A 457,696-nucleotide genomic window follows, 5' to 3' on the forward strand; every position below is an offset into this window, starting at 1 on the left:
CGGGCCCAAGAGCTCGAGCCAGTGCGCCTCATGGCGACCCTCGGCGTCGGCGAGCGCCAGAAGAATAGCGCGCTCCTCCCCCTCACGACGTACCGCGAGGTCGCGGTAGACGGCGGCTTCGGCGCGCTCATCGGCCAGATAGCGTCGCCACCGGCGGATCTCGGCGGGGCGCGGCGCAGGGTCGGTCATCCGGTCATCCTGCCAGCGGCCTCCCTCGCTCCGCAGTTCGGCGGCCCGAAAGCCCCATCACGAGGTAGATCACGCGAGGGCGGCTACCAGCCCCACGTGCCGGGCGCGCCCTTGAACGGCCCGACGATGCTCGCCGTGATCCAGCCGCCGTAGAAGTCGCCCTCCTGCGCCTGCACGACCTCGCCGTCGACGGTGCAGCGGTCCATGCGGCCCGGGTACACCGAGACGAAGCCCCCGATCGACTCGAAGCCAGGGCTCGGGCTCGCGTAGTACCAGGCGCTGCGCGGCGCAGACTCCGTGCCGCTCACGACGTCGTAGTACTGCGCGCGGCCCTTGAACTCGCAGAACGAGGTGCCCTCGGCCGGCACGAGAGAACCTTCGACGAAGTCCCCCGGCGGCAGGTAGAACGCGGGCGGATGGCTCGTCTCGAGCACGCGCACCGCTCGCGTCGACTCGGCAATAGTGCGGCCGCCGAATTCGACGGTCACGCGGGCGTGCACGGGTTCGACGCGGGGTGGGCGCGGGTAGTCCCAGACGGACTCCTGGCCGGGCCCGGGCTTCTGGCGCTGAGGTCGAGGCATGTCAGAACCCGAAATCGCCGAAGTCGCCGAACCCGCCGCCCGCATCACCGAACGCATCGGCACCCGGGTCGGCGTCGGCGCCGGCACCCGCATCTGCACCAGCATCGGTGAGCCCTGCGTCGACCGGCGGCAGGAAGGCGCTCACGATCGCCGAGCCGATGACATAGCCCGCGACCGTGCCGAGCAGCGAGGCCCCGAGCATCTGGCCGAACCCTGGGCCGGCGAGCGAGCGTTCCATCGTGCCAGGCTGCCGCAGCTCAGATCGGGTGGCCGACTGCGCGAGCGACTGGGGGTCGTCGGCGCGAGGCGCATCCCCCGCCGGCGCGTTCTCGGTGAGCTGCGCGAAGACGAGGCGGCGCTGCTCGGGGGTGAGCTTCGCGAAGGCCTCGGCGTGCACCTGCTCGATCGCCTCGGGAGGCGCCGTCTCGAGCAGGTAGCGATAGCGCTCGACGGCGCGCTCATCGTCGCCGCGAACGCCGCGCGGGGCGTCGTCGCGGGCCTGCGGTTCCGGCGTGGGGGCGCCGAACAGTCGGTCGAAGAAACTCATGGGTCCTCCCGAGGGTGCGATGAGCCCCACGCTACGGCGCGACGATAGGGAGGGGCTGAGTGACAGCCCGGTAACAACTCGGTGAAGGATGTTCTCGCGTGCACCTTTGTGCACTACTGTGAGCCATGAAGTTGATACGCCTCGGCGATCCGAAACATGCAGTGTTACAGCAGCAGGTTGCTCTCGTATAGAGCAGGATTCATGAGTGGTTCGACTGGTGGTTTCGACAGTCGAAACTCCGTGAGCAACAAGGAGTCAGTAAATGACGACAGGCACTGTTAAGTGGTTCAACGCCGAAAAGGGTTTCGGCTTCATCACCCCCGATGACGGAAGCGCCGACGTGTTCGCGCACTTCTCCGCCATCCAGTCGAGCGGCTACCGCTCGCTCGACGAGAACCAGAAGGTCGAGTTCGACGTCGCGCAGGGCCCCAAGGGTCTGCAGGCTGAGAACATCCGCCCCATCTAGTTCGACCCCTTGCGTCTCGGCGGGCTTGCTCGCCGATGACTGAACGACAGCCGCCTCCCGACGACGTGGGGCGGCTTTCGTCGTTCCTGGGCCTGCTCAGTCCTGGGCCACGAAGTCGATGAGCTCCTCGACGCGGCCGAGCAGCGCCGGCTCCAGGTCGGCGAAGCCGCGCACGCTGCCGCGGATGCGCCGCCACGCCGCCGCGCGGTCCGCCGCCGAGTCGTGCGGCCAGCCGAGGGCACGGCACGTGCCCGTCTTCCAGTCGACGCCGCGCGGAACATCCGGCCACGCCGCGATGCCCACTCGCTCGGGCTTCACCGCCTGCCACACGTCGATGAACGGGTGGCCGACGACGTGCACACTGCTCGCCGCCGCGCGGCCGAGGCTCGCGAGCACCTCGCGCGCGAGCCGCTCCTCCTTCGAGCCGGTCACCCAGTGGTCGACGAGCACTCCCACCCGGCGCCCGGCGCCCGGCGCGAACTCGCGCAGCCGGTCACTGAGGTGGTCGACGCCCTCGAGGTACTCGACGACGATGCCCTCCACACGCAGGTCGTCGCCCCACACCTGCTCGACGAGCTCGGCGTCGTGGCGCCCCTCGACCCAGATGCGGCTCGCGCGCGCCACGCGCGCGGGTGCATCCTCGACGGCGAACGACCCGCTCGCCGTGCGCTGACGGGCGACCGGTGCGGTGCGCGCGACCGGTGGAACGAGGATGACCGGCTCTCCCTCGACGAGGAAGCCGCCGCCCAGGGGAAACGCCCGCACCCTCCCCCGGCGATCCTCGAGGTGCACGTTGGCGGCGTCGACGAGCACGACGGCGCCGACGAATCCGCTGCCCTCCAGACCGTCGTCCGGCAGCTCCACGACGAGGTCGCGCTCGGCCGGCACCTCGGGCACGATGCGGCGCCCGACCGAGCGCCAGTCGCCGGAGAGCACGTCATTGCCGTATCGATCGCCGTGAGTCACGACGCGACTGTACGGGGCGTCGCGGGCGGCCGGGCCGCTCCACGCCGATATCGCTACAGTGGGCTCGTCGAGGGGAGATCACCAGGATGCGCGCTGCCGCACTGTTCCGCTGGGGGCTCACGTGCCTCCTGCTCGTGCCGTTCACGCTCCTCGCCTGGTGGGTGCTGCCCGTCGGCGCCGCGCTCGGCTGGGTCGCGCTCGCGCTCATCCTGCTCGGCGGTGCGCTCAACCTCGCGGCCGTCGCCCGCGGACTGCGCGGCCTGAGCCCTCGCGAGCTCGACGGCGCGAGCGGGCCAGAGAGCACGCCGCTCGAGCCGCGGCAGCGCATCCTGTACCCCTTCGAGCCGGAACCGCTGCCCGACCCCGCCGTACGCCGTCGCATCGGGTCGGGCGCCGCGCTCGCGCTGCTCGGCCTCATCGCCTTCGGCGCGTGGACGCTCGCGGTCGAGCAGCCGCTCGCGATCGCGCAAGGCCAGCTCACCCTCGAGGAGACCTATGCGGCGTGGGGTGACGTGTCGCAGACCGGATTCTTCGTGGCCCTGACGATCTGGGTACTGCTGGGGCTCGTTCTCGCGGGCGGCCTCGCCGTGCTCGGCCGCCTCGACGGGCCTACCCTCGAGCGCGTCCTCGCCCCGCGGCGGTTCCTCGCGCTCGCGGCGATCGTCGGCAGCGTCATCGTCACCGCTGCCTTCGCGCCCTACATCGGCGTCGGCATCGGTCTGCCCGACGATCTGCCGTTCCCCGCGTTCGGGGTGCAGAGCCCCGGCTCGACGGCGTTCGGGATGCTCGGCTTCGCGCTGAGCGCCACCGCGATCCTGCTCACCGTGCCGTCCTGGCGTCCGCGCACCCGCTGACGCCCGGCGCACCCCGCCTTCTCGCCCGCGCCCATGGCTGCGCGGGTTGACACGCGCTCGGTTGTCTGGTTAGTTACTTGAGTAAGTAACCAGCACACGAGCCGCTGAGGCTCAGCGACCGAGGGGAGGTGCCCATGGACGACAGTCGCCCGATCTTCCGGCAGCTCGCCGAGCAGATCGAGAACCAGATCATCGACGGCTCGCTCGTCGAGGGCGCGCAAGTGCCGTCGATCAACGAGTACGCCGCCTTCCATCGCATCAATCCCGCCACCGCTCTCAAGGGCATCACCCTGCTCGTCGACGCCGGCGTGCTCTACAAGCGCCGCGGCATCGGCATGTTCGTGGCCGAGGGCGCTCGCTCCACCCTCATCGCAGACCGCCGCACGACGTTTCGCGACGACTTCCTGCGCCCCCTCCTCGCGGAGGCCCGAGCACTCGGCATCAGCGCCGAGGAGCTCGCCGACATGATTCGAAAGGACACCACCCCATGACCCCCGCCCCTGAGTCCCCCGCAGTGCAGGCCCGCGGCCTCACCAAGCGCTACGGCTCGCTCGCGGCCGTCGACGACGCGACGTTCACTACGCCCAAGAACACCATCACGGGCCTCCTCGGCCGCAACGGCGCCGGCAAGACGACGCTCATGCGCCTCATCACCGGCCAGGAGTTCCCCACGAGCGGCACCGTGCGGCTCTTCGGCGCCCCGCCCGTGGAGAACGCTGCCGTGCTGCAGCACACGTGCTTCATCTCGGAGGCCCAGCGCTACCCCGATGAGTTCCGCATCAAGCACGTGCTCGCGGGCGCCCCGCGCTTCTTCGCCCACTGGGATGCCGGCTTCGCCGACGACCTCGTCGAGGAATTCCGCCTTACGCCGAAGCAGCGCATCAAGAAGCTCTCCCGCGGGCAGCGCTCCGCCATCGGCGTCATCGTGGGGCTCGCCTCGCGCGCACCGCTCACGATCTTCGACGAGCCGTACCTGGGCCTGGATGCTGTGGCTCGGCAGATCTTCTACGACCGCCTCCTCGCCGACTACAGCGAGAACCCCCGCACGGTCATTCTGTCCACGCACCTCATCGACGAGGTCAGCCAGCTTCTCGAGCACGCCCTCGTCATCGACGCCGGCCGCATCGTCATCGACGCACCCGTCGAGGAGCTGCGCTCGAGTGCCGCGACCGTGAGCGGCACGACCGAGGCCGTCGAGCGCTTCATCGCCGGCCGCGAGGTCGCCCACCGCGAGCAGCTCGGCGGGCTCTTGAGCGCCACCGTCGCGGCCGTGGACGACGCCGACCGCGCCGCCGCCCGCACTGCCGGCCTCGAGGTCGGGCCCGTCTCGCTGCAGCAGCTCATCGTGCGGCGCACGGGCGGCTTCACCACCCCATCCACCACCACCACCACGCACGAGGAGGCGACGGCATGACCGCGCTCACCGCAGACAGCCTGCCCACGACGGCGCGACCGCTCGGGCGCCGGATCTCGACGATCATGCTCCTGCAGCTCACGAACCCCATGACCCTCATCGGGTGGCCGCTCATGATCCTGGGCTTCATCTACGTGCTCAACCTCGCCATCTACGGCCTCATCTCGACGGCGACAGAGGGCGCCTCCGCAGTCGGCGTCAACGGCGGCGTCGGGTTCATCTGGGTCTACACGCTCGTCATGGCCGTGCAGAGCGTCAACCAGACCTTCCCGCTGGCCCTCGGTTTCGGCGCTACCCGGCGCGACTACCTCCTCGGCACCGGTGCGCTCTTCACCCTGCTCTCCGCCGGCTACGCCGCGCTCATCGCCACGCTCGCCATGGCGGAGCGCGCCGTCGACTACTGGGGCATCGGCCTGCGATTCTTCGACACGTCGCCCGACTTCTCCTGGTTCGAGCTCTTCCTCGGCACCCTGCTCATCCTGCTGCTCTTCGCGTCCATCGGTGCGGCGACCGCGTCGGTCTACGTGCGCTGGAAGGCCACGGGCATGTACGTCTTCTGGGCAGGACTCGTCGTCCTCCTCGTCGCCGTGGGCTTCCTCCTCACCTGGACCGAGTCATGGGGGGCGGTAGGCGACTTCTTCGCCACGGCCGGCGTGCTCGGCACCCTCGCGTGGAGCCTCGTCATCACGGCTCTCGGTGCCATCGCCGCCTACCTCATCCTGCGGAGGGCGACGCCCACGAACACCTAGTTCGGAGCGGCTACTCGCTGAGCGTCAGCAGGCCCGTGACGAGCAGCTCGCGCACCTGCGGCAGCAGCTGCTCGCGCAGCTCGCCCTCGTCCACCTCGAGCAGGTGGGCGAGGGCGCTCGCGATCTCTCCGACGCTCAGGCCGCCATCGCTCGCACCGACGAAGCCGGCAAGCGCAGCATCCGCCTCGATCTCCCGAGCCAGCCCACCGCCCTGACGCAGCCGGATGACGGTCGGGCCCTCGGCGCCCGGCCAGTAGTGGCGCTCCTCCGTCACATCGCCCGCGACCGCGCAGCGCAGCTCGGCGAGCGCCGCATCGTCGAGAGGCGCGAGACGATCGTGCATCGCGAAGCCCGCGAGCAGGGTGTCGCCGAGACCCGCCGAGGCGTCGGGCCGGGGCGACGCCACGACCTCCGTGCGGCGCAGGGTCGCCGTGCCGGGAGCCGGATGCCGCAGCACGAGGTACCCGAACCCGACGCCCACGACGCCGCGCGCCGCGAAGTCGTCGATCCACTCCCCCGCCAGGCGCTCGAACTCGGGCGTGCCCGCGCGCGTGCCACCGTCGCGGATCCAGGTGGCGGCGTACTCGGCGGGCGACTGGCGCTCGCGCTCGATGACCCAGCCGTCGAGGCCCGCCAGCTCGAGCCAGCGGGCGACGCGAGACAGGCCATCCTCGTCGTCGCGATACTCCCAGTTGCCGAGAAGGTGCGCTGTGCCGCCCGGCACGAGGTGGTCGGCCGCGCCGCGCACGACCTCCTCGACGATCCCGTCGCCCACGCGACCGCCGTCGCGGTACTCGTAGAGCGGCACGCCCTCGCGGCGCGGCGTGATGACGAACGGCGGGTTGCTCACGATGCGGTCGAACCGCTCCCCCGTCACCGGCACGTAGAGATCGCCGTGCCGCAGCTCGACCGTGTCGACCGCGGAGAGCGCGAACGTCGCGCCCGCCAGTTCGAGGGCGCGCGGCGAGACGTCCGTGGCGACGACCCGCTCGGCTCCGCGCGCCGCGAAAAGGCTCTGCACGCCGCAGCCCGTGCCCAGGTCGAGCACCGACCCGACGGGCGTCGTGGGCTGCAGGCCCGCGAGCGTGAGCGAGGCTCCACCCACGCCGAGCACGTGGCCGGGCGGCAGAGCACCGCCGAGCGCGTGCTCGTCGAGGTCGGAGACGATCCACCACTCGGCCGCGCCGGCGCTGTCGAGCGCGGTGAGCGGGCCGACGTCGACTCGCGCTCGCCCGGCCTCGTCGACGAGCCCGAGCGCGCTCGCCCCCTCGACGCCGAGAGCGGGGAACGCCGCGGCGAGCTCCGGGCCGGTGAGCTCGTCGTGCAGGCGGAACAACCGCGCGAGCAGGGCGACAGGCTCGGGGCCCGCCGCGCGCGCCTTCCGCAGCGCCAGCACGCGATCACCGCGGTGCAGTGCGGCATCGGCGTCGGGCCCCCACAGCTGCTGCACCCGGTCGACGGTGTAGACGGCGGTCAGGAGGTCGGCGCGCAGGCGGGTCAGGAGGTCGGATTCCACGACACCATCCAACCGTGAACAGCGCCCCGCCCGGCACCCGCCGGGAATCTCCTCCGTACGGGAATAGTCCGAGCATCCATGCGATTGCATAGATCGGTCGGCCTGCAGCGCACGCTCGACGGACGACCGGAACGATCACCGACACGACATTGAAGGAGCACCCCACCGCATGACTACTCTCACCGCCGACGCGATCCCCGGCTACGTCGCAGGAACCTGGACCATCGACGCCTCGCACTCCGAGATCGGCTTCAGCGTTCGCCACCTCGCGATCAGCAAGGTGCGCGGCACCTTCGAGCAGTTCGACGCGACCGTCACCGCGGCCGAGAACCCGCTCGAGTCGAGCGTCGTCGTGAGCGTCGACATCGCGTCGATCAACACCAAGAACGCCGACCGCGACGCCCACCTGCGCAGCAACGACTTCTTCGCGCCCGAGCAGTACCCGACCATGGAGTTCCGCTCGACGGGCATCCGCACCGAGGGCGACGAGCTGAAGCTCGACGGCGAGCTCACCCTGCGCGGCGTGACCAAGCCGATCACCTTCACGGGCGAGTTCGGCGGCATCGCGAAGGACCCGTGGGGCAACATCGTCGCCGCCGCGAACGGTCACGCGGTCATCAACCGCCACGACTTCGGCGTGAGCTGGAACGCTCCCCTCGAGGCCGGCGGCTTCCTCCTCGGCGACGAGGTGACGATCACGATCGACGCGCAGTTCCAGCTGCAGTCCTGATCGAGAGGGATGCGGGGCGCTGAGCGCCCCGACACCTCGCCCTGCAGAACGGGGCGGCCCCACCGGGGGCCGCCCCGTTCTGCGTTCAGGTGCCGTCGACTGCGTGTCGTACGCTGTCGAATGATGAGAGAACTGACTGCCGAGCAGATTCGCGGCTCGATCGTGAACGCGACCGAGGCCGAGATCGCGAGAATGCCGCTGCCCGGTCTGTACGAGACCCTGTGGGACGAGCGGGAGTACCTCGGCTGGCGCGACCCCGACGGCTTGCCGCGCGGCTACATCGTGCACTGGGTCGACGACCGCCCGGTCGGGTTCATGGTGCGCGCCGCCTCGTCGACCCTGCGCCCCGGCATCGGGGCCATGTGCTCGTTCTGCCACACCCCGCAGCCCTCGACGCAGGTGCTCATGTTCAGCGCGCCCAAGGGCGGTGCCGCGGGCCGCGACGGCAACACCATCGGCACCTACCTGTGCGCCGATCTGGCGTGCTCGATGATGATCAGGATGCTGCCCGCCACGAGCGAGCTCACCCTCAGCCGCAGCGAGGTCGTCGCGCGCCGCAGCGCCGGTCTCACCGAGCGTCTGCAGCGCTTCACGACCAACCTGCTCAAGACGGCCTGACCGCACTCCCGGCGCTCTGCGCCGATAATGAGGCATGACCTCTGACGCTTGCTCTCGCCGTCGCCCCGCCAGCCGGCGCACCCGCCGCGTGCGGGCCGTCGGAGTCGGCGCCCTCGGAGCACTGCTCCTCGTCATCATCGGCTTCCTCCTCTGGGCCAACAGCCCGTACCAGGCAGAGCGCGAGGCGACGCTCGAGGTGTTCCGCAACGGCGGTATTCAGGTCGCCGCCGTCGACGAGGGCATCCTCATGACTCCGATCGCCGACTCGATCGCCCTCCCCGAGAGCCCCGCCGGCCTCGTCTTCGTCCCCGGCGCCCGCGTCGACGCCTACGCGTACCTCTACCAGCTCAGCGGCATCGTGGAGGAGCAGGGCGTCACGATGCTCATCACCGAGCCGGCGCTCAACCTCGCGTTCTTCGACACGCGCGAGCTCGACGACCTCACGACAGCCGCGCCCGACGTGGAGCGCTGGTTCGTCGGGGGCCACTCGCTCGGGGGCGTGCGTGCCTGCATGATGGCGGCCGACTCCGAGGCGGAGGGTCTCGTGCTGCTCGGCAGCTACTGCGCCAACGACCTGAGCGAGAGCGAGCTCACGGTGCTGAGCATCGCTGCCGAGAACGACGGCCTCACCGAGCTCGACACCATCGCCGAGTCTGCCGCGCGGCTGCCCGACACCGCGCGGTTTGAGGTCATCGAGGGCGCCAACCATGCCGCGTTCGGTGACTACGGGCCGCAGTCCGGCGACGGGGAGCGCTCGATCACGAGCGAGCAGATGCGCGAGCAGCTCACCGCACTGCTCGTCGAGCTTCTGCGCTAGCGCGCGCTCGCGCTACTCGCGGCTGCCGAGAATGTGGAACGGGATCGCGAGCGAGAGCGCGATCGACAGGATGCCCGTGAAGAACATGATCGCCTTGAACTCGTCCGGCACCGCGAAGGCGTAGGCGAACAGCAGGAACGAGGCGAAGAAGAGCGCAAGCGAGGCGATCACGACGGTGATTTTCATGGTGTCGCCATTCTGCCAGGTCGCAGGCGATTCAGGCCTCAGGCTTCGGCGGGTGTGACCGGGGCGGGTGCGGCGGTGGCCGCATCCCCGTCGCCCCTCTCGCCGTCGCCGCCCTGCTGCTCGGCCGACTTGTTGCGGAAGGCGTGCGCGATCGCCCACCACACAAGGGCTCCGAGCAGGATGCCCCCCACGAGCGCGAACACCGGTGTCAGCAGCACGGGGCCGGCGACGGGCGAGTCGGTCACGGCCGTGGCGAGCCACACGTACAGCCAGAACAGGCCGATGTCGAGCACGGCCGTGATGCCGAGCGAGGCCCACGTGACCGCCCACGGTTTGCGCTGACCGGTCAGGCGCAGCAGCCAGACGCTCACGATGACGGCGAGCAGCACGAGCACGAGGCTGCCGATGAGCATCGCGATGAGCACCCAGAAGAGGATGTCGGCGCCCACGCCGAGCGAGTTGAACAAGCTCGGTACGGCCTCGCTGCCGATCGCGTCGCCGATGACGTCGACGAGGTTGCCGAACAGTGCCGCTGCCGCGAGACCCGCGAGCGACATGCCGAAGCCGAACCAGCCGGTCTGGAACATCGTGTGCGCCACAGCGCCGGCGATGAGGCTGCTGGAGAACTGGGTGCGGGTCATCGGCGAGTTCGCCATGAGTGCTCCTGAGGGTGGGGAGAGGGGTGTCGAAGCGCAACCCGTGCGCTCTAGAGTTCAGCCTATGCAGAAGCGGGCGATTCTTCTCGGCGGATCCGGTCAGATCGGCACAGCCGCCGCCCGCACCCTCCTCACGCACGGCTGGGACGTCACGGTCGCGCACCGCGGCGAGCGCCCGAGCACCGTCGAGGGCGTGCGCACCCTCACCCTGGACCGCGAGGATGCGGCGGCTGCGCGCTCCGCCGCCTCCGGCGCCGACCTCGTTCTCGACTGCGTCGCCTACACCGCCGAGCACGCGGAGACGTACGCGCCCCTCGCGGGCGATGTGGGGTCGCTCGTCGTCATCTCCACGGCGTCCGTCTACGCGGGGATCGACGGCTCCTCACCCGACGACGCGACCGGGGTCGACGACTTTCCCACTTACCCCGTGCCGATCACCGAGGACCACCCCACCGTCGGCGAGGCGGGCCCCGGCGCGCGCACCGGCTACTCGGCCGGCAAGGCCGCGCTCGAGCGCGCCCTGCTCGCGATCGACGCACTGCCCGTGACGATCCTGCGCCCCGGCGCCATCCACGGCCCCGAGTCGCCGGCGCTGCGCGAGTGGTACTTCCTCGGTCGCGCGCTCGATGGTCGCGACCGCGTGCCGCTCGCCTACCGCGGGGAGAGCAGGTTCTCGACATCGGCGACGGTGAACATCGCCGAGCTCGTGCGGCTCGCGGCCGAGCATCCGGGCCAGCGGGTTCTCAACGCCGTCGACGACCCGGTGCCCACGGCGCTCGAGATCGGGCAGGACGTCTTCGCCCACGTCGGCCACACCGCCGAATTCGATCTGCTCGCGGGGCCCCCCGTCGACGGCGTCGGCGCGCACCCGTGGGCGGCGCCGAACCCCATGGTGCTGTCGATGCAGGCAGCGCGCGAGCAGCTCGGCTACGAGCCCCTCGGCACGCACCGGTCGACGATCGGCTCTGCGCTCGACTGGATGCTCGCGCGCGTCGCGGAGGGCGACTGGCGCGAGCTCTTCCCCGGGCTCGCGCGGTACGGCGCCGAACACTGGTTCGACTACGCCGCCGAGGATCGCGCGCTCGGCGTCTGACTGCGCTCCCCGCCGATACTGCGCTCCCAGCCAACACCGGGTTCCCAGCCGACACCGGGTTCCCGTCCAGCGTGCCGCGCGCTCCGAATGGTGTGATGACAGCACTCGACCGTTCTGACACCTAGGAGCCCCATGCCGCGCCGCGCCCTCGACACGACCGTGCCCGACCTCACCGGACGCCTCGCCGTCGTCACGGGGGCCAACAGCGGCCTCGGCTTCGGCCTCACCGGCCGGCTCGCCGAGGCGGGCGCCGAGGTCGTCATGGCGGTGCGCAATCGGGAGAAGGGCGAGGACGCTCGTACGCGGCTGCTCGAGCAGCATCCCGCCGCGACGCTGCGCCTGCTCGACCTCGATCTGGCCTCGCTCGACAGCGTGCGCGCCGCGGCGCACTCCCTCCTGGAGGAGGACTGCCCGATCGACCTGCTGATCAACAACGCCGGCATCATGGCCGTGCCGGAGCTCGAGCGCACCGAGGACGGCTTCGAGCTGCAGTTCGGCAGCAACCACCTGGGTCCGTTCGCCCTCACCGGCCATCTGCTGCCCGCCCTCGTGCGCGCCGAGGCACCGCGTGTGGTCTCGACGAGCAGCCTTGCCGCGAACGCCGGCCGCTGGCAGTGGGAGAACCTGAACGCGGAGCAGGGCTACAGCGCCTGGGGCGCCTACGGCCTGTCGAAGCTCGCGAACCTCTCCTTCGCCCGGGAGCTGCAGCGCCGCAGCGACGCCCACGGGTGGGGGCTCCTGAGCACCGCCGCGCACCCGGGCGGCACCCTCACGAACCTGCAGACGACGGGCCCGCGGCGCGGGGTCGCGCCGAGCAAGCGCCGCCAGCGCCTGGCCGCCCGCATCATGCAGACGGTCGATGTCGGCATGCTGCCGTCCCTGTACGCGGCGACGAGCCCCGACGCCGAGCCGGGCGGCTACTACGGCCCGAAGGGCTTCCTCGAGGTGCGCGGCGAGCCGGCACGAGCGCGCATCCCCCGCGCCGCCCGCGATCGCGCGGCCGAGGCCCGCCTCTGGGCGGTCTCGGAGAGCCTCACCGGTGTGCGCTTCGTGGAGCAGGTGCCCGCAGTCTGACCGTGCGCGCCGCGGGCCTGACAGACTGGCCCCATGGCTGAACCGTTCGAAGGTCGTGTCGCGGTCTACATCGACTTCGACAACATCGTGATCTCCCGCTACGACCAGGTGCACGGTCGCGGCGCATGGCGCAAAGACAACGTCTACCGGCTCCCGGCGGGCCTCACGGGCGCGACCGACGAGATCAAGGACAAGCTGCGGCACGCCGAGGTCGACATCAGCGCCATTCTCGACTTCGCGTCGAGCTTCGGCACGATCGTGCTCTCGCGCGCCTATGCGGACTGGTCGATCGGCGTCAACGCCGCCTACCAGGGCCAGCTCATGGAGCGCGCCGTCGACCTCACGCAGCTCTTCCCCGCGACGCAGCAGATGAAGAACGGCGCCGACATCCGCCTCTCGGTCGACGTCGTCGAAGACCTCTTTCGCCTGCCCGACATCACGCACGTCGTCATCGCCGCGGGCGACAGCGACTACATCGCGCTCGCGCAGCGCTCCAAGCGCCTCGGCCGCTACGTGGTCGGTATCGGCGTGGCGGGCGGCACGAGCAAGAGCCTCAAGGCGGCGTGCAACGAGTTCGCCGACTACGACGGTCTGCCGGGCATCCGCCCCGCGTCGCGCATCGCCGCCGACCTCAGCAGCGCGGTCGAGGCGGAGGACGGCGCGAAGGATGCGGCCGAAGCCGCCGACACCGACGATTCTGCCGACACCAAGCCCCGCCGTCGCCGCGCGACGAAGCCCGCCACCACCTCAGCGCGCACGACGCAGGACGAGGCGACCGGTCTGCTCGTGCGCGCGCTGCGCCTCGCCCATGAGAAGGACGACAGCGACTGGCTGCACAACTCTGAGGTGAAGAAGCAGATGGTGCGCCTCGACCCCGCCTTCAACGAGAAGGTGCTCGGCTTCTCGTCGTTCAGCGCGTTCGTCAAGTCGCGCGAGGAGGTCGCCGAGCTCGACGAGAGCTCGCAGAACCGCCGAGTGCGCCTGCGCGACTAGGGCTCAGGCATCGCACGCGACTCGAAAGCCCATGTGGGTTGTCGAGGAATCACGGCTCTGCCGCGTGCGGGCGGCGGGGCGGTATCGCAGGCAGTACTCCGGTGCGCACAGGTGCGAGCCTCTGGCCTGACCCCAGATTTTCGGTCCGTTCGTTATGAGAGTCGTCTTGTTGCCCCGCTCGTCGGGGAGGAAGACTGGATTCATCATGACCACGAGAAGGCGCCGGCACACGCCGGAACAGATCGTTCGCAAGCTCGGCATCGCTGACCGTGTCCTGGCCGATGGCGGCGACGTTGCAGCTGCCTGCCGGGAGCTCGGCGTGTCGGAGCAGACCTACTACCGGTGGCGCAACCAATACGGCGGCCTGAAAGCAGAAGACGCGAAACGGCTCAAAGAGCTCGAGAAACAGAACGCGACCTTGAAGCGACTGCTGGCTGAGGCGGAGCTGGAGAAGGCGGCGTTGAAGGAGCTGGCAGAGGGAAACTTTTAGGCCCGGGCAGACGCCGCGCCGCGATCCGTCACTTGCTGAGCGTGTTCGACATCAGTGAGCGGATGGCGTGTCGTCTGGTCGGGCTGAGCAGATCGGCCTGGCGCCGACCCTTGGTCTCGGAGACCTGCGCCGACCCAGACGCTGCATTGCGGACGTGGCTGCGAGCGTGGGCGAAGACTCATCCTCGGCGCGGCTACCGCAACGCCCACGCCGACGCCGTCGGTGAGGGCTGGGTGGTGAACGTCAAGAAGATCCAACGGCTCTGGCGTGAGGAAGGCCTGCGGGTGATCGTGCGTCGTCGCCGCAAACGCGTCGGCGCCTCCACCGCTGAACCTATCCCGGCTGACGCGCCTAACACGGTGTGGGCGGTGGATTTCCAGTTCGATGCCACCGAGAACGGTCGCAACCTGAAGATCGCCTCGATCATCGATGAGCACACCCGCGAATGCGTCGGCGGGCTCGTGGAGCGCTCGATCACCGCCGACCGGCTCGTGGACGAACTGGAGCGCATCGTCGCCCACCGTGGCCTGCCGACTGTGTTGCGGTGCGACAACGGGCCCGAGTTCGTCTCCCAAACCCTCGCCGACTGGGCGAACGACTCGGTGGGGATCTCCTACATTCCGCCGGGCCAGCCGTGGCGCAACGGCTACGTGGAATCGTTCAACTCCCGCATTCGCGACGAGTGTTTGAACCTGAACAGTTTCTACAGCCTGCACCATGCCCGGGTCGTGATCGGCGACTGGAAAAGGGACTACAACCATGGCCGTCGCCACTCCGCGCTCGGCTACCGGACCCCGGCGGCCTATGCTCGGGACTGCACGCATCGAAACCCGTGACGACTCCCAAACGGCGTGGACCGAAACACGGGGTCAGGCCACCTCCCTTGGCGACGCGCGAGCGGGCGGTAGCGTCGACCGACACCTGCGGCGAGCACTCGCACGTGGAGGCGTGGTGGGCATCCGTCCACGCGGTCGACGTCCACTCCCACACGTTGCCGGTCATGTCGACGAGCCCGAACCCGTTGGCGGGAAACGTGCCCACGGGAGACGTTCCCCGCCACCCGAGCGCGCCGGTGTTGCGCCACGGGAAGTTTCCCTGCCACGTGTTCGCCTTCAGAGACCCGACGTGTTGCGGCTCCTCTCCCCACGCAAACGTCGCACCGTCGAGACCCCCGCGAGCAGCAAATTCCCACTCCTCCTCGGTCGGCAGTCGAGTGTTGGACCATGCGCAGTACGCATCGGCATCGTCCGCGGAAACCTGGACAACCGGATGGCTGCCTTTGCCCTCGACGTCAGAGCCCGGCCCGAAGGGACTCCGCCAGCACGCTCCAGGAACCCATCGCCACCATAGGCGCCAGTCCCTGAGGTCGACGGGGCCCGCCGGCGGCGTGAACACGAGGGAGCCAGGCGAGGTGTCCAGACCGGGAGCGTCAGGGAAATCTGCGGGATCAAGCGTCCTCTCCGCCGTCGTCACGTACCCGCTCGCATCGACGAACTCTGCGAACTGGGCATTCGTGACCGGGGTTCGACCGATGCGGAAGCCCGCGACCTCGCGCTCCACGACTGGGCTCTCTTCGGGATAGAACGATGCCGATCCCATGCGGAACCATCCCCCCTCTATCGCGACCAGGTCGGCACTCACCACGGGGCTCCCTGGCCGACGAGGACGAATCCGAGGGCGGCGACACCGAGAAGGAGCGTGACAAGGCTTACCGCCGCCACCGCGCGGCCGCTTGCGTACACGGCAGGAGCGCCGGAAACGAGCGCACGCGCGGCCGTTCGGTACCGGACGGACGTGGCGGCATACGCCGCGACGGTGAGCGCGAGTGCGGGCAGCCCGATCCACAGCGCAACGGCGGGGTCGAGAATCTCGCTGTACCTGATTGCGAGCGCCAGCCCAACGGCGAGCGTGAGACATGTTCGCCGCCACGCGAGCAACGTGCGCTCCGCCTGAAGGCCCGTGTCGACGACGGCAGTCACGTGAGAACGCTCCCGATGATGATCGCGATGATGGCGAGGGAGGACCCGATCGCGATGACTCCCCCGATCGACATACCGGGCAACGGGCGCGACACGCGTATTGAATCCCCCCGGCGTGTTCGGAGAGCGTATTGCTGGTGTCAGCCCGCTTGTTCGAGGGGCTCGGTCAGAGCATATTCGAGCTGCTCCAGTTCGATCGGGGTGAGGTCATCGATCGAACTGTGGATGCGTTCGGTGTTAAACCACTGCACCCAGTCCGCGGTCGCGGCCTCGACCTGATCGACGTTTCGCCAGGGCCCTTCGTGATGGATCAACTCGGTCTTATAGAGTCCGATCTGGGACTCCGCGAGGGAGTTGTCGTAGGCGTCGCCGACGGATCCAACCGAGGGGTCGATGCCTTCCTCGATCAGGCGGTCGGTGAAGGCAATGGACGTATAGACGCTGCCGGCATCGGTGTGATGCGTCAGTCCGGCGAAGTCGGCGACGCCCTCGCGGCGCCTGGTCCAGAACGCCATCTCCAGGCAGTCGAGCACCAGCGGCGTCGTCATTCTCGTCGCCGCCCGCCAGCCCAGGATGCGGCGGGAGTGAACATCGAACACGAACGCGACGTAAACCCATCCGGACCACGACCACACGTAGGTGAAGTCAGCGACCCAGAGTTGGTTCGTGCGGAACCTGGCGAAATGCCGATCGACAAGGTCGGCAGGTCTGGTCTCGCGCGGGTCAGCATCGACCGGATTGGTGCGTTTCCCACGTCGCACGCCAGCGATGCCGAGCTCGCGCATGAGGCGCTCCACCGTGCAACGGGCAATGTCGTGGCCCTCGCGGCGCAGACGCAACCAGAGCTTCCGAGCGCCCAGCACGCGCCGTTGCCGCTGCCAGCAGCCCAGCACGATCGGCTTCCACCGCTCATCGGACACCTGCCGCGCTGAGGGTCGACGCTTGCGGGCGTCATAGTAGGTCGATGGGGCGATCTTCACCTCATGCTGGGTGAGCACGGCGCAGATCGACTCGACACCCCATCGCAGGCCACCATCATTGCGGTCCTTGTGGTCGGTGATGAACGCGACTATCGCTTCGCTGGCCGGTCGAGTTCGGCCGCGAAGAAAGCCGAAGCCGCCTTCAATATCTCGTTCGCCCGCCGCAACTCGGCGTTCTCTCGTTTGAGCTTCTTGATCTCCGCCTGCGCCTCGGTGGTCACCCCCGGCCGTTGGCCGACATCGACCTGCTGCCGCCGAATCCAGGTTCGGACCGTTTCGGGCGAGCCGATGCCGAGCATGCCGGCGACCGCGGTGATCGCGGCGTGCTCGCTGGGATAGTCAGGCCGCACCTCGGCGACCATGCGGACTGCGCGCTCACGAAGCTCGCGCGGATACTTGTTGGGTCGTGCCATGAGACTGATCCTTCCAAGGAATCGAGTCTCCGAACACGCCGGGGGGATTCATATGGCCTTCTCTGTAGAGGCCCACGATACCCAGGCGTGCACGCTGCCCACGAGCCCAAGGGCAACGAAAATGAGCGCCGCCGCCAGTCGCCACCCGCCTTGGATCGGCGCGTCAAGTACTTCGAGTGCGACGCCCGCGAGCATGAGTGCCAGCGCGGTGCGCACCCAGGAGAGGAACGTGCGCTCGTTCGCGAGCGAAAAACGCGGATCGGGTTCACCGCCAACCGAGAACACTCGGCGGGGAAACCGCCTCGGCGTCGGCTCAGGCAAGGCGGGCGGGTACGGGCTGGCTCGGGTGCGGCTCGTCGCCCAGTTGACGCTGGGCGTTCCACATGGCTACTTCGAGGCGCTCGCGGATCTCGCGGTAGGCCGGGTCGTGGGCGACGTTGCGCACCTCGTCGGGGTCCGTCTCCAGGTCGTACATCTCCCACTCGGGCGGGTAGCTGAACCTGCCGGTGCCGGGGATGTCGAGGCCGTCGTTGTAGAAGTAGATGAGCTTGTACCGGTCGTCGCGGTAGCCGTAGTGGGCGGGCGCGCGGTGATTGATGTCGTCGTTCTCCCAGTACCGGTAGTACATGCCCTCGGCCGGCGGCAGGGCGTCGACGCCCGTCAGGTCGCCCCAGAAGCTTCTGCCCTGCATGCGCGGGTGGTGCTCAACGCCCGCCGCGTCGAGGATTGTCTGCGCGAAGTCGACGTTCGTCACGATGCCGGAGTGCACTCCCCCGGGGGGCACCACACGGGGGTAGCTGAGGACGAGAGGCATGCGCAGCGCCTCCTCGTACATGAAGCGCTTGTCGAACCAGCCGTGCTCGCCGAGGAAGAAGCCCTGATCGCTTGTGTACATCATGAGCGTGTCCTCGAACTCGCCGCGCTCACGCAGCCAGTCGGTGAGGCGGCCGACGTTGTCGTCGATCGATGCGACGCACGCGAGGTAGTCCTCGAGATAGCGCTGGTACTTCCAGAGGCACTCCTCCTCGTAGCTGAGGCCCTCCGGTACGGGCACCTTGAGGTCCTCGGTCGACAGGTACTCGGCGATGCGCATGGTCGCGCGACGCGTCGCCGAGGAGCGCCCTTCGAGGTCGTCCCAGAACGTGGTCGGCACGGGGACCGGGTCGGTGTACATGCCCGCGTGCGCTTCGTCGGGTTCCCACGGCCGGTGGGGCGCCTTGTGGTAGACGAGCACGCACCAGGGGTCGTCGCCTTCGAGTCCCTCGACCCACGCGGTGGCGAGGTCGGTGATGATGTCGGTCGCGTAGCCTTCGACGATGCGCACGCCGTCCTTCGACAGGAACTGGGGGTCGTGGTACTCACCCTGGTCGATGAGCACATCCCAGTAGTCGAAGTTCTCGGGGTTGTGGCCGTCACCGTCACCCATGTGCCACTTGCCGACGATCGCCGTGCGGTAGCCGGAATCGCGCAGCTGCGAGATGAAGGTGGGCTGGCTCGCGTCGATGTGGGTGAGCAGCGTCTTGACGCCGTTCACGTGCGAGTACGTACCGGTGAGGATGGATGCTCGGCTCGGCGTGCACAGCGCATTGGTCGCGAAGCAGTGCTCGAAGCGCGTGCCCGCCTCGGCGATCTCGTCGATGCGGGGCGTGCGGTTGATGACCGAGCCGTAGGAGCTGATCGCGTGCGAGGCGTGATCGTCGGTGAGGATCATGACGATGTTGGGTCGTGGTGCGCTGCTGGGCATTCCCGGGGTGCTTTCCTGTTCGGTGGTCAACGGCCGTCATCCGGTCGCAGTGCGGAGAGATCGATGGGCTCCCACTGCCGGGACTCCACGGATGCGTAGGCGGCATCGATGACCGCGTTGTCGATGTATCCGTCAACGAGAGTCTGGCGCGGTTCGACGCCGGCCGTGAAGCATTCGACGAAGTGCGCCATCTCGGCGTGGTAGCCGTAGGTGAAGGGCTCTTCGGCGACTGGTGTCATCCACCCGGTGTCCTGACCGGCCTTCTCGAGAACGTAACCGGCCGAATTGCCTGCGAACGCTCGGACGCCCGTCGAGCCGGTCTCGTCGGTGCTGATCCAGCCGTGCGTGCCCTGGATCTCGTTGCGCACGTCGAGGCCGGCCTGGTGGTTCCAGCCCGCCTCGACCTGGGCGATGCGACCGTCGGCGAATCGCACGATCGCGATGCCGTGGTCCTCTGTCGTGACGTCGTCGCGGGTGAGTCGATCGGCCCACGCCATCACTTCAACGGGGAGGGTGTCGTAGCCGATGAACCAGCGCCCGATCGCGACGCAGTGGCAGCCGAGGCCGCGCAGCGGCCCGCCGCCCATGCGCTCGGCATTCCGCGCGTGCTCGTGCGGGTGCCCGTGCGCCTCGCGCGCTCGCACGCTCGTCACGCGGCCGATGGCCCCGGCGTCGACGAGTTCCTTGGCCTTCACGAGCCCCGGGGCGAAGACCTCGGTCTCCGCGTATCCGTGCCACACCCCGGCAGACCGCACGGCGTCCAGGCACGCGACCGCCTCGCGAGAGTTTCGCCCGAGCGGTTTGGTGACCACCAGGGCCTTGCCCGCCGCGGCGATCTCCCGCACGGCCGCCACATGGAGATCGTGCGGGAGCGCCACGACGACGAGGTCGACGAGGTCGCCCTCGAGGAGGTCCCGCAGAGAAGGGACGACCGTCGGGATGCCGTAGCGCTCCGCGACGACCCGCCCCTTCTCCGCGTTCCGTGCCGCGAGAGCGCTGACCTCATGACCGCGCACGTGGCGCAGCGCTCTCAGGTAGAAGTCGGCCACGAATCCCGCGCCGAGCACACCGATCCGCACCGGCGAGGGGATCCGTGCCGCGCTCATCGGTTCAGAGCCTCCATGGCATCGCCGAAGAGCTGCGTGTTGACGAACCGGTCGGGGTCGCCGGGCGCGTCGAGGCGGCCGAGCTCGAGGAAGAGGTCCTGCAGAGCGACGAAGCGCTCCACCGTCAGGCCCGACTCGTTGTCGGCGAGGATCTGCTCCGAGCTCCACCACTCGAGGTTGTCCGCCTGACCCTGCAAACCCTCGACGGGAGTGCCCGACTCGGCGGACGCCCACTCGACGACCTGCTCGGTGTTCTCGATGCGGTAGTCGTTGACCTGCGCCCACACCTCGAGGAAGCGGGAGACCGCCTCGGGGTTGTCGTCGACGGCCTGGTTCGACGCCACCCAGCCACCGACGAAGGCGGTCTCGGGGAAGTCGCGGTTGTTGGCGATGACCTCGGCGTCTGGGACGTTCTCGAAGATCTGGTCGCTCAGGGGCGAGAAGATCGCAGCGACGTCGATCTGCCCGGCCACGAAGGCGGACACGACGTTCGGCGGGTCGAGCGGAACGCGCTCGATGTCGTCCATCGTGAGGCCCGCCGACTCGAGCGCGAGCGTCAGGATCATCTCTCCGGAGCCGCCGTCGGGTACACCGACGCGCAGGCCCGCGAGGTCCTCGGGACTCGTCGCGCCCGATGCGGGCGACGCGATGAGCGAGTCGCCGTACGTGCTCTCGTTGGGGACGATGACCGTCGCCTGGCCGGACATCGGCAGCCACATGGCGCCGCCGCCGATGTAGCCGATGTCGAGGGACCCGGCCGCCATGGCCTGGATCTGGGTGGGGCCGTTGGTGAACGGGATGAGCTCGACGTCGATGCCGGCCTCCTCCCACAGTCCGAGCTCGTTCGCCGTGACGATGACGCCTACGCCGTTGATGCTCGTGTCGATGTAGCCGACCGTGAGCGAGACGCGCTCACGGTCGTCACCGTCGGTGCTAGGGGCTTCCTCGGCGGGCGCCGAGCACGCGGCGAGCGTGATCGCCGCGGCAACGGCGAGCGCGCTGGCCGCCGTCTGTCGTGTGGTGATTCTCATGGCTTCCTTGCCTTTCGATCTGGTGATGGGTTCAGTCGCGGTGGTGCACTCCGCGCCACACTCGGGCGCGAATGTCGGCGAACTCCGGCGACAGTCGGAGCTCCTCCGTTCGGGGGTAGGGCAGCGGGACGTCGACGATCTCGCTGATCCGACCGGGTCTGGGGCTCATCACGACGACACGACCGGCGAGGTACACGGCCTCGTCGACGTCGTGGGTGATGAAGACGATCGTGCGGCGGTCCTTCTGCCACGTCGCTAGCAGCTCGTCCTGCATCTGCACGCGCGTGAGGGCGTCGAGCGCGCCGAACGGCTCGTCCATGAGGAGTACAGAGGGGTTCACGGCGTACGCGCGCGCGATCGCGCAGCGTTGCTTCATCCCTCCCGAGAGCTCCTTGGGTAGGGCATTGGCGAAGTCGGCGATGCCGACGAGGTCGAGGTAGTGCAGCGCCTTCTCTCGGCGCTCCTTGCGACCGAGCCCCTGCAGGCGCAGGCCGAACTCGACGTTCTGGATCGCGGTGAGCCAGGGGAACAGGGCGTACTGCTGGAAGATCACGCCGCGGTCGGGGCTCGGCCCCTTGACGGGCGCCCCGTGCACGACGACATCGCCGCTCGTGGGCTCGAGGAGCCCGCCGATGAGGTTGAGCATGGTGCTCTTGCCGCAGCCGCTCGGCCCGACGAGGGTGATGAACTCGCCCTCGGCGACGTGGAGGCTGATGTTGTCGAGGCTGACGACCCTCCCTCGCGAGCTCGAGAAGACCTTCGTGACGGAGTCGACTTCGATCATGGCGCTCATGCGCGGACCTCCTGCCAGGCGGTGAGTCGGCGTTCGAGGAGCAGGAGCGCTCGGTCCATGACGAAGCCGAGGAGCCCGATCATGACGATGCCGACGACGATGCGGTCGGTCTGCAGGAACTGCGCCGCGCTCTGCATCATGCGCCCGAGCCCGGTCGGGGCCGCAATGAGCTCGGAGGCGACGAGGGTGGCCCAGGCCGAGCCGAGGGCGACGCGCATGCCGACGAAGATGAAGGGCGTCGAGGCGGGGACCACGACGCGGGCAAAGATCGTGAGATCCTTCGCGCCGAGCACGCGAGCCGCATTGATCATCGTGATGTCGACGTTCCGGACTCCCTGGAATGTCGCCAGTACGCACGCGAGGAACGCCGCGAGGAAGATGACGAAGATCTTCGCATCCTCGCCGATTCCGAGGATGACGATGACGAGCGGGATGAGGGCGAGCGGCGGTACGGTCCGGAAGAACTGCACCCACGGCTCGACGAGTCCCCGGGCGAGCCAGTACCAACCCATGAGGAAGCCGGCGGGGATCGCGACGGCGACGCCCAGGCTGAAGCCGAGCAGCACGCGCGCGAGACTCGCCGAGGTGTTGGCCCACAGCGAGCCGTCGAGGATCGCGCTCCACCCTTCGATGACGACATCGAGCGGTGTCGGGATCAACGGGTTGCCGCCCCAGGCTGCCCCGGCGTACCAGAGCGCGATGCCGAGTACCAGCGTGAGCAGGTAGAGCCCGAGCAGGGAGCGCTCGCGTCCTTCGCGGCTCGGCCGTGACTTGGCGGTCTTCGCGTCATCCGAGCCGATGAGCTCTTGCGACTGCACGGTCATCAGCTCGGTTCCTTCTTGTACTCGGCAGGAGGTGCTGTGGTCGTCATCGTTTGTGTCCTTTTCGACGGGGGTGGTCAGACATAGAAGTACCGCTCGAGTGCCGAGGTCGCTCCCCCGAGGACGCCGGCGTCCATGCCGAGGCTTGAGGGCTCGATGCGCACCGAGGGGCGCAGGAGGGGGAACACCGCGCGATTGGTCGTGGCGGTCACGCGCTCGAAGAACGCGTCGGGCACGGCAGCGAGTGCACCTCCGAGCAGGATGAGCTCCGGGTTGAGCAGGTTGACGAAGGCGGCCAGGCCGTGGGAGAGCATCGCGACGATCCGGTCGATGGCCTCGCGGGCACTCTTGTCGGTCTCCGCGGCGTGCCACATCGCGGTGAGCGGGTTGCCGTCGGACTCGTCGAGGCCTAGGGCCGTCGCCTGCTCGCGGAGCGCGCGCTCCGAGAGCACCGTCTCGAGACAGCCGGTGCTGCCGCAGATGCACGATGCGCCGTCGGCGACACCTTGCAGGTGGCCGAGCTCGATGGCGCCGTGGACGCCGCCGGAGAAGGGCTGGCCGTGCACGACGAGGCCGGCTCCGAGGCCGGTGCGCAGGTAGACGAAGGCGACGCTCTCGCAGTCCTGAGCCACCCCGAAACGGTGCTCGGCGAGCGCCATCGAGCGCACGTTGTGGTCGACGCGCACGGGCAGCCCGATGAGCGGCTCCATGATGTCGGCGACGGGCACGTCGCGCCAGTCGAGGTTGATGGGTAGGAGGATGCGCCGGCCGGCGGCGTCGACAGGCCCCGGTACGGCGATGCCCACGCCGATGACGAGCCTCGAATCGATCTGCGAGGCCTCGATGAGCGTGCTCACCGCCTCCGCCGTGGTGGTGATGACCTCGTGGACGGGCGTGGCGATGTCGTAGGCGAACGCGTGCTGGTCGTGGGTGCTGCCGAGCACATCGACGAGGCCGAGCTGCACCGAGCCGATGCCGATCTGGACGCCGACGACGTAGTACGACTCGGCGTTGATCGAGACCTCGGTGGCGGGCCGGCCGAGCTTGCTCGGCGAGACGGGGTTGCCCTCGACGAGCACGTTCTCGTCGATGAGCTGGTTGACCGTGCGCGTGATCGTCGTCGGCGACACACCGGTGCGGCGCGCGATCTCGATGCGAGGGAGCGGCCCGGCGTCGCGCAGGAGGGCGAGGACATCGCCGCGCTGGGTGCGCGTCTCGTCGGTTCGTGCCGGGGCTTCATTGCTCACATGGAGAAAATAAATGACGAGAGGGCGCGTTGTCAAGTACGGAGGTGAAGAAGCAGATGGTGCGCCTCGACCCCGCCTTCAACGAGAAGGTGCTCGGCTTCTCGTCGTTCAGCGCGTTCGTCAAGTCGCGCGAGGAGGTCGCCGAGCTCGACGAGAGCTCGCAGAACCGCCGAGTGCGCCTGCGCGACTAGGGGCGACCGAGACGACAACGGGCCCCTCGCTACCCGAAAGCGAGGGACCCGTTGCGCACGTCCCGGACCAGGTCACGGGACGCTCGTGGAGAGCGACGCCGCTACGGGCGGCCGCCCTTCCCGTTGCCCGGCCCCCCGGGGCCCGAGGACTGCTGGACGTCGTCGTCCCCCGACGACTCGTCATCGCCGTCCTCGGCGTCACCAGCGCCCTCACGAGCGCTGCGGTTCTCGTCGCGCAGCTCGCGCGCCTGCTCGGAGACCTTCTGACCGAACTCGGCGCCGACCTTGTCGGGGTCCTGCGCGTTCTCCGACACCCAGGAGCCGAACTCGTCGCTGCCGACCGGCAGATCCTCGGCGGGCTCCTCCGTCGTGCCGTCCTCCGGCGCCTCGTCCTCGAGCGGCGCCTCCTCCTCGAGCGGCGCCTCGTCGACGAACTCCTCCACGGTCTCGACGGTCGACACGACCGAGTCGAACGACTCCTGAAGCGGCCCGGGCAGTGCGCCGGCGGCGCCAGCAGCGCTCACTCCGACCACTCCGAGGGCGAGAGCCCCTGTTCCTGTCGCGAGCTTCGCCGCGATCCCCCATCCTGCGAGTGCTGTCAGCATCCTCTTGATTCCCCCTGGTGATGTGTCCTCCGCAGAAACCCCCACGGCCTGCGGTGCTGCGAGTCGCTCCCGCAGCGCAGCGGTTGGCTGCGGTGCGGGAGCGTGGGCCACGATGCGCATCTCCTCGACGGCGCGCGCGAGCGCGTCGAGGTCGGGCCGGCCCGGAAGGCTCTGCCCGGCCAGCACTCGCTGCGCCTCGTCGTGGGTGATCCGTCGTCGTGTCATCTCACTGCTCGCTATCGTCTGGGCCCGCCGCAGGGGTACGGGTCTCGCCGAGATTCTTCGCGAGCCTCGCAAGCGCGCGGCGTTGCAGCGCCTTCACGGCGCCCGTTCGCTTGCCGAGCACTCCCGCCACCTGCTCGACGGTGAGGTCGGCGACGATGCGCAGCACCATGACGTCGCGCTGATCGGCGGGCAGCCCGTCGAGGAGGCGCAGCGCCGCCGCGTCGCCCAGGCGGGCGGTCGCCTCGTCCTCCGCACTGGATGCCCGGCGCGGGTCGCTCGCCACGCTCAGCTGCTCGGTCTCGCCTCGGCGAGACCGCATCCTCAGCTCGTCGACGAGGCGACGGTAGGCGACGGAGAAGACAAAGGAGCGAAACGCGGCGGCGTCTCCACGGAAGGCGCCGAGCCGGTCGAAGACCGTCAGGAAGACCTCGCTCGTGAGGTCGTCGGGCTCGCGCGAGCCGCGAGCCGTGAGGAACGCGGCGACAGCGGGCGCGTGCCCCTCCCACAGCTCGCGGCAGGCCCAGGGCGCTCCGGCCTGCGCCGCGGCGAGCACAGCGTCGAAACTCGAGTCGGCCGGAGTCTGGGGCACGCGCGTCACCCTAGCGAGCGGGTGGGCATTCGCCGGTCAGCGCGCGCCGAGCACCTCGTCGGTCATCCGCACGGTGGCGAACTCGCCGTGCAGGTTCGCCGCGGTGACGCGCGCGAGCTCGGCGGCGGGGATCGTCGTACCGTCGAGGTCGGGCGCGTCGAAGGTGTGGGAGGCGTCGAGCACGAAGGTCGTGTCGTAACCGAGGTTGCCGGCCATGCGCGCCGTCGTCTCGCAACACTTGTTGGTCTGGATGCCGCAGACCACGACGCTGCCGATGCCCCTCGCCTGCAGCCACGCGTGCAGGTCGGGGGCGCCGTAGAAGGCGGAGTTGACGGTCTTGCTCACGAGCAGGTCGTGCGCGCCGTCCACACCGGGCTTGAGGGCGTTGCCCGGCTGCCCCGGGCGCAGCGGCGAGCCCTCGCTCACCGAGTCGTGGCGCACGAGCACGACCGGGTCGCCCGCGTCCCGCCACGACCGCAGGAGGGCGAGGATGTTCGCCTCGCAGTCGGGATTGTCGCGCGCACCCCAGCGCGGGTCGTCGAAGCCGGTCTGCACGTCGACGACGATGAGGGCGGGCCGGGCGGTCGCGGGCGTGGAGGGCATGGGGCGAGCCTAGTGCGGCCCGTTTCCTGAGCATCCGCCGACCGTGGGGCTGAACGCGGGCTGAGCGCACGCCCCACGCGCGCGCTGCCCTGCCTAGCGTGGAGGCGTCCGACCGCACCACCACGACGACACCGATTACAAGGGGGAACCACCATGGCTCATGACATCAGCGCTCATGACATCACCGGCAAGACCGTCGCCTTCCTGCTCACCGACGGCTATGAGGACAGCGAGCTGACCGAGCCGTGGAAGGCCGTCACCGAGGCCGGCGGCACCGCCGTGCTCGTCTCGCCCGCCGGCGCCTCCGTCGAGGGCAAGAAGGGCCACAGCCAGTCGGTCGACCAGCCCGTCGCCCAGGCCGACGCCGACAGCTTCGACGCGCTCATGCTGCCCGGCGGCGTCGTCAACGCCGACCACCTGCGCATGGACGCCGACGCGGTCGCGTTCACGCGCGCCTTCTTCGAGCAGCACAAGCCCGTGGGCGTCATCTGCCACGGCGCGTGGATTCTCATCGAGGCCGACGTCGTGAAGGGCCGCGAGCTGACCAGCTACCCGAGCCTGCGCACCGACCTCCTCAACGCCGGCGCCGAGTGGGTCGACGAGGAGGTCGTCGTCGACGCTGGGCTCGTCTCGAGCCGCACCCCCGACGACCTGCCCGCGTTCTGCGCGAAGCTCGTGGAAGAGGTCGACGAGGGCGAGCACGCCGGCCAGACCGCCTGACGACCGCGACCCTGGCGACTGTCTGAGGCGCCCTCGACGACTGCCCTCTAGGCTGGGCGGGCACCTCCGCTCGCCGGGGGCGTGAAGCCTCTGCGAGACGCCCAAGGGAAGGACCGCACCGCATGATCTTCCGCCGCAAGTTCGAGACCACCCCTGCCGAGGACGAGACTCCGCGCACGTCGCTGCGCGAGATGTGGACCGACCGTCTGGGCGCTCTCAGCACGCGCAGCCTTCAGATCCTCCTCGTCATCACGCTCACGGCGCTCATCGTGTACGCGATGGTGCAGTTGCGCATCGCGGTCATCCCGCTCCTGCTGGCGATCATCATCGCGGCGGCGTTTAGCCCCGTCATCCGCTGGATGCGCGCCCGCGGGCTGCCTGCCCTCGCCGCAGCGTGGATCACGCTGCTGGGCTCCCTGCTCATCCTCGGCGGCATCGTCACCGCGATCGTCTTCGCCGTGCGCAGCCAGTGGGCCGAGCTGTGGGAGCAGGCGCAGACGGGCTTCGATCAGCTCATCGAGTTCGTGCAGGGCCTGCCGCTGCCGCTCGACACGATCGACTTCGACGAGCTGAGCGACCAGGCGATCGACTTCGTCACGAGCGCCCAGTTCGGCTCCGGCGCCCTCTCCGGCGCCGTCGCGGTCGGCGAGTTCGTCACCGGCTTCCTGCTCTTCCTCGTCATCCTGTTCTTCTTCCTCAAGGACGGCGACAAGATCTGGGCGTTCTTCCTGCAGCCGCTCAAGGCGAAGCAGCAGGCTCGCGGTCAGCGCGTCGGCCGCACCGCGGTCACGACGCTCGGCGGCTACATCCGCGGCACCTCGATCGTCGCCCTCGTCGACGCGGTCGGCATCGGTGTGGCCCTCTGGATCCTGGGCGTGCCGCTCGCGCTCCCCCTCGCGGTCATCGTCTTCATCGCCGCGTTCATCCCCATCGTCGGTGCAACTGTCGCGGGAGCACTCGCGGCTCTCGTCGCCCTCGTCGCGGTGAGCCCGTTCGTCGCGCTCGTCGTCGTCATCGTCGTCATCGCCATCAACCAGCTCGAGGGCAACCTGCTGCAGCCGGTCGTCATGGCGCAGTCGCTCAAGCTGCACCCGCTCGTGATCCTGCTCGCGTTGAGCGCTGGGACGATTCTCGGCGGCATCGTCGGCGCCGTCCTCTCGGTGCCGATCGCGGCGACCGCGTGGGCGATCGTCAAGACGTGGGACAAGCCCGACTGGCAGCTCGAGCAGCCCGCGCCCCGCCGCAAGGCCGCGAAGGGCTAGCGGCGCCGAGCTAGGGCGCCTCGCCTGCCCGGGTCTCCAGCTGCGCGACGGTGCGCAGGTTGCGCGCCGTGCCCACGACGTCGAGGGCGCGCAGCAGCCGGTCGGTGCTGAGCGTGGCCTTGCCTGCACCCTGCGCGAACCGCACGTGCAGGTGGTCGCCGACGACGGCCCACTCGTCGTCACCGGACTCGACGGCCTGCGCCGCGTCGACCGCCGCGGCGGCGGGCACCGCGTCGAGGAACGTCACGTACGAGCGGGCGGGGTCGTCGACATCGAGGGGATGCTCGAGCAGAGCATCCCGCAGCTGGGCGGGCGTACGGTGCAGAACCTCCCGGTCGAAGCCGTACCGGAGCCGCACGGCGGCGCGCAGCTCGTCGGCGAAGGCGCCAGGGTCGCCCGGCGGCGTGGACAGCAGGTTGCCGGAGGCGATGTAGGTGCGCACGTCGGTGGCACCCAGCTCGGTCGCGAGAGCGCGCAGGTCAGCCATCGGCAGCTTCGCAGTACCGCCGACGTTGACGGCTCGAAAGAGGTAGACGTCGGTCACGCCGCCCAGTCTGCCCCGTTCACCGGGTGGGACGCGAGGGGCACAGCGCGAGGTACAGCACCGCGAGCATGATGAGCCCCGCGTACTCGTTGAGCGCGGCGCCCGGCGCCGTGCCGAGAGTCTCGAGAGGCTTGAGGGTCGCGGAGACGAAGCGCAGCACGGGCTCGACGGCGAGCGCGAGAGCCATGAAGGGCACGAGCCCCCGGTAGCGCGCGACGAGCACGATCATCACGATGGCGAGCAGCAGCTGGATGGCGCCCCACTGGCCGAACATGGCGACGATGTTGTCGGCGCCCTCCACGCTCAGGTCGACGGAGGCGATCGAGCCCGCCCCGCCGTCGGGCGCGAACAGGTGGATGGCCGAGCGCACGGCGACGAGCAGCAGGTAGGCGGCGAGCAGCCACGTGGCGAGGCGCGGGCCGTGGAAGGTCGCGGGGTCGGCGGGCAGGAGGCGGGAGAGGTCGGGCACCCAGCGGGTCGGGAGCACGCGCGGGCGGACAGGTGAAGCGGTATCGGGTTCGCTCATGAGGCCATTCTGCTGAGGTCAGCGGCGCGCGGCGGCGATTCTCGGCGGCTTCATGGGCGCACGTCGACGAGCTCGAGGTGCACGCGGGCCACGGATCCCACGCTCAGGTTCTCGGCCTCGCGCACGGCCTTCTTCATCGGCAGGATGTACGCCTCACGGCTCGAGTCGGGAAAGACGCTCGTCGCCCACTGACTGCCACCCACCGTCACTCGCACGCGCACGCTGCCGAAGCCGCGCGTGAAGCCCTCCATGCGGGCGGCGATCTCGTCGCTCACGTCGACCGGCACGGTCACGAAGTGCCAGGCGGCCTTGCCCTCCCACTCCCAGAGCTCGGCGGTGAAGTCGTACGCGATGGCCATGCGACCAGTCTGCCCTCCGGCCCCGTCACGCGTCGGGCGTCCACTCCCCCTCGCTCCACAGCACGCGCCGCAGCACGGGACGCTCGATAGCGCTCCACAGGCTGCTCATCGCGAGGTAGATCGCGGCGCCGAACGGCACGATGAGGGCCGGGATGATGGCGATGAACGGCAGGATGCCGAGCATCGGGGCGACGGCGGCGGGAATCTCGGGGTTGGGCAGGCCCTGCTGGAGCATCCGCATGGCGCGCCGTTGCAGCAGCCCCGAGAGGGTCAGCAGCACGATGACCGACGCCGTGAGAACGATCGCGCCCGCCCCGCCCGTAACGACGGCGAGGCCGAGAGCCTCGCCGAAGCCGACACCGAGCAGCTCTTCGACGCGCAGCGGGTTGGGCTCCCCCGCGATCGCCGGGCTGGCGAGCACGAGGTAGAGCAGCGAGACGATCGGCGCTTGCGCGAGCATCGAGCCGAAGCCCGCGACGGGCGAGACGCCGGCGTCGCGATAGAGCTCCATGGTGCGGCGCTGCAGCTCCTCCGGCTTCTTCTTCCATCGGGTGCGCAGGGCGGCGAGGGCGGGGGCGAGCCGGCGACGGGCGCCCTCGGCGCGCACCATGCGCACATCCAACGGGATGAGCAGCGCGCGCACGACGAGGGTGATGAGCACGACGGCGAGGGCCGCGGCGCCCGCGCCGGCGAGGGGCTCGAGCAGGTCGACGAGCTCGTGCAGGCCGGCGGCGCCGAGCTGCACGAGGGGCCCGATGAGGGGCCAGGTGGTGATGTCCATGAGGGGTCTCCGAAACGGTCGAGGGCGTGCGGGGGCGTGGGGCCGCCGCATCCCTCGCGCTCAGAGAGCTCGAGCGGGGGTGCGTGGTGAGGGCAGGTGCGGGTCTGCGCTCAGGCGGCCGGGAGGGCCGCGCCGGGAGCGCGCGCGAGGGGCCGCCCCGCCGTCAGAGGATGCGCAGGCTGCGCCTGCTCGCCGAGCGACTCGCGGTGGGCCCGCGCACGGCTGCCCACGGCGAGCTCGACGTGTGCGGCGGGCCGCACAGCCGCGCGTGCGAGGAGGGTGAGGCTCGCGGCGAGCAGCACGCCCGTGGCGAGCGCCGAGGCCGTGTCGAGCGGCGAGGCGTGCCCGAGCGCGAGGGCGACGAGCAGCGCGCCACCGCCCGCGAGGGCGAGACGCTGCAGCTGCTCGATCATGCGGTCATGCTACTGCGCACCCCTATGGCCTCGCCGTGCGCGCGAGGCGTGCCATCCTGAAGCGTGCACCCCGCGCTCTCCGACCCGAAGATCAACGCGCCGCAGTGGCCGTGGCTGCGCCTTCTGGCTGCCGCGGGCATCGTCTACGCGGTCCTCTCGGTGCTGAACCGGCTGGGCCGCACGCTGTCGAACGACGGCGTCACGGCCTTCGTGTACATGGCGGGCATCGGGGCGGTCGTCATTCTGCTCGTGGTACTCGCCTTCACGGCGCACGCGGTGCGCACCCTGCGTGCCCTCGAGGCGACCGTGCCGCCGGAGGGCCCTGACCGGATGCTCTTCCCCACCTTCGGCTTCGGCACGACCGGCATACGGCTCATGGCGGTCGACGGCGCGCAGGCCTCGCCGCGCGGACTCTGGGGCTGGAAGCTCGTCGAGGTCACGCCGCACGGCGTGCACGTGCACAGCCACCCGAAGCACCAGGACGAGGCGCGCTTCTTCGCCGCCTCCGAGATCGAGGATGCCGCGCTCGGCGCCATCACCGACGGCATGCTGCGCGTGCCCACCCTGAACCTCGCGGTCGACTCCGCGTCGGGGCCCGTCGGCGTGCCGCTCGGCCTCCTGCGGCACCCGCTCGCCGTCATGAGCGGTGAGGAGCGCGAGGGCGCGCTCGCGCGGGCGCGGGCGTTGCTCGGAGTGCCGCGCGAGTACTAGGCGCCCCCACCTCAGGGGGGTGCCGCTCGTAAGGTCGGCACGATCAGGCGCGCGAAGGGTCTCGAGTTCAAACAGGTGCTGCTTGGGTGCGTGGCCAGGGAGTCGCTCGCACCCGCTGTCGAGGGGCTCGACGATGGGGTCCGCGAGCGCCGCGAGATCGAGCGGCGAAGTTGAACGTCGGCATGGCCCGCGCCCGCGATGGGTTGTGGGTTGGGCGTCGGCAATCCGCGGAGTAATCCCAACCCGCAGGTATGGTGAAGCACATTGCACTGAGGAGGCGTCATGAAACCGTCGAGCGTCAACGAAGCCGCTTGGCACGCTGCGCGGCTGATCCCGACATCGGGAATCAACGGCGCCGAAGAACAGGAGCGGCGGGCGACCTCGGCTCTGCTCGCCGTCCTCTCCTCGGTTCGCGAGTACGGCAAAGCCATCACGCAACCGCTCGGCGCTCCGTCGTCGACACTCGAGTGCTTCATCGAGGTTCCGTTCCAGTTGGGGGATCGCCGGCTCTACCCAGACGGCCTTATCCGCGCGAAGCGTGGCAGCAAGTCTTGGACGGCACTGGTCGAGGTCAAGACCTCCACCAACAAGCTCGCGCCGCAGCAACTCGAGGACTACCTCGAAATCGCGCGCGAGCATGGATTCGATGCCGTGATCACGATCTCAAACGAGATCCCCGCGACCCCCGGCACCCACCCGACGACGATTGACGGTCGCAAACTGCGCAAGGTCGGGCTCCACCACTATTCATGGTCAGAGATCCTCACTGCAGCGGTAATGCAAAAAGAACACCGTGGGGTAGCGGATCCTGATCAAGCCTGGATTCTGGGCGAATTGATCCGCTATCTCGAGCATCCGAAATCCGGCGCCATGTCGTTTGAAGACATGGGCGAGTACTGGGTGCCTATACGCGAAGGGATATCGGCAGGCACCTTGAGGGCATCCGATAAGGGTGTCGCGGAAGTAGTTGCGCGTTTCGACGCGCTCATCCGCTTTGCGGGTCTCGAACTCGGACGCCAGCTGGGTTCAGAGGTCCTCCCCGTCGTCCCCCGTGCTGAGTTGGCTGACCCGAAGTCGCGCGTGACCCGACTCGTGTCTGACTTGGTCAAGTCAGGGCAGATGTCGGCTGACCTTCGGATTCCCGGCACCGTCTCCGACATGACAGTGACGGCCGACTTGCGAGCGGGCTCTGTCTTCTGCTCGTTCACAGTTGATGCTCCGAAGGAGGGCAAGTCGACCACTCGAGTGAACTGGCTTCTTCGCCAGCTCCGAGCTGCGAGCGATTCCATTCGCGTGGAGGCCATTCCGCAACGTGCTTCAGTGGGTCCAACGGAACTCCTGAGCAAGGCGAGAGAAGACTCTTCGACGCTTGTCCCGGACTCTGGGCGTGAGATCAAGTCATTCATCGTCACGGTTCAGACGGCAATGGGCGCCAAGCGGTCTGTGGGTCGTGGCGGCTTCATCGACTCGGTGATGTCCTGCGTGAACACGTCCTACTCCGAAGTGGGACAGGCCCTGAAGGTCTGGTCGGCAACTCCCCCTCGGCTCCGCACGGTGACGGTGGAGGTCGAAGAGGGCATCGATGCGACGTTGCCCTCAGGGGCGCTGTCGTCGCAAGACGAGGAGTAGTTCGCACCACGCGAAGCCCTCGCCAACGTAGACAACGGCCAGTAGACCACATAGGTGGGGAGCTATTCGAGAGTGGGGACGGGAATCTTGATCGCCACTCGCGGAGTCGTCATGTCGACGAACTACCGCAACACCCGCGAGATCGCGTCGTTCGCTTCTTCGATTGTCGAGGGCGACGAGTTCGTCGACATCGAGGGCGGCCCCGACCGGGCGGATGCCGCACTCGCCGTTCCCCGCACCGGCCCCTCCCCCGTGCTGTCGTCGTTCTCGTCGCACGCGGCGCACGATGCCGCGCTCGTTGCCCACGTGCGCTCGCTCGTCGCGTCGGGTGTCGATGCTGGCGACGTCGGCGTGCTGACGGCCACGAATCGGGATGCCCAGGCTCTCGCCACCGCGCTGCGCGCAGGCGGGTTCGGCGTGGTGGAGCTGAAGAGCTACTCGGGGTCGACGGCGCCGCTGGTCAAGGTCGGCACGATCAAGCGCGCGAAGGGTCTCGAATTCAAGCACGTGCTGCTCGGGCGCGTGGCGGGAGAGTTGCTCGCGCCCGCGGTCGACGGGCCCGACGACGGGGCCCGCGAGCGCCGCGAGATCGAGCGGCGGGAGTTGTACGTCGGCATGACCCGTGCCCGCGATGGGTTGTGGGTTGGGTCGAGATCACCTGACAGGAGATCATGATTCCGTGACTACTTCGGGGAACGGCGACTTCTACGAGGCGCAGCAGCTCGCAATGCGCATTCGAGTGGTGACAGACCACCTTGTGGACGGGTTGCGATCGGCGAATTCATTGGTCGATTGGATCCCGAATAGGGCCGTCTCTGCGCGATCTCTTCGCGGTCGGCCGACTCCACTCACGATGGCGCGATTCGATGAGACGCGATACTTGAGCGCTTGGAAGAGCGCCTTATGGGGGTTCTACGGCCGCAAGAGTCGAGCGCGGGAGTACGAGCGGAACGAGCCGCTTGCAGACGCATGGCGCAAGCACCAGTCGCATTGGGCAAAGAAGATGCGATCGCGCGACGCAGAGATCGCAGAGTTCGATGCGGCCATAGATGCTCGGAAGCGCGCAGCCGAGGAGTACAACGCACGCGCCTTGCAATTGAAGGATTCCGCCCGCGGAGGAGATCGAGAGTCTCAATGGGATTTCAGCAAGCTCCTCATTGCGGAGTATGCGAAGAGGAACCTACCTAGGGATCGTATTCGCGCTTCGCTCTCATTCGAGTCCAAGCGCGTGGTTCTCGAAACGGAGGTCCCCCTAGACACGATCGTCCCCCGCGAGAAGTCAGTTCGACGACTCAAGACGACCGGAGAGATTCGGTACTCCAACCGAACTGACGCTGACGTCCGGAGGCTCTACTCGCGCTATCTGGCACAGGTTGCACTGTCTACGGTCAACGCGATCTTCGCTCTGACCGACGACGAACTAGTCGAAACCGCGGTCGTCAACCTGTACGTCGTCGCCCCGAATCCCGCTACCGGTCTAGTAGGCCCAACAACACTCCTCAGCTTGATGGCGTCGCGAAGCGAAATCGAAGCGATCGATCTCGCAGCTGTGGACCCGGTCGCCTGCCTTCGCCACCTCTCAGCGACGGTGTCGAGAAGCCCGTCGGAGGTAGTCCCAGTTCGACCTATTGCGTCCGTGGACATGGCTGATGCCCGATTCGTGACCGAGGCCGATGTGCTCAGCGCGCTAGACACCAGGCCGAACCTGATGGAGCTATCGCCGACCGAGTTTGAGTCTCTCGTCCAGAACCTCTTCGCCAGCATGGGGCTCGACACTAAGCAGACTCGCGCGTCCCGCGATGGCGGAGTGGATGCGATCGCCTTCGACCCACGACCGATCATCGGCGGCAAGATCGTCATCCAGGCCAAGCGGTACAAGAATGTCGTAGGAGTGAGCGCCGTCCGAGACCTATTCGGCACACTGCAAAATGAGGGTGGGAGCAAGGGAATCCTTGTGACGACGAGCGGCTACGGAAGGGCGAGCTTTGAGTTCGCGAAGAACAAGCCGCTCGAACTGATCGATGGTTCGGGACTGCTCTTCTTGCTCAAGGAGCACGCGGGAATCGACGCTCGAATAGTCGTTCCGGAGGACTGGCTGGAACCCACTCCCGACTAGGGATCCCGGCCGCACCTCGTACCACCAGCTGTTGCACGCGACATCGCAAAGTTTGCGCGCCGCCTCATGGAAGGCTAGAACCGCAACCAGAGCAGACTAGCTGGTTAGAAGGCTTGACGATCCAAGGCCTCTGCCCACGACTACCGGGCAAGTCAGAGCCAGCGTGGAGATGGAGCCGGTCATGTCAGACGGACCATGAATCGGCCCGGCTAGGCACAGTAGGAGCGCCAGAGGGCGGGGACTGATCTCCAATCGGACGGTACCGGCTTCGATCCAGGTTCGTCTCTTGAGATCAGTTGATCGGACGCTAGATGCGCCAGCCCTCACGGCGCGCGAGTTCGACGAATCCGATGCACTCGACCCCAAACTCATCGGCGACGTTGGGGATCATTAGGTTGTGTGGGTGGGCGTTCCACCCGGCGCGGTGCTCGTCGGTGACAATGATCCTCCCGTGCTGCACGCCGTGTGCCACCACGAACGGGTCGGCGGCGTTCTTCTCAACGCGCGCCCAGCCCGGGTACTGCTCGGTAATCGTCTGGGCGAGCTCTAGTTCCGGCCGGTCAGGCGGGCACAGGAAGCCCTCCGTGGTGGTCGCCCAATCATGCAGCTCATCGTCGCCCTGTCGGGTTTCATCGAGCGCTTCCGAGCAGATGCATGCCCGCCCGTCGTCGATGAGTTGCTCCAACGGCAACCAGACGCTCGGGAAGATGTCGCGAGGATTCCGCCGCGTCAGCATGATCAGAATGCTCGTGTCGATCGTGTAGTCGCTCACTCGCGCACCACACCTCCAGAACGCCGGAAGTCTTCGACCATGCGCTCCACCACGGGGAGACGTGCGCGAAGCAGGTATGTCGCGTCGAGATAGCTAACACGCTCGGAATCAAGCGCCTCGACAACCGCGCCGAGATACGCAGGCCCAAGGTCTCGCGTCCGCAAAGTCCACGGCGGCGGAAATCCATCGGCGTCCCGGAGTTTCTGCCTCGCAACGCGCCACTCGGCCTCAGACTCTTCGCGGAACTCGTTCAGTGCTTCTTCGTCGATCAGCCCGAGGGTGCAAAGGCGAATGCCCGCAGCGATCTGACTGACTCGAAACTCACCTGCAATATCGCGGATCATGCGGCGGAGATCAGGGTTTCGAGGAACCGCGCGAACCTCGCTCTCTGGCATCAGGAAGTGTGCGGCAAACCGGTTCGCCAGAACTTCTGCGTATACAGACTCAGCGAGGACGCACACTCCACTTGTTCGGTTGGCAATGTGCGCAACCTCGTGAAAGAGAGAGAAGACCTTCCCGTTTGGCGCATCAGCGCCATTTATTAGAATGATCGGCAGTTGGTCGTGGTAGATGGATAGGCCACGAAAGACGTCGTAGTCAATCCCGGTTGTCTGAAAGATGAGGTAGCCACGGGCTTCCAGCTGACCCCTCCAGAAATTGAAGACAGCGTTTGCTGCCGTTTCGTTCGGACGAAACTCGTCTCTGAGGCCCAGCGCGTGGCGGAACTCCGCAGCGCGTTCCTGAACGTTGTCAAAGTCGACCTCGCCGGGCTTGATGGGCAAATCGCCCTCACCGACTAGCTCCGCGAAGACTGCACGCTGTGCATCGGCGCGGCGCATTTGCTTGTATAGAGCCGCCGGAAGCGTCCCATCAGCACGACCGCGGAAGTCTGCTGTCCGAGCGACGTCGGGCTCGTCGGGGGGTGGCCCCAATAAGAACGCTAGGGTTCGGTCCAGTCGCCTGGCGATCAGTCGCGCTTGACGCAGCGTTGGCTCGGCCTCGCCGGACTCGAACTTCTCGTAGCGATCCGCGCCGAGGTTCGCCGCTCGTGCGACTTCCGCCGTATCCAGGCGCACCATTTCGCGAGCCCACCCGAGTGTGCCCGGATTGATCGGAACGCGCGTAGCCACGACTCAGACCTTCCTTTGCTTCTCCAAGAGACTAGGGCAGCCGGCCGGCTCTCCTATGAAGCGACGGTCCTCTCGCGCTTCGATCAAGCGTCGGCGGGCTGTCCCATTCACCGTTGCTTCGAATCACCGTTCTGCGTTCGAGGAGCCTCGCGCCGCACATCCTGCGACTGCTGCGCGATCGTGGGCGGCATGGGGCGTCCTGAGATGTCACCTTTCTGTTCAGCAGGCAGCCCTGCGCAACCCTGAAGTCCGGACGGCAGCCCGTCCTAATCGAGCAACACAGTGTCTGCGATCATGGCCACAACATCCTCCAACGAGGCGTAGTCGGCGGTGGTCAGCCCGCTGTGGGACGCGAGCATTGGGCTCACGTCCCGCATCTCGTCGAAGGTCGTGCGGTGGGCAATCGGAATTACGCGCCCGGACCCGAGCAACACCGACAGTTCCTTGTCCGCGATCCCCTCGGCATTGAGACTCTTGAGCATCGCCGGGGTAACGAGCACTATTCCGGCGCGGGAGTTCTTCAACCCCTTGTCGATCTGCCGCATGAGCGGCGTTCCCAGAGGAACATCTTTCTCACTGAACCACACCTTCACGTCGAGCGCAGTCAGGAGGTTGTAGAACTCCAGTGCGTCACCGTTTCGATCGTCCCAGGCGTGGCAGAGGAATAGGTCGCGCCCGTCGGTGTCGGTCTGGGCGATTCGAACGACTTGCTCATGTACAGGATTGAGCGTCTGGTATTCGCGCACCGAGTAGGTGACGGACGAGCGCCGTGCACGGCTCGCGCTGCTGCGATTGCCACTCCGTCCGCCGCCAGTCGAGCGGCTGACGAAACTTGGAAAGCGTTTCGGCGCCGGTGGCGGTGTGAAGACGGGGGGCGGGGAGTAGTAGCTGCGCCGTGACGAGCGATAGCGACATGCAGGGCAGTTAGCAGCACCGCTTGCGGTGCGGTGACCTTCGACTGGAGCAGTGCATTGAGACATGTGCGGAGCATATGTGCCGCCTCCGACACGGAGACTATGTACACGCGAGGCATTCGCCGAATGCGTAGTCCGCGCCCTCCTCGATTGTGACACCTTTCGGAGTGTTCTCACTTCTGTGCCGCCCAGCGATACATCCGAAATTTCCTGGGACCATTGATAGGGCGGACCAGACTTCAACCCGTTAGCGACGGATTATGAGTGCGCATCCTCGAAACTTGAGACTGAAGGGATAGTGACCGGGCCAGACTTGAGCCAGCACAGATGCGCAGGCTTCCAAAAGTTCTTGTCTACGTCTACGCTTGCGCCCGCTCCAGCACGAGCTCGCGCACGCGAGCAGCATCGGCCTTCCCGCCCATCGACTTCATGACGGCACCGATGACGGCGCCGGCGGCCTGCACCTTGCCGTCGCGGATCTTCTCCAGCACGTCGGGCTGCTGCGCGAGCGCCGCATCGACCGCCGCGATGAGAGCGCCGTCGTCCGAGACGACCTCCAGACCGCGAGCCGCCACGACCTCGGAGGGAGTGCCCTCCCCCTCGATGACACCCTCGAGCGCCTGCCGGGCCAGTCGGTCGGTGAGCGCACCCGACTCGACGAGCTGCACGATCTCGGCCACGTGGGCTGCGGTGATGAGCGACGCCGGTTCAGCATCCCGAGCGTTCGCGATGCGGGCGATCTCGCCCGTCCACCACTTGCGGGCCTGCTGCGGTGACGCGCCCGCCGCGACCGTGTCGGTGACCTCCACGAGCAGGCCGCTGTTCACGACGTCGCGGAACTCCAGGTCGGTGAAACCCCACTCCTCCTTGAGGCGGCGGCGTCGGGCCGCGGGGGGCTCCGGCAGGGCATCCCGAAGTTCGTCGATGAGGGCCTGCGTCGGCACGACCGGCAGCAGGTCAGGCTCCGGGAAGTAGCGGTAGTCGTCGGCGTCGCTCTTCACGCGGCCCGCCGACGTCACACCCGTATCCTCATGCCAGTGGCGGGTCTCCTGCTGAATCGAGCCGCCCTTCGCCAGAATCGCCGCCTGGCGCTGAATCTCGTAACGCACCGCCCGCTCCACAGAACGGAACGAGTTCACGTTCTTGGTCTCCGTGCGGATGCCCAGCTCAGCCTGCCCGCGCGGCCGCAGCGACACGTTCGCATCGCAGCGCAGGTTGCCCCGCTCCATGCGCGCCTCGCTGATGCCCAGCGCCCGCACCATGTCGCGGATCGTGCTCACGTAGGCCTTCGCGATCTCCGGCGCGCGGTGCTCGGCGCCGTAGATCGGCTTCGTCACGATCTCCACGAGCGGCACGCCCGCGCGGTTGTAATCGACGAGCGAAGACTCAGCACCCTGGATGCGGCCCGTCGAGCCGCCCACGTGCGTGAGCTTGCCGGCATCCTCCTCCATGTGGGCGCGCTCGATCGGGATGGCGACCAGCGTGCCGTCCTCCAGCTCGACCTCGACCTCGCCCTCGAAGGCGATCGGCTCGTCGTACTGGCTGATCTGGTAGTTCTTCGCCAGATCCGGGTAGAAGTAGTTCTTGCGGCTGAACGTGCTGCTCGGCGCGATCTGGCAGCCGAGCGCGAGCCCTAACGAGATCGCGAACTGCACGGCCTGCTCGTTGACGACCGGAAGGCTGCCGGGCAGGCCCAGGCAGACCGGGGTGATCGCCGTGTTGGGGTCGGTGATGTCGTTGTCGCTCAGCGCGGGGTTGGGGGCGTCTGAGAACATCTTCGTCTTCGTGCTCAGCTCGACGTGCACCTCGAAGCCGAGCACCGGCTCGAACATCTCGAGTGCCTTGTCGAAGTCCATGAGTTCTGCCTTCGCCATCAGCGCTGCCCTCCCGTCGCACCCTGAGCGGCCAGAGCCAGCTCGGGCGCCTGCGACCACAGCGGGCCGCCCCACTGCGCCTCGAGCAGCTGCTCGACCGCCGCGCCCACCGTGTACAGGCGAGCATCCTCGCGTGCGGGCGCCATGATCTGCAGCCCCACCGGCAGGCCGTCCTCCGGCGCGAGACCCATCGGCAGGCCCATGCCGGGCACTCCCGCCAGGTTCGCCGGAATCGTCGTCACGTCGTTCAAGTACATCGCGAGCGGGTCCGACATCTTCTCGCCGAACTTGAACGCCGTCGTCGGCGCGGACGGCGACACGAGAACATCCGCCTGCGCGAACGCCGCCGCGAAGTCGCGCTGAATGAGCGTGCGCACCTTCTGCGCACTGCCGTAGTAGGCGTCGTAGTAGCCCGCCGACAGCGCGTACGTGCCCAAGATGATGCGTCGCTTCACCTCGGGGCCGAACCCGGCCTCGCGCGTCGCCGCCATGACATCCTCGACCGTTCCGCCCGCGACCTCGCGGCGCAGACCGAAGCGCACCGAATCGAACTTCGCCAGGTTGCTCGACGCCTCCGCCGGCAGAATCAGGTAGTACGCAGCGATCGCATACTCGAAGTTCGGAGCGCTGACCTCGACGATCTCGGCACCCGCCGCCGCCATCAGGTCGAGCGTCTCGTGGTAGCGCTGCTTCACGCCCGCCTGGAAGCCCTCGCCCTCGAGCTCCTTCACCACGCCGACGCGCACGCCCTTGAGAGCGTCACCCGACTGGCCTGCGCGCGCCGCAGCCGCCATCGACGGCCACGCATCCGGAATCGACGTCGCATCGCGCGGGTCGTGCCCGCCGATCACGTCGTGCACGAGAGCCGCATCCAGAACCGAGCGCGACACCGGGCCCACCTGGTCGAGGCTGCTCGCGAGCGCGATCGCGCCGTAGCGGCTCACCCCGCCGTACGTCGGCTTCACGCCCACCGACCCGGTGACCGCGGCCGGCTGGCGGATCGAGCCGCCCGTGTCGCTGCCGAGCGCGATCGGCGCCTCGAACGCCGACACCGCCGCCGCCGAACCGCCGCCCGAACCACCGGGAATCCGGTCCAGTGCCCACGGGTTCTTCGTCGGCCCGTACGCCGAGTGCTCCGTCGAGGAGCCCATCGCGAACTCGTCCATGTTCGTCTTGCCGAGCGGAATCAGGCGCGCCTCACGCAGGCGGGCGACGACCGTCGCGTCGTACGGCGGCACCCACCCCTCGAGGATGCGCGAACCGGAGGTGCTCGGCATATCCAGCGCGCACAGCACGTCCTTGATGGCGATCGGCACGCCGGCCAGCTCGCCCAAAGGCTTGCCCGCAGCACGGTCGGCGTCGACCGCCGCGGCCGAGTCGAGGGCGTCGGCGCTCACGTGCAAGAACGCATGAACATCCCCGTCGACGGCCGCGATGCGGTCCAGGTGCGCCTGCGTCACCTCGACGCTCGAGACGTCGCCCGACGTCAGGCGAGACGACAGGTCGGCAGCAGAAAGGCGAGTGAGATCGGTCATGATCGTGGCCCCTACTGCTCTTCGCCCAGGATGGCGGTCACGCGGAAGCGGCTGCCGTCGTGGTCGGGCGCGCCCGCGAGGGCCTGCTCCGTCGTGAGCGTCTGCCCCACCTCGTCGGGGCGCATGCCGCCCGTCAGCGGAATCGGGTGGCTCGTCGCCGGCACATCCGGCGTCGCGACGCGCTGCACGGTCGCCACCGCGTCGACGATCGCGCCGAGCTCGCCCGTGAGCTGCTCGATCTCGTCGTCGGTCAAAGCGATGCGGGCAAGCGACGCCAGGTGCGCGACGCGCTCGGGCGTGATCTCAGACATGGGACTCCGAAACGAAAATTGCAGGCAAGCGGGACGCTCCCATCCTACTGAGACGGATGCTCGGCCCCGACGGGGCTCACGCGAGGGGTCCCACGGGACAGCGCCCACGGGACAGCACTCACGGCTCAGCGCTCACGCCACGGGGCGGCACTCGCTCTCGCCCGTAAGCGTCATCGCGCTGTCGCTCGCGCGGAACAGCAGCAGCTCGCCCTGCGCGCTCTCGCCCTTCAGCTCGATGACGTCAGACACCTCGGTGAGCGTCACCTCGAGATCATGGGCTCGCCACGCCTCCTCCACCCGATCGGCAGCGCGAGACGGCGACGCCGGCGCCTCGGCCAGGCGCAGCGCCGGGAAGCGCTCCCCCGTCACCCACAGCGGAATCGTGCACTCGCGCGGCGTCGGATCGTCCTGCACCGACCAGGAGCCGCCCGCCGCCGCCTGGGTGTCGTCGAGCAGCGCGACGAAGCGCTCACGCGCCTCCTCGTCCTCCACCGCCGACGGAGCCTGCAGCGTGCATCCGCTGAGAGCGGCGACACCGATGACCGCCGCCACGGCGACGATGCCGAACCTGCTGCGCCTGATCATGGCCCTCCGCGGTCAACCTAACACCGGCATGCGCCGCAGGAACAGCAGACTGTCAGGTCTGCGTGGGTGGCGGTCGGGTGGCAGCCAGCGCGAGGCTGCTCAGTGCAGCATCGCGAGCGTGCGACCCGCGTCGAGCGCCGAACCGTCGGTCACGAGCTCGCCCCGGTCGATCGCGATGAGCGCCAGGTTGCGCATCGACTCGGTGCCCGGCACCCAGTACTCGTTGTGCCCGGCCGACCCGGCGAGCACCTCGTTCGTGATGACGTCGACCGACCCGAGCACGCTCATGACACGCGCGCCGTACGACGGGGCGCCCGGGTCGGAGCCGAAGAAGGCGCTGTTCGGAATCGGATCCCACGCCGCCTCGCCCACGAACACGTCACCGCGCACGTTGAGCTCGTCGACGCTCTGCGCGGGCGAGCCGGGCGAGCCGACCATCGCGAGCGCGTCGACCGTCGTGTCGTCCTCGAGCGCCAGCAGTGCCGCCGTGGAGCCGTACGAGTGGGTCAGGAGGGAGACGAAGGGCGGGTCATCCGCCCGGAGAGTCTGCAGGCCCTCGATCGCGGCAGCGATCGCATCCCGACCCTCATAGGCCAGTTCCATGCTGCCGACGTTCATGAGACTCGGCGTCTGGTAGCCGATCCACGCGACCGTCGCGACCGTCTGCTCCTGCGTCGCCGCACCCGCCTCTGCCAGCAGGGCGAGCCACGACGTCTGGTCGTCGTACAAGCGCGCGCCGAAGCCCGTCCAGCCCACGATGTCGCCCGCGACCGTGACGAGCATGCCCGGGATCATGTAGCTCACGTAGTCGGCCGTCTCGAGATCGCCGAGCACGACCGCGGCCTTGCCCTGCCCGTGCGTGTCGAGGTTCAGCAGCGAGCGCGGCGGGTTCGCGATGGCCGGGCCCAGAGCATCCACGACCTCGTAGAGCATCTCGAGTCGGTGCAGGTTCTGCGTGGCGACCGCGCGCCCCACCGCGGCATCGGCCTCCAGCTCCAGCTCGCGGATCGTGGAGCGCAGCAGCGCCCGGTTCGCCTGGTTGCGCACCGCGAACGGCACGCCGTCCAGATTGCCGACGACCTCGGGGGTCGCGGCGATGAGCGAACGCTGCGCGGTGGCATCGAGGCCTGCCCACCAGCTGGTCACCTGGTGCGCCGCAGGCGGCGAACTCAGGAGTTCGTGAACCGCATGGGGATGCGTGGTCACGAAGTCGGCCGCGGCAGCCGGGGGTAGCGCCGAGAGGCCATGCAGAAGCGAAGAGCCCGAGAACGTCGCCAACTGCTCGGCCGCGAGGGGGAGCGCGGGAGCGACGACGGTCGGGGCCGACCGCTGATCCAGACTGGTGGGCAGGTCGATGGCCCGCCCAGGGGCGGGGGTCATGGGGGCGAGCGGTGCGGAGGTGAGGCTCGCGAGGGTGTGCGGTGCCGGGGAGGTGAGGCTTGCGAGAGTGTGCGGTGCCGGGGAGGTGACGGCGTGAGCGTCGGGGGTCGTGAACGCGTAGCCGGCGTGAGCGGAGGAGAAGCTCGAGGAGACGCCCGAGTTCTCGGGCAGCACGACGGGCCCGCCGACCGTCGCGACAGTCAGCGAGGCAATAAGTACAGCCGTCGCATCGAAGAGCACTGCGATCCCCTCGCGCGCTGCCAGACCCCTTGTCCCCGAGACACGGGTAGACAGCGCGGTTTCATGGTAGGGGAAAAGTGACCCCAACGGGGGGTATCGCCGCAAAAACCTTCATCATTCACGGAGTCGTTACACGGACGACATCAAGAGTCTGCCGCGCGCTACTCCCCCGCGGCCGCTGGTTCGTCGAGCGCCTCGGGCCCCTGCGTGACGAGCACGGCGAACTGCGCCGCATCGATGATGCGCAGGCCCAGCTGCTCCGCTTTGGCGAGCTTCGAGCCGGCGCCCGGGCCAGCGGCCACGAAGTCGGTCTTCTTGCTCACACTGCTCGCCGCTTTGCCCCCCGCGGCGATGATCGCCTCCTGAGCACCCTCGCGCGTGAAGCCCTCGAGGCTGCCGGTCGCCACGACGGTGACGCCCGCGAGCACTCCCCCGGCGGCGGCCGCCGCTCCGGGGCCGGGGTGGCCCTCTGTGTGCCACTCGAGACCCGCCCTCTGCCACGACTCGACGATCTCGACGTGCCAGTCGACGGCGAACCAGTCGACGAGCGCCTCTGCGATGATCGGGCCCACGCCGTCGACAGCGGCGAGCTCCTCCTTCGTCGCCTCCCTGATGTGCTGAAGCGACCCGAAGTGGTCGGCGAGCGCCCGCGCGGCGACGGGGCCCACGTGCCGGATCGACAGCGACACGAGCTTTCGCCACAGAGGCTTCTTCTTGGCCTTCTCGAGCTCGTCGAGCAGATTCGTCGCGGCGGAGGAGACGATGAACTGCTCGTCGCCGTCGAACGGCCCCGCCGGGTCGTAGGGCGGGTCGGGCTTCGACTTCGTCGGCTCCTGGCCGGGCAGCGGGGCTCTCCTCAGCCGTCGGAACGGACTGCGCCGTTTCGCCTCGCCGTCCTCCTCGAGCTTCGGCAGCCCCGTCTCGCTGTCGGTGACGATGACCTCGATCGGCAGCAGCTGCTCGAGCGTCAGCGCGAACAACCCGGCCTCGGTCACGAGAGGCGGCGTCTCGGGCACCTCCGGCTGGGTGAGCGCCGCGGCGCCGATCTCGCCCAGGCCCTCGATGTCGAGTGCACCACGGCTGCCGATGTGCTCGACACGGCCGCGCACCTGCGCCGGGCAGCTGCGCGCGTTCGGGCAGCGCAGGTCGACGTCGCCCTCCTTCGCGGGCCTCAGCTCGGTGCCGCACTCCGGGCAGTGGGTGGGCATGACGAACTCGCGCTCGGTGCCGTCGCGCAGCTCGACGACCGGCCCGAGCACTTCGGGAATCACATCGCCGGCCTTGCGCAGCACCACGGTGTCGCCGATGAGCACGCCCTTGAGCTTGACGACGTCCTGATTGTGCAAGGTCGCCTGCCGCACCTCGCTGCCGGCGACGCGCACCTTCTGCATGACCGCGAAGGGCGTCGCGCGGCCCGTGCGGCCGACGCTCACGACGATGTCGAGCAGCTTCGTGTTGACCTGCTCGGGCGGGTACTTGTAGGCGATCGCCCAGCGCGGGGCTCGGCTCGTCGCCCCGAGCTCGTCGTGCAGGGCCAGCTCGTCGACCTTGACGACGACGCCGTCGATCTCGTGCTCGACGCTGTCGCGGTGCTCGCCGAAGTGGGTGATGAACTCGGCGGCACCCTCCGCCGAGTCGCGCACGCTCGCGTGGTCGCTCGTCGGCAGCCCCCAGCGCGACAGCAGCTCGTAGATCTCGCTCTGTGCCGCCACGGGCGGGTTCTGCCACGCGCCGATGCCATGGACGAGCATCCGCAATCGGCTCAGCCGATCGTGCATGCGCGCCAGCTGCGCCGCATTCTTGCCCTCCGCCTTCTGCCGCAGCGAGCCGCTCGCCGCGTTGCGCGGGTTCGCGAACTCGCGCTCGCCCGCCTCGCGCTGCAGGCCGTTGAGCGCATCGAATGCCGCTTTCGGAATGAATACTTCGCCGCGCACCTCGACGAGATCGGGCACGCTGTCATCGTCGAGGCGATTCGGGATGCCCGGCACGAGCCGCACGTTCTCCGTGACGTCCTCTCCCACGACCCCGTCGCCGCGCGTCGCCGCGCTCACGAGCACACCGCGCTCGTAGCGCAGGTTGAGGGCCAGCCCGTCGATCTTCAACTCGCACAGCCAGTGGATCGCACGGTTCGCGTCGCGCTCGACCTTCGCCGCCCACGCCGCGAACTCCTCCGGCGTGAACACGTTGTCGAGGCTCAGCATGCGCTCGGCGTGCGTCACCGGGTCGAACAGGGTCGACTCGGCGCGGCCGCCGACCGTCTGCGTCGGGCTGTCCTGACTCTGCAGCTCGGGGAACTCGCGCTCGATCTCCGCCAGCCGCTGCAGCTTCTCGTCGTACGAGGCGTCGTCTTCCAGCACGGTGTCGCGGCCGTAGTAGGCGTCGCGCAGCTCGAGGATGCGGCTCGTGAGCGCCTCGACCTCGGCGCGGGCCGCGTCGCGGCTCAACTGCGCGACCGGGGTCGACGAACTCGTCGACCCCGCCGCAGTATCGGTGCGGTCATCTCTCGCGGCGCCACTCACGGCGCCAGTCTAGAAGCGCACGCTGACATCACGCGCCGCGACGGCTCGCACAGCATTCCGCCGCACCTTCCACAACTTCGGAGTGGAAGGCGCGCGATGCGCGCTCGCTCAGGACGCGGTGGCCGGCACGGCGTCGCTCGGCGAATCCGAGTGCGCATCGGCACTGACCGTGCGATCGATAGTGCACTGGCCGAGCACGCGCGTGCCGACGTAGATCACTGCGGTCTGGCCCGGGGCGACGCCGTGCAGCGGCTCCTCCACGGTGACGACGAGCTCGAGCGTGCCCGCGCCCGGGAGCCCGGAGGGTGAGCCGGCGTCGTCCGCGTCGGCGTCGTCCGCATCGGCGTCGGCGCCCGGCGCTGCGCCCGCACTCGGCACCACGCGAGCCCGCGCCGGCACCGGGTCGGCGTGCGCGCGCACCTGCACCTCGCACGCGAACTCGGCCACGGCATCCGGTGCGGCGGGATGGGCGCCGGGCTCGGCGACGGCGATACCGGAGGCGACCGGGTCGAGCCCCGCCCACGTGAAGCGCGCGCCGGCGAGCTCGCGCACCGCGAGCGCCTCGCGCGGGCCGACGACGACCTCGTTCGAGCGCGGGCGCACTTCGAGCACGAAGCGGGGGCGGCCGTCGGGTGCGGGCACGCCCAGGTTGAGCCCGCGCCGCTGGCCGACCGTGAAGCTCGTCGCCCCGTCATGCGAGCCGACCTGCGCACCGTCGCGGTCGACGATCGCGCCCGCCTCCGGCTCAATGCGGTCGGCGAGCCAGCCGCGGGTATCACCGTCGGGGATGAAGCAGATGTCGTGGCTGTCGGGCTTCTGCGCGACGGTGAGCCCGCGTGCGGATGCCTCCGCCCGTACGGCGGCCTTGTTCGGCGTGCGCCCGAGCGGGAACATCGCGTGCGCCAACTGCTCGGAAGTCAGCACGCCGAGCACGTACGACTGGTCCTTCGCCTCGTCGGAGGCGCGGTGCAGCTCACGGTGCCCGGAGTCGTCGGTCAGGATGTGCGCGTAGTGCCCGGTCGCGACGGCGTCGAAGCCGAGGGCGAGAGCCTTCTCGAGCACGGCCGCGAACTTGATGCGCTCGTTGCAGCGCATGCACGGGTTGGGCGTGCGGCCGGCCGCGTACTCGGCGATGAAGTCGTCGATGACGTCGTCGCGGAACCGCTCGCTGAAATCCCACACATAGAACGGGATGCCCAGCCTCTCGGCCGCGCGACGAGCATCCAGTGAGTCTTCGATCGTGCAGCAGCCGCGCGCACCCGAGCGCAGGGTGCCCGGCATGCGGCTCAGCGCGAGGTGCACGCCCACGACGTCGTGGCCCGCGTCGACCGCGCGCGCGGCAGCCACGGCGCTGTCGACGCCGCCGCTCATCGCCGCGAGAACCTTCACCCCTCCAGGGTACGCGGGGTTGCGGCCCACCCGCCCGCATTGGTGGCACCGAATGAAGGCGGTCGGGCGTTCACCGTCGGCGTGTCGCCCGCAAAGTGCCGACATAATCGGGGCGAGGGCAGGGGGTTGCGGGGCGGGCGGCTAGCGACCGAGGCGGGGCTGCCGCGCCGCGAGCCCCGCGCCGACGGCCTGACGGGCGGCGTGAGCGAGAGCATCCAGGAACGCGTCGATCTCGTCGGCCGTCGTCGCAGGCCCGAGCGACACGCGCAGCGAGCCGCGCGCCTCGGTCGGCGACACCCCCATCGCGAGGAGCACATGCGAGGGCTCGGGCACTCCGGCCTGGCACGCCGACCCGGTCGAGACGGCGAAGCCGGCCTGGTCGAGCAGGAACAGCAGCGAGTCGCCCTCGGCGCCGGGCACGCGCACGTGCAGCGTGCCGGGCAGGGAGTCGGCGAGATCGGTCGACAGGCGCACCTCCGGCACGCGATCACGGATGCCCGCCGCAAGCCGATCACGCAGCCCCCGCTTGCGGTCGGCGCGGTCTGCAAGCGCGGCGCAGGCGTCTTCGGCGGCGGCGGCGAACCCGGCCGCCCCCGCGGCATCCATCGTGCCGGAGCGCCCGCGCTGCTGCGCCCCGCCGTGGAGGAGCGGCTCGACCTCTGTGCCGCGCCGCAGGACGAGCGCGCCGACGCCGACGGGCCCGCCGACCTTGTGGGCAGAGATCGAGACGGCGCTCACACCCGCGGGCAGGGGGTCGAGCGGTACCTGGCCGTAGGCGGCGATCGCGTCGACGTGCACGGGCACGCCGGCGGCCGCCGCGAGCGCCGCCGCCTCGGCGACGGGCTGCAGCGTGCCGACCTCGTTGTTGGCCCACAGCATCGTGAGCAGGGCTGCGCCGTCAGAGGAGACGGAGCGAGGGGTGAGGGCCTCCTCGAGCGCGTCGAGCCGCAGCCGGCCGTTCGCGTCGACGGGCAGCCACTCGACGCTCGCACCCTCGTGATCGACGAGCCACTGCACCGCATCGAGGGTCGCGTGGTGCTCCGCCGCGGGGGCGAGGATGCGCGTGCCGAGACCCGCGGCTCGCCGCGACCAGTACAGCCCCTTGATGGCGAGGTTGACCGCCTCGGTGCCCCCGCCCGTGAGGGTGACCTCGATCGGGTCGACGCCGATCGTCGCGGCGATGCGGGCGCGCGAGGAATCGAGTAGGGCGCGCGCCGACTGGCCGGCCGAGTGGATCGACGACGGGTTGCCGACGACGGCGAGCGCCTCCACATACCGCTCCCGCACGGCGAGCGGCATGGGCGAGGTCGCCGCGTGGTCCAGGTAGATGGTCATCGGCTTTACCCTAAGACCCATGCCCTCTACCGCCTCCTTGTCGCGCCTCGGCGTGCTGCAGACGCCGCAGGGCGGCGAGCTGCGCGTGTGGAGCGCGCACGCCTCGCGCCTGACCGTGGAGGTGTTCGACCACGACGACGCCGATCGGGTGATCGCCGAGCACGACCTGCACCGCATGCGCACGGGAACCTGGCACGTGACGACGCGCGACCTCTCCCCCGGCGCGCTCTACGCGCTGCGCATCGACGGGCCGGCGGGGGCCGGGCACGCCTTCGACGGCGAGCGCCGCCTGCTCGACCCGTACGCGCGCGGCCTCGAGCGCAGCCCGCGCGGCGAGTGGCGAGCCCGGGTGCTCGGGGACGCGTTCGACTGGGGCGGCGTGCGCAAGCCGCGCATCCCGGGCGACCGGCGGGTCATCTACGAAGCGCACGTCAAGGGCCTCACGAAGCTCGCACCCGATCTGCCCGACGAGCTGCGCGGCACCTATGCGGGGCTCGCCCACCCGAGCACGATCGCGTACCTCAAAGACCTCGGCGTCACGACGATCGAGCTGCTGCCGATCCACCAGTTCGTGAGCGAGCAGCGGCTGCAGGCTCTCGGGCTCACCAACTACTGGGGCTACAACACGCTGAACTTCTTCGCACCGCACGCCGCCTACGCGACCCGCCGCGCCCAGCAGGGCGGGCCCGAGGCGGTGCTGCGCGAGGTCAAGGGCATGGTGCGCCTGCTGCACGAGGCGGGCCTCGAGGTCATGCTCGACGTCGTCTACAACCACACGGCGGAGGAGGGCCTCGACGGGCCCACGTCGAGCTTCCGCGGCATCGACAACGCGAGCTACTACCGGCACGTCGGCGGGGACGGCGGCGGCGAGTACCTCGACGTCACCGGCTGCGGAAACACGCTCGACGCCTCGCGGCCCGTCGTGCAGCGGCTCATCCTCGACTCGCTGCGCTACTGGGCGCGCGAGGTGCAGATCGACGGGTTCCGCTTCGACCTCATGGCCACGCTCGGGCGCGACGCGGGGGCGAGCTTCGACCCCGAGCATCCTCTCTTGCGGGCGATCCTCGACGATGCCTCGCTGCAGGACACGACGATGGTCGCCGAGCCCTGGGACGTCGGCATGGGCGGCTGGCAGGTCGGCAACTTCCCCGACGGGTACGGCGAGTGGAACGACGGCTACCGCGACCGCGCGCGGCACTTCTGGCTGACCGACATCGCGTCGGCGCGGGAGCACGGGCACGCTCCCGACGGCATCGGCTCGCTCGCCCGCCGCATCACCGGCAGTGCGCACGTCTTCGCCGCCGAGCGCGGGCCGCTCGCGAGCGTCAACTTCGTGACCGCCCACGACGGCTTCACGCTCGCCGACCTCGTGAGCCACAACCACAAGCACAACCTCGCCAATGCGGAGGAGAACCGCGACGGGAACGACCACAACCGCTCCTACAACTTCGGAGTGGAAGGCCCCACCGACGAGACCGGCATCACGACCGCGCGGCGCAAGGCCATGCGCAACCTGCTCGGCACCCTGCTGCTCAGCGCCGGCACGCCCATGATCACCGCGGGCGACGAGGTCGGCCGCAGCCAGCGCGGCAACAATAACGCCTACTGCCACGACAGCGAGCTCACGTGGCTCGACTGGGCGCACGAGGGCTGGCAGCAGGACCTGCGCCGCGTCGTCGCGCGGCTCACGCAGCTGCGCCGCGAGAACCCCGCGCTGCGGCCCAGCCGCTACGGCCGCTGGGGCGAGACCGTGCCGAGCGCCACCCAGATGGACTGGTACAACAAGGAGGGCGCCTCCATGACGATGGAGGACTGGGACTCCCCCGCTGAGCGCACCCTGCAGTACCTGGCCGCGTCGACGCCAGAACGCGAGGAGTTCAACCGCATCCTGCTCGTCGTGCACGGCCTCGAAGACCCCGTGCACGTGACCCTGCCCGAGCACGAGGGCGTCGCCGGTTACTCCCTGCTGTGGGACAGCGCTCACGACGACATCAGCGAGCTCGACAGCGAGCACACCCCAGGCACCGCGCTCGAGGTGGGCCCGACGTCGATGCTGCTGTTCCGGGCGCACGACTGACCGCGCGAGCGACCGGAGCACCGAGCATGGCGAAGAAGACGCGGGCGGGATCGCAGGCCGGCCCCGGTACTCCCGCGACGGTCGCGCTCACGGCGGCGGGCATCCCGTACACCGCGCACAGCTACGCGCACGACCCGTCGACAGCGAACTACGGGCTCGAGGCGGCAGCGGCGCTCGGGGTCGACCCTGATCGCGTGTTCAAGACGCTCCTCGCCGTCGCCGACGGTCGCCTCGTCGTCGGCATCGTGCCGGTATCGCGGATGCTCCACCTCGGGTCCCTCGCCGCCGCCGCGGGCGCCAAACGCGCCCTGATGGCCGAGCCGGCTCTCGCCGAGCGCAAGACCGGATACGTCGTCGGCGGAATCTCACCGCTCGGGCAGCGCACCGCGAGCCCGACCTTCCTCGACGAGTCCGCGACGGGTTGGCCGACGGTCTTCGTCTCCGGCGGGCGTCGAGGCGTCGACCTCGAACTCGCGCCCGACGACCTGCTGCGCCTCACCGGCGGGCGGCTCGCCCCGCTCGCCCGCTGAGCGCGCGACTCAGAGGGTCGTCGCCGCGCCGACGCGGATGCAGTGCACCTCGTGGCCGGGGGCCACGGGGAGGGGCGGCGGCACCACCTCGCCGCACTGGTCGATCGCGAGAGGGCACCGCGTGCGGAACACGCAGCCGCTCGGCGGGTTGAGCGGCGAGGGTACGTCCCCCGAGAGGATCACCCGCTCGCGCCCCGACTCCGCGAGAGGATCGGCGGGAGGGATGGCGGAGAGCAGCGCCTGGGTGTACGGATGGCCTGCACCCGCGCCGTCGACGCCCTCGCCGTCCTTCGGGAAGAGCGCGTCGCGATCGGCGAGCTCCATGACGCGGCCGAGGTACAGCACCATGACGCGCGAACTCATGTGCTCGACGACGGCGAGATCGTGGGCGATGAACAGGTAGGCGAGGTTGTGCTCGCGCTGGAGCCGCTGCAGGAGGTTGAGGATCTGCGCCTGCACGGAGACGTCGAGCGAGGCCGTCGCCTCGTCGAGGATGATGAGCTCGGGATCGCTCGCAAGAGCGCGCGCGATGCACACGCGCTGCCGCTGCCCACCCGAGAGGTGCCGCGGGTACCGGTCGGCGAAGCGTGCATCGAGGCCGACGAGTTCGAGAAGCTCGAGCACGCGCTCGCGGCGGCGACCGCGGTGCAGACCGTGCACGTCGAGGGGCTCGCGCACGCTCTCCGCGATGGTCCGCCGCGGGTTGAGGGAGGCCATCGGGTCCTGGTGGACCATGGCGATGCGGCGGCGCAGCGCCGTGAGCGCCGCGCCGCGCGCCGCGGAGAGGCTCTCGCCGTCGAGCGTGATGCTACCGCTCGACGACTCGACGAGGCGCATGACGGCGCCCGCGATGGTCGACTTGCCGCTGCCGGATTCGCCGACGAGCCCGAGCGTCTCGCCCGGGGCGATCGTGAAGCTCACCGAATCGACGGCGCGCACCTCGGCGTGCCGGGTTCGCAGGGTGCGCCGCTCACCCGCGACGGCCGGCACGGGGACGCGAAAGACGACGGAGAGCGAATCCACGTCGAGGAGCGGGCGCGTCATGATGCCCTCACCGCCCCCGCGGGAGCCTGCGCGCAGAACGATCGCGCCAGATGCCCCTCGGCTGCGCCGGAGACAGCGGCGAGCGGCGGCCGCTCGGTGGCGCAGCGCACGTCCGCCCGTACCGTGCAGCGGTCGTAGAACACGCATCCGGGCGGAAGGTGCCGCGGGTCGGGCGGCGACCCGGGAATCATCGCGAGCTCTTCCCCGCGGTCGCCAATGCGCGGGCGCGAGGCGAGGAGTCCCGCCGTGTACGGGTGACGATGATCGGCGAAGATGTCGCGCACCGTGCCGGTCTCAACCACCTGCCCGCCGTAGAGCACGACGATGCGGTCGGCGATGCCGCCGACGACGCCGAGGTCGTGGCTGATCCAGACGACGGCCGTGCCCGAGCGCTCCTGCATGTCGGCGACGACGTCGATGATCTGGGCCTGGATGGTCACGTCGAGGGCCGTCGTCGGCTCGTCGGCGATGAGCACCTCGGGCTCGCACGAGAGGGCGATGGCGATCATGACCCGCTGGCGCATGCCGCCGGAGAGCTGGTGGGGGTAGGAGCGCACGCGACGCCCAGGGTCGGGAACGCCGACGAGCTCGAGCAGTTCGACGGCGCGCCGCGCCGCCGCGCGGCGGGTCATCCCGAGGTGCTCTTCGAGGCCCTCCGTGATCTGCCGCTCGACGGTCAGCAGGGGGTTGAGCGACGTCGCCGGATCCTGGAAGACGTAGCCGATGCGCGGCCCGCGGAGGCGGCGCAGGCGCTCGGCCGACAGCGCCAGCAGGTTGTCGAACGGCGCATCGCCGCCGAGCCAGGAGCGTCCGCTGAGCCGCATCGCGGCGGAGGCGGGGAGCAGCCCCGTGGCGGCGAGCACCGTCATGCTCTTGCCCGAGCCGGACTCCCCGACCACGCCGAGCGTCTCGCCGCGCTCGACGGACCACGTCACATCATCGAGGATCTGGGCCGCCCCGAACCGCAGGCCGAGCGAGTCGACGCCGAACACTCCGGTCACGGGCGCACCTCCCGTCGTGAGGGGTCGAGCACATCGCGCAGGGTGTCCCCGAGCAGGTTGAAGGCGAGGACGGTCACGAAGACGGCGAGGCCGGGGAAGACTGCCATCCACCACGCCTGGTCGAGGTAGCCGCGCGCGTCGAACAGCATGCGGCCCCACGAGGGGTTCGGCGGCTGGACGCCGAGACCGAGGAAGGAGAGCGCCGCTTCGGAGAGGATCGCGAACGCGAGCGAGAGAGACGTCTGCACGATGAGCGGTGCGGCGACGTTCGGCAGGATGTGGCGGAGGATGATCCACCGGGAGCCCGCGCCCATGCCCTGGGCCGCGCGCACGAACGGCTCCTCGCGCACCGAAAGCGTCGAGGCCCGAGCGACACGGGCGAAGATCGGCACGTAGACGACTCCGATCGCGATCATGGCCGTCGTGAGGCCCGGCCCGAGGATCGCGACGATCGCGAGGGCGAGGAGCAGGACGGGAAAAGCGAACATGACGTCGACGATGCGCATGACGATCGTGTCGATCCAGCCGCCGAAGTATCCTGCGATGAGACCGAGGAGCACGCCCGCCGCGAAGGCGATCGACACGGAGACGACGCTCACCTGCACCGAGACGCCCGCCGCGAGAACGACGCGGCTGTAGATGTCGCGCCCGAGATCGTCGGTGCCGAAGACGTGGGCCCAGGAGGGCGCCTGTAGCGCGCGGCCGAGGTCGATGTCGTTCGCTGCGTAGGGCACGATCCACGGCCCGGCCGCGGCGGCGAGGACGACGAGCAGCAGCACGACGGCGCTCGCGAGGGCGACGGGGCGTCGCGCGATGTCGCCGAGGCTCTGCCGCCAGCCGCTCGCGGGCGCAGGTGGAGGGGCGCCTCCCTCGGGGACGGCGGGCCGGAGCGGGGCGGCGTTCGTCATGACAGCCGGATGCGCGGGTCGATGCGGGCGTAGAGGAGATCGACCGCGAGGTTGATGAGCAGGAACATGACGGCGACGAGCAGGACGGCCCCCTGGATGACGGGGTAGTCGCGCGCCGCGACCGCGTCGTACACGAGTCGACCGAGTCCGGGCCAGGCGACGACGACCTCCACGACGATGACGCCGCCGAGCATCGTCGCGAGCTGGACGCCACCGACGGTGATGATGGGCACGAGGGCGTTGCGCACGACGTGCCGCCCGATGACGATGCGCTCGCGCAGACCCTTCGAGCGGGCCGTGCGGACGTGGTCGGAGCCGAGGACCTCGAGCACCGAGGACCTCACGTAGCGGGTCATGATCGAGCCCGCGATGAGCCCCACGGTGACGGCGGGGATCGTGACGTGCCGCAGCCACTCGATCGGGTCTTCTCCGAAGGCGACGTAGCCGGAGGACGGGAGAAGCCGCAGGCTCGCGGAGAACCCGAGAATGAGCAGGAGGGCCATCCAGAAGTCGGGAACGGAGACGCCCGCCTGGCTGATCATGCGCACGATCGCGTCGCTCGCCTTGCCCGAGCGCAGCGCGGCGTAGATGCCGAGCGGGAACGAGATGAGGATGGCCACGACCATGCCCGCACCCGCTAGGGAGAGCGTCGCGGGCAGCCGCTCGAGCAGGATGAGCGTGACCGGCCGCCCCGAGCGGAAGCTCACGCCGAGGTCTCCCGTCACGGCGCCGCCGAGATAGCTGAAGAATTGGACGATGAGTGGCTGGTCGAGCCCCGAGGCGGCCCGGAGCGCGTCGTAGGACTCCTGACTGAAGCGCGTGCCGAGGGCGAGCCGCACGGGGTCGCCAGGCACGAGTTGAATGAGCGCGAAGACGACGATCGAGACGCCGAGCAGCACCACGGCCGTGTGGCCGAGTCGGCGGAGGATGTACAGCACCGCGTCTGCCCTTCGTCTCGATCGTCGTCTCGCGCTGGCGAGCTACTCGTTCAGCGTGACATCCCGGAACCGGATGGCCGCGTCGCCACGCACCTCGTACCCGCTCACCGTGTCGGACCAGGCCTGCACGACGTCGGGGTTGTAGAGGTAGATGTAGCTCGCTTCGTCGGCGATGATCGTCGCCGCCTCGGCGTAGATGTCGTACCGGGTCGCCTCGTCGGTCTCGACGCGGCCGGCGTCGAGCAGGCTGTCGACCTCGGCGTTGCTGTAGCCCTGCACGTTGAAGCCGCCCGAGCTGAAGTGCTGCGCGTAGTAGAAGTCGTCAGGATCGAGGTTGCCGAGCCAGCCCATGAGGAGCATGTCGAAGTTGCCCGAGTTCTGCTCGTCGAGCCACGTGCCGAAGTCGAGCGTGCGGATCTCCAGGCCGATTCCGGCCTCGGCGAGCTGGGATTCCATGACCTGCGCGGCGGTCACGGTCTCCGGGTAATCGCTCGCGACCATGATCTCGAGGCTCAAGTCGCTCACGCCTGCCTCGGCGAGCAGCTCCTGTGCCCGCTCGGGGTCAGTCGAGTAGCCGTCGTACTCCACGTACCAGCTGCTCGATTCGGGGATCGCGAGCTGGTTGACCGTCGCGGCGCCCTGCCACGCGGCCTGGGCGATCGCGTCGCGATCGATCGCGTAGGCGATGGCCTGGCGAACGCGGACGTCGTCGAAGGGCGCGCGGGCCTGGTTGAGGGCGAGGTACCAATAGTCGTTCGAGCCGGTCTGGCCGAGCGTGATCCCCTCGGTGTCGCCGAGCGATGCGATGTTCTGCGCGGGGATCGAGTCGGTCCACTGGATCTCACCGACCTCGAGCGCCGTGAGAGCGGTCGTCCCCTCGGAGAGGAAGCGGAACGTCACGCCGTCGATGGCCGGCGCGCCGTCCCAGTAGTCAGGGTTGCTACTGAGCTCGATCGAGTCTCCTGCGGCGTAGCTCTCGAAGACGAAGGGTCCGGTGCCCACGGGGGCCGACTGGATGTCGCCCGACTCGACGTTCTCCTCGTTGACGATCGCCATGCCCTTGAAGCCGCCGAGGTTGGCGAGCAGGTTGGGCGTGGGCGAGGCGACCTCGATGACGACCGTCAGATCGTCCGGTGCCGTGATGTCGGTGATCGCCGCGAAGCGCCAGGCGTTCGCGAGCTCGTCGTCGATAATGCGGTTGTACGAGTAGAGGACGTCCTCGGACGTGAACTCGGATCCGTCGTGGAACGTCACGCCTTCGCGGAGCGTGAACGTCCAGGTGAGCTGGTCGTCGCTGACCGTCCACGATTCGGCGAGCGCTGGCTGCATCGAGAGGTTCTCGTCAGGCTCGACAAGCGTGTCGAAGATGTTCTCGAGCACCTGGAACGAGAAGTACGAGGAGGTCGACTGTGGATCGAACTGGTCGGGCTCGCCGCCGATCGCGGCGATGAACTCGGTGGAGCCGGTGCCGCCATCGACGTCGACACTCTCGCCCGCGGAACATCCGGCGAGCACGAGTGCCGAGGCTGCGGCCACGGCCAGCCCGAGACGGGTTCGTGAGGGTGCTGCTGTGGTGGGTCGCATCGGTTGTATCTCCTTCAGCGTGCCAATCAGGACTTCATCAGTATGGTGAAGATTTCATCATTCTGCTGTAGATTCTGGAGAACCGCTAGTCAGCATCGGGATGTTTACACGACCGCAACATGCATCGTCGTCCCGGACCCCGAGAGATCTACGGAGCCCATGACGTTCTCGCTGCTGCTCACTGATCCCGCGCATCGCTGGATCGTCGTCGCGAGCGCCACCTGCACGCCCGCCGTCGGGGCCGCCGTCCCCGCCGCGCGCATCGGTGCGGGCGGCGTCGTGTCGCAGGCCCACACCAACTCGGCGCTGCGGGCTTCCGCGCTCGCACTCCTCGCGGAAGGGCTCGACCCCGCGACCGCCCTCGAGCGGACCATCGCGACCGACGCACGAGCGGAACTGCGCCAAGTGGGCCTGCTCGACGCTCGAGGCCGAGCTGCGAGCCACACCGGCACCGAGGTCACGCCCTGGTGCGGTGCGCGCAGCAGGGCGGGCGTCCTCGCCATCGGCAACTACCTGACCGGACCCGAGGTCATCGACGCGCTGCTGGACTCGGTGGCGATCGACGCCCTGCACGATGCGGAGAGCGGACCGGGGGGCCTCGCGACGATCGCGCTGAGCGCCATGCACGCCGCCCAAGACGTCGGCGGCGACCGGCGCGGTCAGCAGAGCGCGAGCCTCCTGCTCACCGCTCTGACCGGCACGAGCAGGGTGGAGGAGGAGGACGGCACCCTGCTCGACCTGCGTGTCGACGACGACGAGCGGCCGCTCGGCGCGCTCACGGTCCAGCTGCACCGCTCGATCGGCGATCTGCCGACCGCCTAAGGGGCCTGGGGCGTGACCGCCCCGAGCACGACGACGTCGACGTCGCCGGCGTTCGCCCACCAGTGCGCCGTGGCGCAGTGGTAGGTCATCGCGTCTCCGGGCTCGAGGATGACTTCCTCGCCGCCGTAGTGGACGAGCAGCCGCCCCTCGAGCACGACGACGCACTCCATGCCGAGGTGCCGGAACGGCCGCGACTCATTGCTGAAGCCAGGCGGCATGACGGTGCGGATGACCTGGATGGGGACGCTCGAGCCCGGCGTGAGGAGCTCGCGGACGAGTCCGTCGTCCGCGCTCTGCGGGTCGAGCGGGTCGAGGCGGCGACGATCCGTGCGCCGCACGACCTGGCGATCGTCGTCCTCGGAAAAGTGAACGAGCTGCGAGAGCGGGATCGAGAGCGCCTGCGCGAGCCGGGCGAGCGACTCGAGCGCAGGGTTGCCCATCCCGCGTTCGAGCTGACTGACCATGCCCGAGCTCACACCGGCACGCGTCGCGAGCCCTTCGACGGTGAGTCCGAGCCGCTTGCGCACCTGGCGGATGGTCGCACCGATGGCCTGCACTTCACGCTCGTACAGGTCTCTCTGCTCATCGCCCATAGTCCGCCATGCTAGCCGTCGCACCCGCGGCCGGACGTGAGGGACCCTTCGGCCTGCGCGCGCTGCGCTAGTGCGTCGCCGCGGTGACGAGCCCGAGCTCCGCCGGATGCGCGAGCAGCTCGTGGCACGGCGTGACCCGCACGGTGTAGCCGAACGACCCGGAGCGCGCGAGCGGCACGGTGCCCGCGAACATCGCCGGCTGGCCGAGGTCGTGCGACTCGAACATGAGCGGCAGGTGGTGCACGTCGGCGAGCTCGTCGCCCTCGCGTGCGCGCCCGAACACGACCTCGACGAGCACCTCGTCGGGCCTGAGCCCGCCGAGGTTGACGTGGGCCTGCACCGTGAGCTCGTCCCCGACCTGCGGTGAGCCGACGCCGCCCGACTCGACGTGCGCGACCGAGACGGTCGGCCACTCGGCGGCGACGTGCGCTTTCCACGCGGCGAGCTCGCGCGCGGGGCCGTACTCGCCCACCGTGATCGCGCGACGCGCACGAGCGGCAGGCACGTAGAGCCGCTCGACGTACTCGGTCACCATGCGGTCGGCCGAGAGCTCGGGCGAGAGCGTCGCGAGCGTGTGGCGAATGTTCTGCAGCCAGCGGCGCGGCAGCCCGTCGGCGTCGCGGTCGTAGTAGCGCGGCGCGATCTGGTGCTCGATGAGGTCGTACATGGCCTCGGCTTCGAGCGCGTCGCGCTCGGCCCCGTCGCCCGCGGCGTCGGCGCTCGGGATCGCCCATCCGTTCTCGCCGTCGTAGTACTCGTTCCACCAGCCGTCGAGGATCGACAGGTTGAGGGAGCCGTTGAGCGCCGCCTTCATGCCGGAGGTGCCGCACGCCTCGAAAGGCCGCAGCGGGTTGTTGAGCCAGATGTCGGTGCCGGGGTACAGCAGTCGCGCCATGCCGATGTCGTAGTTGGGCAGGAAGACGATGCGCTCGCGAACGTCGTTCTCGCTCGCGAACTGCACGAGCTTCTGGATGAGCGCCTTGCCGCTGTCGTCGGCGGGATGCGACTTGCCGGCGATGACGAGCTGCACGGGGCGCTCGGGGTCGGTGAGGAGCGAGCGCAGGCGATCCTGGTCGTGGAGCATGAGCGTGAGGCGCTTGTAGGTGGGCACGCGTCGCGCGAACCCGATCGTGAGCACGTCGGGGTCGAGGATGCGCGACATCCACTGGGGTGCGGCGACGCCAGGGTTCTCCTCCGCGAAGGCGGCCGCGACGCGCTCGCGCGCGTCGGTGACGAGCTGCTCGCGCATGGCGCGGCGCACGGCCCACAGGTCGGCGTCCGAGACGGCGTCCGAGCTCCAGTCGCAGCGCGTCGTGTCGTACGTGCCGAGGGCGTCTTTCGCGAGCGTCACCATGAGCGGATCGGTCCATGTGGGCGCGTGCACGCCGTTCGTGACGGAGGTGATGGGCACGTCCGCGGCGTCGAAACCGGGCCACAGCTCGCCGAACATGCCGCGCGAGACCTCGCCGTGCAATTGCGAGACACCGTTGGCGCGCTGCGCGAGCCGAAGACCCATGACGGCCATGTTGTGCACGCCGGGGTCGCCGCCCGGGTAGTCCTCCCGTCCGAGGGCGAGCACGTCATGCCCGTCGATGCCGGGCAGCAGGTCGGTCTCGAGGTAGCGACCGATGAGGGATGCGTCGAACCGGTCGATTCCGGCGGACACGGGAGTGTGGGTGGTGAAGAGCGTTCCCGCGCGCACGACCTGCAGTGCCTCCGAGAACGTGAGCCCCTCCGCGATGAGGTCGCTGATGCGCTCGAGCCCGAGGAATCCGGCGTGGCCCTCGTTGGTGTGGAAGACCTCCGGCACGGCCGTGCCGGTGACGCGCACGTGCGCCTTGATGGCGCGCACGCCGCCGATGCCGAGGAGGAGCTCCTGCAGGAGTCGATGCTCGCCGCCTCCGCCGTAGAGGCGGTCTGTGACGCCGCGCAGGTCGTCGGAGTTCTCGGCGATGTCCGTGTCGAGCAGCAGCAGCACGACGCGGCCGACGTGCATCTGCCAGACGCGCGCGTGAAGCTTTCGCCCGCCGGGGAGGGCGAGGGTGACGAGCACGGCGCTGCCGTCGGGCTCGCGCAGCACCTGCATGGGCAGGCCGTCGGGATCGATGAGTGGGTAGGCCTCCTTCTGCCAGCCGTCGCGGTCGATGGCCTGACGGAAGTAGCCGGCGCGATAGAACAGGCCGACGCCGAGCAGCGGGACCCCGAGGTCGCTCGCGCTCTTGAGGTGGTCCCCGGCGAGGATGCCGAGGCCGCCCGAGTACTGGGGAATCGCGGAGGCGATGCCGAACTCGGGCGAGAAGTAGGCGATGCGCTGCGGGGCGTCCTCGAGCGACTGGTACCAGCGGGGCTGCTCCAGATAGGCCGTGAGGTCGGCGCGCAGCGCCTGCGCGTCGGCGATGAACTGCCCATCGGCGGCGAGCTCGTCGAGCCGTGCGGAGTCGACTGCTCCCAGGAGGGCGATCGGGTCATGGTCGAGCTCGTCCCAGAGGACGGGGTCGATGCGCGCGAACAGTCGCCTCGTCGGCTCGTGCCACGACCAGCGCAGGTTCGCGGCGAGCGCCGCGACGGCGTCGAGCGCCTCGGGCAGGACGGTGCGGACGGTGAATCGGCGGATCGCCTTCACAGCTTCTCCTCGGGGCCTGGGTGGGTGCGGCGGTGCGAACGAGCACGGGGAGCGCGAGTCGATCACGTCGACGTGGTCGAGAGAGCGCGCACGCCCCGACTCGCCACTCTAGGCGAGTCGGACCCGCATCGGGAACCGGTTCCAGAACACTCGGCGGCAGGCCGCTCACCGCGACGGGCGATGACCTCCTTAACGACGAACAGGACCGGCCTCGCTGGGGGATGCGAGTGTCGGTCCTGTCTCATGAGACCGTTCGGGTCGGCCTCATCATCGCGCTCGGGGGCCCGCACTGCAGTGCGAACCCGTCGTGCCCTTGTGGTGACGCCGTGCTATCGCGTTCGGGTCTCGCGACAGTGCTGACGTCGTTCATCGACCATACGCACGCGACCGCGCGAGCCCAAGAGGCTGACAGGAATTCGCGTACCCTGCCCGGGGTACATTTTGTCCTCATTTTGTCCGACACGCCGGTCACCGAGACCCTCCCGCACCTCCGAGCCCCCTGGACGCCTGGACGCCTCCCGCGCGCTCGCCGTCCCGGCGGAGTACGGTCGACTCGTGGCTGTCACCGAATCGACCCCGTTCACCCCGCGCATCGGGCGCATCCCGATCCGGCACCTGAGCCCTGTGCAGCCGGAGGACCGCTGGCCGAGCAAGGCCTTCCTGGGAGAAGTCGTCCCCTTCGGAGCGACGGTGTTCCGCGAAGGGCACGATCTGCTCGGCGCCGATCTGCTGCTGCGCGCGCCGGACGGCACGCAGAGCGCGCACCCGCTCGAGATGGGCGCACCCGGAACCGACCGCTGGCACACCGAGGTGCTCGTCGACCAGCTGGGGCTCTACACCTGGCGCGTGCAGGCGTACTCCGACGATTGGGCGACGTGGCTGCACGCCGCCACGGTCAAGATCGAGGCTGGAGTCGACGTCGAGGTCATGCTCATGGGCGGCGGCGAGCTGCTGGAGCGCGCGACCGAGCTCGCGGGTGCTGGCACCCCGGCCGGCACGACCTTCTCCGACGCCCGCGCGGCCATGATGAACGCCGCCCTCTCTCCCGCGGCGCGCCTCGCCGTCGCGAGCGACGCCCGGCTCGTGGCGGCCCTGCAGCAGCACCGCCTGACGAGCCTCGAGACCGTCTCGGCCCCGCACACCCTGCGCGTCGAGCGCACGCGCGCCGGCGTGGGCAGCTGGTACGAGTTCTTCCCGCGCTCCGAGGGAGCGAAGCGCCGCAAGGACGGCTCCTGGCAGTCCGGCACCTTCGCGACGGCCACGCGACGACTGCCGGCGGTGGCGCAGATGGGCTTCGACGTGCTGTACCTGCCGCCGATCCACCCGATCGGGCGACTCAACCGGAAGGGCCCGAACAACACCCTCGAAGCCGGCCCGAACGACCCGGGGAGCCCGTGGGCGATCGGCGCGAAGGAGGGCGGGCACGACGCGATCCACCCCGACCTGGGCACGGCGAAGGACTTCCAGGCGTTCCTCGCGAGCGCCGCGAAGAACGGTCTCGAGGTCGCCCTCGATCTGGCCCTCCAGTGCGCTCCCGACCACCCGTGGGTGACCGAGCATCCCGAGTGGTTCACGACGCTGCCGGACGGCTCCATCCGCTACGCGGAGAACCCGCCGAAGAAGTACCAGGACATCTACCCGCTCAACTTCGACAACGACCCGGAGGGGTTGAGCACCGAGATCCTGCGCATCGTGCGCTACTGGATCGAGTTGGGCGTGCGCATCTTCCGCGTCGACAACCCGCACACGAAGCCGCTCGCGTTCTGGGAATGGCTGCTGCACGAGGTCAACGCCGAGCACCCCGACGTGGTGTTCTTCGCGGAGGCGTTCACGCGCCCCGCGATGATGCAGTCGCTCGCCGCCGTCGGCTTCCAGCAGTCGTACACGTACTTCACGTGGCGCAACTCGAAGCGCGAGCTCGAGGAGTACCTCACCGAGGTCTCGCAGGAGACGAGCGCGTACTTCCGCCCCAACTTCTTCGTCAACACCCCCGACATCCTCACCGAGTACCTGCAGTTCGGCGGCGTGCCCGCCTACAAGATCCGGGCCGCTCTCGCCGCGACCGCGAGCCCCTCGTGGGGCGTCTACGCCGGCTACGAGCTCATCGAGAACGTGGCACGCCCCGGCAGCGAGGAGAACATCGACAACGAGAAGTACGAGTACAAGCAGCGCGACTGGTCGAGCCCCGAGACGCAGCGCCGGTCGATCGCGCCGTACCTGACCCAGCTCAACACGATCCGCGCGCAGCACCCCGCACTGCGCCAGCTGCGCAATCTGCGCATCCACGCCACGCGCGACGATGCGATCCTCTGCTACTCGAAGGTTCTCCCTGGTCGCTTCGTGCGATCCGGCCGCACCGACGGCATCATCGTCGTGGCGAACGTCGACCCCCACTCGGCCCGCGAGACGACCGTCTCGCTCGATCTCGAGGCGCTCGGCCTCCCGCCTGGCTCGACCTTCGAGGTCAAGGATCTGATCTCGGGCGAGCGGTACACCTGGGGCGCGGAGAACTACGTCAGGCTCGACGCCTTCGTGCACCCCGTCCACATCCTCCGCATCGACTACCCGAAGGGGGTCTGATGGCCGACGAGAAGCGCCCAGCGCAGAAGCCCGCAGCGACGACACCCACCGAGAAGCAGGCATCGAAGCCCGCCGCCGACACGGCGCTGCCCGCCCTGCACGACGACCACCGGCGCGCGCTCGTCGAGGGGCGCCACCCGCGGCCCCACGACGCGCTCGGGCCGCACGCCCTCGACGGCGGCTGGGTCGTGCGGGTCGTGCGCCCGCTCGCCGCCACGGTGACGGTCGTGCGCGCCGACGGCACGCGCGTGCCTCTCGAGCACGTCGCCGACGGGTTGTGGCACGGCTTCCTGCCCGGCGAGGGCCAGGCCTACACGGTCGAGAGCACCTACGACGGCGGGCCCGACTGGCACACCGATGACGCCTACCGCTTCGTGCCCTCCGTGGGCGATGTCGACCTGCACCTGTGGGGCGAGGGGCGGCACGAGCAGCTCTGGCACGTGCTGGGGGCCCACCACCGCCCGCACGAGGGCGTCGACGGCGTGAGCTTCGCCGTGTGGGCTCCGCACGCCCAGGCGGCCCGCGTGATCGGCGACTTCAACAGCTGGAACGGGGTCGGGCACGCGATGCGCCGCCTCGACGACAACGGCGTCTGGGAGCTCTTCGTGCCGGGCCTGGGCGCATGCTCCACCTACAAGTTCGAGCTGCTGAGCGCGGAGGGCACGTGGCTCACGCGCGCCGACCCGATGGCGCGCTACACCGAGACGCCGCCGGCGACGGCGTCGATCGTCGGCGACACCGACTACACGTGGAACGACGACGACTGGATGGCGCGGCGCGCCGCGCACGACCCGCACGGTCAGGCGATGAGCGTCTACGAGATGCACCTCGGCTCGTGGCGCCCGGGCCTCGGCTACCGCGAGCTCGCCGACCCGCTCATCGAGTACGTCACCGAGCTGGGGTTCACGCACGTCGAGTTCATGCCGCTCTCCGAGCACCCCTACGGCCCCAGCTGGGGCTACCAGGTGACCGGCTACTACGCCCCCACCGCACGATTCGGGCATCCGGATGACCTGCGCTACCTCATCGACCGGCTCCACCAGGCCGGCATCGGCGTCATCATGGACTGGGTGCCCGCGCACTTCCCCAAGGACGAGTGGGCGCTCGGCCGGTTCGACGGCAAGGCCCTGTACGAGCATCCCGACCCTCGTCGCGGTGAGCAGCCGGACTGGGGCACCTACGTCTTCGACCTCGGCCGCAGCCAGGTGCGCAACTTCCTCGTCGCCAACGCCCTGTACTGGCTCGAGGAGTTCCACATCGACGGCCTGCGCGTCGACGCCGTCGCGAGCATGCTCTACCTAGACTACTCGCGCTCCGACGGCGAGTGGCTGCCCAACGTGCACGGCGGCCGCGAGAACCTCGAGGCGATCGCCTTCCTGCAGGAGACCACCGCGACGGCGTACAAGCGCGTGCCCGGCATCGTCATGATCGCGGAGGAGTCCACCTCGTGGCCGGGCGTGACGCGCGCCACGAGCGAGGGCGGGCTCGGCTTCGGCATGAAGTGGAACATGGGGTGGATGCACGACACCCTCAGCTACTTCCAGCGCGACCCGATGTGGCGCTCGCACCACCACGGCGAGATCACCTTCAGCTTCCTCTACGCCTTCAGCGAGAACTTCATGCTGCCCATCAGCCACGACGAGGTCGTGCACGGCAAGGGTTCGCTGCTGGGCAAGATGCCGGGCGACCAGTGGCAGAAGCTCGCGAACATGCGCGCCTACCTCGCCTTCATGTGGGCGCACCCCGGCAAGCAGCTGCTCTTCATGGGGCAGGAGTTCGGGCAGCCGAGCGAGTGGAGCGAGCAGCGCGGCCTCGACTGGTGGATTCTCGATCAGCCCGTGCACCGAGGGCTGCACCGGCTCGTCGCGCAGCTCAACCGCGTGTACCGCGACAACGCCGCCCTGTGGGAGCTCGACAACTCCCCCGCCGGATTCGAGTGGCTCGAGGGCGGCGATGCGGGCAACAACGTCATCGCGTTCGAGCGGCGCGCGGCGAACGGCGCGCCCGTCGTCGGCGTCTTCAACTTCAGCGGCAACACGGTCGGCCCCTACCGCCTGCCGCTGCCGCACGCGGGCGTGTGGCGCGAGGTTGTCAACACCGACGCCGAGGAGTTCGGCGGCTCAGGCGTGGGCAACTTCGGCCAGGTGACGGCGGAGGACTCCGCCTACGGCGGGCGCCCCGCCTCGGTCGAGCTCACGCTGCCGCCCCTCGCGGGGCTCTACTTGAGCCCCGCCTGAGCTCGCAGCCTCAGTAGAGGAGGTTGGTGAAGGCGCGGCGCGCGGCGATCGTGCGCTCGTCCTCGGCCCCGACGATCTCGAAGTAGTCGAGAAGGCGGGTGCGGACGACCGCCTTGCCGTCGGCGTCGAGACCAGGAAAGAGGGTGAGCAGGCGCGCGAAGGCGTCTTCCACGTGGCCGCCGCTGAGGTCGAGGTCGGCGACCGCGAGCTGAGCATCCAGATCATCGGGAGCCGCCGCTGCCGCGTCGCGCACCTGCGACGCCTCGCGCCCTTCGAGGCGCTGCAGCAGGGAGACCTGCGCGAGACCGGCCACCGCGTCGCCGTCGGCGGGGCTCTGCGCGATCGCCGTGCGGTAGGCCGTGGCCGCCGCCTCGAGGTCGCCGCGACTGATCGCATCGAAGGCCTCCTGGTGGAGCGGCGGCAGGGGCTGCTCGGCAGGCTCCTCCTCGCCCTCCTCCGGCGCGTCGGCCGACAGCGTTCCGGTCACGCCGTTCTGCGCGGCGAGCTCGAGCACCTGGTCGAGCACCTGGCGCACCTCGGCCTCGGCGGGCATGCCGACGAAGAGGTTCACGGGCCGGCCGCCGACGAGAGCGACGACCGCGGGAACCTGCTGCACCTGGAACGCCTGCGCGACCTGCGGGCTGCTGTTGCCGTCCACCGTCGCGAGAGCGAGCCGGCCGCCGTAGGAGCTCACGATGCCCGGCAGGGCCGGCGCGATGCCCGCGACGTAGAACTCGACGATCACGGGCACCGTGCGCGAGAGCTCGACGACCTCGCCGAACTCGGCGTCGCCCACGTCGCGCACGACCGCGCTGCCGCCTGCTCCTGCGGCCGAGGCGGGGTCTGCGGCTCCCGCCGGAGCCTGCTGGGCGGGCGGCTGCTGAGCCGCGCGCACGAGCGAGGAGAGATCGACGGCGCCCCGCAGGGCGTCAGGGTTCATCGGGCTTTCGGTCACGGTACCTCCCTGGCACTGACGAGCCCCTGGGTGTAGCCGAGCACGCGGACGGGCTCCGTGCTGTCCAGGGGCGGGACGAAGAACAGAATCTGCAGGCCGTACGTCGCGATGATGCCGCGCGTGCTCTGCGCGCTGCCCGAGAGGGCCTCGACGGCGCCGCTCGAGTTGACCGCAGCGCCGGACTGCGTGGGCGTCACCGTCTCGGTCTCGGTGAGGTAGGCCGTCATGATCGCGCCGCCGTCGTTCGTGACGAACGAGAGGATGTCGGCGTCCTCCACGACCCGGTTGGTGAACTCGATCGACGCGGTGTCCGGCAGGGCTGAGCGGCGCTCCCGCTTCGCCTCGAGGCCGATCTGGGTGCGCAGGCTGTCGCCCTCGGCCTCGAACAGGTCGAAGTTCTCGGCCTCCTCGCCGCGGAGCAGCAGCTGCGAGTAGGAAGCGGCGACCTCGGCGGGCGTCACGGCCAGCTGCGGGGTGTCGGCGGGCAGCAGGGGGCTGCCGAGTCCGACGGGCGCGAGCGGCGGCACGACCGCCTGCGGCTCGAGGGTGAGGGCGTAGTGGACCCGATACGGGCTTCGCGGGTCGTCCTGGATCATCAGGAGCGCCTGCGGGGGCCGCGTCTCATCCGTCGGGTCCTCGACGACGGCGAAGATCGCGCGCGGCCACGTCGCGCCCTCGTCGGGGAGGCGCTGGGGCAGGGCGAGCTCGACGTTGCGAGACGGGATCGATACGAGCGACCCGAGTTCGGAGTCCTCCTCGCGCACGGCGTAGGCGGCCTCGCGGAACTGGAGGGCGGGGCCGGCGAGGCGCGTGGCGGCGAGGCCCTCGTCGGTCTCCTCATCGGCGAGCGCCACCGTCTCGCCTACGCGGCTGACGATGCGGTCGATCTGGCGCTCGCTCGCGGCGACCGCGGGGGTCACGGGCTCCTCTGTCGGCGCCGGGCTCGGCGTCGCGACGATCGACGCACCGGGCGTGCACGCGGAGAGCACGAGGGCCGTGATGAGCAGCCCGGGTACGAGAGCGATGCGCGACGCGGAGCGCCGACCCTTCGGGCGCCCCAGTGTCGGTCGCCCGGAGAGCGGGCGGTAGCGCGAGGGCCGCGGAACCTTCGGCATCTTCTGCGCCTTGGCCGACTTGCGGCGCGGACCCCGCTGTCGACGCATGTGCAGGAGTGCCCAGAGGAGCGCGATGAGACCGAGGATGAGCGACCCGACTCCCCCGAGGATGAGCCAGGTCGAGTACGGGGTGCTGCTGTCGAGGGGCCAGGTCACCGAGAACTCCTGCGGAGCGGGCAGCTCGCCGTCGGAGACCAGCAGCACCGAGACGTCGCGGGGAACGTTGACGGTGATGCCGAGCTCGCCCTCGCCCGTGAAGTCGTCGTACCAGAGGTCGCTGCCGTACGGGTCGGGTACCGACTCCTCCGACCCGCTGACGGGCTGCGCGACGAGCTCGCCGAGCTCCTCGTCGAAGGTCACGAGCGTGTACCGCGTGTCGCCGACCCAGGCGAGCACGTCGCCCGTGCGCCCGTAGGCGGCCACGACCCGGTCGGTCTGCGCGATCTGCTCCTCGCCGTCCTCCGCGTCGGCGCCCCCTTCCTCATCGGGCTCGGCCGCGGTGTCGGGCGGTGCGACGACGCCACCGCGGATGGCGAGGGTCTGGCGCCCCTCGTAGGCGTTGAGAGCCGACCCGTCGATGACCGTGACGGTCGCAGCGCTGTCGAGCTGGACGGTCGACGTGACGCTCTCCGGCGGGGCGAGCACGGTGCGCTGGGCGACCCCGAGACCGACGCCGACGACGGCGACCACGAAGAAGACGATGGCAATGATGAATCGCACGGATTCACTCCTCTCGTGCCGGCGCACGACTCCCCGTTCAGCACCCGCCCGCGCGTGTCGACCGCGGGAGGCGGTCGCTGAGGGACGAGGTCGCTGCGGTTCAGGACTGATCGGGCGACGAGAGCATCAGCCCGGTGCAGTCAGCGGCCAGCAGATTACAGACATTCCAGATTAGCGGATGCCCGGGGTGCGCGTCGCCGCGGGGCGGCCGAGCGGGCCCCCTCTGGCCGAATACTCAGGCGAGGCAAAGACCGAGTGCGCCGATAGACTCGCAGAGTTCGCGCCCCACCGACCCGGGAGACTCACACGTGGCAGGCACAGAGTTCGATTTCGGCACCGAGATGCGCGGCTACAAGCGCGAGGACGTCGACAAGGCCCTCCAGGACCTCCGGCGCGACCTCATCCAGTCGAATACGGAGCGGGCGGAGACCGCCAAGGAGCTCAAGCGCCTGCACGCCGTCATCGACGACCTGCAGTCAGAGCTCGACGAGGTGGGGCGCCCGACGTACGCGGGCCTCGGCACGAAGCTCGAGCAGACCCTGCGCGTTGCCGAGGAGCAGTCGACGCGCCTCATCAGCCAGGCCGACATCGACGCGGAGAAGCTGCGCACGAGCGCACAGGCGGAGGCCGAGCGCCTGCAGGCCGAGACGGCGGAGCGCACCGAGCAGCTCGTCGCCGAGGCGACGGAGCGCGCGCGGCAGCTGGTCGACGATGCGACCCGCGAGGCGGAGGACCTGGTGACGCGTGCGCGCGCCGACGCGGACGCGCTCGTGACCGAGGCGCAGCGGGAGGCCGCGGCCGTTCGCGGCGCGGTGTCCACCGAGGCGGCGGAGGCGCGCGCGACCGCGAAGCGCGAGATCGCGGCGCAGCGCGCCGAGACCGAACGACAGCTCGCCGAGCTGCGGGTCGTCGCCGACCGCGAGGTCGCCGACGCGCGGGATGCCGCGGCGCAGCTCGCTCGCGAGACCGAGCAGGCCCGCGCGGAGTTCGAGAGCGACGACGCCACGCGCCGCGCGCAGCTCGACGCCGACATCACGAACGCGCGCACCGACCTCGAGGACGAGGTGCGGCGGGCTCGCGATGAGGCCGCGCGCGAGGTCGCGCAGAGCAGGGAGGCGTGGGCGGCCGAGGAGGCCCGTCGGCGGAAGGAGCTCAGCGACGAACTCGCCGCGATGCGCCTCGCTGCGGAGCGCGAGACGACGCTGCTGCGGGAGACCACCGAGCGCGAGACCACCGAGCTGCGCGAGACCACCGAGCGGGACACCACCGAGCTGCGGGAGAACGCCGAGCGCGAGGCCGCGGAGCTGCGTGATGCCGCCGAGCGCGACACGACCGAGCTGCGGGAGAGCACGGAGCGCGAGCTCGCGGAGCTGCGGGCGTCGACCGAGCGCGAGGCGTCGCAGCTGCGCCAGGACGCCGAGACGGCCGCTCTGCGCGTGCGCGAGCGCGCTGAGCAGGACACGACGGAGCTGCGCGCGACGACCGAGCGCGAGCTCGCTGAACTGCGGGAGGCCGCTGAGCAGCAGGCTCTCGAGACCCGCAGCGCACTCGAGCGCGAGTCGGCGCGACAGCGAGGCGTCCTCGCCGACGAGGTAGCCAAGGCGCGAGCGCGGCTCGTGCACGATGCGGAGGAGAATCGCGCGCGTCTCGAGCGCGAGGCCGAGCAGGCGCGCACCGACCTCGAGGTCGAGCTCACGGCGCGACGGGACGAGGCCGAGAAGGAGTATCTCGCGCGCCAGCAGGAGGCCGTAGCTCAGACCCAGCGCTACCTCGATGAGGCGACCGCCCAGCTCACCGAGGCCCAGGCCAGGGCGGCAGCGGTGCGCACCGAGGCGGAGGCACTCGACCGCAGCGCGCGGGAGGAGGCTCAGAAGCGGCGGGCCGACGCTGACGCCACCGCACGCGAGGTGCTCGCGAACGCCGAGCAGCGCGCACAGGCGCTGCAGAAGGAGGCGGAGGAGCGCAGCGCGAAGCTCGTCGCCGAGGCGGAGGAGTCTCTCGCACGCATCCGCGTCGAGCGCGACGCCGTGGCTGGCTACTTCGAGGGCCTGCGCGGAGTACTCTCGCAGGCAGAAACGCTGTCCCAGCGCGACGACTAGGCTGACGCCGCTCGACCTCAGGAGCCACGGCACGTGAAGATTCAGAACGCATTCCGCTTCGGCCTGTTCGGCGGGCTCGGGGTTCTCGTCGCACTCGTCATCGGCGGCGCGATCACGAGCCTCGCGACGATCATCACCTACATCGGCGCGGCGCTCTTCATCGCTCTCGGGCTGGATCCGCTCGTCTCATGGCTCGAGGAGCGCAAGTGGCCCCGCTGGGCGGCGATCCTCACCGTCCTCGTGGGAGTCCTCGGGCTGTTCACGGGGCTCGTCTTCACCATCGCCCCCGTGATCGTCGAGCAGTCGAGCCGGCTCGTGGCGAGCATCTCCGACTACGTGCGGTCGCTCGATTCGCTCGACGACTTCTTCGACAACGTGCAGTCGTTCATCCCGGTCGAGGTCGTCGACGTGCGCCTGGCCGCCGAGTCAGCTCTCGAGTGGATCACGAACCCCGACAACCTCACGCAGGTCGGCGGCGGCGTGCTGTCGGTCGGCATCGGCATTGCGACCGGCGTGTTCGGCGCCCTCATCATCCTCATCCTGACCCTCTACTTCGTCGCCTCCCTCAACAACCTCAAGAGCGCCGTATACAAGCTCGTTCCGATGTCGAAGCGCGAGCGCTTCATCGGCATCGCCGAGCAGGTCTCCTCGGCCGTCGGGCGCTACGTCGTCGGCCAGGTCACACTCGCCTTCTGCAACGGCGTGCTGAGCTTCATCTTCCTGTCGATCATCGGCGCGCAGTACCCCGCGCTGTTCGCCTTCGTCGCGTTCCTGTTCTCGCTCGTGCCGCTCGTGGGAACCCTCTCGGGGTCGATCCTCATCGTGCTCACGCAGCTGCTCGTGAACCCGGAGTCGATCTCGACGGTCATCGTCGCCGCCATCTACTACCTGGCCTACATGCAGATCGAGGCGTACGTGCTGAGCCCGAACATCATGAACCGGGCTGTGAAGGTGCCCGGCGTCGTCGTCGTGATCGCCGCGCTCGCGGGAGGCACGCTCTTGGGGATCCTCGGGGCCCTCATCGCCATTCCGGTCGCGGCGTCGATCCTCATCGTCATCGACCAGGTCGTGGTGCCCAAGCAGGAAGCGCTCTAGCGGTGGGCCCTAGGGCCACCGCGTGGGCAGCGGCAGCACACCGGGGTTGAGCCGCGCCACGATCTCGCTCAGCACGCGCGAGGTCTGCGCCTCCCCGACCCAGAGGTGCTTGCCGCCCTCGACGGCGACGAACTCCTTGTCGGGGACGGAGGCGAACCTCTCCTCGGCCTCGGGCGGTCGCAAGTAGTCGTCGAGCTCGGGCACCACGACGACGAGGCGCGGGCCCGCGTGCGCCCACGCCGCGACCTCCTCCTCGCTCGCACGGTGCAGCGGAGGCGACAGCAGGATCGCGCCCTCGATCTCGTGCTCGAGGCCGTGCTTGAGCGCGACCTCGGTGCCGAACGACCAGCCGAGCAGCCACGGCGCGGGCAGGCCGCGCTCCCGCACGAAGGCCATGGCGGCTGCGAGGTCGTCGGCTTCGGCGTCGCCGTGCCCGAAGTCGCCCTCCGAGGTTCCGCGCGGTGAGGACACGCCGCGGAAGTTGAAGCGCAGCACAGCGAGATCCGCCATCGCCGGCAGGCGGGCCGCGGCCTTGCGCAGCACGTGCGAGTCCATGAACCCGCCTGCCGTGGGCAGCGGGTGCAGGCACACGAGGGTCGCGACGGGCTCGGCATCCTCCGGCAGCGCGAGCTCGCCGACGAGCGTGAGCCCGTCGGCCGTGTGCAGCTCGATCTCCTCGCGCCGGGCGGGCAGCACCGTGCCGCCCCGAATCAGTTCGCTCACGGTCGGATCCTCTCGATCATCGTCGTCAGTGGTGCGCGTGACCTCGTCCGTCGCGCGGGTCACGGCTCGATCTGCCAGCAGCGGGAGTGCCAGTGGCGCCGCGCGGCGAGGTCGGCCTGCTCCCCCATGAGGCCGTCGGCACGCCAGGCGACGACGTGCGCGACGCCCACGGGCACCTCAGCCCCGCACCCCGGGCACGTGTAGACCTTCTGCGCGGCGGCGGCTCCGACCGGCTGCACGTTCCACGTACCCGAGCGCTTCATCTCGGTGCGCCGCATGCCGAGCCGGATGCGCTCGAGATCGAGCTCCGACGGCTCCTCCGCGGCGCGACGGCGACGCGAACGGTTGCTGCGGGGCATACCGAGGGAGCCTAGTACCAGCCGATGCGCTGGCTCGTCGCCCACGCGCCGCACGGCGTGCCGTAGCGCGCCTCGATGTAGCCGAGGCCCCACGTGATCTGCGTGCGCGGGTTCGTCGCCCAGTCGGAGCCCACGCTCGCCATCTTGTTGCCGGGGAGCGACTGAGGGATGCCGTAGGCACCCGAGCTGGCGTTGTGCGCGTACACGTTCCAGCCGGACTCCTTGTTCCAGAGGGCGACGAGGCAGTCGAACTCGGCACTGCTCCACCCGCGCGCCGCGACCATGTCTGCGGCGATCCCCTGCGCGGTGCCGGGGTCGGGCGTGCCCGCCGCGGGAGCGACGCCGTAGGTGACGACGCGGCTCGTCGTCCACTCCCCGCGATCGGCCGAGATCTCGTGATCGGGGGAGGCGACGAAGGTCTGGACGTCGGGGGCGGCGGGAGCCTCCGTCTGCTCGGCGGCGAGGCTCAGGCTCGGAGTGGGGTCGGTCACGGCCGCGAGCACGAAGGCGAGGCTCGCCACGGAGGCGAAGAGCGGCAGCGACCAGGAGGAGCGCACGTGGCGCTCGATCGTCGGCACTCCCGGCGTCGCCCTGGCATGGTCTACGGCGCCCTCACCGGGTCGACTCGACGCGGTGGGGCGCGCCTTCGTCGCTGCATGCCTACCCACGGGGCGTCATTCTAGCCCGAGGAGCCGAGGGTCGACTCAGCGGACGGCCAGCATGAGGCGGATCGTCGTGTCGAGCAGCAGGTCGACCTGCGTCTCGTCGTACCCGCGGAAGGCGGGGCGGAAGGCGATCGTGCGCACGTTTTCCACCGTGAGCGGGGCACCCTCCTGGAAGTACCTGCTGACCCGATCCATGAAGGCGTCCACGTCCTCCGCGCGATAGCCGCGCGACAGCGCGCTCACGCGACGGAACCGGCGACCCTCCGGTCGGGCGAGCCGATCGATGATGTCCTGCGCTGTCGTGCGCGACTCGGCATCGTAGGCCTCCTGCCCGAGCTCGGCGATCGCCCGCTCGCGCTCCCGCGCGGCGAAGGCCTCCTCGAGGCGCTCGAGAGCGGCATCCACGTGACGGGCCGAGTACCCGCCACGGCGGCGCACGCGGAAGGCGGTGTGGCGGATGTCGTCGCTCGTGAGCGAGCCCTCCGTACCGGGCGCCGCGCCGTACGCGGTGCGGGCCACCTCGAGGAACTGCTCCACCTCGTCGATGTCGTAGCCCGGCTTGCCCGGGCGCGGAGCGGGAAACGTGGAGGTCACGTCACCATTCTGCCCCAGTCGGGGAGCCTCAGGCGACGATGACGAAGAACACGTACGCGACGACGGTCGCGGGCAGGATCGAGTCGAGCCGGTCGAGGAACCCGCCGTGGCCGGGCAGCCACGTGGAGATGTCCTTGATGCCGAGATCGCGCTTGATGAGCGACTCGGTGAGATCTCCGAGCGTCGCGGCCCCGACGAGCGCGAGGCCGAGCAGCACGCCGACCCACCACTCGATGCCGATCATGAAGAGTGCGAGGAGCACCGAGGCGATGATCGCGACGACGACGGAGCCGGCGAAGCCCTCCCACGTCTTCTTGGGGCTGATTCGCGGCGCCATGGGGTGCTTGCCGAACAGGAGCCCGGACGCGTAGGCGCCGGTGTCGATGCTGATGACGACGATGAGGTACGCGAGCACCCACCACTGCCCGCCGAGCTGGCCCGCCATGACGACGGCGAAGCCGCCGAGCAGGGCCACGTAGGCGAGCACGAGCACTCCGGCACCGAGATCCGTTCCCAGCGAGGCGGCGCCCGTGCGCCGAGCAGGGATGAGCTGCTCGGCGAGCCGCCACACGCTCACGAACGCGACACCGGCGAGGATGGCCCACCATAGGCCCTCGGCCCCGAGGTAAAACGCGGGCACGATGACACCGACCGCGGCGATCACGAGCGGGATGCGCGGCACATCGCGCCCTGCGAAGCGCAGCGCGCTCGCGAGCTCGTACGCGGTGAAGGCCACGAGGGCCGCGCCGAAAAGCATGAAGATCTCTTTGACGACGATGAGGCTGAACAGGAGGGCGAGACCGAGGATCAACCCGAAGAGGATGGCTTTGGGCAGGTTGCGGCCGACGCGGGCCTCGACCCGAGCATCCATCTCGCGCGCTCGCGACTCCAGGTCGTGCAGGGCGGTCTCCACGTCGTGGAGGGCGGCCTCGACGTCGGCGCGCGTGCGACCGCGCCGCGCGAACGGAAAGCGGCTTCGCCGCGCCGGCCCAGTCTGATCGGCAGGCACCTTGTGAGCAGACACCGGTGCGGCAGACTGCTCCACCGGGGTCTCGGGGGTGGGTTCGACGGGCTCCGGGGGCATCTAGACCTCGAGGAGCTCGGCTTCCTTCTTCTTGAGGGCCTCGTCGGCCGCGTCCGTGTGCTTCTTCGTGAGCGCCTCGAGGTCCTTCTCGGCGCGCGCCACCTCGTCATCGCCGACCTCGCTCTTGAGAGCGTCGAGGTCGTCCTTCGCCTTGCGGCGGATGTTGCGGATCGCGACCTTGCAGTCCTCCGCCTTGCCCTTGACGATCTTCACGTACTCCTTGCGGCGGTCCTCCGTGAGTTCGGGCATCGTCACGCGGATGATCTCGCCGTCGTTGTTGGGGCTGGCCCCGAGGTTCGGGAAGTTCACGATCGCGCGCTCGATCTCCTTGAGCGCCGTCTTGTCGTACGGCGTGATGATGAGCGTGCGCGCCTCGGGGTTCTGCAGGCTCGCGAGCTGCGCGAGCGGCGTCGGCGAGCCGTAGTAGTCGACGAGGATCTTCTGGAACAGCTGCGGGTTCGCGCGCCCGGTGCGGACGGTCGAGAAGTCCTCTTTGGCGACCTCGACGGCCTTGGTCATCTTGTCAGCGGCTTCGGCGAGAACGTCGGCGATCACGGGCGGCTCCTTCGGTGGGTCGAGGGCCAGTCTAGTGGTCGCGGGGCGTCCGACGGGCGGGATGCACGGCCGACGCCGCACGCGCGCGTTCTCGGCACGGCTCAGCCCAGAGCGAGCAGAGCGACGCCCCCGATCACCACGATGCTGCCGAGGATGCGGCGCATCGGGTGCGGCTCGCGGATGAGCATCCACCCCGCGAGGGCGATGAGCACGACGCTCACCTCGCGCGCCGGCGCCACGATCGCCACGGGCGCGAGCTGGTAGGCGAAGAGCACCGCGATGTAGGCGAGGGACGAGAGAACGCCCACGAGCACAGCGGCGATCGGATGCGCCCGAGCCGTCGCGGCCGCGGTCGCCGGCGTGCGCAGCGCGATCGCGCCGAGCACGAGCAGCTGCACGACCATGCTCGCCCAGTAGTAGCCGACCGGGGCGAGGCCGGCGAGAGTCACGGCGGCGGCGTCCCACAGCGTGTACGCGGCGATGACGCTGAGCAGGGGCCCGACGCCCCGCGCTACGGGGTACACGACGCCGACGTCGGCGAGCCGGTGCCCGCGCTGCAGCAGCAGGAAGTACGCCAGCTGCAGCGTGGCGCTGCCCGCGACGAGCGCGACCACGTACCAGCCGTCCTGCGCCGGAGGCTCGGTCGCGAGCGAGACGACACCGAACGGCGCGAGGGCGATCACTCCGACCAGCAGGGTCGCGGCGATGAAGGGCGTGCCGCTCGTGCCTGCACGCTTCATCGCGATGTTCCACGTCGCGTGGGCGAGGGCTGCACCCCCGATGAGCAGTGCGGCGATCATGACGCCGCCGGTTCAGTTCGAGACGCGCGTGCCGATGTGATCGCCGCGAATCGCCTTCGCGACGTTGCCGGCGGGCTCCATGCCGAACACGACCATCGGCATGCCGTTGTCCATGCACAGGCTGAAGGCGGTCGAGTCGACGACCTTGAGTCCCTTCACGAGCGCGTCCTGATAGGTGATGCGATCGAGCTTGTGGGCCTCCGGGTTGTGGCGCGGGTCAGCGCTGTAGACGCCGTCGACGCCGTTCTTGGCGACGAGCACCTCGTCGGCCTTGATCTCGAGCGCGCGCTGCGCCGCCACGGTGTCGGTCGAGAAGTACGGCAGGCCCGCCCCGGCGCCGAATACGACCACGCGGCCCTTCTCGAGGTGGCGCACGGCGCGCAGCGGAATGTAGGGCTCGGCGACCTGCGTCATCTGGATCGCCGACTGCACGCGCACGGGTGCGCCGGCCTGCTCGAGGAAGTCTTGCAGGGCGAGAGCGTTCATGACCGTGCCGAGCATGCCCATGTAGTCGGCCCGGCCGCGGTCCATTCCGCGCTGACTGAGCTCGGCGCCGCGGAAGAAGTTGCCGCCGCCTACGACGACCGCCACCTCGACGTCCTTCGCCGCCTCGGCGATCTCGCGCGCGATGCCGCTCACGACGTCGGGGTTGACACCGAGGGATCCGGCGCCGAACGCCTCACCCGAGAGCTTGAGCAGCACCCGACGCTTCTTCTCGACCACGGTGTGCTCCTTCTTCTCGTACGGCACTTCCAGCGTATGGGGTGATGGGGGTCGGGGATACCGCGATCCATCAACTTTGGTTGATCTCTGCCCGAACATCAACTAAAGTTGACGCCATGGCCGAGAGCATGCACATCCCCTCCCCCGAGGACCCCGCCGAAGCCTTCGCCGCCGTCGTGGCGCTGCGACGCCTCGCCGCGACTCTCGAGCGCGAGGCGGTCGATCGCGCGCTCGAGGAGCGCTGGACGTGGTCAGACATCGGTCAGGCCCTGGGGATGACCGCGCAGGCCGCCCACAAGCGGCTCTCCCCGGCACGACGCGCATCCCGCTAGAAAGGACCCATGCTGTGCCCCTGCGAACCGCTCGACACGACATCGCCCTCATCACCGCACTGCTGACGACGGCCGAGACCGAAGCCCGAGCCCTCGGCGACTCCGCCCCGGGCGCGGAGCATCTGCTGCTCGCCTCCCTGCTCGTCGACGACGCCTCGGCGCGTGAGGCCTCGGGAGTCTCCGCTGACGCGGTTCGCGCGGCGATCTCGGTCGTCCACGTCGAGTCCCTCGGGGCGATCGGCGTGACGCACGCCGAACTCGACGACTCCCTGCCCCCGGGCCGGGGCGTCTACCGAAGCGACGTGAGCGCTCAGGAGGTCTTCCAGCAGGCGCGCCGACTCGCTCGCCGATCTCCCCGCGGGCTGCGATCGGCGCACGTGCTGCTCGCGGTGGCCGAGCGCGAGCACGGCACGGCCGCCCGCGTTCTCACCCAGCTCGGGCTCCAGCGGGCATCCGTCGTCGACGCTGCTCGGAAGGTGCTCGAGCGATGACGACAGGCACCGACGACCGACGGTGCCGCAGAGACCGACGAAAGCCCCGGGTCTCGTGCAGACCCGGGGCTTTCGCGGTGATGACGTTAGGCGCCGACCTTGAAGCGGGCGAAGCCCGTCACGGCGATACCGGCGTCCTTGGCGACCTGCGCGACGGACAGCTTGTTGTCGCGCGCGTAGTCCTGCTCGAGCAGGGCGACCTGCTTGAAGAAGGCGCCGACGCGACCCTCGACGATCTTGGGCAGAGCGGCTTCGGGCTTGCCCTCGTTGCGGCTGATCTCCTCGACGATGCGGCGCTCGTTGTCGACCGTCTCGGCCGGAACGTCGTCGCGCGTGAGGTACTGCGGGTCGGCGAAGGAGATGTGCTGCGCGATGCCGCGCGCCGTCTCCGCGTCGTCACCCGTGTAGGAGACGACGACGCCGACCTGCGGCGGGAGGTCCTTGTTGGTGCGGTGCAGGTAGACCTCGAACTGGGAGCCGTCGACGCGGGCGACGCGGCGCAGCTCCATCTTCTCGCCGATGATCGCGGCCTCGGCGTCGATGAGCTCGGCGACCGTCTGGTCGCCCACCTTCGCCGCGAGCGCCTCCTCGGCACTCGCCGCGCCGGCCGCGCTCACGGCTGCGAGGACCGTCGAGCCCAGTGCGCCGAACTTGTCGCCCTTGGCGACGAAGTCGGTCTCGCACGCGAGCTCGATGAGCACGGCGTAGCCGTCTGCCTCGTGCGCCGCGATGAGGCCCTCGCTCGTCGAGCGGTCGGCGCGCTTCGCGTTGCCCTTCGCGCCCTTCAGGCGCAGGATCTCGACGGCCTTCTCCATGTCGCCTTCGGCTTCGACGAGGGCGTTCTTGGTGTCGACCATGCCGGTGCCGAGGCGCTCGCGCAGGGTCTTGACGTCTTCCAGGCTGACAGTGGCCATGGAGGGTCTCCTCTACTTCTCGTCGGCCGACGCGGCAGCGTCGGCATCGGTCTTCTCAGCCGCCGGCTTCTTGGCGGCGGGCTTCTTGGCAGCGGGCTTCGCGGCAGCAGGGGCCTTCGTGGCCGGCGCCTTCTTCGCGGCTGGCTTCTTCTCCGCAGGCTCCTTCTCCTCGGGCGCAGCCTCGGCCTCGATCTTCGCCTCGGCCTCGGCGGGCGCCTCGGGAGCGTGCTCCGGCTCGGCGTCGGTCGTCGGCTCGGTCGTGGCGACCGCCGCGTCGGCGTCGTTCTCCTCGACCGTCGCGCCCACGCCCTCGGTCTGACCGGCGGGCGTCTCGGCCTTCGCCGCGTCGCTAGTGCCCTGCTCGAGCAGTTCGCGCTCCCACTCGGCCAGCGGCTCGACGGCGGAGACGTTGCCCTCGGCCTCGGGCTTCTGGTGGCGCTGGATGAGACCCTCGGCAGCAGCATCCGCGATGATGCGCGTCAGCAGCGAGACGGAGCGGATCGCGTCGTCGTTGCCGGGGATCGGGTAGGCGAGCTCGTCGGGGTCGGCGTTCGTGTCGAGGATGCCGATGACGGGGATGCCGAGCTTGCGGGCCTCGTCGATCGCGAGGTGCTCGCGCTTGGGGTCGACGACCCACATGGCGCTCGGCGTCTTCGTGAGGTTGCGGATACCGCCGAGCGACTTGTGCAGCTTCTTGAGCTCGCGGCTCTTGATGAGCAGCTCCTTCTTGGTGAAGCCCTGCGTCGTGTCGTCGAAGTCGATCTCCTCGAGCTCCTTCATGCGCGAGAGGCGCTTGGAGACCGTCTGGAAGTTGGTGAGGAGGCCACCGAGCCAGCGCTGGTTGACGTAGGGCTGGCCCACGCGCGTCGCCTGCTCGGCGATGGACTCCTGCGCCTGCTTCTTGGTGCCGACGAAGAGGATCGTGCCGCTGTGGGCGACCGTCTCCTTCGCGAAGTCGTAGGCCTGGTCTATGTAGGCGAGCGACTGCTGCAGGTCGATGATGTGGATGCCGCTGCGCTCGGTGAGGATGAAGCGCTTGACTTTCGGATTCCAGCGGCGGGTCTGGTGCCCGAAGTGCACGCCGCTGTCGAGCAGCTGGCGAATGGTGACGACGGCCATGGCCGTACTCCTTTGATCTCAGTTGTCGCTCTCTGACCGGTTGGCGAGAGCCCTGGTGCCCGGCGCTACCTCCCACCCGCACGGTTCACACCCCGCGCTAGCGGGGCCCGAGTGGGACTGAGGGAGGTGTGCGCCGTGGATGGGCACGCGAAGTCAACCGAACGAGCCGGTTGCGATGGTCAGCATATCACCGCTCCCCCAGGGCACGCACCGGCGGCCGGTCATCCACCGGTCCGTGATGCGGGGGGCCGGATGCCCGCTCGCGAGCCACTCTTTCGCCATGCGCTCTCTGCTCGCCCGCGTCGTCGCCGTGCTCGTGGTGGCGGGCGGGCTCGCGCCGGGCGCTCCTGCCGAGTGGACGTGGCCCACCGAGGGGCCGCGCGTCGTCGTGCGCCCCTTCCTCGCTCCCCCGACCCCCTACGGTGCCGGCCACCGAGGGATCGATCTCGCGGCGGCCGCGAGCGGGGTGCCCGTGCTCGCGGCGACGAGCGGCGTCGTGCACTTCGCCGGGTTCGTCGTCGATAGGCCCCTCGTGACGATCCGGTCTGGGGCTCTGCTCGTGACGGTCGAGCCCGTCGACCCGATCGTGAGTGCGGGTGACCGTGTGGTGGTCGGCGAGGCGATCGGCACGGTGCTGCCCGGGCACTGCGCACGGGCGTGCGTGCACCTCGGGGTGCGGCTCGCGGGCGAGTACGTCTCGCCGCTGCTCTACCTGGGCGGGCTGCAGCGGGCCGTGCTGCTGCCGCTCGAGCCTGCGGCGCCCGCCGCGGCGTCGGGCGGTCCGTCGCGCGCGGTCAGGCGCGCGGGTGGGCGGTGCGGTACACGGAGGCCAGCCGCTCGGCGCTCACGTGCGTGTAGATCTGGGTCGTGCCGAGGCTCGCGTGGCCGAGGATCTCCTGCACGGCCCGCAGGTCGGCTCCGCCGTCGAGCAGGTGCGTCGCAGCCGTGTGGCGGAAGGTGTGCGGCCCCGCCGGTCCGCTTCCCCCACGGTCGGCGAGCAGCCGGGAGACGAGAGCGTAGACGCCGCGGGCCGACTCGCGCGCGCCGCGGGGGCTCAGGAAGAGCGCGGCCCCCGAGGCGGGCGTCGCGAGAGCCGGCCGGGCATTCTCCAGGTAGGCAGAGAGGGCGCGCTGGGCGGGCAGCCCGTAGGGCACGATGCGCTCCTTGGCGCCCTTGCCGAGCACGCGCACGGTGCGCCGCTGCGCATCGAGCCGGTCGAGATCGAGTCCGACGAGCTCGCTCACCCGCAGGGCGCTCGCGTACAGCAGCTCCACGATCGCGAGGTCGCGCACCGCGACGGGGTCGTCGGTGGATGCTCGTACCGCGAGCTCGTCGAGCACCGCGTCGACCTGCGCTCGGCTGAGCACGCGCGGCAGATGCCGGTCGGCGCGCGGCGACTTGAGGCGGGCTCCCGCGTCGTGCGGCGCGCGACCGGTGCGCGCGAGCCAGGCGGTGAAGCCGCGCACCGTCGACGTGCGCCGAGCGAGCGTCGAGGCGGCGAGGCCCTGCTCGTTCTGCCACCACACCCACTCGCGCAGCAGCTCGAGGTCGAGCAGCGCCGGGTCGGGCTCGGCACCGCACTCCTCGACGAACTCGGTGAGCGTCAGAAGGTCGCCGCGGTAGGCGCGCAGCGTGTGCGGCGAGACGCCGCGCTCGAGCTCGAGGGCGCGCACGTGCTCCTCGATCGCCTCACGCAGTGCTGTCGTCGGCTCATGCACGCCTCCAGCATGACCGCCCCGGGCCGGCGACCCGGGGCGCGACACGTCCCGCTATCGCGCGGCGACCGGCTCAGGCTCTGCCTCGAGGCTGCCGCCCTGCGCGTTCGCCCCGCGGGCCTCGGCCTCGGCGATCGTGAGCGTCGGCCGGCGGGGCCACCAGAAGCGGTCGCCCGAGATGAAGGCGAGCGCGGGCACGATGACCGTGCGCACGAGCAGCGTGTCGATGAGCACACCGATGCACACGATGATGCCGATCTGGGTGAGTGTGATGAGCGGCAGCACGCCGAGCACCGCGAACACGGCGGCGAGCAGGATGCCCGCGCTCGTGATGACGGCGCCCGTCGCCGCAAGCCCGCGGATCATGCCTTCGCGCACCCCGAGGTGCTCGGCCTCCTCCTTCGCTCGCGTGACGAGGAAGATCGAGTAGTCGACGCCGAGCGCGACGAGGAAGAGGAAGCTGAACAGCAGCACGTTGGTGTCGATCGCCGGGAAGCCGAACAGCGGCGTCTGGAACAGGAACCACGCGGCGCCGACGGCGGAGAAGAAGCTCGCGACGACGGCGATGAGCAGCAGGAGCGGAGCGAGCAGCGCGCGCAGGAGGACGGCGAGCACGAGGAACACGAGCACGAGGATGAGCGGGATGACCAGGGCCTGGTCTCGCTCTTGCGCGTTCGCGACGTCGAGGGCTCGGGCGTCGAGACCGCCGACGAGAGCCGAGCCGTCACCCACGGTGTCGAGCTCGGCGCGCATCCGCTCGATCGTGGCGAACGCCTCGGCGCTCTCCGGATCGGCCGCGAGAACGACATCGACCTGCACGATGTCGTCCGCCGACTCGCCGAGCGTCGCCTCGTCCACGCCCTCGACGTCGGCGAGCGCCGCGACGACCTCGTCACCGTCGGAGACCGGCGCGATGACCACGGCCGGCGACGAGCTGCCGGCGGCGAAGGCATCGGCAAGGATCTCCTGCCCGACGACGGCCTCGGGCTTCTCGATGAAGCGCTCGTTCTGCGAGAGGCCCACCTGCACGAACAGGAGCCCGCTCGCGAGCGCTCCGAGCGCCACGAAACCGGCGATCGCGACGGTGACGGGTCGCTTGCTGACGCCGCGACCCAGGCGGCCCCACGGGCTGCGCGAGATCGCATCGGGGGCGCCGAAGCGCGGAATGTAGGGCCAGAAGAGGCCGCGGCCGAAGAGCACGAGGGCGGCCGGGAGCACAAGGAGCGCGAAGATCATCGCGACGATGATGCCCGTCGCGCACGCGATGCCCAGCGCGCGGTTCCCCGCGAGCTCGGCGAACACGAGCGTCGCGAGAGCGAGAGCGACGGTGCCGCCGCTCGCGAGGATCGCGGGCCCGGCGCCGAACACGGCACGACGCATGGCCTCGCGCCTGTCCTCGTGCAGGCGCAGCTCATCGCGGTAGCGGGCGATGAGGAGGAGGGCGTAGTTCGTGCCGGCACCGAAGACGAGCACGGAGAGGATGCCCGTGACGGAGGCGTCGAGCACGATGCCGAGGGCGGCCGCGACGCGCGCGGCGATGATGCCGGCGAGGCCGTCCGCGATGCCGACGACCGTGAGGGGCACGAGCCAGAGCCAGGGGCTGCGGTAGGTGACGAGGAGGAGCACGGCGACGACGATGACGGTCGTCAGCAGCAGAGTGAAGTCCGCCCCCTCGAAGACGGCGGCGATGTCGACCTCGAAGCCTTCCGCTCCGCTCAGGTAGACGTCGATGCCGGTCAGCCCCTCGGAGGCGACCGCGCGCAGCTCGTCGGCGCGCTCGGCCTGCACGCCGACGTCGGTGACGATGTCGAGGGGAACGGCGACGAGGGCGACCGTGGAGTCATCCGACACCGCGGGCGGCGGCACGAAGTCCTCGGAGGAGAGCTCGGCCAGGTCGGTGGTGCGCTCCGTGATGGCGGCGATGTCGTCACCGTCGAGCTCGCCGGCCTCGCGCGTGAAGACGAGCAGCGCGGACGTGCCGTCGGCGCTCGGCAGCTGCTCCTGCAGCGCTTCGACCTGCGCGGCCTCGGCGCTGTCGGGCAGCCCGACGGGCGGTGCCGTCTCCTCCTCGTTGCCGGAGCCCGCCGCGAAGATCGCGACGGAGGCGGCGAGGGCGACGACGAGCACGATCCAGGAGGTGCGGGCGGCGGTGATGAACCGGAGCAGAGAGCGCATCGGTGAGGGGATCCTTCGCGGGGGTCAGGTGTGCCGGGCAGTCGAATGGTCGGTGCGCGCCGAGGGTGCGGATCGACGGTGGGATTGTACTTAGATCGTCGTATTACATGAACTTCGAGTCACAGTAGTCATAAACTGGTGGTCATGCAATCGTCCGAGCCCGCAGCACCGTCGATGGCCGCCGTGCGCCCGCCGACGGTGCTGCTGCGCGCGCTGCTGGACGTCACGGAGGAGTTCGAGCGCGCCCTCGGCTCGGAGCTCACGGTCAACCCGACCGACCTGCACGCCATGGAGCACCTCATCATGAGCGGGCCGCTGTCGCCGTCGGAGCTCTCACGGCGACTGGGGGTGACGTCAGCGGCGACGACGACGGTCGTGGACAGGCTCACCGCTCTCGGGCACGTGCGGCGTGAGCCTCACCCGAGCGATCGGAGGGGCATCCGCGTGGTGGCGTCGGAGGCGTCGACGGCGCGCGCGATGGGGCGCATCATGCCGATGATCGCGGGGGTGGACTCGGTGCTCGACGACTTCGACGAGGCGGAGCAGGCGGCGATCACCCAGTACCTGCAGCGCGTCGTCGAGCAGTATCGCGACCACGCGGCGCCCCGCGAGGGTGCCGCGACCGGTGGGGTCGTCAGGCCGCCCGACGCCGGCGATGCGCCGACCGGCGCGCTGACCGCACCGCAGTAGTCAGTCGTCGTTCGCGGCGGCCTCGTTGAGGTTGAGCGGTGAGTTCTTGCTGGAGAGGTTCTCGAGCCGCTCCGCGGCGGGCATGGCGTCGATCATGGGCCGGTAGGTGGCGGCGAACCCGGTCGCTTCGGGGAAGGAGCCGACGGGCACGGTGGAGCTGACGATGCGGTCGTCGTAGACGTGGACGAAGTCGAAGGACTGCCCGCCGTCGACGCCGCTGAGGAGGCGCTGCGCGTCGGCGGCGAGGTCGAGGGTGTAGCACGTAGCGGCGGCGGCGGAGACGGGGACGCCGGCGAAGGTGCTGTGGGTGGAGTAGTGCAGGTGGCCGCCGAGGATGCCGCGCACGTCGGTGCCCGCGATGACCTCGGCGAGGGCCGGCTGGTCGTGCAGCTCGAGCACGGCCATGACTTCGAGGGGGGTCGGCACGGGCGGGTGGTGGACGGCGAGGAGGGTGCCGTGCGGTGCCGGTTCGGCGAGGACGCCGCGCAGCCAGTTGAGCTGCTCGGCGGTGATCTCGCCGTGGTGGTAGCCGGGAACGGTGGTGTCGAGCGAGATGATGCGCAGTCCGCGCACGTCGTAGACGCGGTCTTGGGGCTTGTCGGTGGGTTCTTCGTCGAAGAGGAGACTCGCGTAGGGGGCGCGCTCGTCGTGGTTGCCCATGACCCAGACGAGCTGCGCGTCGAGTCGTTCGGCGACGGGTTCGACGGCGGCGCGCAGGCGGAGGTAGGCGTCTGGTTCGCCGAGGTCGGCGAGGTCGCCGGTGAAGACGAGCGCGTCGGGGTCGATGGGGCCCGCCTCGAGGCGGCGGAGTGCGTCGGCGAGGCGCTGCTCGACGGGCACGGAGCCGTAGAGCTTGCGGCCGTCGGCGAGGAGGTGCGTGTCGGAGATGTGCACGACGACGTGCCCTGCTGGCGGGTACTGCCCCAACTGCGTCATGGGGGAATGGTAGCGGCCCCCGGTGACCGGGTTTCAGGAACGCGCGCGCACCCAGCCTCCAGCGGGGGTGGGCGCGGCGCGGCCGTCGAGCTCGAGCGCGCCGAGGGCGGCGCGAACGCGGCTCTCCTCCTCTCCGACGGCGCGGGAGAGCTCGACGACGCTCTGGGCTCGTCGGGGTCGGAGCGCGTCGAGGACTCGCGTGTGAGCGGCGGGTTCCCGCGTGGTGCCGGGCGTCTCCGTGTCGCCGAGATCGAGGACGGCGTCTCCGCCGAAGGCGAGTTCCATGACCTCGGGCACGGAGGTCACGCACTGCGCGCCGCCGGAGCGCAGCAGACGGTGGCACCCGGCACTCGCGGCGCTCGTGATCGGACCGGGGATGACGCCGACTTCCCGGCTGAGGGTGTCGGCGTGACGGGCCGTGTTGAGCGCGCCGGATCGGTAGCCCGCTTCGACGATGACCGTCGCGCGCGCGAGCGCCGCGATGAGCCGGTTGCGCTGCAGGAAGCGCCACTTCGTCGGTGAGGTGCCGCACGGCACTTCGGAGACGAGCGCGCCCTGCTGGGCGATGCGCGTCAGGAGCGCCTCGTGGCCGCTCGGGTAGAGGCGATCGATTCCTCCCGCGAGCACCGCGATGGTCGCTCCCCCGCTCGCGAGCGCAGCGCGGTGCGCCATGCCGTCGATGCCGTACGCGCCGCCGGAGACCACGGCGACGTCGCGCCCCGCGAGCCCCGCGGCGAACTCCATCGCGACGTGCTCGCCGTAGCCGGTCGCCGCGCGGGCGCCGACGATGGCGACAGAGGGACGGGCGAGGAGCGCGACCGTCCCGCGCACCCAGAGCAGGTGCGGGCGGTGGGCACCCAGGTCCTCGACGGCGAGGGGCCATTCCGGGTCGCCGGGCACGAGAAGGTGCGCGCCGCAGTGCGCCGCCGACTCCAGGGCGCGCACGACGTCCCCGGAGCGAAGCCGCGGGGCCCAGCGGCCGAGGGCATGCTGCGCGTCATCGAGCTCGAGAGCGTGCTCGACCTCCGAGCCGAGCGCCTGCACAAGCGCCTCCGGTGCGGGCTGCGAGAGCAGGAGCTGTGCCGCCTCGACGGGGCCGAGCGCCTGCACGAGGAGCCCGGCGACGGAGTCGCCCGGTTCGACGACGACGCTCCAGAGCACGCGCGCGAAGAGCTCGTCCTGAGTGCGGCGCGCCGCTTCGGAGCTTTCCTGCTCACTCATCTCCTGCACGCTCTTCTCCTGCACTGTCGCAGCGCAGCGTCGCAGGGGAGCCAGCAGCGCGGCGATGCGCTCGGGGTCGAAGCCCCAGTCGACCGTCGTGCCGTCTTCCATGGTTGTCCTCACAGTCCTTGTCGCAGGTAGAGAGCGCGGCCGATGTGGTCGGCGCTCGGGCGGTCGGCTCCGTCGAGGTCGACGATCGACCACGCGATGCGCAGCACGCGGTCGTAGCCGCGCATGGTGAGAGCGCCCCGCTCGAGGGCGCGGTCGAGCGCGGCGCGATCGCGGGGCGCGAGCCTCCAGGTCGGCGACCGCAGCACCGTTCCCGGCACCGCGGAGTTGAGTGACCACCCGGCGCTCCCCCATCTCTCGCGTGCGCGGGCGCGCGCTGAGCAGACACGAGCGCGCGCGGCCGTCGTCGTCACCGCGCCCTCTCCTCCCGCCGTCATCTGGGCCGCGCCGACGCGGCGCACCGTGAGCCGCAGGTCCACGCGGTCCAGCAGCGGCCCCGAGAGCCGCCCGAGGTAGCGGCGACGCATCATGGGAGTGCACGTGCACGCCCCGTCGAGGGACTCGGCCTGGCCGCACGGGCACGGGTTGGCCGCGAGCTTGTGGCTGGGGTTTCCGGCGTGTCCGGTGTTCACTGCCTGATGTGCGGTCATACGTTCGCTGACGTGATCGAGGACCGGACGCGCTGGAGCTTGCATCGAGTTCGTGAAGCATTCTCTCCACCGCTGTTGCCCGAGCTATCGGGTTTCTCAGGAGTTGAGGCGTGGAGTAGATGGCGGTCCGATCTCGCGATCCCAGTGGGCACGCCGTTCCTCATAGCGCCAGACCTGAGTTACGACGTGAAGTTGAACGCGTTCTTCTATTCGGCAGACATGCTGTCGTCGCGAATGTCAACGCGTTTGGGGTACGCGAGAGATCTCAAAGGATTCCTCGACTTCCTCGAACACGCCCGGGTAGGAACCAGCTGGTGGAACGCCGATCAAGAGGACCACCGCGCCTACTTGGTGTGGCGTCGTGAGGACCTGACCGGGCCGCGCGTGAGTCCAGCGACGTGGGATCGGGAAGTGAGCGCCGTGGATCGCTTCTACCGGTGGCAGCTACTGAACGGTCACGTAGCGGCGCATCCGATCCCGCAGCGAGCGAAACGTTCCGGCCGCAAGGGCACTCCGCCGGTGGCATCAGGACAGACCGCGGCAACGTACTCCCATTCGGCAAGACGCGGACTGATTGCCTGGCTCCCGGCTCGGTCCTACCGCATCTGGAGAGATGTCGGTCTCCGCGGGTACGGTTCGGACGGGCTACGCGATCCGCTCTTCCGGGGTCGGTGGGCTGACCGCAACGCCGTCTTCGCTGACATGATGGTCCGCACCGGCCTACGCCTTTCCGAGCAGTCAGCGTTGAGCGTGATAGAGCTGCCAGAGGTTCGAGCCAGCAGCGGGTACCACCGGTTCTGGTTGCCGCCCGCGATCGCGAAGGGAGGCTCCGCTCGGTGGGTGTACGTGCCGACGCGCATCCTTCGCATGCTTCACTCGTACGTCGACATCGACCGGCGGCTCAGCATCACTCAAGCGCAACGACGAGGAGCATACGATCGCCCCGACGCCGGGTTCTTGTACCTCGACGCTCACTTCCGCGCACACGCGACCGCGGAGGGCGCGTCCACGAGAGACAGCTCCGTTCGGTTATCGCAGTTGACTGCCGACGAGCGGCGCCGACTGCTGATGCAGGGGCCGGAGGGCTGGGAACCGGCGTCACTCTGGTTGACCGAGGAGGGGATGCCGGTCTCGACTTCCACATGGAAGGACATCTTCCGGCAGGCGAATCAACGGTGCGCCAACCATGAGATCGGCGTGGCGGCGCATGCACACATGCTGCGCCATACGTTCGCTGTTCTCACGCTGGAGCAGTTGCAGCGGGGGCATATCGCTTCGCTCGCCCACCTGAATCCGGCGCAGCGCACCCACTACACGCGCGTGTTCGGCGACCCGCTCGACTGGGTGCGGCAACGGCTCGGACACAAGAGCGTCACGACCACGCAGGTGTACCTGCATGCTCTGGAGGAACTGGAGATGGAGACGCGGATGAAGCTGGTGTCGGACCCATGGGAGGACTCGCGCGACACCGCGCTGGTCATCACTCACGAGCCCGGATCCGAGCTATGAGCCCCCGCGGAACGACGCGCACCGGACGGGCTGCGGCAATGCCGAACCGCCCGTACGCCGCTCGTCCTCTCACGGTCGGGACACTGGTCGAGTTCCATGGCGAGGACGGCCGCACGTACACATTCGATGTCGGGACCTTGCCGCTGCCCGAGTGGCATGAGGCGCTGGCCGCAAGCTGGGCGGCGAGGATCGGACCAGCGGGCACGCTACGCACTCGCGCCTCGGCGCTGAGCGCGTGGGGCGGTCTGGGACGAATGATCCGCTGCTACGCCCAGATGCTGCAACCGCCCAGGACGCCTGATCAACTCACCATCGACCACGTCGATGCCTACCTGCGTCTCCGCACAGCCGCCGTCGGTGTCTCGCCGGCGGGCGAGGAGTCTCGCATCGCTGCGGCGACGTTCGAGACGCAGCCGCTGGCGAGTCTGGTCGCCCCCGAGGTGCGAGACCGGATGCGCCCGAGGTCTCGGCGCCGCAGGAACCCGCTCCCGGGCTACTCCGACGGCGAGCTCCGACGGATCGTTGCCGCTGCGCGCGCTGACGTGATCGCGCTCCGCGACCGGCTCACGGCGACGACACCTGCTGACCTGACCGGATCAGCCCGGGACCGCCTCGACGCCGCACGGGAAACAGGAAAGGTGTCCGTGGCCGGACTCCCCCTACGCGAGCAGCCTCAGACACGCGCCCGGATAGCACGGCAGCTGTTCGTCACGAACGAGGATCTGACCCCGATGCTCGTCCTGCTGGTGGCGACGACGGGCTGGAATGTGGAAGTCATCAAGGACCTGCCATCCCACCATCGGCGGATCGAGGATCTCGCCGTCGAGCTCGAGGTGACAAAGCGGCGCCGCGGAGCCGGCCGATGGCATCAGACAGTGACCTGGGAGATCGGCCCGTCGAACAAGGAGCTCATGACCCCGGGTGGCGTGTACCTCCTCTTGCACGCGCTGATGGCTCCCGCCCGCGACCTCCTCGCTGACGCCCCCTTCTGGGCGACCTGGCACCGGGCCGGCCAGAGGAAGCAAGGATGTCGGAATCCGTTCGGTCACGAACTGGGCGCGAACGTCTACATTCAGCGGTGGGTACGCGCGCACCAGCTCCTCGCCGACCCCGTGAGCACCGGCGACGACGCCGAACCGCTGGTGCTGAACTTCAACCGGCTCAAGACCAGCATCGATGTTCGCCGCACCCGGCAGATGGGCGGCCATCTGCCCTCCGCAGTGCGCAGCAACAGCACGACCGTCCTGTTCCGCAACTACCTTTCCGGTGATCCGTCCACGATCGACTGGGCTCGCGAGGTGGTCGCAGACGCGCTCACCGACTTGGAACGGACCGCATGGGAGACCCACCAAAAGGCGCTGGCCGGACACGGGCGCCGCGCCCTACGGATCCAGCCGCGCGCCGCGGACACGGACGAGCACATCCCGGGGACGGAGACCGCGTGGGCCAGTTGCGCCGATCACGATCATCACCCGGGAACGGGGCGACGATGCACGGCGAGTTTCCTCGACTGCTTCCATTGCGGGAACTGCGTGATCACCGACGAGCATCTCCCTCGACTGCTCAGCCTTCTGGACGCCCTGGAACAGCGCCGTCAGCACATGACCAACGACGCCTGGTGGGAGCGCTATGGGGCAACCTGGGCGGCCATACGCCGCGAGGTGCTGCCTACGTTCAGCGAAGCGGAAGTCGATCAGGCAGCCCAACACAAACCCGACGACAGCCTCCTCGACCTTGTCGAGCCGACGTGGGAGCAGCCATGACAGTCCAGCTCGCCCGCACCCCGACCAGTGGACCCCTTGCCGACGTGTACGTGCTGCACGGGCGCCCGCTGCGCCCGGGGGTCGAGCTCACTCAGACGGCGCGGTTCGGGGATGACGAATGGCCGATCGGTCCCGCGGCGCTGCAGACCCAACAGCGCAGCCTCACCCTCCGGTTCGACACCGCGACCAAGCAGTACCGGCATGTCCTGAAGCAGTTCACCTACGCGGCCCTGTCCGGCCCGCTCCCGCCCAACGAAGCGCGCCTCACCATCAGCAGCGTCTACTCCGTCTTCTACAACCTCGCCGTGTTCTTGCGTTGGCTCGATGTGAACCACGGCGGCCGCGCACTCTCACTGATCACCGCCGACACGCTCCTGGGATATCATCACCACCTCGCCGTCACCTACCGCAGCGCGACGCGACGACACACCCTGCGAGCTGCGGTCGCGTTCCTGTGGCGATACCGCCACGCCTTTGGCCACGACGCACTACGCCTGGACCCCCGAACGATCCCAGAATGGCGAGAGCGGAACACCTCCCGGACGGAGAACACCACCGCCCGTATCCCAGAAGAAGTCCACAGCCGGCTACTGGTGTGGGCGATGCGGTTCGTGAACGACTTCGCCGAGGACATCCTGACCGCCGTTGTCAAATGGGAGAAGCTGCGACGCCCGCGTCTCCCACAACGCCGCACACGGGAGTTCAACGACGCCAGCGTCTCCCAGTATCTGGCGGAAGCCCGAGCGGCCGGGCACCCTCTGCCAGGTTTCAACGGACAGGTCAACCACGCCGCGATCGCCCGCACCATCGGCTGCAACCGTCGGGCCGTCGACGACCACGCGGACGACTTCGCCGAAGCAGCCAAGACCCTCGGCGTGTCAGACTTCATCTACCTCGACATCGACGTCACCGGACACATCGACGGGGACAGCTGGATCGAAGGCGTCACGCTCGACCCCGCCCGCGACGACTCTCTCGCCGTTCTCACCCAGATGCTGCAAGCGGCCTGCTACATCATCATCGCGTTCCTGTCCGGGATGCGCGACAGCGAGGTCAAACACCTGCGGCGAGGGTGCTCCACCGCTCACCTTGACGGCAACGGCCAGCCCTACCGCTGGACAGTCTCGAGCCTCGCGTTCAAAGGGGAAGACGACCCCACCGGGGTTCCAGCGACATGGGTGATCGGCGCGCCCGCCGCGAGGGCCATCGCTGTCCTCGAACAGGCACAAGACCGGGCGCACAACCGCACGGACTGGCTCTTCGCGCCGATCAAGACCGGACCCGGGACCGGATCGGCCGGGCGACTCGGAAACAAGACGATGACCAACGCCGGCAGCAACCGGCAGCTGAACAGGTTCGTCACCTGGGTCAACGACTACTGCTGCACTCGTGGCCGCAACGACGGCATCCCTGACGTCGACGGCCGCCCCTGGCGGATCAGCACCAGCCAATTCCGCCGCACCCTGGCCTGGTACATCGCCCGCCGGCCCGGTGGCTCCATCGCGGGGGCGATCGCCTACCGCCACCACAGCATCCAGATGTTCGAGGGGTACGCCGGCACTAGTGATTCGGGATTCCGCGCAGAGGTCGAAGCCGAACAAGCTCTCACGCGCGGCGAGGACCTCCTCGCCGTCATCGACCAGCACGATCACACGCGCCTCGCCGGTCCCGCCTCTGATGAAGCGCGGCGCCGGCTCGACCTCATGGGTCAGACCCCGGGATTCGCAGGCACCGTCACCACAGACCGTCGACGCTTCCTGCGCCTGATCAGCGCCCACGATCCCGCAGTGTATCCCGGCAGGTACGTCACGTGCGTGTACTCCCACGACAAGGCGCTCTGCCGCGCGGGCTCGTCAGAATCAGACAGCTCTCCAGACCAGTCGAACTGCAAACCGCTCACCTGCCGCAACGTCGCCCTCACCGAAGACAACATCCAGTCTTGGCGGGAGGAGCTCAACGGGCTCGACGCGCAGCTCGCTTCCCGACCGTCGCTCCCGCCCGCGCTCGAGACGCGGATAAGAGAACGTCGTGATCAGATCACCCAGTTTCTAATGAAGAGCCAGGATCCCCGATGACCCGAGCCGTCTCCCTACCGACCGTCGCGCAAATCGACGATGCCCTCACCGTCCTGCGAAGCGGCAGCGATCGTCCCGTCAGCACGAGCGGCCTCGCCGCGCACTTGGGGCTGTCCAACGCAACCTTCTGGAGACACTTCCCGGCAATCGCGCAACGCGTCTCCGACGAACGACGTGCCGCGCTCCGCGGCCCGAAGCGTTCTGTATCGGAGGCAGAACCGCGAGGCGACGCCGAGGCGAAGCTCCGGCGAGACATCGCCGCGCTGCGCGGGCAGCTCGATCTCGCCGTCGCTCACATCCAGCGGCTCACGCTAGAAAACGAAGCGCTCCGCAGCCGGGCGGAATCACACAGCAACATCATCCGCCTCGACGACGCGCGCTAGCCCGAAGCGATCGAATCGCAGCTACCTGACTTCGAAGGGATCCTCGGTGCCCGTTCACTCCGCGGATGGCCTCGACGTGGGGTGCGGAGAGCCCGCGCGCTTGTGCGCCGGCACAGTTCTCGACCGGTTCCCCTTGGTCATAGACGTGGTGTGAGGAGGAAACCCAGGAGGACGAATGGCGCACCCCGGGGTGGCGAAGCTCGCCGGCTCAGCGTACGATCGCGTCTCGAACACAGTTACTATTTCGGGAGGTTGCGATGATCGTCACCGTCGAACAAAGAACGGCAACCCTTTCGTTCCAAGACGACCGGCCCGTGACGCTTCTCTGGGACCACAAACGGTGGCAGGTGCTAGACGCCCCTACCCGGATCGGCGCGCCCGGCAACCGTTCCTACTCGCCGTTGATCACGCATCCGCCGCGACCCTGGGCAGGATGGCGATTCACAGCCCGCGTCGACGACCGCACACAGACCTATGTCTTCGACCTCCGTGAGACGAACTGCAACAGCTACGAGGTGCTCGGTGTCTACGAATGAGGCCCCTGCTCAACTCCCGCACGGCATCCAATTGCAGCTGCTTCCGCCCAGGTCCGCACGGTTACGCAACCGCCCACCGGAGTGGGAGGTCCTGCTCAACGGCAAACGCATCGGCCGGATTGAACAGTGGAGCGTCAGCAGCTCCTCCTCGACCTTCTACCGCGCCACGGCCATCCACCCCCAGACCGGAGAGCCGATCCCCCTCGAATCCAACACCGACTTTCCCGAACGGGTCGAAAAGGTCGTCGCAGCATGGAACAATCCCGCGCGTTTCGTTCACCGGTCCTCGTGGGAGTGAGTAAACCGGCTGGTGCTCAAGTCCCCCGTGTGACGTGCGGTTCCTGCCCGCGCCGGCATCGCAAGCGGGAACGACGGATCCGGGCGTCAGGCCCTGCCAGGACCGAGCCTGGCTGATCCTGCGAAAGCTGAAGCTGAACGGCGCTCATGCATCCGTGGTGCCTGGGGACTCCCGGGTGAGCGAAAAGCGGACGCGTCTGTCTGGCGTGGTGAGCCAGTGGATCAAGCGACCTCGGACTTCGCGTCGTTCGAGGATCGTTGCATCCTCGATCCACATAAACGCAGTGCCAAAGTCGATGGTTTGCTGGCCGGTAGCTACCTGAAGAGGAACCTCGACCGCCACAGGACCAGGGATCGTATCGACTTCCGCTGCGAGCTCGAGTCCCAAGGCGTGACCCTCTGGGTAGGCGGCAATGACGGACTTCCCTTCGAGGAGTGTGGCCGCGCGTCGCCAACTCGCCACCTGCGCATTGGTTGTTGCCGTGAGGTCCGGAACACGGACTATCGTGCCGGTGTGCTCTTGCAGTCTCGCGAGGGCGTCGACGGGAACTGCGATCGCATCGAGAAGCTCGCGGATCTCCAGAGGGAACTCGACGCCCCAATTCGGATCGGTGCTCGCACTGCGTGCTGGAGCGCCAGTGGAGTCCCACATAGTGGTGTAACGCACGGTGGTCGCGCACGTCGTTGCTGACGTGGACGCGGTCACCGTGTGATCCTTCGAGAAGTCTCTTACCTCCACTCGAAAGGCATCAACACGATGACCGCTCCACACATTGTCGACCCTGCGACCGTTCTGGGTGAAGCCCTCTCGGAGGCGTCGCCGGATTTGATGAGGCATTTGCTGCAGACCATGATCAACGCCCTGCTGTCCGCTGATGCCGACGCTGTGGTCGGCGCCGAGTGGGGCAAGCCCAGCCCTGATCGGGTGACGCACCGCAACGGCTACCGGCACCGTGACCTGGACACTCGCATCGGCACGATCGATGTCGCGATCCCGAAACTACGATCGGGCACCTACTTTCCGGAGTGGCTGCTGGAGCGCAGGAAACGCTCCGAGGCGGCTCTGATCACCGTGATTGCCGACTGCTACCTCGCCGGGGTGAGCACCCGGCGGATGGACAAGCTGGTGAAGACTCTCGGCATCAACGCTCTATCGAAGTCGCAGGTCTCGCGGATGGCTGCCGAGCTCGACGAGCAGGTTGCCGACTTCCGGCACCGGTCTTTGGTCGAGGCGGGCCCGTTCACGTTCGTGGCTGCCGACGCTCTCACGATGAAGGTTCGCGAGGGCGGCCGGGTGGTGAACACGGTCGTGCTGATCGCCACCGGGGTCAACGGCGACGGCCGCCGGGAAGTCCTCGGCCTGCAGACGGCCACGAGCGAGACCGGGTCGGCGTGGAATGCGTTCTTCGCCGACCTCGTCGCCCGCGGGCTCACCGGCGTGCAGCTCGTCACCAGTGACGCGCACGCCGGCCTGAAAGACGCGATCGCAGCGAACCTGCCCGGCGCCACCTGGCAACGCTGCCGCACCCACTACGCGGCGAACCTGATGAGCGTGACCCCGAAGAGCATGTGGCCGGCGGTGAAGGCGATGCTGCACTCCGTCTATGACCAGCCCACCGCCTCCGACGTCCACGCCCAGTTCGATCGGACCCTGGATTACGTCGCCGAGAAGCTCCCCGCGGTCGCCGAGCACCTCGATACCGCTCGGGCCGACATTCTCGCCTTCACCGAGTTCCCCAAAGATGTCTGGTCGCAGATCTGGTCGAACAATCCCAACGAGCGCCTCAACCGCGAGATCCGCCGCCGCACCGACTCCGTGGGCATCTTCCCCAACCGCGACAGCGTCATCCGCCTGGTCGGCGGCGTTCTGGCCGAGCAGACCGACGAGTGGGCAGAGGGGCGCCGCTACTTGGGCCTGGAGGTCCTGGCACGCTCCCGCATGCGGGTGCTGCCCAACAACGGAGACGAGGTGGTCGCCGACACCTTCATCGCGCTCAGCGCATAAAGCGAAGGATCAGCCGTTACACCACTTCCAGGGACTTGACCGGAGCGCCTTTACGCCGCACCCTGACCGTGTTCGGGGATGCCGCTGATGAGATGAACGCCAGAGCATCGCGCACCCCCAGAGCTGGCTGGTTCGAGTAGTCCCCGAAGCGGAACTGTCGCTTGCCTCCTTCAGACGGTGCGTAGCGGTCCTCGACAGTGAACACGTTGTTCCTCTGCCGGAGCACCACACGGATCCCCTTCGAGCCCTCACTCCGCTCGATACGGGTCACCTCTGTCGATGCGATCACCTCACCCTCCGGGGTATAGCTCTCAAGGATGAGATCTGGATCAGCACCGACGTCGTCGCCGAGCGAGACAACCTGCATCGCCGCGTCCTTCAGCGGCCCGCCGAGCCCTCCAGGAGCGTCGATGCTGCCGGCGAAAGCGCCTCGCGGAGTCACGAATGGCGTACCGAAGTCAACAAAATCCTGAACAGCTGCAGCCAAGTCGGAGTCCCGCTCCGCGGTCACTGTTCCCGATACGATGATGGGTCGTTCCGTTGCCGACGCGGCGCACCTGGCGATCACGTCCACTGCCTGCCAACTCTTCCCTGGGCCGTCAGAGTGAATCCAAGTCATCATGAGGTTCGGACGGTCGACCGCCCCGGGTAGTTGCCCGTCCCCCATCCGGAGTTCGTACTTGTAGTGGGGATCCCCCTCCAAGACTGTGAGCGCCTTTGCCAACCGGGACGAAACGGTCGGGACATCCAGAGCCTCGTTCGCTTCGTAAGGAGCGAGCAGCGCAACGACCACTTGGTACGCCTCTTCGATGCGGCTCTTCCCGCCCTCCAAGTAGCAATCGATGACCTCGGGATACTTCGCGGCGAGGGCGTCAATGTATGTCAGGCCATGCCAGACGACAGTATGCGAGCCGCCGTCGTCCAGGCCACGAAGCCAAGACTCGGCTTCGGGTGTTGGGTCCCATGGCGTGACTAGGTGCCACTCCTCGACGTTGAGTGCTTCCCAGCGTGGGTCTGACTGAAGACGAGACCACGACTCCTCGACCCTGTCCTGCTGATTCGCCGAGAGCGGTTTCGTGTAGCGCTTGACCTGGTAGACGACGTCACCCCCGTCTGCCGCTGCCCCTCGGTCAAGGATGTCCACCCCGCCATCACCCCTCGATGGCGTTATGCGTACGGAGTTTGGGTGCTCCCGATTGATGAGCATCGCGACAACTGCCTCAATGTCGTTGCCCTCATACCGTTCCCACGCAATGCGCGTCATCGATTCCCGCTCTCATCGTCCACGGCGCTGGCGCCTACCCACACCATGAGGTCACGCTAGCGGGGCTCCGCAGGGCCCGGGCCGAACGGCACCCACGGCCACGAGGACCCAACACCGGGTCAGGCTCCGTGTCTTGTGAGCTCGTGCGCGGTTGCGAACTGAGTCAAGAAGCGCGCCTACGCGGTTCACCTTTGGTGCACTAGGTTCCAGATGTGAATGAGCACGCAAAGCCGCAGTCGCCGCCCACAGGAAGTCGTAGGTTCCTAAGTCCTCATGAACGCAGCGTCGTCGTGGATACGAAATCCACGGTCGAACTTCGCGATCTCGCAAGCTACGCCCGGGATCTGGAACTCGCCGCTGAGTATCTTCGGCACTACCTTGCGGGCGACATTGAGGAGGACGCGAACTACGCATCGCCCCTTGACGCAATGGCGATGATGGCGATCGTCATGTATGCACGCACCTTCTCCAAAGGCGTGCGCAGTGCCGCGGGGCCGGACCTTAGCCAGCTCAGTCCGGATGAGACGGAGCTTCACCAGTACATCCTTGATGTGCGAAACAAGTATCTTTCCCATTCGGTGAATGGGTTCGAGCACGTCGAGGTAGTCGCATTCCTCACCACGTCCACACCCACGAAGCGGGCGATCACCGGCATCGGGAACGTTCACACTTCGCTGAGCCGCATGGACCGCAAGTCTGCCGAGGCTACTCTGGCCCTGTGCGATCGTCACTCCGCAGCACTACAACGCAGGATGCAAGCGCTACACGTGAGAATCACCAAGGAACTCCTTGCGCTCGGTGTGACCGCCGTCTATGAGTTGCCTGATCACACTGACCCGCGGATTGACCAGAGCGCAGCACGCAGGCGGCGCAAGTAACCAAGGAGCAGCATCCATACGAGGTGCCAAGAGGCCACGGGTGGCGCGGGCAGAAGATGATCACCGATTTGATGGCGCCCCCGGACTCCGAGTCCTCGAATGCCTGCTGATGTCGTCGAACTCAAGAGCCCGCGCTGCGCGACCGGTCTGGCTGGCGACGCGACCGCGTAGGCTCGCAACATGGCCGTCCATCGTGATCGCGTCGCGCAGCACCCGCCGAGATCGTGATGCATTCGACGAGCGAAAGGCGGCTGTCGTGACGCTGGTCATGGGCATCGTCAACGTGACCCCGGACTCGTTCAGCGACGGCGGCCGGTACCTCAACGCGGACGCCGCGATCGCACACGGCCGCGCCCTTCGCGCAGCCGGAGCCGATCTAATCGATGTGGGCGGCGAGTCGACCCGGCCCGGTGCGCAGCGGGTGGCTCCTGCGCTCGAGCAGGACCGAGTGCTGCCTGTGGTGGCCGCCCTCACGGCCGACGGCGCGATCGTGAGCATCGATACCGTGAACGCCGCGACCGCTGCGGCGGCCGTCGCGGCGGGCGCGCGCATCGTCAATGACGTCTCGGCTGGCCTCGCCGACCCCGAGATGCTCCCGGCCGTAGCGGCAACCGGCGCCGACATCATCCTGCAGCACTGGCGCGGGCCGTCCTCCGACATGTACGCGCAGGCGACATACGGTGATCTGGCGCGCGAGCTGGTCGCCGAGCTCGACGGCCGCGTGCGCGCCGCGGCCGAGGTCGGTATCTCGCCCGATCGTGTGATCGTCGACCCCGGGATCGGCTTCGGAAAGCGCGGCGCGCAGAACTGGCAGGCGCTGCACGCTCTCGACCGGATCATGGCACTCGGACCGCGCGTGCTGGTCGGCACGAGCCGCAAGCGCTTCCTGGCGGACGCGCTCGGCGAGGACGCGTCCGAGCAACGCCGCGACCTCGCCACGGCGGTGACGAGCGTGCTCGCCGCGCAGGCCGGGGTCTGGGCCGTCCGCGTCCACGATGTGATCGCGACACGCGATGCGCTTTCGGTATGGCAGCGGTGGGAGAACGCGACATGACCGAGCGGATCCTGCTTACCGGCATCCGCGCCACCGGCCATCACGGCGCGCACGGCCGCAATCTTCCCTGCCGTCCTCCAGCGGGTGTGGGACTCGCGCTCTAGTAGATGATCACGGGTTTGATGGTGCCCCCGGACTCGGAGTCCTCGAATGCCTTGTTGATGTCGTCGAACTCGTAGGTACGGATGAGCTTGTCGAACGGGAAATCGCCCTTCTCGTACATTCGGATGAGCTTCGGGATGTACAGCTGCGGGACGGAGTCTCCCTCGACGACGAGACTGAGTTTGAGGCCGGTGAGAAGGAGAGTGCCGATGTTGAACGGTGCCTCCGTACCCAACGGTGCGGCGCCGACGAGCGCACCGTGCCCGCGAGTCGCCAGGGAGGCCAGCATCTGGGGGAAGACGTCTTTGACGCCCGTGGAGTCGAGAGCGAAGTTGACCCCTTCGCCGCCGGTGATGTCACGAATAGCCTCCACCGGGTTGGTGTCCCGGGAGTTCACGGCATGGGTTGCACCCAGCTCGCGGGCGAACTCCAGGCGTGACTCGACGATGTCGACCACGATGACTGTGGTCGCACCTGATGCGATGGCCGCGAGCATTCCTGCCATCCCGACAGCGCCGGTACCGAAGATGGCGATGGATGAGCCTGGTCCGGGCTGAAGAACGTTGAGGACGGCGCCGGATCCGGTCTGAATGCCGCAGCCGAGAGGACCGAGAATCTCTAGCGGGACGTTCTCGGGGACTTTGACGACGTTCCTGGCGATGACGTTCGTCACGGATGCGAACGAGGACTGACCGAAGAAGTTCGAGGAGATCTCGCCGTCGTGATCTGTGAACATCTTGGAGCCGTCGGGACGCGAGCCTCCGAAGTTCAGCGGGTAGAAGTCGACGCAGTACGCCGGGTGCCCGTCGACGCAGTGGGCACAAGCACCGCACGCGGCCGGCGCCAGGACGACGTGATCGCCCGGTGCGACGGTGGTGACGCCCGCTCCCACCCGCTCCACGATGCCGGCACCCTCGTGCCCGAGGACGGCGGGCAGCGGCGTCGGGTACCACTGGTCGCGCACGATCGCGTCCGTGTGACACACGCCGGATGCGACGAGTCGAACTTGAACCTCGTCTTCGCGAGGTTCATCCAGGTCGAGTTCTCGTATCTCGAGCGGGGTGTGGGGCGCCGTCGCGACAGCAGCACGAATCCTCATTGATTTCCTCTTCTGCAGGTGCGGTGCCGCGGTGCGGCGATCCTCGATCAGACTGCGGAAGTGGTCTGGTGTCCTCATGAGCGCGGGACGGATCACGCGATCTGGTCTACATCGACCACTCTCGCAACACGCTACGCAGAGCGCCTAACTCGCTGAATGACCGGATTCGTCTGCGTTGATACGTTCCCGATCCGAATCGGGTGCGCTGCTGTCGCGGAGGTCTCCTTCACCGGCGATCGTGCCCGATTCTCGATACCGTGCGGCGAGCTCGCTGCGTGAGCGGATGCCGAGTTTCCCGTAGATGCGGGTGAGGTGGTACTGGACGGTCTTCGCCGAGATGTAGAGCTCGGAGGCGACCTCCCGGTTCGACTTCCCGTTGGCGACGAGGCCCGCGACAAGACTTTCCTGCGAGGTGAGCTCCAGATCGGGTTGTCCTCCACGCTGTGCCCCGATTCCTGCCGCGGCAATCTCCCGGTCGCATCGCTCGATGTAGCGTGTTGCTCCAAGTCGCGCGAACAGCTGCCGGGCCGACCACAGTGCGGTGTCGGACTCGCGTCGCTTGCCGGCACGTCGGAGGGACTGGCCGTAGGCGAACCACAGACGCGCCCGATCCACCTCCAGCGGCAGCCCTTCGATGCTGTGCAACGCGTCCTCGAACGTTCGCCGCGCATCCTGTATCTGACCCTGCGCCGCATGCAGTCGCCCGAGAGGCAGCCCCAGCCGGGCGAGCGAGACGATGTCGCCGCGGCGTTGAGCCAACGCGATCTGCGGCTCCAGGAACGTCTGCGCCTCCTCGAGGCGACCCTCCATGACGAGCGCATTCGCGTATATGTCACCCCAAGGCCAGAAGCCGGGTTCGTTGACAGGGTCGTCGGGTGCGCGGTCGGCCAGCGGCGAGAGCGTGCGCACGACGCCGCGGTAGTCGGCGGAGGTTTCGGCCGCGCTGGCCCGCGCGATCAAGCTCGGCAGCTGCATCACGAGGTAGTCGGTCGACACGCTCGAGCCGCGTTGCAGGCTCGCAACAGCTCTTTCGTCGTCGTTGCGCATGGCGTGGATCTGGCTGATCGTCCACTCCAGAAGCGGCACGAAGAAGGCCATCCCGGAGTGCTCGACGATCTCGAGGCCGCGGCGTGCGATGTCCAAGGCGTGATCCCAGTCCCCCACGAGGAACAGCACCCGCGCTAGCCACGCGTGCGCCCAGGCCGAGATGCGCAGCGAGCCGCCGCCAGCTCAGGGTCGCTCGCCGGGTCCACGGTTCGCCACGCACGAGACAACCTGGCGTCCGCCTCGGCCGGCTGACCTTGCACCACGGCAAGGTATCCGAGGACGGCATCGTGCAGCGTGGTCTCCCGAAGCCGGTCGACCTGCGGGAGGAGGTCTCGCGCGGCGAGCGTATCGCCGGCCGCGACGAGCGCGTCGATGGCTCTCACCCGTCGCTCTTCCTTCAGCCCCTCGGCGTGGGACGGAACCTCCACGATGCCCCCGTCGTGCTGTTGCCTTTCGCCGTCGAACCCCATCCGACGGCCCGTCCGTTGCGCGGCGCACCGGCTTCCCTGCTGTGGCGAAGCGACGCCGGCCTGGACTCTTCAGACATGCAGCTGACCGTCCTGGGTCCGCGGGTCGCCGAGCACGCCTTCGTTCTTGCGCTCACTCTGGCCCCGCTCAGTCGCGGCGAAGTGCGACTGGCCCCACCCGGGTGGGGCGAGATCCACATCCTCAAGCGCCGCCTCCTGACCGATGATGCCGATGTCGACCGGATGCTCGACGCCCTCGGCGTGGTGAGGGACCTGGCAGAGACGGCGGCATTCGCGTCCGTCGGCTGCCGCGAGCTCGCGCCCACCCCGTTCGCTCGCAGCCTGACCGGTCTGCGCGAGTATGTGCGGCGCATCGCAGGACGGGCGGGGCGGGCAGGCGGGACCTGTGCGATGGGGATCACTCCGTCGTCGGTGGTCGATTCTCACCTTCGTGTCCACGGCGTGAGCGCGCTTCGCGTCATCGACGAATCAGTCCTGCCCGCGCCAACCGCAGTGAACCCGAACGCCGCGACCATAGCGATCGCCGTGCGCGGCGCCGAGCTGCTGCTCGCCGGCACCCCCGCCGAGCGCTCCCACGCCGCCTGACGTGACGCCAACCCAACCAACCCGGAAGGAAACCACCATGACGAATGTGCTCGATGCCGCACCGCAGCTGCTCGACGAACACCCCTGGCGCGGCCAGATCTACAGCGGAGGATGGCGGGAAGGACGCCGAGGCGCCGCGGCAAGCGTGGAACCCGCCACGGGTGCGAGCCTGGCCGAGTACGGCGTCGCCGACACACAGGATGTGTTCGATGCCGTTCGCCGCGCCACCGAGGCACAGCCGTCCTGGGCTGCTACCCCCGGGCCCGAGCGAGCGGCGCTCATCCGCCGTGTCGCGGCGGTGCTGGAAGAGAGCCGGGGCGAGTTCGAGACGTGGCTGATCCGCGAGGGCGGTTCTGTGCCGGGAAAGGCGCAGTTCGAGGTGAACCTGGTCCTCAGCGAACTGTGGGAGGCCGCCGCCCTTGCCACCCAGCCGTGGGGGGCGCTGCTGCCCACCAGTGAGGCGGGACGCGAGAGCTTCGCCCGCCGCGTTCCCATCGGTGTCGTCGGCGTCATCAGCCCGTGGAACTTCCCTCAGATTCTCTCCATGCGCGCCGTGGCTCCCGCGCTGGCCCTGGGCAACGCGGTCATCCTGAAGCCCGACGTGCACACGGCCATCTCGGGTGGACTGCTCCTCGCCGCGCTGTTCGAGAAGGCTGGCCTGCCGGACGGGCTGCTGCACGTCCTCCCCGGCGGGGCAGACGTCGGTGCGGCAGTGGCCGAGGCCCCCGGAATCGGGATGGTGTCGTTCACCGGGTCGACCGCGGTCGGCAAGCTCGTCGGAGAAGCAGCCGGACGCACGCTGAAGCGCGTCTCGCTGGAGCTCGGCGGCAACAACGCACTGCTCGTCCTCGACGATGCCGACCTCGACGTCGCCAGCTCGGCCGGCGCGTGGGGCGCGTTCCTGCACCAGGGGCAGGTGTGCATGACAGCCGGCCGTCACATCGTCGCCGAATCGGTCGCCGATCGCTACATCGACCTGCTGGTCGAGCGGGCGAACCGTCTGCCGGTGGGCGACCCGTTCACCGAGCCGGTCGCGCTGGGACCACTGATCAACGAGCGGCAGGTGGCCAACGTGGACCGCATCGTCCGCGAGACCCTCGCCGCCGGCGCGACGCTGCGTGCGGGTGGGGTGGCCAACGGCGCCTACTACAGCCCGACAGTGCTCGCCGACGTCACGACGAGCATGCCGGCCTTCTACGAGGAGATCTTCGGTCCTGTCGCTCCGGTCATCGTCGTCAAAGACGACGATGAGGCTGTCCGCGTCGCCAACGAGACAGAGTACGGACTCGTCGCCGCGATTCAGACCGGCTCGCTGGACCGTGGCCGTGAGGTCGCCGACCGGTTGCGCACCGGCATCGTGCACATCAATGACCAGACCCTCAACAACGACGCCTACGCACCGTTCGGGGGCACGGGGGCATCCGGCAACGGCGCCCGATTCGGTACACAGAGCAGCTGGGATGAGTTCACTCAGTGGCAGTGGATCACTCAGAGGCGAACCGCCCACGGCTTCCCGTTCTGATCGCCCCTGACGTACTGCCCGCGCTGGAGGATCCGGCGCGGGCAGTACTCGATGGTGCGCCCGGTGCGGCACCATCTGACCGGCAGCTGCAACTAACGCGGGTCGCGATGAGAGTGAGCGTGCTGATCGTGGCGCGCGATCGCGGGAAGCGGTCGGACCGGCCATCCTCTCGCCTCGCTGAAGCAGCCCAGTCGAGGAAGCGGCCGGCACGGCTGAGGCGGTTATCGCTCCCCGGTCAGAGTGAGGTGCTGACGGAGGGGGAACAGCTCCACCCGGCGAGCGGCGATGCCCCACAGGCCACGAGGCAGCAGCAAGGTGATGACGATCGCGATGACGCCGAGCACCACCAGGTACCAGGTGCCGAACGGAGACAGCCAACGTTCGAGGACGAAGAAGATGATCGCCCCGACGATGGGGCCCTCGATCGTGCCGAGCCCGCCGATGACGACGATGAAGATCATCCAGACCGCGAAGTCGACGCGGAACATCGAATCCGGGCGCACTTGCAGTGTCGACAGCGCAAGCAGACCCCCGGCGAGAGCGCAACCGGCTGCTGCGACGACGAACACGATGCGCTTGCCCCGCATCACCGGGACGCCCAGGGATGCGGCGGCGACCGGTTCGTCGCGGATCGCGGTGAACCCGCCGCCCAGCCGTGATCGCATCAACAAGTACGCGGCCCCGACGACGACGACGGTCGCGGCGAGTCCGACCCAGAAGACCGTGGCGCTGCGCCACGCGGGTGTGGTGCCGAGCGCGGCGGAGGGCAGTGTCAGTGTTCCGACGCTGCCGTTGAGAGCGGGCACGCGCGACACGATCTGGCGGACGACTTCGGCGACCACCCATGTCGCGATCGCGAAGTAGCCGCCGCTCAGCCGGAACACCAGGAAGGAGACCGGGATAGCGAGTGCGGCGGCGACGACTGCGCCGCCGACGATCGCGAGGTAGGGGTTGACGCCGCCGAGCGTGGCGAGTGCGACGAGTGCGTACGCGCCGACTCCGATGAACGCTTGCTGGCCGATGGAGACCATCCCGGCGTACCCGGCGAGGAGGTTCCAGGTCGTGCCGATGATGATGAAGAAGAACAGGCGCACGAGTGCGTCCTGCACATCCGAGGCGAACAGGAAGGGCATGACGGCCAGGAAGATCACCAGTGGAGCCGAGGCGACGCCGCCGATCAGCGACACGCGGGTGCCGCGGGTCAAGCGGAAGTCGGGGATGGTTGTCGAGCTCATCACTGCACCGCCTTCTGGAACAGACCGGTGGGTTTCACCGCGAGGATGGTGAGGAAGACGAGGTTGGCGATCAGCACGCCGTACCCGCCGGTGAGCTGGTTGCCGAACGCCTGGGCGAGCCCCAGGATGATGCCGCCCGCGAGCGTGCCCCACAGGCTCCCCAGCCCGCCGATGATCACCGCTTCGAACGCGAAGATGAGCTGGTCGTTGCCCGAGACCGGCGTGAACTGGGTGCGCAGCCCGAGGAACACACCGGCGATCGCGATCGTCGCGAAGGCGATCGCGGTGGCCAGCGCGTAGATGCGGCGGTTCTCGATGCCCATCAGTTGCGCCGTCATCTGGTCGTCGCTGACCGCCCGCATGGCCCGCCCGTAGCGGGTCCGCGCGAGGAACAGCTGCAGCACCACGATGACCGCCACCCCGACGAGGGCCGCCAGCAGCGGCAGCGCGCCGATCGAGATGCCGTCGGCAAGGGGGATGCTCCAGGCTGCCAGTCCCTCCGACGGCAGAGCCCGGCTGTCGGCGGAGTAGACCTCCTGCAGCGAACTGGAGATGATCACACCGATGCCGAACGTCACGATGATCGGCGCAAGCCCGCCCTGTTCGATCGCCGCGTTGAGCACGAAGGTTTGCAGCAGCCAGCCCACACCAGCCAGAACGGGCACCACCACGAGCAGGGCAAGCCACCATGACATCCCCGTGATGGTCATCACCGACAGCGCGAGGTACGCGCCCAGCACGGCGAGCGTGCCGTGGGCGAGGTTGACGATGCGCATGACACCGAAGACGAAAGACAGGCCCGCCGCCAGCAGCGCGAAGAAGCCGCCGGCGAGGATCCCCTGGATTGCCGCGTTCACCCACTCCATGAGCGCCCCCTCACATTCCGAAGTACGCCGACGCGAGCTGGTCGCGTGAGAACTCGTGGCTGTCGCCCTCGAGGACCGTCCGACCCTCGAGCAGCACCTGCACGCGGTCGGCGACCGCCAGCGCGTGGTGCACGTCCTGCTCGACGACGAGCACCGTGGTGCCCTGGCTCGTGATCGCCGGCAGTGCTGCATAGACCGCCTCGACCGCGACGGGCGCCAGCCCCAGCGAGACTTCGTCGAGCATCATGAGAAGCGGGTTGCTCATGAGGGTGCGGGCGATCGCGGTGGCCTGCTGCTCGCCGCCTGACAGGGTGTGGCCGAGCTTGCCGCGGATGTCGCCGACGAGCGGGATCGCGTCCATCACCGTCCGCAGTCCCCACGGGCCCGGGCGCCGGGAGAACCCGCCCACCAGGAGGTTCTCCTCGACGGTCAGGCTGGGGAAGATCCGCCGTCCCTCGGGGGTGAGCCCGATGCCGCGTCGGACGCGGCGCGGCGCCGTCACGCGGGACACGTCATCCCCGTCGAACACGATCGATCCCTCCGCGGGCGGGAGTATCCCGGCGACGGCTTTCATCAGCGTCGACTTGCCCGCTCCGTTCGCGCCGATGACGGCGAGCACCTCGCCGGCATCGACATGCACGTCGATGCCGTGAAGGGCCTCGAAGTGGCCGTAGCGGACGACCAGGCCGTGCACCTCGAGCAGCGTCATCCGCTCTCCTCCCCCGTGGTGAACGTGGTGCCGAGGTAGGTCTCGACCACTTCGGGGGCGTGCATGACGTTCGCGGGTGTTCCCTGCGCGAGGATGCGGCCGAAGGCCAGGCACATCAGTTCGTCGACGACGGCGGTCAGAGCGTGGACGATGTGCTCGATCCAGATGATCGTCAGACCGGACTCCTTGAGTTCGCGGATGAGCCCGACGAGGGCGGGCAGCTCATGGTCGTTGAGGCCTCCCGCGATCTCGTCCAGGAGGACGAGCCGCGGCCGCGTCGCGAGCGCGCGGGCCAGCTCGAGCCGTTTGCGATCCAGCAGCCGCAGGTCGCCCGCGCGCGTGTCTGCCAGGTGCAGCAGTTTCGTCCGATCCAGTGCCTCCACTGCGAGCGTGGCCGCGCCCCGGCCGCGTTCGCCCGCCCCGTACGAGGCGCCTACGAGCGCGTTCTCGAAGACGGTCATGTCGGTGAACGGCCGCGGGATCTGAAAGGTTCGGGCGATGCCGGCGCGGGTGCGTCGGGCGGTGCTGACATCGGTGAGGTCGGCGCCGGCGAAGGTGACGCGTCCGTCGTCGGGCCGGAGGACGCCCGTGATGAGCGAGAGCAACGTGGACTTGCCTGCGCCGTTCGGCCCGATGACCCCGAGGGCCTCACCGGCCTCGACGGCGAAGGTCAGCCGGTCTGCGGTGACGACCGACCCGAACCGTTTGGACAGCCCATCGATCTCCAGGATGTTCGTGCTCATCTCGCTCTTCCCTCGGTGCTGGGGCACGTGCATGCCCCAGCACCGGCGTCGTTACTGCAGCGGCTGGACCTGCCCGCCGAGCGGGATCTCCGGAGCGGTCGAGTTCGCGACGACGACGAGGTCGTACGGGAACCGGTCGCCTTCGACCCACTGCCCGCCCACGAGCGGGCTCGCCGCCGTGTTGGGGTACGGTCCGGCGGTGAAATCGAGTGGGCCGACGATGGAGTCGATCGCGAGGGCTCCGACGGCGGTGTCGATGTCGGCGCCGTTCGTGCTGCCTGCGCTGTCGATCGCCGCGACGAGCACTTCGAACAGAGCATGGGAGAAGCCGAGCGCCACGGTCCACTGCTTGCCGGTCGCGTCCTCGTATGCGCTGGCGAGGTCGCCGGCGCTCTGCCCGGTGAGGCTGGAGCTGAACGGGGCGGTTGGCGTCCACCACACCTCGGTCGTGAATCCGATCGGATCATCGAATGCGGCGATCGCGGCGGGGAACTCGATCGCCTTCGCCATCGACACGACTTTCGGTGTCCACCCCTGCTGCTGCGCCTGCTGCCAGAAGGCGGCGAAGTCGGGGGGCGGCACGACGCCGGTGAGGATCTCGTCGCCGTTCGCCTTGAACGTGTTGATGATCGAGGTGAAGTCGGTCGTTCCGGGGTCGTAGAGCGTCGGAACATCCAGGGTGTACCCGTTGCCGCTGCCCTCGAAGATGCCGGGCAGCGCACCGCTCCACGCCTGACCGTCCGGATCGTTCGGGAAGAGCCCCGCGACCTTCTTGTTCGTGTCCACCTGCGTCCAGATGTCCTGGTACACGGTCGCGATATCGCCGAGACCCCAGAAGAAGTGATGCACCCACGCCAGCGGCTCCTTGTCGGCCAGCTCCGCCGGGCTCGATGCTCCGTGAACGCTCAGCGCCCACGGCTCCAGCGGGGTGTCGGCGGTGATGCAGGGAACCCCGGCATCGATGCATTGCAGCGACACCGGCACGGTCGTCTCCGGTGTCGCGTGTGCCAGCAGCACGTCCGCTCCCGCGGCCAGCAGCTTCTGCGCCGCCTGGCTGGCTCCGTCGGCGGTGGAACCGGAGTCCTCCAGCCGGATGTCCACGGCGACTTCGTCGCCACCGACCTCGAGCGGATGCTCGTCGAACCACGACTGCAGCTCATCGACCACCCAGCGGTCAGGTTCACCGAACGCGGCAAGCGCCCCGGTGAGCGGCGTGACGAATCCCACCGTGAAGGTGCCGGGGTCGTCGGACGCGCCGGACTGCGGCGCATCCAGGCTCTGGCATCCCGTCAGCACGACTGCGACGGCCGCCACCACACCCAGCGCGACAACACGTCCATGTGTTCTGTTCATGTGCGTCCTTACACACTCGTGGAGCTACGGCTTCCGCCGCATTGCTCCTCTTCCTCGGGTTGGAAACCGATGATTGCATGCGATCCCTGCGCCCGGAACCCGTTATCCAGACCGGCCTCCTCTGAGTCGAGACCTGTATCGGATGGATCGGTGCCGACGCACCAACCATGGATGATTCAGACGCTGTAAATATGAATAGAGAGGATTTATGTCATTCATTTCACCGAGTGCGCCGCTTAGCCTGCCTCTAGGTCGAAGGCGCAAGGAGGCACGATGTCGATCGAGACACGTCAATTGCGCTACTTCGTCGCCGTGGCCGAAGAACACCACTTCGGACGCGCGGCCCAACGTCTGCTGATCGCCCAGCCTCCGCTGTCGCAGCAGATCCGAGTGCTGGAGAGGTCATTGGGTACGGAGTTGCTGACACGCACGACGCGGAAGGTCGAGCTGAAACCGGCAGGAGAGCTTCTCCTGGAGCGAGGTCGCCGCATTCTCGCCGAGCTCGACGCGCTGGAAGATGAGGTCAAGAAGGTCGGTGACGGCTTGCAGGGCTCGCTGCGCATCGGATTCACAGGCTCCACGACCTATGGGCTGATGCCGCGCGTGGTCCGCGAGGCAAGCCGCGCGTTCGACGGGGTGGCCCTTGCCGTCAGTGGTGAGATGCTCACCCCGCAGCTGGTCCGTGAACTGGAGGATCAGCACCTGGATGTGGTGGTGCTGCGCGCGCCCGTACCGCCGGCCGAGATCAGCCACGTCACGGTTGCGCGCGAGCAGATCGTGGCCGCGATTCCGTCCAACTCGCGACTGGCCGACCGTGCGACATTGACGTTCGACGACTTCGCCGATCAGGTCATGGTCGGATATCCCGAGGACTCTTCGATGTCACAGGCCATCACCGCCCGCCTCCTCGACCACGGCCTCACCCCGCGCTACGCGCACCGCGTGCGCGAGACGTCAGCGCTGCTCTCGCTCGTCGCCGCCGGGATCGGACCTGCGCTGGTTCCGCAGTCGGCAACCTCGCTGAACCTCGGTGGCACGGTGTTCCGCGAAATCGAGGACGCGCCCACCACTGAGCTGGCCGTCGCCTGGCGGACGAACGACAGCTCTCGCCTGGTCGAGCGCTTCGTCACCTTCCTCACCGAGGTGATCCGCGACGTGCGGGGGGAGGTCAACCGGTGATCATCGACGAGGTCGAAGCCATCCCCTATCGAATCCCGATGAGCAAGCCGCTGCACTTCGCCAGCGGCGCCGTGCACGACATCGAGCACGTGCTGCTGCGGATCACGACGTCCGAGGGCATCGTCGGGATCGCAGATGTGCCCCCGCGCCCATACACGTACGGCGAGACCACGGCATCGGTCATCGGCATCCTCACCGGCCTGTTCCGGGAGGTCCTGGTGGGCGCAGATCCGTTGGATCGCGCGCAGATCCACGCGAGGCTTGCCCGCACGGTCGGCAATCCGACAGCGAAGGGTGCCGTCGACATCGCCGTGTGGGACATCATCGGCAAATCACTCGGTGTGCCCGTGCACCGCCTCCTCGGCGGGTACACGCGGAAGCTTGCGGTCTCGCACATGCTCGGATTCGACTCCGCAGCGGCCCTGGTCGATGAAGCGCACTCGTACATTGAACGCTTCGGCATCCGCACCTTCAAGGTCAAGGTCGGCCGACGCCCGCTCGCGCTGGACATCGAGCTCACCCGGTCCCTGCGGGAGGCTCTCGGCCCAGACGTGGAACTGTATCTGGATGCGAACCGCGGATGGACGGCCACGGAGGCGCTGCAGGTCCTCGACGCCACATCCGACCTGGGCCTGACGTACTTCGAGGAACCCGACGACGCCCGCGAGATCCTGGGCCGTCGGAGCCTCGTGCAGCTCTCGCGCATCCCCATCGTCGCGGACGAGTCCGCGCCGTCGCTCGGCGACGCCGCCCGCGAGATCCAGACCGGCGGCGCGACAGCCCTGTCGATCAAGACCGCTCGCACCGGGTTCACCGAGTCGCAGAAGATCCTCGGGTACGCCGAGGCCCTCGGCATCGATGTGCTGATGGGCAACCAGATCGACTCCCAGCTGGGCAGCATCGCCACCGTCACGTTCGGGGCCGCGTTCGAGTACTCCTCACGCCGCGCCGCCGAGCTGTCCAACTTCCTCGACATGGCCGACGACCTCATCGCCGATCCCATCCGCATCGAAGACGGCTTCGTCACCGCCCCCACCGGTCCCGGCGTGGGCACCGCCATCGACGAGGAAAAGCTCGCCGCCTACCGGATCGACAGGGGGTGACCGGGATGCTCTACCTGGTCCGGATGGACGTGCATCTTCCCGCTGACATGCCAGCGGCGGCCGCCGAAGACATCAAGCTGCGCGAGAAGGAGTACTCGCAAGCGCTCCAGCGAGACGGTCGCTGGAAGGAGTTGTGGCGGGTCGTCGGCGAGTACGCGAACTATTCGGTCTTCGATGTCGCCGGGAACGAAGAGCTGCACGAGATCCTCAGTGCCCTGCCGCTGTTCCCGCACATGGCGATCACGGTCATCCCGCTCGCCACCCACCCGTCCCGAGTCGACGTGCCCGCGCCGGCTCACACTCACACAGAAGAAACGCAAAGGAGCACTCATCATGACTGACGCCAGCTTTCAGGCGGAGACGACGGCGAAGGCGGCCGAGTCCGGCGCCAACGCAACCGAGAACTTCCTCGAGCGATCGCGCGCCGCGTTCGATGGCGTCGTCGTCGACCACGCGCGTGTGAGCCGCCTCGCCGGCCGTGCGATCCAGGCCCTCAACGACATCATCGTCGAGGAGAAGCTCACCTATCCGGAGTACAACGCGGTCAAAGCGTGGCTCATCAAGGTCGGCGAGGACGGCGAATGGCCGCTGTTCCTCGACGTGTGGCTCGAGCACTCCGTCGAGGAGGTCGCAAGCGAGCACCGCAAGGGCAGCAAGGGCACCATCGAGGGGCCGTACTACGTGCCCGATGCACCCGAGCATGCGTGGGACGGCACGATCTCGATGCGCGAAAACGAGCCCGGCGACCCGCTGCTGTTCAGCGGGCAGGTCCGCGCCGTCGACGGCACACCGCTCGCGGGCGCCCGCATCGAGCTGTGGCATGCCGACGACCTGGGGTTCTACTCCCAGTTCGCGCCGGGCCTTCCCGAGTGGAACCTCCGCGGCGTCTTCATCGCGAACGAAGACGGCAAGTATGCCTTCAACACGGTCCGACCCGCGCCCTACCAGATCCCCACCGAGGGCGCGTGCGGTGTGCTCATCGAGGCCGCCGGATGGCACGCCTGGCGTCCCGCGCACCTTCACCTGAAGGTCTCCGCGCCTGGATACGAACTGATCACGACCCAGCTGTACTTTCCCGGAGACCCGCACAACGGCGACGACATCGCCTCGGCCGTCAAGCCGGAGCTTGTTCTCGACCCGCACCCCCGCACCGATGGCGAGGGAGAAGTCGTCGTCTACGACTTCGTCCTCGACCCCGAATAGCGATCGCCGTCCCGGTAGGTGGGGATCGATCATCTCCGCCTACCGGGACCTTGTCCGAGTCAACACAAAGCCGAACCATGACAGCCCCGATTCTGACCTTCACCGACGCCACCGGGCCAAGCGACGCCCCGCTGCTCATCCTCGGCCCCTCACTTGGCACATCGACGGCTCTCTGGTCGACCACAACCCCCCTGCTTGCGGAGCGGTACCGCACGATCGAATGGGACCTCCCCGGCCACGGCGCATCGCCGATTGCCAACAGCCCGTTCACCGTCGCCGATCTGGCCGACGCGGTCGCCGCCGAGGTGCGCGAACTCGGAGCGGAACCCATCCTCTACGCCGGAGTCTCGCTGGGCGGAGCGGTCGGAGTCGAGCTCGCCGTCCGCCATCCCGAGCTGGTCGAGGCGGCCCTCATCATCGCTTCGGGGGCGAAGATCGGGGACCCCACTGGATGGCGCGAACGCGCCGCGCTCGTCCGCTCCGCGTCCACGACAGCGCTCGTCGAAGGCTCCATCCAACGCTGGTTCGCACCCGATTCAACGCGGCGAGACCCAGAGCTGACAGCGCAGCTGCTCCAGGCGCTGCGGGACGCCGACGACGAATCCTACGCGCGGTGCTGCGAGGCGCTGGCCACGTACGACGCACGCAGGCAGCTGAAACAGATCCAGGCTCCGCTGCTCGCGGCTTGGGGAGAGTACGACACCGTCGCACCGTACTCGATGGCCGTCGAGCTCGCCGAAGGAGCGCTGAATGGCAAGACAAGCAGGATTCCCGGTGCCGCCCACCTGCCGCCCGCCGAGCAGCCCGCGGCGACCGCGTTGTTGATACGCGACTTCTTCCACACCGTCCAGCGCTAGCCCCCGCCTGCCGGAGAGGACACCGCCCCATCCGGGGAGTCGAAGAATGAATGACCGAATCACTCTCCGCTTCATGACATCACCGCAAGACGCCGCCCTGAGCAGCACATCCGTGGCAGCTGGACGTGTGCTGGAGTGGATCGACAAGGCCGGCTACGCGTGCGCTGTCGGCTGGAGCGCGTCATACTGCGTGACCGCGTATGTCGGCAACGTTCAGTTCACTCGACCCATCGCACCCGGCCAGATCGTCGAGGCGCACGCACGCATCATTCAAACCGGCCGCACGAGCATGCAGGTCCTCGTCACCGTGGAGGCAGCGGACGTGCGCACGCGCAGGTTCATTCCTGCGACCCATTGCATCCTGGTGTTCGTGGCAGTTGACGAGGACGGCCGCCCGCGCGCCGTACCCCCGTGGTCACCGTCGAGCGAAACCGACCAGGTCCTGCACGACCGCGCGGAAGAACGGCTGGCTCCCCGCCGTGCGATCCGTGACGCGATGCAGCAGCAGGTGTATTCGGATCAGGGGACGACCCCGCGCAGTGTTCTTCGATTCCTCGCCGCCCCCAGCGACGCGAACTGGGGCGGCAACGCGCATGGTGGGACGGTGATGCGCTGGATCGATGAAGCCGCATACTCCTGCGCTGCGGGGTGGAGTTCAGAGTCCGCTGTGGCCGTCTACTCGGGGGGCATCCACTTCTACCATCCGATCCACATCGGCCACATCGTCGAAGTGGATGCCCGCCTCATACACACCGGCCCTCACAGCATGCACATCGCAATCCACGTGCGCTCGAGCTCACCACGCACACCGTCGGTACTCACTCTGACAACGAGGTGCATGAGCGTCTTCGTCGATGTCGGAAGCGACGGACGCGCGTTGCCCGTGCCACCGCTGCCCCTGTCCTCGGAGGAAGATCATCGTCTGGCCTCCCATGCCCGGGAACTGATCAGGATGCGCAGCGAGCTTGAGCCGCTCCCGCTGGAACACGCCCCCGCTGGAGATCTGTAGCGCGTCGGCGCCACTAGCTTCGCCGGCGCACTGGCGTGCGCTTCCACACGAGGACTCCGCCCCCGGCCGTCGCCGCCCTAGACGAGCTGGAGTTCGGCGTCGATCGCTGCGGCGGCTGCCCGCACGGCTGGAAGGTACCGGTCCATCAGGTGCTCCAGTGAGTCCCGGCTCGCGCTGGTGGACACGTTGATCGCTGCGATCACCTCACCGTTCCGCGAATGCACCGGGGCTGCGACCGAGCGTAGGCCGGGCTCGAGCTCGCCATCGACGATCGACCAGCCCTGGGTGCGCACTCGAACGATTTCCTCGGCCAACCGCACCTGGTCGGTGATGGTGAGATCCGTGAGGGGCCGCAGGTCAGCTGCGGCCAGTGCGGCATCGCGTTCGGCATCCGTCAGACCTGCCAGCAGGACCCGACCCATGCTCGTCGCATACGCGGGGAACCGCGTTCCAATCGTGATGCGCACGCTCATGATGCGGCGCGTAGGCACGCGCGCGACATAGACGATGTCCGTGCCGTCCAGCACCGCCGAGGACACCGACTCGCCGACTTCACGGGAAAGGCGCTCAAGATGTGGCTGCACCACCTCCGGCAGGGACAAGGCCGACAGGTAGCTGAATCCCAACTCGAGCACCCGAGGGGTCAGCGCGAACGAACGGGCGTCACTGCGGACGTAGCCGAGCGACTCGAGCGTGAGTAGGAACCGTCGGGTCGCCGCCCGGGTCAGCCCGGTCCGGCGGGCCACGTCACTCAACGTCAGTTCGGGGTGCTCCGCGTCGAACGCGCGGATGACGGCCAGTCCGCGCGCAAGCGACTGGACGAAGTCGCCGGCTGCCTCAGCCATAGGTGCTCCCGCCGGAATCGATACGCAACGCTACTCAACCTAGACGCACGCTGGCATCAAACAGGTAGCTGGCACCGGTCAGGTCGCGTCAGCGCTCGAGGACGACGGCGAGGCCCTGGCCGACGCCGATGCAGATCGCGGCGACCGCGAGGCCTCCGCCGCGGCGGGCGAGCTCGTGCGCGGCATGGCCGATGATGCGTCCGCCGGAGGCGCCGAGCGGGTGCCCGATCGCGAGAGCACCGCCATGGATGTTCACCCGCTCGGGATCGAAGTCCGGCCAGCCGGCGATATCTGCGAGCGACTGCGACGCGAAGGCCTCGTTCAACTCGACGACATCAACGTCTGCCCACGTCTTCCCGGCCCGCGCGAGAGCCTTGTTGGCGGCCTCGATCGGCGCGAGCGGAAACTGATCCGGGTCCACGCCGTGCGCTGCGCGGCTCGCGATGCGTGCCAGCGGCTCGCCGCGAACCGCGCCCTCCGCGGCGACCAGCACGGCAGAGGCGCCGTCGTTGATTGGCGAGGAGTTGCCGGCGGTCACGGTGCCGTCCGCGGCGAACAGCGCCTTGAGACCCGCAAGCTTCTCGATCGAGGTATCGTCGCGGATCCCCTCATCGCGGGCCAGCTCGGCGCCGGGCACCTGCACGATCTCGCCATCGTAGATCCCGTCAGCCCATGCCTTCGCGGCGAGGCGGTGCGAGCGCACGGCGAACGCATCCTGCTCCTCCCGCGTCAGCCCGGCCTCGCGCGCGACCTTCTCCGCGGACTCGCCGTTGCTGATCGTCCAGTGCACCGGCAGCGCCTTGTTGACCATGCGCCAGCCGATCGACGTGTTCCACATCGTCTGGTTGCCTACCGACGGCCACGGCCGCGGCGACTTCTCCACGACGAACGGCGCTCGGCTCATCGACTCGACGCCGCCCGCGAGAATGATGTCGGCGTCACCCGACTCGATCGCCCGCGAGGCCTGGATGACGGCCTCGACCGACGATGCACACAGCCGGTTCACCGTCACCCCGGTCACCGATGATGGGAAGCCGGCCAGCAGCGCGCCGAAACGCGCGACGTTCCGATTGTCCTCGCCCGCCTGATTGGCATCGCCGAAGATGACGTCGTCGATGCGTGCCGGGTCCAGGCCGGCGCGCTCGATCATCGCCTTCATGACCACCGCAGCGAGATCGTCGGGTCGGACTCCTGCCAGTGCGCCGCCGGCCTTTCCGAACGGCGTGCGTACCGCGTCGTACACGAAGCTCGCAGTCATGTCAGTTTCCTTCGCCTTGTGGTGTCGATGACGGCGTCAGCCGCAAGCCAGTCAGCTCCGCGAGCGACTCGAGAGTGTTGTCGCCGAACGCCTCACGCACCGCGAAACCGTCGGCGGACACGTCGAAGATGGCGTGATCGGTGTAAACGCGGGTCACGCACCCGACGCCGGTGAGCGGGTAGGTGCATACCTCCACGAGCTTGGACTCGCCCTGCTTGGTGAGCAGGTCGGTCATGACGTAGACGGACTTCGCGCCGATCGCGAGATCCATCGCACCGCCCACTGCGGGGATCGCACCGGGCGCGCCGGTCGACCAGTTCGCGAGATCGCCGCGCTGCGACACTTGGAACGCGCCGAGCACGCACACGTCCAGGTGTCCGCCACGCATCATCGCGAAGGAGTCGGCGTGGTGAAAGTACGCCGCCCCCGGCAGCGCCGTCACCGCCTGCTTGCCCGCATTGGTCAGGTCCGGGTCGATCCGGTCCGGCGCAGGAGCCTCACCCATTCCAAGGAGACCGTTCTCGGTATGCAGGATGATCTCCTGATCCTCGGGCAGATAGTTCGCCACGAGTGTCGGCGCACCGATACCGAGGTTCACGTAGGAGCCTTCCGGGATGTCGGCGGCGACGCGCCGCGCCAGCTCTTGACGGGTGATGCGGCTGCTCACTGATCTACCTCCGTCATGGCCGGAGCGTCCTGAAGCGGATTCCCCTCAACATCGACGCCGCCGACGAAAACGCCGCCGTCGATCCACCGGCGAGATCCCACTGCGACGACGCGGTCGACGAAAATACCTGGGGTGACGACTGTCTCGGGGTCAAGCGACCCGAGTTCCACGATCTCATCGACCTGCGCGATGGTCGTCACCGCGGCGGTCGCCATGATGGGGCCGAAGTTCCGAGCGGTCTCGCGGAACACCAGATTGCCCCAACGATCTCCCCGCAGCGCCGAGATGAGTGCGAAGTCCGCCTTGATCGGATACTCCAGCACGTACGCACGGCCATCGATCTCACGCGCCTCTTTGCCCTCGGCGAGCACGGTGCCCACCCCCGTAGGGGAGAAGAACGCACCGATGCCGGCCCCCGCCGCGCGGATGCGCTCGGCGAGATTCCCCTGGGGCACCAGTTCGAGTTCGATCTTCCCGGCGCGGTACAAGTCGTCGAACACCCACGAGTCGTGCTGCCGCGGGAACGAGCAGATGATCTTGCGCACACGCCCCTTCGCGAGCAGCGCGGCCAGCCCGGTATCACCATTGCCAGCGTTGTTGTTGACGATCGTCAGGTCGCTCGCTCCCTGCTCGATCAGCGCGTCGATGAGCTCGACGGGCTGACCGGCCCGGCCAAAACCGCCGATCATGATGGTGCACCCGTCGCCGATGCCCGCAACGGCAGCCTCGACGTCCGAGACAGTCTTGTCGATCACGTCAACTCCCGTCGTATGTTCGCTACGCGCACATGTGTGCGCATGGTGCCATCTTACGCGATCTTACGTGGCATCGAGGTCGACGGCGGCATAGGGATCGCCCTCACCCTCGCGTTGTTCCCGCGGCCGCGCCGGTTCGCCAACGACCCGTTGGCGAATTGAGCGTCCCCCTGACTGCCCGGTCTGATAGGTTGCTCTGCTCGGCATGCGCGCCGAGCAGAGAGGAGTCTCCCGGTGCTCCATGAGTATCCGACGTTCGACTACGACCAGGTCGACTACATCACCTCGGACACCCACTTCAGCCACGCGCGGATCAGCGAGCTCGCTGCCCGCCCCTTCGGATCGGCCGGCGAGATGGACGCCGAGCTGATCCGCCGCTGGAACCAGACCGTCGCCCCCGCAGACGTCGTCCTGCACCTCGGCGACGTCGCGCTCGGACCGATCGCCGAGTCCCTGCCGCTGACCGCGCAGCTCCACGGGCGCAAGTTCCTCGTCCCCGGCAACCACGACCGCGTCTCACCCGCGACACAGTCCCGCCGCGCGATCGAGCGATTCGCTCCGCTCTACGAGCAGGCCGGCTGGATCATGCTCCCTGAGATCATTCAAGGCACCCGTCGCGGCACCCTTCTCCTCGCGTCCCACTACCCCTACTCCGGCGACACCCAGGACGCGGACCGGCACACCTCACATCGTCCGGTCGACCGCGGCGCTCCGCTGCTGCACGGCCACACCCATGATCGGGAGAATGGGCCGGTCGGTCACCAGTTCCATGTCGGTGTCGACGCCTTCGGATACGCGCCCATCCCATTCACGCTCATCGACGCCTGGCTCGACGACCTCCGCCGGGAGGAGGAAGAGATCGCCGCGATCGTCCGTGAACGCACAGCGATGGGCGAGAGCACGCCGCTCTCGGAACTGGCCGAGAAGCTCGGAATCGACCTCGCGGCCCTCGGTGACACGCCGGAGTGAGGCGATCGGACCCGCGAAGTCTAGGGAAACGCTAGACATCCCTAGACTTCGCTAGATTCGCCAGTCGTCCCGGTAGTCGTCGTGATCTGCATGAGCAGACGCGAGCTCCCGCAGCACCGTCTCCAGCGTCTCGGCCGTCGTGGTCGAGGGTTCTGCGGCACGGAACGCGTCGATGATCCGGCGCTTCGCGGCGCACTCCGCGCGCACGCGCTGATAGTCGATCGCGACGATCATCCGCTCTGGGTCGAACGCGAACTGCGTCGCCCACACGCAGAACCCGGTATCGGTCGTCGGCGATTCCGACTCGACAAGCCACGCGATCCGCTCATCCTCCTCGATCCGGGCAAGCAGGAACTCCACCAGCACCGCCGACTCATCCGTCATGGCCACCTCCTCGAGAGCAACCTGCCAGCATCGCACACATCGAGATTGTGCAACGACCCGTTGCACCAATGACCCCGCGAGTCGAGCCTGTCTAGATCGGAGCAGGAGTCGTCCGATCCTGGCAGGGATCGGACTCGACCATCGCATCCGATCGAACTTGCCAGGACTCGACATCCCCTGCACCGCAGCAAAGCGGAGTCCGGATCGGTTGAGGATGAATCACGGCGGCATCAATCGCGGCAAGCACATTCAACTCGCCGAAGCGCCCGTCCTCGCGCGGCTCATGCATCTGGACGGATCTCGCTCGATGCCCATGAGCCTCGTTCGCGAACGCAGGAGATTGAGTGGACACTATCCAGTCGTACACAACGGGCGACGAGTTGGAACCGCGCGGGGAAGCGAGCCACGGCTCGCGCACGGTGGATGGTGATCTGGCCGGTCTCGAGCGGCTGGCGCAGAGCATCCAGCACGGCGGCGCTGAATTCGGGCGCCTCGTCGAGGAAGAGGACTCCGTGGGCAGCGCGCGAGATCGCGCCGGGCCGCACGAGCCCGCTGCCGCCCCCGATGAGGGAGGCCATCGTCGCGCTGTGGTGGGGACTCTCGACCGGTGGGCGCGTCACGAGGGCGGAACCGACGGGCAGGCCGGCGAGCGAGCGGACGGAGGAGACCTCCACCGCGGCGTCGGGCTCGAGGTCGGGCAGCAGCCCGGCCAGTCGCGTCGCGAGCAGCGTCTTGCCGGCACCGGGAGGGCCGAGCATCATGAGGTGATGGCCGCCCGCGGCGGCGACCTGCAGCGCTTCGACGGCCTCCGGATGCCCGACGACGTCGCTCAGGTCTCCCTCCTCCCCTGCCGGTTCCTCCGCGGTCGCCCCGACGAGCGGGTCAACAGGCACGGCCTCGAGCTCGGCACCATGATGGATGAGCACGTCCCGCAGGCTCGCCGCACCGACGATGCGGATTCCCGCGACGAGCCCCGCTTCGACGGCGTTGCCGCTCGGCACCACGACTGCTCTGGCCCCTGCGCGCCGGGCGGCCAGCACCGCAGGGAGCACCCCGGCGACGGGTCGCAGTCTGCCGTCGAGGCTCAGCTCGCCGAGGTGCACAACGCCCTCGAGCGCCTCCGCTGTCACCACGCCGGTCGTCGCGAGAGCAGCGACGGCGATTCCGAGGTCGAAGCCCGAGCCGTGCTTGGGCAGGGATGCTGGTGAGAGGTTGACGGTGACCTTGCGGTTCGGCAGGTCGCACCCCGAGTTGCTCGCTGCGGACCGCACGCGATCCTTCGCCTCGCCGAGCGCGGCGTCGGGCAGGCCGATGATCGTGAACGCGGGGAGTCCGTTCGCGAGATCGGCCTCGATCTCGACGAGCGCCCCGTCGACCCCGTGCAGGGCGACCGCGAGCGTGCGGGCGACGGGCATCAGCACACCTGCCGCACGTGCTCGATGACGACGCCGTCGCGGTCGGCGACCACCGAGATGGCGTCGACCCGCAGGCGGTCCACCGGGCCGTGCGCCTCGCACCACGCCGCCGCCAGCCGACGCAGCCGCGCGAGCTTGACGGGCGTGATCGCCGCCAGCGGATGCCCGAACCCGGCCCCCGACCGCGTCTTGACCTCCACGACCACTGTCGTCGCGCCCTCTCGGGCGACGATGTCGACCTCACCGATCGAGCACCGCCAGTTGCGGTCGAGGATCGTGAAGCCCTGGGCCTCGAGGTGGTCGACCGCGAGGTCCTCCCCGCTGCGCCCGAGCGCTTGCGTGCGTGTCATGCCTCCGAGAATGCCGAGCGCGCGGGCGCCGGGGGCGTCCTCGAGACGACCCGGGGCATCCCCCACCCCTCACGGGGCTGTGAGGGAGACGCCGCAACCTCAGCGCGGGGCGGACTCCTTCTGCGCGCCCCCGGGCTCGGCACCCTCCGGCTCGGCACCGTCGTCGTCCGCGTGCCGGTCGGGGTTCGTGTAATGCAGCACCGCCCACAGCGCGAGCGTGACGACCGCGAACGCGACGAGCACGACGAACCACGTTCCCACGTTCGAGATCTCGTCGATGCCGTCCTCCGTCGGCAGCACGAGCAGCGCGAACAGGGTCGCCGTCACGAGGAAGGCGCCGACCCACAGTGCCTTGGACCGCTGGAAGATCTCGCGACCCTCGAGGAAACCGAGGGGCAGGATCGCGACCGCCGCCGCCGTGAGGCCCTCCGCCGTTGCCGCCGCGAGGGAGTCGAGCACGAGCGCCGTGACCCAGTCGAGGCCGCCGGCCGTCGCCTCGGTGAGGATCGAGTAGCCGACCCACGCGAGCACCGAGATGCCGACCATCACGCCGAGCTGGGTGAGCACGGCGCGCAGGCGGTGCGGCGCGCCCACGCGCGTGACGATCTCGAGGCCGATGACGAGCCCGATGAGGAAGCCGGGCGAGAACTCGAGGAGGCGCGCGATGACGACGCCGATGAGCGCGAAGACGAGCGCGGCAGGCTGCAGCCCGATGCTCGTCTCGATGCGCCACGCGCGCCAGATGATCGCCCCGCTGATCCACGACGACACGTAGGTGACGAGGAAAAGGCCGATCGCGAGCGCGAGGGTCAGTCTCAGCGAGACGGCGTCGAACCCGAACGACGGGTCCATGAACCCGAAGATGACGCTCGTAAGCACGATCAGCACGGCGGCGGCCGCGGCGCGCGTGCGCGTGACCGCGGCGAACCAGTCGGTCACGCGATCGACGCCGCGCTCGAAGGCGGCGAAGCCCCGCCCGAACCGGCGCGTGTTCGCCGAGAGGGTCGAGTTGAGCAGCTCGGTCGGGAACGCCACGAGCAGGAGGATCGCGAGCGCGAGACCTCCCGCGGTCACCGTGATGATGGGGCTGCGGAAGATCTCGGCGGCCGTGGGAATCGCATTCGTCAATTCAGACGGTGCGGCGGGGTCGTCGCGAGCGATCGATCCGGATGCTCCGCCAGCGCGCTCGCCGACGCCAGAGTTCTCCTCCACCTCCTCGTCGACACCCTCCTCGAGCGGCTGCCCCGCAGGATCCAGAGGCGGCTCGACCATGACCGGGGTCGAGATCTCCGAGGGGCTGCCCCCCGGCGGCGTCGCGGTCGCGACGAGCGTGTGCTCACCCGGCTCGAGATCCTCCGGCACGACCACGTCGAGGGCGAAGAGCCCGCTCGCGTCCGCCACCGAGGTGCCGAGGGTGCGCGGCGTCGAGAAGATCTGGATCGTGACGGATGTGCCGGGAGGCAGCCCGCGCGCGGAGAGCGACAGCTGCTGCCCGGGTCTCAGGTTCTGCCCGTCGAAGCCCTCGAGCGTCCACGAGAACGGAGCCGGGGTGACGGCCGGCGTCGGCGTGGGAATGGGCGCGGGCGGCGCGGCGGGGCCGGCCACGACGACCTCGACAGGGGCGGTGTATGCCGAGAATCCGTCGAAGGAGTCGCCGAGGCCTTCGTAGTAGAAGCCGGGATCGGCGACGAAGCCCTGAGACTGCTGCTGGGCGCGCACGAGAGTGCGGCCCGATGCGCCCGAGAACGAGCAGCTCCACGCGCCCTCGGTGTCGACGATGGCACTGCAGGCCCCTGGCCCGCCGAGCTCGCGCACGAGCACGCGGAATCCGGGCTCGCCCTCGCCACTCGCGAGAACCCGGCCGTTCGAGCCCGGGGCGGCCGAGAAGGTCGGAACCTCGGGAATGAGCACGAAGTCGTCCTGGTACTCGCTCTGCTCGAAGTAGTACGACTGGACGGCGTAGAAGTTCCAGATGCCCGGCTCGAGGTCGTCGAACACGCACTCCTCGACGGTCGCGGGCGACAAGGGCGCGGACTCGGGTTCGAAGCCGCCTCCGCCTTCGCCCTCGGGCGCATCGCCGCACGAGGCCACCGGGAAGCCGAACGAGTAGCCGCCCTCGCCGTCGGGCTCGACGTCGTAGACCTCGACCCCGACCCTCGAGCCCTCGAGACCCTCGGCCGTGACTCCCACCGAGGCAGCGCCGAACTCGTACGTCATGGTGGGAGGCGGCGGCACCACGCCGGGGGAGATGGTGGCGGCGACCGGTGCTGAGGCAGTCGAGATGCCGTCCCAGTAGTCGACAACCTGGCCGGGCACCCCGGGATCGTCGGAGAACCCGACGCTCTGGGCCACGGCGGTGTAGACCTCCCCGCCCGGAGCGAGAGGCGTGGTGCACGACCATTGACCCGTGACGGCATCGGCGACGGCAGAGCACGCGAAGGTCGACTCCGAGTCTCGGACGACGACCTCGACGTAGTCCAGCAGAGTGCTCGACTCCACGAGCTCCTCGGCGAGCAGGTCGATCGAGCCGCTGAAGATCGCGCCGCCGGGCACCGGCTCGACGGTCATCGTGGGCGTCGCCGGCACGTACACGGCATCGCCCCGGTCGCTCGAGTACGTCTCGTTGATGAACTGCACGGACGAGAACAGGTGGATGCCCGGGGGCACGCTCTCCACGAGGCAGACGACCGACGGGCCGTCCGTCGGAGGCACCTCGTAGTCGCCCGTCCACCCGGCCGGGCACCGCTCGCCGAGGGAACCAGCGCCGAACCAGTCCACGATGAAGCTCACGGAGACGTCGGTCTCGGTCAAGCCCGTCGCGGTCGCGGTGAGCGAACCCGGGGCGGTGGCGATCGACAACCCGTTCTGCGGCGGGGCGACGTTCACGGCGATAGCGTCAGGCTCGCCCCCCGGCCGTTCTGCCGTGCCGCCCTCCAGGTCGGTGGCCACGACCCGCACGGCCCACACACCGTAGTCCCCGAAGGGCACCGTGCACGAGAAGGCGCCAGACGCCGGCACACCGGAGAAGCAGAGAGACGTCTCGCTGCCGATGCCGACGTCGACTCGGTAGGCGAAGACCTCGACCGTGCCGAGCGCGGGCCCCGTGCCCGTGACCTCAGCGGAGAGGGTCGGGATCGTGAAGGCGTCGAGGTCGAACGGTGACGCGAGAGAGAGGTCGCTCGCCGGTGACCCGTAGCTCACCGTGACCCTGTTGCTCTCCGGGCTCGTGCCGTCGACGTCAGTCGACGTCGCGAAGAGCTCGTAGTCGCCGTACTGGCCTGCGGGCAGCGTCGCGACGCAGTCGCGGTCGACCGTGTCGGTGAAGACGCATCCCTCGGTCACGACGCCTGTCTCGACGAACTCGGCCCACACCGTCACCGTCTGCTCGATGCCATCCTCAACGTCGACCGAAACCGAGACGGAGCCGGTGATGTCGGTCGCGGCGGCGGAGATGACGGGGGCGAGAGGAGCGGCCTGCGCCGCGGAGCTCACCGCAACGACGCTCGCCGCCGCGAAGGCGGCCACGAGCACACTGGCGAGGCCTGCGCGGGCGCCGCGAGAACGGGTGGTCACAGCGATGTGCTCCTCGGGTAGGAGGACGGAGGTGACGCTCGTTCGGGTCAGCGTCTAGATCACAGTACGCCGGATCTGTTTCGCGCGGGTTAACTGTTCTTGGGGGGCGCGGGGCGCATCCCGATACCGCTACTCGTCGATCGCGAGCTCACGGGGCAGCTTGAGGTCCTTCTTGCCGAGCTCCTCCACATTGACGTCCTTGAACGTCAGCACGCGCACGCTCTTGACGAAGCGGTCGGCGCGGTAGACGTCCCACACCCACACGTCGGTGAGGGTCAGCTCGAAGTAGAAGTCTCCCGCGACCTCGCGCACGACCTGCTCGACCTCGTTGGCCAGGTAGAACCGTCGCTCGGTCTCCACCACGTACTGGAACTGCGACACCACGTCGCGGTACTCCCGGTACAGGGCGAGCTCGACCTCGCGGTCGTAGTCGTCAAAATCGTCGTCGTCCATCGGGTGCAGTCTAGACCGTCGCGTCGGGCGCGCCGTCGGCCGTCGCGGGGAGCTTGAGCCACGTGACCCGATGCCGGGGGCTCGGCCCGAACTCCGCGACCGCGGCGAGGTGCGCGGGGCTTCCATAGCCCTTGTTGCCGTCCCAGCCGAACTGCGGCCACCGCGTCGCATCAGCGACCATGAGCGAATCCCGATGCACCTTCGCGACGACCGACGCGCCCGCCACCGAGGCGCAGTCACGATCCGCCTTCGGCCTGACCCGGATGCTCGGTGGCGAGGTGAGCGCCGGCGTGAGCCAATCGTGGCTGCCGTCGAGCAGCACCGTCGAGGCACCCACGTCGATGCCCGCCTCGTGCAGGGCGATGAGGCCGCGGCGGGCGGCGAGGCCCAGGGCCGCGATGATGCCGTGCGCGTCCACCTCGCCCGGCTCGGCCTCCCCCACCGCGACCGCGGTTGCCCACGCGTGCACGAGGGGAGCGAGCAGCTCGCGCTTGGCGGGGCTGAGCAGCTTGGAGTCGCGCAGGCCCGCGGGAGGAGCATCCCCGCCGGGGACGATCGCGCACACGCCCACGGCCACGACACCCGCGATGGCACCGCGACCGACCTCGTCGCAGCCGATCACGACGGGGGCGCCCTCGGCGAAGAGCGCTCTCTCGACCTCGAGAGTGGGGTCGGCGACGGTCACGGCCGGGGGTCGACCCCGTCGAAGACGAGCGGGTAGTTGTCGAGCCAGCCCCAGCGGTCGAGGGGCCAGCTGATCACGAACGCGCGCCCCACGACGTCGTCGATCGGCACGGGGCCGTTGACGCGCGAGTCGCTCGAGTCGTAGCGGTTGTCGCCCATGACCCACAGCTGGCCCGCCGGGACGTCCTGCTGGAAGTCGCTGCCGCTCACATCGACGCGCCCCTCGGGCAGCACGACGTAGGGTTCGTCGAGCGGCACCCCGTTGATGCTCAACTGGCCCAGATCGTTGCAGCAGACGATGCGGTCGCCCGGCAGCCCGATGACGCGCTTGACGAGGTGCTCGTCGCTGTCGGAGGCGCTCAGGCCCACCAGGGTGAGGATCGTGTCGACACCCTCCTCGAGGGGCGAGCGCGGCTGCTCGGGCGCGGGCGTGAGCCAGCTGCCGGGGTCGCGGAACACGATCACGTCGCCGCGCTCGACGGCAACGAGGTCGGGAACCAGCTGGTTGACGATGATGCGGTCGTCGACGAGAAGAGTGCTCTCCATCGACTCGCTCGGAATGTAGAACGACCGGATGAGGAATGTCTTGATGAGGAACGAGATGATGAGCGCCGCCGCGACGATGACGACGACGTCGCGCAGGAAAAGCAGCGCGCTGCGCTGGCGCGAGCGCGGGCGCTCAGGCGCAGGATCGGATGCCGCTGCCGGCGGCGCTGTGTGCTCGGTCATTGCTCCCCAGGGTCGGGCTCCAGTCTAGGCACCGCCCGGTCGCAGAACGACGAAGGCCCCGCCGAGAGATCGGCGGGGCCTTCGTCGTGAGGAGCGGGAGCTCAGCTCTCGCGCTTCTCCTTGATCTTGGCCTTCTTGCCGCGCAGAGCGCGCAGGTAGTAGAGCTTGGCGCGACGCACGTCGCCGCGGGTGACGACCTCGATGTGGTCGATGACCGGGGAGTGCACGGGGAAGGTGCGCTCGACGCCGACCTGGAAGCTCACCTTGCGGACGGTGAAGGTCTCACGGATGCCCTCGTTGGAGCGGCCGATGACGACGCCTTGGAACACCTGGATGCGCGAGCGGCTGCCTTCCACGATGTTGACGTGCACCTTGACGGTGTCACCGGGGCGGAAGTCGGGGATGTCGGAGCGAAGAGACGCTGCGTCGACGTGATCGAGAATGTGCATGATGCATCGCTTTCTGCAACCGCCACAGGTCGAGTGCGGGGAGTAAGAGGGAGTCGTACCGGTGCTGCAGCCTCGCAGGATGACGGCTCCCCTGTGGCAGAACCGTGCCGAGGCACAATCGCTCATCATGCCATATGGGGGTACGCCCAGCCAACTTTCTGCGAGAATACCGACGGGGAATCACTGCACGGCCGTTACACTCGCGCCACACCGCTTCTCGGGGGGAGAGCACTCATGACTACAACCACCACCACCGCGCTCGCGACCGACAAGGTCGTCATGCGCACCGAGCCCATCCAGCGCCGCAGCTCGGAGAGGATCGAGCTGCTGCTGGACGCCGCCGCCGCACTCATCGACGACCACGGCATCGATGGCGTCACGACGAGCGCCGTCGCGAAGCGCTCGTCGTCCTCCGTCGGCGTCGTCTACCGGTACTTCCCGAACATCCAGACACTGCTGCGCGCGCTTGCCGCCCGCAACCTCGAGCGCTACCTCGCCAAGGTGTGGCACGGCATCGAGAACTCGGGGCCCGAGCCCTGGTCGTCGTTCGACTCGACGCTCGACGTGTTCGTGGAGCTCGTCCGCACCGAGCCCGGCTTTCGCGCTCTGCGCTTCGGCGACGTCATCGACCAGCGGTTCATCAACCCCGAGCTGAGCAACAACTCGATCCTCGCCCGCCGCTTCGCCGAGCAGACCGGTGCCACCTACGGCTTCGAACCAGACGATCAGCTCGTGTTCCACTACGAAGTCGCGGTCGAGATGGCGAGCGGGCTCCTCACTCGAGCGTTCCAATTGGACAAGAATGGTGACGCGCGCTTCATCGAGGCGACCCGCGCCCTGTGCGGCGACTACCTGCGCACCCACGTCCCCCTACCCAGGAGCTGAATGATCGAGCTACGCACCCCGGCCGAGATCGACGAGATGCGGCCAGCGGGTCGCTTCGTGGCGAGCGTGCTGACGGCGACGCGCGCCGCCGCCGACGTCGGGGTCAACCTGCTCGACCTGGACGCACTCGCGCACGACATGATTCGCGCCGAGGGCGCGGAGAGCTGCTACATCGACTACCACCCCTCGTTCGGCGCCTCGCCGTTCGGGAAAGTGATCTGCACGTCGGTCAATGACGCGGCCCTGCACGGCCTCCCGCACGACTACGCTCTGCGCGACGGCGACCTGCTGACGCTCGATTTCGCCGCCTCCGTCAACGGCTGGGTGAGCGACTCGGCGATCAGCTTCGTCGTCGGGGAACCGCGCCCGGGCGACCTCGAGCTCATCGCGACCGCGGAGCGGGCCCTCGCCGCCGGCATCGAGCAGGCGCGCGTCGGCCGCCGTCTGGGTGACATCTCGAGCGCGATCGGCGACGTCGCGCACGATGCCGGGATGCCCGTCAACCTCGATTTCGGCGGTCACAGCGTGGGCCGCACGATGCACGGAGACCTGCATCTGCCGAATGACGGTCGAGCGGGGCGCGGCCTCAAGCTGCGAGCGGGGCTCGTCATGGCTATCGAGCCGTGGTTCATCCCCGACACCGACGAGATCTACACCGACCCCGACGGGTGGACCCTGCGCTCGCGCACGGGCTCCCGCGCCGCGCACGCCGAGCACACCGTCGCGATCACGCCCGAAGGGCCCCTCGTGCTCACGGCGCGCGACTGAGCACCGCAGCCGCACTCTCGGGGCGTCAGCGCGCCGAGGAATCGACGAGCGGCACCTCGTCGGTCGTGGGTCCGAGCGGAGAGGTCCACTGCTCGCCGCGCCGGTCGGCGCGCGTCGTGCGCACCATGGTGACGCATGCCGACACCGCCGCGACGATGAGCAGGGGCCACAGCAGGTAGCCGAGCAGGAGCGCCGCCGGGTCGAGCGAGGTCGCGACGACGATGATCGCGAGCGCGTACTGGGCGACGAGCAGCAGCTTCTCTCCGCTCGTGAGGATCGGCACGGCACGACGCAGCACGATGACGTGGTTGAGGGCGAGGGAGACCGCAAGCCCAGGGAGCACGAAGGTGCCGGTGACGACGCTCTGCACCGAGGGCAGCAGCGCGTACTGGTCGACTGCCTGCAGGATCCACGCCGCGACACCCGCGAGCAGCGCGATCGCGGCGACGAGAGGCTGCGACCACAGCCACCAGCGCTCGCCCGTGGTCACGTCGCCTCCCCCGAACGGTCGGGTGCCAGAAGGTCGGGGCGTACCCGCCGGGTGCGGTCGAGCTGCTGCTCGTGGCGCCACTGCGCGACAGCGCCGTGATGGCCGCTCAGCAGCACGGCCGGCACTGCCCGATCGCGCCAGACAGCGGGCTTGGTGTAGCTGGGGTACTCGAGCAGTCCATCCTCATGGCTCTCCTCGGTGAGGCTCTCCGGGTTGCCCACGACGCCGGGGACGAGTCGGCCGACCGCTTCGATGATCGCCATCGCCGCCACCTCCCCTCCGTTGAGCACGTAGTCGCCGAGACTGATCTCGCGCACCTCGTTGCGGTCAGCGTAGTGGTCGATGACGCGCTGGTCGATGCCTTCGTAGCGACCGCACGCGAAAACGAGGTGCTCGCGGGTGGAGAGCTCTCGTGCCTCACGCTGCGTGAAGGGATGCCCCGCAGGGCTCGGAACGACAATGATGCTGTCGTCGCGCACGACGCTGTCGAGCGCCTCGCCCCACGGTTCGGGCTTCATGACCATGCCAGCGCCGCCGCCGTACGGAGTGTCGTCGACCGTGCGGTGACGATCATGCGTGAAGTCGCGAAGGTCGTGCACGCCGACCTCGATCACTCCCGCCTGCCGGGCCCTGCCCAGCAGCGACACGTCGAGGGCCCCGAAGAATTCGGGGAAGATCGTGACGATGTCGAAGCGCACAGCCCCAGCCTAGGCGGGTGCATCCTTCGACTCGTCCTCCGCGGGTGCGTCGTCGGGCGCGTCGGGCAGCTCCTCGAAGAGACCGAGGGGCGGAGTGAGGGTCACGGTGCCGCCCGCGATGTCGACGACCGGCACGATCGCACCGACGAAAGGCACGAGAACCTCACCCTGCGGCGTGCGCACGGCGAGGAGGTCCTGCGCGGGCAGGTGGTCGACGCGCACGATCGTGCCCACCTCGACCCCGTCGCGCAGGGCGCGCAGGCCGACGAGCTGGAAGTCGTACCAGGCGTCGTCCTCGGCCGGCTCGTCGTCGACCTGGTCGATCCACAGGATCGCCTTGACGAGCGACTCGGCCGCCGTGCGATCGTCGACGCCCTCGAAGAACGCGACCGGCTGCGCGTTGTACCAGCGCAGCTCGGTCAGGGTGAGGGTCTTGCCGTGCCACTCGGACGACTCGGGCACCTGTAACGAGAAGCTCGCGCCCGGCGTGAAGCGACGCTCGGGCGCGTCGGTGTAGAGCTCGAGCTTGAGGGCGCCCTTGAGCCCGTGAGCCTTGACGAGCCGACCGACCCGGAGTTGTGGACGCTCTGAGGTGGGCGCGTTCACTGATCGGTGTCGACGACGTCGACGCGCACTCGGCGGCCGTCGGCGAGCGACGAGATCACCGTGCGCAGGGCCTTGGCGGTGCGACCGCCGCGGCCGATGACGCGGCCGAGGTCCTCGGGGTGCACACGCACCTCGAGGACCTCGCCGCGCGCAGAGCTCTGCGCGACGACCTCGACGTCGTCCGGGTGATCGACGATCCCCTTGACGAGGTGTTCGAGAGTGTCAGCGAGCACGAGTCACTAGGCCTTGTCGGCCTCGGCCGCGGGGGCCTCGTCGGCGGCGGGGGCCTCGGCGGGAGCATCCTCAGCCTTGGCCTCCTCGGCGGGCGCCTCGGCAGCGGGAGCATCCTCGACGGGCGCCTCAGCAGCAGGCGCCTCCTCGGCGGGCTTCTCCGCAGGCTTCTCGGCCTTGGGCTTGAGCACAGGCTTCTTCTTCTCGTCGACGCTGAAGGCCGCCTTCGGCTCGGGCGACTTGACGGTGCTCGTCGCGCCCTTCTCGCCCTTGAAGGTGCCCCAGTCGCCCGTGAGCTTGAGGATCGCGAGCACCTGAGGGCTCGGCTGGGCGCCGACGCTCAGCCAGTACTGGGCGCGCTCGGACTGCACCTCGATGAACGAGGGCTCCTCGGTGGGGTGGTACTTGCCGATCTCCTCGATCACGCGGCCGTCGCGCTTTTTGCGCGAGTCGGCCACGACGATGCGGTAGAACGGTGCACGGACCTTGCCCATGCGCTTGAGACGAATCTTGACAGCCACGTTTCTCCGAAATGTGTGAAGGAAGTGAGTCGCAGCCGGTTGCGTGGGGCACACTCGGCGCGGAAGCTCGTGATGGTTTCTCGCAGCGTCTGATTAGAGGGTCGGACGCGCGAGCACTCGACCGCCTATTCTGGCAGATTTTCGCGGCGTCTGTGACCGCGACGGGATGCTCAGCGCTGGTCGTCCCGCCAGGCAAGCCACTCGCGCACCTTCGCGAGGTCGTAGCGGGGCCCCGTGATGCCCAGCGTGAAGAGGCTCGCGCCCATCGCCCGCAGTTCGTCCGCCTCCGCCATCGTGCGGCTGCGCACCTCGACCGATGTCTCGATCTCGCTCGTGTCGCGGCCCACCGTGCGCCCGTGCTCGGCGAGGACGCCGAGCTTGCGCTCGAGCGTGGGCGCGTCGCTGAACGAGTGCCAGATGTCGGCGTGCTCGGCCACGATGCGGAGAGTCTTCTTCTCGCCGCCCCCACCGATGAGGATGGGGATCTCGCGCGTGGGCTGCGGGTTCAGGGCCTGCCAGCGCGACCGGATGATCGGCAGGTCTCGCGCGAGAGCATCCAGTCGCTCCCCCACCGTGCCGAATTCGAAGCCGTACTCGACGTAGTCGCGCTCGAACCAGCCCGAACCCGTGCCGAAGAGGAAGCGGCCCGTGCCGCCCTTCGCGCTGATGTGGTCGATCGTGCGGGCCATGTCGGCCTGCAGGCTCGGATTGCGGTAGCTGTTGCAGTTCACGAGCGCGCCGAGCTCGACGCGGCTGGTCTGCTCGGCGAGGGCTGCGAGCATCGTCCACGACTCGAAGTGCAGGCCGTCGGGCTCGCCGCTGAGCGGGAAGAAGTGGTCCCAGGTGAAGAGGATGTCGACGCCGAGCTCCTCGAGCTCGGTCGCCGTGTCGCGGATGAGTTCGTAGGGCGCGTGCTGCGGGGCGAGCTGCACGCCGAGGCGCACGGGTCGAGTCGTCATGCCCTCAGCCTAGGACTGTCGCGCGGGCCGCTCTCAGCGGCCGAGGAACTTCTGCAGGGCCTCGAGCTCCTCCGGCGTCGGCTGCTTCTCGCCGGTCGCGGCCCCGCCGCCGAGGCCGAAGCTGCTGCCGGATGCGCCCGTGCCACCACCGGCACTCAGCCCCTGCGCGCGAGCGGCCTCCTCCGCCGCCCGCTTCGCGGGGTTGCCCGACCGCGACTTGCCCTTGCCCTTCTTCTTGGCCGCGGCCTTGCGGGCCGTCGCCGCTCCCCCGCCGCCGCCCATGCCGGGCATGGGGCCCATGCCCGGCATCTGGGGCATGCCGCCCTTCGCCATCGTCTTCATCATCTTCGCGGCCTGCTCGAAGCGGTTCACGAGGGCGTTGACCTCGGTCACCGTCGTTCCAGAACCGCGAGCGATGCGCAAGCGGCGCGAGCCGTTGAGGAGCTTGGGCAGCTGGCGCTCCTTCGGTGTCATCGACTGGATGATCGCTTCCGTGCGCGTGAGCTCCCCCTCGTCGAAGTTCTCCAGCTGATCCTTCATGCCCCGCGCACCGGGCAGCATGCCGAGCATGCCCTTGAGGGACCCCATCGACTTGAGCTGCTGCATCTGCGCAAGGAAGTCTTCGAGCGTGAAGCTGTCGGTCGCGAACTTCTCCGCCGTGCGCTTCGCGTCCTCCTCGTCGAAGGACTTCTGCGCCTGCTCGATGAGCGTGAGGATGTCACCGAGGTCGAGGATGCGGCTCGCCATGCGATCCGGGTGGAACGGCTCGAAGTCGTCGAGGCCCTCACCGGTGGAGGCGAACATGATGGGGCGGCCCGTGATGCTCGCGACGCTCAGCGCGGCGCCGCCGCGCGCGTCGCCATCCAGCTTCGACAGCACGACGCCCGTGAAGTCGACGCCCTCCTGGAACGCCTTCGCCGTGCTCACCGCGTCTTGACCGATCATCGCGTCGATGACGAAGAGCACCTCGTCGGGGTCGACGGCCTTGCGGATGTTCGCCGCCTGCTTCATGAGCTCGGCGTCGACACCGAGACGACCGGCGGTGTCGACGATCACGACATCGTGCTGCTTGTCTCGAGCGTGCTTGATCGCGTTCTTCGCAACCTTCACCGGGTCGCCGACCCCGTTGCCGGGCTCGGGAGCGTAGACCGCGACACCCGCCTGCTCGCCCACAACCTGCAGCTGCTGCACGGCGTTCGGGCGCTGGAGGTCGGCCGCGACGAGGATCGGCGTGTGACCGTCGGCCTTGAGCCACTTAGCGAGCTTGCCCGCGAGCGTCGTCTTGCCCGCCCCCTGGAGGCCCGCGAGCATGATCACCGTCGGCGGGGTCTTCGCGAACTGCAGGCGGCGCTGCTCGCCGCCGAGGATGCCGACGAGCTCGTCATTGACGATCTGCACGACCTGCTGCGCCGGGTTGAGCGCCTTGTTGACCTCGTCGCCGAGAGCGCGCTCGCGCACCGCAGCGGTGAAGTCTTTGACGACCGGGAGAGCGACATCGGCATCGAGCAGAGCTCGACGGATTTCGCGCACAGTGCCGTCGACGTCGGCCGGGCTGAGCTTGCCCTTCGTGCGCAAAGCGCTGAAGGTCGAGGTGAGCCGGTCGGAGAGCGTGCCGAAAGTTGCCATGGTGCCCCCATTGTAGGTGCGGCGACTCTGCTTGACTGGGGTGCGGTCGGGCCGAACCCGGCATCGGCCGCTGAGCAGTCGAGGAGCACCCATGCGCCGCACGATCTTCGGCTACACGCCCGAGGTGGCCCCCACCGCTTTCATCGCCGACAACGCGACCCTCGTCGGCGATGTGCACGTGCACGCGCACGCCGTCATCATGTACGGCGCTGTGCTGCGCGCCGACCGCGCCCGCATCGAGCTCGGCGAGGGCTCCAACCTGCAAGACAACGTGTCGGTGCACGGCGATCCCGGCAAGCCCACGATCGTCGGTCGCGGCGTGAGCGTGGGTCACGCCGCGATGCTGCACGGGTGCACGATCGAGGACGACTGTCTCATCGGGATGAGCGCGACCGTGCTCAACGGCGCCGTCATCGGCCGCGAGTCGCTCGTCGCCGCCGGCACCGTCGTGCTCGAGGGCACGACGGTGCCGCCTCGCTCACTCGTCGCCGGCGTGCCCGGCAAGGTTCGTCGCGAGCTGACGGACGACGAGGTGGCGGCGATCCGCGCCAACGCCGACACGTACCGGATGCTCGGCACCGAGCACGCCGCCGCCCGCGACGCCGAGTAGCCCCACCAGGGCGCGCTGCGGCACACGCCGCCGTGCCCACTCGTGCCAGATCTGGCACGAAAGGGCGCTTGAGCCTGGACGCGAGCGCCCTCTCGCGCCAGATCTGGCGGAAGGCGGTGCCCGCGACGGCTACGGGACGAGGCTCGCCGCGAAGACGTGGGGGGTGAAGCCCGTCAGGTCGCCGATGCCCTCGCCCTGCCCGATGAGCTTGATCGGGATGCCCGTCTGCTGCTGCACGCGCAGCACGAAGCCGCCCTTGGCCGAACCGTCGAGCTTCGTCACGACCAGGCCCGTGACGCCCGCGTGCTCGATGAACGCCTCCGCCTGAGCGACCCCGTTCTGACCCGTCGTGCCGTCGAGCACGAGGAGCACCTCGGCGATGGGGCCGAGCTTCTCGACGACGCGGCGAACTTTGGCCAGTTCATCCATGAGGCCCGATTTGGTCTGCAGCCTGCCCGCCGTGTCGATGATCGCGATGTCGGTGCCGGTGCGAGTCGCGTGGTCGACGGTCTGGTAGGCGACGCTCGCCGGATCCTGGCCCTGCTGCTGGGGGCGCACGACGTCGGCTCCCGCACGCTCGGCCCATGTCGCGAGCTGGTCGACCGCCGCGGCGCGGAAGGTGTCGGCCGCACCGACGACGACACTGCGACCCCTGCTGGTGAGAAACTGGGCGAACTTGCCGATCGTCGTGGTCTTGCCGACCCCGTTGACGCCGACCACCAGCACGACGGCGGGGCGGTCGCTGAGCGTGAGGGTGGGGTCGAAGGCGGCGAGACGCTCCTCGAGAGCCTCACGCAGCATCCGCTTCAGGTCGGCCGGGTGCGTCGTGCGGAACCGGTTCACCTGCTCCTGGAGCTGGTCCAGGATCTCGTCGGTCACGTCAGGGCCGAAATCGGCGCCGATGAGCGCCGTCTCGAGGTCGTCCCACGTGCCCTCGTCGATGGTCGGGCGCGTGAACAGCCCGCGCATCGCTCCCCCGAGCCGCCAACCACCCGCACTCTCCGCCATGCCCCCAGGGTACCGGGGCGCCGGGTCTGCCCGCAGACCCTTCACGGTGCCAGATCTGGGGCGTATCGGCGCTTGAGCGTGCGGCTGCACCCACTTTGAGGCGAATCTGGGAGCGTTGGCGTCGTCGCGGGGAGTCGTGCGAGCTACGGGATGGCGATCGGGGCGGGGAGCGGACGCACTGGCCCTCTCGACCGCCAGCCCGCAGCGCGCAGCCGACGTGCCGCCGTCGAGACGATCCGACGAGAATCCAGGTACACATCGTCCTTCGTCGCACGAATCGACTGCCAGCCGGCGTCGGCAAAGGCATCGAAGCGTGCGAGATCGAAGGCGAACTGGCGCGCGTCCGTCCTGTGGTGGTCACCCTCGTACTCCACGAGCACGCGGAACTCTGGCCACGCGAGATCCGGGTGCAGCTCACCGAGCGGCGTAACGACGGCGGGCGCTACGCAGGCACGAGGCAACCCGGCCGCGGCGAGCACCAGCCGAAGGTGGGTCTCGGCTCTCGAACGCACGCCGGCCTCAGATAGCGCCCGTGCCCGACGCAGCGCCGCGGCGCCCGCGCGTCGAGAACTGTGCGCGAGCATCCGATCGATGTCGGTCAAGGCCGAGGGCTCGTCGACCAGCCGTAGCGCGTCGACGAGTGCGACCAGATCGGGAAGCGCGAGAAGCGACGCCGTCGTGAGTGCCACCGCACCCGGGGACGCGACCCGCAGCGGTACGAGCTCGCCAGCGCTCGTGGGCACGAAGCGCGTTGACCATGAGGGCTCGGGCAACCCGCGCTGGTGACCGACGACACCCGCGCCTCGCGGAGCGCGCGAACCCCGATCTACCGTGACGTGCAGCGGCCCCTGCTCGCGAGAGCGCGGCAGAGGCAGGCCCAGCAGGAGCGCCGCCGTCGAGTGGGAGAACCACCCGCTCGCGGGCATCACCTGGGTGTACGCCCACGCGCGGTCGACGATCGACCGAGGTCGACCTCCCGTCATGACGACACCGTGAAAGGGGTGAACCACATCGGCGCGGCGCAGCCGGTCGACGGCCACACCGCGGGCAAGGGCTTCCGCCGTGGACATCGTCTCGTTGCGGACGTGATCGGGCAGGGGCCGCGCGGGTCGGGTCATGCACGAGATGGTGCAGGACAGGGATGCTCGCACACGACCTGCGCGCAGTCTCGTCAAATTCGCCGCACATGGGGCCGACTGTGGAGGACGAGCGCCCTTTCGCGCCAGATCTGGCACACCGCACCGCACCGCACCGCGGGGCGGGGCGGGCGGGGTGGGTGGGCGGGGGCGGGGGCGGGGCGGGGCGGGCGGGCTACTCGTCGCGCATGCGCTCGTAGATCTTCTTGCAGTCGGGGCAGATCGGGAACTTCTCGGGGTCGCGCCCCGGAGTCCACTTCTTGCCGCACAGCGCCCGCACGGGCTTGCCGGTGAGCGCGGATTCGAGAATCTTATCCTTCGGCACGTAGTGCGAGAAGCGCTCGTGGTCGCCGTCGTCGAGCTGCCGGTCCTCCAGCAGCTTCTCGAGCTCGCGGTCGAGAACGTCGGTGCCGCCGCCCTGGCCGGGCTCGTCGAGTGTCGCCATGAGGGTCAGTCTACGACGGCGGAGCGGGCTGCGCTCAGGTGCGCATGAGGAGGCCGAGGAGCTCCGGTGCGCGGCGGCGGAAGACGAAGCCCCCGATGAGGATGCCCAGCACGAGCATCCCGAACCCCGTCGCCCCACCGGCCCACCCTGCCAGTTCGAGCATCTCGGGGTCCTCGTCGAGCAGGCCAATGACGGCGAGCGTCAGGGAGGGCGCCATGAACGCGAGGATCGCGAGCAGGGTGAACGACTGGACCCATCCCGCGGCGGCGCCGAGGAGCGGTGGTTGATCCCACGGGCCCGCGCCGGGACGCGCGGCCGGGTAGGGGGTCAGCGCGGAGGAGACGCTCGACACTCCGAGCCCCGTGAGCAGCAGGCCGAGACCGGTGCCGACGACGGCGGGATGCACGTCGGGCACCTCCGACCACAGCGCCGCGAGCGGCGAGGCGAGCAGGATGAGCGGCGTGCCGATGAGGAGCGGCGGCACCACGCGCCCCCAGCGGTCGGAGAACCCGCGAAGAGGTGCGGCCACGTGCATCCACATCGCCGAGTGGTCGTAGGCGACGTCGTTGTGGCCGAACCAGCCGAGGAAGAGGGCGAACACCGGCACGGGGATGAGCCACAGCAGCGGCACGGGGGCCCCCGCGACGGCGAGCGCGACCATCATGAGCGCGGGGGCGACGGGCAGGGCGATGATGACCGCGCAGTACCGCGCGTCGCGCGTCCAGTAGAGCAGGCTGCGCGCGGCGATCGCGGACGACGCCGTCGCGGGCACGAGATCGAACCAGCCGAGCCCGCGGATGGCGGGTGCCGATCGGATGCGCTGCGGCGCCTCCACGATGCGGCTCACGACCCACGGCCAGGCGGCGACCATGACAGCGACCGCGACGGCTCCCCCGAACAGTCGCCACGCGATCTCGGCGTCGACACCGTCGGGTGCAGCCCACAGGAAGCCCAGGGGCGTGGCCGCGACCACGCTGGCGACCTCGATGAGCCCCTCGGTGTCCTCGCCGCTCTGCACGAGAACGACGGCCATCGCTGCGGCACCGAGGGCCAGTGCGATCGTGAGTCGCGCCGCCGCCGTGATCATGCGCACGGCCGCGCTCGAGACCGCGAGCTGCGCGGTGGCCGCGACGAGGTACTGGGCGGCCATGACGAGGACGATCGCTCCGATGACCCCCGCGAGAATCGCGAGGCCGGCCTTGTCGGTGTCGGCCCAGGCGATCTCGAACGCGATGCCGAGCGTGACGGCGAGGGCCCCGGGAACGCCCACGACTCCGGCGAGCATGAGGCCGAGGGCGAGCCGACCGCGGGGCACGGGGAACGCCGCGAAGCGTCGCGGCTCCAGAGCGGAGCCCAGCCCCGCACTCAGCGGTGCCACGACGATGCCCAGTGCGATCGCCGAGGCCACGATGATGAGCGCCGCGCGATGATCGGCGCGCTCCACCTGCACCTCGCGCGCGAGGAGGATGAGGGCCGTGCCGACGCCTCCCGCCAGGACCAGGACGAGAAGGGCGCGCATGGCGCTCGCAGCCCCCCGGAAGGCCGAGCCGAGCAGCGCGAGCTTCAGTCGGAGAATGTGGTCAACCACTCGAGACCCTCCACCGCGACGCGACCGCCGGCGAGCTCGACGAAGCGCTCCTCGAGCGACTGCTTCCCGCGCACCTCGTCGAGCGTGCCGACGGCGAGCACGGAGCCGTCGACGATGACGGCGACGCTGTCGCACACGCGCTCGACGAGCGCCATGTTGTGGCTCGACAGCAGCACCGTGCCCCCGCTGGCCGTATACCGCCGCAGCAGATCGATCGCCTGCGAGGTCGACACGGGGTCGACCGACTCGAAGGGCTCGTCGAGCACGAGGACGCGCGGAGAGTGGATCATCGCTGCGGCGAGCGAGATCTTCTTGACCATGCCGATGGAGTAGTCGCGCACCGGTCGGTTGAGGGAGCCCTCGATACCGAGCGCGATGCCGAGGTCCTCCGTGCGCGAGGACGCCGTCGAGCGATCGAGACCGTGCAGCATGCCGCAGTAGTACAGCAGCTGCGCTCCGGTGAGTCGGTCGAAGAGCCGCATGCGGTCGGGCAGGACCCCGGTGACCCTCTTGGCGGCGATCGGGTCGCGCCAGACGTCGGAGTCGGCGACGAGCACAGTGCCGGAGTCGGGCCGCAGCAGCCCCGTGATCATGGACAGCGTCGTGGTCTTGCCCGCGCCGTTAGGCCCGACGACCCCGAACATCGAGCCGCGACGCACCGTGAGGTCGATGTCGTCGACGGCGATCGTGGAGCCGTAGGTCTTGCGCAGGGATGTCACCTCGACGACGACCGGTGGCGGTTCGGGCTTCGAACGAGAAGCCCGCTGAGCCCTCGGCGCTGTCGTCGACGGGGCGGCCTTCTTCGCACGCGGCTTCGCCCCGGCCGGCTTCTTCGGGCCGGGCGTCGCGACTTCGGGCTTCTCGGTGCGCCGCGATGCGGGCTTCACCGGCTTCGCGGGCTTCGCGGGCTTGCGGGACGAGCTCGAGCCCTGAGCGGCCGGCGACGAGGATTCCACGGCTCAACGCTACCAACGCGGGGCACAACCCCACACACCCACCCATCAGGTGAATCTCGTTCATCGCTCCCGTCACGATTGGGAAACAAAAGGTAAACGGGGCGTGACGATTCAGCGTCGCGCAGCTAAAATCGCAGGGTGCACAACGGTGTGTCCCCTTCGACTACACCAGGAGCATCTTTCATGACCACTCAGATCGTCATTCTCGCCGCGGGCATGGGCAGCCGCCTCGGCCGCGAGCTTCCCAAGCCGCTCACCAAGCTCAGCGACGGCCGCACCATCATGGGCCAGCAGCACGACAACATTCGTGCCGCGTTCGGCACGGACGTGACCATCACGACCGTCGTCGGCTACAAGCTCGAGCACATCATCGATGCGTTCCCCGACGTCGAGTACGTCTACAACGAGCAGTACGACCAGACCAACACCTCCAAGAGCCTGCTGCGCGCCCTTAAGGCGACCGGCAAGCACGGCGTGCTGTGGATGAACGGCGATGTCGTCTTCGACCCGCAGGCTCTCGTCCGCTCGGCTGAGCTCGTGCACGCCGACCGCTCCTTCGTGAGCGTCAACACCTCCACGGTGAGCGACGAGGAGGTCAAGTACACTGTCGACGCCGAGGGCTTCATCGAGAAGCTCTCCAAGACCGTCGTCGGCGGGCTCGGCGAGGCCGTGGGCATCAACTACGTCTCGAGCCGCGACAAGGCCGCGCTCGTGCACCACCTCACTCGCTGCGCCGATCAGGACTACTTCGAGCGCGGCATCGAGCTCGCGATCGAGCACGACCGCGTGCGTATCGAGCCGGTCGACATCAGCGACCTGTACGCGGTCGAGGTCGACTTCGCCGAAGACCTCGAGCGGGCCAACCTCTTCGTCTGAGCGATCGGGGCCGCCGTCCGGTCCACCCGCCGCCGGCGGCGCCCTCCACCGCAGTGCGCGGTGGTACGACTACCGTTGACCGCGTGACCACCGCCCTCCCCCCGCGCCGCGCGCGTTCGCGCTTCGATGCGTACCGCCAGTCGCTCTGGCTGCTGACGAGCCGCGACCTGCGCGTGCGGTACTCGACGTCATTCCTGGGCTACTTCTGGTCGGTGCTCGAGCCGCTCGTCATGGCGGTCATCTACTGGTTCGTCTTCACGCAGATCGTGCAGCGCACGATCGGTGCCGAGCCCTACATCGTGTTCCTGCTCGCGGGCCTGCTGCCGTGGATGTGGTTCAACGGCGCCGTCGGCGACTCGACGCGCGCCTTCATCAAGGACGCGAAGCTCGTGCGCTCGACGCGCATCCCTCGCACCGTCTGGATCAACCGGATCGTGCTCGCGAAGGGCATCGAGTTCCTCGCGAGCATCCCCGTCATCGTCGTGTTCGCCATCATCTTCGGTGCCACGCTCACGTGGGGTGTGCTGTGGCTGCCGCTCGCGGTGGTGCTGCAGACGGTGCTCACGGTCGGGCTCGCCATGATGATCGCGCCGCTCGTCGTGTTCTTCCGCGACCTCGAGCGCGCGGTCAAGCTCATCCTGCGCTTCCTGTTCTACGGCTCGCCCATCATCTACGGCCTCTCCGACCTGCCAGACGGGCTGGAGCTCTGGGCCTCGTTCAATCCGCTCGCGGGCATCATCTCGCTCTACCGGGCGAGCTTCTTCCCCGACCAGGTCGATGCGACCGCCGTGCTCATCGCGGCCGCGATGAGTCTCCTCTTCCTGGGTGCGGGCATCCTCGTCTTCCGGCGCATGGTGCGCTCGGTGCTCAAGGAGATCTGATGGCGACGACCGAGCCGAGGAGCGCACCCGTCATCCGGGCCAGCGGAGCGGGAATCCGGTTCCGGCGCAATCGCACGGGACGGCGATCGTTCAAGGACCTGTTCGCGGGGCGGGACCGCCGCGCGCGCCCCGGTGAGTTCTGGGCGCTGCGCGGCATCGACGTCACCGTGCACGAGGGAGAGGCCATCGGCGTGGTCGGCCGCAACGGCCAGGGCAAGTCGACGCTGCTCAAGCTCGTGGCGGGCGTCATGCTGCCCGACGAGGGCACCGTGGAGGTGCACGGCGGTGTCGCGCCCCTCATCGAGATCACGGGCGGCTTCGTCGACGACCTGACGGTGCGCGAGAACGTCTTCCTCACGGCGGGACTGCACGGGATGCCCCGGGCCGAGATCGTCGCCCGCTACGACGAGATCATCGACTTCGCCGAGCTGCGCGACTTCGTCGGCACCCCGTACAAGCACCTGTCGAGCGGCATGAAGGTGCGGCTCGCGTTCGCGGTCATCTCGCGGCTCGAAGAGCCGATCCTGCTCGTGGACGAGGTGCTCGCCGTGGGCGACAAGGCCTTCCGCGCCAAGTGCTATCGGCGCATCGACGAGCTGCTCTCCGCCGGCCGCACCCTCTTCTTCGTGTCGCACAACGAGCGCGACCTGAAGCGGTTCTGCGCGCGCGGGCTCTACCTCGACAAGGGCGAGCTCAAGCTCGACGGCCCGATCGGTGAGGTTCTCGCCGCCTACGACGCCGACTACGGGAGCGTGACGTGAGCCTGACACCGCACGAGGGCGAGCCCGGGGCTCCCGCCGACCCCGCGCTGATTCGCGGTCTGCGAGCGGCCATGTCGGCGCAGCGGCCCGCGGTGCTCGCGCACATCCGCAGCATCCGCCGCCAGCACCCCACCGCGTCGCCCGAGCAGGTCGTGCGCATTCTCGAGAAGCGGTTCCTCGCGAGCGTCACCCTCAGCGGCGCCGGCAGCGGCGGAGCCTCGGTCATTCCCGGGGTCGGCACCGCGATCACCCTCACCGTCATCGGCGCCGAGACTGTGCTGTTCTTCGAGATGACGGCGCTGTTCGCCCAGTCGGTCGCCGAGATTCACGGCATCGTCGTCGACGACGAGGAGCGCGCCCACACCCTCGTCATGGCACTGCTGCTGGGTGGGCCGGGCAAGGAGCTTCTCGAGCAGTTCATGCGCCACGCCGGGACGCGCAGCGGCGACCGAGTCGAGTACTGGGGAGAGACGATCACCGCGACCATGCCGAAGGCGGTCACGAGCTACCTCAACAGGGCGTTGCGCGAGCAACTGGCCAAGCGCTTCGCCGTGGCGCAGGGGGCCGGCATGGCCGGCCGCCTCATCCCGTTCGGCATCGGCGCGGTCATCGGCGGCACGAGCAATCGCATCATCGGCGGTCGCGTCGTCACCGCCGCGCGTCAGGCGTTCGGGCCAGCCCCGCTGACCTGGATGGCCGAACTCGAGGCGATCAGTCCTCGCCGGGAACGGCGTCTTCGTCTTCCTCGTCGTCGAGGGGGTCGGACTCGCTCGTGATCGGGTCGGCGGCGTGCGCCGCCGCCGCACGCTCCCACTCCTCGAAGAGGGTCTCCACCGCGGCATGGAACCGCGCCGTCGCCGCACCCGGCGTCGTGTCGCCGAAGTAGCGTGTGACCCAGGCCGTGAGTGCATCGTGCGCCTCGGTGCTCGTGAGCACGTGGTCGACGAGCGGCACGATCTGATCGGCCTGCTCGGCGCTCAGCCACTCGCACGCACTCAGGTAGCCGGACTCGTCGATCTCGGCGTCCGCCGACGCCGGCCGCGCGACGATGAGCGGCTTGCCGGTCGCGAGCCGGTCGTAGATCATCGCCGAGATGTCAGTGATGGCGACGTCCGCCGCGACGAGCTGCCAGCCGAGCGACGAGCCCGAATCGTAGAGGTGGTGGGCGGCGGGGTCGGCGGCGTTCGCCTGCGCGAGGGCGGCGACGATGCGGTGGTGCGCCGCGCGGTACCCGCGGTCGACGACACCGCTGCGCGGGTGCGGCCGGTAGATGACGCGGTGGCGGCCGGTCGCGAGCAGAGCATCCACGAGTCGCTCCCCGTGGCTCGCGATCGAGCCGTACGCGGCGGCAGGGCGGTCGCCCTCCCAGGTGGGCGCGTAGAGGACGACTGTGCGGTCGTCGGGGGTGAACGGCAGCTCGCCGGCGAAGTGGTCGGCCTGCGGCCGCCCGATCTCGAGCACGCGCCGGTCGAGGTCGTAGTTCCACAGCTTGCGCGCGAGGCGATCCTTGGCGGCCTGACCGGCGACGAACGCGTAGTCGTATGCCTTGTACTGGTTCGTCGTCATGTACATCTTGTCCGACTCGCCGTGGTTGACGAACACGTGCCACATGCGGCTGTACCGGAACATCTGGAAGTTCTTGGTGTTCTGGTTGACGTAGAAGACGAGGCGCAGCGGCTGCTCGGCGACGAAGCGCTCGAGGTCGGTCACCCTGCGCAGGTAGACGGCAGGCACGGGCGCCTCATCGAGGAGCGTCATCATCGTGCCGGGGCTGCGACTGATGATGGCGACCGGATGCTCGCGCGCGAGCTCGGCGAGCGGCGCGTACCACTGCCTGATCTGGTACAGGTTCACGCGCGTGTCGGCGAAGTACACGGCGATCTCGATCGACCCGGGGTCGGGAGGCGTCACGCCCTCGAGCCGCTCGGCGAGCAGGGCGCGGTTGCGGCGCGAGCGCAGAAGGTTGCGCGCGATGCGCCGCGCTGCCTTTGCCTGCCCCCAGAGCCCCATGAGTCCATCCTCCCAGCGCCTCTGCAGCGCCCTTGACGATTCGGCCACACCGTTACCGACTTGTTCGCAACTGTGCCCGGCGCGGGCGCGAGGTGACAGAATCTCTCGGGATGGCCCGCTTCACGTTCAGCGCCGGCAACGCGCGCGTGCTCGCCCGCGCCCCGCTCTACGCGCTCGGGGCGCTCGTCGCCGTCCTCGTGCCGCGCAGCCCCCGCCAGTGGGTGCTCGGCTCGGGAGCCGGTCTCGGCGAGGGTGCGCTCGCGCTGCACGACCTCGCGCGCGAGCGCCAGCCCGAGCGGCGGCTCACGTGGCTCGCGTCGAGTCGCGCTGAGCTCGACGCGGCGCGGGCGCGCGGCATGCGCGCCCTGCCCAAGCGCGGGCCGCGCGGCCTGTGGGCGACGCTGCGCGCGGGTGTCGCTGTCGTGACCCACGGCTTTGGAGACGTCAACCGCTTCGGGGTGAGCGGCGCGCGCGTCGTGCAGCTGTGGCACGGCATCCCGCTCAAGAGGCTCCACCTCGATTCGGCGGCCGCTCTGCGCTTGCCGCTCATCGGGTCCCTGCCCGGGGTCGGCCGCCTCATGCGCGCGCTGTACCGCCGGGCCGGGGCGCAGATCGCGCTCTTCCCGGTCGCGTCGGCGCTCGTGGCGGGCCGCATCCGCAGCGCGTTCGGGCTCGCCGCGGCGCGCATCCTCGTCTCGGGCGACCCGCGTGACGACGTGCTGCTGCGCGGCACGGCCGCCGAGCGCCGCGTGCGCGCCCGCGCGACGGTCGCCGACGCCTGCGGTGCACTGCCCGAGGAGGGCCCGGTCGTGCTGTACGCGCCGACGTGGCGGGACGGCGATGAGGATGCCGCGATCCCCACCCGCGACGAGTGGCAGGCCATCGCGGCCTGGGCCGACCGTGCCGGCGCCGTGCTGCTCATCCGCTCCCACCCGCTCGGGGCGGGCTCGTACGCGGCGGGGGCGCAGCAGTCGCCGCGCATCCGCCTGCTCGGCAGCGACGTGCTCACCGAGGTGACCCCCGTGCTGGCCGCCGTCGACGTGGTCGTGACCGACTACTCGTCGATCGCCTTCGATGCGGCGATCGGCGGTGTGCCGACGGTGTTCTTCGCGCCGGATCTCGCCCGCTACCTGGCGACGCGCGGGCTGTACACGCCGTACCGCGAGTTCAGCGGCGGGGACCCGGCCACAACGTGGGTGGAGGTGCTCGAGCGACTGGACTCCGCACTCGGCGATGGACGGGCCGCAGCGCTCGCGCACGCGGCCTGGTTGCGCGACGAGCACGTCGATCTGCTCGACGGTCGGGCGACCGAGCGCGTGCTCGACGCGGTGCTGGCGCTGCTCGGTGAGCACGCCACCGACACTGCGACCCCCGCCGTCGTCACCGAGCGTCGCATCGTGGTCGAGGAGGCGACGCTCCGCGACGACGCGAAGGGTGCACCGTGCCTGCGCGTGCGGGGACGCTCCGCGACGAGGATGCTCGACCTCGCGCTCGCGGGCTCCCGCCACACGATCGCGGGCACGGTCGAGCAGTCGGGCACCGCGTTCACGGCGACGTTCCCGCTGCTCGGGGAGCGCTGGGGGACGGCGAGCCTGGCGCCGCGGTCGGGCGACTACCGGCTCGAGACCGTGCTCGAGGGCTCCCCGCGCACGGCCCGCGCGGCGGTGCACGCCGAGCTGCCGCCGCCGCTCGACCATGAGCGGCTGCGCGCTCGGCTGCTCGCCGAGGGCGGCACCCTGCTGCTGCGTGTCGAGCCTCCGCTGCGGGATGACGAGCGCGGTGCATCCGCTCAGAAGCGCCTCGAGCGCGACTACCGACGCCGCGCAGCTCGCCCGGAGAACGCCCTGTTCTTCGAGAGCTTCTACAGCCAGACGGTCGCGTGCAATCCGCTCGCGATCGACCGCGAGCTCGCGCGCGCACGGCCCGACGTCACGCGCTACTGGTCGGTCGTCGACCGCTCGATCGCCGTGCCCGAGGGGGCGGTGCCGATCGTCGAGGGCTCGGCCGAGTGGTGGCGGGTGCGCGCGGACGCGCGGCTGCTCGTCGTCAACGACTGGCTGCGCAAGCGGTGGATGCCCCGACCGCACCAGACCGTGCTGCAGACGTGGCACGGCACGATGCTCAAGCGCCTCGCCCTCGACCGCGACGGTGTGGGACTGCGCACGCGCATCGCGGTGCGGCGCGAGAGCGCCCGGTGGAGCATTCTGCTCGCCCAGAACGACTATGCGGCGCGCATCCTGCGTCGGGCATACGCGTTCCGCGGGCCGCTGTGGGTGGAGGGCTACCCGCGCAGCGACACGCTCGTCGTCGGCGACCGCGCGACGGTGCGCGCCCGTCTGGGCCTGCGGGCACAGGACCGCGCCGTGCTGTACGCGCCGACCTGGCGCGACGACCGCACCGAGCTCGTCGACTACCTCGACCTGCCGAGCTTCGCCGCCGAGCTGCGGGAGCGCGACCCGCGTGCAGTGCTCGTCGTGCGCGGCCACAGTCGCACGCTCCGGTTCGGCCGCGACCTGGAGGGCGCGGGCATCGTCGACGCGACGACCTACCCCGATGTGGCGGATCTGCTGCTCGCCGCCGACGTCGTCGTCACCGACTACTCGTCGATCATGTTCGACCTCGCGGCCACCGACACCCCGGTCATCCTCTTCACGCCCGACCTCGACCGGTACGCCGACGAGCTGCGCGGCTTCTACTTCGACGTCACGACCGACGCCCCCGGCCCCGTCGTGGCGTCACGGGATGCTCTGCTCGACGCGATCGACGCGAGCAGCGCTGCCGCGCTGCCGGCGCAGCGCGCCGTGTGGCACGAGCGCTTCACGCCCCTCGACGACGGCCGCGCGGGCGAGCGGGTCGTGGCGCGCATCCTCGCCGAAGGCCTCCTCGACTGAGCGCGCAGGCGGCCCCCGCGTCGACGTGCGCTCCTACGACTCGATGCGGGAGCGGTCGACGGCATCGCGCGCCCCGAGGAGCACACCGCGCAGGAAGCCCGCGGCCCAGCTGTAGTGCATGACGGCGATGACGGCGGCGAAGGTGGCGCGGTCGCGCAGCCGTTCGCCGCTCGATCGGAGGAGCAGCAGGGTCAGCAGCAGGGCCGTGTAGAGAACGGGCGCGAGGTACACGAGGGAGAGGACGAGGGCGAGCGGCCCCGTCAGAACCCTGGTCAGCTCGAGCACGAGCAGCACGAGGCTCAGCGCGCTCGCGACGAGGAGCGCAGGCGGGGCGAAGTACCGCAGCGGGTGACGGCCTCCCGCGCGACGCACGAGCTCGCCGCGCCAGATTCCCGTGGCAGTGAACTGCCTGGCGAGCTTCCCCCAGGTGTCGCGAGGCCAGTACACGACCTGCAGCTGCGGGTCGAGCCACACGAGGTGGCCTGCTCGGCGCAGGCGCAGGTTGAGCTCCCAGTCTTCCCCGCGCTTGAGGCCCTCGTCGTACAACCCGACCGCGTCGAGCGGCTCGCGGCGCATGAGACCGAGGTAGGCGCTCTCGGCGGGGCCCTCGGAGGCGCCACCGTGGTAGGGGCCGCCGCCCAGACCGAGTCGGCTGTTGTAGGCGCGCGCGATCGCCGACTGCAGTCGCCCGCGCCCGGTCGCGACCATGACCCCGCCGACGCTCGCCGCTCGCGTGCGCTCGAGGGTCGCCACTCCCACGGCCGTGTAGAGGGGGTCGAGCTCGGTGTGGGCGTCGACGCGCACGATGATGTCGTGGCGCGCGGCACGGATAGCGCGATTGAGACCGATGGGGATGGCCATCTCGGGGTTCTTGACGATGCGGATGCGGGCATCCTGCTCGGCGAGGGCGCGCACGCGCTCGCTCGTGCCGTCCGTCGACGGGCCAAGCGCGATGACGAGCTCCTGCTCACCCTCGTACTGCTGGGCGAGCACGCTCGTCACCGCGTCGTCGATGTAGGCGGCCTCGTTGAATACCGGCATGACGTAGCTCACGCCGGGGGGTGCGGTGTCGAGGGGCGCCATAGCTCCCGAGGCTAGCGGGTCAGGCGAGCTCGCCGAGCGTGACGGTCACCTCGTCGGCGACACCGTCGCGCACGTAGACGAGCGTCGTGGTCTCTCCGCCGGCGAGTACGCGAACCTGAGCGGTGAGGTCGATCTGGTCGGTGATCGGCACGCCGTTGAAGACTGTGATGACGTCGCCAGCGCGCAGGCCGGCGCGCTCAGCGGCGCCGTCCGGCGAAACACCGTCGATGAGTGCTCCGACGACGTCGCTGTCGGAGGACGTCGCCGCGCTCGTCACCGTCGCCCCGAGCAGCCCGTGGCTCGCGGTGCCGGTGGCGATGAGCTCCGTCGCGATGCGCTGCGCGTAGTTCGCGGGAATCGAGAAGCCCACACCGATGCTGCCGGCCTGGCTCCCCGAGCCTCCTGCCGTGGCGATGGCGACGTTGATGCCGATGAGCTGGCCTTCGTCGTTGAGGAGCGCGCCTCCCGAGTTGCCGGGGTTGATGGCGGCGTCGGTCTGGATGACCGGCAGCGAGATCGTGGACGACTGGCGCTGCGGCGGCAGTTCCTGGCCGTCGGGGTCGCCGGGGCTGTCGAAGTTCCAGAAGTCGAAGGGGGCATCCTCGCCGTCGGGCAGCGAGTCGCCAGGCGCCTCAGGCACAGCCGACGACTGCACCGTGATGGAGCGGTTGAGGGCCGAGATGATGCCGTTCGTGACCGTGTTGGAGAGCCCGAGGGGCGCGCCGATGGCGATTGCGTTGTCGCCGACGTTGAGGGCGTCGGAGTCGGCGAACTCGATCGGCACGAGGCCGTCGGTCTCGCTGACCTGGATGACGGCGAGGTCGGCGAGCGGGTCGGCGCCGACGAGCGTCGCGTCGACGATGCGGCCGTCGCTCAGGGTCACCCGCAGGTCGGGGTCGGAGGTCGCGCCGTCGAGAGTGGCGACGTGCGAGTTGGTGATGATGTAGCCGTCGTCGCTGAGGATGACCCCCGAGCCGCTGCCGCTCGCTCCGCCGCCGGCCACCTGGATGGTCACGATGGAGGGCAGCGCGGTCGCGGCGACGCTCGTGACGAGCGTGGCATTGCCGGGGTCGTTGACGCTGATGCTCAAGGGTGTGCCGGTGACGCCGGAGACGACCGTGGGAGTGTTCGACATGACTGCCGCGACGACGCCGCCGCCCGCGGCACCACCGATGAGGGCACCCACCGCGAGGGCCGCGACGAGCGGAGCGCCCGAGCGCTTGGGAGCGGGCTGCTGAGCCGCGACCTGCTGGGGTGCGGGCTGCTGGGGTATGGACTGCTCCGGGGCCGCGTGCTCAGGGGCGGCGGGCGCGGACTGCGGCGCGGCGCCGGCGGTCGGTGCGCCCGTGGGTTCGGCCGTGCGGGAGTCGTCGGGGGTTCCGGGTGCAGCGCCGTATGGCGTGGAGTTCATGAGCTAGATCCTTTCAGCTTTGCCCAGCGTGCTCCGCCAACCTGTGCGTCGCATTTACGCGGCCTGAACGCGACCCGGCGCTTCGCACTGCGCCTCCACAGCGCGCGGCGACGCGTGCGGGGTGCTGCGCGGTCTCAGCAGCCGGGGCCGCTCGGCGCGGTCGCGCAGTCTCGGTCGACGAGCACGGTCACGGCGTCGCCCGCCGTCGCGGTGAGGCGGTTGGCGGGCAGCCGCAACGTGCCCGGAATGCGCTGCCATGCCCCGTCGCGAATCCGATACTCCGCGGTGTAGTCGACGTCGAGATCGATGACGTAGGTGCCGGATGCTCGGTAGATGTGGCTCGTCGCCGTCGCGTCGAACTCCCGCAGCCCGAGGGTGCTCCACGGTGCACCCCGCGTGGAGAGCACGGCACTCGAGCCGTCGCCGTAGCGCCAGCGGTAGGAGAACGGTGTGAAGCGCACGGTCGCCGCGAGCCCCAGCAGTTCACCGTCCACGGTGTGCGCCGACGTGGTCGTGTAGAAGTTCGTCGGCAGGCCGACGACCATCCAGCCGTCGGGCTGCATGAACTGCACGGGCGGGGTGGGGCGGAACGCTTCGATGTCACTCAGCGTGATCGGGTCGGCAGCCGCACCACCTTCCGGGCCACCCGGACGGATCCCGTCGCAATAACCCTCGAAGACGTCGATGCACGGCGCCACGAGATGCGGGACGCCCCCGCTCACGTCGGGGCGACCACTACCGCTGCCGCCGCCCCCGCCACTGCCCCCGCTGCCCGGATCGTCGAAGTCGCCCACCAGCAGCGCCTCGTCGTCACCGAGCTCGCCGCCGATGTTCGGGCAATCGCCGAGAATGCTGCCCAGTTCTGCACAGGCACCCTGGACTGCACTAGCAGGCGTGGCCACCAACGAAGCAAGAACTGCAACGACACCAGCAGCTAGGAGTCTCCACATACCGACTCGGTCTCCCATATGGACTTGGAATTGAGAGTTAGATGTCCATCTTGATCACTGACGAACCCGGCTTCGAACGCCAGGTGTGATGGGCGATCCGGGTCAACCAACGACGTCCCGTTAGAGTCGGAAACGTCGGTCGCCGAAACGTCAACACAGACGTAGATGATCACTTCGGCAAGACCCGCTGCGCCGGAAATGTGCTGCTGCAACTGTGTATCGGTAGCAATCGACGAACCTGACACACTTAAATCCCGAGAGTCCACTTCAGTGAACCCCTCGAGTTCGGTCTCGTACACCTCATCAGAGACGAGAGGGAGGAGCCGCTCCGGATCACGCCCACCGTCCTGCAGTATCTGGCTGGAGACGGCGAGGAACTCCTCGTACGCCTCGGTCGCTGCGGCGAGCGCCTCCTCGTCACTCGCGAAGAGAGGAGCCTCCTCACTCGGAGGGCTCGCCGGCGGGAGGGCGGTGGTCGGGGTGCAGCCGACCATCGCGAGCACGAGCAGGGGCGCGACCAGGGCGTGGGGGCGTCTCGGCATGGCGCTCACGGTAGGCGCGAGCGCAGCATCCGGCCCCGAATTCTCCACATGCCGCACCCGAATAGGGGTGTACGCACCTGTCTGTCGCTCCACGTACACTCAGACTGTGCTCCACCCCGAATCACCCTCCTGACCCCCGAACCGTGATGAGTACTCGATGACCCACCCCCCTGTCACCGACATCGACCAGATCCTCTCCGCTGCCGCCGACCTGATCATGCACGACGGCTACAGCGCGGTCACGTTCCCGGCGCTCGCCGAGCGCTCCGGCGCCCCGCGCGACGAGATCGCGAGCCTCTTCGAGACCCCCAACGATGTTCTCGTGAGCATGCTGAACCGCGAGTTCAGCCTCATGTATGCGAGCATCGTCGACCACGCGGAGCGCGATCCTCGCGGCGGCCTGCTCTCGCGCATGTACACCTACATCCTGTCGTCGGTGTACGAGCGTCCGCTCGCCCGCACCCTGTTCGTCATCGATCGGGATGCCCTGCACCAGATCATGCGCAACGCCAACGGCTTCGTCTACATACCCAATGTGGGCGTGCGCGCCGACCTCATCGAGAATCTGCAGAACGTGGGCATGGTGCGGCCGGATATCGACGCGCGCATGGTGTCGAGCGTGCTCTCGGTCTGCTCGGCCGGGCTCGCCATCACGGCACCGCACGACGACCTCGACACGACGATCCGCGCCATCGCCGACCTGCTGCACCGCTCTGTCGACGCCGACGTCGCCGACACCTCCCCCGGCAAGGGCGTGTTCTACGAGTGGGCGACGAGCCTCACGCTGCCCAAGTCGAGCAGCTGACGCCGCGCCGGCTGGCGTCCGGTGATTACGGTGAAGTGATGAGCACCCCACCGCCGTGGCTGCGCACCGTCGACGCGGCCGGTCTCGTCGACGCGGCCGGTCTCGTCGACGCGGCCGGCACGGTGCGCTCCACCATCTTCGCCGAGATCTCCGCCCTCGCCACCGAGCACGGCGCCGTCAATCTGGGGCAGGGATTCCCCGACGAGGATGCTCCGCGCGAGGTGCTCGACGCGGCCATCGAGGCGATCAACGCGGGAGTCAACCAGTACCCGCCGGGCCGGGGCATGCCCGTGCTGCGCCAGGCGATCGCCGAGCACCGCGAGCGCTTCTGGGGCGACACGGTCGACCCTGACACCGAGGTGATCGCGACGACGGGGGCCACAGAGGGCATCGCCGTCGCCCTACTCGCCCTCGCAGGGGCTGGCGACGAAGTCGTGACCCTCGAGCCGTACTACGACTCCTACGCGGCCGTGATCGGCCTGAGCGGCGCCACGCACCGCACCATCCCGTTGCGCGGCGACGACTTCCAGCCGGAGCCTGCCGAGATCGACGCCGCCATCGGGCCCCGCACGCGGGTCGTGCTGCTCAACAACCCGCACAACCCGACCGGCTCGGTGATCCGCCCCGACCTGCTCGAGCGCATCGTCGCGCGCGCCGCCGCCCACGACGCCGTCATCGTGAGCGACGAGGTGTACGAGCATCTCGTGTACGACGACGCGCCGTTCACGCCGGCGGCGCTCATCCCGGGAGCGCGCGAGCGCACCCTGACCATCTCGAGCGCCGCGAAGACGTTCCGCGTCACCGGCTGGAAGATCGGCTGGATGACCGGCCCCGCCGACCTCATCGACCACGTGCTCGCCGTCAAGCAGTTCACGACCTACGTCAACGGGGCCCCCTTCCAGCCCGCCGTCGCGGTCGGCCTCGGCCTGCCCGACAGCTATTTCGACGAGCAGCGGCGCTCGCTGCAGTCTCGACGCGACCTGCTCAGCGACGGGCTTCGCGCCGCCGGCTTCCGCGTGAGCCCGTCGAGCGGCTCCTACTTCGTCGTCGCCGACGCTGCCCCGCTCGGCATCACCGACGGTGCCGTCGCCGCGCGCGAGCTCACGCTCGACCCTGGCGTCGCCTCGATTCCCCTGCAGGCCTTCGCTCCGCGCTCGAACGACCCCGTCGTGCGCTCCTCGCTGCGCTTCGCGTTCTGCCGCACCGAAGCCGCGATCGCCGACGCGAGCGAGCGGCTGCGCGCCTTCGCCGCCCGGTAGCGGTCGATCGTCAGAGCGGTGCGACCCCGAACCGGCGCAGCTGCAGGGCGGGGTTGATGCGGCGCACCTCGTCGAGGTGGGCCCGATCGGGCGTGGCGACCGCGACATCCACCTCGTCGTCGAGGTAGGCGAGCTGCGCGCCCAGCGGGTCGACGATGAGGCTCGCCCCCGCCCCGATGGGCGGCGGGTGGTCAGCGCCGGCGAGGTACACGGTGTTCTCGATCGCCCGCGCCGCGGCGAGCGTCACCCACGCGTGCCTCTTGCCCGGGCCGGCAACCCACTCCGCGGGCACGAGCACGAGATCGGCGCCCGCGTCGGCGAGACGACGCGTCACCTCCGGGAATCGCAGGTCGTAGCAGGTCTGGATGCCCACCCGCAGCCCCGCGAACTCGAACAGCTGCGGCTCGCCGATCTCGCCGGGCTCGACCCACCGCGACTCCTGGGCCCCGAACGCGTCATACAGGTGCAGCTTGGGCGAGGTCGCGAGCAGCGCGCCATCGGTGCCGACGGCGACGATCGTGTTGCGGCACTTCTCGGGCTGCGACGACTGCTCCAGGAGCCCCGCCACGATGATGACCTCGAGCTCCGCGGCGATCGCCGAGAGCGCCGAGACGAAGGGACCGTCGAGCGGCTCGGCGTTCGCGACCCACCCCTCGTCAGGCCGGGGCGTGAAGTAGGCCGAGTACTCGGGAAACACGACGAGCCCCGCGCCCAGATCGACGGCTTTCTGGGCGAGCTCGCGCAGCTCGGCGAGGTTCACGTCCCGGTCGGCTCCCGGGCCCCACTGGGCGACGGCGACGGCGGTGCGAGTGCTCATGCGACCAGCCTACGACCAGCCCTTCGCCGGGAGGCAGTGCCAGACTGTGCGCCATGCGCGACCCCTCCGCTCCCCCCGCCAGCACCGCCCCGACCGACCCGGTCACCCCGCGACCGTCCGGTGCGTCCTGGCCGCAGCGCCTCGCGCGCTGGCTGCTCGGCGCCGCACTGCTGCTCGCCGGGCTCAGCCACCTCACCGTCGGCCGCGAGGAGTTCCTCGCGCAGGTGCCGCCGTGGCTGCCTCTCGACGGCGACATCGTGGTCGTCGCGTCCGGCATCGTCGAGATCGCCCTCGGCCTCGCGCTCCTGGCGCTCGGCCGGTGGCGCGTGCCCGTCGGCTGGCTCGTCGCCCTGTTCTTCCTCGCCATCTTCCCCGGCAACATCGCGCAGTTCACCGAGGGCCGCGACGGATTCGGCCTCACGAACGACGTGGCCAGGGGCATCCGGCTGCTGTTCCAACCTCTCCTCGTGGCGTGGGCACTGTGGTCGACGGGAGCCTGGGCTGCCTACCGCTCGTGGCGCGCTGGTCGCCGCCGCGACCCCTCTGGCACGATGAGGGGATGACCGCGACCCTCATCGTTCTCGGCTCGGCGAACACCGACTTCACGGTGCTCGTGGAGCGCCACCCGCAGCCCGGCGAGACCCTCATGGGGGGTGACCTCGTCACGGCGACGGGCGGCAAGGGCGCCAACCAGGCTCTCGCCGCCGCACGATCGGGTGCTCTGCCCGTCTTCCTCGGTGCGGTCGGCGCTGATGCGAACGGTCACGCCATGCTCGACGCCCTCGGCTCGGGCGGCGTCGACGTCTCCCGCACGCTCACCCTCGAGGATGCGCCCACCGGTGTGGCGCTCATCACCGTCTCGCGCGACGGCGAGAACACCATCGTCGTGGCGCCCGGCGCCAACGGCCGGCTGAGCGTCGAGGCGATCGCGCCGATCGTGCGCGAGCTCGCGGGCCCCCGCACCGTCCTGCTGGCCCAGCTCGAGATTCCCCTCGACGTCGTGATCGCCGCGGCCGACGCGGTCGACGCGGCGGGCGGTCGCGTGGTGCTCAACCTCTCCCCCAGCAGGCGAATTCCGGATGCTCTGCTCGCCCTGTGCGATCCGCTCGTCGTGAACGAGTCAGAGGCGCACGACCTCAGCGGGCTGACCGTCGACTCCGTCGACGACGCGACCGCTGCCGCCACCGCGCTGCTCGACCGCTGCCGCAGCGTCATCATCACCCTCGGCGGGGACGGCGCCGTGTTCGCGAGCCCCACCGGTGCGGGTCATCTGCCCGCACCGCGCGTGACCGTCGTCGACACGACGGGGGCCGGTGACGCCTTCGTGGGCGCCGTCTGCGCGGAGCTCGCCGAGGGCGAGTCCCTCGAGGCCGCGGTCGAGCGCGGCGTCGCGGCGGGCGCCGCGGCCGTGCAGTGGCTCGGCGCTCAGCCGCCGCGCAGGTGCGGCTCTCGCGCTGACGCGCGGCGGTCGCGCAGAGCGAGGGCGAGCACGACGACGGCGGGCCACAGCGACTCGAGGTAGGCGGCGATCCGTTCGGCGAGACCGATGAGAGCCGGGTCGGGCGACGCCTCGATCCACGCGAACGCCACGCAGGCGGCGCCGACCGCGAGGGTGCTCAAGGTCGCCCCGACCGGGCGCACGAGCCACGGGTACCGGCGTGAGAGGCGCATGCTCAGCACGGGCCACAGGGCCAGCAGCACGAACCCGGCCATGGCCGAGTAGCGGTGCTCGGGGCTCGACTCGCCGACCGCGGGCAGCGGGAACGCCGCGACCGCGAAGAGCGCGACGCCCGCGAGCGCCAGGGCGGCGCGGCCGGGCCACGCGAGGCCTCGCGCGAACGCCGCGGTGACGAGGTGGCACGCGCCGGTCAGCACAAACATGAGGGTCATGAAGACCCGCGTGGGGGCATCCCCCGCCGCCAGCTCACTGATGGTCATCGCGACCGGATCGAATCCCGGCCAGGACAGCTCGGCGACGATCGTGCCGCCGATGAAGAACACCGGGGCGAGGAGCGACGAGACGAGCGCGGGCCGGCTCACCAGTCGACGGTCGGGTCGCGTCGTGTCTGTCACGTTCTCACCGTAGCGGGACACGGCTGGGTCGGCGCCTGCTGGCGTCTGCGCCTGCTAGCGTCAGCCCCGAACCCGCCCGGCCCGAAGGAGCGCACCATGGCGAAGAAGACCTACACCCCCGACCAGCAGATCGACCGGCTGCGGGTCTACAACCTCGTCGCCGGCAGTCTGCACCTGCTGCAGGCGATCGGCTTCGCGATCGTGCTCACGATGCTCAGCACGCAGGTGCTGTTCGCCGTCACCGCCGACTACCTCGCCGGCCCTCCCGGCGTGCCTCTGCCGCCGGAGCGCGTGACCCTGTTCGAGGTGAACATCGGCATCGGCGTCGTGGCGTTCCTCGCCCTGAGCGCCTTCTTCCACTTCCTCATCTCGAGCCCGTGGTTCTTCGGCCGCTACAAGAGCGGGCTTCTCGCGAACCGCAACTACTTCCGCTGGGCGGAGTACTCGCTCAGCTCGTCGATCATGATCTGGCTCATCCTCGCCATCAACGGCGTGACCGACATCGGTGCCCTGTTCGCGGTCTTCGCCGTCAACGCAGCGATGATCCTGTTCGGCGCATTGCAGGAGAAGTACGAGCAGCCCGGCTCCGGCGGCATGCTTCCCTTCATCTTCGGCTCGATGGTCGGCATCGTGCCGTGGATCCTGGTGCTCATCTACTTCCTGCGCCCCGGCAGTGAGAGCGAGGTCGCCGCCCCCGACTTCGTCGTCGGCATCGTCATCTCGCTCTTCGTGTTCTTCAACACCTTCGCCGTCAACCAGTGGCTGCAGTACAAGCAAGTCGGCAAGTGGAAGAGCTACCTGCAGGGCGAGCGCACGTACATCACGCTCAGCCTCGTGGCCAAGACGGCTCTTGCGTGGCAGGTGTTCTCCGGCGCGATCATTCCCGCGATCGCGAGCTGAGGGCCGCGGGGCGGTCGCAGACACAGAGGTGGCCGATGTTCAGCCAGAACCCGAATCCGTCTGAACATCGGCCGGCCGGGGTGCTGGCGACACATGATCCTGAAGGGGGGCGTCGACAGCGGAGGCGGGCCCTCGTTCCCCGGCCCTCCTATCGTGGCGGATCAGGCGATCTCCGGGGGCTCACGCCACGCGCGCGTGTGCGCATTGCGAATGCTGACCGCCCGTTCCCGTCCGCTCCCGGGCCCCGGCCCCGGTCCCGGGCGGATGACGCGCCAGCACGCGGCAAGCCACACCACGGCGAACACGACGCTCGCGAGCGTGTCCGTGGCGAAGTGCAAGCCCCAGTACAGGCGGGCCAGCACGACGCCGGCGACGAGCAGCACGGCGACGGGGACCACCGCGTACCGCCATCGGCTGCGCGACCACGCGAGGACGAGAAGAGCGATCGCGCCGTAGGTGACCACGGTCGCGGCCACGTGGCCTGAGGGGTAGCTGGAGGTCGGCGGCACCATCATCGACAGGTGGTCGACCTCGGGCCGCGCGCGGCCCACGAGCGCGCCCGCGACGAGGTAGACCGCGGTCTCCCCCACGACGGCGGTGACGAGAAGCACCGCAGGAGCGCGCCTCCGCGTCAGGGCGAGAGCGATCGGCACTGCGGCAAGCTGCACCGCGATGATGCCGGGCGTGTTGCCGGCAGCATCGAGCACCGTCGCGAGCGCGGAGAGGCCGTCAGAGCGGATGCTCACGAACCAGTCGATGATGCGGTCATCGACCTCCTGCACGGCGGCGGAGGGAACGATGACGAAGCTGCCGATCGCGGCCACCGTGCCCGCGAGGAGCACGAGGACGGCACCGAGCGCCGCGACTGCGCGCGCCAGGGACGGCGAGGGGCTGCCGCGCTCGGGCGCCAGGCGGAGGCGGTCGCTGTGCCCGACCGCCATCGTGAGCCAGCCAGCTGCGTGCGCTCCCGACTGATCCGACACCCACCGCCGCGACAGGAGGCCGACCGTCCCGGCCCAGAGCACTCCGATCGCCCCCGCGGAGAGCACGACCGCGAGTGACGCCGACCCCGACGCGACCGCGGCGGTTCCGAACCCGACGACGAGCAGCGCAGTCCCCAGCACCCACCACCTCTTCGCCGGAAGGACGGGCTGGAACACCATGAGAAGGAGGGCCGAGGTCACCGTGAGGCCGAGCACGTCGTCGAAGAATGCCAGGTTCATGCCGCCCTCGCCGGTCGACAGCCACACGGCCACGAGGAGCGGCACGACCGCGGCGAGGAGAGCGCCGCCGAGGCCACCGAGCGCGAGGACGACCGCCGCCCTCGGCAGTCGACGCACGAGCAGGAAGACCACGGTGGCGGGCAGAAGGGCCCAGCCGGCCTGTCGCCCGATGTCGGCGACGAACGCGAACCCGCCGAGCACCCCCGCCAGGACATCGGTCAGCACCCCCATGTCGTGAACCTTCCCGGCCGCCGGGCGCGTCAGGCTCGTCGCGGTGGTTCAGAGCACCACGCACAAGCACGAAGCCCCCGAACCAGACGATTCGGGGGCTTCCACCGTCCTTCGTGGAGGACGACCGTTGCGGGGGCAGGATTTGAACCTACGACCTCTGGGTTATGAGCCCAGCGAGCTACCGAACTGCTCCACCCCGCGGCGAAGCCCCCAGTCTAGCAGTCGCCCCCGGCGCGGTCGAATCGAGCCCGGCATCATCGCGTGCCCTCCCCGACCGGGCGGCCTATGCCGGGGTCGCGAGCAGCTCGCGACGCAGCTCGGCCGGCGAGGTCGGCGCATCCTGCGACACCGCAGGGTGCGCGACGCGGCCCCCGTCGCTGAAGATCGCACCCCAGATCGTGCTCTGCGCCGCCGTCGCGAGCTTGCGCAGCACCGAGAGGTCGGTGGGGGTCGTGATGTTGCGCGGCCGCGAGTCGATGACGCACAGCGCCCCGAAGTACCGACCCTGAGGGTCCTGCAGCGGCGTGCCCGCGTAGTAGCGAATGCCGTCGACATCCGTGACGAGCGGGTTCGCGGCGAAGCGCGGGTCATGCGGAGCATCCGGCACAACAAGCGTCTCCTCGTTGCGCACCGCGATCGCGCAGAAAGACTGCTCGATCGGTACCCCCTCGAGGTCGATGCCGTAGCGCGCCACGTGCCACTGCTTGTCGGGCCCGAGCACCGTCAGCAGCGCCGTGGGTACGTTCATCGCCGCCGCCGCCATCGTGACGATCTTGTCGAGCGAGGCCTGCGCGCCGTGCAGCAGCTTCACGAGCTCGGGAGCATCGGCGATGCCCGACGTCATGCGGTCCACGGCGCGCGTGCGGCGCCGACCCTCGACCGAGTCGTGTGCTGAGTAGGCGAGGTCGAGCGGCGAGGCCAGCTCGTGCGCGATGACCGCCGCCCACGCGGCATAGTCGGCCGGGGTGTGCCGACCGGAGGCGCCTTCCGGGCTCGGCACGGCCGGCAGAGGCAGCGTGCGAACGGTGGGCAACGGGTCGGCCAACCGGTCGGTGATCTCGTTGAGACGACGCACGAGCACGTCGGCGAACCATCCACCACCGCCCACGAAGGTCGGGATGGTCGTGATCGAGGTCATCCCGACCATGAGCAGGAGGTTGCCCTGCGCGACCCGATTGCGCCAGATCTCGAGCGCCAGGCGAATGTTGCGCCGCCACACTCGAGGCGACGTCCCGGCGAGTGCGTCATTGATGCCGACCGTCGTCACGACGGCGTCGTAGTCGCTCAGCCGCGCTCCTCCGATGATGGGCGCGAGATTGGCCGACGTCATCTCGGAGTTCGCAATGACGTCGACGATCACACCACGCCCCGTCATCGAGCGCAGAGCACGCGCGAGAGAGCCGGCGAGGGCGAGATCGTGGGAGGCGACACCCCAGCCGACAGCGGGGCCGGAGCCGATGATGAGCACACGGTCGGCGGAGGGTCCGTCAGCGACAGCGTGCGGCGCGCCCGTGGGACGCGGCATCCAGGACAGATCCTGCTGACGCCACGACGCCCACAGTCGCATGAGCGGCCTGACGAGGAACACTGCAGCGGCGAGTAGTGCCGACACGATGGGCTTCCTTCCAAGCCCCCCTTCGCTGAGCGAGACTAGGGCGCCCTTTCTGCCCCCGCCATCCCCCGAGCGCGGGAGCCCTGCTCGGGGGACAGACGGATGGGTCTACTGTTCGTTGCCGCCTAGTCGCTCAGAGCGATGGCCCGCTCGATGGCGTCCTGCAGCCGCTCGTCGGCTTCAGCCGCCGCCACGAGATCGTTGGCCGCGTAGGCCGCCTGGCGGTCCTGGAGCGCCTGGCGGGCGTCCTCGAGCGCGGCCTGCAGGTCGCCCGTGGGCGGTGTGCTCGGCTCGGTCGGCTCCTCGGGCGCCTCGGGGTCGGTCGGCGCCTCCGGCTCCACCTCGGGCAGCGCGGGGTCGACGTCGCCGTCGCCCGCATCGGCACCCGAGTCGCCGCCGAAGAGCGCGTCGAGAGCCTGGTCGAGGGTGTCCTCGAAGGCGATCGAGTCACCGAACGACACGAGCACCTTGCGCAGCAGCGGGTAGCTGGTCTCACCCGTCGACTGCACGTAGACCGGCTGCACGTAGAGGAACCCGCCGCCGACCGGGAGGGTCAGCAGGTTGCCGCGGAGCACCTCGGTCTCGCCGCGCTGCAGGAGCGCGAGCTGGTTCGCGACCTCGGTGTCGGAGTTGAACTGGTTCTGCACCTGACCGGGGCCCGGAATCGTCTGCGAGGGCAGGGTCAGCAACGTGAGCTTGCCGTAGTCGTCACCGGGGTCGGAGTTCGCGGCGAGATAGCCGGTCAGCACATTGCGCTCGTTGTCGCTCGCGGTGCGCGGGATGAAGGTCGAGTACAGCGTGAAGCCGGGCTCGTCCTCCCCGGGAACCTGCATCGTGAGGTAGTACGGCGGCTGCGTCGTCGGCGCGGCGGCAGACGAGATCGGGTCGTTCGGGGTGACCCACTCGTCGTCCGTCGAGAAGAACGAGCCAGGGTCGGTCACGTGGTAGGCGCCGAGGATGTTGCGCTGCACCTTGAACAGGTCGGAGGGGTAGCGCACGTGGTCGAGCAGCTGCTGGCTCATGTCGTCGACCGAGCGCAGAGTCGTCGGGAAGACCTTCTGCCAGGTCTTCAGAATCGGGTCCTCCTCGTCCCAGGCGTAGAGCGTCACCTCGCCGTCGTACGCGTTGACGGTGGCCTTGACCGAGTTGCGGATGTAGTTGATGTCGTCGACCGGGAACTGCGGCGACGGCGTGTACGTGTCGGCGACGGCGGCCGAGAGCGGCACCGAGGTCGAGTACGGGTAGCTCGACGTCGTCGTGTAGCCGTCGACGATCCAGACGATCTCGCCGTCCACGACCGCCGGGTAGGGGTCAGAGTCGAGTCGCAGGTACGGGGCGGCCTTCTGCACCCGGTCGAGCGGGTTGCGGTCATAGAGGATCTGCGAGTCATCGGTCACCGCCTCGGAGAGGAAGATCTGCTCAGACTGGAACTTGATCGCGTACAGCAGGCGCTTGAACACGTTGTCGAGCGCGGGCCCGCCCTCACCCTCGAAGGTGTACGTCGCGTTGCCCGCGGCATCCTCGCCCGCCCCGTCGGAGGGGAAGTCGAGCTCGAGGTTCTCGCCGCCGCCGACGATGGAGTACAGGGGCGAGAACTCGCCGAAGTAGACACGCGGCTCGTACTCGCCGAGCGCCTCGGTGAGCGCGCCGTCGACAGGGATGCCCGACTCGAGGAAGAGCGGCTGGCCGTCGTCGGCGCGCTGGTTGCCGTAGGCCGCGACGACGCCGTAGCCGTGGGTGAACACGATGGTGTTGTTGTACCAGTTCTGCGAGGTCTGCCCGTCGGGGTTGAGCTCGCGCAGGGAGAGCACCGTGTCTTGCGTCTGGCCGCCGATCTCGTAGCGGTCGACGTCGAGGAACTCGGGGAACTGGTAGTACTGGCGGAACTGCTCGAGCTGGGCGAAGGCTTCGGTGACGAGAGCCGGGTCGATGAGGCGGATGTTCGCGGTCGTCTCCGCATCCTCGCGCAGAGCGCCCTCGGTCGCGTCCGTTTTCGCGTCGTAGGAGATCTCGACGAGCTCGTCGACACCGTAGGCCGCTCGAGTGGCGTCGATGTTGCGCTCGATGAACGGCGCCTCGATCGTGCGCGCGCTCGGGTCGACCTGGAAGCGCTGCACGATCCACGGGTAGACGCTGCCGATGAGCAGACCGCTCACGAGCAGCAGGGCCGTGCCGACGATCGGCAGGCGCCAGCGCCCGACGATCGCCGTGATGATGAAGAGCACGGCGACGAGCGCCGCGATGCCGGCGAGGATCGCCCTGCTGGGAATGGTCGCGTTGACCTCGGCGAAACCAGCACCAGCGGGCAGGAAGCCCTCGCTCGGCGCGATGACGGCCGCGTACTGGTCGAACCAGATGCTCACGCCCTGGAGCGCGATGTAGACGGCACCCGTGATCGCGAGCTGGATGCGCGCGGTGCGGGAGATGCGGATCTCACGGCCGTTGACGCGCAGTGCGCCGTACAGGTAGCTCGTCGCGAGGGCCGCGAGCAGCGAGAGCAGCACGGCGGCGGAGGCGAAGGCGATGATGCCGCGGTAGAAGGGCAGCTCGTAGACGAAGAAGCCGATGTCGAAGCCGAACTGAGCGTCGGTCGTGCCGAAGGGCGTCCGGTTGAAGAACTGCAGCACCTGGGTCCATTGCGCCGAGGTCGTGACGCCCGCGAAGAGGCCGAGCACGGCGGGGATGCCGATCATGGCGGCGCGGCGCAGAGGCTCGATGGCCTCCTGGTAGCGGTCGAGCTGCGAGTTGAGCTTGGCGTAGACCGGCCGGGAGCGGTAGGCGATCTGCAGGCTCGCCCACACGGGCAGGAACATGCCCACGAATCCGACGAGGAACATGACGCCCGTGGCGATCCACTGCGTCGCGAGCACGGGCAGGTACCCGAGCTGGTCGAACCAGAGGATGTCGGTGTAGACGTTCGCGAAGACGAAGAACAGCGCCACGAGAACACCCACGACGATGGCCGTGATGATGAGGGCTGAGCGCGATCGGTTGGTCGGCTGCGAGGTGGTGGTCGACACTGAAATGGCTCCTGAGGTCGTCGGGCGAACTTCCCCAGACTAGCGGGCCGTGCCTGGCATCGGGCCGGTCGCACCCCTAACGTTCGCCGCGAGCGCAGTCGTCGACGCGGACTGCGTCGGGCTCAGCTGGCGAGCTCGTCCGGATTCTGCACGCGCTGCCCGACGACGGCGCTCACGCCGTCCTGCCTCATGCTGACCCCGTAGAGGGCATCCGCGATCTCCATCGTGCGCTTCTGGTGCGTGATGATGATGAGCTGGGATGCCGCTCTCAAGTCGCGGAAGATCGTGAGAAGGCGGCCGAGGTTGGCGTCGTCGAGCGCTGCCTCCACCTCGTCCATGATGTAGAACGGGCTCGGCCGGGCCTTGAAGATCGCGATGAGGAGGGCGACCGCGGCGAGGGACCGCTCGCCGCCGCTCAGGAGGCTCAGCCGCTCGATCTTCTTGCCTGCGGGTTTGACGGTCACCTCGATGCCCGTCGTGAGCATGCTCTCCGGGTCGGTGAGGTGCAGGCTGCCCGTGCCGCCGGGGAACAGGATCGGGAACACCGTGTCGAAGGCGGCCTGCGTGTCGGCGAACGCGGACGAGAAGATGTGCTGCATCGTCTCGTCGAGCTCGTCGATGATCGTCAGCAGGTCGCGGCGGGTGTTCGCGAGGTCGGTGAGCTGCTCGGTGAGGAACTTGTGCCGCTGCTCGAGCGCGGCGAACTCCTCGAGGGCGAGCGGGTTCACCCGGCCGAGCTGGCCGAGCTTGCGCTCCGCTCGCGCGAGCCGCGTCTGCTGCTCGGCGCGGTCGAACGGCTTGCCGCTCGGTTCTGCCGTTCGGAACTCAGGCTGTGCGTGCTCAGGTGCGTGCGAACCGGGCACATCGGTCGCTTCTGCCTGAGTCGCGAACGCGCGCGCGGCGGCGTCGGCGACGAGTGCGGCGGTGCGGGCCGCGTCGTCGTCAGTGGTCGGGTCGGGCTCGGGCTCGCGGCCGACCTCGGGCGCATCGGGATCGGGGTCGACGCGCGCGGCAGCCTGCGCAGCGATCGCATCGGCCGCCGCTCGGGCGGCCGCGGTGAGGGCATCGTCGTCCGGCACGGGCACGTGCGGGCCGTACTCGTCGACGAGGACCTCCTCGACGAGCCCGAGCTCCTCCCCCGCGCGTTCGAGCAGCTGGCCCAGGTGCAGCTTCTTCTCGTAGATCTGCAGCTCGAGACCGTGCACGTTCTCGGTGATGCCCGCGAGCCGCTCGCGCAGAGCGGACTCGCTGCGGCGCAGCTCGAGAAGCTCCTCGTTCTGCGCGGTGCGCTGCGCCTCCGCCTGGGCGAGCGAGACGCGCGCCTCGGCGACCGACGCGTCGACGGCCGCGAGCACGGCGGGCAGGGACGCGGCGACGCGCGTCGCGCGCTCGACCTGGCGCTGCCGCAGTACAGCGCGGCGGGCGGCCTCATCGGCGGCGGCACGCTCGGCCTGGCGGCGGCGCTCGAGCTGCTCGGCACCGTCGCGTGCGGCGCGCACCCGCTCGCGCGCCGTCTCGAGCTCGATGCGCCGCTCCAGCTCAGCCGCACGCGCGGCCTCGAGGTCGCTCAGCAGCTGGTCGCGGGCGGAGGCATCGAGCATGGGGCGCGGGCGACCCGCGAAGTCGGCGTGCTCCGCCTCAGACCGCTCGACCGCGCGCTCCGCCTCGACGACGGACTCCTGGGCGCGCTCGAGGGCGCTCGTGAGGCGCGCGGCCTCCGCCTCGGCGGCCTCCGCCTGCGCTCGGGCCCGGGAGACCTGCTCGCTGCGAGCCGCGCGCTGAGCATCCTGATCGCGCACCGCGGCGAGCGCCGCGGTGGCCGCCGCCTTCGCCTCGGTGAGCGCGGTGCGCGACGCATCGAGGGCGTACCGCGCGCGCTCGATGCCCGTCGTGACGTCGCTCAGCCGATCACGGGCGGTGTCGCGCTCGGCAGCGAGCTCGAGTCGACTGCGACCCTCCCCCGACCCGCCGCGCAGCACGGAGCGCGTGAGCACCTCGCCCTGCCGCGTGACGATGCTCACGCTCGCCGCGCCGTCGCCGCGCTTCTCGAGGGCGGGCCACGCGGCGCGTGCAGCGTCGAGGTCGTCGGCGATGAGGGTGCGCGCGAGCAGGTCGAGCACACCGGCGGGAGCCGTGACCACGTCGACCGCGGGGGTGAGCCCCGTACCGCCCGCGAGGTCGCTCGTGTCGGAGCCCGCGCTCGAGAGCTCGGCGAGCACGACCTCTACCCGGCCGGCATCGCTGCCGCGCGCGCTCTCGAGGGCGCGCAGCGCCGCGTCGAGGTCGTCGGCGAGCGCCGCCTCCGCGAGCGAGCCGAGCGCCGCGGCGATCGCGGCCTCGAACCCGCCTCTCACCTGCAGGTGGTCGGCGACGAGGCCGCGCACGCCGGCCGTGCCGACCAGGCCGGATGCCCCGTGAGGCGCATCCACCGCCTGCGAGAGCGCGCTGACCCGCGCCGCGAGGGCGTCGCGCTCGCGCTCGAGGGCGTGCAGGGCATCCCGTTCGCCGTCGATGCGCGCGGTGGTGTCGGTGACCGCGGTGTCGGCGGCCTCGAGGGCGGCGTCGAGCTCGGCGTCGCGCCCGGAGGCCTCCTCGAGGGCGGGCAGGGCGTCGAGCTCGGCGCGCGTGCTCGACTGGCGCTCGCGCGCCGCCTCGAGGGCCGACTCCTGCCGCAGCAGCTCGCCGCGCGCAGCCGCGAGAGTGGAGCGCGCGACCTCGACGCGACCGGCGAGGGCGGCGAGCTGCAGGTCGTGCTGCGAGACGAGGGCGCTCTGCGCGGCGATCTCCTCGTCGAGGGCGTCGAGCGCCGCGCGGGCGGTGGCCGTGCGGGCGGCCGCCTCGCCGACTGTGCGCTCGGCGGCGTCGACCTCGGCGCCGAGGGACTCGGCCTCGGCCCGGGCCTCCGCCACCTGCGCCGGCGTGATGGTCGACGACAGGCCCGGCAGCTCAGACTGCTGACTGAGCAGGGTGAGCTTCTGCTGGGCGAGCGAGTAGAGGCTGCGCAGGCGCTCCTGCACCTGCTCGAGCTCGAACGCGAGGCGGCGCGCGCCGTCGACCGCGTCTCCGACCTGCTCCGCTTCGAGACGCTGCACGCGCACGCGAGCCTGGTCGAGCTGGCTCTGCAGCACGAGCCGCTCGCTCGAACGCTCCGACTCGGTGCGCTGGTGGTCGGCGAGGCTCTCGCGCAGGGCGACGACCTCGTCGGCGAGGATTCTGGCCCGGGCATCCCGCACGATCGCGGCGATCGTCTGCGCTTCGCGCGCGATCTCCGCCTGGCGACCCAGTGGCGTCAGCTGGCGGCGAATCTCGCCGGCGAGGTCGTTCAGACGCGTCAGGTTCGCCTGCATGCCCTCGAGCTTGCGCACCGTCTTCTCCTTGCGACGACGATGCTTGAGGATGCCCGCTGCCTCCTCGATGAAACCGCGACGCTCCTCGGGGCTCGCGTGCAGCACGGCGTCGAGCTGGCCCTGCCCGACGATCACGTGCATCTCGCGGCCGAGCCCGCTGTCGCTCAGCAGCTCCTGCACGTCGAGCAGGCGGCAGGCTGTGCCGTTGATCGCGTACTCGCTGCCGCCGTTGCGGAAGAGCGTGCGCGAGATCGTGACCTCGGCGTACTCAATGGGGAGCATCCCGTCGGAGTTGTCGATCGTCAGCAGCACTTCGGCGCGGCCGAGCGGGCCGCGCGTCGCCGTGCCCGCGAAGATGACGTCAGACATGGTGCCGCCCCGCAGCGTCTTCGCGCCCTGCTCGCCCATGACCCAGGCGAGGGCGTCGACGACGTTCGACTTGCCCGAGCCGTTGGGGCCGACCACGCACGTCACGCCCGGCTCGAACTGGAAGGTGGTCGGCTGCGCGAACGACTTGAAGCCCTTGAGGGTGAGCGACTTGAGGTGCACGCTGCCCTCCCTCGGCTGCTGTCGCGCGGGCTGGCGCGCGGACTGATCGGTCAGGGCTACCGTACCGGGTGGCGCGCGCGTATTCTGGCGGGCTGGCCTGCGAGCGAGGAGCCGTCATGGGTGGGGTCGATTTCAGCGAGGTGGTCATCCCCGCGCGGATCGACGCGCCTGACGCGGCCGACTTCGTCGCCGCGATCGGGGTCCGCAATGCGGTCAACGAGCACGACTCGGGCACGCGCGATGACGTGCGGCCGGCCGAGGAGCTGCTGCCGGGGTGGCGCAAGCAGGAATTCGAACCGATGCGGATGCTCGTCGCGAGGCTCGACGGGCGCATCGTGTGCCGGGGCATCGCCGAGTTCCGGCTCGGCGATGCGGCCGACACGGCGTGGCTGCACGTCGAGGTGCTGCCCGAGGTGCGCGGCCGCGGGCTCGGCCGCGCGATGGCCGAGCGACTCGAGCTCTTGGCGCTCGCCGAGGGTCGCACCAAGGCGATCGTGTACGCACCGTCGTGGCGGGCCGGCGGCGAGCGCCTGGCGGCTCCGACCGGGTTCGGAGACGTGCCCGCCGACACCCGGGAGACGCGGCTGCTGCTCGCTCTCGGCTACCGGCTCGAGCAGGTCGAGCGGGGCAGCCGACTGCCGCTGCCTGTCGACCCCGCCCGAATGGATGCTCTGCTCGAGCAGGCGAGCGCCGCGGCGGGCCCCGACTACCGCGTGCACCTCTGGGGCCGGCACACACCCCCCGAGTGGCGGGAGGACATCTGCCGACTGCTCACCCGCATGAGCACCGATGCGCCGACCGCCGGCCTCGAAGAGCCCGAGGACGAGTGGAAGGTCGAGCGTCTGCTCGCCGACGAGCGCGAGGAGGCGGACAGCCCCCGCACCCCGTTCGTCGCGGCCGTCGAGCACGTGCCCTCGGGGCGACTCGTCGGCTTCACCGAGCTCGTCGCGCCCGCCGAGCGCGGGCGACCTGTCGACCAGGAGGACACGATCGTGCTCATCGAGCACCGCGGGCACCGCCTGGGCATGCTGCTCAAGGCCGCGAACCTCGCGCAGCTCGAGCGACTGCGGCCCGGGCATCCCTCGATCGTGACCTACAACGCGGAGGAGAACCGGCACATGCTCGCGGTCAACGAGGCCCTCGGGTTCGAGCCCTTCGTGTACGAGGGCGCCTGGCGCAAGGACCTCGCGTAGTCAGTCTGGATGCCGCCCCGTTCACTGGTCTCCTGCCTCTCATGGAAGCCTCTGAATCGCCGACCGAAGCGACGCCAGCCTCTGATCACGGTCACCCACAATCTCCGCCACGTGCGCGCACCCCGTGAGATGACGGTCGTCGGCGAGCTCAAGCAGAGACATGTTCATGGCATCGCGAAGCTCGCGATCCTCATCGTCACCGATCGATATCGCATCAACCCGGTTCAGGGGCAGCAGCACCAGCAGGTCGACCGTCGTCATGACCAGACGCGTGAGGTCGTATACCCACTCCGTGAGCTCCCGAGGAAGCGTCGAACGGCCTAGCGTCTCCATGGCGTGGAGGTAGGCAAGAAAATCAAGTGGCCCCCGCTCTGCAAGCAGGTGACCAGTGCTCGGCTCACGCATCCGAGCTGCGGCGATGCGCAGCTGCTCGATGAACAGCGGGACGCTGGGCTCACCAGCGTCGAGGTCAATGAACTCGTACGGATCGGGCAGGACCTCCCAGTCGGGGTGCGAAAGAGCGAAGTCGCTGATCAACGTGCTCTTGCCACTGCCATGAGACCCGGAGACGACAACGAGCATGGTGGTTCCTCATAACGAGCAGTGGTGAGCACGTCATCGTAGCGATGTCGTGGAGCGGATGCGCCGGATGCGCTGGCAGCGCGGGCAGAAGTGCGAGCCGCGGTTCATGAACTGCTCGCGCACGATGAGCCCGCCGCACCGCCCGCACGGCCGCCCCTGCTGGCCGTAGGCGCGCAGGGAGTGGCTGAAATACCCGCTCGCGCCGTTGACGTTGACGTACTGCGCGTCGGACGAGGTGCCGCCCTCCTCGAGCGCGCGCCGCAGCACCTTGCGCACTTCGGCGAGGAGGGTGCGCGCGCGGCGAGGCCCGAGATGCTCGGTCGGCTGGTCGTAGTGCACGCGCGCCGCCCACAGCGCTTCGTCGGCGTAGATGTTGCCGATGCCGCTCACGAGGGTCTGGTCGAGCAGGGCTCGCTTGATGGTCGTGCGCCGCGCGGCGAGGCGCCGCAGGAAGAGGCGGTCGTCGAAGGCGTCATCGAGAGGGTCGCGCGCGATGTGCGCCACCTGGCTCGGGATGCTCGGCTGAGCGCTGCCGTACCCTCCCGCCGCGCCATCCGGCGTGGGCAGCAGTGCGTCGATCGCCATCGAGCCGAAGATGCGCTGGTCGACGAAGTTGAGGCGCAACGACCCGTGCTCGGGGTGCACGATGTCGAGCCGGATGCGCGTGAGTGGCCCGTCGTCGGCGTCGCGCTGCCGCAGCAGCACCTGGCCGCTCATGCCGAGGTGCACCACGAGAGCCTCGGCAGGGTCGCCCTCCTCGTCGCGGAGGGGCAGCCACAGGAACTTGCCGCGGCGCACGGCAGAGTCGAGGCGAGCGCCCGTGAGCCGATCGATGAAGTCCTCGGCCGGGCCGGTGTGACGGCGCAGCGACCGCTCGTCGTAGACCTCGATCGCCTCGATGGCGGCGCCGGTCACGGCGGGGGCGAGACCGTGACGCACGACCTCGACTTCAGGCAGCTCGGGCACCGCTAGTGCCGGCCGCCCTGCTGCAGCACGGTCCACGCCTCGAGGGCGGCGCCCATCTCGGCGTGCTTCTTGCTCGTGCCCTCACCTGTCGCGATGGGCGCGCCGTCGAGCACGACGGTCGCGGTGAAGACCTTGGAGTGGTCGGGGCCGACGTCGCTGATCTCGTAGGTGGGCAGGCCCATGCCGAGGCGAGCTGCGAGCTCCTGCAACGACGTCTTGGGGTCCATGGCCGCGCCGAATCGATCGGGGTCGGCGAGGAGCGGCTCGATGAGGCGCAGCACGAGCGCCGTCGCCTCATCGGCGCCGCGGTCGAGGTAGGCGGCGCCGATGAGCGCTTCGACCGTGTCGGCGAGGATCGACGACTTGTCGCGGCCGCCCGTGAGCTCTTCGCCCTTGCCGAGCTTCACGTGCTGCCCGAGGTCGATCGTGGCGGCGACCTCAGCGAGCGCGACCGCGGAGACCAGGGAGGCCCGCCGCTTGGCGAGGTCGCCCTCGCTCAGATCGGGGTAGGTCGTGTAGAGCATGACCGTGACCGCCTGCCCGAGAATCGAGTCGCCGAGGAATTCGAGCCGCTCGTTGGTCGGCCCACCGCCGTTCTCGTAGGCCCACGACCGGTGGGTGAGCGCCAGGTCGAGGAGCTCGGGCTCGATGACGACGCCGAGCGCGCGCGCGAGGGAGGAGCGATCCGCTCCTCCCGAGACGCCGATCGCCTCGCGACCGGTGTCGGTGCCGGCCCGCGCGGCACCCGTAGGCTCCGCGCTCATCGGCTCCGCGCTCTCATCGGCTCAGTAGCCGACGGATCAGACGTCGGCGACCTTGCGGCCCTTGTACTCCATGTACAGGGGCGTGCCGGCGGAGTCTTCGACGACCTTGGCACGGTGCGGGAGGCTGTAGACGACCTTGCCGTTCTCGATCGTCTTGACGAGCGTGGGAACCTGCGCCTTCCACTGCGACCGGCGCGAGTGGGTGTTGGAGCGGGACTTCTTCCGCTTGGGAACAGCCATGGTGTGTCTTCTCTCTCTCGTGTCGTAGCGCGTGCACGCGCTACGAGGTCAGTGCGGGGTGTCGTCGTCGGTGAGCAGGCCCTCGAGCGCCGCCCAGCGGGGATCGATCTCGTCGCGGGGCTCTCGCTCGGGTTGATCGGCCAGCTTCTCGCCGGTCTCGGGGTCGAGACCAGGGCAGTCAGCACGACAGACCGGTTGGAACGGCAGTGCGAGCACCACCGCATCCCGAACCACAGGTTCACAATCCACGTGATCATCGTGAACCGTGTAGTCGACAGCGTCCTCAGGAGAATACGCGAAAAGCTCCTGGAATTCGAGTTCGAGCGGCTCGGTGACCGGGTCGAGGCAGCGCACGCACTCCCCCGAGGCGACCGTGCGCACGTCGGCCGACACGAGAATGCCGTCGTGGAGCCCTTCGAGTCGCAGGTCGAGCTCGAGCGGCGCGCCCTGCTTGACCACCATCGCGGCCGCGCCCAGCTGCTCGGGCACGGCGAACGACAGCGTCTTCTCGCGCATCTCGCCGGGGCGGTGCACGAGGTCGCGGACGTTGACGCGGTAGGGGGACTGGTCTGCAGGCATGGCGCCCGAGTCTACGCGGTCGCGACCGCCGTGAAGGCCGCGTCGTATGCTTCGAGCGCGGTGGCGACCTGCTCGGGGGTGACGATGCACGGGGGCACGACGTGAATGCGGTTGTCGGCCGCGAACGGAATGACGCCGCGCGCGAGCAGCTCCTTCTTGAGAGCGCCGATCACCGCCGGTCCGACGGGCTCGCGCGTGCCCGCATCGGTCACGAGGTCGAGCGCCCAGAACACGCCGAGCCCGCGCACCTCTCCGATCATGGGGTGCTTCTCGGCGAGTGCCCGCAGGCCGGGGCCAAGGTGGTCGGCGCCGATCATGGCGGCGTTCTCGATGATGCCCTCCTCGGTCATGGCGTCGATCGAGGCCACGATGGACGCCATCGCGAGCGGGTGGCCTGAATAGGTGAGACCGCCGGGGAAGACGCGCTCGTCGAACTCCGCGGCGACCCGCGGCGACATGACGACGCCGCCCGCGGGCACGTAGCCCGAGTTGACGCCCTTCGCGAAGGCGATGAGTTCAGGTGTCGCGCGCGAGGGGTTGAGTGCCTCGCTCTGCCAGGCGAACCAGTCCCCCGTGCGGCCGAATCCCGCCATCACCTCGTCGGCGATCCACATGATGCCGAACTCGTCGGCGAGGGAGCGCACCCCCTCGAGGTAGCCGGGCGGGGGCAGCAACACGCCTGCTGTGCCCGGCACGCTCTCGAGCAGGATCGCGGCGATCGTGCCGGGCCCCTCGGCTTGGATGGTGCGGCGCAGGTGCTGCAGGGCACGCTCGGTCTCCTGCTCGGGAGTCTCGGAGTGGAACTCGCTGCGGTAGAGGAACGGGCCGAAGAAGTGCACGTGCCCGAATGCGTACTCGTTGGGCATGCGTCGCCAGTCACCGGTCGCGGCGATCGCCGCACCCGTGTTGCCGTGGTAGCTGCGGTAGGTGGAGAGCACTTTGTGGCGGCCGGTCGTGAGACGGGCCATCCTGATCGCATTCTCGATCGCGTCGGCGCCGCCGTTCGTGAAGAAGACCTTCGCGAAGCCCTCGCCCGCGCGCTCGACGATGCGCTTCGCGGCCTCGCCGCGGGCGAGGTTCGCGGTCGACGGGGCGACCGTCGCGAGCTCGGCCGCCTGGCGCTGGATCGCCTCGACGATGCGCGGGTGCGAGTGCCCGATGTTGGTGTTGACGAGCTGGCACGAGAAGTCGAGCCACCTGGTGCCGTCGTAGTCCCAGACCTCGCAGCCTGCGGCTCCGGCGATGACGAGCGGTTGCAGGGCGGCCTGTGCGCTCCAGGAGTGGAAGACGTACTGCTTGTCGAGCGCGAGGGCGCGGGCGCCGTCGGCGGGGTCGAGGGCGGGGGCAACGGAGTGTGACCGGGTCTGCGTGTCGGTCATGGCTATCGATTCCTTGATGTCGGCGGTGACGGTGGCGAGATCATTATCCTCCCGGGATGCCCGAAGCCGGGCCGCGCACTCGCGCGAGCCCGGCCTCGGACCGTGACGCGGCTAGTTGCCGCCCTCGAGCAGCTCGACCTCGATGGGCGTGAAGCTGTCACCCGTGAGGTCGAACCCTTCGGCCTCGAGCTCGGCGAGCGCCTGCTCGATGTACTCGTTGGTCCACGCGCTCGCCGGCGGCTCCTCGGTGATGAGGCTCGCGCCCGACTCGTTGACGGCGCTCAAGGCCGCCGCGACGGTCGCGTCGAAGGCGGCCTCATCGATATATCCGATGCCGTTCGGGGCCGGCCAGATGAGCTTGTTGGTCTCGTTCACCATCCACAGCTCGTGGCTCGGGCCCCAGCCGGAGCCCGCGTCGATCGTGATCTGCGCCGCCTCCTCGGGGCTCTCGGCCGCGAAGATCCAGCCCTTGATGACGGCCGTGAGGAAGGCGACGGTCGTCTCCTGGTACTCGGCATCGCTCTCGAGCCGCTCGGTGTCGGCCCAGATCGCGTCCTGCAGCATGGCACCCACGGTGTCCTCGTAGCTGATGACCGTGAAGTCGTCGGCCGTGTAGAGCTCACCGGTCTCGGGGTCGACCGCCTCGAGCAGCTGCGCGTACTCGTTGTAGGTCATCGCCTGGGCGGCATCTATGTCTCCCGCCAGGAAGGCGTTCATGTTGAAGTCCTGCGTGATGATCTCGACCGTGGAGGCGTCGAGGCCCTCCTCGGCCATGGCCGCGAAGATCTCCCACTCGTTGCCGAACCCCCACGAGCCGATCTTCTTGCCCTCGAAGTCGGCTACCGAGGAGATGTCGCCGTCGGCCCAGGCGACCTGGAGGGTGCCGGAGCGCTGGAAGATCTGCGCGATGTTGGTGACGTTCGCGCCGGCCTCGATCGAGCCGAGAACCTTGGGCACCCAGGCGATCGCGTAGTCGACGTCGCCGTTGGCGAGAGCGTCCTGCGGCACGATGTCACCACCCGACGGAATGATCTCGACATCGAGCCCGGCCTCCTCGAAGTAGCCCTGCTCCTGCGCGGCGAAGTAGCCCGCGAACTGGCCCTGAGGCAGCCACTGCAGCTGCAGCGTGACCGGAGTGAGCTCCTCGCCCGAGTCGGCCTCCGGGGCCTCCTCGGTCGTGGCGCAGGCGGTGAGCACGAGCGCGGCGCTGAGGCCGAGCGCGCTGGCCGTCGCGAGGCGACGGTGGCGATTGTTCATCATGTGCTGTGTCCTTTCGTGTTCTCGACGGTGCTGGAGTGGTGCAGGGTCGGCCCCGACTGGGTCGGGGACCTCGTTGGGTCACGTCACCGTCGACGAGAGACCAGTCGTTCGAGCCCCGAGGCGACGAGCGAGAACGCCAGCCCGAGGACGATCGCGGCGACCACGTACGCCCAGGCGCGCGGATACGCGCTCGACGCGGCCGAGGTCGAGATGAGGCCGCCGAGACCGCCGCGCGGGCCACCGAAGTACTCGGCGACGAGGGCGGAGATCACGGCGAGGGAGGACGCGAGGCGGATGCCCGTGAAGGTGAAGGGCGCCGCCGTGCGCAGAGTGATCGTGCGCATGATCTGCGCGTTGCTCGCGGCGTAGCTGCGCATGAGGTCCCGGTGCACGGGCTGCGTCTGCCGGAGCCCCCGCGCGGTGTTGAGGAACACGGGGACGAAGGCGGCGAGGGCGGCGATCAGCTGCCGGCCGGTCTGGGAATCCGCGCCGAACATCGTGTTGAGGACGGGAGCGAGCGCGACGATCGGGATGACGGCGAGCGCGGCGACGATGGGAGCGAGCATCCCGTCGAGGGATCGGCGCGTGGAGGCGAGCAGTGCCGCGACGATACCGATGACGGATCCCGCGACGAGACCGACGAGGGCGTTGAGGCCCGTGATCGCACCCGCGCTCACCATCGACGGCCAGAACTCGGCGATCTCGGCACCGATCGCGGCCGGGCTGGGCAGCAGGTACGCCTCGACGAGTCCGCTGCCCGCGATGAGCTGCCACACCGCGACGACCGTCACCCCGAGCAGGATCGGGGCAACCGCCCGCGCCGTCCCGCCGGAGCCCCACGCATCGCCTCGGGGCCGCGCGCGAGGCGGTGAGATCGTGGTCGCCGCAGTCATCGGTTCTCCACGCCTCGGGCGCTCGACGTGGGCGCTCCCCCGTGCAGCGCCTCGCGCACCGCCGTGATCATCTCGAAGAACGCGCCGTCCTCGCGCAGGTCGTCTGCGCGGCTCGCGGTGCTGCCCAGCGCCATGGGCACGACTGCCGCGATGCGGCCTGGTCGAGGCGACATGACGACGACGCGGTCGCTCAGGTAGACCGCCTCGGGGATCGAGTGCGTGACGAACACCACGGCGGCACCGGTCTCGGCGCTGATGCGCAGCAGCTCCGTCTGCATGTACTCGCGCGTCATCTCGTCGAGGGCTCCGAAGGGCTCGTCCATGAGCAGCAGCTCGGGCTTCTTGGCGAGGGCGCGGGCGATCGCGACGCGCTGCTGCATGCCTCCGGAGAGCTCGTCCGGGTAGCGGTCGCCGAAGTCGTCGAGGCCGACGAGCGCGATGAGCTCAGCGACCCGCTCGCGAGTCTCGACGCTGCTCGAGCCGTGCAGCTCCAAGGGCAGGGCGATGTTCGCGGCGACCGAGCGCCAGGGCAGCAGCCCCGCCTGCTGGAACGCGATGCCGTACTTCTGGTCGACGCGTGCCTGATGGGCGCTCGTACCGAACACCTCCACTGAGCCGCTCGAGGGCGTGTCGAGGTCAGCGATGAGCCGCAGCAGGGTGCTCTTGCCGCAGCCGGAGGGGCCGATGAGCGAGACGAACTCGCCCGGCTCGACCACGAGATCGATGCCGGAGAGCGCGACGACCTGCCCAGCCGCCGCCTCGAAGACCTTGTCGACGGCCGTCACGGTCACGGCGTCGGTGGTGATCACTGACTCGGTCATGATGCGTCCTCTGTGCGTCGATAGTTGCGGGCGAGAGCGCCCATGAGCGCGACCGATCCGGCGGCGATGAGCCCGAGCGCGATCGCGCCGAGGATCGGCGCCCAGGCCTTGGCGGGGTCGCCGCTCGCCTGGCCGGCGTACTGGATGACGAGGCGCCCGATGCCGCCCTGCAGTCCCGTCGAGACCTCGGCCACGACGGCGCCGACGACGGCGTTCGCTGCGGCGAGACGCAGTGCCGGCAGGAGGTACGGCACGGCGGCCGGTATGCGCAGGTAGCGCATCGTCTGCCACCAGCCGACCGAGTAGCTGCGCATGAGCTCAAGGTGCAGTCGGTCGGGCGACTGGAACCCCTTGAGGGCGCCGACAGCCACCGGGAAGAACGCGAGGTAGCTCGCGATGACGGCCACCGACATCCAGTCCTGCCACTCGAAGGCACCGATCTCGATGCGCGACCCCCAGCTCTTGACGACGGGGGCGAAGGCGATGAGCGGCACCGTCTGGCTGAGGATGATCCACGGCAGAGCGGCCGACTCGGCGAGGCGCCAGCGCTGCATGACGAGGGCGAGCAGCAGTCCGACCGTGACGCCGACGATCCACCCTGCCGCCGCGATGCCGAGCGTGAGACTTGCCGCGATCGCGACCTCGAGCCACAGCACGCGCGCGCCCTCGGCCCGCGTCACGGGCTCGAACAGGCGGCCGGCGGTCTCCCAGATGTGCGGCATGGCGAGGTCGCTCGTGCGCGGCAGCACGCGCACCTCGCCGATCACGAGGCCGTCGGCCGGCCCGAGGAACTTGTAGAGCTCCCAGAGCGCGGCGAGCGCGGCAAGCCCGAGCGCCCCGAAGCCCCACGCGCGAGCACGCGCCCGTGAGGCCGGGGGCGCCGTGCGCGTGCGTCGCGAGGGCGCACGTGCGACGGTGGCGGCCTGCATCATACCTTGGCCTGTTTGGAGCCGTTCACCGCCGGGATCACGTGCTCGCCGTAGACGCGCAGCGTCTCCTCCTTGTTGTCGTGCTGGAGGTAGCCCGCGAACTGGTCGACACCGAGCTCGCGCAGAGCCTCGAGCTTCTCGATGTGCTCCTTCGCGGTGCCGAGCACGCAGAAGCGGTCCACGATCTCGTCGGGCACGAAGTCGACGTGGTCGTTGCCCGCCTTGCCGTGCGAGTTGTAGTCGTAGCTCTCGCGGCCCGCGATGTAGTCGGTGAGTGCGGTGGGCACGGTCGACCCTGCCCCGTGCTTGGCGACGATGTCGGCGACGTGGTTGCCGACCATGCCGCCGAACCAGCGCACCTGGTTGCGCATGTGATCCCAGTCGTCCCCGATGTACATGGGAGCGGCCGCGCAGAACTTCACCGAGTAGGGGTCGCGGCCGGCGTTGTCGGCAGCGGTGCGCACCGACTCGATCATCCACTTCGCGATGTCGAGGTCGGCGAGCTGAAGGATGAAGCCGTCGCCGACCTCGCCCGTGAGCTTCAGCGCCAACGGCCCGTACGCCGCCACCCAGACCTCGAGCTCGCTGCCGTGGCTCCACGGCAACTGCAGCGTCGAGCCGTTGTACTCCACGGGCCGCGAGTTGCCGAGCTCGCGGATGACGTGGATCGACTCACGCAGCTCGGCCAGCGTGGTGGGCTTGCCGTTCGTCACGCGCACGGCGGAGTCGCCTCGACCGATTCCGCACACCGTGCGATTGCCGTACATCTCGTTGAGCGTCGCGAAGACGCTCGCCGTGACCGTCCAGTCGCGCGTCGCGGGGTTCGTGACGAACGGGCCGACCGTGATGCGGTTCGTCTCGGCCAGGATCGCCGAGTAGATCACGTAGGGCTCCTGCCACAGGATGTGGCTGTCGAAGGTCCACACGTGACTGAACCCGTACTGCTCGGCGAGCTTGGCGAGGTGCACCGTGCGGCTGGCGGGCGGGTTGGTCTGCAGAACAGCGCCGAAATCCATGGATGCTCTTCCTCTCGGTATTCCGGAACTCAGACGAGGTACTGGCTCAGGCCGCGGCGCAGGTACTGCCCATGGCCGGCCCGCCCGTGGTAGGCGTCGTCCTGGATGACGACCGAGCCGCGGGAGATGACCGTGTCGACCTTCCCGTCGATCTCGAAGCCCTCCCACGCGGCGTGGTCCATGTTCATGTGGTGCTTCTTGCCCGTGGGGTTGCCGTCGTCGTCGACGTCCATGCCGATCGACGTGTGGCCGTTCGGGTCGTAGACGACGATGTCGGCGTCGGCGCCGGGAGCGATGACACCCTTCTTGCCGTAGAGGCCGAACATGCGCGCCGGCGTGGTCGAGGTGATCTCGACCCAGCGCTCGAGCGTGATCTGGCCGGTGACGACCCCCTGGTACATGAGGTCCATGCGGTGCTCGACCGAGCCGATGCCGTTGGGGATCTTCGAGAAGTTGCCGAGCCCGAGCTCCTTCTGGTCCTTCATGCAGAACGGGCAGTGGTCGGTCGACACCATCTGGATGTCGTTGGTGCGCAACGACTGCCACATGTGGTCCTGGTGCCCCTCCGCCTTCGAGCGCAGCGGCGTCGAGCACACCCACTTGGCGCCCTCGAAGGCGCCGTACTTCTCGCTCACCGCCCCGAGCTGCTCCTCGAGCGAGAGGTAGAGGTACTGCGGGCACGTCTCGCCGAAGACGTTCTGCCCGTGGTCGCGGGCGGCGGCGAGCTGCTCGACGGCCTGCTTGGCGCTCACGTGCACGACGTAGAGGGGCGCTCCCGTGAGGTTGGCGAGCATGATGGCGCGGTGCGTCGCCTCCTCCTCCATCTGCCAGGCGCGGGCGACCCCGTGGAAGTACGGGTCGGTCTTGCCCTGCGCGAGCAGCTGCTCGACGAGCACGTCGATCGCTGGCCCGTTCTCGGCATGCATCATCGTCATGAGCCCGGTGTCGGCGGCGACCTGCATCGCGCGGAGGATCTGCGCGTCGTCGGCGTAGAAGACGCCGGGATACGCCATGAACATCTTGTAGCTCGTGATGCCCTCGTCGATGAGCTTCGGCAGGGCATCCAGAGCGTCGGCGTCGACGCCGCCCACGATCTGGTGGAACCCGTAGTCGATCGCGCAGTTGCCTGCCGCCTTCTCGTGCCAGGCCGCGAGCCCGTCGAAGACCTTCTGGCCGGCCGTCTGCACGGCGAAGTCGATGATGCTCGTGGTGCCACCCCAGGCGGCGGCGCGCGTGCCGGTCTCGAACGTGTCGATCGCCGCCGTGCCGCCGAACGGCAGCTCCATGTGCGTGTGGGCGTCGATGCCGCCGGGGATTACGTACTTGCCCGTCGCATCGATGACCGTGTCGACCGAGCCGGAAAGGTCGTGGCCGAGCAGGGTCGAGCCGGGGCTGAGGACGGCGACGATCGTCTCGCCGTCGACGAGGACGTCGGCCTGGCCGCGGCCCGTCGCGCTCACGACGGTGCCGCCGGTGATGAGTGTCGTCGTCATGGCTTCACCACCGCCGTGTAGGAGTCGGGCCGACGATCGCGGTAGAACTGCCAGTTGTCGCGCACCGTCTGGATGAGGTCGAGGTCGAGGTCGCGGATGAGCACCTCTTCGTGCTCGGAGGAGCCGAGGGCGCCCACGTAGTTGCCCTGCGGGTCGACGACCTGGCTCGTGCCGTAGAAGAACACGGCGTCGTCGCCGTACTCGTTGTCTTCGAGGCCGACGCGGTTGGGGGCGAGCACGTAGTACTGGTTGGCGACGGCGGCGGCGGGCTGCTCGATCTCCCACAGGCGGTTGGAGAGCCCTGGCTTGGTCGCGTTGGGGTTGAAGACCATCTCGGCGCCGTTCAGGCCGAGCTCGCGCCACCCTTCGGGGAAGTGCCGGTCGTAGCAGATGTAGACGCCGACACGGCCGACGGCGGTGTCGAAGACGGGGTAGCCGAGGTTGCCGGGGCGGAAGTAGAACTTCTCCCAGAACTTGTCGAGGTGCGGGATGTGGTGCTTGCGGTACGAGCCGAGGATGGTGCCGTCGGCGTCGACGACGACGGCGGTGTTGTAGTAGATGCCGGTGCCGTCCTCCTCGTAGATGGGCAGGATCATGACCATTTTCAGCTCTTTCGCGAGCGCGGCGAAGCGCTGCACGATGGGGCCGTCGGCGGGCTCGGCGTAGCGGTAGTACTTCGCATCCTGCGTGATGCCGAAGTAGGGGCCGTAGAACAGCTCCTGGAAGCAGATGATCTGCGCTCCGTCGGCGGCCGCGTCGCGTGCGAACTGCTCGTGCTTGTCGAGCATCGACTCCTTGTCACCCGTCCAGGTGGTCTGAGTGATGGCTGCCCGAATGGTGGTCATGGGTGCTTCCCCTTTTCTTCGTCGAACTGGGGCCAGTGTGCGCCTCGAGCATTTCCGGCTCGTTTCGCCCAATGACGGATGCGTTACACGGTAGGCCGCAGGGCGCGTCTGGAGGCGGACGCGCGCAGATGAGCAGGGTCGTGCGCGGCTAGCGTGGGGGCATGAGGATCGTCGTGGTCGCCGGTGGTGTCGGGGGTGCGCGTTTCGTGCGCGGCGTGCGCGAGGAGGTGCAGCGCCACCGGCCGGGATCGACGGTCGACGTCATCGTCAACACGGGCGACGACTGGTGGCTGGCCGGCCTGCGCATCGCGCCCGACTTCGACTCGATGCTGTACACCCTGAGCGGGCAGAACGACGAGGAGCGCGGCTGGGGGCGGGTCGGGGAGAGCGAGCGCGTCTCGGCCGAACTGCACGCGTACGGCGTGGCGCCCGAGTGGTTCACGCTCGGTGACCTCGACCTGGGCACGCACATCGCGCGCTCGGCCTGGCTGCGGGCAGGTGCCACGCCCTCCGATGTCGCGCGGCGCCTGCAGGAGCGGTGGCCGCTCGGCGTGACGCTGCACCCCGCGACCGACGAGGAGGTCGACACGCACGTGCAGCTCGCGGGCGACTCGGCTGGTGAGGTGCGCGAGCTGCACTTCCAGGAGTGGTGGACGCGCTACCGCGCCGCCCTGCCTGCCGCGCGCTTCGTGCAGCACGGCATCGAGCGCGCGGTGCCGTCCCCCGGCGTTCTGGATGCCCTGCTCGACTGCGACACGATCCTCATCGCCCCGTCCAACCCCGTGGTGTCGATCGGCACCGTGCTCGCCGTGCCCGGCATGGTGGAGGCCCTCACGGCGGAGGCCGCGCCGATCGTGGGGGTCTCCCCGATCATCGGCGGGTCATCCGTGCGCGGCATGGCGGAGGCGTGCCTCTCGGCGATCGGGGTGCAGACGGATGCGGCCGCTGTCGCCCGCCACTACGGTCTGCGCCGGGACGGCGGTCTGCTCGACGGCTGGCTCGTGGGGCTCGAGGACGCAACGGCGGTCGACGCGCTCGAGTCTGAGGGGTTCGCGGCACGCGCCGTGCCGCTGTGGATGCGCGACCTCGACACCTCGGCGGCTCTCGCCGCCGAGGCGCTCGACCTCGCTCTGGCCTTGCGCCCCTGAGCCTCTTTGGCGCGAGAGGGAGCAGGTTTGCGGGCGTAGGCTGTGCGGACTGTGACTGCGTTCGACTTCACCCCCACGGCCTCGGCGCTGTCCCGCGCGCTCAAGCGCGCCGACTCTGGCGTGAGTCTGGATGCCACGGAGGCCGAGACGCTCCTGCACGCGCGCGGCGACGACCTCGACCGGCTCCTGACCGTCGCAAGCCGGGTGCGGGATGCCGGTCTCGAACGAGCGGGCCGCCCCGGCGTCATCACCTACTCGCGCAAAGTCTTCATCCCCCTCACCCACCTGTGCCGCGACCGCTGCCACTACTGCGTCTTCGTGCAGACCCCGAACCAGCTGCAGGCGCAGGGGAAGGCGCCGTTCCTCTCCCCCGACGAGGTGCTCGAGATCGCTCGGCAGGGTGCAGCGCTCGGCTGCAAGGAAGCCCTCTTCACCCTCGGCGACCGACCGGAGGACCGCTGGCCCGCCGCGCGGGAGTGGCTCGACGCTCACGGCTACGACTCGACGATCGACTACCTGCGCTCCGTCGCCATCCGCGTGCTCGAAGAGACCGGGCTCCTCCCCCACCTCAACCCCGGCGTCATGAGCTGGCAGGAGCTGCAGCGCCTCAAGCCCGTCGCACCCAGCATGGGCATGATGCTCGAGACCACGAGCCGCCGCCTCTACGAGACGCGCGGCCTCGCCCACTTCGGCTCCCCCGACAAAGACCCCGAGCTGCGCCTGCGCGTGCTCGAGGACGCGGGCCGCAGCGCCATCCCCTTCACCACCGGCCTCCTGCTCGGCATCGGCGAGAACTACGCCGAGCGCGTCGACGGGCTCTTCGCGATCCGCGCGAGCGCCCGCCGGCACGGGCACGTGCAAGAGGTCATCATCCAGAACTTCCGCGCCAAGCCGCGCACCGCCATGCGCGCCGCCGACGACCTCGAGCTGCAGGAGTACATCGCCGCCGTCGCGGTCAGCCGCCTCGTGCTCGGCCCCGGTGCACGCCTCCAGGTGCCGCCCAACCTCACCGACGCCGAAGAGCTGCACCTGCTCATCCGCGCCGGCATCGACGACTGGGGCGGCGTGAGCCCGCTCACCCCCGACCACGTCAACCCCGAACGACCCTGGCCGCAGCTCGACGACCTCGCCCGCCTCACCGCCGAGGGCGGCTACACGCTGCGCGAGCGCCTCACCGCCCACCCCCACTACGTGCGCGCCGAAGAACCGTGGCTCGACCCGCGCATCGTGCCGCACGTGCGCGCGCTCGCGGGGGTCGACGGACTCGCCGTCGAGGGGAGACTGCCGCAGGGCATCCCGTGGCAGGAACCGGACCCCGACTGGGCGAGCACCGCCGGCACCGGCCGCACCGATCTGCACACCGCGATCGACACCGAAGGCCGTCGCACGACGGCGCGCAGCGACTTCGACGACGTCTACGGCGACTGGGCCGAGCTGCGCGAGACCGTCGGCGATACGACGAGGGCGACCGCAGCATCCGCGCATGCCCCCGGCATCAGCGACGGCGTGCGCGCGATCCTGCGCCGCGCCGAGAACGCCCCAGCCGGGCTCACCGATGCCGACTACCTGGCCCTGCTCGAGGCCGACGGGCCCGACCTCGACGCGCTCGCGGACCTCGCCGATCGCGTGCGCGCCGACACGGTCGGCGACCGGGTCGGCTACGTCGTCAACCGCAATATCAACTTCACCAACGTCTGCTACACCGGCTGCCGCTTCTGCGCCTTCGCGCAGCGCCGCACCGACGCCGACGCCTTCACCCTCTCGATGCGCCAGGTCGGCGACCGGGTCGACGAGGCCTGGAACCTCGGCGCGACGGAGATCTGCATGCAGGGCGGCATTCACCCCGACCTGCCGGGCACCGCCTACTTCGACCTCGCCCGCGAGGTCAAGGCGCGCCAGCCCGAGATGCACCTGCACGCGTTCAGCCCGATGGAGATCGTGAACGGCGCCGCCCGCACCGGGCTCTCGTTCGCCGAATTCCTCACCGCCGCGAAGGAGGCAGGGCTCGACACGATTCCCGGCACCGCCGCAGAGATCCTCGACGACGAGGTGCGGTGGGTGCTCACGAAGGGCAAGCTCCCCACCGCCGAGTGGATCGAGATCGTCTCCACCGCGCACCGGCTCGGTATCCGCTCGAGCAGCACCATGATGTACGGGCACGTCGACAACCCGAGCCACTGGGTCGGCCACTTGCGCACTCTCGCCCGCGTGCAGGACGACACGGGCGGATTCACCGAGTTCGTGCTCCTGCCCTTCGTGCACGCCAACTCGCCGGTGTACCTCGCCGGCGTCGCCCGACCCGGCCCCACGGCGCAGGAGAACCGCGCCGTGCACGCCGTCGCGCGCCTCATGCTGCACGGGCGCATCGACCACATCCAGACCTCCTGGGTCAAGCTCGGCACCGAGGGCACCCAGCTCATGCTGCGCGGCGGCGCCGACGACGTCGGCGGCACCCTCATGGAGGAGACCATCAGCCGTATGGCGGGCGCCGACAACGGTTCCGAGAAGACGGTCGCCGAGCTCGAGGACCTCGTCGCCGGCATCGGCCGCGCGGCGTGGCAGCGCACGACCACCTATGGCGAGCCCACCGCCGAGCGCGTCGACACTGCGAGAGCCCACCGCGAGACGGGATACGCGGCGACCGGTCGCCGCCTCGCCCTCAGCATCGCCGAGGTGCGCAGCGGCGCCTGAGTACCCCCTCTTCGCGGGTGAAAAGCCTTCACGCACCGTCTCAATGTGCGGAATGAGCCTTGCCCGTGTTTCACTATGGACTGCACTGTCTACCGTGAGCAAATGACCGACCGACGCCCGACGACGCACCCGAGGGGAGAATCTGTGGCCCTGTCGCCGTGGATGAACAGCCTCATCGGCGTCCTGCTCGCCGCGGGAATCGCCGTCGCGCTCTACGCCTCGACCGTTCTCATCTGGAACCTGCTCACCGAGCGCGCCGAGGCCACGTGCGCCGCCCTCGTCGGCGACGGCGGAACCCACACGGTCACCTCGGTCTGGCGCAGCGGGCTCGCCTGGGAGTGCGAGTACGCGACCGACTGGAACCCCCGCGGCACGATCGTGCTCACGCCCGACGACCTCATGCGCTCCGGCTGACCAGTGCCCGAGTGCGAGCTCCCAGAACAAGGGATGCCGCGGCCTCGAGCTGCTCGCGCGTGTCGATGTCACGGCGCAGCCCGCTGAACGGCGGCAGCTCGAGCTCGACATAGCCCTCCGCACGGTGCCGGGCGGCCGAGGCCGCACCGAACCGCGCCGCGTGCGGCACCCCGGCGCGCGCGACGATGAGCGTCGTGCCGGTGCCCTCGGCATCCGGCACGAACGCGCGATCGTGCTCATGCGCCGCCGCGAGCGCTCGCGAGAGCTCGTCGGGCTGCAGCGCCGGCAGGTCGCCGAGCAGCACAGCAGTAGGCCGATCGGCATCGAGCGCGGCGAGCCCGGACTCGATCGCTGCGCGCAGTCCCGCGCCCGGATCGTCGACCACGCGAACGCCCGGCAGGCGCGTGGGCAGTCGGCCGACGACGACGAGCTCACCGATAGCCGTGCTCGCACGTGCTGCCTCCACGGTGTCCAGGGCGATCGCACTCGCGAGGGCCGCGCGACCTGCCGCGGGGCCCACGAGCCGAGTCTTGGCACCCGGCCCGCCCTTCACCGGGATGACGAGCGAGACGAGAGGGAGCACGGCCTCCAGCCTAGAGTCGCACGCCCGAGGCGGAGACGAGAGAGTCGGGCTCGGGAGTGTTCGCGTGATCCAGGAGCGAGAGCGGTGCCACGACCGCGACCGCGCGCCGCCACCAGGGCACCGCGCCACGCAGCCGGCGCAGCACCTCACCGATCTCGGGCGGCTCGGCCTCGTGCACAGGGCGCCGCCCGGCGAACGCCCGCTCCTCGACCGCGTCGAGCACCGGCGGAAGATCGGCGTCGAGTGCGGCGACCCCACCCCACAGTGCGGCGAGCGCCCGCGGCGTGCGGGTCGGCTCGGCCGAGAGCCCCAGATCGCGCGCGGTGTCACGTACCTCGCGCCAGCGGTCGACGGGATTGCGCGAGCGTCGCCGACGCGCGCGCCGCACGACGCGCCAGACGCCGGGCGCGACGAGCACGAGCGCGAGCAGGCCGAGCGCGGCGAGGGCGAGAGCCCGAGCATCCAGAGCGAATCGCGACGCCGTCTCACCGGTGGCCTGCCCGTCGTTGCCTCCGTCGATGAAGTCGGGAATGCCGGTGGGATCGTCGTCGGTGCCCTCGGCGGCGTCCGTCTCCTCGTCGCTCGTCGCAGGCTCCTCCGGCTCGGTCGGCGCGTCGTCGGGCTCGCCTGCTTCGTCGCCCTCCAGGTCGGCCGCCGGGTCCGCGTAGCCGGGAGTCTCGCCGCGCGACGGCGTCGGCTCGAAGCGCACCCAGCCGATTCCGTCGAAGTGCAGTTCGGGCCAGGCATGCAGGTCGTCCGAGCTCACGACGTACTCACCCGGCACGTTCGGGTTCTCGTCGCCCGGCTGGAAGCCGACCGCGATGCGGGCAGGGATGTCGAGCGTGCGGGCCATGAGCGTCATGGCGCTCGCGAAATGCACGCAGTAGCCCGCGCGCACCTCCAGGAACGTCGCGACGATGTCGGCGCCGGAGCCGTCGTAGCCGCCCTCCACGGGCGCGTCCTCCGAGTACACGAAGTCGCCGCCCGTGAAGTAGCGCTGCAGCGCGAGCGCCTGGGAGTAGGGAGTCGTCGCGTCGGCGGCGTCGACCACGTCGCGGGCGGTCTGCACGATCGTCGGGTCCACCTCGGGCACGGCACGATAGGACTCGAGTCCTGCACCGTCGACGCGCGCACCCTGGAGCTGCGCGACCGTCGGCTGGGCGTCGAGGCTCTGCACCGTGTAGGCGCCCTCGCGCAGGACGCCCTCGCGCGACTGCACGGTGACGCCGTCCGGTGCCACGAGCCACTCCCCCGCGAGACCGACGAGCGAGACGGGCGCACTGGGCAGCGGCACCCACCGCGTGCGCACGCTCTCGAGCTCGATGCGCGTGGCGACCTCGGTGCGGTCCACTCCCGCCCCGAGCCACGCCGGAGGGCCGATCTCGTCGAGCGAGCGAGCCTCTCCAGCCTCTACGTGCTGCACGGTCTGGCCGTCGAAGTCGTCGAGGTGCGCGAGCGTCAGGTAGAGCCCGGCGCTCTGGTCGGTCGAGTAGCGCAGCACGGTCACAGCGGTCGGGCGGCGCAGATCGTCACCGAGCTCGAGCACCGGGTTGATGCCGGTGGAGAGCCCGGCGATCCCCCCGCCCGGCACGACCGCGCCGGCGACGACGGGCGGCAGCGCGGGGGGCACGACGACGGCCGCGACGAGCACGCTCGCGCCGACCAGGAGCGCCCGGCGCACACCCGCAGACCCGCCGTTCACCGCCGGTCGGTGCAGGGCGAGCACGAGCAGGAAGGCCGCCGCGGTCGCGAGCAGGGAGAGCACGGGCAGAGCACCCGGAGCCAGCACGACCGGGATCGCGAGGATGCCCAGCAGGGGCAGCGCGACGAGAGCGGGGCGACGGCTCAGGCTGACGACCGCATCGCACAGCAGGGCCACGACTCCCGCGCCGGCGGCGATGAGGAAGCGCAGCCCTGCATCCGCGTCGGCCGGGATCGCCTGCTCGGCGATCGACACCTCGCCGGCCCTGATGAGCTCTTGCGCTCGCTCGAGAGTGCCCGCGAGCGGCACGATGCCGAGCAGGGTCGTGTCTGCGGCGAACTGCAGCTGCAGGCTCACGACACCCGCGGTCGCCGCCCCGAGCACGGACCACAGCGGTCGCCAGACGCGCACGCCGTACCGCACGAGCGCTCCCGCGGCGATCACGGCGGCCACCGTCACGAGCGCCGAGAGCAGCCACGCGCCCTCCACGAGCACGACCGAGAACGAGGTGAGTGCAGCGCCGACCGCGAGGAGGACGGCTGCCGAGAGGGCGAGCCCCGCACCCGTGCGAGCGAGCGCATCGCGAGAGGTGCGCATCCGAGTGGTCTCACGCACGGCGCACTCCACCCTCCTGCTCGACGCGCTCCCCGGCGAGAGCCGTCCACGCCTCGACGGGCGTGGCAGAGGCCGGCACGCGCGCGACGATCCAGCCTGCGCGGGCGAACGACTCCTCCGCCGTCTCGACCTCCCGCACACCCTCCTGCCCGGCGCCCGCCGGCGTGTCCGTCACGGCGGTCGGAAGCAGAAGGCTCGGGTCGTCGTCGACGAGCACTGCGAGGGCGGGTGCCGTGGCGGACGGGGTGCGATGGGCGAGCATCCAGCGCACCGTCTCCGCGTCGGGGCGCGACGCGATCACGACAACCGGCAACGCGCCCGCTCCTGCTGGCGCCTGCCGGTGCGGGTCGTCGCGGCCGAGCTCGAGCAGAGCGAGCTCGCCGAGAGCGACCCCCGCAGGGCCGTCGGCGTGAGGAGCATCGTCGGGGAGCGCCGTGGGGGCGACCAGGTCGACCGCGTAGCCGCGCTCGTCGAGGTGCACCGCCACGGAGGCGGCGAAGCGCACCGCCCACTCGAACAGATCACTCGTGGCCTCGCGTCGACCCGTCGCGTCGGGGTAGCCGCCGCGCTGGGTATCGACGAGCAGGAGACTGCGCGGCCCAGCCTGCGGCTCGTCCTGCCGCACCATGAGCTCACCCTGGCGCGCGGTCACCCGCCAGTGGACGCGCCTGAGGGCATCGCCCTGCCGGTACTCGCGCGTGACCACATCGTCGTCGCTGCGCTCGCGGGACCGCGCGCTACGAGCCCCCGTGTCGCTCGCAGGAGCCGGCACGGGCCCCGTCGGCAGGCGCACGACGGAGGGCAGCACGAGCTGCGTCGTGACCGTTCTCGTGTCGGTCACGCGCACGGCGAGCGCAAAGGGATCGTGATCCTCGATGAGGAGCGGCCCGACCTCCACGAGTCCGCGCCGTTCGGGCCAGTAGCGGTAGCCGAACTCGGCGGGGCGCGTGAGGCGCACATCGGTGAGACGCCCGGGCCCGGCGAAGCCCGGCGCCATCGGTACGCGTTCGATCCACTCGGCCGCACGTGCGCGGCCGGCGACGGTGGTCGTCACGCGCACGACCTCGTCGTGCACGGCGACGGCCGGGTCGAAGCGGCGGGAGACCTGCACGCTCGGCCGCGTGCTCGCCACCACGAGCACGCCGAGGAGGGGGGCGGCCACGGCGATCGCCCCGACCGGCAGCAGCTCGGGCCGCTCGACCGCGTAGGCGAGCGCGAGCAGGCCGACACCGACGACGAGAAATATCCCGCCGCGCGCGGTCAGCCGCGGCACGCCGGTCAGCCCCCGGCGCTCGGCACCGGCACGGTGGTCGCGGCGACGATGCGCTCGACGACCTCGTCGACGCTGCGGGCCGGGCGCCCGTCGGGGTGCTGCGCTCGCGGTACGAGCAGCATGCGGTGCGAGAGCACCGTCGTGGCGAGCGCATCGATGTCGTCGGGCAGCACGAAGTCGCGCCCGTCCATCGCGGCACGCGCCCGCGCCGCCCGAACGAGCTGCAGCGTCGCCCGCGGGCTCGCCCCCAGCCGCAGCGCGGGCTCGTCGCGCGTCGCCTGCACGATCGCCACCGCGTAGCGCTCGACGGCCGGGCTCACGTAGACCTCGCGCACGGTCGCGATCATGCGCCGCAGCCCCGCGACGTCGATGACGGGCGCGAGGCGCTCGAGGGGGCTGCCGTGCTCGCGATCGCGCACCATGAGCGCCTCGCTCTCGGCGTCGGGGTACCCGATCGAGATGCGCGCCATGAAGCGGTCGCGCTGCGCCTCCGGAAGGGCGTACGTGCCCTCCATCTCGATGGGGTTCTGCGTGGCGACGACCAGGAAGGGAGCGACGAGGGCGTGCGTGTGACCGTCGACCGTGACCTGCCCCTCCTCCATGCACTCCAGGAGGGCGGACTGGGTCTTGGGGCTCGCCCGGTTGATCTCGTCGCCGATGACGATGTGGGCGAAGATCGGGCCTGGAGTGAACTCGAAGGTGCCGAGCTGCTGGCGGTAGACGCTCACCCCGGTGATGTCGGCCGGCAGCAGGTCTGGGGTGAACTGGATGCGGTTGACGCTGCCGTCGATGCACCGGGCGAGCGCGCGGGCGAGCATGGTCTTGCCGACCCCTGGCACGTCTTCGATGAGCAGGTGCCCTTCGGCCAGCAGGACGGCCAGAGCGGTATCCACGGCGTCCGGCTTGCCATCCATGACGCCGTTCATGGCGAGCCGGATGCTCGACGCGAGCTCCCCGAACTCCTCAGGGCTCATCGGCTCAGGGCTCATCGGCGCATCGGTGGCGGGGTCGCTCGCCGAACCGGTCGGCGCGGCTGCGGTGCTCGTCGACGTCGTCACCCGGTGAAGTCTGCCACGCGAAGGTGACGAATCCGCCGAGAGTTCTCGACCTCGCCGCTCAGCGCAGCCGCGCGAAGTCCAGTCGCACGTCGGACTCCCCGATCGTGGTCGTGAGGCTGAGGGCGTCTCCTGAGCACGCCACGGAGGCTCCCGCGAGCGGGTTGACGGTGACCGGGCGCAGGAAGAGCTCGTCGACGCTGCTGCGCTGGCCCTGCTCGACGTCGACGAGGGCGAGATCGTCCCGCTCCTCGGTGGCCTCGAGCAGCCCGTCGACGAGCCGGTACGAGCCCTCGCTCTCGCCGACGAACGAGGCGAGGGTGTCCTCCCCGCGGTTCTGCCAGGTGATGCCCACCCGAGGTTCGACGTAGTAGCGGTCGACCGTGAAGCCGAGAGTGAGATAGCCGCCGACATCGATGTCGGTTCCAGGCCCGAAGGCGAGCAAGTAGTCGTGCAGCGGCTCGTCCTCGACGCGCCAGCCGCCCACGAGGCACTCGCTCACGGTGAGCTCGACTCCGGGCGGTGGTTCGATGCCCTGCGCCTCCGAGGGATGCACGGGCGCGGGGCCCTCCGGTTCCGGCTCCGCACACCCGCCGAGCAGGAGCATGGGGGCGAGTGCGGTGAGCACGAGGGCGCGGCGCGCGTGGCGGGCGACTCCGCTCATGACCGCATCCTCTCCTCTGCGTCGAGGATTCCCCAGAATCCCGTGGTGCACAGCAAGCGTAGCCAAGGCCGCCGTGGCTGGCGAACCGGGCTGTCAGCCGTTGCGCAGGTCGGTGCGCCGGTCGCGCGCCGCACGCTCCAGGAGCCTGCCCTCCTCGCGCGCCTCCGCCGTGCCGAGCGAGAAGAGATCGTCGGCGGCCGCGCGGTTCAGAGAACGGGCACCGGGCGCGTCGGGGTCGAGCAGGTGCGGCATTCCGCGGATCACCGCGACGGGAAGGCCCAGCGCCTTCCGCTTGACGAGGTCGCCGGCTGCCGCAAGCTCGTCGCCGACCGCCGGCGCGGTCACGTCGAGCCGACGACCCTGCGCGTCGGCTTGCCCGCGCAGGTCATCCAGCAGGCGAACGCCGCTGCCGCCGATCGCGATGTCGGTCTGGCCCTCTCGCCAGGCCCGCCCGGCAGTGTCGGTGATGATGACGCCGACGTCGCCTCCGACGGCGGCACCGACTGCCGCACGGATCGCGGCGGCGCTCGCATCGGGGTCGAGCGGCAGCAGCAGCACCGTGCCCTCGGCGGTGTTACTCGCATCGACCCCCGCCGCGGCCATGACGAGCCCCAGACGGTTCTCAACGATGCGCGTCACACCACCCGGGTGCTCTCTCGTGGCGACCACCCGCACGGTCTCGTCGGTGATCGATTGCTCGCGATCGGCCGCGGAGACGATGCGACCCTCCGCCTTGCTCACGATCTTGCTCGTGACGGCGAGGATGTCGCCGGGCTCGACGCCCTGCTGCGCCGACGCTGCGGCGATGACGGCCGGGAGGTCGTCGCCCGGCGCGAACTCGGGCAGCCCGTCGAGCGCGAAGAGGGTGAGGCGCGGCGGGGTCATGCCGCCATTCTGCCGCGCGTCAGGCTTGCGAACGGCCGAGCAAGCGGGAGAACAGGCCAGGCTCGCGCTCATGCCCCGGGCAGCGCTGACTCTGGGGCACGCGACGCATGACCTGGTCGACGTGCTGACCGCATCCGGTCCAGGTGGTCTTGCCGCACTGGCGGCAGGTGATGGCAGAGCACATGGGTGCGCATCCTTTCCGTAGGGATCGCACCAGTATACCCCTGGGGGTATTGTGTCCGCACCACCGGCTCGCGCGCCTCGACGTCAGAGAGGTGAGTCGCCTCGCGCGAGAGTCTCGATGTAGCCGTCGATCTTGCGTTGGCGCGTCTCCGCGCGCTTGACGCCGCCGAGCCGGAAGATGACCCCGAAGCGCGCTTGCGCGCTGAGCCCGGCGAATGTCTGCGCCGCGGGCGGCGAGGCGTGAAGACCTGCAGCGAGTAGTCCTCGTCGAACCGGTTGATCTGGCCGTCGATCCACCCGAAGCACAGCGCTGACTCGAGCGCCTCGCCATAGGTGATGCCGGGCGCCGTCGAGGCCTTCTTGCGCATATTCAGGCGCACGCCGGGATGATCGGGATGCGCCTCGAGCCATTCCGCCCAGTCCTCGACGCGCTCGAACAGCATCACGGGTTTCTGGTCGTTGGCCACCACGGGCTCAGAGTAGGCGACACCTCCGACGGGGCGACCAGGGTGCGCGCGAGGTCACGAATCGACAACAGGGCGAGCCACCCGCTCAGAGAGGCTTGCGCCAGCCCCGGGCATCCCGCTAGATTCTCCCCGCGCCATATGACGAAAGGAGGTCGGCCATGGTTATTCACACTCAGGGAATGATTCCCACCACCGCCGGCTTCGTCGGCGTCTTCACCGCCTGAACGGCTGACGGATTCCGCCGCCGTTCCTGACGGTGGCGACGCGCTCGAAGCCCACGGCCCGCACGTGCGCGCGCCGTCGGCAGCCCGCTTCCTGTGCAGGGCTCTCCGTCGCGCGCCGCGGGCCGACGCCCCGTACCGCTCGGCATTCTCGCCGAGCGCTGGCGGCGGGCAGCCGGATCCGTCTCCCCCGGCTGTCCGTCGCCTCCCCCACGGTCACCGCAGCAGTGAAGGAACACCCCTCATGAACACGCTCTCCTCGGCCCGGCAGCGCCCGCTGACCGGCCACCCTCCGAATACGCTCGCGCCCCAGGCCCGCCCCACGCGGCCCGAACGCGTGAGCCCTCTCGACCGGCTCGCACTGCACGTGGGCCTCGCCCTCGTGCGGTGGAGCCGCCGCTCCACGGTCGCGGTGCGGCACGAGCGCCGGGCCACGCGCGTCGAGCAGCTGCTCGCGGCCGAGCGCCGTGAGCGCGCGCAGGTGCGAACCCTGCTCCTGCTCGTCCCGCCGCGATGAGCACGCTCGCGCAGCGCCGTCGAGCGCCGCGGGTCACGACCGTCGAACGCGGTCAGCGACCCCAGGCGCTCGGCGGCGCCAGCACGACGGGCACCTCGTTGTAGGCCCAGTGCGCGCCGTTGTTGTACATGCCCGACGCCCATCCTGAGAACCAGATGGCGCGCTCGACCTCCTCGGTCGGCGCCGACGCCTGGAGCGTCGCGACGATCTCGCGGTAGCGCGGCAGGGAGTGCAAGGCCTCGGCGGCGTTCTCCGCCGCGTCGACGAGGTGCACGTAGCTGCCCGTGCCACCCCCGCCACCGGACCCCCAGCCGTTGTTGAGCGGGTTGTTGCGCGTCCACCACGCATCCACGTAGTTCTCCTGACGCATCCAGCGGGTCACGACCGTGACGTTGCTGTCGGTGAGGGGAAACTCGCCCATGAGCAGCACGAGCTTCGCCCAGTCGTGGTTGGTGCCCCCGGCGATGAAGGTCTCGTAGCCGGGGGTCGCACCGAAGTCGTCACGGACGAGCTCGGGAGCCTCCACCGCCGCCGGGACGACGAACGACTGCGCGTTCGCGGTGACGAACTGCTCGAGCTCCTCCTCCGCCGTGGGCGGAGTCGCGCCCGCCGCGAGCAGGCCTACGCAGACGACCATGAGCCCCGTGAACACCCCGCGCGTGCTCGTCATGCGGGGCGATCGACGGGTCACCGAGAGTGCGCGCCTCCGTACGCGCGCAGAAGAGTGTCGGCCCCCAGTCACAACGGGAGAGTGTAGCCGCGTCGGCCGGGAGCTCACGTCCGCGGCTGGGAGCCCGCCGAGCGTCGACTCAGCCGAGGGCGCGCAGGCGAGGCGCGAGGTCGCGCTCGAAGAGCTCCAAGAAGCGCCGCTGGTCGTGGCCGGGAGCGTGGAACACGAGGTGGTTCATCCCGTAGTCCACGTACGTCGCCACCTCGGCGACGACCTCATCAGGGTCGCTGCCGACGATCCAGCGCTTCGCGATCTGCTCGATCGGCAGCGCGTCTGCGGCCTTCTCCATCTCGACCGGATCCGTGATGTCGTGCTTCTGCTCCTTGCTGAGCGACAGCGGCGACCAGAAGCGCGTGTTCTCGAGCGCGACGTCTGGGTCGGTGTCGTAGGAGATCTTGATCTCGATCATCCGGTCGAGATCCTCGAAGCGACGACCGGCGTTCTCCGCGCCCTCACCGACCGCGGGGATGAGCTCGTCCGTGTACAGCTCGGCGCCCTTGCCGGACGTGCAGATGAACCCGTCGCCGACGCGACCCGCGAAGCGCGCGACCGTCGGACCACCCGCGGCGACGTACACCGGCACGGGGTTCTCCGGGCGGTCGTAGATGCTCGCATCCTGCGTGGAGTAGAACTCGCCGCGGTAGCTCACGCGCTCCTCGGTCCACAGTTGGCGCATGAGCTCGATCGACTCGCGCAGGCGCCCGAGGCGCTCCTTGAACGCCGGCCACTCCTGCTCGCCGGCGCCGCGGAACCCGGTGGCGATCTCGTTGAGAGCCTCGCCCGTGCCGACGCCGAGGAAGACACGACCCGGGTAGAGCATCCCCATCGTGGCGAATGCCTGCGCGATGACCGCCGGGTTGTATCGGAATGTCGGCGTCATGACGGAGGTGCCGATGCGGATCGACGAGGTGCGCTCGCCCACCGCGGCCATCCAGGCGAGGGAGAACGGGGCGTGCCCGCCCTCGTGCCGCCACGGCTGGAAATGGTCGCTCACGGCGACGCTCTCCATGCCGTGCGCCTCCGCGGCGACGGCGATCTCGACCAGCTCGCGCGGATCGAACTGCTCAGCCGAAGCCTTGTACCCGAGAGTGAGGGGATGCGCCATGCCGCTACTCTGCCTCGTCTGACTGCAGGAACTCTGCGACGGCTCGCGGCACGTACGGCGCAACGTCCCCGCCGAGTGCGGCCACCTGGCGCACGAGCGAGCTCGACACGTGCGCGTGCGCCGGGTCGGGCAGCATGAACACCGTCTCGACGTCGGCGAGGTCGCGGTTCACGATCGCCATGGGCGTCTCGTAGGCGACATCCACCTGGCTGCGCACGCCCTTCACGAGAACGCTCGCGCCCACATCGGTGCAGTAGTCGACGAGCAGGCCCACGCTCCAGCCGGTGACGAGGATGCTCTGCGGCAGCGCCCGGTCAGCGATGGCGTGCTCGATGAGGGTCACACGCTGCGCGATCGGCAGCATCGCCGTCTTGCCGGGGTTGTGCACCACGACGACGTGCACCTCGTCGAAGATCGCTGCGGCCCGCTCGATGACGTCGAGGTGGCCCAGCGTGACGGGGTCGAACGACCCAGGAACAACGGCGATCCTGCTCATGACCCCACCCTATCGGCGCGCGTGTTACGACGACGTGACGGAGTCGTCGGCGCTGCCCGCGGTCAGGTCGTCCGCAGTCGGCGCGGGCGCATCAGCGTAGTCGGCCTTGACGAAGATCGGCAGGTGGTCGCTGGCCCCCTGCTCGAGAGTCGTGACGCTGCGGATGGTCAGCCCGATCGACGTCGCGAAGTCGAAGTGGCCGCGGAAGAACTTGTAGCGCGTGTACGTGCGCGCATCGCTCAAGGTCACCTCGTGCCCGGTCTGCTGCAGGCGCCGGTTCAGGAAGTCTTGGAAGACCGGGTAGTTGAAGTCCCCCACCATGAGGGTCGGCAGCGTCTCCCCGAACGTGTCGAGGGCGTCGTGCGCGGCCTTGATCTGCGTGCGCCGCAGCGAGTTGAGGGCCGTGAGCGGCGCCGCGTGGAACGACCCGAGCACGAGTTCGCGCTGCTTCGTGCGGTCGTGCAGGTGGCTGCCGAGCAGCCGCTCGAGCGCGGGCTTCGCGATGATGTCGTGCAGCGACTTCTTGAGCGCGAACGCTCTCGTCTCGAGCGCCTCGAAGCGCTCGTGGTCGTAGTAGATCGCCAGCCCCAGCCGGTTGAGCTTGGTCGCGTCGGCGAGGTGCATGGGCCCGAGGTCGGCCGGCAGGCGCTCGGTGTCGATCTCCTGCAGGCACAGCAGGTTGGGCCGGTGGTCGGCGATGAGCGCGGCGAGCTCGCCGACTGCCGCGTGCTTGCGCAGGTTGTAGCTGATCACTCTCATCGGCTTAACCCTACGACGAGCTCGGGCGCGCTCCGCAGCCTCGCGGCAGTCCCTCAGTTCTCTGCTCAGTTCTTCGCGAGGAACTCGCGGGCGTCGTCATCGAGGCGGCGCGCGAGGGCATCCTGGAGGGCCGGATGCTCCGCCAGAGCCGCATCCGCCTCGAGCACCTCGGCCGCCGCGATGCGAGCGTCGCCGATGAGGTCGCCGTCGGCGGCGACCCTCAGCAGCTTGAGGCTCGAGCGCCCGCCGCTCTGGGTCGCCCCGAGCACGTCGCCCTCGCGCCGCAGCTCGAGGTCGACCTGCGCGAGCTCGAAGCCGTCGAGCGTCGCCGCGACCGCCTCGACCCGCTCGCGCGCGAGCGTCTCGGGCAGCGCGGCGGTCACGAACAGGCACAGGCCGGGCACCCCGCCGCGCCCCACGCGGCCGCGCAGCTGGTGCAGCTGGCTCACGCCGAAGCGGTCGGCCTCGACGACGACCATCGTGGAGGCGTTCGGCACGTCCACGCCGACCTCGATGACGGTCGTGGCGACGAGCACGTCGATCTCACCGCGTGCGAAGGCCTGCATCGTGGCGTCCTTCTCCTCGGTCGACATGCGGCCGTGCAGCGGCTCGATGCGACGACCCTCGAGCGCGGGATGCGCCCTCAGGAGCGGCGTCAGCTCGGCGACCGTCGCGGGCAGGGGCGGCAGAGCATCCGGTGCCGCCTCGCTGCCGTCGCCCTCGGGAGCGAGCGCATCAGGGTCGTCCTCCACCGTCGTCGGGTCGATCGCAGGCACGACGACGAAGCCCTGGCGGCCCTGCTCGAGCTCTTCGGCGAGGCGCTGCCACGCGCGGTGCCACAGCTCGGGCCGCTCGGCGAGCGCGACGACGTGGCTCACGATCGGCACACGCCCCGCGGGCAGGATCGCGATCGTGGAGATATCGAGGTCGCCGAAGACGGTCATCGCCACCGTGCGGGGAATCGGCGTCGCCGTGAGCACGAGCACGTGCGGCGGCACGGCGCCCTTGCGGCGCAGGCTCTCGCGCTGCTCGACGCCGAAGCGGTGCTGCTCGTCGACCACCACCAGGCCGAGGTCGACGAACTGCACCTTCTCGCCGAGGAGCGCGTGGGTGCCGATCACGATGCGGGATGCCCCGCTCGCGATGCTCAGCAGGGCGCGCTTGCGCTCGGCCGCGCTCAACTGGCCGGTGAGCAGCACGGGACGCATCCGGGCCGCGCGATCGGGGCCGAGAGTGTCGACGATGCTGCGGTAGTGCTGGTGGGCGAGCACCTCGGTCGGAGCGAGCAGGGCCGACTGGCCGCCGCTCTGCGCGACCGTGAGCATCGCGCGCACCGCCACGAGGGTCTTGCCGGAGCCCACCTCGCCCTGCACGAGACGGTTCATCGGCACCTCGGCGGCGAGGTCGTGCGCGATCTCGTCGCCGACGAGCCGTTGATCGTCGGTGAGCGTCCACGGCAGCGCGGCGTCGAAGCCCGCGAGCTCATCGCCTGCGACGCGCGGTGCGGCCGGCTGCTCGCGGAGGGCCGCCCGCTGCTGCAGGAGTGCTGCCTGCAGCAGGAACGCCTCGTGGAAGCGGAGAGTGTCGCGGGCGCGGCGCCAGTGGCTGTCTTCCTCCGGCCGGTGGATCCACTGAAGGGCCTGCGTGAGGTCGAGAAGGCCGCGCTCGGTCCTCACCGGCCCGGGCACCGGGTCGTCGAGCTGCGGCAGGGTGTCGAGCACGATCGCGAGGGTCTTCGCGATCTGCCAGCTGGCCACCGTCGACGTCGCCGGATAGATCGGGATCGGCTGCATCGCCCACTTCTGGGCGTCCGTGCCGCCCGTACCGGGGTCGCGCTCGTCACCAGCCTCGAACAGCTCGTAGTCGGGATGGGCGAGCTGCCGAGCACCCCGGTACTCGCCGACCTTGCCCGCGAAGATGCCGCGCCTGCCGGGCGTGAGCTCCGCTTTGCGCCACGTCTGGTTGAAGAACGTGAGGGTCAGGACGCCCTTGCCGTCGCCGATCGCGACCTCGAGGATCGAGCCCTTGCGCTGCTTCATGGCGCGCTCGCTCACGTTCAGCACTTCTGCGACGATCGTGACCGACTCGCCGACCGTGAGCTCGCTCAGCGCCGTGAGCTCGCCGCGCCGGGCGTAGCGACGCGGGTAGTGGGCGAGCAGATCGGCCACGGTGCGCATCCCGAACGCCTTCGTCAGCGCCTTCGCCGTGCGGTCGCCCAGTACGCCGTCGAGCCGCGCATCCAGGGGGTTGGTCACGGCCCCCACGCTACCGCCGCGCGCGCTCGCGCCGCGTGCCCGCGCCCGCCCGCGCGCCCGCGCGCGCGAGCGCTTTGTGCCAGATCTGGCGCGTATGGGCGCTTGCGTTGGGGCGATGCGCCGTTTCGCGCCAGATCTGGCGCGAACGGGCGCGCGTGCGGCGACGCCCAGCGAGGGTAGCGTTGCCCTTGTGACGCGCATCATCGCCGGCTTCGCGGGCTCCCTCACCCTGCAGGTGCCGAAGTCGGGCACGCGCCCCACGAGTGACCGCGTGCGCGAGGCGATCTTCTCATCGCTCGAGGCGCGCGACCTCGTGGCGGGAGCCCGCGTGCTCGACCTGTACGCGGGCAGCGGTGCCCTCGGCCTCGAGGCGGCGAGTCGTGGGGCCGCCGAGGTCACCCTCGTCGAGCGCGCGGGCTCGGCTGCCCGCGTGTGCAGCGCCAATGCCCGACTCGTGCAGGGTCGCGCGGCGGGCGGCTCGGCCCCGAGCATCCAGGTCGTCACGAAGGCGGTCGCGACGTACCTCGCGTCGGCGACCGGCCCGTGGGACCTCGTGTTCCTCGACCCGCCCTACGAGCTCGGCGATGCGGAGCTCGAACGCGCGCTCCACCTGCTCGCCCCGCTTCTGAGCGAGGATGCCGTGGTCGTCATCGAGCGCAGCGCACGGTCCGCGCTGCCCGGCCTGCCACCGCGGCTCGAGCTCGACCGTCGTACGAGCTACGGCGACACCGCGCTGCACTGGCTCTCCGTCGTGCGCGCCCACTAGCGCCCTTTCGGCTCAGATCTGACGCGAGAGGGCGCACCGCCTCAACTCAAGCGCCCACTCGCGCCAGATCTGGCACATATGGCGGGTCGGGCGCGGGACGGGGGCTCAGGCGCGGCGCTTGAGGTAGAGCAGCGGCACCTCGATGGTCACCTCGGTGCCTTCGCCCTGCAGGGTGTGCCAGTCGATGACGCCACCGAGCTCGCCTTGGATGAGGGTGCGCACGATCTGCGTGCCGAGCCCCGAGCCGACCTTGCCCTCGCCGAGTCCGACGCCGTTGTCGCGCACTTTGACTGAGAGGGTGTCGTCGCTGCGGCTTGCGACGATCTCGACCTCGCCGTCGGGCCGCCCGGCGAGGCCGTGCTCGACGGCGTTGGTGACGAGCTCGGTGAGCGCGAGCGCGAGCGGCGTCGCGTACTCGCTCGGCAGGGTGCCGAAGCTGCCCGTGGACGTCGGGCGCACGGTCGTGGAGTGGCTCGAGGCGACTTCGGCGATGAGCATGAGCACGCGCGCGAAGACTTCGTCGAAGTCGACGTTCTGGCTGAGTCCCTCCGAGAGCGTGTCGTGGACGACGGCGATCGCCGCGACGCGGCGCATGGCCTGCGTGAGCGACTCGCGGGCGACGTCGCTGTGGGTGCGGCGGGCCTGGATGCGCAGGAGCGAGGCCACGGTCTGCAGGTTGTTCTTGACGCGGTGGTGAATCTCGCGGATCGTCGCATCCTTGGTGATGAGCTCGCGCTCCTGGTGCCGCACCTCGGTGACGTCGCGCACGAGCACGATCGCGCCGATGCGCTGGCCGTGCTGCCGCAGCGGGATCGTGCGCAGGGTGACGGTCACGCCGCGCGACTCGATGTCGGTGCGCCACGGCGCTCGCCCGGTCACGACGAGAGGCAGGGACTCGTCGACCTGCAGCTTGCCGCTCAGCAGGCGCGTGGTCACGTGCGCGAGCGACTCGCCCTCGAGCTCGCCGACGAAGCCCATGCGGTTGAAGGCGCTCAGGCCGTTGGGGCTCGCGAAGGTGACGGTGCCGTCGACGTCGAGTCGCACGAGCCCGTCGGAGGCGCGGGGCGCGCCACGTCGGGGCCCGCTGGGTGCGGTCATGTCGGGGAAGTCGCCGGCGGCGATCATCGCGAAGATGTCGTTGGCGCACTCGTTGAAGGTGAGCTCCTGGCGGCCGGGCATGCGCGCTTCGCTCAGGTTGGTGTGGCGCGTCATGACGGCGATGGGATGCTCGCTCACCCCTTTTCCGCCCGCATCGCGACTCAGCACGGGTATGGCGCGCAGCCGCGTGGGGGTCTCCTCGTACCAGTCGGGCGTGCTCGAGTCGACGATGCTTCGCGTGCTGTAGGCCTCGCTGACCTGGTCGCGCCACTCGGGCCGGATCTCCTGCCCCACGAAGTCGCGGTAGAAGAGCGTCGCCGAACTCGACGGCCGCTGGTGGGCGACGGCGACGAAGCTGCCTTCCGCGGCCGGCACCCACAGCACGATGTCGGCGAAGGCGAGGTCGGCGATGAGCTGGCCGTCGGCGATGAGCAGGTGCAGCCACTCGATGTCGGCCTCGCTCGAGGCGGCGTGCTCGTGCACCAGATCGGAGAGGGTCGACACCCCCTCAGGCTAGCCGCTGCGCCCGGGCAGGCGCGCCGCGAGTCCGCCGGCGAATCGGGAGCGGACCGGAGCGGGCCGCTCGGTGACCTCGAGCGCGTCGGCCAGCCGCGCGATGCCGGCGCGCAACGCCGAGCGGGGTGCGGCGTCGACGACACTGCGGGCGGTGAGCAGTGCCGCGTCGGCTGCGTGCGGATCGTCGTCGATGAGCACGGCGTTGCTCACCCCGCCGAAGCGATCGAGCGTCTGGCGAACCTGGCCCGCGGGGTCGAGCCCGAGCACGCTCGACCGCACGCGGTTGACGACGACGCGCACGCTCGTCGTGAGAACCACGTCGAGCAGGTCGGGGTAGGTGCGCAGCAGGCGTGCGAGCCCGAGTGGATCCGCAGCGCCCACGGCCACGACGTCGTCGGCCGCGCGCAGCGCCGCGATCGTCGCGGCGTTGCGTCGGGGTGCGAGCAGGTCGCTGCTGAGCTCTTCGTCCGTCTCGAGGTTGAAGCCGGTGTCGACGACGACGATGGGCCGCCACGCCCGGCACTCCTCCAGGACGCTCGTCACGCGCTCGGCGGAGAGCTCCGGCCAACGATGCGGGCGCCCGATACCCGTGAGCACTCGTAGCTCGCCATGCGTGCCGCGCAGCGTCGACCCGAGAGGGGCTCGCTGCGCGACCCGGTCGAGCTCGTCCGCCGTCAGGCTGCCGGACCCGGCGAGCCGGCAGGCCGCGGCGAAGCCGGGCGACTCGTCGAGCAGCCCGAGGGAGGGCGCGATCGCGCCGCCGTAGGTGTCGGCGTCGACGAGGCAGACCGGCAGTCCGCGCCCGGCGAGCTCGGCCGCGAGTCCGATCGCGACCGTCGTGCGCCCCGGAGCCCCGGCGGGGCCCCACACCGCGATGATGCGGGGCGCGAGCGATGAGGGTTCGGCGTGGAGGGCCGCGGGCGCCTCACCGCGCGGCGCGCTCCGCGTGGATCGAGCACGCTGCGGGCGCGACGTCACCGCCCGTGATGACAGTGATCGCGCTCGGTGCAGGCGAGCGTCGTCGCGCAGGTCACCGCTGCGGGGCAGGTCTGCGCCCGCTGGCGGGTCGCCGATCGGCTCGGTGTCATCGAGCGCGGCGGCCGAACCCGCGTCGCCGAGCGGCCCCGCCTCCAGGGCGGCGACGTCGATCGGGGCACCGGGTCGGGCGACCAGCTGCTCGTGCACCCCCAGTCGGCGGGCTGCCGCGCTCAGCGGTGACCCGGCGGTGACGAGCACACTGCGTACGCCCAGGAGGTCGGACGCCCCGACGACGGTGGAGGTGGCGACGTCGGGGTGGTCCGCGAGAAGGAGGACCTCGGGGGTGCTCTCCGCGAGCTGACCGACCACCTCGTCAGTGTCGAGCGCCCGCCACACCACGCGGTGCCCGGCCCGCAGGAGCGCGAGCTCGAGGGTGTCGGCGTCGAGCCCGGGAACGGCGAGTGCGATGCGCACGTCAGGGCCCGACCGCGAGCGACACGGGGATCGCGGAGAGCGCGTCGCCGTTGGCGACGGCGTGCAGGATGCGCGCGACCTCGCGCCGCGGCACGAGCAGTTCGACTCGCGCCGCCTCCGCGCCGGAGACGATGCCCTCGGGCGCCACGGTGCGCACGAGCTGAGCGCCCGAGGCGAGCACGGTCGGTGCCCCGAAGCGACCGGCTTCGAGCGCGGGCGCAGACCACAGGTCGAGAACGTCACCGGCGCGCACGGTGCCGCCGAGGTCGGTCGCCAGAGCGACGACGATCGTGGTCGAGGATGCTCCGCGCACGTCGCCGACGGCGGCGAGCGGCACGAGCTCGCCCGAGCCGATGCTGCGGCTCACGATCACACCGCCCTCGGGCAGCTGCCCGCCCCGCAGATAGGTGCTGCTATCGGGGCCGAGAGAGACGCGCCGCAGTTCGAGGTCCGCCGCGTCGACGTGCTCGCCGACCGTGAGGAGCCGCGACGCCGCGTAGACCTCGACACCATCGTCGACGGCGGCGACCACACCGACCACGCCCAGCACGGAGCCGGCGACGAGGAGGAGGCCGATGACCAGGCGCGGGTCCCGGAAGCGTAGGGAACGTGGGGCGGGCTCGTCTCTCGCCGCGCGTGCTGCCATGCGGGGTCTCCTTGTCAGGGGCGGTGTGCGTAGGCGGTCGGCATCGATACTGACGAGAGCCGACGACGCCGGTCCGCAGTTATCCACACACCGTCCCGCTCGCGCGAGTCGGCGACGATAATCGACTCATGCCCGATGACCCGCTGAACCCGATCGGTCGGTTCGTGACCCTCGCCGATGTGGCGGAGATCCTCAGTCTCTCCGCCGCTGAGGTGCTCGCGCTCGTGCGCTCCGGAGAACTGCCCGCGATCCGTCTCGGGTCGATCGGCCAGTGGAGGGTCGAGTCGAGCGTGCTCGAGTCGTTCATCGCCGACAAGTACGACGAGGCGAAGCGCATGGCACTGTGGAACGAGGCGGAGTTCGCGGATGTCGCGGAGATCTTCCCGGACCACGGGCGAAACGGTCAGAGGCGCACGAGCAGCACCTGATCGAACGGTACGAGCCTCACCTGCTGCACTGCGGTGGCACGACGCGGAGTGTCGCGATCGTGAACAGCGAGGTCGAGGTGGTCGCGGCCGACGCGATCGACGGTGCCGTGCAGATCACCGACCGCCGTCTGCACGGTGAGCGGCGTGCGGCGTCGGCACAGGTCGCGCAGCAGGAAGCTGAGGCCCAGCCGGGCCGAGAGATCGTCGCGCGCCGGAGTGGGCTCGAGGGTGCGCTGGGCCTGCTCGACATCGAGCACGAGCGATTCCACCGCCCGAAGGGGCACGACCACCTGGGCCGCGCCGAGATCGACGAGGTCTCCCGCGAGCCAATCGCGCCCGAGCGACCGCAGGCGCACCCGGGAGAGCGCACCGTCGTGGGTACGCAAGGTCAGGATGCGCCTCTCGGGCTCGCGCTCGCGCAGGACAACAGCCAGTCGACCGCGCAGCTCGAGTCGACCCAGTCGCAGGCGCTCCTCCTCCTGCTGCAGGTCGAGCTCCTCCGCGTGCAATTCGTGCTCGAGCTGCCCGGCGAGGTCGTCGAATAGATGGTCCCAGCGCATGCGGTGACGGTAGCGATCGCCCCCGACGCTCGGTCGCGGGTTTTCCACAGTTGCCCCTCGGGTCTGGACAACTGAGAATAAGTTCTGGTTGGGTAGGGTTACCCCGACCAGGGGTGCATAGACCGGTCTGCTCACGAGCGCTCCCTCGCGTGCCGACCCGACCCCCTCACCGGGAGAGGAGCCGACGGTGTCCACCGCCCTTCCGCTGCACTCGCACGCCCCCCGAGGTCGCTCCGCGGCCGCCCGCATCGCGCAGGAGGAGTTCTTCGACTACCAGCCGACGGCGTCGAGCGAACTGCCCGACCCCCGACCGCTGCTCGAGAATCTCACGCGCTGCGTCATCGAGATTCTCGCCGGCGCACGCGAGCTCGAGCAGATCGCCCGCTGGGTGACCGACGACGTCTATCGCACCCTCTTGAGCCGCTCCGTGATCAGCGCTCGCGCTCGCGCCGCGCGCCGGGCACCGACCCGTCGGCCGTCCTTCAGTCTCGGCGGCGTGCGCATCTGCGAGCCGCGGGACGGAGTCGTGGAAGCCGTGGTCGTGGTGGTCAACCGCGCCCGGTGCCGGGCTGTCGCGATCAGGCTCGAAGGGCTCGACCGTCGCTGGCGCGCGAGCGCCATCCACGTCCTCTAGCGCGAGCAGCGGCCGCGCGCTCGAGCCCACCAGCGCCCGTCGGGCCTCAGACTCGAGCGCGGTCGACCCGCTCTAGCGCTTCTTGCCCTTCTTCTCCTGCGCGCGGCGCTGGGCCCGATTCACCGGCGCAGGACCGCCCGCAGCGGGCTTGCGCTGCTGGCCGAACGCACCCGTCGCGCCGACCTGCTGCGCCCCGCCGCTCTGCTGTCCCTGGCCGCTCTGACCCTGACCGCCCTGCGCCGCGGGGCGCCGAGCCTGTCCACCCGCGCCGCCTGACCGCGCGGGAGCCGCGGCACCCGCCTGCGCGCCCGCGAAGGTGGGGCTCACCTGCTGGCCGCGCGCGACCTCGGCGGGGGCGTTCTGCAGCTGCCCGCGCTGGTTGCGCACTTCCACTTCGCCATCGGCGCTCGGCGCCGTGTAGCTGAGGTTCTGCGGCGTCTGCGGAGCGTTGAGGCCCTTCGCCGTGACCTGCGCCGTGCCCGAGCTGCCCGTCACCTCGACCTCGAGGTTGAACAGGAACCCGATCGCGTCCTCGCGGATCTGGCTCATCATGCTCTGGAAGAGCGCGAAGCCCTCGCGCTGGTACTCCACGAGCGGGTCGCGCTGCGCCATCGCGCGCAGCCCGATGCCGTCCTTCAAGTAGTCCATCTCGTAGAGGTGGTCGCGCCAACGGCGGTCGATGACGCTGAGCACGACGCGGCGCTCGAGCTCGCGCGTCGCCGAGCGGCCGAGAGACTCTTCGCGACGCTCATAGGCGAGCCGGGCATCCGACACGATCTCGCGAATCAGGAACGCACTCGTGAGCTTCGCGCCCGCCTCGCTGATGACCTCGTCGATCGTCAGGGTGATCGGGTAGAGCGTCTTGAGCTCCGTCCACAACTGGTCGAAATCCCAGTCGTCGGAGTGGCCGACAGAGGTGTGGGTCTCCACGATCTCGGTGATCGTCTGCTCGAGGAACACCTGCACGCGGTCCTGCAGGTCGTCGCCCTCGAGGATGTGGCGGCGGTCGGTGTAGATCGCCTCGCGCTGACGGTTGAGCACGTCGTCGTACTTGAGCACGTTCTTGCGAATCTCGGCGTTGCGCGACTCGACCTGCGACTGCGCCGAGCGGATCGCCCGGCTGACGACCTTCGACTCGATAGCGAGATCATCGGGCACGTTCGAGCGGCCCATGAGCGCCTCCGCGGCACCCGCGTTGAAGAGGCGCATGAGGTCGTCCTGCAGCGACAGGTAGAAGCGGCTCTCGCCGGGGTCGCCCTGTCGGCCGGAGCGACCGCGCAGCTGGTTGTCGATGCGGCGAGACTCGTGACGCTCCGTGCCGAGCACATAGAGACCGCCGACCTCGACGACCTTGTCGGCCTCCTCCTGCACCTGCTCCTGCACGCGCTCGAAGACGGCATCCCACTCCGCCTCGTACTCCTCGGGAGTGTCGACCGGCGAGAGGCCACGGTTGTTCATCTCGCTCACCGCGAGGAACTCGGCGTTGCCTCCGAGCATGATGTCGGTGCCGCGGCCGGCCATGTTCGTCGCGACCGTGACGGAGCCGACACGACCCGCCTGCGCGATGATCGCCGCCTCGCGCGAGTGGTTCTTGGCGTTGAGCACCTCGTGCTTGACGCCGCGCTTGGCGAGCAGCCTCGACAGCAGCTCGCTCTTCTCCACGCTCGTCGTGCCCACGAGCACCGGCTGGCCCTTGCCGTGGCGCTCCTCGATGTCGGCCGCGACCTGCTCGAACTTCGACTGCTCGTTCTTGTAGACGAGGTCGGGCTGGTCGATGCGCTTCATGGGCTTGTTCGTCGGGATCGCGACGACGCCGAGCTTGTACGTGCTCATGAACTCGGCGGCCTCCGTCTCGGCCGTACCCGTCATGCCCGAGAGCTTCGAGTAGAGGCGGAAGTAGTTCTGCAGGGTGACCGTCGCGAGCGTCTGGTTCTCCGCCTTGATCGTCACCCCCTCCTTCGCCTCGATCGCCTGGTGGATGCCCTCGTTATAGCGACGACCGGCGAGGATGCGGCCCGTGTGCTCGTCGACGATGAGCACCTCGCCGTTCATGACGACGTAGTCCTTGTCGCGCTTGAAGAGCGCCTGCGCCTTGATGGCGTTGTTGAGGAACGAGATGAGGGGCGTGTTCGCCGACTCGTAGAGGTTGTCGATGCCGAGGTAGTCCTCGACCTTCTCGATGCCGGGCTCGAGCACGCCGACAGTGCGCTTCTTCTCGTCCACCTCGAAGTCGGTGCCGGCGATGAGACGCTGCGAGATGCGCGCGAACTCGGCGTACCAGCGGTTCGCCTCCCCGCTCGCGGGGCCCGAGATGATGAGCGGCGTGCGCGCCTCATCGATGAGGATCGAGTCGACCTCGTCGACGATCGCGAAGTAGTGGCCGCGTTGCACCATGTCGGCCACCTGGCCGGCCATGTTGTCGCGCAGGTAGTCGAAGCCGAACTCGTTGTTCGTGCCGTAGGTGATGTCGCACGCGTACTGCTCGCGGCGCACCGCCGGGGTCTGGCCCGAGAGGATGCACCCGGTCGTCATGCCCAGCGCGCGGAAGATGCGGCCCATGAGCTCGCTCTGGTAGCTCGCCAGGTAGTCGTTGACGGTGATGACGTGCACGCCGCGCGAGGCGATCGCGTTGAGGTACGCCGCGAGGGTCGCCACGAGGGTCTTGCCCTCGCCCGTCTTCATCTCGGCGATGTTGCCGAGGTGCAGCGCCGCTCCGCCCATGAGCTGCACGTCGAAGTGGCGCAGGCCCAGCGTGCGCTTCGACGCCTCGCGCACCGCGGCGAAGGCCTCGGGCAGCAGGTCGTCGAGCGACTCGCCGTTGCTGTAGCGCTCCCGCAGCTCGGCTGTCTCGTTCATGAGCTCGTCGTCAGTGAGGTCGCTGAAGTCGTCCTCCAGCTGGTTGATCGCGTCGGCGTACGACTTCAGTCGGCGCAGGAGACGGCCTTCGCCGACCCGCAGAACACGCTCGAGAACATTCGCCACTTGGTCACTCCCCGTCATCGGGCCGCGCATGCGCCTGGGTGGGGGCACCGCGAACACGCCGCAGGCCCGCGCGAGCGCGGCGCGCCCATGCTAGCAAGCGTTCGTCGCCGCGCGGTGCGAGTGCGCGCACCGCACCGCGCGCATCCCGCTCAGCCTCGCCGGCGAGCCTTCGCGGGCGCCTCCGCCACCGGCTCCGTCTCGAGGCCGATGACGCCGTAGTTCCAGCCCGTGCGGCGATACACGACGCTCGGCCGGTCGGTCTCCGCGTCGATGAAGAGGAAGAAGTCGTGCCCCACCAGCTCCATGTGGTCGACCGCCTCGTCGACCGTCATCGACGTGGAGGGGAAGACCTTGGTGCGGATGACGACGGGGCTGTACTCATCCTCGCCCTCCGCCGGCTCGTCGCTCACGGTCGGGATCGCGCCCGTCGCGACCTTCTCGATCGTCTCCGGATCGGCAGGCGTGATGTCGACGACGCTGAAGCCATCGGCCGTCACCTCGCGCAGCGACACCGGGCGGTGCTTGCCGCGGTGCACCTTCTTCTTGTCCTTGGCCCGGCGCAGGCGCTCGAGGAGCTTGTCGATGACGATGTCGAAGGCGACGTACTTGTCGCTGCCCGACGCCTCCGCCCGCACCACGGGGCCGGGGCCGATGAGCGTCATCTCCACGCGGTCATCACCCGAATGACCCGTGCGACCGAGCTTCTCGTGATGCCGCGAGACCTTGATCTCGAGAACCTGCGCGCGATCGCTGAGGTGCTCCACCTTCTCGGCCTTCTCGGTGGCGTAGTCGCGGAACCGGTCCGTGATTCCCATATTGCGTCCGGTGATGGTGATATCCACGTCGACCTCCCTCGAGTCGGTGCGCGCCGCCCGAGATCAGGCGGTTGTCGCGCCTTCCATGTCCACACGCTAGTCCTCCCCTCCGTGCTTGTCATCGATTCGGCCGAGAGGCTCATCAGAGAATCTCCAGAGGATGCTCGACTCGCCGACCCGACGCGGCGTCGCGGCGACCACGGCGCACGCCACGACCTCGGCTCCCGCGGCTCGCAGGGCGCGCGCCGCGGCGCGCAGGGTGGAGCCGCTCGTCACGACGTCGTCGAGCAGGACCACCTGCGCACCGCGCACCCGCGGGCTCACCCGCCAGCGCGCGGCGTCGACCTCGTGGCGCTGAGCGAGCGTCAGCCGCTTCTGCGCCCGCGGTCGGCCCCGCGCGGGCCGCAGGGCACGCGTGACCCGCAGCCCGGCGCGCCGCGCGAGCAGCTCGGCCGGGTGATACCCGCGTCGGGCGGCCCCCGACGAACCACCCGGCACCGGCACGAGCAGGGGCGTCGAGCCGGGGGTCGCTCGGGCGTAGGCAGCCTCGAGCGCCGCGAGCACCGCCGGGCGCAGCGCGCGGGCGAGCTCGGTGCGGTCGTGTTCCTTGAAGGCGAGGATCACCCGGCGCGGCACGCCGTCGTAGATCAGCGGCGCAACGAGCGGCACGGGCACGTCGCCCACCTGATCCTCGGTGCCCGACGTCGCCTCGAGCATCGCGAGCCCCACCCGCGGCCGCAGCTCGGCCGCGCAGACTCGGCACAGCGCGAGGTCGGCGGCAGAGCATCCCGCACAGACGACCGGGGCGATGAGCGCCCACGCCGCCCACGCCGCACCCGCCACCGAGCCCACCGAGATCGCACCCACGCGACGATCGTGGCCCGACCCCGCTCGCCGTGCGGGGGGAGAGCGCGAGCGGTGGAGAGACGCTACTGCTGCGTCGCGAGGAAGGAGGCCCGCACGCCCGTGCTCTGCCAGCCGCTGCCGCGCGGCTCGAAGATCGCGCCGCCCTCCCCGAGCACGCGAATGCCCTCCACGCCGCTGTTGCCGCCGACGATCTGCACGGCGCTCGGGGGCAGGCCGAGCGACCGGGTGCGACCGCCGATCTCGTGCAGCTCCACGAGCGTGCCATCCTCCGTCGTCGCCACGCTCGCGACCCTCACCTCGTCGACCCAGGTGGCGTCGATGGCGCGCTCCCCCGAGATCGGCAGCTCGCGCAGCTCGCCGAGGCGCAGCGGCACCCCCGTCGCGTCGTCGCGCACGATCGCGGCGAACACGAGACGCGGCCCGGCAGCGCCGTCGAGCAGCAGCAGCACGCGCGTGTCGTCGCGTGAGACCTGCAGGGACACGATGCGCTGATCGTCGGGCAGGGCCGCCTCGACCTCGCGCGCGGTGCCGTCGAGCTCGAAGGCGACGATGCCGCCCGCGCCATCCGCCGCCACCGACCACACGAACTGGTAGCCGTCGACGCTCGGTGCGATGAGCCCCGGTCGCGCATCCAGGAGCAGGTCGGGTGCGCTGCTCGTGCGCGCGAGCCACACGCCCTCCGGCCCCAGGAGCCCCGCGATCGTGCGAGAGGGCCCCAGCACGAGGCGCGTCGCCTCCCGCTCCTCGACCGAGCCCGCGAGCGTGCCGAGCGCCTCGATCTCACCGGCCCCCGTCACGAAACCGAATCCGTCCTCCGTGAGCGCGAGAGTTCGGGCGTCCACCTGCGGCACGATCTCGGGGGCGCCCGCCGTGAAGTCGGGTATCGCGAGCACGTTCTGGTCGACGGTCACCTGCACGCCGGCGACGCCGCTCACCGCGCGGAGACTCGCCGCGAGCTGCAGCCGCAGCAGCTGACGGGCCGTGTCGCTCAACCCGAGCACCTCGTTCGTGAGGTCGACCCGCGCGACGCCATCGGCAACCTCCACGGGGGCCGCCGCGAGCTCCGTACCCTCGGGCACCGCCGACACCGTCGCATCCTGCAGCCAACTCGTCGGCGGCTCGAGCAGTGCCCGCACGAGCCGGGTCGGCACCTCCGCTCGCGCAGGGAACCACCGCAGGTCGGGTACGAGATTGCGGAAGGCGAGATCGTAGTAGTACAGCGTGTGCTGGCTGAACGCGTTGGGGAACGCCTGCTGCGAGATGAGGATGCCATCGCCGAGCTCGGCGATGCGCCACTCCCCCTCCACCTGCACGAAGTCGAACGGCGGCAACGTCTGCGAGGTCGTCGACTCGCTCGAGGTGTAGCGCCCAACCGAGTCGACCGATGCCGTCACGGGCACCGTGTACGTGAGGGTCGTGTCGTCGACGCGCTCGACGATTCCCGCCCGCGCGCGCACGAGCGTGCCCGCGTAGGGGTTCCAGGCCTCCGCGGTGTCCTCCGACAGGTAGGAGCGCGCGATGCGGTAGTTGTCCTGCGAGGCCGTCGTCGCGGCGAGGAAACCGGAGAGGATCTCCTCCTGCGTGGCGCCCTCGCTCGGGCCCGACGGCAGGAAGTCGAAGTTCGCATCGACCCCCGTGTCGATCGGTCCCCCCGCGTCGACTCCGCTCTGGAACGGCACCGAGACGCAGCCGACGAGCACGATGGCCGGCAGGGCGAGAAGGGCGAGAGCACGGCCGCGGATGCTCCGCCGCCGTGTGCGCGTCGGGCTCATCGCTCCCCCTCCCGCGCTGCGCGGTCGCCCGGCGCGTCGTCCGTCTGCAGGGCCCCGTCGAGCGGCTCCACCGGCGGCAGGTCGATCGGCGAGCGGCCGATGGCCTCGCCGCGACGCCGCGGCAGGGTGAGCCGAAAGCACGTCCCCTCGCCCAGCCGCGACCACACGTCGAGCTGGCCGCCGTGAACCTGGGCGTCCTCCGTCGCGATCGCGAGCCCCAGGCCCGTGCCACCCGTCGTGCGCTGCCGGGAGGGGTCTGCGCGCCAGAAGCGGTCGAAGACCCGCTCGAGCTGCGCCTCGTCCATGCCGAGACCGTAGTCGCGCACGGCGATCGCGATGGCATCGGCGTCCGAGTCGACGTGCACGACGATCGGCTTGCCCTCGCCGTGGTCCACGGCGTTGCCGAGAAGGTTCTGCAGCACGCGCCGCACGCGCCGGGCATCCACGTCGGCCTCGAAGTAGCCGCCCGGGGCGACGAGCCGCAGTTCGCTGCTGCGTTCGTCGGCGAGCGGGCGGATGCCCTCGAGCGACTCCTCGACGAGCCGCACGAGGTTGGTCGGCTCGACGTCGAGCTCCACCGCGCCCGCGTCGTAGCGGCTCATCTCGAGCAGGTCGGCGAGCATGACCTCGAAGCGCTCCACCTGCGTGTGCAGCAGCTCGGCGGTGCGCGCCGTCGTCGGCGTGAACTGGTCGCGCTGGTCGTAGAGCACGTCGCCCGCAAGCCGGATCGTCGTGAGCGGCGTGCGCAGCTCGTGACTCACATCGCTCACGAAGCGCTGCTGCACGCGCGAGAGGTCGGCGAGCTGGGTGATCTGCCGCTGCAGGCTGTCCGCCATGCGGTTGAAGGAACGCGCGAGCGTCGCGATGACGTCCTCACCCCGCTCGGGGATGCGCTGATCGAGCTGCCCGTCGGCGAGACGCTCGGCGGTCTCCGCCGCGAGCCGCACCGGCCCGATCGCGAGTCGCACCACGAAGTAGGTCACGAGACCGATCGTGCCGATGAGCAGGAGCGAGCCGATCACGAGGGTCTGCTGCACGAAGTCGAGGGTCTCCTGCACGTCGCGCACGTTGTAGATCAGGTAGAGCTCGTACTGCCCCGCGGTGGGCACCTCGAGCGCGCTGCCGACCACGATGCCCGGGTCTACCCGTTCCTCCTCCGGGATCGACACGGCCTGGGAGTACAGCACACCGTCGTCGGCGGCGACCTGATCGCGCAGCTCCTCCGAGATGACGCTGAGATCGAGACCCGTACTGAAGCGCGCCGTCATCGTCTGCTGCGTCACCTGACCGGGCGTGCGCAGAATCGCGAGCTGGCTGCCGCCCGGGCTCGCCGTGACGTTGCTGATCGCGAGCTGCGCCGCCTGGTTGGCCGCCTCCACGTCGATCGTGCCCGTCTGCGTCACCGAGCTGTCAAAGAGCTGCTGCGCGCTCGCGGTCGCCTGCCGCGCCTCGGCGAGCACCTGCTGCTTGCGGGCGTCGTACAGGTTCGTCGCGATGCTGATCGACATGTAGCCGCTGATGAGGGTCACGCCGACCGTCGTGAAGAGCACCGTGATCGCGACGGTACGCAACTGCAGCGAGGTGCGCCACACGTGCCGGAGCCGGCCGACCGTGCTGCGCCAGCCGTACGGCACCGGCGCGGGCATCACCCGGGTCACGGTGAGGTCGACGCCCCGGCTCGGTAGCCCACGCCGCGCACGGTCATGACGATCGCCGGGTTGTCGGGGTCGAGCTCGACCTTGGCGCGCAAGCGCTGCACGTGCACGTTCACGAGGCGCGTATCGGCCTTGTAGTGGTAGCCCCACACCTGCTCGAGCAGCATCTCGCGCGTGAACACCTGGTTCGGCTTGAGGGCGAGAGCGAGCAGCAGGTCGAACTCGAGCGGCGTGAGCGAGATCTGCTGGGCGCCGCGCGTGACCTCGTGCCCCGTGACGTTGATGAGCAGGTCGCCGATGCGCAGCGTCTCCACCGAGCTGTCCGGCGTGGGCCGCAGGCGAGTGCGGATGCGCGCCACGAGCTCCTTCGGATTGAACGGCTTCACGACATAGTCGTCGGCACCGCTCTCGAGCCCGTCGACGACGTCGGAGGCGTCGCTCTTCGCCGTGAGCATGATGATGGGCGTGCCGCTCGTCTCGCGGATGCGCGCGCACACGGCGATGCCGTCGAGACCCGGCAGCATGAGATCGAGCAGCACGAGATCGGGCTTGAGTTCGGCGAAGGCGTCGAGAGCCGCCTCCCCGTCATACGAGAAGTGCGTCTCGAAGCCCTCTGCCCCCAGAACGATGCCGATCATCTCGGCCAGGGCCGTGTCATCGTCGACGACGAGGATGCGCGCGGTCATCAAGCCTCCGCTCTGTCGGCACCGTCACCGGCAAGATTCGACCTATAGTCGCTCCAGCCTAGACGAGTGTGACAGCATACGTTCGATACGCAGAACGAGCCCGGCGAGAAGGACGACACGGTGACCAACGACTCCCCCTGGCAGTCCCCCGGCTGGCAGCCCTCGGGCAACGGCGACAGCAGCGATCCCGGCGGTGCGCCCGGCGCCTCTCCCGGGGGTTACGCACCCACTCCCGGCCAGCCCGCAGCCGGATGGACCCCGCCGCCCAAGCCCGGGCTCATCCCGCTGCGGCCCCTCGACTTCGGCACCATCCTCGGCGGCACCTTCCAGGTGTTGCGCCGCAATCCACGGCCCACCTTCGGCGCCGCTCTGCTCATCAACGCGCTCGTCGTCATCGTCACCTTCGGCCTCACCTTCGGGGTGAGCTTCTGGGCGGTCGACCGCGAGCTGCGGGCCTCCGCCGACGACCTCGACGCGGTCAGCGCCGGCACGGTCGGGCTCGTCATCCTCAGCGGCATCATCGCCGTCGCTGTCTCCCTCGTCGCCCAGGCCGTGCTGCAGGGCGTCATCGTGCTCGAAGTCTCGCGCGCCACCCTCGGCGAGAAGCTCACGCTGCGCGCACTCCTCGCCCGCGGGCGCGGCCGCTGGGGAGCCCTCATCGGCTGGACGGCTCTCCTGTCGCTCGCGCTTATCATCGCCCTCACCGTGCTCGTGCTGCTCATCGTCGGCATGGCCGTCGCCACGGGTCCCGCCGGCCCGTTCCTCGCCGTCGGCCTCGGCATCATCGGCGGCCTCGGCTTCGCCGTGATCGCGGCATGGCTCTGGATCAAGCTGGCGCTCGTGCCCACCGCGATCATGCTCGAGCGGCTCCCGCTCAGGGCGGCGATCCGCCGCGGCTGGACCCTCGTCGCCGGGCACTTCTGGCGCACCTTCGGCATTCTGCTGCTCGTCACCGTCATGGTGCAGATCGCCTCCGGGGTCGTCTCCTTCCCCTTCCAGCTCGCCGTCGGCTTCGGCGGGGTTCTCGTCAACCCGGCCGGCGACCCGACCGGCAGCATCGCGCTCATCATCGGCTCCAACGTGCTTCTCATCGCCATCACCGTCGTCATCGGAGCCATCGGCTCCGTGCTGCTGTCGAGCGCCACCGCGCTGCTCTACATCGACATCCGCATGCGCAAGGAGGGCCTCGACCTCGACCTGCAGCGCGTCGTCGAAGAGCGCGCCGCCGGGCTCGACCCGCAGGACCCGTATGAGGCCGCCGCCCGCCCCGACGCCCCGTACGGCACCCCGGGCGGCGCGTGACGCCGGTGCCCGGCTCGGCTCTCGGCAGCGCCGTGCACGCGCTCGCGACGTGGGCGCGCGCGCCCCTCGAACCCGATGCTCCGGATGCTCGCGACCTGCTGCTCGACGAACTCAGCGACCCGATCTACGCCGAGACGCAGCCCACGTGGTTCGACCTGCTCTCCCAGGCCGTGCTCGACTGGTTCGCCTCGTGGCAACTGGTCGGCGGCGACGGCCCGCCCGCGCTCGCCCTCGTCGTCATCGCCGTGCTGCTCGCGGTGGGCATCCTCATCGCGATCCTCCTCTACGGCCTGCCCCGCTGGCGCCGACGCAGCACCGTCACCGACGACCTCTTCGGCGAGACAGACCGGCGTACCGCCCGCGAGCTGCGGCGCGACGCCGAGAAGGCCGCGAGCGCCGGCGACTGGGCCACCGCGATCGCCGAACGCTACCGAGCGACCGCGCGCGGCCTCGATGAGCGCACCATCGTGAGCGTGCTGCCCGGCACCACCGGGCACGGCTTCGCCCGCGCCGCCGCCGCCCGCTACCCCGAGCTGCGCGCCCTGCTCGAGACCGCCGCCGACCGCTTCGACGACGTGCGCTACCTCGGGCAGGAGGGCGACGCCGCCGGCTACGCGCACGTGCGCGACCTCGACGAGCGGCTCGAGCGCAGCCCCGCGCCGCACGCGCGCATGAGCGGCGCGGGCACGGGTAGCGGCACGGGTGGCCGCACCGTCGACACCGCGGCGGTGCCCCGATGAGCCAGGTCGCCCCGGCCCCGGCATCCGCGGCCCCCGCCCCCGCCGTCGCCGAGTCGCTCGCGACGGTCGTCACCACGCCGACCGTGCGGCGCGTCGTGCGGCGCTCCCTCTACTGGGGGGTCGCCGTCGCCGGTCTGCTCGGCTTCGGCGTGCTCATGGTCGTGCTCAATGGGTCGGGCCGAGAGCTCGCTCGCTGGGGCGCCGACGAGGCCGCCCCGGTGGGCTCGCGCGCCGTACTCGAGGTGCTGCGGGCCGAAGGCATCGACGTCACCGCCGTCGGCACGCTCCAGGAGGCTCGCCGCGCGCTCGCGGGCGACGGCGCCGCCACGCTCGCCGTCGGCGACCCGCGCCTGCTGCTCGACGCCGAGCGCTGGGGCGAGCTCGACGGCCTCGCCGAGCACCTCGTGCTGCTCGAACCCCCGCTCTACGGCCTCGACGCGCTCGGCCTCGACGCGATACCCGGCGACCCGCTGGAGGAGCCGCTCGACGCCGACTGCGCCCTGCCGCTCGCGGACCGCACCGGCGCCGTCGACGCCGACGGGGTCGGCTACACGAGCGAGGACGGGCTCGCGTGCTTCACGGGCGATGCCGGCGCCGCCCTCGTGCAGTACGACGCCGCCGACGGTGTGGTGAGCGTGCTCGGCGCGGGGGGCGCCGTGCAGAACGACCAGATCACGCAGGCCGGCAATGCCGCGCTCGCGCTCGGGCTGCTGGGGGAGCATCCGCGACTCGTCTGGTATCTGCCCACGCCCGCCGACCTCACGAGCCCCAGCCTCGACGAGCTCACCCCCGGCTGGGTCAACCCGGTCGCCTGGCTGCTACTCGCCACCGGGCTCGCCGCCGCCGTCTGGCGCGGTCGCCGCCTCGGCCCCGTCGTCGTCGAGCAGCTGCCCGTCACCGTCAAGACGACCGAGACGATGGAGGGCCGCGCACGCCTCTATGCGCGCGACGGAGCCCGCCTGCGCGCCCTCGACGCGCTGCGCGTCGGAACCCTGCGTCGCCTCGCCGAGGGCCTCGCCCTCGGGCGCGCCGCCGGCGTCGACGACATCGTGCGCGCCGTCGCCGCCATCACTGGCCGATCGACGGATGCCCTGCGCCGCCTCCTCGTCGACCGCGAGCCCGACGGCGACCGCGAGCTCGTGGCGCTCAGCGACCAGCTGCTCGACCTCGAGCGCGAGGTGCTGCGGCGCGTCGCCCTCGATGATGCGCCCGACGCCGCCGACTCGACTCGAACACAGCCGCCGACCGGAAGAATGGACTCATGACCGCAGACCTCCGCAACCAGTTCGCCCAGGTGCGCACCGAAGTCGGCAAGGCCGTCGTCGGGCAGGACGGCGCCGTGAGCGGACTCATCGTCGCCCTCCTCACGGGCGGCCACGTGCTGCTCGAAGGCGTGCCCGGCGTCGCCAAGACACTGCTCGTGCGCTCGCTCAGCGCGGCGCTCGACCTGCGCACGACGCGCGTGCAGTTCACGCCCGACCTCATGCCCGGCGATGTCACGGGCTCGGTCGTGTACGACGCGAAGGCCGGCGACTTCGAGTTTCGCCCCGGGCCCGTGTTCACGAACATCCTGCTCGCCGACGAGATCAACCGCACGCCGCCCAAGACGCAGTCCGCCCTCCTCGAGGCCATGGAGGAGCGCCAGGTCACGGTCGACGGCGAGACCCACCAGCTGCCCCACCCCTTCCTCGTCGCCGCCACGCAGAACCCCGTCGAGTACGAGGGCACCTACACGCTCCCCGAAGCGCAGCTCGACCGGTTCCTGCTCAAGCTCGTGCTCGACCTGCCCGCCCGCGACGCCGAGGTCGAGGTCATGCAGCGGCACGCCGACGGCTTCAACCCGCGCGACCTCGCGGCCGCGGGAGTGACGGGCGTCGTCGACGCCGACGCGATCACCGCCGCCCGTGCCGCCGTCGCCGAGGTGCGCGCCTCGCCCGAACTGCTCGGCTACATCGTCGACCTCGCGCGCGCCACCCGGCAGAGCCCCTCGGTGAAGCTCGGTGTGAGCCCGCGCGGCACGACCGCGCTCCTCGCCGCCGCCAAGGCCTGGGCCTGGCTGCAGGAGGCCGAGGCGATCACGCCCGACCACGTGCAGGCCATGCTGCTGCCCGTGTGGCGGCACCGCATCGCCCTGCGGCCGGAAGCCGAGCTCGAGGGCGTCTCGGCCGACACGATCCTGCGCTCGATAGTGCAGCAGGTGCAGGTGCCGCTGTGACCGTTCGTCCCCGGATGCTCGGCTCCTCGGTGTCGGACGGCGACTAGTCGTGGCCGTCACCGGGTGGTTCGTGCTGCTCGTCGCCGCAGGCGTCGTACCCGTCGTGCTGCTCGTCGACACCCCCCTCGGCGCCGTCGGTGCAGTCGGGCTCTGGCTCCTCCTGTGCGTGTTGCTCGCCGCCCTCGACCTCGCGCTCGCCGCCTCGCCGCGGGGGGTCAGCCTCGAGCGGGACGCCCCCGGCAGCGTGCGCCTCACCGATAGCGCTCGCGCCACCCTGCTCGTCACCAACCCGGGCCGCCGCACTCTGCGCGGCATCATCCGCGACGCCTGGGAGCCCTCCGCGGGGGCGAGCCCCCGACGGCAGCGCCTGCGCGTGCCCGCCCGCGAGCGGCGCGCGGTCGTCACGACCCTCACCCCCTGGCGCCGCGGGGAGCGCCGCGCCGCGACCGCCACGATCCGAGCGCTGGGGCCGTTGCGCCTCGCCGGACGTCAGGCGAGCATCCGCGTGCCCGGCACCATCACCGTGCTGCCCGAATTCGCCTCGCGCAAGCACCTGCCCTCGCGGCTCGCGAAGTTGCGGGAGCTCGACGGGCGCACCGCCGTCATGGTGCGTGGCCAGGGTACCGAGTTCGACTCGCTGCGCGAGTACGTGCGCGGCGACGACGTGCGGTCGATCGACTGGCGGGCGACCGCGCGACGCTCGGGCGGTCCAGGGCCGAGCGGCGGACCCGCGCAGACGCTCATGGTGCGCACGTGGCGGCCCGAGCGCGATCGGCACGTCGTCATGATCGTCGACTCCGGCCGCACCTCGGCCGCGCGCATCGCCGATGAGACGCGCATCGACACGGCCTTCGAGTCGACTCTGCTGCTGAGCGCCCTCGCCGACCGCGCGGGCGACCGCGTCGACGTCGCCGTGTTCGACCGGCGCGTGCGCGGCCGCGTGCAGGGATCGCGCGGCGCCGAGCTGCTCACGCGACTCGTCGAGACCATGGCGCCCATCGACCCCGAGCTGCTCGAGACCGACTGGTCGGCCGTGCCCGCGCTCGTGCGCTCGATGACCTCGCAGCGCGCGCTCGTCGTGCTCGCCACGCCGCTCGAGTCGCCCGGCGCCACCCGCGCCCTCCTCGCGATGCTGCCTCAACTGACCGCGAAGCACCTCGTGGTCGTGGCCTCCGTCACCGACCCCGCGCTGCTCGAGGCGGCCGCGGATCGCTCGGATCGAGCATCCGTGTACCGCGCCGCGGCGGCCGAGCGCGCGCTTCTCGACGCCGAGCGCGTGGGTGCGGCGGTGCGCCGCCTCGGCGGCGACGTGGTCGCAGCCGCGCCGCTCGACCTGCCGCCGGCCCTCGCCGACCGCTACCTCGCCTACAAGGCCGCCGGCCGGCTGTAGCCCGCGCCGCCGCGGAGCCCCGCTGCGCCGACTGCGCGCCGCGCCACCTCCACAATTCAGGAGTCGGTGCCGCTGGCGGCCGCGGGACGGCTACTCGACGGCGTGTCGCGCGGCCTGCCACGCCGAGACTCCTGAGTTGTGGAGGTGACCGGCGCCCGTACGCACGCACGAAGGGGCCGGGCCCTCAGGCCCGACCCCTCACGTGCGACGGGTGCTACTTGGCCGCGGTCGGCTCTGGCACGAGCGTGTCGGTCGGCGACTCGATCGGGTCGAGGCCGTCGGCGACGCGCTGGCCGAGCGTCGCGTCGACGTTCGTCCAGTACTGGATGACCCGCTCGCGCAGCTCGGGAATCGTGACCGCCGACACGTGGCCGACGATGTTGCTCACGAGCCGGTCGCGCGCCGCGTCATCCATGACCTCGTTGACGAGCGCACGAGGCTGCACGAAGTCGTCATCCTCGGGGTGCAGGGCCGCGGCGGCGCGCACGAGCTCGCCGTCGCTCTCCCAGCCGCGGTCGTTGCCGTGCGCATCCGGGTCGGCGTGCGGGCCGCCGAACGAGTTCGGCGCGTAGACGGGCTCGTTCGCCGGGCGGAAGTGGTGCCGCATCGCGCCCTCCTTCGAGTAGCTGTTCGCCTCGCTCTTGGGGGCGTTGACGGGCAGCTCGGCGTGGTTCGTGCCGACGCGGTAGCGGTGGGCGTCCGCATAGCTGAAGATGCGGGCCTGCAGCATCTTGTCGGGGCTCGCCGCGATGCCGGGCACGAAGTTCGACGGCGCGAAGGCGGCCTGCTCGATCTGCGCGAAGAAGTTCTCCGGGTTGCGGTTGAGCGTGAGGCGCCCGACGGGGATGAGCGGGTAGTCGCCCTTCGGCCACACCTTCGTGAGGTCGAACGGGTTGAAGCGGTAGTCCTTGGCGTCGTCGTAGGGCATGACCTGTACCGAGAGGTCCCAGCTGGGGTGGTCGCCCTTCTCGATCGCGTCGAAGAGGTCGCGGCGGTGGAAGTCGGCGTCCTCGCCGGCGATCTGGTCGGCCTGCGCCTGCGTGAGCGTCTCGTGGCCCTGGTTGGTACGGAAGTGGTACTTGACCCAGAACCGCTCGCCGGCGGCGTTGATCCACTGGTAGGTGTGCGAGCCGAAGCCGTCCATGTGCCGCCACGACGAGGGCACGCCGCGGTCACCCATGAGCCACGTCACCTGGTGGGCGCTCTCGGGCTGGAGGGTCCAGAAATCCCACTGCATGTTGTGGTCGCGCAGGCCCGAGCCGGGCAGGCGCTTCTGCGAGCGGATGAAGTCGGGGAACTTGATGCCGTCCTTGATGAAGAACACGGGCGTGTTGTTGCCGACGAGGTCGTAGTTGCCCTCGCTCGTGTAGAACTTCAGCGCGAATCCGCGCGGGTCGCGCCACGTGTCGGGGCTGCCCTGCTCGCCCGCGACCGAGCTGAAGCGCAGCAGCGTCTCGGTCGTCGTGCCCTTCTGGAACACGGCCGCGCGCGTGTACTGGCTGACGTCCTCGGTCGCCTCGAACACGCCGAACGCTCCGCCGCCCTTGGCGTGCACGACGCGCTCCGGCACGCGCTCGCGGTTGAACTGCGCGAGCTTCTCGACCAGGTAGTGGTCGGTGAGCACGATCGAGCCATCGTTGCCGACGCTCTGCGAGTGCTGGTCGCTCGCGACGGGGGCGCCGCTCGCGGTCGTGGTGGGTTTCGTGGGCTCGGTCATCGTGCTGCTCCTTCAGTAGGGGTGGATGCGGCGGGCCCCGAGGGCCCCGCCTGGTCGGTCATGTCGGTCGTCGGGGTGCCGGCTGCTCGCGCTGAGGTCGACGAGTCGGATCCCGCGGTGCAGTCTGCACACAGACCCCAGAAGGTGACCTCCGCGGCCGCGATCGCGAACCCCTCAGTGGCCGAGGGCGTCAGACACGGAGCGTGCCCGACGACGCAGTCGACGTCGGTCACGGCGCCGCAGCTCGAGCACACGGCGTGGTGGTGGTTGTCGCCGACGCGCAGCTCGTAGCGTGCGGCCGAACGGGCCGGCTGGATGCGCCGCAGCACTCCGGCCTCGGCGAGGTCGCCGAGCACGTTGTGCACCGCCTGCAGGCTGAGCCGCGCCGGCGAGCCGGTGAGAGCCTGGCGCACGGTCTCAGCGTCGGAGTGCGGCATGCGCTCGAGGGCGTCGAGCACGGCGAGCCGCCCGCCCGTGACGCGGAGTCCTGCGCTGCGCAGCAGGTCGCTCGAGTCGTGGGGCATCGCCCCCACCTTAGCCCCTTATCGTGAACGACTCAAGAAGAATGGCGCGGCGGGCGCGCCACGCGAGCACGACTGTGCTCGTCAGTGGCAACCGTGCCGGCACGAGCGGGCACGGTTGCCACCAACGGGCACAGTCGCGGGATTGGCGGGCGACGACGGCGGCTCAGTCGGCGACGACGACGCGCGCACCGCGGCTCAGCGGGTCGAGGTCACCCGTCTCGCCGTCGCGGAAGGCGCGTCGGCCGAGCATCCACTGGTAGGCCAGGAAGGCCGCGAGCGCGACCGTGCCGATGCCGATGCGCACGACCTCCGGCCACTCCTGCCGCGTCACGTAGCCCTCGATGATGCCGCTCACGAGCAGTGCTGCGACGAGCCCGCCGATCGCCGCGAAGAAGGCCCGGCCGTCCTCGGCGAGCGCCTGAGCGCGCGTGCGCGAGCCGGGTGCCACCCACGACCAGAAGATCATGAGTCCCGCGGCACCCGCGACGAAGATCGCGTAGATCTCGAGCTGGCCGTGCGGGGCGATGCTGAGGAAGAAGACGTCGAGGCGATCGAACTCGGCCATGATTCCGGCACTCGTGCCGATGCCCTGCGCGTTCTGGAACAGCACGACCGGCACCCAGAACCCGACGATGCCGAAGGCGACGCACTGCGCCGCGATCCACGCGTTGTTGCTGAACACCTGCAGGCCGAAGACGGCCTCGCTCGACTCCGAGTAGTAGCCGACGAAGTCCTCCTCGGCGTAGCTCCGCAGCTCCTCGTACGGACCGAGAGCCGCGACCACGTCGGGGTTCGTCGCGACCCACACGGCATACAGCGAGGCGACGGCCGTGAAGGCGACCGCGATCGCGATCGTCAGGTACCGGATGCGGTACAGCGCCGCCGGCACTTCGCGCGTCGCGAAGCGGGCCAGTTGCGACCACGGCTCGGCCCCCGCGCCGGTGAACCGCAGGCGGGCTCGCGACAGCAGGACGCTGAGCCGCGCGGCCTGCGATACCTGCCCCGCGCTCGTCGTGATGGCGGAGAGCTGCGTCGTGCCCGCCTGGTAGTGGTCGATGAGCTCGTCGGAGTCGCGCCCGGCGAAGCGCCGCTGACGCGACAGCTCGCGCAGGCGGCGCCATTCGGCGTCGTGCGCGGCGGAGTAGGCGTCGAGATCCATCTGTTTAGATGATGCCATGTCGACTGCACAGAACACCGCGAGTGCGCAGAACCTCGCGACTGAGCAGACCCGCGCGAGCGGGCAGACCCCCTCGAGTGCGCAGGCGACCCGTGGCGCGTATGACTCCGAGAGCGAGCTGCTCACGGGCGAGGCCGTCGCCCTCGAGCTGCGCCCGGCGAGTGTCATCGCCCGCATGGCCGGCGGCATCATCGACTACCTCACCTACATCATCGCGACGGGTCTGCTGCTGTGGCTCATGCTCTCCGCCGCGGGGGCGATCGGGCTGCCGGAGGCGCTCTTCGCCGCCGTGAGCATCGCGTGCGTCTTCCTCGGCGTCGTGCTCGCGCCCGCCGTCGTCGAAGCGGCCACGCAGGGCAAGTCGCTCGGCCGTCTCGCGCTCGGCGACCGCATCGTGCGCGATGACGGCGGGGCGATCGCCTTCCGGCACGCCTTCATCCGCGCCTTCGTCGGGTTCTTCGAGATCGTCATGACGTTCGGCGGCGCGGCCGTCGTCGTGGCCCTGCTCAACCCGCGCGCGAAGCGGCTCGGCGATCTGCTCGCGGGCACGTACAGCCAGTACGAGCGTGTCGCCGCCGAGAATGCGGTCGTGTACGGCGTGCCCGTGCAGCTCACCGAGTGGGCGGCCACCGCAGACGTGGCGCGGATGCCCGACGGGCTGTCCCGCCGCATCGCCCAGTTCTTGCGGCAGGCGTCCGGGCACACCGGGCCGACCCGCGAACGTCTCGCCACGAGCCTCACGGCCGAGGCCGCGCTGTACGTCTCGCCGATGCCGAACATCGACGTCGCGCATTCCAGCCCGGAGCAGCTCAGCCCCGAGCTGTTCCTCGCGGCCGTCGCGGCGCTGCGTCGCGAGCGCGAGGCGACAGGGCTGCGTCTCGAGCAGGCGCGCCTCGCCGAGCTGCAGCCCACGCTCGCCGCGCTGCCGCACGGGTTCCCCGACCGCGGGTAGAGCATCCCCGCATCTGGTCCAGACCACCGCAACCGTGCGCGGCACCCGCGCGCCGAATCAGGCGCGGGCGAGGGCCTCGTCGGTCGCGAACAGGTAGTTGCGCGTGCCGAGCTCGACGGCGGGGACGCGAGTCCACGTGCCGCCGCGCCACGTGTAGAGGCCGTACTCGGGCCAGCGCTCGTGGATCGAGGCGACGAACCCGTCAGCGTCGCGCCCGTACCGCGCGAGGTGGCGATCCTCGATCTCGAGCAGCAGGCTCGGCAGGTCGCGGTTGATCATCTTCGCCGCGCCCTCGATGACCTGCGGCTCGAAGCCCTCCACGTCGACCTTGATGAAGGAGACGGGCCCGATGCGCTCCGCCTCGACCCAGTCGTCGAGCGCGGCGATCGGCGTGAGCCAGTGGCGCACCATCTCGCGCGCACCCAGCGGCGCGGCCCCCTCGGTGAGGTGCGCGCGACCGTAGATCGGCAGGCCGAAGAACAACGGCAGCCGCATGGTGAGCTGGCCCTCCTCGCGCCCGACGGCCGAGGGGTTGACGCTCACGTGCGGTGCACCGAGGATGCGCCGCCAGCGACGCAGAGTGCTCTGCTGCCGGGGGTGCGGGTCGAAGGAGTCGACGCGGCCCGCCGAGCCCACGATGTGCGCGAGCGGGATCGTGTACATGCCGTGCGCGGCACCCACGTCGATGACGCGGTCGCCCTCCTTGACGAGCGCGGCGAGCCCGCGCAGCTCGGGCTCGGCCCACTTGATGCGGCTCGCGAAGAGCATGAGGTCGTGGCCGAATCTGAGCCGGGTCGAGACCCCGCGCGTCTCACGCTGCATGTCGATGACCATCGTTCTCTCGGTTTCCGGCTCCGTGGTCGACTCTAGTAGCGGTAGTGATCGACCTTGTACGGGCCCTCGGATGGCACTCCGATGTACTGCGCCTGCCGCGGGGTCAGCGTCGTGAGGCGAGCGCCGAGGGCGTCGAGGTGCAGGCGGGCGACCTTCTCGTCGAGGAACTTGGGCAGCACGTACACGCCGGTCGGGTACTGGTCGAGGCGCATGTGCAGCTCGAGCTGGGCGAGCACCTGGTTGGTGAAGGAGGCACTCATGACGAAGCTGGGGTGCCCGGTCGCGTTGCCGAGGTTCATGAGGCGGCCCTCGCTGAGAACGAGGATGCTCGTGCCGGTCGGCAGGCGCCACTCGTGCACCTGCGGCTTGATCTCGATGCGCTCGGCGCCGGGCAGGCTCTCGAGCCCGGCCATGTCGATCTCGTTGTCGAAGTGACCCACGTTGGCGACGATGGCGAGGTGCTTGAGCTTCTGCAGCTGCTCGACGGTGACGACGTTCTCGTTGCCGGTCGCGGTGACGAGGATGTCGATGTCGCCGAGGTGGTCGTCGAGCCGCGCGACCTGGTAGCCGTCCATGGCCGCTTGCAGGGCGTTGATCGGGTCGATCTCGCTCACGATGACACGCGCGCCCTGCCCGCGCAGAGCATCCGCTGACCCCTTGCCCACGTCCCCGTAGCCGCACACGAAGACGGTCTTGCCGCCCATGAGCACGTCGGTCGCGCGGTTGAGGCCGTCGGGCAGCGAGTGGCGAATGCCGTACTTGTTGTCGAACTTGCTCTTCGTGACCGAGTCGTTGACGTTGATGGCGGGGAAGAGCAGCTGGCCCTCGCGGTGCAGCTCGTAGAGGCGGTGGACGCCCGTCGTGGTCTCCTCGGTGACGCCCTGGATGCCCGCCGCGATGCGCGTCCAGCGCTGCGGGTCGGCCTGCATCGAGTCGCGCAGCACGCTGAGGATCACGCCGTACTCGTGGCTGTCGCCCGGGGCGGTGTCGGGCACGGCCCCGGCGGCCTCGAACTGCACGCCCTTGTGGACGAGGAGGGTGGCGTCACCGCCGTCGTCGAGGATGAGGGTCGGGCCGACCGGCGCTCCGGCCTCATCGGTGCCGAAGTCGAAGATCTGCTGGGTCGCCCACCAGTACTCCTCGAGCGTCTCGCCCTTCCAGGCGAACACCGGCGTACCCGTGGGCGCGTCGACCGTGCCGGTGCGGCCGACGACGACCGCGGCGGCCGCCTCGTCCTGCGTGGAGAAGATGTTGCAGCTCGCCCAGCGCACGTCGGCGCCGAGCGCGACAAGGGTCTCGATGAGCACGGCCGTCTGCACGGTCATGTGCAGGCTGCCGGCGATGCGGGCGCCGGCGAGGGGCTGGTGCGGCCCGAACTCGTCGCGCAGGCTCATGAGGCCCGGCATCTCGTGCTCGGCGAGGCGAATCTGGTGGCGGCCCGACTCGGCGAGAGAAAGGTCGCGCACGCGGTGCGGAACACCCCCGCCGCTCTCGACAGTCAGTTCGGGGCGCGCGGGGGTCTGGATGCTCATACCTGCCATTCTGTCAGGCCCGAGCCGAGCATCCGGTACGAATGTCGCCGCAGGAACCGGCAAGTGTGCCCGCATGTGGCATGTGTGCGGCGCAGAGCAGGCTCAGTTGCCGCTGGCGAGCACAGTTGCGACGGGGCCGGTGCGCGGCGGCGGTCGGCTACGCGCGGATGAGGGCGAGAACCTCGTCGCGAATGGTGGCCATGAGCTCGGGCGCCTCCGCCTCGGCGTTGAGGCGCAGCAGCGGCTCGGTGTTGGAGGGGCGCACGCTGAACCAGTACCACCCGGCGTCGCCGTGGCCCGTGAAGAACAGCCCGTCCAGCTCGTCGATCTCGGCTCGGCCGTGGAAAGCGTCGACGATGCGCGTGTACGCGGCCGGCACGTCGTCGACGACGGAGTTGATCTCGCCGCTCGCCGTGTACGGCGTGAACTCGGCGGCGAGCTGCGAGAGCGGGCCTTCGTACTGACCGTACTGCGCGATGAGGTGCATCGCCGCGAGCATGCCATTGTCGGCACCCCAGAAGTCGCGAAAGTAGTAGTGCGCCGAGTGCTCCCCACCGAAGATCGCGCCCGTCTCGGCCATGCGGTCCTTGATGAGCGAGTGCCCGACCTGCGTGCGCACGGGGGTGGCGCCGGCGGCGGTGATCGTCTCGGCGACCGACCTGGAGGTGATGAGGTTGTGGATGACGTGGATGCTCGTGCCCTCCTCGCCCGCCGCCTCGAGCCGCGCCTGCTCGCGCCGGATCTCGCGCAGCGCGACGATCGCGGCGACCGCGCTCGGCGTCACGGGCTGCCCCAGCTCGTCGATCACGAAGCACCGGTCGGCGTCGCCGTCGAAGGCGAGGCCGATGTCGGCTCCGTGCTCGAGCACGGCGGCCTGCAGGTCGCGCAGGTTCTCCGGCTCGAGCGGGTTCGCCTCGTGGTTCGGGAAGGTTCCGTCGAGCTCGAAGTAGAGGGGGATGATCTCGAGCGGGAGCGCCGGCAGGCCTGCGGCTGTGCCCAGCACGGCGGGAACGGTCATCCCGCCCATGCCGTTGCCGGCATCCACGACGATACGGAGCGGCCGTACGCCACTGAGGTCGACGAGTTCGCGCAGGTAGGCGGCGTAGTCGGGCAGCACGTCGCGGTGCGACTCGGTGCCGGGCGACTCGACCGCGGGCACGGCGCCCGCCTCGAGGTAGGCCTGGGCGCGGTCGCGGATGCCGCGCAGCCCGGTGGCGAAGCTCACGCCCTGCGCGCCCGCGCGGCAGAACTTGATGCCGTTGTAGGTGGCGGGGTTGTGGCTCGCCGTGAACATCGCGCCCGCAGCGGCATAGCGGCCCGAGGCGAAGTAGCTCTCGTCGGTCGAACAGAGCCCGAGGTGCACGACGGAGGCTCCGCGCGCGGTCGCGCCACGGGCGAAGGCGGCGACGAACCCGGGCGAGGAATCGCGCATGTCGTGGCCGACGACAACTTCCTGGCCCGCGAGCCCCAGCTCATCGACGAAGCCGGCACCGAGCGCTTCGACGACCTCGTCGGTGAGCTGGGTGCCGACGAGCCCGCGAACGTCGTAGGCCTTGATGAACGCGCTGAGATCGGGGATCGAGGTCACGGCTCCAGCGTAGCCGGGCTCGAGCCGAACCCCGTCGGGGCGGCGCCGCGCCTCAGCCGGTCTCGCCGAGCACGCTGTAGCGCACGATCTGCCAGCCGTTGGGGGCCGAGAGTCGCTGGGAGTGCCGCTCGCACAGGTCGTAGCTGTGCGGCTCCGCCCGCGCGCTGAGCGGGCCGAGCACGGCCATCGAGTCGGCGTAGACGTACGTGAGGGTGCCCGTGGCGGGCTCGCTGCACGCGACCTTGCTGCACGGGCGACCGTTCATGATGAGGCCAGCATAGGCCGGGTGTGCGACGTTGCGACGGTAGGCTGACCGGGTGGCACGAGCGAGCAGGCAGTACCCGAGCGCGCGCGCCCGGGCTCGGCACGGGCGCGCCGGTCGTTCCGCCCTCACGGGGCCTCATCTGCCGCTGGTGAACACGCGCCGCGACCTGTTCGAGTCGACGGTGCGGGCGAGTGCCGACTACCTGGTCGATCTGTGGCCGCACGAGCTCTCGACGCTGTCGATCGAGGTGCTGCCGATGCCCGATCAGCCCGCGCAGGTGGAGGGCGTGGCCCGCTGGCGGGTCGTGCCGTCGCGCTCCCTCGTGGTGCTCTACCGCATCCCCATCGAGCGCATGAGCCGCCTGCACCGCGACGACGACTGGCATCGGCGCCTCATGGTGGAGAGCTGCGTGTTCCGCGCGGTGGGCGAGCTCATCGGCAAGGACCCGTGGGAGCTCGCACCCGACCGCTTCCGCCACTGGTAGCGGCGGGTCGGGCTGCGGCGACGGCTGACGGCTGACGGCTGACGGGCAGGCTACGGGTAGACGGTCACGGGCTGCGCCGCGAGCGGCGGGGCCAGGATGCGCGTGCCCGCCATGAGCCCATCACCGCGGTAGCTCACGCTCGCGTGCAGTACGCCGTCGGCCGCGAGCCGCACGCCGACGTTGGCGGCGGTCTCGAGCACGACGCTCTGGCCTGCCGGCACGAGCACCTCGCGCCGGTCGACGGTCGCCGTCACGTCGCCGTCGGGTGCGTACAGGTGCAGTCGCGCGCTCACGCCGCCCGGGGTCGGGGCGATGCTCGTGAGCACCTCCTGACCCGCCTCGAGGGCACCGGTCGGCACGAACCACGCGATGTCGAGGCCGCTCGCGCCACCCGTGGTCGTGCGGCCGGCGACGACGAGCGGCTCGGTCGCGTCGACGACGACGGCCCAGTCGCCGTCGGGCAGGTCGGTGAGGGGCAGGTCGAGCACGGCTCCCGCGCCGACGGTCGTCGTGATGACCTGCCCGGTGCCGCCGTCGGCCGGGCGGAGGGTGACGGTGACGTCGGAGTCCGTGTCGCCCGGCACGAGCATCCGGAGGGTCGTGAGGGCGTCGCCGATGCCGTCGCCGGTGGCCTGCTCGAGAGCGAGCTGACTGCCCACAACGGGCAGTGCGGGAATGACGTGGCTGGTGGAGGGCCGCTCGAGCGGGGTGACGAGCGCCACCCCGGAGGGGTCGAGACCGCGCACGACGGACTGCTGCAGGTGCGCGGCGATCGACCCGCCGCTGCTGTCGACGGCGATGACGGGCGAGGCCTCGTCGACGGCGATGCCCGCGAGGGGCAGAATGCGCTGGGTTCCTGCCGCCACGATGATGCCGCTCGTGCCAGGAGCCTCGAGCAGACCGCGCTCGCCCCACACCCGCAGGTCCACGGTCGCGTCGACCTCGCCCGGGTTGGTGAGCACGATCCACGTGGTGCGGCCGACCTGGGTCGAGCCGCCGACGAGCCAGGCGGTGCGCTCGGCGCGCCCGCACTCGGCGGCGGCGAGGCCGCGCAGGTCGGCGGTGGCTACGCGCGTCGACTCGGCTGCGGCGACCGCCGTGTCGGGGGCGTCGACCGGCAGGGTCACGGCGACGGCAGCACTCTCGAGCGCATCGCTGGCCGGAACGGTCGACTCGACCAGGCCCGTGCCGACGCTGCGGCGCTGCGGCTGCTGCGCGACGGTGAGCTGCGGATCGTCGCCCCGCGTGAGGCCGAGCACTCCCCCCGTGCAGACGACGGTCTGCGCTGACCGGTCGGGCGTGACCGCGAGACCTGCGGTGTCGAGGGCGAGGTCGCGCACGGGCGCGAACAGCACGACCGCGCCAAGGGCGACCGCGGCGGCCGCGCCGGCGAGAGCGAGCCCCGCGCGCCCGGTGGCGGCGAGGATGCGCTGGGTCACGGTCATGACCGCCCTCCCGTCGGAGCACCCGAGGGGTCGGCGCCGAACTCGCTCTCGAACTCGTCGTCGGCCTCGAAGGTGGGGGCCGGCTCGTCGAGCACCGAGTCGGAGCGCGGGCGCCGCGGGCGCAGACTCGTGGGGATCGCGAGCAGCAGGGTGAGGGTCAGGATGCCGAGCTGGGTGACGAGGATCGCGTCCGCCCCCGGGCGCTCCGGCGCGATCCCGGCGCGAGCGTCGTCGGCGGCGCTGTCGGCAGCACTGTCGGCAGCGGCGACGCGCCACAGTCGACCGACCGAGGTGTCGCCGACGGGCTCGAGCTGCGCGGTCGCGTCGAGGGCGGCGCTCGAGGAGGCGGCTAGAACGGCCGCCTCATCACCCGTGATGCCTGAGGGCGGCGCGAGCAGCACGAAGCGCACGCCGAGGGCGTCGAGGGTCTCGGTGACGTCGCGACCGCTGGCTGCCGCGAGGTTGGCGACGAGCTCGGCGAGCTGCTCGCGCTCGGCGATCGCGGCGAGCGTCGCCGCCGCGGCGCCGCCCGTGCCGGCGACGGCCGCGAGGTCTCCCTCACCGCTCGTGCCGGGCAGGCCCGAGCCGAGCAGCGACCGCGTCGTGAGCATCGTGCGCTGCTCGATGAGGGTGAGCCCGGTGCCGCGGTCGATGCGGGCGGCGAGCCCCGCCTGCGCTGCGTCAGCCGCCCCGCTCACCGGAGTGAGCACGAGGGTGCCCTGCCCGGGGTCGTCGGCGGCCTCGGCGGCGACGAGCGCGGGCAGCGTGCGGTCGGGGCTCGGGGCGACGGCGGCCGTGCCCAGCAGCAGCGCACCGAGCACCGGCAGCACGACGACGGTGCCGCCGAGGACGGCGAGCAGGCCCGGATACGCGGCGCCGCGCCGCAGTCCGTCGAGGCCGACGACCGCGGCGAGGGTGAGCCCGAGCCAGTAGAGGCCGAGCGCCGGAGCGACATCGAGCCCGACGGCGATGCCGCCCACGGTCGCGAGCGCCATGCCGCTCACCGCGAGCGCGGTCAGCAGGCCGGCGGCGGCGAGGCCCAGCGGTACGAGCCCGCGCCGACCGCGCCGCAGGGCGAGGCCGAGCAGGGCGAGCACGGGCAGCACGGTCACGAGCGCCGCGACGACGAGGAGCGCGACGATCGGCGGCGTGCCCGCGGGCAGGAGCGCCGTGAGCGGCTCGAGCACGAGGCGCAGGTCGGGCCAGCCGAGCAGCAGCCCGACGCGAGTCTGCTCGCCCGTCGCCGACGGCAGGCCGGGGTCGGCGAGCAGGCCAAGAGCGGTGCCCCGCAGCACCTGGTCGATGACGAGCGGCGTCCACAGCGCGGCGGCGGGCACGATGAGCGTGAGCAGGCGACCGATGCGGCGCGGGTGCAGCACCATCCACGCAACCCACGCGAGCAGCAGCGCGGGCACGAGCGTAGGAGCGGCGGCCGTCACGATTGCCGCGCTGAGGCCCGCGACGGCGGCGGCGCTCCACGAGCGAGGGGCGCGCGCAGCGCTCGCGACGAGCCACGGCAGGGCGAGGTGCGCGACGACCGCGGCGACACGGCCCTCGGCGAGGCTCACGAGCAGAGTCGGCGAGAGCGCCCACAGCCACGCGGCGACCGCGGCAGGGCCGGCGCGGCGCACGAGGCTCGCGGCCGCCCACCACGCGGAGAGCCCGGCGAGGGGCACGGCGGCGATCCACAGCACGACGAGCGAGAGGGAGGGTTGCCAGGGCGTGAGGGTGCCGAGCAGGGCGAGCACGAACGCGAAGGGGTCGGCAGCGGCATCCTCGGTGGCGGTCAGGCCGCCCCAGAGGGTCGCGAGATCCGGTGCCAGGGGCGCGAGCGCGCCGCCCAGCAGGGCGGGCGCGCCGAACAGGGGCGATGCGGCGATCGCGCCGATGAGGGCGAGCACGGCGACGATGAGGCCGCCGCCGGGCAGGAAGTCGGGGCGCGGCGGTCGGTCGTCCTCCCGGGCGCTCAGCAGGGCGTCCTGCGCGATGGCACGGCGGCGGCGCACCTCGTCGCGCGGCATGCGCAGCGGCTCGATCGCCGCCCAGCCCACCGTCCGGCTCCTCGCCAGCCGGGAGCGCGCGCTCGAGACCGCGGTGCCGGAGAACGCGACGGCGAGCGCGGCGACGAACTCGCCGATCACGAGTGTCGGCCGCTTGCGCAGCAGGTGCAGGATCGAGCGCAGCAGAGCCAGCGGCAGAAGACTCAGCCAGTGCAGCGGCACGGCCGGCAGGGGCGCGTAGACGAGGCGGCGGTGCAGCTGTGCGCGGCGGCGCCAGCGCGCCTCCACGCGCGCCGGCAGGGTGGGCGGGGTGCCGTTGCGGGCGAAGAGCGGCGTGCTCTCGTGCACGAAGACGCGTGCGTGCGGCACGACGACGATACGGTGGCCGGCGAGGCGGATGCGCACGCCGAGGTCGAGCGACGCATCCACGTGCGGCAGGGCCGGGTCGAAGCCTTCCACGTCGTGCCACGTGGAGCGCCGCACGAGCATGCCCGCCTCGCCGACCGCGAGCACGTCGCTCGTGCGGTCGTGCTGCGCCTGGTCGAGCTCGCGCTCGGCGAGCGCGATGCCCGCACCATACGCGGTCATCGTCTCGCCGAACTCGGCGATCATCGTCGGCTGGTCGGCGTCCATCTGCTTGGGGCCGGCAGCGGCGACGGACGGGGCGATCTCGACGGCGGCGAGCAGGCGCTCGAGCGTACGGCTGTCGGGCGTCGTGTCGTGGCGCAGCAGCCACAGCCAATCCTCGACGCCGCCGTAGGGCGAGGAGGTCTGCTCGGGCGCGGGAAGGGCTGCGACGGCTCGGTCGACGAGCTCGCCGAATCCGAGTGCCGCGCCCGCGGTGACGAACTGGGTCGGGGCGATCGACGCGAGGGCGGCCGTGACCTCGTCGTCGCCGGCGGCGTCGACGACCACGAGATGGTCGGGGTGGCGGGACTGCTCGGTGAGAGCATCCAGTGTCTGCTGCAGCGGTTCGCCGCCTCGGCGGGCGATGAGAACGGCGGTGACGCGCGGTTGCATTCCTTAGGCGCGGCGTCGAAGCTTGCGGCGCTCCCGCTCGGAGAGCCCGCCCCAGATGCCGAAGCGCTCGTCGTTCTGCAGGGCGTACTCGAGGCACTCAGAGCGCACCTCGCACGTTGTGCAGATCTTCTTCGCGTCGCGGGTCGAGCCGCCCTTCTCGGGGAAGAACGCTTCGGGGTCGGTCTGCGCGCACAGCGCGTCGGCCTGCCAGGCGAGGGCGCTGTCGTCATCGTCGGTGTCGCGCGCGCGCCGCACCCCGGGCACTCCCAGTCGAACCGGGTCGACGAACCAGTCGCCGGGTACCGTGTTGCGGTATTTGCTCATGTGATGCTGCCCTCCCCCGTCACGTGGCGGACTCTGCCGCGTGTGCCCTAATTACACTCGTGTCATTCGCTCGCGTCAAGTCGCGGGATAGTAAAAGGTTCGACTGAGTATTCAGGGTTGCGACGCGCCGGGAAAAGTGCAAGCGCGGCGAGGGATGCTCAGCAGAGGCTGCCGTCGAGCACGCGGTCGCTCAACACGGCCTTGCCGCCGAGCGCGTAGATCTCTCGCACGAACATGCCGGAGATCTCGCGGTAGTTGTCGAGGCTCAGGCAGCGCTGCGTGCTGAGGTAGATCGGCGCGCCGAGCGCGGCGGCGAGGGGGCCGCCGGCGAGGGCGTCGGCGAAGCCAGCGCCCGTGGCGAGGAAGGCGTAGTCTGGCGCGCTGTCGCGGAAGAACGCCTGGTTCATGATGAGCGCCGTCTCGTAGCGGTCGGCGCCGCCGAAGCGGTCGACGTCCGGCGTGCTGGGCAGAGCGTTCAGCGACGATGCGATGCCGCTGGAGACGCTGCTCGTGCCGCCCGCGATGGCCACGTACTGCGGCGCGATGCCGCCGAGGAAGGTGCGGGTCGCGACGTCGAGCGAGGAGCGCTGACCATCGACGAGCACGACCGCGCCGCCGACGGAGCTGATCGCCGCACCCGCCGAGAGTGCGTCGGGGAAGTTGCGCCCCGTCGCGACGGCGACGCTCTCGATCGTGCCCGGCCAGGCGTCGGCCACGATCGCTCGAGACGTGTCGTAGCGGTCGACGCCGGCGATGCGGTCGACCTCGGCATCGGGCAGCAGGCTGCGCACCGTGCTCACGACGCTGGAGCGGATGGCGGCGGTGCCGCCGACAATGACGACGCGGTCCGGGTCGAGGCGGCGCAGCTCGGAGCGCACGATGCTCGGCACGGCATCGGGACGCGTCAGCAGCAGCACGCCGCCGTTCGCGGCCGCTGCCGGACCAGCGGAGAGCGCATCGGCGTAGCCGAGCCCGTTCACGAGGTAGACGACCTCGGCGCCGCCGGTGCCGGTGAGGGCCTGGGAGATCGCGACCGAGGTCGCGTACCGGTCGTCGCCGGAGATGCGGCCGCCGGCCAGCTCGATGGGGGCGACCGTGATGGTCGGGACTTCGCTGGCGACATCTTCGTTCAGTACGAACGTGTCCGCCTCGAACCAGAACTCCTGATCGTTCCAGTACTCCTTGCCCGGCCCGTCGGTGTCGAGCGTGAGCACTTCGAGCCGGTATCCACCCGCAGGCAGGCCGAGCACGCTGAAGTCCCCGTCGCCGTCGAAGCTGCTCACGGTGTCTTCGAGGAAGTACTGACCCGAGTCTTCGCGCCAGAACCGCACGAGCGTGTTGCCGGTCGTCGCGGGCTGCGTCGCCCCACCGCCCGCGGCGCTGATGAGGATGCGCCCGGTCACCTCGCCGGCAGCGGCGGCGGTGAGGCCCGGCGTCGGCGAGGGCACGCGGCCACCCGCCCCCGGGTCGGCCGCAGGGGTGAGCCCGGCGGGCGGGGCCGGCTCGATCGTGCGCGCCTGGGCGGGCAGGGCGCCGAGGGGCACGAGGAGGGCCGCCACGGCGACGGGAGCGAGCACGCGGGCGAGGAGTGACGAGGGCACGGCGATCCATTCGGAGTGAGGAGCGACGCGCGCTCTCGAGCATTTCTCCGACTCTAGTGGCGGTGAGTCTTGCTCGGGTGTCCCACTTTATGGGGACACGTGAGCTGCGATCACCACCGCCTGCAGGGGTCGCCGCGCCAGGAGCGCCCTAGGCGGATGCCCGCCGCGCCTCCCACGCCGACGCCACCATCTCGGCGAGCGTGTGGCGCATCGCCCAGCCGAGATCGCGCGCGGCGAGATCGCCGCTCGCCACGATGCGCGGCGGGTCGCCGGGGCGCCGCTCGGCGAGCTCGGGGTCGACGGCGATGCCAGTGACCCTCGCGACGGCATCCATGATCTGGCGCACCGAGACGCCGTCGCCCGAGCCGAGGTTGTACGCGGGTTCGAGCGGCTCGCCCGCCTCGAGGCGGCGCGCCGCGGCGACGTGGGCGAGCGCGAGGTCGGCGACGTGGATGTAGTCGCGCACGCACGTGCCGTCCGGCGTCGGGTAGTCGGTGCCGTTGATGCGCGGCTGGCGCCCCTCGGCGAGCGCGTCGAACACGAGGGGGAAGAGGTTGTGCGGGCTGGTGTCGCGCACGGCCGGGTCGCCCGAGCCGACGACGTTGAAGTAGCGCAGGCTCGTGTGCCGCAGCCCTGCGGCGACCTCCTGGTCGCGCAGCAGCCACTCGCCGATGAGCTTCGACTCGCCATAGGGCGACGTCGGGTTCTTCGGGGTGCCTTCGGTCACGAGGTCGACGTCGACGGCCCCGTAGACGGCTGCCGAGGAGGAAAACACGCACTGCTGCACCCCGGCGCGCTGCATCGCCTCGAGCAGCGTGATCATGCCGGTCACGTTCTGCTCGTAGGTGTGCAAGGGCCGTTGCACGCTCACGCCGGCGTACTTGAACCCGGCCACGTGGATGACGCCCGTGACGTCGTGGTCGGTGAGCGCAGCATCCACCGCCGCAGCATCGAGAAGGGATGCGCGCACGAAGGGCACCCCCTCGGGCACGAAGGCGGCGTGCCCGCTGGAGAGATCGTCGAGCACGACGGGCGCGAGACCCGCGTCGCGGAGGGCGCGCACGACGTGCGCACCGATGTAGCCGGCGCCGCCGGTGACAAGCCAGGTCATGGCGTCCACGCTAGCGGTCGCGGAGGTCTCGACTACCGCCGGGGGTAGTCGTAGTAGTTGCGCAGCGACGAGGAGCGCACCCACACGTAGCTGCCGTTGTGCACCACCTGGTACCAGGTGCGGGCGCTCGCGTACACCTCGATGCGCCGGCCGGAGGGGAGGGTGCCGAGCTGGTCGCTCGTGCTCGCGTAGCGGTAGTAGGGAGTGGAGCCCGTCGTGACCGCGTTGAGGTCGCCGTAGGAGGCTCGGGTGCTGATCGGGCCGGTGAAGTGCTCGTAGGTGATGCGGCCGAGTTCGCGCACCCCCTCGACGGTGGCGCCCTGGCTGCCGAGCACGGCGATCGCATAGGAGCCCGTCGGGGAGGTGACGATGCCCGCGTCAGACTGGAACCAGCCGGCAGACGACCACGCCGAGCCGGTCTTGTTGGCCACGGGGGTGCCCGCCTGGACGCCCGCGGGCAGCTTCGAGCGCCACAGCTGGGTCTCGAGCAGCTCGACGAACAGGTCGGTGCTCTCGGGGCTCAGCAGCTCCCCCCGGTCGAGGCGGCTCAGCAGAAGAGCGAGGTCGTCTGTCGTGGAGACCTTCGCGGGGTAGTAGACGCCGCTGCCGCTGTAGCCGTCGTAGACGGTGCGGCGGTAGCCGTCTGCCCAGAACTGGTTGTTGAGGCTCTGCTTGCCGACGAGGTCGACGAGATCCCAGTGGCAGTAGTTGTCGGAGACGTGGATCATCACGCGCAGGCAGTTCTGCACGCTCACGCCCGATCGCGTGGGGGTGCTCAGAGAGAGCAGCCCGTTGTCCACGCGGTCGAGTACGGCGTAGGCGACGAAGAGCTTGATGACGCTCACAGGCTCTTGCATGAGAGAACCGCGGATGCTCACCGCGGTCTCGAGCCCGCCGATCTCGCGCACGCTCACCGAGTAGGAGCCCGGCAGGGTGCGCAGCCGCTGCTCGAGGGCAGCCTTCAACTCGGCGTTGCTCGTCGCCCGATCATCGGACACGGTGGTGCACGCCACGAGCGAGGCCACGCGCGATGACAGCACGGCGGTGCCACCGAAGAGCGTGACGCGGCCGACATCGAGCCGTGTGAGCATCGCCTCGCGCGCCGCGCGGGGCAGGCAGGTGGGCCCGGAGAGGTAGAGCGGGGCGTTCTCGATGCCGGCGAGCACCGCGCCCGAGAGCGCGTCGGCATAGCCAGCGCCGGTGGCGACGAACCCGCGCTCGGCGGTCGGGAAGGCGTGCCCGTTGATCGCGACCGCGGTGGCGTAGCGGTCGGGCCCCGCGAGACGCTGCACCGTGTCGACGGCAAGGCTGAGCTCGATGCCGCTCGAGACCACCGACGCGCCTCCCGCGATGTAGGCGTTCTGCACGTTGCGCGAGGCGATGAGCTGCCTCGTGGCCGAGTCGAGCGTGGATGACGCGCCGTTGACGAGCAGCACGGGCGCGCCGACGGCTCCCGCGGCGGAGGCGGCAGCGAGCGCGTCCGGATAGTTGCGGCCGGTCGCGAGGTACACGGTGTCGCTGGGTGGCGCGAACGTCGAGACGAGAGCGCGGGAGGTCGCGTACCGGTCGGCACCCGACACTCGGCGCACGTCGAGCCCGAGGCGCTTCACCTGCGTCACGACGGAAGAGGTCACGACGGCCGTGCCTCCGACGATGACGACTTCGGCGGGCGCGAGGCGCCTCAGCTCTGCGGCGACGACGTTCGGCAGCGAGCGCGAGCCGGTGAGCAGCAGCGGCCCGCCGAGCGCCACGGCGAGGGGCGCTGCCGAGAGAGCGTCCGGATAGTCGACGCCGCTCGCGAGGAACACGATCGGCACTCCGGGCTCGAAGGTCTCCTTCGAGACGGCGACGGCGGTGGCGTAGCGGTCAGCCCCGGCAAGTCGGTCGGCGCTGCTGGCCGCCGTCGACTCGAGCGGAGGGGCACCATCGGGCACGGCGTCGTCGTCGAGCGGTGCGGGCGTCGGCTCTGCCGTGGGCGCGGGCGTCGACGGAGGTTCAGGCGTCGACGGAGGTTCCGGGGTCGGCGTCGACGTGGGCGCGGGCTCCTGCGTCACGACCGGCGTCGGTTCGGGTTCGGTCACCGCGACCGCTGCCGTGCCGAGCGATCCGCCCGTGAGCGCACCGCTGGCGAGCACAGCGACGAGCAGCGCTACTCCTGCAATTCTCACAGCCCCCATGACCGCTCACCCCCCGGTGCGTCGCCTTCAGGGTAACGGACGCACGCCGCTACGGCGTGCCGCGCGGCTCAGTGCTCAGGATGGCGACCGGTCGCGACGACGACGCGACCCGTGCCCCGGATGCTCAGCGCATCGTCGTCGCAGTACGCAGCCTGCCCGCGCTCGAGCACGAGCGACCCCTGCAGGGTGGCGCTGCCCTCCAGGCACAGCGCGATGGCCGGGCCCCGGGCATCCAGTGTCACGCCGTCGGCGGCGGCGCCCGCCTCGACGACGGTGAGGGCGAAATCGACGACATCGGGGCTGAAGCGCCGCACGCCGGGAGCGACCTCGACCGGGTCGATGCGCGGTTCCGGCACGGGCCGGGCGTCGAGCACGGCCATGAGTTCCGGCACGTCGACGTGCTTGGGGGTGAGGCCGCCGCGCAGCACGTTGTCGCTCGCCGCCATGACCTCGATCGCGAGGCCCTGCTGGTAGGAGTGGATGTTGCCGGTGGGCAGGTAGAGCGCCTCGCCGGGCCGCAGCACGACGGTGTGCATGAGCATCGAGAGCGCGACACCGGGATCACCCGGATAGTGGCTCGCCAGACGTCGCACACTCGTCCAACTGTCACTGTCGAGCGCGCCGTGCTCGAGTCGACGCGCGGCGTCGATGAGGGCATCCACGATCACCGCGATCTCAGCGCCGCCGGCGATCAGCCACGGCACGACGTCGGCGAGCGCCGCGTCACCCGTGAGTCTCGCGACGAGCGGCTCCAGCTGGGCAGACGCGGCCGACCGCAGATCGGCAACCGAGTCGTCGACGGGTCGGAAGCCGGCGAGCGCGATGAAGGGGTCGCTGAGCGCGTAGATGAGCTCGGGCTTGTGCAGCTCGTCCTTGTAGTTGCGCTTCGGGTCGTCGAGGGCGATGCCCGCCGCGTTCTCGCGCGCGAAGCCATCGCGCGCCTGCTCGATCGTCGGGTGGGCCTGCAGCGAGAGGGGCTCGGCGGCGGCGAGCACCTTGAGCAGGAAGGAGAGCTTCTGGCCGCGGGCCCGTAGGTGGGCTGCGAGGTCGGGCTCCGGCGCGCCCTCCACGATGCGCGCGGGCGAGCCGGGGTGGTCGCCCAGCCACAGCTCGGCTTCCGGCCCGCCGCTCGGGGTGGTGCCGAGCAGGTCGGCGATCGCGGTGGTCGCCCCCCACGCGTAGGGGCGCGGAGTGTTCTCGATGCGCAGCAGCACGGTGGGTCCTCCCGGTGGTCGACTCCACGCTAGCGAAGCCAGCGGCATCCACTCGTGCACGCCGGTTCGTGCACTCTCGACAAGCGGCACGGGCGGGCGCGCGCCGGCCGTATGGCGCCTCGACAACGGCCGGGCACCGGCCAGGATGCAGGGCGTAGCCTCGGCCCATGACGTTCCCCACCCTCGCCAGCGACTTCTACGGCTTCGAAGCTCTGCTCGCCGACCACGAGCGCGACGCCCTCGTGCGTCTGCGCACTTTTCTCGAGGCGGAGGTGAAGCCCGTCGTCAACGACTACTGGGAGCGCGCCGAGTTCCCCCGGCAGATCCTTCCCGGCCTCCACGAGCAGCAAGTGTTCGGCAACCTGTGGGAGGAGACCAAAGCGGGCGACTACAGCGCCGTGTACGGCGGCTGGACGGCGCTCGAGATGGCGCGCGTCGACGCGAGCGTCGCCACCTACGTCGGCGTGCAGAACGGTCTTGCGATGGGCTCGATCGGCGTCGCCGGCTCACCCGAGCAGCGCACCGAGTGGCTGCCGAAGCTCAAGACCGGCGAGGTCGTCGGCGCGTTCGGGCTCACCGAGCCGCTCTCCGGCAGCGACTCGGCCCAAGGCCTCCGCACGACGGCCACCCGGGACGGAGACGAGTGGGTGCTCAACGGCTCGAAGCGGTGGATCGGCAACGCCACGTGGAGCGACATCACGATCATCTGGGCGAAGAGCACGGAAGACGGCCAGGTGAAGGGCTTCATCGTACCCACGAGCACGCCCGGCTACTCGGCGACGAAGATCGAGCGCAAGCAGTCGCTGCGCATCGTGCAGAACGCCGACATCGAGCTGACGGATGTGCGCGTACCCGAGTCGCACCGCCTGCAGAACGCGAACTCGTTCCGCGACACCGCCTCCGTGCTGCGCCTGACCCGCGCCGAGGTCGCGTGGGCGGCCGTCGGCACCGCGATCGGCGCCTACGAAGCAGCGGTCGCCTACGCGACCGAGCGCGAGCAGTTCGGCAAGCCGATCGCCCGCCACCAGCTCGTGCAAGATCTGCTGAGCCGCAGCCTGGGCAACATCACGGCGAGCATCGCGCTGTGCACGCGCGTCTCGCAGATGCTCGACGACGGCGTGCAGCGCGACGAGCACGCCTCGCTCGCGAAGGCGTTCGCGACGACGGCGATGCGCGAGACGGTCGGGCTGTGCCGCGAGGCGCTCGGCGGCAACGGCATCGTGCTCGACTACGACGTCGCGCGCTTCCACGCTGACGCCGAGGCGCTCTACAGCTATGAGGGCACCCGCGAGATGAACAGCCTCATCGTCGGTCGGGCGATTACCGGCATGGGCGCCTTCGTCTGATGCCCTGCCCGACGCGGCCGCACTAGGCTGAGGGCTATGTCGTGGCTCCGCGAGCGCCGAGTGGCTCTTGCCGGCCTGACCCTCTTCACGCTCCTCGCGGGCGACGCCTGGCGGTACAGCATCAGCTGGTACGGCTGGGGCGCGCTTACGGCTCTGCTGGGTATCGCGTGGCTCGTCGTCGCGGTGCGCGCGCGCGTCGACCTGCGCCGCGTCCCCGTGGCGCTCGCTGCGGTTGCCGCCTATCTGACCCTCTCGATCGCCTGGTCGGCGTATCCCGGCGCTTCCGCCATCGGCGTGCTCGTGACCCTCATCACGGGCGCCGTCGCGGTCGTCATGACGCAGGTGCTGACCCTCGGCGACCTGGTGCGCGCCCTGAGCGCGGCAACGCGGTGGATTCTCGGCCTCTCACTGCTCTTCGAGCTCGTCGTGGCCACGCTCGTGCGTCAACCGGTGCTGCCGTTCTGGACCTCCTACGAGGAGCCGTACCCGGCAGCGTTCACCTGGTCCCGCAATGCGCTGCTGGAGGGCGGGCGCATCCAGGGCATCACCGGCAATGCCAACCTGCTCGCCTTCGTGGCCCTCGTGGCAGTGATCGTGCTCGCCGTTCAGTGGAGGCTGCGGCAGACCGACCCCGACCACGAGGCGTCCCTGCGCCGACCGGCGGCGCTCGGCTGGATCGCGATCGCGGTCGGCGTCCTCGTGCTCACGCGCTCCGCCACGGTGCTCATCGCCGGCGTCGGCGTCGTCGTCGTGCTCGGCGTGGTGCTGCTCGCCCGCCGCCGAACTGGTCGAGCCCGCCTCGCGATCTACGGGGCCGCGGTCGCCATCATGGCGGCTGTCGCGACCGTGGCGGTGCTGCTGCGCGACACACTGCTGGATCTGCTGGGCCGGAGCGATGACCTCACCGGCAGGCTCGACATCTGGTCGGCGGTCATCGGCCTCGCGCAGGAGCGGCCGTGGTTCGGCTGGGGCTGGGTCAGCTACTGGGCGCCGTGGGTGGAGCCCTTCGACGATCTGGTCGTGATTCGCGGCGTCACCTACCTGCAGGCGCACAACGCGTGGCTCGACGTTTGGCTGCAGCTGGGCATCCTGGGTCTCGTCCTCTTCTCCGTCCTCGTGCTGTCGACGGTCGCACGCACGCTCGCTTGGGCCGTGGATGCTCCGCGCGGCGATTCCCTCGACCCCGCTGCCCTGCGCCTCGCGCCCGTGCTGCTCCTGGCCATGCTGCTCGTGCACAGCCTCGCCGAGTCGCGCCTGCTCATCGAAGCCGGTCTGCTGCTGCTCGTGTGGATCGCCGTCGCCTCGCGCCAGCACGAGGTGCGGTGGCGGCGAGCGGAGGCGACACCATGACGCCCGCAATCCGCGCCTTCGTGGGCTCGGCGCGCTTCAGCCAGGCGCTCACCGAGGCGATCGTGGGCTTCGCCCTCATCACGGGAGCCGTGCGCGCGATCATGGGTTGGCCCGGCGCTCTCGGCGTGCTCGCCGGGCTCGTCGTGCTCGCGGTGGCCTCCCTGTGGGCGCAGCCGGATCGCATCGAGTGGCGCGGCGTTCTGCCGATCTCGATATTGGCGCTCTTCGGGCTGCTCACGGTGAGCGTCGTGTGGAGCCAGTACACCTGGGTGACGGTCGGCGGCATCGCTTACGCGCTCGGATTCGGTCTGCTCGGCCTGTACATCGCGCTCGTGCGCGACCTCATCCAGCTCGTGCGCGCGGTCGGCAACGCCCTGCGGGTGATCCTCACCACGTCGTTCGTGCTCGAGATCCTCAGCGGGCTCCTCATCGACACCCCCCTGACCTTCCTCGGCATCTCGGGCTCGCTCGCCGAGGGCGGCCCCATCGAGGGGCTCGCCGGTACCCGCAATGCCTTCGCCTTCCTCGGCGCCCTCGCGATCCTGAGCTTCTGGATCGAGGTGCGCACGCGTTCCGTGTCGCGTGCCGTGAGCGTCTACTCCCTGGCTCTCGCCGCGGCGACGATCATCTTCGCCCGGTCGCCAGTGTCGCTGCTCGTGCTCGCAGCCGTGCTCGTCGCCGGGCTCGCCCTCGTGCTCGTGCGGCGCCAGAAGACGGTGGCGCGGCGCGCGACACAGAGCGTGCTGCTCGTCTCACTCGCCGTATTCGGCATGCTCGCTTGGCTCTTCCGCACCGCGCTCGTCGACGCCGTCGACGCCGCGACCGATGTGGAGGTGCGCACGAGCGTGTGGGCGCGGGTCACGGGCTTCATCGACCAGTACCCCGTGCAGGGCTGGGGCTGGGCGGGCAAGTGGCCGAGCGACGTCTTCCCCTTCGCGGTCGTCGCCGATAGCACCGGCCGGCAGCCGCCTTCCGCGCTCAACGCCTACATGGACGTGTGGCTGCAGCTGGGCCTCGCCGGGCTGCTCGTGCTCATCGTGGCGCTGAGCCTCGCGTTCGTGCGGGCCTGGCTCGTGGCCTCCGAGCGCCGCAGCACCGTCTACGTGTGGCCCGCCCTCACGCTCGTGCTGCTCGCCACGACAAGCATGACCGAGAGCTACCTGCTCTACGAGGGCGGGCTGCTGCTGTTCGTGACATCGGCGTTCGCGGCCGCGCGCAACCGCTCCTGGCGCGGGCGGCTCGACTAGGAAGAACGTCACCCGCCCCCAGCCGTGCGACGCTTCATATGTGAAGCATTCTCCTGGTCACCGTGTTATGCTTCTTATCTGACGCATATCGCGTCGAGAGCGAGATGCATCAGATCAGAAGCGGAGCGCTCCATGGACAGGAACCAGGCACCGTGGTACCGGGCACGCAGCCGTCACGACATCGGCTCTGCGGTGCGCGAGGCTCGCAAGCTCGACGGCAGGAACCAGGTCGATTTCGCTGAGCGCGCCGGAGTATCGCGGTCAACCGTGCAGCGACTGGAGCGCGGTGACGACGTCTCCGTCGATGCCCTGTTGTCGGCCCTGGCCGAACTGGGCTTGGAAGCGATCATCGTTCCCCGAGGTGCGCACGTGAGCGTGAGCACGCGATGACGAGACTGCAGCTCTGGCTGCGCGGCGAGCATCTCGGCGAGGTCGAGCAGCTGCGCTCCGGTCGTGCGCGACTGCGGTTCTCCGGCGACGCCCTCCGCCGTTGGGGAGGGGGCAGCCGACCCCTGAGCTTGTCGCTTCCGCTCACTTCCCAGCGCGTCGAGGGCTCCAGGTTGGATACGTTCCTGGACGGGCTCCTGCCCGAGGGCGCACTGCGCGCGCAGCTCGATCGTCGGTACGGTGCACGCACCCCCGTCGACCTGCTGCGCCACATCGGCCGGGAGTGCGCTGGAGCGGTGCAGTTCACTGTCGATGACACGGTGCCCGGCGCCGGACGTCTGCGCCCGCTCAGCGAGGACGAGACCGCGTCTCTGGTCAGGGATCTGCCGACCCTTACTCCCCCGGACGACCTGCCGCTCGGTGCATCCCTGGGCGGCGTCCAGGCGAAGCTGCTTCTGGCCCGCACCGCGAGCGGCTGGGCCTGGCCGACAGATGGAGCGATGTCGACCCACATCATCAAGCCGCAACCGAACGACCTGACCAGCCCCCCTCTTCTGATCACCGCGGAGGACTGGGCGATGCGGGTCGCCGCAGCCGCGGACCTGCCCGTAGCACGCACCGAGCTCGTCGATTTCGATGGTCGACAGGCGATCGTCGTCGAGCGCTACGACCGTGCGGGCGGGGAGCGGACCCACCAGGAGGACTTCACGCAGGCGCTCTCCGTGCCCTCTGTCTCGAAGTACGAGTCGACGTTGTCAGGTACGGCGAGACTGAAGTCGATCGCGCAGCTGGCAGCACCGCAGTCCCACTACCCGAGTCGGTTCGCTGCCGGGCTGCTGGAGGCGGTGGCCTTCAACACGATGATCGGCAACGGAGACGCCCACTCGAAGAACTACTCGCTCACCATCGACTCTGCAGCGCTGGTCGACATGGCGCCGCTGTACGACACGGCACCGGTGATGTTCTTGGGGCGGTTCACCCACGCTGGTCACGCCGTCGCGGGGCAGGTCGACCTGCGCTACATCACCCGGCAGCATCTCATCGACGAGGCCGTCTCATGGGGCATGAAGCCTGCGGAGGCCGACACCGTCGTCGAGGGCGTGGCGCAGCGTGTGCTCGATTCCATCGAAGCGACGTCCGTGCCGACCGAGCTCGCGACGATCGTCGAGAAGGTCCGGCACCGCGTCGGGGGATTCGGAAGCTGATCCGGTTCAGCGCCGACGCTTCCGTAGGGGCCTACGCAGTGCGCGCGGCGAGCACCGAGTCGAGAATGTCGTCAAGGTCGTGCCGTGCACGCCAGCCGAGCTCGTCGGCGATGCGGCTGACGTCGGCGACGACGGCGGCGGGGTCGCCGGGCCGGCGGTCGCGGGTGACGGTGGCGGGAGCATCCGGGATGCGGTGCCGGATGCCCTCCACGACGTCGCGCACGCTCGACCCGACTCCCGTGCCCACGTTGTAGGCGCGGTGCGGCTCGGGCTGCCCGGGCAGGGCGTCCAGTACGGCGAGGTGCGCGTCGGCGAGGTCGCGCACGTGCACGAAGTCGCGCACGCACGTGCCGTCGGCGGTCGGGTAGTCGTCGCCGAAGATCTGCGGCGAGCGCCCGGCGTCGATCGCCTCGAGCACCATGGGCACGAGGTTGAGCACGGCCGTGTCGGCCAGGTCGCGCCAGCCTGCGCCGGCCACGTTGAAGTAGCGCAGGCTCGTGACGCGCAGGCTTTCGGCGCGGGCGACGGCGGCGGCGAGCCGCTCCCCCGCGAGCTTCGTCTCGCCGTAGGGGTTGACGGGCACGGTCGGCGCGTCTTCGGTCACGACCCCGTCGGCGTCGCCGTAGACGGCGGCGGAGCTGGAGAAGACGAGGTCGCGCACGCCCGTGGCGACCATGGCCTGCAGCACGGCGGTGAGGGCTCCGACGTTCTGCCGGTGGTACCAGAGCGGTCTGGTGACCGATTCGCCGACCTGCTTGCGGGCCGCTAGATGGATGACCGCCTCGACGCCCTCGTCGGCGACGAGCCGCGCGAGCACGCCGGCCGCGCCGGGTTCGGCGAGGTCGAGCTCGTGGGCGGGCATCCCGTCGATGCGGTGGCGCAGGCCGTGCGCGAAGTCGTCGACGATGACGGGGGTGTCGCCGCGATCGGCGAGCACACGGCAGATGTGCGAGCCGATGTAGCCGGAGCCCCCGGTGACGAGTACGCGCACCCGGTCAGTCTAGGCGGGCACTGGGAAGGCGTAGGCGATGTCGAGGTCGTGCTCACCCTCGGGCAGGCCGAGCACGAGGGCGATCACCTCACGCACGGCCGCGTCGAGTTCGTCGAAGTCGGCGCCGAAGGTGTGCGCATTGGGCAGGTCGCGAACCTGCGCGATGAGGTGCCCGGCGTCGCGTTCCACGTCGACGATCCACGTCGTCATCGCAGCCACCCCTTTCCGAGCACTGGTTCCAGGTCTCGCTCGATAGCTCTCAGCGTGCCCTTCGGCACGTCGCCGCCATGGTACGGCACCGTGGTGCGTGCGACCAGGTCCCCGAGCACGACCTCGAATAGCCGATGCGAACCGCGTTGCCTGACGAGCGTCCCACCACGCACCTTGATTCTCTTCTCGACTTCTCGCGCACGCACATGGGCGAGTGTGACGCCCACACGGCCACGCCAGCTCGCGTGCACTCGACCCGTTGACGTCGATGCCGCAAGGGCCGGTGTGGAGGACGCGTCAGCAGCGGCGCAGGTCGCGGGCGGAGTTGCTGACGACGGCGGTGCCACCGAACACGGTAATGGTCGACGGGCTCAGATCGAGGATGTGGTTGACGACGCCCGGCTCGACGCACTTCGTTTGCGTTATGTACATGGGCCCACCCGAGATGCCAGCCAACACTCCGCCCGCGAGGGCGTCCGGGAAATTCTGGCCGTATGTCAGGAACGCGTCGGGTGCCGAGTCGGGGTGCGCGAACTTGTTGATGAGCAGCGAGGTCGCGTAGCGGTTCGCGCCGCCGTAGCGGGCTGTGCTCACGCCCGAAACGGCGTCGATAGCGTTCTTGACGCCGTTCGACACGACTGCCGTACCACCAGCGATGCGAGCGACAGTGGGTTCGAGCTTCGACGAGAGGAAGCTGCGCGTGGCCGAATCGATACCCGAGGCCGCGCCGTTCACGAGCAGGATCGGCACGCCAGCGGATGCGGCCGCGGCGCCCGCCGAGAGAGCGTCGGCATAGTTGGCACCGGTCGCCACCCACACCTGCTCATCTGTGGAGAAGAACCCCTTGGTGAGGCCACGCTGCGCGATGAGCCGTGACGTCTCGTAGCGGTTGGCGCCGCCGATACGGACGACCGAGTCGGCGTAGGACCGCAGAGCGCTCGCGACTGAGCCGCTGACAACGCTCGAGCCTCCCACGATCACGATCGTCTGCGGGTTGAGCCGGTTGAGTTCGGATCGCACGGATGAGGGCAGGGAACCCCGCTCGGTAAGCAGGAGCGGGCCGCCCTCAGCCGCGGCCGCGGGGCCGGCGCTGAGCGCGTCCGGGAAGTTGGCGCCGTTCGCGATGTAGACCACGGGAACGTTCGGCGAGCCGGGGTACGCACGAGCAGCGATGGCGTTGGCCGTGTCGTATCGGTTCGCTCCCGAGAGTCGCACCCCATCCGCCACGAAGATGCTTCCGGTACTCGGGGCAGCCTGCGTCTGCGAGCCCCAGCTTGCGGTCGCCGACCATTCGAGGGTGCCCCGTAGTCCGTCGAGAGGCACCGACCAGTCGCCATTCGCACCGACGGTGGGCGACACCGTTGCGCCGCCATTGATGGACACCTCGACACCGTGCCGAGTCGAACCACCCGTGACCCGCCCGAGGAGGTTCGGAGTCGCGCTCGGGCTGAGGCGCACTGGCGACGATGCATTGCGATTCGTAGACGAGAACCCGATGAGCGGCTCCCAGTCGGGGTACACCTTCGTGACCTGCTCCCATGCCGAGTTTGCAGAGTACAGAGTGCTGAACACACCGACGTTCCCCTGAACATTGCATGAGGGGAACTGGTCAGGATCGGCATTAGAGGCCGCGGACGTGATGCCGACCGCGCGGCTCCCAACCACTGCTGGCCCACCGCTGTCGCCCTGCCGGACGCAAATCGCCGCCACGATCGCACCTACGCAGTACGCGCCGGGTGCCTCGCAGTTGGACCCGCCGACAGGAACAACTTGGTCAACGCCATCGCTGAATCCATATTGTGCCGCAGTTGCAGGAGTCAAGATCGCGCCGCATGTCCAACCCGTCGTCGAACCCGATTTGCACAAAGTCGCGCCAGATATGGCCGGCCCAGCGTCGCGAATGACCAACGGCGACGAAGCGAGAGGCGCGCCCGATGTTGAGTTGCCCCATGTAACGATCTCAGGCTTGCCGACCCAGACGTCATTGGTGACCTGAGTAGCGCCGAAGTCGTAGTACGTGATGACCGGGTCAAAGTCTGGCGCGCCAGTGTCGAATCCCGGGTTCGCATATTCGCCAGCGACGTGACGGCCACCGTTGCCGATCTGGGTGGTGGCGCCTATAGTCCCGCCGGAGATGGTCGGGCGATTAATGGTGGCCGCTCTTCGCATCGAGCCCTCAATCGTCTCGCAATGGCCAGCCGACAGCATCTCCAGTTCGCTGTTGGAGGTATTGAGACCGACGAAACCGATAGAGCATCGAGAAGAGTCATACACGTAGGGCATGCCACCACGGAGGTCGGCGGCGGGCTCGAGACCCTCGATAGCCTCGGTCGCGCGCGCCGCCGGTGCAGAGCCGAACTCGACCCGGGCGCCGACGCTCTCCGCCACCCGGGCATCCGCATCGTTCTCGACGGTGACGACGAGGTCATAGCCCTCCAAGCGGGCGTCGACCACGTCGATGACCTTGGTGAGGTCGGCCACCACATCGGCTGCCGCATTGCCGGCTTCGCTCTGCGCGAGCCACTCGGCCCCGCTGAGGCCCACGTCGCGCGCGAGCGCCTGCTGCAGGCCCGCGGGCAGAGCAGCACCCTCCGCGGCGAAGTCGTCAGGCTTGACGTCGACCATGCGCGACGGCTCGTCGCCCACCGGGGTGACCGGCCGCTCGAGTGCTCGTACGGGCGCGGCCGCCGGCTCTGCTGCGGACGCAGCCGTGACCGGGGCCGCCACCAGGGCGAGGAGGGCGAGGAGCGCGCCAGTGGTGGCGGCGCGGGGGCTACGCATCGACGATCTGCCTTCTGCTAGGAGCACGGGCGGTAGTTGTAGGCGTTCGAGGTGAGCACCGAGGTGCCGCCGACGAACGTGAGGCTCTGCACGCCCGAGAGCGTCAAGTGGCCGACGGCCGCTGCGGGAAGGCAGCTGCCGGGCGAGAGGTGCAGCGGCGCGTTCTGGGCACCCGCGACGGCGGCCGCCGCGAGCGCGTCAGGGAAGTTGACGCCGCTCGCGAGGTAGCCCGCGGTCGCCGTCGGGAAGGCGTAGTCGTTGATGCTCGCCGCCGTCTTGTAGCGGTCGGCGCCACCCCGACGCACGAGGGACGTCACGTCGGTGCCCGACTTCAGCGAGTTCAGGTAGTTCGTCGAGATGACGGAGGTGCCACCGGCGGCGACGACCGTCGTGGCACCCAGCTGATCGATCACACTGCGCGTGGCAGAGTCGGCCGAGTTCGAGCCCGGCGGCACGAGAAGAACGGGAACCCCGCGAGAGCCCGCGGCAGCGCTCGCCGCGAGAGCGTCGGGGAAGTTGCCGCCGCTGGCGACAAAGACCTCGTCGGCGCCATCAGGGAACGCGAGAAGCGCGAGCGCGCGGGCCGTCGCGTACCGGTCGTCGCCCGACACACGGGTGACGGTCGTAGCGAGCGCCTCCAAGGAGGCGACCACGGACCCGCTGATGACGCTCGGGCCGCCGACAACGATGATGTTCTCGGGCGCGAGCCGCACGATCTCGGCTCGCACCGAGTCCGGCAGGGAAGCTCGGTTGGTGAGCAGCAACGGCCCGCCGGCGACAGCCGCTGCGGGCGCCGCCGCGAGACCGTCGGCGAAGCCCGTGCCGACCGCGATGTAGACGGTCGAGACCGCGCTCGGGTCAGGGTAGGCCGACGCCGCAAGCGCGACAGAGGTGGAGTAACGGTCAGCCCCGGCGAGGCGCGACTTCGACACCGCGCTCGAGAGCTGCCCGGTCGGGTTGCCGAACCAGTCGGTGTAGAGGCGCCAGAAGTTGCGGTTGCCGTAGCTCGAGCAGCTGTCGCCCGTGCCGTACAGGTTGCTCATCGCGGCCGAATTGGGCGTGTAGGGGGTGTAGTTGTACAGCCCGGCGGTCGCGGCGTTGCGAATGACCACCCGCTTCGTTCCGCAGGAGGTGTTGGGGTGGTACTGGATGTACTCCGTGCCGATCTGGTTGTTGTACCACGACGGGTTCAGGCGATAGCGCTGGAACTGCCAGGCCGCCGAATACAGCTGGGGCCCGATGCCGGCGTACTCCACGTTGCAAGGAGCAGTGTCGGGGCAGTCGTAACCGAGCGCGAAGTCGACGGCGCGCTGCGAGGGGGCAGTCGACGTCACCAGGCTCTGCTCCTTCTGCAGGGTGACGAGCAAGACCTGCGCCGCGATGCCGCACGCCTGCTGCACGCGGTAGATGATGCGCGAGACGCGCTCGTCGCTGCCGGAGGAGAAGGACCGGCACTGCTCGTTGGCGCTGCGGGCCGCCGTGTCTTGCCTCAAGATGTCCAGGCAGCGTGAGTTCTGACACGTGCCGCTCTTGGACGCGAGGAAGGACTGGATCTCAGACTCGGTCATGCCATTGCGATCGTAGAACTGCAGATCGCTGATGAGGTAGCCGGGGTCGAAGTCAGAGCGATCGGCCACGGAGTCGAAGGTGTTGCCGCTCTCCACCACCGCCCGATCGGGCGTCTCGTCGATGACAACCGGCTCGACGACAGGCTGAGCGTACGCGGGAGTCGCGGCGACGACGAGGCTGCCCAGCAGCGCCGCGGCCCCGATCGCGGCCACGGCACGCAACGAGCGCCTCCGCGCCTGCGGCGCGCTGGCCTCGAGAGAAATGGACCGCGACATGATGAACCCCCCCCGCCCGCAGCCCCCTGCCGCGAGTCACAACAGTCACAACAGTAACTCGATTGCGGCACAAAAGGGAGGCCCTCACTCGGGGGCGTTCGTTAGACGAACCCGAGGAACGATCGCAGAGCATCCGCACTTCTCGCGCCGTCGTGGTGGGCGCGCACGAAACCCGGCCCGGTGGAGGCCCGCTCGGCAGCGCGAGCGGGGTCGGCGACGATGTCGCGCACGACCGACTCGAGCGTCGTCGCGGTGGCCTCGACAACCGGCAGCGCCTCCCCGCACTCGCGCTCGACGACGCCCCGCACCTGCTCGTCGACGTGACTGACGACGACCCGGCCCGCCGCCATCGCCTCGCACGCCGCGACCCCGTAGATGCCGAGGCGCAGCTGATCGACGACGATGTCGGCCTCGCCGTAGGCGGCCACCATCTCGTCATTGCTGAGGCCCGTGATCGAGCGGTAGTCGATGAGCCCTTCCGCGGCGAGGCCGTGCAGAACGGGGTCGATGAGGTCGGTGCCCTTCACGATCGTGCGGCTCGGAATGTGCACGACGAGCGGTCGCTCCCGGCCGGCGAACGGCGCCCGCTCCGTGGCCCACCGCTGCGGGTCCACGACGACCGGCAGCCATCGAGCCTCGGGCAGGTCGACGAGCAGGTCGGGCGTGGAGACGAACACCGGCAGGTCGACCTCCGCCACGAGAGCCGCATTCTCAGCGGTGACGCGCTCGAGCGCCGCCGTCTGGTCCCACCCGCCCGGCCCGAACGGCGACCATTCGGCGCGCGCCCGGTGGCGGGAGGGCGAGCGGATGTCGCTGCCGTGGAACAGCAGCGCTACGGCGATGCCCGCGCGGCCCAACTGCCGCAGCTCGCCGCGCACGTCGCACCGGTGCGGGTCGCCGAAGAGCGGCGACGCCGACTCGAGCAGCACGTGCGTCGCCCCGTCGAGCACCGCCCGACGCTGCGCACGCTGCCACCGCCGCGACCAGCGGTACTCGCCGCGCGTGATGCTCTGGTCGGCGGGAAACTTCGCGAACCGGTCCATGTCGATCTGCATCGTGCGGGCGACGACGCCGTCGAGCCGCTCGGCGGCGCGCGCCCACGCCCAGCCCTGCCCCGCCGAGTTGGTGGGCGCCACGAGGAGGCGCACGGCCGCGTCGCGCGGCAGATCGATCGCCGGTGAAGGATGCGCGGGGTCGAAGCGCTGCGTCGGGTCGACCATGCGCGACACGAGAGCGCCGGGTGCCACGACCAGGGACGCCCGCAGCACGCTGCGCAGAGCATCCTTGCCCCGCTCCACGGGGCTTCGAGGGGGGCGCGGCACCTGTTCACGCTACCAGCGGGGCCCGCGCCGCCCGCGAGCGCACGAAGCGCGAACGGTAGGCTGGCACGCGCCCGCCGTACCGGCTCGGGCACCCGAGAACCGCAGGAGACCTCACCGCCCATGCCGACCGAGCGCGTCGCCCTGCTGGCTGTTCCCAGCGAGATTCTCAACGACCCGCGCGTGCGCCGCGAGATCGACTGGCTCACCGACGCCGGCTGGGTGGTCGACACCCTCGGCTTCGGCCCGCACCCCAGCCCCCAGGTGCGCACCCACTATGAGCTGCTGCCGCCGACCGTGTGGGAGTCGAGCCCGTGGCGGCAGCTCGTGCTGCACGGCCTCATGACGAACAGCGCCAAATTTCGCCGTATCATCCAGCAGCGCATCCCCACCGACGCAGCCGACGCGGTGCGCGCAGGTACCTACGACCTCATCGTCTTCAACGATCGTGAGCTGGCACCGTGGAGCCGCGACCGCGACGTCTTCGGCGGGCTCACCGCCACGCACCTCCACCTCGACATGCACGAGTACTTCACGCAGCGCATGCGCGAGCGCACGCCCTTCGGGCTGCTCGCGTGGAGCTGGCAGCGCTGGCTCACCCGCCGGCTCGGCGACCCGCAGTTCACCACGCGCTCGACCGTGTCGCAGCGCCTCGCCGACTACTACGAGCATGATCGCGGGATGCCCCGGCCCGCGGTCGTGCGCAACATCCCTGAGTACGTCGAGCAGGAGCCCCGGGCCGTCGACCCGCAGCGCATCCGCCTCATCTACCACGGCCTCGCCCACTGGGAGCGGGGCCTGCGCGATCTCATCGACACGATGGGGCTCGTCGACGACCGCTTCGAGCTCACGCTCATGCTCACCGGCGACGACGCGATGATCGACGAAGTGCGGCGCATCGCGGCGCCGCACGGCGACCGCATCGTGCTTCGGCCCGGCGTGCCGGTCAAGGAGATCGCGCGCACCATCAACGAGTACGACCTCGCGATGATGGTCTACCGGCCCGTGTCGCCCAATGTGCGCTACATGCTGCCCAACAAGCTCTTCGAAGCCGTGCAGGGGCGCATCGGGGTCGTCACGGGCCGTAACGAGGTCATGATCGCCGAGCACGAGCCCTACGGCTTCGGCGTCGTCGTCGAGCCGTGGGGCGCGCAGAAGACCGCGGAGCTACTCAACGCGCTCACGGCGGAGAAGGTGCAGCAGCTCAAGGAGGCCGCGCACGCCGCCGCGCCCGTGCTGCACTCGGAGAACGAGAAGCAGAACCTGCTGCAAACGGTGGGGGCACGATGAAGTCGGCGTGGAGGGCCGCGATGGGCGTGCTGCGCATTCTGCCGCCGCAGGCCAAGCCGTTCCTCATCATCTACTCGGTGACGCTCGGCATGCTCGCGATCCTCGACGCCATCGCGGTCGCCCTGCTCGCCGTCGTCATCGGCCCGATCCTCTCCAACAGCCCCGTCGACCTTCCGATCATCGGCCAGGTCGACGATCAGGGGCTCATCCTGCTGCTCGGCCTCGTGTGCGTGCTGATCATGTCGAAGTCGGTCATCGCCGTCGTGCTGCTGTGGGGCGCCACCCGCCGCTTCGCGCGTTACGAGCTCGACCTCGGCAGCCGCCTGTTCGAGACCTACGTGGCCGCATCGTGGACGGAGCGCCTCAAGCGCAACTCGGCCGACCTCGTGCGGCTGACCGACAATAGCGTCGCCGTCGTCATCGCAGGCCTGCTGCTGCCGGGCGCCACCCTGCTCGGCGAGGCGATGAGCTTCGTCGCGGTGCTCGGCGTGCTCGCGATCGCCCAGCCGACCGTCGCGCTCATCTCACTGCTCTACCTGGGCTTCATCGGCGCGATGCTGTACTTCTGGGTCACCCGCCGCTCGCGCGAGGCGGGCGCCGTCACCCTGCGCTACTCGCTGCGCACCTCGCGCCTCATCACCGAGATGATCGGCGCGCTCAAGGAGATCACGCTGCGCGACCGTCTCGGCGCGATCGGCGACGTCGTGCGGGCGAACCGCTGGCACAGTGCGCGGGCCCGCGGCAACGCCGTCTTCCTCAAGGAGGTGCCGCGCTACGTGCTCGAGGCCGGCATCATCGGCGGCTTCCTGCTCGTCGGCGTCACCGGCTTCCTCACCGGCGGCACGACCGGGGCCATCACCGCAGTTGCTCTGTTCGGCCTCGCCGGCTTCCGCATCGCGCCCTCCATCGTGCGCTTCCAGTCGGTCGTGAACCAGGTGCAGATGGCGGCACCGCACGCCGAGCGCGTGCTCGACGAGATCGCCCGCAGCGAGCGCACCGCGGGCCGCGGCATCGACGAGCGCGACACCGCGACGCCCCCCGACCCCCCGCGCGAGATGGTGTTCGAGCGCGTCTCGTTCCGCTACTCCCCCGAGGCGGACGACGCCGTGCGCGAGGTCGGCCTCACCCTGCCGTTCGGGTCGGTCGCCGCCCTCGTCGGTGCCTCCGGCGCCGGCAAGTCGACGATGGTCGACCTCATGCTCGGGCTCCTGTCGCCGAGCGAGGGCACCGTGACGGTCGACGGCATCCCCCTCGATCAGGTGACCCGCTGGTGGCGCAGCCGCGTGGCCTACGTTCCCCAAGAGGTCTCGCTCTTCGACTCGACGGTCGCCCAGAACGTCGCGCTCACCTGGAGCGCCGACTTTGATCGGGAGCGCGTGCGCGAAGCCCTCGCGATGGCGCAGCTGCTCGACGTCATCGAGGAGCGCGAGGGCGGCATCGACGCGCCCATCGGCGAGCGCGGCCTCGCGCTCTCCGGCGGTCAACGTCAGCGGCTCGGCATCGCCCGCGCCCTCTACGCGCAGCCGCTCGTGCTCGTGCTCGACGAGGCGACGAGCGCGCTCGACACCCGCACCGAGGCCGCCGTGGCCGCCGCGATCGCCGAGCTGCGCGGCTCGACGACCGTCGTCTCCGTGGCCCACCGGCTCTCGACCGTCAAGAACGCCGACACCATCTTCTTCATGAGCGGCGGCCGCCTCGTGGGCGCGGGGCCCTTCGACGAGCTCGCCGCGACCGTGCCCGAGTTCGCCCAGCAGGTGAAGCTCGCCGGTCTCGGCGACGGCGAGCTGCGGTAGCGCCGACCCACCTAACAGGTTCTGAGCGACTCCACTCGGCCGCTCAGAGCGCTCGGGCCACCGACGAGGGTGAGCGAGCTCGACCCCTGTTCCAGCAGCAGAGCGCGAAGCTCGGGTCGCACGCACGTCGGCAGGCTCAGGTGCAGAGGGCCGCCGAGACTCACGGCGAGAGGCGCGGCGCCGAGGGCGTCGGGGAAGCTGAGGCCATTGGCGATGAGCGCGTTGTCGTTCGTGTCGAAGAAGAAGTCGTTGATGAGCTCACCGGTCTCGAAGCGGTCATCGCCACTGAAGCGGGTGACCTTGGCTAGGCCGTACTCCCTCTCCCATCGGTTCACCGCCAGAGCAGACACCGCGGAGTGGCCCCCTGCGACGTAGACGAGCGACGGCTCGTAGTCCTCCAGCGCATCCAGGGTCGTCTGGCTGAAGCTGCTCGCGTTTCCGTCGACCAGAAGGACGGGCATCCGTTCAGAGCCAGCGGCAGCCGCGGCCGACAGGGCATCCGCGAAGTTCGTGCCGGTCGCGATGACAATGCGGCTGCGCGGTGACCTCCACGCGCCGCTGTTGATGAGCTTGGCGGAGGTCTCGTAGCGGTCAGCGCCCGCGACGCGCGAGACCTCCCCGCCCCACGCATCGGCGATCTGCTGGATTCTGCGCTCGACCGAGCGCGAGATGACCGCCGTGCCACCGACAACGGTGATGATCTCTGGCTCAAGCCTGCGAAGCTCGGCCGCGGTCGCCGAAGGGAAGCTGTTCTTGGGGGTGAGCAGGAGTGGCGACTTGGTGCTTCCTGCCACGGGGGCAGCGCTGAGAGCGTCGGCGAACGACTCGCCGCTGGCGATGTAGAGCTGGAAGATCGGCCCGCCGGACGGCTTCATGGCCTTCGACACCGCCACGCTCGTGGCGTACCGGTCGGCACCGAACACTCTCTTCGTCTCGACATTCCACACCGGTGCCACCACCGCACCCACTGTCACCGTCTCGCCGGAGGTCAGCGTGAAGACCGTCGCCTCATCGGCACTCGCCACGGCGGGGTGGAATGTGCGCGCCACCGCGAGCGACCCCGTCGCCGACCGGGTCTCGACCACGTAGCGCCCGATCGGCAGGGAACCGAAGGTGAAGGCGCCGGAGCTCGCGGTACGAGTCTGCGCGACCGGAACCCAGTCACCGGACGAGTTTTCTCGGTACGCGATCACCGTGACGCGGTCGCGCGCGCTCGCCCCCGACGTCGTCTGCACGGAGCCGGTGAGGGCGGCAGTCGGCCGCAGTGTGATCGTGATGGGCGTGTAGGAGAAGGCGGAGCGCCACGGCACGACGCGCGGCTCGGCCAGGCGGGCGTCGACGACATCGTTCTCGTAGGTGGGCACGACGGCGTGGCCGCCAATGTCGCCGCCCGGAGCCTCGGCGCGCACATGGAAGTCGTAGCCCTCGTAGTTGTCGAAGCTGCGCACTTCGACCGTCCCGGCCGAGTTGGTGGTCCTCGCCCCTCCCGACCAGCCAGCGGCAACGCCGTGCTCGCTGTGACTGATGCGCACTGTCGCCGAGGGCACCGCCACGGGGCCAGAACCGTCGTCGAAGAGCACAGTGACCGCCAGCTTGACGTCCGCGGCTGCGGGCGAGACTGCACCCAGCGGAGCCAGGAGACAGGCGAGAGCGATGGCCGCCGCAGCGGGGAGAACAAGGGACCGGTGACCGGCACGACGACGAAGCATGAGACCCTCTCAGGGAGTTTTCTCGAAAGCTAATCGACGTATCTCGGCTTGTCCAATCGGGCTCGAGCGGGCCCTACTCAGCCGAGCAGGAACGGCCCCAGCACCTGTGCCGAGCGGCGCCCGTCGTGCACGGCGCGCACGAAGTCGGGGCCGAGAGCCGCCGTCGCCCTCGCCGCCTCACGGTCGTCGAGCAGGCCGCGCAGCACCGTCTCGAGCTCAGCGGCGCGGGCCTGCACGATCGGCAGCCGCTGGCTCGTTGCCGCCAGCACTGTCTCGCGCGAGAAGTCGGCGACGTGGCTCACGACGACGCGGCCCGCCGCCATCGCCTCGCACGCCGCGACCCCGTAGATGCCCATCGAGAACTGGTCGAGCACGATGTCGGCGTCGCGGTAGGCGGCGACCATGCCCTCGTGGGGCAGTTTCTCCAGCCGGCGGTAGTCGATGAGACCCTGCTCGTGCAAGCGATGCAGGGTGGGCTCCACGAGCTCGGAGCCCTTCATGGCGGCCCGAGAGGGTGCGTGCACGACGCGAGGCACGGCGCGCGACAGGGGCGCAGCATCCGTCGCCCATCGATCGACGTCGACGACGACCGGCAGCCACGTCGCCTGCGGAACGTCGCGCAGCAGGTCGGGAGTCGACACGAAGACGGGCAGGTCGAGCCGGTCGAGCAACGCGCGGTTGCACTCGGTCAGCCGTTGATAGTGGGCGATCTGGTCGCCGAGCGCAGTGCGGAACGGCGAGTCGGCCTCGAGCTCGGCGTGCCGGCTCGGCAGGCGGATATCGCTGCCGTGGCACAGCATCGCCACGTGCAGACCGCGATCGAGCGCCCACTGCACCTGCTCGTCGACCGACTCCAGCAGCACGCCGCCGAAGGGCCAGCGCTCCGCCTCGACGATGAGGTGGGTGAAGTCGCGCGCGACCACGGCGCGCTCGACGCCCTGCCATCGGCCGGAAGCCGCATACACACCGCGCGGCACCGCCGTATCGGCGGGGTGGCGGAACCCGGCGCGCAGCACCTCCACCATCGACACCGCGCCGACCCCCGGCAGGTGACGCTCGGCGGCGCGCGCCCACTGCCAGGCCTGCCCGGCGAAGTTCGCGGGCGCGATGTAGAGGCGCACGGGAGTGTCGGGTGCCCGGCTCGGCGCGGGAATGTCGGCGGGGCGGTAGCGGTACTCCCCCGGCAGGAGCCGCCCGACGAGCGCCTCGGGCAGCGCGCGGATCACGTGGCCCGCCACGCGCTTGAGGCGGCTCACGCGCGCGCCTCCCGCGCCGGGCGCGCGCGACGGTGCGGCGTCGCGGCGGCGAGCTCGACGGCGTCGGCGGCGCGGCTCGCGACCGCGGCGAGCGACACGCGCTCGAGCGCCCACGCGGCGAAGGCGGCGCGCTGCTCGCGCGTGGCGGGGTCGTCGAGTGCGCGCTGCAGCGCGACGCCGATCGCGCGCGGGTCGTAGGGCACGGCGGTGCCGAGCGGAGCATCCTCGGCGAAGACCGCGCCGGAGCCCTCGCCCGCGTACAGGATCGGCGTGCCGCACGCGGCGGCCGCGTGCAGCTTCGCGGGGAAGAAGCGGTAGGCGGCGGCATCATCGGATGCTGGGCGCGCGCTCGCGAGCGCCACCGTCGCCCCGCGCAGCCACCGGGCCGCCTCGGCGGGGGCGACCGTCGGCAGCACATCAACGCGGCCGGGGGCCCGACGCTCGCCGGCCGCGCGCAGGGCCGCGTGATCGGTGCCCGAGCCCAGGTAGACGAGCCGCAACCCGTCGACGTGCTCGAGGGCGTGGACGAAGACGGCGGCGCCGTGCACCTCGCTGGCTGTTCCCGCGTAGAGCGCGTACGGGGCCGCGTCGACAGCGGGCCCGTCGGGCGTGTAGACGCGCGTGTCGGCGCCGTTGCCCACCTCGGCGAGGGTGTCGGCGCGCGCGCCGAGGGCGAGCAGCCGCTCGGTGAAGTCGGTCGAGACGGAGAGCACGCGCGCGGCACCCCGCACGGCCGCCCGCTCGAGCCGCCGCACGACGGCGACGACCGCGCGCGATGTGCCCGCGTGCGCGGCGGCGTCGGAGATGATGTCAGCCGCGTAGTACACGTAGGGGGTGCGGCGCAGCCGGCTCGCCCAGCGCACGACCGTGCCCGTCGTGGGCGGCGGCTCGACGACGACGACGTCGGCCCGGCGGGCCAGCAGCAGGCGCACCAGGAGGGGCACGTCGAAGCTGAGGTACTGCACGTAGCCGCGCACGGCGCCCTGACGGTTGCGCAGCACGGGCCAGCGCCGCACGCGCACGCCCGGATCGTCCTCGATGCTCGTGCCGCGCGGCGGGCGGCTCGTGAGCACCTCGACCTCGTGGCCGCGCGCCGCGAGGTCGCGCGCGAGCGCCCCCAGCCGGGTCGCCGCCACGGCGGGCTCCGGCAAGAACAGGCGTGACGCGATGAGGATGCGCATGGCCCGTTCAGGCTATCGGCCTCTGACACAATGACACTCATGCCCGACGCCGTCGATTCGACCTGCTGGGTCGTCATTCCGCTCTACAACGAAGCGACGATGATCGGCGGCGTCATCGACGAGCTGCGCACCCGCTTCGCGCACGTCGTGTGCGTCGACGACGGCTCGAGCGACGACTCGGTCGCGGCCGCAGAGGCTGCGGGGGCACGGGTCATCCGTCACCCGCACAACCTCGGCCAGGGCGCGGCGCTGCAGACGGGCATCAGCTACGCGCTCACCCACCCGAGCGCCGAGTACATCGTCACCTTCGACGCCGACGGCCAGCACCGGCTCGTCGACGCGCTCGCGATGCTGCAGCGCGCCCGCGAGGAGGACCTGGCGATCGTGTTCGGCTCGCGCTTTCTCGACGACCGCACGCGCCCCGGGTTCCTCAAGACGATCGTGCTCAAGACGGCGGTCGCCGTCACCAACGTCAGCACGGGGCTCACCCTCACCGACGCGCACAACGGCCTGCGCGTGCTGCGCCGCGACGCCGCGGAGGGCATCGAGCTGAACCAGGACCGCATGGCGCACGCCACCGAGATCGTCGTGCAGCTGGGTCGTACGCGGCTGCCGTGGGCGGAGCATCCCGTTCATGTCGTCTACACCGACTACTCGAAGGCGAAGGGTCAGTCGCTGCTCAACTCGGTCAACATCCTCGTCGACCTCGTCATCAACTGAGAGGGGCCCGCCATCATGTGGTTCCAGATCATCCTCGTTCTCGCCCTGATCGGCATCGCCGTCTACCTGCTGCGCTCCACGCCGAGCCCCCGCCACCTGGCGATCCGCCGCCTCGTCATGCTCGTCGGCATCCTCGTCGGCATCGTCGTCATCATCTGGCCCGATCTGCTCACCGTGCTCGCGCAGCTCGTCGGCATCGGCCGCGGCGCCGACCTTCTCTTCTACGTCGCGATCATCATCGGCCTGCTGTACACGGTCAACGAGTACAAGCGGTCGGTGCGGCTCGCGCGCCTCAACACGCGCCTCGCGCGCGAGATCACCCTCACCGAAGCGCGTCTGAACGACCGCATCAGCGAGCTCGAAGCGCGGCTCGACTCCGGTCGACGCGACGCCAGCCGCAGCGCCACCGAGTAGGCGCCGCATGAGGATCGCCGTCACGACCGGGCTGCTGCCCGTGCCGCCGACGTACTTCGTCGTGCAGCACGCGCTCGAGCTCGCGGCCGTGCACGACTTCGCGGTGTTCGCGCGGGCGGCGCGCGTGGGCGACCCCGACGTGGGGATCGCGATCGACTCGGTCGTTCCCGAGAGTGCCGGCTCGTGGCCGTGGCGCATGCGGCTCGCGGTTCTCGCGGGGCGGGAGCACGCGAGGCGCATCCGGTCGTGGGGGCCCGACCTCGTGCACCAGCATTTCGCGACCTGGTCGCACGGCGCGGTGAGCGCTGCCGCGCCGCTCGTGACGACGCTGCACGGCTACGACGTCGTCGCGGCGGAGAGCCGCGCGCGCACGCCCCTCGCGGCGTTCCACCGACGCAGCATCCGCCGCACGATCGAGCGCAGCGACCGCGTGCTGCCGGTGAGCCGCTACCTGGCCGACCGGGCGATCGCCGCAGGGTTCCCGAGCGAGCGCGTGCAGGTGCACTACCAGGGCATCGACACCGACTGGTTCACGCCCGGTGAGGGGCCGACCGACGATCGGGATGCTCCCGCCCTCGTCTTCGTCGGCCGCTGGTCGCGCGCCAAGGGTCTGCACGAGCTGCTCGACTCTTCGGTGGCACTGCAGGGGCGCACGCCGCACCGGCTGCGCGTCGTGGGCGCCGGACCGCTCGAGAGTGCGGTGCGTTCCGCAGCCGCCGCGCACCCCCACATCGAGGTGCTCGGCTCGCTGCCGCGCGCCGGGGTGCGGCAAGCGCTGCGCGGTGCGCGGGCGCTCGTGCTGCCCACCCAGCTCGACCGCGGGTGGCGGGAGGCCGCGGGGCTCGTGCTGCTCGAAGCGCAGGCTTGCGGCGTGCCCGCGATCACCTACGCGAGCGGCGGGGCGCCCGAGATGGTGCGCGAGGGCGAGACGGGGCTCGTCGTGCCCGAGCGGGACACGGCTGCGCTCGGCGACGCCCTGCACTCCCTGCTGACCCTGCCGTCGACAGAGCACCGCGCGATGGGCGTGCGCGCCCGCGAGTGGGTCGTCGCGGAGCGCAGCCTCGCGGCGAGTGCCGCGCAGCTCGACGCCCACTACCGGGAGGTCGCCGCATGAGCGACGTGCCCGGTCCCGAGATCGCCGTCGAGGTGATCGTGCCGGTGCACGACCGCGCGCGGCCTCTCGCCCGCGCTGTCGCGTCCGTCACCGAGTCTGGTCTGCGTTGGGGCGACCAGATCGTCGTGACGGTCGTGGCCCACAACCTGCCGGTCGATGCCGCTGAGGACATGCTCGCCAGCGTGCCCACCGAGGCGGTCGTGACGGTACTCGCGTGCGATGACGGACTGCCGAGCCCGGCGGGCCCGCGCACTCTCGCGCTGGAGCGGTCGCGCGCGCGCTACGTGTCGTTCCTCGACTCCGACGACTGGCTCGAGCCCGGCGCCCTCGCGCACTGGCTGCGCCTCGCCGAGCGCCACGGCCTCGCCGCGGTCATCGCGCCCGAGCGCCACGCCTCCGGTCGCGCCGTGCTCAATCCGCCCGTGCGGCCGCTGCACGCGGGCGCCCTGCACCCCCGTCACGACCGCCTGCCGTACCGCACGGCGCTGCGCGGTCTGCTCGAGCGCGAGGCGATTCTCGAGGAGGGCCTGCGCTTCAGCACGGGCGTGACGAACGGCTCCGACCAGCCCGTGAGCCTGGGGCTCTGGTTCTCGGGCCGCCCGGTGCGCTTCGCGAGCCGCGCCCCCGCCTACGTGCTCGGCGACGACGCGCCTAGCCGGGTCACACGAACGCCGCAGCCGCTCGACGCCGAGGTGGCGGCCTCGGCGCAGCTGCTGCGCGGCGCGTGGTTCCGCTCTCTCGCGCTCCGCGATCGGCAGCTCGTGGCGACGAAGATGGTGCGCATCCATCTGCTGCCGGGCCTCGCTCTGCGTGCACTCGACGTTCCGGACGATCGGGCCGCGCACGAGTGCGCGCACGCGGCAGCGTTCCTGCACCTCGCCCGCGACGCCGCGCCCGGTCTCGAGCGCTCCCTCTCGCGCTCCGACGAGAGCCTGGTCGAGCTTCTCCTCACACCCGAGCCCGACCTGGCGCGTGTGCGCGATCTGCTCGCGCAGCGCCGCCGCTTCACTCGCCCGTCGACGCTCCTGACGCGTCGCCTGGGCGGCACCCTGCGTCGGGATGCTCCCCTGAGGCTCGCGGCGGCGTCGGCCCTGCTGCCGCTGCGTCTGCGTCTGCGTCGGGCCGCTACGCGACCGAATCCCGACGGCACATCGACCGCACCGGCGTCTCGAGGGTGATGCGGGCGAAAACGCAAAAGTGATGTCTGAGTACACGCAAAAGTGATATCCCAATCCGCGCAAAAGTGATATCTCAATCTACGCAAAAGTGATATCTTGTGCTGATGGTGGACTATCGCACTCGCATCATCGATGCTGCTGTCGAGCGAGCACTACACACATTCGGCGCCGTGATTCTCGAGGGCGCACGCGCGGTAGGCAAGACGACGACCGCCCTGCGACACTCGGCCAGCTCTGTGAGGCTCGACTCTTCGCCGGATCTCCTCGAACTGGCTGAAGCGGCCCCAGAGACGGTGCTCCGAGGCGACACCCCCCGACTCATCGACGAGTGGCAGCTCGCGCCCGCAGTGTGGAACGCCGTTCGCCATGCCGTCGACGCTCGGGGTCGGTCTGGGCAGTTCATCCTGACCGGCTCCCAGACACCCGCTGACGATGTCACACGCCACAGTGGTGCTGGACGGTTTCGCCGGTTGCGGCTGCGCCCTATGACCTTGAGCGAGAGCGGGGAGTCTCTCGCGTGCGTCGCGCTCGGGTCCCTCTTCGACGATGGCGAGATTTCCGGAATCGGCGGCCCGAGTGTCGACGACTACGCCCAGTTGATCGTTCGTGGCGGGTGGCCCGCCCTGGTCGAGCAGACCGAACGATCTGCGACCGAGTATCTCGACGCCTACCTCGATGACATCACCCGGGTGGACATTCCGCTCTCCGGCGAGGGAGTCGATCCGCTGCGGATGCGCGCGCTCTTGCGTGCGATCGCTCGCAACGTCGCCACCGAGGCTCCAGCCGCGAGGCTCGCCGCCGAGGCGGAGATCGACGGCGGCTCGGTCTCGGCCCAGAGCGTGCGCAAGTATCTGGACGCGCTCGATCGAGTCGGGGTTCTGGAAGAGCTTCCCGCTTGGCGCCCTCACTTGCGATCGGCAGTTCGATTGCGGGTGAGGCCGACCTGGCACTTCGTCGACCCGTCGCTCGCCGCGGTGGGTCTCGACGCATCGGCGACCACTCTGCTCGATGACCCCAGAACCCTCGGGTTCTTGTTCGAGTCGCTGGCGATTCGTGATCTTCGCGTCTACGCCGAGACGATGGGCGGCACAGTGGGTCGATATCGCGACGAGCGCGGGCTCGAGGTAGACGCGATCATCGAACTGCCGAACGGTCGATGGGCAGCGATCGAGATCAAGCTTGGCGGAGACACGGCAATCGAACGGGCTGCGACGAACCTTCAGCGCCTGGCGTCGCAGGTCAGCGTCGAACGAGCCAAGAGGCTCGCGGGTCTAGCGGTGATCACTGCTGGTACGACGAGCCTGCGTCGCCGTGACGGCGTCGCCGTCATCGCCCTCGGGCACTTGACCGCGTAGAGCGGTCGCCGCAGGCCGCGTCAGCAGCGGCACCGCGAGACTGACGAGCAGCGCGAACGCGAGCGCGCCGAGCAGCCACACGGCGTTGGGCCCGACCGGCCCGGCCCACCACCACTCGGCACCCGCGCCGAGGTCGAACCCGGCGCCGTCGATGCCCGTGATGTAGCGCCGCATCGTGAGGTGCAGGGCCACGAAATGCGCCCCCGCAAGAGCTGCGCCGATGAGCCAGCCCTGCAGTCGCGAGATGCGCAGCGGTGCGCCCGTGCGGCTCAGCAGCAGGAGGCCCGCGAAGAGCACGATGAGCGGCAGGAGGTAGCGCGGCTGCACCTGCTGGCCCACGCGGTCACCGCCGGCCTGCAGCACGTAGAGCGGCAGGGCCACGAGCACGGCGCCGACGAGCAGCAGGGCGATCGCCCGGCGCCGCTCGACGCGGGCGAGGCCGACGAAGGCGAGCACGACGAAGACGCCGACGACGGCGAAGGACACGAGGGAGGGCATCTGCACGTCGAGCCAGCCGAGGCCGCCCTCGGTGAGCAGGCCCGCCCACAGCGACGGCAGGTTGAGCACGTTGTAGGCGAGCAGCGCGGGGCCCGTGATGACGGCCTCGAGACCGCCGTCGTCTGCACCACCGGTGCCGGAGCCCGAGCCGCCCGCCCCGAACCCCTGCAGGCCGCTGCCGACCTGGCGCGAGGTGAGGAAGAGCGCGAGGGCGACGACGGCCATGACCGCGGGCAGCACGGCGAGCTTCGCATAGCGCCACGTCGGGGTGACGGTGAGCACGAACACGACGGCGATCGCGAGCCCCGCGTAGAGCGCAGCGTCGCCGCGCGAGCCGGCCGCGGCGAGAGTCGAGACGACGAAGACCGCGCCCAGGCCGATGCGCCGACGCCCCGTCGCCTCGACGTAGCCGAGCAACGCGAGCCAGCTGCTGCCGACACCGATGATCGACCACGAACTGGGGTTGTTGGAGGCGAGCAGGAAGGTGCCGAGGGGCACCATCGTGGCGAGCCACGCCCACACGAGGGTCGTGCGGCGCTCGGGCAGCAGGCTCCACAGTGCGGCGCTGAGGCCGAGGAAGAGCGCGACGCTCAGCAGGCGCATGAGCAGCGCCGACACCTGGATGTCGCCCCCCGTGAGGAGCCCCGTGACGGCGTAGTAGACGGGCGGATACTCGCCGCTGAAGTTGCCGCGCCCGGTCTCGACGGTCTCGCTCGTCGACCAGTCGAATTCCTCCCCCTGGCACGCGGCGCTCGCTTGCGGGTCGTAGGCGTAGCAGGCGATGTCGGTGAGCGCCTCAGGCACGACGCGCTCGTCGGCGGCCTCTCCCGGCTCGCACAGCTCACCCGCGGCAGGCCCTGCGCACCACGAGCTCGTCAGGTGGTAGTCGTCGTCGGGCGAGGAGCCGATCGGCGAAGCGAAGGCCCAGGCCACGAGGGTGAGGGCGGCGAGCACGAGCAGCAGGAGCGGCCGACGACGCTCGACGAACTGCGACGCCGCCCGCGCGACCCCGCGCTCGCTCACGAGCGACGCCCGATCCGTGCGCGCACCCGCGCCGCGAGACCGCGGACGCCGGAGTGCCGCAGGTGGTGCCAGGCCATGCGCGCGGCATGACCGGGCCCCGCGGTGCGGCGCGCGCGGCCGGAGCCTGCGCCCATGCCGCCGCGACCCGGCACGTAGTCGGCGGCGTGGTGGGGCGCGTCGACGAAGCGCACGAGCGGCTCGAGCACGACCGGCCAGGTGTACTGCTCGCGCACGCGGGCCACGTTCGCCCGATACTGCTGGGCCGCGGCGGTGTCGGTCAGCACGGCGGTCAGGGCGTCGGCGAGAGCATCCTCATCGTTCGCCGGCACGACCACGCCGAGCCCTTCCTCGCGCACGAGGTCGGCGAAGCCGTCGCCCTCGGTGACGACCATCGGCAGCCCCGCCCACAAGTAGTCGAGAATGCGCGTGCGGAAGGCGAACGTGGTCTCCACGTGCACGTGGTGCGTGCTCACGCCCGCGTCGGCCTCGAGCAGGAACGCACCGCGCTCGTCGTAGGGCACCCACGTGTCGTTGAAGACGACCTCGCAGCCTTCGACGCCCAGCTCGGTGGCGAGGTCGACGGCGCGGCGCACGATGCCCATCTCGTCGACCTTCGGGTGGCGAGTGCCGAGGAAGACGAGGCGGATGCCCGGCACCGACCCCTTCGCCCGCGCGACGGCCCGAATCACGGTGAGCGGGTCGAACCAGTCGTAGACGCCGCCGCCCCACAGCAGCACGCGCGAGTCGGCGTCGATCGCGGGGTGCACGCCGCGCAGGGCGCGACCGGGTGCGGGCGGCTCGGTGGGCAGGCCGAACGGCGCGAGGGCCAGCAGGCCGCGCAGCTCGGGGTCGCCCGCGTACGTCGCGGGAGTCACCCGACCGATCGCCGCGAGGTGGCCGAGGTAGAGCTGGCGCTGCCGCTCGCTCGCGCACAGCACGAGGTCGGCGCGGCGCAGCTGGTCGGTGAGGCTGTCGCGCGCCGTCGCGACGCGCAGGCTCCACGTCGCTCGGGCCAAGTCGCGCCCCTGCTCGAGCGCCTCCAGGTGCATGGGCGCGTAGACGTCGGCGACGAGGAACCGGTCGGTGCGGCGCAGGCTGTCGAACTGGCCGAGGCCGTAGCCCTGGAAGACGATGACCTCGGCCCAGCGCTCGTGAGCGCGGAAGGCGCGGTCATCGCCCGCGCGCACCCGCTCCACGGTGACGCCGTCGCGCGCGGACGGCTCCGTGGAGTCGCTCGTCGAGACGATGCGCACGTCGTGGCCGTGGCGCTGCAGCTCGAGCGCCATGTTCCAGGCGCGAATCGCGGGGCCCGCCATCGCGGCCCCGACAGGGTCGCCGGTGAGGATCACGACGCGCGTCATGGTGGTCCTTCCCGGTTGTGCCGCCGCCCCATCCTATGAGCGCCCGCCGGCGGGCTGCACGAGGTCGCGCAGCACGTCGATCGCGCCGCGGCTGTAGCGGCCGTAGCGTCCGCTCACGGCACCGGCGACGATGGCCGGGATGCGCGCGGGCTGCCAGCGCGGCAGGTCGCGCCGGCGGGCTTCGTGCGCGTGCTTCGCGCGCGCCTGCGCGACGCGGTCGGGCGCGACGCCGAGCGTGGCGAGGTGCTCGGCGAGCAGGCGCGTGCGCTCGGCGAGCAGCGGCGCGCGGCCGTCGCGGGGCTCGCGCAGCTTCGCCCAGCGATCGGCCATGGTGGGCTTGCGCGCGCCGATCTCGTTGGCGCCGTGCTGCCGGTAGTCGATGAGCGGCTCTGGCACGAGGCGCAGGGCGTGCGGGCCGTGCGCCGCCGCGACCGCGGCGAGCCACTCGTCGTGCACCCACTCGGCGGGCAGCGGTGCGGCGCGCTCGAGCAGGGTGCGGCGCAGCACGACGGTCGCGCCGGTGACGAGGTTGCGGCGCAGGAGCACCGCGAAGGCGTCGCCCTCGGAGAGGCCGCTGCGCTCGGCGGCGGTGGCCTCGAGCGCGTCGAGAAGCGTGAGGCCGAGGGGCTCGCCCTCGCCGTCGACGAGGCGCGCGTCGGAGTGCGCGAGCTGCAGCCGGGCATCCGCGCTGAAGAGGGGCACGAGGCTGTCGAGCTTGTCAGGGCGCCACACGTCGTCCTGGTCGCTCAGGGCGATGAGGTCGCCCCGGCAGTGCGCCATCGCATCGGCGAAGTTGCCCACGACGCCGAGCGGCGGGCGGTGGCGTCGCACGACGAGCTCGGTCTGCACGGCAGGGTCGGCGGCGCGCGCCTCGGCGAGGGTGGCCTCGACGATCGCGACGGTGTCGTCGCTCGAGTCGTCGTCGCCGACGACGAGCTCGAGCGGTGCGGGGCGCTGGGCGAGAATGCTGCGCACCTGCTCGCCCACGAACTGCGCTCCGTTGCGCGTGCACAGGGCGACCGAGACGGTGAGCCGGTCGGGCTGCGCGGGCGAGGTCATCCCGTCAGCCTACGACCGCCGACCACGCCGAGGCCCGCCGGTAGGATTCGAACCACCATGACCCGCCGCGACGATTCCGAGACCGCCCGGGTGGGTGTCGTCACGGTGGCCTTTCGCTCCAACGCGGTGCTGCCCGATCTGCTCGACTCGCTCGAGCGGGCGAGCGAGCAGCCTCTCGAGCTCGTCGTCGTCGACAACCTGCCGGGCGAGGGCTCGCTCGCGGGCGAACTGGCGCAGCAGCACGGCGGCCGCTACGTGCCCCTGCCCGACAATCCCGGCTACGGCGGCGGTATGAACGCGGGCGTCGCCGCGCTGCCGACCTCGGTCGAGTGGGTGCTGCTGTGCAACCCCGACGTCGTGCTCCTGCCGGGCAGCGTCGACACGCTCCTCGCGGTCGCGACGGCCGATGAGCGCATCGCGATCGTCGGCCCGGCAATCCGCAACGCCGACGAGACTCTCTACCCCTCCGCCCGCTCGGTGCCGTCGCTGCGCACGGGCATCGGCCACGCGCTCTTCATGACGGTGTGGCAGTCGAACCCGTGGACGACGCGGTACCGCGACGAGCGCGCCCCGAGCGGCGAGCAGCGGGATGCCGGCTGGCTCTCGGGGGCGTGCGTTCTCGTGCGGAGGAGCGTCTTCGACGAGCTCGGCGGGTTCGACGACGGCTACTTCATGTACTTCGAAGACGTCGATCTGGGCTACCGCGCGGGTCTCGCCGGGTACCGCAACGTGTTCGCGCCGAGCGCGGCGGTCATCCACACGGGAGCGCACGCGACGACGACCGAGTCGGCGCGCATGGTGCGCGTGCACCACGAGAGCGCACGGCGGTTCCTGCTGAGCAAGTACCGCGGATGGTGGCTGTGGCCGGTGCGGGCGGGGCTCAGCACGGCACTGCGGGTGCGCGCGGCGTGGGTGGTGCGCCGCACGCGCTGACCGGCTGCGCGGGCCGGGCAGCCGCCGCGGCTACTCCTTCTCGTCGGCGAGGGCCTTCTCGTACCGGTCGGTCACCTCGGTGGCGTCGCCGACCTCGCGCAAGCGGCCCTTCTCAAGCCACGCCACCTGGTCGCACATCTCCTTGACCTGGTTCAGGGCGTGCGAGACGAAGATGACGGTGCGGCCGGCGCCCGTGAACTCGAGAAACTTCAGGCGCGACTTCTCGCGAAAGGCGCCGTCACCGACGGCGAGCACCTCGTCGACGACGAGGATGTCGGGCTCGGTGTGCACGGCGACGGAGAAGCCGAGGCGCACGTACATGCCCGATGAGTAGTTCTTGACGGGTTGCTCGAGAAACTTCTCGACGCCCGAGAAGTCGACGATCTCGTCGAACTTGGCCTTCACCTGCTTGCGGCTGAGGCCGAGAATCGACCCGTTGAGGTAGATGTTCTCGCGCCCCGTGAGCTCGGGGTGGAAGCCACTGCCGACCTCGAGCATCGAGGCGGCCGTGCCGTTGAGGGTGATGGAGCCCTGGTCGGGGTGGTAGATGCGGGCGAGGGTCTTGAGCAGCGTCGACTTGCCCGAGCCGTTGCGGCCGATGAGGCCGAAGGTGTGACCCTGCGGCACCTCGAACGACACGTCGCGCACCGCCCAGAAGTCTTCGGCGACGGTCTTGCGGCCGCGCATGACGGCCGACTTGAGCGTCTGGTTGCGCTCCTTGTAGAGGCGGAACTTCTTCGACACGTTGTCGACGATCACGGCGGGCGGGTTCGTAGTAGTGGAGGTCACAGCAGTTCAGCCAATCGCTTCTCGTTGCGCGAGAAGATTAGGAAGCCCAGGGCGAAGACGATGCCGGCGGCGCCGAACACCCAGAGGGTGTCGTCGAGCGAAGGCAGCCGGTTGTCGTAGAGGAGGTTGCGGAACACGCCCACGAAGTGCTCCATGGGGTTCAGGCGGTAGACGAACAGCACCCAGTCGCCGATGTCGCGCGCGGCCTCCTCGACGAGGCTGATGGGGTAGATGATCGGCGTCAGGTACATCCACATCTGCAGCACGATCGTCGTGAAGTGCTGCGTGTCGCGAAAGTGCACGTTGAGGATGGCGAGCATCATCGCGACGCCCACGGCGAAGAGCGCGAGCAGCCCCATGGTGAAGATGACGAGCGGCAGCCACGGGAGGGGGAAGCCGCCGAAGATCCAAAGTGCGAGGGTCAGCACGCCCATCTCGATGCCCCACGTGATGCCGACCGACGACATGACGGAGAGCGGCAGGTGCATGCGCGGGAAGTACACCTTCTTGATGAGGTTCGCGTTCGACACCATCGAGTTGAGGCCGCCGTTGACGACGCGCGAGAAATACAGCCACGGCAGCAGACCGCACATGAGCCACAGCGGGTAGATGTTGAGCCCGCTCGGATCCCCCGGGTCGGGATCGGCGCGGAAGATGAAGGAGAACACGACCGTGTAGACGAGCATCGTCGCGATCGGGTTGAGCAGCGACCACAGCTGGCCGAGCACCGTGCGCCGGTACTGCCCCTTGACCTCGCGCATGGTGAGGTTCGCCAGCAGCTCGCGGGTACCGAGCAGCTCCTTCAGATACTTCATCCTGTGCTTTCGACGGGCCTGGGGCACCTCGCGGGCCGGGACAACCGTCTCAGTGTAGGCGACCCGAGGGGGCGCGACGTGGCGCGTGCCCGAAACGCTCGCGGCACAGCTGCTCGGCGTAGTCGGGCACGACGATCGCACTGTGCTCGGTGGGGTGGGCGACGAGCACGACCTCGTCGGCGGTGACGCCGTGACGTTCGGGCACGCCGAGTAGAGCATCCGGCCCCCAGATCGCGACCGTGCCCGCCTGCACCGTCTCCCCCAGCGCGAACACCTCGAGGGCGAGCCCATCATCGATGATCGCGTGGTAGGCGCCGCTCCACGGCTTCTCCTGCGCCGAGTGCAGGAACCCGGGGGCGTGCAGAATCGCGGTCGAGCGGCCGGCCGCGTGCTCCGCCTTGAGCATCGTGCGCAGCGCGCCAGCCGTCTTGTCGAAGGGGCCGCCGGTGCGCACGTCGGCGACGACGAGCGTGTCGACCCGGCCGCGGTCGGGGTTCGCGCCCGTGATGCGCGTGGGCGCCGAGTACGGCCGCTGCTCGAGCGGGAACGGCAGGTACGGGGCGGAGGCGGAGGAGCTCCAGCGCTTATAGGCGCTGCGGTAGGCGACGCGCGCCGGGTGGGTCCAGCCGTCGGCCAGGTCGCTGCCGCTGAGGGAGGCGGTGTCGAAGCGCATGAGCATGAGCGGGCCGCGCGTGACGAGGTGCGGCACCTCGGCACCGAAGGCCTCCCCGATGCGAATGCGGTACTCAGAGTCGGCCGACTTGCGGGTCGAGTCGAAGTAGCCGATGCGGCCCACGACGAGCTCGCGGCGGAACAGCAGGGAGGGCTCGCTGAGGCGCAGGTAGAGGCCCCGGCCCTGGGTGAACAGCAGGTCGCTCGTGACCCGCAGCGCCGAGCTGAGGTTGGCGGGTGCGTCGGGGTGGGCGAGCAGGTGCTGCACCTGCAGCTCGAGGCGGCGCGGGTGGCTCCAGTCGTCGGAGTCCTGCATCGTCACGAACTCGCCCGTGGCGCGCTGGATCGCCTCGTTGCGGCGCACGTACGTGCCGGCGTTCTCGGTAGCGCGCACCACGGTGACGCGGTCGTCGAGAGCGTCGATGCGGGCGAAGATGTCGTCGTACTCGGCGCCGGATGCGTCGTCCATCACGAGCAGCTCCCAGTCGCGCCAGGTCTGGTCGATGATCGAGCGCACAGCGTGCAGGGTGTCGTCGTTCGGCCGGTAGGCGCTCATGATGACGGTCACGCGTGGGCCGCTCACGCTCGAGGGCGGTGCGGCCGGCGCCGCGAGGCGGTCGAAGGGCAGGCCATGGTCGCCGACCATCGTGATCGGCTCGAGGCCCGCGGCGGCGAACGACGCGTTGCACAGCGCCAGCCACGCCTCCTCGTCGCCCGCGCCGGTCTCGGCGACGTGCGGGTTGACGAGATCGGCGAGCAGCAGGCGGCGCTGCCACGACTCCGACTCCACCTGGTCGAGCACTGCGGCGGCGTCGGCGAACCGGCGGGCGCCGACGCACAGCTCTGCCACGCGCACGCGCGAGGCGTCGCTCGCGTGCGCGCTGCGGGCGACGGCGAGGTCGAGCAGCGCCTCGGCTGCCCCCTCCCCGAGATCGTGGATGCTCGCCACCCGCGCGAGGCCGACAAGCAGGTCGACGTCGACGGTACCGAGCGACCGTGACGCGGCGGGCGCCCCGAGTCGCGAGACCGCGACGAGCGCGTCCACGTCGAGCGCGCCGGCCGTCGCACGCAGGGCGAGGGCGTCGATGACGGGCCGCGTGCCCGCGTGCAGCGCGTAGGCGACGATCTCATTGGCGGCAGCTCGCTCGGCGAGCCTGTTGATGCTGCGCCGTCGCGAGAACGGGGCGAGGCTCATGGGCGCCGTGTCGGCGAGGTCTTCGAGCAGGCCGGGCGAGAGGAAGCCGGTGACCTGCGGGTTGTGCCGCGCGGGCGCCCGCGTGCGCAAGCGGCGCCGCAGAAGTACGAGGCCGTAGACGCTCAGCAGGAGGAACTGCACGAGCCAGGCGAGCACGAGCCACGGGTACTCGATCGCGGTGATCACGAGGGCGAGCAGGATGAGCACGGCCGGTTGGGCGAGCAGTGCCAGCCCCACGAGAATCTCGGCGCGGCTGAACTTGAGTATCGGCGCGAGGTAGGGCTTGAGGAGCGCCTTGAACTCAGCCAGCACGGTTCAGCAGCCTCTGCAGGTAGGCGCCGTAGCCGCTCTTGACGAGCGGTTCGGCGAGGGCGGCGAGAGCGGCGTCGTCGATCCACCCGGCGCGCCAGGCGAGCTCTTCGATGCACCCGATCTTGTGCGCCTGCCGGTGCTCGATGACTCGCACGTACTCCGCGGCCTCCATCATGGAGGCGACGGTGCCGGTGTCGAGCCACGCCGTGCCGCGTTCGAGGGGCTGCACCGTGAGCCGGCCGGCGTGCAGGTAGTGCTCGTTGATGGACGAGATCTCGAGCTCGCCCCGCGCACTCGGCACGATGCCCCGGGCCACATCGACGACATCGTTGTCGTAGAAGTAGAGACCGGGCACGGCGTAGTTGCTCTTGGGGTGGGCGGGCTTCTCCTCGATGGAGACGGCGGTCATTGTCTCGTCGAATTCGACGACGCCGTACGCGCTCGGGTCGGCGACCTCGTAGGCGAAGATGAGCCCGCCGTCGAGGGAGCCTGCGGCCGCGAGTGCGCGGTCGAGGTCGGCACCGTGGAAGATGTTGTCGCCGAGCACGAGGGCCACGCTGTCGTCGCCGATGAAGTCGGCGCCGATGAGGAAGGCCTGAGCGAGGCCTTCCGGCTGAGGCTGCACGGCGTACTGAATCGTCATGCCCAGCTGGCTGCCGTCGCCGAGCAGCGTCTCGAACTGGTCGCGGTGCTCGGGCGTCGTGATGACGAGCACCTCGCGAATGCCCGCCGTGATGAGCGTCGACAGCGGGTAGTAGATCATGGGCTTGTCGTAGATGGGCATGAGCTGCTTCGAGATGCCCTTGGTGATGGGCCACAGCCGCGAGCCGGAGCCGCCGGCGAGAATGATGCCGCGCACTACGGCACCGCCGGGGTGGAAGAGTCCATTCGGCCATCGTATCGATGACCGGCGTGTGCGCCGGGCGACTATCGGCGCGCCAGGAGCGCGCGCAGGCGACGGGATGCTCGCACGGGGTGCCGCGCAGCGCGCAGGCCGAGCGTGGCGAGGCGGGTGAGCCGCGCGCGGGCGGCAAGCCCTCGGGTGCTCGCGGCCGCCGTCTCGTCGACGCGGGCGACCCATTCCCGCCAGCGTTCAGGCAGCGGCACGGGGGCGGCGCCCGCCGCGGCGGTGAGCAGGGAGACGGCGAGGGGCAGGGAGTGCGGGCCCGACGCAATCTCGTCGGCGCGACGCCGCGCTGCCTCGCCGTGCACCGCGATGAGCTCGCGATCGTCGAGGTAGCCGCGCAGGTGGCGCGCCCACGCGTCGAAGTCGTCGGCGTCGATGACGGCACCCGTGCGCCCGTCGTCGACGAGCTCGGCGCCCGCACCACTGCGCGTGGTCAGCACGGGCTTGCCGAGCGCGAGGCACTCGAGGGTGGAGCGGCCGAAGGCCTCCTTCTCGCTCGGGATGACGCACACATCGGCCTGCGCGACGATCGCGAACGGGTTGGGCTGCTCGCCGAGGAAGCGCAGGTCGGCGGCCACCCTCAGCCGTGCCGCGCGACGCAGCAGCTGCTCGTCGGCGTGCGCGTCGAGCACCCCGCCGATGAAGCGAACCTCGATGCCGCTCGAGTCGAGTCGCGCGAGAGCCTCGACGACGCGCCACTGCCCTTTGCTGCGGGTGACCCGGCCGAGCACGGCGACGCGCAGTGCGGCGTCGTCGCCGAACACGTCTTGTCGCGGTTCGCGGGCCGCCTCGCGCACGCGCTCGAGGTCGACGGGCGGGTAGACGACAGCGATGTCGCGCTCGGGCATGTGCGCCTGCAGGGCGTCGGCGACGGCGCGGGAGTTCGCGACGACCGTGTGCGAGAGCGCGCCGATGTCGCGCAGGGCCGCGTCTCGCCCGTCCGGGTAGAGGAACCCTTGGCTGCGTTCGCCGAACTCGCGCACGAACCAGACGTGCGGCACACCGACGTGGGCCGCGGCGAGGGCGCCCCACGGCATGACGAGGGTGTTCGTGATGACGAGGTCGGGCTGTTCCCGCTCGATGAGCTCGATGATGCGCCGGGTGGCGGCGGCGTTCTCGATCTCGCGCTGTCGGCGCTGCGCCCGCCCGCCGTCGGCCTCCCACACGGCCCAGCCGGTCATCGCGAGCTCGGTCGACGCCCAGCCGCGCGCGAGCACCTCGCGCGTCATGGCGGCGGAGGGCGTGGGGCCGACGACGACGGGCTCGACGGTGGGGTCGGCGGCAGTCCAGTGGTCGAGCAGGGCGAGCAGCGACTGCTCGGCTCCTCCGAGGTGGTCGGCGGCGCTGTGGCTGACGACGAGTACGCGCATCAGACCGCCAGGTCGCGGTACCGCTGCTGGCAGTCCTGCCAGGTGGGCAGCAGGCCGTCGTCCTGCGCCTGGGCGAAGCCCGGCGCCGCCTCGTCCTTGGCCGAGAGGATGAGCTCGCCGACCGGCATTCGGTAGTCGAGGCCGAGGTCGCCGTCGAGCGGGTGCACGGCGTGCTCGCGCTCGGGGCGGAAGACGTCGGTGACGAGGTAGCTGACGGAGGTGTCGTCGGCGAGGGAGACGAAGGCGTGCCCGAGGCCTTCGGCGAGGAAGAGCGCGTGGTGGTTGTCGGCGCTCAGCTCGACGCCCTGCCACTGCCCGAAGGTGGGTGAGCCGACCCGCAGGTCGACGACGTAGTCGACGATCGCCCCGCGGGTGACGGTCACGTACTTCGCCTGGCCGAGGGGCACGTCGGCGAAGTGGATGCCCCGCACGACGCCGCGCGCCGAGACCGAGGTGTTCGCCTGCACGATCGGCACCTGGCGCCCGAGGGTCTCTGCGAGGCGGTCAGCCCGAAACCATTCGAGGAAGGCGCCGCGCTCGTCGCTGAAGACGCGGGGCTCGATGAGGTGGGCGTCAGAGATGTCGAGCGGCGTGATGAGCACGTCAGGAGCCTAACAACCGGGCGGCACGGGGCCGCCGTCGGCGGTACCCGGCGTGCACGAGATGAGCGAGCGCGTCGCGCCGTACCGCTCGCGTGGTCAGCGTGCGCGGCAGCAGCCGTTCGGTGCGGCCGGTGCGCACGATCTCGACGATTCGGGCGTGCACCGTCGGGCTGTCGTGCGCGACGCCGAGCAGTGCCTCGGGGTGCCGCACGACGAGCCGGTGAACCGTGACGGCTTCATCGAGCATGACTTCGGTGATGCGACCGGTCGTGATGAGGGCCTGCAGGTCGGCGGGGCTCGACTCGTAGGCGTGCGCGAGGTGGGGCGAGAGCGCGGCCATCACCCCGACCCTGATTCGACGGTCGGCGAGCGCGGCAAGCTCGTCCACGACGGCGCGGTGCAGCGGCGCGGCGCGCTCGCACTCGCGCGGGTCGAGCACGTACAGCACGTCGAGGTCGTGCTGCGGCGGCGCTGCTGCCCGCACGATCGCCGGCACGGGAAACCGTGGCGCATCCCGACGTGGGTCGTATCGCAGGGCGGCGTGGTCGCCGCGTCGTTCACCGTGCCAGGCGGTGAAGGCGCTGCGGTAGGCGCGGTAGCCGGGGTGCATGCGCATCATGCTGAAGTCCTGCGCACTCTCCGACGCGTCGTGGCGGCGAATGTGCGTCAGGGGTGCGCTCGTCGGTTCGGCCGGTATCTGCTGCTCGAAGGCGGCCTCGATTCTGCGCCGGTACTCGGCGTCGGCGCTGCGCCGCTCGTCGGCGAGGGTGCCGAGGCCCTCCCACACGGAGCGGTGCATGAGCAGGCTCGAGTGCATCGCGTGGCGCCACGCTCCGCCGGGGTGCACCCAGCCGCCTCGCTCGGTCATCCGGCTCGTATGCAGCATCGTCGCGGGTATCGGCGATTCTTCGATGAGGTGCCGCAGCTGCCGTTCGAGTCGTCGGGGGTGCACCCAGTCGTCGGAATCCTGCGCGGTGAGGTAGTCGCCGCCCGCCTCCCGCCAGCCGTCGGCGCGGCGGCGGTGCACGCCGGCATTGTCGTCGCACCGGATGACGCGGATGCGCTCGTCGAGGTCGGCGAGCGACTGCAGGTAGTCCTGGTATTCGGCGGGCGAGGCGTCGTCGACGAGGAGCAGCTCCCAGTTCTGCCAGGTCTGCGCGATCATCGACCGCACCGCGGTCTCGACCATGTGGTCGGGTCGGTAGGTGGTCATGACGACGGAGACGAGCGGGCCCTCGTCGACGCGCGCGGTCGAGGCGGCGGCGAGTCGGTCGAACACCGTCGATCCGGTGTCGCGCAGGGTGAGGGGCTCGATGCCGTCGGCACGATGACGCTCGTTGACGAGACTCAGCCACCCCTCGATGGCAACGTCGGTCGGCGCGTGGTCGCTGGCGAGGAAGGGGTTGACGAGGTCCTGCCGAAAGAGGTGGGCGCGCTCGGTGGCACCGGGCACACGCTCGTCGAGCTCGCGCGCGAGGGCGAACTGCTGAGTGCTGATGAGGCCTTCGACCACTCGGTCGCGGTGACGCCGGGAGGCACGATCGTCGCCCAGTCGCTCGGCCGCCTCGCGAAAGAGTCTGCCGGCTTCGCCCTCCGGCCTCAGGCCGCGCCCCAGAACGCGATGCGCGCGAGCCAGCGCTACGAGGCTGTCGAGGGCGCGCTCGGGTGGCGCGGTGCTCGCCGCGTGGGCGAGGGCGTCGAGCGTGGCGGGCGACGCGGTCGCAGCGGCATGCCGCACGAGCACATCGGGGGCTTGCCGGGCCAGCGCGCGGGCGGCGCGCTGAACGGGGTGTTGGGCATGTCGGGTCATGCTGGGTAGTTCTTCTCGGGTGGGCGACTGGGGGTGCTGCGGTGGTGCAGTTCAGGGCATGCGCAGGGCTGTGGCGTTCTCGCGCACTTCGATGATCTCGGGGTGGCGGCCGTCGCGATCGAGCGCGAGCCAGTCGTCGAGCATGGCTTTCTCGTCGTCGCGGTCTGCATCGTCGATGACGACGATCGCGCCGGGCGCGAGCCGGTCTGCGAGCAGTTCGACCGCGGGGTAGCGGGCGTGCGGGCCGGTTCCACCGGGTGGGCCATCGACAAAGAGCAGGGCGATGCCGGTCAGGTCACTCCACGACGGGGCCTCGTACCACCGCTGCTCACCGTGCTTCGTGGCGACTGCGTCGAGTGCGGCGACCCTCAGGTCGACGAGGTCGTCGACTCCGTTGCGGCGCACGGCTGTGCGCGTGACGTCGGCGAAGTCGGCGGAGGCTTCGAGGCTCACGATGCGCACGTCTCCCCCGCGCTTACGGGAGGCGAGGGCCATCCACACCGTGGTCGCCCCGCTGCCCAGTTCGAGCACGGTGCTGCCTGCCGGCAGTTCGCGAACGTGCTCGGTGAGCATAAGGGCGGTCGCCGGCAGCGCCGACCAGCTCGTCAGGGGTACGTGCTCGCCCGGGGTCGGGTACAGGTCGTGGAGGGTGAGCAGCGCCGAGGTGTCCCTGATGACGTGGTGGCGCAGTCGCGCCTCGAGGGAGCTCGGAGCCACGCCGAGGGTGCGTTGAACACTCGCCACTGCGCTCTTGAGATTCGCAAGCTCCTTGGCGCGAAGCGCCGCATCCTGAACCCTGATGAGCCGACGGATCGAGAACAAGGTTGCGAGCGAGGCAAGCGCGACCGCGGACAAGATGAGCGCGAGGCCGATGAATGCCAGCGGGAGGGCACTCGTGGCGGTCGCCCAGATCAGAACCGCGAAGCCAGCAAGGGTCGCGACGCCGACGACCAACGCCAAACCTCGCCACTTCAGTGTGCCCACCTCTTCAGTCTAGCGGGCGCGAGAGCGATGCACGGGCCGCCGCATAAGCTTCCGCCCCTCGGGGCGCCCCCGACTTCACGGGCTATGCGCGCGCATCTTTGCCACTCGGCTCGCGTACTATCGGGGTTCATGACTGTGGATCCAGAGCGAAGCTCGCCGAACACTTCACTCACGGATCGAATCGGGTCGCGACTGTCGATCGCGGCGAAGAACACCGCGTCCACGATCGCGAGCGATCGCGCGATCGTGGCCTTCCTCATCGCGGTCTTCATCCTGCGCACATACTTGTCCGACTGGAACTCGTATTGGAACGACGAGATCCTGTCGGTCTACGTGCACGGGATTTGGAACCCAACGATCCTCGACTCGGTGGTCGCCCTCTCCGAGGGCTCTATCCATCCCCCGCTCTATCAGTTCTTGCTCTACGCCTGGATGACGGTGCTCGGAGACGGCGAAGTGGCCACGCGCATGCTCTCCAACATCGCGGTCACATTGTCCGGGTACGTCTTGTATCGCATCATCCGGCTCGGATGGTCTCGCTACGTCGCATTCGCCGTGGCTGCCAGCTACACCGTGATGTCCGTACCCATGACCTATGCCGTCGAGTCCCGCTCCTACGGCCTGACCATGCTGCTGGCCACCGTCTCGATGGCGCTCCTGCTGAAGACGTTGCTCGCTCTCAAGTCATCGGGCAACTGGAGCATTGGCGGGCACTGGCCGACGGTGATCGGAGTGGTGCTGGCGAACATCGGTCTCGTCATGACCCACTACTACAACGTCTTCTGGTTGATCGCACAGGCACTCGCCTTCGCGTTCTTCATCGTTGTAGAACGTCGCCCTCGCGACTGGTGGAAGCCCATGCTTGTCGGTGGCGCACTGAGCCTCGCCGCACCCATCACCTTCCTCGTCCTGTGGGGGCAGTCGTTCTTCACAAAGTACGGTCGACTCTCCGACTCGTTCGCTGTAGAAGGGTCATCCGCATCGACGACCCCCTGGGATCTGTTCATATCGATCGTCCTTCGAGCGAACCTTACGGAGATCCGCCTTCTTGTTCCTGCGGTCGCGTTGCTACTCGCCGCGGCCGGGCTACTGAGCCTCTGGCGGATCTTCCAGAATCGGCGCACGACAAGCGGATCCAGAGACTGGCTCTACGCCATGCTGCTGATCTGGTCGGCGCTACCGCTACTGATCACCTACCTCGTGTTCACAATCGCCGGCGTCGAGCGCTACAGCCTCCGATATTTCGTGTTCGCTGTGCCACCGTTCACCGCTCTGATCGTGCTGGGGCTCGTCACTCTCGTTCTTCTCGTCCAGCGCAAGCCCCTGGAGACCGGCAAGCCGGGCATCCCGACGACGACGCTCATCGCTGCGCTCGTCGCGCTGATGATCGTTCCGGCGGGGTTCGAGGCTGCAACGCAACGCAAGCACGATTGGCGCGGCAACGTTGCTCGCGTGATCCAAGTTGTCGAGTCGGCGCCGGAGACTGAGTACTTCCTTGTGGAAACGGGTTTTCAGGATCAGTCACGAGCAATTGTCTACTTCGAGCGCTTCAGCGACGACGTCCGCCCCGACCGGGTCTTCACCATGTCGGAGGAACGGGTAGGGGACTACTCGCAGCTTCTTGCTGCGATACCTCCCAGCGCGGATCGACTGCTCGTCTTCTTCAACCATCTCGGCGTGAAGCGGATGCCAGACCTGCCGGTCGCGCTAGACGCTGAATTCGAGCGAATCCACGCGCAACTCGATGTCAATGGCCGTGGCTACATCGTCTGGGATCTCTCCCGGCCAACCGAGTAGCCAGGGCGCCCTGCGGGGGCTGTGGGATAGAGGGAGCGGGAATCTCTCCCGTGCACTCGTAGATCGACCGTGAGGCGCCTCTCAGCGATCGCGGTTGCGCCCGTAGACCACCAGCTCTGCGAGCAGGCCGAACACCAGCAACTGGATTCCCACGACGACGAGCAGGAATCCGGCAATGAGGAGAGGTCTGTCTCCGAGCGGAGCGCCCAGGAACCAGGTGATGGTGAGGTAGACCAGGATCGCGATGCCCGCGAGCAGGGAGACGAACCCGAGCCCGCCGAAGAGGTGGGATGGCCGGTGCTCGTAGCTCATGATGAACCGGACCGTCAGAAGGTCCATGAACCCGCGCCAGAAGCGAGCGAGACCGTACTTGCTCGATCCGAACATGCGGCGGTGATGCTCGACGGGCACTTCGGTGACGCGGTGACCCATCCACGCCGCGATGACCGTGAGGTACCGGTGCAGCTCGCCGTACATCATCGGCCTCACGTTGTTGGCGACGGACGCCCGCATGACCTTGAATCCCGAGTTGAAGTCCTTGCCGGGAACGCCCGCGATGATCGACGTGGTCTTGTTGTAGAGCCGGGAGGTGTACTTCTTGATGAAGCGGTCCCGTCGCAGAAGGCGAGCACCCGTGACGAGATCGAATCCCTCGTCCAGCTTGCCCACCAGGCCCGCCAACTCGCGCGGGTCATCCTGACCGTCTGCGTCCATCATGACGACGACCTCAGCGCCCGCCTCGACCGCGATCGTGAACCCTCGCTTGAGCGCCGCGGCTTTCCCCGTGTTGCGGCCCATCTGCTCGAGCTGCACGGTCGCGTCGTCGCTCGCCAACCTTCTGGTGACCTCCGCGGTCTCATCCGTCGAACCGTCGTCGACGACAAGAACACGGCCCTCTCCGATCTCCGCGACAGCCGCAACGATCTGAGGAACGACTACTTCGAGGTTCTCGGCTTCATTGAAGGCGGGAACGACCACCCAGACTTGTGCCACTGCTGTCCCTTTGCTTGACGGTGAGGATAGACGCGGGGAGCGCCCGCTCCGAGCCTAGTCGGCACGTGCTTCCGCGCGTGCCGCCGCACTGTGCCGCAACGGGTGCCGTTCTGGAGCCAAGAGGGTGGTTAGGCTTGCGAGGTGGCGCGAGAGGATGCCGCGGCGTGCGCGCCCCAGCACGGTGAGGAAAAGGACGCATGGCAAGACCCCGGAACGTAGTCATCGTCGGCCCGACCCACCCCCACACGGGCGGAATCGCTCAGCACGACACCCGTCTGGCACATGAACTGGCCGCGCGCGGGGTGCACACCCGAGTCGAGTCATGGCGGGCGCAGTATCCGAAGCGGTCGCGCAATGGACTCGGGGAACTCGCTCAGGACAAGCCCGAGTTGCCGATCTTCCCGGAGGTGACGGAACGGCTGAAGTGGTACTCACCCGCGAGCTGGGTCTCTCTTCGCGGCCGGCTGGCGAGTGCAGACACGGTCGTGTTCGCCGTGGTGACGCCGTTCCACGCCGTACCCTACGCCTGGAGCGCCCTCGGCAAGACCGTGCCCAAGAGGATCGCGATCGTGCACAACGTGGTGCCCCACGAGAGCAGCCGTGTCGACCGGCTGCTCATGCGCTGGCTTCTCAAGCGCATGGACCAGATCATCGTGCACAACGACAGCCAGGCTGACCTCGCGCGCGCGCTCGGCGTTGCGCCGCACCGAATCGCCGTCGCCGCGCTGCCCTTCCCGGGCATCGCCGAGCCTGACGACATTCCTCGCCCCCCACGACTCGATTCCGATGACCCCCTGCGGCTGCTCTTCTTCGGCATGGTGCGCCGCTACAAGGGCCTCGACCACCTTCTGGAAGCGCTAGCGCTCACCGATGACGCGACACTCGAGGTCGCCGGGCACTTCTGGGAGGACATCGAGACGTACCGCGCTCACATACGCGAGCTCGGGCTCGACACGAGGGTCACGCTGAGAGACGGATACGTCGACGCCAGCGAGATACCCGAGCTCTTCTCCCGCAGTGATGTGCTCGTCCTCCCCTATCGCAGTGGGACGTCCAGCATTGTGAGCGATCTCGCGTTCGCGCACAAGCGGCCGGTCATCGTCTCCGACGTCGGCGACCTCGCCGACGAGATCGACGATTCCGTGACGGGGCTTGTCGTTCCCCCCTTGGACAAGCCCGCCCTTGCTCGCGCGATCGAGCACATGGCAGACAGGACTCGGTTGGCGCGGATGGCCGACGCCGTTGCGCAGCGACCCGACAAGTCGGCCGCCGAGTGGTCTCTTTACGTATCCACCGTGCTCGACGACAGCGGACCGGCATGAGCGAGGACTCCGAAACGCCTCGCAAGCGACACAGGGTTCGATGGATCATTTCCGCGTTGTTCTACACGGCACTCGTCGTCTTCCTCGCGCTCTACCTCACGACCCTCGACTTCGAGAGCCTGACCAGCACACGGGTGGACTGGTGGATCTTCGCTCTCGCCCTCGTGGTCGGCATCACGAATCGCTACTGGATGATCCTCATCTGGATCGTCCTGCTGAACGGCCTAGGAGCGACGACGCGCGGGAAGACGACGGCCTTGAGCGTGGTCTACGCGAAGTCCTGGCTGGGCAGGTACATTCCGGGAACCGCGCCGTGGATTCTCGGCAAGATTCACTTCGCGTCTCAGCTGGGCATCTCGAAGACTCGGCTCGCCGTGAGCTCGCTCTTGGAGGCGGGCCTCCAGATCACCGTGCTCCTGGTGAGCGGCCTCGCTCTCATCGCACTCGACCCTCGAGCCTCCGTCGTCTCGAACGAGCTCCAGTGGCTCATGGTGGGCTTCACCGCCATCGGTGTCACCATGCTGCTTCCGCCGGTGTTCAATCGAGTCTTCGCGCTCGCGTACCGTCTGATCAGACGCCGCACGATCGATGACGCCGCACTTCCCGGCTTTCGCACGATCGGCTACGGCACTGTTCTCCATGTCGTCGGAGCGATGCTGGCGGGTCTCTCGATGTTCCTGGTCGCCAGATCTCTCGACCCCACCCTCGGTGCACACGATCTGCTCTACCTCATCGCTGCGATGAACCTGGCGAGCGCAGTGAGCATGATCGCCGTGTTCGCACCCAGCGGCATCGGTGTGCGCGAGACGATCCTCGTTCTACTTCTCGGCGCCGTCATGAGCGCCGAGCTCGCCCTCCTCACCGCTGTCGTGCTGCGCGTCTGGTCGATCATCGCCGATTTCGCGTTCCTCGGGGTTGCCGCGACCGTGCGCGGCATCGCGCGACAAGCGGGTCGCCCATGAACCGCAGCGAAGTATCTGTCGAAGAGCTACAGAAAGGCCGGGAATCCCGTGACTAGTCGCCTGCAACGAGTCGCGCACTGGGGTCGACGTCTCGTCGAGAATCGTGTCGTGTTCGACCGCGAGAGCTCCGTCTTCGCACGTGCCGTGCGCGACGGATTCGATTCAGTGCGCTCGCAGGACGCGGAGAATCGAGAGCACGTGCTTCTTGCGGGCCCCGGCGCTGGGAGCGTGGGCGACCAGGCGATGCTCGAGGCTTTCGTCGCGAACGTCGACGGGCCCGTGACCGTCATCGCACGCCGACCCAGCGACATCGCCACGCTCCCCACTCGACTGCAGGCGCGCGCCACCCTCGAGTATCACCCTCACCTTCTCTACGGCCTCCCCCACACGGCGCGGTCGGCAGGCCGTGCCTTCGGCCTGCTGCTCGCGCGCGCACGGTCGTTCTCCGTCGTCGGGGCGGACGTCATGGACGGCAAGTACTGGGAGAGCGTCTCCGCCCGCCGCTTCCGCGTCGCGAAGATCGCCGCGCAGCTGGGAGTCGACTCGCGAGTGCTCGGATTCAGCTGGAACGCCCACCCGCTGCCGCTGCCCCGCCGCGCCATGGTGGACGCCTCGACATCGGCGCAGCTTTTCTCGCGGGATCCGGTCTCGGCGCAGCGCTTAAGACGAGACGGCGCGACGAACGTGGAAGAGGTCGCAGACCTTGCCTTCCTTACCGAGGCAGTTCCCCTCGCAGACGAGAAACTGATCGCGTGGATCAGCGCTCAACGCGAAGCCGGTCGTCGGCTCGTCTCGGTGAACTGCAACGCGATCCTGGAGGAGTCGACGCGGCAGGTCGACGTGTACGCCGACGCGCTCAGCAAAGAGGACCCCGCGAGCATCGCCTATCTGGCGGTGCCGCACGACAGCCGGGGAGCGACGAGCGACGTCGATCTGTCTGCACACCTTGTGTCGCAATTGACGGAGCGCGGCCACTCCGCCTTCGCGCTCGACAGCGTCGCCAGTCCCGGCGAGGTGATGACTATCGCTGCCCACTCCGAACTCGTGATCTCAGGGCGAATGCACTTCTCGATCCTCGCGCTGGCAAGCGGAACGCCCGCAGTGACGATCGGGTACCAGGGCAAGGTCGCCGGCCTCTACGAGGCTATGGGCCTCGACTGCTGGGTGGAGGCCGGGCCGAGCGCGCGCGCAGAGCTGCTCGAGCTCATTCCCGCGAGCCTGGAACGACATGCCGAGCTCCGCGAAGCCGTTCGCCGCGCGCTCCCGGCGCAGAAGGAGCGAGCCTTCAAGAATCTCGACGGGCTCGCAGCACGCGGCGGCTCGCATCCCTGACCGGCGAGACCACCGACACGCCAGTAGCCTGAGGGGGTGAAGCTTCTCGTCACCGGCGGCGCCGGGTTCATCGGCTCCAACTTCGTGCATCACGTGATCGCGCACACCGACCATCACGTTACGGTGCTCGACAAGCTGACGTACGCGGGCAACCGGGCCTCCCTCGACGGGCTGCCCGAGGACCGGCTCACGTTCGTGCACGGCGACATCACGGATGCGCCCCTCGTCGACCGGCTCACCTCCGCCGCGGATGCGGTCGTGCACTACGCCGCCGAGAGCCACAACGACAACTCGCTCGACGACCCTCGGCCCTTCGTCGACACCAACCTCATCGGCACCTACACGCTGCTCGAAGCCGCCCGGCGCCACGGCACCAGGTTTCACCACATCTCCACCGACGAGGTCTACGGCGACCTCGAGCTCAACGACCCTGCGCGCTTCACCGAGGCGACCCCCTACAACCCTTCGAGCCCCTACTCGTCGACCAAGGCCGGCAGCGATCTGCTCGTGCGCGCCTGGGTGCGCTCCTTCGGCGTGCAGGCGACGATCTCGAACTGCTCCAACAACTACGGGCCGTACCAGCACGTCGAGAAGTTCATCCCCCGCCAGATCACCAACGTGCTGCGGGGCGAGCGTCCCAAGCTCTACGGCGCGGGGCTCAACGTGCGCGACTGGATTCACGCCGACGACCACTCCGCGGCCGTGCTCACCATCCTCGAGAAGGGCCGCATCGGCGAGACCTACCTCATCGGCGCCGACGGCGAGAAGAGCAACAGGGAGGTCGTCGAGCTCATCCTCACGACCCTCGGGCAGCCCGCCGACGCCTACGACCACGTCACCGACCGCGCCGGGCACGACCTGCGCTACGCGATCGACTCGAGCAAGCTGCGCACCGAGCTCGGCTGGCAGCCACAGTTCGGCGACTTCGAGGCCGGGCTGGCCGCGACCATCCAGTGGTACCGCGACAACGAGCCATGGTGGGCACCCCAGAAAGACGCGACCGAGGCGCAGTACCGCGCCAAAGGCCAGTAGGGCATGACCCGCTACCTCATCACCGGCGCCCACGGCAGCCTCGGTCACGACCTGCAGGCCGCCCTCGCCGCCGCACCGGGAACCCGCCACGTCACCGCCCTCGGGCGAGCCGAGCTCGACATCACCGACCCCGATGCGTGCCGCGCCGCCGTCGCCGACCACGACGTCGTGCTCAACGCCGCCGCCTACACCGCTGTCGACGCCGCCGAAGACGACGAGGAGGCCGCCCACCTCGTCAACGCGATCGGCGCCGAGAACCTGGCCGCAGCATCCCGCACCGCCGGCGCCGTGCTCGTGCAGTACTCCACCGACTACGTCTTCGACGGCCGGCAGGCCGAACCGTACTCCGAAGACACCCCGCACAGCCCCGTGAGCGCCTACGGCCGCACCAAAGCCGAGGGTGAGCGCCGCGCACGCGCCGCGCACCCCGAGGGCACGATCGTGCTGCGCACCGCCTGGCTCTACGGCGAGCACGGGCCCAGCTTCGTGCGTACCATGATGCGCCTCTACCGCGAGCGGGGCACCCTGGCCGTCGTGGACGACCAGCACGGTCAGCCGACGTGGACGCGCGACCTCGCCGACCAGACGATCAGGATGCTCGACTCGGGCCTGCGCAGCGCCACGCTGCACGGCACCAACTCGGGCAGCACTAGCTGGCACGGCTTCGCGCAGGCTATCGTCGAGAACCTTGGCGGCGATCCCGCCGACGTCACCCCTGTCACGAGCGCCGACTACCCCCGACGCGCACCCCGCCCCGCCAACTCGGTGCTGTCGCACGACGGGTGGCAGCAGCACGGCCTGACCCCGATGAGAGCCTGGCGCCCCGCGCTCGAGCGCGCCATGACGGCAGCAGGATGGACCCCATGAGCACCGCCGCACCGCCCGAACAGAAGCCGCCGCGCGCGCTGCGGCCCCGGCGCACCCTCGCCACCCGCCTCGCCCGCCGCGACGAGCCGTGGTTCGTCACCCCCGAGGCCGCCCGCAACACCCCCCTCATGCGGCTGCTCGCCGTGGCCCTGCTGCCCGACGAGGAGCGCGCCCTCGCCGGAGTCGAGCGCGCAGAGCGGGCCATGCAGTCCTGGCGGGCCGAGCACGGCGATCGCGCGCTCGACGACGCCGAGCTGGGCGAGCTGCTGCGGCAGTGCGTCGCCGACGCGCTCGCCCCCGTCGCCGGCACACCGCTGACCTCCGGCATCTCCTCGGGCTTCGACTCGCGGCCGCTCATCCAGACCATGTGGGATCTCGGGCACGAGCCCACGCTCTACTGCTGCGGGCAGCCCGGCAACATCGACTGGGACGTCGTGCAGTGGCTGCGTGAGCGCCTGGCGCTCGACGTGCACATGCTCGACACGACCACCATGCCGTTCAGCCTCGAGCAGTACGAGCTCAAGCGGGCCACCTCGCTCGACCTGCCGCTGGGAGCCGTCGGCCTCGCCAACGACCTCATCGACGAGCTCGTGCCCCGCCGCATCAACGTGCACGGCTTCCTCAACGACACCCTCACCGGTGACAACCGGGAGAAGGCGCAGGGCGCCGTCGGCGACGACCGGGCCGCGTTCATCGGCCGCAACGACCAGTTTCTGCTGCAGCAGCTCATGGAGCCGAGCTTCATCGACCGGCTTGCGCCCACTGCCGCCGTCTCCCCCGACCGCGAGCTCGACCTCTACCGGCAGTACGACATCGGCTACCGGCAGTACTCGCGCATTCGGCCTTTCGACAACGAGCACCAGACCCACGTGTTCCCCTTCGAGGACGAGCGGTGGATGGGCTACTGGCTGGGCCGCCCCCTCGAGGAGCGCACTGCGCAGAAGCGATGGATGGCCTTCGTGCGCGGCATGAAGTCGGAGTTGTTCGCCGACCTGGACGGCATCGAGGAGGAGGGCAAGCGGCTGCGGTGGGCGCGCAAGTGGCGCTTCTACGGCCACAAAGGCACCCCCGGCCTCATCGACCTCAAGGCGCTCGATGTCACGCCGCAGCACGAGCCGGCCTTCCCCTTCGACCCCTACGCGTGCGCGCGCAACAACCCCACCTTCCGCGCCGTGATCGAGACGAGCCTCGCCCGCGTGCGCGGGCGGCGGGTGTTTCGAAAGAGCTTCCTCGAGGCAGTCGAGACGCGCTTCTGGGCGGGCGACGTGACCGCCTCCAAGATGCTCAATGGTGTCGTCACCGCCGATATCGCGCTCGCAAGCGGCAGAATCGACGGGTGACCTCTACAGACCCCGGTGCGGAGCCCTCGACTGCGCCCTCCCCTGAGTCGGCCCTCGAGCGCGACCCGTACCCGTCGTTCAGCGCCGAGGCGAGGGAGGTGCTCGACGATGAACGCGAGCGAGCCCGCGTCGAGGTGCACGCGCTCATCGACCTGCTCGAGGCCGAGCGCGCGCGTGTGGCAGACCTGAAGCAGAAGTGGCAGCTCGCGCAGTCCAGCGCCTGGCAGCTGCGGCAGCTGCGCGGTCGCGCCCTGCGGCCGCTGCGCCGACTCGTGCGCGGCCGACGCTCGGAGGCCTCGTGAGCGTCGGGCTGCGCTACCTGCCCGACTACTCGGCGTCGAACCCGTACCAGTCGATGCTGTACAGCCGGGCATCCGAGTTCGATGTCGACGTCAGCGCGATCGCGCTCGACGACCTCGACGCACTCGACCCGGCGGCGGGTGCGAGCATCGTGCACCTGCACTGGACCAACCCAATCATCCAACGGTTCACCGACCCGTCGCGCGCACGCGACTCGATGCGGCACACCCTCGACGCGCTGCGCCGCTACCGCGAGCGCGGCGGCCGACTCGTGTGGACGGTGCACAACGTGCTGCCCCACGACCACAGCAACCACGTGCTCGAACTCGAACTCTGTCAGCACCTCGCCCGCGAGGCCGACGTCGTGCACGTGCTCAGCGCGAGCACCCTGCGGGCCGTCGAGCCCTACTATCCGCTGCACGACGCCACCGTCATCATGCAAGGCCACGCGAGCTTCCTCGGCCACTACCCCGACACCGTCACGCGCGAGCACGCGCGCACCGCCCTGGGCGTCAAGCCCGACGACGAGGTCATCGTCTCCGTCGGCGGCGTGCGCCCCTACCGAGGGCTCGAACGACTTGCCGAGGCCGTCACCGGGCTGCAGCGCACCCGCCCGCGGGCGCGCCTCGCCGTCGCCGGCAGGCCCGGGCGCGGCACCGACGTCGCCGCCCTCGAGCGCGCCCTCGACGCCGTGCCCGGCACCGTGCGCCGCCTCGACTTCGTGCCCGACGACGAACTGCAGAACTGGATGCGCGCCGCCGACGTCGCCGCCATGCCCTACGAGCGCATCCTCAACTCGGCATCGTTCCCCCTCGCCCAGACCTTCGGCGTGCCCGTCGTCGCCCCCGACCTCGGTGTGTTCCACGACCATCGCGGCGCCCCGTACCTGCACCTCTACCCGGCACGGTCCACCGAGGGGCTCGTCGCGGCGCTCGACGCCGCCCTGCGCGCCGACGACCGTGCCGAGCGCGCGGCGGCCGCGCGGGAGGCCGCCGAGGCCTACCCGCCCGCGGCGATGTCGCGCGGCTTCTTCCCGCAGCTGCTGGGAGCGCTCGGGCTCACTCACCCGCCGAGCCCGCACCAGTAGACTGGCGCGGTTGTCACGACTGCGTGTGACAGAACCACCGCACCGCCACGACGAGAGAGGGCCCCGCCGCATGTCGACGCTCAGGGTCGTGCTCGACCAGGTCGGGGCTGCCCGCCCCTCCGGTATCGGCCGCTACGCCCTCGAGCTGACGCGCGCCCTCATCGAGACGGCGCCGCGCGGCATCGACGTGGCCGGCATCGTCGCCTCCTCCCCCGCCGACCACTACGCGCGCATCGAGAAGGCCCTGCCCGGCCTCACCGCCCTGCACAAGAGCGCCCTCGACCGGCGCCAGCTCGCCGCCGCCTGGCAGCACGGCTTCACGCGCCTCCCCGGCAGCGGCATGGTGCACGCGCCCAGCCTGCTCGCGCCCCTGTACCGCCACGACCGGCTCAACAACCCTGGCGAGCAGTTCGTGGTCACCGTGCACGAGGCCACGCCGTGGACGCACCCCGAGACCATGAGCCCGCGCGCCGTCGCGTGGCACAAGGCCATGGCCAAGCGCGCCGAGCGCTACGCCGACGCCGTCGTCGTGCCCACGCACGCCGTGGGCGACGAGCTCGCGGGCGTCATCGACGTCGGCGACCGCATCCGCGTCATCGCCGGCGCCGTCAGCAGCGACCTCGCGGTGCCCGCCGACGCGGATGCCCGAGCTCACGCCCTCGGCCTCCCCGAGCGCTACGCCCTCGCCGTCGGACCGCTCGAGAAGCGCAAAGGAATCCCCGACCTGCTGTGGGCGATGGGCGACGTGCACGCCCCCGACGTGCCCCTCGTGCTCGTCGGCATCGACGCCGACGAGATCGCCGAGATCGAGCACCAGGCGCACCTCGACGCTGGCAGCGTCATCGCGCTCGGCACGCTCGACGACGCCGACCTCGCGCTCGCCTACGCGCGCGCCGCCGTCGTCGTCGTGCCCAGCATCTCCGACGGCTTCGGCCTGCCCGCCCTCGAAGCCATGGGCCTCGGGGCGCCCGTCGTGCACTCCGACGCTCCCGCACTGCTCGAAGTGTGCGCCGACGCCGGGCTCATCGTGCCGCGGCTCGACGCCGCCGGGTACCCGCGTCGGCTCGCCGACGCCATCCAGAGCGTGCTCGATGACGGCGCGCTCGCCGCGCAGCTGAGCGTGCGCGGGCGCGACCGCGCGCACGCCTACAACTGGCGCGACTCGGCCGAGAAGACCTGGCAGCTGCACGCCGACCTGTAGCGGTCGCGGGCGACAGCGCTACGGGGACGGGGTCGGCGTGGGCGTCGGCAGCGGCGCCACCGCCTCGGCGACGAGGATGCGCGCGAGCGCGTAGTCGGGCTGCACGTTGTCGATCGTCGGCGGCACGAGCTCGAGCCTGCGCAGCGGCAACTCGCGCCCCCGCACCGCGAGGTCGGTGAACACGCCGATCATCGACTGCGGAACATCGGTGCGCACGAGGTCGCTGCTCGCATCGGCGATCGACTCGAACCGCGTGAGCACCGTCGCGGGGTCCAGCTGACGCAGCATCGCCTCCTGCACGTCGCGCTGATGCTCCATGCGGTCGAAGTCGGTGAGGTTGTAACGGCTGCGGGCGTACCAGAGCGCCGTCTCGCCGTCCATGCGCTGCTCCCCCGCCGCGATCTCGCCCACCACGGGGCCGCCGTTGATGCCGAGCGTGATCGGCTCCTCCACGTCGATCACGACGCCGCCGAGCGCATCGATGAGATCCTCGAACCCCGCCATGTCGATGAGCACCGTGAACTGCACGGCGAGGCCTGTCACACCCTCCACCGCGTCGCGCATCGCCTCGATGCCCGGGCTCGACCCGGTCGCCGCCGCCGTCGGATACAGCTCCGGGCGTTCCTCCGCCCACGGGTACAGGTAGCTGATCAAGCAGTCGTCGCCGCAGTCGAAGCCGTTCGGCCACGCCTCGTACAGCGGCGACTCCGGGGGAACTGGCGCGTCGTACAGGTTGCGCGGAATACCGATGAGCGACACAGCGCCGCTCGACGCGTCGATGCTCGCCAGCGTGATGCTGTCGGGCCGCAGGCCCAGACGGTCCGGGCCCGCATCGCCGCCGAGCAGCAGCACCGTGTACCGCCCGTCGATCGGCTCGACGATGCCGCCGCCCGCGAAGACGGCGCCCAGAGCATCCCGACCCACGCCCGTCAGATACGCGGCGTAGGCCGCCCCGCCCGTCGCCACCACGATCGTCACCGCCGTCAGCGCCGCCAGCCAGCCGCGCGCCGCCGGAACCGTGCGTACCAGACGCAGCAGCGTGAACGCGTTCAGAGTCGTCACCAGCCACAGCAGCGCGTAGAAGACGAGCGCCGCCTGAGCCAGCCACAGCACGACCACGTTCGTCGCGATCGTCAGCGCCACCGGGCGGGCGGCGACGAACAGGATGCCCGCCGCGAGCGCCACCGCCCACAGCGTGAACGTCGACGCCACCGCGAACCGACCCCACCGACGGCTGCCCGCGAGCAGCTGGGCCGTGCCCGGGATCAGCAGGTTCAGGCCGAGCAGCCACCAGGCGCGGCGGGTCATGAGCGCAGCATCCCGGGTGTCTGGATGCCGGAGCGGGGAGGTGAGCGTCACGGGGCGGGCGCGCCTAGGGGGCCAGGGTGGTCGGCGTGCTGCTGCTGGTGCTGGGCGCGCGGTTGGCTACCGTGCTCTTCAGCGCCTCGTTCTTCGCGCCGACCGTGCTCTCGAGGTCGCGGGCGAACGCGGCGATCGCCTCCGCCACGCGCGGGTCGTGGGATCCGATGATGCGGGCCGCCAGAATGCCCGCATTGCGGCCGCCGCCGATCGACACCGTCGCCACCGGGATTCCCGCCGGCATCTGCACGATGCTCAACAGGCTGTCGAGGCCGTCGAGAGTCTTCAGAGGAACGGGAACGCCGATCACCGGCAGCGTCGTCACGCTCGCGATCATGCCCGGCAGGTGGGCGGCGCCGCCCGCGCCCGCGATGATGACCCGGATGCCCTTGCCGGCCGCCGCGCGACCGTACGCGATCATCGCGTCAGGAGTGCGGTGCGCGCTCAGCACGTGCACCTCGACGCCGATGCCGAACTGCTCGAGGGCCTCAGCGGCTGCCTCCATGACGGGCCAGTCGGAGTCGGAGCCCATGACTACCGCGACGCGCGGGGTGGTGGGGGCGCTCGTGGTGGTGTTGTCGCTCGTGGCGGTGTTGCTCGTGGCGGTGTCGCCGGAGGCTGGGGTGTCGCCGGTGGTGGCGTCGGCGGGGTCTGGCGTGGTCACGGGTCAATCGTAGGTGCGGGGCGGGCGCGGGGTCGGGCACGGGGCCCGCGCGCCGCGGGCGCGGTGTGTGGTGATGCGGCCGCGCGGCCCGCTGGCAGCGTGCCTTCTCGCGGTGCCCGTCCCGCCCGCCCGTATGATCCCGCGCCTCTGCACGTGAGCCTGCGATCTCTGTTGGCGCTACGCACCGTGCCCGTGCCGGCTCCCGCCCCCTCCCCTCCGTGCCGGCTCCCGCCCCCTCCAGTGCCGCCCCTCCTCCACATCCGGCGGACGCGATGAGTCGTCCAAAAATTGCACCCTCCTGTATCGAACACTAGTTCGATTACGAGAGAGTGGGTTCCATGACTGAGTCCCTCACGACCGCCATCTCGGCGGCACGGAGCGCCCTGGAGAGCGCCCCGGATTCGGTTGCGCCGCTCGCCGGACTTCCCGACGACGAGCTGGTCGCCGCACTCTCGGAGGCTTCCGCGGTTCGGCGCATTCTGGATGCCCGCATCTCGCTCTACGCCGCCGAAGTCGCGCGGCGCTCGGCACCCTCGCTCGCGCACTCCGGGCTCGCGCAGCGGCGCGGTCACCGCACCGCCGACGAGCTCGTGCGCGTCGCGACCGGCAGCACGCAGCGCGACGCGCGCGATGCCGTGCAGGCAGGGGTCCTGCTGCTCGCAGCGGAAGCAGCCCATGCGGCGGGGCCGGGCGGGGGCGATGACGCCGACGACCGGGGTCTGGGTGTGGCCGCTCTCGAGCTTCCGGAAGGGATGCCGCCTCTGCCCGCGTGGGCGCAGGGTCTCGTGCAGCCGGTGCGCCGGGGGTCACTCTCCCTTGCCGCGCTGCAGGCGATCCGTTCGGGGCTCGGGCAGCCGACGGCGGCCGTCACGGGCGAGGTGCTGCGCGGGGCTGTCGACGCGCTGCTCGCCGAGGCGTCCACGCTCGACGCTGATCGTCTGTACCGGCGCGCTCGCGGCCTGCGGGATGAGCTCGACGCCGAGGGTGTGGCGGAACGGGAGGCCGAACGTCGATCGGCGCGGTCGCTGCGCCTGCACCGGCTGCCCGACGGCATGACCCGCGCCTCATGGTTGCTCGACCCGGAGTCGGCGGCCGTCGTCACCGACCTCTTCGACCGCGCGACGTCGCCTCGACGCGGCGGCCCCACCTTCGTGGGCGAGCGCGATGCGGCACTTGCGCAGCGCATCCGCGACGACGAGCGCACGCCCGAGCAGTACGCCTCCGACGCGTTCCTCGCCCTCCTCGTCGCCGGCGCCGACGCCGACTCCTCGCAGCTGCTCGGCTCGGGCGCGCCGTCCGTGCGCGTGCTCGTCACCGCCGACGATCTGCGTGGCGGAACGGGCGTCGCGACCGTAGAGGGCCAGACGGCGCCGCTGTCACTCCCCACCGTGGAGCGGATGCTCTGCACGGGCACCCACACCCCGATCCTGATCTCCGGCACGGGTCAGCCGCTCGACGTGGGCCGCACGCGACGGCACTTCACACGGCGGCAGCGCATCGCCCTCGCGGCGCGCGACGGCGGTTGCCGGTGGGCGGGGTGCGAACGGCCGCCGTCGTGGACCGAGGCGCACCACATCAACCCCTGGCACAGCGACCACGGCCGCACCGATGTCGCCGACGGAGTCCTGTTGTGTCGCCACCACCACTTGCTCGTGCACAACAATGGCTGGCGCATCCGTCGACGACCGGCGCGCGCCGACGAGCCGCCCGGCGAACGCTACGAGGCGATCCCGCCGCCCACCCACGACGCGCAGCAGACGCCGCTCGACCTGCCGAGCCGCAGCGAGCCGCTGCGTCGAGCCGTGCGGCCGACCCCGGTGCGTGCAGGATGAACCCAAACTCGACGCCGGTCAGGTCACCCTGCGCGAGGCTCGGGGCGCCGCGACGGTCACCCCTCGAACTCGAAGTGGGCCGCCGCCGCCCTCGCCCGGTACACCGTCTCGTCGAGGTCGTCCCCGAGCGCCGTCACGTGGCCCGCCTTCCGGCCTGCCCGCGGTCCCTTGCCGTAGGCGTGCACCTTCACGCTCGGCTGGTGCGCGAGCGACGCCACGATCTGATCTTCGGGCAGCGCCCCGAACACGTTGATCATGACCGTCGCCGGCGCCCGCAGCTCGGTGTCGCCGAGCGGCCAGTCGAGCACCGCGCGCACGTGCTGCTCGAACTGGCTCGTCACCGACCCCTCGATCGAGAAGTGCCCGCTGTTGTGCGGGCGCATCGCCAACTCGTTGACGAGCACCCGCCCGTTCGTCGTCTCGAACAGCTCGACGGCGAGCACTCCCGTCACGTCGAGGCCGTGGGCGACGGTCGTTGCGATCTCTGCCGCCGCGCGCTCGACCGCCTCCGTCGTGTGCGGCGCTGGAGCGAAGACCTCCGCACACACCCCTTTCTGCTGCACCGTCTCCACGACGGGCCAGGGGCGCACCTCGCCGCTCGGCCGGCGCGCGACCAGTTGCGCGAGCTCGCGTCGAAACGGCACGAGCTCTTCCACGAGCACCGGCCCCGACGCGAGCCAGTCGTCGGCCGCACTCGACTCGTCGACAACGCGCACACCCTTGCCGTCGTAGCCGCCGCGGGGAGTCTTCACGACGGCGCGGCCACCGTGATCGTCGAGGAACGCGGCCAGTTCGGCCGACGACGACACTCGCGCCCAATCAGGCATCGGCACGCCCAACTCGGCGAGGCGAGCGCGCATGGCGAGCTTGTCCTGCGCGTAGAGCAGAGCATCCGGGCCCGGCCGCACCGCGGCGCCGGCCTCAACGAGAGCGCGCAGCACCTCCTGCGGAACGTGCTCGTGGTCGAAGGTGATCGCGTCGCACCCGCGCGCGAAGTCGAGCACCGTCTCGGTATCGCGGTAGTCGCCCACGACCGTCGCGGCGAGTCGGGCCGACGAGTCGGCAGCCTCCGCCAGCACGCGCACCTCGACGCCGAGCGCGACCGCGGGCGGAATCATCATGCGCGCGAGCTGACCACCACCGATGACGCCGACGACGGGCATGGCACTCCTCTAGACTGCGAATTCGCTCGCTCCCCATTCTGTCCGATCGCGAGCGAGCGCAACGACGAAACGAGACCCGATGCCGATACTGGTGGGCCAACTCGCCCGATTCGGGGCGGTCGGGATCGTCGGGCTCATCGTCGACATCGCGCTGTTCAACCTGCTGCGCGTCACCGTGCTCAGCCCCGAGGTCATCGCCGAAGGCCCCGTCATCGCGAAAGTGATCTCCACCTCGGTGGCGATCGCCGTCAACTGGATCGGCAGCCGCTACTGGAGCTTCCGCCTCGAACGGCGTCGGCCCGCGATGCGCGAGAGCCTCGAATTCGCGCTCGTGAGCGTCGGAGGACTGCTCATCGCCGTCGGGTGCCTCGTCGTCTCACGCTACGTGCTCGGCTACACGAGCCTGCTCGCCGACAACATCGCCTCGAACGTCATCGGGCTCGCGCTCGGCAGCGCCTTCCGCTTCGTGCTCTACCGCACGTGGGTGTTCGACCCGCGGCGCCCCGTGGCCCGGCCAGCGGCACCCGAGCACGAGGCCGTGTAGCCACCCTGGGCCAGGCGCGGGGCGGCCGGGCGCGGGGCGGCCAGGCGCGGGGCGGCCAGGCGCGGGGCGGCCGCGCTAGGGGCGGCCGAGACCCGCGTAGGTCCAGCCGGCCGAGCGCCAGTTCGACGCGTCCAAGCAGTTGCGACCGTCGACGACGATGCGCCCCCGCGCCCACCCCGCGACCTCGACCGGGTCGAGTTCACGGAACTGGTGCCACTCCGTCACGACGACGATCGCGTCGGCGCCCGAGACCGCCTCCTGGATGCTCTCCACGTAGTCGAGGTGCGGACGAATGCGGCGCGCCGTCTCGATCGCCTCCGGGTCGGTGGCTCGCACGACCGCGCCCGCGTCGACCAGCCGCTGCGCCACATCCAGGGCGGGCGAGTCGCGCACGTCGTCCGACTCGGGCTTGAACGCCAAGCCCAGCACGGTGACGGCCTTGCCCGTGAGGTCGCCCCCGAGGTTCTCGGTGACGAGGTCGACGACTCGCTGACGGCGGCGCAGGTTCACGTCATCGACGTCGGCGAGGAAGGCGAGCGAGTGGCCGACGCCGAGCTCCTCGGCGCGCGCCTGGAACGCACGGATGTCCTTCGGCAGACACCCGCCGCCGAAACCGACACCGGCGTTGAGGAAGCGGCGACCGATGCGGGCGTCGTAGCCGATCGCGTCGGCGAGCGTCGTGACATCCGCACCCGTGACCTCGGCGATCTCCGCCATCGCGTTGATGAACGAGATCTTCGTGGCGAGGAACGCGTTCGCCGAGACCTTCACGAGCTCGGCGGTCGCGTAGTCGGTGACGATGCGCGGCGTGCCCGCCTCGAGCGGGCGCTTGTAGATCTCATCGAGCACTTCGGCCGCGCGATCGTCACGGTTGTCGACACCGTAGACGAGACGATCGGGCGAGAGCGTGTCGGAGACCGCGAAGCCCTCGCGCAGGAACTCGGGGTTCCAGGCGAGGCTCGCCCCCGTCGGCGCGACGAGCTCCGCGAGCCGAGCAGCGGTGCCGACCGGCACGGTCGACTTGCCGACGACGAGGTGGCCGGGGCCGATGTGCGGCAGAAGCGCCTCGACCGCCGCATTGACGTAGGTCAGGTCTGCTGCGACGCCGCCCGCCACCTGCGGAGTGCCGACGGCGATGAAGTGCACGCGCGCGTGCTCAGCGGCCGCGATGTCGGTCGTGAACCGCAGGCGAGCGTTGTCGGGCGACAGCAGTTCGCCGAGCCCCGGCTCGAAGAACGGAGCACGCCCCGCCGACAGGTTCTCGATCTTGCTCTCATCGACGTCGATTCCGACGACGTCGTGGCCGAGCTCGGCCATGCAGGCGGCGTGAACCGCACCCAGGTATCCGCATCCGATGACTGAAATTCGCACCCGACGACTCTACTGGCGCAGTCGACGCTCGGGCGAACACGGGGCGACGCGCGGGCGACGGTGCGGTGGGGCCAGGGACGGGGCGGCGAAGCCGGGGACGGTGCGTCCCCGGCGAGACGTCAGCGGCGAGAAACCTGCGGCGAGACGTCTGCGGGGAAGAGTCAGCGGCCCTCGCGGGAGCGCCGCAGCACCGGCTGCGCCGCCGTCGTGCGCCGCACGGTCGCGATCGAGGAGGTGCTCGCCTCCATGAGCTCGCTCAGAGCATCCTGCACGAGGTCTGCCCGCGGAACGTCCCGCATGATCACCGGGCGATCGAGGCCCGTGTTGATGAGCACATCCCCCGAGCGGAACATGCGCTGCAAGCCCGACTGCCGCACCGAGACGTCGTAGCCGCGCGAGTGCAGCAGCTCCTGCCGCAGGCGCACGGCGAGCCCGCCGCGCAGAGCGATGCGGCGCGTCGTGACGACGTAGTGGGTGCCCAGCCAGCGCACGAGCGGCAGCATCCACAGCAGCACGATCGCGAGCAGGCCCGCCCCGGCGACGGCGAGCCGCTGCCAGAGCTCCTCGAGCACGAGAGCGCCATAGGTGGCCGCCCCGACCGAGCCGATGAGCACCAGGGAGGGCAGCACGAGCACGCGCGCGTGCGGGCGAAACCGCGCCACGACGCGCTCGGGCTCGCGCCCCTGCTCACGCCCCGGGTCGGTCATCCTCTATTCATATCGCAGGTGCGTCACGTCGCCCGCCGCCACGGCGACGACGGCCGAGGTCGCGCTCTCGCGCACGAGCAGCCGGCCGTCGTCGTCGAGCCCGCTCGCGACCCCGCGCAGCGGCGGCTGACCGGGCAGGTCGACGCGCACGGCGAGCCCGAGGGTCTGCAGGTGCTGCTCGACGAGGGGGCGCAGATCAGCGGGATGCTCCGCCTCGCGCCAGCGACCCACGAGCTGCACGAGCTCGCGCAGGTAGGCCGCGAGGGCGCGGTCGAGCAGGGTCGCACCCTCGCCGTCCACCGGCTCGCCGTGCTCGGGCAGGCCCTCGAGGACGAGGGACGTCGCCGTGGGCACCGGCAGCTGCTGCGCCGTCATCGACACGTTGAGCCCCGCCCCGACGACGACTCCGGTCGGGGTGAGCTCGGTGAGGATGCCGCACAGCTTGCGTCCGTCGACGAGCACGTCGTTGGGCCACTTCAGCCCGGCACCGGTCACACCGAGACCGCGCACTGCGCGCACCATCGCGACCCCGGCGAGCAGGGGCACCCAGCCGAGTCGGCGCGGGTCGAGGGCCGCGGCCGGGGAGGCGCCGCCCGGCGCGTGGGCGAGGAACACCGACACGGCGAGCGCCGTACCCGGCGGTGTCGACCACGCACGGTCGAGCCGACCGCGTCCCGCGGTCTGGGTATCGGTCGCGATGATCGTCAGGTCGGCGAGCGCAGAATCGGGGCTCTCGGGGGTGGCCCGCACCGCGCACGAGACGAGGTCGCTGTTCGTCGAGGCGCTCGCCTCGCGCCACACGAGGGTCGCGCCGAGCTCGGCGCTCGCGCTCGAACTCAGCGGAAGATTCATGCTGCGAGCCTAGGCGCGCCACACCCTGAGCGAACGCTGGACACGACCCCGGGGCGGCGCTATGGTTACCGGCACGAGGGCCCCGCGCGTCACGCACGACCGCATCCGAGCCCCGCGAGTTCATGGACGAACAGGAGCCGCTTCCTTGACTGGTTAGGTCAACGCCGCGCGATACACACCACCGGTTCGCGCCGCCGAGACCCTCCCCTCACCGCTTCAGCGGGCATCGCAACCGAGCCTCACGGCTCCGGCACGGCCCGCTTGCCAGCACGGTGAACCGTCAGGTCGCGTCGAGCATCGCCCGCGACCCTTCCGACGGTCGCCGACGATGAAAGGACCGCACACCGTGCCTCCCAGCACCGTGCCGAACACCAGCCCCGCTGTGCCGACCAGCACCGCCCTCCCGACCAGCCCCACCGTGCCGCTGCTCGTCGACGTCGACACGGGCATCGACGACTCGCTCGCCCTGCTCTACCTGCTCGCGAGCCCCGAAGCCGACATTCTCGGCATCACGTGCACCGCCGGCAACGTGCCCGCCCGACAGGTGGCGATCAACAACCTCGCGTGGCTCGACCTGTGCGGCGCGCCCGAGATCGAGGTGGCCCTCGGCAGCGAAGTGCCCGTGCTCGCCCCGCTCATGACGACGGAGGAGACCCACGGCCCGCAGGGCATCGGCTACGCCGAGCTGCCCGCACCGTCGCGCACGATCAGCGAGCGTCACGCCACCGAGGTGTGGATCGAGACGGCGAGGGCGCATCCCGGTGAGGTGATCGGTCTCGTGACCGGCCCGCTCACGAACCTCGCGCTCGCCCTGCGCCTCGAACCGGAGCTGCCGCGCCTTCTCAAGCGCCTCGTGATCATGGGCGGCGCCTTCCACCACTCCGGCAACACGACGCCCGTGAGCGAGTGGAACATCGCCGTCGACCCGGAGAGCGCCAAGATGGTGTTCGACGCGTTCAGCGGCCTGCCCGCCGACCGCCGCCCCATCGTGTGCGCGCTCGACGTCACCGAGCGCATCGAGATGAAGCCGGAGCACTTGCGTCGCATCGCCGACGCCATCGGTGATGAGGATGCTGCGCTCACGCCCGACAGCGCCTTCGGTTCCCGATCTCGCGCCCGCAACCCCGTGCTGCGGCACCTCACCGACGCGGTGCGGTTCTACTTCGAATTCCACGTGACCCACGACCAGGGCTGGCTCGCCCACATGCACGACCCGTTCGCCGCGGCCGTGGCCCTGCACCCCGAGCTCGCGACCCTGCGCCCGGCCACCGTCGACGTCGAGCTCGGCGGAACCCTCGCCCGGGGTCAGACCATCGCCGACTTCGCGGGCCTGTGGGGCCGCGACCCCAACGCCGCGATCGTGGTCGACACCGACCCCGCGGCGTTCTTCGACCACCTCATCGAGCGCGTCTCCGCCCTGGCGACGCGCGTCGGCGAGGCGGAGGAGGGTGGTGAGCGGCAGCCGTGAGGCCCACGCCCGTCACCCTTTCCACCCCCGCGGCATGGCGCCGCACGTCATCGAGTGCAAGGAGGCATTCATGAGCAGCACCACCGGCGCGACGGTTGACCCCAACCGCACGCGCAACCGTATTTTCGTCGGGTTGGGGGCCGCCGTCATCGTGGCGACGTACCTCTACCTCATCCTCGCCCAGCCGACTGAGCTGGCCGAGGGCGGTCTCGGCACCTCAGCGCTCATCGCGCTGGCCGGGTACCTCATCGGAGCCGCGCTCATCGCGGTCGGTGCGATCCACCGACTGCCGACGGCGACCCTGAGCCTCATCCCCATCGCGATCGTCATCAACATCGCGGTCGGGCAGCTCGCGGCGACGCTCGGCCTGCCGGTGTACCTCGACTCGATCGGCACGGTGCTCGTGGGCGTGCTCGCCGGCCCCGCCGCCGGCGCGGTCACGGGTGCGCTGACGAACGTCATCTGGGGTCTCACGATCGGACCGATCGCGCTGCCCTTCGCGGTCACCGCAGTCGTCATCGGTGTGCTCGCGGGCTATGCGGCCCGACTGGGCATGTTCCGCCGGTTCTACCTCGCGCCGGTCGCGGGCTTCGTGACGGGCATCGTCGCGGCGCTCGTCTCGGCTCCCATCGCGGCGTTCATCTTCGGTGGTGCGACGAGCGGCGGTACGGGCGCTCTCGTGGCGGCGTTCCAGGCGTTCGGCAACTCGCTTCTCGCCTCGACGACGCTGCAGGGTCTGCTGAGCGACCCGCTCGACAAGACGATCACGTTCACGGTCGTCGTGCTGATCCTGTTCGCCCTGCCGGGCAGGCTGCGCAGCAGGTTCCCGTTCGTGCGGCAGTACAACGTGTTCGGCAAGGTGACTCCGGTCGCCCCCGCCGAGCCGGCCGCGCCGAAGGCCTGAGCCGCCGACCGGCGGACTCGACCCCACTCGGGCAACCCAGACAGGACAGCACGAAACGATGACGACGACGACCCTCTACCTGGAGCGCACCTCGGCGCTGCACCGCCTGAACCCTGTGACGAAGCTCGTGGCACTGCTCTCGATCATCCTCGCGGTCTTCGCGGTACCGCACTGGTGGATCCCGCTGGGGATCGTCGCCGTCGTCATCGTGCCTGCCGCCGTACTCGGTCGAGTCGGCGGCAGGCTGCTGCGCCTGTTCCTCATCCTTCTCCTGCCGCTCCTGGTGGTGCTGTTCATCATCCAGGGCCTGTTCTACCCCGACGGCTCGACCGTGCTGTGGGAGTGGGGCCTCGCCCAGCTCACCACCGAGGGGCTGCTGTTCGCGCTCACGATCGGCTCGCGCCTGACCGCCCTCGTGCTCGGCTCGCTCGTCTTCGTGCTCACGACCGACCCGGCCCGACTCATGAGCGCGCTGACGCAGGTGGGCATGAGCCCCAAGATCGCCTACGTCATCAGCGCGAGCCTGCAGATCATTCCGGCGTTCCAGGCGCGTGCGCAGAGCATCCTGCTCGCCCAGCAGGCCAGGGGCCTGGCGATCGTCGGCAGCCCCCTCAAGCGCGCCCGCGCCCTGCTGCCCCTGCTGGGCCCCCTCATCCTCGGAATGATCACCGACGTCGACGAGCGGTCGACGGCGATGGAGGCGCGCGCGTTCGGCGCGACGCCCAAGCCGACGAGCCTCATCGTTGTTCCTGACCCGGTCGGCGAGCGCGTGGCGCGCTGGCTGATGTTCCTCAGCGCGATCGCGGTGGTCGTGCTCGTCGTCGTGGGGGTGATCGCGTGACCGAGCCCGACCGTGAGATGGAGAGCGACCGTGAGATCGAGCGCGACCGCGTGAAGGAGACGACGATGGCGAACGCGAACGCGCCCATGATCGCGTTGGAGGGCGTCGGCTTCGCCTACGAGGATGCCGAGCGCTTCACGCTCGCGAACCTCGACCTGCGCATCGATGCCGGAACCGTGACGGGCATCGTCGGCGCCTCGGGGGCGGGCAAGACGACACTGGCGAAGACGATCGCCGGGTTCATCCCCCTCAACGAGGGCGGCACGTACCGCGGCACCGCGAGCGTCGCTGGCCGGGTGCTCGCCGACGGCACGCTCTCCGAGGCGGCGGCGGCCGTCGGGCTCGTGACGCAGAACCCGTTCAACCAGATCTCGGGCGCGCGCTTCACCGTGCGCGAGGAGCTCGCGTTCGGACTCGAGAACCGCTCGGTGCCGCGCGACGAGATGGAGCGCCGCGTCGACGAGGTGGCTGCGCGCCTGCGTCTGGAGCCGCTGCTCGACCGCTCCCCCTACGCTCTCTCCGGCGGGCAGATGCAGCTCGTCGCGATCGCCTCGATGGTCATCATGCAGCCGCCCGTGCTCGTCATGGACGAGCCGACCTCGCAGCTCGACCCGGCCGGCACGCGCCTCGTCTACGACGTGCTGAGCACCCTCAGCGACGGCGGCACGACCATCGTCATCATCGAGCACAAGACCGAGCTGCTGCACGAGCACTGCGACTCGATCGCCGTGCTTGCCGGCGGGCTCATCGTGCACCACAGCACTCCCGGCGCGGTGCTCGCCGACGACCGGCTCACGAGCTGGGGAGTGGGCGAGACGCGTGTCACCGCGGCGGCGCGACTCGCGCGCGAGCGCGGGCTGCTGCCCGTCGAGCGCGCCCTCCCGATCGGGGTGCACGATGCCGTCGAAGCGTTCTCGACGCAGAAGGGAGCAGCGTCGTGAGCGAGTCGGCGATCAGCGTGCGCGGGCTCGTGCACACGTACCCCTCCGGCGTCACGGCGCTGCACGGAGTCGACCTCGATGTCGCCCCCGGCGAGCGCGTCGCGATCGTCGGCCAGAACGGCGCAGGCAAGACGACCCTCGTACGCCACCTCAACGGCATGGTGCGGCCGACGGAGGGCGAGGTGCGCATCGGCGACTGGTCGACGACGGAGAAGTCCATCGCCGAACTCGCGCACCGCGTCGGCTACGTCTTCCAGAACCCCGACGAGCAGATCTTCGCCCGCACGGTCGCCACCGACGTGGGCTTCGGGCCCAAGAACCTCGGGTTCGACGAGGTGCGCGCGCAGCAGGCTGTCTCCGACGCGCTCGAGGCCGTGGGCCTCGCGCACGAGGCCGACGTGCACCCCCACCACCTGTCGCTGAGCGAGCGCAAGCGCATCGCGATCGCCGCGGTGCTCGCCATGCAGACCCCCATCGTCGTGCTCGACGAGCCGAGCACCGGCCAGGACGACGCGGGCGTGCAGCTCATCGCGGGCATCGTCGACTCCCTCATCGCGCAGGGCCGCACGGTCGTCGCGATCACGCACGACATGGACTTCTGCATCGAGAACTTCGACCGCGTCGTCGTCATGGCGCAGGGCGAGGTGCGCGCCGACGGGCCGGCCGAGCAGGTCTTCGCCGACGTCGCCGCGCTCGAGGCCGCCGCCGTCGAGCCCCCTCAGCTGCTGCGGGTGGCGCGGGCGCTCGGCTGGGGCGGGACGCCGCGGGATGCTCGCGCCTTCGTCGACCAGCTGGCTCAGCAGCGCGGCTCCGGGTCGGGCGCATGAGCGGGCTCACCTTGCTCGCCCTGCTCGCGAGCGGCTTCCTCGGCGTGAGCGACTTTCTCGGCGGCGTGCTGTCGCGGCGCATCCCGCTCATGGTCGTCCTGCTCGTCTCGCAGGTCGTCGCCGCGATCGCACTGAGCACGCGCCTCATCGTCGAGCCGTTCGACCCGAGCGCCTCCGACGCGATCCTGTGGGGCGTCATCGGCGGCGCCGCGACCGCCGTCGGCGTCTCGTGCCTGTTCCGCGGCCTCGCGATCGGCACGATGGGCGTGGTCGCGCCCATCACGTCTCTCAGCGTGGCCGTCCCGGTCATCGTGGGTCTCGCAGGAGGGGACCCGGTGTCGTGGCTGCTCGGCATCGGCCTCGCCGTCGCCGTCGTCGGCACCGTGCTCGCCTCGGGGCCGGAAATACGGGCCGGAGCACTGGAGGGCCGCCGCAACCGCCTGCTCTCGGTCGTGTTCGCCGTGCTCTCGGCGTTCGGCTTCGGCCTCGCCAACGTGTCGGTCGCCTACGGCAGCGTGCAGGGTGTCAGCACGACGCTCGTCGTCAACATGCTCGTCGTGCTCGGCCTCTACCTCGTCGGGTTCTCCATCTGGGTGCACATCCGCCTGCGCGGTGCGGCGGCCCGCCTGCACGCCGGGAAGACGGCGAGCCCCGCCCTGCTGCCGGTGCCGATCCGCGCGCGCGACTGGGTCGGCATGGCGGCGATCGGCGTGCTCGGCTACGCGGCCCAGCTCTCCTTCGCACTCGCGAGCCTCGACGGAGCGCTGAGCGTCGTCGCGGTGCTCGCGTCGCTGTACCCCGTCGTCACGGTGCTGCTCGGCTGGCGGCTGCTCGGGGAGCGTCTGCTGCGCATCCAGATCGCCGGCGTCGTCATGGTGTTCCTCGGCGTCTCGACGATCGCGGCATCCGCCTAGCGCGAAGCGACGCGGCCGCGCGGCCGTATCCTCGAGAGCACCATGGCTTCTCCCGCGTCGACACCGCTGGCAGTCGACGCCCCCGCACAGCACGCTCGCCGCTGGCGACCCGAGATCCAGGCCCTTCGGGCCTTCGCGGTCGTCGCCGTCATCCTGTACCACGCTTGGCCAGCGCGCATGCCGGGCGGGTACATCGGCGTCGACGTGTTCTTCGTGGTCTCGGGGTATCTCATCCTCGGCCAGCTGGGGCACCGGCTCATCACGACGGGCCGACTCGACCTCGCCGACTTCTGGGCGCGGCGCATGCGGAGGCTGGCCCCCGCGGCGCTGCTCGTGCTCGTCGGCACGGCAGTCGCCGTCATGATCGTGGTGCCGCTCAGCCTGCAGGGCGACCAGCTCGCCCAGCTCGCGGCGAGCGCCGTCGCCCTCGGCAACTGGGCGCTTCTCGCGCAAGAGGCCGACTACCTGCAGGCCGGCCAGGCTGTCGCGCCCGGGCAGCACTTCTGGTCGCTCAGCATCGAGGAGCAGCTCTACGTCGCCGCCCCGCTCCTGCTGCTCGCCGCCGTCGTCGCCGTCACCGCGGTCGCGCGACGCCGTGCCCAGCCCGGCGAGCGCCGAGAGCTGCGACTGCGCCGCGGCGTGGTGCTCAGCATCGTGGTCGGCGCCCTCGCGCTCAGCCTCGCCCTGTCGACGCACGCCGTCGCGACGGGGCAACCCGACGCCTTCCTCGGCACGGGCGGCCGGGTGTGGGAGTTCGCCGCGGGCGGGGTGCTCGCGCTGCTCTCGCGGAGGGGGCCGGGCAGCGTCGGAGACCCTGCCCCGCGCGACGGGAGGGCAGAGCACGCCGGGCGCGCGCGGTCGGCGGCGCGCTGGATCGGCTGGATCCTCCTCGGCGCGAGCACCCTCCTGTACGGCCCCGAGACTCCCTTCCCCGGCGCCGGCGCCATCCCCGTCGTCGTGGGCACGCTCCTCATCATCGCTACGGGCACGCCCGCGAAGCCTCGGGGCCTCGCGTGGCTCGCCGCGCGCTCCCCCGTGCAGTGGGTAGGCGGCGTCTCCTACGCCGCCTACCTGTGGCACTGGCCGCTCATCGTGCTGCTGCCCTGGGTCACGCTGCATCCGTTGACAGCGCTCGAGAAGGCGGCCATCGTGGCGGCCACTCTCGTACTCGCGTGGCTCAGCACGCGCTGGATCGAGAACCCCGTGCGATTCGGTGCCGCCTCGCGCGCGCCGTCGCTGCGGGTCATCGGTGTCGGCGCGCTCGCGAGCCTGCTCGTCGCCGGCGCACTCTGGGGCGGCGCTCAGTCGGCGCAGGCGCGCGTAGCAGATGCGGCGGATGCGGCCGAGGTCACGCGAGGCATCGGGTTCCCGCCGTCGCACGACCCCGCGGCACCCGACCCGTCGGCCGGGGACCTGCCCACCCCCGCGGAGTGCTTCGGTGCACCCGCGCTGACGAACCCCGCGTGCGACGGTGTGCTCGAGGCCACGGGGTTCACACCCGCGGTCGAAGCCGCCTCCGGGGATCGCGCGATCATCTACTCCTCCGACTGCCGCACGAGTCTCGACAGCGACGAGGTGCTCGACTGCGCCTTCGGGCCGGTCGACGGGCGCCCCGTCGTGCTCGTCGGCGACTCGCACTCCGCCGTCTGGTTTCCCGCCCTCGAACCGATCGCCGAGCGCGAGGGCTGGCGCCTGACCGTCTACTTCCGCGGCGCTTGCGCCTTCACGACCGCCGACCGCGGTAGCGGCCAGAACAGGGCGCGCACTGAGGCGTGCCTGCGCTGGGTCGACGGCGTCTCGGCACGGCTCGCGGAGAACGACGCCCCCGACCTCGTCTTCACGGCCGCCTCCACGGGGGCCACCTACCGCGACGCCGACGGCGCGGCGTCCGCCGAGGCGGGCGTCGACGGATTCGTGGACGCGTGGAGGCCTCTCGTCGATCGCGGCTCCCAGCTCGTCGTGCTCGCCGAGCCGCCGCTCCTCGGCGACGACGGTGAGCGGTGCCAGCTCTCCCGACCCGACGATCCGCTGCCCTGCTCCCCCTCACGCGCGAGCGCACTGGACTTTCGCGACCTCGCGGTCGAGGCCGGGCGGCAGCTCGACGCGGTGATCCTCGACCTGCGCGACGAGTTCTGCACGCCGACCGAGTGCCCGACGGTGATCGGCGGGGCACTCGTCTACCGCGACGCCGACCACTTCACGGCGACGTTCGGTGCGACGCTCACTGCGGCCGTCGACGCTCGACTGCGGGCGGCGGGACTGCTGCAGTAGTCGCTCGTTCGCTCCACCTCAGTGCCGCCGTCGGCGGCCAGTCATGCACGCACGACAGCGCATCCCCGCATTCTTGTGGCATATCGCCAAGCCTTCCCGCCTCCCCGTGGTCGATAGGCTGACATCGTGACCGACTCTGCTCCCTCCCCCGCCCCCGACCTGTCGACGACGGCCGGCAAGATCGCCGACCTGAAGGTGCGCTACCACGAGGCCGTGACCGCGAGCGGCGAGGCCGCGATCGAGAAGCAGCACGCCAAAGGCAAGATGACGGCGCGCGAACGCATCGACACGCTCCTCGACCACGGCAGCTTCGTCGAGCTCGACGAGTTCGTGCGGCACCGCACGCACGCCTTCGGCATGGACGCCAAGCGGCCGTACGGCGATGCGGTCGTCACGGGCACCGGCACGATCCACGGCCGCCAGGTGGCCGTCTACAGCCAGGACTTCACGATCTTCGGCGGCTCGCTCGGCGAGGTGGCCGGCGAGAAGATCATCAAGGTCATGGAGCTCGCCCTCAAGACGGGCGTGCCCATCATCGGCATTCTCGACTCGGGCGGCGCGCGCATCCAGGAGGGCGTCGTCGCGCTCGGCAAGTACGGCGAGATCTTCCGCCGCAACACGGCCGCGAGCGGCGTGATCCCGCAGATCTCCATCATCTGCGGTCCCGCTGCGGGCGGTGCCGTATACTCCCCCGCCCTCACCGACTTCGTCATCATGGTCGACAAGACGAGCCAGATGTTCGTCACCGGCCCCGACGTCATCAAGACCGTCACGGGTGAGGACGTCGGCATGGAGGAGCTCGGCGGCGCGCTCACCCACAACCGCACTTCCGGCGTCTCGCACTACCTCGCGAGCGACGAGAACGATGCCTTCGACTACGCGCGGGCCCTGCTGAGCTACCTGCCCGACAACAACCTCGCCGAGCTGCCGCAGTACGAATCCTCGGCCGAGCTCGAGATCACCGACGCCGACCGTCGGCTCAACACGATGGTGCCCGACAGCCCCAACCAGCCGTACGACGTCGTCGACATCATCGACCACGTGGTCGACGACGGCTCCTTCCTCGAGGTGCAGCCGCTCTTCGCCCCCAACATCGTCGTCGGCTTCGCCCGCGTGGAGGGCCGCAGCGTCGGCGTCATCGCCAACCAGCCGAACGCGATGGCCGGCACCCTCAACATCGACGCTGGTGAGAAGGCCAGCCGCTTCGTGCGCTTCTGCGACGCCTTCTCGATTCCCGTGCTGACCCTCGTCGACGTGCCCGGCTACCTGCCCGGCACCGACCAGGAGTGGCAGGGCGTCATCCGTCGCGGCGCGAAGCTCCTCTACGCCTACGCCGAGGCGACCGTGCCCCTCATCACCGTCATCACGCGCAAGGCCTACGGGGGCGCGTACATCGTCATGGGCTCCAAGCAGCTCGGTGCCGACATGAACCTCGCCTGGCCGACCGCGGAGATCGCCGTCATGGGCGGGCAGGGTGCGGTGAACATCCTGTACCGCAACGAGATCAAGACGGCCGAAGCGGCGGGTGAGGATGTCGCGGCCGTGCGCGCACGGCTCGCGAACGAGTACACGTACGACGTGGCGAGCCCGTTCCTCGCCGCCGAGCGCGGCGAGTTGGACGGCATCATCGAGCCCGCCGCCACGCGCGTGTCGATCATCAAGGCGCTGCGCGCCCTCAAGACGAAGCGCGCGAGCCTGCCGGCGAAGAAGCACGGGAACATCCCGCTGTGACCGGCGACGCGACAGCGGCCTCGGCCGAGAGCGAGACGGCGCCCCGCGTGACCGTGGTCGCGGGCAGCCCGACCGAGGTCGAGCTCGCCGCCGCGCACGCCGTCATCGCCGCGGTGCTCGCCGAGCAGCACGAGCGCGGCGTGGAGCGGGTCGACCCGCCCGTCGACCACTGGTCCTCGCGCGCGCGCCAGATGCGCCAGCCCCTCGCCCCCGGGCCCGGCGCGTGGGCGGCCTCGCGCGGCATGCGCGGCTGACGGGCGCCCTCGCACCCCCTCTGACCGCCTTCTCCACCGCTCTGACGGTCTTCTCCACCGCCCGGACTCTGACCCCCCGAACGAGGGGTTTGTCCCCCGTTCTCCTCACCATACCCCTCGTACTACCCCCATTTTCCGCGGTTCTTGTCCCCCGTTCTCGTGAAAATGTCCCCCTGGGTGTCCCCCAAAGTGACGACTGTCCTCCGACAGCAGGAGTGGCAGAGTACTTATTGCTAGGTGTCGCTCATTGAGCACACCGCCCATCACAGGCCGCTCGGGTAAGCGGCTGGAGATTGGGGGGCGAGTTAGGTTGACATTCGGGTTGTCGGTCTAACTCGATACGTAGCGAAGGGCCGGAGTTGGGTACTCCGGCCCTTCGATCGTTAACCGGCCCGCGAGCTGCGACAGGGCGCTACTGCGCTGAGGCCGGCGCCGAGACGGTCGCCCGCGGGATCTCGAGCCACAGCGCGACCTCCTCGTCGTCCTCATCGTCGTCGTACCCCGAGCCCGCGTCGTCGTAGCCGTGACTGCCGTGGCGCTCGGCCGCTGCCGTGGCCGACGCCGCGAGCTCGGGCACCGGGCTCAACCCGACGACCGTCACCGCGATGTCGGACTCGGCAGGAGCGGTGCGCGCGATGACCCGCTGAGCGCTGGTCGTGCGCAGTGCTTCGGCGAGAGTGTTGAGCACAGCATCCCGAGCCCGCTCGTCGAGGTCGTCGAGTCCGCCCTCATCGAAGAGCGTGACCGCCACACCGCGCCGCCGCGCCGCCATGACCTCGCGGCGCATCGCATCGTTGAGCAGGCTGCGACCGCGGATCTCGTCACGGATGGCGCCCTCGAGGTTGAGGCACTCCTGACGCTGCTCGTCGGTCAGCTCGCCACCCGTCGACTCGATGATGCGCAGCATGGGCGCGGCCATCGTGCCCGTCTGGCCCAGCCGGAACTGCCGCTCGTACAGGTGGGCCTCCTGCGCCGCCTGCCAATCGGTCGCCTCGCGCTCGGCCTGTGCGAACCGAGCAGCATCGCGCGACGCCTTGAGCATCGCGACCGAGAGGATGTGCGACACGGCGACCCACGACACGCTGCCGATGGCGCCCGTGCCGAGCAGGAGCACGACGCCCCCCATTCCGCCGCCCCAGATCACCGTCTGCACGACGAGCGCCACGATGCCCGCCCAGGCGTAGCTGTGACGGCGGCGCGTCGACGTGATCGTCATGAGCGTGCCGATCGCCGCCACGTACCAGGTCGAGTAGCCGAGCCCGCCCTCGCGAGCCGGGTCGAGCTGCGGCGTGACGAGCAGCGTCATGAGGATGCAGACGAGGACGTTGCTCGCGGCCATCCAGTGCGGCATGCGCGAGGGACCCGAGGGCAGGAGGCTCACCGTCGACATGAGCGCGTACAGGATCATCGCGATCATGACCGGCAGCGGATTCGCGGGGATGTCGATCGCGTAGAGGCCCAGCACGATGATGTAGCCCGAGAAGAGCGCCGCCATCGTGACGACGAGGGCCCGGGGCACGCCGATTCTCATCGATCGACCTCCTCGCGCAGATCGCCCTCGAGATCTGCCGTCGCGTCCTCGGTCGGCACGAGCACCGGCCAGGTCAGCAGGATCGTGGTGCCCTTGCCCGGTGCGGACTCCAACTGCGCGTGACCGCCGGCGTTGATCGTGCGGGCCAGGATCGAGCGCTGCACGCCCAGACGACCCTCGGCGACCGCCGAGGGGTCGAACCCGGCACCCGAGTCGCCGATCTCGATCTCGATCATGCCGCCCTCTGCGCCGCTGATGCGCACCCAGCGCTTCACCTCCGGCCCGCCGGCGTGCTGCACGCTGTTGACCATCGCCTGCACGGCGGCCGAGTACAGGGCCTCCGCCTGCGCAGCGGGGATGATGCGCGTGTCGATGGAGCGCATCCGGATCGAGAACGGAGACTGCATGCCGCGCGCAGCCTCGACGATGCGATCGCACAGCGACCGGAATCGCACCGTGCTGCCGTCGTCGGGTGTCACGAGCGCGGCCTCGCGCAGGTGGCGCATCGCGTTGGAGGCCATGGCGCTCGCGAGCCTCTTCTCCTGCGGCCCCTCGGCCCGAGCCGCCGAGAGCAGGGTGGTGAGCACGCTGTCATGCACGATCGAGTCGACCTGCACGCGCTCCACCTCCGTCGCGTGCTGGCGCACGGCCCGCGAGTAGCGGTCGAGGGCCATGCCCTGCGCGTCGTCGACCGAGCTCGCCGCCGCGCGCAGCATCGTCACGAGCACGAGCACGGCCCCACCGAGGATGATCGCGTAGACCGCGTTGAAGAGCCCGAGCTGCCACGGCCCGCCGCCGCCCTCCGGCAGCGCGCGGATCACACCGTAGATCGTCGGCACGATGAACAGGTAGATCGTGGCGCCGCGGACCGTGAACCCGATCGCCGCCGCGGCGGTCGCCACCGTCGTCAGCTGGTACAGCCAGTGGTCGCCGCGCTGCGCGACCTCCGGGTCGGCGAGGAAGAAGGGCCAGGTGAGCAGGGCGACGACGTACACGCCCGCGACGATGCGGTTCGCTCCGACCACGAACCGCTTCAGGGTCGTGCACAGGAGCGAGAAGACGAGGGAGCCGAACAGCAAGGAGACCGTGATCGCCGACCAGAGGGGCTGGCCCAGCGAGTACTGGCCGAGCAGGGTCGGCACGGCCTGCAGGCCGAACACGATGCCGAACCAGGCCACCGATCGCGAGATGACGGTGTCGACGCGCTTGCGACTGATCGGGTTGCGCGGCTGCTTCGACACGCTCAGCGCGGTCGGGGCAGCGACCTCAGGCCGACTCATCACCGTCCGGGTCGAGGCCCGGCAGAATGCCGTCCTCCACCGCGCGGCGCAGCAGGTCGACCTTCGTCGGCGCCGGACGGCCGACCTCGACGTACTTCGCCCGAATACGGTCGAGGTACTCGCGAGCCGTCGAGTAGCCGATACCGAGCTGCTGGGCGGCGAGCTTGAGCGGCAGCCCGGAGGCGTAGAGGTGCAGGATCTCGCGCTCGCGCCGCCCGAGCTGCGCCTTCGCGAAGTCGCGGTCGGCATCGATCGCGCTCGCCCACTCGAGGTTGTTGAGCACTTCGCCGCGCGCGACCGTCTCCGCCGCGGCGATGACCGCGCGGGTCGCCGACGACTTGGGGATCACGCCGGCCGCACCCGCGGCGAGCGCCTCGCGCACGCTCGCGACGCGATCGGCGATGGAGTGCACGAGCACGGCCGAGCCGGTGGCCTGCACCGACTTGACGTTGTCGGTCACGCTCGAGCCGTCGCCGAGGGAGAGGTCGAGGACGACCACGTCGACCTCGCGACCGTCGAGGTTCTCGACGAACTCGGGAACGGTCGCCGCCGAGAGCACGAAGTCGAAGCCTGCATTCGTGAACGCCGCCTGCAGCCCGAGGCGCACCGATTCGTGGTCGTCGACGACGGCGACGCGCACTGCGCTCTCGGTCTCGGCAACCACGTATCTGCCCATCTTCTGTCGGGATCAGTGCTCAGCGCACTCCGGTGGGGGACGATCGGGTGCTCTGCTGCCTTCATCGTAGCGGCAGGGGGCCGCCTCCCTCGGGGCACGGCGCGCCCGAAGGGCGAACACCGCGCAAGAATGATGAAACCGAATCAGTCCCGAATGAGCGTCGCGACGGCCTCGACGTGGTGCGTGTGCGGGAACAGATCGAAGGCCCGGATGCGCGCCAGCCGGTAGCCGTGCGCCTCGGCGAGAGCGACATCCCGTGCGAGCGCCACCGGATCGCACGCCACGTACACGAGTTGGGCGGGAGCCAGCCGACCGAGAGCGGCCATGACGTCGACACCCGCACCCGACCGCGGCGGGTCGAGCACGACAGTCGCGCCGTCGAGCGGCGAACGGTCTCCCGCGGTGCGCTCCTGCAGCGCCCGCAGCCAGCGGTCGACGCGGCCCGACTCGGCGCCGGCGCCCAGCCACTCGGCGAGGTTCTCCGAGGCGTGATCGGTCGCGCGCGGGTCGGCCTCGACGCTCGTGATGCGCGTCGAGGGGCCGAAACGGTCGGCGACCGCCGCTGCGAGCAGACCCACCCCGCCGTACAGGTCGAGGTTCCCCGCCCGAGGGTCGAACAGCTCGGCGTCCACGGCGTCCTGCACGGCGCGCGTGAGCGTCGCCGGAGCCTCGCGGTGCACCTGCCAGAACCCGGTGTCGTCGAGCGCGAAGGAACGGTCACCGACGCGCTCGTGGATGACCGTCGGCTTCTGCTCGCCGATGACGAGCCGCGCCTCCGAGCCGTTCGGCACGAGCACATCGACGGTGTCGAACCCCGAGAAGCGCTCCTCGAACGGCGTCGCGGCCTGCACCGCGTCGGTCGCGAGCGGAGCATCCGTCACCGGGATCACCGTGTGCGAGCGCGCCGCCATGGGCCCCAACCGGCCCTCCTCGTCCACGTGCAGGCGGATGCGGGTGCGCCAGCCGAGGCCGCCACGATCGTCGTCCCCGGGCAGAGCCTCCACCTCGACATCGACCTCGAGGCCGGCCATGCGCTGCAGGGCCTCGACAAGGATGCCGCGCTTGAGCTCGCGCTGATGAGCGAGTGCGATGTGGCCGAACTCGGCACCGCCCGCGCGGCGACCCGGCGGGTTCTCGATGCCGGCCGCGCTCCACACGTGGGGTCGACGATGCTCGCTCGGCTCGAGCACCTCCACCGTGTCGGCGCGCCAGAAGCTCTTCTTGCGGTCGTCGCTGATGCGCGCTCGAACCGTCTCGCCCGGGATCGCGTCGCTCACGAACACGACGCGGCCATCGAGGCGCCCGACGGCGACACCGCCGTGCGCCATGCGCTCGAGCGTCAGCTCGACGTCACGGCCTGCATTCTCACCCACAGTGCTCCTCACCCACGCTGCGCTTCTCGATCCACGCTGTTCAGCCAATCCCACCAGCCTACGAGGCCAGCGCAACTCGGGGGCGTTCGAGTGTGAGGGTTCGCCCAGGTGCGTAGCATCGGCAGGGTGCGCCTGTACCTCGCCTCCACCTCCCCGGCCCGCCTCGCCACCCTCCGCGGTGCGGGTATCGAGCCCGTGGCGATCGCACCGGGCGTCGACGAGGAGGCCGCCGTGGCCGAGGCGGAGGCGCGCACGGGCCGCGCCCTCGAGCCCGCCGAGCTCGTGCAGCTGCTCGCCCGGCTCAAGTGCGAGGCCGTCCTCGATCCCGAGGTGCTCGCCGCCGCCGGCCTCGAACCGGCCGACCTCGACGGCTTCCTCTTCGGCGGCGACTCGGCATTCGAGCTCGACGGCACCATCTACGGCAAGCCCCACGAGCCGCACATCGCCCGCGAGCGGTGGCTGCAGCAGCGCGGGCGCAGCGGGGTGCTGCACTCGGGCCACTGGCTCATCGACCACCGCGGCGGTGCGGTGCGTGCGGCGGTGGGCCGAGCATCCCGTGCCGTCGTGCACTTCGCCGACGACATCGAGACGTACGAGATCGACGCCTACATCGCTACCGGCGAGCCGCTGAAAGTCGCCGGAGCGTTCACGATCGACGCGCGCGGGGCCGGATTCATCGACCGCATCGAGGGCGACCCGCACACGGTGGTCGGGCTGTCGATCCCCCTGCTGCGCCGACTCGTGCACGAGCTCGGCGGGCGCTGGACGGAGCTCTGGAACCGTTGAGCCGTCGACTCGCGCAGCGTTGTCGCCAAGTGCTCGCGCATCCTTTTGTGGACCATGCCCAAACCGCGGCGCCCCGCCCGGCAATAGGCTGAGGGATCATGGCCCGCATCAGCAAGGTTCTCATCGCCAATCGCGGCGAAATCGCCGTCCGCGTCATCCGCGCCGCCCGCGACGCCGGTCTCGGCACGGTCGCCGTCTACGCCGACCAGGATCGGGATGCCCGGCACGTGCGCCTCGCCGACGAGGCGTACGCCCTCGGCGGGTCGACGAGCGCCGAGACGTACCTCGTCGTCGACAAGATCCTCAGCGTCGCCCGCCGCTCCGGCGCCGACGCCGTGCACCCCGGCTACGGCTTCCTCGCCGAGAACGCCGACTTCGCGCGCGCCGTCATCGACGCCGGGCTCATCTGGATCGGGCCCAGCCCCGAGGCGATCGAGAAGCTCGGCGACAAGGTGAGCGCGCGGCACATCGCCGAGAAAGTCGGTGCGCCCCTGGCGCCCGGCACGCTCAACCCCGTGAGCGGCGCCGATGAGGTGCTCGCGTTCGTCGACGAGCACGGCCTGCCCGTCGCCATCAAGGCCGCGTTCGGAGGCGGCGGCCGCGGCCTCAAGGTCGCCCGCACGCGCGAGGAGGTCGCCGAGCAGTTCGACTCGGCCACCCGCGAGGCCGTCGCAGCCTTCGGCCGCGGGGAGTGCTTCGTCGAGAAGTACCTCGACAAGCCGCGCCACGTCGAGACCCAGTGCCTCGCCGACGCGCACGGGAACGTCGTCGTCATCTCCACGCGCGACTGCTCCCTGCAGCGCCGCCACCAGAAGCTCGTCGAGGAGGCGCCCGCGCCGTTCCTCACCGAGGAGCAGACGTCGTTGCTGTACTCGTCGTCGAAGGCGATCCTGCGCGAGGTCGGCTACCTCGGTGCCGGCACGTGCGAGTTCCTCATCGGCGCCGACGGCACCGTCTCGTTCCTCGAGGTCAACACGCGCCTCCAGGTGGAGCACCCCGTCTCGGAGGAGGTCACGGGCATCGACCTCGTGCGCGAGCAGTTCCGCCTCGCCGAGGGCGAGGAGATCGGCTACGACGACCCCGTCGCCCGCGGGCACTCGATCGAGTTCCGCATCAACGGGGAGGACCCCGGGCTGAACTTCATGCCCATGCCGGGCCCCGTGCACGCCCTGCGCTTCCCCGGCGGCCCCGGAGTGCGCGTCGACTCGGGTGTCACGACCGGCGACGTCATCTCGGGCGCGTTCGACTCGCTGCTCGCCAAGCTCATCGTCACCGGCAAGACGCGTGAGGATGCCCTCGAGCGCTCCCGCAGGGCCCTCGCCGAGTTCGAGGTGGCCGGCCTGCCCACCGTGCTGCCCTTCCACCGCGCCATCGTCGACGACCCGGCCTTCGCGCCCGCCGACGGCGCCCCGTTCACCGTCTTCACGCGCTGGATCGAGACGGAGTTCGACAACCAGCTCGAACCCTGGAGCGGCTCGCTCGCCGAGCCGACCGCCGAGCCCGCACCGCGGCACACCGTGGTCGTCGAGGTCGGCGGCAAGCGCCTGGAAGTGTCACTGCCGGAGACGCTCATGCCGAGCGGAGCATCCCGCACCGCGACCGCCCTCGCGGCACCGCCCAAGCGCCGCACGGGCGTCGGCGTGGCGGCGGCCGCCGGCGGCGACGCCGTCGCGAGCCCCATGCAGGCGACCGTCGTGAAGCTCGCCGTGGCGGAAGGAGACCACGTGGTGGCGGGCGACCTCGTCGTCGTGCTCGAGGCGATGAAGATGGAGCAGCCGATGACCGCGCACAAGGACGGCACGGTCAGCTCGATCGGCGTCTCGGTCGGCGAGACCGTCGCGGGCGGGCACGTGCTGCTCACCATCGCCGACGCGTAGGCCGCCGCGCCGAGCCACCCCGCAGCGCGGAGTGCGCTACTCGCGGGCGACGTGCATCGCGCGCGCAGCATCCGTGATGCCGCCCGAGAGGGAGGGGTACACGCTGTAGGCGCGCGCGAGCTGGTCCACCGTGAGCCGGTGCTCGACCGCGAGGGCGATCGGCAGGATGAGCTCGGAGGCCCGCGGGCCCACCACGACCCCGCCGATGACGGTGCCCGAGGTCTTCGCGGCGATCAGCTTGATGAAGCCGTCGGTGACGCCCTGCATCTTCGCGCGCGGGTTCGTCTCGAGCATGAGCTTGTGCACGATGCCGCGCGTCTCGCCGTCCTCGATCTGCTTCTGCGAGAACCCCACGGTCGCGATCTCGGGCGACGTGAAGATGTTGGATGTCACGTTCCGCAGCTTGATCGGCGTGACCGCGTCACCCATCGCGTGGTACACCGCCGTGCGGCCCTGCATCGACGCGACCGAGGCGAGCGGCAGCGAGTCGGAGCAGTCACCGACCGCGTACACGCTCGGCATGGAGGTGCGCGCGACCCGGTTCACCTTCACGTGCCCGGACTCGGTGAGCTGCACGCCCGCCTCCTCCAGGCCGATGCCGGCCGTATTCGGCACCGAGCCGACGGCCATGAGCACGTGCGAGGCCTCGAGCGTCTCGCCGTCGGTGAGCGTCACCGTGACGCCCTCGCCCGTGTTGACGACCGACTGGGCGCGCGAGTTGGCGAGCAGCGTCATGCCGTTGCGGCGGAACACCGCCTCGATGAGGGCGGCCGCATCGGCGTCCTCCCCCGGCAGGACCTGGTCGCGGCTCGAGACGAGGGTGACCTTCGCCCCGAGCGCCGTGTACGCCGAGGCGAACTCGGCGCCCGTCACACCGGACCCGACGACGATGAGGTGCTCGGGCACGTCGGGCAGGCTGTACAGCTGCGTCCAGGTGAGAATGCGCTCGCCGTCCGGCTTCGCGGTCGGCAGCTCGCGCGGCGACGCCCCGACGGCGACGACGACCGTGTCGGCGTCGCACTGGTCGAAGTCTTTGCGCTTGGCTCCGCTCCCCGCCGAGACGACGACGCGCTGCGGCCCGTCGAGCCGCCCGTCGCCGATGATGATGCGCACCCCGGCGGCCTCCAGCTGCTCGCGCATGTCGTCGGACTGATCCTGCGCGAGGCGCAGCAGTCGCTGGTTGACCTGCGTGAGGTTGACGGCCACCTCAGGCTTCGTCGCCCGACCCGACTCGCCGCGGGCGAAGAACTGCACACCCAGGTCGGTCGCGTCGGAGATCGCGGTCGCGGCGTCGGCCGTGGCGATGAGCGTCTTGGAGGGGACGACGTCGGTGAGCACGGCGGCGCCTCCGACGCCGACGCGCTCGATGAGGGTGACGTCGGCGCCGAGCTGCGCGCCCGTGAGAGCCGCCTCATAACCGCCGGGGCCCCCGCCCAGGACGGCGATGCGCTGCGTGCGGTCGAAGGAAGTAGCCATTGCTCCATTGTTGCACCGAGCATCCGGCGCCCCTCATTCGGCACCGCCTGCGCGAACGCGCGCGACTGAGCACAACCCCGCTCACCCGCGCATCACTACCATGAGGGCATGTCCCACCACGCACCCCGCAACCCTCTCGACGACCCCGCCGCCGACCCGTTCGAGGTCGCCGCCCAGGCTGCTGCGCAGCTCGCCGACGCGACCGGCGTCGAGCGTCACGACATCGCCCTCACCCTCGGCTCCGGCTGGGCGAAGGCCGCCGATCTCATCGGCGAGACGACGCACACGATCGCCGCCCCCGACATCGCGGGCTTCTCGAAGCCCGCCCTCGAGGGCCATGTCGGCACCCTGCGCTCGATCCTGCTGCCGAGCGGCAAGCGCGCCCTCGTCATCGGCGCCCGCACCCACTACTACGAGGGCCACGGCGTGCGGCGCGTGGTGCACTCGGTGCGCACCGCGGCCGCGGCGGGAGCATCCACGATGATCCTCACCAACGGAGCGGGCGGCATCAAGCCGCACTGGACCCCCGGCACGCCCGTGCTCATCAGCGACCACCTCAACCTCACGGGCGACTCGCCGCTCGAGGGCGCCACCTTCATCGACCTGACCGACCTGTACTCCCAGCGGCTGCGGGCGGTCGCGCGCACGGTCGACCCCGACCTCGACGAGGGCGTGTACGTGCAGAACCGCGGGCCGCACTACGAGACGCCCGCCGAGGTGCAGATGGCGAAGACTCTTGGCGGCCACATCGTGGGCATGTCGACGGCGCTCGAGGCGATCGCCGCGCGGCAGGCCGGCATGGAGGTGCTGGGTCTCTCGCTCATCACCAACCTCGCGGCGGGCATCTCGCCGAACCCCCTCAGTCACGAGGAGGTCATCGAGGCCGGTCGGGATGCTGAACCGGTGATCAGCGCCCTCCTCGCGCGCATCGTGGCCGAGCTGTAGGGCCTGGCGACATGACGCACCTCGACGACGCGAAGAACTGGCTGGCGCAAGACCCCGACCCGGTCACGCGCGAGGAGCTCGCTGCCCTGATCGACGGCGCCGAGCTCGGCGAGGCGACCGCCATCGCGGCGCTGCGCGACCGCTTCGGCTCACGGCTCGCGTTCGGCACGGCCGGGCTGCGGGGCGAGCTCGGCGCTGGGCCGAACCGCATGAACCGCGTGCTCGTCGCGCAGGCGGCGGCGGGGCTCGCGCGGTTCCTGCTCGACCGGGCGGACCGCCCCGAGGGCAGTGCACCGAGCGTGGTCATCGGCTTCGACGGCCGCACCAACAGCGACGTCTTCGCGCGCGACAGCGCCGAGATCATGGCGGGCGCGGGTGTGCGAGTCACCCTGCTGCCGCGCATGCTGCCGACCCCCGTGCTGGCCTTCGCCGTGCGCCACCTCGATGTGAGCGCCGGAGTCATGGTCACGGCGAGCCACAACCCGCCTCGTGACAACGGCTACAAGGTGTATCTCGGCGACGACGACGATGGAGCCCAGATCGTGCCGCCGAGCGACGGGCTCATCCACGAGGCGATCCTCGAGGTGGCCCGCAGCGTCGCCGTGGGCGACCTGCCGCGCTCGAGCGCGTTCGAGGTGGCGGGCGAGGACGTGATCGACGCATACGTCGAGCGCACGGCGGCCATCGCGAGCGGTGGTAGCGGCGGCGGCGGCACAGCACCTGTTCCCTTCGCGGCCGTGCCCTTCGTGTACACCCCGATGCACGGCGTCGGGTGGGAGGTCTCCCAGCGCGTCTTCGCCGCCGCAGGCCTGGGCGAGCCGACCGTCGTCGCCGAGCAGGTGGAGCCCGACGGCGGCTTCCCGACCGTGTCCTTCCCCAACCCGGAGGAGCCGGGCGCGCTCGACCTCGCGATCGCGACGGCGAACCGCGCGGGCGCGGAGCTCATCATCGCGCACGACCCGGACGCCGACCGTCTCGCGGTCGCCGTGCCGCGCCCCGAGTCGGCGACGGCGGACAGCGCCGGATGGCGTCGTCTCAGCGGCAACGAGGTCGGCGCCCTGCTGGGGTGGCGGGCCGCGGAGCGCCTGCAGCGCGAGGGGCAGGACGGCGCGCTCGCAGCATCCCTCGTCTCCTCCCCCGCACTGGGAGTGATCGCCCGCCACTACGGCCTCGACTACCGCGACACGCTCACGGGCTTCAAGTGGATCTCGCGCACTCCCCGCCTGCGCTTCGGCTATGAGGAGGCCCTCGGCTATCTTGTGAACCCGGGCACGGTGCGCGACAAGGACGGCATCTCGGCGTCGGTCGAGTTCCTCACCATGGTGGGCGAGCTCGCCGCTGCCGGCCGCACCCTCGCCGACCGCCAGAACGACTTCGACGCCCTGTTCGGGGCCTTCGCGAGCGCCCAGGTGTCGCTGCGGGTGACCGACCTGAGCCGCATCGGCGAGATCATGTCGGCTCTGCGCGAGCAGGCGCCCGCCGAGATCGGCGGCGTGCGAGTGAGGGAGGTCGACGACTTCATCGGCGGCTTCGGCGACTACCCGCCCGGCGACATCCTGCGGTTCTGGATGCACGGCGGCGCCCGCGTCATCGTGCGGCCGAGCGGCACCGAGCCCAAGGTGAAGGTCTACATCGACGCGTCGAGCGAGCAGGGCTCGGTGAGCGAGCGCCGGGCGGCCGCGCAGGCCGAGGTCGCCGCGCTCGAAGCCGGCATGCGCGCCCTCGTCGCGTGAGGGTCTCGAGCCCACGAGTGTGCTCGCGAGCGGCACGTGTGCCGACACGAGCGGGCACACCTGCCACAAGCCGGCACCGTTGTCAGTCTGCGCGAGCGAGGCCCGCGCCGCCTAGGGTGGAGGGGTGACCCGCGCCCCGCTGCTGCCGCCCGCCGTTGCCGGAATCTGGTTCGCGGCTCTGCTGCTGTGGTCGGCGGGCCTCGGAGTCTCGGCACTCTCGCTGCCCGGCGGCTCGAGCCTCACCTCGGTCGCGGTAGCGCTCGGCGCGGTCGGGCTCGCGACCCTCTACAACCGCCGCGGCGCCGACCGGCTGGATCGCACGGCGGCGCTCGCGACGATCGTGATCTCGACGGCGAGCGCGCTCGCCACGATGGGGCTCCTCGCCCTCATCGTCGTCGGCCCCGATCGACCCATCGGCGCACTCGACGTGGTCTCGGCGGCGACGGTGACCGTGACGGCGGCCGCGGCCGCCGCATCCACCTCGGTGCTCATCCGCCCCTACGTCGACGCGTTCGCCGCGCACATCTGGGCGGGCATCGGCGGGGTGGGACTGGGTGTGCCGCTCATGGTCGCCGGGGTCTCGCCCGCGTTCGTCATGGCGGCGGCGGTGGGGCTCGGCATCGCCGACCGCGCGCACTACGCGCGCGTCGCCCGAGAGCTGGAGGTGCGCGCGCAGATCGAGCGCGCGATGATCGAGCGCGGGCAGGCGCAGGGGCGCAACATCGGCGTCTCGGGCCTGCCCGGCCTGCCGCTGTTCGTGACCGCCCCAGCCGACACGCGGCCGTGGTCGCGCCGCGAGCGCCGGGCGACGATCACCCTCGGCATCGCCGCCCTGACGATCGTGGTCGTCGCGTGGACGGTCGGCATCCTGCTCGCCGAGGAGGGGCTGCTGCGCCAGGGCCAGGGCTTCGCCGTCGCCTCGCTGGGCGCCGCGGCCCTCCTCGCGCAGACGGTGCTGCTGCTGCGCCGCTGGCCCGAGCTGCGCGTGGTCGCCTGGGCCAGCATCGGGATGCTCGGCGTCGCCTCAGCCGCCATCATCGTCTCCCCCTCCGACGCCGTGTACTTCTCGGCGCTCGCCCTGCAGTCGGTCGCGGTCGCCCTCGCCGTGGGGCGGCTGCATCACGCCGTCCGCGGTTCCGGCCCGGCCGAGGCGGCGATGGTCGCGACGACCGCGGCGATCGCGTGGTGGATCGGCATCGCGAGCACGGGCGGAATCCTTCTCGCGTTCGTCGCCGTCGTGACCGTGCTCGTCTCGCTGCGCAGAAAGGTGCGACCATGACCGACCCCGCCCCGAGCTCCGGCTCCTCGAGCCCTGACGCGCCGAGCCTGCTCGAGCGGCTCTCGCGCGCACCCAGTCGCAGGGCCGGCATCGTCGCGGCCGTCGTCGCCGTCGTGCTCCTCATGGTTCCCGCGCTGGAGCTCGTGCTCCTGAGCGAGAGCACCGACCCGGTCGCCGCCGTGCAGATCTTCCTGGGGCTCAATGCGATCGCACTGCTGGGCTTCCTCCCGCTCCTGCGTGCCGCGCACGCCGCGACCGCGCGCACCGGTCGACCCGGCTGGCTCCTCCCTGCCGCGTACGTCGTGCTGCTCATCCGGCCGGCCGTGCTCGTCACCGAGATGGTTACGGCGCCCATCGCCGTCTTCGGCGGCCTCGCGTTCTTCTACGCCCTGCTCGGCACCACGGGCGTCGCCGCGGGACTCGCTGCCGTCGCCCTGCAGCCCACGCACGACGCTCAGGGCGAGCCGGTGGGTGGCCCGCTGCGCTCCCTCGTCATCGGCGTGATCGCCGGGCTCCTCGTGGCCCTCACGCTCTTCGCGTTCGCTCCGTTCGTCGCCCCGCTCACCGCGCTCGGCCTCGCGGTGGCGCTGTCGCTGCGCAAGCCTCCGCCGCCGCCTGACCCCTGGGAGCAGCGCGGCGAGCAGGGATAGGACGGGCAGGCTTCCACAACTTCGGAGTGAGATCAGCCCGGCTCGCCCCACTCCGACGTTGTGGAAGGGGCGGGGCCACCGCTCGAGGGTGGCGCGTCAGCCGACGGCGTCGGTCAGCTTCTGCGTGAGCTCGTCGGTGTCGAAGTAGTTCTGCACGACGACGACGTCGGCGTGCGTGCGCCCGATCGCCTCGACGAACTCCTCGCTCGTGAGGATCACCTGAGCATCGGCGGCGACGCGCGCGACCGAGTCGATGTCGGCGGCGACGACGGTCGCCGAGACGCCGAGACGCTGCAGCACGCGCTCGGTGTTGACCTTGAGGATGCCGCTCGAGCCGATACCGGCACCGCAGATCGCGACGATCTTCACGCCGGAACCTCCCTCGCCCGCGGCGTCATGACACCCGGCGCCCCTCGAGGATGGCGCGAGCATCCTCACGATTCGTCGCACGGGCGAGGGCCTGGATGGCCGCCGAGTCGTTGAAAGCGTTCGCGAGGTCGGCGACGGCGCTCAGGTGGGCGTCGGCGGCGACCCCGGCGAGGCCGATGACGACGGAGACCGGGTCGTTGTGCGCGTGACCGAACTCGACCGGCTCGGCGAGCGTGACGACCGAAAGTCCGTCCTGGCGCACCTCGGGGCCGGGGCGCGCGTGCGCCAGAGCGAGGCCGGGCGCGATGACGATGTACGGGCCGTGGGTCTCCACGAGGCGCAGCATCGCCTCCGTGTACTCGGCGGTCGTGCAGCCGCTGTCGACGAGTGCGTCGCCGGCCAGGCGCACGGCGGCGCGCCAGTCGGCGGCGTGCGCCTGCAGCACGATGGCGCGGTCGGCGAGGGAGGGCAGACTCATGCGTGCTCCTCGAAGCCGGCGATGATCGTGTCCATGAGCGCCTCGCGGTCCTCGACGGGGAGGAAGGCCGCCTGGGCGGCGTTCAGCTGCAGGGCGAGGATGTCGTCGAGGTCGTAGTCGAAGGTCTCGGCGACGAGGCGCAGCTCGCGGCTGAGGGTCGTGGCGCTCATGAGGCGGTTGTCGGTGTTGACGGTGACGCGGAACCCGAGCTGGGTGAACAGGTCGAGCGGGTGGTCCTCCATCGCGTCGCCCCACGCGGCGATCGCGCCGGTCTGCAGGTTCGAGCTGGGGCTCGTCTCGAGCGCGATGCCGCGGTCTTTCACCCACTCGGCGATGCGGCCGAGGCTCGCGCGCGTCATCTCGCCCTCGTCGACGAGCGTGATGTCTTCGAGCAGGCGCACGCCGTGGCCGAGGCGCAGGGCGTGGCCGTCGCGCAGCGCCCCGCGGATGCTCTCGATGCCGTCCGCCTCGCCGGCGTGGATCGTGACGGGGAAGAACTCGTCGGCGAGCAGCTCGAACGCGTCGCGCATACGAGAGGGCGGGAACCCTGCTTCGGCGCCCGCGATGTCGAAGCCGACCGTGCCCGTGTCGCGGTGACGCAGCGCGAGCTGGGCGATCTCGAGGCCGCGATCGGCGTGGCGCATGGCGCTGACCAGCTGGCCGACGCGGATGCTCGTGCCGGCGCCGCGCGCCGCCTCGACGCCCTCGTCCAGGCCCTGCTGCACGGCCTCGACTGCCTCGTCGAGGCTCAGGCCCTGCTGCAGGTGCTGCTCGGGGGCCCAGCGGATCTCGCCCCACACGACGCCATCCGCCGCCAGGTCTTCGACGAACTCGCGGGCGACGCGCACGAGGGCGTCGCGGGTCTGCATGACGGCGATCGTGACGTCGAACGTCGTGAGGTACTGCACGAGCGACCCCGAGTTGGCCTGCGTGGCGAACCACTCGCCGAGCGACTCGGCGTCGGTGGCGCCCGCGGGAAGCTCGTAGCCGATCTCGGCCGCGAGCTCGACGATCGTCGCGGGGCGCAGGCCGCCGTCGAGGTGGTCGTGCAGCGACACCTTCGGCAGCGCCTCCAGGGCGAGGTCGGTGCCGGGAAGGAGGTTCTGCGTCGCCGTTGTCATGCTCCCAACCTACCGGTCGTTACCTCCCTGTGACCCCCGGTATCCACCCGAGTGCCTGCGAGATGTCTCGGGCGGCACTGCGAGCCTGTTGCACGACCTGGGTGTGCGCGACGGTGCTGAAGCTCGTGCTCACGTACGGCACGGTGAGCGCGGCGATCGTCGCGCCGGTAGCACCGCGCACGGCGGCCACGACGTCGGTGATGCCGGGCTGCAGAGCGTCGGCCCGCACGAGCTCGTCGCGGTCGCCCGCGAGCACCTCCCCCGTCGCGGTGCCCGCGACGTCGAACAGCGCGCCGACCCGCACCCGGTAGCCGAAGTCAGCGGGCGACTCCACCTGCGCGACGACCCGTACGCGGTCGCCTTCGAGCACGGCGAGGTTGCACGACTGCCGCACGCTGTCGGCGAGCTCGCGCATGATCGGCAGCGCCACGGCCTCCAGGCCCCGCAGGGGCGCATGCCGGTGAGCGAGGTCGAACAGCCGCGTGCCGAGCAGGTACCGACCGCCACGCTCGCGCACGAGGTAGCCGCGCCTCTCGAGGGAGACGAGCACGCGGAATATCTGACCGACACTGCGCCCCGTGGCCTCGGCGATCTCCGACTGCGCGAGCCCCGCTGGCTCGTCGGCGAGCAGCTCGAGAATGTCGAGCGCCTTGTCGAGCGCCGGTACCGCGTAGCCGGGCTGCGTCACCGGTCCGCGCCCATGACGGCGAGCATCCGTCTGGCGATATCGCGATCGATGTCGTCGGGCACCGGCTGGGCGCCGGGAGCGAGCGATGCCGCGCTCGTCGCGACACGCTCCAGGGAGAGCGCCTGCAGCAGGAAGCCGAGGTCCATCGCCTCGAGCGAGTTGCCCTTGGGCTCGCGCCCGGCGAGGTTGACCATGCGACCCTCGGCGAGCAGGATCACGTGGCGCCCACCTGGCAGGTCCACGCGCTCGATCGCCTCGTCGAGCACCGTGCGCGCGGTGGACCGCGCGTACAGGGCGGCCACGTCGATCTCCCAGGGCACGTGACCGGCGTTGGCGAGCACGGTGCCGTCGGCGAGCCGGTCGAGCACGGCGGGTGTGACGACGTCGGGATGCCCGGTCGCGGTGACGACGACCTCCGCCCACTCGGCGAGCTCCTCGATCGGGCCGACCCGGTAGCCGTCCCACGCGGCCTCGAAGGCGACGAGCTCGTCGATCTCGGCGACGGCGACCTTGCCGCCCATCGCCCGCAGGTACTGCGCGATGCCGCGACCGCACCAGCCGTAGCCGGCGACGAGGAAGCGTCGGCCGGCGAGGCGCAGGTTGGTGATGCGCATGAGGCTCTCGACGACGGACTGGCCGACGGAGTGCTTGTTCTCGCCGATCGCCTTGAGGCGCGAGTCGTTGATGACGAGCATGGGGAACGGGATGCTCTGCGCAAGCTCGGCGCGCAGCCGCAGCCCTCCGCTCGTCGTCTCCTCCGTTCCGCCGATGATGCCGGTGCCGCCCGTCGGGTCTCCCCCGGAGACGGCCGCGGGGTCGACGCGAGCGGCGGCGAGCGCGGCGAGGTCTGCCCCGTTGTCGAGCAGGATGCTCGGCCGCGCCGCATCGACGGCGGCGACGTTCGCGTGGTGGTCGTCGAGGGTGTCGGCGCGCCGCCCGTGCACGGTCATGCCGAGGGTGCGCAGGTAGGCGACCACGTCGTCCTGCGTCGAGCCGTGGTTGCCGGTCGCGACGATCTCGGCGCCGCCGGTCTGGAGGGTCTCGAGCAGCACCGCCGTCTTGGGCTCGAGGTGCAGGCTCATGCCGATGAGGTGGCCGTCGAAGGGTCGGCTCGCCGCGAGGGCGTCGCGCGCCTCGGCGAGCAGGGGCATGCGCGAGCGGATCCAGTCGATGCGGGCAGCGCCGCGGGCGGCGAGCGCCGCCGAGTCCGGCGCCTCCGCTGCGCCGTGGTTGATGCGGGCGGGTCTGCTCGTGCTGCTGTCCGTGCTCATGAGCGCACTCTACACAGGTGCAAGACGCTTTCATATATGCAGAATGTCGCTAGGCTGGGCCCATGCCTGAGAAGATCATCCTGGACTGCGACCCCGGCCACGACGACGCGGTCGCCCTCATGCTCGCCCACGGCTCGCCCGACATCGAGCTGCTCGCCGTCACGACCGTCATGGGCAACCAGACGATCGAGAAGGTGACGCGCAACGCGCTCGCCGTCGCCCGCGTCATCGGCCTCGACTCGGTGCCGTTCGCCCGCGGGTCGGAGCGTCCGCTCGTGCGCGAGGTCGAGACGGCTCCCGACATCCACGGGGAGTCGGGGCTCGACGGGCCCGTGCTGCCCGAACCGGCCATCGAGCTCGACGGCCGCCACGCCGTCGACCTGATCATCGACACCGTCATGGCGCACGAGCCCGGCACCGTCACGCTCGTGCCGACCGGCGCCCTCACCAACATCGCGCTCGCCGTGCGGCGCGAGCCGCGCATCGTCGAGCGGGTCAAGCAGGTCGTGCTCATGGGCGGCGGCGTGCACATCGGCAACTGGAGCGCCACGAGCGAGTTCAACATCGTCATCGACCCGGAGGCCGCGCACATCGTGTTCACGGCGGGCTGGCCGCTGACGATGGTCGGGCTCGACGTCACGCACCAGGCACTCGCGACCGACGAGGTCGCGGCCCGCATCGCCGCGATCGGCACCGGCCCGGCCCGCTTCACGGGCGAGCTGCTGGAGTTCTTCGCGCACTCGTACCAGGACGCCCAGGGCTTCGACCACCCTCCCGTGCACGACCCCTGCGCCGTGGCCTACGTCATCGACCCGAGCATCGTGCGCACGGTGCGGGCCCCGCTCGACGTCGAGCTCACCGGCACGCTCACCCTCGGCATGACGGTGGCCGACCTGCGGGCACCGGCGCCGGAGAGCTGCCCCACCCAGGTCGCGATGGACCTCGACGCCGACCGCTTCTGGAACCTCGTCATCGACGCCCTCGAGCGCATCGGCGACCCGGCTCTCTAACTCCACCCCCACCAGGGCGGGCAATTGTGCCCGCCGGTGGCAGGTGTGGCCGGCCGTACGAGCACAGTTGCGACTAGCCAGCACAGTCGCCGCTCTCTTCGAGGCGAGGCGGGATGCCCCGCTCGGGCTACTCGACGACGCCCGCGATGAGCGGGCCGCCCGTGCGCACCTCGTCGTCGGCCGAGCCGATGCGGTAGGCGCCCTCGAGCGCCTCGAGCGCGCGGGCGAACCGGCCCTCGTCGCTCGTGAGCATCGTGAAGAGCGGCTGCCCCGCCTCGACCGTGTCGCCCGGCTTGGCGTGCAGGTCGATGCCTGCGCTGTGGTCGACCGGGTCCTCCTTGCGCGCACGCCCGGCGCCGAGGCGCCACGCGGCGATGCCGAAGGGCAGGGCCTCCTGCTCGACGAGCACCCCTGAGGTCTCGGCGTGCACGGTGTGGGACTCCGGGGCGACGGGGAGCGGAGCATCCGGGTCGCCGCCCTGCGCCGCGATCATGCCGCGCCAGGCATCCATCGCGCGGCCGTCCTGCAACGCCGCTTCGACGTCGGCATCGGTGACGCCCGCGAGCTCGAGCATGTGCCGCGCGAGCTCGACCGTGAGCTCGACCACGTCGGCAGGCCCGCCGCCCGCGAGCACCTCGACCGATTCACGCACCTCGTTGGCGTTGCCGATCGCGAGACCGAGCGGCACGTTCATGTTGGTGAGCACGGCGCGCGTCGCCACCCCGGCGTCCTCGCCGAGCCGCACCATGACCTGGGCGAGCTCGCGCGACTTCTCGATGTCTTTCAGGAACGCGCCAGACCCGAACTTCACGTCGAGCACGAGCGCGGCGGTGCCCTCGGCGATCTTCTTCGACATGATCGACGAGGCGATGAGCGGAATGCACTCGACAGTGCCGGTGATGTCGCGCAACGAGTAGAGCTTGCCGTCGGCGGGAGCGAGGCCCGAACCGGCCGCGCACACGACGGCGCCCACATCGTCGAGCTGCCGCATCATCTCATCGACCGTGATGCTGGCACGCCAGCCCGGGATGCTCTCGAGCTTGTCGAGCGTGCCCCCGGTGTGGCCCAGCCCGCGGCCGGAGAGCTGCGGCACGGCGACGCCGAACGAGGCGACCAGCGGCGCGAGGGGCAGCGTGATCTTGTCGCCGACCCCGCCGGTCGAGTGCTTGTCTGTGGTCTTCTTGTCGAGGCCCGAGAAGTCGAGGCGCGTGCCGGAGGCGACCATCGCCAGGGTGAGCGCGCTGACCTCCTCGCGCTCCATGCCGTTGAGGAAGATCGCCATCGTCATGGCCGACATCTGCTCGTCGGCGATGTAGCCACGGGTATAGGCGTCGACCATCCAGTCGATCTGGGCCGTCGTCAGGGTGCCGCGGTCGCGCTTGGTGCGGATGAGGTCGACGACGTCGAACGGCTCAAGGGCCATGGGTGGTGCTCCTGTTAGTCGTGGGTTGAGCGATAGGTCTCGAGGGTGCGGGGGCCGAAGGCGTCGGGCAGCACCTCGTCGATGGTCTTGATGCCGGAGACGGTCTCCAGCAGCATGCCTTCGGCGGAGTGCTCGTACAGCAGCTGGCGGCAGCGCCCGCAGGGCATGAGCGCACCGCCGTCACCGTCGACGCACGTGAAGGCGACGAGACGACCGCCGCCGGTCATGTGCAGGGTGGAGACGAGAGCGCACTCGGCGCACAGCGTGAGGCCGTACGAGGCGTTCTCGACGTTGCACCCTGCGATCACGCGGCCGTCGTCGACGATCGCGGCCACGCCGACGGGGAACTCCGAGTACGGCACATAGGCCTTCGTCATCGCGTCGAGGGCGACCTCGCGAAGGCCATCCCAGTCGATGTCAGCCATGGTGGCCTCCCCCTATTTGATGTACGGCTTGCCGGAGGCCGCTGGCGGGCGGGACATGCCCACGAGCCCGGCGACCGCGAAGATCGTGACGATGTACGGCAGCATGAGCATGAACTCGCTCGGCACCGGCGACCCGACGATCGAGAGCGTCGACTGCAGGTTCGTCGCGAAGCCGAACAGCAGCGCCGCGAGCGTCGCCCGAATCGGATCCCATCGACCGAAGATGACCGCCGCGAGGGCGATGAAGCCCGCACCGTTGGTCATCTCCTTGGCGAAGGAGCCGACGGCCGCGAGGGTGAAGAACGCACCTCCACCACCGGCGATGGCACCCGCGAGGAGGACGTTCCAGAACCGCGTGGCCTTGACGTTGATGCCGACGGTGTCGGCGGCCTTCGGGTGCTCGCCCACGGAGCGCAGGCGCAGACCCCAGCGGGTCTTGAACAGCGCGAACCACACGGTGGGCACGAGCACGAACATGATGTAGACGATGAGCGTCTGGTTGAACAGGATCGGCCCGAGCACCGGGATGTCGCTCAGCAGCGGGATCGCGACCCTCTCGAACTTGTCTGGTGAGTTGAAGAGCTCCGGGTTGTCGACCATGTACGTCGAGTAGAAGAAGCTCGTCAGACCGATGACGAGAACGTTGAGCACGACGCCGACGATCACCTGGTCGACGAGGTACTTGATGGCGAACGAGGCGAGGATGACCGACACGAGCGCCCCGGCGATCATCGCTCCCAGCAGACCGAGCATGGGCTGCCCCGTGAGCGTGCCGATCATCGCGGCGACGAACGCGCCCGCGAGCAGCTGCGCCTCGATCGCGATATTGACGACGCCGACGCGCTCGGAGATCACGCCGCCGAGCGCTCCGAAGATGAGCGGCGTGCTCACGGTGAGCGCACCGGCGAGGAGCCCGACGAGGGGGACGGTCGCCCCTGCTGCGGCCCACGTGAGGAACCCGAGCAGGAAGACGAGCGCGAACACGGTCGTGAGCCACAGCGGTACCTTGCGGGCCGCGCGCACGAGCAGGAACGCGCCGACGGCCGCAGCCGCCATGAGGATCACCGCGACGATGCCGGTCGCATAGGAGGGCAGGATGAGCGCGGGCAACTGGATGGCGTCGCGGCCATCGCTGAGGCGGTAGGTGGTGTCGCCGCCGCGGCCGAGGCCGAGGAAGAGCGCCGCCCCGATGACGGTGAAGATCGCGAACGCGATGGGCGCCTTCCAGCTGCGCACGGTCACGGACGTGCTCTCAGCGGTCGACGGGGCGGGGGTCGTGGTCACGGCGCTCATCGGGCCGCCTCCTTCGTGCGGGAGATCGACGGGACTCGCCAGCGGAACGAGGAATCCGGGGTCGGCAATCGGAAGATCGCACGCACGAGGGGCGGTGCGGCGATGAAGAGCACGATGAACGACTGCACGACGAGGACGATGTCGACGGGAATGCCCTCGGCCGCCTGCATCGTGTAGCTGCCGGCCTTCAGAGCACCGAAGAGGATGCCCGCGAAGAACACTCCCCAGGGCTTCGAGCGGCCCAGCAGGGCGACGGTGATGGCGTCGAACCCGATGCCTGCGTCGAGGCCGGCGGCGAAGCCGCCGGTGAAGTTGCCGAGCACCTGGTAGACGCCCGCGAGGCCGACGAGGGCTCCCGCGATGAGCATGACCTTGACGTAGACGCTGCCCACGTTGATGCCGGCGACGCGCGCCGCGTGGGGGTTCTCGCCGACGGCGCGAAACTGGAAGCCCATCGCCGAGCGGTTGAGCAGGTACCAGACGTAGATCGTGGCGAGCACGACGAGGATGAAGCCCAGGTTGAGGTTGTACTGCGGCCCGAGGAGGTCGGGGAACACCGCGGTCTCGAGCATGGGGCCGCTCTTGGGGTTGTTCTGGCCGGGAGCTTGGAGCGCCCCCTCGGTACGCAGAAGGTAGGAGACGAGATAGAACGCCACGTAGTTGAGCATGATCGTGACGATCACCTCATGCGCTCCCGTGCGCGCCTTGAGCAGACCGACGAGCCCGCCCCACAGAGCGCCGCCGATGATGCCGACCACGAGCGCCACGATGAGGTGGATCACGGGCGGCATCGGGATGTACGCGCCGACGTAGCCCGCCGCAGCCGCCGCGATGAGCATCTGGCCACGGCCACCGATGTTGAACAGGCCGACCCGGAAGGCGAGGGCGACGCCGAGGCCGGCCGCGATGAGCGGCGTGGCGTTGGCGAGCGTCTCGGTGATGGGGCGGAAGGCCGCGACGAGGTCGTCGGGGCGCAGGTAGTTGAAGATCGAGCCGCGGAAGAGCGCTGCGTAGGCTCCACCGACCGCGTCGGCGATGGCGCGCAACGTGTCGGCGGGGCGGGAGAAGAAGTAGCCGGCAGCCTCCTGCACACCCTCGTCGGTCATGACGATGAGGAGGCCGCCAAAGATGAGCGCGAGCAGGACGGCGAGGACGGAGATCGCGGCGCTGCCGCCGAAGATCTCCTTGAGGATCTGCGTGCTGCGCGGAGGCGGCGGCACGTCGCTCGCACCGTGCTGCGCGCCGGCGGCATCCGTCGTTTCCGGCGTGAGGGGCTCGGCACCGGCCGTGTCGGCCGGGTGCCCCTTCGCCGAGGGGGAGGCCGCCGCGCCGCCGAGCGCCGCGTCCTTCGGGTCGTTGGTGTTGCTCACGCCGCCACCTCCGCGGGGGTCTCTCCGGCCATCATGAGCCCGAGCACGTCGCGCGGGGTGTCGCCGGGAACGATGCCGATGATGCGACCGCGGTACATGACCGCGATGCGATCGGCGAGGGCCGTCACTTCGTCGAGCTCGGTCGACACGACGATGACGGGCACGCCCTCATCGCGCGTCGCGACGATGCGCTTGTGCACGAACTCGATCGAGCCGACGTCGAGCCCGCGCGTGGGCTGGGCCGCGATGAGCAGGCTGAGCTCGCGGCTGAGCTCGCGCGCCAGCACCACCTTCTGCTGATTGCCGCCCGAGAGGCTGCCAGCGGGCGAGGTGATGCCCTGCGTGCGCACGTCGAACTCTTCCACGCGCTCGGTCGCGAACTGGGCGAGGTGCGCGAGCTGTAGCGTGCCGCGCTTCACGAAGGGCGCCCCGGTCGAGCGATCGAGCATGAGGTTCTCGGCGATCGTGAACGTGCCCACGAGGCCGTCCTCGGTGCGATCCTCCGGCACGAACCCGACACCGGCGTCGAGCACGCCCCGCGTGCCGCGCTCCAGCAGCTCGGTGCCATCGAGCGTCACCGAGCCGCTCACGTGCGACTGCAGACCCATGATCGCCTCGGTGAGCTCGGTCTGCCCATTGCCCTGCACGCCGGCGATGGCGAGGATCTCGCCCTTCCGGATCGTGAACGAGACGTCGTTGACGAGGATCTGGCCGATCGAGTCGGTGACCGTGAGGCCCGACACGATGAGAGCGTCGTCGCCGGCTTTCGCGGGTGCCTTGTCGACGGTGAGATCGACGGCGCGGCCCACCATGAGGGAGGCGAGCTCGGCGTTGGTCGCGGTCGGCTCGGCCTCGCCGACGACCTTCCCCAGCCGGATGACGGTGATGCGGTCGGCGACCTCGCGCACCTCGCGCAGCTTGTGGGTGATGAAGACGATCGAGGTGCCCTCGTCCTTGAGCTGGCGCATGATCTCCATGAGCTCGTCCGTCTCCTGCGGCGTGAGCACGGCCGTGGGCTCGTCGAAGACGAGCACGTTCGCGTTGCGGGAGAGGGCCTTGATGATCTCGACGCGCTGCTGCACGCCCACGGGGAGGTCTTCGATGCGGGCATCCGGATCGATGTCGAAGCCGAAGCGCTGCGAGATCTCGCGCACGGTCGCGCGGGCCGCCTCGAGGTCGAGCCGACCGCCGAACTGCGTGGACTCGTGACCGAGCATGACGTTCTCGGCGACGGTGAAGACGGGGATGAGCATGAAGTGCTGGTGCACCATGCCGATGCCGGCCGCCATGGCGTCTCCCGGCCCCGAGAAGTGCTGCACCTCGTCGTCGAGGAGGATCTGCCCCTCCTCGGCCTGGTAGAGGCCGTAGAGCACGTTCATGAGGGTCGACTTGCCCGCGCCGTTCTCCCCGAGCAGGGCGTGGATCTCGCCGGGCTCGACGGTGAGGTCGATGTGGTCGTTGGCGACGAGCGCGCCGAAGCGCTTGGTGATGCCTCGCAGCTCGAGTTTCATCTCTCGGCCTTCCTGCGCCGTCGAGATGCGGCGCTGCTGTGCAACCGGTGAGGCTCGCGGGCGTCGCGCAGGGCGACGTCGGTGTGCCTGTCAGATTCCACTGTAAGGGAGCAGGGCGACACGAATCTGAGCGATTCAGTGCTCATGTGAGCGCTTCGCGCTCCGGTGATCCCGGGATGCCCGGCAACGCATCGAGGGAGGCCAGCAGCGCTGACCTCCCTCGATGTGACGCGACTGAGGGGCCGTAGCCCCTCGCCGACTACTGGCCCGGCGTGGCGGGCGAGGTGACCTCGATCGAGCCGTCGATGATGCCGGCGATGACCTCATCGATCTGACCCGAGAGCTCGGCGTCGACGAGCGACTCGAAGTCGTGGAACGACGCGAGACCGACGCCCTCGTTCTCGAGCGTCCCCACGTACGGGCTGTTCTCGAAGTCGCCGTTCGCCGCAGCGATCACGACGTCGTAGACACCCACAGCGATGTTCTTGAGCACCGAGGTGAGCAGCAGGTCGGCGACCGAGGGGTCGGAGACGTAGACGTCGGAGTCGACACCGATCAGGGCGATGTCGCGGCCGGAGTCGCGGATCGCCTCAGCGGCGCTCTGGTAGATCGGGCCACCGACGGGCAGGAGCACGTCGACGTTCTGGTCGATGAGACCCTGAGCCGTCGTGAGCGCCTCGGTGCCGGGGGCGAAGCCACCGGTGAAGGCACCGGTCTGAGCCTCGAAGTCCCAGCCGAGCGCCTGGACGTCGGTGCCGTTGACCTCGTTGTGGTACTCGACGCCCTGGACGAAGCCGTCCATGAAGATCGTCACCGGCGGGATCTGGATGCCGCCGAAGGTGCCGACGACGCCGGTCTCCGAGTAGCTGGCCGCCGCGTAGCCGGCGAGGAACGCCGCCTGGACGGTGTCGAACTGGATGGGCTTGACGTTGTCGCCCTCGACGAACTCGTCGATGATGGCGAAGTTGATGTCGGGGTTCGCGGCCGACGCGTTGGCCGTGGCCTCGGCGAGCAGGAAGCCGACCGTGATGATGATGTCGCAGCCCTCGGCGACGAGGCCCTCGACGTTGGGCTCGTAGGCGTTCTCGTCAGCCGACTCGACGGCGTTGAACTCCACGCCGAGCTCGGCGGCGGCCTCCTCGAGACCGTTGAATGCCGCCTCGTTGAACGAGCGGTCGTCGAAGCCTCCGGCGTCCGACACCATGCAGGGATAGAAGTCGAGCGCCTCGGTCTCCTCGGGAGCCTCCTCCTCGGGAGCTGCCGCGCAGCCGGCGAGCACGAGCGCGCTCGCACCGAGCAGGGCGAGCCCGCTGAACGCGCGCTTACGGGTGGTGTTGATCACTGTGTCCTCCAAAATTGCCGCCCCGCTACCGATGGCGGGACTCATGGGGCCACGTTAGCGAACGGGAGGCCCGCTCAGCAGGGCCGAAGGGCCCAGGTGACCGAAGCGTTACGAATCCGCGACGAGACCGTCATGTGCCGGAAATCCGCGGGATTCCAGGGGTCCCGGTGCGCTCGTGCGTGCGCGCGTGCTCGAATGAGCAAGGCCGCGACGGTCGTCGACGCCTCGCCCGCCGACCGCGACAGCACCGCGCGTGCTAGAGGAGCGCGTGCTAGAGCAGGTCGTCGCGACCGGACTGCTTGATCGCGTCGACGACCGACTTGACGCGCTGAGCGTTCTCGCGCGTGGTCACGAGCAGGGCATCCGACGTATCGACCACGACGATGTCCTGCACGCCGATGAGCGAGATGAGGCGGGAGGTGCGCGAGACGACGACGCCGCTCGAGGAGTCGGCGAGGACGCGCGCGCCCTCACCGAGGATCGCCAGATCGCCCACGCGGCCGTTCGAGAGCAGCTTGGCGAGCGAGGAAAAGTCGCCGACGTCGTCCCACGGGAAGGTGCCGCGCACGACCGCGAGCCGACCTCCCGCCGCCGCGGGCTCGGCCACGGAGTAGTCGATCGCGATCTTCAGCAGACCCGGCCAGACCGCGTCGACGACCTGCGAGCGCTCGGGGGTGTCCCACGCCGCCGCGATGCGCACGAGGCCCGTGTGCAGCTCGGGCTGCGACTGCGCGAGCTCCTCGAGCAGCCGGTCGGCGCGCGCGATGAACATGCCGCCGTTCCACAGGTACTCCCCCGAGGCGACGTACTCGGTCGCCGTGGCGAGGTCGGGCTTCTCGACGAAGCGCGTCACGAGCTGCGCGTGCGGGGCCCCCTCGATGGCGAGCGGTTCGCCGCAGCAGATGTAGCCGAAGCCGACGGAGGGCTCCGTGGGGGTCATCCCGATCGTCGTGACGTACCCCTCCCGCGCGACGGCCACCGCCTCGCTCACCGCGTGACGGAAGGCGACGGCATCGCCGATCACGTGATCGGCCGCGAAGGAGCCGATCACGACCTCGGGGTTGCGCCGCACGAGGATCGCCGCGGCGAGGCCGATCGCAGCCGAGGAGTCCTTCGGCTCGCTCTCGAGCACGATGTTCGCGTCCGTCAGCTCCGGCAGCTGCGCCTCCACGGCCGCGCGGTGCGCCCGACCCGTGACGACCATGATGCCGTCGCTGCCGGTGAGCGGCAGCACGCGATTCCAGGTATCGCGCAGCAGTGTGTGGCCGCTGCCTGTCAGGTCGTGCAGAAACTTGGGGGCCTCCGCGCGGGAGAGCGGCCACAGACGGGAGCCGACGCCGCCGGCCGGTATCACGGCGTGGAAGTCCGGAAGCGCAGTGGTAGTCGCTCGCATGACCGTCACCCTATCGGCAACCCCCGTTCACGAGAGGGCCACCTGACGCGCGGAGCATGGCCTCAGCGAAGGCCGGTGAAGGGATGCCCGACATGCGTGTAGCCGTAGTGAGCGAGAGCTTCCTGCCGACCGTGAACGGGGTCACGACCTCCGTCGCCCGCGTGCTCGAGCACCTGCAGCGCCGTGGCCACGAGGCCCTCGTCATCGCCCCCGCCGCCGGGTCCCCCAGCGAGTACGCCGGCGCACCCGTGCACGAGGTGCCCGCCGTGCTGTACCGCCGCTTCCCCGTCGGCATCCCCACCCCGCTCGTGCACCGCACCCTCGCCGACTTCGCCCCCGACGTCGTGCACGCCGCCTCCCCCTTCCTCCTCGGCGCCCACGCCATCGGGGAGGCCTCGCGCCTGGGCATCCCGAGCGTCGCCGTCTTCCAGACCGACGTCGCCGGCTACGCGCGCCGCAACCGGCTCGGCGCCGCCGAGGGCTTCGCCTGGCGCGTCGTCAACCTCGTGCACGACAAGGCCGACCTCACCCTCGCCCCCTCGAGCGCGGCCATGAGCGACCTCGCGGCAGCCGGCGTGCAGCGCCTCGCGCGGTGGGGTCGCGGCGTCGACCTCGACGGCTATCACCCGCGCACGCGGCTCGAGCCCGAGGTCGCGCAGCTGCGGCGCTCGTGGGCGCCCGGCGGCGAGACCATCGTCGGCTACGTCGGGCGACTCGCACCCGAGAAGCAGGTCGAAGCGTTCTCGGCACTGCGCGGGGTGCCGGGCATCCGGATCGTCATCGTCGGCGGCGGCCCCTCGGATTCGAGCGTGCGCCGGGCGCTCTCCCGCATGCCCGTCACCTTCACCGGGCCGCTGCATGGTAGTGAGCTCGCGCGCGCCTACGCCGCCTTCGACGTCTTCGCGCACACAGGCACCGAGGAGACGTTCGGCCAGACCATTCAAGAGGCGCAGGCGAGCGGCACCCCCGTGATCGCGCCTCGCTCCGGAGGGCCTATCGACCTCATCGAGCACGGCGTGAGCGGCCTGCTCACCGACCCGGACGACCCCCGGACCCTCGCCCGCGCGGTGACCGCCCTGACCGCCGACCCCGGCCGCCGCGCGCGTCTCGGCGAGGCGGGGCGCCGATCGGTGCTCGGGCGCACGTGGGAGTCGCTCGGCGACCAGCTGCTGTCGCACTACGAGAGCGTCGGCGCGCGCCGCCCGGTGCTGACACGGGCACTCAGAAAAGTCGACGTAGACTGACCCTTATCGGCGGCCACCAGTCGAGAAAACGGAGTCCGAAGGACCCCGCGAGCACGTTCTGACGCGGAGCGCGCTCGTCGTCACCGTTCCCCAAGGAGGGTTTCTCGTGCCAGCGAAGGCAATGCCCGCAACAGAAGGGGCTGGCGCAGCAGGCAGCTCATCGGCGACCATGACCGTTCCCGCACCGCGACCGTCGGTGATCCCCGGCGGTACGCTCTACCGCGGCAACGAGGGCATGTGGTCGTGGGTGCTGCACCGCATCACGGGTGTCGCCATCTACTTCTTCCTGCTCGTCCACATCCTCGACACCGCGCTCGTGCGCGTGAGCCCCGAAGCCTACAACGCCGTCATCGGCGCCTACAAGACGCCGATCATGGGCGTCGGCGAGCTCGCGCTGGTCGGTGCGATCGTGTTCCACGCCTTCAACGGGCTGCGCATCATCCTGGTCGACTTCTGGGGGGTCGGCACGCGGCACCAGAAGGCGATGTTCTACATCGTCCTCGGCCTGTGGCTCGTGGTCATGATCGCGTTCACCCCCCGCCAGCTCATCAACGTGTTCGGAGGCTGATCATGACGACCCCTGACCTGGCGAACACTGGCGCGAGCACCATCGACGCCCCCCGCAGCCCCTACGCGCGGACGAAGCGCGGCATCAACCTTGAGAAGTGGGGCTGGATCTACATGCGCGTCTCGGGCGTCATGCTCGTAGTGCTCATCTTCGGCCACCTCTTCGTGAACCTCGTTCTCGGAACAGGCGTCAGTCAGATCGACTTCGCTTTCGTCGCCGGCAAGCTCAGCGACCCGTTCTGGATCGTCTGGGACACGCTCCTGCTGTGGCTCGCGCTGCTGCACGGCGCCAACGGCATACGCACGATCATCAACGATTACGTCTCGACACCGCGCGTGCGCGGCATCCTCATCGGGGCACTGGGAGCCTCCACGGCCGTGCTGCTCATCCTCGGCACGCTCGTCATCTACACCTTCGACCCCTGCCCAGCAGGTGCCGATCCCGCCCTCGTCGCATCCTTCTGTGGAGACCTTTCGTGAGCCCTGAGTTCGTCGCCCCCGCCGCCTCGACCACCGTCCACCAGCACCAGTTCGATGTTGTCATCGTCGGCGCCGGAGGCGCGGGCATGCGCGCCGCCATCGAGGCCGGACCGAACGCCAAGACCGCGGTGATCTCAAAGCTGTACCCGACGCGGTCCCACACCGGGGCCGCGCAGGGCGGCATGGCCGCGGCTCTCGCGAACGTCGAGGAGGACAGCTGGGAGTGGCACACCTTCGACACGGTCAAGGGCGGCGACTACCTCGTCGACCAGGACGCGGCGGAGATCCTCGCGAAAGAGGCCATCGACGCGGTCTTCGAGCTCGAGAACATGGGTCTGCCGTTCAACCGCACGCCGGAGGGCAAGATCGACCAGCGTCGCTTCGGCGGGCACACGCGCGATCACGGCAAAGCGCCCGTGCGCCGCGCGTGCTACGCGGCCGACCGTACTGGCCACATGATCCTGCAGACGCTGTTCCAGAACTGCGTCAAGCTCGGCATCGAGTTCTACAACGAATTCTACGTGCTCGACCTCATCATGAGCGAGGGCCGGGCGGCAGGCGTGGTCGCCTATGAGCTCGCGACCGGTGATCTGCACGTCTTCCATGCCAAGAGCGTCGTGTTCGCCACCGGCGGCTTCGGCAAGATCTACAAGACGACCTCCAACGCGCACACGCTCACGGGCGACGGCGTGGGCATCATCTGGCGCAAGGGCATCCCGCTCGAGGACATGGAGTTCTTCCAGTTCCATCCGACCGGGCTCGCCGGCCTGGGCATCCTCCTCACCGAGGGCGCCCGCGGCGAGGGCGCGATCCTGCGCAACGCTTCCGGCGAGCGGTTCATGGAGCGCTACGCCCCCACCATCAAAGACCTCGCACCGCGCGACATCATCGCGCGGTGCATGGTGCAGGAGGTCGCCGAGGGTCGAGGCGCGGGGCCCAACAACGACTACGTGCTGCTCGACTGCACGCACCTCGGCGCCGACGTGCTCGAGACGAAGTTGCCCGATATCACCGAGTTCGCCCGCACGTACCTCGGCGTCGACCCCGTGCACGAGCCCGTGCCGGTCATGCCGACAGCGCACTACGCGATGGGCGGGATCCCGACGAACATCAGGGCTGAGGTGCTCGCCGACAACAACACCGTCGTCCCCGGCCTCTACGCCGCCGGTGAGTGCGCGTGCGTGTCGGTGCATGGCTCCAACCGCCTCGGTACGAACTCGCTGCTCGACATCAACGTGTTCGGCAAGCGCGCCGGCACCAACGCGGTCGAGTACGCGGGCCAGGCCGACTTCGCGCCCCTCCCCGAGGACCCAGCGAAGGAGGTGCGCGAGCTCGTGGAGCGCATCCGCAACGCCGACGGCCCGGAGCGCATCGCAACGTTGCGCCGCGAGCTGCAAGAGGAAATGGACCGCAACGCCCAGGTGTTCCGCACCGACGAATCGCTGAGCGAGGTAACCCGGACGATCGCGCAGCTGCGCGACAAGTACCAGAACATCGGCATCCACGACCGGGGCAAGCGGTTCAACACCGACTTGCTCGAGGCGATCGAACTCGGGTTCCTGCTCGACCTCGCCGAGGTCGTGGTCTACTCGGCGCGCAACCGCAAAGAGAGCCGCGGCGGCCACATGCGCGAGGACTTCCCCGACCGGGACGATGTCGAGTACATGAAGCACACCATGGCGTACCTCACGGGCGATCCCCGCTCGGGCGTCGCTGAGGACCACATCAGACTGGATTGGAAGCCCGTCACGATCACGCACTACCAGCCCATGGAGAGGAAGTACTGATGGCGACCGCCGCCCCCGAAGCTCCCGCAGCGGACTCTGCCGCCGTGCAGGCCTTCACCGTCACGCTCATCGTGCGCCGGTTCAACCCGGAGCAGGACACCGAGCCGTACTGGCAGGACTTCGACGTCGAGATGTATTCGACCGACCGCGTGCTCGACGCCCTCCACAAGATCAAGTGGGATCAGGACGGCACGCTCGCCTTCCGGCGCTCGTGCGCCCATGGCATCTGCGGCTCCGACGCCATGCGCATCAACGGCCGCAACCGTCTCGCGTGCAAGACCCTCATCAAAGATCTCGACATCACGAAGCCGATCTACGTCGAGGCGATCAAGGGCCTTCCGCTCGAGAAGGACCTCATCGTCGACATGGAGCCTTTCTTCGAGTCGTACCGCCAGGTGCAGCCGTTCCTCGTCGCGGGCTCCAAGCCCGAGAAGGAGCGCCTGCAGTCGATCGAGGAGCGCGCGCGCTTCGACGACACGACCAAGTGCATCCTGTGCGCGGCGTGCACCTCGTCGTGCCCGGTGTTCTGGACCGACGGGCAGTACTTCGGGCCCGCCGCGATCGTGAACGCCCACCGCTTCATCTTCGACAGCCGCGACGAGGCCGCGCAGGTGCGCCTCGACATCCTCAACGACAAGGAGGGCGTCTGGCGCTGCCGCACGACCTTCAACTGCACCGAGGCCTGCCCGCGCGGCATCGAGGTCACGAAGGCCATCGCCGAGGTCAAGCAGGCGATCCTCAAGGGCACCCCGTAGAGTTCGCCGATGCCGCGGAACCCCACGCCTCCCGAACGTGAGAACGAGGATCCCCCGTCGGTGAAGGATCGCGCGATGGGTCTCGTGACGACCGTCCTGCAGTCCCGGCCGGTGCGCGTCGTTCAGCACTACACCGCGAAGCGCGGCCCCATCCTCGGCTCCGGGCTCGCCTTCCAGGCGATCTTCGCCGTCTTCGCGGCACTGTGGATCGGCTTCGCCGTCGCGGGTCTCGTGATCGCGACGAACATCGGCCTGCGCGACTCGCTCATCGATGTGCTCGCCCAGACGGTGCCGGGACTCATCACGACCGACGGCGAGGACGGCATCGTCGACCCCGCGGATCTGCTCGCAGCGAGCGTGGACGCCTTCAGCTGGCAGGGCGCGATCGCGGCCGTGGTCCTGCTCCTCGCGGCACTCAACTGGCTCGCCTCGGCGCGAGAGGCCGTGCGCTCGATCTTCGATCTGCCGCTCCTGGACCAGAATGTGCTGCTGCTCAAGGTGAAGGACCTGGGTCTCGCGGTCGCCTTCGGCGCCCTGCTGGTGCTCTCGGCGGTGCTCTCCGTCGTGAGCACGCTGGCTCTCGATGCGGTGCTCGAGTGGATCGGCATCCGCGACTCGACGACGAGCACCGTCGTCGGCCGCATCATCACCCTCGGCGTCATGTTCCTGCTCGACGCGGTCGTGCTCGCCGCGCTGTACCGGGTGCTCGCGGGCGTGCGTATCCCGCTGCGCAGGCTGCGGCAGGGTGCCCTGATCGGCGCCGTCGCCCTGGGCGGCCTCAAGGTGCTGGGTAACAGCCTGCTGGGCGGCGCGAGCAACAACCCGCTCATCGCGAGCTTCGCGGTCTTCATCGGTCTTCTCATCTGGTTCAACCTGGTGTGCCAGGTCGTGCTCGCGGCGGCCGCGTGGGTCGCGGTCGGCATCAAGGACGACCGCATCGTGCTCGACGAGGACTACCTGCAGACCCGCCTGAACCAGGCGCGCGAGCTGCTCGAGTACTACGACCCGCAGCCGGAGGACCCGCCGGGCTTCTGGCAGCGCGTGAAGGGCCGCTTCTCACGCTCGTGAGGGCCCGTCGGCCGGTCTCGCACGTCTGGTGTGCTTCGTAGACTGGAGGCATGACTTCACCGGTGCGCATCGCGAGCGTCAACGTCAACGGAGTGCGCGCCGCGTACCGCAAGGGCATGGGCGACTGGCTGGATGCCCGGGGCGTCGACATCCTCGCTCTCCAAGAGGTTCGTGCCTCGACCGACGACGTCACCGGCCTCCTGGGCGACGACTGGTTCGTGCTGCACGACGCCGCCACGGCGAAGGGCCGCGCGGGCGTCGCGCTCGCCGCCCGCCGCGAGTTCGGCGCCCACCGCGTAGCGCTCGGCGACGACGACTTCGACAGTGCCGGGCGCTGGCTCGAGGCCGACCTCGACGTGGGCGGCACGACCCTCACGGTCGTGTCGACCTACGTGCACTCGGGCGAGGTCGACACCCCCAAGCAGATCGAGAAGTACCGCTTCCTCGACGCCATGGAGGCTCGACTGCCCGAGCTCGCCGCGCACAGCCGGTACGCACTCGTCGTCGGCGACCTCAACGTCGGCCACCGCGAGTTCGACATCAGGAACTGGCGCGGCAACCGCAAGAATGCGGGCTTCCTGCCGCGCGAGCGCGCCTACTTCGACCGCTTCTTCGGGCCGGAAGGCTCGACCGTGGAAGGCGTCGACGGCTCGACCGGCCCCGGGCTCGGCTGGGTCGACGTCGGCCGCCGCTGGGCGGGCGAGGTCGACGGGCCGTACACCTGGTGGTCGCAGCGCGGCCAGGCCTTCGACAACGACACCGGGTGGCGGATCGACTACCACGTCGCGACACCGGCGCTCGCGGAGACCGTGCAGTCGTACGCCGTCGACCGTGCCGCCTCGTGGGACACGCGGTGGAGCGACCACGCGCCCGTGGTGGTGGACTACGCGCTTCCGTGAAGTACTGCTCGAGCATCCCTGGAAGAATGAGGGCATGAGCCTCCCCCGCCTGTTCTCGGGCATGCAGCCCTCCGCCGCTAGCCTGCACCTCGGCAACTACGCGGGAGCCCTGCTGCAGTGGCGCGACCTGCAGGCGACCCACGATGCGATCTTCTGCGTCGTCGACCTGCACGCCATCACCGTGCCGCAAGACCCCGCCGAGCTGCGCGAGCGCACGCGCCGCACGGCCGCCCAGTACATTGCCGCGGGCATCGACCCCGAGCACTCGACCCTGTTCGTGCAGTCGCACGTGCGCGCACACGCCGAGCTGGCCTGGGTGCTCAACACCATCACGGGGTACGGCGAGGCCTCGCGCATGACGCAATTCAAAGACAAGTCGGCGAAGGGCGGCGCCGATGCCTCGTCGGTCGGCCTGTTCACCTATCCGATTTTGCAGGCGGCCGACGTGCTGCTCTACGACACCGACGTCGTGCCCGTGGGCGAAGACCAGCGGCAGCACATCGAGCTCACGCGCGATCTGGCTGGGCGCTTCAATGCACGGTTCGGCGAGACGCTGCGGGTGCCCCAGGTGCGCATTCTGAAGGAGACCGCGAAGATCTACGACCTGCAGAACCCGGGGGCAAAGATGTCGAAGTCGGGTGAGAGCCCGGCCGGAATCCTGTGGCTTCTCGACGACGACAAAGCCCTCACCAAGAAGATCAAGTCGGCCGTCACCGACTCGGAAGGGATCGTGCGGTTCGACCCGGCGTCCAAACCGGGGGTGTCAAACCTGCTATCGATCCTCGCGATCGTCTCGGGGCGTTCGGTCGCGTCCGTCGAGGGTGACTTCGACGGGCTGCAGTACGGCGCGCTGAAGGGTGCCGTCGCCGACGCCGTGGTCGCCGCGTTCGCACCGATCCGCGAACGCACGCTCGAGCTGCTCGACGACCCTGCCGAGCTTGACCGCCTGCTCGCCGTCAATGCCGCGCGCGCCGAGAGCGTCGCCGACGCGACCCTGCGCCGCGTGTACGACGCGGTCGGCTTCCTACCGCGCGCGTGATGGTGCCGACCACGCTCACACTGCAGACCTCGCGGTTCGTGCTGAGTGCCCCACGTGACTCCGACGTCGACGCGATCCACGCCGCGTGCCAGGACCCCGAGCTGCAGCAGTACACGACGGTTCCGCTGCCGTACACGGTCGACGAGGCGCGAAAGTTCGCGACCAAGTACGCGCCCCAGGCCTGGCGCGACGGCACCGAGTACGTGTTCGGCATCCGGCCAGATGACACATCCCCGCTCATTGGGGTCATCTCGTGGCAACGCGAACGGGGCTTCGTCGGTTACTGGCTCGACTCTCGTCATCGGGGCACCGGGATCATGACGGAGGCGCTACGCAGTCTCAGTGAGTGGATCCTGAGCCAGGACGGGGTCGACATCGTGCGGTGGGAGGCCCACGCGGGCAACGTCCGGTCGGCCATCGTGGCGCAGCGGGCCGGGTTTCGCTGGTCGGGTGAGCGACCCTGCGTCGTCACCGACTGGGAAGGGCAGCACCCGTGGGGATGGCATGCCACTCTGCGGCACGAGCATCTCGGCTCGGTGCAGCCGGCGGCCGACTGGCCGGTGCTCACGTGAGCACGACTACGGGCACCCGGGTCGTGCTGTTCGACCTGGATGACACGCTCATGGCGCACACGCGCGCTGTCGACCTCGCGATCGCGCGGGCGCAGCTAGTGGCCGGCGGCAACTTCGGTGCCGATGATCCCGCGGTCGTGCAGGCACGCTGGCGCGAGCTCGAAGAGCACCACTACGCGCGCTACCTGAGTGGCGAGCTCGACTATCTGGGGCAGCGCGTGCACCGCGCGCGCGATCTGCATGCCCCGTACGGCATCCACCTCGACGACGAGGCCGCGCTGCAGTGGTTCGCTGAGTACCTGCACGGCTATCGCGACAACTGGACTCTCTTCGACGACGTGCTGCCAGCACTCGACGCGCTCGAGACGGCCATCGACGGGGTGCGGTTCGGCATCATCACCAACGGCGACCTCGCCTTCCAGACCGACAAGCTGGAGCGCATCGCGCTGTGGCAGCGGCTCGGGCTGCACTCCGGCCACGGCCAACTGATCGCCAGCGGAGCCCTCGGCGTCACCAAGCCCGACCCTGCCATCTTCGCGGCCGCGGCCGCCGCCTTCGACGCACCGGCCGCGGCGTGCGCCTACCTGGGCGATCGAGTGCGCACCGATGCGATCGGGGCGCACGAGGCCGGGATGCTCGGCATCTGGCTCGACCGCGGCCGCGATCGCAATGAGACAACCTCTGAGTCGCACGTCGACCGGCCGGCGGGCGTGCCGCGCATCCGGAGCCTGCGCGAGCTGCCCGCCCTGCTCGCCCCCTGACCGCGCCTCATCTGCCACCCCACCGTCCCAACTCCCCGCGCACCGCCTGCGCCGCGTGTTCGCAATTCAGTCCAGAGCAGCTCAGCCCCCGGCAGGCGGTCGAGGCAGGCAGCCCTGGCCTGAATTGCGAACACGCGCTCTCCGAAGCGCATACGCGTGGCTCCATCTGTCACGACGCGCGGGACGCGCGCAGCGCCGCGCGCACCGCCTCGACCACCTGTCGCCGAGAGTGCATCGCCTGCTCGTACGACACACGGACAACCCAGCGACGGCGGCGCACGAGCTGCAGGTCACGGCCGTAGTCCCGAGTTACCGCGTCGACGGTCGAGTGCCACGCCGCACTATCGACCTCGACGACAATGCGACCCTCGACGAGGAGATCGACGCGCCCCACCCCCGGGAACAACACCTGCGGAACAACTCTCAGTCCAGCGTCGACGAGGGCGAGACGCACGAGCGACTCCGTCCCGGACTCGGCACGAGCATCGATACGGTCGAAGACTCGTCGCTGTCGCGATGTCACCTGAACAGCAAGCTGCTCGAGGTTCTGCCGCTCGATCACTCCCTGGTGCAGTGCGCTGTCGAGCACAGCGATCGCGATAGCCCTCGGTTGGCAGCGAACGACCTGGATCAGGGCATCCAGCACACCCACGCGCCAGCTCTCACATTGGTCCGACTCGAGGAGCGGGCGCCAATGGCGTCGCAACTCGTGATGCGCCTCACCGACGGCTGTGCGCCCGCTCAACCGGAGCGCCCTCAGGCGGGCGGCGTTGGGCTTCAACCACACGTGCACGAGCCGCCGGTCGGGAGTCCAGATGCCGTACGTCTCCACTGCCGTAACGCACGCGGCCGGACCACCAACATGCAGAGCCGCCACGACTCCGCGCGCGGTGTGCGCGGGTACGTACAGTCCCCTGCGCGGGCGCACGAGAGTGCCCCGGGCAACGGCCGCCGCGAGCTGTCGAGGCGTGAGCCCGTGCGCAAGGAGCTGGCGCCTCGTGAGGCAGATTGTCGCGTGTCTCGAGAACGGGGTGAGCGCATCCATCGTTGCAGTGAAGCGGCAGCCGGCCGCACATTACGCGGCCGCACGACAACTGTGGAGAACGCAAGGTCAGGTCGAACTGGGGCGGGGCATCCGGTTCGTAAATCAGGCCAGGGATGCGCGGCTCACCCATTCAGCGGGGGCCAAGCTGCTCTGGCCTGAGTTGCGAACACGCGCGGCGCCAGAGCGGAGCGGAGCGCGGCGAGCGCGGCGCTCGTGTTCGTAAATCAGGCCAGGGATGCGCGGCTCACCCATTCAGCGGGGGCCAAGCTGCTCTGGCCTGAGTTGCGAACACGCGCGGCGCCAGAGCGGAGCGGAGCGCGGCGAGCGCGGCGCTCGCCTGCCGACGTGCCGGCTACGCCTCGCTGTCGTCGTCGACCCAGTCGAAGGTGCGGGTGACCGCCTTCTTCCACAGGCGCAGGCGGCGCTCGCGCTCCTCCTCGCTCATGCGCGGCTCCCAGCGCGCGTCCTCGCGCCAGAGCGCTCGTAGCTCGTCGCGCGACTCCCAGAAGCCCACGGCGAGCCCGGCAGCGTAGGCGGCGCCCAGTGCGGTCGTCTCGGCCACAGCGGGCCGAACGACGGGGATGCCGAGGATGTCGGCCTGGAACTGCATGAGCAGCTCGTTGGCAGTCATCCCACCATCGACCTTGAGCTCGGCGATCGGAACATCCGTGCCGGCGTCGGCTGCGTCGAGTACCTCGCGCGACTGGAAGGCCGTCGACTCGAGTGCGGCCCGGGCGAGGTGCGCCTTCGTGACGTAGCGGGTGAGGCCCACGATCGCGCCGCGGGCATCGGGCCGCCAGTAGGGCGCGAAGAGCCCGGAGAACGCGGGCACGATGTACGCGCCCCCGTTGTCGTCGACCGAGAGCGCGAGCCTCTCCACCTCGGGCGCCGAGGAGATGAGCCCGAGGTTGTCACGCAGCCACTGCACGAGCGAGCCGGTCACGGCGATCGAGCCTTCGAGCGCGTAGCGCGGAGCCTCGTCGCCGAGACGGTACGCGACGGTTGTGATGAGCCCGTGCTCGCTGCGCACGATCTCCTCCCCCGTGTTCACGATGAGGAAGTTGCCCGTGCCGTAGGTGTTCTTCGACTCACCCGCGTCGAAGGCCACCTGACCGAAAGTGGCCGCCTGCTGATCGCCGAGGATGCCCGCCACGGGCACCTCGCGCAGTAGGGAGTGCGTCGAGGCATGGCCGTAGACCTCGGCCGACGAGCGGATCTCCGGCAGCATCGAGCGCGGCACGCCGAACGCCTCGAGCAGCGTGTCGTCCCAGTCGAGCGTGCGCAGATCCATGAGCAGTGTGCGACTCGCGTTGGTCACATCGGTCGCGTGCACGCCGCCCTCGGTGCCGCCCGTGAGGTTCCAGAGCACCCATGTGTCGGTCGTGCCGAACAGCAGCTCGCCGGCCTCGGCGCGCTCGCGGGCCCCCTCGACGTTCTCCAGGATCCACGCGATCTTGCTCGCGCTGAAGTAGGTGGCGAGCGGCAGGCCCGTCGTCTCGGCGAAGCGCCGCACGTCCCCATCGGCGATGCGGTCGACCAGGTGCTGCGTGCGCGTGTCCTGCCACACGATGGCGTTGTAGATGGGCGTGCCTGTCGCGCGGTCCCACACGACGGCGGTCTCGCGCTGGTTGGTGATGCCGATCGCGGCAACGTCGTGGCGTGTCAGGTTGGCCTTGGAGAGGGCCTGGCCGATCGCCTCGCGCGTGTTGTTCCAGATCTCGGTCGCGTCGTGCTCGACCCAGCCAGCGTGCGGGAAGATCTGCTCGTGCTCGAGCTGGCCGACGGAGACGATCGCTCCATCGTGGTCGATGATGATCGCGCGGGTGCTCGTGGTCCCCTGGTCGATGGCGACGATGTGCTGGCTCACGTTCGGTTCCTTCCTGGGGCGGGCGACGGTGCCTCGATCCCGGTGACTCCGTGCTTCTCACGCAGCAGCTCTGCTGTCTCGGCGATCTCCTCCGCGATGCGTCCAGCATCCCATCCGAGAGGCGCGGCGGCGAGCTCGGCGAGCTCGGCGAGCTCGGGGTGCCCGACCTCGCCGATGAACGCCATCGAGGTGCGCCGCAGCACGATGTCGCTCAACCGCACGACCCGCTCCGACTCGATCAGGTGGAGGATCTCGGTGCGGGAGTAGCCGGGCGCGGTGGCGAGGGGAGCATCACCCTCGGTCTCGATGCTCCGCAGAATCTGCTCAGCACTCGTGCCGTAGCGGTCCAGGAGGGTCTCGACGCGGTCTCGGGGGATGCCCGGGGCGACGCGCTCGCTCCACGCGAGCCGAGCATCCGTCGTCGTGGGGTAGCCGACGGCCCCGCCGATGAGCCGGCCGTCCGTGCTCACGGCACGATCGCGGCCGAGCAGCGCGAGGACGCGGTCGCTCAGCTGCTCGCCGAGCGCGCGGAAGGTCGTCCACTTGCCGCCGATGAGGCTCAGCACGGTGGTCGTGGCGACGCGGCGCGACTCGACCCGGTAGTCGCGCGAGATCTGCCCGGTCGAGTCGGCGTCCTGCCGGGGCAGCGGGCGCACGCCCGAGAAGCGGAACACGATCTGCCGACGATCGACCTCGATCGCGGGGAAGACGTGGCGGATGAGCCCGAAGAAGTAGTCGACCTCCTCCTCGGTGCACACGACGGGGTCGGCCATGTCGTGCGGGAGGTCGGTGGTGCCGACGAGCACGCGCCCCTTGAGGGGGTAGATGAGCACTATGCGGCCGTCGGTGAACTCGAAGAAGATCTCCCGACCCGCGCACGCGGCGAGCAGTTCGGGGTGGTCCAGCACGATGTGCGAGCCCTTCGTGCCACCCATGTAGTCAGAGGCGTCGCCGAGGGCCGCGTTGGTGAGGTCCGTCCACGGCCCCGAGGCGTTGACGACGACCGAGGGATGCACCTCCCAGGTCTCCCCGCCGATGACGTCGTGCAGGCTCACGATGCCGTCGACGTCCATCCCGACGGCCTCGACGTAGTTGAGCGCTCGCGCGTGCCCACCCGCGTCGAGCCCATCGGTGAGCACGTCGAGTGCGAGCCGCTCGGGGTCGTGCATGGAGGCGTCGTAGTAGGTCGCGGTCCACCGCACGTCATCGCGCAGCTCGGGCAGGAGCCGCTTCGACGCTCGCGCGCCGCGGAACTGGTGGCGGGGCACCCGGCCGCCGTCGCGCGAGAACAGGTCGTAGATCGTGAGCCCGGCCTTGATGATGAGCGCGCCACGTTCCCGGCGCTTCTTCGGGCGCAGCCCGAGGAACTTGAGGGGCGCCTGGATGATCGACGAGAACGTCGAGAAGATCGGGATGGTGGTGGGCAGCGGGCGCACGTAGTGGGGCGCGAGGCGCAGGAGCGCGTTGCGCTCGTGCACGGACTCCTTGACCAGCCGGAACTCACCGTTCTCGAGGTACCGGATACCGCCGTGGATCATGTGCGACGAGGCCGCGGATGCTCCCGAGCAGAAGTCGCCGCGGTCGACCAGCAGCACGCTCACGCCGTTGAGCGCGAGATCGCGGAAGGTCGCGATGCCGTTGATGCCAGCACCGATTACGAGGACGTCGACCGCGGAGGCCTTCTCGCGGATGTCGGCGAGCAGTTCGGAACGCGCGGGTGTCGCGGGTGATGCGGTCATCGGATCGGCAGGCCCATCGGTCGAGGAGGTCGGGGGTCGAACCCATCTTGGTCAGTTCGACACATCTACCCAAAGCGACTGCACAGACGTGCAGAAAGTCAGTCGACCGTGAGCTCCCGCCGAACCGACTCCGACGCACGCCCCTCCCGCTCGACCACTCGACTCGCCAGACTCTCGTCGAGCACGAGATCGGTGATGAGCCCCGCCGCGAGCGCACCGCGCAGGCTCGCGAGCTTCTGCACGCCAGAGACGACACAGACACGACGGGCGACCTTGCGCAAGCGATCAAGACTGGGGCCCGATGCACGACTGTTCAGAGCGATGTCGCTCGACGTGCCGTCGGGGCGGTAGAAGACCGTGGCCACGTCACCCACAGCACCATCCTCGCTGAGACTGCGGTAGTCCTCGGCATCGAGATAGCCGCCGATGTAGACCTGGCTCGGAATCTCGGCGAACGGAGAGCCGAGGCCGAACAGCGCGAGATCGAGTCGAGCCTGGATGTCGAGGAGGCGCTTGGTGCTGCGCTCGCGCCACAGCCCCTCCTTCGTGCGCGGATCATCGAAGAATGCGGGGACGGGGAACTGCTGAATCTGCGCGGAGTACGCGAAGCTGAAGCGCTGCAGGATCTCGCTCGCGTAGTCGATACCCGTCGTCTGGGTGTTGCCGGCACCGTTGAGCTGCACCACGACAGTGTTGTGCACCGGCTTGGCGACGAGATGCCTGCTGATCGCCCCGACCGTCGACCCCCACGCGACGCCGATGACCATGTTCGAGTCGACGAATCCCCCCAGAATCCTGCCCGCCGTCATGGCGACGCGCTCCAGACGATCAACGTCGCTGATCGACTCGGGCATGGGGACGACGTGGGCGGTCACACCGAACCGCTCATGGATCGCCTCCTCCAAGGCAGAGCCTCGATCGAACGGCGAGGTGATGCGAATGTCGACGAGCCCGGTCTCCCGCGCGAAGCTCAGCAGTCTCGACACCGACGAGCGCGAGGTGCGCAGCTCCGTGGCGATGGCCCCCATGGTGAGGTCCTGCAAGTAGTACATCTTCGCCGCCTTGAGCGCAGTCGCCGCCTTGAGCGCCTCCGGACCAGTGTGGGGCATCGCGACCGAACCTCCTGAACGAACGTGCACGTGCGATGGTCGAACATGCAGGTGGTCACTCTACGTCAGGGGCCATCGCCCGTCCCAGCCCATCGCACGTTTGTGCAGATTCGTTCCACAGTGCGTCTCACGCGGCGGCGCCGACTTAGTGTTCCTGTGCAGACGTGCTTCCTCAGCGTCTGTCCACCCCGGTCACGGCGCTCCCGCAGCGCATTGCCCCGTAAGGCGCGTGACAGTTCACAACAAAGGAGTTTGAACTCGACATGAGACAAGCACTCTTCAAGCGCAACGGCTTCTGGCTCGTCCTCGCGCTCATCTTCGCCCTGATCTCCGGCATCGGCGCCTCACTCGTCCAGACCTCGGGCGGCAACGTCAAGGTCGACGACCTGAAGTGGGAGACCGCCTCCGGCCGCACCCTCAACGCCCTTCTGTTCACGCCGGCGAACGCCACCGCTGAGAACCCGGCGCCCGGCATCGTCGTCAGCCACGGGTGGTGGAACAACCGCGAGATGCAGACGCCCAACTACGTCGAGCTCGCGCGCCGCGGCTACGTCGTCATGTCGATCGACATGTACGGCCACGGCAACTCCGACCCGCTCCCCGCGGACGAGCTCGCCGTCGGCGGCACCGGCATGTACGACGCGGTGCTGCTCATGGCCGACCTGCCCTACGTCGACCGTGACGCCATCGGCGTGAGTGGTCACTCCAACGGCGCCCGCGCCGCGAACTTCTCGGTGCCGATCGACGACGCCTCAGGCGACCCGCTGATCTCCTCGATCCTGCTGGTCGACAACGACCCGCTGTACGTGGACGGCGACGGCCTCTACACGAATGTCTACGGCTCGCGCGACGTCGGCCTGATCCAGGCGCAGTACGACGAGTTCTTCTTCCGCAGCTACGACGCCGACGGCAACCAGCTGACCGCGCCGCGGGACTACCTCGGCACGCCCAACGCGCAGTCGTTCCTCAACTTCGGGGCGGACCCCGCTGACCTCACCGAGGAGCGCGAGGGCAGCACGATCTACACCGAGAACGTCGACGGCACCGAAGCGGTGCGCGTGATCTACTCCCTCGCCCAGACGCACCCGTGGAGCACCACCTCGAGCACCGCGGTCGGGCACCTCGTCGACTACTTCGAGGAGACCCTCCCGGCGCCGACGCCGCTCGACGCGGGCAACCAGCTCTGGCAGCTCAAGGAGTTCTTCACGGCCCTCGGCCTCGTCGGCTTCGGCATCATGCTCGTCGCGATCCCGCGTGCGCTTCTGACGACGTCGGCCTTCCGCCGGCTCGCCGTCGCGCCGAACGAGATCGCGCCGCTCGCCGGGCGCATCCCGAAGATCTGGTTCTGGGCGGGACTCGTCGTCTCGGTCGTGATCTCCGCGTGGAGCTACGTGCTCGTCAGCCAGAACCCGGTCATCGGTGGCATCACGTTCAACGTCGTACCCTCGTTCATCCCCACGGGCTCCGTGTTCTTCATCGGAGCGTGGGCGGCGATCAACGGGCTCGCGGCCGCGATCATCATGATCGGCGCCTACGTCGCCTTCGGGCGGAAGTCCGGCATGAGCTTGCGCGGCTCGGGAGTGCTGCCCGGCTGGAAGAACTTCTTCCACGGCATCGGTCTGGCCCTCACCACCGTGTTCCTCATGTACGCGGTCGTGTTCCTGGTCGACTACCTCTTCAAGACTGACTTCCGACTCTGGGTGATCGGCGTGAAGTGGTTCACCCCCGACAAGTTCGGCTACGCCCTGGTGGTGCTGCCGCTGTTCCTGATCTACTTCGTGGCGAACTCGATCGCGATCAACGCGTTCAACCGCGTCACGATCGCGGGACGCGAGTGGGTCAACACGGCGATCCTCGCCCTGGCGAACTCGCTCGGCCCGATCATCCTCGTCGTCGCGCAGTACACGACGTTCGCGATCACGGGCAACCTGATCCCGGGCTTCGGGGGCATCTTCAGCATCTGGCTGTTCCCGGTGATCCTGATCCTCGCGGTGACGGCGATCGTGTCGCGCAAGCTGTACCGCGCGACCGGCAACCCGTACATCGCCGGGTTCTTGAACGCCACGGTCGTGGTGCTCATCTCGGTGTCGAACACGCTGGTCATCACCTACTAGCGCCAGCACACCCGATGGCCCCCGCGCAGCACTGCGCGGGGGCCATCGCCGTGCCGGCACTTCCCAGCCCACGTGCGGGAATACTCCAGCACGAGCGATGTTGACTACCCTGAAGACAAGAACGTGTTCCGGGGTCGGTGAAAGTCCGAGCCGGCGGTGAGAGTCCGCGACCCGCGAGCGACGAGCAGTCGCGAACGGTTGAACCGGTGGAATTCCGGTACCGACGGTGAGAGTCCGGAGGGGAGGAACACGCGAGCGGCAGCCTGCCGACGCGACCCCGGAAACTCCTGAACGCGGAAACTCCGCAGACACAGAGGAACCGGGAAGACCAGCGGATGACCAGCACAGACGCACCGCACGACGACGCGGCATTCGACGCGCGCGTCGAGGCCGCCATGCGTCACGCGCTGAATCTCGCACAGCACGGCCCGATCACGGGCGGGAACCCCCAAGTCGGCTGCGTGCTACTGGATGCGCACGGCGAGATCGTCGCGGAGGGTTGGCATCGCGGCGCCGGTACCGCCCACGCCGAAGTGGATGCTCTCGCCCAGCTCGACGACGCTCGCGATCTGACCGCCCAGGGGCTGGCCTCGTCCGACCCTCGCGCCGCGGGCCTCACCGCCGTCGTGACGCTCGAGCCCTGCAACCACACCGGCCGCACGGGCCCGTGCGCCCAGGCCCTCATCGACGCGGGCATTGCGCGGGTCGTGTACGCGATCGACGACCCCGACGCGCGAGCGGGCGGCGGCGCAGAGCGCCTCCGTGCAGCGGGCATCCCGGTCATCGGCGGCGTGCTCGCGGAGGAGGCGACCGACCTGCTCACCCCGTGGCTCACGAGCGTGCGGCTGGGCCGCCCGTGGGTCACCGTCAAGTGGGCGTCGACCCTCGACGGTCGCACTGCCGCGGCCGACGGCTCGAGCCAGTGGATCACCGGCACCGCGTCGCGCCAGCGCGTGCATGATCAGCGCGCCGCCCACGACGCGATCGCCGTCGGCACAGGCACCGTCCTCGCCGACGACCCCTCCCTCACGGCTCGCGGTGACGGCGGCGAGCTGCTGCCTCACCAGCCCCTCCCCGTCGTCTTCGGAGAGACACCCGTACCCGCCACCGCGCGACTGCGCGAACACCCGGCGGGCCTCATCGAGGTGGGCCATCGTGACCTGGAGTCGGCACTGCGTGATCTCGCCGAGCGCGGCGTGCGCCGCCTCTACGTCGAGGGCGGCCCGACCCTCGCGAGCGCGTTCCTGCGCGCCGGGCTCGTCGACGAGGTGCTCGTGTACCTGGCCCCCCTGCTGCTCGGCGGGCCGCGGCTCGCCCTCGACGACCTGGGCATCGGCACGATCGCGGAGGGACTGCGGCTGAGCATCCGCTCCGTCGAGTCCCTGGGCACCGACCTGCTCGTGACCGCCCGCCCCGTCCCCGCGCCCGGCCCTCATGCCGCCGACCGCTCGACCCTCGAGGAGAGGTAGCACCATGTTCACCGGACTGATCGAAGAGCTCGGCGAGATCGTCGCCTTCGCCCCCCACGGCGACGCCGCACGGCTGACCGTGCGCGGACCCCTCGCGACGAGCGACGCGACCCATGGCGACTCCATCAGCGTGATGGGAGTGTGCCTCACCGTCGTCGAGCAGGGCGCCGACTGGTTCACGGCCGACGTCATGGGCCAGACCCTCGCGATGTCGACGATCGGCTCCTGGACGGCGGGGGCCGCCGTGAACCTCGAGCGCGCCGCCGCTGTCGGCGACCGCCTCGGCGGTCACATCGTGCAAGGGCACATCGACGGTACGACGACCGTGCTCGAGGTGCGCGAGGCAGGCCAGTGGCGCGTCGTGCGCTTCTCCCTCGACGCCGCGCACGCGCCGCTCGTCGTCGACAAGGGCTCGATCGCCGTCGACGGCGTGAGCCTCACGGTCAGCGCCGTCGGCGACGACTGGTTCGAGGTATCGCTCATCCCGGAGACGCTGAGCGCCACCACCCTTGGCAGCCTCGTGGTCGGCGACGCGGCGAACCTCGAGACGGACATCCTCGCCCGGCACATCGCTCGCCTCGCCCACTTCTGGGCCGGCGCGCACGACAGAGAAGGCATCTCATGAGCATCGGCACCATTCCTGAGGCGCTGGACGCACTGCGGCAGGGCCGGCCCGTGCTCGTCGCGGATGACGAGAACCGCGAGAACGAGGGCGACGTCATCATCTCCGCCGAGCTCGCGACCGCCGAGTGGGTGGCGTGGTCCATCCGCCACACGAGCGGATTCCTGTGCGCGCCGATGACGGCCGAGATCGCCGACTCCCTCGCCCTGCCCCTCATGGTGCCGGACAGGGAGAGCGAGGACCCGCGCCACACCGCCTACACCGTCACCGTCGACGCCGCCGAGGGCCTCACCACGGGCATCAGCGCCAACGACCGCGCCCGCACCCTGCGCGTGCTCGCCGACGCCGCCTCCACCCCCGCGAGCCTGCACCGCCCCGGCCACATCGTGCCCCTGCGGGCCCGACCCGGCGGGGTGCGCGAGCGCGCCGGGCACACCGAGGCCGCCGTGGACCTCATGGTGCTCGCCGGCCTGCGCCCGGTCGCCGCGATCGGGGAGGTCATCGCCGACACCGGCGACATGATGCGCCTGCCCGAGCTGATCCGCTTCGGCGAGGAGGAGGGGCTCGTGGTCATCACGATCGTCGACCTCATCGCGTTCCTGAACTCCGGCGAGACCTATGTGCCGGCCTCGGCCGAGCCGCGCAGCACGCGCCCCAGCAGCGTCTCCTTCGAGGTCGAGACGACCGTTCCCACCAGCCACGGGCCGTTCTCCATGCGCGCCTACCGGGACCGCAAGACCGGTGCAGACCACGTCGCCATCATCAGCGGGATGCCCCGCGACGACATGATCGTGCGCGTCCACTCCGAGTGCCTCACCGGGGAGGCCTTCGGCTCTCTCAAGTGCGAGTGCGGCCCCCAGCTCGACGCCGCCCTCGACACCATTCAGCGCGAGGGCGGCGCGGTGCTCTACCTGCGCGGCCACGAGGGCCGCGGCATCGGCCTCATCAACAAGCTCCGCGCCTACCGCCTCCAGGAGGAGGGCTACGACACCCTCGACGCCAACCTCGCCCTCGGCCTGCCCGCCGACTCCCGCGACTACGAAGCCGCCGGCGACATCCTCCACGACCTCGGCGTGCACCGCGTGCGCCTGCTCTCCAACAACCCCGAGAAGCAGCGCCAACTCGTGCAGTACGGCATCGAGGTGAGCGAGCTCGTGCCGCTCCTCGTCGGTGTGGGGGTCGACAACGAGGGCTACCTCGGCGCGAAGCGCGACCGCATGGGGCACCGACTGCCTGAGACCATCACGAGCGCACCCATGCTCTCCACCCTGGAAGGAACCACCCCATGAGCGGCGCAGGAGCCCCCACCCTCACCACCGACGGCACCGGCCTCACGATCGCGATCATCGCCGGGCAATGGCACGCCGAGATCTCCGACGGCCTGCGCGCTGGAGCCCGCCGTGCCCTCGAGGCCGCGGGCGCCACCGTCGTCGAGTACGCCGTCCCCGGCTCGTTCGAGCTTCCCGTGGTGAGCAAGGCCGTGCTCGAGGCGGGTGCGGATGCGGTGGTCGCCCTCGGCGTCATCATCCGCGGCGGCACGCCGCACTTCGAGTACGTGAGCGCCGCCGCGACCGACGGCCTGACCCGCGTCGCGCTCGACACCGGCAAGCCCGTCGGCTTCGGCGTGCTCACCCTCGACGACGAGCAGCAGGGCCTCGACCGCGCCGGTCTGCCCGGCTCGAAGGAGGACAAGGGCGCCGAAGCCGCCGACGCCGCCATCGCGGCCGTGCACGCGCTGCGCGCCGCGCGTCGCCTCGGCGCCTAGCGCTGAAAGGCGAGGGCTCGGGCGGTTAGCAGCTCACCCAGCGCGCAGCGGCCCGCGTGAAGCTGTACGGCTCGTTCGGCACACCACCGTGCGTCATCGCGAACAGAATGCACGTACCCGCCATGCTGCCGGTGTTGCCCGGCTTGTACAGCGACGCCCGGTGACCACTGGAAGCCCACCACTTATCCGCGACCGTCGCACCCGTGTTGCCCGACCCACCAGCAAGGTTCCCATCGCAGCCCACACTGGGCACACCATCACTGCGCTGCGACCCGATGTGACCCCACGCACTCATCGGATCCGTACTGGGATCCTCCGCCATCCAGAACAGACGCTGCTCCATGCACGAGTCGTACCGAATGTTGCCAAACGGCACCGGCGGCAGACAGTTCGCCACCCGGATCTGGTTGTACCGCGTCGCGAACGACGCCAGATCCTCGCTCGTGGTGCCGGCGACACCCAGCTCCGAGGTCGCACTCGGCGCACCCGCGGTGCTGCCGGAGATCGGAGCGGGGCACGCGGGGGTGGCGAGCTCGGTCGGCAGGGGCGCGGGAAGCGCGCGGTAGACCACATCGGATTCCTCGGTGACCGTGCGGTTCGCCGGGGCCGGCGCGCTCGCGGCGGACGTCGCCCCGCCGGAGGACGTGCGCTCCGGCTCGGGCGCAGGCGCAGCGCCCGCGCCATCGGTCGCGTCCTCGTGAGGCTCGTCCTTCGCGACATCCTCCGTCGACGGTGCAGCAGCCGGCTCATCCGTGGCATCAGCATCCATCACGGTCGGCGACGGAGTGGGGGTCGGCACGGAGGCGGGTTCCACGGCCTCGATGAGGCTCGCGCTTGGCGCGCCACCGGGCTCCATCGACGGCACGGCCGTGACAGCCGCCGGGATCGCGGGAATCGCGACGATGATGACCGCCGCGATGGCGGCCCCCGAAAATAGTGAACGCAACACGCTGTGCTCCCCCCGAAGCTTGGTCCTGCCGGCAGCCCCCCGGCTGCTGATGCCACGCTATGCCCGCGGCCGCCCGCGCACCAAGTGCGGGCAGTCGAAAAACGACCGGATCACCCGCGAACTGGGGTAACGGCCGAGGACTGGCGACCCCCGGTCGGGGGTACTGACTGTTCGGAGAGGCCTCGGAGTCGGATTGCCCGCCCCAGGGGCGACCGCGGTGCGCGGCGTCTCAGCGCAGGAAGAGCGCGCGCAGACGCCGCGTCGCCACGACGATGCCGACCGCGATCATGACGCCGAAGTAGCCGAGATGCACCCACAGCATGGGCGAGAGTGCGCCCGTCGTGACACCGCGGATGAGCTCCACGCCGTGCCACAGCGGCAGCGCCTGGATCACCCACTGGATCGCCTCCGGGTACACCGAGATCGGGTAGAACGTCGCCGAGAAGAGGAACATCGGCAGCATGATGAAGGTGACCCACTCGACCTGCTGGAAGGTCGTGAAGTAGCTCGTGATGGCCATGCCGACGCTCGCGAAGCCGAAGGCGATGACGAGCACGGCAGGCAGAGCCAGAAGCGCCGTCCACGCGAGGTTCAGGCCCAGCATCTGCATGACGACCATGAAGCCGACCGCGTACATGGCCCCCCGCAGCAGGGCGAGCAGGATCTCGCCGAGCGCGACGTCGAGCGGCCCCAGCGAGGTGGTGAGCATGCCCTGGTAGAGCTTCGCGTAGTTGAGCTTGAAGAAGACGTTCCACGTCGAGTCGTAGACGGCGCCGTTCATCGCCGACACGGCGAGCAGGGCTGGAGCGATGTAGGCGGCGTACGACACCTCAGCACCCGCCGACGTCTGCACGGTGCCGACGAGCGCGCCGAAGCCGATGCCGAGCGAGAGCAGGTAGAAGACCGGCTCGAAGAACCCGCTGAAGACGACGAGGTAGTTGGTGCTGCGGGTCGCGAGAAGACCACGATGGATGACCGCCCGCGTGTTGCCCGCGTACAGCGCGCCGCGCTGCGCGCGCACGGCCGTCATCGGTTCAACCGCCGCTCGAAATGCCGCCGCGTCGCCCACAGGCCCACGACGATGATGCCGCTCAGGTAGCCCACGTGCGTCACGGTGAGCCACAGCGGCTCCTCGAGCCCATAGGTGGCGACCCGACCGAGCTCGGCACCGTGCCACAGCGGCGAGATCCACCCGATCGGCTGCAGGTAGACCGGCAGCTGCTCGAGCGGGAAGAACGTGCCGGAGAAGAGGAAGAGCGGCATGATGCCGAACCGCTGGATCATCGCCATCTGCCCGCGATCATCCTTGATGGTCGAGGTGTAGCTCGAGAGCACCAGCCCGATCGCCATGCCCGTGAGCACGGCAGAGCCGATCGCGAGCACACCCCAGGCGGACGGTACGGCGCCGAAGGCGAGGATGACGCCGAAGTAGATCGTGACGGTCACGATCATGCGCGCCAGGATCGCGAGCATGATGCCGTTGACGATCTGCCCACCAGTGATCGGGGCAGCGTTCATGCCGAAGAAGGTGGGGTTCCACTTGAACCCCATGAGCACGGGGTACGTCGTCTCGTTGGCCGCGATCGTCATGGCCGCCGTCGCCATGAGCGCGGGGGCGACGAACTCGAGGTAGCTCACCCCCGCGACGCCCTGCGGCACGAGGCTCGCGAGCCCCACCCCGAGGGCGAACAGGTAGATGAGCGGGTTGCCGAAGCTCTGGAAGACCGCCTCGCCGACGTAGCCCTTCATGGCGAGAAGCCGGTGCTCGGCGACGTACCAGCTGCCCCAGCGGCGCGGCGCGACGCCCGCGGCGAGCGCGCGCCGGGCATCCGCTCGATCGGCGACGCTCGCCGTGTCTGCAGTGGTCATTCGATGAGACTCCGGCCGGTGAGGCGCAGGAAGACGTCTTCGAGGCTCGAGCGGCGCACGAGCGAGGTGATGGGATGCAGGCCCCGCTCGGTGAGCGCGACGAGGTCAGCCTCGCCGTTCGCGCTGTAGATGAGCAGGCGGTCGGGCAGCACCTCGATGCGCTCCCCGAGGCCGACGATCTGCTCGGCGACCTGCGCGTTGCGGTCGCTGCCGAAGCGCACCTCGAGCACCTCGCGGCTCGAGTGGTCGCGAATCAGCTGAGCGGGCGAGCCCTCGGCCATGATGCGGCCCTTGTCGACGACCACGAGCCGGTCGCACAGCTGCTCGGCCTCGTCCATGTAGTGCGTCGTGAGCACGAGCGTCGTGCCCTGCTCCTTGAGACGGAAGAGGCGGTCCCACAGGATGTGCCGTGCCTGCGGGTCGAGGCCCGTCGTGGGCTCGTCGAGCAGCAGGATGCGCGGCTCGTTGATGAGCGCGCGCGCGATCGTGAGGCGGCGCTTCATGCCGCCCGAGAGGTCGTCGACCTTCGCCTTGGCCCGGTCGGCGAGCTGGGCGAACTCGAGCAGAGCGTCGGCGCGCTCGGCGACGAGTGCCCGCGGCAGCCCGAAGTACCGACCGTAGACGAGCAGGTTGTCGCGCACGCGCAGATCCATGTCGAGGTTGTCCTGCTGCGGCACGACGCCGAGCTGCGAGCGGATGTCGGGCCCGTGATGCTCGGGGTCGAGTCCCAGGATCGTTAGGTCGCCGCTCGTACGCGTCGACACCGCACCCACCATGCGCATCGTCGTCGACTTGCCGGCGCCGTTCGGCCCGAGCAGCCCGAACGCCTCCCCCGGCGCGACCTCGAAATCGATGCTGTCGACGGCGGCGACACCACCATAGGTCTTGGTGAGGGCGGTCGCGGAGATGACGGACTCTGGCACGAGATCAGAGCCTAGACCCGGGCGGCTGACAGTGCCGCACGGCTCGCTCATGGCCGGAGTCGGGCAGGATCATGGCATGAGCTCGCGCGCACACCCGGCCCCCGCCACCCCCCGACGCAGCCTCCTCGGCAGGCCGGTCGACGACGGCCCGCGCGCGAGCTTCAGCCAGCTCATGCCCTACCTGCTCGAGCACCGCGGGGTGCTCTCCTGGGTCATCGTCATCAGCGTGCTCGGCGCGGGCGCCTCCCTCGCGCAGCCTCTCCTCGTCGCCCAGGTGATCTCGACGGTCGAGGAGGGCGGCGAGCTCGGCGCTCTCGTGGCGCTGCTCGTCGGGCTCGTCGTGCTCGCGGGCCTCCTGAGCGGCTTCGGCCACTACCTGCTGCAGCGCACGGGCGAGGGGGTCGTGCTCTCGAGCCGCCGCACGCTCGTGCGCCGACTCCTGCACCTGCCGATCAGCGAGTTCGATCAGCGCCGCACGGGCGACCTCGTGAGCCGCGTGGGCAGTGACACGACCCTGTTGCGCGCCGTGCTCACGCAGGGACTCGTCGAGGCGATCGGTGGCAGCCTCACCTTCCTCGGCGCCCTCGTCGCGATGATCATCATCGACCCCGTGCTGCTGCTGCTCACGGTGCTCGTGATCGCCGTGTCGGTCGTCACCGTCGTGCTGCTCTCGGCGCGCATCCGCGTCGCCAGCCGCAAGGCGCAGGAGAAGGTGGGAGACCTCGCCGCAGCGGTCGAGCGGGCGATCTCCTCCGTACGCACGGTGCGCGCCGCGAACGCGACGGAGCGCGAGATCGCGACCATCCACGAGGATGCTCGAGGCGCGTGGCTCCAAGGGATCAAGGTCGCCAAGATCTCCGCGCTCGTCGTGCCGATCTCGTCGATCGCGCTGCAGATCTCGTTCCTCGTGGTGCTCGGCGTGGGCGGCTACCGCGTCGCGGCCGGCGATATCGAGATCGCCGAGCTCGTCGCCTTCATCCTGTTCCTCTTCCTCCTCATCGGCCCGCTCGGGCAGGCCTTCGGGGCGATCACGAGCGTCAACAGCGCGCTCGGAGCCCTCGGGCGCATCCAGGAGATCATCGCCCTGCCGAGCGAGGCGGAAGGCGACGCTGACGTGGCGCCCGCCGCGGCGACCGGCGACCGTGCCGCGATCGCGTTCGACGACGTGCACTTCCGGTACCCGGAGGCCGCGCGCAAGACCGAGCAGGAGAAGGTCATCGCGGAAGTGGTCGGCGAGGAGACCCGGAATGACACCACTGTTCTGCGCGGGGTGACGTTCGCGGTGCCCCAGGGCTCGCGCACGGCGCTCGTCGGGCCGAGCGGAGCGGGCAAGTCGACGATCCTGTCGCTCATCGAGCGCTTCTACGACCCGACCGGCGGTGTCATCCGCATGGAGGGGGTCGACATCCGCGCACTCGATCGCCTCGAGCTGCGCAACCGCATCGGCTACGTGGAGCAGGACGCCCCGGTCCTCGCCGGCACCCTGCGCGACAACCTCCTGCTCGGCTCACCGACGGCGAGCGACGACGATTGCGTCGCGGTGCTCGAGCGCGTCAACCTGCTCGAGGTGCTGCAGCGCAGCGACGAGGGGCTCGACGCGCAGGTGGGCGAGAGCGGAGTCATGCTCTCCGGCGGCGAGCGCCAGCGACTCGCCATCGCTCGGGCACTCCTCGCCGCTCCCCCGATCCTGCTGCTCGACGAGTCGACGTCGTCGCTCGACGGAGTCAACGAGCGGCTCATGCGCGAGGCGATCGACGCCGTCTCCGCCGATCGCACGCTCATCGTCATCGCGCACCGGCTCTCGACGGTCGTCGACAGCGATCAGATCGTCGTGCTCGAGCACGGGCGCGTGATCGGCACCGGCGTGCACGCGGACCTCGTGCGCGACGTGCCGCTCTATCGCGAGCTCGCGCAGCACCAGCTGCTCACGTAGACCGGCACGCACCGTGGCTCAGGAGGTGCTGACCTCCACATGGCCACCGGCCTTGGCGATCTCGGAGAGCGCCTCCTCGCTCGACTCGGCGGCGACCCCGGCGACCAGGTTGCGCAGGACCCGCACGGTTCGCCCGTGCTGCAGGGCGTCGAGGGCCGAGGCGCGCACGCAGTAGTCGGTCGCGAGCCCCACGACGTCGATCTCGGTCACGTCGAGCTCATCGAGTGCCTGCGGAACGGAGCGCCCGTCGTCGGTCGTCCCCTCGAAGATCGAGTAGGCGGGAACCCCCTGGCCCTTGCGCACGTGGATGTCGATGAGGCCCGTATCGATGCTCTCGTGGTACTCGGCGCCGTCGGTGCCGGCCACGCAGTGCACCGGCCAGGTGAGCACGAAGTCGGGTTCAGCATCCGTCGCGAAGTGCCCGCCGTTGTCGTTATCGCCGTCATGCCAGTCACGCGAGGCGATGACGACGTCGTAGAGGTCGGGGTGCCGCCGCACGTGCTCGGTGATCGCCGCCGCGACGGCCGCCCCGCCGTCGACGCCGAGAGCACCACCCTCGGTGAAGTCGTTCTGCACGTCGATGATGAACAGGGCGCGAGCCATGTCGCCTCCAAGTCGAATCGGTCGGTCAGGTGGTGGAGAGGGCGTTGCCGCAGGTGTACACGCCCGTGGTCAACGTGTCGAGGGCGGCCCGGGCGTTGCCCTGAATGCCCTCGCCTACCGCGAAGAACCCGAAGGTCAGGCGCGTGCCGTCCTGAGCGGTCACGATACCCGCGAGGGAGTACGACGTGTCGATCCACCCGGTCTTCGCGGCGACGGCGCCGCGCGCGATCGCATTCGCACCCGTGAAACGGCTCGAGAGAGACCCGAACTGGCCGGCGACCGGCAACCCTTGCGCGATGTGGTTCAGAGAGCCCTCGCCGTTCGCGATGCGCACCATGAGCCGGGTCACGTACGAGGGGGGCACGGCGTTGAGGTGGCTGAGGCCGGAGCCGTCGCGGATCGTGAGGCCCGTAACGGGCACTCCGTACTCGTCGAGCGCGATGCGGAAGGCCGAGGTGAGGGATGCCGCCGAGCCGTCGAGTCCCAGATTCTTCGAGACGACGCGCGCGAGCATCTCGCCGAGGGCGTTGTCGCTCGTGAGGAGCATCTGAGGGATGAGCGTGCTCACCGGCTGCGAGCGCACCACCCCGAGCGTCTCGGTGTCGGGCGCCGAGCCGAGGCTCGTGATCGGCGTGCCGCCGGGGTTGCCCGCGGCGGCCAGTGCTTGCGCGAAGGCCTGCCCAGCGCGGGCGACCGGATCCGTCGAGCGGGGGCTCGTGCCCGCGACGGGGTTCGCACGATCCGCGTCGACCTGGAGCGCGGTCACCTCGGACTGGTATCCGATCGTCTGCTCGCTGCGCGCCCACGAGGGGTCCCACTTGTCGGCGGGGTCCCAGTAGGTGGCGTCGAGCACGACCTCGCGAATCGCGGGGGCGTCGGGGTGGGCGGCGGCGTAGGCGGCGACCGTCTGCGCCGCGAGGTCGGCGAGCTTCGGGGCCCCCCGGTAGAAGCTCTCCTGCCCCGGGGGGAGCCTGCTGAGCGTCGCATCGCCGCCGCCGACGAGCACGACCGTGCCCGGCTCCGCGCCGTCGACGACTCGGGTGGACAGGCGGTGGTCGGGGCCGAGGACCGCGAGTGCAGCGGCGGCCGTGAGCACCTTGAGCACGCTCGCGGTGCGCACGGGACGGTCAGCGGCGCGCTCGAAGAGGATCTCGCCCGTATCCGCGTTGATGACCGACCCGGAGAAGTCACGCAGGCGACCATCCCGAGCGAGGGCGTCGATCGAGCACGTGCGAATGCCCTGCGCCGCCACGATCGCGTCGGGCACCGATCGAGGGTCGGGCTCGGGAGTGGCCGTCGGAGTCGGAGTCGGCGTCGGTGCAGCCACCGGCTCGTCCGAGCCCACCGCGACGCCCGTGAACAGAGAGCCCGTGGCGAGGAGCACGAAGGCGACCGTGAGGGCAGTTGTCAGGAGAGCGCGGGGGCGTCGGCGGCCCGGTGTCGCATCCGGCTCCGTCATGCGGTCATGGTACCCCTCGGGCCGCGGCGCCCGAGGCGTCACGTCACTCTCCCGGATACCGCAGCCCGATCTGCGCGCGGATCTCATCGAGCACTCCCATGATGGCGACGGTCTCCTCGAGGGGCAGCGAGGCGGGAGCCTCCCCGGCCGCGCGCCGCTCGAGCTCCCAGGCCTGGAACTCCATGCCGCGCGTGCTCAGGGGGTGCTCGAAGCGCTCCACGACAGAGCCGTCGGCACCGTAGTGAGTGAAGGAGGTCGCCGTGTACCAGACCGGATCGATGTCGATCCACCCCTGCGTTCCGAGGATCGACGCTCGGTTGGGGCCCTTGGTGTCGAGCACCGAGTGCAGCACCGCCTGCCGGCCGTCCTCGTGCACGAACTGCATCGCGGTCTGACGATCGACACCCGTCGGCGTCATCGTCGCAGCGGCCGTGATCGACGTCGGCAAGCCCAGGATGTCGATCGCGAGCGACACCGGGTAGATGCCGAGGTCGAGCAGGGCGCCGCCCCCCAGATCAGGGTTCTGCAGACGGTGCTTCGGATCGGTCGAGATCGACTGCGAGTGATCGGCGAGCACGGTGCGCACGTCGCCGAGAGCTCCCGCGGCCAGAATCTCGTGGATGCGCACCATGTGCGGCAGGAAGCGGGTCCACATCGCCTCCATGACGACGACACCGCGCTCTGCGGCGCGGTCAGCGATCTCGCGGGCCTGCCCGGCGTTGACCGTGAAAGACTTCTCGACGAGCACGTGCTTTCCCGCCTCGATGGCGAGCAGCGCGCACTCGTGGTGCATCGGGTGCGGCGTCGCGACGTACACCGCGTCGACGGTGTCGTCGGCGACGAGCGCCTCATAGCTGCCGTGCGCGTGCGGAATGCCGAATCGCGCCGCGAAGTCGTCGGCCGATGACTGCGACCGTGAGCCAGCGGCGGTGACCGTGAAGCCGCTCGCCGTCAGATCGGATGTGAAGGCGCGGGCGATGCCACCCGTCGCAAGGATTCCCCAGCGCAGCCCCGGAGCCAAAGCAGACCTCTTCTCTCGCGGTCGGCATCGGCACCGGCCGCGAGTAGCAAGCCTACTGAGGTGCGGTTAGCAGCTCACCCAGCGCGCAGCGGCCCGCGTGAAGCTGTACGGCTCGTTCGGCACACCACCGTGCGTCATCGCGAACAGAATGCACGTACCCGCCATGCTGCCGGTGTTGCCCGGCTTGTACAGCGACGCCCGGTGACCACTGGAAGCCCACCACTTATCCGCCACCGTCGCACCCGTGTTGCCCGACCCACCAGCAAGATTCCCATCGCAGCCCACACTGGGCACACCATCACTGCGCTGCGACCCGATGTGACCCCACGCACTCATCGGATCCGTACTGGGATCCTCCGCCATCCAGAACAGACGCTGCTCCATGCACGAGTCGTACCGAATGTTGCCAAACGGCACCGGCGGCAGACAGTTCGCCACCCGGATCTCGTTGTACCGCGTCGCGAACGACGCCAGATCGGAGGAGGTCGTGCCCGCGACGCCGCCGGCAGACGTCGTGCCGGGCGCGCCGCCGGTGGAGCCGCCGATCGCCGCCGGGCAGGCCGGGGGCTCCGGTGCGGGCGGAGGCTTCGGGGCGGGGGCGGGCTCGCTCGAGCCCGAACCGCCTGATGACCCACCGGACGATGAGCCGCCGCTCGACGAGCCGCTCGACGACGAGCCCTCGCCGGATGCGCTGCCCCCTGCGGAGCTGCCGGAGGAATCGCTGCCCGACCGGTTCGATCCGGAGGAGGTGCCGACGGCGACGGGCTTCTGCGCGGAGTGCTCGGTGTCGCTGTCGCGAGAATCGTCGTCGGCGGCCTCGATCACGGAGCGTTCGACCATCTCGATGATCCGGATGCTCGACTCGTCCTGTGACCCGCGGGTCTCGATCCCGGAGATCACGGGCGAGCTGCTCGCGGCTCCGGCGCTGTCGCTCGCGACGCCGGCCGCCTCGCCGCTCGTACCCCCGAAAATCGGCACGATGACGAGAAGGACCGTCGTGAGAGCGCTTCCCGCGATCACGGATCGAAACATGTGAGGCTCCCCCCGAGCCGGATGGCTCGAACCTGTGGACACACGGCCCCCCGGCCGCTGGTGCCACGGTATGGTGCGCTGTCGCTCCTCGACAAGTGCGTCTGGTCGCAAAACGAACAGATCACCCGCGAAGTGGGGGCGTCAGAGACCCCCGGCGCCCCCCGAATGAGGCACAGGGTGACGGCTGACGCGGGTGGAAGACCGTGGTGCCGGCTGCGGGCGTGGAGCACCGCTCCACGCTGAGAGCCACTCCTGCGCGGCGCCGAGCGAGAGGGTGGAAGACCGTGGTGCCGGCTGCGGGCGTGGAGCACCGCTCCACGCTGAGAGCGACTCCTGCGCGGCGCCGAGCGCGAGGGCAGAAAACAGTGGTGCCGGCTGCGGGACTTGAACCCGCAACCTTCCGATTACAAGTCGGGTGCGCTACCAGTTGCGCCAAGCCGGCGAGCGCGCTCGCGGGGAGCGACGCCGTGTGAAGACTACCGCCGTACTGCTACGGGCTGGGTGTCGGCGTCGGTGTCGGCGTGGGGTTGGTGGCGAACTCGGCCCCGGCCGCTTCGAGAACGAACTGCGAGAACTCGGACTGCTCGAAGGGGTACCGGAACTCGAAGAGGTCGCCGTTGACGAACACCGCGGGGGTGCCCGCGATGCTCTCCGCACTCGTGCTGGCGATGGGCAGCGGCCCCTCGAGAGCGCGGTCTGTCGCCGCCCGTACCCAATCGCGGAAGCGGAGATCCTGCACGCACTTCTCCACGGCGTTGAGGGTCACGGTGCTCGCGTCCACACCGGCCCTGGCCGCCAGTTCGACGAGCTCCTCGTCCGTGAGCCCCGGGGTGCCCTCTTCCGGCTGGTTGGCGAAGAGCGCCTCGTGGAAGTCGAGGAACCGGTTCGGGGCGTAGTTGGCCACGCAGGCGGCGGCATTGGCTGAGCGCAGGGAGTAGCGGGTGCCCGCCGAGAGGTTGGTGAGGGTCGAGAGGGGGTGGTACTCGACGGTCGCCGCGCCCGACTCGATGAGGGTGCGGATGAGCTCGCCGTTCTCGTCGTCGAACTCCGCACAGCGAGGGCAGAGGTAGTCGATGAAGATCTGAATCTCCACGACACCGGCCGGATTCGGCTCGGAGGGGATCGGCCGTGCCCCGGCGGGCCGGGCGGGCGTCGCGACGGCCTCGAAGCCCTGCCCGATCTTGATGCCGTCGCTCGCCATGTTGAGGGGCCCGTCGCCCTCCGGCCGCACCGAGTTGGTGAGCACGAGCGCAACGACCGCGATGATCGCGACCACGACCACGGCGATGCTGCCCTGCACGATCCAGAGAGTGCGCCTCTCCTTCTTGCGCTGCGATTCGCGCAGCGCTCGCGCCTTCTCACGGGCCTCGGCGCGCCGCTCGCCCCGGGTCGGGGTGTGCGCGGGAGGGAGGGCCTCGTTCATGCAACCTCACTCACAGGGATGGGACGTGCTTCGCCGTCCGTCGTTGGGCGGCGCCGTCGGGCGCCCCCACGATGGTACCCGTCGCCGATGACCCCACCCCCCATGCGAGGGTCGTGCCATACTGATCCTTGGTGACCGAGGGCGTTCCACCGCTCGCGGGCATCATCCATTCACTACGGATCGTCCGGCACGTACCTGCCGGTGAAGGAGAAAGTTCACAATGGCAACCGTCACCTATGACAAGGCAACACGGCTCTACCCGGGCTCGGAGACTCCCGCAGTCGACTCCCTCGACCTCGACATCGCCGACGGCGAGTTCCTCGTTCTCGTCGGCCCTTCCGGCTGCGGAAAGTCCACATCGCTGCGCATGCTCGCCGGCCTCGAAGAGGTCAACGACGGCAACATCTTCATCGGCGAGCGCAATGTTACCGACCTCCCGCCGAAGGATCGAGACATCGCGATGGTCTTCCAGAACTACGCCCTCTACCCGCACATGACGGTGGCCGAGAACATGGGCTTCGCGCTCAAGATCGCGGGCATCAACAAGGATGAGCGCGCCAACCGCGTGCTCGAGGCGGCGAAGCTGCTCGACCTCGAGCCCTACCTCGACCGCAAGCCGAAGGCACTCTCGGGCGGCCAGCGCCAGCGCGTCGCCATGGGCCGCGCCATCGTGCGTCAGCCCCAGGTGTTCCTCATGGACGAGCCGCTCTCGAACCTCGATGCGAAGCTGCGCGTGCAGACCCGCACCCAGATCGCGTCACTGCAGCGCCGCCTCGGCGTCACGACCGTCTACGTCACGCACGACCAGACCGAGGCGCTCACGATGGGCGACCGCATCTGCGTGCTCAAGGACGGCGTGCTGCAGCAGGTGGGAAGCCCCAGCGACCTCTACGAGACGCCGACCAACGTCTTCGTCGCCGGCTTCATCGGCTCCCCCGCGATGAACCTCTTCCCGGCTGCCGTCGCCGACGGCGGTGTTCAGTTCGGCTCGGCAATCGCCCCCGTCTCGCGCGATGTGCTCTCCTCCACGAGCGAGAAGACCGTCACCGTGGGCGTCCGCCCCGAGGACCTCATCATCAACACCAAGGGCGAGGGCCTCTCGCTCGAGATCGACCTCGTCGAGGAGCTCGGCGCTGACGGCTACCTCTACGGCCACATCGACGTCGAAGGACAGCGCGTCGACATCGTCGCCCGCGTCGACGGCCGCTCGCACCCGCACAGCGGCGAGACCGTGTACCTCACGCCGGAGCCGAAGCACGTGCACGTATTCGACACCGCGTCGGGCAAGCGCCTGAACAAGGAGCCGATCAGCGCCAACTAGGCGGCACGGCTCGCGCAGAGTCCGAGGGCGGGCGGTGTCTCACGACACCCCCGCCCTCCGCTCTTTTCTCGCTCCGCCCAGCCCTTCACCCCCGTCGCCCAGACCCGTCGACGACACCACGAGAGAGACCCCTGTGAGCGCATCCCTCACCATCACCTCCGCGGTCACCGACCCTGGCCTGCTCGACTTGCCGTGGCACGAGCCGCTGGACGTGTGGCCCGACGATGCGATCGCGACTCTGCCCAAGGGCATCTCCCGCCACCTCGTGCGCTTCGTGCACTTGAGCGACTACGTGGTCGCGATCAAGGAGACGACGGAGGAGATGGCACGGCGCGAGTACGACGTGCTGCGCACGCTGCAGCGCATGGACATCCCCTGCGTCGAGCCCGTGGCCGTCATCACGGGGCGCCTGGACGAGAAGGGTGAGCCGCTCATGCCCGTGCTCGTCACCCGGCACCTGCGGTTCTCCCTCCCCTATCGCGCCCTGTACTCGCAGACGCTGCGCACCGATACCGCGACGCGCCTCGTGGATGCTCTCGCCGTGCTTCTCGTGCGCCTCCACATCGCCGGATTCTTCTGGGGAGACGTCTCCCTCTCCAACACGCTCTTCCGGCGCGACGCCGGCTCCTTCGCCGCCTACCTGGTCGACGCCGAGACGGGTCAGCTCTACTCGGGAGGCCTCTCCAACGGCCAGCGCGAGAACGATCTCGAGATCGCTCGCGTCAATATCGCCGGCGAGCTGCTCGACCTGGAGGCCGGTGGGCGACTCGACGAGAGCATCGACGCGATCGAGACCAGCAACGGCATCATCGAGTCGTATCGCACGTTGTGGAAAGAATTGACCGGCTGGGAGTCGTTCGACAAGACCGAGCGCTGGCGCATCAACCAGCGGGTCGAACGGCTCAACGACCTCGGCTTCGACATCGAGGAGCTCGCGATCACGACGGACGGCGCGAGCACGCAGGTGCGCATCCAGCCCAAGGTCGTGGATGCTGGTCACCACACGAGGCGCCTGCTGCGGCTGACCGGTATCGACGCGGGAGAGAACCAGGCGAGGCGACTACTCAACGACCTCGACGCGTACACCGCCTCCACCTATCCGGGCAGGAAGGTGGACGACGAGGTCGTCGCGCACGAGTGGCTCGCGCGCGTCTTCGAGCCCGTCGTGCGCGCTATTCCGAGAGACCTCCGCGGCAAACTCGAAGCGCCCGAAGTCTTCCACCAGCTGCTCGAGCACCGCTGGTACCTCTCGCAGAACGAGTCGCGCGCCATTCCGCTCGCCGAGGCGCTCAGCTCCTACATCGACACGGTGCTGCGCCACCGTCGCGACGAAGCGACGGTGATCGCGCCCGTGACGGAGACGATCTCGATGCCCGCGCTCGACACCGCTGCGATACCGCTCAGCGACGACGACGTGGTCGACGGATCCTGGCGCGACAAGGTGTGAACCGCAGCCGAGGGAAGCCTGCCTCGCAGCCCCCTCGGCGGCGGACAGCGATCACGCCAGGATCGTGAGCGGGTGCTCGATGCGCGCGACGAAGGCGGCGAGCCAGCGCGCGGCGAGCGCGCCATCCCACGCCCGGTGATCGGCCGACAGCGTGACCGACATGACCGAGCCGACCTCGAGGGAGCCGTCGACGACCACCGGCATCTGCCGAGCCGCGCCGACCGCAAGGATGCCCGCCTGCGGCGGGTTGATGATCGCGCTGAACGACTGCGTGCCGAACATCCCGAGGTTCGAGACGGCGAAGCTTCCGCCCTCCATCTCATCGGGGCGCAGCTTGCCGCCGCGACCGCGCTCGGCGAGGTCGGCGATCTGCGCGCCGAGAGCCGAGACGCTGAGCCCCTCGACGCCGCGCAGGATGGGCATGACGAGCCCGTCATCGAGCGAGACCGCGATGCCGATGTCGACGGAGCCGTGCTGGAGCATACCGTCATCGCTCCAGGTGCGGTTCGCCTCCGGCACATCGCGGAAAGCTCCAGCGACCGCCTTGACGACGAGGTCGTTGACACTCACCTTCACCGTGCCCGCTGCGTTGATCTCGGCGCGCATCGCGAGCAGCGCATCCACGCGGCAGTCGGCCGTGAGATAGAAGTGCGGCACCTGGTTCTTGCTCTCGGTGAGCCGACGCGCAATGGTCTTGCGCGTGCGGCTGTGCGGCACGAGCTCCGGCTCGGCACCCGGCGCCGTCGCGGCAGCGGGCGCCGCCTGCGCTGGTGCGCTCGAGGGCGGTGCGCTGGCCGGCGAGGCAGGAGCCGAGGCCTTGCCCGAGTCGGTGAGCAGCGCCTCGATGTCGCGGCGCACGATGCGACCGTCGGGGCCGGAACCCCGCACGTCGTCGAGGGAGAGGCCGTGCTCGCGCGCGAGACGGCGCACGAGTGGGCTGATGAACCGTCGACCCGAGGGGGGCTCGTCGGTCGCGCGCGGAGCAGGGGCGCTGCTGGCGCTGGGCGCATCCGCCGCGATCGAGGCTGATGCCGGCGTCGGAGCCGACGCTGACTCCACCTCGGCCTCGGCGACCGGCGCCGCCGACTCGGGGTCGGTAGCGGAGGGCGATGCGGCGACGGTCTGGGGCTGAGTCTCCGCGGCGGGTGCCGCTGGCGCGCTCTCTGCCGACTCGCCGGCCTGCCCGACGACGGCGATCGGCGCACCGACATCGATCGAGTCGCCCTCGGCGACGAGCAGCTCGAGCACCGTGCCCGCCGTCTCGGCGGTGTACTCGACGACGGCCTTCTCCGTCTCGATCTCGGCGAAGGGCTGGCCGACGGCGATCTCGTCACCCGCGGCGACGAGCCACTTCTGCACTGCCGCCTCGGTGACGTTCGCGAGCACCTCCGGCATGCGGATGGTCGTCGACATCAGACCGCCCCTCCCGCGTGGCGGCGCACGGTCTCGAGACCGGCGACGACCTCCTCCGTGCGCGCGATCGCCGCACGCTCGAGCACTCGCGAGATCGACGGAGACGACTCAGCACCCGTCACGCGCTGCACGGGCTGGTCGAGCCAGTCGAACAGGCGCCTCTGAATCTCGTCGGCGAGCCAGCCGCCGTACGACGTGCCGACCGCTCCCTGCTCGACGATGAGCACGGCGTTGGTCTTCTTGACGCTCTCCTCGATCGTCTCCCAGTCGAGAGAGGCCCGGTCGAGCCAGCGCAGGTCGATGAGCTCGGCGTCCACGCCGGTCTGCTCGATCGCCTCGAGGCTGTGCTTGACCATGGAGAGGTAGCTGATGACCGTGACGTCCTTGCCCTCCCGGCGCACCGCGGCGTTCCCGGGAGGGATGATGTAGTCGAGGTCGCCCGCGATGATCTCGTCCTTCTCGCCGTAGAGGTCCACGTGCTCGATCACGAGCACCGGGTCGCCGAGCGCGAGAGCCGCGTTCATGAGGCCGACGTAGTCGGCGGCCGTCGAGGGGGCGACGATGCGCCAGCCGGCACTCGTCGCGAAGATGCCCGCCGGATCCATGAGGTGCTGCGAGCCGTAGCCCGAGCCCATCGCGACCTTCGTGCGCAGCACGAGAGGAACGGGGTCTTGACCGCCGAACATGTGCCGGGCCTTGCCGATCTGATTGAAGACCTGGTCGGCGGCGACCCACAGGAAGTCCGGGTACATGAACTCGATGACGGGCACGAAGCGGCCGTCGAGGGCGAGCCCGCCACCGAGACCCGCGAAAGCGTTCTCGCTGATCGGCGTGCCGAGGGTGCGCTCGGGGAAGGCGGTGGCGAGGCCCTTCGTGGCGCCGTTCGTGCCGCCCTTGAGGCGATGCACGTCCTCGCCGAGAACGAGGATGCGCTCGTCCTAGCCCATGCGGTGCTCCATGACGCTCGCCACGGCGTCGACGAACTTCACCTGCTCGCGCTCGCGAGTGTCGGTGAGCGGCTCGACCGCGCGGAGCTCCGCGAGCTCGCTCGCGTCCCCGCGCACACCCACGTCGACGAAGTCCGGGTCGGGCCAGAGCTCGGGGCGGATGCGCCGCTTGCCCTGCTTCTCGGGGTCGGCCTCGAGCAGGGGCTCGGTGGCCGCATCCATCGCTGCGAGGGCCTGATCGCGCACGGCCTGCACGCCTGCCTCATCGATGTGGCCGAGCTTGATCATCTCGCGGGCGACGCGCTCGAGCGGGTCGCGCTTCTTCCACTCGGCCTCCTCCTCCTTCGTGCGGTAGCCGAAGGCGCTGCCGGGGTACGGGCCGTTCTGGTGGAAGAAGCGGTAGACCTCGGCCTCGACGACCGCCGGTCCTCCACCGCTGCGCATGACCTCGGCGGCCTGCTCCATGGCGAGGTGGACGGCGAGAGGGTCCATGCCGTCGACGCGCCAGGAGGGGATGCCGAAGCCCATGCCGCGCACCGACAGCCGCGTGTCGGCCGTGCTCTCCTCGATGCGGGTGGCGACGGCGTAGAAGTTGTTCTCGACGAAGAAGCACACCGGCAGCTTCCACGCCGCAGCGAGGTTCATCGATTCGAGCACCGAGCCGATCTGCGCGGCGCCGTCACCGAAGTAGTTGATCGTGAGGTCGGTCGTGCCCGAGTGCTTCTGGGCGTAGGCGTTGCCGGTCGCCATGGGGGCGCCGACGCCGACGATCGCGTTGGTGCCGAGTGCGCCGGCCTCGAACCACTGCAGGTGCATCGAGCCGCCGCGACCCGCGCAGAATCCCTGCGCAAGGCCGAGGATCTCGGCGAGCGTGCGCTGCAGGACGCCCTGGAGGGTGTCGTCGACGAGGCTCGTGAGATCGAGCTTCCCCTGGCTCACGTGCGTGATCGCCTTGGCGAGGAACTGGTGGTGGCCGCGGTGCGAGCCGTTGACCGCGTCGGTCGTGCGCAGACCCACGATCGAGCCGACGGCGCCGCCCTCCTGCCCGATGCTCGAGTGGGCGGGGCCGTGCACGAGGCCCTCGCCGGCGAGCTCGAGCACGCGCTCCTCGAAGGCGCGGATGAGGTGCAGCTGCCCGAGCATGGTCGCGAGCAGGGCGGGGTCGGCGTTCTTCCAGTCGGCCGCTGTCGTCGACAGCTCGACCCACGGTGCGGTCGATTCCAAACGTCGTTGTCTCGCCATGGCCGTTCCTTCGTCGAAGCGTGAACCCGCCGAACTACGGCGGTCGGTGCCGTCACTGTAGACGGGATTGCATCCAATCACAAGATTTCTCCGGCTCTATCCTGGTCAGGAAGCCACTTGTGCGGGTATATTGCATCCACGACGAGCGTGCGCGAGGAAGGGACGACGATGCGGGGACTACCGGGACTGCGGGGCATGGAGCACATCGGCTTCACCGTTCCCGACCTCGAGGAGGCCGACGACTTCTTCGTCAACGTCATCGGGTGCGAGCGCGTCTACTCGCTCGGCCCCTACGTGCGCGACGACGACTGGATGGCGACGAACCTGAACGTCCACCCCCGCACGACCATCCCGGAGCTGCGCTTCTACCGCTGCGGCCACGGCTCCAACTTCGAGATCTTCCAGTACGACGCCGCCGACGGCCAGGCGCCCCAGCCCCGCAACAGCGACATCGGTGGCCACCACCTCGCCTTCTACGTCGACGACTTCGAGGCGGGTTTGCAGCATCTGCGCGACCACGGCGTGCGCATCCTCGGCGAACCGACCGACAGCAGCAACGCGAGCGAAGGGCAGCGCTGGGTGTACTTCCTCAGCCCGTGGGGCATGCAGCTCGAGCTCGTGAGCTACCCGAACGGCAAGGCGTACGAGCGGGATGCGCCCGTGCTGCTGTGGAACCCGAAGGACCCGGCAGCGTGAGCGAATCCACCGTCGCGCCCTTCGTGCCGGCCACGAGCATCCCGGCCCCGCAGACCCGCGATGGCAACGCCAGCCTGCGCGTCGCCCGCGGGCTGCGCGAGGCGATCGTCGCCGGAGAATACCCGCCCGGCTCCCGCCTGCGGCAGGAGGAGATCGCCGAGCGGTTCGGGGCGAGCCGCGTTCCCGTGCGCGAGGCCCTCAAGGTGCTCGAGGCGGACGGCCTCATCACGCTCGTCGCCAACGCCGGTGCGTGGGTCTCGCAGCTCACCCTCGCCGAGTGCGAGGAGGTCTACCAGACCCGCGAGCGCGTCGAGCCGCTCCTCCTCCGTCTCGCTGCCGCCAGCATCACCGACGAGACGCTCGACGAGCTGGACTCGCTCGCCGAGGCGATGGTGGCGACCGACGACGTCGAGGAGTTCCTGCGGCTCGACCGCGCCTTCCACCTGACGATGTACGCTGGCGCGCGCACCCTCGTGCTGAGCGACCTCGTCGAGCGGCTGTGGAACTCGACCCAGCCGTACCGGCGCGCGTACACGCTCATGATCGACGCCCACAGCCAGCGCATCGTGCACGACGAGCACCACATGCTCGTCACTGCGCTGCGTGAGGCTGACATCGACAGCGCCGAGAGGATCCTCGAGGGGCACATCCGACGCACGCGCCGTCGCCTCGCCGCGCACCCGCAGCTCTTCGCCGACACCACGACACACCGACCGACCACACCTCGACAGAAGGGGCCATCATGGCCATCGCAGTGATCAACCCGACCACCGGCGCGACGGAGCGCACCCTCGAGCCGCACGACGCCGACGAGATCGAGCGGCGCGTCGCAGCCGCCCACGCCGCCGCACAGGCCCTGCGCGGCGAGACCTATGCGCAGCGCGCCGCGTGGATGCGAGCTGCAGCCGACGTGCTCGAGTCAGAGGCTGAGGACGTCGCGGTCATGATCACGCGCGAGATGGGCAAACCCATCGCCCAGTCACGCGCCGAGGCGCACAAGTGCGTGAAGAGCATGCGCTTCTACGCCGACAATGCTCAAGCCTTCCTCGCCGACGAGCCTCTCGACGACCCGTCGAGCGTCGGGGCGAGCGCTGCCTGGGCTCGATACGAGCCGCTCGGCGCCGTGCTCGCCGTGATGCCGTGGAACTACCCGCTCTGGCAGGTCATCCGCTTTGCTGCTCCCGCCCTCATGGCTGGCAACTCCGGTGTGCTCAAGCACGCCTCGAACGTGCCAGAGTCGGCGCTGTACCTCGACACTCTCTTCACGCGCGGCGGATTCCCCGTAGGGTCGTTCACGACTCTCCTCATCGGGGCGTCCGCCGTGGATGCCGTCATCGACGACCCCCGCATCACCGCCGTGACGCTCACGGGCTCCGAGCCCGCGGGCCGGTCGGTGGGTGCCCGCGCCGGCGGCCAGGTCAAGAAGGCCGTGCTCGAGCTGGGCGGCTCCGACCCCTTCATCGTCATGCCCTCGGCCGATCTCGACAAGGCCGTCTCGACGGCCGTCACGGCCCGCATCAACAACAACGGGCAGTCCTGCATCGCCGGCAAGCGCTTCATCATCCACACCGACGTCTACGACGCCTTCGCCGAGCGCTTCTCCGCGGCGATGGCGGCTCTCACGGTCGGCGACCCGATGGACGAGTCGGTGCAGGTCGGCCCGCTCGCCACGCGCTCGGGCCGCGACGAGATCGCCGAGCTCGTGGCGGACGCGATCGCGCACGGAGCCACCGTGCTCACGGGTGGCGCAGCGCCGGAGGGCGAGGGCTGGTTCTACCCGCCGACGGTGCTCGCCGATCTGCCGTCTGACGCGCGCCTCGTCATGGAGGAGGCGTTCGGCCCGGTCGCGACGCTGTACCGCGCGGCCAGCGCCAAGGAGGCGGTGGCCATTGCCAACCAGACGACGTTCGGCCTCAGCTCGGCTGCGTGGACTAACGACCCGGACGAGCAGGAGTTCTTCCAGACCGAGATCGACGCCGGCGCGGTGTTCCTCAATGGCATGACCGTCTCGTACCCCGAGCTGCCCTTCGGGGGTATCAAGGACTCGGGCTTCGGGCGCGAGCTCGCGGCTGCGGGTATTCGCGAGTTCTGCAACCTCAAAACGGTCTGGAAGGCCTGACGGAGGGACGGCGCGCGGTGCGCCTGCCGGGGCTAGAAGCCGTGCAGGTGCGTCGCGGTGCCGGCGGCGGAGGGGAAGTCCTCCTGCGTGCCGTCGTCGAGCCGGTCGAGCACGAACCAGACCGCCTGTACCTCGGCCGCCTCGCTGTTCCAGAATCGATGCGGGATGCTCGAGTCGAACGCGATCGAATCTCCCACTTCGAGCACCGAGCGCCCGAAGCCGACCTGAACGTTGAGTCGACCGCGCACGATGATGCCGTACTCGCGTCCGTCGTGGCGGATGAAGTCGGCGGGCGGCTCCGCGCCGGGCGCCGGGGCGTAGATGACCTCGATGAACTCGGCCTTGGTCTCGGGCTTCGCCGTGAGGCGTTCCCAGCGGGGGCCCGAGCTCATGCTGATGGTGGGGCGGTCGGAGGATCGCAGAACGATTCCGGCCTCCTCGAGTGAGGTGTCGGGCGAGGTGGCGACGACGTCGTCCGCGGGCAGCTCAGGCGGATCCTCGCCGGGAGCCGGGATCTCCTCGAAGAGGCTGTCCATCGAGATGCCGAGCTCGCTCACGACGTTGTAGAGGGCGCGCACGCTGAACGAGGCGAGGCCGCGCTCGACCTGCGAGACGTGGCTCGCCGACACCTGCACGCGGCGGGAAAGCTCGCGAACGCTCATCCCGCTGCCTTCGCGAGCCAGTCGGATGCGCTCGCCGACGACAGCCCACTCGGTGTCGTTGTCGCCCTGACTCATGCCGTCCTCTCACTGCATGTGCATACCCAGTGTATTCGGATGAGCGCCCCTGTGCGCCATAGGAGAACATCCGCTGCGCGCTGGCCCCGATCAGCTACGCCCCGGATCGTAAGATCGAGGTAAGGAACGTTCTCTCCTGGTGGACGGTGACGTTGCTTTCAACGGCGCAGAAGATGCAGAGGAGGGAGACGGCCATGGTCGACGTGAAGCAACCATCAGTGGGGTTCCTGGGTCTCGGCGAAATGGGCAGTGCCATGGCGGGACGACTTCTCGATGGGGGCCTCACCGTCACCGCATGGAACCGAAGCCACGGTCCCGCTGCGCGACTGGGACAACGAGACGGAGTCACGGTGGTGCCGACCGTGGCGGCCGCCTTCATGGCGGAGCAGGTTGTGCACCCCATGCTGAGCGACGATTCGGTCGTCCTCGAAGTCTTCGACGAAGAGATGCTCTCGGGGGTGCCCGCGGGTCGCACCCATATCCAACACGCGACAGTCAGCGCCGACACTGCGACGGAACTGGCGGAGCATCATCAACGACACGGAGTGGGATACGTCACCGCTCCTGTCTTGGGACGGTCGACTGTGATCGCTCGCGGCGACCTGCTCGTCGTCGCCTCGGGTGAACCCGAGGCGCTCGCCAGCGCCATGCCGTCCCTGACTCTCCTGGGCCGACAGGTGTGGAGTCTGGGTTCCGACCCCCGGCACCCCGCCGTAGTCAAGATCGGAGTTAACTACTCGATCGTTCATACTCTGCAGTCCATCGCCGAGTCCGTCTCGCTCGTCGAGTCAGCGGGCGTCGGTGCCAGCTCCTTCGTGGAGATTTTGACCGACACGGCGTTCAGCGGCTCGGCGCACCGGGGCTACGGCCCGATGATCGCAGAGTCGCGCTACCAGCCAGTCGGCTTCTCGATGGCCCTGGGGCTCAAGGATTTGACGCTGGCAGAGCAGACCGCGGCCGAACAGGGCGTGAAACTGCCCATGAGCTCAGTGCTGCGGGAAGTGTTCGAAGCCACGATGGCAGATCCTGACCTTGCCGCTCTCGACTGGTCTGCGGTCGCCGAGATCACGCGCGGTCGCCGCGCTCGATGACCGCACGCGCCCGGGCTGCGACGATCGGCGCCTGCGAGCTACGCGTACAGTGCGGCGACGAGCTGCGGGGCGTTCTCCGGCGACGGCACGAGCTCGCCCTGCTCCACCCGCTCGGCGAGCCGCAGGATAGCCTCGTTGACCGGCGCTCGCTTACCGCGGGCCGCGCTCGTCGCGACGACGTACCCGCTGAAGGCGTCGAGCTCTGCCCGGCGACCCTTCTCCCAGTCCTGCAGCACCGCCACGCGCGTATCGGGCTTCGAGAAGTGCGAGAGCACCCGGTCGAGCAGGTCGAGGGAGTACTGGTCCGAGTCGGGAACATCCTCCGCGGCGATGCCGAGGCTCGGCAGCATCGTGATGCCGAGGTCGATCGCGAGAGCGTAGGCCTCCCGCGACATCGCATCCATGACCGGCCGGATGCCGGGCATGTGCGCCGCCTCGAGAAGGGGCACGCCCAGCAGGCCCGAGGGCAGCATCTCCGGAATGTTGGCGATGAGCTTCATCCACTTGGCCGAGCGGATGTCGTCGGTCACCTCCGTGACCGCCGCGTGCGCGAGCACGGCAGCGACCTGGTCGAGGCGCTCGGTGCGCTGGCCGTCGATCGTTCCGACAGAGAACCACGTGTCGGCCGGGGCGACCTGGCGCGTGATGACAGCCTGCTGGCGCATGTTCGCCGCGATGCCGAGAACGCACCCGATCGTGCGCTCGGCCCCACGATGTCGGTGCAGTCATCGATCGTCATGCCGTTCTGCAGGCCGACGAAGACCGAGTCCTACCCCATCAAGGGCCTCATGAGCTCAGCCACCCAGCGGGTGTCGTAGGTCTTGACGCCGGTGAGCACGATGTCAAAGGGCTGCCGCAGCTCCGCGACATGACACAGGTGCAGGGCTCGCACAGGAGTCACCTGGGTCTCGGTGGGCAGGTGCACCGTGAGACCCTCGCCGTTCATGGCCTCAACGTGGGCGGGCCATGGGTCGATGAGAGTGACGTCGAGCCCGGCGCGCACCAGATCAGCGGCGACAGAACCGCCCACCGCCCCGGTGCCCACGACGGCGATCTTCAGGTGTGCCAGCTCCATCGCGTACTTCCTCGGCGTTCTTTGACGCAGAACACTGTCGAGAGTACGGGAGTGACAGCCGCCCGTCGAGAATCGCGGGTCACCCGGCGGAGCGCCTCCGCGCCACCTCGTACAGCGTGACGCTCGCGGCGATGCCCGCGTTGAGCGACTCGGTCGCCGCGGAGATCGGGATCGACACGATCGCGTCGCACGTCTCGCTCACGATGCGCGAGAGCCCCTTGCCCTCGCTGCCGACGACGATCACGATCGGCTGATCGGCAAGCGCGAGCTGCGGCAACGACATGTCGCCTCCGCCGTCGAGGCCGAGGATGAAGAGCCCCTCGGCCTTGAGCGACTTGAGGGTCTGGGTGAGGTTCGGCGCCATCGCGACGGGCGTGCGCGCGGCGGCACCGGCCGACGTCTTCCACACCGCCGCCGTCACGCCCGCGGAGCGACGCTGAGGAACGACGACGCCGTGGCCGCCGAACGCTGCCGTCGAGCGGATGATCGCACCGAGGTTGCGCGGGTCGGTCACGCCGTCGAGCGCGACGATGAGCGGCACCTCGCCGCGGTCGGTCGCGCGCGAGACGAGATCGAGCGGGTGCGCGTACTCGTACGCCGGCACCGAGATCGCGATGCCCTGGTTCACGGAGTTGTCGCCCGTCATGCGGTCGAGCTCGGGGCGCATGATCTCGAGCACGGCGATGCCGCGCTTGGTCGCGAGCGAGAGCGACTCCTTCACGCGGTCATCCATCTCGACGCGTGCGGCGATGTACAGGGCCGTCGCGGGCACCTTCGCGCGCAGGGCCTCGAGCACCGAGTTGCGACCGCTCACGACCTCGGCCGCATCGCTTCCCTTGGCGGGGCGCCGCTTCTGCCGCTGCCCTCCCCCGTCTCCGCCGCCGCCCGTGCGCGACTTCGCGGCGGCCAGGCGCTCCTGCGCGGCCTTCCGCTTGCCAGCCGGGTGCCACGAGCGGTCCTCCGCCTTCGGGGTCGGGCCACGGCCTTCGAGGGCCTGACGGCCTTGGCCGCCCGACCCGACGGTCGCGCCCTTCTTGCCTTTGCGTGCGCCGGGGCGCTGCGGCTTAGCCATCGATACTCCAGTCTGTTGCCGTCGGTGAATCCTCGAGCACGATCCCCGCCGCGGCGAGGTCGTCTCGAATACGGTCGGCGGTCGCCCAGTCGCGCGATTCGCGCGCCGAGCGCCGCTCCACGATGAGGCGATCGACGAGGATGCTCAGGGCACGTCGCGCAGGGTCCGCATCGTCGGCGACGCGGTCGCCGGGGGCATCGAGCCCGAGCACGGCGACCATCGCCCGCGCGGCTCCCGCCGCCGTCGCGACCGCCGCGACGTCGTCCGCGTCGAGCGCGGCGTTGCCGGTGCGCACGGTCTCGTGCAGCACGGCGAGCGCCTGCGGCATGGCGAGGTCGTCGTCGAGCGCCGCGGCGAAGTCGTGCGGCACCGTGAGCGGAGCATCCGCGAATCGGGTTCCCGCCACCCGGCGCTCCGCGCGCGCGAGGAAGGACTCGATGCGGTCGAGAGCCGCCTCCGCCTCGACGAGCGCGCCGTCGTGGTAGTCGATGGTCGAGCGGTAGTGGGCCGAGCCGAGCCAGTAGCGCACCACCGCGGGGCGCGCTGTGTCGAGCAGGTCGCGCGCGAACACCGAGTTGCCGAGCGACTTGGACATCTTCTGCCCACCGATGGTCACGAGCCCGTTGTGCACCCAGTGGCGCGCGAACTCGTGCCCCGCCGCCGAGGACTGCGCGAGCTCGTTCTCGTGATGGGGGAATCGCAGGTCGAGCCCGCCGCCGTGAATGTCGAACGCCTCGCCCAGGTAGCGAGCGGCCATCGCCGAGCACTCGATGTGCCACCCGGGGCGCCCGGCGCCCCACGGCGACTCCCAGTGGGCGCTCGCGGGCTCGTGGGTCTTGGCGCCCTTCCACAGTGCGAAGTCGCGGGGGTCGCGCTTGGCGCGTGCGGGCGCATCCTCGGCGTGCTCCATGTCGTCGGGCTTCTGCCGGGTGAGCTCGCCGTAGCGCGGCCAGCTGCGCACGTCGAAGTACACGTCGCCGCTGCCATCCTCGGCCGGGTAGGCGTGGCCGGCAGCGATGAGTCGCTCGATGAGGGCGTGCATGTGCGAGATGCTCGCCGTGGCTCGCGGCTCGTAGGTCGGCGCGAGGAGCCCCAGGGCCTGATAGGCCGCCGTGAACTCGAGCTCGACGCGGTAGGCCAGTGCGTACCACTCCTCGCCATCCGAGGCGTCGAGGATCTTGTCGTCGATATCGGTGACGTTCCTGATGAACGTGACCCGCAGTCCGCGATAGGTGAACCAGCGCCGCCAGAGGTCGTAGACGAGAGCGCTGCGCACATGGCCGATGTGCGGCGACGACTGGACGGTCGGCCCGCACACGTAGATGCCGACGTGCCCGGGCACCCGGGGCACGAAGTCGACGACGGCCTGCTGAAGGCTGTCGTACAGGCGGATGCTCACGCGCACCAGCCTAACGGCGCGTCACAAGGCTCGGCGCAGAGGCGAGGCAGGGCGCAGCCCGGCGACCACGCTCGGCGGGCGGAGCCCATCGCGCCGCAGGAGCGGCGGCGCGTCAGGAGCAGCGCGCAGCCCGGCGACCACGCTCGGCGGGCGGAGCCCATCGCGCCGCAGGAGCGGCGGCGCGTCAGGAGCAGCGCGCAGCCCGGCGACCACGCTCGGCGGGCGGAGCCCATCGCGCCGCAGGAGCGGCGGCGCGATCAGGAATGCAGCAGCGCGGTGGCGACGGCGGTGAGGCCCTCGCGGCGGCCGGTGAAGCCGAGCCCGTCCGAGGTGGTCGCGGCAACACTCACGGGGGCGCCGAGCAGGCGGGAGAGGAGTGCTTCGACCTCGTGCCGTCGCGCGGCGAACCGGGGCCGTGCGGCGATGACCTGCACGGCGACGTTGACGATGTCGAACCCGGCGTCGCGCACGAGGTCGAGGGTGGCGGTCAGGAAGACCTCGCCGCGAGCATCCGCGAACCGGGGGTCGTCGACGCCGAAGCGCGACCCGATGTCGCCCAGTCCGGCCGCGGACAGCAGCGCGTCGCACACGGCGTGCGCGATCGCGTCGCCGTCGCTGTGCCCGGCGAGGCCTGCTTCGTCGGGCCAGTAGAGCCCGCCGAGCCACAGCGGCTGCGCGTCGTCGTAGGCGTGCACGTCGATGCCGATGCCGGTGCGGATGGCGGGGCGGGCACGCGCGAGCAGCAGCTCGGCCCGACGCAGGTCCCACGGCGTGGTCACTTTGAAGGCGGCGTCGTCTCCCGCGACGGTGACGACGGGATGCCCGGCCGCGGCGAACACGGAGGCGTCGTCGGTGTGCCCGGGGCTCGCGACCGCCGCCGCGGCGCGGTAGGCCTCGAGGGGGAAGCCCTGCGGCGTCTGGATGGTGGCGAGCTCGGAGCGGTCGACCTGGTCGCGCACGCGACCGTCGGGGGTGGTGCGCGCGATCGTGTCGATGACGGGCAGCGCCGGGATCACACCGACGCCGTCGGCGCGCACGCGGTCGACGACGCGCTCGAAGACGTCGGTCGGCGTGAGCGCGCGGGCCGCGTCGTGGATGAGGACGACATCGACGCCGTCGGGCACGGCTGCGACGCCGGCGGCCACGGACTCCTGACGAGTGGCACCGCCGACGACGATTGTGACGTGCTCCGACGCGTGCCCGGCGACGCGCCGGGCGATGCGATCGGCCTCGTCACGGTGGCTGCGGGGGACGACGACGACGACGTGCGCGGGCTCGGCGAGCGTGAAGATGCGCTCGAGGGCATGCTCGAGGAGGCTGCGGCCGGCGAGCGGCACGAACGCCTTCGGTTCGGCGTGCCCGAGCCGGGTGCCGCTGCCGGCGGCGACGACGACGATGGCGAGGGTGGGCGCGCTCATGCGACCGAGCGTATCCGACACCGATGCTAACGCCGCCGAGTCAGGGGCGACCGTCGGCAACGGCTGATCAGGAGGCGAGGACCTCGTCGAGGGTGCTGGAGGCCTTCTCCTCGTCGGTCTTCTCGGCAAGCGCGAGCTCGGAGATGAGGATCTGCCGCGCCTTCGCGAGCATGCGCTTCTCGCCGGCGCTCAGCCCGCGATCCTGGTCGCGACGCCACAGGTCGCGTACGACTTCCGAAACCTTGATGACGTCGCCCGAGGCGAGCTTCTCGAGATTGGCCTTGTAGCGGCGCGACCAGTTGGTCGGCTCCTCGGTGAAGGGAGCCCGCAGCACCTCGAAGACCTTGTCGAGGCCGTCTTGACCGATGACGTCGCGCACGCCCACGAGATCGACGTTCTCCGCCGGCACCTCGATGGTCAGGTCACCCTGTGTGACGTTGAGCTTGAGGTAGAGCTTCTCTTCACCCCTGATGGTTCGGTTCTTTACTTCGATGATCGTCGCCGCCCCGTGGTGGGGGTACACGACCGTCTCGCCGACCTGAAAAATCATGGATGGTGGTCCTTCCGCAGAACATCGATTCTACCACAGGCATTTCTCAGATTCCCGGGCCGGTCGGCCGTGCTCACGCTCTCCCCGCGTGCGGCACCGCGGTGCTCCCGGCCTCGCTAGACTGGAAGTCGGTCGCGCTCTCGCGGGCGACTCCCGCCCGCGCAGCGACCGCCGAGACGACGGCCACGGGAGGCTACGCACGTGAAGAACCGCTGGGCAGCAGCTACCGCACTCGCCGCCGCATTGATCCTCGGCACGACCGGGTGCACGTTCTCGGCCGAGATCGCCACGCAGAAGGACTACGACCCGAGTGACGGCGTGAGCACCGAGTTCGGCGAGCTCTCCGTGTACAACGCGATGCTCATCGGCGAGGATCCGGAGGCGCTCAACCTCGTCATGACGGTGTTCAACCCGACCGACAGCGTGCGGCGGGTCGAGGTGCAGTGGTTCGTCGACGGCGAGCGCGTGACGGAGTCGGTCTTCGCCGAGGCTTCAGGCCTCACCTCGGTCGGGGGGCCCGACCAGCCCGCCCTCATCGTCACCGGTCTCGACACCGTCATCGGCGGGCTCGTACCGCTGTACTTCAGTACGAACACGGGGTCGGTGAGCGAGCTGCTCGTGCCGACCCTTCGTGGTGACCTCGAGGAGTACGACGAGTACGCTCCCGAGTTCGTCGTCGTGCCCGACGAGGAGTAGCCACCTCCGGGGCGCTGCGGCTAGCCCTCGAAGCGGTACCCGAGGCCGCGCACCGTCACGAGAAGCCGCGGGTTGGACGGGTCCTTCTCGATCTTCGAGCGGATCCGCTTGACGTGCACGTCGAGCGTCTTGGTGTCGCCGAAGTAGTCGGCGCCCCAGACGCGGTCGATGAGCTGCCCGCGCGTGAGCACGCGGCCCGCGTTGCGCAGCAGCAGCTCGAGCAGCTCGAACTCCTTGAGCGGCATCGCGATCTCGCGGCCGTCGACGGTCACCTGGTGCCGATCGACATCCATGCGCACGCCGTTGGCCTCGAGCGCACTGTCGGCGAGGCCGTCGTCGTCGACTTGGCGGCGCAGGACGGCCCGGATGCGCGCCAGCAGTTCCCGAGTCGAGTACGGCTTGGTCACGTAGTCGTCTGCGCCGAGCTCGAGACCCACGACGATGTCGACCTCGCTGTCCTTCGCGGTGAGCATGATGATGGGCACGCTCGAGCGCTGACGCAGCTCGCGGCACACCTCGGTGCCCGAGAGCCCGGGCAGCATGAGATCGAGCAGTACGAGGTCGGCACCCGCGCGATCGAACTCGGTGATCGCCGCGAGGCCGTCCTCGACGACCGTCGGCTCGTAGCCCTCCCGGCCGAGGAGGTAGGCGAGCGGCTCGCTCAGCGAGGGCTCGTCTTCAACGATGAGGATGCGGGTCATGTGCGCGCTTTCGATCGAGTTGATGCCGCCTCGAGAACGCGAGGCAGCCTGATGGTGAAGGTCGAGCCGCGGCCCGGCTGGGACCAGACGCGAATCTCGCCGCCGTGATTCTGCACGACGTGCTTGACGATGCTGAGGCCCAGGCCCGTGCCGCCGGTGGAGCGCGATCGCGCCTGGTCGACGCGGAAGAAGCGTTCGAAGACGCGATCGAGCTCGTCATCGGGTATGCCGATGCCCTGATCGGTCACAGCGATCTCAATCGTGTCGTCCGTGCCGCTGACCCCGATGCCGACCCGGGAGGGTGGCACGGAGTACTGGATGGCGTTGGCGATGAGGTTGTGGACGGCGGTCACGAGCATCGCCTCATCTCCCCAGACGCGCAAGCGCTTCTCACCGCCGCCGACGAGGGTGATGCCGAGGCTGTCAGCGGCGACGCGGTTCTTGTCGATCGCGGCCTGCACCACATCATCGACCTTCACTTCCTCGGCCGTGTCGAGCACGTCGATCGCCTGCAGCCGCGAGAGCTCGATGATCTCCTGCGTCATCGACGCGAGACGGTTGGCCTCGGTGGTCAGGCGCTGTGCGAAGGCTCGCACCTGATCGGGGTCGTCGGAGGCCTGCTCGAGCGCCTCGGCGAGAAGACCCACGGCGCCGATGGGCGTCTTGAGCTCGTGGGAGATGTTCGCCACGAAGTCGCGGCGTACGGCGTCGAGACGATACGACTCGGTGCGGTCGTCGGCGATGAGCAGGATGAAGCGCGAGCCGAGCCGGGCGACGCGCACGACGAGGTGCAGCGAGACGTCGCCGAGAGGGCCTCTGCTGATCTCGAGCTCCTGGGTGACCGGCTCGCCCGTGCGGCGCACGTCGTCGACGATGGTCACGAGCGTCGGCTGTGCGAGGCTGCGGTGCCACACGAGACCGAGGGCGTACGCCCCCGGTGAGGCCGTGACGACGTTGTTGCTCGGGTCGAGGACGACGGCGGCCGATTCGAGTGCGTCGATCACTTGATCGACGCCATCCGGAACCGACGAGGACGTGACTTCCGCCGCGACGCGACCGCGCCGGGCCGCGCTCACGACGATCGCGACAGCCCCGCCCCCGACGATCGCCCCGATGGCGATGGCGAGGGGCACGAGCAGTGCCGAGTCCATGAGGACTAGATTAGTGACAGTCATCGTACGGAGATCACGATCGGGCATGCCAGCCAGGCTGGGCGCCGCAGTGTTCACACCGACGTCACCGGTCGTTCATCCGACGGCGACACTGTAGGTCGGTCCGCCCGTTGGGCCGTACGACTCGAAGAAGCAAAGGATGTGACCCACATGCGCGAAGTGTTCCAGCAGGAGTTGCAGGAGGTGCAGGAGCGCCTCGTCGAGATCTCCGGACTGGTCGCGGAGTCCATCGACAACGCGACGCGCGCGTTCAACGAGTCGAACGTGGAGCTCGCCGAGACCGTCATCGCCGACGACGCCAAGATCGATGCGGCCTGCGCAGAGCTCGACGAGCTCGCCATCAACATCCTCGCCCGGCAGCAGCCCGTCGCGCGCGACCTGCGCATCGTCGTGAGCGCGCTCCGCATCAGTGCCTCGCTTGAGCGCATGGGCGACATGTCCGAGCACATCGCCCAGCTCGCGCGGTACCGGTTCCCCGACAAGGTCGTGCCCAAGAGCCTGCGCGGCACCTTCAAGGACATGGGCGCACTCGACGTCGTCATGGCGCGGATGCTCGTGGAGCTGCTCAAGACCGAGGACGTCACGATCGCTGACGCGATCCGCAACGAGGACGACAAGGTCGACGCCCTGCACTTGAGCGTCTTCGACAAGGTGCTCGGCGAGAAGTGGAAGGGCGAGGCCGTCGACACGGTCGACGCGACCCTCGCGAGCCGCTACCACGAGCGCTTCGCCGACCACGCCGTCTCGATCGCCAAGAAGGTGCAGTACCTCGCGACCGGTGACTGGATCCCGAACGAGGACTAGCCCGCCCCTTCCGCTCAGATGAGCTCAGATGAGCGGAAACTGGTCGAGCACGACCACGCGACCGTCGTCGCCGTCGGGGGCGAGGTCGAGCACCGCGATCGCGCGCAGCTCCAGGCGCTCCCCGCGATCGAGGCGCTCCTCGGCTCCTACGGGCGAGTGGGGCCGGTAGGCCCCGGCGACCGTTGTCGGGTCGTCGACGCGCACCCCGAGCTCGCGCAGCAGGAGCACGAGCGTGAGGTGCGCCTCGACCAGCTCGTCGGCGTCGTCGAGCAGCGTGACCTCGATCTGCTCTGCGCCCATGACCTCGTCATCGCCACCCGTCGCCTCGAAGGGTCCGTAGCTCGCATTGGCGGCCTCGACGGCTGCGACGATCTGGTCGGGGTCGGCCTCGCTGCTCGCCGCCCCGAAGAGGCTCACGTGCAGGGGCAGGGCATCCGGAGCGAACTCGGCTTCGAGCGCGACCTCGTCGAGGAAGGCGACGACGGCGAAGCGCAGCATGGGCGCGGTCGACTCGCCGCCTACTTCTTGCCCTGGCTCGCCACGGCGGCGGCGCCGGCCGCAGCGGCCTCGGGGTCGAGGTACTCCGCGGGCTTGACGGGCATGAAGTCGTCCCCCAGCTCGTACACGAGGGGGATGCCGGTCGGGATGTTGAGTCCCGCGATCTCGTCGTCGCCGATGCCGTCGAGGTGCTTCACGAGCGCGCGCAGCGAGTTGCCGTGCGCCGTGACGAGCACCGGGTGCCCCGCGGCGAGGTCCTGGGTGATGTCGCTCTGCCAGTAGGGCAGCATGCGGTCGATGACGAGCTTGAGGCTCTCGGTGCGCGGCACCTCGCCGTCGATGCCGACGTAGCGCGGGTCATGCACCTGGCTGTACTCGGCGTCGTCCTCGAGCACGGGCGGCGGGGTGTCGAAGCTGCGCCGCCACGTCATGAAGAGCTCCTCGCCGTGCTTCTCGAGGGTCTCGGCCTTGTTGAGGCCCTGCAGGGCGCCGTAGTGGCGCTCGTTGAGGCGCCAGCTGCGCTTGACGGGCAGCCAGTCGAGGTCGGCGGTCTCGAGGGCGATATTGGCGGTGTGGATGGCGCGCTTGAGCAGGGACGTGTAGAGGATGCGCGGCGCGAGCCCCGACTCCCTGATGAGCTCCCCCGCACGCCGCGCTTCGGCGCGACCCTGCTCGGTGAGCTCGACGTCGACCCACCCGGTGAAGATGTTCTTCTCGTTCCAGACGGAGTGGCCGTGGCGCAGCAGGATGAGCGTGTGAGTCATGCCTCCACCCTACCGAGACCGGGTTGAATGGGGGGATGGTGCAGGGGCGCGTGACGCGGGGGACGACGGGCACGAATCGCCTGCGCCGCATGGATCGCTGGATCGCCGCGCATCCGGCGCTGCGCCGCACGACCGACCCGCTCGTCGTAGACCTCGGCTTCGGCGCCTCGGCCTGGACGACGATCGAGCTGTTCTCGCGGCTGCGCGAGGTGCGACCGGATGCCCGGGTGACGGGCCTCGAGATCGATCCGGTGCGCGTGCGGCTGGCGGCGCCGCACGTGCGCGAGGGGCTCGACTTCGCCGTCGGCGGGTTCGACGTGCCGCTCGACGGCGGGCGGCAGCCCGCCGTCATCCGCGCGGCGAACGTGCTCCGCCAGTACGACGAGCACGAGGTCGAGGGCGCCTGGCGGCTCATGCGCGAGCGCCTGCAGCCCGGCGGGCTGCTGCTCGAGGGCACGAGCAACGAGGTCGGCCGCGTGGCCAGCTGGGTGGGTCTCGACCCCCAGGGGCCGCGCACCTTCACGATCTCGCTGCATCTGCCGAGTCTCGAGCGGCCGTCGATCGTCGCGCAGCGTCTGCCGAAGGCGCTCATCCACCGCAACGTGCCGGGTGAGCGGGTGCACGCGCTGCTGAGGGACCTCGACGCGCAGTGGGCCCACCACGCCGCTCTGGGAGCGTTCTCGCCCCGCCAGCGCTGGGTCGCCACGGTGCGGGGGCTACGGGGCGAGGGCTGGCCCGTGCGCGACACCGAGGCGCGGTGGCGCCTCGGCGAGCTCACGGTCGACTGGGCCGCCGTCGCCCCTCTGCCGTAGGGCCGCGAAGCGGCTGGTCAGAGGGGCGGCAGGGTCGCGCGCGCCTCGTCGGCGGGCATCCCGGCCGCGAGGAGCACATCGAAGGCGAGGGGCCGCAGCAGCACGATGACCACCTGGTCGGCCACGCTCGCGCCGTCGATGCGGTCGGGAGCGAGGTGCCCGGCGAGCTCGGCGGCGACGGCACGAAGAGCGTAGCGCGCCGCGGGCTCGTGGTGGCTGCGGCCGAGCAGCCGAACGACCTCGGCGCCGCGCTCGACGACGTCGGCGAGCGCGCGGCGCTCCCCGTGGTCGCGCACGAGCACGTCGATGCGCCGGGCGAGCGCTCGCACGTGCCGCGTGACGAGGTCGGCGGTCTCGAGCACCTGCGCCTCGTCGCGCAGTCGCGCGCGGTGGCGGCGCAGCCACGGGCTCACGTCGGCGACCGCGCGGGCGCTCTCGAGGCTGCGCTCCCACTCGTCGATGAGCCGCTGGGTGCGACGGGATCTCGCGAGCGCGAGGTCGGCAGCGGGCTCGTCGCCGTGGCGCAGCGCGGTGACGAGCCCTTCGAGCGACTGGTCGAGCACGGAGAACAGTGCGCGCGCTTCATCGCGCGCGCGCACGACGTCGAGCCGAGGGATGAGCGCGGTCGCGGCGAGCGCCATGGCCCCGCCGATGAGGCCGTCGAGGCTGCGGGCGAACACTCCCGTCTCAGGGTCGGGCAGCAGGGCGACGAGCATCGACTGCACGGCGGCGGCGATCGCGAACGGGGCGGAGGGCGAGACCGCCCGCGCGACGATGAGCGTGGCGGCGAGGATGAGCGCGAGCTGCCCGATGCCGCGGCCGATGCCCGCCACGATGAGGGCCGAGACGATGATGCCGATGTTGATGCCGATGACGGTTTCGAGGACGCGGCGCGGGCGGGCGTCCCGCGCGAGACCGAGCGCGATGATCGTGACGGTCACGGCGACGACGGGCACCTCGTGCCCGAGACCGAAGCGGGCGATGAGGTACGCCGTCGTCGCGGCGACGACGATCTGCGCGATGCCCGACAGGGACCGCACGACCCGCTGCCCCGCGGCGCGCAGACCCAGCCTGCGGCGGATGCTCCGCTCGAGCCGGCGCAGCGGGTCGGGCATGCCGGCCATGGTCGTCGGCCTCGCCCGCTAGCGCTGCACGGCGCCGAGCCGCGGCATGCGGGGCACCCCCGCGGTCGCGCCGGCCTCGACGGGTACGATGACCTCTTGCGCGGCGGCGACGAGCTCGGCGGGCGACTCGCCCTCGTCGTCGATGCGCACGGTCAGCGGCGCCTGCGGGTCGAGTGTGCGCTTGACGACGGCGAGGCCGATCGGCCCGAGCTCGTGGTGGCGGGCGCTCGAGGTCACGGTGCCCACCTCCTTCTCGCCGTCCAGCACGACCGAGCCTGCGCCCGGCAGCACGCCGGCCGAGCCGTCGAGGTGCAGCAGCACGAGCCTGCGGGGCGGGTGGCCGAGGTTGTGCACCTTCGCGACGGTCTCCTGGCCGCGGTAGCAGCCCTTGGCGAGGTGCACGGCCGAGCGCATCCAGTCGAGCTCGTGCGGGATGGTGCGCTCATCGGCCTCCGTGGCCTGGCGCGGCCGCCACGCGGCAATGCGCAGGGCCTCGAGCGCGAGAGTGCCGGCGACCGCGAGCTCGCCCGCGCGAGCCCGGTCGGCGAGCGCCGTGAACTCGTCGCGCGCGACGAGAATCTCCGCGGCGGGGAAGGCCCCTCCCGGATGCTCCGCCGACGCCGCATACTGCCACCCGCCCTCCTGCACGGCCGTCCACGGGTCGCGCCACACCACGGGCACGTCGTGCGGGGCGGCGGCGCTCACGAGCAGCGAGCCGCCCGCACCGTCGCCGTCAGCAGCGCTCAGCTGCCCGAGCGTCGCCCACTCGGCGGAGGCATCGGCGACCTCGACTTGCATCATGAAGCGCATGCGGTCGAGCCACGCGGCGAGGGGTGCGGCCTGCTCGCCGTCGACGAGCAGCCACGTCGTGGTGCCGTCGTCGACGAGGCGCATGCTGTGCTCGAGCCTGCCCTGCGGGTCGAGCAGCAGGGTCTCGGCGCTCGATCCCGGTGCGAGGTGCGCGATCGACTGCGAGGTGAGGGAGTCGAGCCACCGAAGGCGGTCCTCCCCCGTGACGGTCACGACGCCGCGGTCGGAGAGGTCGACGATCGCGCGGCCCGCGGCGAGCATCCGCTGCTCAGCGACCGGCTCGCCGTAGTGGGCCGCGACGCGCCCCGAGGAGTCTGCGACGGAGCCGGGGAGGGCGAGGAAGGGGGAGGTCATGTCATTCCTGACGATTGAGCGTGCCGGAGGCGTGCGTGCGCAGATCGTTGCCGAGCGCGGCGATATCCCACGCCCACAGCAGGCGGCCCTCGACGAGGCCGTAGAGGCGCGTCGCCGCGCTGTAGTCCTTCGCGCTCGCCGAGCGCATGACGGCGTCGGTCTGCAGGTCGATGCGGGCGGGCTGCGCGCGCCCCAGGTAGAGCTCGCTCACGCCGCCCGGGTGGATGATCGCGACCTCGACGTCGAAGAAGCCATCCGCGGTGCGCAGGGTCTCGACCTCGTCGGCGGTCGCGAACGGTCGCGCGCCGTCGCCGGGCAGCATTCCCGGGCCAGGGTCGCCCGCCTGCGCGGGCCGGTGCAGCCGCCAGTAGCCGGCCTCGGCGTTGAGGGGCGTGTTCGCCTCATCGAGCAGCCAGGTCTGCGAGGAGTAGTTGAGGTACCCCAGGCCGTCGTGGCTGAAGCTCACGCGCTGCCCGAACTCGTGCTCGCGCACCTGGTCGCCGTCGACGTAGTGCACGACGCCCGTGCCCTCCCACAGGCCCAGGAGCCAGGCGAGGGGAGCGAGCTCGGCGGGAAGGTCGGAGTCGAGTGAGATCACGATGTCACGAGCAGACGGTCGAGGGTACGCGGTCGCGGAGGGCGCGGAGCGCCGCTCAGCGCTGGCCGCGGTACAGGTTGACGAGCACGACGACGGAGACGAACCCGATCGCGAGGGTCGCCAGCCCGAGGAGGCCGAGGAAGAAGATTTCGAGGGCGAGCAGCATGGGCCTAGTCTACGCCCGCGATGATGAGCAGAAGCCCCGTGGCGGCGGCCAGGATCAGCACGATGCCGCTCGTCGTGACGAGCAGCCGGGTGACGAAGCCCTCCTTGAGCTGCAGGCTCACCTGCACGGCGAAGGTCACGAGTAGTGCACCGCCGGCGATCGCGGGCAGGGCATCCCCCCAGCGGTCTTCCGGCAGGAGGGTCGCGGCGAGCACGACCGCCACGACGACCGCGATCCACACCGGGATCGCCGTCGCCAGAGTGCGGGTCATGACCCCATGGTAGGCCGCTTGTAGACTGGCCGGGACACCGTGGAGGACACATGGCGCAGCTGCTCATCCTGACCTCGCAGGTGAACGCCGACGTTCTCCCCGCGCTCGGTCTGCTCAGCCACCGGGTTCGCCAGATCCCCGCTGAACCGGCCGCTCTCGTCGGAGCGCCCGCCGCCGACGCCGTGATCGTCGACGCGCGCACCGATCTGGCCGCGGCGAAGTCGCTGTGCAAGATCCTCACGACGACGGGCGCCGGCTCCCCCCTCATCGTCGTCCTCACCGAGGGCGGCCTCACGGCGATCAACGCGGAGTGGGGCGTCGACGACGTCATCCTCGACACGGCCGGGCCCGCCGAGGTGGATGCCCGGCTCCGGCTCGTCATCGGCCGCCAGGCGATCGGCCCCGAGACGTCGATGATCCGCGCCTCGGGCGTCGTCATCGACGAGGCGAGCTACTCGGCGAAGGTGCACGGCCGCACGCTCGATCTCACGTTCAAGGAGTTCGAGCTGCTGCGGTTCTTCGCCACGCACCCGAGCCGCGTCTTCACGCGCGAGCAGCTGCTGAGCGAGGTGTGGGGCTACGACTACTTCGGCGGCACCCGCACGGTCGACGTGCACGTGCGGCGCTTGCGCGCCAAGCTCGGCGACATGGAGTCGCTCATCGGCACGGTGCGCAACGTCGGCTACCGCTTCACTGTTCACGAGGACGACACCGAGCAGCAGACGGTATCCACCTGATCGCCACCGTGGTGACGTTCGTGCAAGCGTGCCCACACACTGCACGCAGTGCGGCTATCCGAACTTGCCGGAGACGTAGTCCTCGGTGTCCTTGATGCTCGGGTTCGAGAAGATCGTCGCGGTGTCGTCGACCTCGATGAGCTTGCCGGGCTTGCCGGTACCGGCGATGTTGAAGAACGCCGTACGGTCGCTCACGCGGCTGGCCTGCTGCATGTTGTGCGTCACGATGACGATCGTGTAGTCCTGCTTGAGCTCCTCGATGAGGTCTTCGATCGCGAGGGTCGAGATCGGGTCGAGGGCCGAACAGGGCTCGTCCATGAGGATGACCTCGGGCTCCACGGCGATAGCGCGGGCGATGCACAGTCGCTGCTGCTGGCCACCCGAGAGGCCGTTGCCGGGCCGATCCAGGCGGTCCTTGACCTCGTTCCAGAGGTTGGCGCCCTTGAGCGACTTCTCGACGAGCTCGTCGGCGTCGGACTTCGAGATGCGCTGGTTGTTGAGCTTGACGCCCGCGAGGACGTTGTCTCGGATCGACATGGTCGGGAACGGGTTCGGGCGCTGGAAGACCATGCCGACCTGTCGGCGAACCCGCACGGGGTCGACCCCGGGGCCGTAGAGATTGTTGCCGTCGACGAGCACTTCCCCGTCCACCCACGCGCCGGGAATGACCTCGTGCATGCGGTTGAGAGTTCGGATGAACGTCGACTTGCCGCACCCCGACGGCCCGATGAGCGCCGTAACGCTCCTGGGCTCGATGACGAGGTTGACACCTTCGACGGCCTTGAACTTGCTGTAGTAGACGTCCAGGTCGTTGACTTCGATGCGCTTTGACACGGTGGGTGCGTTCCTAACGATTAGCGGCCGAGCTTAGGGGCGAAGATACGGGCGATGAGGCGCGCGGCCAGGTTGAGGATCATGACGATCGCGATGAGCGTGAGGGCGCCCGCCCATGCGCGGTCGATGTAGGGCTGGAAGTCGGTGCCCTGGCTGATGTACGAGTAGTAGACGTACACCGGCAGGCTCTGCATGCGCCCTTCGGTGAGATCGAAGTTGAAGTTGTTGGAGAATCCCGCCGCGATGAGCAACGGAGCGGTTTCGCCGATGACTCGAGCGATCGACAGCATGACCCCCGTCGCGATGCCGGCAATCGCGGTCGGGATGACCACCTTGAGGATGGTGAGCCACTTGGGCACGCCGAGCGCGTAGGACGCCTCGCGCAGCTCGTTGGGCACGAGACGCAGGATGTCCTCACTCGAGCGCACCACGACAGGAAGCATGAGGACCGTGAGCGCAGCAGCGCCCGACAGCCCCACCCGCGTGCCCGGGCCCAGGATGAGCTCGAAGAGAGCGAAGGCGAACAGGCCGGCGACGATGGAGGGGATGCCCGTCATCACGTCGACGAGGAACGTGATCGACTGCGCGAGACGGCCGCGACCGTATTCGACGAGATAGATCGACGTGAGCAGACCGATCGGCACCGAGATGAGAGTAGCGACGCCCGTCATGAGCAGCGTGCCGATGATCGCATGGGCGGCACCGCCGCCTTCTCCGAGCACATTGCGCAAGGAGAGCGTGAAGAAGTCGAGGTCGATGCGGCCGCTGCCCTGTGTGACGACGGTGAAGACCAGGGAGATGAGGGGCAGCATCGCGATGACGAATGCGAGGCCCACCAGTGCGGTGACCAAGCGGTCCGTTGCCCGGCGGGAGCCTTCGACGAGCCGGGACACGACGTAGACGAGCAGAACATACCCGACGACACCGAAGAACACGGCGCCGACGATGTTGAATGTCTCCTCGCCCGAGGACGCCTGCAACAGGGCGAAGACGGCGATCGACGCGGCGAGACTGCCGGCGAGGATGCCCCACGGGGCTGCTGCAGGCAGCCGACCAGCGGTCAGCGGGTTGACCACGGCCTGAGGCGGGCTGACGGTGCTGACCATGATCAGTTGGCTCCCGAGAAGTCTTTGCGGCGGTTGACGATGTAGCGCGCGATGGAGTTCACGACGAGGGTGATCGCGAAGAGGATGAGTCCGGTGGCGATGAGCACATTGACGTTGATGCCGTACGCCTCCGGGAATCTGAGCGCGACGTTCGCGGCGATCGTCAGGGGGTTGACGGAGCCGATGAGGTCGAACACGATGACCCCGCTGCCGGAGAGCACCATCGCCACCGCCATCGTCTCACCGAGCGCTCGCCCGAGCCCGAGCATCGCGCCGGCGATGACACCCGGGCGCCCGAAGGGAAGGACGACGGTGCGGATCATCTCCCATCGCGTCGCGCCCAATGCAAGGGCAGCCTCCTCGTAGAGCGGAGGGGTCTGCAGGAACACCTCCCGCGAGATCGCCGTGATGATCGGCAGGATCATGACGGCGAGGACGATGGCGGCGGTGAGCATCGTGCGACCGGTCCCCGATACGGGACCGGCGAACAGCGGGATCCACCCGAGGTTCTCCTCCAGCCAGACGAAGCTCGGCTGAATCGCGCCTGCCAGCACGTTCGCGCCCCAGAGACCGAAGACCACAGAGGGGACGGCGGCCAGAAGATCGATGATGTAGCCGAGGCTCTGGGCCAGGCGGCGAGGCGCGTAGTGCGAGATGAACAGTGCGATGCCGATGGCAAGCGGCAGAGCCATGACGAGCGCGAGCGCCGCCGCCCACAGGGTTCCGAAGATGAGGGGAACGACGAACTCGACGAAGTTCTCGCCCTCTGTATAGATCGATACCGACTCCGGGTCGGCGAACATGCCCGGGATGCCCTGCAGCATGAGGAAGCCTGCTACGGCGGCGAGGATCGCGAGGATGAGACTGCCCGAGATGAGGGCGCTCGCGGAGAAGACCCGGTCGCCAGGCCGCTGCTTCGCCTTGGGGCGAATGATCTCAGGCGATGTCATGGGGGCTGTCTCCTCGGCTCCGGCGCGGATTCGCGGTCGTCGTGGGTGTCGGGCTCGGTGTCTTCTGGCGATGCTATCGGGGGATGAGAGTCGCGGTCCCGACGATCGAGGAATCGATCGTCGGGACCGCGAACTGCTCGGTGCTACTGGATGGCGTCGATGAAGCCCTGGGCCTCGGCACGCAGGTCGGCCGAGATCGGGGCCGAACCAGCCGCCTCAGCGGCGAGGGCCTGGCCCTCTTCGCTGATCACGTAGCTGAGGTACGCCTTGACCAGGTCGACCGGGGCGCCCTCGGTGTACTCGTTGCACGCGATGAGGTACGAGACGAGCACGATCGGGTAGACGCCGACCTCTTCCGAAGCACGGTCGAGGTTGATCGCGAGGTCACCCGGGCCGCGGCCCTCAACGCGAGGGGACGCGTCGACGATGGCTGCAGCAGCCTCCGGAGAGAAGGGCACGAAGTCGCCACCCACGGCGACCGCGACGGTGCCGAGGTCACCGGCGCGCGACGCGTCGGCGTAGCCGATGGTGCCGGTGCCGTTCGTGACAGCGTCGACGACGCCGGAGGTCTGCGGTGCAGCCTCTCCGCCGTACTCGGTCGGCCACGTCTCGATCTGGCCCACGGTCCAGACATCGGGGGCGTTAACCGCGAGGTAGTCGGTGAAGTTCGCCGTCGTGCCCGAGTCGTCAGCGCGGTGCACGGCCGTGATCGGCAGGTCGGGAAGCTCGACGCCCTCGTTCGTGGCGGCGATCGCCGGGTCGCTCCAGTTCGTGATCTCGCCCGCGAAGATGCCGGCGATGGTCGCCGCATCCATGTTGAGCGAGTCGATGCCCTCGAGGTTGAAGATGACGGCGATCGGGGAGATGTAGGCAGGGATCTCGATGATGCCCGTGCCGGGGACGCACGAGGCGAAGTTGTCCGCCGCGATCTCCTCGTCGTTGAACGCACGGTCAGAACCGGCGAACTGCGAGCCGCCGCCGATGAAGGTCTCGCGGCCTCCGCCGGAGCCGATCGGGTCGTACTCGACGGTGGTCTCGGGGTTGGCCTCCTGGAAGCCGACGACCCAAGCCTCCTGGGCCGACTGCTGCGACGAAGCGCCGGCGCCCACAAGGGTGCCGGAGAGGGCCGAGGTCTCGCCCTCGGAGCCGTTGTCGGTGGTCTCGCCGCTCGCGCAAGCGCTGAGCACGAGGGCACCGGCGGCGATGATGGCAGCGAAGCTGCCCGCACGCGTGATGTTCACTGTGTTCCCTTCGGGGATTGGTGACAGGGTGGTGGGCCGAGCGGATCACCCGGCACGTCACAGACGCTAAGGAGCCTTGTTGACGAGAGTCGGCGCTCTCGGTGAACGGGAGGTGAACGAGGGCGGAACTCGCCGCCGGTGGAAGGGGTTCAGCCCGCGGCCGGAGAATGAGTCTCGACCGCGACGAGGCGGGGCGTCTCCGTCTCGGCGGAGAAGTGCAGAACGGAGTACTCGCCGGTGGAGAGCGCGGCACTCTGGCGCAGTGCCCCGTCGATCGTGGCGCCCCCTGTCGCCGCAGCGGCGGCGATGATCTGCGGGATGACCGGGCCGTGGCTGCACAGCACGCTCGACTCCCGGCGCGCGAGGCGCTTGCCGACGACCTTCGCCACTTTCTCGCCGTCACCGGCGTACGCGTCTTGGCTGAGCGACTTCGACGTCTTGACGGGTAGCTCGAGCAGGGTCGCCGTCGGATCGATCGTCGACAGGCAGCGCGCGGCGGTGCTCGAGACAAGGGTCGTCGGACCGAAAGCGGCGACGCCTCCCGCGACGGAGGACGATTGCTCGAGCCCGCGGTGCAGCAGCGGTCGCGTCGCGTCCGGGCCGTCCCACTGGTCGTGGGGCATCGCCTTGCCGTGACGCAGCACGATGAGCGCGAACGTGCGGGCGAGCCCCGCCTCGAAGAGAGCGGCGAACCGGTCGACGACCTCGGCGTCGTGCTCGTAGCTGAGGCGCTTGGCGGCCTTCGAGGCGACGACCCACTCGAGAGCGCGAATCTCTCCGTTGGCCTCGTAGCTGTGCCGCTCGGCGGCGCCGGGGTCGACCTCGGCGGCCCAGTAGTGCACGACCTTGTCCTTGCCGTTGGGCAGCGTGTACTCGACGGTGCCGAGCGGGGCGCCGAGCACCACGTCGAACCCCGTCTCCTCGGCGATCTCGCGCACGGCGGTGTGCGGCAGGGTCTCGCCGGGGTCGACCTTGCCCTTCGGCAGCGAGACATCCTTGTGCTGAGTGCGGTGCACGAGCAGGATGCGCGCTTTGCCGTCCACGAGCTTCCAGACGACGGCGCCCGCGGCGAGCACGGTCGCAGAGGCGGTCGCGGTGCTGCTCGCGGGGGTCATCGCTTCTTCGGGCTGCGGCGTCGGTCGGCGATCGACTTCATGAGGCCATTCTGCACGTCATCGAGATCGCCCGAGGCGCCATCGAGGTGGTGTCGCTGCCACGTGCCGTCCGAGTGCAGGTGCCACGAGGCAGCCTCGTCGTGCAGATGGCGCTCGAAGAGCTCGTCGACCTGGGCGATGTGCGCCGGGTCGCTGAGCCGGATGAGTGCCTCGATGCGACGATCCAGATTGCGGTGCATCATGTCGGCGCTGCCGATGTACACCTGCGGGTCGCCGTCGTTGTGGAAGGCGAAGATGCGCGAGTGCTCGAGGTAGCGCCCGAGCACGCTGCGCACGCGAATGGTCTCGCTGAGCCCCTCGCGCCCGGGTACGAGGGCGCAGATGCCGCGCACCACGAGATCGATGGGCACACCCGCCATGCTGGCCTGGTAGAGCGCGTCGATGATGGCCTCGTCGACGATCGAGTTGAGCTTCAGGCGGATGCCGGAGGGCTTGCCGTCGCGTGCAAACTTCGTCTCGGTGGCGATGAGCTTGAGCAGGCCCTTGCGCAGATACCGGGGAGCAACGAGGAGCCTCTTGTACTTCTTCTCGATCGCGTAGCCCGAGAGCTCGTTGAACAGTCGCGTGAGGTCGCGGCCGACCTGCTCGTCGGCCGTGAACAGGCCGAGGTCTTCGTAGATGCGACTCGTCTTGGGGTTGTAGTTGCCCGTGCCCACGTGGCTGTACGAGCGCAGCGAGCCGTCGGGCTCCTGGCGCACGACGAGCGCGAGCTTGCAGTGGGTCTTGAGCCCCACGAGGCCGTAGACCACGTGCACGCCGGCCTTCTCGAGCTTGCGCGCCCAGTCGATGTTGTTCTGCTCGTCGAAGCGGGCCTTGATCTCGACGAGCGCGAGCACGGCCTTGCCCGCCTCGGCGGCGTCGATGAGTGCTTCGACGATGGGGCTGTCGCCGCTCGTGCGATACAGCGTCTGCTTGATCGCGAGCACGTTCGGGTCTTTCGCCGCCTGCTCGAGGAAGGCCTGCACGCTCGTCGCGAAGGACTCGTAAGGGTGGTGCACGAGGATGTCGCCCTCACGAATGGACGCGAAGACGTCGGGCGCCGTGTTGGGCTCGCCCGGCTGCAGCTGCACGGGCGTGACCGGCACGTGCTTCGGGTACTTGAGAGAGGGGCGGTCGATCTTCGCGAGCTCGAAGAGCCCGCCGAGGTCGAGCGGCGCCGGCAGGCGGTAGACCTCCTGCTCGGTGATGCCCAGCTCGCGCACGAGCAGCCCGAGCGTCACCGGGTCCATGTCGTCAGTGATCTCGAGACGGATGGGAGGCCCGAAGCGGCGCCGCAGCAGCTCGCGCTCGAGGGCCTGGATAAGGTTCTCGGTCTCGTCCTCCTCGATCTCGACATCCTCGTTGCGCGTCACGCGGAACTCGTGGTGCTCGAGGATCTCCATGCCCGGGAAGAGCTCGTGCAGATGGTTCGAGATGAGGTCTTCGAGGGTGAGGAAGCGCAGATTGCCCGAGGAGCTGTCGGCCAGCTGCACGAAGCGCGGCAGCACCGTGGGCACCTTGAGGCGGGCGAACTCGATCTTCGCCGTCTTCGGGTTGCGCACCCGCACCGACAGGTTGAGCGAGAGGCCCGAGATGTAGGGGAAGGGGTGAGCAGGGTCGACGGCCAGCGGCATGAGCACGGGGAAGATCTGCTCGGTGAAGATCTCGTCGACGCGCGCGCGATCGGCGTCGTCGAGATCTGCCCACGTCTCCACGTGGATGCTCGCCTCGTCGAGGGCCGGCTTGACGAGGTCGTGGAAGGCGCGCGCGTGCCGATGCTGCAGCTCGAGCGCGAAGCTGTTGATGCTCGCGAGCACGTCTGCGGGCACGCGCCCCGTGTTGGTCGGCACGGCGAGGCCGGTCACGATGCGCCGCTTGAGACCGGCGACGCGCACCATGAAGAACTCGTCGAGATTCGAGGCGAAGATCGCGAGGAAGTTCACGCGCTCGAGCAGGGGAACCGTCGGGTCCTCCGCGAGCTCGAGCACGCGCTGATTGAAGTGCAGCCAGCTCAGCTCGCGGTCGAGATAGCGGTCGGTGGGCAGCGTGCCGTCATCGACGCTCGTGGTCTCGTCGTAGTCGTCGGAGAAGTCTCCGCCCACACCACCGTCGACCTGATAGTCGCTCGTGCTCGTGCCCTCGTCGTGCATCACGACAGTCTGACACCACCGGGTGTCTCGCGAGCGACACAGACGTTAATGCTTGTCGCCAGCCTGAGGGGTTGCGCCGGCGAAGCAGTCGGGGCGGACGACATAGACTCTAATCTATGGATGCTCGTGCTCCACTCGCCCCGGGAATCGCCGCGCTGGGCGACCCGACGCGGGGAGACATCGTGCGATACCTGCTCGACTCGCCTGGCGGCAGCGCGACAGTGGGCCGGCTCACTGAGCACCTGGCCCTGCGTCAACCGACCGTCTCGCACCACCTCAAAGTGCTCCTGGGCGCGGGCGTCGTCGCACGCGAGCCCCGTGGTCGCGAGGTCTGGTACTCCGTGCCCGCCGACGTGGCGTCTCGCCTCGATGAGTGGCGTCCACAGGCTGCGCGGGAGTCCATCGATACGACGCTTCTCGATCGCATGGTCGCTGACCTCGAGACCCGGTTTGCGGGCACGGTCTCGGCGGAAACGGTGCGGCACGTGATCACCGAGAGTGAGCGTCTGCTCGCCGCGCGCTCAGGCGGCCATGCCTACCCATCGGCAGTCGCGCAGTTCAGCGCTGAGCGTCTCGCCGCACTGGAAGCGTCGCATGAGAGCGAACGAGAGCGAATCGATGCGTCTCCTGTCGAATTGCTCTTCGTGTGTGTTCAGAACGCGGGGCGATCGCAACTCGCCGCGGCTATCGCGCGCCATCTCGGTGGTGATCGAGTGCGAGTTCGCACGGCCGGTTCCGCCCCCGCCGGCGCCGTCCGCCCCTCCGTCATCGCAGCCTTGGAGGAGTTGGGGGTGCCCTTGGGCGCCGAGTTCCCGAAGCCCCTCACCGACGATGTCGTGCGCGCCGCAGATGTCGTCGTGACCATGGGCTGCGGCGATGCATGCCCGGTGTTCCCGGGTCGGCGCTACCTGGATTGGCCCGTCGACGATCCTGCAGATCGACCGATGGACGCCGTTCGCGCCATCCGAGACGACATCGACGCGCGCGTTCGGGGACTCTTGACCGAGCTCGACGTGCTCACTGCCTGACGCTCGCTCGTCGGGACTTCCCCGTCGTATAGATTTTTGTCTATACTTCAATCATGAGATTCTCGCTATCCAAGAAGAAGAAGGAGGCCGACACGGCCGGCCTTCCCACCGTGCTCTTCGTGTGCGTGCACAACGCCGGGCGCTCCCAGATGGCCGCCGGCTACCTGCAGCACCTCGCGGGCGACCGCGTCACCGTACTCTCTGCAGGGTCGGAACCGAAGAACAAGGTCAACCCCATCGCCGTGGAGGCCATGGCCGAGGAGGGGATCGACATTGCGAACAACGTGCCGAAGATCCTCACCACGCAGTCAGTGGTCGACTCGGACGTGGTCGTGACGATGGGGTGCGGCGACGCGTGCCCGATCTACCCCGGCAAGCGCTACGAGGACTGGGTTCTCGAGGATCCGGCCGGCCAGGACATCGAGACCGTGCGAGGCATCCGCGACGACATCAAGCGGCGGGTGGAAGCACTTCTGACAGAAATCGCCCCCGCGCACTGAGCCGTTCATGTGCCGTTTCCCTGCGGCGTATGTCATGCAGTCAGAGCCGCTGCGCCCGCGCGGCCCCGAGGGATGGCCATGACGAGCTCGACGCACGAGGAGACCGCAGCGCAGCATCCGGCGGTCTTCCGTCGCGTGGTCGTGTGCGGCGCTCTCGCCGACGTCTGCGCGAGCCCCGACCGCGACCTCGTGCGCAACGGCATCGACCTCGTCTCTCGCGCCAGTTGCGCGGAGATGCTCGTGGCCCTGCACGAGGATGCCCCCGACGCGGTGCTCGTGCCCGCGGAAGCCTCTTCCGGCGCTCTCGCCGAGGTCATCGATGTCGTGCACCGCTGGGCGAGCATCCCGGTACTGGTCGGGATCCATGCGGGAGACGAGGGGCGAGGCGACGCCGAGCGCGCGCTCGATGCGGGCGCGAACTCCCTCGTGACGCTGCCCGTCACCGCCGAGGAGCTGCGCCGCGCCCTCGTCGGCCTCGGCTTCGCCGCGCACGCGAGTGCCCAGGCCGTGCGGGTGGGCCGGCTACGGGTCGACGCCGTCGCGCATCGAGCCCTGCTCGACGAGCTCGAGATCGGCCTCACGCACCGCGAGTTCTCGATACTGCACTTCCTCGCCACCCGTTCGCCGCGGCTCGTGCCGGCCGGCGACATCGCTCGGCAGTTCTCCTCCACCGCCGACCCCGACGCCGCGGCACGCGCCGTTCGCGTGACGATCGGCAGCATTCGCGCGAAGCTCGCGCGCACCGCCGCCGACGGCGACGCCGTCATCCAGACGGTGCGCGGCGTCGGCTACCGCGTGAGCGCCTGAGCGCCCGCGAACCTACGCGGTCGCGATCGCGACGATGGGCGTCGTCGTCGGCGCGGGGCTACCCGAGCTCGGCTCGACCGACACCCCGACGACCGTGCCGGCCTCGAAGGTGCCCTCGAGCACCTGCACGACCGCGCCGTCCTCGCCGACCGAGAACAGGCCAGCGGGGGTCGGCTCGCCGTCGGTGATGTACCAGAGGGCGTAGGCCTGCTCGTCGGTGAGCTGAGGCAGCCCCTCGAACACCATCGCGGAGAGGCCGAGACTCTCGGAGGAGACCAGCGTGGCACTCGCCCCGCCCTCGACGGGGGACGCGACAGTCTGCACGTCGGGCGCGGCGACGAGAGCGACAAGCTGTTTGGCGTCACCGGCCGCAGGGTTCACGAGGTCGGCGGCGAGCACTCCCCCGAAGAAGAGGGCGACCGCCGCGGCGGCGGCCAGCACGACCGAGCCAGGGCGGTGGAACCACCGCGTCTGCGCGCGACGCTCGGCGAGGCTCGCAACCGCAGGCGTGGCGGCAGACTCGCCACCGGGCACGACTGTGGGCCGAGGGGACGCCTGCGGCGCCGTGACCTCGGGAGACGCCTGCGGCGTTTCGGCGATGCGGGCCATCACGGCATCCTTCATGGTCGCCGACGGGGTCACCGGCGGCACAGCGAGACCGAGGGCGGCTCGCGTGTCGGCGAACTCTTCATCGGTCATCACGTCATCGGCATCACGGTTCATGACGCCACCCCCAATTCTTCGCGCAGACGGATCATGCCGTCGCGCAATCGAGTCTTGACGGTGCCGATCGGCACACTGAGCATGATCGAGACCTCGCTGTGGGTGTACCCGCCGTAGTAGGCGAGCTCCACAGCCTGTCTCTGCAGCTCGGTGAGCTTCGTCAGCGCCTTCTCCACTCGCTCGTGTTCGATGCGGATCTCCACGTTCTCCGAGACGGAGTCGTACTCCCGTCCCAGGTCACGAATGCCGATCTTGGTGTCCCGGTCTCGCGAGGACTGCGCGCTGCGCACGCGGTCGATCGCCCGCCGGTGGGCCATGGTCAGCATCCAGGTCACCGCTTTCCCCTTATTCGGATCGAAGCGCGGTGCGGTTTGCCAGATCTCCAGAAGCACCTCCTGCACCACCTCCTCCGACTGGGCGTGATCCTTGAGCACGTGCCGCACGAGGCCGAGCATGCGCGGCGTGATGAGGTCGTAGAGCTCGCTGAACGCGCGCTGGTCGCCCTGGGCGACGCGCTGCAAGAGGTCGTTCGCCGCGTCGAGCGCGCTGGGCGCACTCACGGAGACTTCGGTTTCGGGGGACACTCCCCCAGCATTTCACCCCGCGCACTGAATGTCCCGTCAGGACACTCGGCGAGGGCGCGTGCGGCCCGCGGCTAGGGAGTGCGCGGCACGGCAGCGCGACGGCGACGCTCGACGACGATGAGCGCCGCAGCGGCGAGTGCCGCGAGCCCCTGCGCGAGAGCCGCGATCACCTTGTCGGAGTACCACACAGGCTCGAAGATCACGGGCAGACCGAGGGCGGTGAGGTCGAGGGGCACGAGGGTGCTGAGCACGAGCATCCCGAGCCCGCCGACCGCGATGATGACGGCGATGGCGGCCGTCCAGGGGCGGCGCGCGATCACGAGGGCGACGGTGACGAGGATGCCCGCCGCGGCCTGAATGCGGAACAGGTCGCCCTGGCTCAGCAGAGGGCCCGCGACCGCGTCGAAGGTCGCCGCGAGCTGCAGGTGGATGACGGCGTTGACGATGAGACCGGCGCCCGTGAGGGCGTAGAGGGCGATGCGCAGAACTCGCATGGCTCTGCTCCTTTCGGTGGGGGGTGCGTCGACGGAGACGAAACGAGAAAGGCCGGGGGCGAGAGGCGCAGTGCCCCTCACCCCCGGCCCGGAGGAACCCGGTTGCTACTCGATGCCGGCGTTCGCCGCGATGCCACCGGCGAGAGCCGTGGCGGTCATCGGCATGTGGCCCGCGGCCTCCTTGAGGAGGCTGAAGTACTCGGGGTCACCGGCGATGTTGGCGTCGATCGCCGCGAGCAGCGAGACGGCGTGCATCTCGAGCTCGCCCTGAACGGCCTCGGCGGGCAGCTCGGGGACGACCGAGTTGATCAGCTGGCCGAAGGACACGGCGTAGCCGTTGAGGTCTTCGACAGCCTGCGCCGACATCTCAGCATCGCCCGTCGCCTCGCCCAGCGTGTAGTTCACGAAGAACGGGATGTGCGAGCGCCATGAGTCGAGGAACGGCTGCTCGGCGTCGGGGTAGACCGAGCCGACGAGCGCGGCGATCTCGACCGAGTTCTCGTCGACGGTCGCGACAGCGGCCTGCACGTCGGCAGTCTCGAGGTCGCCTCCATCGGCGAGCGCCTGATCGATCGCGGCACCGGCGAGGTACACGTGGTCGGCGAGCAGCGCCGTCAGCTGAGCGCGCAGAGCGGCGCCATCGCTGTTGACGGTGTCGACGGCGGCGGGCTCTTCGGCCGTGGGCTCGTCCATCGGCTCCTCGGCCGTGGCAGAGCATCCGGTGAGGACGAGGGCGGCGGCGAGGCCGAGCCCGGCGAATGCGGTGGTCTTGCGCATGATGTGTCTCCTTCAGTGAGTTGATCGTGCAGGTGTGATGCGGTGCAGGGGTCGGCTATTCCTCGACGATGACCATGGCGTTCATGGTCAGGTGCGGCTGGCAGAAGTACGGATACTCGCCGGCCTCGTCGAAGGTGAACGAGAAGGTGTCCCCCTCCTGTCCCATCGGCGCTAGTGCGTGATCGAACAGGCCGTCAGCCGTCTGGGATCCCCGCAACCCGGTGCTCTCGTTCACGTCACCCCAGGCACCCGAAGTGACGGTGTGCCCGATGGTTTCGCCGTTGCGCCAGGTCACCGTCGTGCCCACGGGCACCGTGATCGTCTCCGGCATGAAGGCCAGGCCGATCGTGATGACCTCGTCGGGGCCCTGCTCCATCGGCTCCTCCATCGGTGCGGACGCGCTCGGCTCGCTGGGCTCGTCGCCGGCGGGGGGCATGGAGCCCGCGCATCCGGTCAGAGCGATCAGCAGGGTCGGGAGCGCCAGCGCCGCGGCGAAGCCGGTGAGGCGAGAGCGGGATTCCAGTGCTGTGGTTGACATGCCTGGTGTTCGGCACCCGGGGCCGCGGGGTTTGCCGGGGCGGGAAGTGCTCAGGTCACTGTCAGGTTCGGCGCGTGACCTCGCAGCGTGACGGCCCCGCGCGGGCCGAGCGCGGGCTGCGTGCGGGCAGACAAAAACCGGGCCGCAGAACGCCTCTCGGCGCGTGGCCGCTCGAAGCGGCGAATAGTGGAGCCCGGGGTTACTGCGGCCCGGCTTGTCCAGTGTAACGAGGGGTCTGCGCGGCGCATTCCGCTCGTACTCAGGTGCCGCCGGTCGTCAGTCGCCCGTCGCCCGTCGCCCGTCGCTAGTCGAGGGCGCCGCGGCGCTCGAGGCGCGCGCAGGCCGTGAAATCCTCCGCGCTCGTCGCGAGACGGGATGCTCGGCTCGTGAGCTCTGCCGCCCGAGCGTCATCCACCGCGGCGTCGGCGTCGTCCGCGAGGTCGGCCGCGCCCGCCGACGCGGTGCGGCAGAACGACGCCGCCCGCTCGAGGGCGATCGCGAAGTCGCCCACGTACGCGCCGCGCAGCACCTGGTCGGCGAGCACGCGGATCTCCTCGGGCCCCGTGGGCGACTCGGCGCCCGCGACGACGACGTCGGCCGTGGCGAGCACCTCGCTCCCGCGCTGGAACAGCAGCGAGGTGCCCTGAGGGTCTTGGCAGATGAGCGCGCGCAGGAGCGACAGCCGCCACAGCGCCCCCGGCAGGGATCGGGCGCTCGCGCGCGCCCACAGCTCGGCGAGCGTGTCGAGCCCGTGCTCGTCGGTGTACGCGACCATGCGCTCCACGAGGTCGGGGTCGTCGCTCTCGCGCACGCGGTGCACGAGAGCGCGCGCGCTGTCGTGGGCGATGCGCAGCTCGACCGCCGGGTCGAGGCCGCCCTCGATGCCCTCGAACGCGGTCGCCGGAACCCGCACCGGCCGGTGCGGCCGGGCAGGCCTGTTGCTCGCGTTCTCGCTCATGGCGGCCACGCTACCCGGCCCCGCTGGGCCGTGTTGCGCGATAGATTGGAGGGGTAGCGGGCCTCTAGCTCAGTTGGCAGAGCAGCGGACTTTTAATCCGCGGGTCGTGGGTTCGAGCCCCACGGGGCCCACCTGACAGGTCCTTCGTTCGCAACCGCATAACCTGCGCTCGCGCCTGCGGGGCCCACCCTGCGACTCGATTTCCGCCTTCCTCCATACCCACTCAGACATCGCGCCTACCGTGAGCGATCCATCGATCGCACGGAAGGAACGACCATGGCACGAGCGGACGATCACGGCGAGCTCGACGACTTCACGGGCGACAACAACCCGTCGCAAGCCGAGGGCGACGACCCGGCAGAGAACGACGATCACACCGTCATCCCGGCGGAGGGAAAGCCGTCGCCTGCCGAGGGTGGCGAGGACGACGCGCGATAGGCGGCCTATGTGTGCTGAGGCTGCTAGATGCTGACAAACCGAAACTCCGAGATCTCACGATTGCTCGCTGGCATCAGAATCTTCGGATCCTCGAGAGCCTCTTCGATGAGCGCGACCGCCTCGGCTTGGCGTCCGTGCTTGGCGAATACCTCGATCCTCAGATGCGGGGTCGGTGCCTTGAGCTGGCGCAGCTGGCGGTGGTCGAGCTTTGCCCTGCTGCAGCCATTCGTCGTCTACCTCCGGCGTGAGGAGCGCCGGCATCCGATCATGTTGCACCTCCCCGGACGCGGCTCGCGCCTCGCGGGTAATAATCGCCGTCGACACCTCCCACACCTCACCCACCTTGCGGGCGGTCGCGACGCCGGCAGCCGATTCTGAACGTGGTTACTGATGGGAGCATCTGCGGCTAAGCCAGCCGGCCTGCTAGGAAATTCGGAACCGTTAAATTGTGCCGTCGATTTCGACGGTACGGAACCCGGCGTTACCCATAGAGGAGTCTGGAGTGTTCGAGGATCGTGCGGCGCATCGGTATCTATTGCAGTAGGAGTCGTGGCAGAGGTAGGAGCCTCCGCGGAGGACCTTGTACATGCCCTCCGGGGGGCCTTTTGGGCCTGATACTGGAGACGTGAGGTAGTACGAAGGGTCTGACCAGTCGGCGCACCACTCCCAAATGTTGCCGACGGTCTGCCACAGGCCATAACCGTTGGGCTCAAACGTACGGACAGGCGCCGTCGTCAGGAAGCCGTCCTCGACTGTGTTAATGCGAGGGAAGTCACCCTGCCAGATGTTCGCTCGCCAAGCTCCATCATCGAGAAGGTCGTCGCCCCACGGGTACCGAGCACCGTCAAGGCCTCCCCGTGAGGCGTATTCCCACTCAGCCTCGGTCGGCAGGCGGCGGCCAGACCAGTCGCAATATGCCACTGCGTCGTTCCAACTAACGTGAACGACCGGATGATCTTCAAGCCCGTCGATACCGGATAGCGATCCGCCCGGGTGCCGCCAGTCAGCCCCCCTCACGCCTAACCACCAGGGTGTCCCCGCCGCGGGCGCGATCACGTCTGCTGGATTGGCGCTCAGCGCCAGGTGGAATACGGCGGAGTATCCGAACGTCTCCGCCTCAGTCGCGTACCCGGTCGCGTCGACGAATTTCGCAAAGTCGGCGTTCGTGACGCTGGTTGCGTCGATGCGGAACGCCGTCAGCGACACCTCATGCACCGGACGCTCCCCATCTTGAGGATTTCCGTCGCCATACGAATCGCCCATGCGGAAGTTGCCGGGGGGCACCTCGCGCTGCTCGATACTGTGCTCGCCGACGCCTACGCCGATGCCGGCGCCGCTGCCCAGGCTCGGCAACGAATGGGAGGGGCTCTCGCGGTCTGGCGAAGGGGCGCAACACGACGCTTCTGAGCTCGCCGGGTCCGGCGGAACATGTCGGGTCAGACCGTTCGATGGCTTCATGGGTTCCATGGTATTTCTCTCACAGGGTGATGAGCAGCGCGAAGGATGCACCGCCGCAGAGGAGGACGAGCACGATGTCCGGCACCTTCGCCGTCCGATGAACCAGCGCGACGCCGCCAGCGAGGGCGATGGAGCCCAGCACCGCGATCCAGCCGGATAGACCTGCCTGTTCGCTGATCCGCGCGTTCGAGTGCAGCATCGACACCGACGTGGATGCGAGCAGGCCGCAGATCACCGGCAGGATGAAGCCAGCGACGTTCTGCACGAAGAGTGAGTGCTGCGCCTTATCGTATGCGGCAAGCACGCCGAGAGCGACGACGCAGCACGCCCCGATGCTGACCAGAAAGGCGAGAGTCGCGAAGATGATTCCTAACACGAATCCGCCACCCCCGAATCCAATGGAGTAGGCGATGCCCGTCGCGATCTTCACCAGGATCGGTCCGGGCAGCGCATTGGCAATCGGCACGATCTGACCATAGAAGCTCGCGGAATCGACCATCCCCGACGCGACGAAAAAACCGTCCGCCACGCCGACGTAGGCCTCCCCGCCCCCGAACGAGGAGAGGGAGGAGAGCGACACGAGTCCGAGGAGGGCGCCGCCGCCGACCGGATCGATGAGCAGAGCCGTCCCGATGCCGCCTAGCGTGACCACAGCGAACGTGATGATCGCGACCAGCACGGGGCGCAGCAGACCCTGAGCGCGCCGTCGCGCCGTGCCAAACTGCGGGCGGTACCGGAACCATTGGTAGACCGAGAAGGCACCGATGCTGCCGATGGCGACCAGGACGACGCCCAACGCGGAGAGTTCTGGCAGAACCCAGCTGTTTTCGAGACCGGCCACATGGGCAATAAGCGCGCGAGACTTCTCAGCGCCTGTGAGCAGGAACGTTGTACCAGCGATGAGCATGTAGACCCGGCGCCGGCGTCCCCCATCGACAATCACCGTCGCGACATAATGCGCCAGTAGGAACAGGATGAAGGCGGTAATGCCGAGTGAGACGTACTCCAGGTTGCGGATTGCGACGGGGCCGAGCGCTGAGAAGAGTGCGAGCAGTCCCACTGTCGCAATGGTGCCTGGTAGCGCCACGAAGAGCGCCGAGAAGGCAGACAGCGCAGCGCCGCCGAGTTGGATGCCCGAGAGCGCCGCGAGCTTCACCGGCAGGGCACCCGGCGTAACATTTGCGATAACGACATCCTGCACGAAAGCCTTCTCGGTGAGGCCACCGTCAGGGGAGACCAGTTCTCGCTCCATGATCGGAATTAACGCGCTGCCGCCACCGAAACCGATGCAGCCCACCTTGAGCATCGACGGCAACTGGCGATGTCGGCGTCCGCGGCCGTTCAGATCCACCGGCCCATCGTGTACCGGCATCCACACTCTCCTGGTTCGAACGGGCGCGGTCCCGGGTCTGCGCCTACTCCTGGCTGAATTTCGGCCTCAACTCGGCTCGTCATCAACAGGACGAAGTCGAGCCAGCTCCTTGGTGACGTCATCCATCGTGGACCAAGGTGAGGGTCCGAACAGTACGTAGGCCGCGCGGTATAGGGTCGTTCCGCCCGAGACTTGGCCAAAGGCTGCGATCTCCACGCGCCGCGCGGAGCGTCGGAGGACCGCTGCGGCGCAAGGATCCGCGAGCAGTTCGCTGAGTGTCGACTGCACGCCGAACTCGGCGACAGGGAAGCGGTCGGGCGGGGGCGGGAGCACCCGAGTAGCCTGAGCGAATTCGCGCTGCTGTTCCACGAGCAGATGCTTCCTTGCAACCGCTCCCTCTCTCGGCAGACCGAGGCGCTCGTACTGTCCGGCGGGTGCGTCGGTGGCGATCATCAGGTCGCGCAGGGCTGTCGCCATCCGCAATTCGAGTTCGTCATCGACGGTGGGCTCCAACTGATCGGGGTCTGCGGTGAGGTCGAACAACATCGTCCCGGCCTGATACGGATTGCCAAATACTGATCCATCCATCCGCAGCACTCGCGAGCCCCGCGTGAAGCTGAAGCCTTCAACAAGCTCTGCCGTGGCGAGTTCCTCGGCGGTGAAGAAGCCCCGCATGTGCGTGGGCATTAGAGTGTGCTCGTGCAATGGTCGGTTGGCCGGTGTGGCACTGGCGCGGAGATAAACGCTAGCACCGTCGGTGATTCCGACGTGCCCGCCGAACGCACCAAACAGCGCGTACTCGCGCACCGGCGACTTGTCTCTGATGGTTTGCCGAAGGCTGGTCCCCTGCATCTGCGGCGTTGTGGCGATGCCGAAGAAGTCGAGCAGCGTCGGACCGAGGTCGATGGTCTGCACGAGCGTCGAGGATGCACTCCCAGCGGCTTGTGGCTGCTCAGGGTCCCAGATGAACAGCGGTGTGTGCACTGTGGGCTCGTACCAGGGCGGAACCGACTTGCCCCACCATCCCTGTTCCCCGAGTAAGAGCCCGTGGTCGGTGCACACGATCAGCATCGTGGTTGACCAGAGGTCGTGCTCGTCCATGAGGTCGAGCACTCGGCCAAGCGACTGGTCGCACTGGTCGACCAGCGCGCGGTAATGCCCGCGAACACTGTCGGCGATCTTCTCCGGCTCGAGAACTGGCTGATAATCGGGCCAGTCGTTGTCTGGGACATCGTCGACACCATGCTTCTGACGGAATTGCTCGGCGCTGTCGAACGGTTCGTGCGGATCGAATGTTTCGATCTGCACCATCCACGGTCCGGTGTGTGCGTTGCGCTCGATGAAGTCGATTCCCGCGTCGAATGTCAGCGTCTGGGGGTAGTCCTCAAGCCGCTGCACGAACTGGCGGTTGATGCGATCCTGGCGCCAGGTGCTGTTGCGCTGGATGCGCAGGCTGTCGCCGACGTCGGGATCGTCGACCTGGCCCTTCCACGGGTCACCCTGCTGTCCGCGGATCAACGACGACGAGCCGTAACGGGTGTGATAGGTCGCGCCCCCGTCCTCCCAGTAGTGCATGTGGTCGGTCGCCAGGTGCGTGGCGACTCCTGCGGCGCCAAGCATCGCGGGCACGGAGTCATCGAAAGGCTCCAGAGGCCCCCAGCTGCGATGGAGAAAATTGTAGCGGCCAGTGTGTAATTCACGGCGTGCGGGCATGCACGGCAGGCTGCCGGCGTAGCTGCGGTCGAACCGAACCGCACGATCGGCGAGCCGCGCGAAGTTCGGAGCCTCGAGGTCGTCGAGCTGGCCGTAGCGTGGCAGATACAGCCGATTGAGGCTGTCAAACATCACCAAAATTGCACGTCGCGAGCTGCTCACTGCCGTCGACCCCGAACCGGTGCAGGCGGAGGGGCGACCGCACCCGCGAGCACCGGATCCTGTGTCGAGCGCAAGTGACGATCGAGCTCACGCGAGAGGCCCTCGCGCAGCGCCGATAGCGAGGGATCATCGACCCTGTTGTTCAGCTCGGAGGGGTCGTCGGTGAGCAGGTAGAGCTCCTCAGGCGGGCGTGGGCGCAAATGTGCGTCATCCATGCCAACTCTGGTCTGGCTGAGTTCCAAGTCGGTGGGCAGCGGCAAGGCGGGCGCATCTACAAAGTTGCGGATGTACTTCGCCGTCGACGTCCGCACGGCCCGGATTGGGTCGTACCTGTCGTGATAGGTCTTTTCCAGGAACAGCCGCCGATCCCCCGGGTCGACAACGCCGGACTTATCGAGCAGGACCAACCCGCTAAGTCCGTCAGGGGCCTTCGCCCCGGCGAAATCTGCGAGGGTCGGCAGCAGATCTAGGTGGCTAACCATGCCGTCGCTGCGGCCAGCGACGACGCCCCACGTTCCGGGCGCTCGCATCATGAGCGCGACCTTCACGCCCGAGTCATACAGAGTGCTTTTTGCGCGTGGGAAGGCAACACCATGGTCGGTGGTGAACACGATGACCGCGTCGCGCCCCCGTGGGTGCGCGTCGATCGCGGCGACGATCCGTCCGAAGGCCTCGTCCATTCGGCGGATCGCGCCGTAGAACTGGCTGATGTCCCGGCGAGTGTGCTCGTTGTCGGGCAAGTAGTCAGGCACCCTCACGCTCGCGGGGTCGACCGGCTCATAGTCCTCCTCGGGCCACGGACGATGAACCTCCCACATACCGATGGAGAGAAGGAACGGCGCGCCGTCGGGATTTTCAGCCAGCCACCGCTCGGTCAGGGTCGCGACTTCGAGAGCCCTGGGGATGAACCCAAGCCCGTGCACCTCGTCAAACCCCAGCACCCTCGCGTCCAGATCCTCGTGCTGCAGCCCGATGAGCGCACTGTGATAGCCCGCGGAGCGAACCACCTCCGGCAGCGTCGGAACGTCGGGCCTGTACGTCCAGCCCGTGTGGGTGAGGCCCATGAGCCCATTCTCGTGGGGCAGTCGACCGGTGAAGATCGACGACCTTGCTGGCGTGCACAGCGGGGCCGTGGCGAAGGCACGGTCAAAGACCACTGAGGTGGCTGCGAAAGCGTCGAGGTTCGGGCTCGGTATCTGGGGGTAGCCGTAGGTGGTCAGCCAGTCACCCAGGTCGTGGCAGTGGATGAGATAGAGGTCCGGCTTGTCCGTCATCCCTTAACCGCCCCTCCGACGAGTCCGGAGACGATCTGGCGGTTCGCGGCGATGGCCAGGATGATGATCGGGATCGCCGTCACGACCCCAATAGCGGCCATGCCGCCGAACCTGATCTCCTGGGGTTGGATCAGGGCGGCGATGCCGACGGTAATCGGTGCCGTGCGTCCACCCGAGGTGAAGACGAGGCCGAAGAGGAACTCGTTCCAGACCTGGATGGCCGTGAAGATGCCCACCGCCGAGATGCCGGGCATCGCGAGCGGCAGCATGATCCGGCGGAAGACGCCGAACTCGCTGGTGCCGTCGACGGATGCCGACTCCTTGAGCTCGACCGGCAACGCGTCGAACGAGAACTTCGTCATGATCAGAGCAAAGGGCAGGTTGAACACGGTGTTCACCAGAATGAGCCCACCGAGGGTGTTGACCAGCCCGATGTTGGTGAGCGTGGCGTACAGGCCGGGCACGAGGGTCATGGGCGGAATGACCTGCAGCAGCGCCGCGCCGCTGAGTACACCGAGCACGACCCGTCGCGACCACTGAAGCTGGCTGAGGCTGTAGCTGGCAAACGTGGCGATCACGAGAGTGAGACCCGTGGCAGCGACCACGATGATCAGGCTGTTGAGAACCTGCGAACCGAAGACGGTGTTCGGATTGAAGACCTCGGCGAAGTTGTGAAGCGAAAACTCAAACCGCCACCCGGGGGCGATGATCGCCCGCGGCTGCTGGAAGGCGATGAGCACCATCCAGAGGAGCGGAACAACGATAGTCACGATCGCGCCGACTACAATCAGTCCGGGAAGTACCGCGGTGGGGTGACGGCGACGCCTTCTGTGCGAAGTCAGGCTAGTCATTGGAGAACCTCCTCCGCACGGAGCGGTAGACGAGTGCGAGCACGAGGACAAACGCGACCAGGAGGACCACGGTCACGCTCAGGGCGCTGCCGTACCCGTAGTCGAAGGAGTCGAAGAAGACGGCCCTCAGGTAGATCGTGATAACGGTGGTCGCCGTTCCCGGTCCGCCGAAAGTAAGTAGGTACATCTCGTCGAAGGCCTTCACGCCCATGATCAATCGAATCGCGGCGGCGCCGACCAGTGCGGGGGCGATCAACGGGAGAATGATGTCCCGCACCTGCCGAAGGTAGGTGGCCCCGTCGACCCGGGCCGCTTCCAAGACGGACTGGTCGAGGCCGCGCACAGCGGTGTAGACGAAGAGGAAGACGATCGGCGTCCAGTGCCAGACGTCGAGCACGATTATGCTCGCCATTGCACCGAAGCTCTCGCCCAGCCACGCCTGGGGTTCGATCCCGAACGTGATGAGGATGCGGTTGAGCAGGCCGATCTGCGGGCTCAGGATGAGCAACCACACGACGCTCACAACCACTGGCGCGACGATCGCTGGCCAGATCAGGACATTCTGCACGGTCTGCTGGGAGCGGACCAGGCGATCCGTTGCCAGCGCGAGCACCGTGCCGAGCACCATCGTAAGTGCGACGGTCCAGAAGATGAATACCGAGGAGTTCCGCAGCGAAATCGCGAACGTCTCGTCTCCGAACATCCGGATGAAGTTTTCGAAGCCGACCGGTCGCCACTGGAAGTCGCCCGCCACCAACCTGACGTCACCGAAGCTCATCCAGACCAACTGACCCACCGGCACCGCGACGAGCGCAAGCGTGATGACGATGAGCGGCGCGATGGAAAGGTACTTGAAGAGAGGTGCCGGCCGACGGCGGCCGGTACGAGACCGGCCGCCGCGATCGGTTCTCACCGAAGTCACTGGGAGAAACCCGCTTCCTCAACCACCCGGTCGAGTCCGGACTGTATTGCGGTGATGGTCGCCTCAAGGTCGACGTCGCCGGAGAGGTACAGACCGAGTGCCGGGTCAGTCACCTCCAGCATCGCGGGAGTGAACGGATAGCGCAGTCCGCCTCGGATGGCGTCCGCGGACTCGATCAGCACCTGAAGTTCGGGCCGGTCGCTCGAAACATCGGTGCGAGTAGTCACGCCGCCAGCATCTGCCCACGCCTGCATGGTCTCCTGTGAGGTGAGCCACTGAAGGAAGTCCATCGCGGCAGCTGCGCGGTCGGCCGGAAGCCCGACCGGTACGCCCATCGTCCACACACCACTCACCGGCGTGCCACCGGGGAGAGCGGCGTATCCCACCTTGCCGGCAATGAGAGAGGCCGCCGGGTCCTCGAGGGGAACGGAGCTCGCGGTCACCAGCGTGGCCTGAAGGGTGTCGCCGCCCTGCATGAGGGAGATGGCCTCGGCTTGCGCGATGGTCTGCGGTGCCGCAGGGCCGACGTCGGCGAGCGCCTTGAACATCTCGAGCGCCTCACGGAACTCGTCGGTGTCGATGGTGGGGGTGTAGTCGCCGCCGCTCTCGTCGGCGAACCAGGCTCCGTCGTAGGAGTACAACACGGCGCTGAAGTCATACGAAGGGGTCTTGCCGCGGACAACATAGCCGTTGCTCGCCGCACCGGCGGAACGGGCAGCCTCGGCGTTGTCGATGACGCCCTCCCAGTCGTCGGGCACGTCGAGGCCGAGCTGGTCATAGAGGTCAGTGCGGTACATGAACTCGTGGATGTTGCCATTGATCGGCAGCGAGTAGACCTCGCCGTCGGGAGTCGTAGCGCGGGCATCCGGATCCCAACGACCGATGCCGTCGAACTGGATCAGGCCTTCGTCCCACTCGAAGTCGGGCTTGACGTCGGCGACGGGCTGGACCCAGCCGTTGTCGTAGAACTGTCCGACCCACTGCTCGTTGATCAGGAGCAGGTCAAAAGCGTTGGAGCCGCTCTGGGCTGCGTTGGCTTCCTGCGTCCGCAAGCCATCAAATGGAAAGGCGGTGAGGTTGACGGTGATTCCCGTCTCCTCCTCGTACAGGTCGACCATTGCCTGGTATCCCCCGAGCCAGGGTGCCTCCACCGCGGGAAGGTTGAGTTCGGTGACGCTCGACGCGTCGCCGTCCTCGGGCTCGCCAGCTGTACAGCCGGCCAGGCCGATTGTGAGGACTACTGCAGAGACTCCCGCAGCGAAACGCATGGACTTTCTCATTCGATTCTCCTTCGGACCGAATCGCCGGTCGAGACCGGTCTGGCTGTGTGAGGTGAGCGGTGCCGCTTCCTTCAGTCGATCTAAGCCTGCAGACGTCCAGCGCTCTATGGTTCAGAACTGATAGTGCAATCAGAATTGCTAATCAAGTCCGTCTCCGAAGTGCGCGGAGAAAGATCCGAACCCACGATCGCGGCAAGCAGGGCACGAATTTCCGCAACTATGCCGGGCTCGGTGCTCCAACGATTGAGTGACTCACCCGGATCCTCGTCGAGGTTGTACAACTGGCCCGACCCTTCTTCCGCACCCCCGTCGTAGGTCGTCAGGCCGCCACCTGACCCTTTCGCGAAGATCGCTTTCCACGGTCCGTGCAGCGCGCAGAGCGCACCACCCATGCTAGAAAGCACCCGGATGCCCGGCTCGCGCCCAGGCCTGCCCACCCCGAGCAGCACCTCCGAGCGGTCGGTGCTGTCGGGCGCGGCGTGCGGGGGAACCTGCACCCCGACCAGAGTCGCGAGAGTGCGGAACAGGTCGATCAAGTCGAGCGACTCGTCCAGCTCGCCACGGGGAGGGATCCGCTGCGGCCATCGCACGATCAGCGGCTCACGGTGTCCGCCCTCCCAGACATCGCCCTTCTGCCCACGCCAGGGCCCGTTGGGGCGATGATCAGGACTGAGTTCGTCCGCGAAAATCGTCGGCGAGCCGTTGTCGCTGGTAATTACGACGATCGTGTCCTCCAGTTGGCCAGTCTCTTCGAGCGCGCCGACGAGCTGGCCGACCATCCAGTCAACGAAAACCACCGAATCGCCGCGGCTTCCGCCGCCGCTGGCACCCCGCACAAACTTGGGCGAGACCTGCGGACGGTGCGGAGCGGAGGGGGCGAAGTAGAGCAGGAAAGGTCGGTCGTGCTCCCGCTCTGTGATGAACGAGGTCGCGCGGTCGACGAAGGTGAGGTCGACCTCGTGCTCGTCCCAGCCGGGCGACTCGCGCCCGGGGCGCTGGCCGGGCAGGAATCGGGTCTTCCACTCGCGCGGCGTCCCCACGGTACGTTCGCCTTCGAGGAAGGTGTAGGGGGGCATGTTGAGCGACCCAGCTATCCCGAAGAAGCGGTCGAATCCGAGCTCGAGCGGCCCACCCTCGAAGGGGCTGGTGTAATCGATGTCCTCGCCGGCATCCAGGTCGCGTGAATCGTGCCGGGCGAGGGGGTCCCCGAGTTGGTACTCGAGCGGGTCGCCGGGCCGCTGGGCGCTCCAGACCGTCCCGTCGGTGTGCCTCCAGCCGAGTCCCAGGTGCCACTTGCCAATCGCGGCCGTCTCGTACCCGGCATCCTTGAAGACCGAAGCGAGCGTCGGACGATCAGGCTCGATGATCCCCGGTGCGTGACCCATCAGCACACCCTGCTTCAGTGGACTGCGCCACGGGTACCGCCCCGTCAATAGCGAGTACCGGCTGGGGGTGCAGACGGAGGATGCCGCGTGGGCATCCATGATTCGTACGCCCTCCCCCGCGAGATCGTCGATGTGCGGCGTCGGGATGACCGTGGCACCGTAACAACCGAGGTCACCCCAGCCGAGATCGTCCGCCAGCACGACGACGACGTTCGGTCGCCCGGTGCTCATGTCGACACCAGCCGGGCCCGGTCCAACTCGACGTCCTCGTACCATGCGTGCAGTGCGGTCGCGAGGCGGGCTCGCACGTCCGGGTGCACTGCGGCGAGGTCGTGCGCCTCTTCAGGATCGGCGGCGAGGTCGAAGAGCATGGGCTCGGTTCCGACGGCGGGCCAGCCCGGTGACTCTTCGTCGATCGGTTGGGCGTAGTTTTCGGGATGCCGCTTGATGTCGTGGTCGATCCACTCGTCCCGGTCGGTGAGACCGAGCGTGCCCGCCGCAGCGGGATGCACGAGCTTCCACCGCCCATCGCGAATCGCCGCATTCGAGGTGGGCATCGGGTGGTACCGACTCCACTGCCAGCAGCGCGGCACATCGTCGACCGTGCCGCCGGTGAAGCTGCCGCTGATATCGCGGCCATCGAGCACCTTGCTCCCCACTGGCGTGACGCCGGCATGTGTCAGCAGGGACGGGTACCAGTCGGTCAGATGGATGAACGTGTCGTCCTCCCCGGCCGCGACAACCCCAGGCTGGCTGAGGACGAGTGGAAGCCGGATGCCGCCCTCGAACACGTGCTGTTTCGCGCCGCGCAGGCCGACATTCCAACGGTCGGCGGACTCCTCGCCGTCCCCGCCCAATTCCGGACCGTTGTCGCTGGTGACCACGATGAGCGTATCGTCGTCGAGCCCGGCGTCGGAGATCGCCTGCCTGATCCGGCCGATCGCCCGATCCATCACTGCGATCATCGCGTAGATGACCGCCACCCGCTCGGTTCTTCCTGTCCGACGATGTTGGCCAATCAGTTCTTCTGGGGCCTGGTAGGGAAAGTGCGGAGCGTTGAAGCTGACATGAAGAAAGAATCGCTCGTGCTTGTGACGACGGATGAAGCCCACTGCCTCATCACCGAGCACGTCGGTCAGGTATCGCCCATCCGCCTGCACGGGGGTGCGGTTACGCTCGAGCGTCCAGTCCCAGTAGTCCTGCCAGCCGCCGCGGAACCCGATGAATTCGTCGAACCCACGCTTGAGGGGATGGTACGGCTCACCGATCGCCCCGCAGTGCCACTTGCCGACCAGGCCGGTCACCGCTCCGGCCCGGGAGAAGGCGTCGGCGATCGTGAATTCGTCGAGGGCCAGTCGATCCGTACCGCGCGCCTCGAGCGTGTCGATCACTCCGGTGCGCTGCGGGTACCGCCCGGTCAGCAGCGCCGCTCTGGCCGGGGCACATACGGGCGACGCCGAGGTGTGCTGCGAGTAGAGCCGCGAGATGCCACTCAGGTCGTCCAACTGTGGAGTACTGGATTGTCCGCCGTTGAAGACGCCGAAATCACCGAAGCCCATGTCGTCGGCGAGGATGAACACGACGTTTCGACAGTGAGATGACACGCGTCAATCGAACGCCAGGCCCGCTTCAACTGCAACGGCAGCGCTCCGATGCTTTGATAAGGTTCGCTAATGGACCTCAAGCATCTTCGTTCGTTTGTAGTCCTTGCGGAAGAACTGCACTTCGGGCGCGCCGCCCACCGCCTCGGCCTGACGCAGTCTGCCCTGAGTCAGCAGCTGCAGAAGCTCGAGGCCGTCCTGGAGGTGCAGTTGCTCGTCCGCACCAGCCGCGAGGTCGCGCTGACCGAGGCGGGCATGGAGTTCCTCGAACCGGCGCTCGGAGCGCTGGCGGCCGCCAATCGCGCCTACGACTCAGTCGCCGACATCAAGGCGGGCAGGGCGGGTCGACTGCGGCTGGGTTCCCTCAGTGCCGGTATGAACGGGATACTTGCGCCGATCCTGGAGCGGTACCGCGTCAGGATGCCCACAAGCATCATCGAGGTGCACGGCAGCGACAGCAGGTCGCAGGAGCGATCGCTGGTCGCCTGGGAGCTCGACGCCGTCGTCGTCCGAGGGCTCCTGGACCACAGCGTCATCGCGACCATCCCACTCACCGAGGAGAAGCTCGTGGCCTTCCTGCCGGAGGGGCACCCGCTTGCCGACCGGCCGGGTGTCTGGCTCGAGGAATTGAAGGACGAGCATTTCGTGTTCTGGCAGCGCCAGCGGATGACTTCGTTCCACGACTCGGTGCTCAAGGTGTGCCGCGCCCACGGATTCGAACCGAACATTCAGGCGTATGGCGACACGCTCGAGGCGCACCTGACCCTCGTCGCCGCGGGCGGGGTGATCTCGCTGCAATCCGACATGAACACCTCGATCGACCGTCGGGGCGTGCGGATGGTCCCGGTTTTGGATGAAGACGTGCGCTTTAATCTGTGGCTCGCCTACCTGGCGACCAAGCAGACGCCCGCGCTTAACGCGTTCCTCGCGTGCGTCCAGGAGGTCTTGCACCATGCGCCGGTCCCGCCGGTGACAGCCTGAGAACCAGATTCATTACACCCAGCTCCAGCTACAACTCACCGAAACCAGATAAATCACTCTCTACCAAACTCGACACGTGACAGCGGGTTGGTCGCTAGCTCATCACGCAGAGCGCGCGATACCCCATGCGCCGCTCCAGGACTCGCCCGGTGCCAGCCACCGGAGGCCCTGCCCGGAGACGAGGGCATCGGCGGGAGCCGTCATAGGCTCCACGGCGATCGCCGTCACGGGGCCGGCGTTCGTGGGGTAGGTCCGGGTTATGAAAACCTGCAACCACTCCCACTCGCCCTCCTGCCACAGCACGGTCGCTGCGCCGTCGGTGGCGCTCAGGCGCGTGCGCGTGACACCGTCCGTGTCAGGCTCCACGCGCCAGGCGTCGTCGAGCTCGAGGTCGGCCACGAGCCGGCCCGTCGAGAGGTCGAAGGGGCCGCCCGCGGCAGGTTCGAGGCCGGTCGGGTTGAGCCGAGCATCCACGGCCACGTGCTCGACCGTGCGCGCCGTGATCGTCAGCTCGTCGACGGGGTGGGCACCCACGCGGAGGAAGGGGTGGGTGCCGACGGCGTAGGGCGCAGCCTCGGCCCCGACGTTCGTGACGCCGTGCTCGACGCGGATGCCGTCATCCGTCAGCCGGTAGGTGACCGTCGTCTCGAGGTGGAAGGGGTAGCCGTGCTGCGGCAAGACGCTCGCGGCGAGCGTCACGGCCTCAGCGCTGCGCTCCACCACGCGGTAGGGCGTATTGCGCAGCAGCCCGTGGATGGCGTTGTTCTTGTCCGGCTCGGTGATGTCGAGCTGCAGCTGCTTGCCGTGGAGGCTCCACACTCCGTCGCGCACGCGGTTCGGCCAAGGGACGAGCACGATGCCGGTCGCGAACGGCGGCACCGTGTCTGCGCCGTAGCCCTGCACGAGGTCCTGGCCGTCGACCGTGAGGTGCCGCAGCCCCGCCGCGACCTGCACGATCGCGGCGTCGACCGGGCCGTGGGCGCCATCGAGGTGGAGGGTGAACTGCTCGCCGGTGGGAGGCGCGGGTACGTGGGTGGTCACCCGTTCAGACTAGCGACGAGCGCGCGGCCGATCGCCACTCACGACGTCGCCGTCGGGGTGACGGCGAACCCGGCCTCGCGCAACTCCGCGAGGCGCGCGGGCTCGAGGGCGTCGTCGGTGATGAGCTCGTCGAGCTCGTCCGTGGTGGCGACGCGCCCGACGTGCACCTGGCCGATCTTCGAGGAGTCGGCGACGAGGATGCGCCGCGCGGAGGCCGCGACCATGCGCCGCTTGACCTCCGCCTCGGGCAGATTCACGTTCGTGACGCCGTGCTGGGCGTGCACGCCCGTCGCGCCGAGGATCGCGGTGTCGGCCCGCACATCGTCGAGCAGCGTCGTCGCGAGAGGGTTCACGAGCGAGTGCTGCAGGGAGCGCAGGGTACCTCCCGTCACGACGACCGTGAAGCGAGGGATGGCCGGCTCGAGCGCGAGGGCGATCGCGAGCCCGTTCGTGATGACGACGAGCTCGGCGAGATCACGTCGATCGACGAGCGCGTGCGCCACGGCGAGCGTCGTCGACCCGACGTCGAGCAGCACGCTCTCCCCCGAGGTGATGCGCGAGGCCGCCTCGACGGCGATTGCCCGCTTGCGTCGGCTCGCGCGAGCGCTCGACTGCTCGAGGCTCGACTCGCGCGCGGTCACGAGGCCGCGCGGCATGGCGCCGCCGTGCACCCGCGTGATGCGGCCCTCGGCCTCGAGCGCCGCGAGGTCGGTGCGCACGGTCACCTCGCTCACACGCGTCCGCCGCGCCAGATCGGTCACGCGGGCGAAGCCGCGGCGCGACACCTCGGCGGCGATGCGCTCGCGTCGGGCGGGGGCGGAGTCGGCCACGGGCATCCTCTTGTCAGCGTTCGGTCGTCGGGTTTGCATCAGCGGCGGAGTCAGAGCTGGGTGGGCGCCTTCGGAAGTCTCCGATATCGAAGGCGCCCATCTTGCGCAATCGTAAGCCATACGCCGTAGCATCGGCGGGTGCCCATCACCTTCCGCTCCACTCTTCTCGCCGACGGCCGCGAACTCATCTACGTCGACGACGCCGACACGACGCTCGGGCCCGAGCGCTCGGTCGACGCGCGCATGCTCGACCCGCGCCCGGCGACCGCGAGCATGCGGCAGGACCCTCTCACGGGCGAGTGGATCTCGATCGCGAGCAACCGCCAGAACCGAGTGTTCCTGCCGCCCGCCGATCAGGACCCACTCGCGCCCCAGACCGCCGCGAACCCGAGCGAGGTGCCGGCGCGTTACGACGTCGCGGTGTTCGAGAACCGCTCGCCGAGCTTCGGGCCGGCACTCGAGGACGCCGATGCGCCGCGCGACCTCGCCGACCTCGCCGAGATCGGTCTCGAACGCTCGCGCACGAGCGTGGGCCGCTGCGAGGTCGTGTGCTTCTCACCCGAGCACGAGGGATCCTTCGGGTCGCTCAGCGTCAGTCGCGCCCGCACGGTCATCGAAGCGTGGGCGCAGCGCACCGAGGCTCTGAGCGGGATGCCCGGAGTGCAGCAAGTCTTCCCCTTCGAGAACCGCGGGCAGGAGATCGGGGTGACTCTCCCCCACCCGCACGGCCAGATCTACGCCTACCCCTTCGTGACCCCGCGCACGAGCGCACTGCTGCGTGCGATCGACGCCCAGGGCGACGACCTCTTCGCGCGACTGCTCAAGAGAGAGCAGCGCGGGCCGCGCGTGCTGCTGCAGGGCGAGCACTTCACGGCATTCGTGCCCTTCGCGGCGCGCTGGCCCATCGAGATCCACGTGCTCCCTCACCGGCACGTGCCCGACTTCGCCGCTCTCACGACCGACGAGAAGGACGAGCTCGCGCCGTTCTACCGTCGGCTGCTGCGCGGCCTCGACGAGCTCTACCCGACCCCGACCCCGTACATCGCGGCGTGGCACCAGGCGCCCGTTCACGTCGGGCGCGACACCGTGCGGCTCATGCTGCAGGTGACGAGCCCCCGCCGCTCCGCTGACAAACTGAAGTACCTGGCCGGCTCTGAGGCGGCGATGGGCGCCTTCATCGGCGACGTCGCGCCCGAGGCTCAGGCCGAGTTCCTCCGCTCCGGAATCGAGAAGGTGCATGACTGACATCCGCGACGAGGCCCGCGAGGGCTTCGAGGCCGTCTTCGGCCGCGCCCCCGACGGTCTGTGGTCGGCGCCCGGCCGCGTCAACCTCATCGGCGAGCACACCGACTACAACGAGGGGTTCGTGCTGCCCTTCGCGATCGACCGCCGCACCCTCGTCGCCCTCGGAGTGCGGGAGGACCGCATGCTGCGCGTCGCGAGCACGTTCGCCGACGAGGCAGTCGAGATCCCGCTCGACGAGCTGCTCGCGGGCGCGGATGGCGCGGCACCGGCGCCGGGTGCTCTCGGCGGCTGGTCGGCCTACCCGCTCGGTGTCGCGTGGGCGCTCGGCGAGTCGGGCGCCGACCTCTCGGCTGTGCCCGGGCTCGACCTCTTCATCGACTCCGACGTGCCGGTGGGCGCGGGGCTCTCGTCGTCGGCGGCGATCGAGTGCGCGGTCGCCCTGGCCCTCAACGACGTGTGGCGGCTGGGCCGTGATCGGGCGCAGCTCGCGCGCGTCGGGCAGCGCGCCGAGAACGTTGCCGTCGGCGCGCCGACGGGCATCATGGACCAGTCGGCGTCGCTGCTCGGCGCCGCCGATCACGCGGTGTTCCTCGACTGCCGCAGCCTCCTGAGCGAACTCGTGCCGCTCGGGCTCGCCGAGGCGGGGCTCGCGATTCTCGTCATCGATACTGGCGTGAAGCACGCGCACGCCACGGGCGGGTACGGCGAGCGCCGGTCCGCGTGCGAGCGCGGGGCGACGGCGTTGGGCGCATCCTCTCTGCGGGACGTCACCGTCGACGACCTGCCGCGCGCGCAGCAGCTGCTCGACGACGTCACCTACCGCCGCGTGCGGCACGTCGTGACCGAGAATCAGCGAGTGCTCGACACGGTCGCGGTGCTGCGCGATGCGGGCGCGGCGGGCATCGGCGACCTGTTGGATGCTTCGCACCGCAGCATGCGCGACGACTTCGAGATCTCCGTACCGGAGCTCGACCTCGCGGTCGAGACCGCGGTTGGCGCGGGGGCTCTCGGTGCCCGCATGACGGGCGGCGGATTCGGCGGCTCGGCGATCGCGCTCGTGCGCCTCGACGATCTCTCGCGCGTGCAGGTCGCCGTCGACAACGCGTTCGGAGAGCACGGCTACGAGCAGCCCGACACGTTCCTCGTCACGGCCTCCGACGGCGCGACCCGCAACTAGCGGGCGATCGCGAGCGACGCGGCGGTCTCCGTGAGCAGGCGCTTCGCGAGCTCCGGGTCGGAGGAGACGGTCGTGCCGTAGGACGGCACCATGCGCTGCAGCTGCGGACGCCACTCGTCGATGCGATCCGGGAAGCAGCGCTCGAGCACGTCGAGCATGATGGGCGCGGCCGTCGACGCTCCCGGCGAGGCTCCGAGCAGGCCCGCGATCGTGCCGTCAGCCGAGGCGACGACCTCCGTGCCGAACTGCAGCACGCCGCCCTTGACGGGATCCTGCTTGATGATCTGCACGCGCTGGCCGGCCGTGAGCTCGTACCAGTCCTCGCCGCGCGCGTTCGGGTAGAAGTCGCGCAGCGCCTTCTCCTTGTCGGAGCGGCTCGCGAGCAGTTCGCCGATGAGGTACTTGAGCAGGTCGAGGTTGCGCAGCGCGACCTGCAGCATGGGCACGAGGTTGTGCCAGCGGATCGAGCCGAAGAGGTCGAACCACGAGCCCGTCTTGAGGAACTTCGGGGTGAAGCCCGCGTAGGGCCCGAACAGGAGGCTCGTCTCACCGTCGACGACACGCGTGTCGAGGTGCGGCACCGACATGGGGGGCGCGCCGACCGAGGCCTTGCCGTAGACCTTCGCGCGGTGCTGGGCCACGATCTCGGGTTTGTCGGTGCGCAACCACTGACCGCTCACGGGGAACCCGCCGAACCCGCGGATCTCCTTGATGCCGCTCTTCTGCAGGAGCGGCAGCGCGTGGCCGCCTGCGCCGACGAAGACGAACTTGGCCGTCACCTCGACGGGGGTGCCCCCGACCTCGTGCCGCAGGCCGAGGCGCCAGCCCCGCTCGCCGGCACGCGAGATCGACGTGACGCGGTGCTCGAGGTTGAGCTGCGCGCCGCCGTCGACGAGACCGTCGATGAGCATCCGCGTCAAGGCGCCGAAGTCCACGTCGGTGCCGGCCGCGATCCACGTCGCCGCGATCGGCTGGGTCTTCGACCGGCCGGGGATCGTGAGCGGCGCCCAGCGGCGGATGACCGCGGGGTCTTCGCTGTACTCGAGCCCCGCAAAGAGCGGGTGGTCCTTGAGCGCCTCGAAGCGCTTGCGCAAGTAGTCGACGTTGTCGCGGCCCCACACCATGCTCATGTGGGGCGTCGACGCGAGAAACGCGCTCGGGTCGGGCAAGCGGCCCTCGGCGACGAGGTACGACCAGAACTGGCGGGAGACCTGGAACTGCTCGTTGACGGCGACGGCCTTCGAGATGTCGATCGAGCCGTCGGGCAACTGCGGCGTGTAGTTGAGTTCGCACAGTGCGGCGTGGCCGGTGCCCGCGTTGTTCCACGGGTTCGAGCTCTCGCGCGCGACATCGCCGAGGCGCTCGTAGATACGGATGTCCCAGTCAGGCTCGAGCTGCTGCAGCATGGTGCCGAGAGTGGCGCTCATGATGCCGCCGCCGATCAGGGCAACGTCGATGTGGTCAGTCACACTCGCCAGTTTACTCGCGCCCGTCGGGCCGCCCTCCACCGCGCCGCTAGGCTGGCTGGCGTGATTCTGCCCCTTCTTGCGACCGGAGCAATGGGCGGGGTTCTTGCCGGCATGTTCGGGGTCGGCGGCGGCATCATCATGGTGCCGCTGCTCATGCTGTGGGCGCGCATGGATCAGCGCCAGGCCGCCGCGACGTCGCTCGTCGCGATCGTGCCGACCGCCGTCGCGGGAGCGACGACGTACGGCATCGCGGGCGAGATCGACCTCGTCGCCGCTGCCCTCGTCGGCGCCGGCGCCTTCGCGGGCGCGCCGCTCGGCGCCTACCTGCTGCGGGCGCTGCCGCTCGCGTGGCTGCGCTGGGCCTTCATCGTCGGGATGCTCATCGCCGCATCCCGGCTGATCCTCGTCGAGCCCGAGCGCGGCAGCGACATCGACCTGAGCGTGCTCATCTCGCTCGGCCTGCTGCTGCTCGGCATCGTCATGGGCGTCGCCGCCGGCATGTTCGGCATCGGCGGCGGCGTCATCGCCGTGCCCCTGCTCATCGCGGTCTTCGGCATGGGCGACCTCGCGGCGAAGGGCACGTCGCTCGCGGCGATGATCCCCGCCGCGATCTCGGGCACGATCCCGAACCTGCGCGCCGGCCTCGTGGATGTTCGGCAGGGGCTGATCGTCGGCATCGCCGCCGTGCTCGCCTCCCAGGGCGGCGTCGCCCTCGCCTTCCTCGTGCCGCCCGCGCTCTCGGGCATCCTGTTCGGCTCGCTGCTCGTGCTCGTCGCCGGGCAGCTCGCGATCCGGGCAGTGCGTGCGGGGCGTCGCGAGCGCCGGGAGCGGGACGATCGGGACGGCGACGACCGCCCGACGCCCTAGAGCCCGAGCTCGAGGAGCGCCGCGTCCATGCGCCGCGTCATCTCCGCATAGCCGTCGTCATTGGGGTGGAGGCCGTCGGCGGCCATCTCGCCCTGCCGACCCTGGATCCAGGTCGAGGCCCCCGGAATATAGTCGGCGCCGTAGCGCTCGGCCGCATCCCGCACCCAGTCGATGATGATCTGCACCGACGGCGGGCGCTCGCTCGTGTACCAGAAGGGCTCGACGACGATGAAGCGCGCGTCCGGCAGCGCTTCGGTCAGGCGGCGCAGGTCGGCGTCGATCTGCGACTCGATCGCGTCAGCGGCGAACGAGTAGCTGAAATTGTCGTTGAGACCCATCGTGATGACGACGATGTCGGGGTCGGCGTCGATGATCATGCTCGGCAGGTCGCCGTCACCGACGAGCTCGCGATTGTTGATGAAGCCGAGACCGTTGACGCTCGGGTTCACCTCGACCCAGCCGCGGCTCTCGCTGATGCGCGTCGACCAGCGCACGCTCGGATCGCTCGCGCCCGTGCCGAGCGTGTACGAGTCGCCGTAGAACGCGACGACGGGGCCGTCGCCCGTGGCCTGCGGGGTCGGGGCAGGCGACGCGCAGGCCACGAGGCCCGCGGTAGCGAGCGCGGTGGCGGCGGCGAGCAGGGCGGGATGACGGCGCATAGTCACTATTCGACGCCGGACGCCTGAGGGTTGGCCGTGCCCCCGCGGGCCCCGGTCCGCCTCACAGGTCGCCAGCAACGACGGCGTCGAGGCGCGGGCGCTTCGGCTCGCGGGAGTCTCCCGAGGAGCGGCCCGTGAGTCGTCGGCCGATCCACGGCAGCACGTAGCGGCGCCAGTACTCGGCCGTGCGCGGGCGCTCGAGGTCGTCGCCGGCGTCGGGCGCGCCCTGCGCGGCATCCGCACCCGCGATGGGCACCTCGAGAGCCGCGAGCACGTTGCTCGCAGCGATCGCGTGGCCGCGCGCGTTCAAGTGCAGGCGATCGATCGACCAGTAGTGCAGCTGCGGCAGCCGGGGGTCGAACCAGTTGTCGACGAACACGACGTCGGTACCCACCAGGCGCGTGCGCACGGCCTCGGCGAGAGCATCCCCTCGCCGCTCGAAGGCCGCACCGAGCGGCAGGTGACGCGTGGGGTTGCCGCCGCTCACGACCATCGTGCGGATGCCCGCCTCGCGCGCCGCGAGCGCCGCCGCGACGAGTCGGTCGGCGACCGCCGCGATCGAGACGCGCGGGCGCAGGATGTCGTTGCCGCCGCCGTTGATGCTCAGCAGCTGCGGGCGCAGAGCCATCGCGGCGGGCAGCTGCTCGTCGAGGATGGGGGCGAGCAGTCGCCCGCGGATCGCGAGGTTCGCGTAGCCGATCGGCTCGCCCGCGGCATGAGCGAGCGCCGCCGCGACGAGGTCGGCCCAGCCGCGAGGCGTGCCATCCGGACGCTCATCGCCCATGCCCTCGGTGAAGCTGTCGCCGATCGCGGCGTAGCTGGCCACCGGGGCGGGCACGCGACCTACTTCTGGGCCGCGACGAGTTCGGCGATCTGCACGGCGTTGAGCGCGGCGCCCTTGCGCAGGTTGTCGTTGCTGATGAACAGCGCGAGGCCGCGACCGCCCGGCACGCCCTCATCGGCACGGATGCGCCCCACGAGGCTCGGGTCGACTCCCGCCGCGTCGAGCGGGGTCGGCACGTCGGCGAGCTGAACACCGGGCGCCTCCGCGAGCAGCTCCCGGGCGCGCTCAGGGCTCAGCGAACGGGCGAACTCGGCGTTGATCGCGAGCGAGTGGCCGGTGAACACGGGCACGCGCACGCAGATGCCGCTGACCAGAAGCTCGGGCAGCTCGAGGATCTTGCGGCTCTCGTTGCGCAGCTTCTTCTCCTCGTCCGTCTCACCCAGACCGTCGTCGACGAAGCTGCCGGCCTGCGGGATGACGTTGAAGGCGATCGTCGTGGGGAACTTCTGACCGGCCGGGAAGTCGACGGCGCGCCCGTCGTGCACGAGCTCGATCGCGTCCTGGGCCACCGCGGCGGTCGCCTGCTCGAGCAGCTCCTCGCCGCCGGCCAGCCCCGCTCCGGACACGGCCTGGTAGGTACTCACGATGAGGCGCTGCAGCCCGGCCTCGGCGTCGAGAACCTTGAGCACGGGCATCGCGGCCATCGTCGTGCAGTTCGGGTTCGCGATGATGCCCTTGACCGCCTGATCGATGGCGTGCGGGTTGACCTCGCTCACGACGAGGGGCACCTCGGGGTCCATCCGCCAGCCGGACGAGTTGTCGATGACGGTGACGCCCGCCGCCGCGAAGCGCGGGGCCTGCGCCTTGCTCGTCGTCGCACCCGCGCTGAAGATCGCGATGTCGAGCCCGCTCGGGTCGGCCGTCGCGGCGTCTTCGACCGTGATCGGGGTGCCGTCGAAGTCGATGGTCGTGCCGGCGCTGCGGGCGCTCGCGAAGAAGCGGATGCTCGCGATCGGGAAAGCACGGTCGACGAGAAGCTGGCGCACGACGGCGCCGACCTGTCCAGTGGCGCCGACGACGCCGAGATTCACGGGGGTGGGGCTCATGGCGTCAAGCGTAGCCGGGGCGCAGGGGTGGCTCGGCCGTGTGGCGGCTTCGCGCGGGTGGATGGCCGAGGTGCGGTGCTCAGCGCCCGCTACCGGCGTAGACAATCGCCTCGGCGTCGCCGTCCAGGCCGAAGGCGGTGTGCACGATGCGCACGGCGTGGTGCAGGATGTCGGCGCGCGTGACGACGGAGATGCGGATCTCGGAGGTGCTGATCATCTCCATGTTGATGCCCGCATCCTTGAGCGCCGTGAACAGCTGGGCCGAGACGCCCGCGCTCGTGCGCATGCCGCCGCCGACGACGGAGAGCTTGCCGATCTGATCGTCGTACTGCAGAGACTCGAAGCCGTAGTCCTCCTGCTCGGCGCGCAGAGCGGTGAGCACCTTCTCGCCGTCGGTCTTCGGCAGGGTGAAGCTGATGTCGGTGCGGCCGGTCGCGGCGGCCGAGACGTTCTGCACGATCATGTCGATGTTGGCGCCCGTCTTCGCGACGGTCGTGAAGATGTCGGCGGCCATTCCCGGGGTGTCGGGAACACCGACGACCGTGATCTTCGCCTCGCTGAGGTCTCCGGCCACTCCCGTGATGATGGGCTCTTCCACTTTCTCTCCCTTTTTCGGGGTGATGACGTACGTGCCCTCGGCGGGCGTGAACGACGAGCGCACGTGCAGCGTCACGCCGTGCCGCCGCGCGTACTCGACGGCGCGGATGTGCAGCACCTTCGCCCCCGCGGCCGCGAGCTCGAGCATCTCCTCGCTCGTGACGCGATCGACCTTGCGGGCGAGCGCGACGATGCGCGGGTCGGCCGTGAAGACGCCGTCGACGTCGGTGTAGATCTCGCACACGTCGGCCTCGAGCGCCGCGGCGAGCGCGACGGCGGTCGTGTCGCTGCCGCCTCGACCGAGGGTCGTGATGTCGCGGCTGTCACGGTTGAACCCTTGGAAGCCTGCGACGATCGCGATGGCCCCGTCGTCGAGCGCCTCCCGCACGCGCACCGGGGTGACGTCGACGATGCGGGCCTGCCCGTGCTGAGCATCCGTGATCATGCCCGCCTGGCTGCCCGTGTACGAGCGCGCCTCGTAGCCCATGCTCTTGATCGCCATCGCGAGGAGTGCCATCGAGATGCGCTCGCCGGTCGTGAGCAGCATGTCCATCTCGCGCGGGTCGGGAATCGGCGCGACCTCGTGCGCGAGGTCGATGAGCTCGTCGGTCGTGTCGCCCATCGCGCTCACCGCGACGACGACCTCGTTGCCCGCCTTGCGCGTCTCGACGATGCGCTTCGCGACCCGCTTGATGCTCTCGGCGTCCGCGACCGAGGAGCCGCCGAACTTCTGCACGATGAGACTCACGAATCGAACTCCTGGAAGGCGGTGGCGGCGGGCGAGGGGATGCGCGGCTCGGGCGCATCGGAGAGCGTGCGGCGCAGCACGAACCCGGGTGTCGAGTCTAGCGCCGCCTCATGCGCGCGGTGGAATGCGCGAGCGTGGCTCAGTGCTGTTGATCGACAGGACAAGGTAAGCAGTTGGCAGATCGCGGAGAATGGGATCGACGCGCCTGTGCGATAGGTCTTGGGAGGGGGCTGCAGTGTCGAGTGACATGACCGGTGTTGAGTTCGCTCAGGTTCTTGCGGAGGCTCAACCGCACTTTCCGGTATCAGACGCCTACGAGCGTGCTCACTTGCCGGGGACACACTGGTGGAGCAGCCAGCAAGAGCACGTCGTTGCGTGGCTCAACGAGATCGACGGGCCGGGAGCGTATGGCCGCGCTAGCCGTGGGCTAGGTGCTCGACACTTCTACACGCACTTCCAATGCGCACCGGCCCTGCTCTGGGTCGCCGAGGCGCTTGGCGAGGACAACGACGTGGTTCACGCGGCTGCTCGTGCCGCGGGCGGCCAAGGGCGACCGGCCACACAATGCGCTGCCATTCGAAGAGTCATCCCGTGGTCGAGAATCGAGAGCCTGGTTCGGAAGACGTAGCGCACCGATGAGTCTACTTTGGTAGACTTTGCGCAAGTGGACTGGGGTTGCTCGGTCGGCGTCTAGCCCCTGGTGAACCGGGGGCTTTTCGCTTACGTAGGGTATATCTTGAGCCCATAGCCGTGGACCTTGCCGCTCTTCGACCTCACCAACTTTTTCTCCAGGATCGACCAAGCGTGGTTCTCCTGGTTCGGGCGTAGGTCGCGGATACCGATCGGTCTAGCAACGAGGTCGGCGATCTGTAGACCTGCACTGTTGATCTTCTTGTCGACGCAAAGGAAGTCCAGCGTCTGGGCCAGGCCGAGGTACTTGGTCGAGTCGAGAATTCGCCTAAAGGGGCTCTTCGCAGTTGAGGGGGTAGGTCGGTAGCGCGTCGGGGTCTGGAGACAGGGTCGAGGTCTTCCAGGATGGAAGTTCTTCAGGCTCACCATCCGAGAAAGACCTCGACGTGCTCAACGCTACCTTCGACCCCGCCGATCTGACTGTCTTCTGCCGTCTCGAGGAGCTCGGACTCGTGGTCGCCGGGCAGCGGATCGAGGCACATCGGGCGGTGTTGGAGTGCCGGATCGTGGAGCCGGACCAGTGGTGCCGGTGGTGCGGGGCGGAGGGTGTCTCGCGCGGCACCGAGGCGAGACGGCTCGCGCATGTCCCGTTCGGCGAGCGGCCGACGACGTTGCTGGTGCGGGTGCGCCGCTACCGGTGCTCGGGATGCGGCAGGTCGTGGCGGCAGGACAGCACCGCGGCGGCTGAGCCGAGGTCGAAGCTGTCCCGTGGAGCGCTCACCTGGGCGCTCACCGCGCTCGTCGTGGACCATCTCACGATCAGCCGAGTCGCAGCTCGGCTCGGGGTGTCCTGGCACACGGCCAACAGTGCTGTTTTGGAGGAAGGCCGTCGGAGGCTGATCGGCGATCCGGCCCGCTTCGATGGGGTCACCGTGATCGGTGTCGATGAACACGTCTGGCGGCACACGAGGTTCGGGGACCGCTACGTGACCGTGGTCATCGACCTGACCCCGGTGCGTGACGGGACGGGTCCGGCGCGGCTGCTGGACATGGTCGAGGGCCGATCGAAGCCGGTGTTCAAGACCTGGCTCGAGCAGCAGTCCCCGGCGTTCCGGGCCGGGATCGAGGTGGTCGCGATGGATGGGTTCACCGGCTTCAAGACCGCCGCCGCCGAAGCCCTCCCCGACGCGATCGAGGTGATGGACCCGTTCCACGTCGTCCAGCTCGCCGGCGACGCCCTCGACCGCACCCGGCAACGCGTCCAACAGCACACCCTCGGCCACCGCGGCCACGCCGGCGATCCGCTCTATGGTGTTCGCCGCGCCCTGCACACCGGGGAAGCGTTCCTCACCGACCGACAGCGCGCCCGCATCGAGGCGGTGTTCGCCATCGACGAGCATGTCGAGGTCGAGACCACCTGGGCCGTCTACCAGAGCATCGTCGCCGCCTACCGGCACCCCGACCGAGCCGCCGGGCGCCGAGCCCTGCAAGCGGTGATCGACTCGCTGCGTCACGGCGTTCCCGAAGTCCTCGTCGAGCTGGGCAAGCTCGGCCGCACCCTGCATCGCCGCGCCGGCGACGTGCTGGCCTATTTCGACCTGCCCGGCACCTCGAACGGTCCAACCGAGGCGATCAACGGCCGACTCGAACACCTCCGCGGCAGTGCGCTCGGCTTCCGCAACCTCAGCAACTACATCGCCCGCAGCCTGCTCGAAAGCGGCGGATTCAGACCCCACCTACCCGCTTGATTGCGAAGAGCCCCTAAAGGCGAGTTCCAGCTCTTTGTCTTCATTTCGACCTCGGCCTTCAAACACTACGTAGGTCTTCTTGCCGACCTGCCCACGATCCTGCAATTGAAGGAAGACGCGTTCGAGCCCAAACTCCAGCGCAACTTCGTATGGGCTGATCTGTGTACCGCGACGTTCTCGAAACTCGTGTTTGCGGATTACCGAGGCGACGATGCCAAATCTCGACGAACTAATGAGCGCATCTAGGCTCGACATGAATCTCGACCGCACCGCACCGTTGAGAAGCACGTCGAACGGATGCAACTCTCGCCGAATGTCCCGCTCGTGTAGCACCACCATGTCGTGACCAAAAAAATCGAACTTGAGGCGCTGAACGGTAGGGACAACGTGCTCGACATAGTGGTCGATCCTGAAGATGCAGAACGCCAGCACGAACCGCGGGTATTGCGGATCAAAATCGACCAGGTTGTGGTCGCCGCTCTCATCGACATAGACGATGTAGTCACCGCGTCTCATGTCTCGTAAACGCCCCGTTGCCTATGAGCCGTCGTCGCCGAAGATGTCGAGGGCGTCGGCGGAGACCTTGCGGCGCGGCTTGCGATCGTTGCGCGACTCGGGCCACCTGACGCCTGCCGCCGCCAGCTCGTCCTTGGTGATGAGCTCGCCGCCGAGTATCTGCTCGAGCAGCTCCGCCTGCGCGGGCTCGAGGCTGACCAGCCGCGTCAGCACGGTCAGCAACTCGGTGAATTCGAGCGTCCATTCGTGCGGCCACTCATCGATGTGGATGTCGTCGAGCGGGCTCGTCTTCTTGCCACCGGGGTTCTTCTTGCGGTACTTGAACCAGCTGCCGATGACGTTCATGCCGCCCACGGTGTAGTCGAACACCTCGCGCGGCACCGGCCCCCAGGCCCCATTGCGTGCGCCGTCGTCGTCGGTGAAGACGACCTGACCGCGCGCGTCGTCGTACCGAAGCTTCACGGGCATGGTGGTGACGGCCTCGAGAGACTTGGGCTGGGCATCCATCGGCCACCCGCTGCGCACGTTGCCGTCCTCGCGCCCCGAGGCGGGATCGACGTAGCGCTCGGCGTAGGTGTGCAACCAGATCACTTCGCGCCCGATCTCAACGGCCTTCTGCCACAGCGTGGCATTGCGCGTGATCGGAACCCGCACACCGGGCGTCGTCAACTCGTCGACGAAGGTCTCCGTGAACGCTGGCTGCGCGACGACTCCCGCCACGTAGGCGAGCAGGTCATGATGGTCGGCCTGGATGCTCGCTTCCGATGCGAGCCCGTCCAGAAGCCCCGGTGCGAGGTTCGGAGAACCGTCGGGGTGCAGCATCGGGAGCGTACGACCGCCGCGGTTGTTGAAGTGATGGAGGTCCGGAATCAAAGCGGAGAAGACGATGCCGGGACCGTCCTTGATCGCATCCGAATGCTGTTCGACGGAGAAGACGTTCTTGGATGCCCTGGCTTCCCAAAGCGTGGGTCTGGGCATGTCTAGAATCCGAGCGTCGCCGACCAACCACTGACGGTCGAAAGTCCGGTAGCCGACGCGGACGATGGCTGGGCTTTCCATTGACTCGAGGAGGGGACCATCGTCGGGAGACGCGCCTGGGCTCTCTAATGGAGCAACGCGCTTGGAAAGCGTGCGGTCACGTGTCTCCTTGAAGAGCGTCGGCCCTTCCGGAGTGCGAATTGCTGCACGCAGCCGGTCCCACCGTCGGCGCAGAGTGCTGAATCCCCCCGGCGTGTTCGGAGACTCGATTCCTTGGAAGGATCAGTCTCATGGCACGACCCAACAAGTATCCGCGCGAGCTTCGTGAGCGCGCAGTCCGCATGGTCGCCGAGGTGCGGCCTGACTATCCCAGCGAGCACGCCGCGATCACCGCGGTCGCCGGCATGCTCGGCATCGGCTCGCCCGAAACGGTCCGAACCTGGATTCGGCGGCAGCAGGTCGATGTCGGCCAACGGCCGGGGGTGACCACCGAGGCGCAGGCGGAGATCAAGAAGCTCAAACGAGAGAACGCCGAGTTGCGGCGGGCGAACGAGATATTGAAGGCGGCTTCGGCTTTCTTCGCGGCCGAACTCGACCGGCCAGCGAAGCGATAGTCGCGTTCATCACCGACCACAAGGACCGCAATGATGGTGGCCTGCGATGGGGTGTCGAGTCGATCTGCGCCGTGCTCACCCAGCATGAGGTGAAGATCGCCCCATCGACCTACTATGACGCCCGCAAGCGTCGACCCTCAGCGCGGCAGGTGTCCGATGAGCGGTGGAAGCCGATCGTGCTGGGCTGCTGGCAGCGGCAACGGCGCGTGCTGGGCGCTCGGAAGCTCTGGTTGCGTCTGCGCCGCGAGGGCCACGACATTGCCCGTTGCACGGTGGAGCGCCTCATGCGCGAGCTCGGCATCGCTGGCGTGCGACGTGGGAAACGCACCAATCCGGTCGATGCTGACCCGCGCGAGACCAGACCTGCCGACCTTGTCGATCGGCATTTCGCCAGGTTCCGCACGAACCAACTCTGGGTCGCTGACTTCACCTACGTGTGGTCGTGGTCCGGATGGGTTTACGTCGCGTTCGTGTTCGATGTTCACTCCCGCCGCATCCTGGGCTGGCGGGCGGCGACGAGAATGACGACGCCGCTGGTGCTCGACTGCCTGGAGATGGCGTTCTGGACCAGGCGCCGCGAGGGCGTCGCCGACTTCGCCGGACTGACGCATCACACCGATGCCGGCAGCGTCTATACGTCCATTGCCTTCACCGACCGCCTGATCGAGGAAGGCATCGACCCCTCGGTTGGATCCGTCGGCGACGCCTACGACAACTCCCTCGCGGAGTCCCAGATCGGACTCTATAAGACCGAGTTGATCCATCACGAAGGGCCCTGGCGAAACGTCGATCAGGTCGAGGCCGCGACCGCGGACTGGGTGCAGTGGTTTAACACCGAACGCATCCACAGTTCGATCGATGACCTCACCCCGATCGAACTGGAGCAGCTCGAATATGCTCTGACCGAGCCCCTCGAACAAGCGGGCTGACACCAGCAATACGCTCTCCGAACACGCCGGGGGGATTCATGCTTTCATTTGGCGCGTATGGCCAACCTCGATTTCCAGTAACTCCCGGGCTAAACCAAGGGTATATCTCGCCGAAAGCGGGACAAGCGTCCCAGTCGGCGGAGCCGACCGTGAACGGATCACTCCACCCTGTACGGGCGTCTTCCCACCCTTCATGGAGGCTCATGGCCGCAAGCGCCGCAAATTTCTCTGCTTGGGACCCGCTGATCGACCGGTAATGGATACGCGCCGGAGACGTCTGATCCCGCTCACCTCTCCGAAGGAACAACCCGATGGCAAGCGGTTGCTGGACGCCAGGAAAGATTCGCGTTCTCACCTCGGGGCGAATCCCCTCGGGCGTCAGGTCGACGATCCAGCCCTCATCCGAGACGGACCTCAGGTATCTCCTCATGCCCCGGAACGCGGGCCCACGGAGGTAGCCGGCCGTAGAAATGAAGCAGACAACTCCAGTGTGGTCGGCGGTTGATTCGAAGACCTTCCAAGTGGCCCACCGCCAGAAATAGACGTATAGATTCTTGAGATTGAACTCATGCTGCCCGTTGCCGGGCATCCGGAAGTCGTCGAGTTTCGCCTTCGCGACCCTCTTCTTGTCGTTTCGAGTGGCGGCCGAGCCCTTCTCGATCCAGCCGCCCATGCCCTCGGCGCGCTCAGCGTAGGGCGGGTTGCCGATCACGACCGTGACCGGGACATCAGACTTGATGCGGTTGGCCTGCCGCTTGCTCTCGGAGATCGCGGCGAGCCCGGACGAGATCGCGGTGACGTCGGCCGCGGGATCAGAGAGGGTGTCCGCCACGTATGTGCGCATACCGCCCTCCGGCGGCTTTGCCGCATAGCTGTGCAGTAGGTCGGTGGTACGCAGTTCGGCAACCGTGTACGAGCCAAGCTGCAACTCGAAGCCGATGAGGCGGGAAGCTAACTCCGTAATCGTGCCGGGCACGGCCCCGGGGCCGTCGGTGTGCTCAACCTTCTCGGCGACGTGCTCGATGATCGAGTGCATGAAAGTGCCCGTACCCATCGCGGGGTCGATCGTCGTCACGCTCGGGTCGAGAAATCCCTTCGGCTTGCCGAGCTTCGTGACAAGCGCCTCCTCAGCCAGCCGCACCATCTGATCGACGACCTCGTGGGGCGTGTAGTAGGTTCCGGTAGCCTTGCGCAGCTCGGGGTCGTACTCGGCGAGGAAGTTCTCGTAGAGGTGGAGATATGTGTCCTTCTTCTTGCGAACCGCATCCCACTGCACGGCACCGATGACACGGCGTAGCAGGTCGATGGTCGGAACGAAGTCGCCCTTCACATCGTTTGTGAGCAGCTGCAGAGCCTTGCCCATGAGCGAGTGATCGGCACCCAGCTGCTGGCCGACCTCGTAGAGGCTCGTGGATTCGAGATCGATCCTCTCGGTGCGAGCAAGCAACAGGGCAAAAGTGACGGTCTGCGCATAGCCGTCCGCGAAGACCTCGTCGCTCGCATCGGGGAAGAGCAGCTTGCGCCAGTCATTCGCCAGACCCAAGAAGAGCTGCTCGTGCTGTGGGGCACCCGCTTTCACCCGCGCGGTCTCGAGTGCGAGCTGTTCGATCACCTTCGTGCGGAGCATCCGTGTGATCGGAGCGATCGTGCTGACGAGCTTCGCCACCGTCTTGATGGGAACCGGGTGCCAGTTCAGGAAGTCAGACACGAGGTGGGCGAAGTTCGCGTCAGGCGCGAGCGCGGAGCCCGCCTGGTCGAGCGGACCTCCGGTGAGCTGCGCGACCAGCGCGGGCTGCGACTCACCGCGATAGAGCCGCCACTCGGAACCGTTCGTGTAGATGAGGTTGGGAAGGTCCTTCAGGCGATTCCACTGCTCGCGGTTGTGACCCAAAAGTACTCGGATCAAGCGAGAGACCGGCCTTCTTCACCTCGATGTAACCGACGACCGCGCCCTTCACGCGCACGGCGAAGTCGGGCCGCGAACTCAGCTCGGTCAGGTGCGCCTCGCCGTCGAGGATGGTCTTCTTGCCGCCGAACTCGCCTACCGCAGTGATGAGGTGCTCGATGGGAACCCGCAACGCTTCTTCGGGCTCGCCGGTGCCTGCAAGCTTCTCCTTAAGCTCGACGCCGTAGTCGGCGACAAGTTGGGAGATCTTCGCATCGAGCATGCAGCCATTCTGTCGCAGAGGGACGACAGTGCGGACAACGCAGTCGCTGTGTCGGAGGTGAGCATTACTGTGCGGCCATGGATGTGATTGCCGAGAAGGCGCAGGTTCTCATCACGGTTAAGACCACCCCGCAACCGTCGACGAAGTACAAAGACGTCGTATGCACCGCGGGCGTGCGGCTTGGCGAGGGCGGGCCGCGCTGGATCCGCCTCTACCCGATCCCCTTCCGCTACCTCGACACCGACCTTCAGTTCAAGAAGTACGACGTGATCGAGCTCGAGATTCGTCGCCGCCACGAAGACTCTCGGCGCGAGAGCTACTCGCCCGATTGGTCGTCGGTGCGCAAGGTCGACCACTACGACCCGTGGGAGCGCCGGGTCGACGCTCTGCGCGACCTGCCGCTCACGAACACCTGCGAGCTGAGCGCCGCGGCGAAGCTCCACCATGCGGCGCCTTCTCTGGGCTTGGGAGGCGTCGCAGACATCACCGGCATCCACTTCGAGACTCATCCGGGCTGGAATGAGAAGCAGAAGGCCATCCTGAGCCGGGCACTTGAAGAAGTTGACCTGTTCGGCACGGGCGAAGGCACCAAGAAGCTCGAGGCCCCCCGCCTAGTCGCGACGTACCGCTATCGATGCACTGCGCCTGCCTGCGATGGCCATCGTGGCCAGATACTCGACTGGGAACTGACGGCGCTACAGCAACGCTTCCGATCCGCCACCGACCTCGAACTCAAGCGCCACATCGAAACGAAGTTCCTCGATGAGATGTTCAACTCGAAACGCGACACCCACTTCTTCATGGGCAACTTCGAGGCGCCCATCAAGCGTGACAAGTTCAGCGTGCTGGGAGTCTGGTACCCCCGAATAACCGATGTGGAGACACTGCCCTTGTTCTAGGCGGTTCTAGACGCCCGCCGGCTGGTGCAGTGCGTGGAGTGCCGCTTCGACCCGCTCGATCACCAATTCACGATGACACTCGTGCTGTTCCTTCTCGAAGCACATCACGCCGACGACTCTCGCGGAGGCAAGTGCCGTGATCTCCGCAATCGCGGACATCGCGTCCGCAGTAGAAATCGAGGCCCCGTATCGGTTGCGGGCGGCGTCACCAGCGCGCGACCCCGGCAACGCGAACCCGTCGCGGTTGTCCCGCGGGTTGCCCAACACAGGAAAGTGGAGATAGTCGACGCCAGCTTCGGCCAAGGCCGCGCGGAGTCCGTTCTTCGAGAAGCCAGGCTTTCGAGAGAGCGCGTTGAGCCGAACATCCACGACTACGGAGACGCCCTGCGTCAAGACGTGACTGCAGAACTCGTCTATCGACAAGCCCTCGTATCCCAGCCCGATCATCCCCACACCATCTCCCATGAGCGCGATTGTTTCACGCGAGCATGAAGGTGACCGCCGACACCCGCGTCGATCGGTCAGCGCTCGACCGTGCGGCGCCCCTCGAAGGCGCGGCCGAGGGTGACCTCGTCGGCGTACTCGAGGTCGCCGCCGACCGGCAGGCCGCTCGCGAGGCGGGAGACGCGCAGGCCGGGCTGCACGAGGAGGCGCGTGAGGTAGGTCGCGGTCGCCTCCCCCTCGAGGTTCGGGTCGGTCGCGATGATGACCTCGGTCACTGTGCCGTCCTGCAGGCGGGTCAGCAGCGAGCCGATGCGCAAGTCGTCGGGGCCGATGCCGTCGATGGGGCTGATCGCCCCGCCGAGCACGTGGTAGAGCCCTCGGAATTCGCGCGTGCGCTCGATCGCGACGACGTCCTTGGCCTCCTCGACGACGCAGATCGACGCCGGGTTGCGGCGCACATCGCGGCAGATGGAGCACTGCGCCTCCTCCGCGACGTTGCCGCAGATCTCGCAGAACCGCACCTTCTCGCGCACGTCGACGAGCAGCTGCGCGAGCTTCGCGACGTCGAACGACTCGGTCTGCAGGATGTGGAACGCGATGCGCTGCGCCGACTTCGGGCCGATGCCGGGCAGGCGCCCGAACTCGTCGATCAAGTCTTGGATGATGCCGTCGTACACGCTTGCTCGTCTCAGGGTTCGTCGGGGCCCGGGTCGTCTGGGCCCTGGCTGTCTGGGTAGTACTCGGGTGGAGCATCCGCGTCGGAGGGCGCGTCGGGGTCGTACGGTGCGGCCGGCGCGGCGGAGGGCGCGACGTGGTCGGACGCCCCGACGAGCGACACTGCGGGTTCGAGCACCTCCTCGGCGAGGAACGTGGCACCGAGCACCTCGCGCACGACGGACTCGCCGTAGCGCTGCTTGCCGCCGATCTCGGAGACCGGTGCGGGCCGCGGAGCGGGTGTCGGGGCCGCCTCGGCGCCGGACCTCGACGAGCCTGACTTCCGCTCCGAAGTTGTGGAAGGCGAGCCGCCGTCGGCTGCTGCCGCGCTCGGCTCCTCCGGCTCGGGTGTCGCGGGTTTCTCGCTCGCGCCGGGGATCGCCGCCACCGACCAGCCGGTCACGGGCGCCGAGCTCGCTGGTGGCGCCGGCGGCGACTCGGGGGCGGCCTCCGCCGCGCGGAACGGCTCGGCCTCGGGCTCAGGCTCTGACGCGGGCTCGGGTTCCGGCGCCGGATCGGGGTCGGCAGGGGGCTCTGCCGGGGCGTCGGTCGGTGCGGCAGGCTCGGGCCGGGAGGCGCGGGCGGGCGCGTCCATCCGCACCAGGAACTTCACCCGCATGCCGAGCTCGCGCTGAATCGCGGAGCGCAGGTGCTCGTTCACGCTGTCTGCCGGGGAGGTGCGCTCCTTGAAGCTCGCGACATCGCTCTCCGCCGTGAACGCGAGCGTCAGCACGTCGCCCTCGAGGGCGACGGGCGTGGCCGTGTAGACGACGGTCCAGGAGCTGCGGCGAATCTTCTCGACCTGGCCCAGGATGCCCGGCCACGCGGCGACGACTCGCTCGAGCGTGATCGGCCCGGCGTCGACGGGCGCAGCGGCCGCAGGCTCGGGCGCTGCAGGCTCGGGCGCGACCGGCTCAGGTGTCCGGCGCGCGACATCAGGTGCTGGCGCTACGGCCGCCGACGTCGCAGGCCGTTCGGTCGCGGAGCGCGCAGCGGGCCCGGCAACCCCGCCGGCGATCTGCCGCTCGAGCTGCTCGACCCGCGCGAGGGCGCCTCGCGTCGACTCGTCGGCGGCGGGCACGAGCAGGCGCGCCGTCATGAGCTCGAGGTGCAGGCGCGGCGACGTCGCGCCCGTCATCTCGGTGAGGGCACGGTTGACGACGTCGGCAGCGCGGGACAGCTCGGCGGGGCCGAAGTGCCGGGCCTGAGCGCCCATGCGCTCGAGGTCGTCCTGAGGGATGCCGCGCAGAACGGCCGCGCCGTGGTCGGGCGTGGCCTGCACGACGATGAGGTCGCGCAGCCGCTCGAGCAGGTCGTCGACGAAGCGGCGCGGGTCTTGGCCGGTCTGGATGACCCGGTCGACGGCGCCGAAGGCGGCGGCGGCATCCCGGTCGGCGAGAGCGTCGACCACTTCGTCGAGAAGCGCGCCGTGCGTGTAGCCGAGGAGAGCGACCGCGCGCTCGTAGGTGACCGTGCTCTCGTCGGCGCCCGCGATGAGCTGGTCGAGCAGCGAGAGCGTGTCGCGCACCGAGCCGCCGCCGGCGCGCACGACGAGCGGCAGCACGCCCGGCTCGATCTCGACCTTCTCGCTGCGCGCGAGCTCGTCCACGTAGTCGAGCAATTGCGCGGGCGGCACGAGACGGAACGGGTAGTGGTGCGTGCGCGAGCGGATCGTGCCGATGACCTTCTCGGGCTCCGTCGTCGCGAAGATGAACTTCACGTGCTCGGGCGGCTCCTCCACGATCTTCAGGAGCGCGTTGAACCCCTGGGGCGTCACCATGTGCGCCTCGTCGAGGATGAAGATCTTGTAGCGGTCGCGCGCGGGGGCGAACACGGCGCGCTCGCGCAGGTCTCGGGCGTCGTCGACGCCGTTGTGGCTCGCCGCGTCGATCTCGACCACGTCGAGCGAGCCGCCGCCCTGGCGCGACAGCTCGACGCAGCTCGGGCACGTGCCGCACGGAGTATCGGTGGGGCCCTCGGCGCAGTTGAGGCAGCGCGCGAGGATGCGCGCCGACGTCGTCTTGCCGCAGCCGCGCGGGCCGCTGAACAGGTAGGCGTGGTTGACCCGGTCGTGCCGCAGCGCCGACCGCAGCGGATCCGTCACGTGCGACTGCCCGATGAGCTCGGCGAACGTCTCGGGGCGATAGCGACGGTAGAGGGCGGTGACCACGCCCCCAGCGTAGTCGCGACCCCCGTCGCGGATGCTCGCACTCAGGCCGCACGGATCCAGACCTGATCGAGTGGAGCTCATGCGTATTGCTATTGCCGGAGGACACGGCCAGATCGCCCGACTGCTCGCCCGCCGACTGGTGGAGGCCGGCCACGAGCCGCACGCCCTCATCCGCAAGCCCGAGCAGGCCGCCGACATCGAGGCCGACGGCGCGACACCCGTCGTGATCGACCTCGAGAAGACCGACGATGCCGGCCTCGCCGAAGTGCTCACGGGCTGCGACGCGGTCGTGTTCGCCGCGGGCTCCGGCCCGGGCAGCACGCCTGAGCGCAAGCTCACCGTCGACCGCGACGGCGCCATCCTGCTCGCCGATGCCGCCGTCCAGGCGGGCGTGACGCGCATGGTCGCCATCTCGTCGCGCCGCGCCGACTCCTTCGACCCGGACTCCGACGACATCTTCCAGATCTACCTCAAGGCGAAGGCCGAGGCCGACGCCGCCGTGCGCGCCCACGACGACCTCGACTGGACGATCGTGCGGCCCGGCGGTCTCACCGACGACGCCGGCACCGGCCAGGTCGAGATCGGCGAGAACGTGGAGGGGAGCATCCCGCGTGCGGATGTCGCCCACCTCGTCGCCGACCTGCTCATCAGCGGTCGCGGAGTGCACCAGCAGTTCGAGGTCGTCTCCGGGCCGACGCCCATCGCCGAGCTGCCCCTGTAGCGGGGCGCAGCACCGACGACGACTACGCGACGAGGGCGGCCGTCGCCCTCGCGATCGCGAGCTCTTCGTTCGTGGGCACGACGAGCACGGCCGGCCCATCGCCCGCGGGCGAGATGATGCGCGGGCCCTTCGCGACGCGCTCGTTGAGGAACCCGTCGACGTGCAGGCCGAGGTGCCCGAGCCGCTCGATCACGCGTGCGCGCAGGGCGGGGCTGTTCTCGCCGACGCCCGCCGTGAACACGACCGCGTCGAGGCCGCCCAGCTGAGCGAGATACGCGCCGATGTAGTGCCGGATGCGGTGGGCCCAGACGGCGAGGCCGGCCTCGGCGAGCGCATCTCCCCCGGCGGCAGCGTCCGTCACGTCGCGCATGTCGCCGTGACCGGTGAGGCCGAGGATGCCCGAGCGCTTGTTGAGCAGCGTGTCGAGCTCGTCGACGCTCACGCCGGCCACGCGGTGCAGGTGCACGAGCACCGCGGGGTCGAGGTCGCCCGAGCGTGTGCCCATGACGAGACCCTGCAGCGGAGTGAGGCCCATCGAGGTGTCGATCGAGCGCCCGCCGTCGATCGCGGAGGCCGAGGCGCCGTTGCCGAGATGCAGCACGATGAGCTTGAGCTCGTCGAGCGGGCGCCCGAGCAGCTCGGCCGCTCCGCGCGCGACGAACTCGTGGCTCGTGCCGTGAAAGCCGTACTTGCGCACGCCGTGCCGCTCGGCCACCGCGCGGTCGATCGCATAGGTATAGGCCTCCGCCGGCATCGACTGGTGGAAGGCCGTGTCAAAGACGGCGACGTGCGGCACCGCGTGCAGCACTGCGAGCGCGGCACGAATACCCGCGAGGTTCGCGGGATTGTGAAGAGGAGCGAGCTCGCTCACCGCCTCGATGCCCGCGACGACCTCCTCGGTCAGGAGGGCGGGCTCGGTGAAGGCGCTGCCGCCGTGCACGACGCGGTGGCCCACCGCGCCGATCGACGCCGCCTCGTCGCCCAGGCGGTCGAGGACGACGCGCATCCCGTGGACATGATCGGCCGCGTCGCCGCCCTCCTCGCCGAGGCGCTGCAGCAGGCCCGAGAGCACGACCTCGGCCGAGTCGACGTCGATGAGCTGGTACTTGATCGAGCTCGAGCCGGAGTTGACGACGAAGACGCGCATCAGGCGCCGTCCTCCGACGGGGCCTCGCCCGTGCCGCCGAGCGTCGAGATCGGCGTCGTCGGCGGCGGCGGCGTGCGCTGCGCCTGGATCGCCGTGATCGCCACGGTGTTGACGATGTCGCTCACGAGAGCGCCGCGGCTGAGATCGTTGACCGGCTTGCGCAGGCCCTGCAGCACGGGCCCGATCGCCACGGCGCCCGCCGATCGCTGCACGGCCTTGTAGGTGTTGTTGCCCGTGTTGAGGTCGGGGAAGACGAAGACCGTCGCCCGGCCGGCGACCTCCGAGTCGGGCATCTTCGTCGCCGCGACGCTCGGCTCGGCCGCCGCGTCGTACTGGATCGGCCCCTCGACGAGCAGGTCGGGGCGGCGCTCGCGCACGAGCTTCGTCGCCGCGCGCACCTTCTCCACGTCGTCTCCCGAGCCCGACTCCCCCGTCGAGTACGAGAGCATCGCGATGCGGGGCTCGATCGCGAACTGCTGCGCCGTCGCGGCGGAGGAGATGGCGATGTCGGCGAGCTGCTCGCTCGTCGGATCGGGGATGACCGCGCAGTCGCCGTAGACGAGCACGCGGTCGGCGAGGCACATGAGGAAGACGCTCGAGACGACGCTCACCCCCGGGTCGGTCTTGATGATCTCGAAGCTCGGGCGGATGGTGTGCGCCGTCGTGTGGGCGGCGCCGCTCACCATGCCGTCCGCGAGCCCCAGGTGCACCATCATCGTGCCGAAGTAGCTCACGTCGGTCACGACGTCGCGCGAGGTCTCGTAGCTGACGCCCTTGTGGGTGCGCAGCCGCACGTACTCCTCGGCGAAGCGGTGCCGCAGCTGCTCGTCGCGCGTGCTCGTGACCGTCGCGCTCGAGAGGTCGAGCCCCAGCTCGGCGGCGCGGGCCCGCACCTCGGCCTCCTCGCCGAGGATCGTGAGATCGACGACGCCCCGTCGCAGGAGCGTGCTCGCGGCCCGCAGCACGCGGTCGTCGTCGCCCTCCGGCAGCACGATGTGCTTGCGGTCGCCCCGCGCCCGCTCGAGCAGGTCGAATTCGAACATAAGCGGCGTGACGACCTCCGAGCGCGCGACGTCGAGCCGCGCGAGCAGCGCGTCGTGGTCGACGTGCGCCTCCCACAGGGCGAGGGCCGTGTCGTACTTGCGCTGCGAGTCGGCGGCGAGGCGGCCTCGGGCCTCCATGACGCGCAGCACGAGGTCGTAGGTTCCCGCCCCGCTGCGGATGATCGGCAGGGCAGGGTCGAGCCCGTCGACGAGCGACTGCACGGAGGCGGGCGTCTCGAAACCGCCGTACAGGATGACCGCCGCGACGCTCGGGAAGGTCTCGCTCTCGTGCGCCATGAGCACGGCGAGCAGCACCTCCGACCGGTCGCCGGGTACGAGCACGACCGCACCCTCCGTGAGGCGCGGCAGCACGTTCTCCATGGACATGCCGGCGACGACGACGCCGAGCACCTCCCGGCCGAGGAGCGCCTCGTCACCGCGGAGGAACTCGCCGTCGCAGGCCGCGATGACGCTCGCGACCGTCGGGGCGATGAGGTACGGATCTTCGGGGATCACGCTCACGAGCGCGTCGGAGGCGACCGCCTGGACGGCCGCGGTGATCGGGTCGGCGAGCGCAGCATCCGCCCGATTGATGATGACCGAGAGCAGCTGCGCGTGCTCGTGCTCGAGCTCGGCGACCGCGACATCGGCGACGCGACGCACGTCGTCGGCAGACCGCGGGCCGCTCTCGGCGAGACCCCGCCCACCGGACGCGCCGGAGAGCCGGCCGCCGAGGACGAGCACGACGGGCGCACCCAGGTTCGCGGCGACGCGCGCGTTGAACGACAGCTCGGTGGGGCTCGCGACATCCGTGTAGTCGCTGCCGACGATGACGACGGCGTCGCTGCGCCGCTCGATGGCCTTGAACCGCTCGACGATGACGGCGAGCGCCGCCTCCTGGTCGGCGTGCACCTCGTCGTAGCCGACGCCGATGCAGTCCTCGTAGTCGAGGTCGACGCCGCTGTGGCCGAGCAGCACTTCGAGCACGTAGTCGCGCTCGTCCTGCGAGCGGGCCACGGGGCGGAACACGCCGACGCGCTGCACCTGGTGGCTGAGCGTGTCGACGAGGCCGAGGGCGACGGTGGACTTGCCCGAGTTGCCCTCGGCAGAGGTGACGTAGATGCTGCGCGACATTGCCCCCAGCCTAGGCGCGCTTACGCGACCCCGCCCGGGCCTTTCGGTCCTTTACCAGCGCCATAACGCGCCGGTGTGCTCGCGCGCAAGCCCTGGCCCCGAGCCGAGCGGCCCGCCTACCGTGGGCCGTGCCGCTCGTGAGCGCGAGAGGCGAGCCACGAGGAGGAACCGCACTGTGACATCGCTCTGGCAGGAGACCGCACCCGGCATTCCGACCGACGAGTTCGAACCGCGCGCCCACTACGACGTCGTCATCGCGGGCGCCGGTCTGACGGGGCTCACGACGGCGGTGCTGCTCGCGCGGGCCGGCAAGCGCGTCGCCGTGCTGGAAGCGCGCGGGGTGGGGGCGGTCGCGACGGGCCGCACGACCGGGAAGCTCAGCGTGCTGCAGGGGCAGCAGCTGCAGCGCATCCGGAGCACGAGCGGTCGCCGCGTGATGAAGGCGTACGTCGAGGCGAACCGCGCGGGCTTCGACTGGCTGCTCGACTACGCCTCGCCGCTCGAGGGCGCCGTGGAGCGGCGCGATGCCTACAGCTACGCGGGGACCGCCGACGGCATTCCCACGGTGCGCGCCGAGCACGAGGCCGCGATCGAGGCCGGTCTGGATGCTCGACTCGTGTCGCCCGAGGAGCTGCCCTACCCCTCCTACGGCGCGGTGATGCTGACCGATCAGGCGCAGCTCGACCCGCTCGTCGTGCTCGCGGCTCTCGCGGCGGAGCTGCGCTCCCTCGGCGGCGTCGTCGTGGAGGGGTCGCGCGTGCTCGGCCTCGCGGCTCGACCGGCGCCCGTGCGGGTCGCGACGACGCGCGGCGAGGTTCTCGCCGATCGCGTCGTCATCGCCACGGGGTCGCCCGTGCTCGACCGCGGGCTGTACTGGGCGAAGCTGAAGCCGCAGCGCTCGTACGTGCTGTCGTTCCGCGTGCCCGGCGCCGCGCCGAAGGGCATGTACCTCAGCGTGGACGCACCGACGCGCTCGCTGCGCACCGCCGGGTCGGGCGAGGAGGAGCTGCTGCTCGTCGGCGGCAACGGCCACGGAGTGGGGCGGCATGACTCGCCCGCCTCGTGCGTGGACGACCTCACGGCGTGGACGCTGCAGCACTGGCCGGGCGCCGAGCGCACGCACGCGTGGAGCGCGCAGGACTACGAGACGCCGCACCGCGTGCCCTTCTCGGGCTGGATGCCGCGGGGAGCCGGGCGCGTGTATCTCGCGACGGGCTACGACAAGTGGGGCATGACGAACGCCGTGCAGTGCGCCCTCACGATCGCCGCGACGCTCACCGGCGACGAGCAGCCCGCGTGGGCCCGCACGCTCGGCCGCCGCATCACGACGCCGCAGGCCCTCGCGGCGGGGCTCGGCGCCAACGCGGCCGTCGGCTGGTGGTACGCCAAGGGCTACGCGCGGGCGCTCGCGCACCGCCTGGACGACGATGCTCCGACGGCGGGCGAGGGCGAGATCGGTCGGGACGGATGGCGCGTCAGCGCCGCGTCGCGCATCGACGGCACCGAGTGCCGCGTCTCGGGCATCTGCACGCACCTCGGTGCTGCGCTCACGTGGAACGACCACGAGCGGTCGTGGGACTGCCCGGCGCACGGCTCGCGCTTCTCGGCGGAGGGCGAGGTGCTCGAGGGCCCGGCGACCCGTCCGCTCGCGCGGCGCTGAGGCGCCGGGTGGGGTGCCGACGGGGATCCCGTTAACGCGAAGGACCCCCCGCGCACCCGCCAGAGCCCGGTTACCCTTGCTGCGTTTCCGCCCTGGGGGAGTTGGCCTGGATGGCGCCACGCGGGGAGCCGTCGTCGAGTTTACCGGTAGGATCGCTGTCGTTGTTCCGTCTCGGCGGAATGCGCCTGGAGGATTCGCCTAGTGGCCTATGGCGCACGCTTGGAAAGCGTGTTGAGTGCAAGCTCTCAGGGGTTCGAATCCCCTATCCTCCGCCATATCTCGCGTCTCCCCTCGCGACCGTCGGTGAGGCGTTGCCCGCCCCGGCCGCTCATCGCGGGATCGTCGATCGGCGCTCCCCGCGAGTCGCCGGCCGGGTAGCCAGGACTGCCCGTGCATGACGTAGGGGACGCATGATGTATCGTTTTTCGATAGTTATCCACTGACTATCGATAGGACCTCGATGCACCGTCTCACGATCGTTTCCCTCAAGGCGCTCATCGCGGTGCTGCTCGCGCTCCTGCTCATCTGCCAGACCGTGGTCGTGCCGACGATCGCCGCGAACATGGCCGCGATGCTGCCCCCGCTCGCCTACCTGCAATGGCCGGGCGTCATCGCCGCCGCCGTCTTCGTCCTGTGCCTGCAGGTGACGCTCGTGTGCGTGTGGCGCATGCTCTCGCTCGTGCGCGAGGGCATCATCTTCAATCCGCGCGCGTTCCGCTACGTGGACGTGATCCTCGGCTCGATCATCCTCGCGACGATCATCGTGCTCGGCTCGCTCATCACCATCTCGAACGCGCAGGCCGGCTCGCCCTCGATCGCGCTGCTCGGCGTGCTCGGCATCATCGTCGGCAGCATGCTCGCCCTCCTCGTGGTCGTGCTGCGCGGCCTCCTGCGGCAGGCATCGCAGCTCGAGAGCGACCTGGCCGAGGTGGTCTGATGCCGATCATCATCAACCTCGACGTGCAGCTCGCGAAGAAGAAGATGTCGGTCGGCGACTTCGCCGCCGCGATCGACATCACCCCGGCGAACGTGGCCGTGCTCAAGAACGGTCGAGCGAAGGCCGTGCGCTTCTCGACCCTCGACGCCATCTGCCGCGTTCTCGAGTGCCAGCCGGGCGACATCCTCGTCTGGACTCCGGACGGCGAGGAGGACCCCTCGTGAGCGACGTGACCGCGCAGCGGGCCCGCCCCGTTCACTGGACCTCGAGCACGGTCTCTCGACTGCGCGACACGGCCCTGTGCCCCGTGTGCACGCGTCGCCTGACCGCGGGCGTCTGCACATCGTGCGGTGCCGACCTTCGCGGCGACGACGGCGTCGAGGTCTGGCAGCGCGCGTCAGCCGCGGCCGAGGCCCTCACGACGCTCCAGGACTCGGTCGCGCGCGTGCCGCGCCGCCCGACGCCCGTGGCGAGCCCGACCGCGCGAGGAGCCGCAGCCGTCGACAGGGTGGGCGCATCCCCCGCCCCTTCCCTCGCTCCGCAGCAGCCGCCTCGTGCGAGCACGACAGTGCAATTGGTGCTCGCGATCGCGGGTGCCGCGCTCGTGGGGCTCGCCGCGGTGATCTTCACTCTGCTGAATCCCGACCTCACCGACTCTGTGGCCCGGGGCATCATCCTCCTCGTCGCGAGCCTGCTGTTCTGGGGCGGCGCACCGCTGCTCATGCGGCGAGCCCTGCGGGTCTCGGCCGAGTCCGTGGCCGCTCTCGCCCTGGTCTTCGCGGGCCTCGCGGCCTCCGTCCTGCTGCCGGTCGTGGCCGCCCGTGCAGAGACCTGGGCGGTGCTGACGGCCGCTGCCCTCGCCGGCGGCTCCCTCGCCCTCGCCCTCGGCGTCCGCACGCGCATGAGGGTCTGGATGCTCGCCGGCAGCACGGCGCTCACCCTCGTCCCCCTGCTCGCGAGCGCGGCGATCGGCGGCACGCTCGCCACCCTGTGGGGGCCGCTCGGCACGAGTGCGGCGGCGCTCGCCCTCCTGGAGGCCGGAGCGGCTCTCGAGCGTCGGCGCTCGACCGTGCTGCTCGTCGAGCGCGTCGCGCTCGTGGGCGTGCAGGTGCTCGGCTTCGTCGCGCTCGCCGCGGCCGCGCTCGTCGCGATCGTCGACCCGACGCCGGCATGGCTCGCCGCCGCCGCGGCCGTCCTCGGTGCTGGCGCGGTCGCGGGCCGCAGTGCCCCGTACACCCTCCGCCGTCTGTGGAGCTTCGCCGGGGGCGCGAGTGTGCCCGTCGGTCTCGCCCTCGCATCCTTCGCCCTCGACCTGACCGCGTTCGGCGGCGACCCGGCGCGCCTCGCGCTCCTCCCTCTCGCCGCCGTGATCGGGCTGCTGGCCCTGACCCTGACCCTCTCGGCTCGGGGCCGCGCGCACCGCCCCGCGGCTCTGACGGGCGCGACGAGCGTCGTCGCTGCCTCGATCGCCCCCGCAGCTCTGCTCGCGGCGAGTGGGACGCTCTCCGCCCTCCTCGCGGCGGATCGCATGAGCGACGATGCCGTCTCCGCCCACGGGAGCGTCGCGGCCGTCGTGGCGCTCGTCATCCTGAGCGCAGGCCTCGCGACCCAGGCCGAGATTCTGCGCCGTCGGGCGCGCCGCGCACCGCGGGCCATGGAGGTGCTGCGCGCCCTCGCCTGGTGGGCACTCTCGCTCGGCGGCCTCGGCGCGCTCGGGCTCACGATCGTCGACCCGGGTGCTCGCGCGGCCTGGGCTCTCGTGCTCGCCACGCTCAGCGCCGTCGTGCTGACGGGCCCCGAGCGGTCGCGCCGCGCCCCCATCGCTCAGCGACTGCCCATCGTGATCGCCGCGCACCTCGCGGTGCTCCTGGCGGCATCGCTGTCGTGGCAGTCGACCGCCCTCGCCGTCGGCCTCGGCGCCGCAGTGCTCATCAGCCTTGCCACCCTCGCGCGCACGGTGCCGATCGGCGCGCGCTCGGCGCACCTCGCCATCGGCTACGGCTACGGGCTCGTGCTCGTCTCGTCAGCCCTGTCGCTTGCGACGGTCGAGGGGCCTGCTCGACTCAGTCTCACCGCCACGGTCGGGCTGCTCGGCGCCATCGCCGCGACGTTCCTTCGCCGCGTCGATGCCGCGCGCTGGATCACGGTGCTCCTCGTCGCCTCCGTTCCCTTCGCGATCGCGGTGGGGCTCGTGGTCGTCGAGCGCAACGGATGGGTCGCCCTCTCCACGACGACCATGCTCGTGCTCGCGGTGAGTCTGCTCCTCACGCGCCGACCCGGCCTCGGCATCGTGATCAGGGTTCTCGCCGCCGCCCTCATCGTGCCCTCGATCGCGGTCGTGCTCGTCAATGCAGGTGCGGCGCTCCTGGTCATGAGCGGCTCTCCGGTCGTCCTGCCGGCGATCGCCGTCGTCGTCGCCGTCACGCTGCCGCTGATGCCCCGCATCACAGCGGTGCTGCGGCACCGAGGTCTGCCAGACGCGCACGGGCGCGCCGTCGGCCTGGCCATCGAGGCGACGACACTGCTCACGGCGACAATCGCGGTGCTGCTGTGCTTCGCCCGCGAGGCGGCCGGCGCACCCACGGGCGCGATCGTCCTGGCCATCATCGCGGTGGGCGCTGCAGGCGCGGCCTCGGTGCGTCGCCTCCCCGCCTACTGGTGGATGTTCGGCGCGGCCGCCACGGCATCGCTGTGGTCGCTCTGGCTCGCGCTCGGAGTCACGTCGCTCGAGGCGCACGTACTGCCCCCCGCCCTCGTCGCGGCCACGGTCGCCGTCGTGCTCACCGCCCGCGGCATGCCGAGGCCCGCCCTGCTGGCGGGCGCGCTGCTCGCCGCGATTGTTCCCCTGCTCGTCGCCCTCGGCGCCTCCCCGGAGGCGCAGCCCGCGCGGGCCGTCGGGCTCCTCGCCGCCTCCGTCGTGCTGACCGGGCTCGCGGTGAGCATCCGCACCGGCGCGCCCGGGATCGGCCGCCTGCGCGCGCTCTCCGCCCCCACGCTCCTCGCTGCGATCGTCGCCAGCTCGGCCGGCGGCGTCCAGGCGGCACGGCTCGGTCTGCGCGTCGACGGTGTGGATACTGCCCTGCCGCTCATCGCGGTCGTCGCGATCGTGGCCCTCGCCGGCGCACTCACGATGGGCGTCGCGGGCGTCCTGCTCACCCAGCGTCGCCCGGCCGCGGTGCGGCGCTGGTCGCTCGTGCCAGCCCTCACGGTCGTCACCACCGCCCTGGGCACGGCGGTCGAGTACGACGTCTCGGCGCCGTGGTTCGCCCTGACGGTCGCCGTCCAGTGGTCGCTCATGGTGGCGCTTCTCCTCGTCATGGTCGTCGCCGTCGAGCGCAGCACCCGCGGCACGACGGTGCTGCCGCACGCCGGGGTGCTCTTCGCGCTCGCTCTCGCGACCTCGATCGTCGCGTGGAGCCCGCGAGAGCTCCTGCGCGTTGAGGCGTTCTCCGTGCCGCTCGGCCTCATGCTGCTCGCCGCCGGGGCGATCGCGCTGCGGCGCGCCTCCGGGGCCGGTCCCGCCCCCGTGCACCACTGGCCGTTGGGGCGCGCGGGCTCCTGGCCGCTGCTCGCACCGGGCCTCGTCGTGCTCGTGCTCGCGTCGATTCTCGCGACGGCGACCGACCCGCAGACCTGGCGGGCGGTGCTCGTCATGGCGATCGCACTCGTCATGATCCTCGTGGGGGTGCGGTGGCGGCTCGCGGCGCCGTTCGTGCTCGGCATGCTCGTGCTGCCCCTCGAGAACGTGCTCGCCTTCTCGGTGCAGATCGGGCGCGGCATCGAGGCGATGCCGTGGTGGATCACCCTCGCCGTCGTGGGCCTCGTGCTGCTCGTCATCGCTGTCGGCTCGGAGCGACGCGGCAGCGGAGGGGGTACGCCGCTCGCGCGGCTGCGCGATCTGGCGTGAGGGTGCCGGCGCGGGCGCGCTCGACTCAGCGGCGCCCGAGGGTTCCGAAGATGCCGCGCACGACCTCGCGCACGATCGTCTGACCCGCGCGGGAGCCGAGAATGTCGCCGATGCCGCCCGCGCTCCCTCCGCTGCGCCGAGAGCTCGAGCGGCGCGTGGTCGTGCGCGTCGTCGTGCGGCCCTTCTTCTGCAGGTCGCGCAGGGCGCGCTCGTACTCCTCCTGCGCGCGATCCTGGGCCTTCGCGGCCTCGGCCTGCTGCTCGAGCCGCTGCCGCTCCGCCTCGCGAGCCGCCTCCGCGTCGGCGGCGGCGTTCATGCGCGCGGCGAGCATCTCGCGCGCCGACTCGGTGTCGACCGCCGTGCCGTACTGCGCGAGCAGGGGCGATGCGGCGATCGTCGACTCGATGAGGGCATCCGGCGCGGGATCCATGGAGCCCTGCGGCGCTCGCAGTCGCGTCCACGCCACGGGCGAGGGGGCGCCCTTCTCGTTCATGACCGTCACGATGGCCTCACCGATGCCGAGGGTCGTGAGCACCTCGCCGAGGTCGTATCCCGAGGTCGGATAGGTCGAGATCGTGGCCTTGAGGGCCTTGGCGGCATCGGGCGTGTGGGCGCGCAACTGGTGCTGCACGCGAGAGCCGAGCTGCGCGAGCACATCGCTCGGCACGTCTTTGGGGGTCTGCGTGACGAAGAAGATGCCGACGCCCTTCGAGCGGATGAGCCGCACGGTCTGCGTGATGGCCGCGAGGAAGTCTTTCGAGGCGTCCTTGAAGAGCAAGTGCGCCTCGTCGAAGAAGAACACGAGCTTCGGCTTGTCGAGGTCGCCCACCTCGGGCAGGTCGTTGAACAGGTCGGCGAGCAGCCACATGAGGAACGTCGAGAACAGCGCGGGCTTGTCGTGCACGCCCGGCACCTCGAGCAGGCTGATGATGCCCTGCCCCGCGGCGGTCGTGCGCAGGAAGTGCGCGGTGTCGAACTCGGGCTCGCCGAAGAACACGTCGGCGCCGTCGGCGGCGAAGGTGATGAGCTCGCGCAGGATCACCCCAGCGGTCGCCTTGTTGAGCCCACCCAGCTCGGCGAGCTCGGCCTTGCCCTCGTCGCTCGTGAGGTGCTGGATGACGGCGCGAAGGTCGGCGAGGTCGACGAGGGGCAGACCCTCCTGGTCCGCGTAGTGGAAGACGAGGGCGAGGCTCGACTCCTGCGTCTCGTTGAGGCCCAGCACCTTGGCGAGCATGAGCGGCCCGAAGCTCGAGACTGTCGCACGAATCGGCACGCCGCGACCGATGCCGCCGAGGCAGTAGAACTCGGTCGGGTGGCCCGTCGGCCGCCAGTCCTGCCCGATGCCCTCGGTGCGCGCGAGCAGCTTCTCGCTCGGCTCGCCGGCCGCGGCGATGCCGCTCAGGTCACCCTTGATGTCGGCCGCGAAGACCGGCACCCCCGCAGCGCTCAGCTGCTCGGCGAGCACCTGCAGCGTCTTCGTCTTGCCGGTGCCCGTCGCGCCGGCGACGAGACCGTGCCGGTTCGTCATCGCGATCGGGATGCGCACGGGCACGTCCGCGCGCGCCTCGCCGTTGACGAGTGCGCCCATCTCGAGCACCGCTCCCTCGGCGACGTACCCAGCGCGAATCACGTCGACCTCGCTCTCGTCGAGCGGGCCGGCTGCCGGAGGTGTCGCCGGTGTCGCTTCAGTCTGCGCCTCGGCGGCCTCTTCGGCCTGGGCTGTGGCGGCGGCGAGCGCCGCTTCGGCCTCGGCGAGAGCCTTCTTCGCGGCCGCGACCGCCTCGTGCGCATCCGTCATGGGGTCAGCCTAAACCGGCTGCCGGTCGTCACCCCAGTGCGAGCCGCCTGCCCGCCTCACGGGCCCAGCGCAGGGGATCGGCGAGGGAGGCGGCCGACGACCCGGCGAGCTCGGAGAGCGAGACGGCGGTGTCGAAGCCGACCGGAGGCACGTCGATGAGACCGGCGACGAGCGCGCGGCGCACCCCGCTCGACCGTGCGAGCCGCAGCACCTCGACGGGAGCCTTGCCTCCCGCCGACTGGCCGTCGAAGCGACCCTCGCCCGTGATGACGAGGTCGGCGCTCGCGATCGACGCGGGCAGGCCGATCGTCTCCGCGATCGCCCGCGAGCCGGAGCTCATCGTGGCGCCCCAGGCGAGCATCCCGAAGCCGGTTCCGCCAGCGGCGCCCGCACCAGGGGCGTCGGCACGGGCGCCACCGGGATTCTCCGCGAGCGCGTCCGCGAAGCGCGCCAGTGCGGACTCCGCCGCACGGGCCCGGTCGGCCGTCACCCCCTTCTGCGCGCCGAAGACGGCGACGGCGCCGCGATCGCCGAGGAGCGGATTGTCGACATCGCTCAGCAGGAGGGCCCCTCCGGCGGGCAGAGGAGCGACGGAAGCCCAGTCCACTGCCGCGATGCGCGCGAGCCCCGCATTCCCGAGCGGTACGGCGGCCCCGTGTTCATCGAGCAGGCGAGCACCGAGCGCCGTGAGCGCCCCCGCGCCGCCGTCGCTCGAGGAGCTGCCGCCGAGCGCGAGCAGCAGACGGTCGACGCCGTGGTCGAGCGCGGCGCGGATCGCCTGCCCGAAGCCGAGAGTGTGCGCGGTGTCGGGCGCGAGCTCGTCGAGCAACTCGATTCCCGAGCAGAGCGCGAGCTCGACAAGGCCCGTGCTCGTGCCGTCGGGCGCCTCGAGCAGCAGCCACTCGGCCGGCACCCGCCGGCCGTGCGGGCCCGTGACGGTGACCGGCATGCGCGTCGAGCGCGGGGTCGCCTCGGAGACCGCGTCGAGCGTCCCCTCACCGCCGTCGGCCATGGGTGCGAGAACCAGGTCGTCGGTGGGCCGCACACTGCTCCAGCCCTCGGCGAGCGCCGCCGCCACGGCCGCCGCGGAGGCAGAGCCCTTGAAAGAGTCGGGGGCGACGACGACGCGCACTACAGACCCCAGGCAGCGAGCTGCGCGTTGCGGAACACCCCGCGCGGGTCCCAGCGCTCGCGTAGCTCGGCGACGTCGGCCCAGCGCGGGTACAGCCCGGCGAGCGCGACCGGGTCAGCGGTGAACACCTTGCCCCAGTGCGGTCGGGCGTCGAACGGTGCGAGCGCGGCCTCGATCACACGCACGAGCGCGCGCACCGCAGGTTCATCGCGCCGCCACGTGAAGTGGATGCCGATCGTGTCACGCCCGTACGCCCCCGACAGCCACAGCTCGTCGGCGCGAATGCTGCGGATCTCGCTCACGTAGAGGAGCGGCTGCAGCTGCGGCCCGAGCGCGCGCACCGCCTGGATCGCCTCCACCGCGCGGTCGCGCGGCACGAAGAACTCCGACTGCAGCTCCTCGCCGTGCGAGGGCGTGAACTCGGCGCGGAAGTGCGGCAGGCGCTCGAACCACGGGCCGGCCGCGCCGGTCTGGTCTGTGCAGTTCTCGGCGGGACCATCGGGGAGGGGATGCCCGGCCTCGCCCGCCCGGTGCGCTCCGGACAACGGGGCCGGGGCGGTCTCCCCCCGCGTCTTGCGCCACACCTGGTCGATGCGCTCGGGGTCGACCCACCGGGTGAACAGGCTCACGCTGTCGGCGGAGCCCATGACCGCCTCGAGGTCGTCGAGCGCAGCATCCCAGGCCAGTCCCCGGTCGACGACCTGGGTCATGCGGTAGCTCGGCTCGACGGAGAGCTCCACCCGCGTGACGACCCCGAGCGCACCGAGAGCGACGACCGCGCCAGCGAGGTCGTCGTCCCCGCGGTGCACGGCGACGAGCTCGCCGTCGGCACGCAGGATGTCGAGAGCCACGACGGCGTCGGAGAGCGACCCCGCGGCGTCACCCGAGCCGTGCGTT

General features: G+C 69.9%; 423 protein-coding genes, 4 tRNA genes, 1 other RNA gene, 9 pseudogenes and 1 riboswitch (2 of these 438 cut by a window edge). Of the genes and pseudogenes, 161 read left to right on the forward strand and 276 right to left on the reverse strand.

Annotation, left to right across the window (positions count from 1 at the left end; genetic code table 11):
• The 3 genes from HUJ41_RS08820 to HUJ41_RS12785 all read right to left on the reverse strand — a co-directional run.
• On the reverse strand, positions 1-189 hold the start of the coding sequence (locus tag HUJ41_RS08820; protein WP_152583242.1) for a VIT1/CCC1 transporter family protein. The gene continues 891 nt to the left of window position 1, outside the view; only the first 189 of its 1,080 coding nucleotides appear in the window; it begins with the start codon at positions 187-189; its stop codon lies beyond the left edge, outside the window.
• An 83-nt stretch (positions 190-272) separates the two neighbouring features.
• Positions 273-770, reverse strand: a complete 498-nt coding sequence (locus HUJ41_RS08825; protein WP_152583241.1) for a DUF427 domain-containing protein — start codon at positions 768-770, stop codon at positions 273-275.
• A gap of 1 nt (position 771) precedes the next feature.
• Positions 772-1,317 carry a hypothetical protein gene (locus HUJ41_RS12785; protein ID WP_224744427.1) on the reverse strand — a complete coding sequence of 182 codons (546 nt, stop codon included), beginning with the start codon at positions 1,315-1,317 and terminating at the stop codon, positions 772-774.
• A 262-nt stretch (positions 1,318-1,579) separates the two neighbouring features.
• Between HUJ41_RS12785 and HUJ41_RS08835 the strand changes: the two genes are divergently transcribed.
• Positions 1,580-1,783: a cold-shock protein gene (locus HUJ41_RS08835; RefSeq protein WP_152583240.1), complete on the forward strand. Its 204-nt coding sequence runs from the start codon at positions 1,580-1,582 to the stop codon at positions 1,781-1,783.
• A 96-nt stretch (positions 1,784-1,879) separates the two neighbouring features.
• Here HUJ41_RS08835 and HUJ41_RS08840 read toward each other — a convergent pair whose 3' ends face one another.
• Positions 1,880-2,749: a DUF3097 family protein gene (locus tag HUJ41_RS08840; protein ID WP_179872258.1), complete on the reverse strand. Its 870-nt coding sequence runs from the start codon at positions 2,747-2,749 to the stop codon at positions 1,880-1,882.
• A gap of 86 nt (positions 2,750-2,835) precedes the next feature.
• On the opposite strand from HUJ41_RS08840, the gene HUJ41_RS08845 reads away from it, so the two are divergent.
• The 4 genes from HUJ41_RS08845 (at position 2,836) to HUJ41_RS08860 (ending at position 5,766) form a co-directional block, all read left to right on the forward strand.
• Positions 2,836-3,603, forward strand: a complete 768-nt coding sequence (locus HUJ41_RS08845) for a hypothetical protein (protein WP_179872259.1) — start codon at positions 2,836-2,838, stop codon at positions 3,601-3,603.
• 134 nt (positions 3,604-3,737) lie between these two features.
• Positions 3,738-4,094, forward strand: coding sequence for a GntR family transcriptional regulator (locus HUJ41_RS08850; RefSeq protein WP_179872260.1), 357 nt, complete (start codon positions 3,738-3,740; stop codon positions 4,092-4,094).
• Entirely contained in the window at positions 4,091-5,017 is a 927-nt protein-coding gene (locus HUJ41_RS08855) for an ABC transporter ATP-binding protein (RefSeq protein WP_179872261.1), read from the forward strand. Before HUJ41_RS08850 ends, HUJ41_RS08855 begins: the two co-directional genes overlap by 4 nt.
• Positions 5,014-5,766 (forward strand): ABC transporter permease, encoded by a 753-nt coding sequence (locus HUJ41_RS08860; RefSeq protein WP_179872262.1) that lies wholly within the window; start codon positions 5,014-5,016, stop codon positions 5,764-5,766. The genes HUJ41_RS08855 and HUJ41_RS08860 overlap by 4 nt, the downstream gene beginning before the upstream one ends.
• Positions 5,767-5,776: 10 nt before the next feature.
• Here the strand turns inward: HUJ41_RS08860 and HUJ41_RS08865 are convergent, their stop codons facing one another.
• Positions 5,777-7,282, reverse strand: coding sequence for a DUF7059 domain-containing protein (locus HUJ41_RS08865; protein WP_246299199.1), 1,506 nt, complete (start codon positions 7,280-7,282; stop codon positions 5,777-5,779).
• Between the two features lie 169 nt (positions 7,283-7,451).
• Between HUJ41_RS08865 and HUJ41_RS08870 the strand changes: the two genes are divergently transcribed.
• The 3 genes from HUJ41_RS08870 to HUJ41_RS08880 all read left to right on the forward strand — a co-directional run bounded on the left by HUJ41_RS08870 (position 7,452) and on the right by HUJ41_RS08880 (position 9,447).
• Positions 7,452-8,012 carry a YceI family protein gene (locus tag HUJ41_RS08870; RefSeq protein ID WP_179872264.1) on the forward strand — a complete coding sequence of 187 codons (561 nt, stop codon included), beginning with the start codon at positions 7,452-7,454 and terminating at the stop codon, positions 8,010-8,012.
• 123 nt (positions 8,013-8,135) lie between these two features.
• Complete coding sequence (locus tag HUJ41_RS08875; protein WP_179872265.1) at positions 8,136-8,630, forward strand: FBP domain-containing protein; 495 nt, start codon at positions 8,136-8,138, stop codon at positions 8,628-8,630.
• Positions 8,631-8,664: 34 nt separating this feature from the next.
• Positions 8,665-9,447: an alpha/beta hydrolase gene (locus tag HUJ41_RS08880; RefSeq protein WP_179872266.1), complete on the forward strand. Its 783-nt coding sequence runs from the start codon at positions 8,665-8,667 to the stop codon at positions 9,445-9,447.
• A gap of 12 nt (positions 9,448-9,459) precedes the next feature.
• On the opposite strand, the gene HUJ41_RS08885 is transcribed toward HUJ41_RS08880, so the two are convergent.
• Together HUJ41_RS08885 and HUJ41_RS08890 are read right to left on the reverse strand one after the other, a co-directional pair.
• Complete coding sequence (locus tag HUJ41_RS08885; protein WP_165638050.1) at positions 9,460-9,633, reverse strand: hypothetical protein; 174 nt, start codon at positions 9,631-9,633, stop codon at positions 9,460-9,462.
• 38 nt (positions 9,634-9,671) lie between these two features.
• The gene (locus tag HUJ41_RS08890; RefSeq protein ID WP_179872267.1) at positions 9,672-10,289 is read right to left on the reverse strand and encodes a hypothetical protein; all 618 of its coding nucleotides are present in this window, start codon (positions 10,287-10,289) and stop codon (positions 9,672-9,674) included.
• A 64-nt stretch (positions 10,290-10,353) separates the two neighbouring features.
• Here HUJ41_RS08890 and HUJ41_RS08895 point away from each other — a divergent pair, with 64 nt between their 5' ends.
• The 3 genes from HUJ41_RS08895 (at position 10,354) to HUJ41_RS08905 (ending at position 13,449) form a co-directional block, all read left to right on the forward strand.
• Positions 10,354-11,382: an NAD-dependent epimerase/dehydratase family protein gene (locus HUJ41_RS08895; RefSeq protein WP_179872268.1), complete on the forward strand. Its 1,029-nt coding sequence runs from the start codon at positions 10,354-10,356 to the stop codon at positions 11,380-11,382.
• Positions 11,383-11,514: 132 nt separating this feature from the next.
• Complete coding sequence (locus HUJ41_RS08900) at positions 11,515-12,456, forward strand: SDR family oxidoreductase (RefSeq protein WP_179872269.1); 942 nt, start codon at positions 11,515-11,517, stop codon at positions 12,454-12,456.
• Between the two features lie 33 nt (positions 12,457-12,489).
• Positions 12,490-13,449, forward strand: a complete 960-nt coding sequence (locus HUJ41_RS08905; protein ID WP_179872270.1) for an NYN domain-containing protein — start codon at positions 12,490-12,492, stop codon at positions 13,447-13,449.
• A 3-nt stretch (positions 13,450-13,452) separates the two neighbouring features.
• Here the strand turns inward: HUJ41_RS08905 and HUJ41_RS12790 are convergent.
• Positions 13,453-13,569 (reverse strand): annotated as a pseudogene (locus HUJ41_RS12790) (formylglycine-generating enzyme family protein); the annotation flags it as partial.
• 85 nt (positions 13,570-13,654) lie between these two features.
• On the opposite strand from HUJ41_RS12790, the pseudogene HUJ41_RS08910 reads away from it, so the two are divergent.
• A pseudogene (locus HUJ41_RS08910) lies at positions 13,655-14,800 on the forward strand (IS3 family transposase); the annotation flags it as partial.
• Between the two features lie 21 nt (positions 14,801-14,821).
• Here the strand turns inward: HUJ41_RS08910 and HUJ41_RS08915 are convergent.
• The 10 genes and pseudogenes from HUJ41_RS08915 to HUJ41_RS08960 all read right to left on the reverse strand — a co-directional run.
• A pseudogene (locus HUJ41_RS08915) lies at positions 14,822-15,583 on the reverse strand (SUMF1/EgtB/PvdO family nonheme iron enzyme); the annotation flags it as partial.
• Positions 15,577-15,918: a DUF202 domain-containing protein gene (locus HUJ41_RS08920; RefSeq protein WP_179872271.1), complete on the reverse strand. Its 342-nt coding sequence runs from the start codon at positions 15,916-15,918 to the stop codon at positions 15,577-15,579. The gene HUJ41_RS08920 and the pseudogene HUJ41_RS08915, both read right to left, overlap by 7 nt.
• Positions 15,919-16,058: 140 nt before the next feature.
• Positions 16,059-17,311 (reverse strand): IS3 family transposase gene (locus HUJ41_RS08925; protein WP_179872076.1). Its coding sequence is split into 2 segments (ribosomal slippage): positions 16,059-17,029 and positions 17,029-17,311, totalling 1,254 coding nucleotides; the frame shifts between segments, so codons are not numbered across the junction.
• 48 nt (positions 17,312-17,359) lie between these two features.
• On the reverse strand, positions 17,360-17,632 hold the full coding sequence (locus tag HUJ41_RS08930) for a YidH family protein (RefSeq protein WP_179872272.1): 273 nt from the start codon (positions 17,630-17,632) through the stop codon (positions 17,360-17,362).
• On the reverse strand, positions 17,625-19,055 hold the full coding sequence (locus HUJ41_RS08935) for a sulfatase family protein (protein WP_179872273.1): 1,431 nt from the start codon (positions 19,053-19,055) through the stop codon (positions 17,625-17,627). Before HUJ41_RS08935 ends, HUJ41_RS08930 begins: the two co-directional genes overlap by 8 nt.
• Positions 19,056-19,081: 26 nt before the next feature.
• Complete coding sequence (locus HUJ41_RS08940) at positions 19,082-20,161, reverse strand: Gfo/Idh/MocA family protein (RefSeq protein ID WP_179872274.1); 1,080 nt, start codon at positions 20,159-20,161, stop codon at positions 19,082-19,084.
• Entirely contained in the window at positions 20,158-21,192 is a 1,035-nt protein-coding gene (locus tag HUJ41_RS08945) for an aliphatic sulfonate ABC transporter substrate-binding protein (protein ID WP_179872275.1), read from the reverse strand. The genes HUJ41_RS08940 and HUJ41_RS08945 overlap by 4 nt, the downstream gene beginning before the upstream one ends.
• Positions 21,193-21,223: 31 nt before the next feature.
• A complete protein-coding gene (locus HUJ41_RS08950; protein WP_218925598.1) occupies positions 21,224-21,985 on the reverse strand; it encodes an ABC transporter ATP-binding protein in 762 nt (253 codons plus the stop codon).
• Entirely contained in the window at positions 21,982-22,809 is an 828-nt protein-coding gene (locus tag HUJ41_RS08955) for an ABC transporter permease (protein ID WP_179872276.1), read from the reverse strand. The genes HUJ41_RS08950 and HUJ41_RS08955 overlap by 4 nt, the downstream gene beginning before the upstream one ends.
• 74 nt (positions 22,810-22,883) lie before the next feature.
• The gene (locus HUJ41_RS08960; RefSeq protein WP_179872277.1) at positions 22,884-24,053 is read right to left on the reverse strand and encodes an ROK family transcriptional regulator; all 1,170 of its coding nucleotides are present in this window, start codon (positions 24,051-24,053) and stop codon (positions 22,884-22,886) included.
• A 29-nt stretch (positions 24,054-24,082) separates the two neighbouring features.
• On the opposite strand from HUJ41_RS08960, the gene HUJ41_RS08965 reads away from it, so the two are divergent.
• A complete protein-coding gene (locus tag HUJ41_RS08965; protein ID WP_224744430.1) occupies positions 24,083-24,244 on the forward strand; it encodes an OST-HTH/LOTUS domain-containing protein in 162 nt (53 codons plus the stop codon).
• A 101-nt stretch (positions 24,245-24,345) separates the two neighbouring features.
• Here the strand turns inward: HUJ41_RS08965 and HUJ41_RS08970 are convergent, their stop codons facing one another.
• Genes HUJ41_RS08970 through HUJ41_RS08980 form a run of 3 tightly spaced genes read right to left on the reverse strand, consistent with a single transcriptional unit; the run spans position 24,346 to position 26,266 of the window.
• On the reverse strand, positions 24,346-25,074 hold the full coding sequence (locus HUJ41_RS08970; protein WP_179872278.1) for a hypothetical protein: 729 nt from the start codon (positions 25,072-25,074) through the stop codon (positions 24,346-24,348).
• Position 25,075: 1 nt separating this feature from the next.
• Positions 25,076-25,663 (reverse strand): RNA polymerase sigma factor, encoded by a 588-nt coding sequence (locus HUJ41_RS08975; protein WP_179872279.1) that lies wholly within the window; start codon positions 25,661-25,663, stop codon positions 25,076-25,078.
• Between the two features lie 36 nt (positions 25,664-25,699).
• The gene (locus HUJ41_RS08980; RefSeq protein WP_179872280.1) at positions 25,700-26,266 is read right to left on the reverse strand and encodes a cysteine hydrolase family protein; all 567 of its coding nucleotides are present in this window, start codon (positions 26,264-26,266) and stop codon (positions 25,700-25,702) included.
• A gap of 153 nt (positions 26,267-26,419) precedes the next feature.
• Between HUJ41_RS08980 and HUJ41_RS08985 the strand changes: the two genes are divergently transcribed.
• Both HUJ41_RS08985 and HUJ41_RS08990 read left to right on the forward strand, forming a co-directional pair.
• On the forward strand, positions 26,420-26,986 hold the full coding sequence (locus tag HUJ41_RS08985; RefSeq protein WP_179872281.1) for a type 1 glutamine amidotransferase domain-containing protein: 567 nt from the start codon (positions 26,420-26,422) through the stop codon (positions 26,984-26,986).
• A 122-nt stretch (positions 26,987-27,108) separates the two neighbouring features.
• Positions 27,109-28,248, forward strand: coding sequence for an AI-2E family transporter (locus tag HUJ41_RS08990; RefSeq protein WP_179872282.1), 1,140 nt, complete (start codon positions 27,109-27,111; stop codon positions 28,246-28,248).
• Positions 28,249-28,258: 10 nt separating this feature from the next.
• Here the strand turns inward: HUJ41_RS08990 and HUJ41_RS08995 are convergent, their stop codons facing one another.
• The 5 genes from HUJ41_RS08995 to HUJ41_RS09015 form a co-directional block, all read right to left on the reverse strand.
• Entirely contained in the window at positions 28,259-28,792 is a 534-nt protein-coding gene (locus HUJ41_RS08995; RefSeq protein WP_218925599.1) for a DUF1697 domain-containing protein, read from the reverse strand.
• 19 nt (positions 28,793-28,811) lie between these two features.
• Positions 28,812-29,318: a hypothetical protein gene (locus tag HUJ41_RS09000; RefSeq protein ID WP_179872283.1), complete on the reverse strand. Its 507-nt coding sequence runs from the start codon at positions 29,316-29,318 to the stop codon at positions 28,812-28,814.
• Positions 29,319-29,368: 50 nt separating this feature from the next.
• Positions 29,369-29,677 carry a DUF1905 domain-containing protein gene (locus HUJ41_RS09005; RefSeq protein ID WP_179872284.1) on the reverse strand — a complete coding sequence of 103 codons (309 nt, stop codon included), beginning with the start codon at positions 29,675-29,677 and terminating at the stop codon, positions 29,369-29,371.
• Positions 29,678-29,702: 25 nt separating this feature from the next.
• A complete protein-coding gene (locus HUJ41_RS09010; protein WP_179872285.1) occupies positions 29,703-30,458 on the reverse strand; it encodes a YidC/Oxa1 family membrane protein insertase in 756 nt (251 codons plus the stop codon).
• A 110-nt stretch (positions 30,459-30,568) separates the two neighbouring features.
• Positions 30,569-30,871, reverse strand: coding sequence for a hypothetical protein (locus HUJ41_RS09015; protein ID WP_179872286.1), 303 nt, complete (start codon positions 30,869-30,871; stop codon positions 30,569-30,571).
• A gap of 63 nt (positions 30,872-30,934) precedes the next feature.
• Here HUJ41_RS09015 and HUJ41_RS09020 point away from each other — a divergent pair, with 63 nt between their 5' ends.
• The 4 genes from HUJ41_RS09020 to HUJ41_RS09035 all read left to right on the forward strand — a co-directional run bounded on the left by HUJ41_RS09020 (position 30,935) and on the right by HUJ41_RS09035 (position 35,327).
• Positions 30,935-31,582, forward strand: coding sequence for a hypothetical protein (locus tag HUJ41_RS09020; RefSeq protein WP_179872287.1), 648 nt, complete (start codon positions 30,935-30,937; stop codon positions 31,580-31,582).
• Positions 31,583-31,864: 282 nt separating this feature from the next.
• Positions 31,865-33,211, forward strand: coding sequence for a hypothetical protein (locus tag HUJ41_RS09025; protein WP_179872288.1), 1,347 nt, complete (start codon positions 31,865-31,867; stop codon positions 33,209-33,211).
• Positions 33,212-33,298: 87 nt separating this feature from the next.
• Positions 33,299-33,886, forward strand: coding sequence for a 3'-5' exonuclease (locus HUJ41_RS09030; protein ID WP_179872289.1), 588 nt, complete (start codon positions 33,299-33,301; stop codon positions 33,884-33,886).
• Positions 33,887-34,091: 205 nt separating this feature from the next.
• On the forward strand, positions 34,092-35,327 hold the full coding sequence (locus tag HUJ41_RS09035) for a restriction endonuclease (RefSeq protein ID WP_218925600.1): 1,236 nt from the start codon (positions 34,092-34,094) through the stop codon (positions 35,325-35,327).
• 307 nt (positions 35,328-35,634) lie between these two features.
• On the opposite strand, the gene HUJ41_RS09040 is transcribed toward HUJ41_RS09035, so the two are convergent.
• From HUJ41_RS09040 to HUJ41_RS09090, 11 genes are all read right to left on the reverse strand, one after another.
• Positions 35,635-36,099, reverse strand: coding sequence for a DUF4411 family protein (locus HUJ41_RS09040; protein WP_179872290.1), 465 nt, complete (start codon positions 36,097-36,099; stop codon positions 35,635-35,637).
• Positions 36,096-37,178, reverse strand: a complete 1,083-nt coding sequence (locus HUJ41_RS09045; protein WP_179872291.1) for a helix-turn-helix domain-containing protein — start codon at positions 37,176-37,178, stop codon at positions 36,096-36,098. Before HUJ41_RS09045 ends, HUJ41_RS09040 begins: the two co-directional genes overlap by 4 nt.
• 317 nt (positions 37,179-37,495) lie before the next feature.
• Complete coding sequence (locus HUJ41_RS09050) at positions 37,496-37,975, reverse strand: toll/interleukin-1 receptor domain-containing protein (RefSeq protein ID WP_218925601.1); 480 nt, start codon at positions 37,973-37,975, stop codon at positions 37,496-37,498.
• A 527-nt stretch (positions 37,976-38,502) separates the two neighbouring features.
• Positions 38,503-40,017 carry an Asp-tRNA(Asn)/Glu-tRNA(Gln) amidotransferase subunit GatB gene (gene gatB / locus HUJ41_RS09055; protein ID WP_179872293.1) on the reverse strand — a complete coding sequence of 505 codons (1,515 nt, stop codon included), beginning with the start codon at positions 40,015-40,017 and terminating at the stop codon, positions 38,503-38,505.
• Positions 40,017-41,552, reverse strand: a complete 1,536-nt coding sequence (gatA, locus tag HUJ41_RS09060; protein WP_179872294.1) for an Asp-tRNA(Asn)/Glu-tRNA(Gln) amidotransferase subunit GatA — start codon at positions 41,550-41,552, stop codon at positions 40,017-40,019. The genes gatB and gatA overlap by 1 nt, the downstream gene beginning before the upstream one ends.
• 11 nt (positions 41,553-41,563) lie before the next feature.
• Positions 41,564-41,863: an Asp-tRNA(Asn)/Glu-tRNA(Gln) amidotransferase subunit GatC gene (gene gatC, locus HUJ41_RS09065; protein WP_152583205.1), complete on the reverse strand. Its 300-nt coding sequence runs from the start codon at positions 41,861-41,863 to the stop codon at positions 41,564-41,566.
• Positions 41,864-41,995: 132 nt separating this feature from the next.
• Positions 41,996-42,448 carry a hypothetical protein gene (locus HUJ41_RS09070; RefSeq protein WP_152583204.1) on the reverse strand — a complete coding sequence of 151 codons (453 nt, stop codon included), beginning with the start codon at positions 42,446-42,448 and terminating at the stop codon, positions 41,996-41,998.
• A gap of 99 nt (positions 42,449-42,547) precedes the next feature.
• The gene (locus HUJ41_RS09075; protein WP_179872295.1) at positions 42,548-44,068 is read right to left on the reverse strand and encodes an alpha/beta hydrolase; all 1,521 of its coding nucleotides are present in this window, start codon (positions 44,066-44,068) and stop codon (positions 42,548-42,550) included.
• A 161-nt stretch (positions 44,069-44,229) separates the two neighbouring features.
• Positions 44,230-46,512, reverse strand: coding sequence for an NAD-dependent DNA ligase LigA (ligA, locus tag HUJ41_RS09080; protein WP_179873951.1), 2,283 nt, complete (start codon positions 46,510-46,512; stop codon positions 44,230-44,232).
• Positions 46,513-46,695: 183 nt separating this feature from the next.
• Complete coding sequence (gene mnmA / locus HUJ41_RS09085; protein WP_179872296.1) at positions 46,696-47,976, reverse strand: tRNA 2-thiouridine(34) synthase MnmA; 1,281 nt, start codon at positions 47,974-47,976, stop codon at positions 46,696-46,698.
• A gap of 141 nt (positions 47,977-48,117) precedes the next feature.
• Positions 48,118-49,311: a cysteine desulfurase family protein gene (locus tag HUJ41_RS09090; protein WP_179872297.1), complete on the reverse strand. Its 1,194-nt coding sequence runs from the start codon at positions 49,309-49,311 to the stop codon at positions 48,118-48,120.
• 19 nt (positions 49,312-49,330) lie between these two features.
• Here HUJ41_RS09090 and glgX point away from each other — a divergent pair, with 19 nt between their 5' ends.
• Positions 49,331-51,388: a glycogen debranching protein GlgX gene (glgX, locus tag HUJ41_RS09095; RefSeq protein ID WP_179872298.1), complete on the forward strand. Its 2,058-nt coding sequence runs from the start codon at positions 49,331-49,333 to the stop codon at positions 51,386-51,388.
• A gap of 26 nt (positions 51,389-51,414) precedes the next feature.
• Positions 51,415-51,918, forward strand: coding sequence for a Cys-tRNA(Pro) deacylase (ybaK, locus tag HUJ41_RS09100; protein ID WP_179872299.1), 504 nt, complete (start codon positions 51,415-51,417; stop codon positions 51,916-51,918).
• Between the two features lie 9 nt (positions 51,919-51,927).
• On the opposite strand, the gene HUJ41_RS09105 is transcribed toward ybaK, so the two are convergent.
• Genes HUJ41_RS09105 through HUJ41_RS09125 form a run of 5 tightly spaced genes read right to left on the reverse strand, consistent with a single transcriptional unit; the run spans position 51,928 to position 57,393 of the window.
• Entirely contained in the window at positions 51,928-52,962 is a 1,035-nt protein-coding gene (locus HUJ41_RS09105; RefSeq protein WP_179871837.1) for an ABC transporter ATP-binding protein, read from the reverse strand.
• Entirely contained in the window at positions 52,959-53,963 is a 1,005-nt protein-coding gene (locus HUJ41_RS12795; RefSeq protein ID WP_179872300.1) for an ABC transporter ATP-binding protein, read from the reverse strand. Before HUJ41_RS12795 ends, HUJ41_RS09105 begins: the two co-directional genes overlap by 4 nt.
• Positions 53,960-54,871 (reverse strand): ABC transporter permease, encoded by a 912-nt coding sequence (locus tag HUJ41_RS09115; protein ID WP_179872301.1) that lies wholly within the window; start codon positions 54,869-54,871, stop codon positions 53,960-53,962. Before HUJ41_RS09115 ends, HUJ41_RS12795 begins: the two co-directional genes overlap by 4 nt.
• The gene (locus HUJ41_RS09120; RefSeq protein ID WP_179872302.1) at positions 54,868-55,809 is read right to left on the reverse strand and encodes an ABC transporter permease; all 942 of its coding nucleotides are present in this window, start codon (positions 55,807-55,809) and stop codon (positions 54,868-54,870) included. Before HUJ41_RS09120 ends, HUJ41_RS09115 begins: the two co-directional genes overlap by 4 nt.
• 42 nt (positions 55,810-55,851) lie before the next feature.
• Positions 55,852-57,393, reverse strand: coding sequence for an ABC transporter substrate-binding protein (locus tag HUJ41_RS09125; RefSeq protein WP_179872303.1), 1,542 nt, complete (start codon positions 57,391-57,393; stop codon positions 55,852-55,854).
• Positions 57,394-57,552: 159 nt separating this feature from the next.
• On the opposite strand from HUJ41_RS09125, the gene HUJ41_RS09130 reads away from it, so the two are divergent.
• Positions 57,553-58,215: a DUF1028 domain-containing protein gene (locus HUJ41_RS09130; protein ID WP_179872304.1), complete on the forward strand. Its 663-nt coding sequence runs from the start codon at positions 57,553-57,555 to the stop codon at positions 58,213-58,215.
• Here HUJ41_RS09130 and HUJ41_RS09135 read toward each other — a convergent pair.
• Both HUJ41_RS09135 and glgP read right to left on the reverse strand, forming a co-directional pair.
• Positions 58,212-58,808 carry a helix-turn-helix domain-containing protein gene (locus tag HUJ41_RS09135; protein ID WP_179872305.1) on the reverse strand — a complete coding sequence of 199 codons (597 nt, stop codon included), beginning with the start codon at positions 58,806-58,808 and terminating at the stop codon, positions 58,212-58,214. The two genes, HUJ41_RS09130 and HUJ41_RS09135, sit on opposite strands and share 4 nt — an antisense overlap.
• Positions 58,809-58,875: 67 nt before the next feature.
• Entirely contained in the window at positions 58,876-61,431 is a 2,556-nt protein-coding gene (gene glgP, locus HUJ41_RS09140) for an alpha-glucan family phosphorylase (RefSeq protein WP_179872306.1), read from the reverse strand.
• Between the two features lie 555 nt (positions 61,432-61,986).
• Here glgP and HUJ41_RS09145 point away from each other — a divergent pair.
• Together HUJ41_RS09145 and glgB are read left to right on the forward strand one after the other, a co-directional pair.
• Complete coding sequence (locus tag HUJ41_RS09145; protein ID WP_179872307.1) at positions 61,987-64,011, forward strand: alpha-1,4-glucan--maltose-1-phosphate maltosyltransferase; 2,025 nt, start codon at positions 61,987-61,989, stop codon at positions 64,009-64,011.
• On the forward strand, positions 64,011-66,248 hold the full coding sequence (gene glgB / locus HUJ41_RS09150; RefSeq protein ID WP_179872308.1) for a 1,4-alpha-glucan branching protein GlgB: 2,238 nt from the start codon (positions 64,011-64,013) through the stop codon (positions 66,246-66,248). Before HUJ41_RS09145 ends, glgB begins: the two co-directional genes overlap by 1 nt.
• 10 nt (positions 66,249-66,258) lie before the next feature.
• Here glgB and HUJ41_RS09155 read toward each other — a convergent pair whose 3' ends face one another.
• On the reverse strand, positions 66,259-67,203 hold the full coding sequence (locus HUJ41_RS09155; protein ID WP_431356461.1) for a co-chaperone YbbN: 945 nt from the start codon (positions 67,201-67,203) through the stop codon (positions 66,259-66,261).
• Positions 67,200-69,038, reverse strand: a complete 1,839-nt coding sequence (locus HUJ41_RS09160; RefSeq protein WP_179872309.1) for a DUF8094 domain-containing protein — start codon at positions 69,036-69,038, stop codon at positions 67,200-67,202. The genes HUJ41_RS09155 and HUJ41_RS09160 overlap by 4 nt, the downstream gene beginning before the upstream one ends.
• A gap of 308 nt (positions 69,039-69,346) precedes the next feature.
• On the opposite strand from HUJ41_RS09160, the gene HUJ41_RS09165 reads away from it, so the two are divergent.
• On the forward strand, positions 69,347-71,137 hold the full coding sequence (locus HUJ41_RS09165) for a DivIVA domain-containing protein (RefSeq protein ID WP_224744433.1): 1,791 nt from the start codon (positions 69,347-69,349) through the stop codon (positions 71,135-71,137).
• Between the two features lie 33 nt (positions 71,138-71,170).
• Entirely contained in the window at positions 71,171-72,232 is a 1,062-nt protein-coding gene (locus HUJ41_RS09170; protein ID WP_179872310.1) for an AI-2E family transporter, read from the forward strand.
• A 9-nt stretch (positions 72,233-72,241) separates the two neighbouring features.
• On the opposite strand, the gene HUJ41_RS09175 is transcribed toward HUJ41_RS09170, so the two are convergent.
• From HUJ41_RS09175 to pyrH, 8 genes are all read right to left on the reverse strand, one after another.
• A complete protein-coding gene (locus HUJ41_RS09175) occupies positions 72,242-72,955 on the reverse strand; it encodes an alpha/beta hydrolase (RefSeq protein ID WP_179872311.1) in 714 nt (237 codons plus the stop codon).
• A 59-nt stretch (positions 72,956-73,014) separates the two neighbouring features.
• Positions 73,015-73,314, reverse strand: a complete 300-nt coding sequence (locus HUJ41_RS09180; protein WP_179872312.1) for a hypothetical protein — start codon at positions 73,312-73,314, stop codon at positions 73,015-73,017.
• Between the two features lie 11 nt (positions 73,315-73,325).
• Positions 73,326-73,982, reverse strand: coding sequence for an aggregation-promoting factor C-terminal-like domain-containing protein (locus HUJ41_RS12905; RefSeq protein WP_348531830.1), 657 nt, complete (start codon positions 73,980-73,982; stop codon positions 73,326-73,328).
• A gap of 36 nt (positions 73,983-74,018) precedes the next feature.
• Positions 74,019-74,573 carry a DivIVA domain-containing protein gene (locus HUJ41_RS09190; protein ID WP_179872313.1) on the reverse strand — a complete coding sequence of 185 codons (555 nt, stop codon included), beginning with the start codon at positions 74,571-74,573 and terminating at the stop codon, positions 74,019-74,021.
• Between the two features lie 28 nt (positions 74,574-74,601).
• A complete protein-coding gene (locus HUJ41_RS09195; RefSeq protein ID WP_224744434.1) occupies positions 74,602-75,582 on the reverse strand; it encodes a phosphatidate cytidylyltransferase in 981 nt (326 codons plus the stop codon).
• A gap of 75 nt (positions 75,583-75,657) precedes the next feature.
• Positions 75,658-76,212, reverse strand: coding sequence for a ribosome recycling factor (gene frr / locus HUJ41_RS09200; protein WP_179872315.1), 555 nt, complete (start codon positions 76,210-76,212; stop codon positions 75,658-75,660).
• Between the two features lie 101 nt (positions 76,213-76,313).
• Positions 76,314-77,012, reverse strand: coding sequence for a hypothetical protein (locus tag HUJ41_RS09205; RefSeq protein ID WP_179872316.1), 699 nt, complete (start codon positions 77,010-77,012; stop codon positions 76,314-76,316).
• Positions 77,013-77,024: 12 nt separating this feature from the next.
• Positions 77,025-77,762: a UMP kinase gene (pyrH, locus tag HUJ41_RS09210; RefSeq protein WP_431356462.1), complete on the reverse strand. Its 738-nt coding sequence runs from the start codon at positions 77,760-77,762 to the stop codon at positions 77,025-77,027.
• Positions 77,763-77,851: 89 nt separating this feature from the next.
• On the opposite strand from pyrH, the gene HUJ41_RS09215 reads away from it, so the two are divergent.
• A complete protein-coding gene (locus HUJ41_RS09215; RefSeq protein WP_179872318.1) occupies positions 77,852-78,067 on the forward strand; it encodes a helix-turn-helix domain-containing protein in 216 nt (71 codons plus the stop codon).
• 14 nt (positions 78,068-78,081) lie between these two features.
• A complete protein-coding gene (locus HUJ41_RS09220) occupies positions 78,082-78,558 on the forward strand; it encodes a Clp protease N-terminal domain-containing protein (protein ID WP_179872319.1) in 477 nt (158 codons plus the stop codon).
• A gap of 86 nt (positions 78,559-78,644) precedes the next feature.
• Here the strand turns inward: HUJ41_RS09220 and tsf are convergent, their stop codons facing one another.
• Positions 78,645-79,472, reverse strand: a complete 828-nt coding sequence (tsf, locus tag HUJ41_RS09225) for a translation elongation factor Ts (RefSeq protein ID WP_179872320.1) — start codon at positions 79,470-79,472, stop codon at positions 78,645-78,647.
• A 147-nt stretch (positions 79,473-79,619) separates the two neighbouring features.
• Positions 79,620-80,591, reverse strand: a pseudogene (gene rpsB, locus HUJ41_RS09230) (30S ribosomal protein S2); the annotation flags it as partial.
• A 280-nt stretch (positions 80,592-80,871) separates the two neighbouring features.
• Here rpsB and HUJ41_RS09235 point away from each other — a divergent pair.
• Positions 80,872-81,282 (forward strand): annotated as a pseudogene (locus HUJ41_RS09235) (M23 family metallopeptidase); the annotation flags it as partial.
• A gap of 103 nt (positions 81,283-81,385) precedes the next feature.
• Here HUJ41_RS09235 and HUJ41_RS09240 read toward each other — a convergent pair.
• A complete protein-coding gene (locus tag HUJ41_RS09240; RefSeq protein ID WP_431356463.1) occupies positions 81,386-82,309 on the reverse strand; it encodes a tyrosine recombinase XerC in 924 nt (307 codons plus the stop codon).
• A 51-nt stretch (positions 82,310-82,360) separates the two neighbouring features.
• Positions 82,361-84,481, reverse strand: a complete 2,121-nt coding sequence (locus HUJ41_RS09245; RefSeq protein WP_179872322.1) for an MMPL family transporter — start codon at positions 84,479-84,481, stop codon at positions 82,361-82,363.
• Positions 84,482-84,625: 144 nt separating this feature from the next.
• Between HUJ41_RS09245 and HUJ41_RS09250 the strand changes: the two genes are divergently transcribed.
• Positions 84,626-85,171, forward strand: coding sequence for a MarR family winged helix-turn-helix transcriptional regulator (locus HUJ41_RS09250; protein WP_246299202.1), 546 nt, complete (start codon positions 84,626-84,628; stop codon positions 85,169-85,171).
• Here the strand turns inward: HUJ41_RS09250 and HUJ41_RS09255 are convergent, their stop codons facing one another.
• From HUJ41_RS09255 to HUJ41_RS09265, 3 genes are read right to left on the reverse strand one after another with little or no spacing between them, the layout of a single operon-like run.
• A complete protein-coding gene (locus HUJ41_RS09255) occupies positions 85,172-86,107 on the reverse strand; it encodes a phosphodiesterase (RefSeq protein ID WP_179872323.1) in 936 nt (311 codons plus the stop codon).
• 33 nt (positions 86,108-86,140) lie between these two features.
• The gene (gene dprA / locus HUJ41_RS09260) at positions 86,141-87,439 is read right to left on the reverse strand and encodes a DNA-processing protein DprA (protein WP_246299203.1); all 1,299 of its coding nucleotides are present in this window, start codon (positions 87,437-87,439) and stop codon (positions 86,141-86,143) included.
• 8 nt (positions 87,440-87,447) lie between these two features.
• A complete protein-coding gene (locus tag HUJ41_RS09265) occupies positions 87,448-87,969 on the reverse strand; it encodes a magnesium chelatase subunit ChlI family protein (protein ID WP_179872324.1) in 522 nt (173 codons plus the stop codon).
• 30 nt (positions 87,970-87,999) lie between these two features.
• On the opposite strand from HUJ41_RS09265, the gene HUJ41_RS09270 reads away from it, so the two are divergent.
• From HUJ41_RS09270 to HUJ41_RS09295, 6 genes are all read left to right on the forward strand, one after another.
• Positions 88,000-89,496, forward strand: a complete 1,497-nt coding sequence (locus HUJ41_RS09270) for a tyrosine-type recombinase/integrase (protein WP_218925603.1) — start codon at positions 88,000-88,002, stop codon at positions 89,494-89,496.
• A gap of 38 nt (positions 89,497-89,534) precedes the next feature.
• Positions 89,535-91,259, forward strand: a complete 1,725-nt coding sequence (locus tag HUJ41_RS09275; protein ID WP_179872325.1) for a hypothetical protein — start codon at positions 89,535-89,537, stop codon at positions 91,257-91,259.
• Complete coding sequence (locus HUJ41_RS09280; RefSeq protein WP_179872326.1) at positions 91,256-93,334, forward strand: hypothetical protein; 2,079 nt, start codon at positions 91,256-91,258, stop codon at positions 93,332-93,334. Before HUJ41_RS09275 ends, HUJ41_RS09280 begins: the two co-directional genes overlap by 4 nt.
• Positions 93,331-93,717, forward strand: coding sequence for a hypothetical protein (locus HUJ41_RS09285; RefSeq protein ID WP_179872327.1), 387 nt, complete (start codon positions 93,331-93,333; stop codon positions 93,715-93,717). Before HUJ41_RS09280 ends, HUJ41_RS09285 begins: the two co-directional genes overlap by 4 nt.
• 257 nt (positions 93,718-93,974) lie before the next feature.
• Positions 93,975-94,253: a hypothetical protein gene (locus HUJ41_RS09290; protein WP_179872328.1), complete on the forward strand. Its 279-nt coding sequence runs from the start codon at positions 93,975-93,977 to the stop codon at positions 94,251-94,253.
• Entirely contained in the window at positions 94,240-94,551 is a 312-nt protein-coding gene (locus tag HUJ41_RS09295; protein WP_179872329.1) for a hypothetical protein, read from the forward strand. Before HUJ41_RS09290 ends, HUJ41_RS09295 begins: the two co-directional genes overlap by 14 nt.
• A 144-nt stretch (positions 94,552-94,695) precedes the next feature.
• Here the strand turns inward: HUJ41_RS09295 and HUJ41_RS09300 are convergent, their stop codons facing one another.
• Positions 94,696-95,256 (reverse strand): hypothetical protein, encoded by a 561-nt coding sequence (locus HUJ41_RS09300; RefSeq protein WP_179872330.1) that lies wholly within the window; start codon positions 95,254-95,256, stop codon positions 94,696-94,698.
• Positions 95,257-95,307: 51 nt separating this feature from the next.
• On the opposite strand from HUJ41_RS09300, the gene HUJ41_RS09305 reads away from it, so the two are divergent.
• Positions 95,308-96,555 carry an IS256 family transposase gene (locus tag HUJ41_RS09305; protein ID WP_179872331.1) on the forward strand — a complete coding sequence of 416 codons (1,248 nt, stop codon included), beginning with the start codon at positions 95,308-95,310 and terminating at the stop codon, positions 96,553-96,555.
• 16 nt (positions 96,556-96,571) lie between these two features.
• Here HUJ41_RS09305 and HUJ41_RS09310 read toward each other — a convergent pair whose 3' ends face one another.
• The gene (locus HUJ41_RS09310; protein WP_179872332.1) at positions 96,572-97,819 is read right to left on the reverse strand and encodes a restriction endonuclease; all 1,248 of its coding nucleotides are present in this window, start codon (positions 97,817-97,819) and stop codon (positions 96,572-96,574) included.
• A 290-nt stretch (positions 97,820-98,109) separates the two neighbouring features.
• Between HUJ41_RS09310 and HUJ41_RS09315 the strand changes: the two genes are divergently transcribed.
• The gene (locus HUJ41_RS09315; RefSeq protein WP_179872333.1) at positions 98,110-98,697 is read left to right on the forward strand and encodes a hypothetical protein; all 588 of its coding nucleotides are present in this window, start codon (positions 98,110-98,112) and stop codon (positions 98,695-98,697) included.
• Between the two features lie 256 nt (positions 98,698-98,953).
• Positions 98,954-99,751, forward strand: a complete 798-nt coding sequence (gene folP, locus HUJ41_RS09320) for a dihydropteroate synthase (protein WP_071044888.1) — start codon at positions 98,954-98,956, stop codon at positions 99,749-99,751.
• A gap of 100 nt (positions 99,752-99,851) precedes the next feature.
• On the opposite strand, the gene HUJ41_RS09325 is transcribed toward folP, so the two are convergent.
• Positions 99,852-100,952, reverse strand: coding sequence for an NAD(P)-dependent alcohol dehydrogenase (locus HUJ41_RS09325; RefSeq protein WP_071044783.1), 1,101 nt, complete (start codon positions 100,950-100,952; stop codon positions 99,852-99,854).
• 144 nt (positions 100,953-101,096) lie between these two features.
• Complete coding sequence (locus HUJ41_RS09330) at positions 101,097-102,167, reverse strand: helix-turn-helix transcriptional regulator (protein WP_348531845.1); 1,071 nt, start codon at positions 102,165-102,167, stop codon at positions 101,097-101,099.
• Between the two features lie 86 nt (positions 102,168-102,253).
• Between HUJ41_RS09330 and HUJ41_RS09335 the strand changes: the two genes are divergently transcribed.
• Both HUJ41_RS09335 and HUJ41_RS09340 read left to right on the forward strand, forming a co-directional pair.
• Positions 102,254-103,072, forward strand: coding sequence for a GMC oxidoreductase (locus HUJ41_RS09335; RefSeq protein ID WP_179872335.1), 819 nt, complete (start codon positions 102,254-102,256; stop codon positions 103,070-103,072).
• A 37-nt stretch (positions 103,073-103,109) separates the two neighbouring features.
• The gene (locus HUJ41_RS09340) at positions 103,110-104,594 is read left to right on the forward strand and encodes a benzaldehyde dehydrogenase (protein ID WP_071044794.1); all 1,485 of its coding nucleotides are present in this window, start codon (positions 103,110-103,112) and stop codon (positions 104,592-104,594) included.
• Between the two features lie 221 nt (positions 104,595-104,815).
• Here HUJ41_RS09340 and HUJ41_RS09345 read toward each other — a convergent pair whose 3' ends face one another.
• Genes HUJ41_RS09345 through HUJ41_RS09365 form a run of 5 tightly spaced genes read right to left on the reverse strand, consistent with a single transcriptional unit; the run spans position 104,816 to position 109,500 of the window.
• Entirely contained in the window at positions 104,816-105,829 is a 1,014-nt protein-coding gene (locus tag HUJ41_RS09345) for a branched-chain amino acid ABC transporter permease (RefSeq protein ID WP_071044795.1), read from the reverse strand.
• On the reverse strand, positions 105,829-106,695 hold the full coding sequence (locus HUJ41_RS09350) for a branched-chain amino acid ABC transporter permease (protein ID WP_071044796.1): 867 nt from the start codon (positions 106,693-106,695) through the stop codon (positions 105,829-105,831). Before HUJ41_RS09350 ends, HUJ41_RS09345 begins: the two co-directional genes overlap by 1 nt.
• Before the next feature lie 10 nt (positions 106,696-106,705).
• Complete coding sequence (locus HUJ41_RS09355) at positions 106,706-107,404, reverse strand: ABC transporter ATP-binding protein (protein WP_071044797.1); 699 nt, start codon at positions 107,402-107,404, stop codon at positions 106,706-106,708.
• Positions 107,401-108,147, reverse strand: a complete 747-nt coding sequence (locus tag HUJ41_RS09360; RefSeq protein WP_071044798.1) for an ABC transporter ATP-binding protein — start codon at positions 108,145-108,147, stop codon at positions 107,401-107,403. Before HUJ41_RS09360 ends, HUJ41_RS09355 begins: the two co-directional genes overlap by 4 nt.
• A gap of 51 nt (positions 108,148-108,198) precedes the next feature.
• Complete coding sequence (locus HUJ41_RS09365; protein WP_071044799.1) at positions 108,199-109,500, reverse strand: ABC transporter substrate-binding protein; 1,302 nt, start codon at positions 109,498-109,500, stop codon at positions 108,199-108,201.
• Positions 109,501-109,773: 273 nt separating this feature from the next.
• Here HUJ41_RS09365 and HUJ41_RS09370 point away from each other — a divergent pair, with 273 nt between their 5' ends.
• The 6 genes from HUJ41_RS09370 (at position 109,774) to HUJ41_RS09395 (ending at position 114,851) form a co-directional block, all read left to right on the forward strand.
• Positions 109,774-110,679 (forward strand): LysR family transcriptional regulator, encoded by a 906-nt coding sequence (locus HUJ41_RS09370; protein ID WP_143003712.1) that lies wholly within the window; start codon positions 109,774-109,776, stop codon positions 110,677-110,679.
• The gene (locus tag HUJ41_RS09375) at positions 110,676-111,782 is read left to right on the forward strand and encodes a mandelate racemase/muconate lactonizing enzyme family protein (protein ID WP_179872336.1); all 1,107 of its coding nucleotides are present in this window, start codon (positions 110,676-110,678) and stop codon (positions 111,780-111,782) included. The genes HUJ41_RS09370 and HUJ41_RS09375 overlap by 4 nt, the downstream gene beginning before the upstream one ends.
• A 5-nt stretch (positions 111,783-111,787) precedes the next feature.
• On the forward strand, positions 111,788-112,123 hold the full coding sequence (gene catC / locus HUJ41_RS09380; RefSeq protein ID WP_071044891.1) for a muconolactone Delta-isomerase: 336 nt from the start codon (positions 111,788-111,790) through the stop codon (positions 112,121-112,123).
• A complete protein-coding gene (catA, locus tag HUJ41_RS09385; protein ID WP_071044801.1) occupies positions 112,116-112,985 on the forward strand; it encodes a catechol 1,2-dioxygenase in 870 nt (289 codons plus the stop codon). The genes catC and catA overlap by 8 nt, the downstream gene beginning before the upstream one ends.
• Before the next feature lie 77 nt (positions 112,986-113,062).
• Positions 113,063-113,842 (forward strand): alpha/beta fold hydrolase, encoded by a 780-nt coding sequence (locus HUJ41_RS09390; RefSeq protein WP_071044802.1) that lies wholly within the window; start codon positions 113,063-113,065, stop codon positions 113,840-113,842.
• 112 nt (positions 113,843-113,954) lie between these two features.
• Entirely contained in the window at positions 113,955-114,851 is an 897-nt protein-coding gene (locus HUJ41_RS09395) for an acyl-CoA thioesterase (protein WP_348531831.1), read from the forward strand.
• Positions 114,852-114,928: 77 nt separating this feature from the next.
• Here the strand turns inward: HUJ41_RS09395 and HUJ41_RS09400 are convergent, their stop codons facing one another.
• The 4 genes from HUJ41_RS09400 to HUJ41_RS09415 all read right to left on the reverse strand — a co-directional run bounded on the left by HUJ41_RS09400 (position 114,929) and on the right by HUJ41_RS09415 (position 118,376).
• Positions 114,929-115,696, reverse strand: coding sequence for an IclR family transcriptional regulator domain-containing protein (locus HUJ41_RS09400; protein WP_071044804.1), 768 nt, complete (start codon positions 115,694-115,696; stop codon positions 114,929-114,931).
• An 88-nt stretch (positions 115,697-115,784) separates the two neighbouring features.
• The gene (locus HUJ41_RS09405) at positions 115,785-116,954 is read right to left on the reverse strand and encodes a thiolase family protein (RefSeq protein ID WP_071044805.1); all 1,170 of its coding nucleotides are present in this window, start codon (positions 116,952-116,954) and stop codon (positions 115,785-115,787) included.
• Between the two features lies 1 nt (position 116,955).
• The gene (locus HUJ41_RS09410; RefSeq protein ID WP_071044806.1) at positions 116,956-117,621 is read right to left on the reverse strand and encodes a 3-oxoacid CoA-transferase subunit B; all 666 of its coding nucleotides are present in this window, start codon (positions 117,619-117,621) and stop codon (positions 116,956-116,958) included.
• Positions 117,618-118,376 carry a 3-oxoacid CoA-transferase subunit A gene (locus HUJ41_RS09415; protein WP_071044807.1) on the reverse strand — a complete coding sequence of 253 codons (759 nt, stop codon included), beginning with the start codon at positions 118,374-118,376 and terminating at the stop codon, positions 117,618-117,620. Before HUJ41_RS09415 ends, HUJ41_RS09410 begins: the two co-directional genes overlap by 4 nt.
• 234 nt (positions 118,377-118,610) lie before the next feature.
• On the opposite strand from HUJ41_RS09415, the gene HUJ41_RS09420 reads away from it, so the two are divergent.
• A complete protein-coding gene (locus HUJ41_RS09420) occupies positions 118,611-119,345 on the forward strand; it encodes a metallophosphoesterase (protein ID WP_071044808.1) in 735 nt (244 codons plus the stop codon).
• 51 nt (positions 119,346-119,396) lie between these two features.
• Here the strand turns inward: HUJ41_RS09420 and HUJ41_RS09425 are convergent, their stop codons facing one another.
• From HUJ41_RS09425 to rplS, 8 genes and pseudogenes are all read right to left on the reverse strand, one after another.
• Positions 119,397-119,729 (reverse strand): DUF6221 family protein, encoded by a 333-nt coding sequence (locus HUJ41_RS09425; protein ID WP_071044809.1) that lies wholly within the window; start codon positions 119,727-119,729, stop codon positions 119,397-119,399.
• A gap of 374 nt (positions 119,730-120,103) precedes the next feature.
• Positions 120,104-121,144, reverse strand: a pseudogene (locus tag HUJ41_RS09430) (YifB family Mg chelatase-like AAA ATPase); the annotation flags it as partial.
• Positions 121,144-121,494, reverse strand: coding sequence for a YraN family protein (locus tag HUJ41_RS09435; RefSeq protein WP_179872338.1), 351 nt, complete (start codon positions 121,492-121,494; stop codon positions 121,144-121,146). The pseudogene HUJ41_RS09430 and the gene HUJ41_RS09435, both read right to left, overlap by 1 nt.
• 99 nt (positions 121,495-121,593) lie before the next feature.
• Positions 121,594-125,067: a spermidine synthase family protein gene (locus HUJ41_RS09440; protein WP_179872339.1), complete on the reverse strand. Its 3,474-nt coding sequence runs from the start codon at positions 125,065-125,067 to the stop codon at positions 121,594-121,596.
• A gap of 129 nt (positions 125,068-125,196) precedes the next feature.
• Positions 125,197-125,520, reverse strand: a complete 324-nt coding sequence (locus HUJ41_RS09445; protein WP_152583178.1) for a DUF2469 family protein — start codon at positions 125,518-125,520, stop codon at positions 125,197-125,199.
• 10 nt (positions 125,521-125,530) lie between these two features.
• Positions 125,531-126,205 (reverse strand): ribonuclease HII, encoded by a 675-nt coding sequence (gene rnhB, locus HUJ41_RS09450; protein WP_179872340.1) that lies wholly within the window; start codon positions 126,203-126,205, stop codon positions 125,531-125,533.
• The gene (gene lepB / locus HUJ41_RS09455; RefSeq protein ID WP_179872341.1) at positions 126,202-126,933 is read right to left on the reverse strand and encodes a signal peptidase I; all 732 of its coding nucleotides are present in this window, start codon (positions 126,931-126,933) and stop codon (positions 126,202-126,204) included. The genes rnhB and lepB overlap by 4 nt, the downstream gene beginning before the upstream one ends.
• Positions 126,934-127,034: 101 nt before the next feature.
• A complete protein-coding gene (rplS, locus tag HUJ41_RS09460; protein ID WP_179872342.1) occupies positions 127,035-127,382 on the reverse strand; it encodes a 50S ribosomal protein L19 in 348 nt (115 codons plus the stop codon).
• A 234-nt stretch (positions 127,383-127,616) separates the two neighbouring features.
• Between rplS and HUJ41_RS09465 the strand changes: the two genes are divergently transcribed.
• Together HUJ41_RS09465 and map are read left to right on the forward strand one after the other, a co-directional pair.
• Positions 127,617-128,267, forward strand: a complete 651-nt coding sequence (locus tag HUJ41_RS09465) for a TetR family transcriptional regulator (RefSeq protein WP_179872343.1) — start codon at positions 127,617-127,619, stop codon at positions 128,265-128,267.
• Entirely contained in the window at positions 128,268-129,035 is a 768-nt protein-coding gene (map, locus tag HUJ41_RS09470; RefSeq protein WP_179872344.1) for a type I methionyl aminopeptidase, read from the forward strand.
• A 25-nt stretch (positions 129,036-129,060) separates the two neighbouring features.
• On the opposite strand, the gene HUJ41_RS09475 is transcribed toward map, so the two are convergent.
• From HUJ41_RS09475 to ffh, 7 genes are all read right to left on the reverse strand, one after another.
• Positions 129,061-129,525 (reverse strand): hypothetical protein, encoded by a 465-nt coding sequence (locus HUJ41_RS09475; protein ID WP_179872345.1) that lies wholly within the window; start codon positions 129,523-129,525, stop codon positions 129,061-129,063.
• The gene (trmD, locus tag HUJ41_RS09480) at positions 129,522-130,223 is read right to left on the reverse strand and encodes a tRNA (guanosine(37)-N1)-methyltransferase TrmD (RefSeq protein ID WP_179872346.1); all 702 of its coding nucleotides are present in this window, start codon (positions 130,221-130,223) and stop codon (positions 129,522-129,524) included. Before trmD ends, HUJ41_RS09475 begins: the two co-directional genes overlap by 4 nt.
• Before the next feature lie 9 nt (positions 130,224-130,232).
• Positions 130,233-130,829, reverse strand: coding sequence for a ribosome maturation factor RimM (gene rimM, locus HUJ41_RS09485; protein WP_179872347.1), 597 nt, complete (start codon positions 130,827-130,829; stop codon positions 130,233-130,235).
• The gene (locus HUJ41_RS09490; protein WP_100822335.1) at positions 130,826-131,062 is read right to left on the reverse strand and encodes an RNA-binding protein; all 237 of its coding nucleotides are present in this window, start codon (positions 131,060-131,062) and stop codon (positions 130,826-130,828) included. The genes rimM and HUJ41_RS09490 overlap by 4 nt, the downstream gene beginning before the upstream one ends.
• A gap of 6 nt (positions 131,063-131,068) precedes the next feature.
• A complete protein-coding gene (gene rpsP, locus HUJ41_RS09495) occupies positions 131,069-131,581 on the reverse strand; it encodes a 30S ribosomal protein S16 (protein WP_179872348.1) in 513 nt (170 codons plus the stop codon).
• Positions 131,582-131,751: 170 nt separating this feature from the next.
• Entirely contained in the window at positions 131,752-132,540 is a 789-nt protein-coding gene (locus HUJ41_RS09500; RefSeq protein ID WP_179872349.1) for an LLM class F420-dependent oxidoreductase, read from the reverse strand.
• 33 nt (positions 132,541-132,573) lie between these two features.
• Complete coding sequence (gene ffh / locus HUJ41_RS09505; protein WP_179872350.1) at positions 132,574-134,166, reverse strand: signal recognition particle protein; 1,593 nt, start codon at positions 134,164-134,166, stop codon at positions 132,574-132,576.
• 91 nt (positions 134,167-134,257) lie between these two features.
• Here ffh and HUJ41_RS09510 point away from each other — a divergent pair, with 91 nt between their 5' ends.
• The gene (locus HUJ41_RS09510; RefSeq protein WP_179872351.1) at positions 134,258-134,776 is read left to right on the forward strand and encodes a gamma carbonic anhydrase family protein; all 519 of its coding nucleotides are present in this window, start codon (positions 134,258-134,260) and stop codon (positions 134,774-134,776) included.
• A gap of 129 nt (positions 134,777-134,905) precedes the next feature.
• Here HUJ41_RS09510 and ftsY read toward each other — a convergent pair whose 3' ends face one another.
• The 5 genes from ftsY to HUJ41_RS09535 all read right to left on the reverse strand — a co-directional run bounded on the left by ftsY (position 134,906) and on the right by HUJ41_RS09535 (position 139,909).
• Positions 134,906-135,784, reverse strand: a complete 879-nt coding sequence (ftsY, locus tag HUJ41_RS09515) for a signal recognition particle-docking protein FtsY (protein ID WP_179872352.1) — start codon at positions 135,782-135,784, stop codon at positions 134,906-134,908.
• A gap of 143 nt (positions 135,785-135,927) precedes the next feature.
• The gene (locus tag HUJ41_RS09520) at positions 135,928-136,902 is read right to left on the reverse strand and encodes a hypothetical protein (RefSeq protein ID WP_179872353.1); all 975 of its coding nucleotides are present in this window, start codon (positions 136,900-136,902) and stop codon (positions 135,928-135,930) included.
• 193 nt (positions 136,903-137,095) lie between these two features.
• Positions 137,096-137,365 carry a DUF3039 domain-containing protein gene (locus HUJ41_RS09525; RefSeq protein WP_179872354.1) on the reverse strand — a complete coding sequence of 90 codons (270 nt, stop codon included), beginning with the start codon at positions 137,363-137,365 and terminating at the stop codon, positions 137,096-137,098.
• A gap of 34 nt (positions 137,366-137,399) precedes the next feature.
• Positions 137,400-138,953 carry a hypothetical protein gene (locus HUJ41_RS09530; RefSeq protein WP_179872355.1) on the reverse strand — a complete coding sequence of 518 codons (1,554 nt, stop codon included), beginning with the start codon at positions 138,951-138,953 and terminating at the stop codon, positions 137,400-137,402.
• A complete protein-coding gene (locus tag HUJ41_RS09535) occupies positions 138,929-139,909 on the reverse strand; it encodes an ABC transporter ATP-binding protein (protein ID WP_179872356.1) in 981 nt (326 codons plus the stop codon). The genes HUJ41_RS09530 and HUJ41_RS09535 overlap by 25 nt, the downstream gene beginning before the upstream one ends.
• Before the next feature lie 183 nt (positions 139,910-140,092).
• Here HUJ41_RS09535 and HUJ41_RS09540 point away from each other — a divergent pair, with 183 nt between their 5' ends.
• The 4 genes from HUJ41_RS09540 (at position 140,093) to HUJ41_RS09555 (ending at position 143,203) form a co-directional block, all read left to right on the forward strand.
• Positions 140,093-140,785 (forward strand): phosphocholine cytidylyltransferase family protein, encoded by a 693-nt coding sequence (locus tag HUJ41_RS09540; RefSeq protein ID WP_179872357.1) that lies wholly within the window; start codon positions 140,093-140,095, stop codon positions 140,783-140,785.
• 83 nt (positions 140,786-140,868) lie between these two features.
• Positions 140,869-141,666: an ABC transporter permease gene (locus HUJ41_RS09545; protein ID WP_179872358.1), complete on the forward strand. Its 798-nt coding sequence runs from the start codon at positions 140,869-140,871 to the stop codon at positions 141,664-141,666.
• A complete protein-coding gene (locus tag HUJ41_RS09550) occupies positions 141,666-142,427 on the forward strand; it encodes an ABC transporter ATP-binding protein (RefSeq protein ID WP_179872359.1) in 762 nt (253 codons plus the stop codon). The genes HUJ41_RS09545 and HUJ41_RS09550 overlap by 1 nt, the downstream gene beginning before the upstream one ends.
• Complete coding sequence (locus tag HUJ41_RS09555; RefSeq protein ID WP_179872360.1) at positions 142,424-143,203, forward strand: hypothetical protein; 780 nt, start codon at positions 142,424-142,426, stop codon at positions 143,201-143,203. Before HUJ41_RS09550 ends, HUJ41_RS09555 begins: the two co-directional genes overlap by 4 nt.
• On the opposite strand, the gene HUJ41_RS09560 is transcribed toward HUJ41_RS09555, so the two are convergent.
• Complete coding sequence (locus tag HUJ41_RS09560) at positions 143,139-144,437, reverse strand: CDP-glycerol glycerophosphotransferase family protein (RefSeq protein ID WP_179872361.1); 1,299 nt, start codon at positions 144,435-144,437, stop codon at positions 143,139-143,141. The two genes, HUJ41_RS09555 and HUJ41_RS09560, sit on opposite strands and share 65 nt — an antisense overlap.
• A 110-nt stretch (positions 144,438-144,547) precedes the next feature.
• Between HUJ41_RS09560 and HUJ41_RS09565 the strand changes: the two genes are divergently transcribed.
• On the forward strand, positions 144,548-147,328 hold the full coding sequence (locus tag HUJ41_RS09565) for a CDP-glycerol glycerophosphotransferase family protein (protein WP_179872362.1): 2,781 nt from the start codon (positions 144,548-144,550) through the stop codon (positions 147,326-147,328).
• A 33-nt stretch (positions 147,329-147,361) separates the two neighbouring features.
• Here HUJ41_RS09565 and HUJ41_RS09570 read toward each other — a convergent pair whose 3' ends face one another.
• The 4 genes from HUJ41_RS09570 to HUJ41_RS09585 all read right to left on the reverse strand — a co-directional run bounded on the left by HUJ41_RS09570 (position 147,362) and on the right by HUJ41_RS09585 (position 151,314).
• Positions 147,362-148,411: a glycosyltransferase family 2 protein gene (locus tag HUJ41_RS09570; protein WP_179872363.1), complete on the reverse strand. Its 1,050-nt coding sequence runs from the start codon at positions 148,409-148,411 to the stop codon at positions 147,362-147,364.
• 19 nt (positions 148,412-148,430) lie between these two features.
• Positions 148,431-149,822: a S1C family serine protease gene (locus HUJ41_RS09575; RefSeq protein ID WP_179872364.1), complete on the reverse strand. Its 1,392-nt coding sequence runs from the start codon at positions 149,820-149,822 to the stop codon at positions 148,431-148,433.
• Between the two features lie 134 nt (positions 149,823-149,956).
• Entirely contained in the window at positions 149,957-150,724 is a 768-nt protein-coding gene (locus HUJ41_RS09580; protein WP_246299206.1) for a hypothetical protein, read from the reverse strand.
• 32 nt (positions 150,725-150,756) lie between these two features.
• On the reverse strand, positions 150,757-151,314 hold the full coding sequence (locus HUJ41_RS09585) for a hypothetical protein (RefSeq protein ID WP_179872365.1): 558 nt from the start codon (positions 151,312-151,314) through the stop codon (positions 150,757-150,759).
• A 157-nt stretch (positions 151,315-151,471) separates the two neighbouring features.
• Between HUJ41_RS09585 and HUJ41_RS09590 the strand changes: the two genes are divergently transcribed.
• Entirely contained in the window at positions 151,472-152,119 is a 648-nt protein-coding gene (locus HUJ41_RS09590; RefSeq protein ID WP_179872366.1) for a TetR/AcrR family transcriptional regulator, read from the forward strand.
• A gap of 38 nt (positions 152,120-152,157) precedes the next feature.
• Positions 152,158-153,378, forward strand: a complete 1,221-nt coding sequence (locus HUJ41_RS09595; RefSeq protein ID WP_179872367.1) for an aminotransferase class I/II-fold pyridoxal phosphate-dependent enzyme — start codon at positions 152,158-152,160, stop codon at positions 153,376-153,378.
• 10 nt (positions 153,379-153,388) lie between these two features.
• Here HUJ41_RS09595 and HUJ41_RS09600 read toward each other — a convergent pair whose 3' ends face one another.
• Positions 153,389-154,195: a carbon-nitrogen hydrolase family protein gene (locus tag HUJ41_RS09600; protein WP_179872368.1), complete on the reverse strand. Its 807-nt coding sequence runs from the start codon at positions 154,193-154,195 to the stop codon at positions 153,389-153,391.
• A gap of 53 nt (positions 154,196-154,248) precedes the next feature.
• On the opposite strand from HUJ41_RS09600, the gene HUJ41_RS09605 reads away from it, so the two are divergent.
• Together HUJ41_RS09605 and HUJ41_RS09610 are read left to right on the forward strand one after the other, a co-directional pair.
• On the forward strand, positions 154,249-154,758 hold the full coding sequence (locus HUJ41_RS09605; protein WP_179872369.1) for a DoxX family protein: 510 nt from the start codon (positions 154,249-154,251) through the stop codon (positions 154,756-154,758).
• On the forward strand, positions 154,755-155,717 hold the full coding sequence (locus HUJ41_RS09610) for a ribokinase (RefSeq protein ID WP_179872370.1): 963 nt from the start codon (positions 154,755-154,757) through the stop codon (positions 155,715-155,717). Before HUJ41_RS09605 ends, HUJ41_RS09610 begins: the two co-directional genes overlap by 4 nt.
• Here the strand turns inward: HUJ41_RS09610 and HUJ41_RS09615 are convergent.
• Entirely contained in the window at positions 155,621-156,268 is a 648-nt protein-coding gene (locus tag HUJ41_RS09615; protein WP_179872371.1) for a DUF998 domain-containing protein, read from the reverse strand. The genes HUJ41_RS09610 and HUJ41_RS09615 overlap by 97 nt on opposite strands.
• A gap of 96 nt (positions 156,269-156,364) precedes the next feature.
• Here HUJ41_RS09615 and heR point away from each other — a divergent pair, with 96 nt between their 5' ends.
• Positions 156,365-157,168, forward strand: coding sequence for a heliorhodopsin HeR (gene heR / locus HUJ41_RS09620; RefSeq protein ID WP_179872372.1), 804 nt, complete (start codon positions 156,365-156,367; stop codon positions 157,166-157,168).
• A gap of 161 nt (positions 157,169-157,329) precedes the next feature.
• On the opposite strand, the gene HUJ41_RS09625 is transcribed toward heR, so the two are convergent.
• The 5 genes from HUJ41_RS09625 to HUJ41_RS09645 all read right to left on the reverse strand — a co-directional run bounded on the left by HUJ41_RS09625 (position 157,330) and on the right by HUJ41_RS09645 (position 167,150).
• On the reverse strand, positions 157,330-158,622 hold the full coding sequence (locus HUJ41_RS09625) for a phosphatase PAP2 family protein (RefSeq protein WP_179872373.1): 1,293 nt from the start codon (positions 158,620-158,622) through the stop codon (positions 157,330-157,332).
• A 127-nt stretch (positions 158,623-158,749) separates the two neighbouring features.
• A tRNA-Met gene (locus HUJ41_RS09630) sits at positions 158,750-158,823 on the reverse strand.
• An 82-nt stretch (positions 158,824-158,905) separates the two neighbouring features.
• Positions 158,906-160,234: a GAF domain-containing protein gene (locus HUJ41_RS09635; protein ID WP_179872374.1), complete on the reverse strand. Its 1,329-nt coding sequence runs from the start codon at positions 160,232-160,234 to the stop codon at positions 158,906-158,908.
• Between the two features lie 125 nt (positions 160,235-160,359).
• Positions 160,360-163,254: a UPF0182 family membrane protein gene (locus HUJ41_RS09640; protein WP_179872375.1), complete on the reverse strand. Its 2,895-nt coding sequence runs from the start codon at positions 163,252-163,254 to the stop codon at positions 160,360-160,362.
• Positions 163,255-163,376: 122 nt separating this feature from the next.
• A complete protein-coding gene (locus HUJ41_RS09645; protein WP_179872376.1) occupies positions 163,377-167,150 on the reverse strand; it encodes a chromosome segregation SMC family protein in 3,774 nt (1,257 codons plus the stop codon).
• Positions 167,151-167,266: 116 nt separating this feature from the next.
• On the opposite strand from HUJ41_RS09645, the gene HUJ41_RS09650 reads away from it, so the two are divergent.
• The gene (locus tag HUJ41_RS09650; RefSeq protein ID WP_179872377.1) at positions 167,267-168,343 is read left to right on the forward strand and encodes a GNAT family N-acetyltransferase; all 1,077 of its coding nucleotides are present in this window, start codon (positions 167,267-167,269) and stop codon (positions 168,341-168,343) included.
• Between the two features lie 39 nt (positions 168,344-168,382).
• Here HUJ41_RS09650 and HUJ41_RS09655 read toward each other — a convergent pair whose 3' ends face one another.
• From HUJ41_RS09655 to HUJ41_RS09715, 13 genes are all read right to left on the reverse strand, one after another.
• Positions 168,383-168,925, reverse strand: a complete 543-nt coding sequence (locus HUJ41_RS09655; RefSeq protein ID WP_179872378.1) for a DEAD/DEAH box helicase family protein — start codon at positions 168,923-168,925, stop codon at positions 168,383-168,385.
• Between the two features lie 33 nt (positions 168,926-168,958).
• Entirely contained in the window at positions 168,959-169,891 is a 933-nt protein-coding gene (mutM, locus tag HUJ41_RS09660) for a bifunctional DNA-formamidopyrimidine glycosylase/DNA-(apurinic or apyrimidinic site) lyase (protein WP_179872379.1), read from the reverse strand.
• Positions 169,892-169,893: 2 nt separating this feature from the next.
• Positions 169,894-170,655 (reverse strand): ribonuclease III, encoded by a 762-nt coding sequence (gene rnc, locus HUJ41_RS09665; protein WP_179872380.1) that lies wholly within the window; start codon positions 170,653-170,655, stop codon positions 169,894-169,896.
• 36 nt (positions 170,656-170,691) lie between these two features.
• Complete coding sequence (rpmF, locus tag HUJ41_RS09670; RefSeq protein WP_152582381.1) at positions 170,692-170,895, reverse strand: 50S ribosomal protein L32; 204 nt, start codon at positions 170,893-170,895, stop codon at positions 170,692-170,694.
• Positions 170,896-170,943: 48 nt separating this feature from the next.
• A complete protein-coding gene (locus tag HUJ41_RS09675) occupies positions 170,944-171,474 on the reverse strand; it encodes a YceD family protein (RefSeq protein WP_152582382.1) in 531 nt (176 codons plus the stop codon).
• Positions 171,475-171,485: 11 nt separating this feature from the next.
• Positions 171,486-172,853: an aspartate aminotransferase family protein gene (locus HUJ41_RS09680; RefSeq protein ID WP_179872381.1), complete on the reverse strand. Its 1,368-nt coding sequence runs from the start codon at positions 172,851-172,853 to the stop codon at positions 171,486-171,488.
• A gap of 111 nt (positions 172,854-172,964) precedes the next feature.
• The gene (locus HUJ41_RS09685) at positions 172,965-174,110 is read right to left on the reverse strand and encodes an ABC transporter substrate-binding protein (protein ID WP_431356485.1); all 1,146 of its coding nucleotides are present in this window, start codon (positions 174,108-174,110) and stop codon (positions 172,965-172,967) included.
• A gap of 86 nt (positions 174,111-174,196) precedes the next feature.
• Positions 174,197-175,006: an ABC transporter permease gene (locus tag HUJ41_RS09690; protein WP_179872383.1), complete on the reverse strand. Its 810-nt coding sequence runs from the start codon at positions 175,004-175,006 to the stop codon at positions 174,197-174,199.
• A complete protein-coding gene (locus tag HUJ41_RS09695) occupies positions 175,003-175,827 on the reverse strand; it encodes an ABC transporter ATP-binding protein (RefSeq protein WP_179872384.1) in 825 nt (274 codons plus the stop codon). Before HUJ41_RS09695 ends, HUJ41_RS09690 begins: the two co-directional genes overlap by 4 nt.
• Complete coding sequence (locus tag HUJ41_RS09700) at positions 175,824-176,759, reverse strand: ABC transporter permease (RefSeq protein ID WP_246299207.1); 936 nt, start codon at positions 176,757-176,759, stop codon at positions 175,824-175,826. Before HUJ41_RS09700 ends, HUJ41_RS09695 begins: the two co-directional genes overlap by 4 nt.
• Positions 176,756-177,772 (reverse strand): TIGR03842 family LLM class F420-dependent oxidoreductase, encoded by a 1,017-nt coding sequence (locus HUJ41_RS09705; protein ID WP_179872385.1) that lies wholly within the window; start codon positions 177,770-177,772, stop codon positions 176,756-176,758. Before HUJ41_RS09705 ends, HUJ41_RS09700 begins: the two co-directional genes overlap by 4 nt.
• 29 nt (positions 177,773-177,801) lie before the next feature.
• Positions 177,802-179,265, reverse strand: a complete 1,464-nt coding sequence (gene hydA / locus HUJ41_RS09710; RefSeq protein WP_179872386.1) for a dihydropyrimidinase — start codon at positions 179,263-179,265, stop codon at positions 177,802-177,804.
• Entirely contained in the window at positions 179,262-180,110 is an 849-nt protein-coding gene (locus HUJ41_RS09715; RefSeq protein ID WP_179872387.1) for a nitrilase-related carbon-nitrogen hydrolase, read from the reverse strand. Before HUJ41_RS09715 ends, hydA begins: the two co-directional genes overlap by 4 nt.
• 161 nt (positions 180,111-180,271) lie before the next feature.
• Between HUJ41_RS09715 and cofD the strand changes: the two genes are divergently transcribed.
• The 3 genes from cofD to HUJ41_RS09730 all read left to right on the forward strand — a co-directional run bounded on the left by cofD (position 180,272) and on the right by HUJ41_RS09730 (position 184,363).
• Positions 180,272-181,258 carry a 2-phospho-L-lactate transferase gene (gene cofD / locus HUJ41_RS09720; RefSeq protein ID WP_179872388.1) on the forward strand — a complete coding sequence of 329 codons (987 nt, stop codon included), beginning with the start codon at positions 180,272-180,274 and terminating at the stop codon, positions 181,256-181,258.
• A 51-nt stretch (positions 181,259-181,309) separates the two neighbouring features.
• Positions 181,310-183,949 (forward strand): bifunctional FO biosynthesis protein CofGH, encoded by a 2,640-nt coding sequence (locus HUJ41_RS09725; protein WP_179872389.1) that lies wholly within the window; start codon positions 181,310-181,312, stop codon positions 183,947-183,949.
• A gap of 102 nt (positions 183,950-184,051) precedes the next feature.
• Complete coding sequence (locus HUJ41_RS09730) at positions 184,052-184,363, forward strand: hypothetical protein (protein WP_179872390.1); 312 nt, start codon at positions 184,052-184,054, stop codon at positions 184,361-184,363.
• Here the strand turns inward: HUJ41_RS09730 and cofC are convergent.
• From cofC to HUJ41_RS12975, 9 genes and pseudogenes are all read right to left on the reverse strand, one after another.
• The gene (gene cofC / locus HUJ41_RS12665; RefSeq protein WP_218925604.1) at positions 184,347-184,946 is read right to left on the reverse strand and encodes a 2-phospho-L-lactate guanylyltransferase; all 600 of its coding nucleotides are present in this window, start codon (positions 184,944-184,946) and stop codon (positions 184,347-184,349) included. The genes HUJ41_RS09730 and cofC overlap by 17 nt on opposite strands.
• Before the next feature lie 10 nt (positions 184,947-184,956).
• On the reverse strand, positions 184,957-187,245 hold the full coding sequence (locus tag HUJ41_RS12670; RefSeq protein ID WP_218925605.1) for a transglutaminase TgpA family protein: 2,289 nt from the start codon (positions 187,243-187,245) through the stop codon (positions 184,957-184,959).
• A gap of 10 nt (positions 187,246-187,255) precedes the next feature.
• Positions 187,256-188,536 carry a DUF58 domain-containing protein gene (locus HUJ41_RS09740; protein WP_179872391.1) on the reverse strand — a complete coding sequence of 427 codons (1,281 nt, stop codon included), beginning with the start codon at positions 188,534-188,536 and terminating at the stop codon, positions 187,256-187,258.
• 5 nt (positions 188,537-188,541) lie between these two features.
• Positions 188,542-189,525, reverse strand: a complete 984-nt coding sequence (locus tag HUJ41_RS09745; protein WP_179873961.1) for an AAA family ATPase — start codon at positions 189,523-189,525, stop codon at positions 188,542-188,544.
• A 127-nt stretch (positions 189,526-189,652) separates the two neighbouring features.
• Complete coding sequence (locus HUJ41_RS09750) at positions 189,653-190,255, reverse strand: hypothetical protein (protein ID WP_179872392.1); 603 nt, start codon at positions 190,253-190,255, stop codon at positions 189,653-189,655.
• 93 nt (positions 190,256-190,348) lie between these two features.
• Positions 190,349-191,140: a coenzyme F420-0:L-glutamate ligase gene (gene cofE / locus HUJ41_RS09755; protein ID WP_179872393.1), complete on the reverse strand. Its 792-nt coding sequence runs from the start codon at positions 191,138-191,140 to the stop codon at positions 190,349-190,351.
• 19 nt (positions 191,141-191,159) lie between these two features.
• The gene (locus tag HUJ41_RS12970; protein ID WP_489137750.1) at positions 191,160-191,324 is read right to left on the reverse strand and encodes a hypothetical protein; all 165 of its coding nucleotides are present in this window, start codon (positions 191,322-191,324) and stop codon (positions 191,160-191,162) included.
• 83 nt (positions 191,325-191,407) lie between these two features.
• Positions 191,408-191,629 carry a YdeI/OmpD-associated family protein gene (locus HUJ41_RS09760; RefSeq protein WP_489137751.1) on the reverse strand — a complete coding sequence of 74 codons (222 nt, stop codon included), beginning with the start codon at positions 191,627-191,629 and terminating at the stop codon, positions 191,408-191,410.
• Positions 191,548-191,766 (reverse strand): annotated as a pseudogene (locus HUJ41_RS12975) (YdeI/OmpD-associated family protein); the annotation flags it as partial. The gene HUJ41_RS09760 and the pseudogene HUJ41_RS12975, both read right to left, overlap by 82 nt.
• A gap of 489 nt (positions 191,767-192,255) precedes the next feature.
• Between HUJ41_RS12975 and HUJ41_RS09765 the strand changes: the two are divergent.
• Positions 192,256-192,528, forward strand: a complete 273-nt coding sequence (locus HUJ41_RS09765; protein WP_179872394.1) for a hypothetical protein — start codon at positions 192,256-192,258, stop codon at positions 192,526-192,528.
• Positions 192,529-192,580: 52 nt separating this feature from the next.
• Here HUJ41_RS09765 and HUJ41_RS09770 read toward each other — a convergent pair whose 3' ends face one another.
• The 5 genes from HUJ41_RS09770 to HUJ41_RS09790 all read right to left on the reverse strand — a co-directional run bounded on the left by HUJ41_RS09770 (position 192,581) and on the right by HUJ41_RS09790 (position 197,882).
• Positions 192,581-193,198, reverse strand: a complete 618-nt coding sequence (locus tag HUJ41_RS09770; protein ID WP_179872395.1) for a hypothetical protein — start codon at positions 193,196-193,198, stop codon at positions 192,581-192,583.
• Positions 193,199-193,337: 139 nt separating this feature from the next.
• Complete coding sequence (fgd, locus tag HUJ41_RS09775) at positions 193,338-194,363, reverse strand: glucose-6-phosphate dehydrogenase (coenzyme-F420) (protein ID WP_179872396.1); 1,026 nt, start codon at positions 194,361-194,363, stop codon at positions 193,338-193,340.
• Between the two features lie 4 nt (positions 194,364-194,367).
• Positions 194,368-194,859, reverse strand: coding sequence for a pantetheine-phosphate adenylyltransferase (gene coaD, locus HUJ41_RS09780; protein WP_179872397.1), 492 nt, complete (start codon positions 194,857-194,859; stop codon positions 194,368-194,370).
• Between the two features lie 24 nt (positions 194,860-194,883).
• Positions 194,884-195,618 carry an endonuclease/exonuclease/phosphatase family protein gene (locus HUJ41_RS09785; RefSeq protein WP_179872398.1) on the reverse strand — a complete coding sequence of 245 codons (735 nt, stop codon included), beginning with the start codon at positions 195,616-195,618 and terminating at the stop codon, positions 194,884-194,886.
• A 65-nt stretch (positions 195,619-195,683) separates the two neighbouring features.
• Positions 195,684-197,882: an ATP-dependent DNA helicase RecG gene (locus HUJ41_RS09790; RefSeq protein WP_431356464.1), complete on the reverse strand. Its 2,199-nt coding sequence runs from the start codon at positions 197,880-197,882 to the stop codon at positions 195,684-195,686.
• A 181-nt stretch (positions 197,883-198,063) separates the two neighbouring features.
• Here HUJ41_RS09790 and rsmD point away from each other — a divergent pair, with 181 nt between their 5' ends.
• A complete protein-coding gene (gene rsmD, locus HUJ41_RS09795) occupies positions 198,064-198,639 on the forward strand; it encodes a 16S rRNA (guanine(966)-N(2))-methyltransferase RsmD (RefSeq protein ID WP_179872399.1) in 576 nt (191 codons plus the stop codon).
• Between the two features lie 105 nt (positions 198,640-198,744).
• Here the strand turns inward: rsmD and HUJ41_RS09800 are convergent, their stop codons facing one another.
• Genes HUJ41_RS09800 through HUJ41_RS09810 form a run of 3 tightly spaced genes read right to left on the reverse strand, consistent with a single transcriptional unit; the run spans position 198,745 to position 202,351 of the window.
• Positions 198,745-200,241: a sensor histidine kinase gene (locus HUJ41_RS09800; protein WP_179872400.1), complete on the reverse strand. Its 1,497-nt coding sequence runs from the start codon at positions 200,239-200,241 to the stop codon at positions 198,745-198,747.
• Positions 200,242-200,250: 9 nt separating this feature from the next.
• Complete coding sequence (locus HUJ41_RS09805) at positions 200,251-201,705, reverse strand: CpaE/TadZ family protein (RefSeq protein WP_179872401.1); 1,455 nt, start codon at positions 201,703-201,705, stop codon at positions 200,251-200,253.
• 1 nt (position 201,706) lies between these two features.
• Positions 201,707-202,351, reverse strand: a complete 645-nt coding sequence (locus tag HUJ41_RS09810; protein WP_179872402.1) for a hypothetical protein — start codon at positions 202,349-202,351, stop codon at positions 201,707-201,709.
• A gap of 128 nt (positions 202,352-202,479) precedes the next feature.
• Between HUJ41_RS09810 and HUJ41_RS09815 the strand changes: the two genes are divergently transcribed.
• A complete protein-coding gene (locus HUJ41_RS09815; RefSeq protein ID WP_179872403.1) occupies positions 202,480-202,779 on the forward strand; it encodes a helix-turn-helix domain-containing protein in 300 nt (99 codons plus the stop codon).
• On the opposite strand, the gene HUJ41_RS09820 is transcribed toward HUJ41_RS09815, so the two are convergent.
• Positions 202,755-203,339: a hypothetical protein gene (locus HUJ41_RS09820; protein WP_179872404.1), complete on the reverse strand. Its 585-nt coding sequence runs from the start codon at positions 203,337-203,339 to the stop codon at positions 202,755-202,757. The genes HUJ41_RS09815 and HUJ41_RS09820 overlap by 25 nt on opposite strands.
• Before the next feature lie 187 nt (positions 203,340-203,526).
• Between HUJ41_RS09820 and HUJ41_RS09825 the strand changes: the two genes are divergently transcribed.
• A complete protein-coding gene (locus HUJ41_RS09825) occupies positions 203,527-203,973 on the forward strand; it encodes an Rv3235 family protein (protein WP_246299210.1) in 447 nt (148 codons plus the stop codon).
• A 72-nt stretch (positions 203,974-204,045) separates the two neighbouring features.
• Here the strand turns inward: HUJ41_RS09825 and secA are convergent, their stop codons facing one another.
• The 6 genes from secA to mtrA form a co-directional block, all read right to left on the reverse strand.
• Positions 204,046-206,955 (reverse strand): preprotein translocase subunit SecA, encoded by a 2,910-nt coding sequence (secA, locus tag HUJ41_RS09830; protein WP_179873964.1) that lies wholly within the window; start codon positions 206,953-206,955, stop codon positions 204,046-204,048.
• Between the two features lie 149 nt (positions 206,956-207,104).
• Positions 207,105-207,797, reverse strand: a complete 693-nt coding sequence (gene hpf, locus HUJ41_RS09835; RefSeq protein ID WP_179872405.1) for a ribosome hibernation-promoting factor, HPF/YfiA family — start codon at positions 207,795-207,797, stop codon at positions 207,105-207,107.
• 69 nt (positions 207,798-207,866) lie between these two features.
• On the reverse strand, positions 207,867-208,637 hold the full coding sequence (locus HUJ41_RS09840; protein WP_179872406.1) for a ComF family protein: 771 nt from the start codon (positions 208,635-208,637) through the stop codon (positions 207,867-207,869).
• 62 nt (positions 208,638-208,699) lie between these two features.
• Positions 208,700-210,409: an LpqB family beta-propeller domain-containing protein gene (locus tag HUJ41_RS09845; RefSeq protein WP_179872407.1), complete on the reverse strand. Its 1,710-nt coding sequence runs from the start codon at positions 210,407-210,409 to the stop codon at positions 208,700-208,702.
• Positions 210,406-212,055 (reverse strand): MtrAB system histidine kinase MtrB, encoded by a 1,650-nt coding sequence (gene mtrB, locus HUJ41_RS09850; protein WP_179873965.1) that lies wholly within the window; start codon positions 212,053-212,055, stop codon positions 210,406-210,408. The genes HUJ41_RS09845 and mtrB overlap by 4 nt, the downstream gene beginning before the upstream one ends.
• Before the next feature lie 8 nt (positions 212,056-212,063).
• Positions 212,064-212,750 (reverse strand): MtrAB system response regulator MtrA, encoded by a 687-nt coding sequence (gene mtrA, locus HUJ41_RS09855; protein WP_179872408.1) that lies wholly within the window; start codon positions 212,748-212,750, stop codon positions 212,064-212,066.
• A gap of 120 nt (positions 212,751-212,870) precedes the next feature.
• Here mtrA and HUJ41_RS09860 point away from each other — a divergent pair, with 120 nt between their 5' ends.
• Genes HUJ41_RS09860 through HUJ41_RS09880 form a run of 5 tightly spaced genes read left to right on the forward strand, consistent with a single transcriptional unit; the run spans position 212,871 to position 218,397 of the window.
• The gene (locus tag HUJ41_RS09860) at positions 212,871-214,052 is read left to right on the forward strand and encodes a hypothetical protein (protein ID WP_179872409.1); all 1,182 of its coding nucleotides are present in this window, start codon (positions 212,871-212,873) and stop codon (positions 214,050-214,052) included.
• A complete protein-coding gene (locus HUJ41_RS09865) occupies positions 214,049-214,792 on the forward strand; it encodes a DUF4129 domain-containing protein (RefSeq protein WP_179872410.1) in 744 nt (247 codons plus the stop codon). The genes HUJ41_RS09860 and HUJ41_RS09865 overlap by 4 nt, the downstream gene beginning before the upstream one ends.
• Entirely contained in the window at positions 214,789-216,057 is a 1,269-nt protein-coding gene (locus HUJ41_RS09870; protein WP_179872411.1) for a DUF4350 domain-containing protein, read from the forward strand. The genes HUJ41_RS09865 and HUJ41_RS09870 overlap by 4 nt, the downstream gene beginning before the upstream one ends.
• Positions 216,054-217,007 (forward strand): AAA family ATPase, encoded by a 954-nt coding sequence (locus HUJ41_RS09875; RefSeq protein WP_179872412.1) that lies wholly within the window; start codon positions 216,054-216,056, stop codon positions 217,005-217,007. Before HUJ41_RS09870 ends, HUJ41_RS09875 begins: the two co-directional genes overlap by 4 nt.
• A gap of 49 nt (positions 217,008-217,056) precedes the next feature.
• Positions 217,057-218,397 (forward strand): DUF58 domain-containing protein, encoded by a 1,341-nt coding sequence (locus tag HUJ41_RS09880; protein ID WP_179872413.1) that lies wholly within the window; start codon positions 217,057-217,059, stop codon positions 218,395-218,397.
• 214 nt (positions 218,398-218,611) lie between these two features.
• Here the strand turns inward: HUJ41_RS09880 and HUJ41_RS09885 are convergent, their stop codons facing one another.
• The 3 genes from HUJ41_RS09885 to HUJ41_RS09895 all read right to left on the reverse strand — a co-directional run bounded on the left by HUJ41_RS09885 (position 218,612) and on the right by HUJ41_RS09895 (position 221,797).
• Positions 218,612-220,114 (reverse strand): catalase, encoded by a 1,503-nt coding sequence (locus tag HUJ41_RS09885; RefSeq protein ID WP_179872414.1) that lies wholly within the window; start codon positions 220,112-220,114, stop codon positions 218,612-218,614.
• Positions 220,111-220,638 (reverse strand): Fur family transcriptional regulator, encoded by a 528-nt coding sequence (locus tag HUJ41_RS09890; RefSeq protein ID WP_179872415.1) that lies wholly within the window; start codon positions 220,636-220,638, stop codon positions 220,111-220,113. Before HUJ41_RS09890 ends, HUJ41_RS09885 begins: the two co-directional genes overlap by 4 nt.
• A gap of 163 nt (positions 220,639-220,801) precedes the next feature.
• Positions 220,802-221,797: a stage II sporulation protein M gene (locus HUJ41_RS09895; protein ID WP_179872416.1), complete on the reverse strand. Its 996-nt coding sequence runs from the start codon at positions 221,795-221,797 to the stop codon at positions 220,802-220,804.
• A 16-nt stretch (positions 221,798-221,813) separates the two neighbouring features.
• Between HUJ41_RS09895 and HUJ41_RS09900 the strand changes: the two genes are divergently transcribed.
• The gene (locus HUJ41_RS09900) at positions 221,814-222,767 is read left to right on the forward strand and encodes an RDD family protein (protein ID WP_179872417.1); all 954 of its coding nucleotides are present in this window, start codon (positions 221,814-221,816) and stop codon (positions 222,765-222,767) included.
• A 57-nt stretch (positions 222,768-222,824) separates the two neighbouring features.
• Here the strand turns inward: HUJ41_RS09900 and HUJ41_RS09905 are convergent, their stop codons facing one another.
• From HUJ41_RS09905 to HUJ41_RS09920, 4 genes are all read right to left on the reverse strand, one after another.
• A complete protein-coding gene (locus HUJ41_RS09905) occupies positions 222,825-223,589 on the reverse strand; it encodes an FkbM family methyltransferase (RefSeq protein WP_179872418.1) in 765 nt (254 codons plus the stop codon).
• A 44-nt stretch (positions 223,590-223,633) separates the two neighbouring features.
• Positions 223,634-225,133: an adenosylhomocysteinase gene (gene ahcY, locus HUJ41_RS09910; RefSeq protein WP_179872419.1), complete on the reverse strand. Its 1,500-nt coding sequence runs from the start codon at positions 225,131-225,133 to the stop codon at positions 223,634-223,636.
• A gap of 157 nt (positions 225,134-225,290) precedes the next feature.
• Positions 225,291-226,721: a phosphomannomutase/phosphoglucomutase gene (locus HUJ41_RS09915; RefSeq protein WP_179872420.1), complete on the reverse strand. Its 1,431-nt coding sequence runs from the start codon at positions 226,719-226,721 to the stop codon at positions 225,291-225,293.
• Between the two features lie 52 nt (positions 226,722-226,773).
• Positions 226,774-226,986, reverse strand: a complete 213-nt coding sequence (locus HUJ41_RS09920; protein ID WP_152582427.1) for a DUF3499 family protein — start codon at positions 226,984-226,986, stop codon at positions 226,774-226,776.
• Between the two features lie 52 nt (positions 226,987-227,038).
• Between HUJ41_RS09920 and HUJ41_RS09925 the strand changes: the two genes are divergently transcribed.
• Positions 227,039-227,470: a metallopeptidase family protein gene (locus HUJ41_RS09925; protein WP_152582428.1), complete on the forward strand. Its 432-nt coding sequence runs from the start codon at positions 227,039-227,041 to the stop codon at positions 227,468-227,470.
• A 50-nt stretch (positions 227,471-227,520) separates the two neighbouring features.
• Here HUJ41_RS09925 and HUJ41_RS09930 read toward each other — a convergent pair whose 3' ends face one another.
• The 7 genes from HUJ41_RS09930 to manA form a co-directional block, all read right to left on the reverse strand.
• Complete coding sequence (locus HUJ41_RS09930; RefSeq protein ID WP_179872421.1) at positions 227,521-228,915, reverse strand: DUF5719 family protein; 1,395 nt, start codon at positions 228,913-228,915, stop codon at positions 227,521-227,523.
• Positions 228,912-231,935 (reverse strand): glycosyltransferase, encoded by a 3,024-nt coding sequence (locus HUJ41_RS09935; protein ID WP_179872422.1) that lies wholly within the window; start codon positions 231,933-231,935, stop codon positions 228,912-228,914. The genes HUJ41_RS09930 and HUJ41_RS09935 overlap by 4 nt, the downstream gene beginning before the upstream one ends.
• A gap of 3 nt (positions 231,936-231,938) precedes the next feature.
• Positions 231,939-232,259, reverse strand: coding sequence for a WhiB family transcriptional regulator (locus HUJ41_RS09940; protein ID WP_152582431.1), 321 nt, complete (start codon positions 232,257-232,259; stop codon positions 231,939-231,941).
• Positions 232,260-232,417: 158 nt separating this feature from the next.
• Entirely contained in the window at positions 232,418-233,860 is a 1,443-nt protein-coding gene (locus HUJ41_RS09945) for a cell wall-binding repeat-containing protein (protein WP_179872423.1), read from the reverse strand.
• 148 nt (positions 233,861-234,008) lie between these two features.
• Positions 234,009-234,971, reverse strand: a complete 963-nt coding sequence (gene galE, locus HUJ41_RS09950) for a UDP-glucose 4-epimerase GalE (RefSeq protein WP_179872424.1) — start codon at positions 234,969-234,971, stop codon at positions 234,009-234,011.
• Between the two features lie 32 nt (positions 234,972-235,003).
• Complete coding sequence (locus HUJ41_RS09955; RefSeq protein ID WP_179872425.1) at positions 235,004-237,139, reverse strand: cell wall-binding repeat-containing protein; 2,136 nt, start codon at positions 237,137-237,139, stop codon at positions 235,004-235,006.
• Positions 237,140-237,216: 77 nt separating this feature from the next.
• Positions 237,217-238,362, reverse strand: a complete 1,146-nt coding sequence (gene manA, locus HUJ41_RS09960) for a mannose-6-phosphate isomerase, class I (protein WP_246299212.1) — start codon at positions 238,360-238,362, stop codon at positions 237,217-237,219.
• A gap of 167 nt (positions 238,363-238,529) precedes the next feature.
• On the opposite strand from manA, the gene HUJ41_RS09965 reads away from it, so the two are divergent.
• The 5 genes from HUJ41_RS09965 to HUJ41_RS09985 all read left to right on the forward strand — a co-directional run bounded on the left by HUJ41_RS09965 (position 238,530) and on the right by HUJ41_RS09985 (position 243,897).
• Entirely contained in the window at positions 238,530-239,708 is a 1,179-nt protein-coding gene (locus tag HUJ41_RS09965; RefSeq protein ID WP_179872426.1) for an acyl-CoA dehydrogenase family protein, read from the forward strand.
• 36 nt (positions 239,709-239,744) lie between these two features.
• Entirely contained in the window at positions 239,745-241,058 is a 1,314-nt protein-coding gene (locus HUJ41_RS09970; protein ID WP_179872427.1) for an O-antigen ligase family protein, read from the forward strand.
• Entirely contained in the window at positions 241,055-242,305 is a 1,251-nt protein-coding gene (locus tag HUJ41_RS09975; protein WP_179872428.1) for an O-antigen ligase family protein, read from the forward strand. Before HUJ41_RS09970 ends, HUJ41_RS09975 begins: the two co-directional genes overlap by 4 nt.
• A 132-nt stretch (positions 242,306-242,437) precedes the next feature.
• Positions 242,438-242,695, forward strand: coding sequence for a helix-turn-helix transcriptional regulator (locus HUJ41_RS09980; RefSeq protein WP_179872429.1), 258 nt, complete (start codon positions 242,438-242,440; stop codon positions 242,693-242,695).
• Positions 242,692-243,897 carry a HipA domain-containing protein gene (locus tag HUJ41_RS09985; RefSeq protein ID WP_179872430.1) on the forward strand — a complete coding sequence of 402 codons (1,206 nt, stop codon included), beginning with the start codon at positions 242,692-242,694 and terminating at the stop codon, positions 243,895-243,897. Before HUJ41_RS09980 ends, HUJ41_RS09985 begins: the two co-directional genes overlap by 4 nt.
• A gap of 31 nt (positions 243,898-243,928) precedes the next feature.
• Here the strand turns inward: HUJ41_RS09985 and galE (HUJ41_RS09990) are convergent, their stop codons facing one another.
• From galE (HUJ41_RS09990) to HUJ41_RS10015, 6 genes are all read right to left on the reverse strand, one after another.
• Positions 243,929-244,888, reverse strand: coding sequence for a UDP-glucose 4-epimerase GalE (gene galE / locus HUJ41_RS09990; RefSeq protein ID WP_179872431.1), 960 nt, complete (start codon positions 244,886-244,888; stop codon positions 243,929-243,931).
• A gap of 9 nt (positions 244,889-244,897) precedes the next feature.
• Entirely contained in the window at positions 244,898-245,098 is a 201-nt protein-coding gene (locus HUJ41_RS09995) for a hypothetical protein (protein WP_179872432.1), read from the reverse strand.
• On the reverse strand, positions 245,095-245,445 hold the full coding sequence (locus HUJ41_RS12945) for a type II toxin-antitoxin system HicA family toxin (protein WP_431356465.1): 351 nt from the start codon (positions 245,443-245,445) through the stop codon (positions 245,095-245,097). Before HUJ41_RS12945 ends, HUJ41_RS09995 begins: the two co-directional genes overlap by 4 nt.
• A complete protein-coding gene (locus tag HUJ41_RS10005) occupies positions 245,396-247,879 on the reverse strand; it encodes a cell wall-binding repeat-containing protein (protein WP_179872433.1) in 2,484 nt (827 codons plus the stop codon). Before HUJ41_RS10005 ends, HUJ41_RS12945 begins: the two co-directional genes overlap by 50 nt.
• Before the next feature lie 17 nt (positions 247,880-247,896).
• A complete protein-coding gene (locus tag HUJ41_RS10010) occupies positions 247,897-249,723 on the reverse strand; it encodes a cell wall-binding repeat-containing protein (RefSeq protein ID WP_179872434.1) in 1,827 nt (608 codons plus the stop codon).
• A gap of 101 nt (positions 249,724-249,824) precedes the next feature.
• Complete coding sequence (locus HUJ41_RS10015; RefSeq protein WP_179872435.1) at positions 249,825-251,045, reverse strand: glycosyltransferase family protein; 1,221 nt, start codon at positions 251,043-251,045, stop codon at positions 249,825-249,827.
• 120 nt (positions 251,046-251,165) lie between these two features.
• Here HUJ41_RS10015 and HUJ41_RS10020 point away from each other — a divergent pair, with 120 nt between their 5' ends.
• Together HUJ41_RS10020 and HUJ41_RS10025 are read left to right on the forward strand one after the other, a co-directional pair.
• Positions 251,166-252,332 carry a glycosyltransferase gene (locus HUJ41_RS10020; RefSeq protein ID WP_152582453.1) on the forward strand — a complete coding sequence of 389 codons (1,167 nt, stop codon included), beginning with the start codon at positions 251,166-251,168 and terminating at the stop codon, positions 252,330-252,332.
• Positions 252,329-254,125: an ABC transporter ATP-binding protein gene (locus HUJ41_RS10025; protein WP_152582454.1), complete on the forward strand. Its 1,797-nt coding sequence runs from the start codon at positions 252,329-252,331 to the stop codon at positions 254,123-254,125. Before HUJ41_RS10020 ends, HUJ41_RS10025 begins: the two co-directional genes overlap by 4 nt.
• Before the next feature lie 11 nt (positions 254,126-254,136).
• On the opposite strand, the gene HUJ41_RS10030 is transcribed toward HUJ41_RS10025, so the two are convergent.
• The 3 genes from HUJ41_RS10030 to HUJ41_RS10040 form a co-directional block, all read right to left on the reverse strand.
• Positions 254,137-255,834, reverse strand: coding sequence for a cell wall-binding repeat-containing protein (locus HUJ41_RS10030; protein ID WP_179872436.1), 1,698 nt, complete (start codon positions 255,832-255,834; stop codon positions 254,137-254,139).
• A 77-nt stretch (positions 255,835-255,911) separates the two neighbouring features.
• The gene (locus HUJ41_RS10035; protein WP_179872437.1) at positions 255,912-257,090 is read right to left on the reverse strand and encodes a glycosyltransferase; all 1,179 of its coding nucleotides are present in this window, start codon (positions 257,088-257,090) and stop codon (positions 255,912-255,914) included.
• Positions 257,087-258,271, reverse strand: a complete 1,185-nt coding sequence (locus HUJ41_RS10040) for a glycosyltransferase (RefSeq protein WP_179872438.1) — start codon at positions 258,269-258,271, stop codon at positions 257,087-257,089. The genes HUJ41_RS10035 and HUJ41_RS10040 overlap by 4 nt, the downstream gene beginning before the upstream one ends.
• A gap of 30 nt (positions 258,272-258,301) precedes the next feature.
• Between HUJ41_RS10040 and HUJ41_RS10045 the strand changes: the two genes are divergently transcribed.
• The 5 genes from HUJ41_RS10045 (at position 258,302) to HUJ41_RS10065 (ending at position 263,052) form a co-directional block, all read left to right on the forward strand.
• Positions 258,302-258,991, forward strand: coding sequence for a glycosyltransferase family 2 protein (locus tag HUJ41_RS10045; RefSeq protein WP_179872439.1), 690 nt, complete (start codon positions 258,302-258,304; stop codon positions 258,989-258,991).
• Positions 258,992-259,006: 15 nt separating this feature from the next.
• Positions 259,007-259,405, forward strand: a complete 399-nt coding sequence (locus tag HUJ41_RS10050) for a DUF2304 domain-containing protein (RefSeq protein ID WP_179872440.1) — start codon at positions 259,007-259,009, stop codon at positions 259,403-259,405.
• A gap of 7 nt (positions 259,406-259,412) precedes the next feature.
• Positions 259,413-260,519 (forward strand): glycosyltransferase, encoded by a 1,107-nt coding sequence (locus tag HUJ41_RS10055; protein WP_179872441.1) that lies wholly within the window; start codon positions 259,413-259,415, stop codon positions 260,517-260,519.
• Positions 260,516-261,697 (forward strand): glycosyltransferase family A protein, encoded by a 1,182-nt coding sequence (locus HUJ41_RS10060; protein ID WP_179872442.1) that lies wholly within the window; start codon positions 260,516-260,518, stop codon positions 261,695-261,697. The genes HUJ41_RS10055 and HUJ41_RS10060 overlap by 4 nt, the downstream gene beginning before the upstream one ends.
• A 104-nt stretch (positions 261,698-261,801) precedes the next feature.
• Entirely contained in the window at positions 261,802-263,052 is a 1,251-nt protein-coding gene (locus tag HUJ41_RS10065; RefSeq protein WP_152584113.1) for an ATP-binding protein, read from the forward strand.
• Here HUJ41_RS10065 and HUJ41_RS10070 read toward each other — a convergent pair.
• From HUJ41_RS10070 to HUJ41_RS10080, 3 genes are read right to left on the reverse strand one after another with little or no spacing between them, the layout of a single operon-like run.
• The gene (locus HUJ41_RS10070; protein ID WP_179872443.1) at positions 262,969-264,573 is read right to left on the reverse strand and encodes a DUF2142 domain-containing protein; all 1,605 of its coding nucleotides are present in this window, start codon (positions 264,571-264,573) and stop codon (positions 262,969-262,971) included. The genes HUJ41_RS10065 and HUJ41_RS10070 overlap by 84 nt on opposite strands.
• Entirely contained in the window at positions 264,570-265,934 is a 1,365-nt protein-coding gene (locus tag HUJ41_RS10075; RefSeq protein ID WP_179872444.1) for a glycosyltransferase family 4 protein, read from the reverse strand. Before HUJ41_RS10075 ends, HUJ41_RS10070 begins: the two co-directional genes overlap by 4 nt.
• 33 nt (positions 265,935-265,967) lie before the next feature.
• Positions 265,968-266,993, reverse strand: coding sequence for a glycosyltransferase (locus tag HUJ41_RS10080; protein WP_179872445.1), 1,026 nt, complete (start codon positions 266,991-266,993; stop codon positions 265,968-265,970).
• 57 nt (positions 266,994-267,050) lie between these two features.
• Here HUJ41_RS10080 and HUJ41_RS10085 point away from each other — a divergent pair, with 57 nt between their 5' ends.
• Positions 267,051-267,926 (forward strand): glycosyltransferase family 2 protein, encoded by an 876-nt coding sequence (locus HUJ41_RS10085; protein ID WP_179872446.1) that lies wholly within the window; start codon positions 267,051-267,053, stop codon positions 267,924-267,926.
• A gap of 30 nt (positions 267,927-267,956) precedes the next feature.
• Here the strand turns inward: HUJ41_RS10085 and HUJ41_RS10090 are convergent, their stop codons facing one another.
• The 8 genes from HUJ41_RS10090 to HUJ41_RS10125 form a co-directional block, all read right to left on the reverse strand.
• The gene (locus HUJ41_RS10090) at positions 267,957-268,715 is read right to left on the reverse strand and encodes an ABC transporter ATP-binding protein (protein WP_246299214.1); all 759 of its coding nucleotides are present in this window, start codon (positions 268,713-268,715) and stop codon (positions 267,957-267,959) included.
• A complete protein-coding gene (locus HUJ41_RS10095; RefSeq protein ID WP_179872447.1) occupies positions 268,712-269,530 on the reverse strand; it encodes an ABC transporter permease in 819 nt (272 codons plus the stop codon). The genes HUJ41_RS10090 and HUJ41_RS10095 overlap by 4 nt, the downstream gene beginning before the upstream one ends.
• A 49-nt stretch (positions 269,531-269,579) precedes the next feature.
• A complete protein-coding gene (locus HUJ41_RS10100) occupies positions 269,580-271,709 on the reverse strand; it encodes a glycosyltransferase family A protein (protein ID WP_179872448.1) in 2,130 nt (709 codons plus the stop codon).
• Positions 271,699-272,568, reverse strand: a complete 870-nt coding sequence (gene rfbA / locus HUJ41_RS10105; RefSeq protein ID WP_179872449.1) for a glucose-1-phosphate thymidylyltransferase RfbA — start codon at positions 272,566-272,568, stop codon at positions 271,699-271,701. Before rfbA ends, HUJ41_RS10100 begins: the two co-directional genes overlap by 11 nt.
• A gap of 68 nt (positions 272,569-272,636) precedes the next feature.
• The gene (locus tag HUJ41_RS10110; RefSeq protein ID WP_179872450.1) at positions 272,637-273,986 is read right to left on the reverse strand and encodes a glycosyltransferase family 4 protein; all 1,350 of its coding nucleotides are present in this window, start codon (positions 273,984-273,986) and stop codon (positions 272,637-272,639) included.
• A complete protein-coding gene (rfbC, locus tag HUJ41_RS10115; protein ID WP_218925608.1) occupies positions 273,986-274,588 on the reverse strand; it encodes a dTDP-4-dehydrorhamnose 3,5-epimerase in 603 nt (200 codons plus the stop codon). Before rfbC ends, HUJ41_RS10110 begins: the two co-directional genes overlap by 1 nt.
• Position 274,589: 1 nt before the next feature.
• Entirely contained in the window at positions 274,590-276,398 is a 1,809-nt protein-coding gene (locus tag HUJ41_RS10120; RefSeq protein ID WP_179872451.1) for a glycosyltransferase family 2 protein, read from the reverse strand.
• A gap of 51 nt (positions 276,399-276,449) precedes the next feature.
• The gene (locus tag HUJ41_RS10125) at positions 276,450-277,382 is read right to left on the reverse strand and encodes an O-methyltransferase (protein WP_179872452.1); all 933 of its coding nucleotides are present in this window, start codon (positions 277,380-277,382) and stop codon (positions 276,450-276,452) included.
• A gap of 129 nt (positions 277,383-277,511) precedes the next feature.
• Here HUJ41_RS10125 and HUJ41_RS10130 point away from each other — a divergent pair, with 129 nt between their 5' ends.
• On the forward strand, positions 277,512-279,179 hold the full coding sequence (locus HUJ41_RS10130) for a glycosyltransferase family 39 protein (protein WP_179872453.1): 1,668 nt from the start codon (positions 277,512-277,514) through the stop codon (positions 279,177-279,179).
• A gap of 81 nt (positions 279,180-279,260) precedes the next feature.
• Here the strand turns inward: HUJ41_RS10130 and HUJ41_RS10135 are convergent, their stop codons facing one another.
• Entirely contained in the window at positions 279,261-280,172 is a 912-nt protein-coding gene (locus HUJ41_RS10135; protein WP_179872454.1) for a glycosyltransferase family 2 protein, read from the reverse strand.
• Between the two features lie 197 nt (positions 280,173-280,369).
• On the opposite strand from HUJ41_RS10135, the gene HUJ41_RS10140 reads away from it, so the two are divergent.
• From HUJ41_RS10140 to HUJ41_RS10180, 9 genes are all read left to right on the forward strand, one after another.
• Positions 280,370-281,494, forward strand: a complete 1,125-nt coding sequence (locus HUJ41_RS10140) for a glycosyltransferase family 4 protein (protein WP_179872455.1) — start codon at positions 280,370-280,372, stop codon at positions 281,492-281,494.
• 56 nt (positions 281,495-281,550) lie between these two features.
• Positions 281,551-282,456, forward strand: a complete 906-nt coding sequence (locus tag HUJ41_RS10145) for a lysylphosphatidylglycerol synthase domain-containing protein (protein ID WP_179872456.1) — start codon at positions 281,551-281,553, stop codon at positions 282,454-282,456.
• Positions 282,457-282,564: 108 nt separating this feature from the next.
• Positions 282,565-283,788, forward strand: a complete 1,224-nt coding sequence (locus HUJ41_RS10150; protein WP_179872457.1) for a polysaccharide pyruvyl transferase family protein — start codon at positions 282,565-282,567, stop codon at positions 283,786-283,788.
• Between the two features lie 36 nt (positions 283,789-283,824).
• Positions 283,825-284,820, forward strand: coding sequence for a dTDP-glucose 4,6-dehydratase (gene rfbB / locus HUJ41_RS10155; RefSeq protein ID WP_179872458.1), 996 nt, complete (start codon positions 283,825-283,827; stop codon positions 284,818-284,820).
• A gap of 3 nt (positions 284,821-284,823) precedes the next feature.
• Positions 284,824-285,687 (forward strand): dTDP-4-dehydrorhamnose reductase, encoded by an 864-nt coding sequence (gene rfbD / locus HUJ41_RS10160; protein ID WP_179872459.1) that lies wholly within the window; start codon positions 284,824-284,826, stop codon positions 285,685-285,687.
• Positions 285,684-287,027, forward strand: a complete 1,344-nt coding sequence (locus tag HUJ41_RS10165) for a hypothetical protein (protein WP_179872460.1) — start codon at positions 285,684-285,686, stop codon at positions 287,025-287,027. The genes rfbD and HUJ41_RS10165 overlap by 4 nt, the downstream gene beginning before the upstream one ends.
• Positions 287,024-287,329: a hypothetical protein gene (locus tag HUJ41_RS10170; RefSeq protein ID WP_179872461.1), complete on the forward strand. Its 306-nt coding sequence runs from the start codon at positions 287,024-287,026 to the stop codon at positions 287,327-287,329. Before HUJ41_RS10165 ends, HUJ41_RS10170 begins: the two co-directional genes overlap by 4 nt.
• On the forward strand, positions 287,326-288,414 hold the full coding sequence (locus HUJ41_RS10175) for a glycosyltransferase (protein ID WP_179872462.1): 1,089 nt from the start codon (positions 287,326-287,328) through the stop codon (positions 288,412-288,414). Before HUJ41_RS10170 ends, HUJ41_RS10175 begins: the two co-directional genes overlap by 4 nt.
• A gap of 70 nt (positions 288,415-288,484) precedes the next feature.
• Complete coding sequence (locus HUJ41_RS10180) at positions 288,485-289,615, forward strand: glycosyltransferase family 4 protein (protein ID WP_179872463.1); 1,131 nt, start codon at positions 288,485-288,487, stop codon at positions 289,613-289,615.
• Positions 289,616-289,633: 18 nt separating this feature from the next.
• On the opposite strand, the gene HUJ41_RS10185 is transcribed toward HUJ41_RS10180, so the two are convergent.
• Positions 289,634-290,974 (reverse strand): LCP family protein, encoded by a 1,341-nt coding sequence (locus HUJ41_RS10185; RefSeq protein ID WP_179872464.1) that lies wholly within the window; start codon positions 290,972-290,974, stop codon positions 289,634-289,636.
• Between the two features lie 13 nt (positions 290,975-290,987).
• The gene (gene purE, locus HUJ41_RS10190; RefSeq protein ID WP_179873969.1) at positions 290,988-291,506 is read right to left on the reverse strand and encodes a 5-(carboxyamino)imidazole ribonucleotide mutase; all 519 of its coding nucleotides are present in this window, start codon (positions 291,504-291,506) and stop codon (positions 290,988-290,990) included.
• A 470-nt stretch (positions 291,507-291,976) separates the two neighbouring features.
• On the opposite strand from purE, the gene HUJ41_RS10195 reads away from it, so the two are divergent.
• A complete protein-coding gene (locus HUJ41_RS10195) occupies positions 291,977-293,470 on the forward strand; it encodes an HNH endonuclease signature motif containing protein (protein ID WP_179872465.1) in 1,494 nt (497 codons plus the stop codon).
• Between the two features lie 56 nt (positions 293,471-293,526).
• On the opposite strand, the gene HUJ41_RS10200 is transcribed toward HUJ41_RS10195, so the two are convergent.
• Positions 293,527-294,633, reverse strand: a complete 1,107-nt coding sequence (locus tag HUJ41_RS10200) for a 5-(carboxyamino)imidazole ribonucleotide synthase (RefSeq protein ID WP_179872466.1) — start codon at positions 294,631-294,633, stop codon at positions 293,527-293,529.
• Positions 294,634-294,712: 79 nt separating this feature from the next.
• On the opposite strand from HUJ41_RS10200, the gene HUJ41_RS10205 reads away from it, so the two are divergent.
• Entirely contained in the window at positions 294,713-295,177 is a 465-nt protein-coding gene (locus HUJ41_RS10205) for a GtrA family protein (protein WP_179872467.1), read from the forward strand.
• A 75-nt stretch (positions 295,178-295,252) separates the two neighbouring features.
• Here HUJ41_RS10205 and HUJ41_RS10210 read toward each other — a convergent pair whose 3' ends face one another.
• The 3 genes from HUJ41_RS10210 to HUJ41_RS10220 form a co-directional block, all read right to left on the reverse strand.
• Complete coding sequence (locus HUJ41_RS10210; RefSeq protein ID WP_179872468.1) at positions 295,253-296,548, reverse strand: UDP-glucose dehydrogenase family protein; 1,296 nt, start codon at positions 296,546-296,548, stop codon at positions 295,253-295,255.
• A gap of 161 nt (positions 296,549-296,709) precedes the next feature.
• The gene (locus tag HUJ41_RS10215; RefSeq protein WP_246299215.1) at positions 296,710-297,255 is read right to left on the reverse strand and encodes a PH domain-containing protein; all 546 of its coding nucleotides are present in this window, start codon (positions 297,253-297,255) and stop codon (positions 296,710-296,712) included.
• 3 nt (positions 297,256-297,258) lie between these two features.
• Positions 297,259-298,107, reverse strand: coding sequence for a biotin--[acetyl-CoA-carboxylase] ligase (locus HUJ41_RS10220; protein WP_179872469.1), 849 nt, complete (start codon positions 298,105-298,107; stop codon positions 297,259-297,261).
• A gap of 328 nt (positions 298,108-298,435) precedes the next feature.
• Between HUJ41_RS10220 and HUJ41_RS10225 the strand changes: the two genes are divergently transcribed.
• From HUJ41_RS10225 to HUJ41_RS10265, 9 genes are all read left to right on the forward strand, one after another.
• Positions 298,436-299,575: a nucleoside hydrolase gene (locus HUJ41_RS10225; protein WP_179872470.1), complete on the forward strand. Its 1,140-nt coding sequence runs from the start codon at positions 298,436-298,438 to the stop codon at positions 299,573-299,575.
• A 70-nt stretch (positions 299,576-299,645) separates the two neighbouring features.
• Positions 299,646-300,479: a histidine kinase gene (locus tag HUJ41_RS10230; protein ID WP_179872471.1), complete on the forward strand. Its 834-nt coding sequence runs from the start codon at positions 299,646-299,648 to the stop codon at positions 300,477-300,479.
• A gap of 58 nt (positions 300,480-300,537) precedes the next feature.
• Positions 300,538-301,320, forward strand: a complete 783-nt coding sequence (locus HUJ41_RS10235) for an energy-coupling factor transporter transmembrane component T family protein (protein WP_179872472.1) — start codon at positions 300,538-300,540, stop codon at positions 301,318-301,320.
• Positions 301,317-302,261, forward strand: a complete 945-nt coding sequence (locus tag HUJ41_RS10240; RefSeq protein ID WP_218925609.1) for an energy-coupling factor ABC transporter ATP-binding protein — start codon at positions 301,317-301,319, stop codon at positions 302,259-302,261. Before HUJ41_RS10235 ends, HUJ41_RS10240 begins: the two co-directional genes overlap by 4 nt.
• Positions 302,258-303,088: an energy-coupling factor ABC transporter ATP-binding protein gene (locus HUJ41_RS10245; RefSeq protein ID WP_218925610.1), complete on the forward strand. Its 831-nt coding sequence runs from the start codon at positions 302,258-302,260 to the stop codon at positions 303,086-303,088. Before HUJ41_RS10240 ends, HUJ41_RS10245 begins: the two co-directional genes overlap by 4 nt.
• Positions 303,085-304,002: a DMT family transporter gene (locus tag HUJ41_RS10250; RefSeq protein WP_179872473.1), complete on the forward strand. Its 918-nt coding sequence runs from the start codon at positions 303,085-303,087 to the stop codon at positions 304,000-304,002. Before HUJ41_RS10245 ends, HUJ41_RS10250 begins: the two co-directional genes overlap by 4 nt.
• 42 nt (positions 304,003-304,044) lie before the next feature.
• The gene (locus HUJ41_RS10255; RefSeq protein WP_179872474.1) at positions 304,045-306,273 is read left to right on the forward strand and encodes an acyltransferase family protein; all 2,229 of its coding nucleotides are present in this window, start codon (positions 304,045-304,047) and stop codon (positions 306,271-306,273) included.
• Between the two features lie 126 nt (positions 306,274-306,399).
• On the forward strand, positions 306,400-308,004 hold the full coding sequence (locus HUJ41_RS10260; protein ID WP_179872475.1) for an acyl-CoA carboxylase subunit beta: 1,605 nt from the start codon (positions 306,400-306,402) through the stop codon (positions 308,002-308,004).
• Positions 308,001-308,258 carry an acyl-CoA carboxylase epsilon subunit gene (locus tag HUJ41_RS10265; protein ID WP_179872476.1) on the forward strand — a complete coding sequence of 86 codons (258 nt, stop codon included), beginning with the start codon at positions 308,001-308,003 and terminating at the stop codon, positions 308,256-308,258. The genes HUJ41_RS10260 and HUJ41_RS10265 overlap by 4 nt, the downstream gene beginning before the upstream one ends.
• Positions 308,259-308,670: 412 nt before the next feature.
• Here the strand turns inward: HUJ41_RS10265 and HUJ41_RS10270 are convergent, their stop codons facing one another.
• The 4 genes from HUJ41_RS10270 to HUJ41_RS10285 all read right to left on the reverse strand — a co-directional run bounded on the left by HUJ41_RS10270 (position 308,671) and on the right by HUJ41_RS10285 (position 313,118).
• Entirely contained in the window at positions 308,671-309,789 is a 1,119-nt protein-coding gene (locus HUJ41_RS10270) for a hypothetical protein (protein WP_179872477.1), read from the reverse strand.
• The gene (locus HUJ41_RS10275; protein WP_179872478.1) at positions 309,786-311,069 is read right to left on the reverse strand and encodes a sensor histidine kinase; all 1,284 of its coding nucleotides are present in this window, start codon (positions 311,067-311,069) and stop codon (positions 309,786-309,788) included. The genes HUJ41_RS10270 and HUJ41_RS10275 overlap by 4 nt, the downstream gene beginning before the upstream one ends.
• On the reverse strand, positions 311,056-311,733 hold the full coding sequence (locus HUJ41_RS10280) for a response regulator transcription factor (protein WP_224744453.1): 678 nt from the start codon (positions 311,731-311,733) through the stop codon (positions 311,056-311,058). The genes HUJ41_RS10275 and HUJ41_RS10280 overlap by 14 nt, the downstream gene beginning before the upstream one ends.
• A gap of 155 nt (positions 311,734-311,888) precedes the next feature.
• Positions 311,889-313,118 carry a class I SAM-dependent RNA methyltransferase gene (locus HUJ41_RS10285; protein WP_246299216.1) on the reverse strand — a complete coding sequence of 410 codons (1,230 nt, stop codon included), beginning with the start codon at positions 313,116-313,118 and terminating at the stop codon, positions 311,889-311,891.
• A gap of 126 nt (positions 313,119-313,244) precedes the next feature.
• On the opposite strand from HUJ41_RS10285, the gene HUJ41_RS10290 reads away from it, so the two are divergent.
• Together HUJ41_RS10290 and HUJ41_RS10295 are read left to right on the forward strand one after the other, a co-directional pair.
• On the forward strand, positions 313,245-313,904 hold the full coding sequence (locus HUJ41_RS10290) for a Maf family protein (protein ID WP_179872479.1): 660 nt from the start codon (positions 313,245-313,247) through the stop codon (positions 313,902-313,904).
• 98 nt (positions 313,905-314,002) lie between these two features.
• Positions 314,003-315,781: an acetyl/propionyl/methylcrotonyl-CoA carboxylase subunit alpha gene (locus HUJ41_RS10295; protein WP_179872480.1), complete on the forward strand. Its 1,779-nt coding sequence runs from the start codon at positions 314,003-314,005 to the stop codon at positions 315,779-315,781.
• A gap of 36 nt (positions 315,782-315,817) precedes the next feature.
• On the opposite strand, the gene HUJ41_RS10300 is transcribed toward HUJ41_RS10295, so the two are convergent.
• Complete coding sequence (locus HUJ41_RS10300) at positions 315,818-317,257, reverse strand: NAD(P)H-quinone dehydrogenase (protein ID WP_179872481.1); 1,440 nt, start codon at positions 317,255-317,257, stop codon at positions 315,818-315,820.
• A gap of 108 nt (positions 317,258-317,365) precedes the next feature.
• On the opposite strand from HUJ41_RS10300, the gene HUJ41_RS10305 reads away from it, so the two are divergent.
• The 4 genes from HUJ41_RS10305 (at position 317,366) to HUJ41_RS10320 (ending at position 321,864) form a co-directional block, all read left to right on the forward strand.
• Positions 317,366-318,202, forward strand: coding sequence for a purine-nucleoside phosphorylase (locus HUJ41_RS10305; RefSeq protein WP_179872482.1), 837 nt, complete (start codon positions 317,366-317,368; stop codon positions 318,200-318,202).
• A gap of 11 nt (positions 318,203-318,213) precedes the next feature.
• Positions 318,214-319,935 (forward strand): phospho-sugar mutase, encoded by a 1,722-nt coding sequence (locus tag HUJ41_RS10310; RefSeq protein WP_179872483.1) that lies wholly within the window; start codon positions 318,214-318,216, stop codon positions 319,933-319,935.
• A gap of 124 nt (positions 319,936-320,059) precedes the next feature.
• Positions 320,060-321,214, forward strand: a complete 1,155-nt coding sequence (locus HUJ41_RS10315) for a hypothetical protein (protein WP_179872484.1) — start codon at positions 320,060-320,062, stop codon at positions 321,212-321,214.
• Complete coding sequence (locus HUJ41_RS10320; RefSeq protein WP_179872485.1) at positions 321,211-321,864, forward strand: hypothetical protein; 654 nt, start codon at positions 321,211-321,213, stop codon at positions 321,862-321,864. The genes HUJ41_RS10315 and HUJ41_RS10320 overlap by 4 nt, the downstream gene beginning before the upstream one ends.
• Before the next feature lie 96 nt (positions 321,865-321,960).
• Here HUJ41_RS10320 and HUJ41_RS10325 read toward each other — a convergent pair whose 3' ends face one another.
• From HUJ41_RS10325 to HUJ41_RS10345, 5 genes are read right to left on the reverse strand one after another with little or no spacing between them, the layout of a single operon-like run.
• The gene (locus tag HUJ41_RS10325) at positions 321,961-322,233 is read right to left on the reverse strand and encodes a PTS sugar transporter subunit IIB (RefSeq protein WP_179872486.1); all 273 of its coding nucleotides are present in this window, start codon (positions 322,231-322,233) and stop codon (positions 321,961-321,963) included.
• A gap of 25 nt (positions 322,234-322,258) precedes the next feature.
• Complete coding sequence (locus HUJ41_RS10330) at positions 322,259-322,711, reverse strand: PTS sugar transporter subunit IIA (protein ID WP_152582316.1); 453 nt, start codon at positions 322,709-322,711, stop codon at positions 322,259-322,261.
• The gene (locus HUJ41_RS10335) at positions 322,708-323,832 is read right to left on the reverse strand and encodes an adenosine deaminase (protein WP_179872487.1); all 1,125 of its coding nucleotides are present in this window, start codon (positions 323,830-323,832) and stop codon (positions 322,708-322,710) included. The genes HUJ41_RS10330 and HUJ41_RS10335 overlap by 4 nt, the downstream gene beginning before the upstream one ends.
• A gap of 19 nt (positions 323,833-323,851) precedes the next feature.
• Positions 323,852-324,520, reverse strand: coding sequence for an IclR family transcriptional regulator (locus HUJ41_RS10340; protein WP_152582314.1), 669 nt, complete (start codon positions 324,518-324,520; stop codon positions 323,852-323,854).
• A complete protein-coding gene (locus tag HUJ41_RS10345; RefSeq protein ID WP_152582313.1) occupies positions 324,517-325,791 on the reverse strand; it encodes an adenosylhomocysteinase in 1,275 nt (424 codons plus the stop codon). Before HUJ41_RS10345 ends, HUJ41_RS10340 begins: the two co-directional genes overlap by 4 nt.
• Before the next feature lie 62 nt (positions 325,792-325,853).
• Here HUJ41_RS10345 and uriH point away from each other — a divergent pair, with 62 nt between their 5' ends.
• Positions 325,854-326,801 carry a uridine-preferring nucleoside hydrolase UriH gene (uriH, locus tag HUJ41_RS10350; protein ID WP_179872488.1) on the forward strand — a complete coding sequence of 316 codons (948 nt, stop codon included), beginning with the start codon at positions 325,854-325,856 and terminating at the stop codon, positions 326,799-326,801.
• 127 nt (positions 326,802-326,928) lie between these two features.
• Here the strand turns inward: uriH and HUJ41_RS10355 are convergent, their stop codons facing one another.
• The 7 genes from HUJ41_RS10355 to HUJ41_RS10385 form a co-directional block, all read right to left on the reverse strand.
• Positions 326,929-328,224, reverse strand: a complete 1,296-nt coding sequence (locus HUJ41_RS10355; protein WP_179872489.1) for a thymidine phosphorylase — start codon at positions 328,222-328,224, stop codon at positions 326,929-326,931.
• Positions 328,225-328,238: 14 nt separating this feature from the next.
• Positions 328,239-328,649, reverse strand: coding sequence for a cytidine deaminase (locus HUJ41_RS10360; RefSeq protein ID WP_152582308.1), 411 nt, complete (start codon positions 328,647-328,649; stop codon positions 328,239-328,241).
• A 12-nt stretch (positions 328,650-328,661) separates the two neighbouring features.
• Positions 328,662-329,942 (reverse strand): ABC transporter permease, encoded by a 1,281-nt coding sequence (locus tag HUJ41_RS10365; protein ID WP_152582307.1) that lies wholly within the window; start codon positions 329,940-329,942, stop codon positions 328,662-328,664.
• Positions 329,939-331,312: an ABC transporter permease gene (locus HUJ41_RS10370; protein WP_224744454.1), complete on the reverse strand. Its 1,374-nt coding sequence runs from the start codon at positions 331,310-331,312 to the stop codon at positions 329,939-329,941. Before HUJ41_RS10370 ends, HUJ41_RS10365 begins: the two co-directional genes overlap by 4 nt.
• Positions 331,309-332,823, reverse strand: coding sequence for an ABC transporter ATP-binding protein (locus HUJ41_RS10375; RefSeq protein ID WP_152582306.1), 1,515 nt, complete (start codon positions 332,821-332,823; stop codon positions 331,309-331,311). Before HUJ41_RS10375 ends, HUJ41_RS10370 begins: the two co-directional genes overlap by 4 nt.
• 259 nt (positions 332,824-333,082) lie before the next feature.
• Positions 333,083-334,210 (reverse strand): BMP family lipoprotein, encoded by a 1,128-nt coding sequence (locus HUJ41_RS10380; RefSeq protein ID WP_152582305.1) that lies wholly within the window; start codon positions 334,208-334,210, stop codon positions 333,083-333,085.
• 226 nt (positions 334,211-334,436) lie between these two features.
• Positions 334,437-335,558, reverse strand: coding sequence for a mannose-1-phosphate guanylyltransferase (locus HUJ41_RS10385; protein ID WP_179872490.1), 1,122 nt, complete (start codon positions 335,556-335,558; stop codon positions 334,437-334,439).
• Between the two features lie 92 nt (positions 335,559-335,650).
• Here HUJ41_RS10385 and HUJ41_RS10390 point away from each other — a divergent pair, with 92 nt between their 5' ends.
• From HUJ41_RS10390 to HUJ41_RS10435, 10 genes are all read left to right on the forward strand, one after another.
• Complete coding sequence (locus HUJ41_RS10390; RefSeq protein WP_218925611.1) at positions 335,651-336,802, forward strand: glycosyltransferase family 4 protein; 1,152 nt, start codon at positions 335,651-335,653, stop codon at positions 336,800-336,802.
• Positions 336,803-336,971: 169 nt separating this feature from the next.
• The gene (sdhC, locus tag HUJ41_RS10395) at positions 336,972-337,370 is read left to right on the forward strand and encodes a succinate dehydrogenase, cytochrome b556 subunit (protein WP_179872491.1); all 399 of its coding nucleotides are present in this window, start codon (positions 336,972-336,974) and stop codon (positions 337,368-337,370) included.
• A gap of 2 nt (positions 337,371-337,372) precedes the next feature.
• The gene (locus HUJ41_RS10400) at positions 337,373-337,849 is read left to right on the forward strand and encodes a succinate dehydrogenase hydrophobic membrane anchor subunit (protein WP_179872492.1); all 477 of its coding nucleotides are present in this window, start codon (positions 337,373-337,375) and stop codon (positions 337,847-337,849) included.
• Positions 337,846-339,636, forward strand: coding sequence for a succinate dehydrogenase flavoprotein subunit (gene sdhA, locus HUJ41_RS10405; protein ID WP_179872493.1), 1,791 nt, complete (start codon positions 337,846-337,848; stop codon positions 339,634-339,636). Before HUJ41_RS10400 ends, sdhA begins: the two co-directional genes overlap by 4 nt.
• On the forward strand, positions 339,636-340,391 hold the full coding sequence (locus tag HUJ41_RS10410) for a succinate dehydrogenase iron-sulfur subunit (RefSeq protein ID WP_179872494.1): 756 nt from the start codon (positions 339,636-339,638) through the stop codon (positions 340,389-340,391). Before sdhA ends, HUJ41_RS10410 begins: the two co-directional genes overlap by 1 nt.
• Positions 340,392-340,466: 75 nt before the next feature.
• A complete protein-coding gene (locus tag HUJ41_RS10415; RefSeq protein WP_179872495.1) occupies positions 340,467-341,459 on the forward strand; it encodes a YihY/virulence factor BrkB family protein in 993 nt (330 codons plus the stop codon).
• A 50-nt stretch (positions 341,460-341,509) separates the two neighbouring features.
• Entirely contained in the window at positions 341,510-342,358 is an 849-nt protein-coding gene (locus tag HUJ41_RS10420) for an exodeoxyribonuclease III (protein ID WP_179872496.1), read from the forward strand.
• A gap of 34 nt (positions 342,359-342,392) precedes the next feature.
• Positions 342,393-343,397, forward strand: coding sequence for a tryptophan--tRNA ligase (gene trpS, locus HUJ41_RS10425; RefSeq protein ID WP_179872497.1), 1,005 nt, complete (start codon positions 342,393-342,395; stop codon positions 343,395-343,397).
• On the forward strand, positions 343,397-343,969 hold the full coding sequence (locus tag HUJ41_RS10430; RefSeq protein ID WP_179872498.1) for a GNAT family N-acetyltransferase: 573 nt from the start codon (positions 343,397-343,399) through the stop codon (positions 343,967-343,969). The genes trpS and HUJ41_RS10430 overlap by 1 nt, the downstream gene beginning before the upstream one ends.
• Complete coding sequence (locus tag HUJ41_RS10435; protein ID WP_224744457.1) at positions 343,966-344,730, forward strand: HAD family hydrolase; 765 nt, start codon at positions 343,966-343,968, stop codon at positions 344,728-344,730. The genes HUJ41_RS10430 and HUJ41_RS10435 overlap by 4 nt, the downstream gene beginning before the upstream one ends.
• 169 nt (positions 344,731-344,899) lie before the next feature.
• Here the strand turns inward: HUJ41_RS10435 and HUJ41_RS10440 are convergent, their stop codons facing one another.
• The 5 genes and pseudogenes from HUJ41_RS10440 to HUJ41_RS10455 form a co-directional block, all read right to left on the reverse strand.
• Positions 344,900-345,562, reverse strand: coding sequence for a hypothetical protein (locus HUJ41_RS10440; protein ID WP_246299217.1), 663 nt, complete (start codon positions 345,560-345,562; stop codon positions 344,900-344,902).
• Between the two features lie 78 nt (positions 345,563-345,640).
• Positions 345,641-345,775, reverse strand: a pseudogene (locus HUJ41_RS12950) (type IV toxin-antitoxin system AbiEi family antitoxin domain-containing protein); the annotation flags it as partial.
• 352 nt (positions 345,776-346,127) lie between these two features.
• On the reverse strand, positions 346,128-347,642 hold the full coding sequence (gene glpK, locus HUJ41_RS10445; protein WP_179872501.1) for a glycerol kinase GlpK: 1,515 nt from the start codon (positions 347,640-347,642) through the stop codon (positions 346,128-346,130).
• A complete protein-coding gene (locus tag HUJ41_RS10450) occupies positions 347,639-349,381 on the reverse strand; it encodes a glycerol-3-phosphate dehydrogenase/oxidase (protein WP_179872502.1) in 1,743 nt (580 codons plus the stop codon). Before HUJ41_RS10450 ends, glpK begins: the two co-directional genes overlap by 4 nt.
• Positions 349,382-349,479: 98 nt before the next feature.
• Entirely contained in the window at positions 349,480-350,490 is a 1,011-nt protein-coding gene (locus HUJ41_RS10455) for a sugar-binding transcriptional regulator (protein WP_179872503.1), read from the reverse strand.
• A 263-nt stretch (positions 350,491-350,753) separates the two neighbouring features.
• Here HUJ41_RS10455 and HUJ41_RS10460 point away from each other — a divergent pair, with 263 nt between their 5' ends.
• The 5 genes from HUJ41_RS10460 (at position 350,754) to ribH (ending at position 356,460) form a co-directional block, all read left to right on the forward strand.
• Entirely contained in the window at positions 350,754-352,604 is a 1,851-nt protein-coding gene (locus HUJ41_RS10460; RefSeq protein WP_246299218.1) for a dienelactone hydrolase family protein, read from the forward strand.
• Positions 352,605-352,724: 120 nt separating this feature from the next.
• Positions 352,725-352,858, forward strand: a riboswitch (FMN riboswitch).
• Between the two features lie 81 nt (positions 352,859-352,939).
• On the forward strand, positions 352,940-354,073 hold the full coding sequence (gene ribD / locus HUJ41_RS10465) for a bifunctional diaminohydroxyphosphoribosylaminopyrimidine deaminase/5-amino-6-(5-phosphoribosylamino)uracil reductase RibD (protein WP_179872504.1): 1,134 nt from the start codon (positions 352,940-352,942) through the stop codon (positions 354,071-354,073).
• A 4-nt stretch (positions 354,074-354,077) separates the two neighbouring features.
• The gene (locus HUJ41_RS10470; RefSeq protein ID WP_179872505.1) at positions 354,078-354,698 is read left to right on the forward strand and encodes a riboflavin synthase; all 621 of its coding nucleotides are present in this window, start codon (positions 354,078-354,080) and stop codon (positions 354,696-354,698) included.
• Positions 354,695-355,984 (forward strand): 3,4-dihydroxy-2-butanone-4-phosphate synthase, encoded by a 1,290-nt coding sequence (gene ribB / locus HUJ41_RS10475; protein ID WP_179872506.1) that lies wholly within the window; start codon positions 354,695-354,697, stop codon positions 355,982-355,984. Before HUJ41_RS10470 ends, ribB begins: the two co-directional genes overlap by 4 nt.
• Entirely contained in the window at positions 355,981-356,460 is a 480-nt protein-coding gene (gene ribH, locus HUJ41_RS10480) for a 6,7-dimethyl-8-ribityllumazine synthase (protein WP_179872507.1), read from the forward strand. The genes ribB and ribH overlap by 4 nt, the downstream gene beginning before the upstream one ends.
• 25 nt (positions 356,461-356,485) lie before the next feature.
• Here ribH and HUJ41_RS10485 read toward each other — a convergent pair whose 3' ends face one another.
• From HUJ41_RS10485 to HUJ41_RS10500, 4 genes are all read right to left on the reverse strand, one after another.
• A complete protein-coding gene (locus HUJ41_RS10485; protein WP_179872508.1) occupies positions 356,486-357,409 on the reverse strand; it encodes a hypothetical protein in 924 nt (307 codons plus the stop codon).
• Between the two features lie 229 nt (positions 357,410-357,638).
• Positions 357,639-358,439 (reverse strand): ABC transporter permease, encoded by an 801-nt coding sequence (locus HUJ41_RS10490; protein WP_179872509.1) that lies wholly within the window; start codon positions 358,437-358,439, stop codon positions 357,639-357,641.
• Positions 358,436-359,278 carry an ABC transporter permease gene (locus tag HUJ41_RS10495; protein WP_179872510.1) on the reverse strand — a complete coding sequence of 281 codons (843 nt, stop codon included), beginning with the start codon at positions 359,276-359,278 and terminating at the stop codon, positions 358,436-358,438. Before HUJ41_RS10495 ends, HUJ41_RS10490 begins: the two co-directional genes overlap by 4 nt.
• Positions 359,275-360,201, reverse strand: a complete 927-nt coding sequence (locus HUJ41_RS10500; protein ID WP_224744459.1) for an ABC transporter ATP-binding protein — start codon at positions 360,199-360,201, stop codon at positions 359,275-359,277. Before HUJ41_RS10500 ends, HUJ41_RS10495 begins: the two co-directional genes overlap by 4 nt.
• A 76-nt stretch (positions 360,202-360,277) precedes the next feature.
• Between HUJ41_RS10500 and HUJ41_RS10505 the strand changes: the two genes are divergently transcribed.
• Positions 360,278-362,134 carry an ABC transporter ATP-binding protein gene (locus tag HUJ41_RS10505; RefSeq protein ID WP_179872512.1) on the forward strand — a complete coding sequence of 619 codons (1,857 nt, stop codon included), beginning with the start codon at positions 360,278-360,280 and terminating at the stop codon, positions 362,132-362,134.
• A gap of 18 nt (positions 362,135-362,152) precedes the next feature.
• On the opposite strand, the gene HUJ41_RS10510 is transcribed toward HUJ41_RS10505, so the two are convergent.
• The 6 genes from HUJ41_RS10510 to HUJ41_RS10535 all read right to left on the reverse strand — a co-directional run bounded on the left by HUJ41_RS10510 (position 362,153) and on the right by HUJ41_RS10535 (position 367,672).
• Positions 362,153-362,737 (reverse strand): isochorismatase family protein, encoded by a 585-nt coding sequence (locus HUJ41_RS10510; RefSeq protein WP_179872513.1) that lies wholly within the window; start codon positions 362,735-362,737, stop codon positions 362,153-362,155.
• 25 nt (positions 362,738-362,762) lie between these two features.
• Positions 362,763-364,196, reverse strand: a complete 1,434-nt coding sequence (gene dacB, locus HUJ41_RS10515) for a D-alanyl-D-alanine carboxypeptidase/D-alanyl-D-alanine endopeptidase (protein ID WP_179872514.1) — start codon at positions 364,194-364,196, stop codon at positions 362,763-362,765.
• Positions 364,197-364,239: 43 nt separating this feature from the next.
• Positions 364,240-365,217, reverse strand: coding sequence for a Gfo/Idh/MocA family protein (locus HUJ41_RS10520; protein ID WP_179872515.1), 978 nt, complete (start codon positions 365,215-365,217; stop codon positions 364,240-364,242).
• A 66-nt stretch (positions 365,218-365,283) separates the two neighbouring features.
• Positions 365,284-366,249 (reverse strand): hypothetical protein, encoded by a 966-nt coding sequence (locus HUJ41_RS10525; RefSeq protein ID WP_179872516.1) that lies wholly within the window; start codon positions 366,247-366,249, stop codon positions 365,284-365,286.
• Positions 366,250-366,615: 366 nt separating this feature from the next.
• A tRNA-Thr gene (locus HUJ41_RS10530) sits at positions 366,616-366,691 on the reverse strand.
• A gap of 48 nt (positions 366,692-366,739) precedes the next feature.
• Positions 366,740-367,672, reverse strand: coding sequence for a DsbA family protein (locus HUJ41_RS10535; protein ID WP_179872517.1), 933 nt, complete (start codon positions 367,670-367,672; stop codon positions 366,740-366,742).
• A 220-nt stretch (positions 367,673-367,892) separates the two neighbouring features.
• Here HUJ41_RS10535 and HUJ41_RS10540 point away from each other — a divergent pair, with 220 nt between their 5' ends.
• Positions 367,893-368,993, forward strand: a complete 1,101-nt coding sequence (locus HUJ41_RS10540) for an ABC transporter ATP-binding protein (protein ID WP_179872518.1) — start codon at positions 367,893-367,895, stop codon at positions 368,991-368,993.
• Positions 368,994-369,126: 133 nt separating this feature from the next.
• Positions 369,127-370,440, forward strand: a complete 1,314-nt coding sequence (locus HUJ41_RS10545; protein WP_179872519.1) for a DUF4032 domain-containing protein — start codon at positions 369,127-369,129, stop codon at positions 370,438-370,440.
• Between the two features lie 51 nt (positions 370,441-370,491).
• Here the strand turns inward: HUJ41_RS10545 and HUJ41_RS10550 are convergent, their stop codons facing one another.
• From HUJ41_RS10550 to HUJ41_RS12805, 3 genes are read right to left on the reverse strand one after another with little or no spacing between them, the layout of a single operon-like run.
• Entirely contained in the window at positions 370,492-371,853 is a 1,362-nt protein-coding gene (locus HUJ41_RS10550; protein ID WP_179872520.1) for a dihydrolipoamide acetyltransferase family protein, read from the reverse strand.
• Positions 371,853-372,782, reverse strand: a complete 930-nt coding sequence (locus HUJ41_RS12800; protein ID WP_281363124.1) for an alpha-ketoacid dehydrogenase subunit beta — start codon at positions 372,780-372,782, stop codon at positions 371,853-371,855. Before HUJ41_RS12800 ends, HUJ41_RS10550 begins: the two co-directional genes overlap by 1 nt.
• 9 nt (positions 372,783-372,791) lie before the next feature.
• Positions 372,792-374,042 carry a thiamine pyrophosphate-dependent dehydrogenase E1 component subunit alpha gene (locus HUJ41_RS12805; protein WP_246299220.1) on the reverse strand — a complete coding sequence of 417 codons (1,251 nt, stop codon included), beginning with the start codon at positions 374,040-374,042 and terminating at the stop codon, positions 372,792-372,794.
• A 168-nt stretch (positions 374,043-374,210) separates the two neighbouring features.
• Between HUJ41_RS12805 and HUJ41_RS10560 the strand changes: the two genes are divergently transcribed.
• From HUJ41_RS10560 to HUJ41_RS10570, 3 genes are read left to right on the forward strand one after another with little or no spacing between them, the layout of a single operon-like run.
• Complete coding sequence (locus HUJ41_RS10560) at positions 374,211-374,738, forward strand: VOC family protein (RefSeq protein ID WP_179872521.1); 528 nt, start codon at positions 374,211-374,213, stop codon at positions 374,736-374,738.
• Entirely contained in the window at positions 374,735-375,496 is a 762-nt protein-coding gene (locus tag HUJ41_RS10565; protein WP_224744461.1) for a GntR family transcriptional regulator, read from the forward strand. Before HUJ41_RS10560 ends, HUJ41_RS10565 begins: the two co-directional genes overlap by 4 nt.
• Positions 375,481-376,857, forward strand: a complete 1,377-nt coding sequence (locus HUJ41_RS10570) for an NADP-dependent succinic semialdehyde dehydrogenase (protein WP_179872522.1) — start codon at positions 375,481-375,483, stop codon at positions 376,855-376,857. The genes HUJ41_RS10565 and HUJ41_RS10570 overlap by 16 nt, the downstream gene beginning before the upstream one ends.
• 32 nt (positions 376,858-376,889) lie before the next feature.
• Here the strand turns inward: HUJ41_RS10570 and HUJ41_RS10575 are convergent, their stop codons facing one another.
• Positions 376,890-377,594: a helix-turn-helix domain-containing protein gene (locus HUJ41_RS10575; protein ID WP_179872523.1), complete on the reverse strand. Its 705-nt coding sequence runs from the start codon at positions 377,592-377,594 to the stop codon at positions 376,890-376,892.
• Between the two features lie 194 nt (positions 377,595-377,788).
• Here HUJ41_RS10575 and HUJ41_RS10580 point away from each other — a divergent pair, with 194 nt between their 5' ends.
• Complete coding sequence (locus HUJ41_RS10580; protein WP_179872524.1) at positions 377,789-378,685, forward strand: NAD(P)-dependent oxidoreductase; 897 nt, start codon at positions 377,789-377,791, stop codon at positions 378,683-378,685.
• A 38-nt stretch (positions 378,686-378,723) separates the two neighbouring features.
• Here HUJ41_RS10580 and HUJ41_RS10585 read toward each other — a convergent pair whose 3' ends face one another.
• From HUJ41_RS10585 to HUJ41_RS10610, 6 genes are all read right to left on the reverse strand, one after another.
• Entirely contained in the window at positions 378,724-379,350 is a 627-nt protein-coding gene (locus tag HUJ41_RS10585) for a ketopantoate reductase family protein (RefSeq protein WP_179872525.1), read from the reverse strand.
• 104 nt (positions 379,351-379,454) lie between these two features.
• Positions 379,455-379,760, reverse strand: coding sequence for a ketopantoate reductase family protein (locus HUJ41_RS10590; protein WP_179872526.1), 306 nt, complete (start codon positions 379,758-379,760; stop codon positions 379,455-379,457).
• A 79-nt stretch (positions 379,761-379,839) separates the two neighbouring features.
• Complete coding sequence (gene rlmB, locus HUJ41_RS10595; RefSeq protein WP_179872527.1) at positions 379,840-380,832, reverse strand: 23S rRNA (guanosine(2251)-2'-O)-methyltransferase RlmB; 993 nt, start codon at positions 380,830-380,832, stop codon at positions 379,840-379,842.
• A complete protein-coding gene (gene cysS, locus HUJ41_RS10600) occupies positions 380,825-382,231 on the reverse strand; it encodes a cysteine--tRNA ligase (RefSeq protein ID WP_179872528.1) in 1,407 nt (468 codons plus the stop codon). The genes rlmB and cysS overlap by 8 nt, the downstream gene beginning before the upstream one ends.
• A gap of 257 nt (positions 382,232-382,488) precedes the next feature.
• Positions 382,489-383,649, reverse strand: a complete 1,161-nt coding sequence (gene ispD, locus HUJ41_RS10605; RefSeq protein WP_179872529.1) for a 2-C-methyl-D-erythritol 4-phosphate cytidylyltransferase — start codon at positions 383,647-383,649, stop codon at positions 382,489-382,491.
• 67 nt (positions 383,650-383,716) lie between these two features.
• A complete protein-coding gene (locus HUJ41_RS10610) occupies positions 383,717-384,199 on the reverse strand; it encodes a CarD family transcriptional regulator (protein WP_152582259.1) in 483 nt (160 codons plus the stop codon).
• A 201-nt stretch (positions 384,200-384,400) separates the two neighbouring features.
• Here HUJ41_RS10610 and HUJ41_RS10615 point away from each other — a divergent pair, with 201 nt between their 5' ends.
• Entirely contained in the window at positions 384,401-384,895 is a 495-nt protein-coding gene (locus HUJ41_RS10615) for a hypothetical protein (protein WP_179872530.1), read from the forward strand.
• Between the two features lie 20 nt (positions 384,896-384,915).
• On the opposite strand, the gene HUJ41_RS10620 is transcribed toward HUJ41_RS10615, so the two are convergent.
• Positions 384,916-385,596 carry a response regulator transcription factor gene (locus tag HUJ41_RS10620; RefSeq protein ID WP_179872531.1) on the reverse strand — a complete coding sequence of 227 codons (681 nt, stop codon included), beginning with the start codon at positions 385,594-385,596 and terminating at the stop codon, positions 384,916-384,918.
• Positions 385,593-386,747, reverse strand: a complete 1,155-nt coding sequence (locus HUJ41_RS10625; protein WP_179872532.1) for a sensor histidine kinase — start codon at positions 386,745-386,747, stop codon at positions 385,593-385,595. Before HUJ41_RS10625 ends, HUJ41_RS10620 begins: the two co-directional genes overlap by 4 nt.
• A 171-nt stretch (positions 386,748-386,918) precedes the next feature.
• Here HUJ41_RS10625 and phoU point away from each other — a divergent pair, with 171 nt between their 5' ends.
• A complete protein-coding gene (phoU, locus tag HUJ41_RS10630; RefSeq protein ID WP_179872533.1) occupies positions 386,919-387,572 on the forward strand; it encodes a phosphate signaling complex protein PhoU in 654 nt (217 codons plus the stop codon).
• A 24-nt stretch (positions 387,573-387,596) separates the two neighbouring features.
• Here the strand turns inward: phoU and HUJ41_RS10635 are convergent, their stop codons facing one another.
• Together HUJ41_RS10635 and HUJ41_RS10640 are read right to left on the reverse strand one after the other, a co-directional pair.
• Positions 387,597-388,070 carry a hypothetical protein gene (locus tag HUJ41_RS10635; protein ID WP_179872534.1) on the reverse strand — a complete coding sequence of 158 codons (474 nt, stop codon included), beginning with the start codon at positions 388,068-388,070 and terminating at the stop codon, positions 387,597-387,599.
• Between the two features lie 20 nt (positions 388,071-388,090).
• Positions 388,091-388,834: a phosphoglyceromutase gene (locus tag HUJ41_RS10640; RefSeq protein WP_179872535.1), complete on the reverse strand. Its 744-nt coding sequence runs from the start codon at positions 388,832-388,834 to the stop codon at positions 388,091-388,093.
• Between the two features lie 35 nt (positions 388,835-388,869).
• Between HUJ41_RS10640 and HUJ41_RS10645 the strand changes: the two genes are divergently transcribed.
• Positions 388,870-389,646, forward strand: a complete 777-nt coding sequence (locus HUJ41_RS10645) for a class I SAM-dependent methyltransferase (protein ID WP_179872536.1) — start codon at positions 388,870-388,872, stop codon at positions 389,644-389,646.
• A 17-nt stretch (positions 389,647-389,663) separates the two neighbouring features.
• On the opposite strand, the gene HUJ41_RS10650 is transcribed toward HUJ41_RS10645, so the two are convergent.
• The 4 genes from HUJ41_RS10650 to HUJ41_RS10665 form a co-directional block, all read right to left on the reverse strand.
• Positions 389,664-390,761: an FUSC family protein gene (locus HUJ41_RS10650; protein ID WP_179872537.1), complete on the reverse strand. Its 1,098-nt coding sequence runs from the start codon at positions 390,759-390,761 to the stop codon at positions 389,664-389,666.
• A gap of 27 nt (positions 390,762-390,788) precedes the next feature.
• Positions 390,789-391,934 (reverse strand): CAF17-like 4Fe-4S cluster assembly/insertion protein YgfZ, encoded by a 1,146-nt coding sequence (gene ygfZ, locus HUJ41_RS10655; RefSeq protein WP_179872538.1) that lies wholly within the window; start codon positions 391,932-391,934, stop codon positions 390,789-390,791.
• 1 nt (position 391,935) lies between these two features.
• The gene (locus HUJ41_RS10660; protein WP_179872539.1) at positions 391,936-392,532 is read right to left on the reverse strand and encodes a heme-binding beta-barrel domain-containing protein; all 597 of its coding nucleotides are present in this window, start codon (positions 392,530-392,532) and stop codon (positions 391,936-391,938) included.
• A gap of 170 nt (positions 392,533-392,702) precedes the next feature.
• Entirely contained in the window at positions 392,703-392,969 is a 267-nt protein-coding gene (locus HUJ41_RS10665; RefSeq protein WP_179872540.1) for a hypothetical protein, read from the reverse strand.
• 50 nt (positions 392,970-393,019) lie between these two features.
• Here HUJ41_RS10665 and HUJ41_RS10670 point away from each other — a divergent pair, with 50 nt between their 5' ends.
• A complete protein-coding gene (locus tag HUJ41_RS10670) occupies positions 393,020-393,706 on the forward strand; it encodes a response regulator transcription factor (RefSeq protein ID WP_152582248.1) in 687 nt (228 codons plus the stop codon).
• A 54-nt stretch (positions 393,707-393,760) separates the two neighbouring features.
• Here HUJ41_RS10670 and pstB read toward each other — a convergent pair whose 3' ends face one another.
• The 6 genes from pstB to HUJ41_RS10700 all read right to left on the reverse strand — a co-directional run bounded on the left by pstB (position 393,761) and on the right by HUJ41_RS10700 (position 401,141).
• Positions 393,761-394,540 carry a phosphate ABC transporter ATP-binding protein PstB gene (gene pstB, locus HUJ41_RS10675; RefSeq protein ID WP_152582247.1) on the reverse strand — a complete coding sequence of 260 codons (780 nt, stop codon included), beginning with the start codon at positions 394,538-394,540 and terminating at the stop codon, positions 393,761-393,763.
• Positions 394,541-394,560: 20 nt separating this feature from the next.
• Positions 394,561-395,646, reverse strand: a complete 1,086-nt coding sequence (gene pstA, locus HUJ41_RS10680) for a phosphate ABC transporter permease PstA (protein WP_179872541.1) — start codon at positions 395,644-395,646, stop codon at positions 394,561-394,563.
• Between the two features lie 2 nt (positions 395,647-395,648).
• A complete protein-coding gene (pstC, locus tag HUJ41_RS10685) occupies positions 395,649-396,596 on the reverse strand; it encodes a phosphate ABC transporter permease subunit PstC (RefSeq protein WP_179872542.1) in 948 nt (315 codons plus the stop codon).
• A gap of 143 nt (positions 396,597-396,739) precedes the next feature.
• Complete coding sequence (locus HUJ41_RS10690) at positions 396,740-397,837, reverse strand: phosphate ABC transporter substrate-binding protein PstS (RefSeq protein ID WP_179872543.1); 1,098 nt, start codon at positions 397,835-397,837, stop codon at positions 396,740-396,742.
• A gap of 149 nt (positions 397,838-397,986) precedes the next feature.
• Entirely contained in the window at positions 397,987-398,952 is a 966-nt protein-coding gene (locus HUJ41_RS10695) for an NUDIX hydrolase (protein WP_179872544.1), read from the reverse strand.
• Positions 398,949-401,141 (reverse strand): RNA degradosome polyphosphate kinase, encoded by a 2,193-nt coding sequence (locus HUJ41_RS10700; protein WP_179872545.1) that lies wholly within the window; start codon positions 401,139-401,141, stop codon positions 398,949-398,951. Before HUJ41_RS10700 ends, HUJ41_RS10695 begins: the two co-directional genes overlap by 4 nt.
• A 116-nt stretch (positions 401,142-401,257) precedes the next feature.
• On the opposite strand from HUJ41_RS10700, the gene HUJ41_RS10705 reads away from it, so the two are divergent.
• The 3 genes from HUJ41_RS10705 (at position 401,258) to HUJ41_RS10715 (ending at position 403,476) form a co-directional block, all read left to right on the forward strand.
• On the forward strand, positions 401,258-402,169 hold the full coding sequence (locus tag HUJ41_RS10705; RefSeq protein ID WP_179872546.1) for a metalloregulator ArsR/SmtB family transcription factor: 912 nt from the start codon (positions 401,258-401,260) through the stop codon (positions 402,167-402,169).
• A gap of 53 nt (positions 402,170-402,222) precedes the next feature.
• On the forward strand, positions 402,223-402,669 hold the full coding sequence (locus tag HUJ41_RS10710) for an arsenate reductase ArsC (RefSeq protein WP_179872547.1): 447 nt from the start codon (positions 402,223-402,225) through the stop codon (positions 402,667-402,669).
• A 78-nt stretch (positions 402,670-402,747) separates the two neighbouring features.
• Complete coding sequence (locus HUJ41_RS10715) at positions 402,748-403,476, forward strand: winged helix-turn-helix transcriptional regulator (protein ID WP_179872548.1); 729 nt, start codon at positions 402,748-402,750, stop codon at positions 403,474-403,476.
• Between the two features lie 12 nt (positions 403,477-403,488).
• Here HUJ41_RS10715 and HUJ41_RS10720 read toward each other — a convergent pair whose 3' ends face one another.
• The 6 genes from HUJ41_RS10720 to HUJ41_RS10745 form a co-directional block, all read right to left on the reverse strand.
• Complete coding sequence (locus HUJ41_RS10720; protein WP_179872549.1) at positions 403,489-404,199, reverse strand: anti-sigma factor; 711 nt, start codon at positions 404,197-404,199, stop codon at positions 403,489-403,491.
• Complete coding sequence (locus tag HUJ41_RS10725) at positions 404,196-404,759, reverse strand: sigma-70 family RNA polymerase sigma factor (RefSeq protein WP_224744462.1); 564 nt, start codon at positions 404,757-404,759, stop codon at positions 404,196-404,198. Before HUJ41_RS10725 ends, HUJ41_RS10720 begins: the two co-directional genes overlap by 4 nt.
• Positions 404,760-404,854: 95 nt before the next feature.
• Positions 404,855-405,277 (reverse strand): hypothetical protein, encoded by a 423-nt coding sequence (locus HUJ41_RS10730; protein WP_179872551.1) that lies wholly within the window; start codon positions 405,275-405,277, stop codon positions 404,855-404,857.
• A 105-nt stretch (positions 405,278-405,382) separates the two neighbouring features.
• Positions 405,383-406,054 carry a hypothetical protein gene (locus tag HUJ41_RS10735; protein ID WP_179872552.1) on the reverse strand — a complete coding sequence of 224 codons (672 nt, stop codon included), beginning with the start codon at positions 406,052-406,054 and terminating at the stop codon, positions 405,383-405,385.
• Between the two features lie 55 nt (positions 406,055-406,109).
• Positions 406,110-406,592 (reverse strand): cupredoxin domain-containing protein, encoded by a 483-nt coding sequence (locus HUJ41_RS10740; protein WP_179872553.1) that lies wholly within the window; start codon positions 406,590-406,592, stop codon positions 406,110-406,112.
• A gap of 304 nt (positions 406,593-406,896) precedes the next feature.
• Positions 406,897-407,550: a DNA-directed RNA polymerase subunit beta gene (locus HUJ41_RS10745; RefSeq protein WP_224744463.1), complete on the reverse strand. Its 654-nt coding sequence runs from the start codon at positions 407,548-407,550 to the stop codon at positions 406,897-406,899.
• A 58-nt stretch (positions 407,551-407,608) separates the two neighbouring features.
• Between HUJ41_RS10745 and HUJ41_RS10750 the strand changes: the two genes are divergently transcribed.
• A tRNA-Lys gene (locus HUJ41_RS10750) sits at positions 407,609-407,681 on the forward strand.
• 145 nt (positions 407,682-407,826) lie between these two features.
• On the forward strand, positions 407,827-407,988 hold the full coding sequence (locus tag HUJ41_RS10755) for a hypothetical protein (protein WP_179872554.1): 162 nt from the start codon (positions 407,827-407,829) through the stop codon (positions 407,986-407,988).
• 54 nt (positions 407,989-408,042) lie between these two features.
• Here HUJ41_RS10755 and HUJ41_RS12910 read toward each other — a convergent pair.
• From HUJ41_RS12910 to HUJ41_RS10805, 10 genes and pseudogenes are all read right to left on the reverse strand, one after another.
• Positions 408,043-408,342, reverse strand: a pseudogene (locus tag HUJ41_RS12910) (SOS response-associated peptidase family protein); the annotation flags it as partial.
• Between the two features lie 87 nt (positions 408,343-408,429).
• Positions 408,430-409,446: a formylglycine-generating enzyme family protein gene (locus HUJ41_RS10765; protein ID WP_179872556.1), complete on the reverse strand. Its 1,017-nt coding sequence runs from the start codon at positions 409,444-409,446 to the stop codon at positions 408,430-408,432.
• A gap of 19 nt (positions 409,447-409,465) precedes the next feature.
• Positions 409,466-410,797 (reverse strand): chromate transporter, encoded by a 1,332-nt coding sequence (locus HUJ41_RS10770; protein WP_179872557.1) that lies wholly within the window; start codon positions 410,795-410,797, stop codon positions 409,466-409,468.
• Positions 410,798-410,884: 87 nt separating this feature from the next.
• Complete coding sequence (locus tag HUJ41_RS10775) at positions 410,885-412,663, reverse strand: sulfatase (RefSeq protein WP_179872558.1); 1,779 nt, start codon at positions 412,661-412,663, stop codon at positions 410,885-410,887.
• Between the two features lie 26 nt (positions 412,664-412,689).
• Positions 412,690-413,967: a sulfatase family protein gene (locus tag HUJ41_RS10780; RefSeq protein WP_179872559.1), complete on the reverse strand. Its 1,278-nt coding sequence runs from the start codon at positions 413,965-413,967 to the stop codon at positions 412,690-412,692.
• On the reverse strand, positions 413,964-414,737 hold the full coding sequence (locus HUJ41_RS10785; protein WP_224744464.1) for a carbohydrate ABC transporter permease: 774 nt from the start codon (positions 414,735-414,737) through the stop codon (positions 413,964-413,966). Before HUJ41_RS10785 ends, HUJ41_RS10780 begins: the two co-directional genes overlap by 4 nt.
• A 73-nt stretch (positions 414,738-414,810) precedes the next feature.
• Positions 414,811-415,620 (reverse strand): carbohydrate ABC transporter permease, encoded by an 810-nt coding sequence (locus HUJ41_RS10790; protein ID WP_179872561.1) that lies wholly within the window; start codon positions 415,618-415,620, stop codon positions 414,811-414,813.
• Between the two features lie 116 nt (positions 415,621-415,736).
• Positions 415,737-417,020, reverse strand: coding sequence for an ABC transporter substrate-binding protein (locus tag HUJ41_RS10795; RefSeq protein WP_179872562.1), 1,284 nt, complete (start codon positions 417,018-417,020; stop codon positions 415,737-415,739).
• Between the two features lie 104 nt (positions 417,021-417,124).
• Positions 417,125-418,636 carry a sulfatase family protein gene (locus HUJ41_RS10800; protein ID WP_179872563.1) on the reverse strand — a complete coding sequence of 504 codons (1,512 nt, stop codon included), beginning with the start codon at positions 418,634-418,636 and terminating at the stop codon, positions 417,125-417,127.
• Complete coding sequence (locus tag HUJ41_RS10805) at positions 418,633-419,985, reverse strand: sulfatase-like hydrolase/transferase (RefSeq protein WP_179872564.1); 1,353 nt, start codon at positions 419,983-419,985, stop codon at positions 418,633-418,635. The genes HUJ41_RS10800 and HUJ41_RS10805 overlap by 4 nt, the downstream gene beginning before the upstream one ends.
• A 93-nt stretch (positions 419,986-420,078) precedes the next feature.
• Here HUJ41_RS10805 and HUJ41_RS10810 point away from each other — a divergent pair, with 93 nt between their 5' ends.
• Positions 420,079-420,987, forward strand: a complete 909-nt coding sequence (locus tag HUJ41_RS10810; protein ID WP_179872565.1) for a LysR family transcriptional regulator — start codon at positions 420,079-420,081, stop codon at positions 420,985-420,987.
• Positions 420,988-421,089: 102 nt separating this feature from the next.
• On the opposite strand, the gene HUJ41_RS10815 is transcribed toward HUJ41_RS10810, so the two are convergent.
• Both HUJ41_RS10815 and HUJ41_RS10820 read right to left on the reverse strand, forming a co-directional pair.
• Entirely contained in the window at positions 421,090-422,028 is a 939-nt protein-coding gene (locus tag HUJ41_RS10815) for an aldose 1-epimerase family protein (RefSeq protein ID WP_179872566.1), read from the reverse strand.
• A gap of 38 nt (positions 422,029-422,066) precedes the next feature.
• The gene (locus HUJ41_RS10820; RefSeq protein ID WP_179873978.1) at positions 422,067-422,864 is read right to left on the reverse strand and encodes a DeoR/GlpR family DNA-binding transcription regulator; all 798 of its coding nucleotides are present in this window, start codon (positions 422,862-422,864) and stop codon (positions 422,067-422,069) included.
• Between the two features lie 132 nt (positions 422,865-422,996).
• On the opposite strand from HUJ41_RS10820, the gene galT reads away from it, so the two are divergent.
• Positions 422,997-424,103 (forward strand): galactose-1-phosphate uridylyltransferase, encoded by a 1,107-nt coding sequence (gene galT, locus HUJ41_RS10825; protein WP_431356466.1) that lies wholly within the window; start codon positions 422,997-422,999, stop codon positions 424,101-424,103.
• A complete protein-coding gene (gene galK, locus HUJ41_RS10830; protein WP_179872567.1) occupies positions 424,096-425,280 on the forward strand; it encodes a galactokinase in 1,185 nt (394 codons plus the stop codon). The genes galT and galK overlap by 8 nt, the downstream gene beginning before the upstream one ends.
• Here the strand turns inward: galK and HUJ41_RS10835 are convergent.
• Positions 425,277-426,758 carry a malate:quinone oxidoreductase gene (locus tag HUJ41_RS10835; protein ID WP_431356486.1) on the reverse strand — a complete coding sequence of 494 codons (1,482 nt, stop codon included), beginning with the start codon at positions 426,756-426,758 and terminating at the stop codon, positions 425,277-425,279. The two genes, galK and HUJ41_RS10835, sit on opposite strands and share 4 nt — an antisense overlap.
• A 51-nt stretch (positions 426,759-426,809) precedes the next feature.
• Here HUJ41_RS10835 and HUJ41_RS10840 point away from each other — a divergent pair, with 51 nt between their 5' ends.
• Complete coding sequence (locus tag HUJ41_RS10840; protein ID WP_179872569.1) at positions 426,810-427,616, forward strand: sulfite exporter TauE/SafE family protein; 807 nt, start codon at positions 426,810-426,812, stop codon at positions 427,614-427,616.
• On the opposite strand, the gene HUJ41_RS10845 is transcribed toward HUJ41_RS10840, so the two are convergent.
• The 4 genes from HUJ41_RS10845 to HUJ41_RS10860 form a co-directional block, all read right to left on the reverse strand.
• Positions 427,613-428,275, reverse strand: coding sequence for an SGNH/GDSL hydrolase family protein (locus tag HUJ41_RS10845; RefSeq protein ID WP_179872570.1), 663 nt, complete (start codon positions 428,273-428,275; stop codon positions 427,613-427,615). The two genes, HUJ41_RS10840 and HUJ41_RS10845, sit on opposite strands and share 4 nt — an antisense overlap.
• Positions 428,276-428,336: 61 nt before the next feature.
• Positions 428,337-429,113: an SGNH/GDSL hydrolase family protein gene (locus HUJ41_RS10850; RefSeq protein WP_281363098.1), complete on the reverse strand. Its 777-nt coding sequence runs from the start codon at positions 429,111-429,113 to the stop codon at positions 428,337-428,339.
• A gap of 5 nt (positions 429,114-429,118) precedes the next feature.
• Positions 429,119-430,165 carry an aspartate-semialdehyde dehydrogenase gene (locus HUJ41_RS10855; RefSeq protein ID WP_179872571.1) on the reverse strand — a complete coding sequence of 349 codons (1,047 nt, stop codon included), beginning with the start codon at positions 430,163-430,165 and terminating at the stop codon, positions 429,119-429,121.
• Between the two features lie 79 nt (positions 430,166-430,244).
• A complete protein-coding gene (locus HUJ41_RS10860) occupies positions 430,245-431,510 on the reverse strand; it encodes an aspartate kinase (RefSeq protein ID WP_179872572.1) in 1,266 nt (421 codons plus the stop codon).
• A 1,076-nt stretch (positions 431,511-432,586) separates the two neighbouring features.
• On the opposite strand from HUJ41_RS10860, the gene HUJ41_RS10865 reads away from it, so the two are divergent.
• The gene (locus HUJ41_RS10865) at positions 432,587-433,888 is read left to right on the forward strand and encodes an ISL3 family transposase (RefSeq protein WP_179872018.1); all 1,302 of its coding nucleotides are present in this window, start codon (positions 432,587-432,589) and stop codon (positions 433,886-433,888) included.
• Here HUJ41_RS10865 and HUJ41_RS10870 read toward each other — a convergent pair.
• Positions 433,877-434,404, reverse strand: coding sequence for a DUF3800 domain-containing protein (locus HUJ41_RS10870; RefSeq protein ID WP_179872573.1), 528 nt, complete (start codon positions 434,402-434,404; stop codon positions 433,877-433,879). The genes HUJ41_RS10865 and HUJ41_RS10870 overlap by 12 nt on opposite strands.
• 21 nt (positions 434,405-434,425) lie before the next feature.
• A complete protein-coding gene (locus HUJ41_RS10875) occupies positions 434,426-435,652 on the reverse strand; it encodes a type ISP restriction/modification enzyme (protein ID WP_179873995.1) in 1,227 nt (408 codons plus the stop codon).
• A gap of 20 nt (positions 435,653-435,672) precedes the next feature.
• Between HUJ41_RS10875 and HUJ41_RS10880 the strand changes: the two genes are divergently transcribed.
• Positions 435,673-436,925 (forward strand): IS3 family transposase gene (locus HUJ41_RS10880; protein ID WP_179872076.1). Its coding sequence is split into 2 segments (ribosomal slippage): positions 435,673-435,955 and positions 435,955-436,925, totalling 1,254 coding nucleotides; the frame shifts between segments, so codons are not numbered across the junction.
• Here the strand turns inward: HUJ41_RS10880 and HUJ41_RS10885 are convergent.
• Positions 436,861-438,831 carry an N-6 DNA methylase gene (locus tag HUJ41_RS10885; RefSeq protein WP_218925612.1) on the reverse strand — a complete coding sequence of 657 codons (1,971 nt, stop codon included), beginning with the start codon at positions 438,829-438,831 and terminating at the stop codon, positions 436,861-436,863. The genes HUJ41_RS10880 and HUJ41_RS10885 overlap by 65 nt on opposite strands.
• A complete protein-coding gene (locus HUJ41_RS10890) occupies positions 438,725-439,093 on the reverse strand; it encodes a hypothetical protein (protein WP_179872575.1) in 369 nt (122 codons plus the stop codon). The genes HUJ41_RS10885 and HUJ41_RS10890 overlap by 107 nt, the downstream gene beginning before the upstream one ends.
• Before the next feature lie 77 nt (positions 439,094-439,170).
• Between HUJ41_RS10890 and HUJ41_RS10895 the strand changes: the two genes are divergently transcribed.
• Positions 439,171-439,992 (forward strand): DUF8758 domain-containing protein, encoded by an 822-nt coding sequence (locus HUJ41_RS10895; RefSeq protein ID WP_179872576.1) that lies wholly within the window; start codon positions 439,171-439,173, stop codon positions 439,990-439,992.
• A gap of 6 nt (positions 439,993-439,998) precedes the next feature.
• Here HUJ41_RS10895 and HUJ41_RS10900 read toward each other — a convergent pair whose 3' ends face one another.
• The 3 genes from HUJ41_RS10900 to HUJ41_RS10910 are packed head-to-tail and all read right to left on the reverse strand — an operon-like array spanning position 439,999 to position 443,320.
• Positions 439,999-440,457, reverse strand: a complete 459-nt coding sequence (locus HUJ41_RS10900) for a DUF488 domain-containing protein (protein WP_179872577.1) — start codon at positions 440,455-440,457, stop codon at positions 439,999-440,001.
• A gap of 56 nt (positions 440,458-440,513) precedes the next feature.
• On the reverse strand, positions 440,514-441,113 hold the full coding sequence (recR, locus tag HUJ41_RS10905; RefSeq protein WP_179872578.1) for a recombination mediator RecR: 600 nt from the start codon (positions 441,111-441,113) through the stop codon (positions 440,514-440,516).
• Positions 441,114-441,124: 11 nt separating this feature from the next.
• Positions 441,125-443,320, reverse strand: coding sequence for a DNA polymerase III subunit gamma and tau (locus HUJ41_RS10910; RefSeq protein WP_179872579.1), 2,196 nt, complete (start codon positions 443,318-443,320; stop codon positions 441,125-441,127).
• A gap of 79 nt (positions 443,321-443,399) precedes the next feature.
• Here HUJ41_RS10910 and HUJ41_RS10915 point away from each other — a divergent pair, with 79 nt between their 5' ends.
• Positions 443,400-444,041 (forward strand): SDR family oxidoreductase, encoded by a 642-nt coding sequence (locus HUJ41_RS10915; RefSeq protein WP_179872580.1) that lies wholly within the window; start codon positions 443,400-443,402, stop codon positions 444,039-444,041.
• A 22-nt stretch (positions 444,042-444,063) separates the two neighbouring features.
• On the opposite strand, the gene HUJ41_RS10920 is transcribed toward HUJ41_RS10915, so the two are convergent.
• On the reverse strand, positions 444,064-445,191 hold the full coding sequence (locus HUJ41_RS10920) for an acetate kinase (RefSeq protein WP_179873997.1): 1,128 nt from the start codon (positions 445,189-445,191) through the stop codon (positions 444,064-444,066).
• Positions 445,188-447,365 carry a phosphate acetyltransferase gene (gene pta / locus HUJ41_RS10925; protein WP_179872581.1) on the reverse strand — a complete coding sequence of 726 codons (2,178 nt, stop codon included), beginning with the start codon at positions 447,363-447,365 and terminating at the stop codon, positions 445,188-445,190. The genes HUJ41_RS10920 and pta overlap by 4 nt, the downstream gene beginning before the upstream one ends.
• 175 nt (positions 447,366-447,540) lie before the next feature.
• Here pta and HUJ41_RS10930 point away from each other — a divergent pair, with 175 nt between their 5' ends.
• Entirely contained in the window at positions 447,541-449,025 is a 1,485-nt protein-coding gene (locus tag HUJ41_RS10930; RefSeq protein WP_246299221.1) for an FAD-dependent oxidoreductase, read from the forward strand.
• 36 nt (positions 449,026-449,061) lie between these two features.
• Here the strand turns inward: HUJ41_RS10930 and ffs are convergent.
• Positions 449,062-449,158: signal recognition particle sRNA small type (ffs, locus tag HUJ41_RS10935), an RNA gene on the reverse strand.
• 54 nt (positions 449,159-449,212) lie between these two features.
• Between ffs and HUJ41_RS10940 the strand changes: the two genes are divergently transcribed.
• From HUJ41_RS10940 to HUJ41_RS10955, 4 genes are all read left to right on the forward strand, one after another.
• Positions 449,213-449,300 (forward strand) — tRNA-Ser (locus tag HUJ41_RS10940).
• A gap of 185 nt (positions 449,301-449,485) precedes the next feature.
• On the forward strand, positions 449,486-449,962 hold the full coding sequence (locus HUJ41_RS10945) for a DUF2975 domain-containing protein (protein WP_152584021.1): 477 nt from the start codon (positions 449,486-449,488) through the stop codon (positions 449,960-449,962).
• Positions 449,962-450,186, forward strand: a complete 225-nt coding sequence (locus tag HUJ41_RS10950; protein WP_152584020.1) for a helix-turn-helix domain-containing protein — start codon at positions 449,962-449,964, stop codon at positions 450,184-450,186. The genes HUJ41_RS10945 and HUJ41_RS10950 overlap by 1 nt, the downstream gene beginning before the upstream one ends.
• Complete coding sequence (locus tag HUJ41_RS10955) at positions 450,183-453,869, forward strand: SCO7613 C-terminal domain-containing membrane protein (RefSeq protein ID WP_179872583.1); 3,687 nt, start codon at positions 450,183-450,185, stop codon at positions 453,867-453,869. The genes HUJ41_RS10950 and HUJ41_RS10955 overlap by 4 nt, the downstream gene beginning before the upstream one ends.
• A 25-nt stretch (positions 453,870-453,894) precedes the next feature.
• Here HUJ41_RS10955 and HUJ41_RS10960 read toward each other — a convergent pair whose 3' ends face one another.
• The 3 genes in view from HUJ41_RS10960 to HUJ41_RS10970 are tightly spaced (at most 28 nt apart) and all read right to left on the reverse strand, a layout consistent with a single transcriptional unit that may run on beyond the window.
• Entirely contained in the window at positions 453,895-455,667 is a 1,773-nt protein-coding gene (locus HUJ41_RS10960; RefSeq protein WP_179872584.1) for a helicase HerA-like domain-containing protein, read from the reverse strand.
• Between the two features lie 28 nt (positions 455,668-455,695).
• Entirely contained in the window at positions 455,696-456,799 is a 1,104-nt protein-coding gene (locus tag HUJ41_RS10965) for a glycerate kinase (protein WP_179872585.1), read from the reverse strand.
• Positions 456,799-457,696 carry the 3' portion of a D-arabinono-1,4-lactone oxidase gene (locus HUJ41_RS10970; protein WP_179872586.1) on the reverse strand. 356 nt of this gene lie beyond the right edge of the window, so only the last 898 of its 1,254 coding nucleotides appear in the window; its start codon lies off the right edge, out of view — the gene reads right to left on this strand; the stop codon is at positions 456,799-456,801. The genes HUJ41_RS10965 and HUJ41_RS10970 overlap by 1 nt, the downstream gene beginning before the upstream one ends.

The organism is Microcella indica, from assembly GCF_013414345.1.
Taxonomy (GTDB): Bacteria; Actinomycetota; Actinomycetes; order Actinomycetales; family Microbacteriaceae; genus Microcella; species Microcella indica.

Bases quoted from the DNA above. Each gene is read 5' to 3' on its own strand.
- HUJ41_RS08825 (WP_152583241.1), bottom strand. From the start codon at position 770: ATGCCTCGACCTCAGCGCCAGAAGCCCGGGCCCGGCCAGGAGTCCGTC.
- HUJ41_RS12785 (WP_224744427.1), bottom strand. From the start codon at position 1,317: ATGAGTTTCTTCGACCGACTGTTCGGCGCCCCCACGCCGGAACCGCAG.
- HUJ41_RS08835 (WP_152583240.1), top strand. From the start codon at position 1,580: ATGACGACAGGCACTGTTAAGTGGTTCAACGCCGAAAAGGGTTTCGGC.
- HUJ41_RS08845 (WP_179872259.1), top strand. From the start codon at position 2,836: ATGCGCGCTGCCGCACTGTTCCGCTGGGGGCTCACGTGCCTCCTGCTC.
- HUJ41_RS08850 (WP_179872260.1), top strand. From the start codon at position 3,738: ATGGACGACAGTCGCCCGATCTTCCGGCAGCTCGCCGAGCAGATCGAG.
- HUJ41_RS08855 (WP_179872261.1), top strand. From the start codon at position 4,091: ATGACCCCCGCCCCTGAGTCCCCCGCAGTGCAGGCCCGCGGCCTCACC.
- HUJ41_RS08860 (WP_179872262.1), top strand. From the start codon at position 5,014: ATGACCGCGCTCACCGCAGACAGCCTGCCCACGACGGCGCGACCGCTC.
- HUJ41_RS08870 (WP_179872264.1), top strand. From the start codon at position 7,452: ATGACTACTCTCACCGCCGACGCGATCCCCGGCTACGTCGCAGGAACC.
- HUJ41_RS08875 (WP_179872265.1), top strand. From the start codon at position 8,136: ATGAGAGAACTGACTGCCGAGCAGATTCGCGGCTCGATCGTGAACGCG.
- HUJ41_RS08880 (WP_179872266.1), top strand. From the start codon at position 8,665: ATGACCTCTGACGCTTGCTCTCGCCGTCGCCCCGCCAGCCGGCGCACC.
- HUJ41_RS08885 (WP_165638050.1), bottom strand. From the start codon at position 9,633: ATGAAAATCACCGTCGTGATCGCCTCGCTTGCGCTCTTCTTCGCCTCG.
- HUJ41_RS08890 (WP_179872267.1), bottom strand. From the start codon at position 10,289: ATGGCGAACTCGCCGATGACCCGCACCCAGTTCTCCAGCAGCCTCATC.
- HUJ41_RS08895 (WP_179872268.1), top strand. From the start codon at position 10,354: ATGCAGAAGCGGGCGATTCTTCTCGGCGGATCCGGTCAGATCGGCACA.
- HUJ41_RS08900 (WP_179872269.1), top strand. From the start codon at position 11,515: ATGCCGCGCCGCGCCCTCGACACGACCGTGCCCGACCTCACCGGACGC.
- HUJ41_RS08905 (WP_179872270.1), top strand. From the start codon at position 12,490: ATGGCTGAACCGTTCGAAGGTCGTGTCGCGGTCTACATCGACTTCGAC.
- HUJ41_RS08935 (WP_179872273.1), bottom strand. From the start codon at position 19,055: ATGCCCAGCAGCGCACCACGACCCAACATCGTCATGATCCTCACCGAC.
- HUJ41_RS08940 (WP_179872274.1), bottom strand. From the start codon at position 20,161: ATGAGCGCGGCACGGATCCCCTCGCCGGTGCGGATCGGTGTGCTCGGC.
- HUJ41_RS08945 (WP_179872275.1), bottom strand. From the start codon at position 21,192: ATGAGAATCACCACACGACAGACGGCGGCCAGCGCGCTCGCCGTTGCC.
- HUJ41_RS08950 (WP_218925598.1), bottom strand. From the start codon at position 21,985: ATGAGCGCCATGATCGAAGTCGACTCCGTCACGAAGGTCTTCTCGAGC.
- HUJ41_RS08955 (WP_179872276.1), bottom strand. From the start codon at position 22,809: ATGACCGTGCAGTCGCAAGAGCTCATCGGCTCGGATGACGCGAAGACC.
- HUJ41_RS08970 (WP_179872278.1), bottom strand. From the start codon at position 25,074: ATGACACGACGACGGATCACCCACGACGAGGCGCAGCGAGTGCTGGCC.
- HUJ41_RS08980 (WP_179872280.1), bottom strand. From the start codon at position 26,266: ATGCCCTCCACGCCCGCGACCGCCCGGCCCGCCCTCATCGTCGTCGAC.
- HUJ41_RS08985 (WP_179872281.1), top strand. From the start codon at position 26,420: ATGGCTCATGACATCAGCGCTCATGACATCACCGGCAAGACCGTCGCC.
- HUJ41_RS08990 (WP_179872282.1), top strand. From the start codon at position 27,109: ATGATCTTCCGCCGCAAGTTCGAGACCACCCCTGCCGAGGACGAGACT.
- HUJ41_RS09000 (WP_179872283.1), bottom strand. From the start codon at position 29,318: ATGAGCGAACCCGATACCGCTTCACCTGTCCGCCCGCGCGTGCTCCCG.
- HUJ41_RS09005 (WP_179872284.1), bottom strand. From the start codon at position 29,677: ATGGCCATCGCGTACGACTTCACCGCCGAGCTCTGGGAGTGGGAGGGC.
- HUJ41_RS09010 (WP_179872285.1), bottom strand. From the start codon at position 30,458: ATGGACATCACCACCTGGCCCCTCATCGGGCCCCTCGTGCAGCTCGGC.
- HUJ41_RS09015 (WP_179872286.1), bottom strand. From the start codon at position 30,871: ATGATCGAGCAGCTGCAGCGTCTCGCCCTCGCGGGCGGTGGCGCGCTG.
- HUJ41_RS09025 (WP_179872288.1), top strand. From the start codon at position 31,865: ATGAAACCGTCGAGCGTCAACGAAGCCGCTTGGCACGCTGCGCGGCTG.
- HUJ41_RS09045 (WP_179872291.1), bottom strand. From the start codon at position 37,178: ATGGTGCGCCTGGATACGGCGGAAGTCGCACGAGCGGCGAACCTCGGC.
- gatB (WP_179872293.1), bottom strand. From the start codon at position 40,017: ATGGCGAAGGCAGAACTCATGGACTTCGACAAGGCACTCGAGATGTTC.
- gatA (WP_179872294.1), bottom strand. From the start codon at position 41,552: ATGACCGATCTCACTCGCCTTTCTGCTGCCGACCTGTCGTCTCGCCTG.
- gatC (WP_152583205.1), bottom strand. From the start codon at position 41,863: ATGTCTGAGATCACGCCCGAGCGCGTCGCGCACCTGGCGTCGCTTGCC.
- HUJ41_RS09070 (WP_152583204.1), bottom strand. From the start codon at position 42,448: ATGATCAGGCGCAGCAGGTTCGGCATCGTCGCCGTGGCGGCGGTCATC.
- HUJ41_RS09090 (WP_179872297.1), bottom strand. From the start codon at position 49,311: ATGACCATCTACCTGGACCACGCGGCGACCTCGCCCATGCCGCTCGCC.
- glgX (WP_179872298.1), top strand. From the start codon at position 49,331: ATGCCCTCTACCGCCTCCTTGTCGCGCCTCGGCGTGCTGCAGACGCCG.
- ybaK (WP_179872299.1), top strand. From the start codon at position 51,415: ATGGCGAAGAAGACGCGGGCGGGATCGCAGGCCGGCCCCGGTACTCCC.
- HUJ41_RS09105 (WP_179871837.1), bottom strand. From the start codon at position 52,962: ATGACGCGCCCGCTCCTCGACGTGGATTCGCTCTCCGTCGTCTTTCGC.
- HUJ41_RS09115 (WP_179872301.1), bottom strand. From the start codon at position 54,871: ATGACGAACGCCGCCCCGCTCCGGCCCGCCGTCCCCGAGGGAGGCGCC.
- HUJ41_RS09125 (WP_179872303.1), bottom strand. From the start codon at position 57,393: ATGCGACCCACCACAGCAGCACCCTCACGAACCCGTCTCGGGCTGGCC.
- HUJ41_RS09130 (WP_179872304.1), top strand. From the start codon at position 57,553: ATGACGTTCTCGCTGCTGCTCACTGATCCCGCGCATCGCTGGATCGTC.
- HUJ41_RS09135 (WP_179872305.1), bottom strand. From the start codon at position 58,808: ATGGGCGATGAGCAGAGAGACCTGTACGAGCGTGAAGTGCAGGCCATC.
- glgB (WP_179872308.1), top strand. From the start codon at position 64,011: ATGGCCGACGAGAAGCGCCCAGCGCAGAAGCCCGCAGCGACGACACCC.
- HUJ41_RS09180 (WP_179872312.1), bottom strand. From the start codon at position 73,314: ATGCCCCGCAGCAACCGTTCGCGTCGCCGTCGCGCCGCGGAGGAGCCG.
- HUJ41_RS09205 (WP_179872316.1), bottom strand. From the start codon at position 77,012: ATGATCGCCGCACTGCTCATCGGGGGTGCAGCCCTCGCCCACGCGACG.
- HUJ41_RS09215 (WP_179872318.1), top strand. From the start codon at position 77,852: ATGGCCGAGAGCATGCACATCCCCTCCCCCGAGGACCCCGCCGAAGCC.
- tsf (WP_179872320.1), bottom strand. From the start codon at position 79,472: ATGGCCACTGTCAGCCTGGAAGACGTCAAGACCCTGCGCGAGCGCCTC.
- HUJ41_RS09245 (WP_179872322.1), bottom strand. From the start codon at position 84,481: ATGCGCTCTCTGCTCCGGTTCATCACCGCCGCCCGCACCTCCTGGATC.
- HUJ41_RS09250 (WP_246299202.1), top strand. From the start codon at position 84,626: ATGCAATCGTCCGAGCCCGCAGCACCGTCGATGGCCGCCGTGCGCCCG.
- HUJ41_RS09255 (WP_179872323.1), bottom strand. From the start codon at position 86,107: ATGACGCAGTTGGGGCAGTACCCGCCAGCAGGGCACGTCGTCGTGCAC.
- dprA (WP_246299203.1), bottom strand. From the start codon at position 87,439: ATGGAAGACGGCACGACGGTCGACTGGGGCTTCGACCCCGAGCGCATC.
- HUJ41_RS09275 (WP_179872325.1), top strand. From the start codon at position 89,535: ATGCCGAACCGCCCGTACGCCGCTCGTCCTCTCACGGTCGGGACACTG.
- HUJ41_RS09280 (WP_179872326.1), top strand. From the start codon at position 91,256: ATGACAGTCCAGCTCGCCCGCACCCCGACCAGTGGACCCCTTGCCGAC.
- HUJ41_RS09285 (WP_179872327.1), top strand. From the start codon at position 93,331: ATGACCCGAGCCGTCTCCCTACCGACCGTCGCGCAAATCGACGATGCC.
- HUJ41_RS09290 (WP_179872328.1), top strand. From the start codon at position 93,975: ATGATCGTCACCGTCGAACAAAGAACGGCAACCCTTTCGTTCCAAGAC.
- HUJ41_RS09305 (WP_179872331.1), top strand. From the start codon at position 95,308: ATGACCGCTCCACACATTGTCGACCCTGCGACCGTTCTGGGTGAAGCC.
- HUJ41_RS09310 (WP_179872332.1), bottom strand. From the start codon at position 97,819: ATGACGCGCATTGCGTGGGAACGGTATGAGGGCAACGACATTGAGGCA.
- HUJ41_RS09325 (WP_071044783.1), bottom strand. From the start codon at position 100,952: ATGAGGATTCGTGCTGCTGTCGCGACGGCGCCCCACACCCCGCTCGAG.
- HUJ41_RS09340 (WP_071044794.1), top strand. From the start codon at position 103,110: ATGACGAATGTGCTCGATGCCGCACCGCAGCTGCTCGACGAACACCCC.
- HUJ41_RS09345 (WP_071044795.1), bottom strand. From the start codon at position 105,829: ATGAGCTCGACAACCATCCCCGACTTCCGCTTGACCCGCGGCACCCGC.
- HUJ41_RS09350 (WP_071044796.1), bottom strand. From the start codon at position 106,695: ATGGAGTGGGTGAACGCGGCAATCCAGGGGATCCTCGCCGGCGGCTTC.
- HUJ41_RS09355 (WP_071044797.1), bottom strand. From the start codon at position 107,404: ATGACGCTGCTCGAGGTGCACGGCCTGGTCGTCCGCTACGGCCACTTC.
- HUJ41_RS09360 (WP_071044798.1), bottom strand. From the start codon at position 108,147: ATGAGCACGAACATCCTGGAGATCGATGGGCTGTCCAAACGGTTCGGG.
- HUJ41_RS09365 (WP_071044799.1), bottom strand. From the start codon at position 109,500: ATGAACAGAACACATGGACGTGTTGTCGCGCTGGGTGTGGTGGCGGCC.
- HUJ41_RS09370 (WP_143003712.1), top strand. From the start codon at position 109,774: ATGTCGATCGAGACACGTCAATTGCGCTACTTCGTCGCCGTGGCCGAA.
- catC (WP_071044891.1), top strand. From the start codon at position 111,788: ATGCTCTACCTGGTCCGGATGGACGTGCATCTTCCCGCTGACATGCCA.
- catA (WP_071044801.1), top strand. From the start codon at position 112,116: ATGACTGACGCCAGCTTTCAGGCGGAGACGACGGCGAAGGCGGCCGAG.
- HUJ41_RS09390 (WP_071044802.1), top strand. From the start codon at position 113,063: ATGACAGCCCCGATTCTGACCTTCACCGACGCCACCGGGCCAAGCGAC.
- HUJ41_RS09400 (WP_071044804.1), bottom strand. From the start codon at position 115,696: ATGGCTGAGGCAGCCGGCGACTTCGTCCAGTCGCTTGCGCGCGGACTG.
- HUJ41_RS09405 (WP_071044805.1), bottom strand. From the start codon at position 116,954: ATGACTGCGAGCTTCGTGTACGACGCGGTACGCACGCCGTTCGGAAAG.
- HUJ41_RS09425 (WP_071044809.1), bottom strand. From the start codon at position 119,729: ATGACGGATGAGTCGGCGGTGCTGGTGGAGTTCCTGCTTGCCCGGATC.
- HUJ41_RS09435 (WP_179872338.1), bottom strand. From the start codon at position 121,494: ATGACACGCACGCAAGCGCTCGGGCGCAGCGGGGAGGACCTCGCGGTC.
- HUJ41_RS09445 (WP_152583178.1), bottom strand. From the start codon at position 125,520: ATGGACGACGACGATTTTGACGACTACGACCGCGAGGTCGAGCTCGCC.
- lepB (WP_179872341.1), bottom strand. From the start codon at position 126,933: ATGACCGAGCACACAGCGCCGCCGGCAGCGGCATCCGATCCTGCGCCT.
- rplS (WP_179872342.1), bottom strand. From the start codon at position 127,382: ATGCACATTCTCGATCACGTCGACGCAGCGTCTCTTCGCTCCGACATC.
- HUJ41_RS09465 (WP_179872343.1), top strand. From the start codon at position 127,617: ATGACTACAACCACCACCACCGCGCTCGCGACCGACAAGGTCGTCATG.
- map (WP_179872344.1), top strand. From the start codon at position 128,268: ATGATCGAGCTACGCACCCCGGCCGAGATCGACGAGATGCGGCCAGCG.
- HUJ41_RS09500 (WP_179872349.1), bottom strand. From the start codon at position 132,540: ATGACGACTCGACCCGTGCGCCTCGGCGTGCAGCTCGCCCCGCAGCAC.
- ffh (WP_179872350.1), bottom strand. From the start codon at position 134,166: ATGGCAACTTTCGGCACGCTCTCCGACCGGCTCACCTCGACCTTCAGC.
- HUJ41_RS09510 (WP_179872351.1), top strand. From the start codon at position 134,258: ATGCGCCGCACGATCTTCGGCTACACGCCCGAGGTGGCCCCCACCGCT.
- ftsY (WP_179872352.1), bottom strand. From the start codon at position 135,784: ATGGCGGAGAGTGCGGGTGGTTGGCGGCTCGGGGGAGCGATGCGCGGG.
- HUJ41_RS09520 (WP_179872353.1), bottom strand. From the start codon at position 136,902: ATGACCCGACCCGCGCGGCCCCTGCCCGATCACGTCCGCAACGAGACG.
- HUJ41_RS09525 (WP_179872354.1), bottom strand. From the start codon at position 137,365: ATGGCGACACTCGACGAGCCCGGCCAGGGCGGCGGCACCGACGTTCTC.
- HUJ41_RS09540 (WP_179872357.1), top strand. From the start codon at position 140,093: ATGACCACTCAGATCGTCATTCTCGCCGCGGGCATGGGCAGCCGCCTC.
- HUJ41_RS09550 (WP_179872359.1), top strand. From the start codon at position 141,666: ATGGCGACGACCGAGCCGAGGAGCGCACCCGTCATCCGGGCCAGCGGA.
- HUJ41_RS09560 (WP_179872361.1), bottom strand. From the start codon at position 144,437: ATGGGGCTCTGGGGGCAGGCAAAGGCAGCGCGGCGCATCGCGCGCAAC.
- HUJ41_RS09565 (WP_179872362.1), top strand. From the start codon at position 144,548: ATGGCCCGCTTCACGTTCAGCGCCGGCAACGCGCGCGTGCTCGCCCGC.
- HUJ41_RS09570 (WP_179872363.1), bottom strand. From the start codon at position 148,411: ATGGCGCCCCTCGACACCGCACCCCCCGGCGTGAGCTACGTCATGCCG.
- HUJ41_RS09575 (WP_179872364.1), bottom strand. From the start codon at position 149,822: ATGAACTCCACGCCATACGGCGCTGCACCCGGAACCCCCGACGACTCC.
- HUJ41_RS09585 (WP_179872365.1), bottom strand. From the start codon at position 151,314: ATGCCGAGACGCCCCCACGCCCTGGTCGCGCCCCTGCTCGTGCTCGCG.
- HUJ41_RS09590 (WP_179872366.1), top strand. From the start codon at position 151,472: ATGACCCACCCCCCTGTCACCGACATCGACCAGATCCTCTCCGCTGCC.
- HUJ41_RS09595 (WP_179872367.1), top strand. From the start codon at position 152,158: ATGAGCACCCCACCGCCGTGGCTGCGCACCGTCGACGCGGCCGGTCTC.
- HUJ41_RS09600 (WP_179872368.1), bottom strand. From the start codon at position 154,195: ATGAGCACTCGCACCGCCGTCGCCGTCGCCCAGTGGGGCCCGGGAGCC.
- HUJ41_RS09605 (WP_179872369.1), top strand. From the start codon at position 154,249: ATGCGCGACCCCTCCGCTCCCCCCGCCAGCACCGCCCCGACCGACCCG.
- HUJ41_RS09610 (WP_179872370.1), top strand. From the start codon at position 154,755: ATGACCGCGACCCTCATCGTTCTCGGCTCGGCGAACACCGACTTCACG.
- heR (WP_179872372.1), top strand. From the start codon at position 156,365: ATGGCGAAGAAGACCTACACCCCCGACCAGCAGATCGACCGGCTGCGG.
- HUJ41_RS09625 (WP_179872373.1), bottom strand. From the start codon at position 158,622: ATGGGGGTGCTGACCGATGTCCTGGCGGGGGTGCTCGGCGGGTTCGCG.
- HUJ41_RS09650 (WP_179872377.1), top strand. From the start codon at position 167,267: ATGGGTGGGGTCGATTTCAGCGAGGTGGTCATCCCCGCGCGGATCGAC.
- HUJ41_RS09655 (WP_179872378.1), bottom strand. From the start codon at position 168,925: ATGCTCGTTGTCGTCTCCGGGTCTCATGGCAGTGGCAAGAGCACGTTG.
- rnc (WP_179872380.1), bottom strand. From the start codon at position 170,655: ATGAGCGCGGAGCCTACGGGTGCCGCGCGGGCCGGCACCGACACCGGT.
- rpmF (WP_152582381.1), bottom strand. From the start codon at position 170,895: ATGGCTGTTCCCAAGCGGAAGAAGTCCCGCTCCAACACCCACTCGCGC.
- HUJ41_RS09675 (WP_152582382.1), bottom strand. From the start codon at position 171,474: ATGCCTGCAGACCAGTCCCCCTACCGCGTCAACGTCCGCGACCTCGTG.
- HUJ41_RS09680 (WP_179872381.1), bottom strand. From the start codon at position 172,853: ATGACCGACACGCAGACCCGGTCACACTCCGTTGCCCCCGCCCTCGAC.
- HUJ41_RS09685 (WP_431356485.1), bottom strand. From the start codon at position 174,110: ATGAACAATCGCCACCGTCGCCTCGCGACGGCCAGCGCGCTCGGCCTC.
- HUJ41_RS09690 (WP_179872383.1), bottom strand. From the start codon at position 175,006: ATGACTGCGGCGACCACGATCTCACCGCCTCGCGCGCGGCCCCGAGGC.
- HUJ41_RS09695 (WP_179872384.1), bottom strand. From the start codon at position 175,827: ATGACCGAGTCAGTGATCACCACCGACGCCGTGACCGTGACGGCCGTC.
- HUJ41_RS09700 (WP_246299207.1), bottom strand. From the start codon at position 176,759: ATGATGCAGGCCGCCACCGTCGCACGTGCGCCCTCGCGACGCACGCGC.
- HUJ41_RS09705 (WP_179872385.1), bottom strand. From the start codon at position 177,772: ATGGATTTCGGCGCTGTTCTGCAGACCAACCCGCCCGCCAGCCGCACG.
- hydA (WP_179872386.1), bottom strand. From the start codon at position 179,265: ATGACGACGACACTCATCACCGGCGGCACCGTCGTGAGCGCGACGGGC.
- HUJ41_RS09715 (WP_179872387.1), bottom strand. From the start codon at position 180,110: ATGACCACCATTCGGGCAGCCATCACTCAGACCACCTGGACGGGTGAC.
- cofD (WP_179872388.1), top strand. From the start codon at position 180,272: ATGAGGATCGTCGTGGTCGCCGGTGGTGTCGGGGGTGCGCGTTTCGTG.
- HUJ41_RS09730 (WP_179872390.1), top strand. From the start codon at position 184,052: ATGACCGACCGACGCCCGACGACGCACCCGAGGGGAGAATCTGTGGCC.
- HUJ41_RS12670 (WP_218925605.1), bottom strand. From the start codon at position 187,245: ATGCGCACCTCTCGCGATGCGCTCGCTCGCACGGGTGCGGGGCTCGCC.
- HUJ41_RS09745 (WP_179873961.1), bottom strand. From the start codon at position 189,525: ATGAGCCCTGAGCCGATGAGCCCTGAGGAGTTCGGGGAGCTCGCGTCG.
- HUJ41_RS09750 (WP_179872392.1), bottom strand. From the start codon at position 190,255: ATGAGCGGAGTCGCCCGCCACGCGCGCCGCGCCCTCGTGCTCACCGCA.
- cofE (WP_179872393.1), bottom strand. From the start codon at position 191,140: ATGACCCCGCCGCGCCTCACCCTCTTCGCGCTCGACGGGCTGCCCGAG.
- HUJ41_RS12970 (WP_489137750.1), bottom strand. From the start codon at position 191,324: ATGTGCTCTGCCATCACCTGCCGCCAGTGCGGCAAGACCACCTGGACC.
- HUJ41_RS09765 (WP_179872394.1), top strand. From the start codon at position 192,256: ATGAACACGCTCTCCTCGGCCCGGCAGCGCCCGCTGACCGGCCACCCT.
- HUJ41_RS09770 (WP_179872395.1), bottom strand. From the start codon at position 193,198: ATGACGAGCACGCGCGGGGTGTTCACGGGGCTCATGGTCGTCTGCGTA.
- fgd (WP_179872396.1), bottom strand. From the start codon at position 194,363: ATGGCGCATCCCCTCACTCTCGGGTACAAGGCTTCGGCTGAGCAGTTC.
- coaD (WP_179872397.1), bottom strand. From the start codon at position 194,859: ATGAGCAGGATCGCCGTTGTTCCTGGGTCGTTCGACCCCGTCACGCTG.
- HUJ41_RS09785 (WP_179872398.1), bottom strand. From the start codon at position 195,618: ATGAGAGTGATCAGCTACAACCTGCGCAAGCACGCGGCAGTCGGCGAG.
- HUJ41_RS09810 (WP_179872402.1), bottom strand. From the start codon at position 202,351: ATGGCAGCACGCGCGGCGAGAGACGAGCCCGCCCCACGTTCCCTACGC.
- HUJ41_RS09815 (WP_179872403.1), top strand. From the start codon at position 202,480: ATGCCCGATGACCCGCTGAACCCGATCGGTCGGTTCGTGACCCTCGCC.
- HUJ41_RS09820 (WP_179872404.1), bottom strand. From the start codon at position 203,339: ATGCGCTGGGACCATCTATTCGACGACCTCGCCGGGCAGCTCGAGCAC.
- HUJ41_RS09845 (WP_179872407.1), bottom strand. From the start codon at position 210,409: ATGAGCCCGACGCGCACACGGCGGCGGAGCATCCGCGGCCGTGCTCTC.
- mtrB (WP_179873965.1), bottom strand. From the start codon at position 212,055: ATGCCCGCGCCGGTGCCGTACGGCTGGCGCAGCACGGTCGGCCGGCTC.
- mtrA (WP_179872408.1), bottom strand. From the start codon at position 212,750: ATGACCGCGCGCATCCTCGTCGTCGACGATGACACGGCCCTGGCCGAG.
- HUJ41_RS09870 (WP_179872411.1), top strand. From the start codon at position 214,789: ATGAGCCAGGTCGCCCCGGCCCCGGCATCCGCGGCCCCCGCCCCCGCC.
- HUJ41_RS09875 (WP_179872412.1), top strand. From the start codon at position 216,054: ATGACCGCAGACCTCCGCAACCAGTTCGCCCAGGTGCGCACCGAAGTC.
- HUJ41_RS09885 (WP_179872414.1), bottom strand. From the start codon at position 220,114: ATGACCGAGCCCACGAAACCCACCACGACCGCGAGCGGCGCCCCCGTC.
- HUJ41_RS09890 (WP_179872415.1), bottom strand. From the start codon at position 220,638: ATGCCCCACGACTCGAGCGACCTGCTGCGCAGCGCAGGACTCCGCGTC.
- HUJ41_RS09895 (WP_179872416.1), bottom strand. From the start codon at position 221,797: ATGGATCTCGACGCCTACTCCGCCGCGCACGACGCCGAATGGCGCCGC.
- HUJ41_RS09900 (WP_179872417.1), top strand. From the start codon at position 221,814: ATGTCGACTGCACAGAACACCGCGAGTGCGCAGAACCTCGCGACTGAG.
- HUJ41_RS09905 (WP_179872418.1), bottom strand. From the start codon at position 223,589: ATGCAGCGTGAGACGCGCGGGGTCTCGACCCGGCTCAGATTCGGCCAC.
- ahcY (WP_179872419.1), bottom strand. From the start codon at position 225,133: ATGAGCATCCAGACCCCCGCGCGCCCCGAACTGACTGTCGAGAGCGGC.
- HUJ41_RS09920 (WP_152582427.1), bottom strand. From the start codon at position 226,986: ATGAACGGTCGCCCGTGCAGCAAGGTCGCGTGCAGCGAGCCCGCCACG.
- HUJ41_RS09930 (WP_179872421.1), bottom strand. From the start codon at position 228,915: ATGACCGTGACCCAGCGCATCCTCGCCGCCACCGGGCGCGCGGGGCTC.
- HUJ41_RS09935 (WP_179872422.1), bottom strand. From the start codon at position 231,935: ATGCAACCGCGCGTCACCGCCGTTCTCATCGCCCGCCGAGGCGGCGAA.
- HUJ41_RS09940 (WP_152582431.1), bottom strand. From the start codon at position 232,259: ATGAGCAAATACCGCAACACGGTACCCGGCGACTGGTTCGTCGACCCG.
- galE (WP_179872424.1), bottom strand. From the start codon at position 234,971: ATGACCTGGCTTGTCACCGGCGGCGCCGGCTACATCGGTGCGCACGTC.
- HUJ41_RS09965 (WP_179872426.1), top strand. From the start codon at position 238,530: ATGACGTTCCCCACCCTCGCCAGCGACTTCTACGGCTTCGAAGCTCTG.
- HUJ41_RS09970 (WP_179872427.1), top strand. From the start codon at position 239,745: ATGTCGTGGCTCCGCGAGCGCCGAGTGGCTCTTGCCGGCCTGACCCTC.
- HUJ41_RS09975 (WP_179872428.1), top strand. From the start codon at position 241,055: ATGACGCCCGCAATCCGCGCCTTCGTGGGCTCGGCGCGCTTCAGCCAG.
- HUJ41_RS09980 (WP_179872429.1), top strand. From the start codon at position 242,438: ATGGACAGGAACCAGGCACCGTGGTACCGGGCACGCAGCCGTCACGAC.
- HUJ41_RS09985 (WP_179872430.1), top strand. From the start codon at position 242,692: ATGACGAGACTGCAGCTCTGGCTGCGCGGCGAGCATCTCGGCGAGGTC.
- HUJ41_RS09995 (WP_179872432.1), bottom strand. From the start codon at position 245,098: ATGACGACGTGGATCGTCGACGTGGAACGCGACGCCGGGCACCTCATC.
- HUJ41_RS10005 (WP_179872433.1), bottom strand. From the start codon at position 247,879: ATGCGTAGCCCCCGCGCCGCCACCACTGGCGCGCTCCTCGCCCTCCTC.
- HUJ41_RS10010 (WP_179872434.1), bottom strand. From the start codon at position 249,723: ATGTCGCGGTCCATTTCTCTCGAGGCCAGCGCGCCGCAGGCGCGGAGG.
- HUJ41_RS10020 (WP_152582453.1), top strand. From the start codon at position 251,166: ATGCCGACCGAGCGCGTCGCCCTGCTGGCTGTTCCCAGCGAGATTCTC.
- HUJ41_RS10025 (WP_152582454.1), top strand. From the start codon at position 252,329: ATGAAGTCGGCGTGGAGGGCCGCGATGGGCGTGCTGCGCATTCTGCCG.
- HUJ41_RS10030 (WP_179872436.1), bottom strand. From the start codon at position 255,834: ATGCTTCGTCGTCGTGCCGGTCACCGGTCCCTTGTTCTCCCCGCTGCG.
- HUJ41_RS10040 (WP_179872438.1), bottom strand. From the start codon at position 258,271: ATGCGCATCCTCATCGCGTCACGCCTGTTCTTGCCGGAGCCCGCCGTG.
- HUJ41_RS10045 (WP_179872439.1), top strand. From the start codon at position 258,302: ATGACACTCATGCCCGACGCCGTCGATTCGACCTGCTGGGTCGTCATT.
- HUJ41_RS10050 (WP_179872440.1), top strand. From the start codon at position 259,007: ATGTGGTTCCAGATCATCCTCGTTCTCGCCCTGATCGGCATCGCCGTC.
- HUJ41_RS10055 (WP_179872441.1), top strand. From the start codon at position 259,413: ATGAGGATCGCCGTCACGACCGGGCTGCTGCCCGTGCCGCCGACGTAC.
- HUJ41_RS10060 (WP_179872442.1), top strand. From the start codon at position 260,516: ATGAGCGACGTGCCCGGTCCCGAGATCGCCGTCGAGGTGATCGTGCCG.
- HUJ41_RS10065 (WP_152584113.1), top strand. From the start codon at position 261,802: ATGGTGGACTATCGCACTCGCATCATCGATGCTGCTGTCGAGCGAGCA.
- HUJ41_RS10075 (WP_179872444.1), bottom strand. From the start codon at position 265,934: ATGACGCGCGTCGTGATCCTCACCGGCGACCCTGTCGGGGCCGCGATG.
- HUJ41_RS10080 (WP_179872445.1), bottom strand. From the start codon at position 266,993: ATGACCTCGCCCGCGCAGCCCGACCGGCTCACCGTCTCGGTCGCCCTG.
- HUJ41_RS10085 (WP_179872446.1), top strand. From the start codon at position 267,051: ATGACCCGCCGCGACGATTCCGAGACCGCCCGGGTGGGTGTCGTCACG.
- HUJ41_RS10095 (WP_179872447.1), bottom strand. From the start codon at position 269,530: ATGAAGTATCTGAAGGAGCTGCTCGGTACCCGCGAGCTGCTGGCGAAC.
- HUJ41_RS10110 (WP_179872450.1), bottom strand. From the start codon at position 273,986: ATGCGCGTACTCGTCGTCAGCCACAGCGCCGCCGACCACCTCGGAGGA.
- HUJ41_RS10120 (WP_179872451.1), bottom strand. From the start codon at position 276,398: ATGACCCGACATGCCCAACACCCCGTTCAGCGCGCCGCCCGCGCGCTG.
- HUJ41_RS10130 (WP_179872453.1), top strand. From the start codon at position 277,512: ATGACTGTGGATCCAGAGCGAAGCTCGCCGAACACTTCACTCACGGAT.
- HUJ41_RS10140 (WP_179872455.1), top strand. From the start codon at position 280,370: ATGGCAAGACCCCGGAACGTAGTCATCGTCGGCCCGACCCACCCCCAC.
- rfbD (WP_179872459.1), top strand. From the start codon at position 284,824: ATGACCCGCTACCTCATCACCGGCGCCCACGGCAGCCTCGGTCACGAC.
- HUJ41_RS10165 (WP_179872460.1), top strand. From the start codon at position 285,684: ATGAGCACCGCCGCACCGCCCGAACAGAAGCCGCCGCGCGCGCTGCGG.
- HUJ41_RS10180 (WP_179872463.1), top strand. From the start codon at position 288,485: ATGTCGACGCTCAGGGTCGTGCTCGACCAGGTCGGGGCTGCCCGCCCC.
- purE (WP_179873969.1), bottom strand. From the start codon at position 291,506: ATGGGCTCCGACTCCGACTGGCCCGTCATGGAGGCAGCCGCTGAGGCC.
- HUJ41_RS10195 (WP_179872465.1), top strand. From the start codon at position 291,977: ATGACTGAGTCCCTCACGACCGCCATCTCGGCGGCACGGAGCGCCCTG.
- HUJ41_RS10200 (WP_179872466.1), bottom strand. From the start codon at position 294,633: ATGCCCGTCGTCGGCGTCATCGGTGGTGGTCAGCTCGCGCGCATGATG.
- HUJ41_RS10205 (WP_179872467.1), top strand. From the start codon at position 294,713: ATGCCGATACTGGTGGGCCAACTCGCCCGATTCGGGGCGGTCGGGATC.
- HUJ41_RS10215 (WP_246299215.1), bottom strand. From the start codon at position 297,255: ATGACCGACCCGGGGCGTGAGCAGGGGCGCGAGCCCGAGCGCGTCGTG.
- HUJ41_RS10220 (WP_179872469.1), bottom strand. From the start codon at position 298,107: ATGAATCTTCCGCTGAGTTCGAGCGCGAGCGCCGAGCTCGGCGCGACC.
- HUJ41_RS10225 (WP_179872470.1), top strand. From the start codon at position 298,436: ATGAAAGGACCGCACACCGTGCCTCCCAGCACCGTGCCGAACACCAGC.
- HUJ41_RS10230 (WP_179872471.1), top strand. From the start codon at position 299,646: ATGAGCAGCACCACCGGCGCGACGGTTGACCCCAACCGCACGCGCAAC.
- HUJ41_RS10235 (WP_179872472.1), top strand. From the start codon at position 300,538: ATGACGACGACGACCCTCTACCTGGAGCGCACCTCGGCGCTGCACCGC.
- HUJ41_RS10250 (WP_179872473.1), top strand. From the start codon at position 303,085: ATGAGCGGGCTCACCTTGCTCGCCCTGCTCGCGAGCGGCTTCCTCGGC.
- HUJ41_RS10255 (WP_179872474.1), top strand. From the start codon at position 304,045: ATGGCTTCTCCCGCGTCGACACCGCTGGCAGTCGACGCCCCCGCACAG.
- HUJ41_RS10270 (WP_179872477.1), bottom strand. From the start codon at position 309,789: ATGAGAATCGGCGTGCCCCGGGCCCTCGTCGTCACGATGGCGGCGCTC.
- HUJ41_RS10275 (WP_179872478.1), bottom strand. From the start codon at position 311,069: ATGAGTCGGCCTGAGGTCGCTGCCCCGACCGCGCTGAGCGTGTCGAAG.
- HUJ41_RS10295 (WP_179872480.1), top strand. From the start codon at position 314,003: ATGGCCCGCATCAGCAAGGTTCTCATCGCCAATCGCGGCGAAATCGCC.
- HUJ41_RS10300 (WP_179872481.1), bottom strand. From the start codon at position 317,257: ATGGCTACTTCCTTCGACCGCACGCAGCGCATCGCCGTCCTGGGCGGG.
- HUJ41_RS10305 (WP_179872482.1), top strand. From the start codon at position 317,366: ATGTCCCACCACGCACCCCGCAACCCTCTCGACGACCCCGCCGCCGAC.
- HUJ41_RS10310 (WP_179872483.1), top strand. From the start codon at position 318,214: ATGACGCACCTCGACGACGCGAAGAACTGGCTGGCGCAAGACCCCGAC.
- HUJ41_RS10320 (WP_179872485.1), top strand. From the start codon at position 321,211: ATGACCGACCCCGCCCCGAGCTCCGGCTCCTCGAGCCCTGACGCGCCG.
- HUJ41_RS10330 (WP_152582316.1), bottom strand. From the start codon at position 322,711: ATGAGTCTGCCCTCCCTCGCCGACCGCGCCATCGTGCTGCAGGCGCAC.
- HUJ41_RS10335 (WP_179872487.1), bottom strand. From the start codon at position 323,832: ATGACAACGGCGACGCAGAACCTCCTTCCCGGCACCGACCTCGCCCTG.
- HUJ41_RS10345 (WP_152582313.1), bottom strand. From the start codon at position 325,791: ATGAGCACGGACAGCAGCACGAGCAGACCCGCCCGCATCAACCACGGC.
- uriH (WP_179872488.1), top strand. From the start codon at position 325,854: ATGCCTGAGAAGATCATCCTGGACTGCGACCCCGGCCACGACGACGCG.
- HUJ41_RS10355 (WP_179872489.1), bottom strand. From the start codon at position 328,224: ATGGCCCTTGAGCCGTTCGACGTCGTCGACCTCATCCGCACCAAGCGC.
- HUJ41_RS10360 (WP_152582308.1), bottom strand. From the start codon at position 328,649: ATGGCTGACATCGACTGGGATGGCCTTCGCGAGGTCGCCCTCGACGCG.
- HUJ41_RS10365 (WP_152582307.1), bottom strand. From the start codon at position 329,942: ATGAGCGCCGTGACCACGACCCCCGCCCCGTCGACCGCTGAGAGCACG.
- HUJ41_RS10375 (WP_152582306.1), bottom strand. From the start codon at position 332,823: ATGAAACTCGAGCTGCGAGGCATCACCAAGCGCTTCGGCGCGCTCGTC.
- HUJ41_RS10380 (WP_152582305.1), bottom strand. From the start codon at position 334,210: ATGAGTCCCGCCATCGGTAGCGGGGCGGCAATTTTGGAGGACACAGTG.
- HUJ41_RS10385 (WP_179872490.1), bottom strand. From the start codon at position 335,558: ATGCGAGCGACTACCACTGCGCTTCCGGACTTCCACGCCGTGATACCG.
- HUJ41_RS10390 (WP_218925611.1), top strand. From the start codon at position 335,651: ATGCGTGTAGCCGTAGTGAGCGAGAGCTTCCTGCCGACCGTGAACGGG.
- sdhC (WP_179872491.1), top strand. From the start codon at position 336,972: ATGACCGTTCCCGCACCGCGACCGTCGGTGATCCCCGGCGGTACGCTC.
- HUJ41_RS10400 (WP_179872492.1), top strand. From the start codon at position 337,373: ATGACGACCCCTGACCTGGCGAACACTGGCGCGAGCACCATCGACGCC.
- HUJ41_RS10410 (WP_179872494.1), top strand. From the start codon at position 339,636: ATGGCGACCGCCGCCCCCGAAGCTCCCGCAGCGGACTCTGCCGCCGTG.
- HUJ41_RS10415 (WP_179872495.1), top strand. From the start codon at position 340,467: ATGGGTCTCGTGACGACCGTCCTGCAGTCCCGGCCGGTGCGCGTCGTT.
- HUJ41_RS10420 (WP_179872496.1), top strand. From the start codon at position 341,510: ATGACTTCACCGGTGCGCATCGCGAGCGTCAACGTCAACGGAGTGCGC.
- trpS (WP_179872497.1), top strand. From the start codon at position 342,393: ATGAGCCTCCCCCGCCTGTTCTCGGGCATGCAGCCCTCCGCCGCTAGC.
- HUJ41_RS10430 (WP_179872498.1), top strand. From the start codon at position 343,397: ATGGTGCCGACCACGCTCACACTGCAGACCTCGCGGTTCGTGCTGAGT.
- HUJ41_RS10450 (WP_179872502.1), bottom strand. From the start codon at position 349,381: ATGACCGCATCACCCGCGACACCCGCGCGTTCCGAACTGCTCGCCGAC.
- HUJ41_RS10455 (WP_179872503.1), bottom strand. From the start codon at position 350,490: ATGCCCCACACTGGTCCGGAGGCGCTCAAGGCGGCGACTGCGCTCAAG.
- HUJ41_RS10460 (WP_246299218.1), top strand. From the start codon at position 350,754: ATGAGACAAGCACTCTTCAAGCGCAACGGCTTCTGGCTCGTCCTCGCG.
- ribD (WP_179872504.1), top strand. From the start codon at position 352,940: ATGACCAGCACAGACGCACCGCACGACGACGCGGCATTCGACGCGCGC.
- HUJ41_RS10470 (WP_179872505.1), top strand. From the start codon at position 354,078: ATGTTCACCGGACTGATCGAAGAGCTCGGCGAGATCGTCGCCTTCGCC.
- ribB (WP_179872506.1), top strand. From the start codon at position 354,695: ATGAGCATCGGCACCATTCCTGAGGCGCTGGACGCACTGCGGCAGGGC.
- ribH (WP_179872507.1), top strand. From the start codon at position 355,981: ATGAGCGGCGCAGGAGCCCCCACCCTCACCACCGACGGCACCGGCCTC.
- HUJ41_RS10490 (WP_179872509.1), bottom strand. From the start codon at position 358,439: ATGACGGCCGTGCGCGCGCAGCGCGGCGCGCTGTACGCGGGCAACACG.
- HUJ41_RS10495 (WP_179872510.1), bottom strand. From the start codon at position 359,278: ATGACCACTGCAGACACGGCGAGCGTCGCCGATCGAGCGGATGCCCGG.
- HUJ41_RS10505 (WP_179872512.1), top strand. From the start codon at position 360,278: ATGAGCTCGCGCGCACACCCGGCCCCCGCCACCCCCCGACGCAGCCTC.
- HUJ41_RS10510 (WP_179872513.1), bottom strand. From the start codon at position 362,737: ATGGCTCGCGCCCTGTTCATCATCGACGTGCAGAACGACTTCACCGAG.
- dacB (WP_179872514.1), bottom strand. From the start codon at position 364,196: ATGACGGAGCCGGATGCGACACCGGGCCGCCGACGCCCCCGCGCTCTC.
- HUJ41_RS10525 (WP_179872516.1), bottom strand. From the start codon at position 366,249: ATGTTTCGATCCGTGATCGCGGGAAGCGCTCTCACGACGGTCCTTCTC.
- HUJ41_RS10535 (WP_179872517.1), bottom strand. From the start codon at position 367,672: ATGAACGAGGCCCTCCCTCCCGCGCACACCCCGACCCGGGGCGAGCGG.
- HUJ41_RS10540 (WP_179872518.1), top strand. From the start codon at position 367,893: ATGGCAACCGTCACCTATGACAAGGCAACACGGCTCTACCCGGGCTCG.
- HUJ41_RS10550 (WP_179872520.1), bottom strand. From the start codon at position 371,853: ATGTCGACGACCATCCGCATGCCGGAGGTGCTCGCGAACGTCACCGAG.
- HUJ41_RS12805 (WP_246299220.1), bottom strand. From the start codon at position 374,042: ATGGCGAGACAACGACGTTTGGAATCGACCGCACCGTGGGTCGAGCTG.
- HUJ41_RS10560 (WP_179872521.1), top strand. From the start codon at position 374,211: ATGCGGGGACTACCGGGACTGCGGGGCATGGAGCACATCGGCTTCACC.
- HUJ41_RS10570 (WP_179872522.1), top strand. From the start codon at position 375,481: ATGGCCATCGCAGTGATCAACCCGACCACCGGCGCGACGGAGCGCACC.
- HUJ41_RS10575 (WP_179872523.1), bottom strand. From the start codon at position 377,594: ATGAGTCAGGGCGACAACGACACCGAGTGGGCTGTCGTCGGCGAGCGC.
- HUJ41_RS10580 (WP_179872524.1), top strand. From the start codon at position 377,789: ATGGTCGACGTGAAGCAACCATCAGTGGGGTTCCTGGGTCTCGGCGAA.
- HUJ41_RS10585 (WP_179872525.1), bottom strand. From the start codon at position 379,350: ATGCGCCAGCAGGCTGTCATCACGCGCCAGGTCGCCCCGGCCGACACG.
- HUJ41_RS10590 (WP_179872526.1), bottom strand. From the start codon at position 379,760: ATGGAGCTGGCACACCTGAAGATCGCCGTCGTGGGCACCGGGGCGGTG.
- rlmB (WP_179872527.1), bottom strand. From the start codon at position 380,832: ATGGCTAAGCCGCAGCGCCCCGGCGCACGCAAAGGCAAGAAGGGCGCG.
- ispD (WP_179872529.1), bottom strand. From the start codon at position 383,649: ATGAGCGCGCCCACCCTCGCCATCGTCGTCGTCGCCGCCGGCAGCGGC.
- HUJ41_RS10610 (WP_152582259.1), bottom strand. From the start codon at position 384,199: ATGATTTTTCAGGTCGGCGAGACGGTCGTGTACCCCCACCACGGGGCG.
- HUJ41_RS10620 (WP_179872531.1), bottom strand. From the start codon at position 385,596: ATGACCCGCATCCTCATCGTTGAAGACGAGCCCTCGCTGAGCGAGCCG.
- HUJ41_RS10625 (WP_179872532.1), bottom strand. From the start codon at position 386,747: ATGGACTCGGCACTGCTCGTGCCCCTCGCCATCGCCATCGGGGCGATC.
- phoU (WP_179872533.1), top strand. From the start codon at position 386,919: ATGCGCGAAGTGTTCCAGCAGGAGTTGCAGGAGGTGCAGGAGCGCCTC.
- HUJ41_RS10635 (WP_179872534.1), bottom strand. From the start codon at position 388,070: ATGCTGCGCTTCGCCGTCGTCGCCTTCCTCGACGAGGTCGCGCTCGAA.
- HUJ41_RS10640 (WP_179872535.1), bottom strand. From the start codon at position 388,834: ATGACTCACACGCTCATCCTGCTGCGCCACGGCCACTCCGTCTGGAAC.
- HUJ41_RS10645 (WP_179872536.1), top strand. From the start codon at position 388,870: ATGGTGCAGGGGCGCGTGACGCGGGGGACGACGGGCACGAATCGCCTG.
- HUJ41_RS10650 (WP_179872537.1), bottom strand. From the start codon at position 390,761: ATGCCCGACCCGCTGCGCCGGCTCGAGCGGAGCATCCGCCGCAGGCTG.
- ygfZ (WP_179872538.1), bottom strand. From the start codon at position 391,934: ATGACCTCCCCCTTCCTCGCCCTCCCCGGCTCCGTCGCAGACTCCTCG.
- HUJ41_RS10665 (WP_179872540.1), bottom strand. From the start codon at position 392,969: ATGACCCGCACTCTGGCGACGGCGATCCCGGTGTGGATCGCGGTCGTC.
- HUJ41_RS10670 (WP_152582248.1), top strand. From the start codon at position 393,020: ATGGCGCAGCTGCTCATCCTGACCTCGCAGGTGAACGCCGACGTTCTC.
- pstA (WP_179872541.1), bottom strand. From the start codon at position 395,646: ATGGTCAGCACCGTCAGCCCGCCTCAGGCCGTGGTCAACCCGCTGACC.
- pstC (WP_179872542.1), bottom strand. From the start codon at position 396,596: ATGACATCGCCTGAGATCATTCGCCCCAAGGCGAAGCAGCGGCCTGGC.
- HUJ41_RS10695 (WP_179872544.1), bottom strand. From the start codon at position 398,952: ATGACCCCCGCGAGCAGCACCGCGACCGCCTCTGCGACCGTGCTCGCC.
- HUJ41_RS10700 (WP_179872545.1), bottom strand. From the start codon at position 401,141: ATGCACGACGAGGGCACGAGCACGAGCGACTATCAGGTCGACGGTGGT.
- HUJ41_RS10705 (WP_179872546.1), top strand. From the start codon at position 401,258: ATGGATGCTCGTGCTCCACTCGCCCCGGGAATCGCCGCGCTGGGCGAC.
- HUJ41_RS10710 (WP_179872547.1), top strand. From the start codon at position 402,223: ATGAGATTCTCGCTATCCAAGAAGAAGAAGGAGGCCGACACGGCCGGC.
- HUJ41_RS10715 (WP_179872548.1), top strand. From the start codon at position 402,748: ATGACGAGCTCGACGCACGAGGAGACCGCAGCGCAGCATCCGGCGGTC.
- HUJ41_RS10720 (WP_179872549.1), bottom strand. From the start codon at position 404,199: ATGAACCGTGATGCCGATGACGTGATGACCGATGAAGAGTTCGCCGAC.
- HUJ41_RS10730 (WP_179872551.1), bottom strand. From the start codon at position 405,277: ATGCGAGTTCTGCGCATCGCCCTCTACGCCCTCACGGGCGCCGGTCTC.
- HUJ41_RS10735 (WP_179872552.1), bottom strand. From the start codon at position 406,054: ATGCGCAAGACCACCGCATTCGCCGGGCTCGGCCTCGCCGCCGCCCTC.
- HUJ41_RS10740 (WP_179872553.1), bottom strand. From the start codon at position 406,592: ATGTCAACCACAGCACTGGAATCCCGCTCTCGCCTCACCGGCTTCGCC.
- HUJ41_RS10745 (WP_224744463.1), bottom strand. From the start codon at position 407,550: ATGAGCGAGAACGCGAGCAACAGGCCTGCCCGGCCGCACCGGCCGGTG.
- HUJ41_RS10755 (WP_179872554.1), top strand. From the start codon at position 407,827: ATGGCACGAGCGGACGATCACGGCGAGCTCGACGACTTCACGGGCGAC.
- HUJ41_RS10765 (WP_179872556.1), bottom strand. From the start codon at position 409,446: ATGAAGCCATCGAACGGTCTGACCCGACATGTTCCGCCGGACCCGGCG.
- HUJ41_RS10775 (WP_179872558.1), bottom strand. From the start codon at position 412,663: ATGTTTGACAGCCTCAATCGGCTGTATCTGCCACGCTACGGCCAGCTC.
- HUJ41_RS10780 (WP_179872559.1), bottom strand. From the start codon at position 413,967: ATGACGGACAAGCCGGACCTCTATCTCATCCACTGCCACGACCTGGGT.
- HUJ41_RS10795 (WP_179872562.1), bottom strand. From the start codon at position 417,020: ATGAGAAAGTCCATGCGTTTCGCTGCGGGAGTCTCTGCAGTAGTCCTC.
- HUJ41_RS10800 (WP_179872563.1), bottom strand. From the start codon at position 418,636: ATGAGCACCGGGCGACCGAACGTCGTCGTCGTGCTGGCGGACGATCTC.
- HUJ41_RS10810 (WP_179872565.1), top strand. From the start codon at position 420,079: ATGGACCTCAAGCATCTTCGTTCGTTTGTAGTCCTTGCGGAAGAACTG.
- HUJ41_RS10820 (WP_179873978.1), bottom strand. From the start codon at position 422,864: ATGCCCGTGGCCGACTCCGCCCCCGCCCGACGCGAGCGCATCGCCGCC.
- galK (WP_179872567.1), top strand. From the start codon at position 424,096: ATGACTGACATCCGCGACGAGGCCCGCGAGGGCTTCGAGGCCGTCTTC.
- HUJ41_RS10845 (WP_179872570.1), bottom strand. From the start codon at position 428,275: ATGCGCCGTCATCCCGCCCTGCTCGCCGCCGCCACCGCGCTCGCTACC.
- HUJ41_RS10855 (WP_179872571.1), bottom strand. From the start codon at position 430,165: ATGAGCCCCACCCCCGTGAATCTCGGCGTCGTCGGCGCCACTGGACAG.
- HUJ41_RS10870 (WP_179872573.1), bottom strand. From the start codon at position 434,404: ATGAGACGCGGTGACTACATCGTCTATGTCGATGAGAGCGGCGACCAC.
- HUJ41_RS10890 (WP_179872575.1), bottom strand. From the start codon at position 439,093: ATGCTCGATGCGAAGATCTCCCAACTTGTCGCCGACTACGGCGTCGAG.
- HUJ41_RS10895 (WP_179872576.1), top strand. From the start codon at position 439,171: ATGGATGTGATTGCCGAGAAGGCGCAGGTTCTCATCACGGTTAAGACC.
- HUJ41_RS10900 (WP_179872577.1), bottom strand. From the start codon at position 440,457: ATGGGAGATGGTGTGGGGATGATCGGGCTGGGATACGAGGGCTTGTCG.
- HUJ41_RS10915 (WP_179872580.1), top strand. From the start codon at position 443,400: ATGCGTATTGCTATTGCCGGAGGACACGGCCAGATCGCCCGACTGCTC.
- pta (WP_179872581.1), bottom strand. From the start codon at position 447,365: ATGTCGCGCAGCATCTACGTCACCTCTGCCGAGGGCAACTCGGGCAAG.
- HUJ41_RS10945 (WP_152584021.1), top strand. From the start codon at position 449,486: ATGCACCGTCTCACGATCGTTTCCCTCAAGGCGCTCATCGCGGTGCTG.
- HUJ41_RS10950 (WP_152584020.1), top strand. From the start codon at position 449,962: ATGCCGATCATCATCAACCTCGACGTGCAGCTCGCGAAGAAGAAGATG.
- HUJ41_RS10960 (WP_179872584.1), bottom strand. From the start codon at position 455,667: ATGACGGATGCGCACGAGGCGGTCGCGGCCGCGAAGAAGGCTCTCGCC.